This window comes from Pseudomonas sp. S06B 330 (genome assembly GCF_002845275.2).
Taxonomy (GTDB): domain Bacteria; phylum Pseudomonadota; class Gammaproteobacteria; order Pseudomonadales; family Pseudomonadaceae; genus Aquipseudomonas.
In genome coordinates this window covers 2,341,578-2,802,950 of the sequence record NZ_CP088149.1, presented here as the reverse complement: position 1 = coordinate 2,802,950, position 461,373 = coordinate 2,341,578, and the positions used below count along the sequence as shown (strand labels likewise).

The window sequence follows — 461,373 nt, the reverse complement described above, 5'->3', positions numbered from 1 at the left end:
GGTCCAGACCAGGCGGGTAGTCAGGTCCAGACCATCGGCGATGCCCAGGTAATCCATGTAGGTACCTATGCCAAGCAGGGTCTGGCCGCGGGTCTGGGTCTCGGACTCGAAATTGTTGAAACTGCCGTCGACGCCCGGCCCACCCCCGGTGATATGCAGGGTATCGACGCCTTCGATGTGCTGGTGCACCACCTCGGCCATGACCGTGGTTTGCTGGGCGAGAAAGCTCGGGCCAATGATATAGCTGCCATTGAGGTTGCCCTGCCACAACTGGCCACGCGCCGGGGCGCCGTTGTCCAGGTACACGGCGGCACCGTCGCGGTAGCTGAGGTCGCCGGCAAACTGCACCGAGTCACCAACCTTGGAACTGAAACTGACCCCGGTCAGCTCGACATCGTCGAAGTAGCCCAGGCGGTACACCGGGCCGCTGCCAGCGCTGGCATAACGGCCAACGCCGCTGAGCGAGGAGTATTGGGTCTGGCCGCTGAAGTCGAAGAACAGCGCCCCGACCCGCTCGTGATAGCGGTAATGAAACAGGCCGACTTCGGTGTTCTCGGTGATCCGGTAGCGTACGCCCAAGCCCCATTGGCCGCTGTCGCGGGGTTCGACGTCACCGGCGTAAGTGACGGCGGTGAAGGTATCGTCCGGCAGGCTGTTGATCACCCCGGCACCGAGGCGAAAGAACTCGGCGCCCGGTCCGAAGGTATCGCTGCCGAAATAATCGCCCACCGGGTTGAGCTGAGTCTTTTCCCACTCGTATTGATAGAAGCCGACCAGCGCCAGGTCTTCATTGAGCGACCACGAGGCCGACACTTGCCCCACAGGCAGGTAGGCGTCCTTGGCTTCAGTGCCGGGCACGTTGAACTTGGTCGCATCCACCGGCGCCTGACCCTGACTGATGTTGGCCCAGAACAGACTCTCGCCCCAGGCCACCAGGTGGCGCCCAGCCTTGATCGACAGGTACTGACTCTCGGCGACATCAAAGTTGCCGTAGACATAGGCATCGAGCAATCGGGCCTTGCTGCCGCTCAAGCGGCGGGTGTCTTCCGTAAAACCATCGGCGCGGCCGATCTTGTTGACGGTGTCCGGTGAGTCGTTGTCGTTGCGGTTGTGATAGACATCGTCGTAGAAATGGCTGCCGCGCAGTACCGCACCGAGGTTGTCGTGCTTGAGCAGTAATTCACCGAACAGGCTGACCCGGTTGGTGATCAGCGCACCGCGATCGAAGTTGCGCGTGCCGTCGTCGTTGTTGATGTCGTTGAGGTACTGGTGAGCGGGCTTGGCGGTACGCATGGAAGCGGTGTAGTTGACCGTCAGCGACGAATCCAGGGTGGTGTTTTCGCCCAGCTCGATTCGAGGGCCAGCGTTGGCGTGCGCACAGGCCACGGAAAGTGTCAGCAACAGCCCGCCATGAGTCGCGTTGAACCTAGACATGCAGCGATCCTTTTTCTTGTTGTTGTGAGGTGACCTGCGCAGAGTGAAACGCGGCGGCGGTGTGAACATCATCCATATGGCCTAGGCCACCTGGCCTCATCGCCGGCAAGGCCGGCTCCCACAGGAACTGCATCGACCAAACCTGTGATAGCTGGCTTGCCAGCGATGGCCGCACAACAACTCGTCAGCCTTGCCCCACCAGCGCCCGCAACTCGTTCTTGGCGACTTTGGCTGACGGGTTCAACGGCAATGAGGTCATGAAGCGCACCTGCCGCGGCACCTTGTAATTGGCCATGCGCTCCCGGCTCCAGGCGATCAGCTCCGGTTCCTGCAACTGCTGCCCCTCGCGCAACACCACGCAAGCACAACCCACCTCGCCCATGCGCTCATCGGCAATGCCGATCACCGCTACCTGGGCAATGGCCGGATGAGCGATCAGCGCCGCTTCGATCTCCGCCGGGTAGCAGTTAAAGCCGCCGACAATGAACAGGTCCTTGAGGCGGTCGGTGATGGTCAGGTTGCCTGCCGCATCCAGGCGCCCGACATCACCGGTATGCAGCCAGCCCTGCGTATCGATGGCTTCGGCCGTGGCCTCGGGGTTCTCGAAATAGCCTTGCATCACATGAAAGCCGCGCAGGCAGATCTCCCCGGTCTCGCCGCTGGCCAAGGCCTGGTTGTGCGGATCGCGGATACTCACCTCGGTTCCAGCCAGCGGCCGGCCACTGGTGCCGGCAATGACTTCGGCCGAATCCTGCGGATCACACAGGGTGGCCAGACCGCCGCATTCGGTCAGGCCGTAAGCAGTGGTTACGCAGCTAAAGCCCAATTCGCGGCGCATGCGCTCGATCAGGCTCGGTGGAATGCTCGCCGAACCGGTCACCGCGATGCGCAGGCTCGACAGGTCGGTCTCGCGCAGGCGTGGATGCGCCAACAGCGACAGGTACAACGTCGGCGCCCCCGGCAAGACGCTGATGCGCTCGCGGGTAATCCGTTGGAATACCGCTTCAGCATCGAACACCGCATGGGGCAGGATCGTCGCCCCGGCGATCAGGCAGGTCAGCCAGCCGGCTTTGTAGCCAAAGGCGTGGAAGAACGGATTGACGATCAGGTAGCGGTCTCCCGGCACCAGGCCGATCACCCGCACGTACTCACTGAAGGCCCGCAGGCATTGGCCATGGCCGCTCATCACGCCCTTGGGCTTGCCTGTTGTGCCAGAGGTGAACAACAGGTCGCAGACCGCCTCGGGCTGAACGGCCAAGGCCCGGCGCTCAGCTTTGAGTACTTCGACGATGGCGGCGCCGGCGACAAACTGCTCATAGCTCAGGTCGCAAGCGTTACGGGGCGAGTCGCTGGCGAATACCACCAGGTGTTCAAGGCTGCGCGGACGATGTGCGGCCAGCATCGACGGGTAGTCGGTGTCGAGAAACCGCTGCTGGACAAACAGCACCCGGCAACCGCTGCGGGCCAGCACATCCGCCGCTTCGGCGCCCTTCATCCGCGTATTGATCGGTACCAGCACCGCACCGGCGCAGTGGATGCCCAAGGCCGCGACGATCCAAGCGCGCCCATTGGGTGCCCAGACCGCCACCCGGTCACCCGGTTGGATGCCCAGGGCCATCAGGCCGCGGGTAACGGTCAAGGCCAACGCTGGCAACTCGGCATAATCGGTACAGACGCCCTCGTCCTCAATGGCCGTACGCCCGGCAAAACGCCGGGCACTGTCAAACAGCAAGCGAGCAATGGTCGACGGCACGGCGTCCTGACCAGCGGTGCCCGGCAAAGGCGAAGGCATGACAAGTTCATTCATGGGCATCACTCAGGAAAACGGATTCGCAGGTTCGCGCTGGTGGGGACGGCCTGGCAGGCCAGGATCCAGCCCTCGGCCAGTTCGCCGGCATCCAGCGCATCGTTGATCAGCAGTTCGATATCGCCGCTTTCCAGGGTGCACATGCACGAGGCACAGCCCCCGACCCGGCATGCACTGGGCGGCTTGAGGCCGGCACGTTCCATGGCAGCCAGCAGCGTCTCGCCGCTGTCACACGCCAAGTGGTGCTCCTCACCATCCAGGCGCACCGCCAGTTGCGCAGCCACCGCCGCTTCGCTGGCAACCACCTGCAGCACTTCGCTTTCACCGGGCAAGGAGACAAAACGTTCGACATGCACCCGTTCGCCCGGCACCCCCAGGCTTTTCAAGGCGCTGACGGCGGTGTCCATAAACGGTCCGGGGCCGCAGATGAAGGCCTGGGCATCCATGAACGGTTGCGCCAGTGCCGCCAATTGCGCTGCCGCGGGAATGCCCTGGACCGAGTCAAGCCAATGGACGATCTGCAGGCGTTCGGGGTGAGCATTGGCCAGAAAGCGCAATTCGTCGCGAAAGATCACCGAGCTTTCGTCGCGGTTGGCGTAGATCAGCAGAATTCGCCCCTGCCCGACCAGTAACGCCGAACGCAGGATCGACAGCACTGGCGTTACGCCACTGCCCCCGCCGAACAGCAGCAGGTCAGCGTCCAGATTGCGCGGCACGAACACTCCGGCGGGCGGCAGGACTTGCAGGGTCTGGCCTTCTTGCAGCTCAGTGCACAACCAGTTCGAGGCCCGTCCATCGCGCACCCGCTTGACCGTCACCCGCAGCGGCTCGTCCAGCAACGGCGTACTCGACAGCGAGTAACAGCGCGGCAGCCAGTCATCGCCGTAGGGGATGCGCAGGGTCAGGAACTGCCCGGGTTGGTAGCGAAAGCGTTCAGCCAGCTGCTCGGGCACATCGAAGATCAGCGAACGGGCATCGGCCGTTTCCTCGACCACCCGCGCCACGCGCAAGGCAAGAAAGTCATTCATGGCTCAGTTCTCAAAGTCGCCTGCCCGGCTTGCGGGCAGGTTGACGGTCGATGGCATCAAACGTACGGATCAGGGTTTGGCAGGCCCAATTGCACCGCGCCGAGGCTGCGCCCGTAGGCCTGAAAGTTGTTGGCGATGTGCCCACGCGCCTGGTGCAGGTCGCGGAAAATACGCGCCACCGGGTTGCTGTTGTAGAGCCCTGACGCCGCCATGCAGCGCAGCAGTTCGTTGACCTTCTCAGCGCACAGGTTGGTGACATAAGCCGACTGGTAGCGGTACAGCAGACGGGTTTCCACGTCCGGGTACTCGCCGGCGCGGGCCAGCTGCATCAAGTGCTCGTAGTTGCGTTCCAGCACCAATTTGAGGCTATCGACCGTGAGCGTGGCTTCGGCCACTGCGGTTTGCGCCGCAGGATCATCCGCCGTGCGGGCGCCGTGCTTGCCGATATGCTGCGCAGCATTGGCGCGGAACAGATCAATGGCGCCTTGCAACGCGCCGATGGCCGAGGTCGAGACCGCACGGGAAAACACCTGGGCAAAGGGAATGGCGTAGATCGGGTTGCTGTTGACCAGGCGCCCTGGTGTGGCCTCGAGGGTGCAATTGTTGGTGCGTTGCACCCGGTGCGCCGGGACAAAGGCGTCTTCGACGAGGATGTCGTGGCTGCCGGTGCCGCGCAGGCCGAGCACTTCCCAGTTGCGTTGAATCTGGTAGTCCACGCGTGGCAGGAGGAAGGTGCCATGTTCGGCCGGCAGGTCCCCCTCCGCCGGGAGGATACCGCCGAGCAGCACCCACTGACAGTGTTCGCTACCGCTGGAAAAGCCCCAGCGGCCGCTGATGCGATAGCCGCCTTCGACCACTGTGACCTTGGCGGTCGGCATATAGGTTGAAGACACCAGGGTGTCATGATCTTCGCCCCATACTTCACGCTGGGCCTCAACCGGGTAGCGTGCCAGCTGCCAGGGGTGAACGCCCATCACGCCGTAGACCCAGGCGGTGGACATGCACCCTTCGGCGAGGATCATCTGGATCTCGAAAAAGGTGCGCGGGTCCACTTCATAGCCACCGAACGCCCGCGGTTGCAGGGCCCGCAACAGCCCTGCCGATTTCAACTCGGCAATCGATTCGTCCGCGACCTTGAGCTCGCGATCACCTTGTGACGAGCGTTCGCGCAGCGCCGGCAGCAAGCGCCGCGCGCGCTCCAGCAGTTCGATTTCGTCCTGAGTCTTTTCTCGCATGCTGTGCATCCTGTGTGTTCTCCCAATCTCGTTGCGCCAATGCGCGAGCCGTGATTGATGATCGGATTGCCCAGCCCAGGCTTCATCGTCAAAGCGGACTATAGGTGCGAACAGCTACTGACGTAGCCGCTGCCGCCAGGCTGCGATCGGCCGCGGAGCGGTCGTAGAAACTCAAAGGCGACTGCTGTGCAGTCGATCGCAGCCTGGCGGCAGCGGCTACAGGCAGGTGTGCAGGCTATTGCCCTTAGTCCATTGAGACGATGCTCCCACCCACGCCGCGGGAAATACTCCTCTCATGCGTCCACTCACGCTTGAGGAAGAACAGCCAATGAGTATCCTGCAACGTTTCCAGCTCCCCGGCAGCGTCGCCATCGTCACTGGCAGCGGCCGTGGCATTGGCCGCGCCATCGCCCTGGCCTATGCCGAAGCCGGTGCCGATGTGGTCTGCAGCGCGCGCAGCCCTGACGACATCGAGCGCGTCGCCGACGAGGTACGCCGCCTCGGCCGCCGCGCCCTGGCCATCGCCTGCGATGTCAACGACAGCGAACAACGCCAGGCCCTGGTGCGTCGCAGTCAGGAGCACTTCGGGCGCATCACCCACTTGGTCAACAACGCTGGTGGTGGTGGCCCCAACGATGCCCTGAGCATGAGCCCGGAGCAGTTCGAAGAGATTCTGCGTTTCAACGTTTCCAGTGCTTATGCCCTGTGCCAGCTGTGCGTGCCGCTGATGCGCGAGGCCGGGGGCGGCAACATTATTAATGTCAGCTCAGTGGCCGCACGTTATGCCCAGCGACAGTTCAGTGCCTATGGCACCGCCAAGGCCGCATTGAGTCACCTGACACGCCTGCTGGCTCAGGACTTCGCCCCCCAGGTACGGGTCAACGCCGTCGCCCCCGGGCCGACCTTGACCGAAGCGCTGAACAAGGTCATGCCCACGGCCATGCGCCAGGCCATGGAAGCCAACACCCCGCTCAAATGCCTGGGCAGCCCCGAGGACATCGCCGCGGCCGCGCTGTACCTGGCCAGCCCGGCTTCAGGCTGGGTCACCGGCAAGATCATCGACGTCGATGGCGGTGCCGACAGCAGCGTCTGGCCCGGCTGAAGCCACCCTTTTCGCCGGTACCCTGGACCCTTGGGACCGGCTTTTTTATTCCTTACACAGAGCGAAACCGCCATGGATGCTTCCCTGATCACCGCCCTGGGCGATGAGCTGTTCAATGCCTTGCGTGGCCGCAAAACACTTGCCCCGCTGACCCAACGTCACCCGGCCATCAGCCTGGATCAGGCCTACCGAATTTCCCTGCGTTTCTTGCAGCGCCGCGAAGCCCTTGGTGAGCGCGTCATCGGCAAGAAGATCGGCGTCACCAGCCGCGCCGTGCAACAGATGCTCGACGTGCACCAACCCGACTTCGGTTTTCTCACCGATGCAATGCAGGTGGCGGATGGCAGCGCAGTCAGCTTCGCCCAGCACCAACTGATCCAGCCACGGGCCGAAGGCGAGATCGCCTTTATCCTTGCCCAAGACCTCAAAGGCCCCGGCATTCGTGCTGAAGACGTACTGGCCGCCAGCGCCGCGGTAACGCCGTGCTTCGAAATCGTCGACTCACGTATCGACAACTGGCAGATCCGCATCCAGGACACCGTGGCCGACAACGCCTCCTGCGGGATTTTCACCCTGGGTGAGGCGCGTATCGATCCACGTGACCTGGACCTGGCCCGCGTTGAAATGCACATGCTCAAGAACGGCCAGCCGGCTGGCAGTGGCCTGGGCTCGGCAGTACAGGGCCATCCGTGCGAGGCAGTGGCCTGGTTGGCCAACACCCTGGGCGAGCTGGGCATTCCCTTTCGCCAGGGCGAAATCATCCTCTCCGGAGCCTTGGCGCCACTGGTACCGCTGGTACCCGGTGATCGCATCAACCTGTCGATGAGCGGCCTGGGCAACGCCAGCCTGCGTTTTGTCGCCTGAGGCCACCCCCTTCCTTTCCCCTCCCAGGAGCGAACAACCATGAGCAAGAAGATCAAATGTGCGCTGATCGGGCCAGGCAACATTGGCACCGACCTGCTCTACAAACTGATGCGCAGCGAGGTGTTGGAGCCGGTCTGGATGGTCGGTATCGAAGCCGGCTCCGAAGGCCTGCAGCGCGCCCGTGAACTGGGCCTGAAAACCACCGCCGACGGTGTCGACGGGCTGTTGCCGCATGTACTCGATGACCAGGTACAAATCGCCTTTGACGCCACTTCCGCTTACGTCCATGCCGAGAACTCGCGCAAGCTCAACGCCCTCGGCGTGTTGATGATCGACCTTACCCCGTGCGCCATTGGCCCATACTGCGTGCCGCCGGTCAATCTCAAGGCCAACCTTGCCCGTGGCGTGATGAACGTCAACATGGTCACCTGCGGTGGCCAGGCGACGATTCCGCTGGTGGCGGCAGTGTCCAGCGTGCAGACGGTGGATTACGCCGAAATCATCGCCACTGCCGCCTCCAAGTCGGTCGGCCCCGGCACGCGCAAGAACATCGACGAGTTCACCCGCACCACCGCCCGTGCAGTGGAACAGGTCGGCGGCGCCAAACTGGGCAAAGCGATCATCATCGTCAACCCCGCCGAGCCGCCACTGATCATGCGCGATACCGTGCATTGCCTGACTGCAGACACCCCGGATGAGCCGGCCATCCGTGCCGCCCTCGACGCCATGATCCTTCAGGTCCAGCGCTATGTACCCGGCTACAAGCTGGTCAACGGCCCGGTGTTTGATGGTAACCGGGTATCGATTTTCATGGAGGTCGAAGGCCTCGGTGACTACCTGCCCAAGTACGCCGGCAACCTCGACATCATGACCGCCGCCGCCGCTCGCACCGCTGAGCTGTTCGCCGAGGAAATCCTCAAGGGCGAACTGCAGCTGCATGCCACCCCCGAACCTGCCATTGCCTGAGGAAACGCCCATGGAACTTAGCGGCAAGCAAATCACCGTTCACGACATGTGCCTGCGCGACGGCATGCACCCTAAACGCCACCGTATCAGCCTGCAGCAGATGAAAGACATCGCCTGCGGCCTCGACCAGGCGGGTGTGCCGCTGATCGAAGTCACCCATGGCGATGGCCTTGGCGGCAGCTCGGTGAACTATGGTTTTCCGGCGCACACTGACGAAGAGTACCTGTCGGCGGTAATTGCGCTGATGAAAAACGCCAAGGTCTCGGCCCTGCTGCTGCCAGGTATCGGCACCGTCGATCACCTGAAAATGGCTTACGAACTTGGGGTCAACACCATTCGCGTGGCCACCCACTGCACCGAGGCCGATGTCAGCGAACAGCACATTGCCCATGCCCGCAGCCTGGGCATGGACACCGTTGGTTTTCTGATGATGGCGCACATGAACAGCCCGGAAGGCCTGGTCAAGCAAGGCCTGCTGATGGAGAGCTACGGCGCCAACTGCATCTACCTGACCGACTCGGCCGGCTACCTGCTGCCCCACGACGTCAGCGCACGGGTGGCGGCCATGCGTGCGGCACTCAAGCCTGAGACCGAGATCGGCTTTCATGGCCACCATAACCTGTCCATGGGTGTGGCCAACTCCATCGCGGCTATCGCAGCCGGTGCCAACCGCATTGACGCGGCCTGCGCAGGGCTTGGTGCCGGTGCTGGCAACACGCCGATGGAAGTGCTGGTAGCAGTGTGTGAGCGCATGGGCATTGAGACGGGCGTCAGCGTGTTTGGTATCCAGGACGTGGCTGAGGATTTGGTGGTGCCGATCATGGACTTTCCGATCCGCAGCGATCGCGATGCCCTGACCATGGGCTATGCCGGGGTATATGGCTCGTTCCTGCTATTCGCCAAGCGTGCCGAGCAGAAGTATGGCGTGCCTGCGCGGGAGATCCTGGTGGAGATGGGGCGCCGCGGGATGGTTGGTGGGCAGGAGGACATGATTGAGGATACAGCGATGACCTTGGCGCGGCTGCGCGCTTGAGTCTTTGTTGAATCTACTGGCCCTATCGCCGGCAAGGCCGGCGATAGGGCCACAACTGACTCAACGCCAATCAGCAACAATCCCCTGTTCCAGCGCCAACGACTGTGCGGCAATGGTCCGGCGCTGAAAACGCGGTGCTTCAGGCGATGTCGCCAGCCACAGCATCACCTGTGCGGGCACCTGCGGGGGGGCAATCCCGGCGCGCAGGGCAATCACACCCTTGTCTCCAATGGTCGCTTTCAGCGCTTCGGTGCTCACCACCCCAGGGTTGACGGTGTAGGCACAGATACCGCGCTCGCCCAACTCCACCGCCAACACCCCGGCCAACCGCGACACCGCCGCTTTGCCCGCTCCGTAGGCATAACCCCAGCCCCCCTTCTCTGCCGCCACCGGCGGATCGCTCTCGCCCGCCCCGGAGGTGACGTTAATCACCACCCCGCTACCCTGCTCGAGCATCTGCTCTGCCACGGCGCGTGTCAGCAAGAACGGTGTGAGCACATAGCCCTGGAACACCCGCTCCAGGGTTTGCGGCTGTAACGCCAAAAAGCCGCTGTTGAGGTCGCGGCCCTGGTAGATCGCGTTGTTGATCAGCACATCGATGCGGCCGAACTCGGCAATCACCCGTGCACAGGCAGCCAGCGCTGAGGCACTGTCGAGCAGGTCCATGGGCACCACCAACACCCGTCGGCCAAGGACACGAATAGCCTCGGCGGTGCTGTTGAGGCTCCCCGCCAACGGCGCACCCTCGGCATCGTGCAAGGCGTATTCATGCTGTTCGCCTTCATCGACAGTACGGGCGCTGATCGCCAGGTCGAAACCGGCGCGGGCAAACGCCAGCGCCGCCTCACGGCCGATTCCCCGGCTGGCGCCGGTAATGAATGCCACCTTGTTCATAAGCGTTCCTTGTTAGAAGCGTTGCGGGCGGACCATGGCATCCATGCCGCCATCAATGAACACCACGCTACCGTGGATAAACGCCGCGTGCGATGACTGTAAGAAAGCCACCAGCGCGGCGATCTCTTCAGGGGTCCCGGAACGGCCCAAGGGCGCGACGAACTCGCGCACCGCCTTACCGAAACGCGCATCGTCCAACGACGCCTGGTGCAGCGGGGTCTGCACCGCCCCCGGGGCCACCACGTTCAGGCGAATGCCCCGCTCAGCCCAGGGCTTGGCCAGGCGCCGGACGTGCTGGGTGATGGCATACTTGGAGCAGGCATAAGCAATATGCGGTTGCGCCAGGCTGTCGGCCAGGGCGCAGGCCTGCGCTTCGTTGCCGGCCAGCAGCGCTGCGGTCATCGGTTGTTGATCGGCGCCGGCTTGGGTCGAGGCCACGGAGCCGATCACCAGCGCCGCCGGTTGATTGCACTTGGCCAGCGCGGTGGCCAAGCCATCAAGCAGTTGGCTGACACCGAAGTAGTTGACCGACAGGATCAGCCCACAGGAAGGTGCAGTGACCCCAACGCCGGCGCAACACACCAAGCCGTCGAGGACACCACCGCATTGCTCGAGGACCGCGGCGATGGCCGCATCACGGCCCTGGGCGGTAGAAAGATCGGCAAGCACCTCGGCGTTCGCCCGGTCGATACCGATCACTCGGTGCCCGGCGGCACGCAACACCGCACTGAGCGCAGCGCCAATACCCGAGGCGCTGCCGCTGATAGCTGTAACTGGCATAGAGATTCTCCGTGAGTGGGGCAAGCAGTATCGACAGCCCTGCTGCGCCCCGGCATCGTCCGTGCGGACTACGCTTGACGGCGGGTGGCCAGGGTTAAGGGCGGCACCTGTAATTTGGTTTTTGCCGCGACCTTAAGGTTCGCCTGTGGCTTACCCAACGCCACCACACTGTTGAGCAGAATGCGCACCAGTTCGGTCTGGCGGCGCACGCCAGTCTTGGAAAAAATCGAGCGCAGGTGGGCTCGCGCGGTGTTGCGGCGAATGTTCAGAGTTTCCGCGGCTTCTTCCAGCGACAGACCGTTGGCCAACTCCATGGCCAGGGCAGTCTCGGCCTTGGTCAGGTTGAACAACTGCTTGGTCACCACCTCACTGGCCAGCGACTTGCTCGCCGCATCACGGATATACACCAGAGCGGCCGGCTTGCCCTTCTCATCGGCCCAGTCCAGCGACGGAATGGGCTCGACCACCAGGCCCAGATTGACCTGTCCTGAGGGCCGCGTAACCGACATCGCTTCAGCGCCTTTGGGCTTGTCCTCAGCGAAGGCTGCACGAATCAGCCGCTGCAACTCACGGTTATCACTGGGATAGGTCGCCTCCAGGCGTCCTCCGACCAGTTTCAGGCCATCGCCGCCGGCGAGGATGTTCTGCGCCACTGGATTGACCCGCAGCACACTGCCGCTCTCATCGAGCACCAGGGTGGCCACCGACAGGCGGCTGATGGCCTGTGAATACAGCTCACTGAGCGATTCGCTGCGATCAAGCAGATTGTGAATGTTCAGGGCACGGCGCAGGTGTGGCAGGAAGCTTGCGCACAATGCCCGGTCATTGAGCGAGAAATTGGCTGAAGATTTGGGGCGGGTAATGCGAAAACGCAACTTACCGCCGTCAGGGGTAGAAATGTCGGCGCCCATCACGTGGTACACGTTCTGCTGGCTGCAGTACATTTTGAAGTAAGGGTCCTGCTCCCACTGAGCCGAGGTCATGATGTCGTCGATGGTCACCACCTGATCCAGCGGCTGGCCGCTGAACGGCGTATGGGCCTGGGGATAGGCCATGTAGATGACCTCGCCTTCGCCCTCGATGTCACCGGCAACGATCATCACGCCCATGTCCGGTTGGTCGGGTACCCGCAGGATCAGGGTGACGTAGTTGGCCTGGAACGCCTGGCGCAGGTTTTCGAGGGTGCGCGCCATGGGCCGGGGGTCGAGGGCACCATCATAGATGTCGCCAACCAGGCGGTCGTAGCTGGCAAGGTCCAAGCCCAGGTCGGCCAGTGCATCGTGAGTCAACACGGGATTTTCCACAGTCGTCTCCTTGCTCGGGTAAGGCCCGTTGACCTTCCCTTGTTATTTTTATTGTTTCGGTTTGAGCCCCGAAAGGCCCAATACCGCTGCCGCCAGTCTCTAGTGACGCAAACGCCTCCACAAGTAGGCCAGCGATGTTTATTTTCACTTCAGTGGGTGTCCCGGGCCGCCGGGCTCGCTTTCAGGTTGTATTCCCCTTGGGGCGCCTTGGCCTGCGCCGGTTGGACGGGCACCAGTCGGCGACCTCGGTTGAACCAGGCCGCCAGCGCCGGCAACAGAAAGATCGCCCCCAGCACATTGACCAGGAACATGAACGACAGCAACACACCCATATCGGCCTGGAATTTCAGTGGGGCAAAAGCCCAGGTGATCACCCCGATGGACATGGTCAGCGCAGTGAACACCGCCGCCGTGCCGCGCTGACACATGGCCTGGTAGAACGCCTCGCGCAGATCGGCACCGGCAGCCATTTCATGCTGAATGCGCTCATAAAGATAAATCCCGTAGTCAACGCCAACGCCAACGCCCAAGGCCATCACTGGCAAGGTAGCGACTTTCAGGCCAATGCCCAGCAGCGCCATGAGCGCATTGCAGAGGATCGCGACGATCGCCAACGGCACCAGGATGCACAGCACAGCGCGAATAGAGCGGAAGGTCAGCCAACAAAACAATGCCACCGAGCCGAATAACGCGGCGAGCATGAAGAGCTCGGCATGTTTGACCGCCTCGTTGGAGGCGGCCATCACCCCGACGTTGCCGCCGGCCAGGTAAAAGGTCAGCTCCGGAGTGCTGACCTGCTCGATGATGCGCTGCGCCTCACCGAGTACATGGCTGAGGGTGGTGCCTTCGTGGTCGGCAAGAAACACCAAGATCTGCATTTGCTGACAGCCATCGGTGACCATCCCGTCGTCCGGCATGTAGGCGCGCGCGCCCTGACTGAGGCCGCGGGCTGAGCCAGGAATCGCTGCCCAGCGCGGATTGCCTTCGTTGTTGCCGGCAATCACCACCTTGCCCTTACCGGCCACGCTTTGCACCGACTGCACACCCTTGACCGCCCGCATACGGAAGTCGAAGGCTTCGACCGCACGCATCACCGCTGGCGACAAGCAACCTTCCTCGATGCCATTGACCTCAACAAACACCGACAACACATCGAGGCCGATGGAGTAGCTGCTGACGATTTTCTGGTTATCCAGGTTGTAGCGTGAATCCTCGCGCAGCTCCGGGGCACCGGCACCGATATCACCCACGGCCAGGTCCCGTGACTTATAGGCGCCGGCTGCCAGCAGCACCAGGCTCAGGGCAAACACACCCAGGGCCGGCCCGGGTTCGGCCAGTGCCGACAAGCGCCACCACAGACGATGACGCACGCTGCTGTCGGCCTTGGCCCGGCGCAACACTGACGGTTCCAGGCGCAGGTCAGCGATGATCACCGGCAACATCAGTTTGTTGGTGGCAATCATCAAGATCACACCAATGCAGGCCGTCACGCCCAGTTCGTGGACGATGGGAATGTCGATGAGCATGATCACGGCAAAGCCCAGGGCGTTCATCAGCAGCGCCAGCGAGCCGGGAATGAAGATCTTGCAGAACGCCCCATGGGCTGCCTGCACCGAATTGCGCCCGGCCAGCACTTCCTGCTTCCAGGCATTGGTCATCTGCACCGCGTGGGACACGCCGATTGAGAAGATCAGGAACGGCACCAGAATCGACATCGGGTCGATGCCCAGGCCCAGCATCGGCAGCAGGCCCAGTAGCCAGACCACCGGCAGCAGGGCCACCACCAGTGCCACGACGGTTAAACGCCAGGAGCGCGAGTACAGCCACAGCAGCAGGCCGGTGATCAGGAACGCGACAACGAAGAAGCCGATTACCGTGGTCAAGCCTTCAACCACATCCCCCACCAGTTTGGCGAAACCAACGATGTTGATCTCGATCTGCTCATTACCGTACTTGGCACGAATGTCTTCCAGGCGCTGCGCCACCTCGGCATAGTCCACGGGTTTGCCGGACTGCGGGTCGAGGTCCTGTAGGTCGGCGCGGACCATGGCCGATTTCAGGTCATTGGCCACCAACCGGCCGATCTGCCCGGAAGCAGCAGCATTGCTGCGCACCTGAGCCAGGTCACGTGGCGAGCCATCAAAGCGCGGCGGTACCACGACGTCACCGAAGAACCCCTCCTCGGTGATCTCGATGTAACGTACGTTGGCGGTGAACAGCGAGGTGACGCTGGCGCGATTGACCCCGGAGATGAAAAACACCTCGTCGCTGACCTTGCGCAGGGTGTCGAGGAACTCGGCGTTATAGATGTCGCCTTCACCCGTCCAGCGCACGCTGACCAGAAAGCGGTTGGCGCCAGTGAAGTACTGACTAAAGCGCAGGAAGTTGACCATGAACTCATGGCGCACCGGAATTTGCTTGCTGAAGCCGGGGTCCAGGTGCGTATGCGTGGCGCTGTAGCCCAGGCCCAGGGTCAGCAGCACGAATAACGCCAGTAAACCCCGGCGCCACGCCATCAGAAAATCAGCGATACGCTCGACACCGCGCGTCACCCAGCTTTTAGCTTGATTCATTGCCCGCCTCTCACTTGCCTAGGGCGGCAACGCTGCCACCGGAATCCTGGAACACCCCACGCTCGCCGCCTACCAGCAAGCGTGAGCCGAGCATGACGGCCGAAGTCAACGTGCCGAGCCCCGCCAAGCGGCCGACGCCGACCAACTGGCCGCGCTCATCCAGGCGCACCAGCGAGCCGCCAGCGCCGACGATCAGCACGCCGCCGGTCTCTGGCAGGCGCACATGACCGTACAGCGGCAATGTGTTGCCGATCTTCAGCTGGCTCCAGCTGTCACCGAAATCGTGACTGACAAAGACGTGGCCGCGCATGCCGTAGCTGACCCACAGGTTCGCACTCAAGCGCACCACGCCAAACAACGAACCGTTGTAGAACGCCGGCAGTGATTGCCAATGCTGGCCGTCGTCATGACTGCGCAGTACCAGCCCTTGCTCGCCCACCAGCATGCGCCGGCCGTCACTGCCGCCGTCCATGCTGTTGAGGTGGGCACTGTCAACATCCAGCGGCAACGTCTGCCAGGTCAGGCCGGCATCTTCGGACTGATAGAACTTGCCGAAACTGCCATAGGCCAGCACGCGCTCGCCGCCAGCGGACCAGGCGCCTAACAAGGGTTCGCCGAGATTGTCGTCGTGGCGCACCTCCTGCCAGTGGCGGCCAGCGTCGGTGGAACGCAGGATCCAGCCGTCGTGCCCGACGGCCAGCACACGGTGTTGCCCCAGGTCGACCAGGGCGGTCAGCGCGACATTACGCTGCGGCTCGACTACGGCAGTTTGCCAGCTCACGCCTTGGTCATCGCTACGCAGGATGCTGCCGCGTTCACCCACAGCGAGAACGGCGCTGTCCTGCTTGAGCAAAGCATTGATTTGCACCCGGTCGGTGCGCAGGGGGTCTTCTGTCGTTTCAGGGGCAGGTCGTGGGGCAAAGGCGAAGGCAATGGTCGCCGCCACCACTAGGCACACCAGGTAACCGATCAACGAGCGCATAGGGATCGCTCCGTTTCATGACTCAGGTACACGAAGACATTCATGCGGCCGATCCTCTTGTTCTGCTCCGCACCCGCGCGGGCTGCGCGGGGCGTGAAGGGGGCATTGCCTGCACTCGATAGTCGCGGCTGGAGCGTTGGGAAACATCGTCCATATGGCTTACAAAAAGGCGTGTTTGCCCTATTTCGAGTTATTGCCAGCGGCCCAGTTGCGGCTGCTGCGCAGCTCAGTAGCCGCTGCCGCCAGGCTGCGATTGGGCGCGTAGCGGCCATGGCGTTTGAGCGTATGCATTAACCCAGTTGCGGCTGCTGCGCAGCCGATCGCAGCCTCGTGCCTCGGCAGCGGCTACGCAGGTCAGTGGCCGCTGCCGCCAGGCTGCGATTGGGCGCGTAGCGGCCATGGCGTTTGAGCGTATGCATTAACCCAGTTGCGGCTGCTGCGCAGCCGATCGCAGCCTCGTGCCTCGGCAGCGGCTACGCAGGTCAGTGGCCGCTGCCGCCAGGCTGCGATTGGGCGCGTAGCGGCCATGGTGTCTGAACGTATGTATAAACCCGGTTGCGACTGCTACGCAGCCGATCGCAGCCTCGTGCCTCGGCAGCGGCTACGCAGGTCAGTAGCCGCTGCCGCCAGGCTGCGATTGGGCGCGTAGCGGCCATGGTTGCTCACGACCTGGAAATACATCCTCACGGTTTTATGCACTAGGGCAATGTTCACAGCGCTAGGGTGAGAGGATCAATCTCTGTTTTGAGGGCAAAGGAATGCTCGTTCATACAAACGGCTATCGCCTACTGACCGGCCGCCATTCGCAACCAGGGCAAATCTATTCAGTGACGGTTGTAACGCATAACCGCCAGCCAATCCTGCAAGCATTCCCTTTGGGTCGTTTGCTGGTCAAGGAACTACGACTCGCTCATGAACAACAACGGGTTAGCTCGCTAGCCTGGGTCATCATGCCAGACCACTTCCACTGGCTATTCACACTTCAGGACTCCGAACTGTCACAAGTGCTGTGCAGGGTTAAATCCAGAAGCAGCCTGGCCATCAACCGGGCCCGTAATAGCAATGGTCGATTGTGGCAAAAAGGCTTTTACGACACAGCGATCCGTACGGAGGATGTGCGCGGCGCTGCTCGCTACATCGTCGCCAACCCCATCCGGGCAGGGTTGGCGCAAAAGGTAGGTGACTATCCTTTATGGGACGCCACCTGGATTTGAATGGAAACGCCAACCTCAAGCCTGGTAAAGAATCACCAGATCATTGATCACCGAAGGCCGTTCCTGCCCTACCACATGGGTATGCAGCTCCAGGGTCAGCTGTGTACCCCGAGGTTGCACCTGAACCGCCTTGACCCGCGCCCGCGCATGAATCCGTGCCCCAGCCGGTACCGGCGCCGGAAAGCGCAAGCGATCAGAGCCATAGTTGATCTGCGTACTGAAACCGGTGATCTCAAACCCCAACGCCAGTTTCATCCGCGACTGCAGCACCTGCACCAACGCCCCGTGGGCGATAGTGCCGCCAAACGGACTGTGCTGCCGGGCCTTCCGCGGATCGGTATGAATCCAGTAATCGTCGCCGGACAGTTGGGCAAAGGCATCGATCAGCGCCTGATCCACCAGCACCGTGTTGCTCCAGTCGCTGAATTGCTCGCTGACCAGCGCCTGCAAGCCCTCGGCATCATCAATGGCAATCTGCAATGCCGGCGAAGACACGGGCGCTGGCGCACGATCCTCTGACGCCAGAGACTCCAGCGCCAACGCATCCTTGTCGACCCCGGTAAAACGCAACAAGCGCTGACCCTGGGCATCGACTTCAGCAAACACCGGCTGCAGGCGCATGCCGATGTGAATCTCGTCTTCGCCCAGTCCCACCAGATTGGTATTGATCCGTACCCCTTCATCGAGCTCAACCACCGCCAGTTTCTGCGGCATTTCGTCGGCAAAGTCAGGCAAGGTGGCGATACGCGTCACGGTGTAGCTGTACAGCGTCGCGCCACCGCCCACGGTTCGCCAGCTCAGGTCATGAGCGAGGCAGCCCGGACAATGCCGGCGCGGGTAGAAAATCCACTGGCTACAGGCGTTGCACTGCTGGATCAGCAAATTGCGAGCCCTGAGCCCTTCCCAGAACGGTGCGGAAATCTCAGTGGCCAGCGGCATGGGTTTGTTATTGGACATGGTCGTCAGGCTCCCTGGAGAATCAATGCGCCCTGCTCGCTCATCACGCCGCCAGTACCGGAGACGTAGACGTTGTCGCAGCGCGAAAGCTGGCGTTCACCGGCAGTACCGGCAATCTGGGTGACCGCTTCGATCACCTGGGACATACCACCGGCCGAGCCTGCCTGGCCGAAGCTAAGCTGGCCACCGTGGGTGTTCATGGGGAAATCGCCGCGCCAGGTCAGGTCATGCTCGCGCACAAACGCCATCCCCTCGCCCTTGGCGCAAAAGCCGGCGTCTTCCAGCGTCAACAAGGCGGTGATGGTGTAGCAGTCGTAGATCTGTGCCGCATGGATGTCCTGCGGCGTGAGCCCGGCCATGCCGAAGGCACGCTGCGAGGCCGGACCAATCGGGGTGTGGAGCATGTCGTTGGCATAGGACGGCGACTTGTACGCCAAGTGCTCGCCGAAGCCGGTGATAAATGCCGGACGCTTGCGCGCCCGCGCCGCCACTTCCCGCGAGGTGATGATCAACGCCGCGCCACCGGCTACCGGCATGACGATTTCCAGTACATGCAAAGGGTCGGCGACTTTCTTGCTCGCCAGCACCTGCTCGATGGTCAACGGCTGGCCGAAGAACATCGCCTGTTCGTTGACCTGGGCATTGCTGCGCTGGTCGACGGCAATCTTGGCCATGGCCCGCGGGTCATAACCGTACTGGGCGGCGTAACGCTGGGCGATCATCGCGTAACCGGTGTTCTGGCCCATGTGCCCGTACGGCAGGTCGAACTCCGCCTCCGGCGCGCCGTAGGCCGTGCTGTGTCCGCCGAAGCGCATGGCGCGGGCCATCCAGCTCGGGTCTTCATCCGGCCCCAGCGGCGCCATGCGTGCTGGCAGCACGCAGAGTACCGCCTGACACACGCCCAGTTCGATAGCGGCAGCTGCCCGCCAGACCATACCCACCGCAGTGCAGCCACCGAGGTCGACGACTTCGGCGAAGTTCAGTTGCAGGCCCAGGTATTCCGCAGCCATGGCCGGCACGAATACCGAGGCCTCGTGAAAGTGCGGACCGTTGATCACCAACCCGTCAATGTCCTCGGCGCGTAGCCCGGCATCACGCAGGGCCTGAGCGGCCAGGTCGGCGACTTGTTCAAGGTGAAACATGCGTGGCGCAGTGGCGTACTTTTCCGGCTTGTACTGCGCGGTGCCGACAATCGCGGCGTGTCCTTTGAGTCCCATAGATCCCCCGGTTGCAACCCTGTGAATGGGTGGGAGCGGGATTGCCCCGCTCCCACGGCTTAGAAGGTGTACTTCATCGAAAAGGTGGCGTAATCACGGTCGGCAAACGGCCGTTTGACCGCGTCCGGTTCGCCCAGGTAACCGATGTAGGCCAGGGCCACTTCCAGGTTGCTCAGGTACTTGAAGGTGGTGCCGACACTCAGGCGTCGGTCGCCCTGCATCCCGGAGATGCTTCCGGACATGGGTGTGGCGCCTTCGAACACGTTGGAGAAGCGCACTGGCACTTCCAGATCCCAGCCCTGGAAAACTCCCGGATAACTGAACGAGGTGCCGAGGGTGTAAGCGCTGGCGGTTTTGCTGCGCCAGGCAGAACTGCTCTTGTAGGTATAGTCATCGGAGTCTTGCACCAAGGGTGCCAGTGACGGCAACAGGTTGACGCCTTGCAGGTTGCTCGCCGCCGAGGCGGAATCGACACTGTCGGCGCGGACATGAATGATTTCGGCGGTCAGGGTGGTCTGGCTGGCCCAGGGACGGTCACCAAGGATGCGCATGGCCGAGAGTTGGTATTGCTGGCCCTTGCCCTTGGCCGGCACCGCGCCCAGGCCAGTGTTGACCATGATCGGGGCGCCATCGCGGTACGACCATTCGGCGCCTATCTGGGTTTCACCGAGTTTGGTCGACAGGCTCAGACCGGTGAGTTTGATGTCTTCAAAGTACTTGACCCGGTAGCCGTTGGTGGCAAAGGCGAATTGACCATTGCCCAGTGGCACCGGGTCGTAACCGACCATCGCGGTGGCCGGGTTCTTGTCGTGGTAATTGACGTGAAACAGTGCCAGCTCAATCGCCGGCACCGGCCGGTAGCGCACTTGCACACCCCACTGGCCACTGTCGCGAGGTTCGTCAGTGCCACGGTACGGCACGGTGCCGTTGGCGGTGCGGATAAATTCGCGGCCCGGGCCGATAACATCGCTGCTGGATAGGTAGCTACCTACCGGCGCCAGTTCAGTGCCCTTCCATTCGTACTGCACGTAAGCACCGAAGGTGATCTGCGGGTTGATCCGGTAGGAAGCGGAGAACTGCCCCACCGGCAACAGCACTTCCTTGACCTCAACCCCGGGCTGGTTGGCCTTCACCGCGTCGGAGGGGTTCTGCACGCCGTTGACACCCGGGTAGTACAGGCTCTCACCCCAAGACTCGATATGCCGCCCGGCCTTGACGTCGAGCATGGTGTCGTTGTCAAAACGCCAACCGCTGAACACATAGGCATCGAGCAGGCGGGTGCGGCCACCGCTGTAGTATTTGGTACGGCTTGTGAATTCGTCGTTGCGCCCGTCTTTGTTCACGGTATCCGGCGAATCGTTGTCGTTGTCCTGGTGGTAGACATCGTCATAGAAGGTACTGGCGCGCACCACCGCGCCGTAGTTGTCCTTGCGCAGGATCATCTCGCCCAGCGCGCCGATGCGGTTGGTGGTCAGGCTGCCTTCGTTGAAGTTGCGGTTGGCATCGTCGGCGTTGAGGGTCATCAGTCGGTCGCTGGGTTTGCCCAGGCGCACGCCCATGCCATAACTGGTGGTCACCGACCAGTCGATGGTCGTACCATTGTCGAACTCGATGGTTTCCCCCGACCACGCAGGCGTTGTCGCCAGCGCCACGGCCACCGCCAGGCCAGCGGCCTGGACACCGTGTGCGCCAAGGCCAGTACAGTTATTGTTGTTCTTGTAATTCACACTGACTCTCCTGAAGGGCAACCGCAAGGCCGCCTGGACTGTTCACCATGGCCGTGTCATTGGCGTGCTCAGAACACCTGCTGCGGATCGGGTGCCTTGGCCCCCGTCGGAGCTCGCCGATACCGCAGCAGCCCCCCGCGTTCTTCGCGCACCAGGGTGCCTTCGGCCATGAGGTAATTGGCATGCGCCAAGGTTTCGCCCAGTGCCATCAGTTCGTCGAAACGTCCTGACAGCGTGGGAAACAACACCGCCATCAGCTCGAGCGCGCTGCGCGGCTCGGTGCAGTTGGCCAGCATCCGCGCCAGATGGCCCTGGTGATGGGCCACCAGTTGATCCAGGCGCTGGTGCAGGTTGAAAAACGGTCGCTCGTGGGACGGCAGCACCAAGACGCTGTCAGGCACTGCCCGCAGGCGTTCAATCGAATCCAGCCAGTCACGCAGTGGATTGGCCTGCGGCTCGGTGGCCTGGACGCCGACCGTAGAGGTGATGCGCGGCAGCACCTGGTCGCCGGAGATCAGCAGGCCGTCAGCGGCGCTGTACAGGCAGGCATGCTCAGGCGAGTGACCATTACCGATCAGCACCTGCCAGCAACGGCCGCCGATCGTCAGCTGACTGCCCTGGCGCAAACGGCGAAAGCCGGTGCAAGACAAGGGGCGAAAATGCTTGTTCTGCACCGCGGCAAAAAACTCGCCGGCCTGCACTGCGCTGAATCCGGCCTTTTGGTAGAAGTCAGTAAAGGCCCAGGGTGGCGCTGGCTCAGCTGGCACCTGCACATGCAGCCACTGGAACTCGCCGGCCGTCATGTACAGCGGGCACTGAAAACGCTCGCTCAACCAGCCCGCTACACCTGCATGGTCGCTGTGAAAATGTGTGCAGATCACCGCCAGCACCGGTCGCCCGTCAAACACCTGACTGAACACCTGCTCCCAGACAGCAAAGGTCTGCGCCGTGTTCATGCCGGTATCGACCACCACCCAGCCGGCTTCATGCTGCAGCAGGTACAAGTTGATGTGGTCAAGGCGAAACGGCAGCGGCATGCGCAACCACAGCACCCCGGGAGCCACTTCGCACACCTCGCCACTGGCCGGTGGTTGCGGCCAGGGATAGCGCAGGCCATCGCGCAGTTGCGCGCCGTTGGCGTCCAGATCAGCCATGGTGGGCACCTGCGAACGGCTGCAGACCGGCACGCTGCAGCGCCTCTGTCGAATAGGGCTGATAGCGGCGGGCCTGTTCGTCGCGGATGAACAGCGGGTCCTGGCAGGCGGTAGGGCAATAGCCCTGGCGTTGCAGGTCGACCTTGCGCAGCTTGAAGGTGCTGGTCAGATCGGCGGCGGCACTGACCCGCACAAACACCGGCGCGGCATAGCGCGGTAACACACGTTCGGTGAGTGCGTAGAACACTTCGGGGTCAAAGCGTTGTCCCGGTTGCATCAGCACGGCGGCCATACCGGCGCGGCCTTCGTGGCCAGGCACCTGTACGCCGTAGATATTGATCAACTCCAGGCCCGGCAGGTCACCCAGTGCGTCGGCCACTTCCTGGGTCGAGACGTTTTCGCTCTTCCAGCGGTAGGTGTCACCGATGCGGTCAACGAAGTAGCAATAGCCATCAGCGTCCTGGCGCAGCAGATCACCTGAACTCCAGTAGGCATCGCCTTCACGCAGCACATTGCGGCGGATCTTGCTCTCACTGGCATCGGCACAGGTGTAGCCTTCGAAACGGCCACCGCCGATGTCCGGGTGATCGACGATAAAGCCCATGGCCTCCCCCACCTCGCCGACGTCGCAAAGCTGATAAAAGCCCTGTTCATCACGTGGATGGCACGCGTTTTCAATGTCATAGCGCACCAGGCGCAGGTTGGTGCGACTCCAGTCCGGCACCCGGCCGCAGGCACCTGGGTAGTTATCGACATTGATCAGGTTGGCGTTGGCTTCGGTAGCGCCCCAGCCTTCGAAGATCTGAATCGGGCCGAAGCGTTCAACCCAACGCTGCCAAGACTCGGGGGTCAAGCCGGCGCCCAGCATGCAACGCAGGCTGTGCTCGTGCTCGTCGGCTGCCACGGGCTGGTTGAGCAAGTAGCGGCAGATTTCGCCGATGTACTGGAACACGCTGATACAGTGCTGGCGTACATCCTTCCAGAACTCGCGCACGCTGAACTTGCGCCGTACCACGATGCTGGCCCCGGCACGCAGTGCGGTTGAGGTCACCGACGTGGCGGCGGCGCCGTGGTACAGCGGCAGGCAGCAATAGAACACATCGTCGCAGGTGGCCGGCAGGGTCACCTCCATGACATCACCGGACGACATCCAGCGCATATGGCTATAGCGCGCAGCCTTGGGCAGGCCGGTGGTACCGGAGGTGAAAATCAGCAACGTGGTCGCCTGGGCCTCGATCTCGCCGCGCATGTCGCGCGGGAAGGTCGTAGCAGGCGCGCTGTGCAGGCGCGCGGCAAAATGGCCATCAACCCCTTTGGGCAGTGCACCGTTCCAGGGATTTTCAGCATCCGGCAGCAGCCAGTAGGCCAGCGACGGCAGGTTATCAGTGGCGTGCAGGCTGGCCAGGCACTCCTCGCCGACCACCACCGCCTTGGCGGCGGTGGTGGTCAAGGCATGCAGCAGCGCCCGCCCGCTGACCTGGGTGTTGATGAACGCCACCACCACACCGAGTTTGACCAGACCGAACCAGGTGTAGAAAAAGGCCGGGCGGTTCTCCATCAGCAGTGCACACACATCCCCGGCGCGCAGGCCCTTGGCATAAAAGGTGTGCGCCATCTGGTTGGCGCGGGCGTCGACCTGGGCGTAGCTGAACGCTTGGCCGGCATAAATCAGAAACGGCCGCTGGCCGTGTTCGCGCACTTGCTCTTCAAGGCGGTCGGCCAGGGTGTAGCGGTCACGCGGCTTGATCTGTGCGCTGGCGGCGGCACGCCGATCGAGCAGCGCCTGGGTGTGCTCGCGCGGCAGCGGCGCACTGACCGTCAGATTGCGTTGCGCCGAGGTCATGGCGTCACCTCCAGGCTATCCGCCTGATAGGCCGGGTAATCCGAGTAGCCACGGGCACCTGGGGTGTACAGGGTGTGACGGTCGAAGCTGGCCAGCGGTGCACCGCGTTGCAGGCGCTCGACCAGGTCGGGGTTGGCGATGAAGTGCCGCGCGAACGATACCGCCGCGCCCTCTCCCGCCTCCAGCGCCACCCGGGCTGAATCGCCATCGAAACCGTCGTTGAGGATCAGCGCGCTGTTGCTGTGCTGACGCGCCAAGGCGAACGCGTCGAGGCCCGCCACAGGCGAACGCATGATGTGCAGATAAGCCAGCTGCAGCGGTGCCACGGCCGTGCACAAGGCCACGGCCGTGGCTGCCGGATCAGCGTCCTCAATGTCGTTGTAAGGGTTGCCAGGACATTGGCGATAACCCACCCGGCCAGCACCGATGGCCGCGGCCATGGCTTCGAGCACTTCCTTGACGAAGCGCACGCGGTTCTCGACGCTACCGCCGTAGGCGTCCTCCCGTTGGTTACTGCCCGAGGCCATGAACTGCATCGGCAGGTAACCGCTGGTGCAATGCAGTTCAACCCCGTCAAAACCGGCTTCGCGGGCATTGAGCGCCGCCTGGCGGTACTCGTCGATCACGCGGTGAACATCATCCAGGGTCAGCGCCTGTGGCGTGTCGGTATCGACCATCCCCGCTGCGTCGGTGAACAGCCGGGTTTGCGCGCGCAGCGCCGAAGGCGCCACGGTCGGCGCGCCCTGCGGCTTGTTGTGACGACTGGCGGCACGGCCAACGTGCATCAACTGCAAGACGATGCAACCACCACGCTCATGCACCGCGTCGGTAACCTTGCGCCAGGCGGCGATCTGTTCACCACTGTAGATGGCCGGCGTGCGGCAGTAACCCAGGCCACTGGCCGACGGCGCTGTGCCTTCGGCGACAATCAGCCCGGCACTGGCGCGCTGGCGGTAATACTCGACCATCTCGACACCGGGCAGCGCGTCACTACCGGCACGGCTGCGGGTCATTGGCGCCATGACAATGCGGTTGGCCAGTTGCAGGTCGCCCAGACGCAGCGGCTCGAACAAGATGCTCATGTCAGCTCCTTCACTTCTTGGAAATTTCCGGTCGTGGCAGAATCACGCTGCACGGCGGCAGGGATTCGCGTAACGCCGAAGATGGCCCGAATGATTGACCCACAGCTGACACGAAACATCGTCCGTCAAGACTAGTTTTGCTGGCCGGCCTGAAGTCGACAGAACTGGTCTGAACGGACGATGAAATACCTGGCACAACCCCCGACGATCAGCCGACTAGAACAAGACCGGGAGCACCCGCTGTGAACACCTCGACCCCTGTTACATGGCGCACGCACTACGCGTTGTTCGTGCTCGCCGCGATCTATGTCTTCAACTACATCGACCGCCAACTGATGGCGATTCTGATTGAGCCGGTCAAGCTCGAATTCGGGATCTCCGACACTGGCATTGGTCTGCTGTCAGGGGTGACTTTCGCGGTGTTCTACACCCTGTTTGGCTTTCCCTTGGGGCGCCTGTCTGACCGCATCGGCCGCAAGCCGGTGATTGCCCTGAGCTGCATCGCCTGGAGCTTGATGACCATGCTCTGCGGCGTCGCCGGCAGCTTCCTGATGCTGGTGCTGGCGCGCATCGGTGTGGCCGTGGGTGAGGCTGGCGGCACCGCGCCGTCGGTGGCCATGGTTTCCGACCTGTACCCGGCACGGCGCCGCTCCACCGCCCTGGCGGTACTGATGCTGGGTTCAAGCCTGGGCGCGATCGTGGGCCTCGGCCTGGGTGGCTGGATTGCCCAGCACCACGGCTGGCGCCTGGCTTTCCTGCTGATCGGTGCACCGGGGATCTTTCTTGGCCTGTTGTTATTGCTCACCGTACGCACGCCAACGCTCACCCCGGTGCCTACGCACCTGGCCGCTACGCAGCAAGAAGGCTGGTTGAAAACCTTGCAGGCGTTGCTCAAGACGCCGTCGTTCCTGTGGCTAGTGCTGACGGGCGGTGCCGCGGCGATTGCCGGCTACGCCATTGGCACCTGGAGCCCGAGTTTTCTCATCCGCTCTCACGGTTTGAACATCCAGCAGGCCGGCTTTCTGGTTGGCGTGGTCGGCGGCACTGGCGCCACCCTCGGCACCCTGGTCTGCGGCATGGTTACCGACCGCCTGGCCCGCCGCGACGTCGGCTGGCAAATTGGCGTACCACTGCTGGGCACCCTGATCAGCATCCCCTTCGCCCTGGCCTATTTTCTCTGGCCACAGGGTACTGCACTGCAGATTGCCGGCATCGACGTGCCGGTGGCGTTCCTGTTCTACAGCGTCTTTGCCTTTTTTGGCGTGTGGTGGGCAACACCGTGCCTGGGTGCCATCACTCACCTGTTCCCAGCCACCCGCCTGGCCCAGGCAACCGCTATTTTCGTCATGTCGATGACCTTGCTCGGGGTGGGTGTCGGCCCGTTGCTGATCGGCATGCTCAGCGACTTTTTCCTGCCAACGTTGGGGGCTGAGTCATTGCGCTATGCACTGGCGGCGTCAGTGTCGATGCTGGTGTTGGCGGCGGTATTTCTGGCGTTGGCCTTGCCGGGTTACCGTCGCCAGTTGAAAGCACCGGTGATCGAAACAGTGTCGAGCGCTCCGGCAACCGCTTAAATCCATCCACCTGTAGGCGCCGGCCTTGCCTGTCGGTACCTACAGCGTCAGCAGCTTGATTACCCCCAGATGCAGCGGATAAAACCAATAACCCCAGCGCCCTACCCGCCAGACCCGCCCGCCATACTGGCCCCGCAACATCCACAAGCCCACCGGGGCGGCTACCAACGCCGCCGCCAGTGTCATCAAGGTAATCGGCTCAAAGACATTGGCCCGCAGCCAATGGTTGGTCAAATTGGCCAGCGCTGCCACAAAACCAGGCACCAACCAGGTGCCCCAACCACCGCGTAGCGCCATCAGAAACGCCGAAGGCAACAACACCCCCGGCCAGCCATACATCAGTACATCCGACACCAGCAGTGCCATCAGCAGCGTGCCCAAGGCAATCCAGCGCATCACACGCAGATGATGGTGAACACCCCACACCACCAGCAACCCCAGGGTCAGCGTGGGCATGATGTTCAACGTCCCGGTCCCGACATCCAGCACGTGATAAGGCCACTCGGACAACACCGAAAAGGCCAGCATCCAGCCCAGGTAACGCGCATTGGCCGCCGTGAACAGCTGCCCTGGCACCGTGCGCGCCACATTGGCAGCAATCCCCAGGCAAAACAGCGGAAACGCCAGACGGCCGATGATGAACAGCCATTCGGCCGTCGGCCAGATAAAGCGCAGGTGATCGGCAACCATGGTGATCATCGCCAGCCACTTGACCAGATCCAGACCTGCAGAACGCGCTGAGCTCATGAACGTCCTTTCAATGCCGAGGAAGTCAGCCCACAGCGTAAACGAAAAGGCCCACGCACACCTGGAGGGTGTACGTGGGCCTGTTGGCGTATATGGATTAAACCTGTGGGAGCCGGTCTTGCCGGCGATGGGATCGGCGCGGTGTCAACTGTTGCGCGGTGCCTGCATCGCTGGCAACGCCAGTTCCCACCGATGACATCAGTAGTCGTAGCGATCCACCGCCCGGCGCCGTTCGTTGTCATCACGCATGTCGTAATTGGCAGTGGTCTGAATATTGGTGTGGTGCGCCAGTTTCTGTGCGATCGACAGGTCGTGCTCTTCGATCACCCGGGTGATAAAGGAACGGCGAAAGTCGTGGGGCATGATCTTTACCCCAACCTGGGTGCCACGCTGGCGTGCAATGTAGTAGATCGCATGTTTGGTGATGCGCTCGCGGGTAATGTGGCTGCCACGCCGAATACGGTTGAACAGAAAGTCATCATCCGCTTGGCCTTCGGGCAGTTGTTCACGACGAAAGGCCAGCCAGGCGTTGAGTTTGTCAAAGGCCCAGGTCGGTGCGTATTTGATCAGTTGCTTGTTGCCTTTACCCAGTACCTGCAAGCTGCGCTCGTTGAAGTCCACCTGGCTCAGGTCAAGGTTGACCGATTCGGACTTGCGCATGCCGGTGCCATACAGCAAGGCGATCACCGCTGCGTCGCGCAAGCCCTGGGGCCGTGGGTCGGCGGCACAGGCGTCCATCAGTTCACGGATCAAGCTGCGTTTGAGGTTGCGGCCGCTGGGTAGGCGTGTGCCCTGCGCTGGCTTGACGGTGCGGATGCGCAGCAGTTGGTCCTGGCTGATCAACCCCAGGCGCCAGGCTTCGTTCATCACCCCGCGCACGGCGTTGACGTACAGCGACGAGGTGTTGGGCGCATAACCATCGGCGCGCAACGCCGCCATCAGCGCGGTGACGTGACCGGGCTCAAGCTGGTGCCAGGGTATGTCGCTGATGTCGCAATCCTCGAAGCCCAAGCGGTCGGCAGCGTCCTGGAGGATGTACTTCATGGTCAATTGGCTGGAAGGCGCCAGGCGCGCGAGGTATTGCAGCAAGGGGTTTTGCAGTGAATCGGACAAACCGGGAATCCTGTAGAGCTGAGCTGAGGGCAAAAACGGCGGCGCGACATGATGCCCCTGAATGGCACGGGTCGAAATGACTCACATCATGACCAGGTCATTGATTGGCAAGCCATTTATAGCTAAGACACCTAGGGATAGTACCTCATCACGCCCTTTGGAATCGATTGAGGGCAATATCATGGCCACCTCAATCTTCACCAAGCGCCTGTCCAGGCTTGAGGCTACAGTTGCTCAAGAACCCTTGGTTTAGAGGCAGCATGGCTTTTCATCGACTGACCCGCAGCCACCCCCGCCTGAGTATCGCCGCTCTCGTTGGCCTGCTGTGCGGCTGGCTAATACCGGCAAACAACTGGATAGAGCATGTGCTGATTGGCTGGAACAGCGGCGTGTGGCTGTATCTGCTGTTGATTCTATGGTTGACCCTGGGTGCCAGCACCGAGAAAGTCCGCAAGGTGGCCAGCATTGAGGATGAGAACGCGGGCCTGGTGCTGTTTACCGTCAGCATCGCCGCCATCGCCAGCCTGGTGGCGGTAACGATGCAACTGGCGGCAGGTGTCAAGCTCGAAGGGGGCCCAACCGCGCTGCAGTTAGCCTTCACCGCCTTCACCGTCGCCGGCTCCTGGTTGCTGATTGGCACCATTTTCAGCCTGCACTACGCCCATATGTTCTACACCGCTAACGAGCACGCGCCGCTACTGCGCTTTAGCGACGGCGAACGCCACCCCGACTACTGGGACTTCCACTACTTTGCCTTCACCCTCAGCGTGGCGGTACAAACCTCGGATGTCGGTGTGGCCGGGCGGGAAATGCGCCGCGTGGTGCTGGCACATTCACTGGTGGGGTTTGTGTTCAACACCGCGATTCTAGGCTTGACCATCAATATGGCCGCCACCTTGATCAACTGATGGGCACTCTTCCAGCACCTGCACAGCGCAGCGGGCAATACGCTGGCAAGCCTGTTCGAGACGCTCACTGTCCATCACCAGACCCAGGCGCAAATGCCCCGCCGCGCTGGGGCCAAAGGCATCGCCAGCAAGCACGGCCACGCCGTGCTCCTCCAACAATCGTTCGGCAAAGGCTTGGGCGCCGAGGCCCGTCGCACGAATATCAATCATCACGAACATTCCTCCGTCCGGCTTGTGTACGTCAATGCCCGGACAACCGGTGAGGCAGGCACAGACTCGGTCACGCCGTTCGCGGTAGGTGTCACGCATCTGCGCTACCTGTGGCAGCTCCTGTTCCAGCGCCAGTTGCGCAGCGTCGAGGATGAAGTCCGGCAGCCCGTAGAGCATACACAGCGCCAGGTTGCTCAAATGCTCGCACAAGGCCGGCGTAGCGATGACCCAGCCCACGCGCCAGCCAGACATTGCATGGGACTTGGACAGGCTATTGATGGTAACGCAGCGCTGCGCCATGCCTGGCAGGCTTGCGGGGCTTACGTGCTCGCCCTCGTACAGCAGCTGGCTATAGACCTCGTCGCAGATCAGCCACAGGTCATGTTCAATGCAGACCTGCGCCAGACGCTCCCAAGTGTGCCTGGGCACACTGACCCCGGAAGGATTGTGTGGGCTGTTGAGCAGCAGTGCCCGGGTTCGCGGCGTAACCCGCGCGGCGATGTCGGCCGGGTCGAGGCGAAAGCCCTGTTCGGGGCGAACCGGTACCGGTATCACCTTCGCCGCACACGCGCCGAACACCGCCTCGTAGGTGACATACATCGGCTCGACAACGATAACCTCGCCCCCCGGATCGAACAGGCACTGGGCGACAGCGTACAAGGCGCATTGCGCTCCCGCCAGTACCACTACCTCGTGCGGACCAACCCGCTGGGGACTATGGCGCATCTGCTGGCGGGCAATGGCCTGACGCAAGCCGAGGCTGCCACGCACGTCGGAGTAATGGGTATGGCCTGCGCGCAGGCTGTCCACGGCGGCCTGGACAATGGCCGGTGGCGTATCGAAGTCCGGATCGCCAATCGACAGCAGGAAAATCTCGCGCCCTTGTTCCTGCAGTTCCAGCGCATGGTAGTGAATGTTCCAGGCGGCAGCACCGTCACCGGCGATACGTTGGGTGAGCGTTGAGTAGCGCATGACCGTCTCCTTGACTGGACCTGGGCTGCCATTGGTCTGAAAAATCCCAGGCGAGCATCCCAGCCGACTGTCGGTAAAAATAGCAGAACGCCGACACTGGCAACGGCGAAACATTGTCGGCAAACGTTTGCCGATATCAGCTGTGCACCAGACTTATCAAAGGCGAGCGAGAACGACTTCAAAGAAACGACAAACTGTCATCAGCAACAGCAGACACTGACGGCAGCAGTGCTATGTTTAGGTTTCTCGCAGGTCGTCAGGACCTTAAACCCATCACGCTCCGCTCCCCTGTTGTTCACCCCTACAAGGAGGCCGGAATGAACAAGCTGACGTTCCCCAACGCCTGTCAGGTGATGCGCTGGTATTTTCATCCGCTGGGCTTCGAGGCCAGCATGGATGCCCCGCGTAGCATGGTCGCACGGTTGTTTGACCGGGCCACAGGTGAAACCCTGTTGGCCGTCGCCGGGATTCCCTGCGCCACGCTCATGGCCGCTGCCGATGTCGAACGGATCATCGAAGCCGTCGAAGCTGAGCTAGACGCCTTCGAGCCCTCCTGTAACCTGCGCGCTGCGGGTTGAACTCAGCTGACGGCCAGAGACTGACGTTCACGCTCGATATCGACGATAAACCGCTCGGCCGGCAATGGCTGGCCGAGCAAGTAACCCTGCAACGAATCGCAGCCCAGACGGGTCAGGAAGTTCTGCTGACGGTCGGTTTCCACCCCTTCGGCGACAATCCGCAAGCCCAACGCCTGCCCCAAGGCGACAATGGCTGACACAATCGCAGCATCATCGCTGTCATGTTCCAGGTCGCGGACAAAGCCGCGGTCGATCTTCAGCTCGTTGGCCGGCAGGCGTTTGAGGTACATCAGGCTCGAATAGCCGGTACCGAAATCGTCGATGGACAAGTCCACGCCCATGTCCGCCAAGCGTTGCAGTACTGCCATGCTCGCGTCAGCATCGTGCATGGCGGTCGTTTCGGTGATTTCCAGGGTCAGGCTGTTGGCTGGCAGGTTATGACGCGCCAGCACCTTGGCAACGCTCTCGACCAACCCGTTGTGGCAGAACTGGATGGCGGACAGGTTGACCGCAATGCGCCAGTCGCTGTAGCCCTGGTCGATCCATACACGCATCTGCCGACAGGCTTCATCCAGCACCCACTCACCGATCGGAATGATCAGCCCGGTTTTTTCGGCCAGACCGATAAAGCGGTCCGGCAACAGCAGCCCATGCTGCGGATGTTCCCAGCGCAGCAAGGCTTCAGCACCGATGGGCTGGCAGTTCTGGGCGTCGAACTTGGGTTGATAGAACAGGCGGAACTGACCTTGTTCAAGGGCGACTCGCAGGTCTTGGAGCAGTTGCAGTTGCAGGCGCGCGTTGCTGTTCATCGACACGTCAAAGAAGCTGTAACCGTTCTTGCCAGCACTTTTGGCGTGATACATCGCCGCATCGGCGTTACGCAACAACTCATGCTGATCGATGCCATTGCCCGGGTAGAGCACGATGCCAATGCTCGCCGAAATCTGCAGATTCTGGTCCGAAACGCGAAAGGCACGGGAAATCAGGTTGACCTGCTTGGCGGCGACCCCAAGGGCGTCATCAGGCTCTTGCAACTCCACCAGCAACACAAATTCGTCACCACCGATGCGCGCCAGGGTGTCCTGACTGTGCAAGTGGCCGCGCAGGCGCTGCGCCACGTCCTTGAGCAACAAGTCGCCCATATGGTGACCAAAGGCATCGTTGACCGGTTTGAAGCCATCCAGGTCAATGAACATCAGCGCAAAACAGCCACCCTGCTCTGCCACTTTGCTCATGGCTTGTTCAATGCGGTCGGCCAGCAGTGTACGGTTGGGCAAGCCGGTCAGGGTATCGTGCAAGGCCAGTTGGGTGAGTTCCTGGTTGGCCCGGGTCAAGGAGCGCGCGAGCTCCGCCGTGCGCGCTTCCAGGCGAGCATCAAGCACCGAGGTCAGCAAAGCCACCGACAACACCGCCAACGTGGTAATTAACACCAGGTAATCCAGGCCATTGCCACTCAAACCGCTGCCCAGTGCACCGCAGAAACTGCCCTCTGGGAAGTTGGCCGCAGCCATGCCGGTGTAGTGCATTCCGACAATTGCCCCCCCCATCAGTACCGCAGCGGCGCCACGAATCTGGCGCACGTAGAGGGTTTGATGACGCAAGCGGAAGGCAATCCACAAGGCCACCGCCGAAGCGCCCACGGCGATCAGCAACGACAGGCTAAACAGCGCCGGATCGTAGTCGATACCCGGTTGCATCAGCAGTGCAGCCATGCCGGTGTAATGCATGCTGCTGATGCCAGCGCCCATGATCAAGGCGCCCAGGGCCAGTTGGGTCCAGGGCAGGCTAGGCTGACTCACCAACCACAGGGCAAAGCCTGAAGACAGCCCGGCGATCAGCAGCGACAGCAAAGTCAGGGTCAGGTCATAGCCCAAGGGGATCGGCAAGCGGAAGGCGAGCATGCCGATGAAGTGCATCGACCAGATGCCAAACCCCATCGCCAGTGCCCCGCCGCTGATCCACAGGTACACCGCGCGGCCTTTGGCGGTGGCGATGCGCCCGGTCAGATCCAGTGCGGTGTAGGAAGCAAGAATGGCCACGCAGAGCGAAATAACCACCAGCGAAGAAGCGTAACTACCGATCAGCATTTGGCCTTCCACAACCCTTGGAATCGGGCACTGAAGTGGCCCGGGGAAAAGCCGATGATTGTACTCAACCTTTGCCGAAACGCACGGAGTTTCGATGGCATTTAGCAATGACAGCGCATTGCTAATGACACACCAAAATCACATATAAATATCCTTATAAATCAATATGTTAGGATTTATATTTAACGTAAAACAATACTAAATCATGCAATTTCCAACAAAATCTACTTAAGGAAAATTTTTACTTTAAGTAAATTGCTTATCTTGTTGTTTTTTATAGATTTTATTCAGACTCAGTAAAGGCCGTTTGTGCATCCCAGCCCCCACCCAGCGCCGCAATCAGTTGCACGCTGGCCACCAGCCTGCCCTGCAGCAAGGTCAACACGCTTCGCTCGTTGCTCAGTGCAGTGGTCTGCACGTTGACCACATCCAGGTAGGCAATCAACCCAGCCTTGTACTGGTTACTGGTCAGGCGCAGCGACTCACGCGCCGCCTCCAGCGCTTCGCTACGCACCCTGGCTTCATCTTCGTAGACGTTGAGCTGCACCAAGTAGTTTTCGACTTCCTTGAAGCCATCGAGCACCGCCTGACGGTACTGCGCCACGGTCTGGTCGTAGACCGCCTCGGTACGATCGACTTCAGCGGAACGCTGACCGCCGTCGAACAAGGTCATGGCCAGTTGCGGGCCCACCGACCAGAAACGGTTAGGCAGGCTGATCCAGTCATTGAAACTGCTGCTGCTATAGCCGCCATTGAGGCTCAAGCTCAGGTCCGGAAAATAGGCAGCCTTGGCCACACCAATGCTGGCGTTGGCTGACATCACCTTACGCTCGGCCGAAGCAATGTCTGGGCGACGCTCAAGCAATTGCGAAGGCAAGGCCAGCGGCACCTGGGGCAGCACGGGGATGTCTTTGCTGTCGGCCAGGGCGAAGTCGGCCGGTGCCTTGCCCAACAGGACGGCGATGGCGTTTTCCAACTGGGCACGTTGCCAGACCAAGTCAATCAGGTCGGCCTGAGTGCTTTTGAGCTGGGTTTGCGCCTGAGCCACCGCATCCTTGCCGGAGACCCCAGCGCGGTACTGGTTTTCAGTCATGGTCAACGAACGCTGATAGGTCGCAACCGTGGCTTCAAGCAGGCGTTTCTGCTCGTCTATCACCCGTAGCTGCAGGTAGTTCTGCACCAACTCCGACTGCAGACTCAAGCGAATCGCCGCCATATCGGCCAGGCTCGCCTCGGCGCTGGCTTCATTGGCTGCCAAGCCATCGCGCAGCTTGCCCCATAGGTCAGCTTCCCAGCTAACGCCCAGGGTGGTGCTGTAGGTGTTACGAATACCGCTGCTGTTGTTGCTCAGGCTGGAGCTGGAACTGCCGGTGCCCTGGCTTGAGCGCGTCTTACCAGCACTAAGGTCAATACTCGGGAACAGCGCCCCACGGGCACTGCGCACCAAGGCCTGGGCCTGACGGTACTGAGCGGCGTACTGAGCAACAGTCTGGTTGTTGCTGTTGAGCTGCTCGATCAGGCCGTTGAGCTGGGCGTCGCCATACAGCTCCCACCAGGCGCCACGGGCCAAGGCATCCGATGGGTTCGCCTGGGTCCAGCCCGCAGCATGCTTGAACTGCACCGGGGTCGGGCTGTCCGGGCGCTGGTAGTCCGGACTCAAGGTACAGGCGCTGAGCATGGCCAGGCACACACTTGCAGCCAACAAACGCGAACCACGGGCAGCGAGCACGGCTTGCAGCGAGCGATCGGAGAGAAACAGACGTCGGGTCATAGCGGGGTTTCCAAAGCAGCGTCGGTACGCACGCCGCGCCAGCGGTTGAAGCGATGGCGCAAGCGGTCCAGATAGAGGTAAACCACCGGAGTGGTGTAAAGCGTGAGGACCTGGCTGAAGACCAGCCCGCCGATGATGGTCAGGCCAAGCGGCTGGCGCATCTCCGAACCTTCGGCATGGCTGAGCAACAACGGCAAGGCGCCAAGGATGGCGGCCACGGTGGTCATCAGGATCGGGCGCAGACGCAGCAGGCAGGCGCGGCGGATCGATTGCTCCGGGCTCAGATACTCGTGACGCTCCAGCTGCAGGGCCAGGTCGATCATCATGATGGCGTTCTTCTTCACCACGCCAATCAGCAAGAACAGCCCCAGCAGCGAGATCAGGCTGAATTCGCTGCCCACCACATACAGGGTCAGCAAGGCTCCTACCCCGGCCGAAGGCAAGGTCGAAAGAATGGTCAGCGGGTGGATGTAGCTCTCGTAAAGAATTCCCAGCACCAGGTACACCGCCAGCAACGCCCCGAGGATCATGAACGGCTGGCCCTTCTGGCTTTCGGTAAACGCATCACCGGTGCCGCCAAGCTTGGCGATCACATCTTCCGGCAAACCGACCTTGGCCACAGCCCGCTCAACAGCGGCCAGAGCCTGGTCCTGACTGTAGCCTTCAGCAATGTCAAAGTTGATGCTGTCCGAGGCGAACTGGCCTTCGTGGCTGACCCGGTCATCGGCCAAGCTGTTCTCGTAGTGCGCGAAGGTCGACAGCGGTACCCGGGCGCCGTCGGCGGTGATCACCTGGACCTGCTCGAGGCTACGCGGGTCCTGGGCGTACTTGGGGTTGATCTCCATCACCACCTGGTACTGGTTGAGGCTGTCGTAGATGGTCGAGATCTGCCGCTGACTGTAGGCGTTGTTGAGCACCGAGGTCACCATGACCATGTCGATGCCCAGGCGCTTGGCCTGTTCGCGATCGACCACCAGGGTGACCTGCTGGGTACCGCCGCCCTCGCGGGCATCGATGGCGGTAAGCTCCGGCAGAGCCTTGAGCGCCGCGACCACTTTCGGGTACCACTCGCGCAACGCCGACAGTTCACTGCTCTGCAGGGTGTAGAGAAACTGTGAGCTGCTCTGATCACGACCGCCGCCAAACTGCAAGTCCTGGTCAGCCATGAGGAACAGGCGTCCACCGGGCACCTTGGGCATCTCCTTGCGCATCCGCTCGATGATCTTCTGCGCAGACACCTTGCGTTCGCTGATCGGCTTCAGGCGCACCAGAACCATGGCGTTGTTGGTACCGCTATTGCCGCCGATAAAGCCGGCGACACTCTCCACCGCAGGGTCCTTGAGCAAGGCCCGGCGGTAGATTTCCATCTTCGGCTGCATGACCTGGAACGACAGGCCGTCGTCACCACGGACAAAACCCATCAGTTGACCGGTGTCCTGCTGTGGCAGGAAGGTCTTGGGCACCACTACATACAGGGCGATGTTCACAGCGATGGTTACCAGCAGGCTGGCCAGGGTCAGGCGTCGGTGACGCAAGACCCAATCGAGGCTGCGCCCATAACTGACCATCATGCGCTGGTTGAGCTGCTCGCTCCAGCGCTGCAGGCGCGTCTGCTCGCCTTGCGCATGGGGTTTGAGCCAGCGTGCGCAGAGCATTGGCGTGAGTGTCAGCGACACCACCAGTGAAACGATGATCGCCACCGCCAGGGTAATGGAGAACTCCCGGAACAACGAGCCGACAATGCCCCCCATGAACAGGATCGAGACAAACACCACCACCAGCGACAGGTTCATCGACAACAGGGTGAAGCCGACTTCCTTGGACCCCAGGTAGGCGGCTCGCATCGGCGCTACACCCTCGTCGATATGGCGGGAGATGTTCTCCAGCACGACGATGGCATCATCGACCACCAGGCCGGTGGCGAGGATCAGCGCCATCAGCGACAGGTTGTTCAAGGAGAAACCGCACAGGTACATCGCCGCGAAAGTGCCAACCAGCGACACCGGCACGGCCAGGGTCGGGATCAATGAGGCGCGCAAGTTACCCAGGAACAGGAACACCACCAGCACCACCAGTACCACCGCGATGATCAGGGTGTGCTCAGCCTCCTTGAGCGTTGCGGTGATCACCGGCGAGCGGTCCATGGCCACGTCCAGCTTGACGCTGGCGGGCATCAGCGACTCCAGCGCGGGCAACTGTTCCTTGATCTTGCGCACGGTCTCGATGATGTTGGCCCCGGTCTGGCGGTTGATCACCAGCAGTACCGCGTCCTGGTCATTGAAAAAACCGCTGTTGTAGCGGTTTTCCACCGCGTCACTGACCTTGGCCACATGGCTCAGGCGCAGCACCGCGCCGTCCTGATAACGGATGATCAGCGGTTCGTAGTCCTTGGCCTTTTCCAACTGGTCGTTGGCCTGCACCTGCCAATTGCGTTGATCATCTTCGATAAAACCCTTGGGCCGACGCTGGTTGGCATTGGCGATGGTCTGGCGTACATCGTCCAGGGCAACGCCGTACTGATTGAGCAGGTGTGGTTCAAGTTCGATGCGCACCGCCGGCAGCGAGCTACCGCCGATCTGCACTTCCCCCACCCCAGGCACTTGCGACAGGCTTTGCGAGAGGATGGTCGAGGCCAAGTCATACAACTGACCCTTTTGCAGCACGCTGGAAGTCAGGGCCAGGACCATGATCGGCGCCTGTGACGGGTTGTACTTCTTGTAGGTCGGCATGCTACGCATACCGCTGGGCAGCAGGTTGCGCGAGGCATTGATCGCCGCCTGCACTTCGCGGGCGGCAGCGTCAATGTCACGGCCCTGGTCAAAACCGAGAATGACCCGCGTCGAGCCCTGGCTGGAACTGCTGGTCAGGGTGGTGACGCCAGCGATTGCGCCCATGGAGCGCTCCAGCGGCGTCGCCACCGTAGCGGCCATCACTTCTGGGCTGGCTCCCGGCAAGTTGGCCTGCACGACGATTACCGGAAACTCGATCTGTGGCAGCGGCGCCACCGGCAACAGGCCGAAGCTGACACCGCCGAGCAACATGATCGCCAGGCTCAGCAGCATGGTTGCTACTGGCCGGCGGATAAACGGCGCGGACAGGTTCATGGCGTATCCTGCACCACAGCGTCAGCCTGAGGACGCATACGTCGTGCCAGACGGTCGAAATACAAATAGATGACCGGCGTGGTGAACAGCGTCAGTACCTGGCTGAGCAACAGCCCACCGACCATCACCAAGCCCAGTGGCTGGCGCAGTTCAGCCCCGGAACCACTGGCAAGCATGAGCGGAATGGCGCCGAACAAGGCCGCCAGGGTGGTCATCAGGATTGGCCGGAAACGCAACAACGCCGCCTGATAAATCGCCGCCTCCGGGGTCATGCCCTGACTGCGCTCGGCCTCCAGGGCAAAGTCGATCATCATGATTGCGTTTTTCTTGACGATACCGATCAGCAAAATGATACCGATAATGGCGATCATGCCCAGGTCGTTGCCGGACAGGATCAACGCCAGCAAGGCACCGACCGCCGCCGACGGCAAGGTCGAGAGGATGGTCACCGGGTGAATGTAGCTCTCGTAGAGCACCCCCAGGACGATGTACATGGTCACCACCGCCGCCAGAATCAACAGCAAGGTACTCGACAGCGAGTTCTGGAAGGCTTCAGCGGCGCCCTGGAAGCGGGTTTGCACGCCGACCGGCATGCCGATCTCCTGCTGCACCTGCTCGATCGCTTTCACGGCCTCGCCGAGGGACGCCCCCTCTCCTAGGTTGAACGACATCATCACCGCCGGGAACTGGCCAATGTGGGCAATGGCCAACTGCGCCTGGCGCTGCTCAATGCGTGCCAGGCTCGACAAGCGTACCTGCCCCCCATCGCTGGCCTTGACGTGAATCTGCTCAAGCACCTGTGGGCCCAGGCTGGAGGCGGCCTCGGCCTGCAGTACCACACGGTACTGGCTGGCCTGGGTATAGATGGTCGAGATCTGGCGTTGGCCGAAGGCGTCATACAGGGCATTGGTGATGTCCGCGACATTGATGCCCAGGCGGCTGGCAGCATCGCGGTCGATCACCAGGAACACCTGCAAACCCTTGTCCTGCAGGTCGCTGGCGACGTCGGCAAGTTCGGGGCGCTGCTGCAGGGCATCGACCAGCTTGCCACTCCACAGGGCGAGCAAGTCGGCGTCCGGTGACGACAGGCTGAACTGGTACTGGGTGCGGCTGACCCGATCTTCAATGCTCAGGTCCTGCACCGGCTGCATGAACAGACGGATACCGGTGAGTTTGTCGACCTGAGGCTGCAACCGGGCGATTACCTGTGCGGCGGTCAGGTCGCGCTCGCCATGCGGCTTGAGGTTGATCAGCAAGCGCCCACTGTTGAGCGTGGCGTTGTCACCGTCGACGCCAATGTAGGATGACAGGCTCTGCACTGCCGGATCTTGAAGGATCACTGCACTAAGCTGTTGCTGACGTTCGCTCATGGCCGCAAAGGAGACCGACTGCGGCGCCTCGGAAATGCCCTGGATCACCCCGGTATCCTGTGCCGGGAAGAAGCCCTTGGGCACCACCAGGTACAACAGCACGGTCAGGGCCAGGGTTGCCACCGCCACCAGCAAGGTCAGCGGCTGATGCTTGAGCACCCACTGAAGCCCGCGACCATACCAGGCGATCATCCAATCGATCCAGGCGCCACTGGCGCGGTAGAAGCGCCCTTGCTCATGCTCGGCAGGCTCGCGCTTGAGCAGCCGCGCGCACATCATCGGCGTCAGGGTCAGCGACACCACCAGCGAAATCAGGATGGCCACCGCCAGGGTGATGGCAAATTCACGAAACAGCCGCCCGACCACGTCTGCCATGAACAGCAGCGGGATCAGTACCGCAATCAACGAGAAGGTTAGCGAGATCAGGGTAAAACCAATCTGTCGGGCCCCCTTGAGCGCCGCCTGCATTGGCGTTTCGCCTTCTTCGATGTGGCGGGAAATGTTCTCCAGCATGACGATCGCATCGTCGACCACAAACCCAGTGGCGATGGTCAGGGCCATCAGGGTCAGGTTGTTGATCGAAAAACCGGCCAGGTGCATGACTGCAAAGGTGCCGATCAACGACAGCGGCACCGCCACCGAGGGAATAATCGTGGCGCTGAAACGGCGCAGAAACACGAAAGTCACCATCACCACCAGGGCAATCGCCAGCAGCAGCTCGTTGCGCACATCCTTGACCGAGGCACGGATGGTCTGGGTGCGGTCGGTGAGCACGCTGACATCCAGCCCCGCAGGCAGGTTGTCGGTAATCGACGGCAGCAGGGTTTTGATCCGGTCGACCACCTCGATGACGTTAGCCCCCGGCTGGCGCTGGATGTTCAGCAACACCGCCTGGTTCTGGTTGGCCCAGGCCGCCAGGCGTTCGTTCTCGGCACCGTCGACAATCTCGGCAACGTCTTTAAGGCGCAGCGGCGCACCATTGTTGTAGGCCAGGATCAGGTTGGCGTATTCCTCAGGAGAACGCAGTTGGTCGTTGGCGTCGAGCATCGACACGCGGGTCGGGCCATCAAAGTTGCCTTTGGGCTGGTTGACGTTGGACGCGCCGATGAGGGTGCGCACGTCCGCCAGGTTAAGCCCGGCAGAGGCCAGCGCATCGGGATTGACCTTGATGCGCACCGCCTGGCGCTGACCACCGGCGATGCTAACCATGCCGACGCCGCTGATCTGGGCGATTTTCTGCGCCACACGGGTATCGACCAGGTCGTTGAGCTTGGGCAGCGGCATGGTTTTCGAGGAAATCGCCAGGGTCAACACCGGGGTGTCCGCCGGGTTGACCTTGTTGTACACCGGAGGCGCTGGCAAGTCGCTCGGCAACAGGTTAGTGGCGGCGTTGATCGCCGCCTGTACCTGCTGCTCGGCGACGTCCATGTTCATGTCCAGACTGAAGCGCAGGGTCAGCACCGAAGCGCCACCGGAGCTGGTCGAGGCCATCTGGGTCAACCCCGGCATTTGCCCGAACTGGCGCTCAAGCGGTGCAGTGACGGCGCTGGTCATGACTTGCGGGCTGGCGCCCGGGTACAAGGTCATGACCCGGATGGTCGGGTAATCAACCTGTGGCAAGGCTGCCACCGGTAGCAAGGTGTAAGCGATCAGGCCGGCCAGGACGATGGCCAGCATGCTCAGGGTGGTCGCCACCGGGCGCAGGATGAACAGCCGCGAGAGGTTCATGCGCCGGCATTGTCCTTACGGTTCGTGGCAGCGGAAGTGTCCTTGGCCTCTTGCCCTTGCAGGTGCTGGCCTGGGGTTGCCGGGACCTGTGAGCTGTCGTTGACCACTTCCACGTCACTGCCATCGCGCAGGCGGTCGGTGCCTTCGAGCACCACGCGTTCGCCTTTGGCCAGACCGTCGATGATCACGGTGTGGTCACCATCGCTGGCACCCAGGGTCAGTTTGCGGATTCGTACCTTGTTGTCGCCTTCCATGACATACACGAACGAGCCGTCGGTACCGAATTGGATGGCTGCCGAAGGCGCCAGGACGACGTTCTTCAAGGTGTCGGCGAGCAAGCGCACATTGACGAATTGATTAGGGAAAAGCGCTTCGTCCTGGTTTTCGAAGAACGCCTTGAACTTCAGCGTGCCGGTGGTGGTGTCAATCTGGTTGTCGAGGCTGCGCAGCACGCCAACGGCCTGCTGCTTGAGGTCGCCTCGGTCCCAGGCTTCGACGGGTAACTGCGCACCGCTTCGGTAGCGGGCAAGCACAGTGCTCAGCTCCGTCTCGGGCAAAGTGAAGGCCACGGTGATCGGTTGAGTCTGGGTAATTACCACCAGTGCCGTGGTGTCGTTGGCCGCCACCAGGTTGCCGACGTCCAGCTGACGCAGGCCCAGGCGACCGGTGATGGGAGCGCGAATACGGGTGAAGTCCAGGTTCAGCTTGGCATCACCGACGGCGGCCTGGTTGGTCTTGATCGTGCCTTGGTACTGAGCGACCAGTGCCACCTGCGTGTCGAGGGTCTGCTTGGCAATACTGTCTTCAGCGTACAGGCCCTTATAACGCTCCAGGTCGATCTGAGCGTTTTTCAACTGTGCCTGGTTCTGTGCCAGGGTACCTTCGGCTTGCTGCAGGGCGATCTGGTAGCTTCGCGGGTCGATCTCGGCGAGCAAGTCGCCGGCCTTGACCTTCTGCCCCTCCTGGAAGTTGACCTTGACCAACTCCCCCCCTACCCGGCTGCGAATATTGACCGTATTGGTCGCAGTTACCGTACCCAGCGCCTTGAGATAGACCGGGAAGTCGCCGACCGTGGCCGGTTCCACACGAACAGGCACCGGTCCAGCAAAGGCACCGAAGCCGGGGCGTCCGCCCTTGCCGCCCGGCGCACTGGCAGCCTTTTGCGCCACTGGAGACGGCCACAACCACCAGCACAGGCCAGCGACCAGCAGCAGAATCAGCAGGCCGAAAAGCCAGCGACGGGAGGAACGGGAACGAGAAAGCATCGGTTGATCGACCATTGGACTGGAAAGAATTCTTTTGAGGAGGCTGAACGATAAGCACTGCAGCGGGATAAGCAAAGCGCCTTTACCGGCAATTTACCTTGAGCTTACGTTGCTAAGACGATGAACTGTAAATAAAAACGGCCTGGACAGGGCCAGGCCGTAACAACTCTTTGCAATTAATCGCCGTTGCCAGCGAGGGGCTGCCCAGCGGCCCCAACAGGCTATGCAGTTACTTCAGTACTGCCAGCGCTGCATCGTAGTTCGGCTCATCAGCAATTTCGCTAACCAGCTCGCTGTGCAGCACGTTGTCGTTTTCATCCAGTACCACCACGGCACGGGCAGTCAGACCGGCCAGTGGGCCGTCAGCGATGGCAACGCCATAGTTCTCGATGAACTCGCGGCCACGCAGGGTCGACAGGTTCTGCACGTTTTCCAGGCCCTCAGCGCCACAGAAGCGTGCTTGAGCGAACGGCAGGTCAGCAGAGATGCACAGCACCACGGTGTTATTCAGTTCGTTGGCCTTCTTGTTGAAGGTACGGACCGAAGTGGCGCAGGTCGGGGTATCGACACTTGGGAAGATGTTCAGCACTTTACGCTTGCCGGCCAGGCTTGCCAGGGTCACGTCAGCCAGGCCTGCACCAACCAGGGAAAACGCTGGGGCTTTGGCGCCGACCTTTGGCAGTTCGCCTTTGACCTGAACCGGATTGCCTTTGAGAGTCACTTGAGCCATGAGCTGAGTCCTTATGCGGGGGTGAGTAAAGGACCAGAGTTAATCATGAAAGTGCCCGAAGCACCTATGGGCAAGCGTAAATTGTTGTATTGCCAGACAATTATTGTGGACAATTCAAGCCCCCGGAAGCACACAGTTTTGCTTCCGGGAGCCCAACAGGCCATTAGCCCAGCAGCGAATACAGCAGCGCCGAGATAGCCACCAGACCGACAGCAACCACAAATACGTTGGACAGTTGCCCGCTGTATTTGCGCATGGCTGGCACCTTGCGGATCGCGTACATCGGCATCAGGAACAGAATAGCGGCAATCACCGGGCCACCGAGGGTCTCGATCATGCCGAGTATGCTCGGGTTAAGGGTCGCGACAATCCAGCAGATCACCAGCATGAACGCCGCGGTCATGCGGTCCAGAGCCTTGGCGCCCGGACGCATGCCGGTTCTGACGATCAAGCCCTTAAGCCCTTCGCTGGCCCCGATGTAGTGTCCCAAAAACGACTTGGCAATGGCAATGAAGGCAATCAGCGGCGCGGCGAAAGCGATGGTCGGGTTGCTGAAATGGTTGGCCAGGTACGACAGGATCGACAGGTTCTGCGTCTTGGCTTCGGCCAGTTGCGCCGGGGTCAGGGTCAGCACACAGCTGAATACGAAGAACATCACCATCACCACCATCAGCAGGTGGGCACGACAGAGGATTTGTCCGCTGCGCTCGTCAGCGTGCACGCCGTAGCGGCGTTTCTGGTCAACGGCAAAGGCCGAGATGATCGGCGAATGGTTAAACGAAAACACCATCACCGGAATGGCCAGCCACAGCGTGTGCAGAAACGCCGAACCCGATGGCATCTCGGTGGCGGTGCTGAGGATACCGCCGCTCCAGTGCGGGATCAGGAACACGGCCAGAAAGGCCAGAGCGACGATGAACGGGTAGACCAGCAGGCTCATGACCTTGACGGTGGCCTGCTCGCCGCAGCGCACAATGGCCAGTAGACCAAGAATGAGAACAAACGACAACACCAAACGCGGCGGTGGCTCGATATGCAGCTGGTGTTGCATGAAACTGCCGACAGTATTGGTCAGGGCCACGCTGTAGATCAGCAGAATCGGGAAGATGGCGAAGAAGTACAGCAAGGTGATCGAGGTGCCGGCACCGATACCGAAATGCTCTTCAACCACTTTGGTGATGTCGCCCCCCTCGCGCCCGGACAGCACGAAGCGGGTCAGCCCGCGGTGAGCGTAATAGGTCATCGGGAAGGCCAGCAACGCCAGGATCAGCAACGGCCAGAAGCCACCCAACCCGGCGTTGATCGGCAAGAACAGGGTTCCGGCGCCGATGGCCGTGCCAAACAGGCCCAGCATCCAGGTGGTGTCCTGACGGGCCCAGCTGCCAAGGGCGGCTGGGGTCGATTCAAAGCGTTGTTCAACGCTTGGGGCCTGCTCGTTCATCCGGGTGCAACTCCACTCGCAAACTGCAACAGGGCTGAGAGTGGCGAATCAGAGACGTCACCGCCTCTCAACCATATAAAGAGGGCGCGATTGTGCGCCCAATAGTTGCACCTTGAAAAGCCCTGGCCGACGGAGCGGTTGCACTATGGGGCACCGCGCGGATTTACCGGGACGCTGGACCGCCGCGCAGGACTGCGTAGCAGGCCCATTTATTGGTTCTTCACGGATTATCGGGGGGGGAAGATGCTGCGACTGCGACTGCGACTGCGACTGGCTTAGGGTGGGCTTATCCATTCAATGTGGCGAGGCTACCGGCCCCTTCCGCCCTTACGGCGGCCTACTTTTTTCTTGGAAAAAGTAGGCAAAACCGCTCGCTCCTGCATACGGCCCTACGCTACGCTCCGGGTCCCCTCGCTCCGGCACCCTCCGGGGCCACGCGGCCTACGACTTGCTTCGCCAAGTCTACGTCTCGCGTCTTCGGCTACGCCGAAGGTGCTACGCACTGCCCCTACTGGTACCTCCACTCAGCCTCCTGAAGTCGCAGACTGCGGCGCATGAACTTGCGCGTATGAAGATCAAGAGCAGTGCGAAGCGAAGCGAAGTATTGCACTGTTTTGTGGGAGCTGGTCTTGTCAGCGATGCAGATATTGCACAACACCTGACACTGCATCGATACCATCGGTGGCAAAACCGGCTCCTACAATTCATCAGCGGGCGTGCCCGCGATGGTGTCCGACTGTCCACTGCAAAGCTTGCGTTCGAAGATAACGCCGGCCCAGGCGCCGCCCGTAACTTCGCGACTTCAGGAGGCCGAGCGGAGGTGTCTGGAGGGGGTAGGTGCGCAGCACCCTTCGGCGTTAGCCGAAGACGCGAGACGTAGACTTGGCGAAGCAAGTCGTAGGCCGCGATCCCCCGGAAGGCACCGGAGCGAGGGGACCCGAAGCGCAGCGTAGGGCCGTATGAATGGAGCGAGCGGTTTTGCCTACTTTTTCCAAGAAAAAAGTAGGCCGCCGTAAGGGCGGAAGGGGCCGGTAGCCTCGCCAAATCGACTGGATAAGCTCACATCCTAAACACCCGAACCAGCACCAGCACATTCTCCCCACATTTCGTGAAGAACCCATTTTGGGGTGCCACCCCGCATCCCTTCGCGGCGGTCCGGCGTGCCGCTGACCCGCTCCCTCAGCGGCGATTAGGCCTGCACTGCCGCAATAGCCTCAGCCACCTGTTGCAGATTATCCGGACGCAGCCCGGACATGCACACCCGGCCGCTGTCAATCAGGTACACACCAAACTCATCACGCAGACGGCGAACCTGCTCAACCTTCAAACCGGTGTAGCTGAACATCCCGCGCTGGCTCAGGAAGAACTGGAAGTCCTGACCCGGCAGCAGCACTGCCAAGGCATCGACCAGGCCCTGACGCATCTCGAGGATACGCAGGCGCATCTGCTCCACTTCTGCCGCCCATTGGGCGTTAAGTGCTGCATCGCCGAGCACGGCCGCCACCAGTTGGGCACCGAAGTTCGGTGGGCTGGAGTAGTTGCGACGCACGGTGGCCTTGAGCTGGCCGAGGACGCTTTGCGCGGTGTCAGCATCGTCGCAGACCACCGACAGACCGCCTACCCGCTCGCCATACAGCGAAAAGATTTTCGAGAACGAGTTGCTCACCAGGCACGGCACACCGGCTCGGGCCATTTCACGGATAGCGTAGGCATCTTCAATCAGGCCTTCGCCAAAGCCCTGATAGGCTATGTCGAGGAACGGAATCAGGTTGCGCGCCTTGACCACTTCGATCACTTGTTGCCACTGCGCTTGACTCAGGTCGACCCCGGTCGGGTTGTGGCAGCAGGGATGCAGCAGCACGATGCTGTTGGCCGACAGGCCCTGCAGGGCGCCAAGCATACCGTCGAAATCCAGGCCTCGCGTGCCCTGGTCAAAGTACGGATAGGTGTTGACCTTGAAGCCTGCACCTTCAAAGATCGCCCGATGGTTGTCCCAGGTCGGGTTGCTGACCCACACCTGCGATTCAGGGAAATAGCGCTTGAGGAAGTCGGCACCGACTTTTAGCGCGCCGGAACCACCGACAGTCTGCACCGTCGCGACACGACCGCCCTGCACCGCTGGGTGCTCAGCGCCAAACAGCAGCGCCTGGATCGCCTGACGGTAGCTGTTCAGGCCTTCCATCGGCAGGTACAGCGAGGCCTCATGGGGCTGGCTGGCCATGCGCTTCTCGGCTTCGCCGACCGCAGCCAGTTGCGGCACCACACCTGCGGCATCGTAATACAGGCCGATACTCAAGTTGACCTTGTTGGCACGCGGATCGGCCTTGAAGGTCTCCATTAGGGAGAGAATCGGATCGCCGGCATAGGCATCGACATGTTTGAACACAGCGTGCAGCTCCTTGAGTCAGGACAGTTCGGAGAAAATGCTGTGCCGAGGATACCTGTACCTGAGGCGCAGGAACATGACCTGTGGTGCAACTGATTAATGCGTGGTTGCACAGTAATCTCATTGCGGGGCGACAACACAACTGCCCCGCGCCTCAGACTACACGGCCAAGGCCTGCAACTGCTCCAGTTCCTGTACGGTCAGCGTCACCCCCTGACGCGCCGATAACACTCGCTCGCGGAAACGCCGTTCGCCGGGCATCCGCTGCAACCCCACTGCCTGCATCTGTCGCACCAGTTCATGGCTGCGCTCGGCAAAGCAGTTACCCCCTGACTTGCTCGGGTCGATAACGATGATCAACTGCCCGGTCCACGGCGTTTTCGCCCCCGGATGCTGCGACCAGTCGAACTCCCAGGAGAAATGACCACCGGTCAGCGCAGCCGCCAGCAACTCGACCATCATCGACAGGGCTGAGCCCTTGTGCCCACCAAATGGCAACAACGCACCACCGTCGAGAATCTTCTGCGGGTCACGGGTCGGCTCGCCCTCGTTGTCCACACCAATGCCATCCGGGAGTTGCTCACCCTGGCGCGCAGCAATCTGCACATCGCCGTGGGCCATGGCGCTGGTGGCCATGTCGAAGACAATCGGATCACTGCCAGCGCAAGGCGCGGCAAAAGCAATCGGGTTGGTGCCAAACAGTGGCTGCCGGGCGCCATGAGGGACCACACAGGTCATGCTGTTGACCACACTCAGGGCCACCAAGCCTTCATCAGCAAAGGGCTCGACATCCGGCCAAAGCGCGGCGAAGTGGTGCGAGTTATGGATGGCCAACACCGCAATACCGGCACTGCGGGCCTTTTCTACCAGCAACGGACGAGCAGCGGCCAGCGCGGGCTGAGCAAAGCCACCCTTGGCGTCAACCCGCACATAACCACTGGCGACATCACTCACAGCAGGCTCGGCCTGACCGTTGACCCAGCCGCTGGCCAGGGTCGAGACGTAACCGGGTATACGGAACACACCATGGCTGTGAGCACCGTCGCGCTGAGCGCTGGCGCAGTTAAAGGCCAGATCGCGGGCAACCGCTTCGCTGGTGCCATGACGGACGAAAATGCGCTGCAGCAAGGCCTGCAGGTCAGCGAAGGCAATCTGCGTGACCGCAGTGTCGGGGTGTGCGGACATCTGAAGCTCCCTTATTGGATTTGGTATGGGCGACAGCAGTGAGCAATGGCGAAACTTTCCTCCTGTGACAGCAAACTGTCAAATATTGACTTGATGACAGAAAACATTCATTTTCTGTTGCCAAGTGCAACCGACCTCGAGAATTGCCCGTGAGCCAACCGATCAAGCAACGCCTGGAAAACAGCCTGCACCATGCAGCCGCTTCCGGCCGCAAGATCGCCAGCTACATGCTCGCCAACCTCACCGACCTGCCCTTCGAAACCTCGGCAAGCCTGGCGGCTAAAGTCGGCGTCAGCGAATCCAGCGTCGGGCGGTTCTGCCGGGCCTTGGGGTATGAACACCTCAAGGCGCTCAAACACGACCTCAAGGACGACCTCGGTGATGGCCCTTGGCTGGTGGGCGATCGGTTGCAAGAATTTCGCCAACAGCATGGCAAAGATGCCGCAGGCCTGGCCCGCAGCCTCGAGCAGGAAGTCGGGGCGCTGGTGCGGGTCTATGAATACAGCCGTACGACGGCCTGGGAGGCGGTCAGCCAGCGCCTGGCACAGCGGCCCAAGGTATTTGTCGCCGGTTTTCAGACCGAACGTGGCGTTGCCATGTGCATGGCCCACTTGCTGCAATACCTGCGTGACGGTGTGCAACTGGTCGATGGCAGCGCCGGGCATTTTGGTGAGGTGTTACTCAGCGACCCGGCCGATTGCGCCCTGGTGGTGTTCGAAGCGCGGCGCTATTCACGCCATGCCCTGAACCTGTGCCACAAAGCCCACCAAGCAGGCATCCCGGTCACCTTGGTGACTGACACCTTCTGTGACTGGGCCGATGCCAATGCCGCCGAGGTGTTTCGCATCCCCACCGAATTCAATCTGTTCTGGGAGTCCACCGCGACGATGCTGTCGTGGGTACACCTGATGGTCAACGAGGTCTGCAAGAAGCTCGGACCGGATGTTGAAAAACGCTTGGAAGCAACTGCTGCTCTACACAACGAATTCGTTGGCTACACGTCAGCGAGCAAACAATAGCAAGAGTGCATACAACAACAGATCGAGGTGTAACATGAAACCCGTTATCCGCTTTGCAGGCGCGTGCGCCCTGCTGCTCGCCGGCGCTACCCAGGTTCAGGCCGAAACCCTGAAGATTGCCACTGAAGGCGCTTACCCGCCGTTCAACTATGTCGATTCGGATAACCAGTTGCACGGCTTTGATGTCGATATCACCAAGGCCCTGTGCGAGCAGATGAAGGTGGAATGCACACTGGTGGCCCAGGACTGGGAAGGCATCATTCCGGCGCTGATGGCCAAGAAGTACGATGCGGTGGTCGCCTCGATGATCAATACCGAAGAGCGCCGCAAGAAGATCGCCTTCACCAATCACTATTACAAGACGCCACTGTCGGTCGCCGTTCCCAAAGACAGCGAGATCACCGACGCCCAGACTGACTTCAAGGGCTACACCGTCGGCGCGCAAGCCTCCTCGACCCAGGCCATTTACGCCGAAGACGTCTACGGCAAGGCCGGCGCTGACGTCAAACTCTACCCTACTCTCGATGAGGCCAACGCTGACCTCGCCGCCGGGCGCCTGGATGGCGTGATCGCCGACAAGTTCCCGCTGACCGAATGGCTGGGCAAGGCTGGCAAGGATTGCTGCAAGATCCTTGGCGACGTCAATGGCACCAAGGCCGACGCCTCGATTGCTGTGCGCAAGGAAGACGAAGCGCTGCGTGAGCGCCTGAACAAGGCGCTGGACGAAATCGTCGCCAACGGCACTTACAAGAAGATCGCCAGTCGTTACTTCGACTTCGATATCTATCAGTAATCCTGGCCCAGGCCACCTGTGGGCGCTGGCCTTGGTAGCGAAGCAGACACCGCGGACTGACTGACACCGCGTTGCTGCTATCGCTGGCAAGGCCGGCACCTACGAGGGTGCGCGTCTGTCTCGCAAGAGGGTTCGCCCATGCTCGAACAACTGTCCCTGTTATCCTTTGCCAGCGGCGGCTGGGGTCAGGCCCTGCTGGCCGGCGCGCTGGTGACCATTTCCCTGGCCCTGGCCTGCCTGCCCATCGGCTTGCCGCTTGGCCTGGGCGTGGCGCTAATGGCCCGTTCGCCCAAGCGTTTTCCACGCGCCGCTGCAACGATTTTTTCCACGGTATTCCGCGGCCTGCCGGAACTGCTCACGCTGCTGATCATTTACTACGGCTGCCAGATCGCCGCGCAAAAGATCCTCGCCGCCATGGGTTACGAAGGCGAAGTGCTGATCAACACTTTCCTCGCCGCCATGATCGCCTTTAGCCTGGTGTTCGCCGCCTTTTCCAGTGAGATCTGGCTGGGCGCCTTCAAGACTGTCGCCAAAGGGCAATACGAAGCCTCCCAAGCCCTGGGGCTGAGCAAGGCGACGACCTTTCGCAAGGTGATCTTTCCGCAACTGGTGCGCATAGCCATGCCGGGCCTGTCAAACAACTGGTTGTCGTTGCTCAAAGACACGTCGCTGGTGTCGACCATCTCCCTGGTTGACCTGATGCGCCAGACCAACCTGGCGGTCAGTGTGACCAAGGAGCCGATGTTCTTCTATGGTGTCGCCTGCCTGGGCTACCTGCTGTTTTCCGCCCTGTCGGGACGGGTCTTCGTCTTCATCGAACAGTACTTCAGTCGCCACCTGCGGAGTGCCCGGACATGAGTTTCGATCAACTGCTGGCACTGGTGCTGGACCCCGATCTGCTGGAGCGTTACGGCCCGCGCTTTATTGACGGCCTGCTGGTCACCGGCAAGCTGGTGGCGATTTCCTTCACCCTCGGCGCCCTGCTCGGCATGCTGCTGGCCTTGGCCCGGTTGTCCAACAACCTCGTGTTGCAGCGCCTAAGCGCCAGCTACATCTATTTCTTCCGCGGCTCGCCACTGCTGGCACAGCTGTTCTTGCTGTATTACGGCCTGGGTTCGTTCAAAGGCTTTTGGCAGGACGTGGGGCTGTGGTGGTTCTTCCGCGACGCCTGGTACTGCACCCTGCTGGCTTTCGTGCTTAACACCGCCGCTTATCAGGCCGAGATCTTTCGCGGCGCCCTGCTGGCGGTTGCCCCCGGCCAGTATGAAGCGGCCAAGGCGCTGAGCCTGAAACGTTCGACCACTTTCTTCAAAGTGATCCTGCCGCAATCGATGATCGTCGCCATCGGCCCTCTGGGCAACGAACTGATCCTGATGATCAAGGCCAGCGCGATTGCCTCGCTGGTGACCATCTACGACCTGATGGGCGTAACCAAACTGGCCTTCTCGCGCAGCTTCGATTTCCAGATTTACCTCTGGGCCGCGGTGCTCTATTTGCTGATCGTCGAGATCGTGCGCCGCAGCCTCAAACATATAGAAGCCCGACTGGGCCGCCACCTGCGCTGATCGCCTGCCTGTGAGGACTGTTCCAATGCATTGTCAAACCATCGTTCTGGGCGCCGGTATCGTTGGCGTCAGCACGGCCCTTCACCTGCAGGCTCGCGGTCGCAAGGTGATCCTCATCGACCGCGACGAGCCCGGTAGCGGCACCAGCCATGGCAACGCCGGCCTGATCGAGCGTTCCAGCGTGATCCCCTACGCCTTCCCTCGCGAGCTGTCGAGCCTGCTGCGCTACGGGCTCAATCGCCAGCCGGATGTGCGCTATAGCCTGACCCATATCCCCAAGGTCGCGCCCTGGCTGTTCAAGTACTGGCAAAACTCTTCTGCAGCCGGTTTGGCCGTCGCCACCCGTGCGATGTTGCCGTTGGTCCAACGCTGCGTGGAAGAACATGACGCACTGATCGATGCCGCCGGGCTTGGCGACCTGGTCAAGGCCAGCGGCTGGATCGAGGTGTTTCGCAACGACGCCGCCTTCAGCAAGGCCAAGGCGGATGCGCAGGCACTCGCACCGTATGGCCTACGCTACGAAACACTTGAGCGCAAACAACTGCATGAGCGCGAAACAGACCTCAGCGACAACGTGGTCGGCGGTATTCACTGGCTCGACCCCAAGACCGTCACCAACCCCGGCGGCCTGACCCGCGGCTACGCGGCACTGTTCGTCAAACGTGGCGGCCAGTTTATCCATGGCGATGCCCGCACCCTGCGCCAGGTCGCCAGTGAATGGCAGGTGGACAGCCGCCAGGGCCCAATCACCGCGCCGGAGGTGGTGATTGCCCTTGGTCCGCAATCGGCTGACGTGTTCAAACCGTTGGGCTACCGCATTCCACTGGAAATCAAACGCGGCTACCACATGCATTACCAGGGCCATGCTGGCGCTGAACTCAAGCATTCGATCTGCGATGCCCAGGGTGGTTATGTGCTCGCACCGATGGCCCAAGGCATACGCCTGACCACCGGTATCGAATTTGCCGCCAGCAATGACGCCGCCAATGAAATCCAGCTCAAACGCTGTGAAGTATTGGCCCGCAAGATCTTCCCCCTCGGCCAGCGCCTGGACGCCAAGCCCTGGCTGGGGCGGCGGCCGTGCCTGCCGGACATGCGCCCGGTGATCGGCCCGGCAGCCCGGCACAAAGGCCTGTGGTTCAACTTCGGCCATGCCCATCACGGCCTGACCCTGGGGCCAGTCAGCGGCCGTCTGCTGGCCGAGATGCTCACCGGCGAAACAACCTTTACCGACCCTGCGCCCTACAGCGCGGCACGCTTCAACTGATTGCGGGAGAATAACAACATGACCGCTTCACTGAGCCTTGCAGCAAGCACCCCTGCTCCACACACCGATCCGCGCAAAGTCGTGGTCAGCATCGAGGGTTTGAACAAGCACTATGGCGCCTTCCATGTGCTACGCGACATCAACCTGAACGTGCGCGAAGGTGAGCGTATCGTCCTGTGCGGGCCTTCCGGCTCGGGAAAATCCACGCTGATCCGTTGCATCAACCGCCTGGAAATCGCTGAGAAAGGGCAAATCCGCGTCAACGACACCGACCTTGCCCTGACCACCCGTCAAGCTGCCGATGTGCGCAGTGAAATCGGCATGGTGTTCCAGCACTTCAACCTGTTTCCGCACATGAGTGTGCTGGACAACTGCACCCTGGCACCGATGAGTGTGCGCGGCCTGTCGCGCAAGGACGCCGAGGAACGCGCACGGTTCTACCTGAACAAGGTGGGGATCGAGAGCCAGGCCAACAAATACCCCAGCCAGCTTTCCGGTGGCCAGCAACAACGCGTGGCGATTGCGCGGGCGCTGTGCATGAAACCGAAGATCATGCTGTTTGACGAGCCCACCTCGGCGCTCGACCCGGAGATGGTTGCCGAAGTACTGGACGTGCTGGTCAAGCTCGCTGACACCGGTATGACCATGCTCTGCGTGACCCACGAGATGGGTTTTGCCCGGCAGGTGGCAGAACGGGTGCTGTTTCTCGATGGCGGGCAGATTATCGAAGACGCCAGCCCTGAAGCGTTTTTTAACAACCCACAGAGTGCACGGGCCAAGGGGTTTCTTGCACAAATTCTGCACTGAACCGCGTGGGCTGCACTGCAGCCCATCGCTACACTGTCAACTATAATTAACCGATAAAAACCTTGGGAGCACCGGCTGGCAAGGCCTGCATAGCGTTAATTGCATTCAAGCAATGACAGGCTTCCTCCGCGCAATCTGAAGTCGTTTGACATATTAAACGGCTCTGGCAAGCTGTATGACAGGTTTCGACCGGAAACACTGGCCCTCTGCGCCATTCCGGCAGTGCTCGAAACCTCAGGTAGCGCAAAGGTTTTAGTGCGCGCCTGCACAATAATGACAGGCCGCGCCTGTCCCAAGGTGACATATGCCCAACAGCAACATTGGCAATAAGAAACAAACCCTTCGCAAACCCGTCGTGCTGATGACCATGGGCGCCCAAGAGCGCAAAGGTCACAACTATCAGGTCATGACCCACAAATACATCGTGCCGCTGGTTGAACATGCCGGTTGCGTACCGGTACTGGTACCGACCTGCTGCGGCGTCGACGAGCTCGAAACCTACCTGGACATGGCCGATGGTGTTTACTTGACCGGTGCCGGTAGCAATATCGATCCGGCGCTGTACGGCCAGGAGAACGAAACCCCAGGCAAAGCCCAGGACCGCGATCGCGACCTGTTCGACCTGCCACTGGTCAAACGGGCAATCGAGCGTGGCCTGCCGATCTTCGGCATCTGCCGTGGCATGCAGGAAATCAACGTAGCCCTGGGTGGCGATATCTACCAGAAGGTCTACGCCGAAACGGGCTTCAACGATCACCGGGAAAACCCCGACGATCCGGTCGACGTGCAATACAGCGCTGTTCACAGCGTACGTCTGGAGCAAGGCAGCTGGTTGCAGAAGTTGCTGCAAAGCGACGAGATCCGCGTCAACTCGCTGCACGGTCAGGGCCTGAAAAACCTCGGTAAAGGCATTGAGCCACTGGCGCGCGCGGAAGATGGCCTGGTAGAGGCTATCCATGCCCCAAGCCTGTCGCCTTTCTTGTTCGCCGTGCAATGGCACCCGGAATGGCAAGCTGCGCAGAACCCGGACTCGGTGAAGATGTTCGAGGCCTTCGGTGAAGCCTGCCGCCAGCAAGTGGCCAAGGCTCAAGGCGTGAAGAAGTACAGCACAGCTGCCTGATTCACTGTAATCGCGCAGGCCAACCCCTACACAAACTCAGTGACTGTCTAATGCTGAGGGTGTGGGGCTGGCCTTGCCAGCGATTCAGACACCGCGCAACAGCTGCCTGCGCGCCGCTCCCATCGCCAGCAAGGCTGGCTCCCACATCAAAGCAGCGCGCTGTTTTGATGATTCTAATCAATAGCGTTTAACCGCCAACACGCGCACCCTGAACGAAGACTGCACGACCCAGCCACGCACACCTGCTCAGGAGAAATGGCCATGTCCCGCATGAAAGCGGCAATCTTCGTTGAAAAGAACCGTATTGTTCTGGATGAAAAACCTATCCCCGAGGTAGGCCCTTCCGACGCGCTGCTGCGCATCACCACTACCACCCTGTGCGGCACCGACGTGCATATCCTGCGCGGTGAGTACCCCGTCGCCAAAGGCCTGACCATCGGTCATGAGCCGGTGGGCATCATTGAAAAGCTCGGAAGTCAGGTCCAGGGGTTCACTGAGGGCCAGCGGGTTATCGCTGGCGCCATCACCCCCAGTGGCCATAGCTACGCCTGCCTGTGTGGCTGTGCGTCTCAGGATGGGCCCGGTACGCCCCACGGATTTCGCCCTGCCGGCGGCTGGAAGTTCGGTAACACCATCGATGGTTGTCAGGCCGAGTACGTGTTGGTGCCCGATGCCATGGCCAACCTCTCGCCCATTCCCGACGGCCTGAGCGATGAACAGGTGCTGATGTGCCCGGACATCATGTCCACCGGGTTTTCCGGTGCCGAGCGCGGCGGCGTACGCATTGGTGACACGGTGGCGGTGTTCGCCCTGGGTCCCATTGGCTTGTGCGCCGTTGCCGGGGCTCGCTTGATGGGCGCAACCACTGTTATCGGGGTCGACACCGTTGCCGCACGCCTGACCGTCGCCCGCCAGTTGGGCGCCACCCATGTAGTGGATTTCAAGCAGGGCAATGTGGTGGAGCAAATCATGGCCCTGACCCGCGGTCGCGGTGTGGATGTGGCCATTGAAGCATTGGGCACCCAGTCGACCTTTGAGTCTGCCCTGCGTGTTTTGCGCCCCGGCGGTACTCTGTCGAGCTTGGGCGTGTATTCGTCAGACCTGACCATCCCGCTTTCGGCGTTTGGCGCGGGCTTGGGCGACTACAGCATCGTCAGCACTCTGTGCCCCGGTGGCAAGGAGCGGATGCGGCGGTTGATGGAAGTGGTCGGCAGTGGCAGCGTCGACCTCAAGCCCTTGGTCACCCACCGCTTCAAGCTCGACGATATCGAAGCCGCCTACGAGTTGTTCGCGCACCAGCGCGATGGCGTGATGAAGGTCGCGATCACTCCTTAAACCCTGACAAGGCTCACGCCTGCGGTCCCAGCAGGCGTGGCGACCAGTCCTCCACTGCAGCTTTTTCCAGGCGGCGCTCAAGAGTGCGCCGCCAGGAAGGCGCCAGGGGCAATTCCAGGCACTGGCGAATCACCGCTACATCCACCTGCTTGTCGAACAACACCGCTGACAAGCGCGCCACCGACCAGTGCGGATGCGGACGAGCAATTAACTCAAATGATGCCCCCGCGGCCAGCACACCCTCCTCCAGCACTCGGTAATACCAGCCTGTACGCCCCGTCTGTTGAACTCGTAGCGACATGTCCTTGACCCCAAAACGATCATTGAGCTTCCAGCACGGCATGCGCCCCTGGGAGATCTCCAACAATGCCGTGCCCACGCGAAAACGATCACCCAGGCATACCGTCTGTTCGGTGCAGCCATAGGTGCTGAAGTTTTCACCAAAGGCGCCTGGTGCTTGCAACAACGTCTGCGCGCCCAGCTCGCCAGCCCACAGTGCATAGTGCTCGCGTGGGTAGTGGTGGATGGCCTTGTCCTTGCCACCGTGGACCCGCAGGTCACCCTGCTCGTCGCCGCCCAGGCCAAGCTCGTTCACCGTCAGCTCGCCGGTGCGCAGTTGCTTATCAATGGCGCTGCAGGAGCCTGGCCGGGTGTAGGCCACGGCCTTGCCGGTCAGTACCGCGTCAAGTGTGAAGGGGGTGGCGGTCATAGGCACTTACTCCGTCGTTTCGGCGAGCTGATGCTCGCGGCAAATCAATTCGCGCTCGGCTGCGGCCAATGGCTCCTGGGTCAGTTGGCAAAAGCCTCCAGTGGCAGTCTTGCGATGAAATCGGCAGGTCTTGCACAGGCCGAAGCCCGGTACGTTTTCCTGGCGCTGGATAGTGCGCAGCAATTCGCCGAGCAAACGCTCCAGATCCTGACCACGCGCCCCCATCCGCGCATTCGCTGTCGCGAGAAAGTCCGGGGGCATCACCGCCGCGAGCAACGCCCGCGCAGGTGCAGTCAGGCTCAGGTGCACGCTGCGTTTGTCTGCCGCATCCTGCGTTTTGCTGATCAGACCTTTGCCTTCCAGTGCCTTGAGCGATTGCGAGACTGTGCCCTTGGTCAACCCCAGGTACTCAGTGACCGCCAGCGGCGTATTCGAATAGCGGTTGCAGCGCGCCAGGTACAACAAAGCACTCAGCTGTATTGGCTGCAGGTCGGCCAGCAGCGGGTGCTGGCGAAACCAGACGCGGGTCAGGCTCGACAGCCTTTCCAACAGGTCGAATAGCACGTCAGGCGGTCTCGAATGAAGATGGCGATAAATAGTATCGAATAAAAACTATATTGACAAAGGCCAGGACAAGAACGCGGCGCAGCCCAGGGGCGGGCCGCGCCGACGACAGGCATCGGTTCGCCTCTGGGCAAAAGCCCGCACACATCGCTATGCTGGAGGTCATGAACGCCTCCGTGCCAACCCGCACCCCCTGCCCGCCCGGCGCCTGTGATTGCGGCCGTGAAACGCTGCAGGACACACGCATCCTGTTGCTTACCCGGCAAGAGGAAAAACGCCTGCTCGAACGCCTGGAAAACCTGCAGAGCCTGGCCGACCTTGAGCACATGCAACGCAAGCTCTACGAGAACCTGGGCATTCGCCTGCAGATCAGCCCCAGCGATAATGAAGTGCGGACCATGCGCGGTTTCACCATCCAACTCGAAGCACTGCCGGGCTTGTGTCGCAAGACCCGGCAGAGTATCCCGGCGGCCATTCGCCGGGCCCTGGAGCGGCAGCCGGAAATTGCCTATCGGCTGTTGGACGCTCAAGACTTGTTGCGCGATGCCTGATACAAACATGTCCACACTGAGCAAGCGTATTTACTCCACGCTGAAAGTACGCAAGCGATCGGTTTAACTTCTCCCATCACAGGACCACAGGATTGATGCTCATGCTTACCGCGCGCGAGGTCTACCAACAATTGCGCGACGCCGCCCAGGGCATTCGCCCTTTACGCCGCCTGGGTGCAGAAGTCGATATTGACGGTTGGCGCATGACACTGGACTTCGACGGCGCTCGCCTGCATCACTGTCTGCGTTGTCAGAGTGTCGATGGCCGCCAGGGTTCGCTCGACAGTTGGCCCCGCGATACCGACCCGGTCAGCTTGCTCAGTACCTGGGAATTGGCTCAGATCGAACACCTGCTGGTTACCGCACCGACAACCACCCAGCCAGCGCGCACATAATCACCACCTGCCAAGGTGGCAGCTTCCAGACCATCAGCGCCATCAATGCGACCAGGGCCAGAACAACATCCTGTGGCTGGACGATGGCAGTGATCCACACGGACTGATAGAGCGCCGCCAGCAGCAGCCCCACCACCGCTGCATTGAAGCCCTGCATCGCCGCCTGCATGCGCAGGTTGCGCCGCATCTGCTCCCAGAACGGCAACGTGCCAAACACCAGAAAGAACGATGGCGCAAAGATCGCAACCAGGCACAGCAAGCCTCCCAGCCAACCCGACGGTGCGCTTTGCATGGAGGCGCCGAGAAACGCAGCGAAAGTGAACAGCGGTCCAGGCATCGCTTGGGTAATGCCGTAGCCGGCAAGGAACGTTTCATTGCTGACCCAGCCACTTGGCACTACCTCGGCCTGCAGCAGGGGCAGCACCACATGACCACCGCCGAACACCAGCGCGCCACTGCGGTAGAACGCAGCCAGTAAACTAAGGGTCTGGCTGGACCAGAGCGCGTTCAGCAGCGGTAAACCCATCAGCAGTATAAAAAACAGCGTTAGCCAGTACAGCCCGGCGCGGCGGCTGACCGTGACGGGCAAGGCGTCGTGGTCCGCGGGTTGATCCGGCTTAAAGATGAACAGCCCCAGTACACCCGCCACTGCAATCACCCCCACCTGCATCCAGGCGGACGGCATCAGCAACACCCAGCAACTGGCCACGACCATCACGGTGATACGCGGTAAATCCGGGCAAAGGTTGCGCCCCATGCCCCACACCGCCTGGGCGACAATCGCCACCGCGGCGACTTTCAAGCCATGAACGATGCCATCGGGCATCGCCTGGCCGGCCTCGGTAATGCCCTGCGCAATGAGCATCAGGGCCAGCGCCGAGGGCAATGTAAAGCCGACCCAGGCGGCCAGTGCGCCACGATAGCCCGCCTGCGACAGCCCCAAGGCGATACCGACCTGACTGCTGGCGGGGCCGGGCAAGAACTGACAGAGCGCGACCAGGTCCGCGTAGCCACGCTCGCTTAGCCAGTGGCGGCGCGTCACGAATTCAGTACGAAAATAGCCAAGATGGGCAACCGGTCCGCCGAAGGACGTCAGCCCCAAACGCAGAAAAATCAGAAAGACCTGCCAAGGACGGCATTGTTCGGTGGAGGGCATCGATTGTTCTTCTCAAAGCAGCAAGTTGAACAATAGATCATCCAGCGTAATGGCGCACCGAGACGTAGCCGCTGCCGCCAGGCTGCGATCGGGCGTGAAACGGCCGTCATCAAGCTCATCACTGTGCCTGGATGACGACTGCTTCGCAGCCGATCGCAGCCTGGCGGCAGCGGCTACGGCCCGTCAGAAGGTCTTGTTGGCGCTGACCACCACCGTGGCCGAACACAGGTCGTCATAGCCGTACCAACTGACGCACTCACTTTTCGACAGGTCCGTGTCGATATAGCTCAGCCCCCAGGTGATACCGACAAACTCACGGGTCAGCTTGGCTTGCCACTCATAATAGGTTTCACGGTTATCCCCGCTGGCAGACCAGAACGCCGGATCCTTCACATCATTGCGCCCTGCTCGCAACTCCAGCCCCACCTCTCCTGGCAAGGCAACGTTGTAACCCACGTAGCTGTACAACGTATCCTGATCCTTACCAAACGCATTCGGTGAGTCGCTCGAATAATAGGCGCCAAGCTTGAACCCATACAGGTCAAGGATCGCGTAGACCTCGCTCATGTTGAACTGGCCTTCCTTCGGATAGCTGTACTTGAGGTAACCGAGGTCGAGGCTGATGGCGTCGGTCGCCTGCCAGTACCAACCGGCGTAGTAATCCACTTCCTGGCGCGTCTTATAGTCGAAGCCATAGTCGACATTCGAGGTCCAGGACCCCAGGTACAAACCGCTGCCGTGGATCAGCGTCGCACCCGCCTGCAACGCCGGATCGCCAAGGGTTTGTGAAACCCCACGAGAGCGATAGTCACTGACCGCATCCAGGGTCAGTTCCAGGCTGAAGTCATCGTTCATGGTCAGGGCCTGGCAGGTCAAGGGCGCCAGCAGCAGGCTGGCGAGAGAGCAAATGGCACGTGCGTTCATACAAAACCCTTATTGTTATCGGTGTACGGGCAGATTCGTGCAGACGAAACCGGGCCCCTTGCAGGGCAAGGCGCCAGGGTTCGTCGGGGAGAGCGGTCAGGACGCGGGGGCGTACACCTGTTTGCCGGCGAAGAAGGTCTTCAGCACTTGAGTTTCAAACAGTTCATCGTCGCTGACCTTGAACACATCACGATCAAGGACGATCAGGTCAGCCTGCTTGCCGGGGGCCAGCGAACCAATCTGCTGATCCAGGCGCAGGGCCTTGGCGGCATTGAGGGTGTAGGCCTGGAACATCAGCTGGCGATCAACGCTTTCCTTGGCGTTGAGCACCCCCAGCGGCCCTTTGCGGGTGCTGGCCTGGGCAATGGCGTTCCATGGGTTAGGGCTGGACACCGGCCAATCACTGGCACCGGCAATCACCGCACCCGCCTGCTGCAGGGAGTGAGCCGGGTACTGGTAGCCATAGGCCGAGGCGCTAATGTACGGCTTGACTAACTCGACGGTGTAATTCTCTCCAGTGGCCCAGAGCAATTGCATGGAAGCAATCACACCCAGTTGCTTGAAGCGTGGAAAGTCCTTGGGGTCGACCACTTGCAAGTGGCTGATACTGTGCACCTTGTCAGAGTGGTTGAGCTTGCGTGCAAACTCAACGCTATTGAGAGACTCGCGCACTGCACGATCGCCAACCGCGTGCATGTGGACGATCCAGTCACGTTTTTCGGCTGCCACCACCAACTCGCCGAAGTGCGCAGGTTCAATCAGCAATTGGCCATCTTTTTTGCTGTTCTTGTAGGGTTCAAGCATCGCAGCGGTCTGCCCGGGGTACTCCAACACACCATCAACGAACACCTTGATACCCGGGAAACTCAGGTTGGGCACGCCTTCAAACTTCTTCATTACCTTGGCCAGTACTTCAAGGTCAGCAGGCTTGCTCTTGGGGTTGGCGATCATCAAGGCAGCGACATGGGCGTTGAGCTCGCCCTTCTCGGCCAGCGCGCGGTACAGCGGCAACACGCCGTAGCTTTGTTCGGTGGCTTTGAAATCAAACAGCGAATCGTCGCTGCCGGCGTTGGAGGCCGCGTCCATCCAGGCCGTGACACCGTACTGATTGTTGATCTTCACCGCTTCACGGGCGGCCTTGAGCATGAATTCCTCACTGGCGGCCGGCACCTCGCTACGCACCTGGTCCCAGCGCGACTCGGCAAAATACCCATTGGGGGTAAAGTCAGCCTCGTGACCGACGTAGCTGCGGTCCTGCTCCGATAGGCCCTTGACCATTGCCGCATCGATCTTCAAGCGTTTGAGCATGGCGTTGTTGGCCCACCCCGTGTGACCGTCGATGCCGTTGAGCACCAGTGGCTGGTCTGCCCAGCGCCCCTGATTGAACACCTGCCCCAGCTCACGGCTTTTCTCCCAATACGCCGAACTCGTGCCGGCAATGCTGATGACATCACCGGCGCGTCCCCGGCCTTCTTTGACTTCGGCCAGTATCCATTGCTCCAGCTCCGCTACTGGCTTGACTTCATCTTCCAGGTTGGCGCCGAGGCTGGCGAAGCCACCGGCGATCGGATGGCTGTGAGTATCGATCATGCCGGGCATCAACACCTTACCCGCCAAATCGATACGCTGGGTGTTGGCATCGGCCAAGGCATTGATTTGGGCATCACTACCCACTTGCAGAATCTTGCCATCCTTGACCGCCACCGCTTGCATCAGGGCTTGGCCGGGCTCGGCGGTATATACCTTGCCGTTGACCAGCACCAGGTCGGCAGCAGCCAGCGCCTGCAGGGAGGAAAAGGCCAGTGTGGTGGCCAACAGCGTGGGAATAAATCGTTGCATCGGAACGCTCTCTTGTTTTTATCAGGGCTGGTCACACCCTATCGTGCGCAACAAAAGAACGGACCTCTGCAAATGAGGAGGGTCAGACGGTTTTTTCACTCCCGGACAGCCCTGAGCGCAAGGCGGACCCCAACTCCACCTTGCTCTTGACCCCTAGCTGCGCATAGCAATTGCGCAGGTACGTGCGCACCGTGGCCGGGCTCAGTGACAGTATTCGAGCGATTTCCTTGTAGGAGTGGCCCGCGGCGAACAGCATCGCGGCGGTGCGTTCCCTTGGTGCCAGCGTTACCCCCGCAGACGGCGCTTCAAGTGACAAAATCACATGACTGGCATTCGGGCTCAGGGTCAATGCACAACGCCCAAGGCGCATCACACAGGGGACTTTGTGCAACTGTTCGATAACCGCAGGCGGTAACAGCGAACCACCCCAGCCGGGTACCTCTCTTTCAATCGCCGCACACAGACGTGCACCAATGTACAACAGGCTTCCGTCCAGGCGGGCAACGCCAAAATCACTCGCAGCACTGCCCACATCCAGGCGAATCATGTCTTGCACCTGGAAACGCCACAGCTGCAGCAAGTGATCGCAGAAAGCGGAAAACAGCACCTCCTCATTGAGGTCGAACGCCACCTCGTCCACGCCGCGGTACAAGCAGACAAAAAAATTCAGCCCGCTCTCAGGCAATTCGAAGGTGATGCACATCAGGTGGTAGAGGTCATAGCGGCGGGCAAACACGTTGACCGCCTCTACCGGGTCGGTGAACTCGCTGTCCCGCAACACTCGCCCCGGCCTTGCCAGGGTGTCGTGGGCGAAGCTATCGAAGCCGGCCACGTATCGCCATTCATTGGCGAACGAAGCCGGCAGGTCAATGCGTCCGTGCATCCAGCTACGGGGCGGGACGCTGGCACTGATGCCGGACATCTCCCCCCACCAGGCTGACGCGAAGGGCACCAGTTGGCGGAACGCCTGCAAGCCGTCGGCGATGAAGTCGGTGCCTCCGCGCTCCCGCGCCAGGCACGCCAACTGCAGGACACAACGGTTGAACGCCTGCAGCGTTGCTATCGACAACGGCGCAGCGCGGGTGTGCTCAGTCAGCTTTGTTTGCACGATGCCACTCAATACACCGCTCCCACCGGATAGACAAACGCGTTCACGTCGTAGAACGGCGTACGCTGGTAAAACCACTGCAAGCGAGCACTCGGGCTGGCAGCAAAGTCCTTGTCGGCCTTGAGTTTCTTCTCGAACTCGGCCTTGAGTGCCGGGCTTTCGGCGAGCATCTTGCGCGCCATCGGCTCCATCACGTACTCCTCCGGCTCTTCAGCCACCACCAGAGTCGAGTTGAAGAAGCCCCAGGCCCAGAACGAATCCGGGCTTTCGGGGTACAGCAGGTTGACAGCCAAGACACCCAACGGTTGATCAAGGTCGACCACCACTGAACCTGCCGGGAACGTCTGCAGCCGCTCGAACGGCTTGGCCACCCCACTGACCAGCAGACGCCCTTCGTAGCCAGGGATCTGATTGACTTGCGCGCGATCGGGTTCAAATCCACCGGCCACCTTGACCTCATCCATACGGTACAGGGTGACCGCCAGCGCCGTGGGCTTGTCCAGGGTGGTCATCTGAATGCCATGAGCCTTGAGCCGGGCGATCACCTCGCGCCATTGCGCTGGCACCACATACTGCTGGGGGCGTTTGGTCACCAAGTCCGGCTCGGTGTTGCCGGTTACCGGCACATTGAGTTGTTTGGGCTTGTTGCTCCAGACAATGGTTTTGGCCCCGGTGATCGGCGACTGCTCGTAGCGATAGTCGCCGACACTGAACGGCGTGGTCTGGGCTTTGCCCGGTTTCCAGGTGAGCGTCACGTCCTGTTGCGTTTCTGCCCGTTCACGGTCTTGACGAATGGCCTCCTTGAGCGATGCTGACTGCTCGCCAATCACCTGAAACATGCTGTTGAGCATCACATAGTTGCCCAGCACCTGGGTCTGGTAGGGATGCAAGGCATGCTGTTCGATGAGAATCGAGGGGACGTTGCGAATGTCACCGTATTGGTTGGAAAACCGGGCGAGGTCGGTACGGTACGGGTAGTAGCCCTGCGTCGGGTCCTGGTTGTCGTTGAGGCTGATGCACTCATGCACCACATGCCCTTCCTTCTCCAGCGCCTGGTACACCGGCGCCCGCATGACACTGTCCATCCAGGCACTGCTGGCCGGCGACCAGCCGTTGCCGTTATGGCAATAGGAGCTGTCGTAGGGGTACATGGCGCCGTCGGTGGAGTGGGTATCGGCAAAAAAGCTCAGGTCGTAGGTGTTGAATACCCAAGCGACGTTGCGGATTTCGGCACTGTCGAGCTTGGTGAAGTCGCGGTTGAGGTTGAAGTTCAGGCCGTTAACCCGCCACCCGGTTTCCTGCGGGCCGTTCTGGTTGATCCGCCCATAGGCACTGCGGCGCAGGTCACCGTCGATGTTGACCGTGGGGATAAACAGGATGTTGACCTTCTCCAGCACGCTGGCCAGAGGCTTGTCACCCGTGGTCATGTCACGCAGCAACATGAACATGGCGTCCTTGCCATTGGCTTCACCCGGGTGAATCTCGGCCTCGACGAAGATTGTCGGCTTGCCCGATTCATTGAGCCCAGCCGGCGACTTGTCGACTTCCAGCGAGGCAATGGCCATGATCATAGGATGACCTTCGGCGCTTTTTTCCGGCAGTTCGTGCAGCACGACACTGCCCCCGGAAGCAGCAACCAGTTTGTTCAGGTACGCGCGTGTCTGCTCGTAGTTGCTGGTCTGGTTGAAACCGCTGGCTTCGGCCACAGTGATCAGCGGGTCGTCTGCCTTGGCAAGGTAACGCGTGCTGGTCAGGGTCTGCGCGAACATGGGCGGCAGAATGCGCTGCTTGGCTGCCGGAGAATAGCCGCTATCGTCAATGTAGGACGGGGCGCTGGGTAAGGCCGCCAGCGCCGGCAGGCTGGTAGTGATCAACATCGCGACACACAGAGGCTGCAAAAGCGGGTGTTTCATGATCTATCCCTATCATGAGTGGCAGACGCCACCATAAACCACAATGCCAGCCCAGACGAGGGTCATGCTGCGATGATCAACAACCTGTTTAGCGCTGTTCCCGTTGTGGCGGCTCTGGAACACTTCGAGACCGAGCCCTGCCGGGTTCTGGTATGACCAGCCGCACGCCCACTGTGTGGCTGGCGGTGCATTTTGGTGACGTGTAATTGCCTTCATGACCACCTGTAGCCGCTGCCGCCAGGCTGCGATAGGGCGTGAAACGGCCGTCACTCAGGCCCATCCCTGTAACAGGATGACGACTGCTTCGCAGCCGATCGCAGCCTGGCGGCAGCGGCTACGAGTCACGTCAGGCTCAGGTAGGGCTGCTCTTCGCCCGGGCTGCGGTTGAAATGGCGCTTGTACTCGCGGCTGAACTGCGAGGTGCTCTGATAGCCCACACGATGCGCCACCTGTGCCACCCCCAAGCCTTCGCCGATCAGCATCTGTTGCGCCTTGAGCAGGCGTAACCGCTTGAGGTACTGCATCGGCGAGAGCAGCGTGCTGCGCTTGAAGTGCTCATGAAAGGCCGAGGCGCTCATGTTGGCGCAGCTGGCCAACGCTTCGACACTCAACGGCTCGGCGTAATGCTCACGCAGGTGGTTGAGTGCTGCAGCAATGCGGGCGAAGTGCCCATGCTGCTCGACCAGGGCGCGTAACACCCCCGCTTGCGGGCCGCGCAGGGCCACATACAACACTTCACGCACCCGTGCAGCGCCCATCACCTGGCTGTCGAGCGGATCCTGCAGGCAGCGCAGCAACCGCTCGACACTGTCACGCATGGCCTCATCGAGCACTGCCGAGGTCATTGACTCCGGGGTTTGCGCCTTGATCGCCTGATCCGGCGCCCGGCCCATGCTCTGCACCAATTCCCCCAGCACAATACGGTCAATCGCCACGGCCACCCCCAGTAGTGGCGCTTGCGGTGTGGCGAAGGTCTCGCACATGAACGGTACCGACAGCGCCTGTACCAGGTAGTGACCGGCCCCATATTCCAGGGTGCGCGGCCCTAACCGCGCCAGTTTGCTGCCCTGGGCCAGAACCATCAGGCTCGGTTCATAAATCTGCGGGCTGCTGGCCACGTAGTCGTAGGCCGAGACCACCTGGACCTGCGGCAGGTGGGTGTCGACAAAGCCCGGGCGCGAGGCCAATGAACGAATCAAGGCACACAGGGTGGCATTGGCATCAACGTGACGGGTCAGTTGCATGGTGAACCTGGACGGAGGAATAGACACTGGCATCATCGCAGCTTCGTGGCCTGCTGTACGTAAACGCCGACCAAGTACGGAGCTTTAGGCATGACAGGCGGAGGAATGACGATGGGCAACCTCCCTGCCCCTGCGGACAATGGCCAGCATTCACTGTTGATCGCTTTGCAGAGGCAATTATGTACACAGCTATCGGTTACGCCGCCCAGTCCGCTACCGCCCCCCTCGCCCCCATGACCTTCCAGCGCCGCGCCCTGCGCCCTGACGATGTGGCGATCGAGATTCTCTACTGTGGTGTGTGCCACTCCGATATCCATCAGGCCCGCAATGAATGGGGCATTGCCGTCTACCCGCTGATGCCGGGTCACGAGATCGTCGGCAAGGTCACCGCCGTGGGCGCCAATGTCAGCCGTTACCAGGTCGGCGACAGCGTTGGCGTCGGCTGCATGGTTGATTCCTGTCAGCACTGTGAAGCCTGCCGCGCTGATCTTGAGCAGTACTGCCTGGAAGGCCCGACCCTGACTTACGCCAGTCCTGACCGTATTGACGCCAGCAACACCATGGGCGGCTACTCCAACAGCATCGTGGTCAGCGAGCGTTTCGTCCTGCGTATCCCTGCCGCCCTCGACCTGGCCAATGCCGCGCCGATTCTCTGCGCGGGCATCACCACCTACTCGCCGCTTAAACACTATGGTGTCAAGCCCGGTGACCGCGTCGGTATTCTCGGCATGGGTGGCCTGGGTCATATGGGTATCAAGTTCGCCAAGGCCATGGGCGCTGAAGTCACCCTCTTCACCCGCTCGCCAAGCAAGGCTGAGGAAGCCCGGCGCCAGGGTGCCGATCATGTAATCGTATCGACCGATGAGGTGCAGATGCAGGCCGCCGCCGAGCATTTTGATTTCCTCCTCGACACCATTCCGGTCCAGCACGACCTGAACCCTTACTTGCAGACCCTGAAGTTTGACGGTGTGCACATTCTGGTGGGTTTGATCGAGCCTGTGGACCCTGCCCTGCACGCGGCGAATCTGGTGATGAAGCGCCGGGTATTGGCCGGCTCATTGATTGGCGGCATCGCCGAAACCCAGGAAGTGCTGGAGTACTGCGCTGAACATGACATTCGCTGCGATATCGAGATGCTCGATATCCGTCATATCAACGAGGCCTACAGCCGGATGATTGCTGGTGATGTGAAGTACCGTTTCGTGATTGATATGGCGACGCTCAACGCTTGAGGGCCATTTGCACAATGATCTGTAGCCGCTGCTGCCAGGCTGCGGCTACAGTGAACCTGCGCGTTAGCGGAGCATTCCACGCTCGACAATAAAATCGATCACCCGCTGCAAGCCCTGCCCAGTTTTCAGGTTGGTAAAGGTCCAGGGCCGCTCAGGCCGCATGCGCTGGGTGTCCTTTTCCATCACCTCCAGCGATGCGCCGACATAAGGCGCCAGGTCGATCTTGTTGATCACCAGGAAATCCGACTTGGTGATCCCCGGCCCGCCCTTGCGCGGGATTTTCTCACCTTCGGCCACGTCGATCACATACACCGTCAGGTCAGCCAGCTCTGGGCTGAAGGTAGCGCTGAGGTTATCGCCGCCGCTTTCGACGAAGATGACTTCCAGGTTGCCAAACTTGCGTGCCAGCTCTTCAACCGCCGCCAGATTCATCGAGGCATCCTCGCGAATCGCGGTGTGCGGGCAGCCGCCGGTTTCCACCCCGACGATGCGTTCAGGTTCCAGAGCACCGGCTTCGGTAAGGATGCGCTGGTCTTCTTTGGTGTATATGTCATTGGTCACCACGGCGATTTCATAGTGATCGCGCATGGCCTTGCACAGGGCTTCGAGCAGCGCGGTCTTGCCGGAGCCGACCGGGCCGCCGACACCGACGCGCAGGGGTTGCTGATAGCTTTGCATAGGGCTTTCCTCAGGATCGGAACAATCGGGTGTATTGGGTTTCATGGCGGGACGAGGCAATCGCCAGCAGCGGTAAACCGGCGCCCAACTGGTCGTCAGGCAGTTGCAAGGCGTTTTCCAACACTTCGGGCAGGGTTTCACACAGATCGCGTAGCAGGCTCTGCGCCGCCTGTTGGCCAAAGGGCACCAGCTTGACCCCGGCCATCACAGCGCCTTCGAGCCAGGCAAAACCATGGCCCAGGGCCAGGTCACGCAACGGGATGTCCCAATGCACCCCTAACCAGGCCATCCCGCTCAGTTGGCTCATGGCCAGGCTGGACCGCCACTCAGGCGCCTGGGCCAATTGCCAGCCATCGAGCAGACGTGCCAGGGCCATGCCACGCTGGCGTTCTTCCAGGCGTAGCTCGGCGGTTTCACGGTTGGCCAGCAAGCACTGGCTCCAGCGGGCGAACGCTTGGTCATCATGGTCACGGCACGCCTGGTACAGGCGCGCCAACAATGGCCAGTCGAGGCAGCCCAACGTGTCCTGCACCTGCTGGTGCTGCCAGGCGCGAAAGCCTTCGACGCCTTGCACCCAGCCGGCTTCCACTGCCCACTCCAGCCCCTGTGAGTAGGTAAAACCACCCACTGGCAGGTTCGGGCTGGCCAGTTGCAGCAGGCGCAGTAGCCTCAGGTCGCTGCTCATCAGCCCGCCAACACCAGGGCAGCACCGGCCAGCAAGCCGCCGCCACAGGCTTTTTGCAAACCTGAATGACGACGCAACAGACGGCCAGCGCCATAGCCTGCCAGCAACAGCAAGCCACTGACCGCGACAAAGCCTGCGCTGAACACCCAGAACGCTCCCGGGCTGGCTTCAACGCCATGGGCCCAACCGTGGAACAGGGCGAACACTGGCATGGCCAAGGCCAGCATGAGCTGACGTGCCGGTAGCAACAATGCGGCACCCGCCACCAGCAGTGAGCCGATGATCATCTGCTCCATGCCCAGCACACCACCGAACAGATGGCCCAGCAACGCGCCCCCGAACATCGCACAGAGCGTCAACAGCGGCAGCGCCAGGGTGCGACCGGTCAAGGCCGCGAGCACACCAGTGCCGAGCAGCATCAGCAGATGGTCAAGGCCGGTCAACGGGTGCAGCAGGCCATCCTGCAGCGGGTTGCTGTCATGGCCGGGGTGAGCAAAGGCCGGAACAGCCACCAGCAGCAAGGTCAGGGCGAGGGTCTTTTTCATGGTGATACTCCTTATCAAGATCAGTGCTGAGCGACGCGCACGAAGGGATGGTCGCTATGGGAGTGGCTGTGCGGTGCGCTCTGATAGGCCCCAGCCTCAGGCTCGAACGGTGCCTGTTCGACTGTGACCTGCAAACCCAGGCCTCGCACCATCTCGTCGAGCACGTGATCGTGCTGATAACGCACAAACCCTGCATCGATCTGCAACGGCACGTGGCGATTACCCAAGTGATAACTGGCGCGCGCCAACAGCAACGGGTCGCTACAGCGCACGGTGGACACCTGCTCAGCGGCTGCCAGTACGCGAATCACCTCACGGCCATCTTCATCACCCAGTAGCTCGCCACCGCGCAGCAACTGGCCGCGCTCCAGCATCAGGCCGGCCTCACGACCGTCGTCGAGGGTGACGCGCACCCGGCTCTTGATCCGGGTGTCCAGGGTGAGGGTCACGGTGGCGCTTACCTGTTCGGCCTCACTCAGCCGGCGGGTTAAAACAATCATGTTTGCTCCTTCAAAACAGAAAATATCGCTGTGCCATCGGCAGCACTGTGGCGGGCTCACACACCAACAGTTCACCGTCGGCGCGTACTTCATAGGTCTGCGAATCCACCTCAATCAACGGCAGCAGGCCGTTATGCACCATGTCGCCCTTGCGCACTGTGCGACAGCCATCGACAACACCGATCAGGCTGCGCAGCCCCAGTTGCTGGTGTACACCGCGGCTATGGGCCGATTGCGACAGGAAGGTCATGCGCGTTGCATTACGCGCCGCGCCCAGGGCGCCGAACATGGGTCGGTAATGCACCGGCTGCGGCGTCGGGATCGAGCCGTTGATATCGCCCATCGGCGCCATGGCAATCATCCCGCCCTTGATCACCAGCGCCGGCTTGACCCCGAAAAAGGCCGGGGCCCAGAGCACCAGGTCGGCCAGCTTGCCGGCCTCCACTGATCCCACTTCATGGGCGATGCCATGGGTCAGCGCCGGGTTGATGGTGTACTTGGCGATATAGCGCTTGACCCGGAAGTTATCGCTGTATTGGCTATCGGGGGACAGCGGGCCGCGTCGGCGCTTCATCTGGTCCGCAACCTGCCAGGTGCGCAGCACCACTTCACCGACCCGGCCCATGGCCTGGGAATCGGATGAGGTCATCGAGAACGCACCGATGTCATGCAGGATGTCTTCGGCAGCGATGGTCTCGCGCCGAATACGCGATTCGGCGAACGCCACGTCTTCGGCAATGCTCGGGTCCAGGTGGTGGCAGACCATGAGCATGTCCAGGTGCTCGTCGACAGTGTTGACGGTGTAGGGCAAGGTCGGGTTGGTCGACGACGGCAGCACATTGGCAAAGGCTGCCGCACGAATAATGTCAGGGGCATGGCCGCCGCCCGCCCCTTCGGTGTGAAAGGTGTGGATGGTGCGGTCACCTATGGCCGCCAGGGTGTCTTCGACACAGCCGGATTCGTTGAGGGTGTCGGTGTGAATCGCCACCTGCACGTCCAGCTCCTCGGCAACGGTCAGGCAGCAGTCAATTGCAGCGGGCGTCGAGCCCCAGTCCTCATGCAGTTTCAGGCCTACCGCACCCGCGTGAATCTGCTCGCGCAGGGCTTCAGGCTGCGAGGCGTTGCCCTTGCCCAGCAGGCCAATATTGATCGGCAGCTCATCGGCAGCCTGGAGCATACGCGCCAGGTACCAAGGCCCGGAGGTGCAGGTGGTGGCGTTGGTACCCGTAGCCGGACCGGTGCCGCCCCCGATAAAGGTCGTGATCCCCGAAACCAGCGCTTCCTCCACCTGTTGCGGGCAGATGAAGTGGATGTGCGAGTCAATGCCGCCTGCCGTGACGATCTTGCCCTCGGCGGCAATGATTTCGGTGCCTGGGCCAATGGGCAGGGTCACGCCCGGCTGGACGTCAGGGTTGCCGGCCTTGCCCACGCCGAAGATGCGCCCGTTCTTTACCCCGATGTCGGCCTTGACGATGCCCCAATGATCGATGATCAGCGCATTGGTCAGCACCAGGTCCATCGCCTCGGCAGCCAGCATCTGTCCCTGGCCCATGCCGTCGCGGATGACCTTGCCGCCGCCGAATTTGACCTCTTCACCATAGATCGTGAAGTCCTTTTCCACCGCCACCCATAGCTCGGTGTCGGCCAGCCGCACCCGATCACCCACAGTGGGGCCAAACATATCGGCATAGGCCCGACGCGAAATTCGACTCATCCTTGCGTCTCCAGCTTGCCCATCACCTTGCCTTGAAAGCCATAGACCTCGCGCTTACCGGCGTACGGCACCAGGGTCACCGTCCGCGCCTGACCCGGTTCGAAGCGCACGGCGGTACCGGCGGCAATGTCCAGGCGCCAACCCAAGCTCAGCTCACGCTCGAACACCAAGGCCTGGTTGACTTCATAAAAGTGGTAATGCGAGCCGACCTGCACCGGTCGGTCACCATGATTGGCCACGGTGACACTCACGGTTGGGCACCCCACATTGAGTTCGATGTCGCCCTCGGCGACCTGTACTTCTCCGGGAATCATCCTGCGCTCCTAGACAATCGGGTCATGCACGGTCACAAGCTTGGTGCCATCGGGAAAGGTGGCTTCTACCTGCACGTCAGGAATCATTTCGCTGACCCCTTCCATCACCTGTTCCCGGCTGAGTACTTCACGGCCCAGGTTCATCAGCTCGGCGACGGTGCGCCCATCGCGAGCGCCTTCGATGACCGTGGCGCTGATCAAGGCCACCGCTTCCGGGTAGTTGAGCTTCAGGCCACGGGCCAGCCGGCGCTCAGCCAGCAGCGCCGCTGTGAACAGCAACAGTTTGTCTTTCTCTCTCGGGGTCAGCTCCATGGCGTTCTCTCAAGTGGCCCAGATACGCGGCGGGCATGGCGCCAGACCGACAACAGTCGGTCGCAAGGCATGCCATATCTGCTGCAGGGTGGATTGCAGGCGTTGGTTATCGTGATCGAGCAGGCGTACAACCAGCAGTTGGCCGAGCAGGGTTGCACCGGCGGGTACGCTCAAGTCTTCGATCAGCACACGGGTCTGATCGAGTAATGTCTGGTTGGCCGGATACGCGCAGAAGGTCGCCAGCAGCGGGTAGCCGCCAAGCTTTTGCAACTGACCACCGTCGATACGCTGGCGTTCGTACAGGCCAGGATCGTCAGGCACATCGATCTGCAAGCGACTGTCCAGGGCGCCATGACTGAACACTTCGTTCATCACCGGCCGGCCCAGGCACAGGGTTTCCCAGGCCAACAGACGGGCACCTGGCGACAGACTGAAGCGGTTTTCCAGGCGTACCCGCGCGCCCGGGAAACAAATGCTGCCCTGGGGCAACCACTCCAGCACGCTGTCAGCGGCCAGATGAAAATGCTGGCTGAGGCTCGCGGTGTCGCCGCCGCTGCGGTAGAACTTGGTGGCACCGGGCATGGTCAGCAAGGCATGGCTGCCTGCTTCCAGCTGCACATCAAGCACCAATTTGTCGCCACCGACTACACCGCCGGGTGGGTGCAACACATAGACGTGGCACGGTGCGCCTTCAGGGTAGAACGGCCGCTGCACCAAAAGAGGACCGAAATGCCGCCGTGCACCAATACAGGTCTTCGTCCCGCGCCGGACAAAGCGCAGCGACAACTCGGCACTCCAGCCGGTATCGCGGGCAGCAAGGTCGTGCGGTTGGGCAAGTGTCATGGGTCTGGTCCCTGTAAATGCTGTTGTCGACGCATTTGACGGACGGGTCCGACCTCAACCAGGGCATATGCAGGGTTGCAGGTTTGACCAATCGATCAGCAATCGATACAGGGGGCAAAGCACATAGCGGGCCAGAATGGCGCAATCGTAGGCGCAGCATGTAGCCGCTGCCGAGACACGAGGCTGCGATCGACTGCAGGGCAGTCGCAACCCGGGCACCTCATGGGAGGCTGACGAATCGCGCAGGTGCTCGCAAACCACAGTATCCAGGTCGAGAAAAGCCACTGCCAGTACAAACAAACGAAAATTCGCACAGATGCTTAGGACGCATCCTGCATCAATTCCCATGTCGCCTTGTTAGCGTGCTCGAAAAATTGAGCTTGCTCAGGCAATGGCTTGCGCATCGCCTTTTGCTTTCCCTTTCAGCTTAAGGATAAGTGTATGTTCGCACCGGCCAATGCTGCGCTTTTCGAGCTACAGATCCCCACGGTTCGCAACGACTTCAAAGTGCTGGCTTTCAGCGGTACTGAAGCCATCAGTTGCTTGTATGCGATCAGCGTCGAGCTGGTCAGCGAGTACCCTGATTTCGATCTGGAAAGCCTGCTCGGCCAGCCGGCATTTCTGCGCTTTGGCTTGCAGGGTGAAGGGATTCACGGGCATATCGAAGATGTTCTGGTCGGCGAATCCGGCAGGCGCCTGACCCGCTATCAGCTGACCTTGGTGCCCGCGCTGCACTACTTGCAATTCAGCTACAACCAGCGGATTTTCCAGCAACTGACGGTGCCGCAGATCGTTGCCCAGGTGCTCAAGGGCCATGGCATTCAGGCCGATGCCTTTGCGTTCCATGTCCGCACCAGCCCTGAACGCGAATACTGCACTCAATATTTTGAAAGCGACTACGAGCTGATCCTGCGGCTGTGCAGCGAGGACGGGATTGCCTGGCACCACCAGCACAGCCCGGACGGCCATCGGCTGGTGTTCACCGACGACCAGACGTTTTTCCCCAAGCTTGGCGCCACGCCGTATCAGCAAGGCAGTGGTCTGGTGGCCGATCACCCGGTCATCAGCCAGTTCTCCCGGCGCTTCAGCACCCGCACCAGCACGGTCACGCGCCGCGGCTATGACTTCCAGCGGCCAAGCCTGCTGCTGGAGAGCCAGTTCACCGCTGAGTTCAGCCCGCCGCTTGAGGACTACCGCTACCCGCTGTCGATGGACACCGAGAAACTCGCCAGGCAACGGGCCCGCCAGGCCCTGGAACGACACCGCAGCGACTACCAGTTGGCCGAAGGTCAAAGCGACCAACCGTTTTTGCGCAGCGGCCACTTCTTCGACCTGACCGAGCACCCGCGTAAAGACAGCAACGACTTGTGGCTCTTGCTCAGCGTCACCCATGAAGGTAAACAGCCGCAGGTGCTTGAGGAGTCAGTCAGCAGCGACAGCCAACCCGAAGACGGCTTCAGCCAAGGCTATCGCAACAGCTTCAGCGCCATTCCCTGGGACGTGTTCTATCGGCCGCCGCTGGTCACCCGCAACGCCGAGCTGGTCAGCCAGACGGCGCGGGTTACCGGGCCAGCAGGGGAAGACATCTACTGCGATGAATACGGGCGGGTCAAAGTCGAATTTCACTGGGACCGTGCCGAGCTGAACAGTGACAAGAGCAGTTGCTGGCTACGGGTAGCGTCCAGTTGGGCTGGACAGGGTTTTGGCGCGGTGACCCTCCCTCGCGTCGGCATGGAAGTGGTGGTGACCTACCTGGAGGGTAATCCCGACCAGCCGTTGATTACCGGTTGCGTGCCCAACAAGCTCACCCCGCAGCCTTACCCGTTGCCCGCGAACAAAACCAAGACCGTGCTGCGCAGCCGTAGCTCGCCTGACAGCGGTGGCTACAACGAACTGTCGATTGAAGATCGCAAAGGCCAGGAGTTGATCTACCTGCGTGCCCAGCGCGACCTGGAGCAAAAGATCGAACACGACAGCCAGCTTGAGGTCGGTAACGAGCGCCGGGAAACCATCAAGGGCAACAGCATTGCAGTGCTGGAAGCTGAAGACCAGCGCACTGTTGGCGCGGACCGCAAGGTCGAACTCAAGGCCAACGACTACTTGCAGGTCGCCAGCAGCAGCCATACCCGCATCGGACAAACGCTGGCAGTTGAAGCGGGTCAGCAAGTGCACCTCAAGACAGGCGTGCAGGTGATCCTCGATGCGGGGGCCAGCATCACCTTGAAAGGTGGCGGCCAGCACATCGTCATCGGCCCCGGTGGCATTTTCAGCAGCGTGCCCATCGTGCTGGGTGGTACGCCGGTTATGGGGGTTCCCGCGCAGCAGGCCCTTTCGGCCATACCAATGGTCACCCAGGCGCTGGTTGCTCTGCCACGGGTTACACAAGGTGCGGCGTTGATCCAAGCCGCTCAGCAAGCTGCACCCGTCTGCGCCGTGTGCCAAAAACTAGCGGAGCTCAACGCATGAGTCAGGCTTATCTGCTGCTGGATGGTGCCCTGATCGATAATCTGCCAAGCCGTCTGATTGAGCTCGGAGGCAGTACGGCGTTTCAATCGCTGTATCAACAGACTGCCTACAGCGCTCTGGTAACGGTTAGCCCGGTGTTGGTGCCGGTAGTTCCGAACAGCCCGCTGGCGCACACGTTTGCCCAGGAGTGGTGTGCGACGGCCGGTATCTGGCTGGAATCCGAGGTGAATGAAGCGGCGGTAGTGCAGCACCTGCGTAGCCTGATTCACGCCCGCATCGAGGGCGATGTCAGCGTTTTCTTTCGATACTACGACCCCCGTATCACCCACTTGTGGTTGGCGGATCTAGCACCCCAGGCGCGTGATCGGCTGATGGGACCGATCCGCCGTATTTTACTGCCCGAATCACTTTACCCTTCGGGTTTCATTGCCCAGGAAAACCCTGATCAACCCATCGCTCAGTACACGGACAAGCCTTGGTTATTCCTTACCCTGGAGCAACTGGGGCACTTGAGCGCAGCCAAGCGGCAGCGTCTTGCCCAGCAGTTGATCGAGCATTGCCAGCTGCATGTTCCTCAACGCTTGCAAGGCTTGGCTCCCGCTGCACAACAGCAGTGGGCCTCGGCCTGCCAGCACAGCGCTGAGCGGCAAGGCTACAGCACCGCCGATCAAATCATGCGCTGGGCCAACTTTCACGCCGTGCTAGGTGACGACTTCCCCAACGCAGCGGATCACACCGTTTACCGGCAGATCCTGGACGAGAAAGAGGTTCTACCCACACAGCGTCTGGATAACCTGAGCGCCGAACTGCACCGTCAGTTGCTCACCGAAAAGGGACTGATTGCATGAGTGCAGACAAGCTGGAAATGCTTGATCGACTGGCACGAGCTGACCGAGCCGCCAGGGCGATGCCCCACGAAGATATCAACTGCGCCATAACGCCCTGCCCTGCCGGTCAGCCTGAACTGTTCGTGGTGCCGGTGCGCTATGCGCTGGCCGAAGAACAAGCGCCCCATCCCTGCTGCACGCCTGGCGTTGCCAGCCACAGCCATCCCATGGCGGCCCGCCGCCTGCGCGCAGGTTATCTTTACCTGTGGCAGGACCAGGGCCCGCTCCAACGCTACGCCATCGCACCCGATGGTTTGCTCAGCGAGCAAGCGCTGGAGGACGATGACACGCTCGTGTTGAGCGGCACCTTGGCGGGCCTGGCGCTGAAAAAGATCCATAACGCCTGGATGCTCTACTGCGAGTACCCCCTGCCCCCGGAACACTGCCAGGCGTTGAGCGACAGCAGTGCCCAGCGCAACGCGCACATGCGCCACGTGGCCTTGCGCACGGTGGCCAACGAGCTGCAAGCGCCTCATTGCCCTGCGCTGGCCGATGCTGAGCAGGTGATGGCCGAACTGATCCCGTCCACCTACGCCCGGTCGATGAAGGCCGATCAAAAGCGCGGCGGCGACGATACCGACGCACTGGGCGCGGCGGCGATGAAATCGCCGACAACCCATAACATCAACGCCTACACCACGGCGATGCACCGCGCACGAGAACGGGAAAGGGTCATTGGCCAACACCCCGACGCCAGCGACGAAGCGCCGGGCGAGTGGAGCGCCGAACGCTGGGAGGGCCAGCGCACTCAGGATTGGCTGGAAACCGCCAAGGCCCAGGCCAATGGCTTGTTTCCTGTCTTTGCCTGCCTGGACGATGACCTCGGCGTGCTGCGCGATATCAACCATGAGCAGGAGTGGCTGGAAGCGCGTCACCAACAGTGGATCGCTGATAACACCCTGCGCCTGAGCATCGGTGGGTTTGTGCGCAGCCTGGTCAGCGAAGACGGGGCTGAGTTGGCGGGTACCCTCAACTACCGCTACAAGGGGCGTGATATCAGCCTCACCCCCGAGCAGGGCAAGGTCATGCTCGACACCCAGCATCAGCTGGATGAGGCGCTCAGGGCTGAAACCCAGGCCCGCCGCTACGGCGGCCAGCCCAGCCGGGTTGAAGCCAGCACCCGCGATGCGCGTATTGCCCGTATCGTAGCGCCCGTGCGCGCCTTTATACCGGCCGACCTGTACCCCGAAGCAGAACACCTGGTGCGCGAATACCGCGCCGAAAAACAGGCCAACCGCGATAACGACTTCCTCAGTGCCAAGGTGAGTGAATACATCGACCTGGAGGCGATGAACACCTGGCTCGAAACCACCGCCCCCAGCCATTTCCAACAGATCGAACAACGCCATCAAGCACTGTTCAGCGACCGCGGCGTGTTCCTCAAGCGTTCCGCCAATGGCACCTGGTTTGTCGATTACCATGACCTGAACACACGGCTCTGGTTGACCGAGCTGGCCACGGGCTGCCTGAGCGCCCAATGCATTCGGGCACAGGGCGCCGAACAATATGCCGACTATGTGCGGGCCGCCGATGGCGGCGCACTGACACACCTCTTCCGCGCCTGGACGCCTTCGCTCGATGCGGCCATGAACAGCAGCACGCGCCTGGGCGAGTTGCTGGCGGCGCTGGCCGCCGAGAACATCACCGCCACCCATCAGGCCCTGGCCCCTCTGACCCTGCCGATCATCAACGACCTCGCGGCCATGGCCCGGGACGCCAACGGCCCATGGAGCGTGCTGGTCAACCGCCTGGCCGCGGCGTTGCTGTTGCTCAAAGAGCAGAAAACCTTCAGCACGGCCTGGCTCGGCATTTTCGTTGCCGCGCGCCTGGGCAGCGAAGCGCGCTTGCAGTTCGTGACCGAAGGTGGCCGCCAGATCTGGACGTTACTGGGGCAAAAAGCCGAAGGCCTGACCCGCTGGGCCCGCGCCACAGGGGAAGCCATTGGAGCCGGGCGCGTGGCAGGGATTACGAACTCCACCTTTGTGACCCATAGCGGTGGAGTCGTCCCCCTGGCGGCCTTGCTGCTGAACTCGTTCAACGCGAGCAATTATCTGAGTCAGGCTGAGACCGTGGAGGGAATGGACGACCGGCGTGTTAACGACACTATTTCTGCGGCTTTGTATGCTGGTGCGGCGTTGACGGCGGTGGTTGATAATCAGGTACGGTTGGGGCTGAAGAAGGATCGGTTCTATTTCTTTGGCTCTCCGGCTCCAACCCTGACCCTGTTTGGTGCGGTGATTGGTGGACTGTCACTGGGTGCGGCGGCGGAAGAGTACAAGTCGCTGCAAACACAGTTAGAAAGTGCGCAAACACAAGTCGATCCTTGGCTGGAGATGCGCCTGGCCGTGGTCTCGGGCCAGGTAACGGCCTATGGAGCCCAGGCGTTATTGGGCGTAGTACAAACGGGCAAAGCCTTGGCGGGTTTAGTGGAAGTGGAAACCGCCATCATGCGCTATTCGCTGTACATGGGCCCGCTGAACTGGATCATTGCCGCGCTGGGCGTGCTGTACCTGATCACCTGGTTCTTTCAGCAAACGCCACTGCAAAACTTCCTCAGCGCCTGCTGCTGGTCAAAAGCACGGGCGGGCAATCTGGAGCCTATCGCGGCCAAGGCCCAACAAAGCGAACTCAACCACCTGTACGGCATCCTGTATACACCTCGAGTGAGCATGGAGAGCCGTTCGGAGGTAGGCAGCGCCAATGGACCTTCAGGACTGACGTCCATCAGCTCCATCGACTGCCTGACCATCGACCTGCCAGGGGCTGAGCCCAGCAGCGTCTACCTGGGACTGAGCCTGATCGGTGACCCAGTGGATACCCAGCGCCACCGCTACCTGATCAAAAACAGCCTGAGCAAAAATCGTCAGCCGCCCAGACCTTGGCGGAATATGGTCCCGCACTGGCTACCCAGCAGCAGCTGTTGCTGGATACCGGCCAAGGAAGGTCAAGGCTTGCGCCTGAGCGGGCCCTTCAACACAGAACCAGGTGTTCTTAGTACACAACCCAGTACTGTCTCCCTGCGCTTGTGGTACCGCACCCCCTTGATCGCGATGCTGGGTGCCGACACCTTCATCGGTGGTGAACGGGGGCTCGCCTTTACGTTGAATGACAGCGGCGGCGTGGTTGCCCTGCGGGACGACCCGACACCGGAACTGGATAGTGTGCCGAGGTATGGGCTGGGCGCAGATCGACCCGGTGCCTATTACCTGCAACCCAAGGACAAGACATGAGTACGCCACCGGCAGGCACCACAAAAAAGCGGATATTTTCGCGCAATGACTACTTGGCACCACTGCCCATCCCCACCGGTCGAAAACCCTCGGATGTGCTCAACACTATTTGGCGCAAGAATGAGGTGTTTCTCGATATCGGTAACTACAGCATCGGCTCGGCGGTGATGGTCATATGGTCAATGGCAATGCTATTTGCGCTTATGTATTACATCACGTCTAACTCTCTAATATTGGGAGGCGGACTAATCATTGTGGGCATCCCGATCATGTTTGTAATCCAGGGCCTGTTTCGCGAGGTGCCCTTACCCGTGCGTTTCAACCGGCAACGCCGTGAGGTGTGTGTACCGCAAGCAGATGGCGAGTACTGGATTGTCCCTTGGGAAAGCGTGACGGCGGCGGCGACGCAACATTCGTCGGTGAGCCAGGCAGGTAAAGCAACGATGGGCTTATTGATCATCGGCTTTGAGAACCCCGACCCGCAGGCCAAAGACGATAACAAGCATTTCTCGCTGGGCTTTAACTGTGGGGGTGGCACCAGCGCCATGGCGTTATGGGAATGCATGCGCAGTTACATGGAGATTGGGCCGGATGCAGCGCCGGAGGCGGCTGCACTTAACTCAGGCGGGAGCCTGCGCTACTACATCGATTACATGAGCGATAAAGCTAAAACTCGCGGTTGGATTCTGACGATATTGTGGGAGGGTGTAGTTGGGGTATTTATTTTCAACGCACCTTTGGCCACCTATCTACAAAGAAAAAAGTTATACCCGCCTCCAGACCTGACCTACCCCGCCATCATCGAATGGTCCAAACCTCTGCCGCCCGAGCAATGGGCCAAGCGCTCCCCCGAGCTGGAAGCCGCCATCGCCAAGCGTGAGGCCGAATTAGCCGTGCAGATGCAGCCTGTGGACGAGACATGAGTACGCAACCGGCAGGCACGACGAAAAAGCGTATATTTTCGCGCAATGACTACTTGGCCCCATTACCCATCCCCACCGGTCGAAAACCCTCGGATGTGCTCAACACCATTTGGCGCAAGAATGAGGTATTTCTCGATATCGGTAACTACAGCATCGGTTCGGCGGTGATGGTGCTATGGCCAATGGTAATGCTGTTTGCGTTCATGGGGTATCTGTTCAGAAATGATCCTGACGACATGCACCTATTTGCGATCATGACTGCCTTCATCATTGGGATTCCTACGTTGTTTTTAATTCAGGGCCTGTTCCGCGAGGTGCCCTTACCCGTGCGCTTTAACCGGCAACGCCGCGAGGTATGTGTACCGCAAGCAGATGGCGAATACTGGATTGTCCCTTGGGAAAGCGTGACGGCGGCGGCGACGCAACATTCGTCGGTGAGCCAGGCAGGTAAAGCAACGATGGGCTTGTTGATCATCGGCTTTGAGAACCCCGACCCGCAGGCCAAAGACGATAACAAGCATTTCTCGCTGGGCTTTAACTGTGGGGGTGGCACCACCGCCATGGCGCTGTGGGAGTGCATGCGCAGTTACATGGAGATTGGGCCGGATGCAGCGCCGGAGGCGGCTGCACTTAACTCAGGCGGGAGCCTGCGCTACTACATCGATTACATGAGTGATAAAGCTAAAACTCGCGGTTGGATTCTGACGATATTGTGGGAGGGTTTAGTTGGGGTATTTATTTTCAACGCACCTTTGGCCACCTACCTACAAAGAAAAAAGTTATACCCGCCTCCAGACCTGACCTACCCCGCCATCATCGAATGGTCCAAACCCCTGCCGCCCGAGCAATGGGCCAAGCGCTCCCCCGAGCTGGAAGCCGCCATCGCCAAGCGTGAGGCCGAATTAGCCGTGCAGATGCAGCCTGTGGACGAGACATGAGTACGCCACCGGCAGGTACCACAAAAAAACGGCTGTTTTCACGCAACGACTACTTGGCCCCCTTGCCAATCCCCACCGGTGAAAATCCCTCAGATGTGCTCAACACCATTTGGCGCAAGAACGAGGTGTTTCTCGATATCGGTAATTACAGCATCGGTTCGGCGGTGATGGGGATATGGCCAATAGTGATGTTGTTTTTGGGGCTGGCCTACGGTCTCAATGATCCTGACGCACTGATATTGGGGGCTTGTATTACAGGCCTCCCTATCTGCTTTGTAATCCAGGGCCTCTTCCGCGAAGTGCCACTCCCCGTACGTTTCAACCGACAACGCCGCGAGGTGTGTGTACCGCAAGCAGATGGCGAGTACTGGATTGTCCCTTGGGAAAGCGTGACGGCGGCGGCGACGCAACATTCGTCGGTGAGCCAGGCAGGTAAAGCAACGATGGGCTTATTGATCATCGGCTTTGAGAACCCCGACCCGCAGGCCAAAGACGATAACAAGCATTTCTCGCTGGGCTTTAACTGTGGGGGTGGCACCACCGCCATGGCGCTGTGGGAGTGCATGCGCAGTTACATGGAGATTGGGCCGGATGCAGTTGATGATCAGACTGCACGCTTCGACAGATCTAAAGGCATATGGGCCACCTATCTGGACAACCTTATCAAGGCTGCGAAGTTGAGGGGTTGGCTTGTAACAGCATTTTGGGAAGGCTTCTGTGGGATTTTCATTTTTAACACGCTACTGATAGACGTACTTGAACGCTGGAAACTGAATCCGCCTCCAGACCTGACCTACCCCGCCATCATCGAATGGTCCAAACCCCTGCCGCCCGAGCAATGGGCCAAGCGTTCCCCCGAGCTGGAAGCCGCCATCGCCAAGCGTGAGGCCGAGTTAGCCGCGCAGACGGCACGAGAGCAATTTTGATGCAACCGCCTACTGGGCGCCAAGGCGGTCGGCGAACGTCAGACGGCGCGGGCACCGATGAAATTTTTCCCCCGGGCGCCCTGCAGGGCGTGGGCGATCATCGCCTGGGCCTCGTCGGCATCGACGCCGTAGTCGGCGAAGTCAGTCTTGACCCCAAGGCTCTGAAGGAACTCGCGCAGACGTGCGCGCGCCTGCTCCAGATCCGGGCCGAAGACCCGCTGCAACGTACAGTCGCGCGCACTGTCGCGGCCCCACGCCAGGCCCAGCACCAGCGGCAAGGAGAACGAGCAGGCGATACCATGGGGAAGGCCGTGACGCAGGGTCATTTCGTAGGAAATGGCGTGCGCCAACGCAGTCTTGGTGTTGGAAAACGCCATGCCAGCCTTGAGCGCCGCCAGCGCCATGCGCGCGCGCAGGTCACGATTGCTCAGGTCACGTTGCAGCTTGGGCAGACAGTCGAGGATGTCTTCTATCGCCGACACTGCGAAGGTGTCGGAGAGCGGGTTGGCGTTGACGTTCCAGATCGCCTCCAGGGCATGGGACAGTGCGTCCAGCCCAGTGGACACCGTGACCGCCGGCGGTACTGTGAGCATCAGCTCAGGGTCGACAATTGCCAGCTTCGGCCAGGTGCACTCCAGGTGCAGGGAGTATTTCTTCTGCGCAGCGCTATCCCAGAGAGTTGCCCAGGGGGTGACTTCACTGCCGGTTCCAGCCGTGGTCGGGATAGCGATCAGGGCTTTGCTGCGAGCAGGGGTGAAGGGTTGGCCCAGCGCCAGTAAACCAAGCAACTCATCAAATTGCCCGGAATCAGTACCGACGATCAGGGCCTTGGCGGTGTCGATGGCACTGCCCCCACCCAGGGCGATGACCGTCTGGCAATCCTCGGCCTCAGCCCAAAAGCGCTCGTAGGTGCTGCGCAACTGGGCCACGTCCGGGTTGGGTTGGACGTCTTCGACGATGTACACCAGGCGTTCGCCCAGCAACGCCTGGACGCGATCGATAAGCCCCAGAGCGCGTGCTTCGGGGAACGTTACCAGCGCGACGTTCTGGCGCTCGGTCAGCGTACTGAGTTGATTGAGGCTGCCGCTGCCGAAGCAAGTGGCTACCGGATTATGGAAATAGGCAGACATGGTGGTTTCCTTTGTTGTTCTGGCTGGGACATAGTCGGGGCCGAACAACCTTCGCTCAAATAGATTGAATCAAGGCTTGCATTGAAAGAACGGATATACACGCGTGCAGCGCCCTAATGCTGGCTATCGCCTTGAATGCGGCGGCGCAGACGGCTGGACACCAGGTCTGCGGCCACCACCATCAAGGTGATGACGATGATGCACGTCGCCGTCTCTTGGTACTTGAACAGCTTCAGGCTGCTGACCAGCTCAAAACCCAGCCCCCCCGCCCCAACCATGCCCAGCACGGTTGCCGAACGCAAGTTGACCTCGAAGCGGTACAGCACCACGGCAATCCAGGCGGTGATGACCTGCGGGATCACCCCGAAGACGATCACCTGCAGTGGTCTGGCGCCAGTGGCTTGCAGCGCCTCAATCGGCCCTTGGTCGATTTCTTCGATACTGTCGGCAAAGAACTTGCCGAGCATGCCCACCCCGTGCAGCGCCAGGGCCAGGACCCCTGGAAACGGGCCTAGACCAACGGCCGAGACGAACACCAGAGCAAGAATCAGCTCATTGATACTGCGAATGACATTGAGCAACTGCCGGGTACCGGCATACACCCAGCGATTGCGCTGCAGGTTGCGCGCAGCCAGAAACGCCAGGGGGATGGCAAAGACAATCCCCAGCAACGTGCCCCACAAGGCGATCTGCAAGGTCTCCACTGCCGGCTGCCATAAGCGCGGCAAAATGCTCAGGTCTGGCGGCATCGAGCGGGCCAGAAAGTCACCGATCTGCGGCACGCCGTTACTCAACTCTGTCCAGCTCAACTGCGTGCCTTGGGCGCTCCAGTGCAGCAGCAATACAGCCAGCAGCACCCAGGCGCCAGTGACCAGCCAGCCACGCGCGGTGTCGGGAGTGCTGACCATCCAGCGGTAAGCCGAAGACTGATTGTTCATCGTCAAAGCCCTCCTTGCAGATGTAACCGCGCCACGGCAACCGCGACGTGCTGCCCTTCCTCTACCCGCTCCGGTTGTGGGTAGATACGCTGCAGGCTGGCCTCGTCGAGAACCTCATGCTGGCTGTCAAACACCAGCCGGCCTTGGGCCAGACCGATGATGCGGTCGCCAAATTCCTCGGCCAGATCCACTTGATGCAGGTTGCACACCACGGTGATGCCCTGCTCACGGGTGGCATCACGCAGGTATTGCATCACCCGGCGCGCGGTCTTTGGGTCCAGGCTGGCCACCGGCTCATCGGCGAGGATCACCTTGGGCCGTTGTGCCAACGCACGGGCGATGCCAACCCGTTGCCGTTGCCCACCCGAGAGTGAATCGGTGCGTGCCTCGGCCTTGTGCTGCAGGTCAACCTGTTGCAGGCAATTGCGCGCCAGTGCCTCATCGCCGCGACGGAACAGCTGCAACACCGAGGCCAGGGTCGACAACGAACCCAAGCGCCCGGTCAGTACGTTCTTGAGGACCGACAGGCGCGGCACGACATTGTGATGCTGAAAGATCATCGCCACCTGCCGGCGCAGATCGCGCGGGCACCCTGCGCCCATGGCGTCGATGCCCGCCACCTGCAATTCACCGCTATCAGCCTGCACCAGGCGGTTCATGCAACGCAGCAACGTCGACTTGCCGGCACCGGACTGGCCCAGCACCACAACGAACTCGCCGGCGCCGATATCCAGGTCAATGCCCTTGAGCACCGGATTGCTTGCATAGCCCTTGCGCAGGCCGCGCACGCGGATCATTTCATGCTCCGCAGGTCGAGATCGAGGACCTTGGCGGTTTCGCGCACCACATCATAGGCGGCATCGGTGGTGGGCTGAAAACCGTTGAGCTGGCCCTGATCCCCCCAGGGTACGTCCTTGATATTGGCCATGGCCGCTGCCAGTTTCTGCTTCAGCGCCGGGTCCAGGTCCTGGCGCCAAACCATCGGTGATTCGGGAATGTCGGCTGATGACCAGACGATCTGCAGCTCGTCCGGTTTAACTTGGCCCTGGGCTACAGCGGAGGCGTAGATACGGTCAGCGACCGCAGCGGCATCGACCTTACGGTTGGCCACCGCGAGGATGCTGGCGTCATGGGAGCCAGAGAAGATCACCCGTGAGAATAGTTTGTCCGGTTGATAGCCCGCCGCTTCCAAGCCGGCCTTGGGAAACAGGTGACCAGAGGCAGAGCTTGGATCGACGAAGGCGAACGTATGGCCCTTGAGGTCGCTCAGCTGTTTGATGCCGCTGTCCTTGCGCGCCACGATCTGGCTGCGGTAGGCACTCTTGCCGGCCTTTTTGGTGACGGCGACAGCGAACGCATCCACACCTGCTACCTGATGGGCCAAGACGTATGAGAACGGGCCCAGGTAGGCCACGTCGAGCTTGCCGGCGCGCAGCGCTTCGATCACGCCGTTGTAGTCGGTGGCTACGAACGGCTTGACGGGCATACCCAGCTGGCGCTCCAGATCCGCCAGGACCTGCTTGCTGCTTTCGATCATGGCCTGGGAGTCCTCGGAAGGAATCAGACCGATACTCAACGACGATTGTGCAGAAACCTGAGTGCAGGCCAACAGGGGCAACAGGCCAAAGCCGGTCAAACGAATCAGTTTGGCAAACGGGTTCATGGTGGACGTCCTGCAAGGTGGGGTGAAGGTCGCTCCACATTAGGGCTGTCACGTGACAGTCACAGCTTCAAATCACTATGCGTTTTCCCGCAAAACCATTGATGGAAGCTATGGATGTCTACGACCAAACTGCGCACCTTTCTCGCCGTTGCCCGCCAGGGCAGCTTCAGCGCGGGCGCTCGGGCCCTGGGCCTGAGCCAGCCAACGGTGACCACGCAGATCCTGGCGCTGGAGCGTGACTACAATGTCGAGCTGTTTCATCGTCGGGGCCGGCGCATCGAGCTGACGGTGGTCGGCCGCCAATTACTGCCAATTGCCCAGCAATTGGGGGTGCTGGAGCTCGAAGCGTTCAACCTGCTACGGGATTGCGGCAAGTTCAATCGCGGCCAGTTGAAGATTGGCGCGGTCGGGCCGTTCCATGTCATCGAGATGGTCGATGCCTATCGCCACCAGTACCCGCAGATCGACCTATCGATCAAAGTCGGCAACTCGGCCACGGTGCTGGCAGAGCTGAAAAACTACGTGACCGATGTCGGAGTACTCGCCGGCCTGCATGACGATCCTGCCTTCAGTTCGCAGCTGTATGCACGCCACCCGGTGGTGCTGTTTGCCAATATCGACCATCCCCTGGCGCGCTTCGATGAGATTCCTTTGCAGGCCTTGCAAGGACAACCTCTGCTGCACAGGGAACGCGGCTCCACCACCCGCCTGGCCCTGGAGAAGACCTTGCATGAACACGAAGTAACGCCACGAGTGGTGATGGAGATCGGCAGCCGTGAAGCGCTGCGTGAAGCGGTCATTCGCGGGATCGGTGTCGGGGTGGTGTCGCAAGCCGAGTTCATTGCCGATCCACGGCTCAAGGCCATTCGCTTTTGCGCCGACCCGGTGTACACCGAAACCTACCTGTACTGCCTTGCTGAACGACGTAACAGCCAAGTCATTGGTTCGTTTTTGCAACTGGTGACCCGCAGGTCGGGCACTCCAGAAATGGTCGAACCACAGTCACGGGGTGATGGTCTGGATACGTTGCATGCCCAGCCTCCAACGCCCACAACGTAAGCCCTATTGATTCGTAGCCGCTGCCGCCAGGCTGCGATCGGCCGTGAAACGGCCGTCACACGGGCTCATCACGGTGACTGGATGACGACTGCTTCGCAGCCGATCGCAGCCTGGCGGCAGCGGCTACAACGGCCAGCTTAGTAGTAGGCGTTCTCTTTCTGACTGTGGTCAGTCACATCACGCACACCTTTGAGCTCAGGGATACGCTCGAGCAAGGTCCGCTCGATGCCTTCCTTCAAGGTGACATCGGCCTGCCCACAGCCCTGGCAACCGCCGCCGAATTGCAGCACGGCAATACCGTCTTCGACCACTTCGATCAGGCTGACCTGACCGCCGTGGCTGGCCAGCCCCGGGTTGATCTCGGTTTGCAGGTAGTAGTTGATGCGCTCGTTGACCGGGCTGTCTTCATTGACCATCGGCACCTTGGCGTTCGGTGCTTTGATGGTCAACTGGCCGCCCATGCGGTCGGTGGCGTAGTCGACCACCGCATCTTCAAGAAACGGCACACTCACCGCATCCAGGTAGGCGGTAAAGCTGGCCAGACCCACGGCAGTGTCTTCGGGCTTTTCTTCGCCCGGCTTGCAGTAGGCAATGCAGGTTTCGGCGTAGGTGGTGCCCGGTTGGGTAATAAAGATGCGAATGCCAATACCCGGGGTGTTCTGCTTGGACAGCAGATCAGCCAGGTAATCATGCGCGGCGTCGGTAATAGTTATGGCGCTCATGGAAGTTCCTCACAGACTTGCCGGCAGTTTACGCCAACCTGGCCGCCGAACAAAGTCCTAGTAATTCTGTCGGGAAAGCATGACAGGCGCCGGCGCGCCCTGCGCGGGCGCAAACCAGTCACTCAAGCGCCGGTACAAGCGCTTTTCCAGCAACAGGTAGCTGAGCCAGGACAACACTGCAATCAACGGCACGCACAGGCTGAACACGGCATAGGGGTTCAAGTCCAGGCGCTGACTGGCAAACCAGCCGGCATACAGCACCAGCACATGGATCAGGTACACCGAATACGAGCAATCACCGAGCGCCTTGAGCACTCGATTGCCCTTGAAGTAAGGCTCCAGTGACACGCAGGCCAGTACGATCAAGGCACTCGGCAGCCCCCAGTGCAGCACACGCCGCGACGCATCCAGGTAGTGGATCGCCACCCCGGCGCTCAGCAGGATCGCCAACGGTAACCACAAGCCCTGGGCGATCCAACCGCGCCGATAAAGTACGCCGATGCCAATGCCCAGCAAAAACTCATAGACGATGTTGTTGCGGTAGAAGTGATTGAGCAGCCCTGCCCGGGTCAACACCTCGCTGAACAGCAGCAGTGCCGCCGCCACCACCAGCAAGCGATGCTGCTGGCGCACGAGGAACACCAGCGAGAACAGCAGGTAGAAAAACATCTCGTAGTTCAGCGTCCAGCCGACGTTCAAGGTCGGGTACTGGCCGTAGCCACCGGGATTTTCTGCGGGGATGAACAGTAACGACAGTACGAAGTGTTCAAGGTCAATTGCCTGGTGCGGCATCCACTGGCGTGCCGTGAGCAGCAACAACCCCATCAGTGCCGTGTAGAACCAATAGGCAGGAACGATACGCAGCGCCCGGTTGAGCAAAAAGCGCTTGGGCTCGATTGCCTTGTCACGGGTCGACAGGTAGATCACCAGGCCACTGATGACAAAGAAGACATCCACCCCCACGGCCCCACGGTCGACCAGAAACTGCCCGACCGGGCCACTGGCGTGGAAGTCGAAGAATATCTGCATGAAGTGATGGCAGACCACCACCCAGGCGGCGAGCGCGCGTAGCGCCTGAAGCGAAAACAACATCCGGATACCTGTGTGTAAATCCTCCTCAAGCCCTGGTTACAACCAGAGCCGCGTCAGAGGTCGGACCACAGGTTGCCGGGAAAGGTCAAATGACCTTCCCGGCGGTCGTGTTCAGAGGTTTTCGTAGCGGTTCATGTCCAGTACGCCCGCCTCTACCGTATCGGTCTCTTTGATGTAGGTGCTGAGGTCGTGGAAGTACTGCCAGAACTGCGGATGGCTGCGACGTACGCCCCAACGCATGACCACGCGCTCGAACTTGGCGGTGTCATCACGGGCCGCTTCCAGGTCTTCGACGAACTCCGGCACATCGCTGGCCGGCACGTTGAACATGAAGTTGGGATAGCTGCTCAGCACGCCGGGGTACAGGGTCAGGGTGTCCAGGCCCGGCTGGTAGCGATAGGCCTCACCGAGCATGAACGCGACGTTGCTGTGCGCACGGTTGCGCAGCAGGCTGTAGACCTGACGTTGGCCGCCCTGCCCCTCGATACGCAGCAGGGTTGCTTCGGGCAGTTGGTTGATCACCTTGAGCCCTGCCGCCGGGCGCGAGACCAAGCGGCTCAGGGTTTGCTCAACGTCACGGAACGCCTGATTCATTTGCGCACGCGAACAGTAGGCGCCTTGGCAACGGTTGATCGGGTCGGGGGCAGCATTGAGGCTACCGGTACGCTGAATCAACTTGAGGCCGAAGTCGCGTTTGGGATCCCGGACATCGAGCTTCAGGGCGCTAGGGGTATCGGTGTCGATGTCCTCGTAGTCCATCCACATCTTCACTTTGCCGCTGTTCTGGTACCAGTCGCTGAGGATTGCGCCGCGCTGCTCAGCTGGCATCAGGCGCAGGAAGTTGACCTCGGCACCGTTACGGATCAGGTCGAAGTACAAGCGTGTCTGTGCCTGGTGCGAGACGTTGCCGTACACATCGAAGTTGACCGCAAGCTGGTAGTAGGTGCGTTCGAACAGCGGGTAGTCGAACAGCCACATCGTCTTCGGTACATCGCCGATCAGGCCCTTGGTCACCGAGGCGCTGTCGAAGTGACGGAAAATGGTCAACAAGGCATTGTCGTTGCCAGCCCAGAGGGTCGACCAGCTCGGCGCAGGCTGGTCGGCGTACGCCTCGCGGCGCAGGTTTTCGTATTCGTTGCGCTTGTCGCGGTAGGCATGCCACAGCGACAGGATGCTGCCGACGTCGTCGATCTGTCCGGGCATGGCCAACAGTGGCGTGGCCTGACCGCGGTACTCGGCATCGGTCAGGTAGCGGTCGTGGATCGGTTCCTGGAACAGCGCCCAGAAGTGGTCACGAATCACGTCGGTGGCGATCTGGCCACGGCATACCGGGCCGCGAATGAAGGTCCGGACAAAGTACTCGGCGTTATCCAGCATGAACTGGTAACGGGCCACGGCAGGGATTGCTTCGAAGGTTTCGAAGGGGTTGGCGCGGTGGCGCGGGCCGTAGCCCGGGAGCGCCTTGGCGTGCCAGTCACCACTGTAGAACAGCTGCTTGACGCGTTTGAGCTTGTTCGGCCCCATCGGGTAGGTGATGTGGGTTTTATGCACGATCACGCCCTGCACCGGCATCAAGCGATAATAGAAGTCGGTGCCCGGCGGATCGTTCGGCCGACGCGTAGCGATCAGGTCAATGGCTTGGCCACTTGGCGTACGCGAACGCACCCACTGGAAGAAATGTCCCTGTTCACCGCCGACAAAATAAACATGGGCAAGAAACAGGTGCTCGTACAACCAGCGGCCGACCAGCGCCTCGGTCGAGCCGGGACGGTTCAGCAGTGCTTCCCAGTCGGCGATCTGCGCCGCCTCGGTGGCGTTGGGCCGGATCGGCTCGTGCTCTACCGGCGCACCTGCTGCCAGCCAGCGTTGCAGGGTCTGATACTGAGCATCGGTCAAGCCCGTGACAGCCAGGGGCATGCCCTCTTTGGGATGGGCACCGGCATAGGCGTCAAATTCGCCAGGCTGGGGGCACATGTTGTTGCGGTTAAGGCCCAGAACGATCTCTTCAGGCAACTTGGCATTGGGCGTCAACGGCGTCTTGTGACCCAGTTCGAGCATCCTTGCCATCAGTGCAGCCTGACTGCCCTGGTTGTCGAGCACCGAGTAAAAGCCCTTGCGCTGCCAGGCTTCAGTGCTGTCTGCGTCATAGAACAACCGGGTCGGGGCTACAGCGGCGCTGCGATCGCCTTGATACACCGGCACCTTGGAGGCGCCGCGCGAAGCACCCTCGGCACTGCCAAGGTTCAGCTGGCAGGCAGCATCGTTGCAGGCGTGGCAGGCCACGCATTTCTCGGTGAAGATCGGTTGGATGTCCCGGGTATATGAAATAGCCGAGCTCGATTGTGGGGCTTGCCCCAACGCCACGCCACTGATGAGCAGAGCGAAAGCGCCGGCAAGTAAACGATGCACCATGTGCCGAATGTCCTGGGTATTGAAAGCTTCACGATTCTACCGGTGCTGGCGGCGTGCCAACATGAATGAAATTCATGTAAATCTTCAACACGTCTAAAAACCGCGCAGCTTTGTTATTATTCCGCAACTTTTGTTTTCGCCCGACCAGGTAGTCCTATGTCTGACCGCAGCGCTCGTTTCCAAGCACTTCAGCAAGCACTCAAAGAGCGCATTCTGATTCTCGATGGCGGCATGGGTACTATGATCCAAAGCTACCGCCTCGAGGAACACGACTATCGTGGCACGCGCTTTGCCGATTGGCCAAGCGATGTCAAAGGCAACAACGACCTGTTGCTGCTCTCGCGCCCAGATGTCATTGCCGCTATCGAAAAAGCGTATCTTGACGCTGGCGCCGATATTCTCGAAACCAACACCTTCAACGCCACGCAGATTTCCCAGGCCGACTACGGTATGGAGTCGCTGGCCTATGAGCTGAACCTCGAAGGTGCCCGCATCGCCCGTCAGGTGGCCGATGCCAAGACCCTGGAAACCCCCGACAAGCCGCGCTTTGTCGCCGGCGTGCTCGGCCCGACCAGTCGCACCTGCTCGATCTCCCCCGACGTCAACGACCCCGGCTATCGCAACGTCACCTTCGATCTGCTGGTAGAAAACTACCTAGAGGCCACGCGCGGCCTGATCGCAGGCGGCGCTGACCTGATCCTGATCGAGACCATCTTCGACACCCTTAACGCCAAGGCGGCAATCTTCGCCGTGCAGCAGGTGTTCGAAGAAGACGGTGTGGAATTGCCGATCATGATTTCCGGCACCATCACCGACGCCTCCGGCCGTACCCTTTCCGGGCAGACCACTGAAGCGTTCTGGAACTCGGTACGTCATGCCAACCCGATCTCGGTGGGCCTGAACTGCGCCCTCGGTGCCAAGGACCTGCGCCCGTACCTGGAAGAGCTGTCGAGCAAAGCCGGCACTCACGTGTCGGCGCACCCCAACGCCGGCCTGCCGAACGCTTTCGGTGAATACGACGAAACCCCGGCCGAGATGGCGGTGGTGGTCGAAGAGTTCGCCGCCAGCGGGTTTCTCAACATCATCGGCGGTTGCTGCGGCACCACCCCTGGGCATATCCAGGCGATTGCCGAAGCTGTCAGTAAGTACTCGCCACGGGTGATCCCGGACATTCCCAAGGCCTGTCGCCTGTCGGGCCTGGAGCCGTTCACCATCGACCGCAACTCGCTGTTCGTCAACGTCGGCGAGCGCACCAACATCACCGGTTCCGCCAAGTTCGCCCGGCTGATTCGTGAAGAGAACTACACCGAAGCCCTGGAAGTGGCCCTGCAGCAAGTCGAAGCCGGTGCCCAGGTGATCGACATCAACATGGACGAAGGGATGCTCGATTCCCAGGCGGCCATGGTCAAGTTCCTCAACCTGATTGCCGGTGAGCCGGACATCTCCCGTGTGCCGATCATGATCGACTCTTCCAAGTGGGAAGTGATCGAGGCGGGCCTCAAATGCATTCAGGGCAAGGGCATCGTCAACTCGATCTCGATGAAGGAAGGCGTCGACGCCTTCAAGCATCACGCCAAACTGTGCAAGCGCTACGGCGCTGCGGTGGTGGTGATGGCCTTCGACGAAGTCGGCCAGGCCGATACCGCTGCCCGCAAGCGCGAAATCTGCCAGCGCAGTTACGATATTCTGGTCAATGAGGTGGGCTTCCCGCCGGAAGACATCATCTTCGACCCGAATATCTTCGCCGTCGCCACCGGCATCGAAGAGCACAACAACTATGCTGTCGATTTCATTGAGGCTTGTGCTTACATTCGCGATCACCTGCCTTATGCGCTGACCTCAGGCGGGGTGTCCAACGTCTCGTTCTCGTTCCGCGGCAACAACCCGGTGCGCGAGGCGATTCACTCGGTGTTCCTCTACCACGCGATCCAGAATGGCCTGACCATGGGTATCGTCAACGCCGGGCAGCTGGAGATCTATGACGAGATCCCGGCAGTACTGCGCGAGAAGGTCGAGGACGTGGTGCTCAACCGTACCCCGGAGGGCACCGATGCCCTGCTGGCGATTGCCGACGACTACAAGGGCGGCGGCGCGGTCAAGGAAGTCGAGAACGAAGAATGGCGTTCGCTGCCGGTCGGCAAGCGCCTGGAGCATGCCCTGGTCAAGGGCATCACTGCCTTTATCGTCGAAGACACCGAAGAGTGCCGCCAGCAATGCGCGCGGCCGATCGAAGTCATCGAAGGCCCGCTGATGAGCGGCATGAACGTGGTCGGCGACCTGTTCGGCGCCGGCAAGATGTTCCTGCCACAGGTAGTGAAGTCGGCGCGGGTAATGAAGCAGGCCGTTGCTCACCTGATCCCCTTCATCGAAGCCGAGAAAGGCGACAAGCCTGAAGCCAAAGGCAAGATCCTCATGGCCACGGTTAAGGGTGACGTGCATGACATCGGCAAGAACATTGTCGGCGTGGTACTGGGCTGCAACGGTTATGACATCGTCGACCTCGGTGTGATGGTCCCGGCCGAGAAGATCCTGCAGACCGCCCGCGAACAGAAGTGCGACATCATCGGCCTGTCCGGCTTGATCACTCCGTCGCTGGACGAAATGGTCCACGTCGCCCGCGAGATGCAGCGCCAGGACTTCCACCTGCCGCTGATGATCGGTGGCGCAACCACCTCCAAGGCGCATACCGCGGTAAAGATCGAGCCCAAGTACAGCAACGACGCAGTGGTCTATGTCACTGACGCCTCGCGCGCGGTGGGTGTTGCCACCCAGCTGCTGTCCAAGGAACTCAAGCCGGGCTTTGTCGAGAAGACCCGCCTGGACTACATCGACGTGCGCGAGCGTACCGCCAACCGCAGTGCCCGCACCGAACGCCTGAGCTATGAACAGTCGATTGCCGCCAAGCCCAAGTACGATTGGGCAGGCTACCAGCCGGTGCAACCGACTTTCACCGGCGTCAAGGTGCTGGAAAACATCGACCTCAAGGTGCTGGCCGAGTACATCGACTGGACGCCGTTCTTCATCTCCTGGGACCTGGCCGGCAAATACCCGCGCATCCTCACGGACGAAGTGGTGGGCGAAGCCGCCACCGCACTGTTCAAGGATGCCCAGGAAATGCTCGCCAAGCTGATCGACGAGAAGCTGATCAGCGCCCGCGCAGTGTTCGGCTTCTGGCCGGCCAACCAGATCAATCATGACGATATCGAAGTCTACGGCGCAGACGGTCAGGCATTGGCGCACCTGCACCACCTGCGCCAGCAGACGATCAAGCCGGACAGCAAGCCGAACTTCTCTCTGGCCGACTTCGTTGCGCCAAAAGAAACCGGCATTACCGACTATGTCGGCGGCTTCATCACCACCGCCGGCATCGGCGCCGAAGAAGTGGCCAAGGCCTATCAGGACAACGGCGACGACTACAACTCGATCATGGTCAAGGCCCTGGCCGACCGTCTGGCCGAGGCCTGCGCCGAATGGCTGCACGAACAGGTGCGTAAAGACTATTGGGGTTACGCCAAGGACGAGCACCTGGATAACGAAGCGCTGATCAAAGAGCAGTATTGCGGTATCCGCCCTGCCCCGGGCTACCCGGCGTGCCCGGACCATACCGAGAAAGAAACCCTGTTCCGCCTGCTCGATGGCACGGCGATTGGCGAGACTGGCCCAAGCGGTGTGTTCCTCACCGAGCACTTCGCCATGTTCCCGGCGGCAGCGGTCAGCGGCTGGTACTTCGCGCATCCGCAGGCGCAGTACTTTGCGGTGGGTAAGGTCGACAAGGATCAGGTGCAGAGCTATACGGCGCGTAAAGGCCAGGACTTGAGCGTCAGTGAGCGCTGGTTGGCGCCTAACCTTGGCTATGACAACTAAACCGCGGTGACGCCATCGCTGGCAAGGCCAGCTCCCACAGAGTCCGGTGCATGCACAACGGGTGGGAGTCGGCCTTGCCGGCGATGGGGCCAGCACGGTCTACACTTGTGGGGATGCCTATACCCAGGAGCCCCTCATGGACGAACCAGCCCAAGGTAAACCACCCACCTTCTGGCAAATGCTGCAAAGCATTCTGGCAGCAGCGTTCGGGGTGCAGACCGGCAAGAATCGCGCGCGCGACTTCAATCACGGCAAGGCCAGTCACTTTATCGCGCTGGGCACCGTGTTCACCTTGATCTTCATTTTGGCGCTGATCGGGCTGGTGCAACTGGCCATGCACCTGACTGCCCGCTGAAAAACAATCCGCCCGCAGATGTCCATTCTGCGGGCGGTTCATGATTACCCATCGCGTGATGTCACTGGTGGCTGACCCAATACACGGCAGTCACAACCACCAGGATGATCAGACAGAGTATCGCCCAGGCGTCGACACGGCTGTCACTCTTACCCGCTTTGGTCGAATTTTCCATTGCATCGCCTCTTGTAGTGATTATGGGAATGCATGTCACCCGTAGCAGTTAAGTTCAGCAATGCCCTTTGCTCAAGCAGGGACTTTTCAATAGTTGACCGGTTCGCTCAGAAAGGGATAGCGGTAATCGGTGGGACGCCCCTGAGCACTGAAGCGATTGAAATCCAGACCATAGTCGGCTTGATTCTGTAGGTTCAGCCAGCGCCGGGCACGCTGCGGATCAATCAGCTGCAACACCGGGACCACATGGGTGCGCTGTCCGTCGCGGTCAATTGGCAGGTTCAGCGCATCATCGTGCAGTAACACCATCGTCCATCCCCCCAAGGAAAAGTGTCCGCCCATCAGCACGCTCAGGCGCCCGTCGATGCGCGCCTGTAGCGCTTGTGGCGAACTGTTGACGGCACTGAACAGCACATCCTTGCCCGGTGTGCGCCCTGCCTCGATAAACGCCTGCATGGCGCCAAAGGCCATTTCATCGTTGGCCGACCAGACCAATTCGATATTCGGGTAGCGCTTGACCAGTTGCTGCGCCTGCTCATAGGCGCGCGCTTGCGTCCAACCGCCATACACTACCTGGCGCAAGCGTACCTCTGGGTGTTCAGCCAGGGCCCGACGCATGCCCTGCTCCCGCAACTGCGCAGCCGGGGTGGTCTTGAGGCCGGAAAAGGCGAGCATTTCAATTGGCCGGGTGTTTGTGCTGTTTTTATGCAAGGCAAGCAACGCCTTGAGCATTTGGTAGCCGGCCTGTTCATCGTTGCCGACCAGGGTGCCGAGCACCGGCGGATACTTGTCTGGGTGCTCTTCAATCAACTCGGTCTGGTCCTCGGTCAAGCCGTTATTGACCACGAACAGCTTGACCCCAGTGCCGCGCGACAGGCGGATGATCTCCGGGGCAACGTACTGCTCGTTGACCAACACCAGGTAGTCGGGCCGCTGCGGGCTTTGCAGCACCTCTCGCGCCTGGGTCAGGGCCAGTTCAGGGCGCCGCTCGCTGTATTCGATACGCAAGTCCATCCCCAGGTCCTTGGCAGCGGCCTGCATGAACTGTGAATAGCTGACCCAGAACGTTTCGTTGGAATAGCCCGGATTGAGAAACACCACCGACGCAGCCTGCGCGCTGGCAGCCAGTGGCAGACTCAGCCATAGGCTTTGGCACAAGGCCTTGAGCATGGGGATTCAACTCCTGCTATTCAAACCGTTAATTATAAACACCGCAGAGGGTCAAACGGCCAAATGGCATTCAGTCTCACTTAGTCCAAATGGTTCTTTTCATATGCAAAAACATCACTTTTGCGCATAACCGCAAACTGCTATCTTTCCATCCGCTCCGCTTTGGGAGAGCGCGGCCGTGCGCGCGATTAGCTGCAAGCAGCTTGAGAACAGGACCCCTATGTACGTATACGACGAGTACGATCAGCGGATCATCGAGGACCGCGTCAAGCAGTTCCGTGATCAGACCCGCCGCTACCTGGCCGGTGAGCTGAGCGAAGAAGAGTTCCGCCCCCTGCGCCTACAAAATGGCCTCTATATTCAACGTTTTGCCCCGATGTTGCGGGTCGCTGTGCCCTATGGCCAGCTGACTTCGCGTCAGACGCGGATGCTGGCGAGGATCGCGCGCGACTACGACAAGGGCTATGCCCACATCAGTACCCGGCAGAACGTGCAATACAACTGGCCGGCGCTGGAAGACATCCCTGAGATCCTGGCCGAGCTGGCCACCGTGCAGATGCACGCGATTCAGACCAGCGGCAACTGCCTGCGCAACGTCACCACCGACCAGTTCGCCGGTGTCGCTGCCGATGAGGTGATCGATCCACGCCCATGGTGCGAAATCGTTCGTCAGTGGACCACCTTCCACCCCGAATTCGCCTACCTGCCGCGCAAGTTCAAGATCGCCATCAACGGGGCCAACAGCGACCGTGCTGCCATCGAAGTACACGACATTGGCCTGGAGCCGGTGTACAACGCCGCCGGCGAGTTGGGCTTCCGCGTGCTGGTCGGTGGTGGCCTGGGCCGTACCCCGGTCGTTGGTGCGTTTATCAATGAGTTCTTGCCCTGGCAGGACCTGCTCAGCTACCTCGATGCGATCCTGCGGGTGTACAACCGCTATGGCCGTCGTGACAACAAGTACAAGGCGCGGATCAAGATTCTGGTCAAGGCGCTCACCCCGGAAGTCTTCGCCGAGAAAGTTGAAGCCGAAATGGCCCACTTGCGCGGCGGCAGCACCACGCTGACCGAAGCCGAGCTGCACCGTGTGGCCAAGCACTTTGTCGACCCGGACTACAAGCAGCTGGATAACCTCGATTTCAGCGAGCTTGAACAACAGCACCCAGGCTTTGCCCGCTGGCGCACCCGCAACGTCCTGGCGCACAAGAAGCCCGGTTACGTTGCCGTGACCCTGTCGCTCAAGCCTACCGGTGTCGCCCCAGGCGACCTGACCGACAAACAGCTCGATGCCGTCGCCGACCTTGCCGAGCGTTACAGCTTCGGTCAGCTGCGCACCTCCCACGAGCAGAACATCATTCTTGCCGATGTCGAGCAGAGCCAACTGCACGCCCTGTGGCTGGAGCTACGTGAAAACGGATTCGCCACGCCGAACATCGGTCTGCTGACCGACATCATCTGCTGCCCAGGCGGCGATTTCTGTTCGCTGGCCAACGCCAAGTCGATCCCGATTGCCGAATCCATCCAGCGCCGTTTCGACAACCTGGATTACTTGTTCGACATCGGCGAACTGGACCTGAACATCTCCGGCTGCATGAACGCCTGTGGTCACCACCACGTCGGTCACATCGGCATTCTCGGGGTGGACAAGAAAGGCGAAGAGTTCTACCAGGTGTCCCTCGGTGGCAGCGCCAGCCGTGACGCCAGCCTGGGCAAGATCCTCGGTCCGTCCTTTGCCCAGGACGACATGCCGGATGTGATCGAGAAGCTGATCAATGTCTACGTTGAACAACGTACCGAAGACGAGCGCTTCATCGACACCTACCAACGTATTGGCATCGACCCCTTCAAGGAGCGCGTCTATGCAGCGAATCATTAAGCACAACGAAATCGTCGACGAAACCTGGCACCTGTTGCCCAAGGACGTCACGCTGGACGAACTGACCAATTGCGACGACTACATCGTGCCGTTGCAGCTGTGGCGCGATCACGGCCACGCCCTCAAGGCCCGCGATGGCGGCCTGGGTGTGTGGCTGGATGCCGACGAAGAAGCCGAGGAAATCGGTGAAGACGTCGCCAGCTTCCAGGTTATCGCCCTGAACTTCCCAGCCTTCACCGACGGGCGCAACTACTCCAATGCGCGCCTGCTGCGTGATCGTTACAAGTTCACCGGCGAACTGCGTGCCATTGGCGATGTACTGCGTGATCAGCTCTTCTACATGAAGCGCTGTGGCTTCGACGCCTTCGCCCTGCGCGCCGACAAAGACCCGGTTGAAGCCCTGGATAGTCTCAAGGACTTCTCGGTGACCTACCAGGCGGCAACCGACGAGCCGCAACCGTTGTTCCGTCGTCGCTGAACAACAAAGGCCCCGCTTAGGCGGGGCCTTTGTTATGTGTGCCTCAGGACGCAGCCTCTTGAGCAGCCGTCAACTGTACCAATAGCTGTGTTTCAGCGCTTTTTTGTGCGCCTGCCAGGGCGTCGACCGCTTTTAGATAACCTTGACTGCCGATTTCGAGCCGACGTGGCCTAGCGTCTGGCCCAATGGGCTCCTGATCCAATGCTGTACGCAAGACGTCCGCCACGTCGCTGTTGAGCGCCTCAGGCACTTCGTCAGCACCATTGCAGTAATCCAGGTACTCCAGACCTTCAGCCCAATGCTGCGCAGCGCCTTCGAACTGCGGCGCATAGCGCTGCTTGAGGTAACGCTGCCAGCTGTTTTCACCCACCATCCACGCGTGTCGGTTAGCCACTGTATCTGCCGCCATGACCGCGTTCTTAACACGCTTTATGGTCTTCGGCGTCAGATTGGCCATGCTCCGGTAGAGCATGCCATTGGAAGGTTCCGGGTAGTCCAGGACGCCTGCCAACGCCTGACGCAAGGCCAGCCGAATCTCGATATCATCGACCTTTTCACGACGCAACAGCGCATCGTCGATGTCATCCAGCGGATCCAGAGGGAGCAGTTCAACACTGTCAAGCAACGCGCGACGTCGCACAATGCGCGCCAGTGCCAAGGTATCGGCCAACCGCTGGACTTCATGGCGGCGGAACAGTTGCTTGTACAGCGCCAACAACTCCGCACCGCGGTCACTTGCGGTTGCCTGTGCACTGCGTTGAAACACCAGCACGGCGATTTCCAGGTCGCTGAAGGCATCGGCGCCCGCGTCGCCACACGTGACCGGAAAGGCTTCAGCGATTGCCAACAACTCCTCTCTGAGCGGCGTGTGCTGCGAGGCCAATTCAAGCATTGTCCACACTCGCTTTCGCAGTGCCAGTGCATCACGCTGAAACTCTTGGGATAGCGTCAATCGCTCCAACATCCCAAGCAGTGCGGCATTCTGGCGCGACTCGAACATCGTGCTCCACAGCTCGCGCTGGGCTTGACCGGCCCCCTGCAGCCAGGTGGAACCAGGCTGTGGCGGCCTGGTCGTTTCCGACACAAATGTTGAACCGACTTCATCCAACCGCGCGATACTATCGGCCTCAAGTGGGTTGTAGTGCACGTTCAGCCGCAGCGTGGCATCTGTCTGGGCACGTAAAGCGGCGCCAAAACGTGTACTGGCAATGTCCGGTAGTTGGGTGATCTGATTGCGGCTCAGAATGACCCTGCGCAATTGATTAGGTTCCAGATTCATCAGGGTGGTCAGCCCGTCTGGCCACGCCGTCAAGTGGCACGCTTCCAGGTCCAGATGCTGCAGCTGTACCAGATTGCCGAGCTCGGGCACCTGCCCCAATGGGTTGCCGCTCATCTGCAAACGCTGCAAATGGACAAACCTTGAGAAGGTCTGGGCGCCGGCCTGATCAAGCACCTGCCCGGTATTGCTCAAGTCCAGGTCTTGCAGCGGTAAGCGGGCCAATAACACCAGGCCATTGTTGCTCAGCCCCCGACTATAACGCAGGTTCAGGCGGGTCAGTGCAGGCAACCTGGCCAACGTTTCCACCGCTGTATCAGGGATGCTGCGCATCCGGTTGCTTTGCAACTCCAACGACCGTAGCCGCACCAGCGGCGTCAGTGCATCGAACATGGTGTCACTGTCGGTAAGCCGGGTTTCCCTCACGTCCAGATGGCGCAGTTCAGTCAATGTACTGACCTCAGGCGGAATCACCCCCAGCGGATTGCCTTCCAACGTCAAGCGCTCAAGCCGGGGGAAACAGCGTAAAAATCCGTCGGGCAGCTGCTGCAGATTCATGCGATCGATGTTCAGACTTTGGATATGTTCAAAACGTGCCGACAACACCGGTAGCGACCCGACATCCGGTGCACTCAACACCACCTCGGTCGCCGGTCGACCGCGCACGGGTATGCGACGCCAGGCAATGATCAACTGCGCGCGGACCGTTCGGCGAGAGGCGTGCATGAAGATGTCCGGACGGGCCTCCTCTACCCACTGGTCAAGGGTTTGTTGGAGGCTATCGTGTTCGCCCTGCAGCTTGAATACGGCGTCGCCCAATGTTTGGTTCTCTTCCAGCAAGCGGCGCTTTATGGCTTCAAGCTCTGCTTGCCTCACCTGTGGGAACAGCGCGTTGAGCTGGGCATTGATGGCTCTGTCACCCCCAATGATCCCGCCCAGTGGATAGCCGACACGGCCATCGGCCAAGCGCAAGGGCGAACGAAACCAGGGCTTGATGGGTTGTTGGCCAAGCAGCCTCGCCGCCATGGCTCGGTCTTGCACAGCAAGGGAGCACAACACGGCGTGCAACGATTGCGTTGCCTGGATATCAAGATTCAAAGCCTGCCGCTCACGGTCAGGCAGAGCCTTGAGCAATGAGGCGAGTAATTGCTTGTCCCTACTGAGTTGCAAGCCCGCAGCGTCATAAGCGAGGTACTCGCCGCGCTGACGCACGATCACTTTCAGCTCGCCTTCGGGCTGACCAATTCTGGCAAGCAGACGCCCCGACGCGGAGGTCTCGCGCAGTTCAATCCGAACGGTGTCGCTCCAACCTGCCAACTCGGCTAACAACCCCAGCGTCAGGCGATCGCTGTCAAGGTTTGCCAAAGACGGATGTTGCACGCCCTGCAAGGCCCGGCTCAGCGCAATCTGACGTTGGTAGATCCGGGCCTCTTCGGCCAGGCGCATTGGCACACGGCCGTCGATGGCCTGCAACTGCACGCGCTCATCGGCATTGGCAGCGCCAATGATCTCCTGTGCGACGGCATCGGTCAGCAAGGGGAAATCGCGGATCAGACGTTGTTGTTCAGCACTGCGAGGCGCGCGTCCCTGCTCATACAAAACCTGGTAAATCTCCCCGCGGCGCAGTACCGCACGCTCTGCAATAAGCCGTCGTAATACGGCCAGACGTTGACGCGGCTCGACTGCCAAACCGAACAGGTCGAGGGCTTCAGTGGCGTCCAGGTCCGCCAGCACCCGATCGGCCAGTTGATTGGCGTACAGTTCCCGGACCGATACACGAATGACCCGCCCGCTCGGCCAGCGCTCTGCGCCATAGCGAATGGGCGCTCGGTAAAGGTTGGCTTCGTCATACACCTCAATGACCCGCGCAGGCCATTGCGCCAACTCCAGGCTCAACTCAGGCGCCAAGTCCAGCCCCTCCACGGCGGCCTCACCGCTGCTCAAACTACCGATCAGCCGAGTTACCCGCTGATCGACTTGATAACGACGCAAGGCGTCACTGAGCAATGGTGGCACCGCGAGGTGGTCGACATGCATGCGGCGCAGCACGTCGTCATCAACCCCGCTGACCTGGGCGGCCTGCTCAAGTTCCTGATCCGACAAGCCATCCGCGGCATGGCCAATGCGCCTCAACAGCTGGGTATGCGTCCATTGCAAGGGTTGCTCACCCACTGCCTGCCAGGCACCCTCGCCGTTATGCCTGAGGGCCGGCTGATACGCGTGGGGGTCGTCGGGGTGACGGATCGACCACGTGCCTTCTTCGCCCTGGGACACTTCATAGACCTGCTCGTCGATACGGATACAGGTCGTCTCGTCATTGAAGCGGAAAAGCCCACGGTCATCGGGGGTGATATCTGCCAGGTCGAAATTGCGTGCATAGGGCGCCAGATCAGGTTTCCACAAGCGCTGTTCGCCGCCAGGCAGGGTGACCCGCAACAAGCTGTCCACCTGCTCGCTCGCCTGCATCGGTGCAACACCATGAGCGCTGGCCCCCAGGCCAGCCGCCAAGGCAATATTCAACCCCACCGACTCAAAATGGGCCAACGCTTCCTCACGCTCCCCGGCCTCCCACGCGTGAGCACCGTCGATCACTTCTTTGATCATTTGTGCAGCGCCCACCACCGCCATCACTCCACCCAAGGCAGGTATAAAGAACGCTGCAGCATTGAGCACATTGAAGCCAATGCTCTCCCAGTACGCCAAGCGCTGCTGCCTGGCCGCTTCATCAACCTCGGCACTGGGCACCGCCAGGTAGCGGGCATTGGCCTTGAGCCGCTGCAGGTGCTGGTCTTGCCGATAGCCGAATAATTCGGTTTCGATCTGCATATCACGCATGTGCAGGTTGGCATCAGCGTTGAACGCTCCCACGTACAACGCCTCGTTCACGCGGCTAAAGAAGTGCGCCTGCTCATGCTTGGGCACGTAGTCCCGAAACAACGTCAGGTAAGCAGGGTTTAGCAGGTTTATGCGCAAGTCTTTCTTGAATTCGGCCACCGATGCGTACTCCTTGAGTGGGTACAACGGTGCGCCAGGCAAGTAGGCGATTATGGGCTCCACACGGTCACTGCTGATCCGGTCCGCACTGAACACCAGCACGCCGTCAAGCGGCGTGTCAAACATACTCAGGGACTGATACGTGACCGGCTTACCATGTAGGTGTGGTGCACGCTGACCATTGAGCAGAGCGGTGAGCATGGTATGCGCCGATTCGGTGATCTCACCTTTCATGAACGCCACTTGTGCGGCCAGCCGTAAATGGTCCTTGTCGGCGTTGATGGACAGCGTGCGCACTACGTCAGCAGTCGCGGGGTGTTCAAACACCTCACGCAGGTGGGCCTGGTACTTTCCGCCTACGTCCAGCTCGTGGCACAACGCGGCAAAACGCTCGGGCTCAATCGCCAGCTTTTGAGTGTACCGGTATTGAAAACGCGGGCGTTCGGGATTGGAGTCAGGCGTGAACTCAAAGGTAAAACCACCCTTGGGGGCCAATGCACTCCCTTTCTCAAATCGCGTACCGTCGGCGAAATTCTGCAGGGCAGCCTGCATCAACGTTTGTTGGCGCGGCACAAGTCGCAGCAATGAGCCCAGCAGCTGCGACTCGTAACGAAGCTCCACCAACGTGTCGGTGTTGACGTCGACGGTGTGCTCCAGCGTTCGCAAAAGCCCGCTGTCCTTCAACGCCGCCTTGAGCAGAGGCTCGGCAAACGCGCCCACCCCTTTTAAGTGTTTCAAGGCTGTGGCCAGGGCTTGAGTGGACAGTCGACTACGGTCCTGAAGATCGAGCAGCATTCGCTGTTCATACTCATCTGCCTGATCGAACCAGACAGCGCTACCGGACGGCGCCCACTGTGCCGGACGCTGGATTTCGCGCCAGCGCTTGAGGTCGGCAGGTGTCGCGTGTTTCAGAAAGTCTGGCAGCCGTTCGGCCAGGAAGCGACCATGCAGACCGGGAATAGTGGGAATGTGAGACGTAGACATAAGTGCTTTCCTGTGGGTAATTGGACCCACAGGAAAAGCGATTTAACCACTGTTCAGGTGTTACATATTGCTCAGCGCCACTGGCCGAGTTTGCTCCACAGCCCGAGCAAGGTGTTTTCAATCGAACCGCTGGCCGCCAGCCCTACCCGCTCCTGCAGACTCTTACGCTCGGCATAGTGCAGGTGGTACAGGTTCGATTCACGCGCGCGCTCACCGAGGTACTCATCACTGGTCTTGAGTTCGTCTACCAGTTGCTTGTTCAGCGCCGCAACGCCCAACCAAACCTCGCCCGTGGCGACCTCATCAATGTGTAGCTGCGGGCGATAACGTGAAACGAAATCTTTGAACAGTTGATGGGTGACGTCCAGGTCTTCCTGGAATTTCTCCCGCCCCTTCTCGGTGTTTTCGCCAAACACGGTCACGGTTCGTTTGTACTCACCGGCGGTGAACACCTCAAAATCAACATCGTGCTTCTTCAGCAAGCGGTTGACGTTAGGCAACTGCGCAACCACGCCAATGGAGCCGAGAATGGCAAACGGCGCACTGACAATCTTGTCGCCAATACACGCCATCATGTAACCACCACTGGCGGCAACCTTGTCGATACAAATCGTCAGCGGAATGCCCGCCTGGCGAATACGCGCCAGCTGCGAGGACGCCAACCCATAGCTGTGCACCATCCCACCACCACTCTCAAGACGCAGCACCACTTCATCACGCGGCGTGGCCAGGCTCAGCACAGCCGTGATTTCGTGGCGCAGGCTCTCGGTGGCCGATGCTTTGATATCGCCGTCAAAATCGAGCACAAACACCCGTGATTTATCTTCAGGCGTTTTTTTCTGCTGTTTTTGCGCCTTGGCCTGCTGCTTGCGCAGGGCCTTGAGCTGGGCTTTGTCCAGCAGGCTGCTTTCCAGACGCTCGCGTAAGTCCTTGTAGAACTCATTGAGCTTGTTGACCTGCAACTGCCCACCGGCTTTACGCCGGCCTTTGCCACGCAACCCGGCAATTGCCGAGAGGACAATCAGAATCGCGATCACCAGGGTCGCGGTCTTGGCGAGAAAGCTTGCGTACTCTGCAAGAAACTCCACAGTAACTCCTTAACATGCCGGCGCCCGAACGGCGCGAACCGATAGTCAAGCATACCGACGCCGCCTTGCCCCTGCCAGCGTAGGAAATGTCCAGCAATGCAGTTCAAACGCTCTTTTCAAACGCTTGTATGTTTTTTCGTTGACAGCCCGCTGGAGGCAACCTAACCTCGGCCTCATTCTTAATGCAGGCGTATGACGTGGGCAGCATCTACCTGATTCGACATGGCCAGGCCTCATTTGGTGCAGACGACTATGACGTCCTCTCGCCGCTGGGCATCCGTCAAAGCGAAGCCCTCGGCGAGCACCTGGCCCAATTGGGGGTGCGCCTGGACCGCTGCCTGGCGGGCGATCTACGCCGTCAACAAGACACCGCACGCCTGGCACTGGCGGTCATGCACAATGCCGGTGTGGAGGTGCCACTGCTGGAAACCGACGACGCCTTCAACGAGTTCGATGCTGACGCGGTGATCCGTAGCTTGTTGCCTGGCCTGTTGCCGGACGAGCCAGAAGCCCTGCACATCTTGCGCAACGGCGCGCACAACCGCAGCGAATTCCAGCGCCTGTTTGCCCTACTGATCCAGCGCTGGCACGGCGGTGAATACGCCGGTGAAGGCTGCGAATCCTGGCAAGCTTTCACCCAGCGCGTCGATGCGGGCCTGCAGCGGGTGCTGCAGCAGGCTGGCAGCGGCGACAACATTGCGATCTTTACGTCGGGTGGGACCATCACCGCCCTGCTCCACTTGGTAACCCGTATCACTGCCAGCCAGGCGTTCGAGCTGAACTGGCAGATCATCAACACCTCGCTAAGCCAATTGAAGTTTCGTGGCCGCGAGGTGGCCCTGGCTTCCTTCAACAGCCAAGCCCACGTGCAGCTGCTGAAGGTGCCGGAGCTCATCACCTATCGTTGAGCCCCGGCCCGTGGCAACCTTGATAGGTTGTCGTAATCACTTAATAAGGAACACACCATGAGCGAAGTAGCAAAAGCCGTCGAAGCGATGAAAGCCAAGTTCAACCCTGCCGCTGCTGCCGGCCTGGACCTGGTCTTCGGTTTCAACATCACTGACGAAGACAAGCACTACGCCCTGATCGTCAAGGATGGCACCTGCGAAATCCAGGAAGGCGAAAACGCCGACGCCAACTGCACTCTGGTGCTGGACAGCGAAACCCTTAAAGGTATCGTCAGCGGCGACACCGACGGTATGCAGGCGTTCATGGGCGGCAAGCTGCGCGTCGAAGGCGACATGATGCTGTCGATGAAGCTGAGCGAGCTGTTCCCGGCCTGAGCCCTGCGCTGATGGTCAATAAAACCGAAGCCTTTAACGGCTTCGGTTTTTTTTCGCCTGGGCATTACGCCCCGCCATCAGGGGCGTTGATCGACCTGCAACACGCTGACCTATAAGGCTGTGCCAGACTTGTTCGAGTCTGTTGCGAGAATTAGATTAACCAATAATCTCTGGCTCCGATCATAAGGGAAAAGCATGACGCTCACTGACCAGTCCACCCAGGTCCGCCCCGGCGAAGAACTCGATGCCACGGTCATCGACCCCTATCTGAAGGCACACATTGCCGGCCTCAGTGGTACGCCGCGCATCAGTCAGTTCCCCGGTGGCGCGTCGAACTTGACGTACCTGGTGCAGTACCCTGAGCGCGAGTTCGTCCTGCGTCGCCCGCCGTTTGGCCACAAGGCCAAGTCGGCCCATGACATGGGGCGTGAGTTCCGCATTCTCAATCAGCTCAACAGCGGCTTCCCCTATTGCCCCAAGGCGTATGTGCATTGCACCGACGAATCACTGATTGGTGGCGAGTTCTACGTCATGGACCGGGTCAAGGGCATCATCCTGCGCTCGGACCTGCCGCCGGAACTGGGCCTGGATGCCGAGCGCACCGAAGCGCTGTGCAAGAGCTTCATCGAGCGCATGGTCGAGCTGCACCGCGTGGACTACAACACCTGTGGCCTGGGCGACCTGGGCAAGCCCGAAGGTTACGTACAGCGTCAGATCGAAGGCTGGAGCAGCCGCTACGAGAAGGCCCTGACCCCGGATGCCCCACGCTGGGAAAAGGTCATCGCCTGGCTGCGCGAGAAGATGCCGGCCGATCATCCCAAGCCTGCCATCGTGCACAACGATTACCGCTTCGACAACGTCATCCTCGATGCCGAGAACCCGATGCGCATCATCGGCGTGCTCGACTGGGAAATGACCACTATCGGCGATCCGTTGATGGACCTGGGCAACACCCTGGCCTACTGGATCGAAGCCACTGACCCGGCACCGATGCAGATGATGCGACGTCAGCCGAGCAACGCCCCTGGCATGCTCACCCGTCAGCAGTTCGTCGATTACTACGCCAAGTGCGCGGGGATCAGCATCGACAACTATGACTTCTACTACACCTATGGCCTGTTCCGTCTGGCCGGGATAGTGCAGCAGATCTATTACCGCTTCTACCACGGCCAGACCCAGGACAAGCGCTTCGCTCAGTTCATTCACATGAACAAGCTGCTGGAGCACATGAGCCTGCAGGTCATTGCCACCTCCAGCCTCTGACGACTATAACAAGGAAAAGACCATGTCCAAGACCCAACTGTTCGACCTCGACGGTAAGATCGCCTTTGTTTCCGGTGCCAGCCGTGGCATCGGCGAGGCTATTGCCCACCTGCTGGCCCAGCAAGGTGCCCATGTGATTGTCTCCAGCCGCAAGCTTGATGGCTGCCAGCAAGTAGCCGACGCCATCGTCGCCGCCGGTGGCAACGCCACGGCCATTGCCTGCCACATCGGCGAAATGGAACAGATCAGCGCCGTGTTTGCTGGCATCCGCGAACAGTTCGGGCGCCTGGACATCCTGGTCAACAACGCCGCCACCAACCCGCAATTCTGTAACGTACTGGACACCGACCTGAGTGCGTTCCAGAAAACCGTCGACGTGAACATTCGAGGCTACTTCTTCATGTCGGTCGAAGCCGGCAAGCTGATGCGTGACAACGGCGGCGGCAGCATCATCAACGTCGCCTCGATCAATGGCGTATCGCCGGGGATCTTCCAGGGTATCTACTCGGTGACCAAGGCGGCCGTGATCAACATGACCAAAGTCTTCGCCAAGGAGTGCGCGCAGTTCGGCATTCGCTGCAACGCCCTGCTGCCAGGCCTTACCGACACCAAATTTGCTTCGGCGCTGGTCAAGAACGATGCCATCCTCAACACCGCGTTGCAGCAGATTCCTCTTAAACGGGTGGCCGATCCGAAAGAGATGGCCGGTGCCGTGTTGTACCTGGCCAGCGATGCGTCAAGCTACACCACCGGTGTGGCGCTGAATGTCGATGGTGGCTTCCTGTCCTGATTGATTGGCGACATCATCGGCGCCGTGTCAGTCATTGCGCGGCGCCTGCATCGCAGGCAAAGCCAGCTCTCCCACGATGAATCGTTTACTGCGCCGGTAGCACGGGTGGTTTGTTGGCATCATTGAGCAGGAACACCACAAACTTTGCCGGCTTTTCCTGACTGGCATTACGACCGACTGTGTGCACATCGGTGGGACCTTCATAGAAGCTCTGGCCGGGGCCAAGGGTAACCTCTTTGCCGCCTCTGACGCCCATGACCACCGAACCTTCGAGCACATAGACAACGCCGTGGGCGTCGTGACGGTGCACCGGGTCGGCGCCGCCTGGCGGGTACTCCACCTCAAGCACCAACACTTCCTTACCTGGATAGTCGGGCAGCGCCTGGGTCATCACTGGCGTCACGGCGGGCGCCGGGGCCTGCGCCTGAACTGACGTAGCGCTCATCAAGGCTGCAAACAAAAGCAAAGGCTGGATGCGCATCTCGCTCTCCTGATCCGATGATCAACGTTGCACCGGTGTGTTCGCCAACCAGCTCTGAAAATCCAAAGCCCCCAGCCGAGCATCGGCTGCGGGGGTCAGCGATTGATCATCGATGGGAGCGCCGAAGTAAGTCGCTTGAGGGTCGGCGATCACTTCACGGGCGTCCTGATGGTGCTTCAAATAACTACGCACGAAGTCCACCAAGGGTTTGCGCTCAGGCCCGGCGACTTCTACCGTGCAGTTGGCAGGCGCTTGCTCGACAAGGTCGGCCAGTGCCTGAGCAACATCAGCCGAGGCTACCGGTTGCAACGCGGCGGTGCTCAAACGCACCAGGTTGGCGTCGGCGCCGGAATAAGCAATAGCCCCCATGAATTCGAAAAACTGCGTGGCGCGCACAAGGGTAAAGGGCACGCCCGACTGTTTGATCAGGTCTTCCTGGGCCATCTTCGCCCGAAAGTAGCCGCTGGCGAGCATGCGCTCGGTTCCGACAACCGAAAGCGCGATGTGATGCCCCACCCCGGCAGCTTTCTCAGCAGCAAAGAGGTTGCGCCCACAGGTTTGGAAAAAAGCCAACACGGCAGCATCATCGAACGACGGGGAGTTGGCCACGTCAACGACCACGTGCGTGTCCGTCAACGCGTCCTCCAGGCCTTCACCTGTCAGGGCATTGACTCCGGTTTGCGGCGAAGCGGCCAGCACTTTATGCCCCTTCGTTCGCAAGATGGTGCATAGCTGGGTACCGATCAGGCCAGTACCACCGATCACGACGACTTTCATGACTGAGTCTCCCGCATAGGGGGCGGCAGGCATTATCGACGCCGCAGGAAGACGGACCTGCCGGACGGATGAGGGCCTGCTGGACGGTTGTATTGCAACCCTCCATGCTAGCCGTAGTTTGCGTCGCCACGCGTCAGTGCGGACCAGTGGTTGGCGGGTCCGCTCGCCAGCAAGACTGGCTCGCACCGGGAAGATTCTGGGTTAATTTCGATCAGAAGCGCTCATCCTGTATCGCTGGCAAGGTCAGCTCTCGCACAAAGCTGGCCGACGATAGGCTCAAGGCCATGCGCACCACTTGAACCACATCATGCAGCGGAATCAACTGCCCCTCTCCCCGCTGCTCGGCCTCCTCACGCGGGGTGGCCAGCGGGTCGTCGGTGTTCAGGTAACCCAAGTTCAAACAGGTCACACCCAGCCCCTGCTGGCGATAGCCCTCACGCAGGGTATCGGCGATACAACGCAGGGCGAACTTGGAGGCGCCGAATGCCACTTCCGGACGTCCGCTACCTGCCAATCCCGAGGTTGATCCAGTGAGGATGATCCGTGGCCGGGAACTTTGCAGCAGTCGCGGCAACAAGCGCTTGAGCAACAACAACGGGGCACTGATATTGCAGGTGACGATGGCCTGTATCTGCGCATCGTCATCAGTGAGAAAGTCATACGCCGAGGTGAACGCCTTTTGTTCCCAGATACCCAGGTTGTAGATCAGGGTGTCCAGCCCTTGCTCCTTGAGGGCCTGTTCGAGGATTTCTACCGCCTGCACAGGCTGCAGAAGATCAGCTTCGATCCACTGCAACTGAACACCTGGCTGGGCTACAAGCCCTTCAGGCCTGCTACGCGACACGCCAATCAGGCTATCACCGGCCTCGCCCAAGCCCTCGATCAACGCCCTGCCCAACCCTTTGCTTGCCCCTACCACCATGGTTCTCATCGCCTGTCTCCTGACGTGGCTTGCATGCTCAATCAGGCATGCGAACAGAGCCTTAACGAATTGGCAATTGGCCAGCTGTATCCAGATATGTAGCCACAGCTATGCCAGGTAACGCCGGAACCATGCCAAGGTTCGCTCCCAGGCGAGGTTCGCTGCCGCTTCGTCGTAGCGTGGGGTAGAGTCGTTGTGAAAACCGTGATTGGCGCCGGGGTAGATTTAGGCTTCGTAGGTTTTGCCGGCCGCCTTCAGTGCCTGTTCATAGGCTGGCCACCCCTCATTGATGCGCGTGTCCAGCTCGCCATAGTGCAGCAGCAACGGTGCCTTGATCTTCGGCACATCCTTGGCGTCAGCCTGACGGCCATAAAAAGGCACTGCGGCGCCCAGCTCCGGATACGCCACCGCTGCAGCATTGGCCACTGCGCCGCCATAGCAGAAGCCGGTGATGCCAACCTTGGCGGTGGCCTTGGGGTGTTGCATCAGCCATTCGATAGCGGCGAAGAAATCGTTCATGAGCTTTTGCGGGTCGACCGTGGCCTGGAGCTCGCGGCCCCTGTCGTCATTGCCAGGGTAACCCCCCACCGAGCTCAGCCCATCGGGCGCCAGCGCGATAAATCCGGCCTTGGCCAGACGCCGGGCAACGTCTTCGATGTAGGGATTGAGGCCGCGGTTCTCATGGACCACGACAACCCCCGGCACGTTGCCTTCGACCTTGGCCGGGCGTACCAGGTAGCCACGGACCTGACCATGGCCCTTGGCTGACGGGTAACTGACATACTCGGCAAGGATGTCCGGATCAGTGAATTGCACCTGCTCGGCCAGGGCATAGTTCGGGCTCAACGAGGCCAACAAGGCGCTGGCCGTCATCCCAGCGAAGGTGAAGGCCGCCGCGCGGTCGAGAAATTCGCGTCGGTTGATCCGACCGTGAGCGTAATAGTCATAGAGTTCGAGCAATTCAGGGGCAAAATGGCTGGCGGTGAGACGTTCCATGGCTGCGCACTCGGTGGAGTCAGTCGGGGTACGGGGGATCAGCTTGATTAAAGCAGGCGTGCCCGACCCTCGCGCTTATCCGCACAGGCTGTGCCACCAGGCTTGTGGCAAACAACCGGGGCTGGCGACTCGTATTGATGATCGGCAGGAAATTGCCGCGGTTGGCAACACGGGCGGCACCTGCATGAGACCGCCGTGTAGCCAACCGATCGCGGGGCACTGTGCAAGCGGGCTTGCCCCGCGATGGGTTCTGCACACACCTCAAGCAATAGCACTGCCCCGGGTGTCCGTCTGACTACGCCCCAGGCGCTGCTCTTCTCGCACCTGGCCGACCAGGGTAAATACGTCATGACAGGTGGTCAGGCTGTCCAGGCGCACTTCGGTGACGATCAAGTCGTCGCCCTGCCCTAGCCGGATGGTCAGCCATACCCCATCAGCACAGGACACCTCACAGCAGTCTGGCTCGAACGCCCGCTCGATGAGCTGGCGCAGCTCAAGGGTGGAAACGCCAATCAATGACATGGTGCGATCCTCGTAGTGGAAAGCCCAAAGCTTCAAGTACCACCAACAAGCCAGTGTACGCCAATTGATAATGCTTGGCGCTGAGTGAAATTCGATTGAATTTTTCCACCGATCCAACACTCATTCATTGCAGTGGAAAGACTTTTCCGGTCACTGATTGCAAAGGATCGTCAACGCCCTATGAACAACGCAAACCTTTTCGTGATCAACTATCAACTGCATGGCACCCCCAAGTCGTTCATCATTCGTGCCGAGCGGATGGACAATGCCGAGGCCTGGCACTGGGCAAGCTGTGATGCCGGGGTTGGCAAGATTCCACGCTCCAATCTGGATAAAGTGAAAAAAGTCAGTAAACCCTTGGCTGAGCGCTACGGCATCACCGAGGTGACCTGGCGTCAATCTGGCTGAGGCCCGCTGAGCGATGCCCACAAATGTTGGGCCGCGTAAGCTCGCCAGGGTTGCCAATGCAGGGCGCGCTCAGCCAGCGGTGTCTGCTCGGGCTCCAGCAATCGAATAGCCTTGAGCAGCGCCACATCGCCCAGCGGAAACGCATCGCCATCACCGAGTTGGCGCAGGGCCAGGTACTGGGCGCTCCAAGGCCCGATACCACGCCGCAAACACAGGCGTTTTACCCAGGTTTGCAGGTCGCTGTCGGCCTGCAGTAGCCGTGGATCGTCGAGCATGGCCCTTGCCATGCCCGACAGGGTTGCCGCTCGCGAACGGGGCATGCCCAGGTCACTGAGATCGACCTCAGCGATGGCTTGTGGCTCAGGAAACACATGAGTCAGGCGCTTATCAGCAGCCAGCGCGGAGGCTAATGGTCGACCATGGCGAGCGACCAGGCGCCCGGCCAGGGTGATTGCCCCAGCAACGCTGATCTGCTGGCCCAATACCGTGCGCATCACCTGCTCGAACGCCGCCCAGCCACCCGGCACGCGCAATCCCGGACGCTGTGCGATCAGTCGTGCCATCAGCGGGTCGCGGCGCAATTGACCTTCAATCAACGCCGGGGCAGCATCCAGATCAAACACCCTGCGCAGGCGTGCGACCATGCCTGGCAACAGCGCTGCCGGTAAACCGTGAATACGCACTGCCAGGCGCTGTCCACTCACCGGGCGACATTCAATAATGCCCTGCCGCCCTGCAAATACCACGGTACGCCAATACGCACCGGCTTCGAGCACCTCGATGGCCGGGATCGAGCGCGCCTTTAAAAAACTCAGCATCGATGGCCAATGATACGGCGCACGGTAACGCAACCACACGGTCAGCACCGTCCGGCTCTTTATGCTGCGGCTATAGCCTTGAAGGGAGGTGAGCGCTTTCATCCGGGAATCATCGCCTGTTGTTCGACACCAACAGGGATCTTACAAAGAATTTCGCGCAAACGGCGAAAAGCACCGCAGCCAGGCGCTGTGAGCGCCCAGCTGCGGTGCGCAGAACGGCGTTACTTGCCGTTGGTGAGGGTGTTGTAGCTGGTGATCAGGTTGCGGTAGTCCGGGATATGGTTGGAGAACAGTGTGCCCAGACCTTCAATGTCGTTGCGCCAGTCGCGGTGCAACTCACAGGCCAGACCGAACCAGGTCATCAGTTGGGCGCCGGCTTGCGACATACGGTCCCAGGCCGAATCACGGGTCAGGGCGTTGAAGGTCCCCGACGCATCAGTGACCACAAATACATCAAAACCTTCGGCCAGGGCCGACAGTGCCGGGAACGCCACGCACACTTCGGTCACTACACCGGCGATGATCAGTTGCTTCTTGCCGGTGGCCTTGACCGCCTTGACGAAGTCTTCGTTGTCCCAGGCGTTGATCTGGCCAGGACGGGCAATGTACGGCGCGTCCGGGAATTGTTCCTTGAGCTCGGGTACCAGCGGGCCGTTGGGGCCGGTCTCAAAACTGGTGGTGAGAATGGTCGGCAAGTTGAAGTACTTGGCGAGATCACCTACAGCCAGCACGTTGTTCTTGAACTTGTCGGGATCGATGTCACGCACCAGTGACAGCAGACCGGTCTGGTGGTCGACCAGCAGGACTGCAGCGTTGTTCTTGTCCAGACGTACGTAGGGCTTGCTCATGGTCTAACTCCTTGCATAGGTAGGCCGGTGCCCTGTAGCACCGGACATGAGGGATCAGCGTGCCGAATCCAGCTGTTCGTGTTCGTTGGCGACTTGCTGCGCCTTGAGGTAGCTTTCGATCAACAATTGGTAGTGTGGGAACACTGCACTGTAGGCCTCAGCCCACTGTTGCGCGTCTGGACGGTTCCAGGTGCGCTGAACTTCCGAGCAGACCGCAGCGGTGTCCATCGGTACCACGCCAGCCTGCATGACACGGGCCAAGGTGATTTCTTCGGCCATCTTCGAGTAGGTGCCACTGGCATCGATCACCGCGAACACCTGATAGCCTGCCGCGACGGCGCTGATGCTTGGGAACGCCATGCACACACTGGTGATCGTACCGGCGATGATCAGCTGTTTTTTACCGGTGGCCTCTACTGCCTTGACGAACTCTTCATTGTCCCAGGCATTGATTTCACCTTTACGAGCAACGTACTTGGCATGCGGTGCAGCCTCGTGAATTTCAGGGATCAACGGACCGTTAGGGCCCTGTGGCACGGAGGCAGTGGTGATCACCGGGATCTTGGCCAGGCTTGCAACCTTGGCCAGGGTAACGGCGTTGGCGCGCAGTTCGGTCATGGGCATATCCTTGACCGTCTGAAACAGACCACTCTGGTGATCGATCAGCAACATCGCGGCGTTATCAGGATCGATCCGCGGGACCTGGCCATTGAAATTGGCAACGTTGGCAAATGTACTCATGACACATTCTCCTTGAGGTCAAACTGCGAGTTGTGCCCGCAGCCCAAGTCAAAGGCCGCCGAGGGCAGCCTTCGGGTTATTGAGCGTAGCTCTAGTTGTGTGAGGCGCCCGCCCCACTCATCTGGCCGAAACGACCGGCCTTGAAGTCTTCAAACGCTTCGGCAATTTCGGCCTCGCTGTTCATCACAAACGGGCCGTAACCGACGATGGGCTCGTCCAGCGGCTCGCCACTGAGCAGCAGCACCGACACCTCGGTTTGCGCTTCAAGCAGCAACTCGTCACCGGCACGGTCGAACAGCACCAGCTGTGCAGGGCCGACGGCACGCTCACCGTTGACCAGCAGTTTGCCGCGCAATACCACCAGCGCCGTGCTGCGTCCTGCAGCGCTAGGCAGGCGCACTGGAGCACCCGGCTTGAGCTGCAGGTCCCAGACATCCATCGGCGTGAAGGTCTGCGCCGGGCCTTTGTGACCACGGTACTCGCCGGCGATGACCCGCACGTTACCGCTGCCGGCCCCCAGCGCTACGCTAGGAATATCGCTGGCAAGCAGAGTCTGGTACCCCGCCGCTGCCGACTTGTCCTTGGCGGGCAAGTTGACCCACAACTGCACCATCTCCAGCGTGCCGCCCTTGGCCGCGAATGCCGGCGAATGGAACTCCTCATGGAGAATGCCGTTGGCTGCGGTCATCCACTGCACATCGCCCGGGCCGATCAGGCCGCCTGCACCGGTTGAATCCCTGTGCTCCAGTTCGCCCTGGTAGACGATGGTCACAGTCTCGAAACCGCGATGGGGATGCTGGCCGACTCCACGGCGCGCCGTGGTTGGGGTGAAATCGTGGGGACCGGCATAGTCCAGCAGCAGGAACGGACTGATGTGCTGTGCCAGGTTGTCGTAGGTAAACAGGCTACGTACTGGGAAGCCGTCACCGACCCAATGTGGGTTGGGGCTGCTGTAGACGCCTTGAATCTTTTTCATGAGATTGCCTCCTCTCGTGTATGGGTACACCTTACGAGCGCAACAGCATCTGCGGTAGATCGGTTAAACTGCCTTCAGCGTTCCATATGGAGAACACTGGTGGAAGACCTTAACGACCTTTACTACTTTGCCCAGGTAGTCGATCACGGTGGCTTTGCCCCGGCCGGTCGCGCCCTGGACATGCCAAAATCGAAACTCAGTCGACGCATCGCCGGCCTTGAAGAACGCTTGGGTGTACGGCTGATTCATCGCTCGACCCGGCACTTTTCAGTGACCGAAATCGGCCAGGCCTATTACCGCCATTGCGTGGCGATGCTGGTAGAAGCCGAGGGTGCCGCCGAACTGATCGAACGCAACCGTGCCGAACCACAAGGGGTGGTGCGCCTGAGTTGCCCGACGGCCCTGCTGGATTTCTGGGTGGGGGCCATGCTGACCAAGTTCATGGTCCAGTGCCCACTGGTGCAATTGCACGTTGAAAGTACCAATCGCCACGTCGACCTGATTCAGGAAGGTATCGACATCGCATTACGCGTGCGGGTGCCGCCGCTGGAAAGCAGTGACCTGGTGATGAAGGTACTGGCGCGCAGCACCCAGCACCTGGTGGCCACACCTGAATTGATCCAACGCCTGCCGGAACGCCCGGTGCCAGCGGACCTCACCAGCCTGCCGAGCTTGCATTGGGGTAATCCGCAGCGTGATTACCACTGGAACCTGCAAGGCCCGGATGGCGCCAGTGCCAGCCTGCGGCACACTCCACGGCTGGTCACCGATGACCTGGTGGTGTTGCGTCAGGCTGCGCTGGCCGGGGTTGGCGTCGTGCATTTGCCACTGGTGGTGGTACGCGAAGACCTCGACGCTGGCCGCCTGGTTCACGCCACGCCCAACTGGGCACCACAGTGTGGCGTGGTGCATGCGGTGTTCGCTTCGCGGCGCGGATTACTGCCCTCGGTGCGCAGTTTGCTGGACTTTCTTGCAGCAGAGTTTGAGGCCAGCGATATCGCCTGATGATCGCGGCTGTTGCCGCGATCAGTTCGCCTGCAGGAAGGCTTGCACTTGCTCGCTGCAGGCCGTCGGATCTTCCTGCATAAAGCAATGCCCCCCGGCCACCTGCTGCGCCGTGACCTGGCGATTGTCCTGCGCCCAACGCTGCACAGACTGCGGCACGAAGGGATAGGTGTCCTCGCCATAAAGCACCAACGTCGGTGTTTGCACCCGAGTCAACGAGGCCCACATGCGTCGTGGAAATGAGCTGAAGATTTCCACTTCGCGGCTGGGTCGGCATTTAAGTACCACGCCTTCGCCACAATCACCGATGGCATGGTCTAGGTAGGACTGCAAGCCCGGCTCGCTCCAGCCTTTGAAAATCCCCCGGCCTTCCAGCGAAGCACGTGCGGCGCTGCGGTCGGGCCAATGACTTCGACGGTTCGCGGCCTTGCGCGCCAAGGCATGACGGCGGTGCAGGCCAACCAGCGCAGCGGCGCCCATGATGCCCATCATCGAGCGGCTGAACAGCACCGGGTCGAGCAATACCGCCCGCTCAAACAACTGTGGCTGACGCGCCAGCATCAGCCCGGTCAGCACGCCGCCAAAACTGTGGCCAACGGCAAAGCGTGGCACATCGGCGTATTCCCCACGGCCTGCTTCGAAGGCCTCGATCGCCAGTTCGGCCGTGCGATTCCAGCCCTGGAACGGGCCGCCATGATCACTGTCGCCATGGCCCTGGACATCGCACAGCCAGAGGTCGAAGTGTTCGGCCAGGCGCGCCAGCAATGGCTGGTAGACCAGACAGCAAAAGCCATTACCGTGGAGAAAGTGCAGCAACGGTTTGCCGCTGGCGGCTGAGCGCCAGCCGCGCAAGGTAAAGCCAGCACTTGTGTCATGGGACCAGGGAATCAACTGCATGTGCCAGCGTACTCATTCAGGAAAAGCTCGATTCTACAAACAGCAGCGGGTAAAGCGATATCACCAACAGCGCTGCCATCAACATATTGAACGCCATCAGCCAACGTGGCTTCTGCAACACGCTGCGTAGAGCGCTACCAAACATCACCCAGACACAGACGCTGGGCAGGTTGACCAAGGCAAACACCGCCGCGATCACGATCACGTTGGTGACATAGCCTTGGGCAGGTGTATAGGTAGTGATTGCCCCTACTGCCATGACCCAGGCCTTGGGATTGACCCACTGAAACGCCGCCGCGCCCCAAAAACCCAAGGGCTTGCGACTCGCGGAGCTGCTCACCGACAACGGCCCGGAGGTGGCGATTTTCCATGCCAGGTATAACAGGTAGGCTGCCCCCACATAACGCAGCACCGTGTAGATCGGCGGGTACGCCTTGAACACCTCACCGAGGCCAAAGCCCACCGCCAGCACCATGACCATGAAGCCAACACTGATGCCCAAGGCATGCGGGATCGAGCGGCGCACACCAAAATTCACCCCGGAGGCCAGCAACATAGTGTTGTTGGGCCCGGGGGTGATTGAAGACACAAAAGCGAACAGCACAAAGGCAGTTATCAGGTCGAGTGAGCTGAGCATGACAGGCATTCCAGGGAGGGTCAGGGCTGTGATTGACACTAACGGAGTCCTGCCATGGCCAAGCCATACAGTTGCTAAAAATAATGCCGCTACACTTGACTGTCCTAGTTACTCGAGCGCCTCGGCGACAAACTCCAAGCGGTCCTGGCCGAAGAACATCTGCTCGCCGACAAAGCAGGTGGGCGCGCCAAATACGCCACGACGCACTGCTTCTTCGGTCGTAGCCTTGAGCGCCTCCTTGACCTGAGCATCAGCACACCAGGCCTGAATCTGTTCGGGGTCGAAACCAACTTGCTGCAATACAGCCGCCAGCTCGCCAAGGTCACCCAGATTGCGCTGCTGCTCCCACAACGCCGGGAATACAGCTGCCAGGAAGGCCTGCAAACGTTCAGGCTGGAACACCTGCACAGCGGTGGTCGCACGCATCAAGTTGAGGGTATTGATTGGAAACCCCGGCGGGAACGCCAGGGTCACGCCGTAGCGTTTGGCATAACGCTGCAAATCCACGAACACGTGACGTGCCTTGGCCGGTACAGTAACCGGCGAGGCATTGCCGGTGGCCTGGAACACCCCGCCCAGCAGCATCGGCCGGTACACCAGTTGCGCATCGTGGCGTTCGCACAGCGCTGGCAATTGTGTCCAGGCCAGGTAACTGGCTGGGCTGCCGAGGTCAAAGAAAAATTCGACGGTCTTGCTCATTGCACGGCTCCTTATTGTTGTGAGGGCTTACCAGGGTTCCATCCACGGCCGCAGATCGAGCTCGAAGGTCCAGGCATCACGCGGCTGTGCGTGCAGGAACCAATAGCTGTCGGCAATGTGTGCGGGATCAAGGATGCCGTCCTGCGCTTTAAGCGCATAGCGCTCTGGGAAGCTGTCACGAATAAAGGCGGTGTCTATGGCACCGTCCACCACCACGTGCGCAACATGAATGTTACGAGGCCCCAGTTCCCGGGCCATGCTTTGCGCCAGGGCGCGGATGCCATGCTTGGCCCCGGCGAATGCGGCAAAACCAGCAGCCCCCCGCAAACCGGCAGTGGCCCCAGTAAACAGGATAGTCCCGCGTTCACGGGTAACCATGCGTCGCGCCACTGCCTGAGCGGTCAAGAAGCCAGCGAAACAGGCCATTTCCCAGATTTTGAAGTACTTGCGCGCCGTCTCGTCGAGAATACTGCAGGGCACGTTGGCGCCAATGTTGAACACGAAGGCTTCAATCGGCCCCAGGGTAGTTTCAATCTGCTCGACCAGCGCCGCCACCTCCTCTTCCTTGCGCGCATCGGAGGCAAAGCCGTGAGCTTCACCGCCCTCGGCACGAATCTCGTCCACCAACGGCTGCAGTTTGTCGGCGCTGCGCCGGGTCACGCAGGCGATATAACCCTCGCGGGCAAAGCGCTTGGCAATCGCTCCACCCGTTGCATCGCCGGCCCCCACGACCAACACCACTTTTTTGCCTTGAGTCATTTATCGCCCCCATTGGTAAACGATCATTTAGTAAACGAACGCTATGCTATGATTCAGGCTTCGTCAAGCCAGTAATCGGGAGCAGGTCGGCGTGCGCTACTCCACCACCCACAAAGAACAAACCCGGCAGAAACTGCTGGAAAGCAGCGGCGCCCTGGCCAAGCGCGGGGGCTTCAATGCCACCGGCGTGGCCGGGCTGATGAAGGCCATCGGCTTGACCGGCGGGGCCTTCTATAACCATTTCCCCTCCAAGGACGACTTGTTCAGCGAAGTCGTGCGCCGGGAGTTGTCCAACAGCCCCATGGCCCAGCAACCGATGAACCGCCAACGGCTTGAGCGGTGCCTGGACCAGTACTTGAGCCTGGCCCATGTGCACAATCGCGAAGGTGGCTGTGCAATACCGGCGTTGGGTGCCGAGATTGCCCAGGCGCCGCTGCCGGTACGGGAAGAAGCCGAACACTGGCTGCGCACCCTGCACCAGGCCTGGGCCGATACCCTTGACGATCCGCACCTGGCCTGGGCATTGCTCAGCCAATGCGTGGGGGCATTGGTGATCGCGCGCATGCTGGCCAACGAAGACAGCCAGCAGGAAGTACTCAAGGCCTCCCGTGAGTTTCTTGCCGAGGCCCTGCATGAAAGGCCTTGAACCCCTGCTGCTGAGTCTTGCCTTGCTCACGCCCCTCGGTGCCCTCGCTGCTTGCCCGGCCGGTCAGTATGAAATCTGCCTGGGCAGCTGCATCTGTTCACCCGTCGACCCCGGCCAGGCCGGCACCGTGCTTGACGACCTCGGCCGCATGGCCAGCAGCTCCCTGGCCGTGGCATTGCAACAGGCACGCGATAGCGCGGCGGCCGGTACGGTCATGCCGATTCCGCTGCATATTCGTGCTCAGCTTGAACCTTTCTATGATTTTCAGGTGCTCGATGCGGCGCGCTACAAAGTCGGTGACCAGCAGGCGCTGGACAGCGCCAATGCCCTGCTGCAAAACCCGGACGTCAATGCCGTGACCCTGATCGACATTATCGTCTTCCGACATCAGGCCGATGCCGAAGACAACGTCGCCCTCTGGGCCCATGAACTGCACCATGTGCAGCAATATCAGACCTGGGGCGTGGCAGAATTCGCCCGGCGCTACTCGCGCGACTTCGATGCGGTTGAAGCACCGGCCTACGAGATCCAGGCAAACGTCAGCAAAGTCCTGCGCGAACGAGCGTCCGGCCAGGCGCGCTGAACTACACTTACTAGTTGCCCCAAAAGAAATGGCCCGAGGTCGTCGCTGGCAGTGACGGCCCCGTTGACGTTGGACTTCTATCAGGAGCACACGCAATGGACGAAGCCAAGCTGCAGGACTTCATGGGAAAACTGGTCAACGACATGGGCGCAGCCGCCCTGCTGGCCAACCTGATTCTCGGTGATGAATTGGGCTTGTATCGGGCCATGGCCGATAGCCAATTCATCACCCCCGAACAACTGGCCGAGAAAACCGGCTGCAACGCCCGACTGTTGCGCGAATGGCTCAGCGCGCAGGCGGCCTCGGGCTATATGCAACACCAGGATGGCCGCTTTCGCTTGCCCGAAGAGCAGGCCATGGCCCTGGCCATCGAAGACTCACCAGTGTATGTCGCCGGTGGTGCGTCGGTGATTGCCAGCCTGTACCACGACAAAGACAAACTGGTGGCAGCCATGCGCGGTGACGGCGCGCTGCCCTGGGGCGACCATCACCCGTGCATGTTCAGCGGCACCGAACGTTTCTTCCGTCCCGGCTACCGCGCGCACCTGGTGGCTGAGTGGCTGCCGACCTTGACCGGGGTGATCGACAAACTGCAAAGCGGCGCCAAAGTCGCTGACGTCGGCTGCGGCCATGGTGCCTCAACCGTAATCATGGCCCAGGCGTTTCCTGCGTCGCAGTTCTTTGGCTATGACTATCACGGACCGTCGATCAGCGTGTCCGGCCAGCGCGCCGCCGAAGGCGGTGTTGCCGATCGCGCGCAGTTCATCCAGGCCAGTGCCAAGGACTTTCCCGGCAAGGACTTTGACCTGATCTGCTACTTCGACTGCCTGCACGACATGGGCGACCCGGTGGGTGCCGCCCGCCATGCCTTCGAAGCGCTCAAAGACGATGGCTCGGTGTTGCTGGTCGAACCCTTTGCCCATGACAGCCTCGATGAAAACAGCACACCAGTGGGCCGCCTGTTCTATGCGGCCTCCACCTTTATCTGCACTCCCAACTCGCTGTCTCAGGACGTCGGTCTTGGCCTTGGGGCGCAGGCTGGGGAAGCGCGCTTGCGGGCAGTGTTCGAAGAGGCCGGCTTCAAACACTTTCGCCGGGCCACTGAAACACCCTTCAACCTGATCCTCGAAGCCCGCAAGGTGTAAGTGGCGCGTACTGCCACTCAGAAACGGGTACCCACCACCCAACGACCTACCTACAGCGTCTGCGAGCGTTCTGCGCTCGCAGACCGCCCACTTGCAGTAACAAAAAACCGGTTGCAAGATATGGAATCAATATCTACGGTAGATACAATTTCCACGTTAAATGCCACTAAATAGCCTCGGACAACGCCCACCGTACGTCTAGAACAGGAAAACCATGATGACCTTCGACGGAGATCTTCTTCCAGGACTGTTTGCCCACATCCAGCAAGCCCATGATGCCTTGCGTCCCGCAGTGGCGGTCACACCATTGAGCCATAGCCCCGGATTGTCGGCGCTCAGTGGCTGCGAGTTGTACTTGAAATGCGAACACCTTCAACACACGGGCTCTTTCAAGTTCCGTGGTGCCAGCAACAAGGTGCGTTTGCTCACTCCCCAGCAGCGCCAACAGGGAGTGATCACCGCCTCTTCCGGCAACCATGGCCAGGGCGTCGCCTTGGCCGGTCGTAACGCCGGCGTGCCGGTCACCGTGTATGCCAGCAGCAGCGCATCGGCAGTGAAACTCGACGCCATCCGCGCCCTTGGCGCACAGGTCATCACGTTGGACTGCGACCCACTGAGCGTCGAACTGGAGGCGGCCCGTCAAGCACAGCTGCAAGACAAGCACTTCGTCTCGCCCTACAACGATCAGCAGATCATTGCCGGCCAGGGCACCATTGGCATGGAACTGATGGCGCAGCAGCCACAACTTGATGCAGTGTTCGTGGCGGTTGGCGGTGGCGGCATGATCTCGGGAATAGGTACCGCACTGCGTCAACTCAAGCCGCAGTGCCAGGTGATCGGCTGCTGGCCAGCAAACGCACCCACCCTGCAGCGCTCGTTACAAGCCGGACGCATCATTGAGATGGAGGAACAGGAGACCTTGTCTGACGGCACCGCAGGGGGTGTCGAAGCCGATAGCATCACCTTTCCCATCTGTCAGCAGGTCATCGACGCCACGGTGCTGGTCAGCGAAGCAGAAATCCGTGCGGCGATGAAAGCCGTGGCCGCTCACGAACGCTGGATCATCGAAGGCGCTGCGGGTGTGGCCATGGCCGGCGCGCTAAAAATGGCAGCAGATTTTCAGGGTAAACGGGTCGCAGTGATCCTCTGCGGTCGCAACATCATGCTGGAAAAGTTCCTTGGAGCCGTGCAATGAAACTGTACAGCCGCCAGCACCTCGAACGCAGCATGGATTACAGCAAAGCGGTGCAGATGCTCGAAGCCGGCTTCATTGCCTTTTCTCGGGGCCAGGTTCAGGTGCCGGCGGTGCAGTGCTTCGACTTTGCCCAGCATAACGGCGATTGTTGCGTAAAGTCTGCCTACATCAGTGGCGAAGACTGCTTTACCGTGAAAGTCTCTACCGGCTTTTACGACAACCCCCGCAAGGGCCTGGACAGCAACAATGGGCTGATGCTGGTGCTGTCGGCGCGGACCGGGCTGCCCCTGGCGCTGCTTCAGGATGAAGGCTGGCTGACATGCCTGCGTACTGCATTGGCCGGCCAGATCGTTGCCCGACACCTGGCACCCAGGGAGGTACAGGCCATCGGTATTCTCGGCACCGGGATGCAGGCCAGAATGCAGTTGCAGCACCTACTGCCAGTGACCTCCTGCCGTCACGTAGTGGTCTGGGGCCGCCAGTCAGCAGCACTTGAACACTACCGCGCCTTTGCCGAGCAATTGGGTTGCCAGGTTGAAACCACGCTGGACGCCGAGTATGTGGCAGCCAAGGCCAACCTGATCGTCACCGCCACGCCCTCGCGCACAGCCTTGCTGCGCAGTGAGTGGATACGCCCGGGTACGCACATTACAGCCGTGGGCGCTGATGCCCCGGGCAAACAGGAACTTGATGCTGCGCTGCTGGGTAAGGCCGATCGACTGTTCGTCGACGCCCTCGCGCAATGCAGCCACTATGGCGAAAGCGCGCACGCCCTGAGGGCCGGACTGATCGACATCGACAAGCTGCTGGAACTCGGGCGATTGCTCAGCGGCGAGGTCGAAGGCCGCAGCAATGATCACCAGATTACCCTGGCCGACCTCACCGGCGTTGCGGTGCAGGATGCACAAATCGCACAGTGCGCCCTGGCATGCTGTCTGGCCGACTAGCCTTGCTTTATGGCTTTCACGTATTTGTACACCGTGGCGCGCCCCATCGACAGGACATTGGCAACATAGTCAAAGGCGCTGCGGCCCTCAAACGCACCTTCATGGTACAGCGCCTCGACCAGCGCGCGCTTATGCTCGCGGTCCAAGGCATTGAGCCCCAGGTTATGGCGCTGCAGCCAAGTGTGCAGAAACGTATTGATGCGCTCCTGCCAGTCATCACGAAACAACGCTTGTGGTTGAGGGATCAACCGGCTGGCCTGGAAAAACAGCAGCAAGGCATCCTTGGCCTGCTCCAGCACCGACACATTCAGGTTGATGCACAGCAGCATCTGCGCGGCGCCTTGCTCATCAAGCAGCACACTGCTGATGGAGCGAATTTTCTGGCCGTCCCAGTTGAGCTTCTCGTAAGGCCCTAGACTAAGCGCCGAGTCGAGATCAGCGGGGAGCGTCTCAAGCGCCGAATCGTCGCCGATCTTGCGCTTGGAAATATTGTTGGCAATGTAGACAACCGACTGGCTGCGCAGATCATGCAGGACGACTTCTGCGTGTGGAAACAGCAGGGTCGCAATACAGTCGGCAATGGTCGTGTAGTTCTTGATACGCAGTGTTTCGGGCCCAACCTGTGAACTCATTGGCTACTCTCGGAAACGAATACAGGAGATTTCGTACGCCGATGCTGAGCGTTGTCATGCGCAAAGGCAATCATCATCGCCTGTATTGGCCTCAGTGCGAGGCAATCGCGCGCAGAGCGCTAATCCTCAACCGCAGGAAAATGCCGACAACTCTTACGCTCAGCCAGCTCCTTGTCACTCGGGCGCTGCTCGACGAACACCGCGTGGCCGTCCTTGTAGATTTCCAGGTAACCCCATACCAAGTCTTCTTCACGTTGACCCGGTTCTGGTGGCTCACGCCACCAAGGCTCTCGACTGATCAGTTCCATGGCTAAGGCTCCCATTGAAAACATGCCTTCACTATAGACAGTGACTACCGCGGCAGGCCTGCCCTAATCCGGTGCAAACCCACTAGAATGGGCAACCTATTCCACCCGGCGACTTCCATGGATATCGAGCTGGCCCGCACTTTCCTTGAAATCGTCCGCAGCGGCAGCCTGATGGCGGCTGCCGAACGCCTGCACGTCACCCAGACCGCCATCACCGCTCGGGTGCAGAAACTGGAGCAACAACTGTCCTGCCAGTTGTTCATCCGCAGCCGCAGTGGCGCCAGCCTGACGGCCGATGGCGAGGCATTCGTGGTCTACGCCAACCAGTTGGTGCAAACCTGGGAGGCCGCCCGCCGTGACCTGCCGCTGCCTGAAGGCTGCCACCAGGTGTTACACATCGGGGGCGAAGTGAGCCTGGGCAACCCGATGGTGCTCGACTGGGTCAGCGCCCTGCACCGGACCATGCCCAGCCACGCCATCCGCAACGAAGTCAGCGACGGCGAATCATTGCTGCGCAAACTGGAGATGGGTGTACTCGATGCGGTACTGGTCTACCAACCCACTTATGGGCCTGGCCTGCAGGTTGAGCAATTGATGGAAGAAAAGCTCATCCGCATTCGCCGCAAGGACAAACCCGACCCCTACATTTACATTGACTGGGGTCAGGCCTTCCGCCGCCAACACGACGCCGCCCTGCCGGAATGCGCGCGCCCTGCCCTGAGTTTCAACTTGGGCCCCCTGGCCTTGCAGTTCATTCTCGAGCATGGTGGCAGTGGCTACTTTCGCACCCGCGTGGTCCAGAGCTACCTGGACCGTGGGATCTTCGAACGCGTGCCACAGGCGCCGGAGTTCACCTACCCAACCTACCTGGTGCACGCCCGCGATCGAGACACCGCCGCGCTGCAACAGGCCTTCAGGGTGTTGCGCCAACTGGTGGCCGACGGTGAGAGCGACTGGTCACAGCGCTGTGACCCGGTGATCTGAGGGGGCTGCGGCACTGAGCAAATGGCGCTTGAGCCCGGCGATCAGATCGGTCTGAGTAATCACTCCGACCAACTGCTGGCCATCGAGCACCGGCAAACAATGCAACCCCTGCTCGCTCAGCAACGGAATCAACGCCACCGCTGGCTCAGTGCTGCGCACAGTGATCACCGGTCGGCTCATGATCTGTTCAACCCGCACGTGCTGCCGGTGCAACAGCCCCCGCCAACTGAAGCGCCCCTGCGCCATCGCCGCCCCGGCCAAGTCGCTGAGGGTGACAATTCCCACCATCTGCTTGTGCTCATCCAGTACCGGCAGCGCCTTCAGATGATGACTTGATAGCTGCTGCCAAGCCTGCTGCAAGGTCATCTGGGGGGTTGCCTGCTGAACATCGCGCGACATCACAGACGCGGCAGTAATACCGCCAAGGCTACGCTGCAAGGCATGCTGTTCGGTGGCGAGGATGATCCGCTCTAGCTCATCACGGGTGATATCGACAAACTCGCCAAGCTCCTCCAGCGCCTGATCCAGGTCGGCGCCACTGACCCCGACACGCTCACCGGGCAGTGCATCGTTGGTATGGTGCAGATCTTTGCGCGGTGCAGCGGTCTTGGGATAACGCACCCCGGTCAAACGGTTGTAGATCACGGCGACCGCGACCAGCACTAGAGCGTTGAGCATGATCGGCTCAAACACCCGGTCACCCAATGCCGTGAGCGTCGAATCCGCCAGCACCACACTCACCGCCACCCCGCCGCCTGGCGGGTGCAGGCAGCGCAACAGGCACATAACCACCAGTGCCAGGCCAAGGGCCAAGGCTGCCACCCAGAGTGCCGAGCCGAACCAATGATGCAGCACCAACCCCACGACCGTCGCACTGGCATAGCTGCCGACGAAGGGCCAAGGCTGCGCCAGCGCCCCGGAATGCACGGCAAACAACAGCACCGCCGAGGCCGCCAGGGGGCCGAGCAGGTGCAGCGCGACGGCACTGCCAAAGGCATAACTGCAGGCCATGCCCGCCAGAAACAGCCCGAGCAAGGCGCCGAAGCCTGCGCGTAACCATTCTTTCGGGGGGATGTTCAGAGGGGCCGGCAATAGCCGGACAAACCAGTTGTTCAGACGGCGGGAAGACATGGGGAAATCAGGCACCTGGCAGTAAAAAAATGCCCGGCCAAAACGGCTGGGCTGAGTATTGCGAAGGCAATACCTAAAAGGCTCCGTCCATGGAGATGGAATTTTTTCGCTTGTAGGCCAAGCGTGGCGGGGATTTTGCCGGGGATGCGTGAGGGGGTGGTAATTCAAAAAAATGAGGGGTGGCAGCAATATTTTTGAGGGATGACCCTGCCCAGGTAGGCGCGAGTCGGAGTGCACAGGTCCATTGTGGTCGTCAGTCTTGCTGGCGATGGCATCGGCGCGGTGCCAGCGGGTGCGCGAAGTCTGAATCGCTGGCAAGGCCAGCTGCCACAACAACAGCGCAAGGCTGTTACTGCACCGGACTCTGTTTTTACCTGCGCAGAACCCGCACAATTACCGGTTTTCCGGAAAGGACTCCTCCATGCAACGCATCGTCATCCTGGGCAACGCCGGTAGCGGCAAATCGACCCTGGCCCGTGACCTCGGCGAGCGCTTGAATGTGCCGGTCGTCCACCTGGATAAACTGTTCTGGGAACCCGACTGGACAGAACCGGACGCGGACACATTCCGCGCCCGCGTCAGCGCTGCGCTTGCCTCAGACGCCTGGATTTGCGAAGGCAACTACGCAAGGCGAACCTTTGACTTAAGGCTGCCGCGTGCGCAGTTGATCATCTGGCTGGATACGCCGCGCATAACCTGCTTTACCCGCGTAATCTGGCGCAGCCTGTTGAACCGACCGCGCGCGGACAAACCGCTCGGCTGCGAGGAAAAACTGGACCGGGCCTTTTTAACCTTCCTCAACTTTGTCTGGACATTTGACCGTGACTATCGCCCGTCGATCGACGCTGTACGCGTGGTCAAAGGACCGCAGGTTCCGGTCGTCCATTTACGTGGGGCTCGGCAGATCGCCGAATTCATCGCGCGATTGCCGAGCAGCGCCGCGCTGCACTGCTCGGACTCAGCGTGAACAAAGGTTGCCAGGTTGATGTGCATGCACCAACCCTGGCGCCGCCGATGCGGCCCATCGGCTAGTTCAGTTCAACGTCGGCTGATAACGACTTCCAGGTATTCGCTGGGCACGACCAGCGACGAGTCGCCGGCCACATTGTTGTCATTGAGCAATTGGGTCAGATCGTTTTCCAGTGCGCTGGCGGCATCACTCTGCAATGAGGCAAAGGCCTTGTGAACCGGGCCATACCAGGTCCTGAATACCTCAATGAAATGCGCTGGCGAGCGATAGCGAAAATTGAAGTGCTGACGGCTGATATCGATTCTACCCATGGCGTCGTCGAACAACTGCTGCAACTGCGCTTCGTCGCCCCAGCGCGAGGGCGGCAGTGCGCCGGCCGGTGGCGGTACATGGCGGCCCAGGGTTTTGAACATCTGCCCGATGAAACCTTGCGGCGTCCAGTTCGCCAGGCCAATTCGGCCACCCGGCCGACAGACGCGAGATAGCTCTCGCGCCGCTTGCGCCTGATCGGGGGCAAACATCACGCCGAAGGTCGAGATGACCGCATCGAAAGCGCCGTCGGCAAACGGCAAGGCTTCTACATCGGCCACCTGGAATACGACGTTCAAGTGTTCGGCCCGTGCGCGTTCTTCGCCACGCTTTAACAGCTCGGGCACATAATCCGTGGAGGTGACCTGACAGCCGCGTCGTGCCGCGGCAAGGGTGGCGTTGCCGTTACCGGCCGCGACATCGAGTACCTGTTCATCCCAGCGCAAATCGCAGGCCTCGGCCAGACGTTCGCCGACCAACTGCAAAGTTGTGCCGATTACGGCGTAATCGCCGCTGGCCCATGCTGCTTGTTGGCGCGCCTTCAAGGCGTTCATATCCAGGGGTGTGCTCATGGCGTGCACCTTGCTGTATGCGCGCGGCCGGCAGCTCTCTGGCGGTCAACGCGCCATCGTTGTTAGGACAGTGGTCACGTTGGATTGGCGAGGTGAGTAACGATGCAGCTTCTCCCCACGCCAGCGATTAGCTAAACGCTAACATCGACAGCCAGCAAGTGCTGCTGATAAGGGTGCAAGACAAGTTGGATACATGGCTATAGCGCTGGCGCATAAGCGATCGCAGTGGGTTGCGACCGCTTGATGGTGCAGAGCCTCAGCAACTGCCTATGACCTGTTTGAGCATGCCCTTGAAGGTCTCGATCTGCTCCGGCGAGAAGTCGGCGAAAACCCTGCCCTGTTGTTCGGAGGCGATGGTCCATAGCGCTTCGGTCTGTTCGACGCCTGCGCCAGTCAAGCCAAAGCAGGCTGCAGGCCGATCTTCCACCCAGCCCTTGCGCTTTAGGATATCCAGCGACTGTTCAATTTCGCGCATGGGCATCGCCACTTCGCGTTGCAGTCCTTGCATGTCCAGGCCCGCGTCGTTCTCCAGCACCATTAGCATCCGCGCTTCACTGGTGCGCAAGCCACTGGACAGCTGACGCGGCTGATAGTCGGCCTGATAGCTGCGCACAGCCTGGGTCATCAGGTAGTAAAGGTTGTGGCTCAGGCGTCCCTGAAAGGCGCTTTTTTGCGCGCCTTCCGGGCGCGAAGCCAGGCGTGGGTGCGGCAACACCGAGGAATAAGCGCCCTGGTGGTAGAGCAGCGGCGAGCGGCCGAAGTCGTCAAACGCAATGACCTTGCCAATCAGGATCCAGTGATCGCCACCATCAACCTGCTGGTGCAGTTCGCATTGAAAACGTGCAGCGCAGTCGCTGAACAAGGGCGCACCACCCGCACCCTGCTCATAGGCAATGCCGGCGAATTTGTCGTCTTTGGGGCGCGCGAACTGGTTGGACAGGTCAATCTGATCGGCGGCCAGGATATTCACGGCAAAGTGACTGGCATCATTGAATACTTCATAGCTGGTGGAGCGCTTATCGATGCTCCAGAGAATCAGCGCCGGGTCCAGTGAAACCGAGTTGAAGCTGTTGGCCGTGACGCCGACGGTGCGCTCGCCAACAGCGGCGGTCATGATGGTGACACCGGTGGCGAAGTTACCCAAGGCACGGCGAAAGGCACGCGGATCAAATTCCGCTTGTTGTGGGTGGGTCATGCGGTCCTCAGTGCCGGGCGAACCCGGCAGGTCAATTCGTGAAATAGGCGGGTGGCTTCAGACCATGCTCGGATCAGGTTCAAGCCCCATCAATTCACGCCCGAGAATTTGCGTGCAGACGTCGTAATCGGTATAGGCATGGGCAGCAGTCATGTGCGAGTCACGCCACAAGCGCTGCAGCTCGTTGCTTTCCATCCAGGCAGTGCCGCCCGCTGCCTCGAACAGACGATCAACCGCCTGTACGCACATCTTCACCGCATAGGCCTGGTTGGTGCGCCAGAACGCCAGGGTTTCGCGGCTAGGATACGTTTGGCGCTCGCCGTGATCAGCATGGTCTTGCCAGGTTTTCTCGAGAAAGGCACGCGCAGCGGCCACCTGGTGGGTGGACTCGGCAAGACGCATCAAGGCCGGGGTCGCAACGCCAACGTTGACACCGGTATAGGCGCGTACGCGGTTGCGGGTTTTGTCCTTGAACGCGTCGAGCATGCGCTCAGCGATGCCCAGGCCGATGGTGGCAAAACCGCTGGCGAAATATGGCCGATAAGGGCTGTAGAAAATCTTGCTATCCGGATACAGACCGAACCCGGCAGACTTGCCTTCCATCATGTCCTTGGCTTTTTGAATGCGGTGCTCAGGCACGAAGACGTTGTCGATGGACAGGGTTTTGGTACCGCTGCCCTTCATGCCCATGGCGTACCAATCGTCGAGGATCTGATAGTCACTGCGCGGCAGCACAGCGAAGCAGTAATCCTGGGCACCTTCGGCATTCAGTCGACGGCAACCGACAATGGCCCATTCGGCGTGGTCACTGCCACTGCTCCAGCCCATCTGGCCACTGAACATCACCCCACCTTCGACCTCCTCCACCTTGCCGAACGGCGCAATGGAACTGCTCGCTGTAGCATCGGGGTTTGCGCCCCAGATTTCCTCCTGCAGTTGCTTGGAGAACATTGCCAGTTGGTGACTGTGGGTGCACAGCAAGCTCATGGCCCAGGCGGTGCTGGCACAGGCGCCGGCCAGCAAGGCGATGTAGTCACAAAACTCCGGCAAGGGTAGTTCCAGGCCGCCGAAGGCCTTGGGCAGGAAGGCACGGTGCAGGCCAATGCCTTTGAGCATGGCAATGTTCTCGGCCGGGACCATACGGTCCTGCTCGGCTTTCGCGGCATTGGCGGCGATGGCAGGGAGAATCTCCTTGAGTGCATCAAGGAGCGGGGTTGGCTTTTTCATTGTTAGCGACCTTGTTGTTAGAAATTCGCTTAGCTGGCCGAACCTGAGAGCAGGCTGCTGCCAGTAGGCCGCGTTACGGGCTTTGAAACATCCCGAACGGCACTGACAGATGAATTATGCGCAGCCTTGGCTGTTGGCCAAAATGGACATTTCGAACTGTGCATTGCACTTTTCATGGCCATTCTTCGCTTCACCTCAATAACAGCGTTCGCTCTACGAAAAAATTGTTAACAAGACAACGAAACCCTTACCATACCCCTCCCTCTGGCACTGGAACCGCACTCCGTCATGCGTCACTGGCCCCGTTCCATGCGCGCCCTGCGCCACCGCAATTTCCGCCTGTACTTCATCGGTCATGCGATCTCCACACTGGGTACCTGGATCCAGCAGGTGGCCTTGTCTTGGTTGATCTACCGCTTGACCGACTCAGTGGCCCTGCTCGGCCTGACCACGTTTGCCGCACTGATTCCGCAATTACTGGTGGGGCCCTTCGCCGGGGCCTGGATCGACCGGCATGACAAGCGTCGACTGTTGATCATGGTCGAAACGGCACTTGCCCTGCAGGCACTGGTGTTAGCGGGGTTGACCGCCAGTGAGCAGATCGGGCCAACGCTGATCGTGGCCATGGCCGCCCTGCTGGGTGTGCTCAACGCTGTCGATACACCGTTGCGCCAGTCGCTGCTCAGCCAATTCGTCGACGACCGTGCGGACCTGCCCAACGCCCTGGCACTCAACGCCCTGTTGTTCACCCTCTCACGTTTCATCGGCGCGCCGTTGGCTGGCTTGCTGTTGGCGCTGGTCAGCGAGGCCTTCTGCTTCACGCTGAACGCGGCGTCCTATCTGGCCCTGGTGATTGGCCTGGCGTGTGTGCGCCTGCCCTCCTCGCCGCGTGCCAGCGGCTCATTTGCCAATGTGTTCAGTGAGGGCCTGCGTTATGCCCTGGACAACAAGCAGGTCAAACAACTGATGCTCAGTGTGATGGTGGTCAACCTCACCGCCTCCAGCTATGTGGTGCTGCTGCCGGTGTTCGCCCGTGACATCTTCGCCGGCGATGCCAGCACCCTCGGCTGGCTGTGGGGCGCAGCAGGGCTTGGTTCACTGGCCTCAAGCATGGTGCTGGCGAACAATCACAGCACAGCGCCCCTGGCGCGTTTGGTGCTTGTAAGTGCCGCAAGCAGTGCATTGGCGATGCTGCTGTTCGCCGCCAGCACCCAGCTATGGCTGTCGCTGTCTGCGATGGCCGTGTTGGGGTTCGGGATCACCCTGTGCAACGTCGGCACCAATATTCTGCTGCAGAGCGATGCACCGGAGGCGCTACGGGGCCGGGTAGTAGCGCTGTACACCTCGACCCGCTTCGGTTTTGATGCCATCGGCGGCCTGCTCGCCGGGCTGTTGGCGGCCCAGCTGGGCGCGCCTGCAGTGCTGCTGGGTGCCGGCGCGGTGCTGATTGCCTACGTCGCCTGGGCTGCGCGCCGACCAGGTGTCAGGCACGAGTGAGGCGAAAGGCCAGGAAGACGCCGACACCGGCGCCCCCCACGACCAGCCCCATCGGCCAGGGGCTGCCGTCATACAGCGCGCCAACCACCGCGCTGGCCACCGTGCCCAGACCGAACTGCATGGCCACCGCCAAACCCGCCGCCGCGCCCGCCTGACGGGCAAAGATCGACATCAGGCAGGCCAGACAGTTAGCCGCGATCAGGCCAGTCACGCTGACAAACAACAGGACACAGAGCACCAGCGCTGGCAGGCCACCCACACCGCTGCCCGCACAGAGCAACAGCGCCAACCCCGAGCCAGCCGCCAGCCGGGTGCCGAAGCCAAGCATGCGCTGAGAACCCAGGCGCCCGACCAGGCGCGCATTGAGCAAGCTCATGCTCATGATCCCGGCAATGTTCAGGGCGAACAGCCAGGCGTACTGCTGGGGAGAAACGCCAAAGTACTGGATGTAGACAAAGGGCGAGGCGGTGATAAACGCAAACATACCGGCGAAGGTCAGGCCCATACAGAGGATGTAGCCCAACGCTTGTGAATTGCGCACGATCTCGGCATAGGCCTTGAAGGCGTTCACCAGCGACGTGCCGCGCGCCTCGGGTGCATGGGTTTCCGGTAGGTAGCGCAGCACCAGCAGCAAACACAGCCCGGCGAACCCCAGCAAGACCATGAACAGCATGCGCCAACCGCTCAGCAACATCAGGTAGCCGCCCAGCACCGGCGCGACCAGGGTGGCGATCATGGTCACCTGTTGCATCAGCGATAGCACCCGTGCCGCTTCATTGAGCGGGAACAGGTCCCGCACGATTACCCGTGCCAGCACTGACGCCGCGGCACCGCCTAACGCCTGGATCAAGCGCCAGCCGATCAGTTGGCCTGGCCCACTGGCCATGGCGCAGCCAAGGCTGGCGAAGATATAGAGGGCGATGCCAGCCAGTAGCAGACGGCGTCTACCAAAGCGGTCGGACAGCGGACCGTAGATCAGCATGCCCAGGCTGAAGCCGGCCAGGAACAGGCTGATGGTCAGTTGTATCTGTTGCTCGCTGGCGACCAGGTCAGTGGCTATCAGTGGCAGGCTGGGCAGGTACATGTCGATCGACAGCGGACCGAAAGCTACTAGGGCGGCGAGCAGGATGATCAGCCGATACGGCTGGCGAGTGATGGACATGGGGTCTCCGGCTTGTTGAATTAATTAAGATTTTCACGGAACCCCGGCGAGCATGATCTTGACTTGGCCGTGAGCTTATCCATTCAAGGCGCCGAGGCTCGCTCCGGCACCTTCCGCTCGGCCTTCTGAAGTCGCAGATCCGCAGCGCCTGAACCTACGCGTATGAAGAGCAACAGCTCAGCAAACGAAGCGTCATAAAAAAGCCACCCGAAGGTGGCTCAAGGAGCAAAAGCATACTCAGAACGTCAGCAACCACAGACTCAAGCCTGGGAAGGCGACCAGCAAGGCAATACGCAACAGGTCCGAGCAGAGGAACGGCACAATGCCCTTGGCCGTTTCACCATAAGGCACATCACCCGCCGTGCGCTGGACGATGAACAGGTTCATGCCTAGCGGCGGATGGATCAGGCCGATCTCCACCACCATCAGCGCAAGGATGCCAAACCAGATAGATTTGTCGGTCTCGCTCATGCCGAAGAAATCCAGGCCCATGATCATCGGGTAGAAGATCGGAATGGTCAGCAGGATCATCGCCAGCGAATCCATGACGCAGCCCAACACCAGATACAAGCCGAGGATGATCAGCAGCACCAGCATCGGTGCCAAACCACTGCCAATTACCCAGGCCGCGAGTTCACCGGGCATTTGCGTCAAGGCCAGCCCCGAGTTGAGCAAGTCGGCGCCGAGCAGTACGAGGAAGATCATCGCCGTGGTTTCTGCCGTACCCAACATGCTCGCGCGAAAGCCGCTCCAGCGCATCCCACCCTGCCACACCGCGAGAATGCCGCAGGCCGCAGCGCCAATCGAGGCAGCCTCGGTAGGGTTGGCCCAACCACCGTAAATGCCGACGATCACCACCAGGAACACACCGATCACCGGTGACACGCTGACCAGTGCCTTGACCCGTTCAGCGCCCGACGCCTTGGGCGATACAGTGGCCTGACTCTCATCACGCGAAACCATGATGCGCAGGACAATCATGTAGCCAACGATGGCCACTACGCCCGGCACGATGGCTGCGACGAACAGCTTGGCAATCGACTCCTGGGTCAGTACCGCATAGATGATCAGCGGGACTGACGGTGGAATCAAAATCCCCAGGGTACCGCCAGCGGCCACGGTGGCGGTCGCCAGACGTCCGGAGTAGTTATGCCGACGCAGCTCCGGTAGCGCTACATGGCTCATGGTCGCGGCCGTCGCCAGGGACGAGCCACAGATGGCCCCGAAACCGGCACAGGCACCGATCGCCGACAAGCCCATGCCGCCTTTCCAGTGGCCGATAAAAGCGGCGGCACAACGAAAAATCGAGCGTGATAAGCCACCATGCGTGGCGAACTGCCCCATCATTACAAACAGCGGGATCACCGCCAGGTCGTAGTTGGACAGCCGCGAATAGGCCAACGAGTTGAGGGTGTACAACAGGCTCGACAAATCACCGTCATTGATTGCCCAGAAGCACGCCGCGCCCCCGACCAGCATGGTGACGCCGATATGCACCCGGAACAGCAACAGCGCCGTGGTGATGCCCAGGGCAACCAGCCCCAATTCCAGACCGCTCATGAACGCCTCCCGGCTTTACGACAGATATCCTGCACACGCGCCAGGGCGCACAAGCCCAGCAGCACCAGGCTGGGCACGATCAGCAACAGCGGAATCCACAAGGGGAATGCCAACAGCGTGGTGGTCTCGCCGAACGCGTGGCTCTCGAGCATCTGCAGCCAGGTACGCCAGGCCAGAATCCAGGCCGCCGCGCAGCACAACAGATGCCCGATGTAATCGAGCGTGTCGCGCACCCTGGCCGGCAACCAGGACGTCAGCGCATCGACCTTGATGTGGGTACCACGCAGCTCGCACAAGGGCAGGAACGCGGCGATGGCAATGGCCGCGCCCACTTCGACCAGTTCCATGTCACCGCGCACCGGCATCGACAACAGCTTGCGGCCGATGATCGAGACCATCGACATGGCAATCAGGCCGATCAACAACAGGCCGCCGGCCATGGCAAAGCCCTGAGTCACGTATAACAAGGTGCGGCGCACCCACCCACGATGCTGCTCGGCATCAAACGCTATGATCAGAGACTCCTGCATGGCGATTACTGCGCCAGGCCAGAAAGACTGCGTACATCCTGTACCAGCGCCTGGCCATCCAGGCCCTTGTCATTGGCTTCCTTGATCCATTGCTGCACCGCACCGGCGGATGATGTCTGCATTTCGCTATAGGCTTTCGGATCGATGCTGATCAGCCCGGCAGCCGGGGTAGCGTTGTACGCCGCATCTGTCGCTTTGTCCCAGGCCGTGGCGAAGCGCTCAGACAAGGCCTTGCCGCTGTTGCGCTCGATGATCGCCTGCAGGTCCGCTGGCAAGCTGTCGAACTTGCGCTGGTTCATCAACATCGCCAGCACCGTGTAGCCAAACGCCGGCTGCCCAGCCGGGGTCACGCTGTGGTACTGGGTCACTTCATCCAGTTTGGTCGCCGGTACCACTTCCCAGGCAGCCAGCGCGCCGTCCACCACACCCTTGGAGATCGCTTCAGTCATCTGCGCCGGCGGCATGCTCACCGGTGTCGCCTCAAGGCTCTCGACAGTTTTCGCTGCGGTACGGCTTGAGGCCCTCAGTTTCAGGCCTTTGAGATCGGCCAGGGTCTGCACCGCCTTGCCGCGGGTATGCAGGCTCATGCCACCATCGCCGTGTACCACCAACACCTTGTAGCCCTTGAAGTCGTCCTTGGCGTACTGCTCGTAGAACTTCCAGATGATCTCGTTACCGGCCTTGCCGCCGTAAGGCAATACGAACGGCAACTCCAGCGCCTCGACCCGGGGAAACTTACCGGCCGAGTAAGCGGGCGCGGTCCAGACAATGTCGGCGACACCATTACGCGCCATGTCTGCCAGCTTGGCCGGTGTCCCGCCCAGTTGCATCGACGGATAGAGCTGGCACTTGATGCGGTCATTAGACTCCTGACGCAGCTGCTCGCACCAAGGCTCAATGATGTTGGCCTGAGCATTAGAGGTAGAGGGCAGGAAGTGGGCGATCTTTAGGGTAACGGTTTCGGCCTGAGCCGACGCCGCCCCCGCCATGGCCAGGCACAGGGCCGCAATTGTGATTGTTTTCATGGTGTTAGCTCCGTGTTGTTGTTGTGGCCACGCTGGCGCGATAGCTCTAAGGAAGCGCAATACGTTAATAAGTTAATTTTTTATGAGCGATTGTCAACCACTAAGCGGGGCAGATGACGAACAGCCGACAGCCATTGCTGGCTGACTAAAATGATTTTTGTTGTTTTAAATCAATCTATTATGCGAAAGGTAGGGCGCAAAACTGACGCATAAATTTTTTCCTAGGGTGAAAAAGACTATTGTTAATAACTTAACAATATGGCTACATTATTTTCACACGACGCGGGGATCAGCGCCGTGACGAAACGCCAACACCTATCCTAGAGACAAGAATAATGATCAGGATTGCCCGCACTACCCCAGCACTCGCTTGCCTGTTAGGTACCGCCTGTGGCTTCAGCCAGGTAGCCAATGCCGATTTTTTCAGCGATACCAAGGCCAGCCTTGAAGCCCGTAACATGTACATGAACCGTGACTTCCGGCAAAGCAATGCGCCCCAGGCCAAGGCCGAAGAATGGGCGCAGGGCTTCACTGCACGGGTGGAGTCAGGCTTCACCGAGGGCACGCTCGGTTTCGGCCTGGACGCCATTGCCGAGACCGCCATCAAACTCGACTCCAGTCGCGATCGTCGTGGCACGGGCTTATTGGCCTATGGCGCTGACAGCCTGGAGCCGGAAGACACCTACAGCGAGCTGGGGCTGACCGCCAAGCTGCGGCTGTCGAAAAGCGTATTGAAGGTCGGCACCTTGCAGCCACAATTGCCGGTAGCCGCCTACAACGACACGCGCCTGCTCTCCTCCACCTACGCGGGTAGCCTGTTGACCTCGCAGGAAATCGACGGCCTGACGATCAACGCTGGTCGCCTGGAAAAGATCAACCTGCGAGATTCCTCCAGCAATGACGAGATGAACTACACCGGCGTCGACAGCGCCCATCTGGACCTGGCCGGCGGCAGCTACGCCCTCAATCCCAGCCTGATTCTGAGCTATTACTACGCACAGATGGACAACATCTACCAGCAGCACTACGCCGGGCTGGTCCACAACGCGAAGCTGGCCGAAGGCATCAGCTTGAAGACTGATCTGCGGTACTTCGACACTGGAGAGCATGGTGACAACCGCTATCGTAGTGGTGCCCGTGTCGACGCCGGGCGTATCGACAACCGCTTCTTCAACGGCATGCTGACCTTGGGCGTTGGTGCCCACAAGTTCGGGGTGGGCTACCAGAGCCTGTCCGGTGACGGCGACTTCGCCTTCCCGGGCCTGGATCCTTACTCGGTCAACCTGGTGACAGTCAACACCTTCACCAAAGCCGAAACCGATGCCTGGCAAGCGCGCTACGACTATGACTTCGTCGCCCTAGGCATACCCGGGCTGGCGTTCATGACCCGTTATGTCAACGGCCGTAACATCGAAACGGCGAGAGTCAGCGGTGGTAAGGAATGGGAACGTGACACCGACGTGGTCTACACCTTCCAGTCCGGCACGTTCAAAAACCTCAATATCCGCCTGCGCAACGCCACCTTCCGCTCCAGCGCCGGCCTGACCAGCGATATAGACGAGAACCGCATCATTATCGGCTATACCCTGCCGTTGCTGTAACGCCAAACCTGTGGGAACCGGCCTTGCCGGCGATGGAATCAGCGCAGTGTCAGCTAGGTCGCGTTGTCTGCATCGCTGACAAGGCCAGCTCCCACAGAATTTCGGCTTGCCGATTAACCGTCAGTGCCGACCCGGCTGCGCAACCGATACTCACCGGGCGTAACGCCGGCATGACGGGTGAAAAAGCGGCTGAAGTAGGCTGGATCCTTGAAGCCAAGCTGGTAGCAGATCTCGTTCACCGTGCTGCCGGTAAACAACAACAGGCGCTTCGCTTCCTGCATCAACCGCTCAAACACCAGGCGCTTGGAAGGCATGTCGGCAACCCGTCGGCAGACGTCGTTCAGGCGCGCCTCGGTAACTCCCAGCACTTGCGCATACCGGGGCAACGGCAGGTGCTCACGGTAATGCGCCTCGATCTGTAGGTTGAAGCGCTGAAAGATGTGCAGGTCTTCACTGCGTGATGCCTGTGCAGTCAACGAACGCGCCGACAGCCGCAGCAGGCTGATGAAAATCAATCGCGTCAGTGCCTCCAGGCTCAGGGCACGTCCGGGCTGGTTGGCGGCAAATTCGCTACGCAGTTGATCGAACAACAGGTTCAGGCGCGCCACTTCCTGGTCATAGGCCTCATCCAGATCCGCCACCGCTACGCAGATCGGTGCAATGCGTGCACCACCGGCCAAGCCAACACGTTCTTCAAGCAATGGCCACACCAGTTGCTGGCTGACAGTCAGCACATGGCCGTCACTGTGCGCATCCGTCACAAAAGCATGGGGGATGGTCGGCGGCGTCAGAAAGAACATTGGCCCTTCCTGCACGTAGCGCTGATCATCCAGATACACCCGTACGTTGCCACTCTTGACGTAGTGCACCTGAAAGAAACGGTCATGCCGGTGCACAGGCATGTTGCGGCCGAAGAAATCAGCCAGCTTGCCCAGCGCCTCGTAGTGAACCTCAGCATCGGCATAGCGCTGATCGTAGGCCTGACCGATGTGGATATTGGGGATTGGGGGCCGCACCGCCATCTGCACTACTCACTCTGCACTACAGGGTTGCCTGGCAGCCGCAACCGCGGCTCAGGACTTGATCTGCTTCAACTCATTGAGCAAGCCAAGCAGCACTTGCAGCTTGTCTTCACCGAATTGCTCAAGCAGGCGCTGGTAGTTGTGTTCCATGTCCTCGCTCATCGACACGAAGCACTGCTGCCCCTTCTCGGTCAGCCCCACGTGCACGCGACGCTGATCCTGCGGCGAACGCCAGCGACGCACCAAGCCATCACGCTCCATACGTGACAACACACCGGTCATGCTCGGCTTGAGGATGCAGGCCTGGTCGGCCAGTTGATAGCTTTCCAGCTCACCATTCTGGCGCAGGATGCGAATGATCCGCCATTGCTGCTCGGTCAAGCCGTGTTGGTTGAGCGAGGGGCGAAAGAAGCCCATGGCGGCTTCACGGGCTTGCAGCAAGGTCAATGTCAGTGAGGGGCGAGTTGTAGGCATAGGGGTATCGGCACTCCGGCCAAAATAAAGAAAACAATGAACGATTTAACCAATATCCAAGGTACGACGCAAACGGCCAAGGGCACAACGCGACTTGACCATCGTTAACATATTAATTATAACATTAGCATGTTAACAATTTGACGACGGTTGCCCGCCTTGCCGAGCAGCGTCAATCACTACCCACTGGGACCGCCCAGCCCGATCCAGGAGTGAAGCATGCGTCGCGCCACCCGTGAAATCGCCACAGGCAGCCTGTTTGGCATTGCCTTGAACTACCAAGGCCTGCTGCAAAGCCGTATGGCCGAGTTCAACCAACCCCCGTATCAACAGCCACCGCAAAAGCCAGTGCTGTTCATCAAGACCCCTAACACCCGTAACAGCGACGGCCAGGCGGTGCTCGCGCCAACGGGTGAGCGCTTGCAGCCAGGTCCGGCACTGGGTGTGGTGCTGGCCAAGGATGCCAGCCGCGTCAGCGCCGAACAGGCCTTCGAATACGTCGAAGGTTTTGTGATCGTCAACGAGTTCAGCCTGCCGGAAGACAGCTACTACCGCCCGGCAGTCAAAGCCAAGTGCCGCGACGGCTTTTGCTCACTGAGCCATGAAGTGGTCGCGCTCAGCGAAGTGACCGACCCGCACAACCTGACTCTGACCTTGCTGGTCAACGGTGAGGTTCGCCAGGAAAACACCACCGCCAACTTCGTGCGCAGCATTCCCCAGTTGATCGCCGAACTCAGTGAGTTCATGACCTTGCACGCGGGTGACGTATTGATCACTGGCACCCCTGAAGGCCGCGTCGATGTGCAGCCAGGCGACCAGGTCGTCGTCGAAATCAGCGGCCTTGGCCGTCTGACCAACACCATCGTGGCGGAATAAGGAGACCCACATGAAACACGCCCGCATCCGCTACGAGAATCAGGTTCATGCGGTTACCGTTGAAGCCGACAACGCCGTTCGCCTGCAAGACGGCCGCCTGCTCGCCGAAAGCGCCGTGCAATGGTTGCCACCGGCTGAAGGCAGTATGTTCGCCCTTGGCCTGAACTACGCCGACCATGCCGCCGAGCTGGCCTTCAAAGCACCGACCGAGCCGCTGGCCTTTATCAAATCGCCCGGCACCTATACCGGCCACAACCAGGTCACCTGGCGCCCAGACAACGTCAAGTACATGCACTACGAGTGCGAACTGGTGGCGGTGATCGGTAAACCGGCCCGCAACGTCAAGCGCGAGGACGCCCTAAGCTACCTGGCCGGCTACACGGTGTGCAACGACTACGCCATTCGCGACTACCTGGAAAACTATTACCGCCCCAACCTGCGGGTAAAGAACCGCGACTGCACCACGCCGGTCGGACCGTGGATTGTCGATGCCGCCGATGTGCCGGACCCTTCAAAGCTCAAGCTGCGCACCTGGATCAACGGCGAGTTGAAACAGGAAGGCAGCACTGCCGACATGATCTTCGACATCCCCTACCTGATCGAATACTTCTCCAGCTTCATGACCCTGCAGCCGGGCGACATGATCGCCACCGGTACACCCGAAGGTCTGGCTGACGTCGTGCCTGGCGATGAAGTGGTGGTTGAAGTGGAAGGCGTTGGCCGCCTGGTCAACCGCATCGTCAGCGAAAGCGAATTCTTTGCCGCCCGCGGCTAATCCGAACCTATAGAGGCACGCAGCATGATCAAACACTGGATCAACGGTCAGGAAGTCGAGAGCAAGGACGTCTTCACCAACTACAACCCGGCCACCGGCGAAGCCATCGGCGAAGTCGCCAGCGGCGGCGCAGATGAAATCAACCTGGCCGTGGCTGCCGCCAAGGAAGCCTTTCCAAAGTGGGCCAATACCCCAGCCAAGGAACGCGCCAAGCTGATGCGCAAACTCGGCGAACTGATCGAGCAGAACGTGCCGCACCTGGCCGAACTGGAAACCCTGGATACCGGCCTGCCCATCCATCAGACCCGCAACGTGCTGATCCCGCGTGCCTCGCACAACTTCGACTTCTTCGCCGAAGTGTGCACGCGCATGGACGGCCACAGCTACCCGGTCGATGACCAGATGCTCAACTACACCCTGTATCAGCCGGTGGGCGTGTGTGGCCTGGTCTCACCATGGAACGTGCCGTTCATGACCGCCACCTGGAAGACCGCACCTTGCCTGGCGCTGGGTAACACGGCGGTGCTGAAGATGAGTGAGCTGTCGCCGCTGACCGCCAACGAGTTGGGGCGCTTGGCGCTGGAAGCTGGCATACCGCCGGGGGTACTGAACGTGGTCCAGGGTTATGGCGCCACTGCCGGTGACGCGCTGGTGCGTCACCCGGATGTACGGGCCATCTCGTTTACGGGGGGCACAGCCACTGGCCGCAAGATCATGCAGACCGCTGGTCTGAAGAAATACTCCATGGAGTTGGGCGGCAAGTCGCCGGTATTGATTTTCGATGACGCCGACCTCGACCGCGCCCTGGACGCTGCCCTGTTCACCATCTTCTCGCTAAACGGCGAACGCTGCACCGCCGGCAGCCGGATCTTCATCCAGGAAACCGTCTACGACCAGTTCGTCGCCGAATTCGCCGCGCGCGCCAAGCGCTTGATCGTCGGTGATCCGACCGACCCGAAAACCCAAGTCGGCTCGATGATCACCCAGGCGCACTACGACAAGGTCACCGGCTACATCAAGATCGGCATCGAGGAAGGCGCCAGCCTGCTCGCCGGTGGCCTGGAGCGCCCGGCCAATCTGCCGGCTCACTTGGCCAAAGGCCAGTTCATCCAGCCGACCGTATTTGCCAACGTCGACAACCAGATGCGCATCGCCCAGGAAGAAATCTTTGGCCCGGTGGTGTGCCTGATCAAGTTCAAGGACGAAGCCGAAGCGCTGCGCCTGGCCAATGACACCGAATACGGGCTGGCCTCCTACATCTGGACCCAGGACATCGGCAAGGCTCATCGCCTGGCCCGCGGCATTGAAGCTGGCATGGTGTTCATCAACAGTCAGAACGTGCGCGACCTGCGTCAGCCGTTTGGTGGTGTAAAAGGCTCTGGCACTGGTCGTGAGGGCGGCGAATACAGCTTTGAGGTATTCGCCGAAATCAAGAACGTGTGCATCTCCATGGGCAGCCACCACATCCCGCGCTGGGGCGTGTGACATTCGGCTCGCAAGAGTGACCCGACCGGGTTTATAACCCGGTAAGGGTCGCCAGTTTCCTGCGTGCAGACCAATCACAAGAATCAGGCCCCTGCGGGCCACGCGAGGAGAAGTACCATGGGCACACTTGCTCTGGCTGCCAAAGTCACCCACGTACCGTCGATGTACCTGTCGGAATTGCCTGGCCCGCGCCAAGGCTTTCGCAAGGCGGCCATCGACGGCCATATCGAAATCAGCCGGCGTTGCCGTGAGCTGGGCGTGGACACCCTTGTGGTGTTTGATACCCACTGGCTGGTCAATGCCAACTACCACATCAACTGCAGCCCGCATTTCAAGGGGTTGTACACCAGCAACGAGTTGCCGCACTTCATCAGCAACATGGAGTACGAATTCCCCGGCAACCCGCCCTTGGGCAAGATCCTTGCCGAAGCCTGCAACCAGTTCGGCGTGGAAACCATGGCCCACGATGCGACGACCCTGGCGCCGGAGTACGGCACCCTGGTGCCGATGCGCTACATGAATGCCGACCAGCACTTCAAGGTGATCTCGGTCTCGTCGCTGTGCACCTCGCACTTTCTCAACGACAGCGCCCGCCTCGGCTGGGCCATGCGTAAAGCCGTGGAAGCGCATTACGACGGTACCGTGGCGTTCCTCGCCAGCGGTTCGCTGTCGCACCGCTTCGCCCAGAACGGCCAGGCGCCGGAGTTTGCCACGAAAATCTGGAGCCCGTTCCTGCAGAACCTCGACGAACGTGTGATCCAGATGTGGGAGAACGGCGAGTGGGAAGCGTTTTGCGCGATGCTGCCGGAGTACGCGGCCAAAGGTCACGGCGAGGGTTTCATGCATGACACCGCCATGCTCCTTGGCGCCTTGGGTTGGTCCAACTACGACGCTAAGGCTGAAGTACTGACCCCCTACTTCGCCGCCTCTGGTACTGGCCAAATCAACGCGGTGTTCCCGGTGACGCCCCAGGATGGCGCCAGCCTGCCTGCCGCGCAGGCCTCCAACCCGGTCGGTACTGCCTCCACCAGCCGGCTCTGACCCCTCTGGCGCCAGGCCGCTCCACCTCGATGGAGCGGCCCTGCTCCCGGCCTTCACCCAGGATAGCCACCATGCCTCATCTGGTACTGCTCTACACCGCCGATCTCGAACAGCAGGCAGACATCCCCGGTCTGTGCCGAGCCCTGGCCGACACCATGCTGCAACAGCGCGACGAAAGCGGCAAAGCCGTGTTCCCCACCGGCGGCACGCGCGTCCTGGCCTACCCCGCAGCGCATGGCGCGGTGGCCGATGGCAACGGCGACTATGGCTTTCTCTACGCCAACCTGCGCATGGGTGCTGGCCGCAGCCCAGCCGTCCATAAGGCCGTCGGCGACAGCCTGCTCGCGGTGCTGCGTGCCTGCTTCGAGGAGCTCCTCGAACAGCGCCCGGTCGGCATCACACTGCAAATCGATGAAAGCCCCGGGCAGGTCTACGACGGCAAATACAGCAGCCTGCACCCCCTTTTCAACAAGATTTCCTGAGGTTCCACATGCTTGACGCCACGTTCATCCAACAGGCCGCCGCTCGCCTTGACGCCGCCGAGCGCTCGCGTGAACAACTACGCCAGTTCTCTCTCGACCAGCCTGATATCACTATCGAAGACGCCTACGCCATCCAGCGCGCCTGGGTCGACCGCAAGATCAGCAGCGGGCGCAAACTGATCGGCCATAAGATCGGCCTGACCTCACGCGCCATGCAGGTGTCGTCGAACATCACCGAACCTGACTACGGTGCCCTGCTTGATGACATGCTGTTCGACGAAGGCAGCGATATTCCCTTTGAGCGTTTCATCGTGCCGCGTGTAGAAGTCGAGTTGGCGTTCATCCTCGGCAAACCGCTCAAGGGCCCGAACGTCACCGTCTTCGACGTGCTTGATGCCACCGAATGGGTGATCCCGGCGCTGGAAATCATCGACGCCCGTATCCAGCAGATCGACCCGCAGACCCACGCTACCCGAAAGGTCTTCGACACCATCTCCGACAACGCCGCCAATGCCGGTGTGGTCATGGGCGGCCGCGCCGTACGCCCGAACGAGATCGACTTGCGCAAAGTGCCGGCCGTGCTCTATCGCAATGGCGTGATCGAAGAATCCGGCGTGTCTGCCGCCGTCCTCAACCATCCGGCCAAGGGTGTGGCCTGGCTGGCCAACAAGCTGGCGCCGTACGACGTCACCCTCGAGCCTGGGCAGATTATTCTAGGCGGCTCGTTCACCCGCCCGGTCGCCGCCCATCCTGGCGACACCTTTCACGTCGATTACGACATGCTCGGCAGCATCGCCTGTCGGTTCGTCTGAAGGAGGTCTGCTATGCAAATGCCCATCAACACCTTCAAGCAACGACTGAAGGCCGGTGAAGCACAGATCGGCTTGTGGCTCGGCCTGGCGGATCCGTATTGTGCGGAACTGGCGGCCAATGCCGGTTTCGACTGGCTACTGATCGATGGTGAACACGCACCCAATGACCTGCGCGGCCTGCTTGGCCAACTGCAGGCGGTGGCGCCCTATGCCTCGCAGCCCATCATTCGGCCGGTGATCGGCGATACAGCACTGATCAAGCAACTCCTCGACATCGGCGCCCAGACTCTGCTGGTGCCCATGGTCGAGAGTGCTGAACAAGCCCGCGAGCTGGTCCGCGCCATCCACTACCCGCCCAGCGGCGTACGTGGTGTGGGCAGCGCCCTGGCCCGCGCTTCGCGCTGGAACAGCATACCCGGCTACCTCGACCAGGCCGATGAACAGATGTGCCTGCTGGTACAGATCGAGAACCTTGAGGGCCTGGCCCGGCTGGATGAGATCGTCGCCGTCGAAGGCGTCGATGGCGTGTTCATCGGTCCGGCTGACCTCAGCGCGGCCATGGGCCATCGTGGCAATCCCGGCCATCCGGACGTCCAGGCAGCCATCGAGGACGCGATTGTGCGGATTCAGAAAGCCGGCAAAGCCGCCGGCATCCTCAGCGCCGATCAGGCACTGGCGCGACGCTACATCGAGTTAGGTGCCCGCTTTGTCGCCGTCGGTGTCGACACCACAGTGTTGATGCGCGGCTTACAGACCTTGGCCAACACCTTCAAAGATGCCCCGCCGCCGTCCACCAGTGGTGGTGGCGTTTACTGAACGGTTTGTGGGAACCCCGTAAAAACAAGCAAGGCTACAGCGCCAGGTGCTGTCGCCGCTGCCGACGGCAGCGGCGACAAGAGGCCAGTCAAGGCGGGTGCGCCTACAGAGAAGCTTGCTGCAGGCGCAGGCGCAACGTCAGCAGGTGACCATCCTGCAAGGGCCAATGGCTGTGCAGTTGTCCGCCCATCATTTGCGCCAGACGTTCGCATAGCACCAGCCCCGGTTCCACCACGTCTGTTGGCGGACTGAGCAACGCATCGGCCTGTTGTGGACCAATGCGCAACTCCCAGAGTATTTCAGCGTGCCCCAACAGTGCACTGATGGCGGTTACCTGTAAGGCGCCTGGCACCCGCATAGCGCAGTGCTGCAGGAGGAGAGTGAGTACCTGCCGGTAACGGCCGCGGTCGATCCAGGCTGCTGAAGGGGCCTGCGGCGCCCGCCACTCCGCGCTGAGCCCCTCACCGGCGGTAGCTGTCATCAGAACATCACGGGTTAGACGCACCAGATCACTCGGCCGGGGCATAAGCAACAAGGTGCCGCTTTCATGGTCCGCCAGGTCCAGCAACACACGGATGCGCTCAAGCATTTGCCCGGTGTCCCGGCGAGCCTGATGCAAGACAGGACTGTCGGTAAACCCGGCAGCCACCTCACGCAATTGGCCGGCGATGACTTCCAGCATATGCCGGAACTCCTCACCGACGCCGTGCAGAAATGCCAGACGCGCGCGTTTGACTGCCAGGTTCTGCTCATTGGCATGCGTCAGACGGATGATGACCTCCTCCTGCTCGCTGAGATCGACAAACGAACAGAGCATGCCCACCAGCTCCCCCTGGGCATTACGGTACGGCGCCCCCCAGTGTCGGAAGGCATACGCGCGATCGTGTATATGCAGAACCAGCTCACGGCTGAAGGGCTGCTGTTGGGCAACCGCCTGCAGGTAATACTGGTGAAATTGCAGGGCTTCTTCGGGGGGCACGCGCAAACTGTCAATCACCCGTTTACCCACTGCATCTTCCAGGGTGGTCCCGACAGCCTCCAGGAAACGACTGTTGCAGGCCCGCAAATAGCCGTCGACATCACGCAGGCTGACCGGCATCGGCATAGCTTCAAGCAGTTCACCAAAGGCGCCGTGCGTATTCTTGCCCTGCGCAACGTTTACAGTGCTTGGCAAGCGCTCAAGCAAGCCCCCGCGCCAGGCAATTTCGAGTAATTCGGCCAATGAACCGGCGTGCAGCTTTTGCAGCAGGCGCACCTTATAGGTGCTGACCGTGCGGTCGCTCAATGCCAGTTCGTCGGCGATGTCCTTATTGCTACGGCCATTGACCAGGTAGCGCAACACCGTCAGTTCCCGTGGCGACAGAGTACGCAGTTGCTCGTCTTCGGCCTGCAAGCCCTGCGGGGCGGCAACGCTACCCAGGCTGCGTACTGGAAACCAGGCGCGCCCGCGCAGCAGGGTGCGTACCGCCTCGCCCAGCTCCTCGACCGACTCCAGCTTGCTGACAAATCCGCTGGCCCCCGCCTGCAGACACAAACCAGCGATGTGTTCAGTGCTTTGCGCAGTCAATACCAGGGTACGGGTGCGGCTCTGGCGCTGGTGCAGGCGGCGAATCACCTCAAGCCCGCCCAAGCGCGGCAAGGCCAGGTCAAGAATCAGCACGTCAGGTTTCAGGCTCAAGGCTTGTTGCAAGGCGTCGGCGCCGTTGTCCACGGCGGCCGCCACCTGGTGCCCTTCGGCGCTGAGCAACGCCTGTACCGCAGCGCGCAGCAAAGGTTGCTCGTCTGCAATCACAATCTTGTGCATGACCACCGCTCCTGCGAAGTATCCGCTACAGCGTAGTGCATGGCCTTGTATACGCCGCGCCGGGTGAGCTTGGCACCCGGCGCAAACGCTGGATCAAGCGAGAAAGGAGTACAGAATCGCCGACAGGGTGATCAAGCCGATCAGCACCACAAAGACGTTGGAGGCCGTGCCCGAATATTTGCGCAGCGACGGCACTTTATGAATGGCGTACATCGGCATCAGGAACAACAGACAGGCAATAATCGGCCCACCCAGGTTCTCGATCATGCCGAGGATGCTCGGGTTCAGGGTGGCCACCGCCCAGCAGGTCACCACCATGAACAACGCGGTCATCTGCTCCAGGCGCTTGGCCGGCAGTTGCTTGCCACGGCTGCGCAGGCTTTTCACGATCATGCCCTGAAAGCCTTCGCTGGCGCCGATGTAGTGCCCCAGGAACGACTTGGTGATTGCTACCAAGGCGATCAACGGTGCGACGAAGGCGATGATCGGCGTCTGGAAGTGGTTGGCCAGGTACGACAGGATCGAGATGTTCTGTTGCTTGGCAGCGGCAAGATCGGCTGGGCTCAGGGCCAGCACGCAACTGAAGCAGAAGAACATTACCGTCAGCACCATCATGACATGAGCACTGGCCAGGATTCGGTTGCTTTTCTGGTCGGCTTGTTCACCGTAACGGTGCTTCTGGTCGACAGCAAAGGCAGAGATGATCGGCGAATGGTTGAAGGAGAACACCATCACCGGAATCGCCAGCCACAAGGTCTTGAAGAACAAGTCCAGGGGCATGCCTTGGGAGGCCTGGGCGAAGAAGGCGCCGTTCCAGTTGGGAATCAGGCTCAAGGCCAGCAGCAGCAAAGCCGCAACGAAGGGATAGACCAGCAGGCTCATGACCTTGACGATGATGCCCTGACCACTACGGACCACGATCATCAGGCCGCAGATCAGCAGCAAGGCCAGCAACGCCCGCGGTGGTGGGGCCATGTGCAGCTGATGTTCCATGAAGCTGCCCAGAGTATTGGTCAACGCCACGCTGTACACCAACAGGATCGGGAAGATCGCCAGGAAGTACAGCAAGGTGATCAGCTTGCCGGCACCGACGCCGAAATGCTCTTCGACCACTTCAGTGATGTCTTCGCTGGCACCCCGCTTGCCCGACAGCACGAAACGGGTCAGGCCACGGTGAGCGAAGTACGTCATGGGGAATGCCAGCAGCGCCAGTACCAGCAGCGGCCAGAAGCCCCCTACCCCGGCGTTGATCGGCAGGAACAAGGTTCCCGCGCCAATTGCGGTGCCGTACAGGCCCAAGACCCAGGTAGTGTCGTGGCGGTTCCAGGTTTTGCTTTGCGCAGGCGCGGCTGTGCCGACACCCAGGTTGGTGGTGGTGTTTACATCAGTCATCGATATTGCCTTGTAGTTGTTTTTGTTGCTTATGAACGAACTGCGTGTAGGGGGGGGGCTGCGGCCCCCATCGCCGGCAAGGCCGACGCCCACAATTGCCCTGCGCGAAGCAGTCTTTGCGCACGTTTAGCCAATCAACACTCGACGAACGCGACCGCCAGGCCGCCGCGCGATGTCTCCTTGTAGTTGGCGTGCATGTCAGCACCGGTATCGCGCATAGTGCGGATCACCCGGTCGAGGGAAATGAAGTGCTCACCATCACCGCGCAGCGCCATCTGCACCGCGTTGATGGCCTTGACGGCGGCAATGGCGTTACGCTCGATGCACGGCACCTGGACCAGGCCGCCGACCGGGTCGCAGGTCAGCCCCAGGTTATGCTCAAGGGCAATCTCGGCGGCGTTTTCCAGTTGCATCGGCGTCGCCCCAAGCACCTCGGCAAGGCCAGCTGCAGCCATCGAACAGGCCGAACCGACCTCGCCCTGGCACCCTACTTCGGCACCGGAGATCGAAGCGTTCTTCTTGCACAGGATGCCTACCGCGGCGGCACTGAGCAGGAAGTCGACGACGTCGTTATCACAGGCATCGGGGTTGAACTTCATGTAGTAATGCAGCACTGCCGGGATGATCCCTGCCGCACCGTTGGTCGGTGCGGTGACCATGCGCCCGCCTGCGGCGTTTTCTTCGTTGACCGCCAGGGCGAACAGGTTGACCCATTCCATGGCGCTCAAGGTCGAGCCAATGACGTTGGGTTTGCCCAGTTCCTGCAGGCTGCGGTGCAGCTTGGCGGCGCGGCGCTTGACCTTGAGGCCGCCAGGCAGGATGCCCTCATTGCGCAAGCCGTTGTCGACGCATTCGCGCATTGCAGCCCAGAGCTTAAGTAGGCCGCTGCGGACTTCGGCTTCGCAGCGCCAGGCCAGTTCGTTGGCCATCATCAGTTCACTGACGCGCAACTGGTGTTGTTTGCACAGCGCCAGAAGTTGCGCGGCGCTGTCAAAGTCATATGGCAGTTGCACCTGCTCGGCACTGTTGCCCGCGCTACCAAGCTGCGCCGCTTCAACAATGAAACCACCGCCCACCGAGTAATAGGTCTGCTGCAACAACGAGCCGGTGGCGCTGCTGGCCTCCAGGGTCATGGCGTTGGGGTGATACGGCAGGCTTTCATCGAGCAGCAGCAAGTCGCGACGGCAATCAAAGGGCACGGCGTGGCGGCCATCGAGCAACAGCACCTGGCTGTCCTGCAACTGGCTGATCAGTGGTTCGATACGCTGTGGGTCGATCTGGTCGGGCCACTCGCCCATCAGCCCCAACAGGCAGGCACGATCCGTGGCGTGACCGACACCGGTCGCCGACAGTGAACCATACAGACGAACCTCCACTCGACTGACCTCCTCCAGCAGACCCTGCTCACGCAAGGCCTGGGCAAAGGTCGCAGCCGCCCGCATCGGGCCTACGGTATGCGAACTGGAAGGCCCGATACCAATCTTGAAAAGGTCAAAAACACTGATAGCCATACTAATGCCTGCACACTCAAGCGACGAAAATCGCCCGGCGGCGTTGTGAAAAAATTGAAGGGTGTCACGAAGTTGCGCGATACTGCCCGGTCAGCGTGGCATTGACCAACGAAACTTTCTAAGCAAGCCTTTAGTAGAACTAAACGATGAGACGGCAGTTGAATGGCCAGATGTATGTCTGGTTGCATGTGTTTTCCTGCGCGGCACGGCACCTGTCGTTCACCCGTTGCGCGGAAGAACTACACATCACACCCGGCGCCGTGAGCCAGCAGATTCGCCAGCTGGAAGAACGCCTGGGCTTTCGCCTGTTCCTGCGCCGCGCGCGCGGTGTAGAGCTGAGCGCTGAAGGCCAGCGCCTGGCGCAAACGGTCAGCGAAGCCTATGGCAGCATCGACGCCGAACTGCTGCGCCTGGATGCCGGCGAGATCCGCGGCACCCTGCGCCTGCGTTCGATCCCCTCATTCCTCGCCAAATGGTTAACGCCACGCCTGCCGCGCCTGCAACAACGCTACCCGGACATCCAGCTACGCCTGGTCGCCGAGGACAGCAGCCAGGCCTTGCATGAGGGCGACTTCGACCTGGCCATTGACCTTAACGACGGCAGCTACCCGGGCATGCATTCAACGCCGCTGCTCGATGAGCAGATCTTCCCGGTATGTTCGCCGACACTGCTGCGCGGACGTCCGCCCCTGCATGGCCCCGTCGATCTTGCGCACTATCCGTTGTTGCACGACATCACCGCCTGGCGCGGCAGTTCGGAATACGCCGAGTGGGAGTTCTATCTGGAGGGCATCGGGGCCAGCGGCCTGGACGTGCGCCGTGGGCACACCTTCAACCGCAACCACCTGACCATTGAAGCGGCGATTGCCGGGATCGGCGTGGCCATCGCCCGCCGCACCCTGCTCAATGATGAACTGGAGCGCGGCACGCTGATCGTGCCGTTCGGTTTACCCATCGCCAACCACAAACGCTATGTGCTGCTCTACCCACCCGGCGGCCTGGCCCATCCGAGCGTTCGCGCGGTGCATGACTGGCTGGTAGAAGAAGCCGAGAGTTTCCGTAGCCTGCACGCACCCGCGTTGTAAACGGCCGGCATCAGTCGGCCTGACCCACCGGCATGTGCTCGACGACTGTTGCGCCGTCGGGCGTCACTACCTGGCTGAGGTCAATACGCTTGAACACCGGCTTGGCCCCCAGCCGCGCGTTGAACCGTGTGTTGAAACTGAAGTCATCTTCGGTCGGCACCGCCAGCGAGCGCCCATAGATCGGGGTGAAGGCGGCCGGGTCATAGCCCAGCAACTGCAGCAGAGTCGGGAAGATGTTGTAGTGGCTGGAGCGGTCTTTGTTGGCGGCCAATTCAGCCTGCCAATCGAGGGTCTTGAGTCCTTCCCCCTGAATGACCACCAGCGGCACCAGACCCTCCTCCTCCACCGGGTCACTGTCGCAATGGGTATTGAGGCCAGGGTTGCCGCGCTCATGCAGGTCTTGACCATGGTCTGAGGTATAGATCAGCACCGCCTGGCTCAAATCGGCCTGGGCGAACAAGCGGTTAAAAAACTCGCCGACATTCCACAGCAGACTGTTCTTGTAGGCATTGCGATACAACAGCCAATCCTCCGGCTGACCAGAAAAACCATCGCGCCGTCCCGTATCGGCGATGTCGGCATACTGCCCGCGCGGCAAGGCTGGGCGATAGGTCATGAATGCATCGGGGTACTTGTCGTGTACCGGGAAATGCACGCCAACCTTGTTCATCACGATCAACTGCGCCTGACCGTCGCCGAGCAACTCGATCAGTTTTGCCACCGCCGCCATGTCACGATCACGCACCGGGGTGGTGTCGAACTGAATGAACTGGTCAATGTCGCGTTTTTCCGCAGTATTCATCAGGTTCTGCAAGTTGCCGCCGGTGCGCTGAGCATCGATGTACACCGTACCCAGGCCGGCTTGCTTGGCGTATTGCCAGATCGACGGCAGGGTTGAGTTGATACGCAGGTAGTCGGTGCGCGTGCCGCCATAGCGCAGAGTGACGTTGGTGTCGGCACTGCAGTTGGCAATAGAGGCGGCGTAGCCATAGTTGAAGATACTCGCGCCGGGTTGTACCTGGTTGAGCTGACTGCGCACGCCATGAGCGGTGTTCAGGTCCAGGTAATTGCCCGAGACGCTCTCGTCGATGATCAGCACGATGTCGCGGGCCAGTGCGGGCCCTTGGCGCGCCAGACTCACCGGCTCACGCGGGCCGACACTGTCGTGCAGCGACTCATAGGCAAACAGGTTCAGGTAGGCCAGCGCCGTGTACATGATCGGCAGGCCACGCGCACCCTCACCGGCGCGCACGAATAAAATCGCTGTCAACAGAACGATCCCCAACAATGGCGCGGCCCAAGGCAGCGTCGCCGGCCCCGGCAAGTTGCGCCGTGGGCGCAAGCCCAGCCCGAACAGCAACAACAGGGTGCGCGCCACGCTGCCGAGAATCACACTGTGATACTGCTCCAGCGCCTCGCCGATAAAGCCGCCGGAATAGACCATGGAAATGAAAGCGCTGTACGTCAGGTAATCCGCCGTGATCCGGGTATAGGCATCAAAGAACAGCGCGCTGGCGGAAAACCCCAGCGCCCATGCCCAGCGCAACCAACCCTGGCGGATATTGGCACTGAGCAGCAACGCCAGCACCAACAACACGAAAACGCCGGTAAACAGCAACAACGCCGGGTTCAGGCCAATAGCCTGAAGACGCTCGAAGTAATAGGGATAGTGGCTGATCAAGTAGAGAACGAGCAGCAATTCCTTGAAATAACGGCGCATGACTCCCTCGCAAAAATACCCTTCGACCCTAGCGGGCTACTTCCACGTTAGCAGCGCTGCGACAAAGCGCAAACCGGTAAAACGTCAATTTACCGGCGATCTTACGTGCACTGATTCTGACAAATTGAAAACGCGAAACCGTTGCATTCGTGAAACAGTCACCGCGGCAGAGGCCACGTTTTACTTGGCCCTTGACCGTTCATCGTTTTCATAGACGGCCATTTGCCACTGCCTTATTCAGCTAAGCCCGCGATTTAGAAAGGCTTGATGGCAAAAAGCCTATTTGCAGCGAGTGTAAATCCGACGAAACATGCCATTTGATTGACACGACCTTTCATAGGTGGGCTATACCCAGATCACACCACTGTTTCATTCTTCTTACTCCATACGAGGCACGCCGACATGGACGTGAGCGTATTTGGCACCGGCTATGTCGGTCTTGTGCAAGCTGCTGCCCTGGCAGACGTAGGTCACCGTGTGTTATGCGTCGATGTCGACGCTCACAAGATCAGTCAACTGCGTCAGGGGGTTCCGCCCATCAGCGAGCCTGGGCTGTCGAGCATGCTCGAAGAAAACATCAAGGAAGGCCGTTTACTGTTCAGTACCCAGGCCAGTGACGCGGTTGCCCATGCCGAATTGATCTTCATCGCCGTCGGTACCCCACCGGATGAAGATGGTTCGGCCGACCTCTCCCACGTGCTGGGCGTCACCCGGCAGATCGTCGATCTGATGGATGCAGATCGCACCTTGATCATCAAGTCCACGGTTCCTGTCGGTACCGCCGACAAAGTCGCGCAACTGGCCCGCGAAGAACTGCAGCGCCTGAACAAAAGCAGCTTGCAGGTGCGGGTGGTGTCCAACCCCGAGTTTCTCAAGGAAGGCAGCGCCCTGGCCGATTGCATGCGCCCGGACCGCATCATCGTCGGTACCGCCGATGATCACGCCCATGAGCAGTTGGCCGAACTCTACGCGCCGTTCTGCCGCAACCATGAAAAACTCATGTTCATGGACAACCGCAGCGCCGAACTGACCAAGTACGCGGCCAACGCGATGCTCGCCACACGTATCAGCTTCATGAACGAGCTGGCCAATCTCACTGAGCGCCTGGGTGCTGATATTGAGGCCGTGCGCAAAGGTATCGGCTCCGATCCGCGCATCGGTTATCACTTCATCTATCCCGGTTGCGGCTTTGGCGGTTCGTGTTTCCCCAAGGACCTGCGCGCCCTGCTGCACACCGCCGAACACAGCGGCATGCCACTGCGCCTGCTGCAAAGTGTCAGCGAGGTCAATGATGCCCAACGCCAGATCCTCTTCGGCAAGTTGAAGCAACACTTTCCCGGCAGCCTGGCGGGCAAGTCCATCGCCCTCTGGGGCCTGGCCTTCAAACCCAACACCGACGACATGCGCGAAGCGCCGAGCCGTTACCTGATGGAGGCGCTGTGGGCCGAGGGGGCGACGGTCTGCGCGTTTGATCCTGAGGCGATGTCCGAGTGCCGGCGCCTCTATGGCTATCGCGACGACCTGCGCCTGTGTGCCACCCGTGACGACACCCTGGAAGACGCCGACGCCCTGGTGATTTGCACCGAATGGAAGAACTTTCGTGTCGTCGACTTTGCCCTGCTGGCAAAGAAGCTGCGCAGCCGCCTGATCATTGACGGCCGCAACCTGTACAACCCTGACCAGGTCGCCACCTTCGGCCTTAGCTACAGCGGCATTGGCCTGCGACAGGTTCAGCCGCAGGTGCCGGCGCCATGAAAATACTGGTCACCGGCGCCGCCGGCTTCATCGGAGCGCACTGCACCCTGCGTCTATTGCGCGATGGCCATGATGTGATTGGCCTGGACAACTTCAACGATTACTACGATCCGGCACTCAAACATGCACGGGTACGCTGGATCGAAAGCCAAGCCCGCAACTTCCCCCTATATCGCCTGGACCTCAACGACGCCGCAGGTGTAGCCGAACTGTTTACCCGCGAACAGCCCGAAGTGGTGATCCACCTGGCTGCCCAAGCCGGGGTGCGCTACTCGCTGGAAAACCCGCGCGCCTATATCGACAGCAACCTGTGTGGCTTTCTCAACATTCTCGAAGGCTGCCGCCAGCATCCAGTGCAACACTTGCTGTATGCCTCCTCAAGCTCGGTATACGGCGCCAACCAACACACCCCGTACCGGGTTCAGGATGCGGTAGACCATCCGCTGTCGCTGTACGCTGCCACCAAAAAAGCCAACGAAGCCATGGCCCACAGCTATAGCCACCTGTTCGGCATACCCTGCAGCGGCCTGCGCTTTTTTACCGTGTATGGGCCTTGGGGCCGGCCGGACATGTCACCGATGCAGTTCGCCCGGGCGATTGCCGAAGGTCGCCCGATTCAGCTGTTCAATTACGGCCGGCACCAGCGCGATTTCACCTACATCGACGACATTGTCGAAAGCCTGGTGCGCCTGATTCCATTACCGCCCAAGGCCAACCCTGAGTGGAACCGCGAACAACCGGACCCCGCCAGCAGCCACGCACCGTGGCGCCTGTTCAACATCGGCGGCCAGCGCCCGGTGGAGCTGACCGACTACCTCGCGCTGCTGGAAAAACACCTGCAACGCAAGGCCGAGGTCGAGTTGCTGCCCTTGCAACCGGGCGACGTGCTGGCCACCTGTGCCGATGCCAGCGGCCTGGACCAGGTTACCGGGTTCACCCCGCGCATCTCACTGGATGAAGGGCTTGCGCGCTTTATCACTTGGTTTCATGAGTACTACCCGCACCTCGACCAGGAAGCCATGCGGGTCAACGGGCATGTGCCCGCGCATCAACGGAGGGCGGTATGACAGGACAACCTAAAAGTGCGCAACTGCAGGCACTGCATCAAGACAAACGCATGGACCCGGCGCATCGCCAACGCCTCGATGCAGCCATCCACATGCAAGGTCGTGGCTGGCTGACCGGCCGTGCCGGGGGGCGGCCCTGGACACTGTCGCGAACCAACCGGGTGCTCGCCTGTGTCGGCGCCCTGGGCATTCTGACCCTGATTTCCCCGTTGCTGCTGGTACTGGCCATGCTGATCAAACGCAGCGGCCCAGGGCCTGTATTTTTCGTGCAAAAGCGCACCGGCTACCGCGGCCGTACCTTCGGCATGTACAAGTTCCGCACCATGGTCGCCAACGCCGAAGCCTTGAAAGACTCGGTGCGCCACCTGAACAAGCACGGCGCTGATTCCATCGACTTCAAAATCGACAAGGATCCGCGTGTCACCCCAATCGGCCAATGGCTGCGGCGCAGCAGCCTGGACGAGTTACCCAACCTGTTCAACGTGGTGCTCGGCGACATGCGCCTGGTCGGTCCTCGCCCCACCTCGTTCAACGCCTACCGCTACAAGGACAACCACCTCGCGCGCTTGAGCATCTACCCCGGCATGACAGGCCTGTGGCAGATATCCGGACGCAGCAACATTGACTTCGACCAGCGTGTCGAACTGGACCTGAGCTACATCAACGAACAGAGCCTGCTGCTGGATCTGAAGATCCTGCTCAAGACTCCGTTCAAAGTCTTCAGCGGCCACGGAGCAAGTTGAATGGACGGTTCTACTTCAAGAAGTCTGACCATCGCCACCCCGAGCGAAACCAACCTGACGTCCACCGTGCTCGACGAGGACCAGCGCATTCTGTTGCTGACCGCTGCCAATACCGGCAGCGGCACCAGCACCAGTGCCCTGGCCTTCGCCAGCCAGTTGGCGCTGATGAGCGGCGGCCCGGTATTACTGGTCGACAGCAGCCCCAGCAGCAACAACCTCAGCCAGCAGTTGAGCCTGCACAAACTGCGTGGTTTCAACGACCTGATGTTCGACCTGGAAACCCCGCCGCTGATGCAGGACTGCATCGTGCGCCTGAGCGACCAGCCGTTCGACGTGCTGCCCGCCGGCACCTACAAACGCGGCAAGGAGCGGCTCAACCCGGACCTGCTGCGCGTGTTGCTGCGCCAGTTGGGCGATCACTACCGCTTTGTGGTGATCGATGGTGAAGCCGTCTATGCCAGTGCTGACAGCCTGGTGATCGGCACCCTGGCCGATGGCGTGATCCTCGTGGTGTGCGCTGAGGAAACCCGCTGGGAAGTGGCCCAGGCCGCCGCCCAGCGCTTGTCCCAGGCCGGCGCCCGCCTGATCGGCAGCGTCTTCAACCGGCGTAAGTACTACATGCCCAAGTGGCTGTACAACAACCTTTAGGCCAGCAGACCAGGAGCCTCCCATGAAATACACATCGTTCGCGCTGTGCCTGCTGACCCTGGCCGGCTGCACCAATCAGGAAACCCGGCAGATGCCGGTGCAGATCATGACCGCACCACCGGGTACGGCTCAGAGCGCGGAACTGCCGCGCAGCGAGCAGGTACTGCGGCCACAGGACGTGCTCGATGTGATCTTTCACGTCAGCACCAGCGGCTCGGACACCTACCGCATCCAGCCGGGCGACACCGTCGGCCTGGCGTTCCTCTCGGCCAGTTCGCTCAATGGCAATCAACTGGTGCTGCCCGATGGCAGCATCGAACTGCCGCGGGCCAACACCTCGGTAAAAGTCGCCGGCCTCACGCCTGACCAGGCCCGGCAGACCATCCAACAGGCCTACCGCAACAAAAGCCTGTTCCAGCCCAATCGCGACCAGCTAACCGTTCAGGTGATCAGCCCGCTGACCAACGAGCAGAACCTCAAGGACGCCCTCAACCACCCTGGCACCGGCATGAGCCGCGAAATCACCGTGAACAGCGATGGCCAGGCCAGCTTTCCAGAAATCGGCTCAGTCCCGCTGCAGGGCATGACCGTCACGCAATTGCAGACTTACTTGAACAAGCGCTACGCCGACCTGCCCGGACGCATGACGGTTGACGTGATGCTCAAGTCCACGGCGGTCAATGAGATCTACGTGCTTGGCGAAGTGGGCATGCCCGGTGCCTACCCGATTCGGCGCCCGGTGTCGGTGCTCGAAGCCCTGACCATGGCCCGCGGGCCGAACGTCAAGGCCCGGCTCGATTCAGTGGTGATCATGCGCCGCACCGGCAACCAGGTTCAGGCCGTGCCCTATAACGTTGACGCTGCGCTGGATGCCAGTGCTGCGCAAGTGGCTTACCTGCAACCAGACGACATGCTCTACGTGCCCAAGACCAAGCTGGCCAGTGCCGGCGACCTGGCCCGGCAATTGGCTGATGTAGTGCTGTTCCAGGGGGTCGGCTTTGGCTTCGCCTACCGTGTTGACAACAAAGACAGCGACAACTAATTCAAGGCAGGTGAACACGCATGAACACAAAAGAAAACTACCTGCATGAATTCTTCAGGATCTTCTTTGCCAACCGCCAGTTGGTGAAACGGGTATTCCTGGTTTTCGCAGTCGTCGCCTTGCTGTTGCCTCTGGTGCTCAAACAGAGCTTCGACATCACTGCAGAAGTGATCGTGCAGTCGAAAAAGCTGTCCCAGAGCGATACCAACACCGCCCTGGCCCAGGAGGCCGACAAGTTCATTCCACCGTCGCTGGCAGACATGGAAACCGAGAGCAATATCCTACGTTCGCCGACCTTGATCCGTCAGACCATCAGCCAACTGCGCGACGAAGGTCAGTATGAGGTCGCCCCAGGCGTGCTCCAGCGCCTGGTGTTCGGGCCGATCCGTACCTTTATCGTTAACCCGCTACGCGAACACGTGATCAATCCAGCGCGTGCGCTGTTTGGCCTGGACGTCGATCCGGTGCGCGACACCCAGCTAGACGCCCTCACCGACGAAGCCATCAACAGCCTCAAAATCGAAACCCTGCCTGGCTCCAACGTCGTCTCGATAACCTACAGCTTCCCCGACCCAAAACTGGGGACCCTGTTTGTCAGCCGCCTGCTCGACAACTACCTGCGCAACCGCCAGAACCTGCAGTCCAACGAACTACCCCAAGAGTTCTACGAGCAGAAGAAACTGCAATACCAAGTGCGCATGGATGACCTGGAGAGCAAGCGCCTGGGGATGCTTGAAGGCATCGGTTCGTCCGATCCGAAGGAAGAAATCACCTTCCGTCTCAACGCCATCAACACCGAAGAGCAAGCGCTGAACCTGTACCGCGACCGCCTGCTGCAAAGCCAGCAGTGGCTGGAGTACCTCAAGACCAGCCTGGCCTCGGCGAACAACGCCGGCATGCGCGATTTCGCGTTCCCTTACACCTTCACCACCACCGTCGACAACGCGGCATTCGAAGACCGCGAGATCAAGCAACTGGGTGAGCAGTTGACCACCCTGGTGCTGACGTATGTCAGCGACCTGGCGGTGTTCCAACCCAGCAGTGAGCAAATGCTGCTGCAACGCGAGCAAATCGCCAAGACCCGTCAGCAGTTCTTGAAGATCGTCTCCAACCGGATCAAGGAGCGGGAAAAAGACCTGGCCGTGGTTCAGAATGTCATCGCGCAAAAAACCCAGCGCATCGCCGACTATAAAGACCGTGTGCACCAGTTGCAGCAGACCCAGAGCAAGGCACGCCAGCTCGATACCGAAATTGATGCGCTGCACAAGGCCTTCTTCACCTACACCCAACGGTATGAAGAAGCCCGCGGCGAGCAGTTGCTAGGCAATGATGCCTCCAACGCCCGGGTCTTGAGCGCACCGTATGAGCCTGCCGAAGCTGCCTTCCCCAAACCGATCCTGATCGTGCCATTTGGCCTGTTCACCGGTTTGCTGTTGGCCATTGCCCTGGTCTATGTGCGTGAGTTCTTTGACCACCGCTTCAAGCACCCAGCGCAAATCACCCAACAGTTGGACCTGCCGGTACTGCTGGTGATCAACGACCAGGCCCCGCAAACCCCCAACCCTTACAAGGGCTGGTCGCTGCCGCGGCTGGTGCATTGGGTGCGCAATTGAACGCAGCCTTGCCCCTGCAGCGGCCGATCATCCACCTGCTCGGCAGCGGTGGCTTCTACGGTGCCGAGCGGATGTTGCTGGACCACTGCCAGGCTACCCCGGGACAGCACTTGGTGCTGTTCCTCGGTGCCCCGGAGGAACTGGTGGCGCGTTTTCGCGCCGCTGGCGTGGCCTGCCGCAGCTGCGCCAGCCTGGGCGAGGTGTTGACTCAGTTGCGCCAGTGCCGAGATCCGCAGCCGCTGATCAACAGTCACAACTTCAAAGGGCTGGTATTTGGCTGGTTGGGCGCGACGCTGTGGCGCTTGCCGATGGTCGCCACCCAGCATGGCTTTACCCCGAGCAATCGCAAACAACGCCTGTACACCTGGTTGAGTTTGCAGCTATGCCGCACCGGGACCATCGACAAAGTGGTCTGCGTGGCCGAGAGCATCAAGCGCATCCACCGCCAGGCAGGTGTCACCGAGCACAAGCTGCAGGTGATCCCCAATGGCCTGCCGGAGGCCCCCGCCTTGCCTGCGCGCGGCCATGGCGACGAACGCTGGCTGGCCGGTTACGTCGGACGTTTGAGCCAGGAGAAAGGACCGGACCTGTTTCTCGATAGCCTGATCCCCCTGTGCCAGCGCCATCCGCAACTGGACGCGGTGATGCTCGGCGATGGCCCGGAACGGGCTGTGCTGCAAGCACGCATCGATGCTGCCGGGCTGAATCAACGCATTCGCCTGCCCGGGTTTCAGCGCGACATGCGCCCATGGATGGCGCGCCTGGATGCCCTGGTGATCAGCTCGCGCACTGAAGGCACACCGATGATTCTGCTCGAAGCCATGCAGGATGGCGTCCCGGTGGTGGCCTTCGGCGTCGGCGGCATTCCTGATGTGATTGAACATGGCCGCAGCGGCCTGCTGGCCAGGCCGCTGGCGGTCGATGAGCTGGCCGCACAACTCGAAGCCCTGATGCTCGACCCGGCTCAGGCCGACGAGCTGATCGCCCAGGCGCGGCGTACGCAACGCGAACGTTATCACCTGCCGACGCTGGCGCAACGCTGGGCCCAGGTCTACCTGGGCGCGGCCACGGAGACCTGCGCATGATCATCCCCCTGTCCCTGATCGGTCTGTTGGCCATTGTCAGCCTGGCCCTGCTGGCCAGCCCCTACCCGTTCCTGGCACCCGGCGCGGTCATTGGCCTGGCGGGTCTGCTGGCGTTGTACCGGCGTCCGGCGTGGGGACTGATGGCGATCATTACCCTGGTGCCGCTGGAGGGCCTGTTCAAGGACACCGAACTGTCGGCGGTGAAATTGATTGGCGCCTCGCTGGCCTTGGTGCTGTTGCTGCAACTGGCGACCAAGCAACTGCCCGGCGAGCGCCTACGCAGCTCGATGTGGCGTTTGCTGGTGGGTTTTCTGGCCCTGTACCTGCTGAGCTACCTGGCCAGCGAAAACACGGAGCTGTCGCTGGGCCACTTCCGTGAGCTGGCAGTCGGCCTGCTGCTGTTCGCCATCACCTTATTGGTGGGGCGCGAACTGAACCTGGCAATGATGTGCCGGTTGGTCAGCCTGAGCGTCGGCGTGACCTGCGTAATGGCCATGTTCTCCACCAAGTACCAGGACGAAGGTCGCGCTGCCGGGCTGCTCACCGACCCCAACCTGTTCGCCATGCTCATCGCCATCGCCATCCCCATGGCGTTGTGGCTGGTGCTCAAGAGTCCGAATCGGCTACAGCGCCTGTTCTGGATCGCCTGCTGCATCCTGTTGCTGGCCGGCATGACCAAGACCAACTCGCGGTCGGGCTTGGTGGTGCTGTTGATCAGCCTGGTGATCGCCCTGGTCCACTACCGCAGTCAGCTCGGTCGCTTGCGTCCGCGGCACCTGGGTTTTGCCATGCTGGGTATGGCGATCCTGCTGCCAGTGGCCGTTGCGCTGATGCCCGACGCCTACATTGAGCGGATCCAGTCGTTGGCCCAGCTCAAGTCCGGGGTCAACGCCCACAAGGACGAATCCCTGGGACGACGCTCCTCCTACATTGTTGTGGGCACAAAGATGATCCGCGAGAACCCGCTGATCGGTTCTGGCCCCGGGACCTTCCCCCTGCATTACGCCACCACCGGCTATGCCAAGGCGTTCTCTTCCAACAAAAAAATCGGTGACCTGTATCGTCGGGCGCACAACACCTACCTTGAAATCTATAGTGAAGTCGGCGTGCCGGCCGGGCTGTTGTTCACCGGTTTGATCGTCCTGGCCTTGTACAACCTCTGGTACGCCCGGCGGCTATGGCTGCAACAGGGCGATCACGACCAGGCTGACCTGCTCACGCATTTATGCATGAGCATGCTGGCGATCAGCTTGTTCCTGATGTTCTTGAGTGCACCGAACCAAAAGTACCTGTGGATCATGCTGGCGCTGTCCAGCGTGTTGCGGCTTAAAGCCGAGCAAGCCCGACTGCCGCAGGAGGCCGCATGAGCCAGATCAGCATCGTCGTGCCCATGTTCAACGAGGCCCGACATATCGGTCGCACCTTGCAAGCGGCACAACGCGCCGCCACCGTTGCCGGGCTTGAATGCGAGCTGATCGTGGTCGATAACGGCTCCAGCGATGACGGTCCGCAGATCGCTCGCAGCCTCGGGGCGCAGGTAGTGAGTCTGCCCGGGCTGACCATCGGCGCCCTGCGCAATCGCGGTGCTCAGGCGAGCGCAGGTCAATGGTTGGCCTTTCTCGATGCCGATATTGAAGTCCCTGAACACTGGCTGCGCTTGCTTCTGGATCTGCATGAACAGGGCCGTGGCGATGTCTTTGCCTTGGATTGCGACACCCCGCGCCAGGCGCCCTGGTTCGCCCAAGCCTGGCAGCGGCGCACCCGGCGCGCTGGCCCCGAACTGCACAGCATGCCCTGGCTGCCGACACCCAACCTGCTGATGCGCCGTCAGTGGTTCGACCAGGTGGGGGGCTTCAGCGAAACCCTGCGCACTGGCGAAGACAAAGACTTCACCTTGCGCCTGAGCCAGGCCGGTGCGCGGTTGCTGGCCCTGCGCACGCCGGCGGTCCTGCACTGGGGCTTTGAAGGTAGCTGGGGTGAATGGCTGGGCAAGGAACTCTGGCGCCAGGGCAGCAACCTGCAATTACTGCGCAGTAACGGCGTCAGGCTGCGCTTGCTGCGCTTCCCGATGCTGTCGATGGGCGCCTGGGTACTCGACGCCATGGCCTTGTCGGCCCTGCTCGACGGCTTCCCGCACCTGGCCCTGCTGATGCTGCTGATCGCCAGCCTGCCAGCACTGGTGTTGAGCCTGCGCCAGAGCCTGAAACACCGCGAGCCTTTGTTCGTCCTGCAACTCTGGGGGCTGCACTGGATTCGTCTGCACCTGGCCGGCGCGGCCTTCGTGCTCAGCCTGTTCAACTGGAACGCAAGGAGGCCCGCCCGTGGCTGAACTCATCTTTTGGCTGTGTCTGTTGCTACCCTTCTATGCCTGGCTTGGCTACCCGCTGCTGCTGACCGTCGCTGGGCCATTCTTTGCTCAGCATAAGCCTGGGCTGTTGCCACCGCTGCAGGTCAGCGTGGTGGTCGCGGCGCACAACGAGGAACGCCATATCGAGGACAAACTGCGCAACCTGCTGGCCCAGGATGAGCACCTCTCCTCGTTGCAGATCATCGTCGCCAGCGATGGCTCCAGTGACCGCACGGTAGAACTGGCTCGGCGCTTTGACGACCCGCGCATCCTGGTGCTCGACCTTCCGCGTCAGGGCAAGAACAGTGTGCTCAATGCCGCTGTCCGCCACTGTACCGGTGACATCCTGGTATTTACCGATGCCGACGTGCATTGGCTCGACGGCACCCTGCAGGCATTGCTGGCACCGTTTGCCGATCCTGATGTCGGCGGCACTGTCGGCAATATGATCATCCCGGTTGCCGGCAAGGGCCTGAGCATTGGTGAGAGCCTGTACCGCCACTACGAAGCCTGGCTACGCCGGGTGGAAACCCGTACCGGCTGCACGGTCTCGGCCGACGGCGCCCTGCAGGCGCTGCGCCGCGAGCTGTATCAGCCGATACCTGCACGGGTCAACGACGACTTCTATATCAATACCTGCGCGCCCGTCGCCGGTAAACGCGTGGTCTATGTCGATCAGGCCAAGGTCCTCGACCAAGGCGTCGACGAAGCTGAGCGCCAGTTCAGCCGCCGTCAGCGCGTTACCGTCGGCGGTCTGATCAGCCTCGCCGCACGCCGGGAACTGCTCAACCCGCTGCGTCATGGCTTGTATGCCATTGCCCTGATCAGCCACAAGGTAATCCGCCGTCTGGCGCCGGTACTGCTGTTGCCATTGCTGCTGGCCAACCTGTGGTTGCTCGATGACCACGGTTTCTACCGCCTGAGCCTGGCCGCCCAACTGCTCGGTTATGCCATTGCTGTGGCGGGCCTGCTGGATGTGCGTCATCGCTTGCCCAAGCCATTTCGCCTGGCCGCGTTCGTGTTGGTGACCTTGGCGGGCATGAGCGTCGGTCTGTGGCAGTTTCTGCGCGGGCACAGCTACAACCAGTGGAACCCCGACCAGACCCGATGAGTGCCTGACATGCCGATCAAGACCAGTCTCAAGCGTGCCAGCGGTTGGCTGTACCTCAACTCTCCCAAGGGCCGCAGCCAATTGCGTGGCGCCGGGGTAATCCTCATGCTGCACCGGGTGCTGGCTGACGACAGCAGTGCCGCCCTGCCCCATCGCAATGAACTGTGTGTCGGCCCCGAGGCCTTCGAGCGCCTGCTGCGCTGGTTGCAACGGCATTTTGACTGCGTACACCTGATGGACCTGCTCAGCAGTCACCAGCACCCCAGAGGCAGCAGCCGTCCCAAGGTGGCCCTGACCTTCGATGACGGCTGGCGCGACAACGCCGTGCATGCCTTCCCGCTGCTGCAACAGTACCAGGTGCCCGCGAGCATCTTCCTGTCCACTGATTTCATTGGCAGCCGTCAGCGATTCTGGTGGGAGAGCCTGGGTGAAACCCTCTGGGGCAGCCATGGCGAAACGCCCCGTCGAGCCCTGATTGAGCAACTGCGCAAAATGGGGCGGCCACTGCCCGCTGCCTATTTCATGAACGAACGGCCGCATGCTCGCAGCCAGGCCCTGGCCAAGTACCTGCAAAGCCTCAAGACCCTCAGCCCGCAGGCTCTGCATCTGCTGACCGACGCCTGCCCGCTGGAGTCCATGCCACAGGCTCTGGACTGGCATCAGGTGCACCAACTGGAGAATTCCGGGTTGATCAGTTTCGGCCCACATGGCGCCAGCCATGCATTGTTGCCAGGTCTTGATGATCAGCGCCTGGAAGAAGAGCTGAGCCGCAGCCACTTCGCCCTTCAACAAGGCTGCAAGCAGCCGCTGCCGGTTTACTGCTATCCCAATGGTGACCATGACGCACGGGTACGCGAACGCCTCGCCGCCCATCGTTACCCTTATGCCCTGAGCACCCGCGCCGGCATTTGCCAGGGCCATGACGACCCACTGGCGCTGCCGCGTATCGGCGTCAGCCAGCGCAACGCCAGTCGGCCGTCACTGCTGGCCTGGCGCATCAGCCGTGGGGGCCGCTCATGAGCCGTAGCCACTATATGCGTCACCTATTACTGAGCATGGGTACGCGCTTGGCGATGATCGCTCTGCGGCTTTTGCGTAACGTCCTCTTGGCGCGCATCCTCGGACCTAGCGAACGGGGCCTGTTCGCCCTGCTCAGCACCTTGCCCGACCTGATCAGTGCCGCCACCAGTGGTGGCTTGAACACCGCCGTCGGCTATCAAGCCGCCAAGCAACGCTCCATGGGCCTGCTGCTCACTCAAGTGCTGATCTTCGGTTGCCTGGTGGCCGGGTTGTTGACCCTGCTCTGCGTGGCCCTGGCCCGAGCATTCGGTAACGAACTGGAAGTGACCACGCAATTGGGCCTGCTGGCCTGGTTGCTGTTGTTGGCGGTGCCGCTGACAGTGCTCAAAAGCGGCTTGCTGACCCTGCACAACGCCACCGGTGGCGTAGGCGCCTTCAACGCCCTGCGCCTGAGCGAATCGCTGGCACCACTGCTGCTGTTTCTCGGGTTGTTCTGGATGTGGCACAACGCGGCGCTGGAAGCGGCGCTGATCAGTTGGTTGCTGGGCATCAGCCTGGTGGTTGTACTCGGCTTGTTCTGGCTCGGACGCCAGCATTCTATCCGCCTGTGCTGGGACCGCAGCGGTCAGCGCGAGCTACTCAGCTACAGCGCCAAGAGCCACCCTGACGTGTTGTTCCAGCAGGTGATCCTGCGCTCGGACTATCTGTTCATCAGCGCCATGCTCGGCAGTACCGCGCTGGGGCATTACGCCATGGCCAGCGCCGCCGCCGAATTGCTGCTGATCGTCCCAGAAGCCGTCACCACGCCTTTGATGAAGCGCCTGCTGCAGCAGGATGCCGGCATGGACAAGATCACTCCGCTGGCCCTGCGCCTGACCGCGACGGTCATGCTCGGCGCCTGCCTGAGCATGGCGCTGATCGGTGAATGGTTGATCGTTACCTTGTTTGGCGCCGAGTACCAACCCGCTTATCCAGCGTTGCTGGCGTTGCTGCCAGGGCTGTTCGGCCTGTGCTATGCCAGCATCCTGCGCCTTGACCTGCTGGGTAAGAACCGCCCCGGCACGGTGTCACTGATGATGGGTGTGGGTGCGGCGCTGAACCTTGTGCTCAATATCGTGCTGATTCCGGCCTACGGCATTGTCGGTGCCGCCATGGCCTCGTCCATCGCCTACCTGGCGGTGACAGTGGCGATGCTGGTGCTCTACTGCAAGCTCAGCCGCGTACCGCTGTGGCAGACCTTGCTGGTGCTGCCCAGCGACTTCGCCCCACTGCGCCAGATGCTGCAACGGAGGCCCGCATGAGCGCCCCCTTTTCAACCGCCAGGGCAGACACTGCCTGCCTTGACCTGGAGCGTTTCACAAGAGCGCACCTCACCTGCCAAAAACAGGAGGCACCATGAGTGCTTTGAGCAAGATCCAGGACCGCATCAAGCGCAAAGGACTGCGCAATACCCTCAACGCTGGCGTTAAACGCTACCTGTTCTATCACTGGGAATTGTTGTGGATGGAGCGAGACCTGGTCAGCCCCGTGCCACCGCATAACCTCAAACCTTACCCACCGCTGCGGGTTGAGCGTATTACAGTACTCAACGCCGGGGCCTTCGCGCGCTATTTCGGCGACCGCGTCGACACCATGCGCGAATTGGCCGCTGAAGGTCATACCGGGCTGATGTTTCTTGACGATGCCGGCGATACCGTGGCGTTTATCTGGGGCAGCCTGCGTCACTACCACGATCGACATTTTTACGGTTGCTGGTTTCCGGTAGAGCCAGGGCAATTCTTCGAGTTCGGCGGCGAACTGACCCGCAAGTACTGGGGCACGGAGCTTTCAGTAGACCTGCAATTGGAGCTTTGGAAAGCCATGGCCGCGCAAGGCTGTGACACCGTGGTGGATGTTTGTGAAAGTCACAACATCCCAGCGCTCAAGCTGCACCTGCGCATGGGTTACAAGGAACAAGGCCGAATAATGAACGTGTACTGCCTGTTCGGCCGCTGGAAGTTCTTCCGCGAAAGCCGCTACAGCGGCTCACGCCTGGAGGCCCTGCGCAAGCCGGCCCCCAGTCCCACTACTGTTACGGCGACCTGAGCCTATGCAAATGGACTTGAACTGGTACCCCTCGCTGCGCGCCGCCGACTTTCCCGCCGACGCCTACGAGCAACTGCGCCAGCGCTTGCCCGCCAGCACGCCCTTCAACCACCTTGGCTGGCTGCACGCCGCCGAGGCGGCGTTGCCTACCGAGCAGCAACTGCAGGTGCTGGTCGGCCATCATCAGGGGCGGCTGTGTCTGTGCTTGCCGTTGATTCGTGGCCGCGAACGCTATGGCCCACTAACGGTGCAGGTGGTACGCCACCTGGGCTATCCGATGAGTGACCGTATCGCCCTGCTCGCCGACCTGCCCACGGGCGCGGCGAAACAGGTGCTGCGAGAGATACGACGGCACCTACCCCATGCGGTGTTGCAACTCAATGAAGTGGTTGATGCGCTTGCACCGCGCCCGGTGCTGGGCGCCTGGGCACGGCGCAGCTCGACCCATGAACAACGCCTGAGCTGTCGGGTACCGGTACACCGCATCGTTGAGCAGGACCGCCAGGAAATCAGCGGCGATCCACGCTACAAGCTGCGCCGCGCACGCAAGCGCATTGCCGCCTGCGGCGCCCAGGTGCGGCGAGTGATCCCCGACGCCAAGTCGATCACCACGCTGCTCGACGCAGTTGCCGACGTTGAGGAACAGAGCTGGAAAGGCAACGACGAGGTCGGCATCTTCTGCGGCCCCTCCCGGCGTCAATGGATGTATCAGGCGTTTACCGCCCTGGCCGCTCAAGGGTTGGTGCGCATGGTCTTGCTGGAATTGAACGGACGCTGCCTCAGCTACCGTCTGGGTGTGTTCGAGCGCGGGCGGATCTACGACTACAACCTGGCCTTCGTACCCGCCTACGCCGACCTTGGCAGTGGCCGGGTGTTGCTTGAGGAATGGATACATTGGGGCCTGGACGATGGCTGGGACTGGGTCGATGCCTCACGGGTGAGTTTGGAGAACTCAAGCCATCAACTGCACGAACGCATGAGTGACCTGTGTGAGCAGCATCGTCTGAGCTACTACAGCTGGCGTCCTAGCGGTATCGCGTTGGGCCTGGGCTTGCGATTGTGGCAACGCTTCAAACCGCAGTTGCAACGCTTGCGTCAAACGCCCACGGCAACCATTGCCACCCCCCTTGCCAAACAGGAGAACGGCGATGCCCTCACAGGTCATAGTCAACGCTGACGATTTTGGCCTCAGTGTCCATACCAACGCGGTGATCCTCCATGCCTTCCAGGCCGGGTTGATCAGCTCAGCCACGGCCATGGCCAACATGCCCGCGTTCAAAGCCGCCTGCGTGCTCGCCCAGCAGCCGGCCTTGCGCGGGCGAATCGGTTTGCACTTCAACCTCACCTTTGGTCGACCGTTGAGTGAAGCCATTGCCACACAACCACGCTTTTGCGCCCCCCACGGTGAGTTCGACCTGCGCCTGAAACGCCGGACCCTGCGCCTGAGCCCGGGTGAACGCGAGGCGGTTGAACAAGAGTTGCAGGCGCAGTGGCAGCAGTGCCTAAGTCAGGGGCTGATGCCCAGCCATCTGGACTCGCACCAGCACGTGCATAACATCTGGCCAGTGGGTGAAATCGTCGCCCGCTTCGCGGCCCGTGAAGGCGTTCCGGTACGGTTGGCGCGCAATCTTGGGCACAACATAGGGCCCGCCAAACGCCTGTTCAAGGCCCTGCTGAACCGCCGCATTCGACAACTTGCCGGGGCCACCGCCGACTTCGTCTGCACGCCTGCCGATTTGCGTGCAGGGCTGGCGCCGGAACATGGCGTGCTGGAAATCGTTGCCCATCCCAGCGCCTTGGGTGGGCACGATTTTGGTGATGCTTACTTGGGTACGGGAGAGTCGCTCAAAACACTGGTCGACCAGCGTTTGTCGGGGGTACCGCGGGTAGGGTATGCGGTGCTGGGAAATGCAGTGGTGTCAGCCGATTACACATAAAAACACGCTAGGCAACAGCACCACAGACTGTAACCGCTACCGAGGCTAACCGTTGAGCAGGCTACGCCGCTCGTGGTGCGCCTTCAGCCAATCCTGGAGCATCTGCGCGGGCATCGGTCGCCCCATCAGAAAACCCTGGCCCTGATCGCAGCCGGCATTACGCAAAAAATCGTACTGTGCCTGGGTCTCGATACCTTCGGCAGTGATGCGAAAACCGAGGGCATGGCCCAGGTCGATGATCGCCCGGGTGATGGCCACTGCGTCGTCATCGGCGGGCAAGTCCTTGATGAACGCACGATCAATTTTCAGGTGGTCGATGGGTAGCGACTTAAGGTAAGCCAGCGATGAGTAACCCGTACCGAAGTCATCCACGGCGGTCACGACCCCCATCGCCTGTAGCTGCGCGAGCACCGCGCAGGCCTGCTGCTGGCTTTCCATCAGCAGGCTTTCGGTGATTTCCACCTCCAGCAGCGTGGGCGCAAGGTCGTAGCGTTTGAGGGTGCGCGTCAGGCTGGCAACATAGTCACTACGTTCAATTTGCAAGGCCGCGACATTGATCGCCAGCGGACCAGGCAGGCAGTCGCTCGCACGCCAGGCAGCCAGTTGCTCGCACGCTAGCTCCAACACCTTTTCACCGAGGGGAATAATCAACCCCGTGCGTTCGGCCAATGGAATGAACTGCGCCGGCGACACCAGGCCATACTCAGGATCGCGCCAACGCAACAGCGCTTCGGCCCCTTCGACACGGCCACTGAACAGGTCGATCTTGGGTTGGTACCAGAGCTCGAATTCATTGTTTTTCAGTGCACGACGCAGGTTGCGCTCCAGACACAGGCGCTCTTGCAGGCGCTGGGTCATGTCCGGGTGATACAGGCGCCAGGCATTGCGCCCACTCTCTTTGGCGGCGTACATGGCGGTGTCGGCATGGCGCAGCAGACGATCGCTGGACTGGCCATGTTCAGGGTACCAGGCCAGACCGATACTGCCGGTGACCAACGCGGCGTTGCCTTTGAGATCAAACGGCAATTGCAAGGTTTGCAGCAACCCCTGAACCCGCTCGATACAGGCTTGCTCAGCGCCCATAAGCAAAAAGGCGAACTCGTCCCCCCCCAAGCGGCAGAGACTGTCCTGGCCATCGAGCATCTGCACGAAACGCGCAGTAGCCTGTTGCAGCAAGAGGTCACCCATCGCATGCCCAAGGCTGTCATTGACCTGCTTGAAGCCGTCAATATCCAGCACCAACACCGCCAGACGTTCGTCGCGATTGATGGCCGCTTGCAAGCGTTGATTGAACAACAGTCGGTTCGGCAAGCCAGTAATGGCGTCGTAATGTGCCAGGCGCTCCAGTTGCGCCTGTGACTGCTTGAGTTCGCGGTTGCGCAGGTTGATCAGGTGGTTGCTGCGATTGAGCTGGGCGACGAATACACTGAATAACCCGGTACAGGTCAGGGCAAACAGGAACAAGGGCGAGGCGAACAGACTCATTGACGGCCAGCCACCCAGCGGGCTCGCGGCCAATTGCCAGAGCCCGCCCGGTACGTCGACATTGACCGTCACGGCGTGCTTGTCAAACAGTGTCGGATCGCCCCAGATCATCCCACCCGCGGAGCCCTGACCATCAGCACCGCGCAGCGCTAGCTCAAAACCGGGGTCCAGGTCCAGGCCCGCTGCGCTAAGCAAGTGGTCGATATCGGCGACGATCGAGACATTGCCCCAATACAGTTTCACGCCCTTGTGGCCCTTGAGAAACACTGGCCGTCGATAGATCAGTCCTCGCCCGCCCTGGTACATCTGCACGGGACCGGCCAGCACAGGGCTGTAGTGGTCACGGGCACGTTGCAACATGGGGTACTGATCCGGCAGGTGACGATAGTCGACGCCGACGATGCTCTCGTTGCCCTTGAGCGGGTAGACATCGGCAACCACATCACCGGGTGCCACGGAGATATGCCGAATATGCGGCACTGAGGCAATCGCCTGACGGGCCATGTCATGAAAATGCTCGGGGCTGATGTCACCGTCAGCACTGAGTAACTGGGCAATGCCTTCGGTTTCGCCGAACGCCGAGCGCAATTGTGCTTCAAGGGCGGCTCGCACCCCGGATAGACGCGCCCCAGCGTTCGCTACCAGTTCGCTTTCCTGGCGCTGCACATCCAGGCGGCCGAGCGCCACCGACAGGCTGATGCCAATCAGCGCAAAGCCAATGGGCAACAAGCGATTGAGGGTAGTGCCAAGGGCTTTGGGCAGGACCAGTTTGTCATCAAGGGCAAGGGTTCTTGTGCTCATAGGTCCGTAATTCACATCGGATTACTGCTTTATCGGCGCTATCGGCGCAATGTTGAGGGGCGCTGGCTTTTTTTAGCGAGCTGGCGTTATGCTCGGACTGAAACGTTTCACCCATTACAGAAAAAGAGGTGCTGCGCCCATGGACCGTCTGCTCGATTCGCTGTTTCCCACCGCCAACGAGATCCCCGAGGCCTACCGTCTAGGTGAGCCGCTGGTGCAACGCGAGTACCTGGTCAACGGCCAGTTGCAACGCTGGGATGGCCCGCTGGCGACGGTGCGCAGCCCGGTATGGCTCAAGACCGGTGATACCGAGCAGCAAGTGATCCTCGGCAATACGCCACTGCTCGATGCCGACACCGCCCTCACCGCGCTGGATGCCGCTGTTCACGCTTACGACAAGGGCCGCGGCACTTGGCCGACCCTGCGCGTGGCCGAGCGGATCCAGCATGTCGAGACCTTTTTGGGCAAGATGCGTGAGCAACGCGATGCGGTGGTCAAACTGCTGATGTGGGAAATCGGCAAGAACCTCAAGGATTCTGAGAAAGAGTTCGACCGTACCTGCGACTACATCGTCGACACCATTAATGCCCTCAAGGAACTTGATCGCCGCTCCAGCCGTTTTGAGCTCGAGCAAGACACCCTGGGTCAGATCCGTCGCGCTCCGTTGGGCGTGGCGTTGTGCATGGGCCCCTACAACTACCCGTTGAACGAGACATTCACCACCCTGATCCCGGCACTGATCATGGGCAACACCGTGGTGTTCAAACCGGCCAAGTTTGGTGTGTTGCTGATCCGGCCACTGCTCGAAGCCTTCCGCGACAGCTTCCCCGCCGGGGTGATCAACGTCATCTATGGTCGCGGCCGCGAGACCGTCAGCGCGCTGATGGCCAGTGGCAAGATCGACGTGTTCGCCTTTATCGGCACCAACAAAGCGGCCAGCGACCTGAAAAAACTCCACCCACGCCCACACCGTCTTCGCGCGGCCCTGGGCCTGGATGCGAAAAACCCGGGGATCGTGCTGCCCGAGGTGGACCTGGATAACGCCGTCAATGAAGCCGTCACCGGGGCCTTGTCGTTCAACGGTCAACGCTGCACGGCGCTGAAAATCCTCTTCGTGCATGAAGACGTGGTGAACAGCTTTCTCGATAAATTCCAGCGCAAACTGGCTGCGCTGAAACCGGGCATGCCCTGGGAGCCCGGCGTGAGCCTGACGCCACTCCCTGAAGCGGGCAAGATCGACTACCTGAACGGCCTGGTTGCCGATGCAGTGGAAAAAGGCGCTCGTGTCATCAACGAAGGCGGCGGTGTCAGCCGAGGTTCGTTCTTTTACCCCGCCCTACTCTACCCGGTCAGTGCGCAGATGCGTGTTTATCAAGAAGAACAGTTCGGCCCGGTGGTGCCCGTGGTGCCATACCGCGACCTGCAGAGCGTGATTGACTACGTGCTTGACTCTGACTTCGGCCAGCAACTGAGTATCTTCGGCACCAACCCGGCTGAGGTCGGGCGCCTGGTCGACACTTTCGCCAACCAGGTCGGGCGGATCAATCTCAACGCCCAGTGCCAACGTGGCCCGGACACCTACCCGTTCAACGGCCGCAAGAACTCCGCTGAAGGCACCCTGTCGGTACACGATGCCCTGCGGGTGTTCTCGATCCGCACCTTGGTGGCGACCAAATTTCAGGAGAGCAACAAGCAACTGATCAGCGAGATCATCCGCAACCGTGACTCGAGCTTTTTGACCACTGATTACATTTTCTGACTGCCGTTTGTCCTGCGCCGCCGATTTTGATTTGCCCAATGGCCGAAACTGTACAAATATACAGTTTCGCGCCCTCTATCCTGCGGCGCGCTAAGGAGGATCTATAAAATGGCCGTCAAACCAATCCCCGAAGGGCAACACACCATCACCCCCTACCTGGGTATCAAAGATGCCGCCAAGGCCATCGACTTCTACACGGCTGCGTTCGGTGCGGTAGTAATGTTCCGCCTCGACAGCCCCGATGGGCGTGTGGGCCATGCTGAACTGAAAATCGGCGATTCGTCGCTGATGCTCGCAGACCCGTGCGACATGGACGGTGGCCTGGTCAGCAGTCAATCGCTCAGTGGCGCCGCGATCGGCCTGCACCTGTATGTCGATGATGTTGATGCGCGCTTCGCCCAGGCCATCAAGGCCGGGGCCACTCAGGTAAGGGCCGTAGAAAATCAATTCTACGGTGACCGCAGCGGCACCTTGAAAGACCCGTTCGGCAATCTCTGGTTCGTCTCGTCCCATGTTGAGGACGTCTCGGTGGAAGAAATCCGCGCCCGCGCCGCCAAGCTGTTTGGCGGGCAGTAGCCCTGGTGCAGCCCGGTTTGCCGACCATGGCCGCCAGCCGGGCTTTGCATTAAGGTGGCAGGCAAAGGAAGAGCTGGCCAGGACAGTCAATGCGAATCATCGAAAAAAACACTGCGCTGGTGCGCACCCTAACGCCTGCCGAAGATGAGCTACTGAGCCGTTTTGTCCAGGGTGACCTGGCCGGTCCACGTTTGCTGCAGGCCAACCAACTGCTGCTCAAGATCCGCGCGGCCGGCCACTGGCTGGCCTGCGATTGCCAGCCACGGGCGATGCCGATTCTCAACGTCAACCTCAATGGCAATACCGGGACCCTGTTTCTCAAGAACAACCCTGGCACCGCCGATCACGCGCCTGACTGTGCCTTCATCAAAGAAGAGCGCGAAGCCAGCCGTGCCGAGGAGCCCGAGATTCTGCCGGCAGCCTGGCTCCCCCCGGATACACCCTTGCGCCTGATCGGTGATTTTCGTCGCGCCGCCCCTGGCAGCACGGGTGACAGTAGCGACAGCGGCGACAAACGTGAACAGCATCGTCTGCTGTCTTTGCTGCTGACCCTGATTGAAGCCGGTGGTTTGAACGTCTACGCCTCGCACTTGAAAATGGACCTGACCGGCCAGTTTGCCCAATTGCGCAGCGTTGCCAGCCGTTACCCCTTGATCGAACGAGTACCGGCCAGCAACTACCTGGAAACCCGCCTGGACATGAAGCACATGATGATGCTCAAGGCGCGGTTGCGAGACTCCAGTGCTTTCGGCAATCACCGTCGCTATGGTTTGTTGCTCGACTGCGTCAGCCAGATCAAGGCACGCAAGGTCTATAACGAACGCAGCGACGACGGTTTCGACTTCCAGGGCCATCACTTGCTCTGGGGGGGGAGCAAGACACCGGGGCCACTGCTGGCCCTGGCCATCTACTCGCCGGCCAGTGCGGGCAGCCACTTCTACGAATTGATTCATGTTGCCAGCGTTCCAGTGCTGTCACGCGGGCAGCTGTTCCCGGTGTACCGCGACGAAGAGCGCGAGCCACTGAAAATGCTTATTTCGGTAATCGACTGGATGGCCAGCAAAGGTGTGCGGGTTATCATGCGCCGCCCGGTCATTGGCGGCCAAGGCATGGACGCGCTGGTGCTCAGCTCCGACCAGGACCGGGTCCTGTCGGTATCGCTGACGGAGCAACCGCTAGGGCCTGAGCCGGAAGGCGAAACCTTCAAACGCTACGCCGACTTCAAGAGCCTGGAGACCTTTCGCAAGTATGTAGCAGGCTTCTTCATGCGTGGCCGTGAATAGCATAGCCAGGCGCCGAAACACCGCTGGTCGTCTACATCGCACCCGAGGCAACGCCGAAGGCCCAACGTCAGGAATCCTCATGAAAAAGGAGTTTAACCATGACCCGCCCAGCCTTCGTCGCCCTGCTCTTCTCTGCCTTTCTCGGCACCCAGGCCCTGGCCGGCAGCACCGGCCCGACCAATCCCAATCCCGATACAGCCCCAGCAACACCCGCTTTGCCCGGGGCCAACACGGGTACCAACCCTACACCCCCCACCCTTCCTGACGGCAGCGACCCTCGGACCCAGGGCAATGACAGCGGTCGCCAGGGCGGTGCCGACACCGATGGAACTCGCCAGGACCCCATGGAAGGGACAAGACCACAAACCGGTAGCGAAGGTGAGGGTAACGCTGACAGCAACTGATACCCCTACCACTGGCGCTTGTCCGGTCGCGTCAACCCCAACTTTTCGATACGGTAACGCAACATATCCCGGCTCAAGCCCAACAGCCGGGCCGACTTGGTGACATTCCAGTCGGTCCGGTCAAGCATTTTGCGCACCATATCCCGCTCCACTTCCGGCAGGCTGGTAGACATTGGCGTCTCGCCATTGCCATGACTCTCATGGAACACCGGCGTCGGCATTTCAAACGGTTCATCCACCAGGCTCATGCACACATTGAGCTGATGCGGAGCAATCTCCTCGGTAGGCGCCAGCAACACCGTCTGTTCAAGCATGTTACGCAGTTCGCGGACGTTACCGGGCCAACTGTAATTGAGCAGCAACTCCTCCGCTTCGGGACTGAAGTAAAGGTGCGATTTGCCATAGCGTTTGCCATGTAGCGCCAGAAAGTGCCGGGCCAGCAGCAGAATATCTTCCCCACGGGCATACAACCTGGGAACCTTGATCGAAATAATGCGCAGGCGAAAGAACAGGTCACGGCGAAACTTGCCCTGTTGCACCATCTGCTCAAGGTTGCAGTTAGTGGCACTGATGATGCGCAAATCAACCTTGCGCTCCTTCACCGCGCCAATACGCCGAATCGTGCGGTCTTCGAGCAGTTTCAGCAACTTGGCCTGCAACAGCAGGTCCATCTCGCCGATCTCGTCGAGGAACAGCGTGCCACCATCGGCAGCCTCCACCAGGCCTACTCGCCGGTCTTTGGCGTCGGTGAATGCGCCTTTCTCATGGCCAAACAGCTCGGCCTCCAGCAGATTGGCCGGGATCGACGCGCAGTTGAACTCAATAAACGGCCCTTTGCTGCGCGCACCGTCAAAATGCAAGGCACGGGCGACCAATTCCTTGCCTGTGCCCGTCTCGCCCTCTACCAGCACCGGCGGTAGATCCCCGCTGGACATACGCTGCTCAGCATCCAGCAGCTGCTTGAGCGTGTGTTTGAGCCCAAGCATGGCCGGCGACTCGCCAATCAACGACTGGCCACCGGATTTCTGCGCTTCACGCTCCTGATAGAACGACAATGTCCGCTCCATGCGCTCCGTCGCCAAGGCCTTGTCGAGCATTAGCTTGAGTTCAGCCAGCACCACCGGTTTAGTCAGATAGTGAAAGGCGCCCTCCTTCATTGCCAGCACGGCGTCTTCGACGTTGCCGTAGCCGGTCATCATGATCACCTTGAGCTCCGGCGCCCGCACCGCCAACGCCTTGATCAGCTCATGGCCGTTCATGCCTGGCAGTGAGTTGTCCGTCAAAACCGCATCGGGTTGACACTGTTGCAGTTGCTCCAGTGCTTGCTCGGCGCTATGGCAGACGGTGACCTCGAAGCCTTTACGTTCCAGATAGGTCTGAATATTTTCCGCGAGGATTTCATCATCCTCCACCACCAGGATGCTGTGCTCCATGGTCCCCTCCCGCTGCAACATTGAATATCAGGCAAACGCGGGTTCCTTCCTCTTCGCGGCTGGTCAGGCTGACCGCGCCGCCGAAACGCTCCATTATTCGTTTGACCAACACCAGGCCAACACCCAGGCCGCCCTGCTTGGTCGTGAAAAAAGGTTTGAAGACCATGCGCTCTTGCTGCTGGCTCATGCCCTTGCCGGTATCACTCAAGGTTAGCTGGATCTTGCCTTCAGCTGGCAGCTCCAGCACCTCCAAGGTCAACCGGCCGCCGCCGGGCATCGCTTCGAGCGCATTGGAGAACAGGCTGTTGAGGATCTGTGTAAGCAGCACCGGCTGACTCACCACCAACGCCGTCGGTGGCGTGCTGACCTGCAATTGCACCTTGTTGCGTTCAGTTTGCTGGGCGAAGGCGCTGCAGGTGTCTTCAATGGCTGCAATCAGGTCAACAGCTTCGGCATCGTCCTTCAACGGCCGCAATGACACCAGCAACTCCCTCACCCAACGCGACATACGGTCGACCTGATTGATGATGTCACCGATGTTTTTCTGTGATCGGTCACTGGCAATTTCCTGGGCCAGTTCGGCGCTGGAGCGAATGGTTGCCAACGGGTTGCGCAGGCTATGGGCCACGGCCGAGGACATCTCACCCAGCGCGACAAAGGTTTCACTGGCCACCAGCCTGGTCTGCTGGGTGTGCAACAGGCTCGCGGCGCGGCGCACAATCCAGAACAGGCCGAAATAGATCAGCGCACCACCGAGCAACGTCGAGGTCCAGATCAGTACGTAGCCCCGCTGAATCCGCCGTATCAGGTCCTGAGGCTCCTTGTAGACCTCGACCATCGACAGCACCTTGCTGCCACTCTCATCGAACATCGGAATGTAGTTCTCGATGAACAGGTACTGCGGCGCACGCTGGAACTTCTGTTCTTCGCGGTCTTCATCGGCCTTGTGGTAACTGGCCGAGACCGGCACTTGCGAATTGAACGATTCGTCGAGGTCGTCATCACCCTCGATCTTTTGCCCGATCAATTGCGGATTGGTCGACCAGACAATGGTCCGGTCATGGGCATAGACATTGGTCAACAACGTGTCGGGCAGGTGCTCGACGTGGTCGAGGAACTCGATCCGGGTGGATGCCGCCAGGTCAGCGCTGACGCCTGGATGCTGGTGATCCATGCGTGGGTCGAGCAACTGCGCCATCGTCGTACCGGGCGGAATCCGCGAATGGCGTACCTCAGCTTTGGCCATCGCCTGGATGAACTGAGCGGTGAGCATGGCATCGCGCTCGACGCTGTCGTTAACCACAAATTGCGTTGAGACATAGCCAAGGCCCACCGCCACCGAAGCAATGATCAATAGACTGACCAGCGAGAACCAACGCAGCAAGTTGAACTCGCGCAAGGTCCGCTCGGAGGAAGCCGGGGTGGGTTGGCCCTCATCGGCCACTTTCTTGTTCAGCACCTGCATCGGTCGTTCCTTGCGGGCTGTTTTTTTCTTACAACTTATAGCCCAGCCAGGTTACGGCGTTGCACAACAATACTAATGGCCAGTCGCCCACTAATAGTATTTTGCCTCTACCGAGCCGCGCGGGTCGAGCATGTGGGGATGAAAGCGTGGTGGAGCAGGTATTGCACGCGCTTGGTCATGATCTTTTCACCCAGTCTGGGTGAACCGGTAATGTCTTCTTGCAATTGCCCGGGGGAAACCTTCCCCATTTTTGGGCTCCCATATCGGGGAAAGGTTCAGCCCTGCGATGCCCCGCGGGCCACACGGAAACTCAACCGCACGCAGGTGCCCCGGCCTTCGCGACTGCTCATGCGCACGCTGCCGCCGAAACGCTCCATAATGCGTTTGACCAGCACAAGCCCTACCCCCAGACCACCCTGCTTGGTGGTGTAGAACGGCCGAAAGGCCATGCGCTGTTGCTCCTCGGTCATGCCTTTGCCACTGTCACACAGGCGCAAGGTCAGGGTTTTACGGTTGTGCTGAACCTGTTCAATGCGCAAGGTCCCGCCTTCACTCATGGCTTCTACGGCATTGGCAATCAGGCTGTGGAAAATTTGCCCGAGCAAGCTCGGTTGGCTGAGCACCCGAACATTGCTCAGGGCATCGAGTTGAACCTCGATGCCCTGGCGTTTGAGCTGCAGGGTGAAGGCCTGCAGGCTGTCCTGTAACACCCGCTCCAGCTCCACCGCTTGGACCTCATCATTGAGCGGACGCAATGATTGCAATAGCTCCCGCACCCAGTGCGACATACGATCGACCTGGCTGATAATGTCGCCGATGTTCTTCTGCGCCGGCCCCTCCTCGATCTCCTGAGCCAGCTCGGCACTGGAGCGAATGCTGGCCAGGGGGTTTCGCAAACTGTGCGCCACTGCCGAAGACATCTCCCCCAAGGCGACAAAGGTTTCGTTACTGATCAGCCGTTTCTGCTGCTGCTGCAGGTGGCGGTTGGCGCGGTACATCAACCAGTACAGCCCGCCATATACCAGGGTCGCGCCCAAGGCCACGGCCATCCAGATCATCAACAAGCCTTGTTCGATGCGCACAATCAGGTCACGCGGTTCCTTGTAGATCTCAACCATCGCCGTGACGTTGACCCCCTCGGCATCGAACAACGGAATGTAGTTCTCGATAAACAAATGCTCAGGTGGGCTGATGAACTTCTGTTCACTGCGCGCCTGATCGACATTGTGGTAACTGGCCGAGACTCGCACCTTGTTATCGAAGGCGCGGTCAAGGTCATCATCAGACTCAATCATGCGCCCAACCAGCGCCGGGTTGCTCGACCAGATCACCATACGGTCCGGGGCATAGATATTGGCCAACAGCATGTCTGGCAAATGGGCGATATGATCGAGGAACTCGCCACGGGCATCGCGTCGCGCCTGCGGATTGATCTCGGGGTAGCTCTGATCCAGGCGCGGATCAAGTAACTCCCCCATGGTACGGACATTGGGAATCGACACATGCCGCACTTCCGCCAGGGCAATCGACTGGATGAACTGCGCGGTGAGCAGCGCGTCACGCTCGACACTTTCATTGATCACGAAACGGCTGGAAATCAGTCCGAGTCCGACAGCTACCGAAAGGATGATTGCCAGGCTGACAAAGGCGTACCAGCGCAGCAGGTTGAACGGCCGCTTGGCCGGCGTTTCACCGCGTTCGGATTCTTCACTAACGGGCAAATCCAGGCGTGACTGCAGGCCCATGGCAAACTCCCGAAGATGGCTTCTTAGGTTATAGCCCAGTTACCTTCGATTGCCCCGCAGGCTTGCCCCAATTGCCCCCAACCCTGGGTCATCGGCCCCGCCAGGGCTTGCCTCGTTATGCACCGAAATCCCCCTGCAAACCTTGCCCTACAAGGCTTTTGCCAAATTGGTATGGAAGTTGCCAAACCTTGTGCAGACGACCCAAGCCCATGGGCCCGATTGCAAGAGGGAAGACTCATGCACCGTCCAACGCCACACCCACTGGCTTTGCTGGTCCTGGCCAGCTTGACCCAGGCAACGGCCCAGGCCGCGCTTTACGATGTAGATCCTGGCCCCTACACACCGGAAACCGGCGGGTTCGCCGCCTGGTATCAGGATACTCATGGTCGGGTCCTTGACCTGTGCCTTTCGAAAGCGGTCAGTTCACGGGTGGCGGGTGCGCCGGGAGCCCCCTCGTACATGTGTACGCTGTTGCCGGCACCTGGCGTGTTCGATGACACCAAGCCGGTCAGCTTTCCCACCAACTACCCCGACGAAACCTTCTGGTTCACGGCCGATGCTGCAATTGTCGACGCCGCCCGCGGTATCGACCTGAGCTACGGCACCGCCATCGAGGCGGCCTTTGCCGCCGAAGAGGTGGTCGAAGGCGACCAAGTCAGTTTCGCCCGGGTGCGTATCCGTGTCGATGTGCCAACGGCCGGCACCTACATCGTCACCCACCCCTATGGCGTGGAAGTGTTCGATGTACCGGTGGCCGGACGGCGGGCGATCAACATGACCCGCGACATCGGCATCGGCGGACAGAAAACCTACACCGGCGCGCTTAAAGGTGATGTCGGCCCGTTCCTGCGCGGCGTCGGTGGCCCCTACACCGAGACCAACCCTCAAACCGGCGCTAGCGAACGCTACATCGGCGACCCGAACCTCAATGAAGCCGTCACTGGCAGCCCGTTCAACACCAACTTCGTGCGCATCGAAGGCCCCAATGGCCTCGACCTGCGCACCACACTGTTCTCGGTGTCCGGCAAACTCTCCGAAGTGGTACGGCCGACCCCTGTGATCGCTCAGCGCAGTACCTACTCACGCCACAGCGAAAATGGCGACCTGCGCGCCCAGCAGGATGTCTTCGTCCAGGCCCCACCGCCACCCGGCAGCGCCACCTTGATCAGCCAGACGCCAAACCTCAGCCTCACCGAAGCCAACAGCACCGGTGCCTGGTACGCGCAGTCGGCACTCAACCCGGCGCTGCCGCTGAACCTGCAGGTGAGCGCTGACAATAGCCTGGCCATCCCCAGCAGCACGCCAACCACCGTCACCCTGCCACTGACTGACCTGGTCGTGATCCAGCGTGCCGAGTTCAGCCTGGCCGGCGGGCAACTGACCCTGGTTGCCTCGACCAGTGACGAAACCAGCCCGCCGGTACTCACCGCCCACACCGGCAATGGCGCCCCGATCGGCACCCTCAGCGGCAACGGCGCGGTCAAGACGCTCACCACCGGGCTTTCGCCTATCCCGCCAGCCACGGTCACGGTGACCAGTGCCAACGGCGGTAGCGACAGCGAAGAAGTGGTGCTCGTGCCATGAATATCATCTCGCCACGTCCCGTAGCAGGAGGCAGCATGAACAATTGGCCACGCCTGGCGCTCTGCGCAGCTGGGCTTTCCCTGACGCTGACCGGCACTGCCTGGGCCGGCCTCAAAGCGGTCGATCCGGGCCCCTACACCCTGGCCACCGGGCGTTACCCGATGTGGTACCAGGACCACAACGACCTGTCGATGGAGCTGTGCCAATCAAGAGCGGCAAGCTCACGGGTACCGGTTTCAGTGCCACCGGCCTACATGTGCACCTTGCTGCCCGAGCCTGGCATTTACGATGACGCCCTGCCCTTGGTGTTCCCTGACAACTGGCCTCCAGAAATGTTCTGGTACCTGGCAGAAACCTCAATACCGGCCGTGGGCAACAGCGGCTATGAACTGGACGTGTATGTCGCTGGTATCGAAGCGGCGTTTGCCAGTGAAAACCCGGTTGATGGCGACCAACAGAGCTTTGCCCGCATCCGTATCCGCGTCTCGGTGCCGCAAGCCGGCACCTACGTCATCACCCACCCATATGGCGTCGAGACGGTCAACGTCACCACGCCAGGGCGGCGGGCGATCAACATCACTCGCGACATCGGCATCGGCGCACCCGGCAATTTCAGCGGCGTCCTCAACGGCGCGATTGGCCCCTTCCTGCGCGGTGTCGGTGGCCCCTACACCGAGATCAACCCGGATACCGGTGCCAGCGAAACCTATATCGGCGACCCGAACCTGACCGAACAAGTCGTTGGCAGCCCATTCAATACCAACTTCATCCGTATCCAAGGCCCGGCCGGAACCATTGAGACCAACCGCTTTACTGTTTCGGGCAAAGTCCTCGATCCACGCGAGCAAATCGCCGCAGAGCTTGAGCGTGCCAGCTACCGTCGTACTGCTGCAGGCACTCGCGTCGAGGTGTTCGCCAAGGCCCCGAACAGCGCCACCTTGTGCTTTCGTGAAACCCTGGCGCTGGTGCCCGGCACCCCACCTTCACCCTGCCAGTTCAGTTTGCTGGCCGACAACAACGGGCTGTTCTTCGCCGAACACCTGAGCAATGCCGCGCCACCGCCGATCATCGTCGTAACGGCGACCGATCCGACCGGTGCCACCCGCCCCACCGCGCTGTCACGCAAACTCAGCGATGTGGTCAAGGTCACCACCGCGCGCTATGACTGGGTCAACAAACGCCTGCGGATCGAAGCCAGCTCCAGTGATGAGGTACAGGTGCCCGACCTGGTCGCCCAGGGCTATGGCCGCCTGTCCAAGGCCGGCACCCTGCAAAGCCTGACGGTCAATGATGTGGCCCAGCCTCCGGCTACGGTCACCATCAAGTCCGCCGCCGGAGGCAGTGATACCGAAGCCGTTGTGGTGGTCGGCAATGCGCCGGTCGAAGCCGAAAACCAAGTGCCACTGACCCAATCGGACCTGGGTAGCACCAGCTTTGGTGTTCCCGTGAGCCTGAACCTGCTGGCTAACGACAGTGACCCGGACAACAACGTGCCGCTGAGCATCGTTGACCTCACCCAACCCGCCCCAGACCAAGGCACGGTCGCCCTCAGTGGTAGCACTGCGGTGATCTACACCCCACCTGCGGTGGTCAATGCCCCCATGGCCGCCACCTTCACCTACCGTGCTCAGGACAACAAAGGACTGAAGTCGGCGGTGACCACAGTGACCATCAACGTCGCCCCGAACCAGGTACCGACGGCCGTCAACGACACTGCGACAACCCTGGGTGTCGCCCTGCCGATCAACGTCCTGCTCAACGACTCCGATCCGGAAGGCAACGTTCCTCTGGCAGTCGCCAGTGTGACCCAGCCCGTCGACGGCCGTGGCACAGTGAGCACCGACGGCAATCAAGTCACCTACACCCCACCGGCCACCATTACAGCGGCCTTCACCACCACCTTCACCTACATCGCCCGCGACAGCCTCGGCGCCTTGTCAGCACCGGCCACGGTCACCGTGCAGGTCTCGCCACGGCCGGCGGCAGAAACCTTTACCGTCACTGCCGCAACGGTCACCGCGCGCTCCAACAACCGCTACAACTGGGACCTCTCCGGCACCTCGTCGGTGACCACCGGCAACACCATCACCGTGCAGGTCACCACCCCGAGCGGGCTGGTCACCCTGGGCAGCACCGCTGTACCGCTGACCGGACGCTGGCGGCTGACGGTGAGCAACAGCACCACGGTAATCCCGACAGCAGCACCGTCGGCGACCATCCGCAGTAGCCAGGGCACCGTCCGTACCGTGCCAGTGACCGTGCAGTAGAACCCGGGAGAGATGACCATGGCGCGCCTGACCACCTTGCTGCTTTGCCTGACCTTGATCGGTCAGGCCGCCCTGGCCGACGACCTGATGGATAACGCCGATCTGGGCCCCGATCGGGACTTGGGCGAACCGCTGTCGATGCAACCGCTGCCAGTCAGCGCCGGGCAACAGGCGCAGGTCGAACAGAACGGCCAAGCCAACCGCGCCGCCATCGGCCAGGACGGTCAGGCCCTGTTGGGCCGCATCGTTCAAGCGGGCGGCGCGCAGGAGGCGTACATCCTGCAGCAAGGCAATGACCTGATGGCCACCATCCACCAACAAGGCTATGGCAACAGCGCCTCGATCGCTCAGAGCGGCAGCAATAACCGCGCGAACATCGAGCAATACGGCAACAGCAACAGCGCCAGCATCGTCCAGGCCGGCTCGGGACTGCAAAGTTCCGTGGTCCAGGCCGGTAACGGTCAGCGTGTGCAGGTCAACCAATACCGTTAAAACCTGGAGGCACCACCATGTTCAAGCTCGCTCCCATAAGCGCCGCCATTGTGCTGGCCCTTGCCGGTCAGGTGATGGCCGATGACAGCCAGTCAACCCAGAACCAGTCCGGTACCGAGAACATCGCCGAGGTCAAGCAAACCGCTGCTGCCTTCAGCACCACCAACCAGAACCAGACCGGCACGGGCAACAACCACGCTGCCTTCCAGCAAGGTGGCAACAGCCAGATCCAACAGGATGCGGTGGGTGACTACAACGCCGGTTACGCCGAGCAATTGTTCGAAATGGGCAGCAAGATAAACCAGCAAACCGCCGGTGCCCTGAACAACACCCACGCCAGCCAGTCGCTGGGCACCGAGAACCAGTCCCAGCAAACCCAGGAAGGCTCGGGGAACTTCTCGTTCGTTTATCAGGACAGCCAGACCGGCAGCCAGGGCACCACCCTGCAATATGGCAACGAAAACCGCGCTTACGTTGAGCAGCTCAACAGCGGCGCGGCCAACAATGCCCTGAGCATCCAGACCGGTACCGACAACTACAGCGCCGCCGAACACATCAGTCACAACGACGGCCAGATCGGCATCTATCAGACCGGTGAAAGCAACTGGGCCTATGGCGACCAGCGCGAGGGCCAAGGTGGCGTCGTCACCATTACCCAGAGCGGCACCGGTAACTCTACCGAGGTCTGGCAGGACACCCAGGCGGGCAGCCAAGCGACAGTGACCCAATTTGGTTCGACCAACGAGGGTGTCATCGACCAGAGCTTTGGCGAGAGCAACCTGGCCATCCTCTACCAGGCTGGCGACCTCAACGCGGCCTATGCCGATCAATACGAGTCAGTGGGTTCGCTTTCGACGTTGACGCAGTCAGGCTCCGGTAACGTCAGCTTTACCTACCAGAGTGGCGAGAATCATGTGCTGGAGGTCAATTCCAACGGTATCGGTAACAAGGTCCTGGCCAGTAATTGGAAGGGCGACAAGACCGGTGGCCAGTTCGGCAACAGCCAACGCGCCGAGATCAATCAGAACGGCAGTAACAACAGCGCCAACTTCACCCAGGACGGTGTGGCTCAACTGACGCGGCTGAATCAGAACGGTGACGGCAACACCGCTGAAATGGCTCAAGTCGACAGCAACAACGAGCTGTACTTCGAACAGAACGGCAGTGACAACCTGTTGATCGCGGATCAGCGTGGGACCAACAACTACGCCACCGGTACCAGTACCGGTGAGACCAACAGCATCAAGCTGGAGCAATCCGGCAGTGGCAACCAGAGCTCTACCTGGCAGCTGTATGGCGACAATAACAGCGCCACGATCAAGCAGACCGACGGGGTCAATGTGGCCTACGTGACCCAAGGGGGTTCCTATAACCAGGCAATGGTTGATCAGAGCGGCGCAAGCATGACCGCAACGGTTCAACAGTTTGGGGCAGGTAACCAGGCTACGGTGTTGCAGCAGTAATTTGTGCTTGGCGTTTCTCTCTCCGTTTTGGCCGTGACTACCGATGGGGGTAGTTGCGGTCTTTTTTCCCTGCCTAATATTTTATTTCTCCCCTACCCCCTTTACATGCAAATGCTAATCCTTATCATTCTCGACGCCGTGAGCAAGACCTGCCGATGTAGCCCCTTGCCCACCCCTAGTCCCAGGAGAAATTTGACATGGCGTCGTGCTTCAACCTCAGCCCCCTGAGTATTGCCTTGCTGGCAACACTGGGCTCCGCCAGCCTCACCGCTGCTCCCCTGCAACTGCAACCCGATGAAATCCAGATCCAGCCCACCGACCTGCCTGTCGATGGCACTCGCCAGGCGATCGAACTGGAAGACACCCGAGTACTGGGCACCGCCGAGGAAGAACTCAAACAAGCCCCCGGCGTCTCCATCATCACCGCCGAAGACATCAAAAGACGCCCCCCCGTCAACGACCTGTCCGACATCATCCGCCGAGAACCCGGCGTCAACCTCACCGGCAACAGCAGCAGCGGTGCTCGCGGCAACAACCGCCAGATCGACCTGCGCGGCATGGGCCCGGAAAACACCCTGGTCCTCATCGACGGTAAACCCACCACCTCACGCAACGCCGTGCGCTATGGCTGGAGTGGTGACCGTGACACCCGCGGCGAAACCAACTGGGTACCGGCCGAAGAAGTCGAACGCATCGAAATCCTTCGCGGCCCCGCTGCTGCGCGATACGGCTCCGGTGCCATGGGCGGAGTGGTGAACATCATCACCAAACGCCCCACCCAGCAACTCAAAGGCTCCATGACCCTGTACAGCGTGTTCCCCGAAGACGATGCCGAAGGCATGGGCAAGCGCGCCAATTTCAGCCTCAGTGGCCCAATCACCGACGATCTGATTTTTCGCGTCTATGGCAGCCTGAACAAGACCGATGCCGATGACATGAAAATCAACAGCGGCCATCAAGCCTATGAAGAATCGTTGATGGCCGGCCGTGAGGGCGTGCGCAACAAAGACATCAGCGGTTTACTGAGCTGGAAGATCAACCCGGCCAACACCCTGGACCTGGAGTCCAGCTACAGCCGCCAGGGCAATATCTTTGCTGGCGACACCATGCTCAATGCCGGCGGCGAGTTTGTCGAAAGTCAGGTGGGCAAGGAAACCAACGTCATGCAGCGCTCCAGCTTCGCCGCCACCCACCGCGGCGACTATAGCTGGGGCAGCAGCATGGCCTCGCTGTCCTATGATTTGACCCGCAATAACCGTCTCAATGAAGGGCTGGCAGGCTGGGGTGAAGGCGCGCCTTCCGACGGGGCCGGGCGCTTCGAGTCACGCCTGCGCAATACCCGCGCCACCGGCGAAGTCAACTTGCCGCTCAGCATCGGTCTCGAACAGGTGCTGACCCTGGGCACTGAATACCTTTATGAATCGCTCAACGATCCGGGCTCTCTGCGCCCACAAAGCTACGACCCGGGCGCCGAACTGCCAGGCTTCGACCGTACTCAGACAAAAAGCACTGCCCACAGTTATGCGCTGTATGCCGAAGACAACATCGAGGTCGGCCCCAACACCATCATCACCCCAGGCCTGCGTTTCGATGATCACCAGGATTTCGGCAGCAATTGGAGCCCGAGTCTTAACGCTTCGCACCAGATCACCGAGGCGCTCAGCGTCAAAGGCGGTATCGCCCGCGCCTACAAGACGCCAAACCTGTATCAGGCCAACCCCAATTACCTGCTCTACAGCCGCGGCGGTGGTTGCAATTCCAGCGAGGTCAACAACGGCGGCTGCTACCTGTTAGGCAACGCCGATCTGGACCCGGAAACCAGCATCAACAAGGAACTGGGCCTGGCGTATGACAAGGGCACCTGGCGCACCAGTGCCACCTATTTTCGCAACGACTACAAAAACAAGATCGAGGCGGGTAACCAGACGGTTTTCCGCCTCCCCAATGGTCGGCGCATCCTGCGCTGGGAGAACACCGGAAAGGCGGTGGTACAAGGCGTCGAGGGCAACCTGTTCATCGCCCTCACACCACGCCTGGACTGGAATACCAACTTCACTTACATGATCGAGTCAGAGGACAAGCAAACCGGCGAGCCGCTTAGCATCATTCCCGAGTACACGGTCAACTCCACCCTGGATTGGAACGCTACCGAAAAACTGTCGTTCCAGCTCAACGGCACCTACTACGGCAAGCAGGAGTCCCCCAGCTACAACGCCCGCGCCAACGAAGCGCTGGCCCCCAACGTACGCAAGGACGTAGACCCCTACGGGCTGATGGGCATCAGCAGCGGGTATGAATTCAACAAGCACCTGAGTGTACGCGTCGGGGTCAATAACCTGTTCGATAAGCGCCTTTACCGTGAAGGCAACTCTGACGAAGCCGGGGCGTTAACCTACAACGAAGCCGGACGCGCCTACTACGCTTCCTTCACTACTTCGTTCTAAAAACCTACAGCGGGTCGCGCTCTATTAAGGCGATCCGCCCAATCTCAGCAAGACAAAAACCGATCAGCCGTAGGAATTTCCCTCAAACGTAGCCGATAAACTCAACACGCTTCTCCTCCTCGTACTATCGTTCCCTGATTCGACGTATCGTTGGCGACCTTCCGGCCTTAGCCAGAGTCGCCCTCCTGAATGATTCGGGAATTTGCTTACATACTCGACAAGGAGCAGAACATTGACCACTGTGTTGATCGTTGACGACCATTCCACCGTGCGCTTTGCCGTGCGCCTGTTGCTTGAGCGCGCAGACTTCACCGTTGTCGGGGAAGCGCACGACGGAGAGATCGCCTGGCAACTGGCTCGGGAGCTGCGCCCGGACGTGGTGATTCTCGACATCGGCCTGCCAGGCATTGATGGCCTGAGTGTGTTGAGACGCCTGCAAGGGCTCGAACCTGTGCCACCACGCATTCTGGTGCTCACCGGCCAACCTCCCGAACTGTTTGCCCGTCGTTGCCTGGATGGCGGCGCCTCGGCGTTTGTGCGAAAAGACGAAGACCTGAGAACCTTGGTCTCCGCGCTGAAAGCCATGATAAAGGGCTATTCGATTTTTCCTGAGCTAACGACACAGCATGGGCCACTGCTCAGCGAGCAACAGCGACTGGATAAACTCTCCGATCAGGAGCTGGCGGTGCTGCGGCTGCTGGCAGAGGGGCAATCGAACAACGACATTGCCGAACACCTGCACTTGAGCCCCAAAACAGTCAGTACCTATAAGACCCGGATTCTGGAGAAGCTGGAGCTCGGTTCGTTTGCGGCACTGCTCGATTTGTGCCGTCGTCATTCGATCTGATCCGGTCATGAAGCTGCTCAAGTGTATATTGCTTGGTTGCCTGCTGAGCCTTCAGACGTTTCACGTCGGGGCGATAGACGTGGGCGAACCTCGCCAGCTCCTGGCCCGCTCCATCAGTAGCAGTACAGCGCTGGCGCTACCGGCCGAGGACAAGCTGTGGCTCAAGAACAAGCATCACTTGCTACTCGGCACGACCGCGCCGGACTATCCACCGTTTGATATCAACGTCAGTAATAGTGACTACGAGGGCCTGACCGCCGACTATGCCGGGCTGATCAGTGAGCTGTTGGGCATCCCGGTCAAGGTCCGCCGTTTTACTGACCGGGCTCAAGCCATTGCTGCATTGCATGCCGGCAAGATCGATTTGCTAGGCAGTTCCAATGCCTTCGAAGCCGCTGACGCGCAACTGGTGCTCAGCCACCCTTACACCGACGATCAACCGGTCATTGCGATCGCTTCAGGAACATCCCTGGGGCATAGCGAAAGGCTCGAAGGGCTGCGTTTGGCCATGGTCGACCATTATCTGCCGCAGACCTTGGTAACGACCCTCTACCCACAGGCAAAGCTGCAATTGTACAGCTCCAATTTGGCCGGTCTCTCGGCGGTGGCGCTGGGCCAGGCTGATGCCTTTCTCGGCGATGCCGTCAGCAGCGACTACCTGATCACACGCATCTACCTGGGCAGTGTGCAGGTCGATCACTTCATCAAGAATCTACGCGGCGCCTTCGCCTTTGCTGTGTCACGCAACAACCCAACCCTGCTGCGCCTGGTCGATCAGGCGCTGGATCGCATCGGTGACAATGACCGCCTGAATATTCTACGTCGCTGGACCAGCGGCAGCACCCGCGTGCTGCTCAATCGCAACAGTGTCAATCTGAGCGCTGCTGAGCAGGCCTGGATCGAACAACACCCACGGCTGCGTGTGGCAATAAACAAATACTTCGCACCGCTGACCTTCTTTGATGAAGACCATCAGTTTCGTGGCATCACGGCCGATATTCTTGATCAGATCAGTTTGCGTACCGGCCTGAAGTTCGACATTCATGTCGTCGATTCGGTGGCGCAAATAATCGAGCAACTTGAGCATGGCAACGTCGATATCGCCGCGGTGCTACCGCCTACCCCTAGGCGCGAACCAACCTTGCACTTCAGTCGCCCCTACCTGATCACCCCGCGAGTATTGGTGACTCGTACCGATAACCACACCCTGCGCAGTACCGAGCAACTCAAGGGCAAGCGCCTGGCCTTGATCCGTGATTTTTTTCCATCTGAGGCCGACCTGCGTTTGCGCTACCCCGACACTACGCTGGTAGAAGTCGATGATCCTCTGTCGCTGATGGAGTATGTAGCGCAAGGCAAGGTTGATGCCGCGTTGAGCTCGCAGATCAATGCCGCCTATTTTATCAGCCACCTGTTCAAGGACAAATTGCAGATCGCCTCGATCTATGGCGACCAACCCGGTATTGCCTCCTTCGCCGTAGCCCGCAACGCCACGTTGCTGCAATCAATCCTGGACAAAGCCTTACTCAGTATCCCGCCCGATGATATGACCGAAGTGACGGGCCGCTGGCGAACCAACGCCTTGATCAGTGACAGTCTCTGGTACAACTACCGCGGGCTGATCATGCAAATTCTGCTTGGTGCTGGGGCGTTGATCGTCGCCGTGATTATCTGGAACCGCTACCTGCGTGAGCTGATTCGCCAACGCAGTGAAGCCGAGCAGGCCCTACAAACAGAACTGAATTTTAGCAAGCGCTTGCTTGAAGAGCTGCGTCTGGCCAAAGACCAGGCCGAAGACGCCAGTCGTGCAAAAAGCACCTTTCTGGCAACCATGAGCCACGAAATCCGTACCCCCATGAACGCCGTCATCGGCTTGCTCGAACTAGCCATTGACGATGCCCAGCAAGGCCGTGTTGACCGCACCTCCCTGCAGGTAGCGTTTGAATCGGCCAATGGCCTGCTGGAGCTGATCGGCGACATTCTGGACATCGCCCGCATCGAATCCGGGCACATGACCCTTGCGCCACAACCGACGAACCTTAATGCCCTGATCACTGCCATCGTGCGCGTGTTTGAAGGCAGTGCCCGGCTCAAGGGGCTGAGGCTGGACGTGGCGCTACCCGCCACTGAACGTTGGGTGGTGGTCGATGCACTGCGTCTGAAACAGATTCTCTCGAATCTGTTGAGCAATGCGATCAAATTCACCGAGCAAGGCCGTGTCAACGTCAGCCTGCGCGTCGACGACAGTCAGCCAAGCCAACTGCAGATTTTACTCAGCGTCGAAGACAGCGGCGTCGGCATCAGCGTCGAAGACCAGCAACGTCTGTTCCAACCCTTTGCCCAGGTCGGCCCCCACGCTCCCCGCCAGGGCACTGGCCTGGGTCTGGTAATCAGCCGAACCCTGTGTGAACTCATGGGGGGGCAGTTGCACCTGCAGAGCGCTCCAAATCAAGGTACACAGGCCCATATCGCGCTGACCTTACCCATGGCCGAACCCTCAACCGAGCTCGACATCACGCCAGAGCCGCCAGGCAGCCGCATGCCAACGCAGTCCATTCTGGTGGTGGATGACTACCCCGCTAACCTGATGCTGCTCGAACGCCAATTGACGATGCTTGGCCATCGGGTCAGCCAGGCCAGCGATGGGCAACAGGCCCTTGCCGTGTGGCAGGAAAGCCATTTTGACGCGGTCATCACCGATTGCCATATGCCCGGTATGGACGGCCATCAGTTGGCGCGTCAGATCCGTGCCCAGGAGCGTCAGCTGCAGCGACCGGCCTGCCTGATTCTCGGGCTGACCGCCAATGCCCAGGCTCAGGAGCGCGAGCGTTGCCTGGCCAGTGGCATGAACGAGTGCCTGTTCAAGCCCATTGGCCTTGCTGAATTGCGTCATCATTTGCAGGCCAAGGGCACCCCGCCCCCTGAATTGCAGGCAGCCATGGACCAGAGCCACGCCAGTGGCTTCGACATCGACAACCTCAGGTATTTAACCTTGGGCGACCCCGACCTGGTCCGCCGTTTACTCACCGAACTGGCGCGCAGCAACGCAGAAGACCTCAAGGCCCTGCGTGACCTCGGTCCGCACCCTTCGCGCACTAGCGTGCGCGCCCTGGCCCACCGTATCAAGGGCGGGGCCAAGATGCTCAAGGCGCGCGCAGTGGTAGGTCATTGCCAAGCCCTCGAGCAAGCCTGCCTAGGCGATGCCTCGAACGATCAGCTCAAGGCATTGTTAGACACTCTGGAACAGAGCTTGCTGACCCTCAAAACACAGTTAACCCAACAGCACTTGCTGTAGCCGCTGCCGCCAGGCTGCGGCTACGTGAGAAGTCGATGCATTCAATGCAATTGCAAGGTCGAGTTGATCTGGCTGATGGCATCGACCACATGCTGGGAGCCCTGCTGAATTTCCAGGATCACCTCCCCCGCTTCGTTGGCCAGTTCCACACCAATGCCGGTGCGGCTCAGGCTTGACTGCATGCTGGCCACTGCCGTCAACGACAGGTCGTGGTTCTGGCGCACCACCTCGACGATTTCCAGGGTTGCCTTGCTGGTACGCGCGGCCAGGTTCCGTACCTCATCGGCCACCACGGCAAAACCGCGTCCGTGTTCACCGGCACGCGCCGCTTCAATGGCGGCGTTCAGCGCCAGCAGGTTGGTCTGGTCGGCAATTCCACGAATCGTCTGCACAATCTGTCCGATCAGTTCCGACTGTTTACTCACTGCGTCGATACTGCGCGCGGCAGCATTGAGGTTCAGGGAAATTTCCTCGATCACCTGCACCGTCTGTTGCACCACCTGAGAGCCTTTACGTGCGCAGGCATCATTCTGCACCGAAGTGGCATGAGCCGCCTCAGCGGCCGTTTGCTGAGTGCTGACCTGAGAGGTGATGTCACTGGCGAACTTGACCACCTTGTACAGGCGCCCGCGGGTGTCGAATATTGGGTTGTAGGACGCCTCGAGGTAAACCATCTGCCCCAGTTTGTTGACCCGCTCGAAGCGATGGCAATGGTACTCGCCGCGATTGAGCGAGGCCCAAAACGCCTTGTAGGCCGCTGATTCGCTTTCGCTCCTATGGCAGAACAGGCTGTGGTGCTGGCCGACAATCTCTTCATGACGGTAGCGCATGGTGTCGAGAAAGTTCTGGTTGGCCTTGATCACCTTGCCCTCAGGGGTGAACTCGATCATCGCCATGGAGCGGCTGATGGCATTGATCAGGCTTTCGCTCTCATGTTCGTCCTTGACCCGCCGGGTGATGTCAGACGCCACTTTGATCACGCTGGTGACTTGCTGCTGGGGCCCGAACACCGGCATGTAGCTGGCTTCCAGCCAGAGCTCACGACCTTGGTTATCAATTCGGGCAAACGTACCACTCTGTGGCTCACCGCGGGCCAGATCTCGCCACAAGCGCCGATAATCGTCGCTGTTGGCGTACCCTTGTTCACAGAAAATCCGGTGGTGCTTGCCGCGAATCTGCTCAAGGCTGTAGCCCATGGCCTTGCAGAAGTTGTCGTTGGCTTCAAGAATGATCCCGTCCGGGCTGAACTCGATCATCGCCATGGATCGGCTGATGGCGGCCAGTTTGGCATTGATCCCGGCTAAAACTCGGGTGCACTGCTCGATTTCGGCCAGATCGGACTTACGATGAAAATCAAACATCGAACCACCCTCCATGCTCAGGATTTGCTGAGCATAGATAAACAATGGCGCCGTGCAAGCACACTGACATCACTCCACCCAACGCGAGTGGGAGGCCACTGTTCAACTGCTTTCGCGCACCACCAGCTCAAAGCCCAGGTCCTGGTTGTGCGGGGTGCTGCGCTTGCCATCGAGAAGGCCGAGCAATGCCTGCGCGGCGCAACGACCAATGGCGGCCCGTGGCGTGCGTATCGAGGTCAGGCGCGGGACCATGTGCGCCGACGCCGGTAGATCGTTGAAACCGACGATAGCGACCTGCTGCGGTACCTGGATCCCTAATCGCAGCGCTTCGAGAACAGCGCCCTGAGCCAAGTCGTCGTTACAGAAGAAGATGCCATCGACATCCCCATGCTGAGCCAGCAACTGCGCGAACAACTCTCCGCCCAAACCGATGGACGACGGTTGTGGTGACAACACTTGCAATTCAGGGGCAAAACGGCCTGCTTCGACCAGTGCCTGACGAAAGCCATCAGCCCGCTGCATCACCCGCGGGTCAAGTTGCGCGGCGATAAAGGCCAGGCGCTGGCAACCGCGATCAAGCAGATGGCGTGCCGCCGCCGCACCGGCCTGCTGCTGGGAAAAGCCCACCGACATGCCCTGCTCCGGGTTACCCAACTCCATCATATGCACGCACGGCACACCACTGGCGCTGAGCATCTGCTTGGCTGCCTCGCTGCGGTCAAAACCGGTCAGCAATATGCCGCGAGGCTGATAGGCCAAATAATTGCGAATCAGGTTCTCTTCTTCGGCGATATCGTAGTGATAGTTACCAATCAGTACTTCAAGACCGCGCGGCCGCATCACTTCATGGACAGCTTCCAAGGTCTCGATGAACAACTGGTTGGACAGCGACGGAATCAGCACCACGATCGACTCGCTCTGCGCCGATGCCAGCGCCCGAGCGGCCGGGTTGGCAACATAACCGAGCGTAGTGGCGGCCAGCTTGACCTTCTCGACCAGTTCCGGGGCAACCGTGCTGACCCCGCGCAAGGCCCGCGACGCAGTAATTGGGGAAACCCCGGAAAGCCTGGCAACTTCAGCCAGAGTGGGACGACCAGTAGTACGAGAGCCGATGCGGGTCATGGGGGAATTTATTTTCGACTTGCAAAGAATAGGGAACGGGCACTAAGGTAGCGCTGTCTCAGAACACAGGCAATGCAAAACTGCAGGTGACCTGAAATGAGCATCCACACTGCTGAATACAAGATCAATAACATTGGGGTAGGAAGCGCGCGAGCCTAACATTGACTTGGCTCAAGATAGCGCTATCTTGCCTTGCAGGAGGTACCGATATGAACCCACCCCTATCGGCAATCGTGGTAATGGGCGTAGCTGGCTGCGGCAAAAGCTATGTCGGTGCTGCCATTGCAGGTTTGAGCGGCGGCCGCCTGATCGAAGGCGATGACTTCCACCCCGCTGCCAATATTCAAAAAATGAGCGCCGGCATTCCCCTGGACGATGACGACCGCGCCGGTTGGCTGATCCGTCTGGGTGAAGAGTTGCAGGCCACCCTTAAGCACGGTGAGCGCCCCATCCTCACCTGTTCGGCGTTGAAAAAGCGCTACCGCGACGCCTTGCGTCATGCCGTGCCGGACCTGGGTTTCGTCTTTCTCGACCTGACCCCTGAAGAAGCCAGCCGCCGGGTGCTTGCCCGCCCTGGGCACTTCATGCCCGCCAGCCTGATCGCCAGTCAGTTCGCCGCCCTCGAACGCCCCAATGGCGAAGCCCTGACCCTGCCCCTGGATGCCACGCTGCCCGTGGATACCCTCGCCGTGCAGGTGGACCTGTGGCTAAAGCCCTGCGGTGAACCGGTGCTGGCGCGAACGGCCTGACCTGGCGGTTTTCCGGCTCACCAAAGATAGCGCTGTCTTTACCCGTAAATGCAGTCACAGCTCCGCCCACAACAAAGACAATATGAGGCACTGAACCATGTTCGGTTTGGCAACTGATACCTACCTGCTGCTTGATGCCGTAGTCACCATCATCGGTCTGGTGCTACTGATCACCCACTTTAAAGTCCATCCCTTCGTCGCGTTGACCCTGGCCGCCGGCTTTCTCGGCCTGACCTCGGGCATGCCGGTGGCCAAAGTAATGAAATCTTTCCAGGACGGCTTTGGTGGCGTGCTGGGCTTTGTTGGTATTGTCCTGGCCCTGGGCACCATGCTCGGCAAGCTGATGGCCGACTCCGGCGGTGCCGACCAGATCGCCCAGACCTTGATCCGCGCCTTTGGCAAAGAAAAAGTGCACTGGGCGATGATGTTCGCCGCTTTTCTGGTGGGGATTCCGCTGTTCTTCGAGATCGGCTTCGTCCTGCTGATCCCGCTGGTATTCATTGTCGCCCGGCGGTCCGGGGTATCACTGATCAAAATCGGTATTCCGCTGCTGGCCGGGCTTTCGGTGGTCCATGGTCTGGTGCCGCCGCATCCCGGACCGCTGCTGGCCATTGGTATCTTCAATGCCGACATCGGCAAGACCATCTTCTATGGCCTGATCGTCGCCCTGCCCACAGCGATCATTGCCGGCCCACTGTATGGCAACTTCATCTCCCGCTACATTCCAGGCTCGCCGTCGCAAGAGTTGATGGACCAGATCGCCCGTGAATCCGAACAGAAGAACCTGCCAAGCTTCAGCGTGACGCTGATCACCGTGCTGCTGCCGGTGTTTCTGATGCTGCTGAAAACCTTCGCCGATGTGGTGCTGCCAGCTGAACATATCGTGCGTCAATGGATGGACCTGATCGGCCACCCGATTACCGCCCTGCTCGCCGCCCTGTTACTGGCGTTCTATACCTTCGGTGCCGCACGCGGTTTCTCCCGTCAGCAGATCATGAAACTGCTCGACCAGAGCCTGGCACCCACCGCCGCTATCATTTTGATCGTCGGTGCCGGTGGTGGTTTCAAGCAGATGCTGGTGGATACTGGCGTCGGCAACGTCATCGGTCAAATGGCGGTACAAGCGCAAATCTCGCCGATCATGCTGGCTTGGCTGGTAGCGGCGGTAATTCGTATTGCCACAGGCTCAGCGACGGTGGCGACGATTACCGGGGCCGGGATTGTGGCACCGGTGATCGGCATGATGCCGGGGGTCAACCGTGAGTTGCTGGTATTGGCTACAGGTGCAGGCTCGTTGATCCTGTCTCACGTCAACGATGCCGGTTTCTGGCTGGTAAAACAGTACTTCAATATGACCGTGGCCGAGACCTTCAAGACCTGGAGCATGATGGAAACCATTCTTTCGGTGGTCGGCATCATCTTTATCATGCTGCTGTCGTTGGTAGTCTGAAGAAAAGCGTCACCGCCAGGCTCGACTCCCACACTCAACCTTGTGGGGGCCGGCCTTGTCGACGCTCATTCAGTCAGAAAGCAGCCTTGAAAATCGCCTCAATCTCTTCCTGATTGGCTGGCCGCGGATTGGTCAAACCACACGCGTCCTTAAGCGCATTGCTGGCCAGCACCGGCACATCCACCGCTTTTGCCCCCAGTTCAGCCAACCCTGCCGGAATATCAATGTCCCGCGACAGCGTCTCAATCGCTGCAATCGCCGCATCGCTGCCCTGCTGCGCCGTCATGCCCGACACATCCACGCCCATGGCCCTGGCCACATCACGCAGGCGTGCCGCACTGACTTTGGCATTGAAGCGCTGCACATGCGGCAGCAGTACCGCGTTACACACACCATGCGGCAAGTCGTAAAAACCGCCTAACTGGTGAGCCATGGCATGCACATACCCCAGCGAAGCGTTGTTGAACGCCATACCCGCAAGGAACTGTGCGTAGGCCATGTTCTCTCGTGCCTGCAAATCACTGCCTTGGGCCACCGCCTGACGCAGGTTTTCGCTGATCAGCTCCATCGCCTTGATGGCGCAGGCATCGGTGATCGGTGTGGCAGCCGTCGACACGTAGGCTTCAATGGCGTGGGTCAGGGCATCCATGCCGGTGGCGGCGGTCAACCCTTTAGGCATCCCGGCCATCAACGCCGGGTCGTTGACCGACAGCAGCGGCGTGACGTTGCGGTCGACAATGGCCATTTTCACATGGCGCGCCTCGTCGGTGATGATGCAGAAACGGGTCATTTCACTGGCAGTGCCAGCGGTGGTGTTGATGGCAATCAACGGCAGTTGCGGCTTGGCCGAACGGTCAACGCCTTCATAATCACTGATTTTGCCGCCATTGGTGGCGCACAGGGCAATGCCCTTGGCGCAATCATGCGGCGAGCCACCGCCCAGGGAAATCACGCAATCGCAGCGCTCGCGCTGCAACTGCGCCAGGCCTTGTTCAACGTTGGCGATACTGGGGTTGGCTTTAGCCCCGTCAAATATCGACGAATCAATGTCGCGCATGGCCAGCTGTTCGGCAATACGCTCGGCGACACCGGCCTTGACTAGTCCGGTGTCAGTAACGATCAGTGCCTTGCGCAATCCATAGCCGGCAATGGCGGCCATCGCCTCGTCAAGGCAATCAATGCCCATGATGTTGACGGCAGGGATGAAGAACGTGCTGCTCATGGCGAAATCCTCATGCAATATTCCATTGCCTTGAGGATCCGCCTATAGGCCCTGCCGCGTGTTGATCTGGGGCAATGCTTACTCAGCCAAGGAACAGCCGATAGGCTGGATTATCGGTTTCATCCCAGTAGCGGTACCCCATGGCATCGAGCGCAGCAGGTAAACCGTCTTGTTCCTCAGGCGGTACCTCCAGCGCAGCGAACACCCGCGCTTCAGCTGCGCCATGGTTGCGGTAGTGGAACAAACTAATGTTCCAGCGCTTGCCCAGACGCTCAAGGAACCCCAGCAAGGCGCCCGGTCGCTCAGGAAACTCGAAGCGCAGTACGCGCTCATCGGCACCCGGCCCGGCATGCCCACCCACCGTGTGACGCACGTGCAACTTGGCCAGTTCATTGTCGGTCAGGTCGAGCACGTTGTAGCCCTGTGCACGCAGGCTGGCCAACAATTGGTCGCGCGGGTCGTGTTGCGGGTGGGTCTGCACGCCAACGAACAGACGGGCTTCCTTGTCAGGGTAATAGCGGTAATTGAACTCGGTGATCTGGCGCTTGCCCAGGGCCTGGCAAAAAGCACGGAAACTGCCGGGTTGCTCGGGGATGGTCACAGCGATGATCGCTTCGCGCTGCTCACCCAACTCGGCACGTTCGGCGACATGGCGCAGGCGATCGAAGTTGACGTTGGCCCCCGAGTCGATCGCCACCAGGGTCTGGCCACGGGCGTTCTCACGGGCAACGTACTTCTTGATCCCAGCTACCGCCAAGGCCCCGGACGGCTCAGTGATCGAGCGAGTATCGTCGTAAATATCCTTGATTGCCGCGCACAGCTCGTCATTGCTGACCGTGATGACCTCGTCGACAAAGTGTCGGCACACCTCGAAGCAATGGGCGCCGATTTGCGCCACCGCCACGCCCTCGGCAAAGCTGCCGACCTGTGGCAGGACCACCCGCTCTGCGGCCTGCATCGCGACCTGCAGGCAATTGGAATCCTGGGGTTCGACACCAATCACTTTCACCTCCGGGCGCAGGTACTTGACGTAGGCCGCGATGCCCGCGATCAAGCCACCGCCGCCAACCGGAACGAAGATCGCGTCCAGTGCACCGGGTTGTTGGCGCAGGATTTCCATGGCCACGGTGCCTTGACCGGCGATCACATCCGGGTCGTCAAAGGGCGGGACAAAGGTTGCGCCTTCGCTGTCGGCCAATTTCAGCGCATGGGCTAAGGCATGCGGAAAACTGTCACCGTGCAGCACCACTTCACCACCGCGCGAACGCACCCCGTTCACTTTCAATTCTGGGGTTGTGGTCGGCATGACGATCGTTGCGCGCATGCCCAGCTCCCGAGCGGCCAGTGCCACGCCTTGGGCATGGTTGCCGGCCGATGCGGTGATCACCCCACGCGCGCGCTGCGCCGGGCTCAGGCGGCTGAGCCGGTTATACGCGCCGCGAATCTTGAACGAGAACGTCGGTTGCAGGTCTTCACGCTTGAGCAGCACCTGATTGCCCAACGTTGCGGACAACGCTGGGGCTCGTTGCAGGGGCGTCTCGATGGCCAAGTCGTACACCGGAGCAGCAAGAATGCGCCGCACGTAATCGGACAGCAGATTCAGCGACGCGGACGGTGTGCGAGGGCTAACGGCAAGGCTGGTCATCAGTGACTCCTGGTTTTTTAAAGTGCCCAGGAGAGAGAGAAAGAACCCGCCTCCAGGGCGGGTTCGGTGCAAGTGTCAGCTAGCCCGCCAAAACGATAATGGCGGTAATAATGCTTGGCTGAGACAACTGCAGGAATGTGTTCATGCCAGCGAAACTAGCGCAGGCGTATAGGCGAAGTCAAGCAGGCTCGCGTGCTGACTCAGGCACATCGAATACCCGATCGAAGGCCCACTGGAAAACAAAGGCATAGACAAAGAAGAACAGGAACAACGCCAGGTTAGTCAACAACGCTGCCCACAGGCTGACCTGCATCCACACGGCCACCACGGGCAAAAGAATCACCACCAGCCCGCCTTCAAAGCCCAAGGCATGCAGAAATCGCCGCCACAGGGTTCGCCGACGTTGTTGCTGACGTGCTTCCCAGGACTCGAAGGCCCAGTTGTAAAACATGTTCCAGGACAGCGCCACCGCCGAGAGGATCAACGACAGAACGGTGGAGTGAGCCATGCCAGCGTCGAAGGCCCACGACAGCGCCGGTGCGACACAGAGCACCGCAATAATTTCATAGAGAATGGCCTGGACCACTTTGCGCGCCTTGCCTTGCATGACCGGCTCCGGTTGTAGAATGAGCCCTCACCCTAGCGTCATTGAGAGAGCGCTTCAATTGAGCTAGATTGAGCCTCCCTCAATCTGGTTGAAGGTCATGTTCGCCAAGCTGCCGCTGACCGCCTTGCGCGCCTTTGAGTCCGCCGCCCGTCTGGGCAGTTTCAAGGCTGCGGCCGATGAGATGGTCGTGACCGCAGCAGCCATCTCTTACCAGATCAAGCGCCTGGAAAGTGACCTGGGCCTGCTGTTGTTCCAGCGCAGTGCCCAGCGCGTAACGCTGACGCCAGCGGGCGAGCAGCTGTACCGGCAGGTCCATCATGGCCTGGCCGGTTTGCACCAGGCACTGGCTGCGCTGCGCCCCGCCTGCGACCAGCAACAAATAACCCTGACGACCACCGCCGCGTTCGCCAGCCTCTGGCTGATTCCGCGACTGGGTGATTTCCATCGTCGCCACAGCGACATTCAGGTACGGGTGCAAACTGGCAACGAGGTGCTCGACCTGCACCGCGACCACAGCCTGGACCTGGCGCTGCGGGCTGAATTCAATACCGACCCGACGCTGTATCGGCTACCGCTGCTGACGGAGTACTTCGCCGTCTACACCCCGCCTGGTTGGCAAGAGCCACCTGCCGACCAACCGCTGGTATTGATCGAAGCCCCTTGGGTTTCAGCCAGCGGCGCCGCCATCAACTGGGGCCGTTGGTGCAAGCTGGCGGACAAACCGCAGTGGTTGCAACGGGCACGTACTCATCACTACGACGACGAACACCATGCCTTGCAGGCGGCCATCGCCGGGCATGGCTTGGTATTGGCGAGCAATGTGCTAGTGGCCGACAGTTTGCGTCTCGGGTTGCTGCAGCCCTGGCGCGAAGACATTCGCTTGCCGGCTGCCCAGTACAACGCAGTGTGCGTACCGGGGCAGGAACGGCGGCCGGTGGTACGGATGTTTTTGGATTGGTTGCGCAAGCAGATCGACTGATTTGTGAGAACTGGCATCGCCAGCAAGACAGGTTCCCACTCCGACACAAACCGCTCTAGCCCCATTCCCTTGACGTCATAAAACCGTACTGACATTGGACAAGCCTTATTTCTGCTGCTTGTATCTAACTCCTACAAGAGCAATAGACCGTACAACTTCGTGGATCAGGACGAAACCAGGAGCAGGGCAATGGCGTACACAGTCATGATGGTGTTTGGCACGCGCCCCGAAGCAATCAAAATGGCGCCACTGGCCCGCGTGCTGCGCGAGTGGCCGGACCTGGATCTGAACATCTGCTCCACCGGCCAGCACCGGGAAATGCTTCAGCAAGTGCTCAAGGATTTTGGCCTGAGTGTCGATGAAGACCTGCAGGTCATGACCCAGAACCAAACCCTCAACGGCCTGTCGCAACAGCTGCTCGGGCAACTGGATGCCACCTATGAGCGCATCAAGCCCGATATTGTCCTGGTCCACGGCGACACCACCACCAGCTTCATCGCCGCCCTCGCCGCCTTCTACCGGCAGATCCCAATCGGCCATGTCGAGGCCGGTCTGCGCACCGGCAACCTCAAGGCGCCTTGGCCAGAGGAGGCCAATCGGCGCCTGACCGGTGTGATTGCCGACCTGCACTTTGCCCCGACCACCAAGTCCCGCGACAACCTGCTGCGCGAAGGAGTAGTGCTGGAGCATATTGAGGTCACCGGCAACACCGTCATCGATGCCTTGTTATGGATGCGTGAGCACCTGAACAAAAGCCAATGGAAACCAGCGCCCGATTCGCCCTTGGCGCAACTGCGCGAAGACCAGCGCATGGTGCTCATCACCGGTCACCGAAGGGAAAACTTCGGCCAGGGCTTTGAACGGATCTGCCTGGCTCTGGCTGAATTGGCCCTACGTTACCCCGACGTACAGTTCGTTTACCCGGTACACCTCAACCCGCAAGTGCAAAAAGCGGTGTACGGGGTACTCTCGCACCAGTCAAACATTCTCCTGGTGGCGCCGCAGGACTATCAACATTTTGTCTGGCTGATGGACCGTGCGTACCTGATCCTCACCGACTCCGGCGGGGTACAGGAAGAAGCCCCAGCACTGGGTAAACCCTTGCTGGTGCTGCGTAAGGTCACCGAGCGCCCTTCGGTGCTCGAAGGCGGCACGGTGAAGCTGGTCGGCACCCTGACTGAACGGATCGTCAAGGAAACCAGCGTGCTGCTGGACGACCCCGCCGCATACAAACAGATGAGCCGGGTGTTCACCCCCTATGGTGATGGTCATGCCAGCGAGCGCATCGCTGAACGTTTGAGCCGCTGGCTCGAGGAAACTGCCAGCGAGCGCGATGCCTCATGAGCCTGGCCGTTGTCGACGTCCTCACCTATGTATTGTTCGGCCTCAAGCTCCTGGCGATCACCCTGGCGCTGCTCATGTTCCTGCTGGGGCTGGACGACCTGTTCATCGACCTGGTGTATTGGGGGCGCAGGCTGATCCGTCGTTTGCGCATTTACGACAAGTTCGAAAAGGCCGATGAAAAGCGCTTGTTCGAAGCGCCGGAAAAACCACTGGCAATCATGGTCCCGGCCTGGAACGAAGTCGGCGTGGTAGGCGAGATGGCACGCCTGGCCGCCTCGACCATCGATTATGAAAATTACCAGATCTTCGTCGGCACCTACCCCAACGACCCGCAAACCCAGGCCGATGTCGATGCGGTGTGCCTGCACTACCCCAATGTGCATAAGGTGGTCTGCGCCCGCCCCGGCCCAACCAGCAAAGCCGACTGCCTGAACAATATCATCGACGCCCTTCTGCGTTTTCAGAGCGAGGCGAAGATCGAGTTCGCCGGTTTCATCCTGCATGACGCCGAGGATGTCATCTCGCCGATGGAGCTGCGCCTGTACAACTACCTGCTGCCCAACAAGGACATGATCCAGATCCCGGTATACCCCTTCGCGCCGGAGTGGAAAGGGTTCACTGCCGGTCACTACGTCGACGAGTTCGCTGAAAACCATGGCAAGGATGTCATCGTGCGTGAAGCGCTGACCGGCCAGGTACCCAGCGCCGGGGTTGGCACCTGCTTCAGCCGTCGGGCGATCAGCGCCTTGCTCGAGGACGGTGACGGCATCGCCTTTGACGTGCAGAGCCTGACCGAAGACTACGACATCGGCTTTCGCCTCAAGCAAAAGGGTATGAAGTGCATCTTCGCCCGCTATTCCATCACCGACCCGCATCTGGCACTCAAGCGCGACTGGCGCCTGGGCATGAGTCGCGAATTCGCCCAGGTCATCTGCGTGCGTGAGCACTTCCCGCGGGACTGGCAGCATGCGATTCGGCAGAAATCGCGCTGGATTGTCGGCATCGTCTTCCAGGGTACGAAAAACCTCGGTTGGAGCCGCAAAGGTGCACTCAACTATTTCCTCTGGCGCGACCGCCGTGGCTTGTTCGCTTACCTGCTGAGCTTTCTGGTCAATTTTTTGCTGCTGGTGTTGCTGGCCATGTGGCTGGTAGGCCTGCTGGCGCCCAATACCTGGAAATTCCAATCGATCCTGGCCGACAGCCAGATGCTTACCACACTGCTTTGGCTCAATGGCCTGATGCTGATCAACCGTCTGTTCCAGCGCGGCTTTTTCGTCACCCGCTACTACGGCATTGTCGAGGGGCTGCTGTCGGCACCGCGGATGATGTGGAGCAACTTCGTCAATTTCTTCGCCAACGTGCGAGCCCTGCGCCAGGTCATGGAAATGGGCGACTCGCGTCGCGTGGCCTGGGACAAGACTACCCACGAGTTCCCTGCCCTGACCGCGCCCATGCGTACCCCGTTGGGCCAACGCCTAGTCGACAAAGGCCTGATCAGCGAAGCGCAGTTACACCAGGCGATCACTAACCCGTTGCGCCGACGCCTTGGCCGCGAACTGCTGCTACAAGGCTGGCTCACCAGCGAGCAACTGGTCCAGGCCCTGAGCGAACAGCTGGATCTACCATGGGCCCCGCTTAACCCGTTCAAGCTCGACCCACAATTGATCGCGAAAGTACCGCGCCGACTGGCCGTGCATTACGGTGTGTTGCCCGTCGCCGAAGAAGGCGAGACGCTGGTGCTGGCCAGTGAAACACCCGTCAGCCAGGTGTCTCTGGGCGTCATCAGCCGCCAACTCAAGCGCCCGGTGAGGTACCGCCTGGCACCTCAGGGACGGGTAACCCTCGGGCTGCGCTACCACTACCCCAGCCCTTGGCAAAAAGAGGAAACCCGGCAGATGCTTGCGGTGTTAGAACGACATCAGGATGATGCCACCCTGCTTGAACGAGTCAGCTGCCACCAGATCATGCTCGGCACCTTGCTGCAAGTACGCGGCATGGTCCCTGCCACCCTGTTCAACCAAGCGCTGATTGATTTCAACCCCGAACACATGTCCCTGGGTGAGCACTTGATTGCCCGCGGCATCATCACCGAAGAGGTGCTACAGGCCGCCCTGGCCGAGCAGGTTCAAGAACAGCAAGCAGCCTATGACCTGACCCGGGAGGTGGCATGAGTCTGCGTCCACCGTTGAAGTTCGCCAGCCTGCTGTTTTCGTTCTATGCCCTCAGCAGCCTGGCTGCACCGCTCAGTGATTTCGAACGTTTCCGCAGTTACCCCTATATGGAGCGCAGCTACCGCGAGGCCAAGCAGAACAATTGGGCAGAAGTGGAACGCCTGACTCGCCATTTGTTGCAACGCGTCCCCAACAACGACGAAGCCCGCGCATTGCTGATTCAGGCGCTGCTCCACCAACGCCGCTACCGCGATGCCGAGACAATGGCCGAACAGGCCAGCGCGACCGATGCCGACGCCCTGTTGGAGCTGCGCCTGGCCTGGATCGAACAGGACCCACCCGGCACGAGCCAGGTCGAAAGCTGGATTGCCAACAGCCCCCTGAACCAACGCATCCGCCTGTGGCAGGCCTACAGCCTGAGCCTAGCCAAGTTCGGCGGTGCAGCCCGGGCCCTGGACTGGCTCAACCACCTGCAGCCCAAAGGCGATGACAACATTCTGCGTCTGGCACGGGCAAACTGGGCCGAGCAGTTGCACGACTGGAGCCAGACCATCGATGCCTTGGCCCCCCTGGCGACCCGCGGTCAACTACAGGCCAAGGACTGGCAACGCCTGGCCAATGCTTATGTACAGCGACTGGACGAAGCGCCACTGCAGCAACTGCTGAAAACCGCGCCGTCGGCCGATATCGCCCGCCAGACCCGCCTGGCCATGGCCAATCGAGCCATCGCCATGGACCACGATCAGCTCGCCCAACGCTGGCTACAGTCGTTGCCCGACGCCGATCTGCAACATCCAGAGCAACGCCAACAGTTGTGGGAACTGGCCCGCCAAGGCAATGACAGCGGCCTGGTGCAGCGCTTGAGCAATGAACTCAAGCGGCCCTGCCTGGAGACCGCCGAATGGCTATCCCGGCATGACCCTGACCTTGCCCGCCAACAGGTGGGCCAGTGCCGAGCCGAGGAGGATCCGAAGACCTGGCTGGTGCTTAACCAACGCTTGCACGGAGCAGGTGGTGGTACCCGCTCGGCGCAGTTGTGGGAGCAGCTGTATCGCCAGAACGGTGACCTGGCCGCACTGGAGCAAGCCACCTTCCTGCAACTCAAAGAAGGCCGCCACACCCACGTTCGGCAACTACTCGAACACGCTTACGACCGCCACCAGGGCCGCTTGCCAGCGTCTTTGCTGCAGCGCCTGGCGAGTCTTTACAGCCACGCTGACGCGCCACTGGACGTTCGCCGCATGAGCGGCCTGGTCCCTCGGGTCGACCCGGCGACGCGTGCACTGCTGCTCGCGCGCCTGGCTGAGAGCGGCGAGTGCGCGGCCGTGCGCCAGATCATTCCCGCCAGCCCCAACGAAGTTGGTCAGCTACGTGCATTGGGCCGTTGCGCCATGCCAGAGCGCCCGGGCGAAGCCGTGGTCTATTACCAGGCGGCTGAACGCTTGGGCGACAGTGGCAGCCGCCTGCCTCTGGCCTACGCCTTGGAAGCGGCGGGCGACTCACATGCAGCGCAACTGATCTGGAACAGCCTCAACGACAGCCAGTGGACGGATAACGCTCGCCTCACCGCTGCCCGCAGTGCCCTTAATGCCAACGACCCAGATCGTGCCAGGCTGCATTGGAGCAAGATCGCCCACCGCAGCGCCGATGACTTTGCCTTGGGCGCCGCGATTGCCCAGCGCCAGGGCGACACCGCAGCGGCCATGGACTATCAGCGCCAAGCGCTGGCGCATCAGCCGAAGGCTGAGCATTACTACGCGGCCTCGGTCACTGCACAACAGGCCGGCGAACTTGAGCAGAGCAATGCCTGGCTGGCCGACGCCGTGCGCCTCGATCCGCACAACCCGCGCTACCGTGCCGATTACGGCATGCGCCTGGCCGGCGACAAGGATCCGGCAGTGCGTCGCCAGTCGATCCCGCCTCTGCAGCAATCGACCCGCGACTTCCCCGAGGACTACCGCCTGGGCGAAACCCTGGCACTGCGTTATATCGAGGTTGAGGACAGCGCTTCAGCCCGTAAGGAGCTGCGCCGGGTCATCGATGTCGAACAGGACCGGGTTGACGAAGACGACGAGTTCGGCAGCCTCGAGGCGCGCAAGTACCGCCAGCGCCGCGCTCACGAAAGCTTGTCACGACGTGACAGCATCACCTTGGCCAGCACGTGGTCGCCCGCCGGTATCTCAACCAACGACACCTTTCGCGATAGCCGAGAAGAGCGACGGGCTGCTTCGCAAAACGTGCAATTGGCGATGTGGGACCACGCCCTGGGTGAAGAACCCAGCCGTAATGGCAGCACCTTGTCGGTGTATGGCCGGGTCCTGTTCGGCGGCCAAAGCCGCACCGACTATGCCCAGAGCATGGGCACCGGGGTTGGCCTGCGTTACAAACCCTTGGGCCAGGCCAACCTCAACCTGTATGCCGAGCTCTATCATCAACGCCAGATCGACGATGACCACTACAGTGGCCTGAGCCTGGGCGAGCTGCTGAGCCCGAGCAAGGTCAGCGACAACTGGGGCGACCTGCGTGGCAATGCCGAGTCGAGCAACGACCTGCTGTTGCGCGCCACCTCCTCGTTCCTCGACCAGGACAAGTGGCGCAATGACTGGCGTATTGACGAAGACCAATGGGACGAGCGTTTTCTGTACCTCGACGCCGCCTGGTGGACCCGTGCCGGTGACCACCAATGGCTGTCACGCTACCAGCAAGGCCACACCTGGAAGCTGGCTAGCGACGCGCCACAGACCTTGATGCCCTACGGCTTTCTCGAGTTCTCCAGCCAAGACCCGAACAACGACTGGCGCCAGGACCTGCGCACCGGTGTCGGCCTGCGTTGGCAGTGGTGGTTCGACGACGACCGCTACAACGCCTATCGCGGCTCACTCCAGGTACGCGCCGAATATCAGCAATCGCTGGGCGGCAATCTGTATGAGCGGGCCGACGGCATGCTGCTCGGCGTGGAGATGAACTTTTGATGCGCAAATTCGTAACCGGGCTAATGCTTGCGCTATGCCTGTCAGCCAACGCCGACGAACAGCTCTTCTATCAACCGCTCAACCGTGACGCGCAGCTCAGTCAGGCACAGTGGCAAGCGCTGTGGAAAGCGACGGCGGCGCAGGGTGGCAAGACGCTGATCGTACAGTGGACGGCGTATGGCGACAGCACCTTTGGCGGCGCCGAAGGCTGGCTTGCCAACAGCCTGCGCGCAGCCCATGACCAAGGCCTGCAACTGGTCCTGGGGTTGTACATGGACCCCGCTTACTACCAACGCATCGACGAGCTCGACAGCGCCGGCCTGAGCGCTTACTGGCAATTGCAACTGGGTCGTTCGCTGGCTCAGCAACGCCTGCTGCGTCAACACTGGAAACTGCCCGTGGCCGGCTGGTACCTGCCGATGGAGCTGGACGACCTGCACTTCAAGGATGCACAACGGCGCCAGGCGCTGTTCAACCAACTGCAGGCCTTCAATCACCGCCTTGATGCGCCGCTGCACATCAGTACCTTCAGCGCCGGTCATCTCAGTCCAGCAGTCAATGCCACCTGGCTGCAGCAACTGGCCGGTTTGAACCTGCAGGTTTGGTGGCAGGATGGCGCCGGTACCGGGCGTCTGGCGCCGCTGGTACGCCAGCAGTACCTGGCTGCCCTGCCCTGTTCCATTGGCGTCGTGCGCGAAGCCTTTCACCAGACCAGTCAGAGCGGCCAGCCCTTCAAGGCCGTCGCTGCCAACCCGCAAAGCGGTGCGGGTTGTCACCCAAGCGCGGTGTTCTCGTTGCGCTACCGGCCCTGGGCCAAGGGTCTGCTGACCTTGAATGGCAACTGAGGCACATTACTGTCTTCATCGCATTCGTAAGGCCACCATGTACAAAACCATCGAACAACAGGTGCGCAAGCACGATGCACCGCCGACCTTGCGTCGGGAGTTTCGCCAACATGATTTCGAAAGCCTGCACTCGTTTTGCCTGCTGATCTTCTGCATCAGCATGGGTACCTAGCGATGATCGATATCGATAATTTCAAGAAGGTCAACGATCAATTCGCCCATGATATTGGCGATGAGGTGCTCAAACGTACGGCGGACAACATCAAAGCATCGGTGAGTGAGTTCGAGTTTGCGCGGCTGGGTGGCGAATAGTTTGTCATCTACCTCTGGGGCGTGAGCCAGGCCGATGCTGAGCAGCGCGTTGAGGCGTTGTGCAGGCGGGTGCGTGAAGATGCCACCGAGCACCCGGTGACCATCAGCATCAAAGCAAGCCAGTTAACCCTGCACAGCCTGCTCACCCACGCGGCAAGCGAATCCTGAACTGCGCCCCGCCCAACGCCGACTGACTCACAGTCAACGTCCCGCCCTGCCCCTCAATCGCCCGCCGGCTGATCGCCAGGCCCAAACCAAACCCGCCGGTGGCGCGGTCGCGGCTACGGTCGAGGCGATAGAACGGCTGGAAGATCAGTTCGCGCTGATCGTGGGGAATCCCGATGCCGTCATCTTCAACAGTCAGCAGGCAGTGACCTTCGGCATCCAGGCTCAGGCGCAGCAACAGGTGCCGGTCACAGTAGCGCATGGCGTTACGCACCAGGTTCTGCAGGGCACGAGCGGTCAGACGTGGATCAAGGATAAAGCGTGGCAGATTGGCGTCGGCACGCACCTGCCACTCGATGCCGCGGCCATCAAGCTCTTCGGCAAAGCTGCCAAGGATACTGTCGACCAGCTCCAGCAACGACACTTCGACCCGTTCACGGGCCTGATCGGCGTTTTGCAAGCGGCTATAGGACAGCAGTTCGAGCACCAGTTCGTCCAGCTCGCGCACGTGCCCGACCAGTTCCAGCAGGCGTTTGCGGCAATGGGGCGGAACTTCGTCGAACAACAGCACCAAACCAAAATCAAGCCGGGTCAGTGGCGTGCGTAGCTCATGTGAGACGGCATTGAGCAATTCCCGTTGCTGAGTCAGCAAACGCTCGACGTCCTGGGCCATGGTGTCGAACACCTGGGCCAGTTCACCGATGTTCGAGCGCGCCGGGATCTGCGTGCGCTCCGACAACTGTCCACGGCCCAGGCTGCGGGCGGTTTCCTTGAGTCGCTCAAGATCACGCCAGTGCGGCCAGACCCACAGCAGCAAGCAGCCCAGCAAGGCCGCAACGATCAAGACCGTCACCCCCCAGGACAGCAGGTTGATGTCCAGCGGGTCTGGTGGATTGCGCAGCTCCACGGCCCAGGTCGCGTCCAACGGCGCCAGGGCCGAGTTGTAATAGCCCCAATCCCCCAGGCGTACGACGTTCTCGCCAGCAGCCAGGCGCGCCCGGTCAGCGTATGACAAACCGATCTGATCCTGGCGTCGCAACTCAATTTGCAGTGGGGCGAAATCCGCCGCCAGTTCGCGTGCTACGTCTGGCCAGCGCTCAGCCGGCACCTGATGAAAGCGCTCGACCAGCAGCGTCTGCACACCTTTGGCCTGGTTGAGGTTGTAGGCGATGAAGCGCTCATGGAACGCACCGACAATGGCGTCGGGAATCAGCAGCAAAGCACCGGCATAGGCGGCGATGATCACCAGGTACAGACGGATCAGGATCTTCAGCATGCCCGATCAGAACTCCCACTCGACACGGCTGAACAAGTAACCCTTGCCCCATACCGTCTTGATCTTGCGTGCTTCGCCAGCGCTGTCATCGAACTTGCGGCGCAGCTTGGATATGGCCACGTCCACCGAGCGGTCGGTGCCGTTGAACTCGATACCGCGCAACTGTTGCAGAATACGGTCGCGACTGAGCACTACGCCGGCATTACGCGCCAGCACCACCAATAGGTTGTATTCACCGCTGGACAGCTCCACCCACTGCTCGCGCCAGAACACATTGCGTTCGGCAAGGTCAATGCGCAGGCCACCCACGACAATCAGATCGGACTCAAGCCGCGGCTCATTGATACTGCTGCGACGCAACAAGGTCCGCACCCGGGCCAACAGCACCCGGGGTTCGCACGGCTTGGTGACATAGTCATCGGCGCCCATCTCCAGCCCCAATACCTGGTCGTGACTGTCGTCGCGCGCGGTCAACATGAGGATCGGCAAGGACTGCGACTCGGCGCGCAACAAACGGCAGACTTGCAGGCCATCAAGGCCTGGCAGCATCAGGTCGAGAATCACCAGGTCCGGTTTGTTGCGCCGGGCCTCGGCCAACACGTGGTCACCACGGGCAATCACACTGACGCAGAAATCATTGCGTTGCAGGTAGCTGGCAATCAGTTCGGACAGGGCGCAGTCGTCTTCGACCAGAAGGATGTTGGGCATGGGTAATTTGACAGGCTGGAAAAGTCAGGCAAGGATATAGGACCTTAAGCGCGGCCAGCGCAACCCTTCACACTTTTTCACACTCGGCCTACACAGCTTAACAGTTGGACGTTGGCCTCCTGCCTTAGCATTGCCGGGTCATTTATGGAAGATCCGCATGTTCAGTTCAAGTCCCGTCCGTCTGCGCGCGCTAGTGCCACTGTTTGTCGCTATGTTGGCGTTGAGCGCCTGCGATGACAGCGCCGTCGATGAAGAAAAAGCGCCGCCCAGCAGCGTCCGTATCGAAACCGTAACCGTCCAGCCGCTGGCCATCAGCACTGAGCTCAATGGCCGCATTCTCGCCCCGCGAACTGCCGAAGTCCGTGCCCGCGTGGCCGGGGTCGTGCTCAAGCGGGTGTACCGTGAAGGCAGCGATGTCAAACAGGGCGATGTCCTGTTCAAAATCGACCCGGCTCCGTTCCAGGCCGACTATGACAGCGCCCGCGCCACCCTGGCCAAGGCCGAGGCCAATCGCTATCAGGCACGCCTGCAGGATGAGCGCTATCGCGAACTGATCACCATCAACGCGGTTAGCCGCCAGGACCACGACAACGCCCGCGCCGCACTGATGCAGGCCGATGCGGCCGTAGCCGAAGCCAAGGCTGCGCTGGAGCGTACACGCTTGAACCTGGGCTATGCGACGGTCACCGCGCCAATTTCCGGGCGCATCGGGCGCGCGCTGGTAACCGAAGGTGCACTGGTGGGGCAGAACGAAAGCACGCCACTGGCAACCATCCAACAACTGGACCCGATCCACGCCGACGTCACCCAGTCGACCCGTGAGCTCAACACCCTGCGCCGCGCCCTGCGTGCCGGCGAGTTGCAGCAAGTGGGTCAGGACCAGGCCAGCGCCACCCTGATCCAGGATGACGGCACGCCGTATCCGCTGCCGGGCAAACTGTTGTTCTCCGACATCAGTGTCGACCCCAGCACCGGGCAGATCACCTTGCGCAGCGAATTCCCCAACCCGGACCTGGACCTGCTGCCCGGCAGCTTCATTCGTGTGCGCCTGGAGCAAGCGATCAAGCAGCAAGGCATCAGCGTGCCGCAGCGCGCCATCCTGCGCGACAGCGCCGGTCAACCCCGCGTCTTGCTGGTGGACGCCGAACAGCGCGTTCACGAACGCCCTGTCGTACTGGGCAGCGTGCAGAACAATCGCTGGATTGTCAGCCAAGGCTTGGCGCCTGGCGACCAGGTCGTGGTTGAAGGCCTGCAGCACGTGCGCCCCGGTGATCAGGTCAAGATTGACCGCCCCGGCAAAGATGCGCCTGCCATCGTTCAGACCACCGGCCAGTGAGGGCCTGATTCATGCCGCAGTTTTTTATTGATCGCCCGGTTTTCGCCTGGGTGGTCGCGCTGTTCATCCTGCTGGCCGGTGCCTTGGCGATCCCGCAGTTGCCAGTCGCCCAGTACCCGGACGTCGCGCCCCCCCAGGTCGAGATCTATGCCGTTTATCCCGGGGCCTCAGCACAGACCGTCGACGAAAGCGTGGTCAGCCTGATTGAAGAAGAGCTCAACGGTGCTGACAACCTGCTCTACTTCAGCTCGCAGAGCAGCCTGGGCAGCGCCACCATTACCGCCACCTTCGAGCCAGGTACCAACCCGGACCTGGCCCAAGTCGACGTACAGAACCGCCTGAAAGTGGTCGAGTCACGGTTGCCGCGGCCCGTCACCCAGCAAGGCCTGCAGGTTGAGAAACTCTCCACCGGCTTTCTCTTGATGGTTACCCTCACCGCGGAGGATGGCACGCTGGATGAGGTGACCCTGAGCGACTTCCTGGCGCGCAACGTCATGAACGAGATCCGCCGCCTCAAGGGTGTCGGCAAAGCGCAGCTGTATGGCTCTGAACGGGCTATGCGCATCTGGCTTGATCCGCAGAAGCTGATCGGCTTCAACCTCACCCCCGACGACGTCAATGAGGCAATCTCCGCTCAGAACGCCCAAGTCGCCCCAGGCAGCATCGGCGACCTGCCTGGGCCCGGCAGCCAGGAAATCACCGCCAACGTGGTGATCAAGGGTCAGCTGAGCAGCGTGCAAGAGTTTTCCGACATCGTCTTGCGCGCCAATCCGGACGGTTCGCGGGTGACCATCGGTGATGTTGCCCGGGTCGAGATCGGCAGCGAGGAGTACCAGTACGGCACCCGCCTCAACGGCAAACCGACCAGCGCCTTCAGCGTGCAGCTGTCACCCGGCGCCAATGCCATGGAAACCGCCACCCTGGTCCGCGCCAAACTGCAGGAACTGTCGCGCTACCTGCCGCCAGGGGCGAAGTTCGACATTCCCTACGACACCTCGCCGTTCGTCAAAGTCTCGATCCAGCAGGTAATCACCACCCTGCTTGAAGCCATGGCTCTGGTGTTCGCGGTGATGTTCCTGTTCCTGCAGAACATCCGCTATACCCTGATACCGACCCTGGTAGTGCCGGTAGCGCTGGCCGGCACTTTTGCGGTGATGTTTGCGTTGGGCTTTTCGGTCAACGTCCTGACCCTGTTTGGCATGGTGCTGGCTATCGGCATCCTGGTCGACGACGCCATTGTCGTGGTCGAGAACGTCGAGCGGATCATGAGCGAGGAAGGCCTGTCGCCGCGCGACGCAACGAAAAAGGCCATGGGCCAGATCACCGGCGCGATCATTGGCATTACCCTGGTTCTGGTGGCGGTGTTCCTGCCCATGGCCTTCATGAAAGGCTCGGTGGGGGTGATCTACCAACAGTTTTCGGTGGCCATGGCAGTGTCAATTCTGTTCTCGGCGTTCCTCGCCTTGAGCCTGACGCCAGCCCTGTGCGCGACGTTGCTCAAGCCGATTGCCAAGGGCGAGCACCACGAAAAACGCGGGTTTTTCGGCTGGTTCAACCGTTGTTTTGAGCGCATGACCAATGGCTACCAGCGTTGGGTGATTCAGGCACTCAAACGCAGCACACGCTACCTGATGGTCTATCTGCTGCTGGTTGGCGGTTTGGTGTACGGCTTCAGCCAACTGCCCTCCTCGTTCCTGCCGACTGAGGATCAGGGCTACACCATCACCGATATCCAGTTGCCGCCAGGCGCCAGCCGCGCCCGCACCGAACAGGTGGCAGCGCAAATCGAAGCGCACAACAGCACCGAGCCTGGCGTGGGCAATACCACCCTGATTCTGGGTTTCAGCTTCTCCGGTAACGGCCAGAACGCGGCGCTGGCTTTCACCACGCTCAAGGACTGGTCCGAGCGCGGCGCCGAGGACAGCGCACAATCGATCGCCGACCGCGCCACCATCGCCTTTACCCAGCTCAAGGACGCCATTGCCTATTCCGTACTGCCACCGCCGGTGGACGGTTTGGGCACCTCCAGCGGTTTTGAGTTCCGTCTGCAGGATCGCGGCGGCATGGGCCATGTGGCACTGATGGCCGCGCGGGACCAGTTGCTGGCCGATGCCGAGAAAAGCCCGGTACTGGTCAACGTGCGCGAAAGCGCTCTGGCCGAGAGCCCGCAGGTGCAATTAGAGGTTGATCGCAAGCAGGCTAACGCTTTGGGCGTATCGTTTGCCGACATCGGCAATGTGCTGAACACGGCGGTCGGCTCCAACTATGTCAACGACTTCCCCAACCTGGGGCGCATGCAACGTGTGGTCGTGCAGGCTGAAGGCGACCAACGCGCTCAAGTTGACGACCTGTTGAAGATTCACGTGCGCAACAGCAGCGGCAAGATGGTCCCGCTGTCTGCCTTCGTGCAGGCCAAATGGGTCAGTGGCCCGGTGCAATTGACCCGTTACAACGGCTACCCGGCTGTTGCTGTGTCGGGCGAACCGGCGCCGGGCTACAGTTCGGGTCAGGCGATGGAGGAGATCCAGCGCCTGGTCGATCAGTTGCCCGTGGGGATGGGGCTGGAATGGACGGGCCTGTCGCTGCAGGAGCGGCTCTCAGGCTCACAGGCACCGATGCTGATGGCGCTGTCGTTGCTGGTGGTGTTCTTGTGCCTGGCGGCGCTGTATGAAAGCTGGTCGATACCCACTTCGGTGCTGCTGGTGGTGCCGCTGGGTGTACTGGGAGCGGTGATTGCCGTGAGCTTGCGCGGTATGCCCAACGATGTGTTCTTCAAGGTCGGCTTGATCACCCTGATCGGCCTGTCGGCGAAAAACGCAATTCTGATCATCGAGTTTGCCAAGAGCCTGGTCGATGAAGGCCATGACCTGGTCGAGGCGACGGTGCAGGCCGCGCGCTTGCGCTTGCGTCCAATTGTCATGACGTCGCTGGCGTTTATCCTCGGTGTGGTGCCGCTGGCCATTGCCAGTGGTGCCAGTTCGGCCAGCCAACAGGCGATCGGTACTGGGGTGATCGGCGGCATGCTCAGTGCCACCTTGGCGGTGGTCTTCGTGCCGGTATTCTTTGTTGTGGTCATGCGCCTGACCGGCAAGCGTCGGGCTCAAACCGACAAGCCCCAGGCGGCGACTGAACAGCACTGATCTGGACAGACGGCGGCGTGCGTGGGAAGGTGAACAGCTGCCATAGCCTGGAACCTGACTAATGCCCGCCGCCCGCCCCTCCTGTTCCATACTTCTGCTCGCGGGTGGCCGCGGCCAGCGTATGGGCGGCCAGGACAAAGGCCTGCTGGCCTGGAATGGCAAACCACTGATTGCCCATGTGCAGGCAGTGGTACGCCCCTTGACCGATGACCTGATTATCTCCTGCAACCGCAACCAGGCGCAGTACCGGCCTTACGCCGATCAATTGGTGGGTGATGCTGAAGGTGACTTTCCCGGGCCGCTGGCCGGGGTACTGGCGGGGCTTGCAGTGGCTCGACACCCCTGGATGCTGGTGCTGGCCTGCGATGCGCCATTGATCGACACCGCGCTGATTACCGATCTATTGAGTCAAGCCAACGATCAGGGCCACGCGGCGATGATCCGCCAGGGCGGCTTCTGGCAGCCGATGTTCAGCCTGATTCCCTGCGCCTTGCGTGACGATCTAGAGCAGGCCTGGCAACAGGGTGATCGAGGCATTCAACGGGCGTTGCTCAAGCACCCGGTGCGGGCGCTGGAGTACCCTGAGGATGACCGGCGGTTGAGCAACTTCAACACCCCGGAATTTCTTCAATAGTCACACACGCCTTACCTGTAGCCGCTGCCGCCAGGCTGCGATCGGGCGCGTAGCGGCCGTAATTCAGAGCCATCAAGGTGACAGGATCACGACTGCTTTGCAGCCGCTCGCAGCCTGGCGACAGCGGCTACAGGGCAATCGAGAGCATCAACGCAGCCGCGAGCGTATCCGCTGACAGACATTGAGCACCTGCTGCACCTCGCTCTCGCCAAGGTCGATCTTGCAAGCCATGCTGTTGAACACCTTGGCGGCTTCGGCCTTGAGTTCACGGCCTTTGTCGGTCAGCAGCAGGTTGCGCCGACGGCGGTCCGTCGGGTCGAGGTACACGGTGATAAAACCATTATCGGCCAGGCGTTTGACAATCGGCGTCAACGTCCCCAGGTCGAACAGGGTCAATTCACTCAGGGCGCTGATCGAGACGTCGTCCTTACCCCACAAACCGGCCATCACCAGCAATTGCGGGTAGGTAATGCCACGCTGTTTCAGGGGTTCGGCATAATCGCGAACCATGGCATTGGCAGTCGAGTACAACGAAAAGCACAGCATTTTTTCGAAGTCGAAGGTCGGGTCAAGCATGCCCACCTCCCTTGACCCGACTAAACGGCTGCAAGGTGGTTTCTGTTTTATTGTGCAAGGACAGGTAACTCATGCTGGATTCGCGAGAATCGTGGGTATAACCGCTTATCAGTTGTGGTTGGCCACAGCATCGGCAATCTTGCCGCGCAAAGCCGAAATCGTATCGCGGTAATCGTGCTGGGCGAAGATTGCCGTACCGGCAACAAACATGTCAGCGCCTGCGGCCGCCACCTGACCAATGGTGTCCAGATTGACCCCACCGTCGACCTCCAGGCGGATAGGGCGGCCACATTCATCAATCAGCTTGCGCGCTGCGGCAATCTTGGGCAACACCTGCGGGATGAAACGCTGACCACCAAAGCCTGGGTTGACCGACATCAGCAGAATCAGATCAAGCCGGTCAAGCAGGTAATGAGCCGCGTCCAGGGAGCTGGCAGGGTTGAACACCAGACCGGCCTTGCAGCCAAGATCCTTGATCAGTTGCACAGAACGGTCCAGGTGCTGGGTCGCCTCCGGATGAATCGAAATGTAATCAGCGCCCGCCTCGGCAAATGCCTGGATCATGCTGTCTACGGGTGTGACCATCAGGTGCACATCAATCGGCGCGGTAATTCCGTGGCTGCGCAAGGCCTTGCAGAACTGTGGGCCCATGGTCAGGTTGGGCACATAGTGGTTATCCATGACATCGATATGGATGACATCGGCTCCCGCAGCCAGCACCTGCTCGGCTTCTTCACCCAAGCGGGCAAAATCGGCGGCCAGTATCGACGGTGCAATCCAGAACTCTTTCACGTACGTACTCCATTACTCGTTGACTAAGCGTTGTCGCGATCCCGACTCACCTCGCCCGAAGGCCAGATTGAGCTGTTCGATAAACGCCGGTGTAGGGGCATCGAGATGAAAATGATGACCGCCATCGTGCCACTGCACCCGAGTGTGCGGGGGCAAGGCATTTTTGCGTTTGTCGAAGGCACTCCCGGCAAACAATCCCTGATGGCCGAGCAGCAGGTGCAATGGACAGGTTATTTGCTGCAAGAACTCGCAGGCCTGACGCTCGGTCAATTGCAGCGGCTCAGGTAACACCAGCCGTGGGTCATGACGCCAGCGATAGCCATGCCCCAGATTGACCAGGTCACGCATGGCCAACAAGCGTGCGCCTTCCGCGCTGAGGCTGGCGCCAGTGCCGCTACGGCGCTCGTTGATGGCCATTTCCAGACTACTGAATTGTGCCTCTTGCGGCCCGCTGAATCCGTTCAGACGCGTTCGCAGGGCCAAGCGCAACAGGCGCTGAGCCTTGCGCATATGCTCGACGGTGTTACCGTCGTCGACCGTAAACGGCGCACCCATGCCATCGATAAACACCAAGGTGTCGATGCAACGGTTCATCGCTGCCAGAATCGAGGCCACACCGGTGCCCATGGAATGGCCGAGCACGGAAAAACGCTTCCAACCCAGGCACTCGACCAGCGCATTCATGTCGTCGGCATGCTCCCACAAGTAGTAACCGCTGTCGGCCCGACGGTGTTGGGAGCGACCGTGACCGGCCAGATCCGGGGCCACGACAAAACGATCGCGCAGCAAGGGGGCGATACGCTCGAAAGAGGCCGCGTTGTCCAGCCAACCATGCAGGGCGAGCACCGGCGGGTCACTTTCATTGCCCCAGGTTCGCAAGGCGAAGTGATTACCGTTGACGTCCAGCGATTGCTCACGCCCGATATGGCCCAGACTCATGGATAGCTCTCCTCGTGCAGGCGACGCGCCGTGGCCTTCATCCCACCACCAGCCGCTGTCCGATACGTGCCGAGTGCTGTAACTGCTGCAGATCAACCTTGCCATTGGCGGTGCGTGGCAAGCTGCTTTCGATCACGATCGACAACGGCACCTTATGCGTCTCCAGACCATGGCGGCAGCGTTCGAGCACTTGTTCGGCACTAAGGCTTACACCTTGCCCCAAGGTGATAAATGCGCACAGCCCCTCTCCGACCGAGGCATGTTCGATTCCAACCACAGCAGCGGCTTCGACACCATCAATCGCGTAGAGGAAACCCTCCACTTCACTGGGGCTGACCTTCATGCCACGCGACTTGATCACGTGGTCCATGCGTCCGCGAAAATACAGGTAACCGTCCTCATCGAGGCTGCAGTAGTCGCCGGTGTACAGCACGCTTTCCCCCGGATAGCGCCCAGGCTTGAGCTTGAGCGCGGTGGCCGCCGGGTTGCGCCAATAGCCGGCCATGACCGTGGCACCACGAATCACCAACTGGCCCACCTGGTGGGGTTGATCAATTCGCTGACCGTCCTCATCCACCAGCCAAAGCTCGGTATTAGGGATAGCGATGCCGACGCTGCCCGGTTTACTGTCGATGTCTTCAGGGGGCAAATAGGTACAGCGTTTGCACTCGGTCAAGCCATACATGGAAAAGATCTGCGCCAAGGGAAACAGCGCCTTCATCTGAGCGATGTGCGGCGCTTTGAGCGCAGCACCGGTGTTGGTCACCATACGCACCCCGGCAAACGTTGCCTCACGCTTGTGGGCGTATTCGTGCAGCAGGGTGAGCATGGTCGGTACGAACGGGATCACCGTGACCTGATACTGACGAATTTTGCGAATCAGGAAAATCGGCCAGGTAAACTCCTTCTCCAACACCAAAGTAGCTCCAGCGCTGATCGCCATAATCATCTGATACAGGCCGTAGTCAAATGACAACGGCAGTGAACAAAGCACGTTGTCACTGTCGTTGTAACCAAGGTAGGTGTGCAACGACGCCAGTGCCGCGAGCATGTTGCGGTGGGTCAGCATCACCCCTTTGGGCGCGCCCGTAGAACCTGAGGTGTAGATGATCGCGGCCAGGTCCAGGTCCAGATTACCGCACGGCAACGGCACGCCAGCACCTTGCCCGAGCAGGCTTTCGAACGTCTGGGCCACACTCGACCCGGCTTCGCCATCCAGCAGCACGATCAACTTCAGATAGGCAAGTTCTGCAGTGCTGACCGCCAGGCTGGCAAACTTTTCAGTGGTGGTGATCAGGACCGAAGCCTCGGCATCGCGAACGATGTAGTCAAGGCTGTCGGGTGGGGTTTCCAGGCCGACATTGACCACCACACCACCCGCTTTGAGGATGCCCCAGAAGGCACAGACCGTTTCGACGCGGTTGCCCAGGCACACCACGACCCGCTCCTGACGCTGCAGGCCATTGACCTGCAAACCCGCCGCCAAGCGTGCACTGGCTTCGTCCAGCTGTGCGTAGGTGTAGGTTTCATCGGCGTAGATGATCGCCGCCTTGTCCGGATGCAAGCCGTTGCGGGTTTCCAGCACATCCTGCAGGAGGACTTCACGCGCGTTCATGCTGCACCTCAACCACCCCCATGGAACAGTGCACGGCACCGCCCTGCCGGTGTGCATCGATGTAGCCTGCAAGCGTCGCCACGGTATTGAAGTGCCCCGGGACAATGGTGTCCGGATTGACGAAGAAGCCGTCGATCTGGTCTTCCAGGCTGATCAACAACTCCATCGACGTCAACGAGTCCAGGCCCAAGTGGTCACGCAAGTGGGAGTCGGCGTTGATCACTGTGCCTTCCGGCAACTTCAAGACCACCCGCAGGATGTCACCCAGTCGCTGCTGAGTCGCCTGTTGCACATCGGCCGCCGGTTGAACGGCAGCGGCGCTGCTGAGCATCGCTTCAAGCGGCACATCGGTGTGGCTGTCGCGTATCTCCAGTGCCGTCTGACGCGCTCTGACGAGAAACAGCTGGTTGTTGCTGACCACTACTTCGGCCGGGTGTCCATGGCTGTGGAACAGCGTGGGCGAGGCCGACGGGCCGTAGGCACCTGAGGCGGTCACCGCCAGCAGATCGCCTTCGCGCAGGGTTTCCAGTTGCACGTCGCGCCCTAGCAGGTCATCGGGGCTGCACAGGGGGCCGGACACATGGTATTCGCGCAGTGGTGCCCCCGTGTTACCGGTGGCCTTAACGATACGGAAGTTGCGCTTGAGCACCTGACCACTGCCGGCCGCCGCACCATGACAGTTTGTGCCGCCATCGGTTACCGCAAAGCACTTGCCGTGGTTGTCCTTGATATTGTCGACGGTCACCAGCAACGCGCCGCACTTGCCGGCAATGAAACGCCCGGACTCGAGGATAATGCGGGTGCGCGGGAATTCCTGGTGGAAGTCATTGAACAATGGCACCAGTAATTGTTTGAGCTGAGCCGTATCAAGCTCTGTTTCGTTTTCGTAGTACTTGATCCCAAGACCGCCACCCACATCGACCATGCGCATGTCCAACTGATGGCGCCGCGACAAGGTACGAAACAGGCTGAGGATATAGGCCGCGTTGTCATACACCGATTGGGCGTCAAGAATTTTGGTGCCGTTATAAACGTGGATACCCTTGATCTTGATGTTCGGCAACGCCAGGTAATCGGCGAAGTTGGCCACTGCCGTGTCTTCCTGGATACCGAAGTGGGTGGGTCGCCCACCCATCTTCCACGGTGAACCTGCAGCAGAAAAGTTCGGATTGATACGAATCGCCACCGGCGCGTCACATCCCAACTCCCCTGCCAGGGCCGACAACTTGCGCAACTCGCTTTCAGACTCGACGACGATGGCGAACACCCCCACTTCCAACGCCCGGCGGTGCTCTTCAGGCTTTTTATACGGGCCCAAAAGAATAATGTCCTGCGCCGCCACCCCGGCCTTGAGGGCGATTTCCAGCTCCCCCAACGAACAGACCTCTGTGTTGCCCCCGTATGAACGGATCAGTTTCACCAGGGACAGGTTCGGGTTGACCTTCAGTGCATAGAAGATATCCACGCACTCGGGCAGTGCCTCGCGCAACTCGTTGAAACTGCTGCGCAGTACGGTTTCATCGTAGAGGTAGGTCGGGGTCCCGAACTGCGCTTTTGCCTGGAGGACGAGTTCCTTGGAAAGCTTCATCTGTTGCTCCCATCGTTCTTATAGTGTTCCGCTCTGGCGGCGGTGCTGGCCGTCGGCGTGTAAGCACCCTCGCACACGCTCGATGGCGGATTGGCTTCATTTTTGATTGCGCATTGCTGACACGATCTATGTGATCGCACCTAAAACTTTGCGCGCAAAGTTTGTAGAAATTCTGCGGTCGGGTCAAAGGTGATGTCAAGGTAATTCCAGCGCAACGCGACTGCGGCACAAAGCCACGGCGCTCGTGGAAATCTCACCCAGAACAGAGATATTTCGTCGCACCTTGGCCGGATCAGTGAGGTAAATCCCCAGCAAATACGGTGCTTTTATCTGATCCGGTGTTATGCCCAGTTTCTGAGTCTGTTTTGAATAACGGCAGGTTCCTACAGTCTGCGCCGGTGTCCCGCCCTCTTTCGGTAGGACGAGCCTTACAGGAACTGTGGAAACTAGCCATGAGCACACATCAACAGGCCCAGGCCTACAACTACAAGGTGGTCCGCCAGTTCGTCATCATGACGGTGTTCTGGGGCGTCCTTGGGATGGCGATGGGGGTCTGGATCGCTTCGCAACTGGTCTGGCCCGAACTTAACCTCGAACTGCCGTGGACCAGCTTTGGCCGCTTGCGCCCCTTACACACCAGCCTGGTGATTTTCGGTTTTGCCGGCAGCGCACAATTTGCCGCCAGTTACTACGCCGTCCAGCGCACCTGCCAGGTACGCCTGTACAGCGACAAACTGGCCGCTTTCACGTTCTGGGGCTGGCAGGCGACCATCGCCATCATGCTGGTCAGCTTGCCGCTGGGCCTGACCACTACCAAGGAATATGCCGAGATCGAGTTCACCGGTGCGGTGTGGATGGCTATCGTCTGGGTCGCGTATGGCGTCGTGTTCTTTGCCACCCTGATGCGCCGCAAGGTCAAGCACATCTATGTCGGAAACTGGTTCTTTGGGGCCTTCATCGTGGTGATCGCGATGTTGCACGTGGTCAACCACCTGTCGATCCCGGTCAGCTGGTTCAAATCCTACCCGGTGTATTCCGGCGCCACCGATGCCATGGTCCAGTGGTGGTACGGCCATAACGCCGTGGGCTTTTTCCTCACCACAGGCTTTCTCGGCATGATGTATTACTTCGTACCCAAGCAGGTTGGCAGGCCGGTGTACTCCTATCGCCTGTCGATTGTGCACTTCTGGGCGCTGATTACCCTGTACATCTGGGCCGGCCCACACCACCTGCACTACACCGCCCTGCCCGACTGGGCGCAGTCGCTGGGCATGGCCATGTCGCTGATCCTCCTCGCACCGAGCTGGGGTGGCATGATCAACGGCATGATGACCCTGTCAGGTGCCTGGCATAAGCTACGCACTGATCCGATCCTGCGCTTTCTGGTGCTCTCGCTGGCGTTCTACGGCATGTCGACCTTTGAAGGGCCAATGATGGCAATCAAGACCGTCAATGCCCTGTCGCACTACACCGACTGGACCATTGGCCACGTACACGCCGGCGCCCTGGGCTGGGTTGCGATGATCACCTTTGGCTCGCTCTATCACATGATCCCGAAAGTCTTCGGCCGCGAGCAGATGCACAGTATCGGCCTGATCAACGCGCACTTCTGGCTGGCGACCATCGGCACCGTGCTGTACATCGCCTCGATGTGGGTCAACGGCATTGCCCAAGGCCTGATGTGGCGTGCCACCAACGAAGACGGCACCCTGACCTACTCCTTCGTCGAAGCACTGGTGGCCAGCCATCCGGGCTTCCTGGTGCGCTTCATCGGTGGGGTGCTATTTCTCAGCGGCATGCTGCTGATGGCGTACAACACCTGGCGCACGGTGCGCGTGGCGGATGAAAATCTGGCGTTGGCCAACGCCCGCCTGGCCTGAGGAGTACCGATATGGATCAGTGGTTGTATGCCCTGCATTGCATCAATGGCGTGCTGTTCTTCTACCTGGTCACCAGCGTCTGCCTGCGCGGCCATAGCCGCGAGGTGGATGATCAGGCCAGCTTGATGCCCTTTGCCGATGATCCGGCCGTGGCGCAGCGGGTTGAGCAGGCGATTGGCAAGCCGGTGCCGGCGGTTAAGCCGGACGTGGCGTTGAAGGCCTGAATGGCGACTTCGCAGCAATCGCTCCGTAGCCGCTGCCGCCAGGCTGCGATCGGCTGCGAAGCCGTCGTTATCCGCTCACCATGATGGGCTAGATGACGGTCGCTTCACGCCCGATCGCAGCCTGGCGGCAGCGGCTACAGCTGGCCAGCATGTGGAGCGGTCAGCTGACCACCCGCTCCCGGCCATCTTCGAAAAACACCTTGCGCCCGTCCACCTGGCTCGACGCTCTGGGCAGGTTGACAGCATCCCCCGTGGGTTTCTCCACATACCAATAGCAATGCTTCGCCGCACGGGTGATGGCCACATAGGCCAGGCGCAGTACTTCATCCTTCTGGGCATTGTCGAAGGCCAGCGGATCGCCTACACGCCCCAAACCGGCCTGGCGATACACCTGATTCTTGTACGGTGAGCTGGTCAGGTGCTGGCAATCACCGAGCATGAACACGGCGTCAGCCTGCAGCCCCTTGGCGCTGTGGTAGGTCAGTTGACGGAAGCGGCGTTGGTTCGCTGGCAACCCTGATTCATGATTTACCAGAGGCTGAATATGCTCTGATATCAACTGCTTATCGCTGCTTTTTCGAAACAACATCATTACCGACTCACCGCGTCGGTAATGCTCCATCAGCGTCTGAGCTAAGGCTGCCTCATCACGCTCAAGCACTTTGACCGGCAACGGATCCTCTGCCGCCGGACCACACGCCCTGGCCTTCTTGCCGTTGATCGCGGGCGCCGACTTCACGATGTGCTCAGCCGCATCAATGATGTGCTGGTGGCTACGGTAGTTGTCGGCGAGCATCACTCGCGTGGTGCTCGGGGAGGAAAACTCCTTGCTGAACTCCATGAAGAACTTGGGCGAGCTGCCACGCCAGCCGTAGATCGACTGCCAGTCATCACCCACACACAACAGTGAGGAATGCTGGGCGACGCGACCGATGTGCAGGTCAGGTCCGCGTCGACGGATCTCGCGCAGACACGCCCGCAGCCAGGAGACGATCTGCGGCGAGACATCCTGAAATTCATCGATCATCAGGTGTGCCAGCGGGCGCAACAAAGGATCGGGCAGCAGCTGCAGGTTTTCCGGGTTGTTCTCGCCGAACAAGGCAAACATGCGGTTGTAGCTCATGATCGGAGGCGACTGGCCGAGCAGATGCGCCTCCAGCGCCTTCCAATACAGACTCAAGGCCTCAAAGAACCGGGCATCGCTATCCCCTGCGGGGAAGCTCATGGCACCTACGGCCTTGTTTACCTCAAGGCCAAGGTTTTCGATAAAGCCTGCGGCACCGACAAAAGCATCGAGCAGTGGCATCGCCGACAGCTCACCTTTGACCTTGTAATCGAAACCCGGCCCAGCGACAGCGTCACCGGCCAGGGAAGAGGTCAAGCGTTTGGCAGCAGCATAATTTTCAAGCCAGATCACCGGCTTATCGCAGAACGCTTGAAACAAGGTGCGCTTTATCACCCACTCCGCCCAGACCGGCAACTTGGCCCCTGGACGCTTGTACTGCTGGTTTTCACCCGGATCGAAGCCAAGCACCACCCAGGCATCGAGCTCGGCAATATGGCCATGAAAATGGAAGCGGCTGCCGTTGATCTCGACTGTTTCACGGCTCGGTTCGATGCCTTTGATCGGCCAGGCACCGGCACCAAACCAGAGGTCTTCGAGGGTATCGCAGAGTTCTTCATCACGGCTGGCGGAAAGCTGGGTTACGGCCACACGCTTTTGCACGTCGGGGTGATCGCGGTCCAGAGCCTTGAGCTGCAAGGCCTCACGGCGCAGGCCGGCAATCAACTCGGCAAAACGCGGACTGCTGTTGAGCAGGTCGCGATAACACAGGTTGAGTTGCTGGCGCTGAGCGTCATTGATGCGCAGGTCGAACGGATTGCTCTCGGCATTGGCTTCGCTGCCCCCTGGCATCTCGCTGCCGAGGGTCTCGAACGCGCGCACCTGGCTGAAACCCGGCAGGCTGCGCACCAGTGGCAGGATGCGCGAGTGGAAGGTGCGCACCAGTTCTCGGGCCTGGGCAGGGTTCAGATTGAGCTGCCAAAGGCTGAATACCTGCACTAGCCGGGCGATGAAGTCCTTGCGCGATTCACGGGTGAAGGTCACCACGGTCATGGCGTCCAGCTCAACGCCCAAATAATGGCGCAGCAGCAGAATGCGCAAGACCAGCGATGTCGACTTGCCTGCCCCGGCGCCGGCGATGACGCACGTGGACGGCGTGTCGCTGAAAATCATCTTCCATTGTGCCGCACTAGGTTGCGCGTGCGCGGGCAGGCGCTGGGCGACATCCGCCTTGAAGCGTTTCTTCAGCTCGGCCGTCAGCGGCAGGCGCCAGTCGTCGAACAAATGATCGTCCTGCGCTGGCACAGCGTGGCCATCGGGGCGCGTGTCGCGGATCACCAGAACTTGGCGCCCGGCTTCGTAGCCGTCTACCCGCCCTTCTTCGTAGCCTTCACGCAAACCGTCGGCATGCCCATTGCGCTGGCCCGTGGCATGGCCCTGAAACCAGGAGTCGCGATGCTGCGCGTGCAAGCGGCTCAAGCCACGACCGAGCAGGCGCGCCGTAAGGCGCTTGATCCAGGGCAGTTGCGCAGGGGGAGTCAACTCCAGGGGTAGCTTGGGACGCTCTTCAGACACACGGACTCCAACAAGAAAAAACCTGCGCTCATGTTCGCTCCATCAGACAAAAATCACCAGCTGAATGCTTACAGATCAGTGAATTAGACGATGAAGCGTATAAATTACCCCCACTGTAAACATCCAGCAATTCGATTGAAATCAGCCGAAATTTACGCTTATTTTCGATCATAGATTCAGCCATGATCACGCCATCAACCGACTCACCAGGAGAGCCCATCATGCTGCAACTGCGCCCCTTCAAGAGCCTTGGTCACGCCAACCATGGCTGGCTCGACGCCCACCATCACTTTTCCTTTGCCGAGTACTATGACCCGCAACGGATGCAATGGGGCAACCTGCGGGTCTGGAACGACGACCTGATCGCCGCTGGCAGTGGCTTCCCGCCGCATCCGCACCGCGACATGGAAATCATCACCTATGTACGTGAGGGTGCTATCACCCACCAGGACAGCCTGGGCAACAAGGGCCGTACTGAAGCCGGCGATGTGCAGGTCATGAGTGCCGGTACCGGTATCACCCACAGCGAGTACAACCTGGAGAAGGTCGATACGCGGATTTTCCAGATCTGGATCGTGCCTGAGCATGCTGGACAGGCACCGACCTGGGGCAGCCGCCCCTTCCCCAAAGGCGAACGCGGCGAAGGCTTCGTGGCCCTGGCCAGTGGTCGTGAGGGTGATGAGGACAGTCTGCGCATTCGCGCCGATGCACGGCTGGTGGCCGCAACTCTGCAGGCTGGGGAAAGTGCCGAGTATCGCTTCGACACCGGTCGGCGTGGTTACCTGGTGCCGGCCAAAGGTCTGATTGAAGTCAATGGCGTGCGTACTGAAGCACGCGACGGGGTTGCCATCGAGAACGAGCAGGTGCTCACAGTGACAGCCCTGCAAGACAGCGAGATTGTGCTGGTGGATGTGGCCTGAGCACTCAGGCCCTTGTGGGAGCCGGTCTTGCCGGCGATGCTGTCAGCGCATAGCAGCCGCTACGGCGTCGATACCATCGCCGGCAACGCCGGCTCCCACAGGTCACCATCAAGCGATTGCGGCGTCTACCAGTTCCTGGGCCTCAGCCACCAGCCGCTGCAGGTGTGCTTCATCGACGAAGCTTTCCGCGTAGATCTTGTAGATGTCTTCGGTACCCGATGGCCGCGCCGCGAACCAGCCATTGGCGGTCATCACTTTCAGGCCGCCAATGGCCTGGTTGTTACCCGGCGCATGGCTGAGGATCTGGATGATCGGCTCACCGGCAAGCTCAGTCGACTTGACCTGCTCCGGTGCCAGCTTGCTCAGCAAGGCTTTCTGCTGCGCGTTGGCCTTGGCCTCGACACGAGTAGCAAAGGGCTCACCCAGCTCAGCCGTGAGTTCAGCATAGGCCTGGCTTGGGTCACGACCGGTGCGGGCAGTGATTTCTGCCGCCAGCAGCGCCGGAATCAAACCATCCTTGTCGGTGGTCCAGACACTGCCATCCTTGCGCAGGAACGACGCACCGGCGCTTTCTTCACCGCCAAAGCCCAGGCTGCCATCGAACAAGCCATCCGCAAAAAACTTGAAACCTACCGGCACTTCGTACAAGCGTCGGCCCAGACGCGCGGTAACACGGTCGATCAGGCCGCTGCTGACCACGGTCTTGCCGACCGCCGCATCCTGACGCCACTGCGGACGGTGCTGGAACAGGTAGTCGATGGCCACGGCCAGGTAGTTATTCGGGGCCAGCAGACCGCTCGGGGTGACGATGCCATGGCGGTCGTGGTCCGGGTCGCAGGCAAAGGCCACATCGAATCGTTCACGCAGACCGATCAAGCCCTGCATCGCATGGGGTGAAGATGGGTCCATACGGATCTGCCCGTCCCAGTCGACGCACATGAAGCGGAAGGTCGGATCGACCTCGGTGTTAACCACTTCCAGGTTCAGTTGGTAGTGTTCGGCAATCGCCGACCAGTAACGCACCCCTGCTCCCCCCAATGGATCAACGCCCAGGCGCAGGTTAGCGCTGCGGATCACGTCGAAATCGATGACGTTTTCCAGATCGGCGACATAGCTGCTGACGTAGTCATGGCGGTGAGTGGTGCTGGCTTGCAGCGCCTGCTCGTGATCCATGCACTGGATGTCCTTGAGGCCATTGGCCAGGAGCTCGTTGGCCTTGGCCTCGATCCACTTGGTCACATCACTGTCGGCCGGGCCGCCATTGGGCGGGTTGTACTTGAAGCCACCGCTTTGCGGCGGGTTGTGCGAAGGAGTGATAACAATACCGTCGGCCAGGCCGCTGCTACGCCCACGGTTGTAGCAAATGATCGCGTGGGACACCGCCGGGGTTGGCGTGTACTCGTCATCCTTGGACAGCATGACCTGCACGCCATTGGCGGCCAGCACCTGCAAGGCACTGGCAGCAGCAGGTGTGGACAGCGCGTGGGTGTCAGCGCCGACGAACAGCGGACCATCGATGCCCTGGGCCTGGCGGTACAAGCAGATCGCCTGGCTGATGGCCAACACATGGTTCTCGTTGAAGCTCAGGTCCAGCGAGCTGCCGCGGTGCCCGGAGGTGCCGAACGCGACGCGTTGGCTGGCAATGCTGGCATCGGGTTGGCCGGTGTAATAGGCGGTCAACAGGCGCGGGATATCCACCAACACGGAGGCTGGAGCCGGTTTGCCTGCCAAAGGACTGAGCTTCATGCAAAACCTCAAGAAAGGATGTTCAGGGTATTCAAAATGCGGAGTTTACTGGCACTTTGACAAGCACGCGACGCCAATGCTCCCCAACACCGCGATTATTTGTCCTGCGGCGCCCACCAGGCAGGGAACATGCCTTGCACCCTGGGCTCGGCGAAGCGGTCGTCGATCAGCATGACCATGCCCCTGTCATCCGTGCCTCGGATCACCCGGCCAGCCGCCTGAATGACCTTCTGCACCCCCGGGTACAAGTAGGTGTAGTCGAAACCCATGCCGAACAACTGGCTCATGCGCTGTTTGATCTGCTCGTTCACCGGGTTGACTTGAGGCAGCCCAAGCGTGGCAACAAAAGCGCCAATCAAGCGCGTGCCGGGTAAATCGACGCCCTCGGCAAACGCCCCGCCGAGCACCGCGAAGCCCACGCCGCAGCCCTGAGGTTCGAAACGCTGCAAAAAACCCTGACGCTGCGCCTCATCCATGCCCGGCGCCTGGCGCCACTGAACGATGTGCGGATGCGTTGTGGCCAGCACCTGGGCCACCTGTTGCAAGTACTCGAAGCTGCTGAAGAACGCCAGGTAGTTGCCGGGCTCGGCCTCATATTGCTCGGCAATCAGCGCCGCAATCGGCGCCAGCGAGGCGGCTCGGTGCTGGTACCGGGTTGAGACTTCACGAACCACCTGCACCCGCAATTGTTCGGCGGCAAAAGGTGAGGCCACGTCAAGCCAGGCGGTGTTGGTCGGCATACCGAGCAAATCGGCGTAATAGTGGCGTGGGCTCAGGGTGGCGGAAAACAAGAGGGTGCTGCGGGTCGCGGCGATTCGCGGCGCGATTTGCCTGGCCGGCACCACGTTACGCAGGCACAGGGTCGACAGGCTGCGCTTGCCCGGCCCTTCTCGCTTAGTGATATCGAACAGAAAATGCGCGTCGAACAGTTCACTGACACGAAGGAACTGCAAGGCATCGAAGTAGAACTGCAACAGCGCCGGGTCAATGCCGGTCGGTTGCTGATTGAGTTGTTCCTGAATCAGGCCAACACAGTGCAGTAACGCTTTGAGCAAGCCTTCGGGCAACGCGTCTGCCACCTGATAGGGCGCCAGTTGTGTTTTGTGCAGGGCATTCCATTGACGATTCAGGCGGTCCAGCGCGCTGCCCATGCCCGCCGGTTTGCTGCGGCGCAAGGCCTGCAGCTGCCATTGATCGAGGCTGGCGCTGTACATCTGCCGGGCACGGTCCACCAGGTTGTGCGCCTCGTCCACTAATACAGCCAGGCGCCACTGGTTGACCTGTGCCAGGGCGTACAGCAGAGCACTCTGATCAAAGTAGTAGTTGTAGTCGGCCACCAGCACATCGACCCAGCGCGCCATCTCCTGACCCAGATAATAGGGGCAGACCTGATGAGCCAGGGCAATCTCACGCACTGCCGCCTTGTCGAGAATGGTCTGCGCCTGGGCCGCCTGTCGAGCCGCCGGCAGGCGGTCATAAAAACCCTTGGCCAAGGGGCAGGCATCACCATGGCAGGCACTGCCCGGGTATTCGCAGGCTTTGTCGCGAGCCACCAACTCCAGGCTGCGCAAGGCGAGTTCGGGGGCGCTGGTGTGGAGCTGATGCAAGGCGTCCAAAGCCAGCGCGCGACCCGGCGTCTTGGCCGTCAGGAACAGAATTTTGTCCAACTGCTGCGGGACCATGGCCTTGAGCAACGGAAACAGGGTACCGAGGGTTTTGCCGATGCCCGTGGTGGCCTGGGCCATCAGGCAGCGTCCGGTACTGACCGCCTTGTAAACGGTCTCGGCCAGTTCCCGCTGACCTCGGCGAAACTGCCCGTGAGGAAAGCCCAGGCCCTGCAGCCCGGTGTCACGCCGTGCCACGCGCTGCAGTTGCTGTTCTGCCCAGCGCAGGAACACCGTGCACTGGGCATTGAAGAACTGTTCGAGCGCTTGAGCACTGCAGTGTTGTTCGATCAGGGTCTGGGTATCGCTGTCGACATCCAGGTACACCAGCGCCAGGTTGATGTCGGCCAACTGGCGCTGCTGACAAAGCAACCAGCCATAGACCTTGGCCTGGGCCCAGTGCAGCTGCCGATGGTTGTCGGGCTGGCGCGTCAGGTCGCCGCGGTAGGTTTTGATTTCTTCCAGGCGGTTCAACTGCGGGTCGTAGCCATCTGCCCTGCCCCGCACCTGCAAGGCCGCAAACTGCCCCTCAAGGCTGATCTCGGCCTCATAGCCCGGGCCACGTCGGGCCACAACCCGCTGGTGGCCGCTAATGCCCTCCAGGGCCGTGGGTGAAGGGGTGAAGCGCAGGTCCAGATCGCCCACCTTGGCGCTGAATTCGCACAATGCCCGCACCGCGACGCGATAACTCATGGTGCCTGGGTGACCCAGCTGACGTGGCAAACCTCAACCGGCAGGCCATGTTCAGTGCAGAAGTCAATCCAGCGCAGCTGGTTGTCCTGCAGGCGATCCCCCGGTCCTTTGACCTCGATCATCCGGTAACGCTGCTGTTCGGGCCAGAACTGAATCAGGTCGGGCATGCCGGCGCGGTTGCCCTGGATATCGTCCAGCAAACGCTCGAAACAGCGTTTGAGGTGCTGTGCCGGTAGGCAGGCCAGGGCCTGATCGAGTAAGGCTTCGCTGAGCCCCTGCCAGTAAACGAACGGTGACTGCAGCCCCTGCTTACTGACGAAATGGCGGCGAATCGTCTGCGGGTAACGGCCATCGTCCAGTTGCCCCAGGCAATCGGCGAACAGGTCACTGCGCCGCGCCTGAAACTCGGCATCGTGCAAGTCCTGTGGCGCACTCTGGAACGGGTGGAAGAAGGCGCCCGGCATCGGGGCGAAAATCACCTCCCAACACAGCAGGCCAAACAGGCTGTTGAACAACGTGTTCTCCACGTAATGCACCTTGCCGCCCTGCTGTTCAAGGTGCAGCTGCACCGCCTGTTCCACGCCCAAGGCCGCGTGTTCTATGGGCAGCTGCAGCTCAATCAGGCCGCTCAGGCTTTTTTTCCGCCGGGGCTGCGCTGGCCCTCCCAGCTTGCGTTGCAAACGAGGCAGCATTCGCGCCAAGGCTTGCACCTCAATCGGGCTGGCGGGCTGCTGGGCAACCTCTGTGGCCAGTGCATGGGCCTGGGCCCACTGTTCACTGCGCTCGAGCACCCGAATGCGACGGATCCGCGCGTGCGGGTGGTGGCTAAGCGGGTAGATCTGCAAGGCCAGGTCCCAGTCTCCCAGGCGCTCACAGTGCTGACCAAGCTGGTACAACAAGCGCGAGCGGCGACGCAGCAGCCACGGGTTATCGCTGTCCAAGGGCTCAACTTGAGCCAGCACCTGTGACACCGGTGCCCCCTGCTCCAGCAACTCGGCACAGCGGTGCAACGTGAGGGCCAGGTCGACATCGCCACGTTGACGCAATGCCCGCGAATCATCACTGAAAGCCACCTGTTCATAACGCAACAAGCCCAAATCCGCCAGGACGAACTCTGACCAGTCCTGATATAGATTGCCGAAGAACAATAAGCGAAAGCGATCGCACAAAGCCTGCAGTTGCAACGAAATGATCGGCTCGGCGAAACCGGGTATCCAGTCCTGCACACAGCGCGGTGATAGCTCAAGTACTTGCAGCTGGGTGAACAGTTCGGCCTTGGCCGCTTTGGGGCGAGTCAGCTGCGCGGCAAAGCCGCTGGCGAGTTCTTCCTTACGCAGTAACTGAAACAACTGTTCAAGGCTCACCGGGCTGCGATCACTGACCCAGCCCAGCTCAAGCAAAGGTTGCAGGGCCGGCAGTGGGGGGCCGATTTCGGTATAGACCAGCTTGCTTGGGCGGAACAACGCCCCCTTGCGCATGACCATGCGCACGAGCAACGCCTGGGCCGGGCGCGGCTGCTCGCGGAACTGATGGATGAAGGCCTGCTCACTGCTGTCGAGCAAGTCGGCATAACGTAACTCGATCCAGTCGAGTACCCGCAGGAAATTACCCAGGTAATAGAAAGGATCGTCGACGGAGTAAGCGATCACGGCGAGGCTGCAGAAAGATAATCAAGCCACTGGTTATACATACAGAGAGTGATGCTTTGCAAGCACGCCCGCGACCGCCGATCGGTCAGGGCAACTTGCCGGTCTTCTGAGCACGCTGCAACTCTTCACTGAGCACACTTAACCCGCTCTGCAAGTCCCCTTGCGCACCTGAAGGCCACCCAAGGCGCAGGTACTGTCGATAGTCACCGTGCAAACTGAACACTTCACCGGGTTCGATCAGCAAGCCCTGGCGCAATAAGCGATTGAACAGCATGCGAGAGTCCGTTGGCATTTGAACCTGCGCCCAGATGGTGACCCCACCTGCCGGCATCTGGAAATGCAATTGGCTGCCCAGTTGTATCTGCATTTGCCGATACAGGTGGGTAACGCGCTCGCGCAAGCGCAGCCGTGCCTGGGCCAGATGGACATCAATCCTGCCCTTGGCATACAGCCGGGCCACCGCCTGCTGACGCAATGGCGGCAAACGAAAGCCCCGAGCCAGAAACTGACGCTGCAATCGCCGCTGGCCATGGCGCGACAACAAATACGCATAGGGTGCTTCGGCCCCTACGCTGCGCTCCAGTGACGAAAACACCAGCAAACGCTGCGGGTCGACCATCTCACGTAAGCACGCCTGCGGGTTGGCGGCGAAGTAATACTCGGCGTCCAAATCGTTTTCCAGCAGCCATACGTCATGTTGAGCCAGCAACTGGGCGATGGCCTGATGCTGCGCCGACGGCATCAGGCTGCCGTGAGGGCTGTTCAAGCGCGAAGCAAGCATGACCATGCGCACCGGTTCACGTTCGAGCAGGCTGGCAAATCGCTCCAGATCCAACGCCCCATCAGCGCCCAACGGCAACTCGATTACCCGCAGGCCGGCGCTCTGCAAGATTCTCAGCAAGCGCCAGGAACAAGGCGATGTCACCAGAATCGTGCACCCCTGTAACTCCAGTGCTGCCAGCAGGGTCTCGAACAACGAGCGTAGGTCCAGCGCCAGATAGACATCTTCAGCATTCCAGTACAACGCCACAGAACGCGTATAGCGTGCTGCCAACGCGGTACGCAGTTCCAATTCGCCACAGGGGTGAACAGGTCCGAGAGGCCGTGGGTACTGGCGCAATAATTGCCGCTCGACACCGAGCAAGCTCGCCTCCATCGATGGCAAGGAATGCGCACCACTGAACACCAGCATCTGCGGACTGCGGGCATACTGCTGCAGGTCTTGCAACAGGTCTTCGCCAGCGAACGGGAGCGCAGGTACATTGCCGCCGCTGGCAAAATAGCCGGACTTGGGCACTGACTGTACGCGCCCTTCGTGCTCAAGCAGCGAGTAGGCATACTGAATGGTTGAAATCGAGACATTCAAGCGCTGAGCAAGGTCGCGTAACGAAGGCAACTTGCTGTAACTGCCCGGCGCCATCTGGGCGATCAGCTCCAGCAGGTAGCGATACACCGCCTGATAGGCAAAATCGTTGTTTTTTGTCTGGCGTGTCATCAACGGTTGCCGACCTGATCGCCCCTGTGCTTCGTGCTGTTCGCAGCGCGAGTCGACAAATGGCGCAGGTCGGCCCCCCTCACCTGCAAACTGCTCAGCAGGCACTCGGCGGCGCGACCGGGCAATGGATCTCGAGCATAAAGTGTTTGCAGTATCGGCAGTGGCAAGCCGCTGATGTCGACCAACCACTGCACCACTGGTTCTGGCGCCGGTTGCCCACGCAATGCCTTATGCAAATAAGGGACGGCCACCAACATACCGGGGTGACAGCGACGCAAAAATGCTTCCAGCTTCAGCCCCTGACCGACAAAAGGGCGGAACACTTGGCACACCAACTGCGCTTCGCCCAAGCCATAGGCTCGCGAGGCGACATCATTGGCCTGGGCTCGCCGCTGCTCCAGAACGCCGGGCTGCCAGTGATTGAATACACTCGCCTGCAAGGTGCTGGACAACCCTTTGCATTGCATCAAGCGCCGGGTCTGCTGCAGGTACAGGTCGACCCCATCGCGATAACGCCGGTCGTCGACGAACTCCGCCCGCAATCCCTGCAGGTGTGCCAACAGCAAGGGGTTGGCAAGCCCCGAGCGCTCACAGGAAAACGCCTGCTCGTCAAACCGATAGCCCAAAAAGCGGCTCAACCGCTCGCCTTGAGGGGAATCACAATCAAAGACCAGGTCGCCGATGGTGATAAAGCGCAAGGCTGGCCGATGGTCCGCATCGGGCTCAGGCAGTTGTACAGGCATCCGCTCTTGTCCCAACAACAGGCTCATGTAACGGGCGCGTAGCTCACTCATGCCGTCGAGCAACGATGCTGCACAGCTGTGAATCGGCCGGACACCCAGCAGGTCGGCATTGCGCAATGACCGCCGACTCCAGGCCAGGTAACGCTTGCGATCAGACAGTGAGTCGGCACTGATGATTGCATCTACCCCGCCCTTGCAGCGCAGTGCCTGACGTGCAAGTTCCGCCAGGTGCAGGTAGCCATGACTGGCAAAGTTCGCCAGCAACGGCCTGTCACTCGACAGATGTCCGCCCAGCAACCACTCCTGCCGCTCAGCGTGCTGCTGGTCATGGGACGGCACACGACGGCTGTCGTAAGGAAGCAGTTGCCCAGCATCGAGGACGAGCAAATCGATGCGCGGGTCGTCATGCATGAACAACCGGGAGAATGTGCTCTCAACATTGGCCAGGGCGGTCGTGCTCATGCCGGCCTGCCAGGCTGAGGCAATGCGCAGTTGGAAAGTGCCTGGGGAACGTGCGGCAATACTCAACTGCGCTGCGCGCAAGCACGCCAGCGCCTGGGCGCTGGGTTGGCTGGCATCGAACACGAACATCAGGCGAACCTCCTTGACCCGTTCGACACCACCGGCCGCCACAATCAATCGCTGAATCAACAATTGCAGCGAGGCTTTTTGCGCCTGCGACAAATGTTCAAGCAATCGCTGCAATACTTGTTGATATATAAACTGCATGGCTTGATCGTGAATACTGCCCATAACGCTCACCTGAATTTCAGTTACGGCCACCTGAAAGCTATCGTTCCTGCGAAAACTTTCAATCAGCAGAAATAAGGACTCACCTCATATCCTAGGAAACTTCCTACAATTTCCTACAACAACTTAATGGCACACCAACTCAAGCGCCCCATTCAACTGCCCCCGTGTTCCCTCTCACCTGAACCACAAGACCTTGCTTCATCACGACTCACTCCCTGAGCTCACAAAATGACAGGTTATTATCGGGTGTTGGCCGATGAATAAAAGATACAGAACACGATAAAAAACCCGTTCAGATTTAAATACCCTCGCGCTTACTTTCAGCGAGGAGAAGGCGAATTGCCGCCTAACTTGAACATACCCTATCGTTTTACATTGTGCAGGTATGATACGGGGTTGAAATATCCGAAATTGATCTAGGAAGTCGCGTAGGGCTGTATGCAGAAGTCAGCGATACTGGCTACTTTTTCCAACCTGTATGGACCGGCCACAGAGTGGACACGTGTACGAATATGATTCGTTCCCCGGTCATCTATGAAGATCCTCTTTTAGCGGTTCATACGCCGCCCGTGCATTGCCTTTTACCCTGTGCCCGGCCTATAGTCGCAGCCGGCGTCATCCACGCCCCCCGTCCGCGGAAAGGGCTGCGCCCAGGACTGTACTCCAGGCATTCTCACTACGACTCCCGGCCTGACAGCGGACAAGGCTCGCACAAGGAGTTCGTATGTCCGCTCGACTGTCGTCGCCATCCGAAGATGGCCGCATCAACCTTGAACAACAGCGCAAGCGCGCCAAGGAACTGCTCCAGCGCCTGCGTGCGGATGCTCAGCCCGCACCACGCCTGGCCGATGCCCAACGCCTGATCGCTCGCGACCTGGGTTTTGCCAGTTGGCCCAAGCTCAAGGCCCATATTGACGCCATCGACTTTGCCGCTCGCCATCCTCAGTTCGTTGCCGACGATGAAGCGCGCACCCGGCACTGGCGTTGCGGTAACGACATCAGTCACAGCTTGCGACTGGCCGGCTTTAGCGGAGCGTTTCATATGCTCAGCGACCCGCTGTGCATGGGCCCTGTACGCGACCTGCCCAGTGACCACTACTACACCCTACGCAGCGACTACATCAGCCAGGCCTACGGCCTTGACCGTGCCCAGGTACTGCACAGGATGGTGGATGAATACCGTCAGTTACCGCTGCTTGGCGATTGCCCGCGCGCCGTGCTCTGGTGCGAAGCCGACGCCTACGATCAATTGTTTCTGATTCGGCTGCTGGCCAACCTGGAACGGCTGCCGCCGCGACTGGAACTGATCCAAATCGACCGGATGCCCGGCGTGCAGCGTTTCATCGGCATCGGTCAACTGGCACCGGACGTGCTGGCCTGGCTGTGGCCACAGCGCCAAACCGTCAGCGAAACGATGGTGCAGCTTGCACGTCAGGCCTGGAGTGCCTACTGCGCCCCTTCCCCCGAAGCCTGGGCACAACTGGCACACCGCCAGGACCTGGTCTTGCCGTTGCTCGCACCCGCGTTACTGCGCCAACTGCAGGAGCTACCAGGTCTGAGCGATGGACTGTCACTGAGTGAGCGGCTGTCATTGCAGATTATCGCTGAGTTAGGCGAAGTCCCCTTCGGGCGCGTGTTTGCCGAATTGATGGCCAAGCGTGAACCGCTGCCGTATCTCGGCGACATGATGTTCCATGCCTTGCTGCGGCCGTTGATTGACGCGCCGACGCCATTGATAACCGAAACACAACCCGAGCTGGAATGGCCAAAACGGACGCTGAAGCTGACGGCCTTGGCTGAGCGGGTATTGGCGGGCGAGGCTTACTGGCTGGACCAGTCAGCACCTGAACGTTGGGTCGGGGGCGTACGTTTACTCGCAGGGCAAGGCCACTGGGCGCTGGACAAGAACCTCTGGCCGGTGTGGCGAGCGCCTTCCTCGGCTCTGTACGAAAAGCCTTGATACTCGGTGATGCTGCGTTGAAAACAGCCTCGGAGTGCTCATTTACACCCCGTAAACTCCGCTTCCTCGGCTGTTTTCGCCTTGCCTGATCTTCGCCTCACAACTTTTCATACAGAGCCTAGTCAACGCAATACCCAACCCGCACGTTCGTCGGTCCGGGCCACCCCGGGCCGCTGCTGTGGTATACCCGAAAAAGCAGCCCTGCCTGCACCCTGAGCGAGGAACATGCAAAACTACTAGCGTTCGATACCACAGCAGAGAGGTCAGGACGATGAAAACCCTTCAATGCGTGCATCGCAATCACACCATCACCGCCAGTGTCGAAACCCACGACGGCATCCCTACCCCCTTTGCTGGCGGTTGCCTGATCACCGACCCTGAAGGACACACCAGCCGGCGCCTGCCGTTACCGCTAAAAATGGCGTACCTGGCAGACCTGGACAATGCCCAGCATGCGTCACTGGCCCATGGTAAATGGCTAGTCGATCAGCAGTTGGACAAGCGTCAACAGCTGTTCTGATCCCGTCGTCAATGATCGCCGGGGATCGACCTATCCGGGCCCCTGGTTTTCTATCGGATCAGTGTTGGCAGGCGCCTCGATCCCCCAGTCGCCATGCAGGTACCAATCGTCGCCGAGCATTTCGGCCGGGTGCATGGTGCGGTCGGCACCATTGCCGCAGGCCAGCGCATGGGTGGCGCAATAGCGGTCGCAGCCCCAACAGATACGCTCGGGATGCTTGGGGTTGATGGGAAAGGGCTTGGCCATAAAATGTCCCCAGCGTGGTGATAGCAACGCGTTAAACCTAGCGCGCCGCCAGGGCAATTCCCTTGATGCAGATCAACGACAGCCAACACGCGTGGGCGAGCCTGATGTATCGCCGGTAAAATTGATAATAATCATTATTATTCACGTGACTCCTTCCTAGACTCAGGCCCTCTCCCCTCAGCACCTAGGAAGACGTCATGCGTAACCCCTTGTCGCTGTCACTTGCCTTACTCCTGATCACTCCGCTGGCCCAGGCCAAGGAATACCCCATCGGCGAACCGCAACTGTGTCCGGGCCTGGAAGTCGGTGCGGTGTACCTGCAGCCGATCGAAATGGCGCCTGCTGGGATGATGCGTGCCACTGCCGATTCCGACATCCACCTCGAAGCCGATATCCGTGCCATGGCGGACAACCGCCAAGGCTTTCAGGAGGGCAGTTTCGTGCCTTACCTCAGGGTAACCTTCAGCCTGCAAAAGCAAGGCAGCGACACCCCGATCAGCGGTGACTTGCATGCCATGGTCGCCAACGACGGCCCGCACTATGGCGACAACGTAAAACTGCAAGGACCGGGTAAGTACCAACTGACCTTCACCGTCTTGCCGCCCAACGGTCATGCCTCACTCGGACGCCATACCGATAAGGAGACCGGCGTCGAGCCGTGGTTTGAACGCTGCGAACTGCACTACGCCTTCGTGTATGCCGGCATTGGCAAGAAAGGCGGCTATTGATGGCTCGGCCATTGCCCGCTCACGCTGGCGGCAAGGGCTTTGCCAGCATCCACCGGCGTCTGACCTGGTTGATCCTGGTCGGGGCCACTACCTCGCTGACAGCGGCGCCGCTGCCCACTTATGAACTGATCCTGCGCGACGGTCATTTCACCCCCGCGGTGCTTGAAGTCGCGGCCGGCCAGCGTTTCAAGATCGTGCTGAAGAACCAGGGTGAAGGCCCGGCCGAGTTCGAAAGCACGCCGCTGCGCGTGGAAAAAGTGCTGTCGCCGGGGGTGACCACCTTCGTGGTCATTCATCCGCTGAGGCCTGGACGCTATCCGTTCTTCGACGAATTCAATCCGCAACTGCCCGAAGGCGCCATCCTCGCGCACTAGCCGCAGGTGCAAGGAGTGATCATGAATCAAGCACTGTTTATCGTCTGGCGCGAAAGCGTCGAGGCCCTGCTGGTAATAGGCATTCTCCAGGCCTGGGCCAGCCAGCAGGCGCGCGCCGAGCGTCTGCTCAATTTTCTGTGGGCAGGCGTCGCCTTGGGTGTGTTGCTCTCGGCGTTACTGGCGGTGTTAATCCTGTTTGCCGGTGAAGCCATGAGTGGCAGTGCCAGCGAATGGTTCCAGGCGGTCCTGGCGTTACTGGCCAGCCTGCTGATGGTGCAAATGGTCGGCTGGATGCACCGCCATGCGCACACGCTCAAAGACGACCTGAGGCGTCACGCCGACCAACAACTGGCCCGTCAAGGCGGTGTCGGTCTGTTGCTGCTGGCGATGCTGGCGGTCAGCCGTGAAGGCAGTGAAACAGTGGTCTTTCTCTATGGCGCCGGGGCACGCCTGCACGGCGAACAACGGGGACTGTTTGCTATCGGAGGCATCGCCGGACTGTTGTTGTCGGGGCTGACCGTTGCCCTGCTGCACAGCAGTCGGCGCCTGATTTCCTGGCGACGCTTCTTTGGCCTGAGTGAGGCGGTTTTGCTGTTGCTCGGCTCAGCCTTGCTGGTCAGCGCCGCGGAACGGATCGGCGGGCAGTTGCTGGCCATGGAGTTGCCGGAAATGGCCTACACCCTGGTCGGTGATGCCCTATGGGACAGCAGCGCGCTGCTCAGCGACAGCCAGGGCCTGGGCGCCTTTTTCGCCGCTGTCGCCGGTTACCGGGCCGCGCCCAGTACCTTGACTCTGCTCGTTCTGTGCGGCTACTGGCTGAGCGTGGGGAGCTGGCTGATCCAGCGCAAAACAGGCACGGCCCCATGCCCAGCCTGAGTCTGCACAATCGCTGGTTGCAACGCCTGGGGGATGGCATGCGCCGCCACGCAGGTGTGATCCGCACACTGCAGTGGACGGTTGTGCTGTTCTACGCCCTACTGCTGGTACTCCCGGCCCTGCTGCCGTTGCCAGGCAGCCAGGCCCGGATGCTGGACAACCTGACCCTGTTCGCGCAGTTCCTGTTCTGGGGCATCTGGTGGCCGTTCGTGCTGCTGTCGATCGTGCTGTTCGGGCGGCTGTGGTGCGGCGTGTTGTGCCCGGAAGGTTCCCTGAGTGAATGGGCCAGCCACTATGGCAAGGGCATGGGCGTACCGCGCTGGATGCGCTGGGGCGGCTGGCCGACCCTGGCGTTCTGCCTGACCACTCTCTACGGCCAACTGATCAGCGTCTACGACTACGCACAGGCCGCCCTGCTGATTCTCGGCGGTTCGACCGTGGCGGCCATCGGCATCGGTTTACTGTATGCCCGCGGCAAACGTGTGTGGTGCCGATACCTGTGCCCGGTCAGTGGCGTCTTCGCCCTGCTCGCCCGCCTGGCACCGGTACATTTTCGGGTCGACGAACAGCGCTGGAAGGACAACGCCGCACCGCGCCTGCCTGCACCCAACTGCGCGCCGCTACTGGATATTCGTCGCCTGCAAGGCGCCAGTGAATGCCACGCCTGCGGCCGCTGCAGCGGGCAACGTGGCGCTGTACAGCTGATCGCCCGTTCGGGCAATCAGGAGATCCTGCAGTCAGTCAACCGAGCCCCTTCGCCCTGGGATAGCCGCTTGCTGCTGTTCGGCGTCATCGGCCTGGCAATGGGCGCCTTTCAGTGGACCGTCAGCCCATGGTTCATCGCCCTCAAACAGTCCCTGGCGCAGTGGCTGGTAGCCCACGATGTGTTCTGGCCGCTGGAAGACAATGCGCCCTGGTGGCTGCTGACCCACTACCCACAACTCAACGACAGTTTCAGTTGGCTCGACGGCTTGAGCATCAGCCTGTACTTGGGTGCTACTGCGCTGTTGTTGGGCGGCTGTTTGTGGCTGTTGCTACGCCTGGCAGCACGGCTGGCGGGCACCCCGGCACTGTATGGGCCGTTGAGCCTGACCCTCACGCCCCTTGGCGCTGCTGGGCTGTTCCTCGGTTTATCGGCAACCACGGTGAAACTGCTGCGCTATGAAGGATTGTTGCTTGATTGGGTGCAACCGGCACGGGCGGCACTGTTGATTGCCGCCATGGCCTGGAGCGCATGGCTGGCTTGGCAACTGCTGACGGAGCAGAAGGTCACTCTGCCCCGGCGCGGCGCTGCCAGCCTGTGCGTGCTGACAAGCATCGCTGCGGTGGGCGCGGGCTGGTGGTTGCAGTTCTGGGGTTGGCTGTAGCCGTTAAAGCCGGTTACGACTCAACGGCTAGCCGCGCAGCTCAAAGGTGGTAAACAACCTGCTGAGGGTGTCCCACAGCACAGGCAGCCCGTGCTGGGTTGCCCCCCTTGGCAAGTCGACATCAAGCATGGTTGCCGTGCGCACGTGCTGAACGACGAAATGCTTGACCCCACGCTCACTCAAGCGCTGGGCCAGGATCAATAGCCGTGGCGGATCGATCAATTGCCAATGCACGGTTGTCCGGCACTCATATTCCACACCACTGGCCAGCAGTAACTCCAGGCTGCGCCAGTTGGCGACACCGCTGCCCTGGACCCGAGTAATCAACGCGCATTCGTCGGCCAGGGCCTTGACGTCAAAACCGACCCAATCGGCCCCCGGCAACGCCCGGGCGAAAGCAGCCGGCTTGATGCCGGCACTGTGCAAGCCAACGCCAAAGCCCAGCTGTCGCACTTGGGCCATGGCCTCAGGCAGGCTGTCCTGCAAGGTGGCTTCGCCGCCGCTGAACACCACCGCATCAAGCAGGCCCTGGCGGCGCTCAAGGAACGCCAGCACCTGTTGCCAGGTGATTTCTTGACTGCCGCGCGGCGGGATCAGCTGCGGGTTGTGGCAGTACCGGCAACGCCAGGCACAGCCCTGGCAAAACAACACACAGGCCAACTTGCCGGGGTAGTCGAGGGTGGTCAGGGGCACCATGCCCCCGACCCGCAGTTGTCGGCTCATTGATCCCCAACTGCTGCCGTGGGTTCATTGAAATGTTGGCGCTCAGCGTGCTCGGACTGTTTGCCCGGGTTGAATGCCGAGACCGGGCGGTGATAACCCATCACCCGGGTCCAGACTTCGCAGCGTTGACGTTGTGCCACAGGCAGGGTTTGTTGTGCAGTCATGATCTAGCTCCTTGCGGTTGAGAAAAACGACATCAGTGAACACTGCCGGCCTGCTGCGCCAGCAACAGCGCTTCATCGCATTTGGGGCAGAACTCGTGTTCGCCATCCAGGTAGCCGTGTACCGGGCAGATGGAAAAAGTCGGGGTGATGGTCAGGTAAGGCAGGCGAAAGCGTCCCAGGGCTTTGCGCACCAGTTGCTTGCAGGCCTGGGCCGAAGAAATCCGCTCAGCCATGTACAGGTGCAGCACCGTACCGCCGGTGTACTTGCATTGCAGTTCATCCTGCAGCTCCAGCGCCTCGAACGGGTCATCGGTGTAGCCCACCGGCAATTGCGAAGAGTTGGTGTAGTACGGTGCCTGGCTGCAACCGGCCTGAAGGATGTCGGGGAAGCGCTTGAGGTCCTCTTTGGCAAAGCGGTAGGTCGTGCCTTCTGCCGGTGTCGCTTCGAGGTTGTACAGGTGGCCGGTTTCCTCCTGGAAACGCACCAGGGTGGCGCGTACATGATCCAGCAGATTGGCGACAAAGCGCCGCCCCTGCTCCGTGTGCAGGCCCATCTGCTCGTCGCTGAAATTGCGCAGCATTTCATGCAGGCCGTTGACGCCGATGGTGGAGAAATGATTGCGCAGGGTGCCCAGGTAGCGCTTGGTGTACGGGTACAAGCCGGCATCCATGTGATGCTGGATCACCTTGCGCTTGACCTCCAGGCTCTCCTTGGCAAGTTCCATCAGCATGTCCAGGCGCTGCAGCAGGCCGCTGCTATCGCCCCGGTACAAGTAGCCCAGACGGGCGCAGTTAATGGTCACCACGCCCAGAGAACCAGTCTGCTCTGCCGAACCGAACAAGCCCCCACCGCGCTTGAGCAATTCGCGCACATCCAGCTGCAAGCGACAGCACATCGAACGCACTTGATTGGGCAACATGTCGGAATTGAGGAAGTTCTGGAAATACGGCAGACCGTAGCGAGCGGTCATCTCGAACAGGCGCTCGGCGTTGTCGCTGTCCCAGGGAAAATCGTGGGTGATGTTGTAGGTCGGAATCGGAAAGGTGAACACTCGTCCCTTGGCATCGCCCGCCTGCATCACCTCGATGTAGGCACGGTTGAGCAGGTCCATCTCGGCCTGCAGCTCACCATAGGCAAAGGGCATTTCTTCGCCGCCGACCACCGGGATCTGTTCGCGTAGATCCTCCGGGCAGACCCAATCGAAGGTCAAGTTGGTAAAGGGCGTCTGGGTGCCCCAGCGTGAGGGCACGTTGAGGTTGTAGATAAACTCCTGAATCGCCTGGCGCACCTCTTCGTAACTGAGCCGGTCCTTGCGTACATAGGGGGCCAGGTAGGTGTCGAACGAACTGAAGGCCTGGGCTCCGGCCCACTCGTTCTGCAGCGTGCCGAGAAAATTGACCATCTGCCCAAGGGCGCTGCTCAAGTGTTTGGGTGGACCGGCTTCAACCCGTCCGGGTACGCCGTTGAGGCCTTCGTGCAGCAGCGTACGCAGTGACCAGCCGGCGCAATAGCCGGCGAGCATGTCCAGGTCATGGATATGCAGGTCGGCCTCGCGGTGGGCAAGGCCGATGGCTTCGCTGTAGACCTCGTCCAGCCAGTAGTTGGCAGTGACCTTGCCGGACACGTTGAGCACCAGCCCACCGAGAGAATAACCCTGATTGGCATTGGCCTGGACCCGCCAGTCTTCACGGTTGAGGTATTCATTCATCGACGCGGCAACCTCGACCAGGGTTTTGCGGTCGCGGCGCAGGCGTCCGTGTTGTTCGCGGTAGACGATGTAGGCGCGTAACGAAAGGAAGTGGCCGGCGTCCATCAGCACCCGCTCGACCCGGTCCTGAATCTGCTCGACGTGGAGCCGTGAGTAGCCCTCCAGGTGGGCCAATACTGCCGCGAGCAAGCCATCAGCCTCGGCTTCGGCGTACTCGCCGGTGGCCTTGCCGGCGGCGATCAAGGCTTGGCGGATCTTGTCGGCATCGAAGGCGACCAGACTGCCGTCGCGCTTGTGCAGCTGGTTGTGACCCTCTCTGATCAGCGTGCTGTGCATTTACCCTCCAAGCACTACATATAGGTGTTTAATGATTTAACAAACACAATATACAGTGCAGACTACGGATAAACGCGTCTGGGGGAATTGATTGATATCAAGATTGCTTGGTTGTCCAACTATCAGGAGGCTGCTTCTGTGTGCAGATCCTGTGGGAGCCGGCATTGCCGGCGATGAGGCCAATACAGACAACATCACCCCCCACTCATGTTCATGAAGCGCAGAATCTGCACCTGACCATCCGGGTTGAAATCATGCCGCAACGGCTTGCGCCGCAGCGCCTGCTGCAGCGCCGTAACGATCGGCTGATCATCCAACGGATAACGGCGCAACATCCCCCGCAGGTCCAGCGAGTCCTCCTGGCCCAGGCATAACAGCAGCCGCCCCTCCACGGTCATACGCACCCGATTGCAACTGGCGCAGAAGTTGTGGCTGTTGGGCGAAATAAAGCCAATGCGGGTCTGCGGGTGTTGCGCCAGGCGCACATAGCGTGCCGGCCCACCACTGTTCTCAGCGCTGTCGAGCAAGGCGTAGCGAGTGGCAATCACCGCCTTCACCTCATCACTGGAACAGAACGACTCGCCACGCGAGCGGCCGACCTCGCCCAGCGGCATCTCCTCGATGAAGGTGATATCAATCCCCTGATCGATGGCGTACTGCACCAACGGCAGGACCTCATCGAAGTTGCGCCCCTTCATCACCACACAGTTGAGTTTGATCCGTTCGAACCCGGCACAGCTTGCCGCTTCAACGCCGCGCAGCACCTGATCGAGGTCACCGTTGCGGGTGATCGCCCGAAACCGCTCACCATCGAGGCTGTCGAGACTGATGTTCATGCGCTTGACCCCGGCGTCTACCAGCGGCCGGGCCAGGCGTTGCAACTGTGAGCCATTGCTGGTCATCACCAGTTCGCGCAAACCCGGCAAGGCGGCAATGTGACGGCACAGATCGACGATGCCCGGGCGAATCAGCGGCTCGCCCCCGGTCAGACGGATCTTGCGCACGCCTTGGCCGACAAACAACGTCGCCAGGCGCTGCAACTCCTCCAGGGTAAGGACCTGCTGACGCGGCAAAAACGTCATGTTCTTGGCCATGCAATACACACAGCGAAAATCACAACGATCAGTCACCGACATGCGCAGGTAATCAATCTGCCGTCCGAATCCATCCTGCAACACTGTGCCCATCACCTTCCCCTTGTCTATCTGGTTACTGCACCAGCGGCGAATCGGAGCCCTGCAGCTGGATGCCACGAATATCCGCGGCGCCGATGAGGGTCTGCAGGTACTGCACCACGGCCTTCTGCCAGACGCCTTGTTGCAACTGCGTACGGATCGACGTGGCGACCGCCTCGTAGGGCAACGACTGACCTTCGATACGTTGATCGACGTAGATCACATGCCAGCCATAGCGGCTTTCCAGCGGTTTGCTGGCCAACCCCAGCGCCAGGGTGAACAGCTGGCGCTCCAACTCCGGCACGGTCTGGCCTTTGCTGATCTGCCCCAACGCCCCTCCCTGTGCCTTCGACGGGCAGGCCGAATACTTCTGCGCCAGCTCGGCAAACTGCTCAGGAAATTGCGCCAGGCGCTGCTGCAGTATTTCGGCTTGAACCAGCGCCAGGCTGCGCGCCTCGGCATCGTCCGGGGCACACTCAAGCAGGATGTGCCGCACCGCCAGCAGCGGCGCGCTATGAAAGCGCCCGCGATTGCTTTCGAAGTAACGCAGGCAAGTGGCCTCGTCACACGCCGGCACCTGCACTTCGCGCTCCAGCAGCAAGCGTGTGGCCGCCTCCTCTTCGTTCTCACCTGCCCCGACCTGTAACGCCAGGCCCAACGCAGCGATCCGCTGCTGCAACAGCTCACGGATCACCAGCGCACGCGCCGCCATGTACAGCGCTTCCTCACGGTCAGCTGCCGGGTGGTATTGCAGCTCCTGGGCCATGGCCTGGGGGCTGATCGGTACCTCGTTGACACTGATGATCGGCCATTCCTGCTCGCTGCTGGCGATCAGCTGCGCCGCTGGCTCAAACGCGGCCGCCGCCACGTTCAGCTCCGGCGCGGGGACCGTTGACGAGGCGCAGCCACCGCCGCCGCCATTACCACCGCCACATCCACATCCGCTTGACATGAGTGTCTCCTCAGATTTTCTGCCGAACGATTTGATAACGACGCCCCAGGTACCAGATCGGTGCGCTGACGACGTGCACCAGGCGGGTAAATGGGAACAACACGAACAGGGTCAGGCCCAGGAACACGTGCAGCTTGTACACCAGGCTGACCGGAGCAATCGCTGCGGCGGCCTCGACGGGACGCAACAGCACGGTGTTCTGCGCCCAATCAGCGAGCATCACCATCACTGATCCATCCATGTGCCCCGTGGAGGCAACGATGGTCATCAAACCAAGTACCAACTGGACCAGCAGCACCACCAGAATGAGAATGTCCGAGGTACTGGAGGTGGCGCGCACCCGTGGGTCGGTGAGGCGCCGGTGAATCAGCATGATCAGGCCGATCAGGCACAACAGGCCGAAGAAGCCACCCGAGACCATGGCCAGCAGTTGCTTGTTTTCGGTGCTGATCACATGGTGATAGACCGAGGCCGGTGTCAGCAGGCCAACGAAGTGCCCAGCCAGGACGAACAGCACACCGACGTGAAACAGGTTGCTCGCCGCGCGCATGCCGCGATTGGACAGCATCTGGCTGGAGCTGGCCTTCCAGGTGTACTGCGACAAGTCAAAACGCGCCCAACTGCCCAGCAGGCAGACGGCCAGGGCGACATAGGGATAGACCCCGAACATCAACAGATTCCATTTAGACATTGCCCACCTCCGCGGCCGGCGCGCTGGCCTGGCCTTGATGCTGAAAATCAACCCAGTGCAGCGGTACCGCACTTTCTTCTCGGGCCTTGCCCGGCGCACTTGGCATGGAACTGCAACGCTCTTGCTGTTCGGCCTTGAGGAAGTCCACCGCCTCTTCCTCCCAGACCTTGTCCAACGCTTCGAGCGAGTCATCACGCTGTTCGGCGGCCACCTGCTCGCGCAGGTCGGCCACGGCCTGGTGCGGTTCGGCACCGGCAATCTGCAGCAGCGCACGGAAGCAGCTGGCATAGGCGCTTTCGCGCTCTTCCAGACGTGCCGCCAGCAACGCCAGCAGGTGCGCGACGTCGGCCAGGCCCTCGCGGGCCTCGAGGTCTTCGCAGGTCGAGAGGTACTCCAGGTACAGCGGGATGTAGTCGGGCAGCTCCTTGACGCCGATGGCGAAACCGGCCTCCTCGTACTGCGCGAGCATGTCGACCATGGCCTGGCCACGGTCGCGGGACTCGCCATGCACGTGTTCAAACAGCAGCAGCGACAGTGCCCGACCGCGACCAAACAAGGCGCCGTAGTGCTCCTGGCCATCCATCAGGTCGTTGTTGCAGATCAGTTCCAGCAGTTCGAACAGCGCACCACGCTGGCGCGGGCTGATTTCCCGCGCCTGGATGATGGCCTGCTCCAGTTCGTCGCGGCCGGCCACCAGGCTTTCGTTCGGATAATCCAGCAGCAGCGAAATCACTTTAAGGATGCGCATGCTCAGTCCTCCCACAACTGTACGGTTTTGAGGATGTCGCGGCGGTTGGCCTTCTTGGCCCCGAACATGTTGGTGTCGGAGCTGCCGCTGCAACCGCTGCCAAAGCTGAAACCACAGCCGGAGCGTTCAGCAAAGGCGTCGCTCATGGCCTCTTCACGGTGGGCGCTAGGCACCACATAGCGGTCCTCATAGTTGGCGATGGCCAGGTAGCGGTACATTTCTTCGACCTGGTTCACGCTCAGGCCGACATCGTTGAGGACTTGCAGGTCCTGCACGCCTTCGACCTGTTCGGCGCGCTTGTAGGCACGCATTGCCAGCAGGCGCTTGAGTGCACGTTTCACCGGTTTCTCGTCACCGGCGGTGAGCAGGTTGGCCAGGTAGCGCAGCGGAATCCGCAGGCTGTCGACATCGGGGATCACGCCGTTCATGCCGACAGTGCCAGCAGCGGCCGCATTCTGGATCGGCGACAGTGGCGGTACGTACCAGACCATCGGCAACGTGCGGTATTCAGGGTGCAACGGCAGCGCCAGCTTCCAGTCAACGGCCATCTTGTACACTGGCGAGCGCTGTGCGGCGTCGATCACCGACTGCGGCACGCCGTCTTCCAGGGCCTGGCGAATCACGGCCGGATCGTTAGGGTCGAGGAAGATTTCCAGCTGCTTCTCGTACAGGTCATGCTCGTTGGCGGTGCTGGCCACTTCGCTGATGCGATCGGCGTCATACAGCAGCACGCCGAGGTAGCGAATGCGCCCGACACAGGTTTCGGCGCAAACGGTCGGCATCCCGGCTTCGATCCGTGGGTAGCAGAAGATGCACTTCTCGGATTTGCCGCTTTTCCAATTGAAGTAGATCTTCTTGTACGGGCAGCCGCTGATGCACATGCGCCAGCCGCGGCATTTCTCCTGGTCGATCAGGACAATGCCGTCTTCCTCGCGCTTGTAGATCGCGCCACTGGGGCACGACGCCGCGCACGCCGGGTTCAGGCAGTGCTCGCACAGACGCGGCAGGTACATCATGAAGGTGTTTTCGTACTCACCGTAGATGTCCGCCTGGATCTGGTCGAAGTTCTTGTCCTTGCGCCGCTTGGCAAACTCGGTGCCGAGGATTTCTTCCCAGTTCGGGCCCCACTCGATCTTTTCCATGCGCTTGCCCGACACCAACGAGCGCGGCCGCGCAGTAGGCTGGTGATTGCCCAGGGGGGCGGTGTGCAGGTGCTGGTAGTCAAAGTCGAACGGTTCGTAGTAGTCATCCAGGCCTGGCAGGTCAGGGTTGGCAAAGATGTTCGCCAGCACCCGGAACTTGCCGCCGATACGCGGATTGATGCTGCCGTTGCCGTTGCGCACCCAACCGCCCTTCCACTTGTCCTGGTTTTCCCATTCTTTCGGGTAGCCGACCCCAGGCTTGCTTTCAACGTTGTTGAACCAGGCGTATTCCATGCCTTCCCGGCTGGTCCAGACGTTCTTGCAGGTGATGGAGCAGGTGTGACAACCGATGCACTTGTCCAGGTTCAGGACCATGCCAATTTGCGAACGAATTTTCATGACAGCACTCCTCAATCCATCTCGGTTGGCAGGGGGCGTGGCAGCTCATCGCTGTTCGAGCCTTCAAGCCAATCGACCTTGGCCATCTTGCGCACCACGACGAACTCATCGCGGTTGCAACCGACCGTGCCGTAATAGTTGAAACCGTAGGCTTGCTGGGCATAGCCACCGATCATGTGGGTCGGTTTGAGCACCACGCGGGTCACCGAGTTGTGGTGGCCGCCGCGGGTCTTGGTGGTCTCGGCACCCGGTACGTTCACGATCCGTTCCTGGGCGTGGTACATCATCACCATGCCTTCCTTGACCCGCTGGCTGACCACCGCTCGGGCCGTCAAGGCACCGTTGGCGTTGAAGCACTCGATCCAGTCGTTGTCTTCGATACCGGCGCGTTTGGCGTCGATCTCCGACAGCCAGACAATCGGCCCGCCACGGCTCAGGGTGAGCATCAGCAGGTTGTCGCTGTAAGTGCTGTGGATGCCCCACTTCTGGTGCGGGGTGATCCAGTTCAGGACAATCTCGGTTTCACCATTGCTGCGCTTGCCTTTGACCCCGGCGATGGTCTGGGTGTTGACCGGTGGCCGGTAGCTCATCAACTGCTCACCGAAGGCCTGCATCCACGGGTGATCCTGGTAGAACTGCTGGCGGCCGGTGATGGTGCGCCACGGGATGTTTTCATGGACGTTGGTGTAGCCGGCGTTGTAGCTGACGTGATCGTCTTCGAGCCCCGACCAGGTCGGGCTGGAAATGATCTTGCGCGGCTGCGCCTGGATATCGCGAAAGCGAATCGCCTCGTGAGCCTTGGACAGCGCCAGGTGGCTGTGGTCGATACCTGTGAACTCAGACAATGCCGCCCAGGCCTTGACCGCCACATGGCCGTTGGTTTCCGGCGCCAGCGACAGAATCACCTCGGCCGCGTCGATCGCGCTTTCAATCTTCGGCCGCCCCTGACTGATGCCTTCATCAGTGTTGCGGTAATTCAACTCACCGAGGAATTTGACCTCCTCCTCGGTGTTCCAGTTGATGCCCTTGCCGCCGTTGCCGAGTTTTTCCAGCAGTGGCCCCAGCGAGGTGAACTGCTTGTAGATGGCCGGGTAGTTACGTTCGACCACTTGCAGGTTCGGGGCGTTCTTGCCCGGCTGTGGGGCCACGCCGGCGGTTTTCCAGTCGGTACCGCCAAAGGGCTGGGCCAGTTCGCCGACGCTGTCGTGCAGCAACGGCACGGTGACCAGGTCCTGTTCGATGCCCAGGTGCCCTTCGGCCATGGCCGAGAAGGCCTTGGCAATGCCCTTGTAGATTTCCCAGTCCGAACGCGACTCCCAGGCCGGATCAATGGCCGCCGACAGCGGGTGGATGAAGGGGTGCATGTCCGAGGTGTTCATGTCGTCCTTCTCGTACCAGGTCGCGGTTGGCAGGACGATGTCGGAATACACGCAGGTCGAGGACATGCGGAAGTCCAGGGTGGTCACCAGGTCGAGTTTGCCAATCGCACCTTCGTCAACCCATTCGGCTTCCTGCGGCTTGCAGTCGCCGACCTGACCGATGTCTTCGTTCATCACGCCGTTACGGGTACCGAGCAAGTACTTGAGCATGTACTCATGGCCCTTGCCCGACGAACCCAGCAGGTTGGAACGCCAGATGAACATGTTGCGCGGGAAGTTGACCGGGTTGTCCGGCTGTTCGCAGGCAAACCGAAGCGAGCCGTCCTGCCAGGCCTTGACCACGTAGTCCTTGGGCAGCATGCCGGCGGCGGCGGCGTCGCGGCAGATGTGCAGCGGGTTGGTATTGAGCTGCGGCGCGCTGGGCAACCAGCCGGCGCGTTCGGCGCGGATGTTGTAGTCCAGGGCGTGCTCGGGGAATTGGCTCTTGTCAGCGAGTGGCGAGAGCACGTCGTGCATGCTCATCTTCTCGTGACGCCATTGCGAGCTGTGGGCATAGAAGAAGCTGGTGCCGTTCATCTGCCGTGGCGGACGGTTCCAGTCCAGGCCGAAGGCCAGTGGCAGCCAGCCGCATTGCGGGCGCAGCTTTTCCTGGCCGACATAGTGAGCCCAGCCACCGCCGGTCTGGCCGACACAGCCGCAGAGCATGAGCATGTTGATCAGCCCGCGGTAGTTCATGTCCATGTGGTACCAGTGGTTCATCGCCGCACCGACGATGATCATCGAGCGGCCACGGGTCTTGTCGGCGTTGTCGGCAAACTCGCGGGCGATCTGGATGGCTTTCTCACGGCTGACGCCGGTGATCTGCTCCTGCCAGGCCGGAGTACCCGGCACACTGGCATCGTCATAGTCGCGAGCGACGTTGGCACCGCCCAGGCCACGGTCGATGGCAAGGTTGGCCGCCGACAGGTCGAACACCGTGGCGACCTTGACCTGGCTGCCATCGGCCAGGGTCAGGCTACGCACCGGCACGCGCCGGTATTGCACAGCATCACCGGCGACATGCTGGAAGTGTTCGTGGGATTCACCGGCAAAATACGGGAAGGCCACTTCGGCAACGTCACCACCAATCAGGCTCAAACTCAGGTCCACCTCACGGCCGGCACCACCTTCACGCGGGAGGATGTTCCACTTGCCCTGCTCGCCCCAGCGGTAACCAATCGAACCTTGTGGCGAAACCAGCTCGCCATTGGCGTCAAGGGCAATGGTTTTCCACTCAGGGTTGTTCTCCTGGCCAAGGTTGTCGGCCAGATCCGAGGCGCGCAGGAAGCGATCGGGCTGGTAACCTGCGCCGGGGGCGGTGCCGAGCATCGGCTTGAGCAACACCAGCACCGGCAGGTCGGTGTAGCGCTTGGCGTATTCGGTGAAATAAGCGCTGGGCTGATCCAGGTGAAACTCTTTGAAGATCACATGGTTGAAGGCCTGGGCCAGGGCCGCGTCGGTGCCCTGCTTGGGGTTGAGCCACAGGTCGGTGAGCTTGGCCACTTCCGAGTAGTCAGGGGTAATAGCCACGGTCTTGGTGCCCTTGTAGCGCACCTCAGTGAAGAAGTGCGCATCGGGGGTACGGGTCTGCGGGACGTTGGAGCCCCAGGCAATGATGTAGTTGGAGTTGTACCAGTCGGCCGACTCCGGCACGTCGGTCTGCTCGCCCCAGACCATCGGCGAGGCCGGTGGCAGGTCGCAGTACCAGTCGTAGAAGCTCAGGCAGGTGCCGCCGATCAGAGACAGGTAACGGGCACCGGCGGCGTAGCTGACCATCGACATCGCCGGGATCGGCGAGAAGCCCACGACCCGGTCGGGTCCGTACTGCTTGACGGTGTAAACGTTAGCCGCGGCGATGATTTCGGTGACTTCATCCCAGCTGGAGCGAATGAAGCCGCCCATGCCGCGCTTGCTTTTGTACGAATCGGCCTTGGCCTTGTTCTCGACAATGCTCGCCCAGGCTTCGACCGGCGCCATGCTCTGGCGCGCTTCACGCCACAGTTTGAGCAACGGCTTGCGAATCTTCGGGTACTTGAGGCGGTTGGCGCTGTAGATGTACCAGCTGTAACTGGCGCCCCGCGGACAGCCGCGCGGTTCATGGTTGGGCAGGTCGTTACGGGTGCGCGGATAGTCGGTCTGCTGGGTTTCCCAGGTGATCAGGCCGTTCTTCACGTAGATCTTCCACGAGCAGGAACCGGTGCAGTTAACCCCGTGGGTAGACCGTACGATCTTGTCGTACTGCCAGCGTGAACGGTAAACGTTTTCCCAGTCGCGCGACTCTTTGCGAGTCTCGCCGTGACCGTCGGAAAACTCGCTTTGCTTACGGTTGAAGAACCGCAGTTGATCGAGCAAATGACTCATGATGCTTTCCTCTCAGGCTTGCTGCGGGGTTCTGTGCCCCACCCACGCAAAAATTGAATTCCGCTCATGTCAGCAAGGGGTCTCGGCGCCTTTGCGGGCGTACCACCACCAGGTCACGACAATGCAGCTCAGGTAAAAGCCGACGAACATGTAGAAAGCCATCGCGGAACTGCCGGTCATGGCCATCGAGGTGCCGAAGGTCTTGGGAATGAAGAAGGCGCCAAAGGCCCCCATGGCCGAACTGAAACCGAGCACCGCGGCCGATTCCTTACCGGCGTTTTTCAGCGCCTGCTCATGGGCCTTCGCGCCTTTGCCCGCAGCGGCCTTTTCGTGCTGGGTGCGGAAGATCACCGGGATCATGCGGAAGGTCGAACCGTTGCCGATGCCGGTGGTGAAGAACAGCAACATGAACATGCCGAGAAAGCCGTAGAAGTTGCCGTGGGCGCCCTGCTGCGGAATGAAGTGCAGCACGCCGAAGACCATCACGATCATCAGCACGAAGTTCCACAGGGTGACGCGGGCACCGCCGAGCTTGTCCGCCAGCCAGCCGCCCAAGGGGCGAACCAGGGCGCCGACCAGCGGGCCGAGGAAGGCAAAGGACAGCGCATTGACGTCCGGGAACGCGGTTTTGATCAGCATCGGGAAAGCGGCGGAGAAGCCGATGAACGAGCCGAAGGTGGCCAGGTACAACCAGCACATCAGCCAGTTGTGCTTACGCTTGAAGATCACCGCCTGCTCGCTGAACGAGGCCTTGGCGCTGGACAGGTCGTTCATGAAGAACCAGGCCAACAGGGTCACCGCGATGATGAACGGCACCCAGAGAAAGCCGGCATTCTGCAGCCACAGCTGGCTGCCGTCGGCGAGCACCTGAGGCGCACCGCCGATCACCCCGAAGACGCCGAAGGTGATGACCAGCGGCACGCTGAACTGCATCACCGACACACCGAGGTTCCCCAGACCGGCATTCAGGCCCAAGGCGGTACCCTGCTGCGACTTGGGGTAGAAGAAGCTGATGTTGGACATGCTCGAGGCGAAGTTGCCGCCACCAAAACCGCACAGCAGTGCGATCAGCACGAACACGCTATAAGGAGTGTTCGGGTCCTGCACGGCAAAACCCATCCACAACGTCGGGGCCAGCAGCGAGGCGGTGCTCAGAGCGGTCCAGCGGCGACCGCCAAAGATTGGCACCATGAATGAGTAGAACACGCGCAACGTGGCGCCAGACAGCCCCGGCAAGGCAGCCAGCAGAAACAGTTGGTCGGAGGTGAAATTGAAGCCGATTGCGTTCAAGCGCACGATCACCGTGCTCCAGACCATCCACACGGCAAAGGCCAACAGCAGCGCAGGAATGGAAATCCACAAGTTGCGGGTCGCGGTTTTCTTGCCGCTGCGCCCCCAGAACGCGGGGTCTTCCGGGCGCCAGTCATGAATAACCGGGCCCGCGTCAGGCTTGTTAAGAACCGACATGGTCTTCTCCTTGAGCAATGCTGGAAAACGGATGCACGGCTGCCTGCGGCTGTTTGCCGAGCAGCGGGCGTTTGCGGATTTCGCTGAAGTACATCCAGATGAGGGACACCCAGACCACGCCGTACATCAGCATGAAAGCTGAGGAGCGCACGCCGGTGAGGTCGACCAGGGCGCCAAACATGATGGGCAGGATGAAGCCGCCCAGGCCGCCGGCCAGGCCGACGATGCCGGAGACCGCACCCATGTTTTGCGGGTAGTCGTTGGCGATGTATTTGAAGACCGAGGCTTTGCCGAAGGCGAAGGCAATACCGATGATGAACAGCAGGACAGTGAACAGCACCGGGTTCAGGCCGATGTGAAAATCCAGCGGGCCATTGAGGGTTTGCACCTGCAGTTGGGTCTGCGGGTAGGACAGCAGAAACAGGCAGATCCAGCTGACCCACAGCACCCACCAGGTCACACTCTGCGCGCCCCAGCGGTCCGACATCCAGCCACCGACTGCACGCAGCACGCCCCCAGGCAGCGAGAAACAGGCGGCCAGCAGCGCTGCGCTTTGCAGGTTAAAGCCGTATTCCTCGACGTAGTACTTGGTCATCCACAATGCCAGCGCTACATAGCCGCCGAAGACAATCGAGTAGTACTGGCAGTAGCGCCACACCGCAGGGTCGGCCAACGCCTTGAGCTGCTCGCCCAGGCTTGCGCCCTGGGTGCTGCGGTGGGCCTTGTTGTCGGCAGTGAAGAACCAGAACAGCAAGGCGGTGATAAACAGCACGGCACTGAACACCTTGGGCACCAGCTGCCAGCTGCCGGCGGCAATCAACGCCGGGGCAACGAACTTGGTCACCGCCGAGCCTGCGTTGCCGGCACCAAACACGCCCATGGCAAAGCCCTGGTTTTCCTTCTCGAACCATTTGGCGACATAGGCGATACCGACCGAGAACGAGCCCCCGGCCAGACCGACAAACAACCCCAGCAGCAGAAACTGCCAGTAGGCCGTGGCATGGCTGATCAGGTACAGCGGCAACACACAGGACAACATCAGCAGGAAGAACACGATGCGACCGCCAAAGCGGTCGGTCAGCAGCCCCAGCGGCAGGCGTACCAGCGAACCGGTCAGGACCGGTGTGGCGGCCAACAGGCCGAACTGGGTTTCGTTAAGGTCCAGCAACTCCTTGATAGGGACGCCGAGCACGGCAAACATCATCCAGACCATGAAGCAGACGGTGAAGGCCAGCGTACTCATGCCCAGTACCAGGCCCTGTCGTACACGCGGTGGGTTCATCTTGCGTCTCCCGTTAGTAAGCATTGGCGGCAGACTAGAGAGGCAAACCCGGTAAAAACTTGATGCGCGTCAACGAAGCCAAAGCCGGTTCAGGCCTATGATTTGCCCGCCTACCTCCAACGAGGTAGCGTCAAAAAACCTCTAAACCCTTTGTTTATCAGTGTGTTGGCTTTTTCAGAGCACGTATTTGGGCTAACTCGAAGGGTCAGAACTCTTTAGAGGTAGAAGGCCAGGGAAGGGCTGCAAATCCAATGGCGATCACTCGCCGGAGCCCTGCATGCGTGTTTTTCCCTGTTTCGCCTCAGGCCCACGGTCATGATCCGTTGGCTACGCAGTTCCCTCCCCGCGCGCGCTGGCCTGGCGGTCATTTTGATTGCCGTGCTGGCCTTGGCGAGCTCACTGAGCGCCGGTTTGATCGCTTGGTTCAGCCAGGGCGATGCAGCGGCCATCAATACCGCGGGCTCGGTGCGCATGGAGACCTACCGCCTGAGCTGGAAGCTGGCCGCCGGCGCCGATAACGAAGAAATCAGCGGCATCCGGCAAAGCCTGCAACAGCGGCTCAACAGCCAGACGCTCAAGGCCGTACTCGAAGATGGCAGAAACGCCGAGCTCGAAGCCAGCTACCAGCAACTTCAGCTGTTTTGGCAACAGACCCTGATCCCGGCGTTGGAGCGTAACGACGCGGCGGCGTTCCAGGCCAGCGCCCTGCCCTTCGTCGAGCAGCTCAACCAATTCGTCAATCTGCTGCAGCGCCAGAGCGAACACAAACAGACCTGGCAACAGTTGATCCAGGGCGCAGCGCTGTTCATCACCATGATCGTCCTGCTGGTAGGCCTGCACGAACTGCAGAGCAACGTGATCAGTCCGCTGCAGGAACTGGTGGATGCCACCCAGCGCTTTCGCCGTGGCGAGTTCCAGGCGCGGGTCAACCATCAGTCCGAAGATGAGTTGGGCCAATTGGCCACCAGCTTCAACGCCATGGCCGAGACCATCGAGCAGTCCCATCGTACCCTGGAGACTCAGGTCCAACAGAAGACCCTGCACCTGCAACAGGCCAATGCTGCGTTGGAGTTGCTGTATCAAAGCAGTAGCAGCCTGGCCACGCGCCTGGCCAATGCCGAAGGTCTGGATGAGCTGATCCGCCGCTTTCAGCAACGCCTGCCCGGCCTGCGCCTGTCGTTGTGCCTGCAAGGCCAGATGCAAGCCCCGGCCCAACAGTTGCTCGCCCTGCACGGCGCTGATGACCGCAAAGTCTGCGCCAGTAGCGATTGCGCCACCTGCCAGCGGCATGACCAGCGCAACCCGCTCAGTTACAGCATCAGCAACCAGGGCAGTTCCCTGGGCGAGCTGAAGGCGCACTTTATTGATGGCCATCACCCCCAAGCCTGGGAAACCCAGCTGATCCAGGCGCTGGCCAACCTGATCGGCACCTCGCTGTCACTCAAGCGTCAACGCGAGCAGGACCACCGCCTGCTGCTGCTTGAAGAACGCGCGATCATCGCCCGCGAGCTGCATGATTCACTGGCCCAGGCACTGTCGTACATGAAACTGCAGGTCAGCCGCATGCAGACCCTGATGCGCCGCGGCGAGCCACTGGAAACCCTGGAGGGTGTGACCGCCGAGCTGCGCGAAGGGCTGAACAACGCCTACCGCCAATTGCGTGAACTGCTGACCACCTTTCGCCTGCAGATCCACGATGCCGGTCTCGCTCAAGGCCTGAAAGACACCGCCCAGGAATTTACCCGCAAAGGGGCTTTCCAGGTCCACCTGCACATCGACAACCTGGCCTTCGAGCTGTCGGCCAGTGAGCAGATCCACATCCTGCAGATCACCCGCGAGGCGCTGTCCAATTGCCTGCGCCACGCCCATGCCGATAACGCTTGGTTACAGCTGCGCCAGAACGGCGAGAACGTCTGCCTGTCCATCGAGGACGATGGTCGCGGCTTCGTCGGCAGCCGCGATCCCCGTGAACACCATGGCCTGAACATCATGGATGAGCGCGCGCGCAGCTTGTACGGCCAGTTGCAGATCCTTACCCGAGCGCCGCAAGGCACGCGGGTGCAAATGGAATTTCGCCCGGAGTTTCTCGGGCGTCCCACCCAAGGTAACGTCACATGAACAGCCCAACCCTCTGCCGCATCCTGCTGGTCGACGACCATCCGATGATGCGTCGCGGCATCCGCCAGATGCTCGAACTGGAAGACGACTTCGAGATTGTCGGCGAAGCCAACCACGGCGAAGAAGCCCTGGCAATGATCGAGCCCCTGCAACCGGACCTGGTCCTGCTAGACAACAACATGCCGCAAATGAACGGCATCGAAACCCTGCGCCACCTGCGCAACCTGTCCTTCAGTGGCAAAGTCCTGTTGTTCACCGTCTCCGACGCCGAAGACGATATCCGTGATGCCCTGCGCCTGGATGCCGATGGCTACCTGCTCAAAGACATGGAACCGGAACTGTTGGTCCAGTACATCCGCGATGCCATGAATGGCTCGTTGGTGATCAGCCCGGGGCTGACCCAAGTGATGGCCCAGGCCTTGCGCTCACCGCCGCGCCAACCCGAGGTTGAGCTGACCGAACGTGAACGGCAGGTCCTCAAGACCATTGCCAGCGGCTACAGCAACAAAGTCATCGGCCACAAGCTGGGGATTACCGAAGGCACAGTCAAAGTCCATGTGAAAAACCTGCTGCACAAACTCGGCCTGCGCTCGCGGGTCGAGGCCGCTGTCTGGGCCATGGAGCACCTGCGTCATTAACCCGGACTGCCCCTTTGGAGGTAGGCCGGCAGAGGCATAGGCCCGTGGCGCCTGGCGCTCTACCATGGCGGTCAGCGGAGGTATCCCATGCTGACCCACCCATCACATGTACTGTTTTTACGCCGTCATCACCTGTTCAACCAATTGCCTGAGAACATTTTCGAGCAAGTCTGCGGCCTGGCCATGCAGCGGCGCCTGAGTTGTCACGACACCCTCATGCACCAGCGTGATCCGGCCAAGCGTTTTTTCCTCCTGGTCAGTGGCCAGATCAAGCTCTACCGCATCACCGCCCAAGGTCAGGAAAACCTCGTCGAGGTGATTCAGCCGGGGCAGTCCTTTGCCGAAGCCCTGCTGTTCAGCCAGACCCGCTACTACCCGGTCAGCGCCACCGCGCTCAAGGACAGCGTGGTGATCAGCATCGAAGGCAACCACTACCGCAATGCCCTCGAAGACCAGCCACAGGTGTGCCTGTCGATCCTCGCCAGCATGAGCATCAACCTGCACCAGCGCCTCAAGGACATCGACACCCTGACCTTGGCCAGCGCCAGTCAACGGGTGATCAACTACCTCCTGCAGGAGCGCGACCCGCAGGATGATCGCGTGGTCTTGCAAGTGCCCAAGCGCCTGGTAGCGTCGAAACTGGGGATTCAACCGGAGACGTTTTCGCGCATCCTCCATCGCTTGGTGGAGCACGGTTTGATTGCCATGGAGCGACGTGACATTCGTATATTGGCGACTGAGGCGCTGGTCGATTACCAGCATTGATGGGCCAAAGTAACCAAAACTCGCGCCCCTTCCGACCGAGGAGCAGCCGAAGGGCCGTCTCTGCCCCATCGATGCTTGGGTTACGCCTAGGCGGGCTTTCAGGCCATCTCGCCTGTATTTTGCAACATCACGTGGTGTAGCCAATTTGAAGTTTTGAAATTTTTATATGGCGTACAAAAATCAAAAAGAATCCAACGGGTCAAGCATCATTGGGAAGAATGAAATAGGTCGTGGGTTGGCGGCCTGCCATTCCAATGCGAAGGCTTTTCCTTGTTCGATTTGTTCGGGGGTCATCTGGGCGGATATTTTGACAAGATGTCTTTCTGTAAATCTTAATGTGTCTCCGCCACCATCAAGCACTAATAATAATGACGTCAAGCCATAAGCTTTGATTAAGTCGAGCGGAAAATCAAAATAGGTTCGCAAGTGCGCATATTCAGAGGCCAAGTGACCTACACCATTTTGATAACCTGTTTTTGCCGCTTCTTCAATCCAGTAACGCACCACCGCCATGTCGCCTTGGTTTTCATAAATGATAACGGCGTACCTAACCATGGCTTCTGGGTGACCATTTTCAGCGGCAGCTTTGTACCAGCGCTCAATTTCCTGGCTGCGTCGCCAAGGTAGCCAAAAAAACCCATCGCCGTTATGGTATCTTCTTGCCAACCAATACTGAGCAAATGGGAATCCTGCTTCAGCAGATTTAACTAAAAACTCTAATTCTCCCGTCACGCGATAAAAAATATACAACCCTTCCGGGTCTCCTTTTGCGGCTAGCGCTTTGGATATTTTCCATGCCTCCAAAGACCAGTCGTCTGAACTTTTATAGCCTGCTGGGCAATTACCTAATATATTGCAAAGCCCGCTACCGCTATGGCCCAGGCGAATCATTGCATAGAGGTTGCCTTGACTCGCAGAGGCCTCAAGAAAATTTCTGGCCTCTGCTGTCATGTAACGACTTTTATGGCGAAGGTCTTCGCCTAAATAAAACTGCGCCTCTGCGTCTCCCGCTTCAGCGGCAATACGCAACTCCTTTTCGGCGGGTTTATATTGATTGTACAGCATTATGCCGCGCTCTTTCGCCGCCTGCTGAGCCGGCGACAATGCCGCAAATGAAGATACTGAAAAAATTGCAAAAACCCCAAGTAGCGTAACGAGTGATAGATATTTAAAGCCCTGGAAACCTATCATTGTCCTGCTCCTGTGTATTTCGCAATGCCACCTGGAATATAATCTCTACCGTAATATCCGCGGCGCTCACAGTAATTATCTTTTCCCGCGCCGAGCAACGCAGAACTGACCCGATATTCGGCACGAATCTCATCGGCCAGATGGTCATGTAGCCTCTCTACGCCTTCGGCTATGAAGTTGTCCATTTTTAACCTATTTGTACAATACGACTGGCCTGGGGTTTCCGATTTGCTGCCAAAGCGGCTCATTCGCATACACGCTTCTTCAAACTGCAGTTGAGCGGTGGATAGATTGCCTTTTTTCTGTGCATTAATAACGATCCAATCCAATAGCCGGTTGATTGCTCTTTGTTGAAGCATCCAGGCCTGTGGCTCGGTGTAGTGGGTTTTGACTTCTTTCAATACACCAGTGTAAAGGTCGCGGTCATAAGAAATAACATCAAACGCTTTCGCCTCACTAATCAACGTCATCAACATTGGCCCCAAGGCTTCCGGAATCGCCTCCACGGTCCATTGCTCCAACTCAGCGGGATAGCCGTAGTTCATGATGGTGTGGGCGATCGCCCCCCCTTACCCCCAACAGTAAGTGCCTCACAGAGCTCAGCAATCTTGTCAAAGCCCATCAGAGTGATGCTGCGCTTTTATTCCTCGACGTCATAATTTCTTGAGGGCTTATAATCCTCATATGACCTATAACATTCAAAACGAATCCAACGGGTCAAGCATCATAGGGAAGAATGAAATAGGTCGTGGGTTGGCGGCCTGCCATTCCAGTGCGAAGGCTTTACCTTGTTCGATTTGTTCAGGGGTCATCTTTTTAATCATTTCGGCTAGGCTATGTTCTGTGGCACCCAGTGTGCCTCCACCAACGTCAAGCACTAACAACAGTGACATCAGGCCATAACCTTTGACTAAGTCGAGTGGAAAGTCGAAATAGACTCGTTCATGTGCAGACTCAGCTGCCAGAAGCCCAATACCATTTTCATAACCTGTTTTTGCGGATTCTTCAATCCAGTGACGCACCACCGCCATGTCGCCGCGATCTTCATAAACAATGACGGCGTACTCAACCATGGCTTGTGGGTGACCATTTTCAGCGGCCGCTTTGAACCAGCGTTCAATTTCCTGGCTGCGTTGCCAAGGTAGCCAAAAAAAACCATCACCGTTATGGTATCTTTGTGCCAACCAATACTGGGCAAAGGGGAACCCTGCTTCAGCGGATTTTATCAATGAGTCAAAGTCCCCTGTTACTTTATAGAGTATATACAACCCTTCAGGATCTCCTTGTGCCGCTTGTTCTTTTGATATTCTTAACGCCTCCCGAAGCCAATCTTCTTGGCTTTTAAAACCTGCCGGGCAATTTCCTAATATATTGCACAGCCCACTACCGCTATTGCCCAGACGAATCATCGCATACAGGTTGCCTTGACTCGCAGAGGCCTCAAGAAAATTTCTGGCTTCTGCTGTCATGTGACGATGTTTGTGTCGAAGCTCCTCTCCCAAGTAAAACTGTGCCTCTGCGTCTCCGGCTTCAGCGGCAATACGCAACTCCTTTTCGGCGGGTTTATATTGATTGTACAGCATGATGCCGCGCTCTTTCGCCGCCTGCTGAACAGGTGTTAACGCTGCCAGCGTCCAAGCTGAAAACCCAAAGCATAGAATAAAGACCATCGAAATTCTTAATGATATTCTCGAAATGGCGTTGGAACGCGTCATTGTCCTTCCCCTGTGTATTTCGCAACTCCACCTGGTACATAGTCCCTTCCATAGTACCGGCGGCGTTCGCAGAAACCATCCTTCCTTGCACCGAGTAGAGCAGAGTTTTTCTTGTAGTTAGCGCGAACAAAATCGGCGTCCCGGTTGTGAAGCCTCTGAACGCCTTCATCCATGAAGTTGTCCATCCTCAACCTATTTTCACAATACGATTGACCTTGTTTTTTTGACTTGGTACCAAAGCGACTCATTCGCATACACGCTTCTTCAAACTGCAGCTGGGCGGTGGATAGATTGCCTTTTTTCTGTGCATTAATAACGATCCAATCCAATAGCCGGTTAATTGCTCTCTGCTGAAGCATCCAAGCCTGTGATTCGGTGTAATGAGTTTTAACCTCTATCCACAGATCTGTTACAAGATCGATTTCATAAGAAATAACATCAAACGCTTTCGCCTCACTAATCAACGTCATCAACATTGGCCCCAAGGCTTCCGGAATCGCCTCCACGGTCCATTGCTCCAACTCAGCGGGATAGCCGTAGTTCATGATGGTGTGCGCGATCGGTCCACCCTTGCCGGCGGAAGTAAGTGCCTCACAGAGCTCAGCAATCTTGTCGAACCCCATCAGGTAGAGCATGCCTGGATCGAGGCCCGCCAGGCCGAGCAAGTTCATTTTGCTGAACAGGTCCACCGCACTGCCATCCACCCAGTCCAGTGGCTGGCCGTGGTTTTTGTGCAGTTCGCGTCGAAACAGGTTCAACAGTTCATAGACGGCGTCGTACCCCACCTCAAAGGCAAACGTACCCTTGGCGCCAGGGCCAAAGATCAAGACGGCAGCGCCATCGTCGATCGGTGCGTTCGCCGCCACGCCGGTGAGTGATGCTGCGCTTTTATTACTCGACGTCATAATTTCTTGAGGGCTTATAATCCTCATATGACCTATAACAATCAAAACGAATCCAACGGGTCAAGCATCATAGGGAAGAATGAAATAGGTCGTGGGTTGGCAGCCTGCCATTCCAGTGCGAAGGCTTTACCTTGTTCGATTTGTTCGGGGGTCATTTGGGCGGATATTTCTTCAAGATTCTCTTTTGCGAACTCTAGTACTCCGCCACCTCCGTCTAGAACTAGTAGTAATGACGTCAGGCCATAAGCCTTTATCAAATCTAACGGGAAATCAAAATAGGTTCGTAAGTGCGCAGACTCAGAGGCCAAGTGACCTACACCATTTTGATAACCTGTTTTTGCCGCTTCTTCAATCCAGTAACGCACCACCGCCATGTCGCCTTGGTTTTCATAAATGATAACGGCGTACCTAACCATGGCTTCTGGGTGACCATTTTCAGCGGCAGCTTTGTACCAACGCTCAATTTCCTGGCTGCGTCGCCAAGGTAGCCAAAAAAAACCATCGCCGTTATGGTATCTTCTTGCCAACCAATACTGAGCAAATGGGAATCCTGCTTCAGCGGATTTTATCAATGAGTCAAAGTCCCCTGTTACTTTATAAAGTATATACAACCCTTCAGGATCTCCTTGTGCCGCTTGCTCTTTTGATATCTTTAACGCCTCCCGAAGCCAACCTTCTTGGCTTTTAAAACCTGCCGGGCAATTTCCTAATATATTGCACAGCCCACTGCCGCTATGGCCCAGGCGAATCATTGCATAGAGGTTGCCTTGACTCGCAGAGGCCTCAAGAAAATTTCTGGCTTCTGCTGTCATGTAACGATTCTTATGGCGAAGGTCTTCGCCTAAATAAAACTGCGCCTCTGCGTCTCCGGCTTCAGCGGCAATACGCAACTCTTTTTCGGATGGCTTGTACTGGTTATACAGCATAATACCGCGATCTTTCGCCGCCTGCTGATCCGGCGACAATGCCGCAAATGAAGATACTGAAAAAACTGCAAAAACCCCAAGTAGCGTAACGAGTGATAGATATTTAAAGACCTGGGAGTCTATCATTGTCCTACTCCTGTGTATTTCGCAATGCCACCTGGAATATAATCTCTACCGTAATATCCGCGGCGCTCACAGTAATTATCTTTCCTTGCGCCGAGTATCGCAGAGTTTTTCTTGTACTTTGCCCGAGTCTGATCGGCCAGATGGTCATGTAGCCTCTCTACACCTTCGGCCATGAAGCTGTCCATCTTTAACCTATTTGTACAATACGACTGGCCTGGGGTTTCCGATTTGGCACCAAAGCGACTCATTCGCATACACGCTTCTTCAAACTGCAGTTGAGCGGTGGATAAATTGCCTTTTTTCTGTGCGTTAATAACGATCCAACCCAATAGCCGGTTGATTGCTTTCTGCTGAAGCATCCAGGCCTGTGATTCGGTGTAGTGGGTTTTAACTTCTTTCAAAGCACCGGAATAAGAGTCGCGATCATAAGAAACGACATCAAACGCTTTCACCTCACTAATCAACGTCATCAACATCGGCTCCAAGGCTTCCGGAATCGCCTCCACGGTCCATTGCTCCAACTCTGAGGGGTTGTCGTAGTTCACGATGGTGTGCGCGATCGGTCCACCCTTACCAGCGGAAGTAAGTGCCTCACAGAGCTCAGCTATCTTGTCGAACCCCATCAGGTAGAGCATGCCTGGATCGAGGCCCGCCAGGCCGAGCAAGTTCATTTAGCTGAACAGGTCCACCGCACTGCCATCCACCCAGTCCAGTGGCTGGCCGTGGTTTTTGTGCAGTTCGCGTCGAAACAGGTTCAACAGTTCATAGACGGCGTCGTACCCCACCTCAAAGGCAAACGTACCCTTGGCGCCAGGGCCAAAGATCAAGACGGCAGCGCCATCGTCGATCGGTGCGTTCGCCGCCACGCCGGTGAGTGATGCTGCGCTTTTATTACTCGACGTCATAATTTCTTGAGGGCTTATAATCCTCATATGACCTATAACAATCAAAACGAATCCAACGGGTCAAGCATCATAGGGAAGAATGAAATAGGTCGTGGGTTGGCGGCCTGCCATTCTACTGCGAAGGCTTTACCTTGTTCGATTTGTTCGGGGGTCATCTTTTTTATCATTTCGGTTAGGTTGTGTTTTGTGCTATCCAGTGTACCGCCACCAACGTCAAGCACTAACAACAGTGACATCAAGCCATATCCTTTGACCAAGTCTAGCGGAAAGCCAAAGTAGGTTCGCAGGTGTGCGTGCTCAGTAGCCAGGTGCGCTACGCCGATTTGAAAACCAGTTTTTGCAGACTCTTCAATCCAGTGACGTGCTACAGGCATGTCACCGCCATTTTCATAAACAATAACAGCGTATTCAACCATGGCTTGTGGGTTGCCATTTTCAGCAGCCGTTTTGAACCAGCGTTCAATTTCCTGGTTGCGCTGCCAAGGCAGCCAAAAAAAACCATCGCCGTTACGATATCTTCTAGCCAGCCAATATTGAGCAAAAGGGAACCCGGCTTGAGCAGATTGAACTAAAAAATCTAATTCTCCTGTCACACGATAGAAAATATACAACCCTTCAGGATCTCCTTTTGCGGCCAGCTCTTTGGATATTCGCCATGCCTCCAGAGACCACTCATCTGAGCTTTTATAGCCTACCGGGCAGTTGTTTAATATATTGCAAAGTCCACTGTCGCTATGGCCCAGGCGAATCATTGCATAGAGGTTACCTTGACTCGCAGATGCTTCAAGAAAATTTCTGGCTTCTGCGGTCATGTGACGATGCTTGTGACGAAGTTCCTCCCCCAAATAAAATTGCGCTTCCGAATCTCCGGCTTCAGCAGCAATGCGTAACTCTTTTTCGGCAGGTTTGTATTGATTGTACAGCGTGATGCCAAGCTCTTTTGCAGCCGACCCTGCGGGTGTCAACGCAGCAGACGCCCATGCGGAAAAGCCTAAAAATAGAATAAATAACGTAGCACCTTGTAACGATAGTCTTCTAAATTGGCTGTAATACATCATTGTCCTTCCCCTGTGTATTTCGCGAAACCACTCGGTACATAATCCCTGCCGTAGTACCGACGGCGCTCGCAGAAATTATCCTTCCTTACACCGAGTAGTGCAGAATTTTTCTTGTAGTTGGCGCGAATTAAATCAGCATCTGGATCGTAAAGTCGCTGAACTCCTTCAGCCATAAAATTATCCATATTCAATCTGTTTGTACAATATGATTGGCCTGGTGCTTTCGATTTGCTACCAAAGCGGCTCATTCGCATACACGCTTCTTCAAACTGCAGCTGGGCGGTGGAAAGATTGCCTTTTTTCTGTGCATTAATAACGATCCAATCCAATAGCCGGTTGATTGCTCTTTGCTGAAGCATCCAGGCCTGTGGCTCGGTGTAGTGGGTTTTGACTTCTTTCAATACACCAGTGTAAAAGTCGCGGTCATAAGAAATAACATCAAACGCTTTCGCCTCACTAATCAACGTCATCAACATTGGCCCCAAGGCTTCCGGAATCGCCTCCACGGTCCATTGCTCCAACTCAGCGGGATAGCCGTAGTTCATGATGGTGTGCGCGATCGGTCCACCCTTGCCGGCGGAAGTAAGTGCCTCACAGAGCTCAGCAATCTTGTCGAACCCCATCAGGTAGAGCATGCCTGGATCGAGGCCCGCCAGGCCGAGCAGGTTCATTTTGCTGAACAGGTCTACTGCACTGCTATCCACCCAGTCCAGTGGCTGGCCGTGGTTTTTGTGCAGTTCGCGTCGAAACAGGTTCAACAGTTCATAGACGGCGTCGTACCCCACCTCAAAGGCAAACGTACCCTTGGCGCCGGGGCCAAAGATCAAGGCGGCTTTGATGCGCAGAATCAGTCGACCCTTATCGGCCGATAAGCTGAACTCCGCGGACGCACCGACACCAGCTGCACCAGCGAGTTCGCCTTCCAGCCGGGCCAGGCTCAGCCACTGACTACCCATGTACTGGGCGTGCTGTGAGGGCGTTGATGGCAACGAAACGCTGCGCAGTGCAACCAGGTCTGCAGGCGGCGCCCAGTTCAACGCCCCGGTCAGGCGAATACCCGCCTGCACGCCGGCAAACAGGTTAAAGGCGGCAGTGGCGCCATCGTCGATCTGCACGTTAGCCGCAACGCCGGTGAGTGCCGCTGCGCTTTTTTGGGTGTGCGCTGCCGAGAGGACCGCTGCCGGTGCCTGGGCGTCTTGCAAGGCGCTGAGTCCTGCGCCATAGCGGGTATTGCTGGGCGTCAGCGTGATAGTGGTAGAGGCCAGGATGGCTGCGCCGGCAAAGCCCCAGGCATGCGCGCTGAGGTTGAAGGAGAAGCGCCCGACATTCATCTCGCCAACGCCTTGGCCATCGTAGCGCTGATACTGAACCTTGATGTCCCGAGCCGCGCTGCGCTTAGGCCAGTCAAGCTTGAACAGTTCGATTTCACCCTTGGCCAGGTTGACCTCAACCTGCACCTGTGCCGAGGCTTCAATGCCGTTAGGGGACAAGCTGCTGCTGGCACTGACGGTTTGTTGCACGTTGGCACTTTTTGGAGTCAGGCAGCGAATCAGTTGGGCCTGCGGGCTGCTGTCAAATAAGCGCAGATCGCGCTGAGCCCCGGCCATGAACAGCATCTGACGCAGTTGCTCACCCCAGGCGGAGCGCTGATCGGCACTGGCCAAGGTTTTGACTTCGTAGCCTTGTTCGGTCAGTTGGCGGTGGAACTGCTCGACATCAAAACCGCCTTCGTTGTCGAACCACGCACCTTGGTCGGCAACCGGCACTGCCCCCATGGAGGTGAGCCACTCATGAAAGTCGCTGTGGGCCTGATCCTTTGCGGATTTTCCAGCACTGTTTGCCCCCCATTTGACGGTGCTGTGCTCCTTTAGCGACTTGAGTAGCGTCAAGCTGATATGGCGCACCGCAGAACTGCTGGCTGGCCAGCTGATTTCTCGCAGCGGGAAGTCTGGTTTGACCAAGCGCTCTACCGGAGTGGGCATAAACTGCTCGGGTTCCCACAGCAGATGGCGCCGGGGCACGGTCGATGAGACATTGCTTTGCGCCAGCTGGCGGGTTGCTTCCAACTGGGTTTGCAGATCAACCCAGAGCGTACGTTCGCCTGCCACCAGACTGTCAGGTGCCTTGGTGTTTTCACCGCTGGCCTTGATCCAGGTTTCGTACTTGTCGAACAGACGCTGCTTGATTTCGGTTTGTTGCAGTTGCAGCGCCAGGTAGGCCTTTAGCGCTTGCACCCCCGCTTCAAGATCCGCACCTTGGCACAACGCCAACTCTGGCAGTGCAATGCCATAATCGGCTGCGTTGAGAATGGCATCGAGGTACTTCGGATAGGCGAATTTTGCCGCCTCCTGGGTGTACAAGGCGTAGTAGCTCACCAGCTCTGCTTCACACTGGATCAAGCAGCTCTCCAAGCGATTTCGATGCTCGCCGGCGGCTTGCAGCACCCCGGCCACCTCATCGATTGAGAAGGTGCTGAGTTGCCCTTTGTCGTCCAGCAGCTTGGCGCGCTCGCTCAGGTAAACCTGAACAATGTCGCGGGCCTTGAGGGCTTCAGGGGTAAACAGTGCGCCGCCTTCGATCACGTATCCCTGACGTTTAGCTTGCGCTTGGGCAATGTTGGCCAGGTGTTTCCATTCCTGGTGAAGCACCATCAGCGCCTGGTATTTTTTATGGTTCTCCAGCATCCGCTTGTTGTCTTCGCTCGCTTTGTCACGCGAGTATGGATCAACGGGCCCCGCGCTTTTGGCGGCGATTTCGCGCTGTTTGTCTTCAGCCGCTGTCCTGACCTCCATGGCATAACGAGGGTCAGCAATGAGGGGTTCCTCTGCCTCAATTGCGAGCATTCGCGCCTGTTGCTCACCCTCCAGGAAATTGGCCAGTTTGGGTTCCAGAAAATAGTCCAGCAAATCGCAGGCATACAGGCCCTGCTGACGCTCCTGTGCGCTCTGGCCTGGGGCAATCAGTTCATCCAGCTGGCTGGCGGCTTCCTTGAGTGCGCCGGCCGCCTCAGCCGACAGTAACCAGAACGACTTCTCGTTGGTTGCGTAAATGATCTCGGCGTACACCGAAGAGCAGGCGAGCTTTTCCTGTGGGGCAAAACACATGCTGGCGGAGGGTTTGGGTTTGGTCTGCGGATCCAGCTCGAGGCGCGTGGCGGTCGGCGGTGGCGCAGGCAGGTTTTCCGGCTCGGCGTAGGTTGTGGCTGGAGGTGTTGCGCGCACGGTTTCACTGCTGTGAATAGGAACGCTGAGGTTCCATCCCGGTTCGATGATATTGACAATGAAGGGGTTCAGCTGCCGCAGCTGCGCAACGCTACAACCATACTGCTGGGAAATTTCATTTAACGTATCGCCTGCTTTGACGGTGTAATTGATCACTTCCATTAGCGTTGTTTCTTCCTCGATCCAGGCAAACCATGCAGCACCCGCAGTTGTTCAACCTTGTCAAAAGCTTGATCAGCACCACGTAGAATGGCCATGGCGGCGGGTTGAGTGGCAAGGTCAGTGCGCGCCAGCACCTCGGCTAACTGCAGTAGATGAGCGCTTTCGTAGATCTGGTGCTGGAGCGCCAGGTTCAGGTTGTCGATTAATGGGGGGAGTTTTGCGACATCCGGCTGGTTAAAGGCGGCGTACTGCTGGTCTAGCCAATACACCCAACGCAGCGTGACGTAGACCGGCTCGGTGCGAGGTGACAAGGTGAAGAAGGTGCTTGTCGGCGCTGGGGAAGAACGTGCTGCTTGCCAACTCAGCCAGCCCGGCGACAGGCCATGGATATGGCGGGTAGAGGGTACGTACACCGTTGACCAAGGGCCCAGCAACAGGTTCATTGACGAAGGCTGGGTCGTCCCCAGCAGGGCTGCGCACAAGGCGGGCTGATAGTAGGTCACCAAACTTTGACCGCCGGAGCCGTCATTGACTTTCAGTAGCCAACGCGCGTGCTTTAGTGCCAATTCACTGTTGGTCGCCGCAATCGCTATGCCGGCATGGTGGTGCTGGCAAAGCTGCTCACACCACTGGGCTGTGGCGCTATCCGATTGCGCGCTGAGCCAGATCGGCCCTGCACTCGCCTGCGAGGCAAAGTCAGTACCGATGAGCAGATAGTCGAATGCGTGCACATGACGTGCGGTGAGCTCTTTTAACAGATCGGGATACAGCACCTGGTCAAGAATGAAATGCAGCGGCTGTGAAGTTGCCGCTAATGTGTTCTGCCGAGGTTGGTTGATGAAATCGATCAGTCCTTCTTGCATGCGCAGTCTCCTCGACTACAGGCGCCATTACTTTGCTTGCCACAGAGTTTGTGGATACCGGGCTGGATGGGGCCGTATAGCGCAATACCCGGCGGCAGCGCCTCGGGTGATGACAGCCCTTCGAGCATGCCGGGTAATACCGGAGCAGCAGCGGTTCCCACAGTGGGTGCACCACCGATTTGAATTTCGCTACTGCTGAAAATGCCGCCGGGGCCGATGACGATGTGCTGGCCGCCGCCTTTCAAGGTGATGCTGGCGCTGGCATCGAGAATCACATGGGCACCCGCTTTAATGTGCAGTTGCTGGCCCGCTTCAACTGCCAGCGTTTGTCCGATGCGGGTATGGCTGCTGCTGGCGACCTGCAAGTAGTCGTTGGCCTTGAGTTCGACCTTGCGGTCCGCGCCAACAGTGCGCTGGTCTTCAGCTTCCAGCACTGCAATGCTGTTGCCCTTGATGGTTTCCCGGCGCTCGTTACCGACCTCAAGCTGGCTGTCGTGTTCGATCTTTTGCTCCAGGTCGCGCTGGGCACGCAGGTAGATCAATTCTTGGCCTTTGCGGTCCTCAATCGACAGCTCGTTGTAGCCACCGCTGTCAGGCGAGCTACGGCTGCGCAGCACGGTCTTGGTTTTGTTCGCGGGCAACGGGTAAGGCTGCGGGGTGAGCTTGTTGGGCACGCAACCGGTAATCAACGGCTGGTCGGGATTACCCTCCAGGTAGGTCACCACCACTTCCATGCCGATGCGCGGAAGGGTCACCGCGCCAAAACCCTGTCCAGCCCAACTGGACGCTACCCGTAGCCAGCAACTGCTCTTGTCACTGTTCAGCTCGGCACGGTCCCAGTGAAATTCGACTTTGACCCGCCCGTATTCATCGCAGTAGATGTCTTCCCCTGCTGGCCCGGTAACCCGGGCGGTCTGGCTGACCAGCACAGCGTTGCGGGTGACCAGCGGTGGCCGGTAGAACACGTCCCAGGGAATGGCGCTGAAACTGTTGCGATAGCCTTGGGTAAATCCGTCGGCAGGCTGGACGTCGCTGCCGACTGACTCCTCAAGCACCTGCGGCTGTTTACCTTCATGGGTGACGCTGAGCAAGAGCCACAAGTTATTGCAGTCTTTACGCGGGTGCTCGGTCAGGTCGAAGAAGTGGCCGCTGCGCAAAAACGGTTGGTCGCTTTGACCTTCGGCCAACTGATAGTCGCTGCGGTGTCGTTCCAGGGCCTGGCGGGTGCGTTGCCTGGCGAGTTTCTCGGTGTCCATCGACAGCGGGTAACGGTAGTCCTCAAGCTCCGGGCTGAACTCGGCGGTGAACTGGCTCTCCAGCAGCAAGCTTGGCCGCTGGAAGTCATAGCCGCGGCGCGTGACCGTGCTGGTGCGGGTGCTGAAGCGCCGGGAGAACTGGCTGATGACCGGGTGATCGGCCACCAAACCACCGCCTTGCTGATACGGCGTTGCGCCGAGCTTGGGGAAAAACGTCTGGTCGTCGGTGAAGACCAGTAAGTGGCCATCCGGGCTGTGTTGGTGATGCCAGGCAATCCCGTCTTCACTGCACAGCCTCCGGATCAGTTCGTAGTCGCTTTCAAAATATTGAGTGCAGTATTCGCGTTCAGGGCTGGTGCGGACATGGAACGCAAAGGCATCGGCCTGAATGCCATGGCCCTGAAGCACCTGGGTGACGATCTGCGGCACCGTCAGTTGCTGGAAAATCCGCTGGTTGTAGCTGAATTGCAAGTAGTGCAGCGCGGGCACCAAGGTCAGCTGATAGCGGGTCAGGCGTCTGCCGGATTCGCCGACCAGAACATCTTCGATATGCCCATGCAGCCCTTCACCCTGCAAGCCAAAGCGCAGGAACGCCGGCTGACCGAGCAGGCTTTCCATATCGAAATCAGGGTACTCGCTGACCAGTTCGACCTTGATCGCATACAGGCAACTGATGGTTTCAGTACCGTCGAAAGCCAGCACTTTGAAGTCGTTGCGAACCGTGGGGATCAATAACTCGAAATGGGTACTGTTGGCCGCCGTGACCATAGACTTATCCTTAAGCAGTGAACGCTAGCAAAGCAATGCCCTGACGGGGAAATGCCATACCTGCGAACACTTTAATAAGGAATACAAAAAATAGATGTAGGACCGTTCCTAAACGCTTACGAATTCACAATTGGACCCAATCTGAGATTCTCTGGACACGGCTCTTCAGAAGTTAGTTGCTTATTATCACGGCGAGAACCCAGCCCCTACCCTGTCGCCAAGCCCTTACCCGCCCGCTCCAGATTGCGCCACAACCAAACCGGCAACACCTCCGGGTCGAGGCTGTCGATCAGGTTCTTCAAGGTCAGTCCCAACTCGGTATCGCCTTCGATGACCAAACGGCGCCTGAAGAACAAGGTGTCGGGGTCTTCCTGGCGGCTGGCCAAGAGCAGAAACTCGCGCCAGTTGCCGCGTATGGTCACATCAGCCTTGGCGGTTTCGGCAATCTGCAAGCCGTACAGGCTACGGGTCAGGTACCAGGTAAGGCCCAGGTCAGGAATACGCAGGCACAGCCAACGCCCGCGCAGCACATCAAACTCACCGTCCTTGATGGGCTCAGCCAGGCAGCGATTGAGCGCCTGTTGCAGGGCCACACGCTGGACCACGAAGGGCACGCGACGAATCAGTGGTAAAACGCGATCAGCGCTACGCAGCAACCAGTGTTTGCGATTCAGCACAGGCCTACCTCCTCAACGCGCAACATCCCCGCCTGGCCGTGCCAGTAGCCGTTACAACCCTCAACGTGCAACGGTGGTGCCTCACCCTGGCGCACCCGCTGGAAGGCCTCGATGACGGCGGCCATGCCTTGGGCACGTGGGCTCAAGCGCAACAGGTTCGCCCCACTGGCGGCAAGGCCGGGGTAATCTGCCAACAGGTTTGTGACCTCAGCCGACATTGTCTGGATGCCATTGAGGGTAAACAGCGGCTGTCCCTCCTGGCTGCTCAAGGCCAGGCCATCGGGGTAGTTCAGGCAACAGAACTGGCAATCGTCCTTGGGCCGGTTTTCTGCCCGGGCAGTAAAGCAGCGCGCCGAATACGCCAGTGGCAGGTGCCCGTAGGCGAATATTTCGACTTCAGGCAGTTCACGCCCCAGCGCCTGGACTTGATCGAGAATCGAACGGATCAACGCCGCCGAACACTCCACAGGCGGCACCCAGCGGATCAAACCGCAGTCCTGCAGTTGGGCCAGTGCGTGGCCGTTGTACAGGTTGAGCGCCGGGCCGCCGACGAAGGGCAATTTGCGCTCCGCCAGAAACTGCACAGCGCCCATGTCGTTGGCCTCCACCAGCAACTCACCGTTGTCGCACAAACGTCGCAGGCTGGAGAGCTCGGAGGCAGCTTCGACCAGGGTCAGACTCGATAGCACGATCTGCGCCTGGCTGCACTGCCGCAGTTCGCGACCCAGTCCAAGCCAATGATCCAGGTTCATTGCCCGGCGTTTCGAGCAGACGGTTTCGCCAAGATAAATCACATCCAGGGGCAAGGCCGCCATCTCGGAATAAAAGCGCCCCAATTGCTCTTTGTCCCAGTAATACAGGACCGGTCCCAGGCTGAGTTTCATGTTCAGGTCCCTCATTGCCATGATCGATGATAAGCGCCCAACGTGGTCTGACTGCCTTCTGACAGGCCCGCCAGCACTTGGCGCCACTGGTCCTTGACGGCGAAGCGTTCAGGCGTCTGGCGATGGGCATCCAAGGCTGCGCGCCACACCTGGGTGACCTGCTCGACATAGGCCGGGCTGCGCTGGCGACCTTCGATTTTCACCGCTTCAACGCCCATCGCCGCCAGTTCGGGCAACAGGTCGAGGGTATCGAGGCTGGTGGGTTCTTCCAGGGCATGAAAGCGTTTGCCGCCAACCAGGAAGCGGCCCTTGCACAACGTCGGGTAACCGGCTGGCTCGTCGGCACGATAACGGTCGATCAGTACCTCGCTCAGGCGCGCACTCAAACCCTCGGCGTCTTCGCTCCAGCGCACCGCCTTGGCTGGCGAGCACACGCCGCACAGGTTCGGCGACTCGCCGGTGATGTAGGACGACAAGTGGCAGCGCCCTTCAGCCATGATGCACAAGCTGCCAAAGGCGAAGACTTCGATGGGCACTGTGCTGTGGGCCGCGACCTGACGCACCTGGGCCAACGACAGCACCCGCGGCAACACCGCGCGACGGATGTTGTAGTGCTGGGCGTAGAACGCCAAGGCGCTGGCATTGGTCGCCGAGCCCTGTACCGACAGGTGCAGGGTCAGCTGTGGATGGCGCTGGCTGGCATAGCCCAGCACGCCAGGGTCGGCGGCGATCAGTGCATCGACACCATGGTCAGCCGCACGGTCCACTGCCCGCTGCCAACGTTCCCAACCCTGGGGTTGGGGGTAAGTGTTGACCGCGACATAGAGCTTGCGTTGATGTTGACGGATATGGGCGACGGCGGCGTCAAACTGCTTGTCGTCCATGTTCAGGCCGGCGAAGTGGCGGGCATTGGTGTCGTCGCGAAAACCGACGTAGACAGCATCGGCGCCTTGGCGCACCGCCGCTTTGAGCGCAGGCAGGTTCCCTGCCGGACAGACCAGTTGCATGGGTATTCCTCATGAAAGAGCGTGTCTGGACTTCGCCTGCGATGCGTATCGCGAGCAGGCCCGGTGCATTCAAATCCGCAGCCAGTCTAGCCAGACCGCCAGCGCAGGCCTTGACGGCAGTCAAGGTCGGTCATTGCATGAGGTCGGCGAACGAGAGGAAAGTGACACTGTCGTGCTTGTGCACCTGCTGCTCGCACTCCACCACCGCCAAACCATCGGCCCAACAAGCTGCCGCAAGCATCGCCGAGCTTTGCTGCGGGTGTAGCTGTATAGAGGCCGGCGCATTGTCTTGGGACGTCAGCCGGGCACGCAGGTACTGACGGCGTTTGTTGCGCTGCAACCAGTCAAAGCCCGCTGGCATCGCCATCGGCCGTGGCAAGACATCCTGAGCACCTTGAGATCTGAGCAAAAATGGCCGGACCACCACCAACGCGGTGATCAATGCGGCTGCCGGATTACCAGGCAAACCGATCCACGGCTTGCCGGCCACCTTGCCAAAGGCCAGGGGCTTGCCCGGCTGAATGGCCAGACGCCACAGCTGCAGGTTGCCCAGGCTTTCAATGGCGTGTTTGAGGTGATCTTCCTCACCCACCGAGACGCCGCCAGAGGTCAAGATCAGGTCGCATTCAGCAGCGGCCAGGCTCAGTGCCTGACAACTGGCTGCCAGATCGTCGGCCATCACTCCGTAGTCATGCACCTCAACACCCCAACCCTGCAGCAATGCCGACAGGCAAAAACGATTGCTGTTGTAGATCTGCCCGGGCGCCAAGGGTTCGCCCGGCTCGCGTAACTCGTCGCCGCTGCTGAGCAGGCACACACGCAAGGGGCGATAGACATCGACCCAGCAGACCCCGGCAGCGGCCAGCAAGCCCAACTCCTGGGCGCGCAGACGCTTGCCGGCCGCAAGCAGCAGTTGGCCCTCGCGCACTTCTTCACCGGCTTTGCGCACATGATCGCCAAGGCTCACCGCTGGCAACCAGACCTGGTCACCCTCGACCCGACACAGCTCCTGGGGCACCACAGTATCGGCGCCGGGCGGCAGCGGCGCACCGGTAAAGATGCGCACCGCCTGTTCGACCGGCAACGGCGCAGTGGCGGCCTGTCCGGCAGCGATTCGCCCTGCCAGGGGCAAGCAACCACCGACTGCTGGCAGATCCGCCGCGCGCAAGGCGAAGCCATCCATGGCGCTGTTGTCCCAGCCCGGCAGGTCGCGTGGGGAATGAATATCCACGGCCAGCACCCGGCCCAGGGCTTTTTCCAGCAGCACGGTTTGTTGCGCCGGAGGCGGTGGCGCCTGTTCGAGCAAGTGGCTGATGGCCTGGTCAACCGGCATCAATTTACCGCTGTCACACACCTTGCCAGTCATGAGCGTTCTCCGCAGGCCTCAATCACCTGCTGCGCCTGAACCTTCAGGTGCGGCGCGAAATTGCACGGGCCGGTGCGACTGTCCAACTGCCCGAGCAGGATCTGGTTCCAGGCCGTACGGCAGGCGCCAGGGGAGCCCGGCACACAACACACCAGCACGCCGTTGCTCATGCCGGCCAGCGCCCGCGACTGCAAGCTGGACATGCCGATCTCCGCCAACGACACCTGGCGGAACAATTCGCCAAAGCCTTCGACATGCTTGTCCAGCAACGGCAGCACCGCTTGCGGAGTATTGTCACGCGCGGTGAATCCGGTGCCGCCGGTGGTCAGTACCACCTGGACGTCAGGGTCGGCGATCCAGCGTGAGAGCGTGGCGCGGATCTGGTAGATGTCATCCTTGACCAGGTCGCGGTCGATCAAGGTGTGGCCAGCGGCCTGAAGCAAATCGCAGAGGGTTTGTCCCGAAGTGTCGGTGTCAAAGCTGCGGGTATCGCTGATGGTCAGGACGGCAATGTTCAGCGGTTCAAAAGTGCGTTGCGCCAGATGGGCCATGTGCGGACCCTCCATGAATGGGATCGGCCCAAGCCTGAACCGAAACCGGAGGCGAACCTATTCCTCCATGGAGGTACCTCGACCGAGCACGCCGCTTAGGGCGCCAGGCGATTACGCGCCCACACCCCGTCTTCCAACCGATAGTCGAGGCGATCATGCAATCGGTCAGCGCGCCCCTGCCAGAACTCCATGCGCGCTGGCTGCAGGCAGTAACCACCCCAGTGTTCGGGGCGCTGCAGCGGTTGATCGACAAAACGGCGAATCGTCTGCGCCAGCAAGGTTTCCAGGGCGGCGCGATCGGCCAGCACCTGGCTTTGCGGTGAGGCCCAAGCCCCCAGACGACTGGCCAACGGGCGGCTTTCGAAATACTCATCACTGAGCTGCGGCTCGAGCCGCCGCACCTGCCCTTCTATGCGCACCTGACGCTCCAGACCCGGCCAGAAGAAAGTCATCGCTGCCCACGGATTGGCATCCAGTTCCTGGCCCTTGGCGCTCTGGTAGTTACCGAAAAACGTAAAGCCGGCGTCGCTGACGCCCTTGAGCAGTAACACCCGGCCATGGGGCCGCCCCTGGCTGTCGACCGTCGCCAAATGCATGCTGTTGGCCTCCACCGGCGCGCTTTCGGTTTCGCGGGCCTGCTGCAGCCACTGGCAAAACATCAGCAATGGATCCTGCGGCGCGGCCTCCTCTTGTAAGCCACCGAGGGTGTAATTACGGCGCATCTGAGCCAAGGACAGGGGCATGGCGGTGATCTCCGGGGGAATGGAGTACATAGTCTGTTGGCTACGTCAGCAGCACACCTTGACCGCCATCAACACCCGAGACTTACTTCAGACGCAAGCGCTTGGCCAGCTTGTGCAAGTTACTCGGATCGACCTGCAGCGAGCGCGCCGCGCTGGCCCAGTTGTTGCCGCACGCCTGCAGTGCATTGACGATGGCCTGACGTTGGCAGGCATCGACGCTCTCACTCAGCGGCAACGTCGACATCCCTTGCGAGCTGGACGGTGCCACTGGCGCTGTCGCCTGTTCTGCCGCTTGGCCACTGTCCAAGTCGAGCACTTGCGGCTCCAGGGTGAGAATCAAGTTACGGCTTTCACCGCGACTGAGCTGTTTGAGTGCGGCGCGGCTGATCACATGCTCTAGCTCACGCACGTTACCCGGCCAGTGATAGGCCAGCAGCGCACGCTCAGCCGCAGCAGACAGGCGTAGGCCACGCAGGCCCAAGCGACTGCGATTGAGTTCAAGAAAGCGCCCGGCGAGCATCAGCACGTCATCACCGCGTTCACGCAGCGGCGGAATCGGCAGTGGGTAGACCGACAGGCGATGATAGAGATCGGCGCGAAACAGCCCCTGGCGAATGCTGTCGGGCAAATGCCGGTTGGTGGCGGCGATGATGCGCACATTCACATGCAACGGCTTATCCGCGCCCAAGCGCTGTATTTCACCGTTTTGCAGGGTACGCAACAGTTTGGCCTGCACGCTCAGGGGCAGCTCACCGACCTCATCAAGAAACAAGGTGCCGCCATTGGCCGCGTCAAAGCGCCCGGCACGATCACTGCCAGCACCGGAAAAGGCGCCTTTGACATGGCCGAACAACTCGCTTTCGGCCAGCGACTCCGGCAAAGCCGCGCAATTGACCTGTACCAAGGGCTTATGGCTGCGCCGCGATAGGCGGTGCAAGCGTCGGGCGAACAACTCTTTACCGACCCCCGTCTCCCCCAACAGCAACACCGGCAGTTCCGAGTCGGCCAGCACATCCAGCTCATTGAGCAACTGATGCATGACCGCGCTCTGACCAAGAATCTCGCCTTCCTGCCCAGGCATGCGCAGCTCCGGCACATCGCTACGCGTCAGGCGCAGGCTGCGGTTTTCCTGTTCAAGGCGGGTAACCCGCAACGCTGCCTCGATCTGCAAGGTGCAGTGCTTGAGCTCCTCCCGTGCAGCGGCGTCGAAGGTACCGGTTTGCAGGGCATCCAGCGTGACTACACCCCAAGCCTGCCCTTCGACATACAGGCTCACCCCCATGCAGTCATGCACCGCCAGCGGCTCATGGAGCGCGGTCTCAAGCAAACCGTCGTAAGGATCAGGCAGGCGGCTGTCGGGCTCGAACCAGGTAGGTTCGCGTGAGGCCATGATTGCCGCCAGACGTGGATGCTGGGCAATCACAAAACGCCGCCCGAGGGCTTCATGCACCAGGCCGACGGCGGCCACCGGGCGCAGGCTGTCCTCATCCAGACGCAGCAAACCAACCGCGCCGCAATTGAAGTACTCGCGCAGGGTTTGCACCAGGCGTTGCAAGCGCACGGCATTGGGTAATTCGACAATCAGGTCGGCGGCCAGGCTTTCTCGCAGCATGGTAATAATCACCCTTTGTGGTTGCATCTACCCTGAGGCATCGAGGTGATTATCACCACTGAAAAAAATAATGTGATTGATTTCAATCAGTTAAAAATGGCACAGACGCTGCTCTGGCGTCAGGGAACTCTGTACGCCCTCTCAAGGAACCCTGATGAGCCAACCACACAACTGGCGCACGGCGCCCGCAGCTGAACTGATCGCGCACATCCTCTGGCGCTACCACCAACGTCACCGTGAACAACTGCCTGAACTGATCAGCCTGGCGCAGCGCGTAGAACAGGTGCACGGCACGCACAGCCAGTGCCCCAATGGCCTGGCCGGCCATCTACAGGCCATGCAGCAGGAGCTGGAAAGCCACATGTGCAAGGAAGAGCACGTGCTTTTCCCTCTGCTTCAACATGGCCTGAGCCGCCCTGCGGCGGCGCCGATCCGGGTAATGCGGCTTGAGCATGATGAACACACCCAAGCGCTGAAAACCTTGCTGGTACTGACCGATGCCTTCACCTCACCTGCCGATGCCTGCAATACCTGGCGAGCCCTGTACCAAGGCCTGCAGGTGTTTCATGATGATTTGCTGGAACATATACAGCTGGAAAACGAGGTGTTATTCAGCACCGTATAGCCTGCGTGGGAGCCGGCGCGGTGTCAGCTAATAGGCGGTGCCTGCAGCGCTGACAAGTCCAGCACCCACAGGTCCGTGGGCGCAGATCAATGCCAGTAGAACATCGCCTTGGCCAGCATCACGATCACCAGCATATGACCCAATATGCTCCAGCGAATCCACCGCGCCCGCCGCTCGCTCAATCGCCCCCGTTGCAACCAGTAAGCCAGTAGCACGTAATGGCCGATGATGTTCAGCGCCAAAACGATCTTCAGGCTCAGCAAACTGGCAAAATTGCTGTCCAGCGGATGACTCAAGGCCGCGCGATGCTGCCAGGCCAGGCCGATGCCAGCGCTATACAACAGCAGCACCACACCATGCAGCACCTTGCGCGAACGCACCGACAGGGCCTGGTCAGCCAATGGCTGAGCGCTGGTCGGCAACTGCCGGCGCACGGTCTGCCAGATCACGACTTCGAAAAACAGCGTGCCGATGAAAGCGATCGCCGCCAGCAAATGAACGACCAGTAAGTACGGGTAAAGCATTCATCCTCTCCTTCACCAAACGCCTAACCTGGATGGCCATCAACCCGGGCACGTAACAGCATCGGTGTGTATTGCCAGGCGTACAGGGCAAATGCCAGCAACCAGCACAACCCTGCCAGCCACAACCCGACCAGCGGCAGCCAGTGCACCAACACCACCCGGCAGACACCCGCCAGATTGAGTAAGACAAACGCCAGGGTCATGCCTGCTGGGGGTTGCAAGGGGCGACCGGTGTGGCCCAGGCTGACCCGCGTGATCATCGCCAGAATCAGCCCGGCCATGGCCCCGATGGTCAGGCAATGCACCGCCAGGCTGGGGTTAAGCGACACACCGAAATGCCACAAGGCCATACCTAGGCAAGCCAGCGCCAACCACGCGTAGGCCAGGTGCAGAGACCACAGCAACGGTACCCGCCACAACCCACGATCATGCCAGCGCCCTAGACGCAGACAATGGCCAACGGCCAGGGTGGCGAACAGCACGCCGATCCAAACCCTGGGGCTCAGCGCCGGTCCGGCAGCATAGAGCAGTGCCACCAGCGCAGAGGCAGCCAGTAACAGCCAGTCGAGCCAAGGCCAGGGCGCCACCGCCTCGACCCGCCCTAGCCCACGTTGGGTGAAGAACGGAATGACCCGCCCGCCGATCAGGCCCATCATCGCCGCCACCAGCCAGATACCGCCGAGCACGCCCTGGCGTTGCCAGCCGTCATTGCCCTGAACCAGGCCATACATCGCCAGACCGTCCGCTGCCGCCAGCAACAGCAGCACCATCACCACCGGGTAATTACGCTTCTGCCGAACCCGCCAAAGGGTACGCCCCATCAGCACAGCCACCAGCAACGGAAAAGCCAATTCCAGCAACACCAGCAATGGCCAGGGCACATTGGTCAACCACGCTAGCCGTCCGGCCAGCCAGAGCACCGCCAGCCCAGCCAGCGGCCTGCCGCTGAGCCCCGGCTGGCCGGTCCAGGTCTGCACGGCAGTGAGCAGAAAGCCGGCGATGATCGCCAGCCCAAATCCGAACAGCAGCTCGTGACGGTGCCAGGCCAACCAGCCACCGGCCGGTTGCCAGTCGCCCAAGGTGCCAGTCAAGGCCGCCAGCCATACGGGCACCGCCAACACGGCCAAGCCACAACCGGCGAGGAAAAACGGCCGAAACGCCAAGCGCAACAACGGCACGATGGCCATTGCCTTACGGCGATCAAGAACCTGCATATGCCACTCCTTACCTTGAGCCGGTCTCGTCTCGAGGGCGATGAATCCCGGCCCATCATCTGTCATTTGCCAGCCACCGCTTTGTCGCACTTCAAGGCGCACGGCAGGCGGCGTAAGCTGCCAATCGCTGTCAACACGCTAGTGCAAGGGCCGTGCCTTCACGGTGTTTGCTGATTGTCTGCAGAGTTATGAAGCCGCTAAAGGGTAGAAATGACCTTATAACGGTTCAAATGACCCGATGCGTTGGGGTGAATTTTACCCTCAACAAAGAAAGGCGCGTCAGGCCGGCTCTCGCGCCGTGGCCGGCAAACTTGATCGCCATCAAAGGCTCAGACGGTGCGCGAGAATTGACCCTTCTGTCCACCGCCCAGGTAAGCATCAAAGGCCATGGCCGTGCTGCGCATCAGCAAATGCCCTTGAGGCAGCAACTGCAATGCGTCCTGATCCAGTACCAGTAACTGGTCATCGACCTGCTCAGCCAATTGCCCCAGGGCATCGGCGAAGTAGTCAGTGAAGCAGATACCGTGAGCGGCTTCGAACGCGCCGAAGTCGATCCGGCCGTGGCACATCAGGGCATTGATAACGTCGCGGCGCAATTGATCGTCGGCATTCAAGCGGTAGCCGCGCTGCACGGGCAGCAGGCCTTGGTCGAGCCATGCGTAATACTGCGACAACAACTTAACGCTCTGGCTGTAGCTATCGCCGACCTTGCCGATGGCCGACACACCCAGGCCGATCAGATCGCAATCGGCATGGGTCGAGTAGCCCTGAAAATTACGCTGCAAGGTGCCGTTGGCTTGAGCCAGGGCCAGTTCATCGTCCGGCAAGGCGAAATGGTCCATACCGATGTAAACATAACCGGCTTCGGTCAGACGCCGGATGGTCAGCTCCAGCAATTCCAGCTTGCGCTCGGGCGGCGGCATGTCTTCAGGGCGAATCATGCGCTGTGCGCGCACATGCTCGGGCAGGTGTGCATAGCTGTACGCGGCGATGCGGTCCGGCCGCAGAGCAATGATTTTGCCCAGGGTCACATCGAAACTGCCCACCGTTTGCAGCGGCAAACCATAGATCAAATCAACACTGACCGACTTGAACCGCGCCTGGCGCGCCGCCGCGACCAATGCGTAGATCTGCTCCTCGCTTTGCCGACGATTGACCGCCGCTTGTACCTGCGGGTCAAAGTCCTGCACACCGAAGCTCAGGCGATTGAAGCCCAGGCTACGTAGCTGTTGTACCTGTGCGGTGCTGACAGTGCGCGGATCGACTTCAATGGAAAACTCATGATCGTCACTGTCGTCGAGGTTGAATGCCTGGCGCAGGCAGGTCATCAGTTCAGCCAACTGCTCGTCGCTCAAATAGGTCGGCGTGCCGCCCCCCAGGTGCAGTTGCGTCAGCTTGCGGCTGCGATCAAACAATGCCCCCTGCAGGGCAATTTCACGCTTGAGGTAGCCCAGGTACTCGGCTGCGCGATGGGTTTTGCGGGTAATGATCTTGTTGCAGGCGCAGTAGTAACACAGGCTCTGGCAGAACGGAATGTGGATGTACGCCGACAAGGGCTTGGGCACCTGCGCCTGATTACTGGTCTGCACGGCGTGCAGGTAGTCATCGAGCGCAAAGGCCTGATGAAACTGGGGCGCGGTGGGATAGGAGGTGTAGCGCGGCCCCGGACGATCGTATTTCTTGACCAGGGCGCGGTTGAATTCAAAGGCTGGCATCGTGATCGACCCACTCATGATTGGAGGTCAAACCCGTACCGTTCACCTGCTGTTCAAACACCTGGCAGATGCTATCCACCTGCGCACGGCCGGCGGGCAGTATGCTGATAAAGCGCTCATTGAGCTCAACCAGACCGGCACGGCTCATGGCCTCCAGCTGGCGCCATGCGACTGGAAAATAGTCTTGGAAGTTCAGGCCGTAACGGCGTTCGAGGGCCAGGATATCCAGCTCCAGATCACAGGCCAGACGCTCCATCACCCGTTGCCTGAGCTGATCGCTGTCTTGACCGCGCCAGCCGCGAGACGTGGCCAACTGGCCACGTTGCAACTGCTCGAGGTAATCGCCAAGGACCTCGGTATTTTGCCCGTACACCGCGTCAAGCTGGCTGATTGCGCCAAGGCCGAAACCGACATGATCGCAGTAGCCATGCCGGGTAAAGCCCTGACAGTTGCGGCGCAAACGGCCACGCTCCTGGGCGATCGCCAAGTCGTCATCAGGGCGTACAAACTGCCCCAGGCCGATGTGCTGGTAACCCGCTGCCAGCAACTGCTCGAAGCATATACGCCGCATCAAGGCCTTGTCGTGCTCACTGCAGGCATGGCGTTGAGCGAACTGGGCATAGCGCTGCGGCGGCTGGGCGTAATCGAACACCCGCAGCCGATCAGGCTCCAGTTCAATCAAGGTGGTCAGCTTCAGCGTAAAACTGTCTGGGGTCTGCCATGCGTGACCGTACCCCAGGTCAACACTCACCGAGCGGTAGTCAAAGGTGCGAGCAGCATCGATCAATGAATGAATAGGTGCTGGACTCTGCAAGCTGGCCACTGACTGGCCGCTGCCGCTGTCGATGTCCGGTACGCCGATGCTGACATGGTTGAAACCCTGGTCACGCAGCATGCCCATGGTCGCCCAACTGGTCTGTTGCAGGACAACATCAACGCAGTAATCACCGCTCTCGTGGGTGAGAAAATTGAAGCGCCTGCGCAGGTGCGTCATCAGCTTCTGCAAATACATTGGCTCAGGCGTTGTGCCCCCCAGGTGGAACTGCTCAACCCGCTGCTGCGTGCTCAGGTGACAGCCGACCAGGTCGATCTCTCGGGTCAGGCACTGGAAATACTCGTCCATGGACGCGTCGGCTGCGCACAGGCCGGTCGGCACCTGCACATTCAACGACAACGGGCGTTGATGCTGACGGCTGCTGCGCAGTGCTCGCAACACATCCAGAGAACCGACGCCGCCATGAAACTTGCGCACATCGACATAACTGTTGGGGTCGAGCACACCTTGATCGTGTTGAACGACCTGCTCGTGGCGAGCGTGAAGGACATCGAGCATGACGGGGCTCCGAGACGGGCTGCGGAGTTTCAGTGTCTGCCGATAACAGCCTGGAGGCCTTGATTTGTATCAAGCGCCGGTGGGGTAGCTACCATGTCAGGTAGAACATGGCTTTGGCCAGCAACACGATCACCACCATATGGGCAAACACACTGTGGTGAATGAACTTCACCCAAGCGCCGGTCATACGCTGGGTTTTGAACAACAGCATGGCGCCGAGAAAATGCACCAGCACGCTGGCGGCGACTACGATCTTGGCCAGCAGCAAGGTGCCGAACGATGAGCTCAGTGGCGTATTGAGCAGCGGCAGGTAGCGCAGCCAGACCATCCCAGCGCCGGCACCGAACAGCACCAGCAAGACCCAGGGCATCAGTTGCCGGGCACGTTGACCGATAGCCTGTTCGAGCAGCAGCATCAGTTTGGCCGGCAGTTGCTTGCGGATACTGTCGAGGAACAGCACCTCGAAGAACACCGTGCCGATGAAGATCAACGCAGCGAACAGGTGCAGGGTTAATAGCAATGGGTAGATCATCTGACCCTCTGGGTTCGGGTACCAGGTCTGGGTTTTAGCCTACAGGGTGGAGGCTTGATTACGGTTGATGTTGATCAAGAAAGGTCAATAGACGGAGTACCCGAGCACTGCCCGGCCGATGGCTGCGAACACGTCCACGACCGAGCCCTCCTCACCGGTTAATGGGCATCAGGCCCGACACAGCCAGCGCTTGAGCCATGAAGAAGGTTCTCTAAAAACATCCCGTAGCGGGGAGACCGTGGTGAGTCGCACCGACGGATCAAAAGCCAAGGCCTTCCGCAGAACAGGCCAACAGTGTTTCGCAAGGTTCCGAGGTGCTTGCAGTTGATGATCAAGACGCTCATTACGGGCCTGAGTTGCAGGTAATCGGCGGAACGGGTGTTTGCCGCTGGCCAGCTCATAGATCACACACGCCACCGCATAGAGATCGCTGCTGACCGACACCACACCCTCCTCCAGCAGTTCAGGGGCAGCATAACTTGGTGTCCAGGCGTTGAAGCGACTGCGGCTGAGCTGCGGCAAGCCGGTGAGGATACCCTCCTCGGCCTGGCTGAGCCCGAAGTCGAACAGTCGCACACCGTCTTCACACAGCATCACGTTACTCGGCTTCAGGTCGCCATGCAGCACACCCTGAGCGTGGCTGTATGCCAGGGCATCAAGCAGTGGCCGCACCACATCGCACAGCTCATTCCACGGTAGACCGGTAGGCCGTTCGCAGAGCAATCGGTCCAGGGCCAGGCCGCGCATAAGTTCCATGGTGATGAAGGCGCGCCGGCACTGGGTGTCCACCTCAAAACTGTACACGCGCACGATGTTTGGGTGACGCAGGCGTCGGCTCAGGGCGAACTCGCTGTAGAGCAAGGCGCTGGCATCCGGCGTCTCGGAAAATGCTTCGCTCATGACTTTGAGCGCTAGGTAAGGGTCCGGCTCGCCGAACTGCTCGTGCAATAAATCCCGCGCACGGTAGACCGCGCCCATGCCTCCGGCCCCAAGCAGGCGCTCGAGGCGATAACGTCCGGCCAGCACATCCGGTAGTTCGCCCACAGGCGCCACGGACTTGGCTTTGGAACGAGAGCGGCTCCTGGAGCGGTTGCGGGCCTTGCCCTTATTAGGCTGGGGACGCGGGGCCTCATTGACTTCAGCGAAGGCGGAACAGGTCAGATTGCTGGCCGCATCCTCGCCTATCAGGATGTCATCCAAAGCGGCGTTGAGGTCACTCATTGGCGGATCACCACGGCGGTCATGTTGTCCCGTGCCGAGCCCCGCAGGGCGCCGTCCAACAGACGTTGCAGCGCCACGTGCGGCGAAGCCAGGCTCAACGCATTGCCCAGTGCGTCGCTGCTCAGCCCTTGGTACAGGCCATCACTGCACAGCAGGAAGGCATCGCCGGGATAGACCTGCAGCTCCAGGACCTCCAGGGTCAGTTGCTCGCTGGCGCCCACTGCCCGGGTCAGGGCATTGGCCGCCGGATGCGCCCGCGCCTGCTCGACGCTCATCTGTTGCTCGTCGATCAATTGCTGCTGCAGCGAATGGTCCCTGGACAACTGGTACAAACGCTGCCCGCGCCACAGGTAACAGCGGCTGTCACCGGCCCAGATGCACGCCGCGCGGTTGCCTTCCAGCAACAGTGCGACCACGGTGCTGCCCATAATGCTGTCATGCCGCTCGGCGGTGACGGTCAACTCCTGGCCCAGGCGCCGATTAAGCCAATGCAGGCACTGGCGCAAACCCTTGACTCGCTCGTCGAAACCGCCCTGCGCCGGCAGCTCAGCCAAGCTGGCGACAATCAACTGGCTGGCGACGTCGCCTCTCTGATGTCCGCCCATGCCATCCGCGACCACCCAGAGCCCTTGCTCCGGACAATCGAGGAAGGCATCTTCGTTGCGCGCCCGAACCTTGCCAGGATCGGTGCGCGCAGCGCTGCGCCAGGGGCTGGTAACCGGCATCAGAGCGCCACCGGCATGCGGTAGCTGCGCAACACACTCACATCGAATGGGTTCGGCACCCGTTGGCTCATCAGCAGATAGTTGGCGCGCAGGCCACCCACCTCAGCCTTGAGCACCAACACATCACGGCCCGTCAGGTACTCGGTCTGCATCAGATCAAATAGACGGAACAGCGACCAGGGGCCGGTGTTCTTCTCGATGCCGATCGCGCGGCCGGCCATCTTCTCCAGCACCAGGCTGGTTCGCCCGTCTTCAACATCGCTCGGCCACTTGAACGACACCGGTACGATCGGGCCGTGACGGTATTCCAGGGTCTTATCGCCAAACCGGAACTCGGAGCGGCTGACCGCCGGGTCCAGGGTGTACGGCTCCAGCTTGAACTGCACGTGCGGCTGTGCCGGGTTCTCCGAGAAGAAACTCTGGCGGATCACCTGGGTCGCGGCCATCTGCTCAAGGTAGGCCTTGGACATCGGCAGGCTGTGGCCATCGATACTGCGCAGGCGGTAATTGCCCGGATCGCCACTGACGAAAGGCCGCATGTAGGTTTCAAAGAAGCGATCGGCAATGCCCTGAGCCTTGAAGAACTCACGGAAGTCACTGATGGCAACGTCGCTGGTGCTGTGGGCGTTGAACGGGTAACGCTTGCTGATGGCCTTGCCGTAGAAGCTGTACAGCTCGCTCTGATAACGCTGATTCAGGTACTGGTAGGTGTCGTCGAGCACCAGGCGCCAGGTGTCTTCCGCCAGCAGGTTGAACCAGGCACTCAGCGGGCGCGGCAGGCGTTTCGACGCATTGCGCAGGTTGCTCAGCGCATCACGCTGGCCGCTCATGCGCGCCTTGGCCATCTCGTACGCCGCCTGCTCGGGTGCGCTGGCTCGGGCCAGGCTGGCCAGTTGCAGTTGCAGGTCGTTCAGCGCCTGCAGTGCCGGGGTCAGGTCCGCCGCCGGGCCGCTGTTGTCATCCAGTAGGCGGTGCAACGGTTCGAAGCGACGCTGCAGCGACTGCTTCGCAGTGTCCGGCAGGGTCTTGGCCAGTACGTGCTGAGCCTTGCCCCCGGCTGCCGCTGCGACCTTGCCCAGCGCCCCTACCTTCGTGGCGGCGTTGTCCGCGATTGCGCTCACCTCTTCAACGCTTTCGGCGAAGGTCTGGAAGCGGGTATTTTCACGTACCGCCACCAGCAATTGCAGCACCGGCGAGCTGGCCGAGGTCAGGCCGGCGACTTGATCGGCGCCTTCGCCGGCATCGCTGAACGGTTGCAGGCCAACCCGGCCGACCGCTTCACTCCAGTAGTTGGCGTAGTCGCGGAAATACAGCTGTTCAAGTGCCACCATCAGACGACGCAGGTCCATGCCACTGATACCGCTGCCCTCACCCAACACCCAGTTATCACGCAGGATATTGCTGACCAATGCGCTGCCCTGGACCGAGAAATACTGCTGATAACCCTGCTGGGTGTAAAAGCCGGGAATGGCATAGTCGGTACCGTAAAACAGCTCACCCTGCGACCCCAGGTGCTGGCTCAAACGGTACTCTGGCAGGCTCCGCCCCTGCTCACGCAACGCGCGGTAAACCACGTTGGCCAGCGACTCACTGCGCAGCACCTGACGGGCCTGGGCCACCAGGGTGTCGTTGAGCGGATAACTGAACGGTAATGTGAGCAGGCGTTCCAGGTGCGCGTTCAAGCCGTTCTGCACCGCAGTGTTACCGGCATAGCGCGTAGACCAGTCGGCGGCCACCCAGGCCTTGAGCCAGGACGGATCGCGGCGATCCTGCATGTTCAGCATCAAGTACGCCCGCAGGCTGTTTAGCAAGCGGTCACGATCGCGCAGGCTGGTGCGAATCTGTGCTTCCAACATCTGCGCCACCCGCGGCAGCAGCTGCGCCTGAAGCTCACGCTCGTAGGCACTGAGCACCACCGGGTTGCTTTCGTTACCTTGGTACAGACCGACTCGCTCACGCAGCGAGACATCGCCCTTGTCCGGGAACACTTGGGTAGCGTTGAAACTGGTGTCCAGGGTGTTGAGCGCCGCCATCGCATCGTCGTGGGCACTCAGCGCCGTCCGCTGCTGGTTCCAATGCTGCGCCAGGGAGCGCAGATTTTCCAGGCGCTCGTAGTTGGCAGAGAAACCGCCAGCCCAGAGCAGGCCGAACACGACCAACGCCACCAGCGCGCCAGCGTACAGTGCACGCTGGCCCCAATGGATGCGATTGCGCTCGCGCGTGTCCAGCCCAGCCAGATCGGCCTCGGGGAAAATCACCCGGCTCAGCAGGTGGTGAATGAAGCGCGAACGACCGCGGCGCAGGGTCGGCAGAACACCGGTCGGCATGCCCAGTGTGGCACCGATGCTGGCAGCGTCGTGGTCGAGTTTCTCCATCAGGTGAGGGGCGCTGGTCAGGTAAAAACCGCGCAGCTGGCTGGCGCGCTGGTAGCGGTTACCGGTGAACGCCATGTCGACGAACAGGCACAGGTGTTCGCCGATCTGCCCCAGTTGATGTGGGAAATCGAGAATGCGACCACGGCGCTGGGTGTCGCGCTCCTGGTGCATGCGCATGATCACCTGGCTGTTCAGGCGCCGCAGTAACGCTTCGAATTCCTGACGTAGCACGGCGACGTCGGTGCCACTCTGCTCCTGGCCAAAGCTGGCACCGAGTACCTGATCGCTTTCCTCGCGGGTCAACTGATCAAAGAACTCGTCAAAGCCCAGCAATTGGTCGGCCTTGCTCAGCACCAGGTACACCGGCACATCGACGTGCAGCGTCTGATGCACCTCCTGCAGCCGCTGGCGCACCTGCTGCGCCAGCGTGTCGAGGTCCTTTTCATTGCCGCTCAGCAGCAGCTCCACCGGAAGGGTCACCAGAACACCGTTCAGCGGCTGCCCGCGACGGCGCTTGCGTAACAGGTTGAGCAAGGTGCTCCAGGCACTCCCGTCAACGTCAGCATCAGGCTGGGTCAGGTAGCGGCCAGCGGTGTCGATCAGCACACCGTGGTCAGCGAAGTACCAGTCGCAATGTCGGGTGCCGAGGGTGTCGCGGGTCAGCTTACGCTCGATCTTGTTGATCGGGAACTCCAAGCCGGAGAAATCCAACAGGCTGGTCTTGCCGCTGCTTTGCGGACCGATCAGCAGATACCAAGGCAGGTCGTCGCGCCAGCGCTCGCTGCGGCCACGATACAGACTGGACGTTTTGAGGGTGCGCACGGCGTCCTTGAAACGGCTGCTCAGCGCGTCCCTCTCCTCGTCAATCAACGCATCACGACGCAGACGTTCCTGGCCGTCGTCACTGTCTTCCAGCGCTTTCTTGCGCAGCCCGGCGCGCCAGCTGACAAAAACCATGGCCAGCCCCCAGATCAGGAACAGCACGCTGATGGTCAGCAGGCGCGAGGTCGCACTTTCCCAGAATTTATAGTCGTCGACCGCCAGCAGCGGCCCGGCGAACCACACCATTAGGGCCACAAACAGCACCAACAATAGCGTCCAGAGCCATGTCTTACGCAGGAGGGTAGCGATTTTTTTGAAGAAACTTTTCATTGCACGTCCCTGTTTTACGGCTGGGGCTGGACCACGGTCGGGTCAAGCTGCTGATAAGGTTGCAGAACGCTGTCGCGCTGCTCGCCCAGAACCCAGGCAAACCCCGAATACATCACCACCAGGCAGGCCACGGTGAACAAGGCAACCATCCACCACGGCACGATGCGCACCAGACTACGGCGTTTGTCGCGCAAGCCCTCCCAATGTGGTGACAGCTCACGGGGCACGTCACCGCGCAGCTGGCGGATTTGCCGGTACAGTGCATCGCGTATACCTTCGAGTTCGAGCATGCCGCGGGGCATGACCCGGTACTTGCCCTCAAAGCCCAGCGATAGGCACAAGTACATCAGTTCCAGCATCGGCAGGTTCTTGACCGGGTTCTTCGTAAGCCGATCCAGCAGTTGAAAAAACTTTTCGCCACCAAAGGTCTCGTTGTGGAAGCTGCTGAGCAGGCTCATCTGCGACCACTCACTTTCCTTGTCCCGCAGGGTGGTGACCACCGCCTCATCGACCACCGTGCAGAGCACGTAGCGGGCGGTGATCGTTTGGCTGTGTTCCGCACCATTTTGCTGGGCACGCACCTCGAACAGCTTCAGCTCTTCGCTCAGACGCGTGTTAAGCGCGGGCAAGTCTTCGCTGCTGTTGCTGTTCTTAAGGCGCACCACTTCCGACAACAGATCGGAGGCCGCCGCCGCCAGCGCATTGAGACCGATGTTGAAGGCCTCGGCCGGGCGCAGACGCGCGGCGTAGATCATCCGCTGTTCAAGACGTTCGATGCGCGTTGGCGTGGCAACATCGGTCATCGGCTCCTGCGCCGGACCCTGGCCCTGGCGATCGAGCAAGACGGTTTTGTCGTCCTGGTGGTATTCCATGTCCTTGATCATGTCGGTCAGTTCCTGATGGCCCAGAATTTCAGTTCAAGCTCAGCGAACTCGCCGGACACGTGGAAGGCGAAACCGCCTGAACGCTCCAATTGCGCCAGGTCATCGGAATTGAGTTCGAGGATGAAATAGGTTTTGTTGGCGTGAAATGCGATCTGCCGTGGCGCCACGGGCAACGGCTTCACCTTGATCCCTGGCAAGTGCAGGTTGACCAACTGGCGAATATGTTCCACTGGACCGACCTTCAGGTGCGCCGGCAAGCGATGGCGCAACTCTTCGGAGTCGCAGTTGGCACTCGCGGCCAGGACGAACGAGGCCGACTCCAGCAACGTGTGGTCGTGCAACGGCGACACCGTGATCCCGTATTGACGCGCCTGCAACTCCAGCTCGATGGCGTGCTGTTCGAGCACCATCGACAGCACTTGGCGAATCGCGTCCATCAATTTGCGAAAGCTCACGCCCTGGTCACTGTGCTGATAACGGCTGTCCAAGCGTGGCCGTTTGCTGTCGCTGGCGAAGGTCGCCAGATCGCCGAGCATGGTCAGCAGCGTGCGGTACAACGCTTCTGGATGGACCTGTTCCAGGCCCAGGTAGTGGCGTAGCAGCAGTTCGGTACGGTTGATCAGTTGCAACATCATGAAGTCGCCGACTTCGGCACCGCCGACCTTGCTGTTGGAACGAATCCGCTCGGCAATGGTGTCGCCGCGGTGGCTGAGCATGCTGATGACTTCCTTCAAGCACGACAGCAGATAGCTCGAGGCATGGGCATGAATAAAGGTTGGCACAAAGTCTGGATCGAGGCTGATTACCCCATCGGGCGTAGTATCAAGGACTTCGCAGAGTTTGAGCTTCACATAGACCTGGTCGCTCTGTTGCTCGCCGAGCACCAGACGGAAGTCCGGCCGGGCACAACTGACCTGGCTGCTGGAGTCGTCGCCGGCGTTGGAGTCGGCGACTTGCGCCTCATAGGCGGTATAGCGCGCCAGGACATCAGACTGCTCCGCACGACGTGCTTCGATGTGGTTGCCCGTCACCAGCGGCAAGGCCAGGTAGACCGGGGTGTGGCCGGTATTGGGCGGCACATCCAGGACCAACGGCTCGGTGTTGCCACCCAGCTCGAACAGGCTGCCATCAGGCAGGATGCCAGAGGCCTGGCTGATCACCAGCTTGCCCATGTTGAGAAACTGCAGGTCGATTTCCAACCCCAGAAACCCCCAGCAATAACTGCCCAGCAACTGAGTGCGGGTTTTCATCTGGTAGTCATAGTAACGATCGTTGTGCTGGAAGTGCTGCGGGCGCAGCAACATGCCTTCCTGCCAGATGACTTTATGCACATTCATGGTTATCTATCCGCCTTGACGATCGTTACATTACTGGAGCGGATGCTGGCCTGGTCGAGGGTCAGATCGGCTTCGTTCAGCGCCTGCGCAGTGAGCTGCACCACATAGCGCCACTGGGATTGCGACAGGTCACGATAGGCCGCCAGCACACCGACGTAGCGGCTGCCCTCCTCGACGCTGAGCTTGAGCTCCACGGTTTCACCTGGGCGCAATTCAAGCTCTTCGCTGGTCACCATGTCCGGCGCCAAGGATTCCTTGGCACGCTCATAGAGGCTGAAAAAATCGGCGTTTTCGAACGCCACCGGATGCTTGAGCTCGATCAGCCGGACCACGACCGGCGACGGACGACCATTGAGGTCCGGGTTGAGCTCGTCGCTGGCGGTCAGCTTGAGGTTCAGTTTGGTCATGCTCGAGTACGGCGACAGTGAAGAACAGCTGGCCAGCATTGCCAGGGTGGTCAGTGCAACCAGCGCCTTGAGTAGCAGGGTCAAGCAGCGAGACATCCGTGTCATCCTTGGTGCTCGGTGTGAAGGGTGGAGATCAGGCGAATCTGTTCCTCGTAGGCCTGGGCGAAGTCACGTGCCAGCAGGCGCTCACTCCAGTCATCATCCTGACGCAAAGCCTGGTGATACCGGTTGTAAGCCCTCCAGCGGCTGCCGGCAGTGGCCAGCAACGGTTTACTATCGCGTTCGAAACGCAGCGTCAGTTGCTGCGGCGAGAAATGTTCGAGAGTGCTGCGCATCGCCGCACGGCTGGCGCTCAACAGCGCCACCTGGTGCGCTTGCAGGTCGCGAAAGGCGCGGGAAATCGCCTCCTCGGCCGGCAAATGGCCGGGCTTGTTGCCCAGCAGCAGGATGCCCAGCACCTCGCTGGCGTCCAGGGCGAACTTGAGTGGGTTCTTGCTGCTGCCCTGGGCAGTGGTCAGGGCAAGGCGCAGTTCATTTTTCAGCTCACTGCGGGTGCGCAGGCTCTGCTGCAGGTCGCCAATACTTTGCTTGAGCAGGCGTGCGGCATTGATCGCCAGCACTTCACGGTTGTCGTGATCGAGGCCGTTGAGGTCCATCCCCAGCGCCGCGCCGAATTGCTCCCAGAAACCTTCATGCTGGCGTTCTACCGGAGCTGGCTCGACAGAGACCGGCGGCTGGGGCGGCGCCACCAGTTCCGGCACTAGCAGGCTTTCCATGTCGATGCGCGCATAGTCCGCCCGTTGAAGGGGTTCCTGGCGCGGCGTGTTAAGCGCGGTCAACTCATCGATGTCTGAATACACCCGCTCCTGCTGGTCCAGCACGTTGAGTGGGTCGAGATCGAGGAATGCGTCATCGGGAATGGTGCTACCCGCGGGTTGCGGACGACCGGCCTCGATATCGAGGATTACCGGATCGTGCACCAGACGCGCGCGGATCTCGAAGTCCCCCAGCGTAAAGAGGCTGCCGTGCTCAATTCGCTGCGGTTCGCCCTTACGCAGGTAGGCGCCGCTAGCGCTGGCCTTGATACCGTTTCTGCTGGTATCGGTGAGGAAAAACGTACCGTCGTGGTAGCTGATGACCGCATGATGATTGGACAGGTGACGCTGCTCGTCCGGGATCACCCAGTCACAATCCTTGGCCCGTCCAATCACCCCGCCTGCCTGTTTGAAGGTTTTGCTGCTTAATTGCTTGGGCACGACCTGCTGGGTGTTCAGCACTTCGAAAACCAGTTCCATGATGAGGCTCCTTGCGGTCACTTGCCGCGATTGACCGCCTGCGGATCACCCAATGGGCGATAGGTGTTGTCGTTGAATTTGTAATTTCCGCTACAGCCGCCGAGGCCGCTGAGAACGAGCAGGGCCAGCACGGCGGCTTGCCAGTGACGAACAGGCATCAGTAGGTCTCCATGAGTAGTCAATGCATAAGGCGTCACCCCTGGCGGGCGGCGCTCAGAGAAATCAAATGGCATTTCGTGAAGCCATACGGCGCTAGCCCTCGAAGTCGCCAAGATTGATGTTCAGCCGCCCGAGGCGGTACAGCAGCGTGCGCCTGGGCAACCCCAGCTCGCGGGCTGCCAGGGTCTGGTTGCCATCGTTCTTGCGCAGGCAATCAAGCAGCAGCTGGCGCTCGACCTTCTCCAGGCGTTCGCGCAGGTTGAGGCCGGGTTCTTCCGGCAGCGCTTCGATGCTCAGAGAGAAATGCTCGGCCAGCAGCTCACCGCCTTCACACAACAACACCGCTCGCTCCACCAGTCCCTTGAGCTCGCGCACGTTGCCCGGGAAGGTGTAACCGCAGAGATGATTGAGGGCGCTTTCTGACCAGCTCACCGGGTCGCGCTTCAAAAAGGCACAAGCTTTGTCGGCGAAGTGTCGGGCCAGGTCGAGGACGTCGCCTTCGCGCTGACGCAGGGCCGGCAATTCGATCGGAAACTGCGCCAGGCGGTAGTACAGGTCCTCTCGGAACTTGCCTTCGCTGACCAGAGCAGCCAAATCGCGGTGGGTTGCGGCGATGATGCGCACGTCGATCGTGTGGGTATCGTTGGAGCCCAGCGGGCGAATCTCTCCCTCCTGCAACACACGCAACAGCTTGGCTTGCAGGGACAGCGGCATGTCACCGATTTCGTCCAGCAACAGTGTGCCGCCATTGGCCGCGTCGAATAGCCCGGCGCGGTCGCGATCGGCGCCAGTGAAGGCGCCCTTGCGGTAGCCGAACAGTTCGCTTTCCAGCAAGTTCTCCGGAAACGCCGCGCAGTTCTGCACGATGAACGCCTGGGAGCGTCGCGGACCATAGTCATGGATGGCCCGCGCCACCACTTCCTTACCGGTACCGGTTTCGCCGCGCAGCAATACGGTATAGGGGCTATGCAGCACTTTGCTGATCAACTGGTAGGTCTGGCGCATCGCCGTGCTGCTGCCGATCAGCCCGTAACCGCTGGCGCTGACCAAGACGCTGGCCACGGGCGCCACGTCGTCCACCGTAGGGCGCAGGCGTTGTAGCAGGTGCAATTGCCCGAGCACAAAGGCGCCCAGCTGGGCCATGGAGTCGGCGAAGCCCTGAAGGTCGACCGGTTCGCGACTGGCGCACAACAACAGGCCCTCGACGGATTTTTGCGTGTTCACCAACGGTATGCACAACAACGAGTGCCAGGGCATGTCCTGAGCCGGCAGGAAACTGGTTTCGTGGAGGCTGTCATTCAGCCCCACCAAGCTCACTACACGGTTCTGACATAAGGCGAATTGCAGCAGTTGCTCACCGTTGTAATCCACTGGCAGACTCGTCGCTTCCTGCGGTTGCAGGATGCCGCCCAAACATTCGGCGCTCAGACCCAGCCGAACATGTGTGGCATCCAGCAGGTACAGTTGACTCAGTTCGCAACCACTGAGCCCGGCTACCGCCCGCACGAAGTCGCCCAGCAGCGTGGCAGCGTCGGCCGCCCGTGAAAGGCTGGCGAAATGCGCCAGCAGCGCCTCGGCGTAGACCAGCGGTTGCGGTACCAAGGTGAACATCACACCCACCTCAGGCGAACTCGCAGGTCACGCCGCCGCTACTGTCGAGCGTCGCGTACACGCGCTTGAGGTGCTCGCCAGTAGCCATGGCGTCGAGTAGACGGTCGGCCACCAACGGCAAGACGTGCAAATCGAGCAAGTGGTCAATCAGGCGCGCGCCGCTATCGTTCTGAGTGCAGCGCTCGGCCAGGTGACCGACCAGATTCTGGCAGTAACTGAAATCCAGTTGGCGACGGTTCAAACGCTCGCCCAGACGAGCCAGCTTGATTTCGATCAGCTCGCGCATTGCCGGGCCGCCCAATGGGTAATAGGGCACCACGCGCATGCGTGCCAGCAACGCCGGTTTGAAATGCTTGCTGAGTATCGGGCGAATGGTTTTTTCCAGGGTCTCAGCGTTTGGTCGCTCGCCGTTCTCGCACAGTGCACTGATGCAGTCACTGGCCAGGTTCGAGGTCATCAAGATCAAGGTGTTGCGAAAGTCGATTTCACGCCCTTCGCCATCGTTGGCCACGCCTTTATCAAAGATCTGATAGAACAGGTTAAGCACATCCGGGTCGGCCTTTTCGACTTCGTCGAGCAGCACAACCGAATAGGGTTTTTGTCGCACGGCTTCGGTAAGCATGCCGCCTTCGCCGTAACCCACGTAGCCCGGCGGCGCGCCGATCAGGCGTGACACGGTGTGCTTCTCCTGGAACTCGGACATATTGATGGTGGTGATGAAGCGATCACCGCCGTACAGCAAGTCAGCCAGGGCCAACGCGGTTTCGGTTTTACCGACGCCGCTGGGCCCCACCAGCAGGAATACCCCCACCGGTGCATCCGGCTTGTTCAGGCCCGCGGCGGTGGCGCGCATGGAACGGTCCAGCGCATGCACGGCCTGTTCCTGCGCACGAATACGCAGGCGCAGGTCGGTGGCGAAGCTCGCCACCTTGGCGTTGTGTTCACGAGCCAGCTGCTCCAGCGGTACACCGGTCCAGGCACTGATCACTTCGGCCACCAGACGTGGGCAGACTTCGAAACTGACCAGACGCTCCTGACGCTGGGCATCGGTCAGCGCGCGATGGGTTTCGCTGAGCTCGGCTTCCAGCGCTTCGACGCAGCCCCCCTCCTCCACGTCGGCAACGACGGTTTCGACCGCCGCCGCTTCGCGGGCCTTGGCCAGCTGCTGGCGCAGCTCGAGCAGACGCTGGGCCAGGGCCCGCTGCTCACCCCACAAGGCTTCCATGACGTGCTGCTCAGCCTCAGCTTCAGCCAGGCGGGTTTCCAGCGCGTCCAGCACTTGCTGGTCAATCGCCAAACCGGCCTCGGCATCGCGGCGCAGCGCCTGACGCTGACGGCCGCCCTCGGCCAGCTCGCCACGCAGGCGTTCCAGGCTTTGCGGCGCTGCCGCCAGGCTGATCCGCACCCGGGCACAGGCGGTGTCGAGGACATCCACCGCCTTGTCTGGCAGCTGACGCCCAGCCAGGTAACGGGCTGACAATTCAGCCGCAGCCACCACTGCATCATCGCGCAGGTAAATACCGTGACTCTTTTCGTAGACCTGGGCCAGGCCACGCAGGATGGTCACCGCCTCATTGACCGTCGGTTCGTGCAATTGCACCGGTTGGAAGCGGCGGGCCAAGGCCGGGTCTTTCTCGAAGTACTTCTTGTACTCAGCCCAGGTGGTGGCGGCGATGGTGCACAGCTCGCCACGGGCCAGTGCCGGTTTGAGCAGGTTGGCCGCGTCGGAACCGCCAGCATTACCGCCCGCGCCGATCAGGGTGTGGGCTTCGTCGATAAACAGAATGATCGGCTTCGGCGAGGCCTTGACCTCATCGATCACGCCCTTGAGACGACGCTCGAACTCGCCCTTCACACTGGCGCCCGCCTGCAGCAGGCCCATGTCCAGCGACAGCAGCTCAACATCCTTGAGCACCTGCGGCACTTCACCGGCAGCGATCCGCGAAGCGAGGCCTTCGACCACCGCAGTTTTACCAACGCCGGCTTCGCCGACCACAATCGGGTTGTTCTTACGCCGCCGGGCGAGGATGTCGACCATCTGGCGTATCGCGTCATCACGACATAGCACCGGATCGAGTTTGCCCTCGCGGGCCTGCTGGGTCAGGTTGTGGGTGAAACGCGGCAACAATGATTCGCCAGGCACCGACGGGTTAGCGTTGGCCGGCTCCTCCTTCTGCGACAGGGCGAAATCCTTCAGGCGCTCGCTGTTCAACTTGGCCAGCAGCGCCTGGTAACGGCTTCCGGCGTAACGCATCGGGTTGCGCAGTAACGCGAGGATCAGGGCGGCCTGCTCTACCTGAGTCTGACCCAGTTCGAGGTTGGCCACCAACAAAGCATCCTGCAGCCACTGCACCAACTCCGGAGCGAACACCGGGTTGCGCGAGGCGCTGTGCTCGACCTGTGGCTGCAACGCCGCGCTCAACTCGCCGACATCCACTTCGGCATCCTGCAACGCACGTGCGAGCAGCCCTTGCGGGCGCTCCAACAAGCCCAGCAGCAGGTCCTCGATGAGGATCTTGCTGCCGCCCCGGGCGACGCAACGTTCGGCGCAGCGCTCCAGGTCTCGGCGAGTGTCGGCGTCCAACGCCTGGATCAGTTGCTGCAGGTCTACATTGATCATGATCATCTGTCCTTAACGAATTTTGCTGCCGAGGGTCACCACACCGTCCGCGTGCTCACGGCCGAGCCAACTGGTCCACCCGAGGCGACAGGTGTTCTGCTCACCGATGCACAGTTCACGGATTTCTTCCTGGCGCAGAACCAGGCGAATGTCGTAGTCAAGCGGGTCACGCAAGGTGAACCGCACCAGCGCGCACAGCGGCTGGTAGCCGAAACCGATCGGCAAAAATTCATGGAAGCGTTGCCAGTCGAGCTGGTAGATATGGATGCGGAACTTGCCGCTGCGGTCGCGCACCCGCTCGCCCAGCACCAAGTCTTCGCCGAACTGGCTATTGGCACGCCCCAACTGGTTGCGTTGTTCTTGGAGAATCTGCACCCGGCGCTCGATGCACTGCTCGATCACCAGCTCGGCATGCTTGAAGTAGTAACGCAGCACGGCCTCGATCAGCGCCGCCGAGTGGGCTCGCAGGCTGAGCAAGCCGAGGTACGGCAGCAGACGCTTCCAGTTCAGTTCGCCGGCCTTGCGTATTTCTTCGCCACCGAGGCCTATCAAGGCAAACAGCTGGGCAGAAAACGGGTCGAGCGCGCCGCTCTTGAAGCTGGCGCGATAGCGGTACTTTCGCCAGATCGGCAACATCAACCGCTGCAAGCGATGATGGAACAGGTCAAGAAAGGTACGCGTCGGGTTACCGTCTTCGCTGTCACCCAGGGCTTGTTCTGCGTAAAACGCCGGCAGCGGCGAGCCAGAGCCGAACAGCCCGATCAGGTTAAAACGCAGGCGCGCACGTACCTGCCCATGCTCCTCGAAGAACTCCACGCGATCGACATCGCTACCAGGGAAACCCAGGCTCGGATTGCCCTGGAACTCCAACTGCTCGTAGAGATCCTCTTCACTCAGACCTGGATGTGACTCACGCAGCCGATCCATCACCAGCAGCACGGCCTGAAACAACGAGTACTCGCGGATGACCCGAGTCAACCCGTTTAAAGCAGGGGCTGAAGACCCATTCGTGGTGTCCATTGGTACACCTCTCCTTGCGTACTTTTTACCCTCAGCTCGTGATACGAGTTGAGACTGGCGTAAAGCGCGAAAAACTCGTTGAGAACCGAGGCGAAGACAAACAAGTCGCCCTCACCGATATAACCTTGCGGGTCGATGGTCAGCTCGGTGCGCAAACCGCGCAGCGGCAGGCCCCTATGCAGCCGGTCGACATGTTCATGGCGGATTGACTTAAGCCCGTCCAAGAGGCGCTTACTGACCTTTTCCAGTTGCTGGTCGTAGTAGCGCGGCAAGTCATAGGTTTCGAGAATCACCTTGAGTGCATCAACATTGGCCAGTGACAAATAGTTGAGCGACATGTTGCTTATCAGCTTCCACAGGAAGTCACGATTGAGCGGTGGTGCGTAACTCGATGTCACCGGGGTGATGTTGCGGAAGGTAAGGAACTCCGGGGTTTGCTCACACCGCTGGTTGATCTGGCCGGACTCGAGTCGGCGCGGCAGGTTCTGATTGGTGCAGGTCAGCTCGATGGACAGGGTTTCAGCGGCTTCGGTGTGGCGGATGCCAAAGCTCAAGTAGGTGTCCAGGCCCTCATGCAGCAACGAGGAACGTTGGCGGATGCTGTAGTGCGGGCGGTCTCCCGCAACATCGAAACTTGGGTCATGTTCAAAGGATTCGAACGGTACATATTCCTGATAACCCAGACCGCCCGGCCGCCAACCGGTCACCGCTTCCACGGAAAACACGCCACATGTTTTCAGGTCGTACTCAGCCGGCAGCAGCAGGTACTCGTCTTGCTTGCCATCGAGGCGGATCGGCAGCGCGTCAACCTTGAATAGATTGACGATCGGCGTGCAATACAGTTTCACGTTGTCCAGCGTCGGTCGCAGACGCTGGATACCACTTTTGCGAATGTCGAAACGCACCTCCAGACCGTGCATCTGCTTGAGGGTGTCCTCCGGCAGGGAGTTGAGTAGATCCAAGCCGTTCAGGTCGACAAACAGGAACTTGTCCTGGAAGGCAAAATACTCCTGGAGATAGCGATAGCCGCGGAAGGTGTTCAGCGGGTACGGGATCAACGCCTCCTCCTCGGCAAAACCCACTGGCTGCACGCGACTGCCGGGCAGCTTGAACGACAAGGCATGGCCGCTGACGCCCAACACGGGCTCACCCTCCCCGTCCAGTGGTACCAGCTCAATCCCTTCGAGGTTGCGCAACAGGCTGAGGTAAAGCATCTGGCTGATGTAGCGCTCGCCAGCAAGGTGTAGGCGCAGACGGCTCAGGTCCAGCTCACCCAGATGGCCATCGCACCCCATCTCCAGGCGCAAGCACAGCAATGCACCGTCGCCTTTCACCGAGTAGTTCAACGCCGCCAGCTTCAACGGCAAGACGTCCGTCGCGTAGCAGGTACGGAAACGGCACTGCACGTCATCGATGAGCGTGCTCTGCACCGGCGTTTCACGCGCCACGCGCAAGGCCGGCCCGGACTGTTCCAGCGGGTCGAACTGGAGGATGCTGAACGCTGGCAACGGGCGCATGTAGTTGGGCCACAACAGGTGCATCAGCGAGTGGCTCAGTTCAGGCAGCTCATCATCAAGCTTCTGTCGCAGGCGGCCAGTCAGGAAGGCGAACCCTTCAAGCAAGCGCTCCACATCCGGATCTCGTCCCGCCTGACCGAGAAACGGCGCCAACGCTGGGCTACGCTCAGCGAAACGGCTACCCAGCTGGCGTAGCGCAGTAAGTTCGCTTTGGTAGTAGTGGTTGAAGGACACTCGCAGCTCCCTGCTTTTCGTGGGTGTAAATGTTGTGAAGTAAGTAGCCATCGCAATAGCGAACTTCGGTGTTGGCCGCTATCGTCGTTGACTTAAATGACCTTGACCTGGCCGCTAGCATCCAAGCACGCAATGAAACTGACCTGGCGTTTGAATCCCTCAACCTGCAGCAGGCCTTCGATGCTGAAAGACAAACGAAGCTGATCGTGGTCACGTGGCTGGGCAACGACACGCACATTGCTCAGGCGCGGTTCATAGGCTTCGATGAAGTTTTCAATGGCCAGCCGCGCCTGGCTCAGGGCATCGTGCAGACTCAGGCGCATGTCGTTCAGATCCGGCAGCCCATAATCGGACAGCGTTTGCACGCTGCCCGCCCGGGTGCTTAGCATCTTGCTCAGATGGGCTGTCACCGATGTCATGGCGCACGCCTCTCGGCTCCAGCCGGCACGTTTGCCGGCTTCGCCACTCAAGCGTTCGAAAAGGCTGCCGTATCCAGTCATCACCGGGTTACTCTTTATCCAGCTTCCCCACTAGCGACAGGGTGAAATCGGCGCCCATGTACTTGAAGTGTGGCCGTACGTTCAGGCTGACGCGATACCAGCCTGGCTCACCTTCCACATCACTGACGATGACCTGCGCAGCGCGCAACGGACGTCGGCCACGTACTTCGGCACTCGGGTTCTCCTGGTCGGCAACGTACTGACGTATCCACTTATTGAGTTCCAGCTCGAGATCGGTACGCTCTTTCCACGAACCAAGCTGCTCGCGCTGCAGCACTTTCAGGTAGTGAGCCAGGCGGTTGACAATCATCATGTACGGCAGTTGAGTACCGAGCTTGTAGTTCAGCTCTGCGGTCTTGCCTTCGGCACTGATGCCGAAGAACTTCGGTTTCTGCACCGAGTTGGCCGAGAAGAACGCCGCGTTGTCACTGCCTTTGCGCATGGTCAGGGAGATGAAACCTTCTTCGGCCAGTTCATATTCGCGACGGTCGCTGACCAGAACTTCGGTCGGAATCTTGGTTTCGATTTCGCCCATGCTTTCGAAATGGTGCAGAGGCAGGTCTTCTACGGCACCGCCGCTCTGCGGGCCGATGATGTTCGGGCACCAGCGAAACTTGGCGAAACTGTCAGTCAGCTTGGTCCCGAACGCGTAGGCGGTGTTACCCCACAGGTAGTGCTCGTGGCTGTTGGCAACGGTTTCCTTGTAGACAAAGGACTTGACCGGGTTCTCTTCCGGATCGTATGGGTTACGCAGGAGGAAACGCGGTACGGTCAAACCAATGTAGCGAGCGTCTTCCGATTCGCGGAAACTCTGCCATTTAGTGAACTGCGGCCCCTCGAAGTGATCCTTCAGGTCCTTCAGGTCCGGCAGGCCAGTGAAGCTTTCCAGGCCAAAGAACTTCGGACCGGCAGCGGCAATGAACGGTGCATGGGACATGCACGCAACGCTGGATACATACTGCATCAGCTTCACGTCAGGCGAGCTTGGCGACATGAAATAGTTGGCGATGATTGCGCCGACCGGCTGACCACCGAACTGACCGTATTCAGCGGTATAGATATGCTTGTACAGCCCGGCCTGCATCACTTCTGGCGAATCTTCAAAATCGTCCAACAAGTCCTGCTTGGAAACGTTGAGAATTTCGATCTTGATATTTTCACGGAAGTTGGTGCGGTCAACCAGCAACTGCAGGCCGCGCCAGGCTGATTCCAAGGACTGGAAATGTTCGTGGTGAAGGATTTCGTCCATTTGACGGCTGAGCTTTGCATCGATCTCGGCGATCATGCGGTCAACCATGGCCTTCTTGACCGGCTCGCCGCTGTTTTGTGGCTTGAGCAGCTCTTCGATAAAGGCCGATACACCGCGTTTGGCGATGCCATAGGCTTCGTCATCCGGGGTCAGGCGGGTTTCGGCGATGATGCTGTCGAGAATGCTGTATTCGGCGCTTTGATTGCTGTTCTGTTGTGCTGCGCGGGTGCTCATTGCGTTGGCTTCCTTGGCGGGTGGAGGGCTCAGGCTTCTGGGGCTGCGGCGTTCAGGCCCAGCTCGCCGAGCACACGACCACGTGATTCGTCGTCGGCGAGTACGCCTTCGATGGCTTTGCGAAATGCAGGGGCGTTACCCAGCGGCCCCTTCAGGGCTACCAATGCGTCGCGCAACTCCATCAGCTTTTTCAGCTCAGGCACTTGCTCGACCAGGCTGGCCGGGTTGAAGTCCTTCATCGAATTGACCTGCAGCGTGACCGCCAGCTCTTCGGTATCACCCTCCTCCTGCAGTCGGTTGGGCACGCTCAGGGTCAAGCTCAGTTCCTGCTTGGCGAGCACTTCGTCGAAGGTCACCTTGTCGATGCTGATCGGCTTCCGGTCTTCTACCTTGCGCTCGTCTGCGCGCTGGGTGTAATCACCGATTGCCAATAGCTTCAACGGCAGCTCAATCTCCTCGTGAGCTGCGCCTGTAGCGGGCTTGAAAGTGACGTTGATGCGTTCCTTGGGGGCTACCGAGCCTTCTTTGGCCATGACATTTTTCCTTGCGATTGTTGGCCCAGGGGCCTATTCGAGTACCACTTCGAGATCGAGGTGGCACAGCCTGCGATAAATCTCATCCTTGCGTTCGCGCACTGCGTGGTTCTGCGGCAACAACTCACAGCAGTTATGCAGCAGGTGCAGCACTTCCAGGGCAAGGTCAGGCTCCCAGGCATCTAGGCCCGAGCCCTGTAATTCTTGATCGAGGATTTCGAGCTGGGTCTTGGCCAGTTCGTATTTTTTGGCCATGAAACACAAGCGGGCCAGGCTGAACTGCCAGAGAAATCGTGCACGTGCGCCGCGGGCGCTGTTCAACCCTTGCTTGAGGAACTGCACGGCAACCTTGAGGCCATCTTTACGCAGGATCGGCAACGCAGCGTCGAGGGCTTCCTCCCACGCCGGCTGGGCGGCAGTGCCTTCGACCTTGCGCGGCGCGCTAGCGCTTTGCAGATGGGGCATGACCTGAGCGCTGATCCAGCCGCGGGTGGACGGATCGGCGAAAGGCGTGCCATCGTGAAAATGCAGCTCGATGACACCCGGCAGTCGCTGTAGCAACAGGGCGAAGTGAAATTCCACTTCGCGCATCGCTTGATCGGCGTTCAAGCCCTGCAAGCACTCCCAGACCAGACGCTGGCCGTCGAACCAGAAAGGTGCCCTGGCCAGACTGGCTTCGAGCTCCACCAACAGATCGGCATACTGTCCATTGGCAAAGCGCTCCTGGAAGATTTTCAGCTTGTCGGCCGGCAGCCCGCGCAATGCGGTGATCTGTTCGGCATTGCGCTCGGGAATGGCGTCAATGGGCAGCCACAGCATCGTGCGGTTCAAGCGCAGCGCACGCGCATCGATAGCGTTCTGCTTAAGCCACCAGGCGTTGAGCGGACGAGCGTTTTCCTGCAAGGTACGCAAGGCCCGCTGGGCTTCCTTCTCGTTGTCGATAGGCGCGCCAGGCGTGAGCAACTGGGCTGCGACCTGTTTAACCTGCGCCACTGCCGCACCCACGACACCCGGTTCCGGCTGGTTATCGGCAGCACGTTGAACCATGGTTTTCAAGCGCCGACACACCGGCAACAGCAGCGGCGCATCATCACCCATGTGCTCGGTGAACGCGGCTTCAAGGCCATCCAGGTGTTCCACCAAGCGACGAAACAGCGGCAACTGCCCCTTGATCGCGACGTTGTCGGCCAGCACCTGTTCAAGACGAGGCACCAGCCAGCCGATGGCAGCGGCACGTGTTCGCAGTTTGACAGGGTGGATCTCGGCCCAATGCTGGTCGCACAGGTAATGCAAGATCGCCATGCCCGCTACCAGGCCGGAGAATTGCTCACACTGGTACAGCGCCCAGGTCAACCACGCTGCAACCCGCAAATCCTTGGACTGGGTCCGGAGCACCCCTTCAGCAATTTCCTGCACTTTCAGCCAATCGGTCTGCCCGCTCTCATGCATGGATTGAGCTTTAGCCAACTCATGCTCCAACGCTTCGAATTCGCTCGAAAAACGGACGTCTTCACCTGCAAAACGCTGTTTGCAAATAGCCGACTTCGCGAGCTCAAAATAGTGCGTTGATAATTTATTTGAGTAGGACATCGCTTGGCTTTTTCATTGAAGGGAAATCAATATTTTTACAATCCCCGGCCTTCAAGATACTTGAATCAACGGAGACACCCGACAACCCGCCCCTGCAAATAAGATCAGCATCGGGCTCGAAGAAGCCTAAATAGATATGGAAAAAAACCCAATCAGACGATTCTGATAAACGAGTAGGACTTTTCCCAACGAGAGAGCATAGAAGCCGATTGACTTGCAATGATGCGCCATTGCAAAAACCGAATTGACATAGCAAATTCGGTTTAATAGCTTAGCCACTGAAACCATATTGGAGCATTTGAAACGCGACGATCAACGTTTTTTGCTTCACATGCATAAGGACATCCTGGTGATAAGAAAATTCATACTCCCTCTCTGCACGCTGCTGCTGGCAGGCTGCCAAGCGCAATCGATACCACTTCCTAAAAGCCAAAAACTTTCCCCGGACAAGGTCGCTCAGATTGCTGCAACCATCGAACAGAAATATCCAAAGCTTTCCACCGAGCTACGCAGCAAGCTACTCAACACCGTGGTGCAGTCTTTAGACAACATGGTGTTTGTCGAAGGGGGTGAATTTCAGATGGGGGATTTTGGTTGGCCGCACGTTGATGATCCATCGAACTTATGCGATTGGCCATGCGGGGTGGACCCAAAACGGATGGGACCCATCAGTATGGGCACTGATAATAAATTCGTTCATCTCGTTAAATTAAGAAACTACCACCTGTCAAAATTTCAAACAACACTAGGGGATTTTGACCTGTTTTTCATCGCGCAGGGAAAGCCGCTCTTTGACAAAAAATTACGCCAGCGTGAGGATTTACAGTTCCGTTATCAACCCAACCTTCCCGCTCCCACCCGTAGCTGGCAAGAAGCCAAGGACTATTGCGGTTGGTTAGGTAAACTGAGCGGTTATCCGGTAGATCTACCCACTGAGGCACAATGGGAATATGCGGCCCGCAATCGCGGTCAATTTTTCGCGTTCCCCACCGACAACGGTAGCTTGAATTACGACCGAAACTTTCCTAAACCTGATGAAACGAGAACTTTCCCAGTAGACAGCTTCATTCCTAACAAACTCGGAATTTATAATCTCTCTGGCAATGCGACGGATTGGGTTAACGACTGGTACGACAAAGATTATTACCGACATTCACCGGTCGAGAATCCTCAAGGACCAAGCACAGGTAACGAACGGGTATGGCGCGGAACAAATGTACTAGAAGATCCCCTTCTGAGCGCCAGCACCGTCCGCCGCTGGAGTGCTGAGCCGCTACAAAATGACTACTACCCTGGCGTCAGTTTTCGCTGCGCTATTCAGTCAGAAAAACCGTTCTGACTTCAAATAATAAAGGCGCACTCAAGCATCTTTACCAACAACTTTAAACCAATCCATCAAACCGGCTACTGTTACGCGCAGCCAGCAATATTTTCTCCTTTCGCCAAGCATTGCTTGGCTTCCACGACACCCTGGCCGACAGATTGGTCGCACATAGACCTTCGGGCTTAGCGCCTCGGTCGGAAGCTCTTGAAACCAAGCGAACAACTGATAAAAAATTTAGATCGCGAGTATAAATAAAATCAATAAGACAATCCTGATAGATCACCAGGGATTATCCGAAATTGAAAACATAAAAAACAATACAACCACCACAAATCATACCCACAAAAATCTGATTGAATAATTTATCCACCGGCGCCATGCTAAAGCTAATGAAGCGACGCAATTATCCACTTCACATGTATAAGGACATCCTGTGGCAAGAAAAGTCATATTCCCCCTCTGCGCGTTACTAGTGCTATTCGGCTGCCAAGCGCAATCAATACCACTTCCTAAAAGCCAAAAACTTTCCCCGGACAAGGTCGCTCAGATTGCTGCAACCATCGAACAGAAATATCCAAAGTTTTCCACCGAGCTCCGTGGCAAGCTACTCAACACCGTGGTGCAGTCTTTAGACAACATGGTGTTTGTCGAAGGGGGTGAATTTCAGATGGGGGATTTTGGCTGGCCGTATGACGATGACCCTGCAAATTTATGTGACTGGCCATGCGGGATAGAGCCGGAGCGGATGGGGCGTATCACCCCGTTTGGGGAGGATGACTTCGTTCACCCGGTGAAATTGAGTAGTTACCACCTGTCGAAATTTCAAGTAAAGCTTGAGGACTTCGATTTGTTTTTTATTGCTCAAGACAAACCAGTATTTGATACAGAAGATCGAAAACGGGAAGACTTACAAGATCTCTACCAATCAGATCTTCCAGCTCCCACTAAAAGCTGGCAAGAAGCCAAGAATTACTGCAACTGGCTCGGCCAACTGAGTAGCTACCCCGTAGACTTACCAACTGAAGCGCAATGGGAGTATGCTGCTCGAAGTCGCGGTCAGTACGTGGTCTTTCCTACGGATAATGGCAATCTGAACTACGGGCGAAACTTTCCTGAGCCCGATAAAATGGACACTTTTCCAGTCGACAGTTTCGTCCCCAATCCACTGGGACTCTACAATCTCTCAGGCAATGCGACTGACTGGGTCAATGACTGGTACGGCAAGGATTATTATCGGCAATCCCCCTTGGAGAATCCGCAAGGGCCAAGCACTGGTACCCAAAGGGTCAGGCGGGGGGCAAATGTGCTAGAGGGCCCACTTCTGAGCGCTAGCGCCGTTCGCCGTTGGGGCGATGATCCAAATCAAGACTTTTATAATCCTGGCGCCAGCTTTCGCTGCGCAATTCAGTCAGAAGATCCATTGTGATTTAGAAATGAAGACGCCTTGAAGCGCCTTCATTTCTAAATGCGTAAATAATTTAAGCTAAGCCATCAAACCGTCCGCTGTTACGCGCCGCCAGCAATACTTTCTCCTTACGCCAAGCATTGCTTGGCTTCCACGCCACTCTGGCCGAGGGCTCGGCCAGTTGGTTAATTGCCAAATTTTCAATAAATCGATTGAACTGGTTTTGCTCATAGCCGTCTAATATGGCGTTGATCCTTTCCAAACTCTCCATGGCATTGACTTTTTCCGCCTTGGACGAGCAATGTTCAAGTACCTCGATAAATTGCCGCCAGCTTCGAATTTCTGAGAGGAGAATGACAAGCGCCTCTTCTTGCAGCTCGTTAAAGCTCTCGACAAATCCTTCGGTCAGCACATAGACCATCGGGCCCAGGGTTTCGGGTGGAAGCAAGCTAAAAGGCAGAAGCTCTCCCCGAACTATCATGACTTTATCGGTTTTGTGCTTGTCCACATATCTCGCCAAGATTTGCGCTTCAGCCTTGGACGCCGATCGCTTCTCCCACCACCGGTTTATTAATGAAGCACTGCCATCAAATGCTTTACTAGTTGCATTCGCGGGTGAAGTTGCCACCTGATACAGGCCTGCAGCTAAATAACTAAAAGCCCCTTCCGTAACCCCCAACAGGTATCTATAGTCCATATCCGCCAAAGCATTGCAAAACAGCAAGGTCAACTTTCCAATCTGCTCAATGTCCACCACTGTAGCAAATCCACCTCCGGCACCGGCGCCCAACACCATGGAGCCTCTACAGCTAAGCACTAATCGATCTTTCGAAATTTCGAGGCCAAACTCACCGCTCCCCCCCACTCCCAAAGCCGCATTCCCTTCCACACTGATTTTCGCCAACGCGACCCAATTGCTGCTGGCATTGGCCTGGCCGACGACGGCCTTTCCCGTCCCTTGCTTGTCCGGCGCAACCCACTCAAATGCGCCACTTAGAGCGCCGCCAGCCTGAGCACCGGCAAACGTTTCGCACTTGACGCCGATGTGGCCACTGGGGCCGAGCGCTATGGCCGGAGTACCTAGCAAAGCAGTCGCACCTGCTGGGGTTTCACTAGGCTTGTATTGCGTTTTAACCCCAGCTTCCCCCTGTAACTTGGCACCGACAAAACACGAAAACTCCAACTTGCCACTCAGGCGAAACACGCCCACGGGATGCAGCACTTCCATACCCAAGGCATTGCGATAGGACATGTTCGCGACATGCCCACCCTGGTCAGGGAAGTACGAGTTCAACGACGCCGAAGCTTCTGCCAAAGAGAGTGCCGCGCTACCTCTGACACCCACATCGATACTGCCTTCCATGGGATTCCAGTTATTCACGCCGGCACTGGCGCTGGCCGCGAAACGCAGGGCGTGGGCTTCTGCCGTTACGGCATAGGGGGCGGCGTCGCTCTGGTTAGAGGTCCAGGATACTTCCTGATGCAGCGTGTTGAGCAGGTTGTCCTCCTTGCTGTTCCAGCTGCTGATCTTCAGCTCCAGGCTACCCAACGGACCCGTCTTGCGCCCTTTTCCGATCGCCTCCTTGATGTCTTTAATCAAGTCAGTGGCCAGCTGCTTGTTGAACGGTTTGCCAGCCATAATCCGCGTTGAGGCGCGAACCTTCCAGGAGGTGGTTTCGCGGTACGGGATCGAGATGTAGTGGCGCCGGGTGGGGTCGCTGAACAGGATGATTTCCACTACGTTAATGCCAGTCTTGGTTTGCTTGCCTTGCTGACGCTCAAAGCTCCTCCCCATGCCATGTCTCAAGTCGGGCGCCGCACTATTGGCAGTGCTGAAACTGTCTTCCGGCTCGGGTGCTCGCTGTGCCGCCAGTTCGGCGCGGAGTTTGCCGATTTCCTGATCCAGCTCCAGGACTTTCTTGTTCTGCAAGGACTTCCAGTTGGATTCAAATTGCGTGGTCCTCAAAGCACTGGGCTTGTAATCCTGATACCAATCACGCGCTTGCTGTAAGGTCGCCAGGCGGCCCTGCAGGTCTTTGTCAGTGGTGAGCGGCGCGATTGTGGTGGGCTGGGGCTTGGTCTCGCGTACCAGCAACCCGGCGCCTTCGGCTTTCTGCGCCCAGGCATCTTTGACGCACCCCGCACAGGTGCAACTGGCCATGGGGGCCTGAGGCTTCTTGCACTGCAGGGCAGGCAAGGCTTTAGCCAGGTTCTGATGCAGTTCATCCATGAGCTTCTGCACCGCGTTGATTTCCTGCTTCAGTGCTTTGGACTGTTTGGCGGTCAGTACATAGAAATGCGGCTCGCCAGTAATGTGGGCGACGTCAACCAGTTCCTCGTCACATTCGGCCTGCCCCTTGAGCGCAATCGACGTAGTGCTATGCGCATGCATCGGTGGCGGTAGTTCAGGTTTTGACGCGGCGCCGGGAAGCTTTAACTCCCATCCGGCTTTGATGTGGTTAGGGTCACCAATGATCGGGTTAAGCGCCTGGGTTTCAGATACTTTAGCCCCATGTCGTTGGGCAATTTGCCCTAGGGTATCGCCATGTTTAACCGTGTAAGTGCTGCTCATGCATCATCATCCTTGTGATTCAAAGACACTCAAGCCCAACCAGCTTGTCGCCAAGACTCAGGTCTTCACGAGCCAGCCATTCGCTATGCGGGGATCGACTCCAGAAGTCATCGCCTTTGCTCAGCGACAGACGTAACCAACGCTCCTGCTCGGCCAGTTGCAGATACCCTGCTTGCTGGGCTGCTCGGAGCTGTCGGTACACAAAAGTCACTGGGTCGGGGATGGGCAATGCCGCCTGATAGTCCTGAGCAAAGCGTCCGGCCAGCACCTTCAAGCGCTGCTGATCCATAACAGCTTGGCGCTTGTGCCCCAGGTGCAACCACCCTGAGGCTTGAACTTCGGGCTCTAGTGGGAGATGTGGATGAGCCTGATGACGCCAGCCCAGTTCGTTGCGCCAGACGATGTCTGTGACCGGCCCCATGAATTGCGCTAGCTCGGTTTCATCCAGGCTGCTCAGCAACGGCTCCAGCCAGCGCGGTTCAAAAAAACGCATCATCTGGGCGGGCGAATCGTCGGTGCTGACGGTGAGCAGACTGCGCCAATGGTCAACGGCTTGCTTGATGGATTGTTCATCCTTGAGGTAGGCCACACAGCCGGCATCGGCCTGTTCAAGCAACGCATTGGCATACTCCAGCAACGCGCCGGGCTGCGGACACAGCAAGGCGAATGGTCCTGCGGACTGCAAGGCGCTATAGGGCGTATTGTCGAATAACGGAACGCAGCACTGCGCACTGGAGGTTTTGGCCTGCTCGATATGAGCCTGCAAGTTCGAATCAAAACTGGCATCCAGAATCACGCACTGGATTCCCCGTGCTACAGGGGCCTTAAAGGGCGACGCGGTGGGTTGAATCATGTCGTTTCGCCTTTAGGGTGGATTGGGCATTGACCAGAGGCATCGAATTGGCAGCCCGCAATGGGCAGGAGAGCACCCGCCAGCGATTGCTCCTGGTATGACGCCAATGCTGGGAGCGGCAGTGCCACGGGCGCTGACAGACGTTCAAGCAGCCCTGGCAGCGCCGCAATCGCAGCGGCGCCGGCGACAGGAGCACCACCGAGTTGAATCTCAGTGCTGCTGAAAATGCCACCGGGGCCAATGACAATGTGCTGACCACCGCCTTTCAAGGTGATACTGGCCCCAGCATCGAGAATTAAGTTGGCGCCTGCTTTGAGATGGACTTGCTGACCGGCTTCAACCACCAGCGCTTGCCCGATCCGGGCATGGCTGCTGCTGGCAATCTGCAGGTAGTCATTGGCCTTGAGTTCGACCTTTCGGTCCGCGGTGACAGTGCGCTGGTCTTCAGCCTCCAACACCGCGATGCTGTTGCCCTTGATGGTTTCTCGACGTTCGTTACCGACTTCCAGGCGACTGTCGTGTTCGATCTTGTGCTCCAGGTCACGCTGAGCCCGCAGGTAGATCAACTCCTGGCCTTTGCGGTCTTCAATCGACAGTTCGTTGTAGCCACCGCTGTCCGGTGTGCTGCGGCTACGCAGTACGGTTTTGGTCTTGTGGGCTGGCAGCGGATAGGGCTGCGGTGTGAGCGTGTTGGCCACGCAACCGGTAATCAACGGCTGGTCGGGATCGCCCTCGAGAAAGGTCACGACCACTTCCATGCCGATGCGCGGAATGCTCACCGCACCAAAGCCGGCCCCCGCCCAGCTGGACGACACGCGTATCCAGCAACTGCTCTTGTCACTGTTCAGCTCGGCGCGGTCCCAATGGAACTCGACTTTGACCCGGCCAAACTCATCGCAGTAGATTTCCTCGCCCGCGGGCCCAGTAACCCGGGCTGTCTGGCTGACCAGCACCGCCTTGCGGGTAACCAGCGGCGGGCGGTAGAACACCTCCCAAGGGATGGCGCTGAAGCAGTTGCGATAGCCCTGGGTAAAGCCGTCTGCAGGCGAGGTGCCGCTGCCGGCGGACTCCTCAAGCACCTGCGGCTGTTTGCCTTCATGCTTGACACTGAGCACTAGCCACAAGTCGTTGTACGCCTGACGCGGGTGCTCGGTCAGCTTGAAAAAGTGGCCGCTGCGCAGAAACGGCTGGTCGCTTTGACCTTCGGCCAATTGGTAGTCACTGCGATGGCGTTCCAGGGCCCGGCGGGCAAGCTGCCTGCCGCGTTTTTCGGTTTCGAGCCGCTGTGGGTAGCGATAGTCTTCGAGGGCCGGTGTGAACTCGGCGGTGAACTGACTTTGCAGCAGCAGGCTGGGGCGATTGAGGTCGTAGTCACGCCGGGTCACCGTGCTGGTGCGGGTACTCAAGCGCCGGGAAAACTGGCTGACCACGGGCTGCTCCGCAACCAGTCCGGCGTCTTGCTGGTAGGGGACAGGGTTCAGGGTGGGGAAAAAGGTCTGGTCGTCGGTGAACACCAGGTGATGGCCGTCCGGGCTGTGTTGATGGTGCCAGGCAATGCCTTCTTCGCTGCACAGTCTCTGAATCAGCGCGAAGTCGCTTTCGAAATATTGGGTGCAGTATTCGCGCGCTGGGCTGGCGCTGACATGAAAGGTAAAGGCATCAGCCTGGATGCCATGTTCCTTGAGCACCTGGGCAACGATCTGTGGCACGGTCAGTTGCTGGAAAATTCGCTGGTTGTGGCTGAACTGCAAGTAGTGCAGCGCCGGCACCAGGGTCAGCTGGTAACGGGTCAGGCGCTGACCGGCGTCAGCGACCCGCACATTTTCGATCCTCCCATGCAGGCCTTCGCCATTCAGGCCAAAGCGCAAAAACGCCGGTTGGCTGAGAAGGCTTTCAAGATCAAGGTTGGGGTACTCGCTGACCAGTTCAATCTGGATTGCGTACAAGCGGCTGAGGGCTTCTGTGCCTTCAAACGCCAGGACCTGGAAATCATTGCGAACCGTGGGAATCAATAGCTCGAAATGCGCGGTATTAGCCGACGCAAACATAGGCTTGTCCTTAAGCTGGGAAAATAGCGCATGGGCCAGCTCAAAGCCGGCCCATGCATGATTGACGCTACTTAACCGACGACCGGAGTACGCCAGTCATCCGAGCCAGAGGTACCGGCCACTTCGTGGGTCCAGGTGATTTTGCGGTAAGTGAAATGCACGTCTTCCAGATGGGTGAAGTGCGCGTTCGAAGGGTCTTGGCAGTTGTGCATGTAGTCCTTGATGTCGACGATGATCGCGTCTTCCAGAACCGTGGTGTAGTAATGCTCCTGAGTGCCGGCAGCCGAGGTGCGGTACCACTGGATTTCGATCTTGGTCAGACGCTCACCGGAGGTCAGGGCCGCCAGCAGCAGTGGCGACGCCTTGTCGAAGACCTTGGTGATGACCACAGGCTTGTGTACGCGCTGGCCGGTAGGTTGGCCGGACTGCGGATCACGCGGGATGATCACTTCATGCTGAAAGCCCTGAACCATGACCTGGTCTTCATGACCTTCCTGGTAGGTGTTGCCAACCGAATCGGCGGTGAAAGCACCGGCGGTGATCAAACCTTGTTTGGTGCCGGTAATGGACATGTATGCGGGGGTAGCCATGAATGCTCCTTGCTGAAAATAGAGGTGCCCGGTGGGTAAAATCACCCAGCGGGTACCTGTACCGTATACAAGGGTCATGCCATAAGTTGCTCACGCCTTATAAACCGGGGCCTGCAGCACTTATTACCTGAGTTGGAGTCACGCTCAACAGGAAAAAGCCCTGAAAAGTGCGCAACTTCTTGCGCAGTACTGCGCAAGAAGTTGCGCACTCGCCTGTAAGCCACGTGGGCCGTGGCTTACAGCGGCGAACAGGGGTCGTTATCTACATTTGAGTGCGCAAGAAGTTGCGCAGTGCGTTATACCCTTGACCTTCCACGCTCCCCTCACCATAGGAGCAGACCGACCACTCACCTCGGCCGCAAAATCAACACACCCAACGGTGGCAGATTCAACGCCAAGGACAACGGCTGACCATGACTGGACAGCGCTTCACTCACCACCTCTCCGAGGTTGCCATAGTTGGACCCGGCGTAGCCTTCAGCATCACTGTTAAGCACCTCGACCCAGCGCTCACCAAACGGCACGCCAATGCGGTACCCCTCCCGCGGCACCGGGGTGAAATTGGCCACCACCAGCAGCGGCTCACCGCTGGCGCTCCAGCGCAACCAAGCGTAAACGCTGTTTTGCGCATCATCGCCGATCAGCCACTGAAAGCCCTGGGGCAGGCAGTCCTGTTCGTGCAGTGCACGCTCTTCGCGGTACAGCCGGTTCAAGTCAGCGACCAAGCGCTGAACCCCCAGGTGTTCGGGGTACTTGAGCAGGTACCAGTCCAGTTCACTGTCATGGTTCCATTCGCGCCATTGACCAAACTCGCATCCCATGAACAGCAACTTTTTACCCGGATGAGCCCACATGAAGGTCAGGTAGGCCCGCAGGTTGGCGAATTTCTGCCAGCGATCACCGGGCATTTTGTCGATCAGTGAATGCTTGCCATGCACCACTTCATCGTGGGAAATCGGCAGGATGAAATGCTCGGAGTACGCATAGATCAGGCCGAAGCTCATTTCGTTGTGGTGATAGGTACGGTGGATCGGGTCGTTCTGTATGTAGTGCAGGGTGTCGTGCATCCAGCCCATGTTCCATTTGTAGGCAAAGCCCAAACCGCCCTGCTGGGTCGGCTGGCTGACGCCCGGCCAGGCTGTGGACTCTTCGGCAATCATCAGCGCACCTGGGGCTTCGATGGCGACGACGTCGTTGAGGTGGCGCAGAAAATCGATAGCCTCCAGGTTCTCGCGCCCACCATGGCGGTTGGGTACCCACTCGCCAGCTTTGCGCGAATAGTCGCGATAGAGCATGGAGGCCACGGCATCGACCCGCAGGCCATCAATATGAAAGTGCTTGAGCCAGTGCAGCGCCGAGGCCAGCATGAAGCCATGCACCTCGGTGCGACCGAGGTTGTAGATCAGGGTATCCCAGTCCTGGTGGAAGCCTTCGAGCGGGTTTTCGTATTCATACAGGGCGGTACCGTCAAAACGCGCCAGGCCATGGGTGTCGGTGGGGAAATGTGCGGGCACCCAGTCCAGAATCACGCCGATCGAGGCCTGGTGACAGGCATCGATGAAGGCGGCGAAATCTTCCGCCGAGCCATAACGTGCGGTCGGCGCGAACATCGACAGCGGCTGATAGCCCCAGGAGCCACCAAACGGATGTTCCATGATCGGCATCAGCTCGATATGGGTGAAGCCCATCTGCTGGATATAAGGCACCAGGCGCTCCGCCAGCTCGCGCCAGTTGTAGAAGCGTGCCACTTCGCCGGTGTCATCCAGCTCACATTGCCAGGACCCGGCGTGCAGTTCATAAATCGACAGTGGCGCGTTGGTTGCCTGGCGCTCGCCACGCTGTTGCATCCACTGCTGGTCTTGCCAGGTATGGGCCAGGGGACCGGCCACCCGTGACGCGGTGCTCGGTGGCAACTCGGTGGCCCGTGCCAACGGGTCAGCCTTGAGCGGCAGGATGCCTTCACGCCCCAGCACTTCGTACTTGTAGGCTTCGCCTGCGGCCAGGCGTGGCACGAACAATTCCCATACCCCAGACGAATGACGCAGGCGCATCGGGTGCCGACGTCCATCCCAGTTGTTGAAGTCACCGACCACCGACACCCGCCGGGCGTTCGGTGCCCACACCGAAAAGCGCACGCCGTCGATGCCTTCAACCTGCACCGGCTGCGCCCCCATGCTGTTGGACAGGTCGCGGTGATTACCTTCGGCGAACAGGTAGAGGTCCATGTCGCCCAACTGTGGCCCGAAGCTGTAAGGGTCTTCGGTAATTTGCTCGCCTCCCGCCCAGTTGATGCGCAGCAGGTACGGCTGCTGCTGCGCCACGTGCGCAATAAACAGCCCCGGCACCGGTTCCTGCTCGAACTCGCCCAGCAGCCGGCCATCGTCGCGGGCCAGCAGTTGCACGCTCAAGGCGTTGGGCAGATAGGCGCGGACAAACTGGCCACCGGCACCATCAGGGTGCGGGCCGAGCACAGCGAACGGGTCGGTATGCTCGGCCCTGACCAGGGCGTCGCTGTCCCGATGCCCCAGCCCGCCTTCCTCGCGCTTGCGATGATTCATTTAACGTTCTCCCCAGGTACTTGTCAGGCCATGCAGGCCATGCAAAGGCACGGCCAGCCAACTTGGGCGGTTCTCGGCTTCGTACAGGATTTCGTAGGCGGCCTTTTCCAGGCTGAACAGTTCCAGTGCCGCTCGCTCGCCGTCGGCATGTTCCCAGGCATGGGGCATGGCCGCGGTGGCCAGCCCATAGGCCTCGACAAAGGCATGTCGGGCCTGGTGCAGATAACGCCTGGCGACGCGCTGACGTGCCTGGCGGGCACTGTCCGAGAGGTCGACACTGGAGGCACTGCGCAGCACCATGGCAGCAGCATAGTCGAAGGATCGCAATACGCCGGAAACATCCTTGTAGGGGCTATGCTTGGCCCGGCGCTCGTCCAGCGGCCGGGCCGGTTCGCCCTCGAAATCGATCAAGTAGGCGTCGCCCTGCACCACCAGCACCTGGCCCAGGTGCAGATCACCGTGCACCCGCATCAACAGGCCGCCCTGGGCTTGCTTGCTCAGCTCCAGGACAGTGGCCAGCAGGTCTATGCGTTGCTGCTGCAGGTCATCGATCAGCGACTGGCTTTCGCTGTCCAATTCAGCGCGATGCTGCTTGAGCAAGTCCAGCGCGCGGGTCAGTTGCGCACTGATCTGCTTGCCCCAGGCCTGACAATCGCGGGCGCTGCTGGGGCGCGGCTGGAAGGCCGGATCCTTGCTGGGTGCTGCCAGCAACAGATGCATCTCACCCAGGCGCTGGCCCAACAAGGCGGCAAAATCGGCCAGGTCCTGCAGGGCATCGGTGTGGGCATCCAACGCGGGTTTGCCTGGTTCCAGCTCGTCGCGTATGGCCCGTTCCAGGTTGTTCTGGGTCCAATCCCAAGCATCGCCCTGATTGCTCAAATAGCCCTGGGCAATCATCAACAAGTGCGGTTGCTGCTGGGCATCGACACGGCTGACCCAGCCCAACAACGGCGAGATATTGGCAAAACCGGCAGCGGTCAGAAACGCACTCATTTCCAGTTCCGGGTGCACGCCGGGGTTGACCCGGCGGATCAGCTTGAGCACCAGACTGCCACCAACCACCACTGAGCTGTTGGACTGCTCAGCCGAGAGGTAGCGCACCTGGGCGTCTTCCCCCAGGTTAAGGGCGGCCAGCTGTTCGGTAGCGTTGAACTGCAATTCGCCTTCGGCGCAGGGCAAGCGCGTGCCTGCGTGGCAAGCGAACAGCACGGCGCGAATAAAACTTTCGAGCACGAAACCATCGGTGATCAGCCCCACCTGACGCCCGCGGCGCACCCGCGCCAAGGCCAACTGCTGCGGAGCTGCACTGTTGATATGTTCTTCTGCAATCAGGCCGAACGGTAACTGATAGCGGCTGCTGTGACCGCCACTGCTGACCTCAATCTCACTGAGCAGCACCGGGCTGGTCGGGGCCCCAAAGCGCACGCCGTAAGCGATGCGTACCTGTTCGATACGGCTTTCCTTGCCGGCAAACCAGCGGCGTTTGGGCAGGTACTGGGGCAGGATGCTTTCTTGCAGGGTGTCGCGCGCCGGGGCGTCGAGCAGCTCCTCCATGCGCTTTTTCAACACCAGCGTAGTGAACTCCGGCAGGCTTTGCGCCGGTTCCTGGTGCCAGCTGGGCATCTGGTCCTTGGGCGCCAACAGGAACCAGTAAAAGCCGTACGGCGGCAAGGTCAGCAAAAACGGCAATTGGCCAATCGGCGGAAAGGCGCTGGCACCGAGCATCTCCACCGGCACCATGTCGGCGTACTGCGACAATTCCAGTTCGGCCGCCTGAGCGGCACGCGAGACGTTGGCGACGCACAGAATGATCTCGCTGCTGCCATCTGGCCCGGTGTATTCACGAATGTAAGCCAGGATCCGGCGGTTGCTCGGCGAGAGCATTTTCAAGCTGCCTCGACCAAAGGCCTTTTGCTGCTTGCGCACCGCCAGCAGGCGGCGGTTCCAGTTCAGCAGTGAATGCGGGTCATGGGCCTGGGCTTCGACATTGACCGAGGCAAAGCCATACAGCGGGTCCATGATCGGCGGCAGCACCAAGCGCGCCGGGTCGGCGCGGGAGAACCCGCCGTTGCGGTCGATCGACCACTGCATGGGGGTGCGCACGCCGTCGCGGTCGCCGAGGTAGATGTTGTCACCCATACCGATTTCATCGCCGTAGTACAGGGTCGGCGTACCGGGCATCGACAACAGCAGGCTGCTGAGTAACTCCACCCGTCGCCGGTCGCGCTGCAACAGGGGCGCCAGGCGGCGACGGATACCGAGGTTGATGCGCGCCCGGCGATCCTCGGCGTAGTAGTTCCACAGGTAATCGCGCTCGCGATCAGTGACCATCTCCAGCGTCAGTTCATCGTGGTTACGCAAGAAGATCGCCCACTGGCAGTTGGCGGGAATCTCCGGGGTCTGACGCAGGATGTCGGTGATTGGAAAACGGTCTTCCTGGGCGACGGCCATGTACATGCGCGGCATCAACGGAAAGTGAAAGGCCATGTGGCATTCATCACCTTGCCCTTCACCGAAATACAGCTGGGTATCCTCCGGCCACTGGTTGGCTTCGGCCAGAAGCATGCGGTCGGGGTAGTTGGCGTCGATCTCGGCGCGAATCTGCTTGAGCACCTGGTGGGTCTCGGGCAGGTTCTCGTTGTTGGTGCCGTCGCGCTCGATCAAGTACGGGATGGCATCCAGGCGTAAGCCGTCAACACCCAGGTCGAGCCAGTAACGCATCACCCCGATCACCGCCTTGAGCACCTGCGGGTTATCGAAATTCAGGTCTGGCTGGTGCGAATAAAAGCGATGCCAGAAGTATTGGCCGGCCACCGGGTCCCAGGTCCAGTTGGACTTCTCGGTATCGAGAAAGATGATCCGCGTGCCGTCGTATTTCTGGTCACTGTCGGACCACACGTAGAAGTCCCTGGCCTTGCTTCCGGGTTTGGCATGACGGGCTTTCTGGAACCAGGCGTGCTGGTCCGAGGTGTGGTTGATGACCAGTTCGGTGATCACCCGCAGGCCACGCTTGTGCGCCTCGCTGATAAAGCGCTTCACATCGCCCAAGGTGCCATAGTCAGGGTGTACGGCCTTGTATTCGGCGATGTCATAGCCGTCGTCGCGCCGTGGCGAGGGGTAGAACGGCAGCAGCCAGAGGGTGTTGACGCCCAGTTCGGCGATGTAGTCAAGCTTGGCGATCAAGCCTGGAAAGTCACCGATGCCGTCGTTGTTTGAATCGAAGAACGATTTGACGTGCACCTGGTAGATGATCGCGTCTTTGTACCACAGTGGGTCGTCGATAAAGGCTGCCGGGCGGCTACGTTTGGCCATGTTCGACTCCTTTCTAGAGGGCTTTTTCGATACGCCAGATACCAAACGGCAGGTGCCAGGGCTCGATGCGCATCCATTGGGTCTTACCGTGCCAGGTCCAGCGATGGCCGGTCATCAGGTCTTCACCGAAGGTGTCGGCGTTGTCATCCAGGCCCAACTCCCACAGGGGTAGCTCAAAGTACGCCTCTTGGGCGTTGTGCGGGTCGAGGCTGATGGCAATGAGGATGAAGTTGTCGCGTTCGGCGGTGCGCTTGCCGAAGTACAGGATGTTGTCGTTCCAGGCGTTGTAGAAGGCAACGCCCAGGTGCGTCTGCAGCGCCGGGTTGTGTCGGCGGATGCGGTTTAGCTGGGCGATCTCGGCAATGATGTTGCCCGGTTGAGTGAAGTCCCGCGGGCGGATCTCGTACTTCTCGGAATCCAGGTACTCCTCCTTGCCGGGGATGGGCGTTGCCTCGCACAGCTCAAAGCCCGAGTACATGCCCCACAGCCCTGACCCCATGGTCGCCAGCGCAGCACGGATAAGGAAGCCGGCGCGGCCGGACTCATGCAGGAAGAAAGGATTGATGTCTGGGGTGTTGACGAAAAAGTTTGGCCGGTAGCAATGGCGCCAGGGCGGCTGGTTGAGCTCTTCAAAGTAGCTTTGCAACTCGGCCTTGGTGTTGCGCCAGGTGAAATAGGTGTAGCTCTGCGAGTACCCCACCTTGCCCAGGCGCGCCATCATCGCCGGTTTAGTGAAGGCTTCGGCCAGAAAGATCACCTCCGGGTGCTGGCTGCGGATATTGGCGATCAACCAGTGCCAGAACGGCAATGGCTTGGTGTGCGGGTTGTCGACGCGAAACATCTTCACCCCTTCCTGTACCCAGCCAAGCACCACATCGCGCAAGGCCAGCCACAGGGACGGTACGGCCTCTGCGGCATAGAAGTCGACATTGACGATGTCCTGGTACTTTTTCGGCGGGTTTTCGGCGTAGCGAATACTGCCGTCCGGGCGCCAGGAGAACCAACCCGGATGGGCCTTGAGCCAAGGGTGGTCCTGCGAGCACTGGATGGCAAAGTCCAAGGCAATCTCCAGGCCATGCTCGGCAGCCGCGGCTACCAGCCGGCGAAAATCCTCACGGCTGCCCAATTGCGGGTGGATGGCCTCGTGCCCGCCCTCCTCACTGCCAATGGCGTAAGGGCTGCCCGGATCCTCCGGCTCGGCCTGCAAGGCATTGTTGCGGCCCTTGCGGTGACGCTTGCCGATAGGATGGATGGGCGGGAAATACAACACGTCAAAACCCATGTCACGGATCATCGGCAGACGTTCATGCACGTCATTGAAGGTGCCATGGCGTGCTGGATCATCGGTAATGGAGCGGGGAAACAGCTCATACCAGCTGGCGAACAGGGCCTCGCGCCGTTCGACGTCCAGCGGATACTCCGGGCTGCGGCTGAGGAATGTGCGGTGGTCGGCCTCGCGCATCAACACGGCGGTATCGACGTGCAGCAACTGGGCAACCTGCGCTTCGGGCGCCAGGGTGGGCAACGTGTCATGCAGGCTCTGCAGCTGCTCGCGCAGCAGCCCCTGGCTGCGCTCGATGTTCTGCTCAAGCAATTGCAGGCCTTCCTGCACCTCCAACGGCACGGGCACCCCAGCGGTGAACTTCTTCTCCAGGTCATGGCAGTAAGTGGCGAAGGGGTCGATCCAGGCCTCGATGCTGAACAGGTGTCGGCCCTGCTCGATAACGGTGAAGTCGGCCTGCCACAGGTCGTTGCCGGCGAACACCATCGGCACGCAGTGCCAGCGACGGCTCTGGGCCTGTCGCCAGTTGAGCATTACCGCCAAGCTGTCATGCCCATCGGTATAGACCTTGCTGCTCACCTGTACCGGCTCACCGACTACCGCCTTGACCGCGAACACGCCGCCGTCCAGTAGCGGCTGGGTATCCTCAATCACGATCCTTGGCGCCAAGAGTGCTTGAGACAGGCTGATGGCCTGGTCGGGATGATCGTTTGCCGCGGCTACACGGTCGGTTTCGAAGGGCTCATCGCGGGTCATCGATCCTTGCTCCGTTACGAGGTAGGCGTAAGAGTTCAGAGCGGAGTGACGGCGTGGGGTTCAAAAAAAATGAGCGAATGGCGCTCTGTGGAGTCGAAAAAAACTGAGCTTACTCATCCACAACCCCTGCGAGGTCAGGCCATGAACATTCCCATCCCGGCAGAAACGCCCGATCCGAATATCGACGACCCGACGCTGCCACCTGCGGTGCCGGATGAAGAGCCCGATGAACCGCCGATCAAACCGACAGTGCCGCCCACCGTGGGCGACCCGCCCAGTGACGAGCCGCCGGTGAAAGCGTAGAGGATTATTGTGAACTGGGGTTGCCCAATCGCTGGCAAGCCAGCTCCCACAAGGCCTGTTTTGACAGATGTGCTGTGGGAGCCGGCTTTGCCGGCGATAGAGGCGCCGCGAATCAACGCGTGGCGAGTTCCTCAATACTGATCTCGCGCATCCTGAATTTCTGCACCTTGCCGGTCACGGTCATCGGAAATTCATCGACAAAACGGAAGTAGCGCGGGGTCTTGAAGTGGGCAATGCGGCTCTTGCACCACTGCTGCAGCTCAATCTCACTGGCACTGTGACCAGGATGGAACTTGATCCAGGCGACAATCTCCTCGCCATAGCGCTCATCCGGAATACCGATAACCTGCACATCGGCCACCGCCGGGTGGGTGAAGAAGAACTCCTCAAGCTCGCGCGGATAGATGTTTTCGCCACCGCGGATAATCATGTCTTTATTGCGCCCGGCAATACACACGTAACCGGCATCGTCCATGGTTGCCAGGTCGCCGGTGTGCATCCAGCCGGCAGGGTCAATGGAGTCGTGCGTGGCCTCAGGATTACCCCAGTAGCCGAGCATCACACTGTAGCCACGGGTGCACAGTTCACCGATTTGCCCACGCGGAACGACACAGCCCTGTTCGTCGACGATCTTGCTCTCCAGCTGCGGCTGGGTACGCCCGACCGTGGTGACCCGCAGTTCCAGTTCATCATCCGGGCCGGTTTGCAGCGACACCGGGCTGGTTTCCGTCATGCCATAGGCGATCTGCACTTCGCTCATGTGCAATTGGTCGATCACCCGGCGCATCACCTCGATGGGGCACGTCGCCCCGGCCATGATGCCGGTGCGCAGGCTCGACAGGTCGAAGGTGCCGCGTTGCGGGTGGTCAAGCAGCGCGATGAACATGGTCGGCACGCCATACAGTGCGGTTGCCCGCTCTTGGGCGACGGCGTCCAGGGTCAACAAGGGGTCAAAGGCATCATTGGGGTAGATCATGGTGGTGCCATGGGTAACGCATCCCAGGTTGCCCATGACCATGCCGAAGCAGTGGTACAGCGGCACCGGGATGACCATGCGGTCCTGCTCGCTCAGGCCCAGGCTCTCACCGACCATGTAGCCGTTGTTGAGAATGTTGTAGTGGCTGAGGGTAGCGCCCTTGGGGAAGCCGGTGGTGCCGGAGGTGTATTGGATGTTCACCGGTTGATCGAACTGCAGGCTGAGCTGGCGGGCCTGATAATCGCTCGGCTCAATGTGCTCGGCCAGCGCTGCCAACTGCGCCCAGGGCAGGAAGCCAGACGGTGGCGTGGCATCCAGGCTGATCAGGCCGCGAAGCTGCGGCAACCTTTCGCTGTGCAGGTTACCCGGCGTTTGGGCGCCAAGCTCGGGCAGCAATTCAGCGAGCATGGCGTGGTAATCGGAGGTCTTGAACGCCCCGGCACAGATCAGCCACTGGCACCCTGACTGTTTGAGCACATACTCAAGCTCGTTGGTGCGGTAGGCCGGGTTGATGTTGACCAGAATCACGCCGATCTTGGCGCTGGCGAACTGGGCAATGCACCACTGCGCGCAATTGGGCGCCCAGATACCCAGGCGATCACCGGTCTTAAGGCCCAGGGCCATCAGCGCCCGGGCGTGCATATCAACGCTGTCGGCCAATTGCTGCCAGCTGTAGCGCAGGTGCTGGTGGCGCACCACCAAAGCCTCTCGCGCAGCGAAACGAGACACGGTGTGGTCGAATGCCTGGCCGATAGTCATGGCCAGCAAGGGCTTATCCTGGCGCCCCTGGGTATAGCTCGGTTGATTCATGGCGGTCCCTTGTTGTGGTTGTTCTGGGAGCTGATTCAAGCGGACATTAATGTGGCTCATATTTACGTTAACGTAAAGGTCATGGCGAGATTGACAGTGAATGACGGCAGGTTTACGTTAACGTAAAGGTGATCGCTTGCTCCGCGATGAATCCAACAATAAACAACAGAAGGTGCCCGCATGCATTACCCGACCCTGAACTTCGCCCTGGGCGAAACCATCGACATGCTGCGCGACCAGGTGCAGTCCTTTGTGGCTGCCGAGTTGGCACCCCGCGCCGCGCAGATCGACCAGGACAACCTGTTCCCCGCCGACATGTGGCGCAAGTTCGGTGATATGGGCCTGCTCGGCATCACCGTCAGCGAAGAATACGGCGGCGCCGGCCTGGGCTACCTGGCCCACGTGGTGGCGATGGAAGAAATCAGCCGCGCCTCGGCCTCGGTCGCACTCTCCTACGGTGCCCACTCCAACCTCTGCGTCAACCAGATCAATCGCAACGGCACGCCGGCGCAAAAAGCCAAGTACCTGCCCAAGCTGATCAGCGGCGAGCACATCGGTGCCCTGGCCATGAGTGAACCCAACGCCGGTTCCGACGTGGTGTCGATGAAGCTGCGCGCCGAGCAGCGTGGCGACCATTACGTCCTCAACGGCAGCAAAACCTGGATCACCAACGGCCCCGACGCCAACACCTATGTGATCTACGCCAAGACCGACGTTGAGAAAGGCCCGCACGGTATTACCGCCTTCATCGTCGAGCGTGACTGGAAAGGCTTCAGCCGCAGCAACAAGTTCGACAAGCTGGGCATGCGCGGCTCCAACACCTGCGAGCTGTTCTTCGACAATGTCGAAGTCCCTGCCGAAAACATTCTCGGCGCGTTGAATGGCGGCGTGAAGGTATTGATGAGCGGCCTGGACTACGAGCGTGTGGTGCTCTCCGGCGGCCCAACCGGGATCATGCAGGCGTGCATGGACCTGGTGGTTCCTTACATTCACGACCGTAAACAGTTTGGCCAGAGCATCGGTGAGTTCCAGCTGATCCAGGGCAAGATCGCCGACATGTACACCCAGCTCAACGCCAGCCGCGCGTATCTGTATGCCGTGGCCCAGGCCTGTGATCGCGCCGAAACTACGCGCAAGGACGCTGCCGGGGTAATCCTGTACACCGCCGAACGCGCGACCCAGATGGCCCTGGAAGCGATCCAGATTCTCGGTGGCAACGGCTATATCAACGAGTTCCCGGCCGGGCGCCTGCTGCGCGACGCCAAGCTCTACGAGATCGGCGCCGGCACCAGCGAAATCCGCCGGATGCTGATCGGGCGCGAACTGTTCAACGAAACCCGCTGAGCACAAGGACAACGCGCCCATGGCTACCCTGCACACTCAGATCAATCCGCGTTCGGCCGAGTTCGCCGCCAACAGCGCGACCATGCTCGAACAGGTCCAGGCCCTGCGTACCTTGCTGGCCAAGGTCCATCAGGGCGGCGGGCACAAAGCCCAGGAGCGGCACACCTCGCGTGGCAAACTGCTGCCACGCGAGCGTATCGACCGCCTGCTCGACCCCGGCTCGCCGTTCCTTGAGATCGGCCAGCTGGCGGCCCATGAGGTCTACGGTGAGGACGTGCCGGCGGCCGGTGTCATCGCCGGTATTGGCCGGGTCGAAGGCGTCGAATGCATGATCGTCGCCAACGACGCCACGGTCAAAGGCGGCTCGTATTACCCGCTAACGGTGAAAAAGCACCTGCGCGCCCAGGCCATCGCCCTGCAGAACCGCCTGCCGTGCCTGTACCTGGTGGACTCGGGCGGCGCCAACCTGCCGCGTCAGGATGAAGTGTTCCCCGACCGCGAACACTTCGGTCGGATCTTCTTCAATCAGGCCAACATGAGTGCCCTGGGCATTCCGCAAATCGCCGTGGTCATGGGCTCGTGCACCGCCGGCGGCGCTTACGTGCCAGCCATGGCCGATGAGGCGATCATGGTTCGCCAACAGGCGACGATTTTCCTCGCCGGCCCACCGCTGGTAAAAGCCGCCACCGGTGAAGTGGTCAGCGCCGAGGACCTCGGTGGCGCCGATGTGCACTGCAAGACCAGTGGCGTTGCTGACCACTATGCCGACAACGACGAACATGCCCTGGCCATTGCCCGGCGCTGCGTGGCCAACCTCAATTGGCACAAGCTCGGCACACTCACCCAGCAGGCACCGATTGCCCCGCTGTACGACGTTCAGGAGTTGTACGGTGTGGTTCCGGCCGACGCCAAGCAGCCTTTCGATGTGCGTGAAGTGATCGCCCGTCTGGTTGACGCCTCGGTGTTCGATGAGTTCAAGGCGCTGTTCGGCACCACGCTGGTGTGTGGCTTTGCCCACCTGCACGGCTACCCGGTGGCGATCCTCGCCAACAATGGGATCTTGTTTGCCGAAGCCGCGCAAAAAGGCGCGCACTTCATTGAGCTGGCCTGCCAGCGTGGCATCCCGCTGTTGTTCCTGCAGAACATTACCGGTTTCATGGTCGGCCAGAAATACGAGGCCGGCGGGATCGCCAAGCACGGCGCCAAGCTGGTCACCGCCGTGGCCTGCGCCCAGGTACCGAAATTCACTGTAATCATCGGCGGCAGCTTCGGTGCCGGTAACTACGGTATGTGCGGCCGCGCCTACGACCCACGCTTTCTGTGGATGTGGCCGAACGCGCGAATTGGCGTGATGGGTGCCGAACAGGCCGCTGGGGTGCTGGCTCAGGTCAAGCGTGAGCAGAGCGAGCGCAGCGGCCATCCGTTCAGCGCCGAAGACGAAGCGCGGCTCAAGCAACCGATCCTCGACCAGTACGAGCACCAGGGCCACCCCTATTACTCCAGCGCCCGCCTGTGGGACGACGGTGTCATTGACCCTGCGCAAACCCGCGAGATTCTTGGCCTGGCGCTGTCCGCAGCGCTCAACGCACCGATCGAACAAAGCCGTTTCGGCATTTTCCGGATGTGACCATGAGTGACTTCACTACCCTTGAACTGATCAAGGACCCCCGTGGTTTTGCCACCCTGTGGCTCAGCCGGGAAGACAAGAACAACGCCTTCAACGCGCAGATGATCCGCGAGTTGATCCTGGCCATCGACCAGATCGCCGTCGACGCCAGCCTGCGTTTCGTCCTGTTGCGCGGCCGCGGCCGGCACTTCAGCGCTGGCGCTGACCTGGCCTGGATGCAGCAATCGGCTGCGCTGGACTACAACACCAACCTTGACGACGCCCGCGAGCTGGCCGAGCTGATGTACAACCTGGCCAAGCTCAAGGTACCGACCCTGGCCGTGGTTCAGGGCGCAGCCTTCGGTGGTGCGCTGGGCCTGATCAGCTGTTGCGACATGGCTATTGGCACGCTGGAAGCGCAGCTGTGCCTGTCGGAAGTGCGCATTGGCCTGGCCCCAGCGGTGATCAGCCCGTTCGTGGTGCAGGCCATAGGCGAACGCGCTGCGCGCCGCTATGCCCTGACCGCTGAGCGTTTCAGTGGTGAACGTGCCCGCGAGCTGGGCCTGCTGGCTGAAGCCTATCCTGCGGCCGAACTGGAACAGGCGCTCGAACAATGGATCGACAACCTGCTGCTCAACAGCCCACAAGCCATGCGCGCCAGTAAAGAACTACTGCGCGAAGTCGGCCACGGTGAACTAACCCCTGCCCTACGCCGCTACTGCGAGAACGCCATTGCCCGCATCCGGGTCAGCCCTGAAGGGCAGGAAGGCCTGCGTGCCTTCCTGGAAAAGCGCAGCCCCGCCTGGCAGGCTGAACCCTCGAACAAGGAGCGCCTATGACCCGCACGCCATTGACCACCCTGCTGGTCGCTAACCGTGGCGAGATCGCTTGCCGGGTGATGCGCACCGCCAAGGCCTTGGGCCTGACCACCGTTGCCGTGCACAGCGCCATCGACCGCGAGGCCCGGCACAGCCGCGAAGCCGATATCCGCGTTGACCTGGGCGGCGCCAAGGCTGCCGAGAGCTACCTGGACGTCGACAAACTGCTGGCTGCAGCGAAAGCCAGTGGCGCTCAGGCGATTCACCCGGGCTATGGCTTTCTCTCCGAGAACGCAGGGTTCGCCCGGGCCATTGAGCAAGCCGGATTGATTTTTCTTGGCCCACCCGCCAGCGCCATCGACGCCATGGGCAGCAAGTCTGCAGCCAAGGCCTTGATGGAACAGGCTGGCGTACCGTTGGTGCCCGGTTACCACGGCGAAGCCCAGGACCTGGAAACCTTCCGCGCTGCCGCCGAAAAAATCGGTTACCCGGTATTGCTCAAGGCCACCGCCGGTGGGGGTGGCAAGGGCATGAAAGTGGTCGACAGCGAAAGCCAGCTGGCTGAAGCGCTGGCCTCGGCCCAACGTGAAGCGCAGTCGTCGTTCGGTGACTCGCGCATGCTCGTGGAAAAATACGTACTCAAGCCACGTCACGTGGAAATCCAGGTGTTTGCCGACCAGCACGGCAACTGCCTGTACCTCAACGAGCGCGACTGCTCAATCCAGCGCCGTCACCAGAAAGTCGTCGAAGAGGCCCCTGCCCCGGGTCTAAGCAACCGTCAGCGGCAGGCCATGGGCGAGGCCGCGGTCAAGGCTGCTCAGGCGATCGGCTATGTCGGTGCTGGCACTGTGGAGTTCCTGCTCGATGCCCGCGGCGAGTTCTTCTTCATGGAGATGAACACCCGCCTGCAGGTGGAACACCCGGTCACCGAAGCCATCACCGGCCTGGACCTGGTGGCCTGGCAGATCCGTGTGGCGTGCGGCGAGCCGTTGCCAATCACTCAGGACCAGGTGCCCCTTGATGGCCATGCCATCGAAGTGCGGCTGTATGCCGAAGACCCGGCCAACGACTTCCTCCCGGCCACCGGGCACCTGGCCTTGTACCGCGAGTCGGCGCCGGGCGAAGGGCGCCGGGTTGACAGTGGGGTCAACGAGGGCGACAGCATTTCGCCGTTCTATGACCCGATGCTAGGCAAGCTGATCGCTTGGGGCCAGACCCGCGAACAGGCGCGCCTGCGCTTACTGGCCATGCTCGATGAATTTGCCATCGGCGGTTTAAAGACCAACATCGCCTTCCTGCGGCGTATCCTCGCCCACCCGGCCTTCGCCAGCGCCGAGCTGGATACCGGGTTCATCCCGCGTTATCAGGAACAACTGTTGCCACCTGCACAACCATTACCAGCCCCGTTCTGGCAGGCCGCAGGTGAGGCATACATCCAGAGCCAACCGTTGACGCCGCGCGGTGATGATCGCCAATCCCCTTGGGCGGCCAACAGTGGCTTCCGTACCGGGGTACCGGCGCAGATCAGCCTGCACCTGAGTTGCAATGGCCAGGACCAGGCGGTGAGCCTTGTTCATGCGGCAGCCTCGCCGCTGAAACTTGATGGCGAGCAATTGCTGGTCGAACAAGACGGTATGCGCCGCCGACACCTGGCGATCCGTCGTGGTGACACGCTCTATTTACAGTGGGACGGCGAGTTACAGGCGGTCACGCGCTTCGATCCGATCGCCGAAGCCGATGCCAGCCACAGCCATCAAGGTGGCCTCAGCGCACCGATGAACGGCAGTATCGTGCGGGTATTGGTCGAGGTGGGCCAAGCTGTAGAAGCAGGCACTCAGTTGGTGGTGCTGGAAGCCATGAAAATGGAACACAGCATCCGTGCGCCCCAGGCCGGGATCGTCAAAGCGCTGTTTTGCCAGGAAGGCGAGATGGTCAGCGAAGGTGCGGTGCTGGTGGAACTTGAGGACGCTTAACTGCTGAAACGAAGGGGCCCTTCAAGGGCCCCTGCATTGCACAATCAGCCAGCCAGACCGACATAAACGTTCTGCACATCGTCGTTGTCATCGATGGCATGCAAGAAGGCTTCGACTTCAGCCATCTGCTCCTCGGTCAAACCGCTGACCGGATTCTTTGGGGTGTAGCCGATCTTCGCGGACGCCACGGTGAAACCGAACGCTGGCAGGGCCTTCTGCACGGCATCCAGGTCGGTGGTGTCGGTGATGAACAGGGTCGAGCCCTCTTCTTCACCTTCTTCGAAGTCCTGCGCACCGGCTTCGATCGCGGCCATTTCCGGATCAGCATCAGGGCTGCTCGGGCTGGCCTCGATCATGCCGACGTGGTTGAAGTCCCAGGCTACCGAACCCGAAGCGCCCAGTTGCCCCTTGCGGAACAGTACGCGGATTTGCGCCACAGTACGGTTGACGTTGTCGGTCAGGCACTCGACGATCAGCGGCACTTGGTGCGGGGCAAAGCCTTCGTAGGTCACCGGGGTGTACTGCACCGCATCACCATCGAGACCAGCACCCTTGCGGATCGCCCGCTCCAGCGTCTCGCGGGTCATCGAAGCCTTTTTGGCTTGCTCAATGGCCAGGCGCAAGCGTGGGTTCATGTCCGGGTCGGCGCCAGACTTCGCGGCGATCTGGATCTCCTTGGACAGCTTGCCCATGATCTTGCCTTTGGCGTTGGCTGCTGTTTCTCTATGCTTGGCTTTCCACTGTGCGCCCATCTCGACTCTCTTTGTTTCAGGTGCCGGTTCAGGTAGCGACCGGCAAAGTGGGTGCAGTTTATACATCCTCGTGGTCGCAATCGACAAAAAAACTGCTCAAGCCTTATCGGCTTTACCGGCCGCTGCGGCAAAGCGTGCCAGGCGCACGTCCAGGCGCCGCGGTCGATGACCATGGTCTTCAGCCTGTTCCTTGCGACGAATGGCATTGCGCACCATCAGCGAACCCAGGTAGCGGATCGGTTCCGGTGGGAAATAGCCCAGCGGGCCGTTGATCAGCGGTGAGCGGGTCCATTCATTGTCCAGGCCCAACGCCAACGACGAGAGAATTTGCCCGCCCATGTGACAAGGCCCAACGCCACTACCCGAATACCCAAAGCCGTAGAACACATTGCCCTGGGTGCCCAGACGCCCGAAGAACGGCAAACCGGTCACCGAGCGATCCGAGGGCCCATTCCAGGTAGCCGCCACCGGTACTTGGGTCAAGCTCGGGAAGAATTCGCCAAGGCTGCGGCGCAGCAACGGTTCATAGGGTGATGGCTGGTCGAACACTGGCAGCATCCTGCCGCCGTAGGCAAAGGTGTTACCGCCCTTGCCGAGCATCAGTCGGCCATCGCTGGTGTTGTGGTAGTAGTGCACGAAAATCCGTGAATCGAGCACACTGACGCCACTGGTCAAGCCGATTTGCTTGAGCAGCGCCGGCTGCGGCTCAGTGATGATCATGTCGCTGGAAACAATCGCCACACTGCGTTCGAACTGCGGGAAGGCCCGTGCCATCCAGGCATTCAGGCCGAGCACCACGCGTGCCGCGCGCACCGTGCCGCCGGCGGTTTCCACCCCAGCTTGAGGCCCTTCCTGCAAGCCGGTCATGGCCGTGCCTTCATGGATGCGCACGCCCCTCTCCAGAGCAATCCGGCGCAGACCGCGCACCAGTTTGCCCGGTTGCACCGTGGCGGCGGCTGGCGAAAACCAGCCCTCCAGGTGCTTGGCCGAGCCCGCCAGGCGCTGCACCTGCTCCACCGGCAAGCGCTGGAACGAGTTGATGCCCTGACGCTCCAGCGCCGCAATCACGCCGTCGGTGGCGCCCATCTGGGCACGGTTGGTGGCGGTGTACAGGGTACCGTCCAGGCGATAGTCCGCATCGATGCCGTGCGCGTGGCAAAAATCACCGATGGCATAGATGCTCTGCTCTGAGGCCTTGACCAGACGTACTGCCTCCTGCAGACCGAACAGCCGTTCGAGGGTGAAGTACTTGGCCGACCATGACAGCGCGCAACCACCATTGCGCCCGCTGGCCCCGGCGCCGCAGATGTCCGCTTCGATCAGCACGACGTCCAGTGCCGGGCTGTGTTCCTTGAGCATCAGCGCGGTCCACAAGCCGGTGTAGCCACCGCCGACGATACAGACATCACAGTGAGTGTCCGCGGTCAACGGCGGGCAGGCAGGGGCTTGTTCCTGATCCAGCGCCTGTTGCAGCCAGAAGGGTCTCATGGTCGGGGTCCTCAAAGGTTTCAGGTACGCAGGGGCTTGATTGCCATGGCGGTGTTCGGCGCTACCGCCGGTGTATGCTCGGCCGAGGCCGGCCGGCTGTTCCAGTGCGGCACCAGTACCAGCGCCGAGAACAGCGCACAGCCGGCAAACACGATGAATACCGTGACCCCGTCAAAGTACCCTGGCAGCAGGCCACCGAGGATTGCCCCCACCGAACCACAACCGTTGACGAATCCGGCCGCTGTGGCACCGGCCTTGGCGGTGCCGAAGTCGATGGCTGCCGCGCCGCTGATCATCGAATCGGGGCCGTACAAGGTCAGGCCCATGACAAACAACAAGGCCACCACCAGCACCACGCTGCCGGTTTGCATGGCGCCCATAAACAGCGCCAACACCACCGTGAGCACCAACAGGCTGATCACGCAGGCCGGCATACGCCGAGCACCGAACAGCTTGTCTGAGGCCAGGCCAATCATGATTGGCCCCAGCAGGCCGGCCAGTTCAAACGCCGTGGGGATGATCGCCGCACCGACCTTGCCGACGGAGGGCATCTGTTCAAAGACCATCACCGGCCCCCACAACAGAATGGCGTAACGTGCTGGTTTGAGCAGAAAGTACGCCAGGCCCAGGGTCAATACCGTACGGTTGCGCAGGATCTCGCGCAGCGGGGTCCAGATGCTGCACAGGGTGGTGCCGGGCACCATGCTTTCCGGTTCTGGCTCCACAGCAGGCAAACCGACGTCTTCAGGTTTGTTGCGCTGCAGAAAGAAGAACAGCACCGCCACCAGGGCCACGACCACAGCACTGGAAAAGAACGCCGCGTGCCAGCTGCCGATCAGGGTATAGGCCCACCAGCCGGCAAACGGCGAAGCCACCAGGCCACCGAAGGCATAGCACGAGCTCCACAACCCTAGCACCCGCCCGCGTTGTGAGGACGGAAAGAAACTGCCGATGTTCTTGCACAACCCTGCCCAACCGGTGGACTGGGCCAGGCCCTGGACCAGCATGCAGGTGGCGAAGATCGGAAACGTAGCGTAACTGCCCATCACCAGCGCAGCCGCTGCCGAGATGATCAGACCGCCCAGTACCACCACCCGTGGGCCGAAACGGTCAGCGAGCATGCCCCAGGTGAACTGCCCCACTGCATAGGCAGCCAGGTAGATGGCATCAAGGTTGGCCATGGCCATTTTATCGAGGGTAAAACTTGGGTCTTCGCCGATGCCCAGCTTGGCCACCGAGAACGCTTTGCGGGTGAAATAGAACGCGGCGTAGGCAATCCAGGTGATGGCAAATATCTGCACGCGCCAACGTTTGATGTCTGCGATGTGTTTATTCATGGTGACTCTGACCTCGGAGCTTGAGTGTGCCGGCAGAATTTAAAAAAACGCCTGTTTTGTTGTTGTGTTGCGCACTGCGTGGCGACCGGTCAGGGCCGTCACCTGGTCAGATGGAACCTGGAGCATGCGGCTGTTGTTGTGGCGTGTCAGCCAGGTCCATGACCCGTTGGTCACTGCAGGTGACGTGGCGGGCTGGATGAGATAGAAACAAGTAATGACTGATAAATAAAATCGATTTATCGTATTTCACTCATAAGCTCAGCTTGTAACAGGTGCTGCTATGTCGGTTTCCCATGCACAGTTGAAAGCCTTTCATGCCGTTGCCCTGCACGGCAGCTTCACCCGGGCTGCCGAACGGTTGTTCCTGACCCAGCCGGCGATCTCCGATCAGGTGCGTAAACTGGAGGAACGCTTCGGCGTATTGCTGTTTCACCGTAACAAGCGCTCGGTGCAGTTGACTGACCTCGGTGAACGCCTGCTGGCCATTACCCAGCGCTTGTTCGTTTGTGAAGCCGAGGCCCATGAACTGCTGCAGGATTCCCGCGCCTTGCAGACCGGTACGCTGGTGCTGGCGGTGGATGCACCGGTGCATGTGCTGCCGCAGATCGCCCAGTTCTGTCAGCAGTACCCCGGCATCAACGTCAAGATCGAGACCGGTAACACTGATGAGTCGTTGCTACGGCTATTCAATTATCAGGCCGACTTGGCCCTGCTGGGCCGGGATGTGGATGACGAACGCCTGCTTTGCGTGCCGATGCGCAGCGATCCGATGGTGGCTTTCGTCTCCCACAACCACCCCTGGGCCAGTCGCGGCTCGATCAGCCTGGCTGACCTTGATGACACACCGATTGTGTTGCGCGAGCCAGGCTCGGTAACACGCCAGACCTTGGAAGAAGAAATGCAACGCGCCGGCTTGCGCATCCGCGCCGCGATCCAGGTCGAGGGCCGGGAAGCGGCACGTGAGGCAGTGGTGGTCGGGATTGGCGTGGGGGTGGTGTCAGCGGCCGAGTTCGGCGCCGATGCGCGGGTGTGTGCATTGCCGATTGTTGACTGTCAGCGGCGCTTGACTGAAACCCTGGTGTGCTTGCGCGAGCAGAGTTCGCGGCGCCTGGTGGCGACGTTTTTGCAGATGGTTCGGGACAGTCTTTAAGACCGTGAAGCGGCTCACACCGCCAAGGCCGGCTCCCACAAGGGTGCGGTGTGATCCTTTGTGGGAGCCGGCCTTGCCGACGATGGGACCCTCAAGCCTTAGGCCGCTTCCCTGCCCCGCGCCACCGCCTGGGCCGCCGCCAACATGGCGCGCAACAGCACCGCGCAGCCATCGGCCAAATCCTCAGGCGCGGCATTCTCGATTTCGTTATGGCTGATACCGCCTTCACAGGGCACAAAAATCATCCCCGCCGGTCCCAGTTCCGCCAGGAAGATCGCATCATGCCCGGCGCCGCTGACGATATCCATGTGTGACAGCCCCAAGCCCTGGGCGGCAGCGCGCACAGCTTCGACACAACCTTTGTCGAAATACAGCGGCGGAAAGTCCGCCGTCGGTGTCAGGGTGTAGCTCAAGCCGTGCTGCTCACAGGTGCTGCTGATCACATCCTTGACTTGGGCAATCATCGAATCCAGCCGGGCCGGCTCCAGATGACGGAAATCCAGGGTCATGCGCACCTCACCGGGAATTACGTTGCGTGACCCCGGATACGCCTGCAAGCAACCCACCGTGCCACAGGCGTGCGGCTGGTGCTCCAGCGCCACCCGATTGACCGCTGCCACCACCACGCTGGCGCCCACCAGGGCGTCTCTACGCAGGTGCATCGGCGTCGGCCCGGCGTGCGCTTCGACGCCACGCAAGGTCAGGTCGAACCACTTCTGGCCAAGGGCTCCAAGCACCACCCCGATGGTTTTATGCTGGTCTTCAAGGATCGGCCCCTGCTCAATATGCGCTTCAAAATAGGCGCCCACCGGATGACCACTGACCGCCCGCGGCCCGGCATAGCCAATAGCGTTCAACGCCTGGCCAACACTGATGCCTTCAGCGTCGGTCTTGGCCAGGGTTTCTTCGAGGGTAAACTTCTCGGCAAACACTCCGGAACCCATCATGCACGGGGCAAAGCGCGAGCCTTCTTCGTTGGTCCAGACCACCACCTCCAGCGGCGCCTCGGTTTCAATCTTCAGGTCATTGAGGGTGCGCATCACTTCAAGCCCGGCCAACACCCCAAAGCAACCATCGAACTTGCCGCCAGTGGGTTGGGTGTCGATATGGCTGCCGGTCATCACCGGTGGCAATTGCGGGTTGCGCCCCGGACGGCGAGCAAAAATGTTGCCGACGCCGTCGATGGTCACTGTGCAGCCGGCCGCCTCGGTCCACTTGACGAACAGGTCGCGGGCCTGGCGATCGAGGTCGGTCAGCGCCAGACGGCAGACCCCGCCCTTGACCGTTGCGCCTAACTGGGCCAGCTCCATCAGCGACTGCCACAACCGCTCGCCGTTGATGTACCGATGGTTCGATTGCAAAACGTCCTGTGGGGTTTGCATGCTGTTCTCCTGCATCTGCTGCCTGGCCTCTGCGGGCCATCGGCACTACACGGTGGGTTTGAGGTTGGCCGCGCGGGCTGCCTTGAATTGGCCAAGCCCGTAGTAGATCAGCCCGCCCAGGGCGGATCCGGTGAACCAGCCGAAATCGTAGAACCAGCTGAAGGCTTGGCTCTGCAGCGATAACAAGGTCAGCGCTACCGGTACAGCGAAGGCGATAAAGCCAGTGGCGTTCCAGGCCGGGTAGATGTCATCGCGGTACAGGCCGGCCAGGTCCAGGGTCTGTTTGCGGATCAGGAAATAGTCCACCACCATGATCCCGGCAATCGGCCCGAGCAGGCTGGAATAACCCAGCAGCCAGTTGGAGTAGACGCTCTCCAGGCTGACGTCGCTGACGATCAGACCGAGTTTTTTCAGCAGCTCATGGCCCATCAGCAACAGGCCGACCAGGCCGGTGAGCAGGACCGCGGTAGTGCGCCCGATCCACTTGGGCGCCAGGTTCTGAAAGTCGTTGGTGGGTGACACAATGTTCGCGGCGGTGTTGGTCGACAAGGTGGCAATGATGATCAGCGCCATGGCCAGGGCCACCCACATCGGGCTCTGGATATGCCCGATCAGGCTGACCGGGTCGGAGACTGTTTCGCCCACCAGCGACGCCGAGGCGGCAGTGAGCACCACGCCCAGCGCGGCAAATAGGAACATGGTCAGCGGCAAGCCGAAAATCTGCCCGAGGATCTGGTCTTTCTGGCTTTTCGCATAGCGGCTGAAGTCGGGGATATTCAGCGACAACGTGGCCCAGAAACCCACCATCGCCGTCAGCCCGGCAAAGAAGTAGCCGTAAACGCTCGCCCCTTCCGGGCGCTTGGGCGGCTGCGCCATCAACTCGCTGATCGACACGTTGGGCAACGCCCATACCAGCAACCCGGCACCGACCAGCACCAACAGCGGTGCCGAGAGGGTTTCCAGCCATTTGATCGACTCGGCACCGCGCAGCACCACCCACAGGTTCAGGCACCAGAAAAGCATGAAGCCGATCACCTCCCCTGTCCCGCCCAGTGCCTTCCAGTCAGCCGACAACGAGCCGAGGAACAGGTGGATGGCCAGGCCGCCAAACATAGTCTGGATGCCAAACCAGCCACAGGCCACCAGCGCGCGGATCAGACAGGGTACGTTGGAGCCGATGATGCCGAATGAAGAGCGCAGCAACACTGGAAACGGAATGCCGTACTTAGTGCCCGGGAATGCGTTGAGTGTCAGCGGAATCAGCACCACCGTGTTGGCCAGCAGGATGGCCAGCAGCGCTTCGCCCACCGTCAGGCCGAAATAAGCCGTCAGCACCCCGCCGAGAGTATAGGTCGGCACGCAGATCGACATGCCCACCCACAGCGCGGTGATGTGCCATTTGTTCCAGGTCCGTTCGCCGACCTGGGTCGGGGCGATGTCATGGTTGTAGCGGGGGCTGTCAAGGACGTCGCTGCCGGCGTCGAGTTCATACAAGCCGTCACGTTCTCGCACTTGCGATCTGGTCTGCTGCATGGCCGCTCCACATTGTTTTGTTTTTTTGCTCATCCTGAGGATGGCTGGAGAACTTGCACGGGCATTGCGGGCAATCACAGCTGCCCATGTGAAATCTTGACCATTTCCACAACCTGTCAAGAACGACAGGACCACTGGTCGTTTTTCCTTTGCCCTCTAAAAACAATAAAATCCTTATAAATCAATACAATACGAAGGTTATAAACTTATAAATTAATTATTTGCCCTATCCATGATCGCCGACTAGATTCAATTCCTGACAGCGATGACAGGTTTTGTCCTACGCTGCTATGAGTACAAAACCTAGAACCGGTAACAACCGGTCAAGCCTGCGAGGAGCCTCTGATGACGCTTATGATTCGTGGCGCCACCCTGATTACCCATGAGGAAAGTTACCGCGCCGACGTGCTCTGTGCCGACGGTGTGATCAAGGCCATCGGCACTGACCTCGACCTTCCCAACGGCTGCGAAGTACTCGATGGCAGCGGCCAGTACTTGATGCCCGGCGGCATCGACCCACACACCCACATGCAATTACCCTTCATGGGCACCGTAGCCAGTGAGGACTTCTACAGTGGCACCGCTGCAGGCCTTGCCGGCGGCACCACGTCGATCATTGACTTTGTCATTCCCAACCCGCAGCAGTCCTTGCTGGAAGCCTTTCACCAGTGGCGCGGCTGGGCCGAGAAATCCGCCTCCGATTACGGTTTTCATGTTGCCATCACCTGGTGGAGCGACAAGGTCCGCGAGGAGATGGGTGAGCTGGTCAGCCAGCACGGGGTCAACAGCTTCAAGCACTTCATGGCCTACAAGAATGCGATCATGGCTGCCGACGACACCCTGGTCGCCAGCTTTGAGCGTTGCCTGGAACTGGGTGCGGTGCCCACCGTGCATGCTGAAAATGGCGAGTTGGTCTATCACTTGCAACGCAAGCTGGTCGCTGAGGGCATGACCGGCCCCGAGGCGCATCCGTTGTCACGCCCCTCGCAGGTCGAGGGTGAGGCGGCCAGCCGTGCCATTCGCATTGCCCAGACACTGGGTACACCGGTGTACCTGGTGCATGTGTCGACCCGCGAAGCGCTGGATGAAATCACCTATGCACGGGCCAAGGGCCAGCCGGTCTACGGCGAAGTACTGGCCGGGCACTTGCTGCTGGACGACAGCGTCTACCGCCATCCCGACTGGCAGACCGCCGCCGGTTATGTGATGAGCCCACCGTTCCGCCCGCGCAAGGACGGCCATCAGGAAGCGCTGTGGGGTGGCCTGCAGTCCGGCAACCTGCACACCACTGCCACCGACCACTGCTGCTTCTGTGCCGAACAGAAAGCCGCCGGGCGCGATGATTTCAGCCGCATTCCCAATGGCACCGCCGGTATCGAAGACCGTATGGCCGTGCTCTGGGATGAAGGGGTGAACACCGGCAAGTTGTCGATGCAAGCGTTCGTCGCCCTGACGTCGACCAACACGGCGAAGATCTTCAACCTGTTCCCGCGTAAAGGTGCCCTGCGCGTGGGGGCCGATGCCGACCTGGTGTTGTGGGACCCGCAAGGCACACGAACCATTTCCGCCACGACCCACCATCAACAGGTCGACTTCAACATCTTCGAAGGCAAGACCGTACGTGGTATCCCCAGCCACACCATCAGCCAGGGCAAGCTGGTCTGGGCCAATGGCGATTTGCGGGCCGAGCGCGGCGCCGGGCGTTACATCGAACGACCGGCGTATCCGGCGGTGTTCGACCTGCTCAGCAAGCGGGCCGAGCATTTGCGCCCGACTGCCGTCAAGCGCTGAAGTGCATCGCCTTGCCAAAAAATAAAAAATGAGGAAACCACCGTGATCGATGCCCTCAACCACCTACCCCGACCCAACGCCGACAACGCCACCCTCGCCGAACACTTCAGCGACCTGGCGCCAGCGCTCAATGCCCGTCAGGCCGCTGTCGAAGCCTCGCGTTGCCTGTACTGCTATGACGCCCCGTGCGTCAACGCCTGTCCCAGTGACATCGACATTCCCTCGTTCATCCGCAACATTCACCAGGAGAACGTTCAGGGTGCTGCGGAAAAAATCCTCTCGGCGAATATCCTCGGCGGCAGTTGCGCGCGAGTCTGCCCGACCGAAATCCTCTGCCAGCAAGCCTGCGTACGCAATCATCACCAGGAATGCGCACCGGTGCTGATCGGCCTGCTGCAACGCTATGCCCTGGACCACGCCGAGTTCACCGCGCACCCGTTCCAGCGCGCGGCCAGCAGCGGCAAGCGCGTCGCCGTGGTCGGTGCCGGGCCTGCTGGCTTGTCCTGTGCCCACCGCCTGGCCTGGCACGGCCATGACGTGGTGGTCTTCGAGGCCCGGCCCAAGGCCGGTGGTCTGAACGAATACGGCATTGCCAAGTACAAAGTGGTCGATGACTTCGCCCAGCGTGAAGTGGATTTCGTTCTGCAGATCGGCGGCATCGAAATCCGCCATGGCCAGGTGCTGGGTGAAAACCTGAGTCTGGCCGAGCTGCAACACCAGTTCGATGCGGTGTTCCTCGGCCTCGGCCTGAATGCTGTGCGCCAGCTTGGCCTGACGGATGAAAGCGCACCCGGCATGCTCGCCGCCACCGACTACATCCGCGAACTGCGCCAAGCAGAGGATTTGACCCGCCTGCCGCTAGCTGATCGCTGCATTGTGCTCGGCGCCGGCAACACGGCGATCGACATGGCGGTGCAGATGGCCCGCCTCGGCGCCCGCGACGTCAACCTGGTGTACCGCCGCGGCGTTGAAGACATGGGCGCCACCGAGCATGAGCAGCACATCGCCAAGGAGAACCAGGTACGCCTGCTGACCTGGGCCCAGCCTGAGCAGGTGCTGCTCGACGACCAGGGCCGGGTGCGCGGCATGCGCTTTGCCCGTACACGCATGCTCGACGGCCGCCTGCACACCACCGGCGAAACCTTCGAGCTGGCCGCCGACGCCATCTTCAAGGCCATCGGCCAGGCGTTCGACGAACACGCCCTGAGTGACAGCAGTGCCCAGACCCTGGCCCGCGACGGCGAGCGTATCCGCGTCGATGAACAGATGCGCACCAGCCTGCCCGGCGTCTACGCCGGTGGCGACTGTACCCACCTGGGCCAGGACCTCACGGTCCAGGCCGTGCAGCACGGCAAGCTGGCCGCCGAGGCCATACATGCCCAACTGATGCTCAATGTGGAGGCTGCATAATGGCTGACCTGTCGATCGAATTTGCCGGCATCAAGGCGCCTAACCCCTTCTGGCTGGCCTCCGCCCCGCCTACCGACAAAGCCTACAACGTAGTTCGCGCCTACCAGGCCGGCTGGGGCGGCGTGGTCTGGAAAACCCTCGGTGAAGACCCCGCCGCAGTTAACGTGTCATCACGTTATTCGGCCCACTACGGGGTCAACCGTGAGGTCATGGGCATCAACAACATCGAGCTGATCACCGACCGTTCGCTGGAGATCAACCTGCGGGAAATCACCCAGGTGAAAAAAGACTGGCCCGACCGCGCCCTGATTGTGTCGCTGATGGTGCCGTGTACTGAAGAATCGTGGAAAGCCATCCTGCCGTTGGTGGAAGCCACCGGTGCCGATGGCATCGAGCTGAACTTCGGCTGCCCCCATGGCATGCCCGAACGGGGTATGGGCGCGGCAGTGGGCCAGGTGCCGGAGTATGTTGAACAGGTCACCCGTTGGTGCAAGACCTATTGCTCACTGCCGGTGATTGTCAAACTCACCCCCAACATCACCGACATCCGCCAATCCGCCCGCGCCGCCCACCGCGGCGGTGCCGACGCCGTCTCGCTGATCAACACCATCAACTCGATCACCAGCGTCGACCTTGAGCGCATGGTCGCCCTGCCGATTGTCGGCGACATGAGCACCCACGGCGGCTACTGCGGCTCGGCGGTTAAACCGATTGCCCTGAACATGGTCGCTGAAATCGCCCGCGACCCGGCCACCCATGGCCTGCCGATCAGCGGCATCGGCGGCATCGGCAGCTGGCGCGACGCCGCCGAGTTCATCGCCCTGGGCTGCGGTGCCGTACAAGTGTGTACCGCGGCCATGCTCCATGGTTTTCGCATCGTCGACGAGATGAAGGACGGCCTCTCGCGCTGGATGGACAGTCAGGGCTATCGCAGCCTGCAGGATTTCAGCGGCCGCGCCGTCAGTCACACCACTGACTGGAAGTACCTGGACATCAACTATCAGGTCATCGCCAAAATCGACCAGCAGGCCTGCATCGGTTGCGGCCGCTGCCATATCGCCTGCGAAGACACCTCACACCAGGCCATCGCCAACCTCAAGCAAGCCGATGGCAGCCACCGCTACGAAGTGATCGACGCCGACTGTGTGGGCTGCAACCTGTGCCAGATCACTTGCCCGGTGCAGGACTGCATCGAAATGGTGCCCCAGGACACCGGCAAGCCGTTCCTTGACTGGCAGCATGACCCGCGCAACCCTTACCGCGAAGCGTCCTGAGACGCCTGTAACAACAACGAGGAAGGATCATCCACCCTCGTTGTCTTTACGCTTTATCATGGTGCCTGAAGGGACATTCCGAGCCCGAGGAAACCATTGCCATGTTGTACCGCCTGGGCGCCGACGGTCTGGTGCTGTTTCACCTGTTGTTCATTGTCTTCGTGCTGTTTGGCGGCTTGTTGGTGCTGAAATGGCGCGGTGTGCTGTGGTGGCATTTACCGGCGATGTGCTGGGGCATTGCGGTGGAGTTCTTGCACCTGTTCTGCCCGCTGACTGACTGGGAGAACCACCTGCGCCAGGCCGCCGGCCAGTCGGGTTACGAAGGCGGCTTTATCGAGCACTACATTCTTCCCGTCATCTACCCGGCTGGATTGACCCCAGGTATCCAGTTGCTGCTGGGCGCGGTGGTGGTGGTGATCAACGCCGTGGTCTATGTACAGGTGATCCGCCACTGGCCGCGCAGCCAGCCCAGCCGCTGAAACGGCGCGTCAGCGCCTGGCGACGATAAACAGCCGTGGGAACGGCAACAACACCTTGCCATCAGCCGCCGGTGGATAATCCTGTTCCATGGCCTGCACGTAAAGCTGCAGAAATTGCGCCTGTTCACCGGCGTCCAGTGCCGCCAGATACGGACGCAATGCCGAACCCTTGAACCACTCCACCACCGCCTGCGCCCCGCCCATTAACGGATGGTAATAGGTGGTGCGCCAGACCTCGACCTGCTGGCAATGCGGGCTAAGCACGTCGTAGTAATAGGTGGCCGTGTGCCGTGGTGGGTGCTTGATCGCAGCGATTTTGTCGGCCCAGGGGCCCTGACTGGCAATCTCGCGGGCCCGGCGATGGGCGGGTTCGTCAAGATTGTCCGGGGTCTGGATGGCCAGGCAGCCACCCTCGGTCAGTTGCCTGACCAGGTGCGGATACAACTGCGCGTGATCGGGCAACCATTGCAGCGAGGCATTGGCGAGAATCACGTCCACGCCTTGCGGCGCGCTCCAGGTGGCGATGTCGCCCAACTCGAAGTCGAGGCCAGCCAGGCGCTGGCGCGCGGCGGCGAGCATGTCCTCGGAGCTATCCAGCCCCCTCAGCGCAGCGTGCGGATAACGCTCAGCCAGCACTTGAGTCGAATTACCCGGGCCGCAACCAAGGTCGATGGCTGTGCTGATGCTTTGCGGTGGCAAGGCTGCCAGTAGATCGCGCACCGGTCGGGTACGCTCGCGTTCGAAGGTGCTGTACTGCGCCGCTGACCAGGTCATTGCTGGGTCCTTGTTCGTCAGATAGAACGTCGAGGGCAAGCATAGAATATTCGGCGTTTCGCTGTCCTGCGCCGTTGTTTACCCTATGCGCCATTACCAGCACCCACGGAAGCCAGTCATGACCTTGCACATCCGCCCTGCCCGCCGCGATGACGCCGCCCGAATCCTCGCGTTTATTACCGAGCTTGCCGAGTATGAGCGTGCTCGCCACGAAGTGATTGCCACGGTTGCCGATATCGAACGTACCCTGTTCGATGACGGCGCCAAGGCCCTGGGGCTGATCTGCGAGCGTGACGGCCAGGCCATTGGTTATGCGGTGTACTTCTATAGCTATTCGACCTGGCTGGGGCGTAATGGCATCTACCTGGAAGACCTGTACATCACCCCCGAACAACGTGGCGGCGGTGCCGGCAAGCAGTTGCTGCGGCATATCGCTGTCGAGGCCTGTGACAACGGTTGTGGCCGACTGGAATGGAGCGTGCTGGATTGGAACGAGCCGGCGATTCAGTTCTACCGCTCGCTGGGTGCACAGCCTCAGGATGAATGGGTGCGCTATCGCCTGGAAGGCGAAGGTCTCAAAGCCTTTGCCCGCGCTGAATAAGTATTTTGTGGGAGCTGGCCTTGCCAGCGATGCAGGCACCGCGCAGCAACTGTTACGGCGCTGATGCCATCGCCGGCACGACCGGCTCCCATAGTCGATCAGCAAGCGCAGACGCGATCTGCCAGGCTACGGTTCCAGCCCGATCCCGCGCAGAATCACACTGGTCACCGTCTGCACCGCCCGCTCGAACTGCAGGTCAGTGAGCGGCTGGTGGTCGTTGAGCACGCCGACCTGGTGGCTGAAATCGGCATAGTGCTGGGTCGAGGCCCAGATCATGTACAGCAACCCCGAGGGCTCCACCGCCAGGATGCGGCCATCGTCGATCCACTGGCGAATTTTTGCTTCCTTCATCTTTGCCCAGTCATACAACGGATCGTCCAGTGCCGCGCCGAGGTTGGGCGCGCCATGAATGATCTCGTTGGCCCAGACTTTGGAGCCAAACGGCCGGCTACGTGAATGGTTCATCTTGGCGCGGATATAGCTGCTCAGGACGATGCGCGGGTCATCATAAAGCTCAAAGCACAAGGCATCCTGCTTCCACACATCAAGCAGACCGAACAACACCGCCTGATACAGCTCAGCCTTGGTACTGAAGTAATAGTGCACATTGCTGCGCGGCAATTGTGCAGCTTCGGCAATATCGGCCATGGCGGTACCGGCGAAGCCTTTTTCGGCAAAGACCTGCTCAGCGGCCAGAAGGATGTTGTCGACATTGCGTTGGCGAATGCTGAGCTTGTGCCGGGTCATGACCAGATCCATTGCGACTGACACTGCAAGGCTACCATCTGGCTCTACTGATTCGTGCGTCAGCGGCAAAAAAGTTGTGTCGGGACAGGGATTTTTCTCGCGGCACAGCGGCGCAATACTGCAGGTCATTCATTCAGCAGCCCTTCACAGGAGCCTTTACATGTCCATTCCCCTGCTCGGCCTCGGTACTTTCCGCCTCAAAGACCAGGTCGTGATCGACTCGGTCAGCCAAGCCCTGGCGCTTGGTTACCGGGCCATCGACACGGCGCAGATTTACGGCAACGAAGCCGAGGTTGGCCAAGCGGTCGCTGCCAGTGGCGTGGCCCGCGATGAGCTGTTTCTGACCAGCAAGATCTGGACCGAGAACCTGGCCGCTGACAAGCTGATCCCAAGCCTGAAGGAGAGCCTGAGCAAACTGCGCACCGACTACCTGGACTTGACTCTGATCCACTGGCCATCACCCAAGGGCGCCGTGCCGGTCCGTGAATTCATGGACGCACTGGCTGAAGCCAAGGTTCAAGGCCTGACCCGCCAGATCGGTGTGTCCAACTTCACCATTGACCTGCTGCGCCAGGCCATCGAAGTGGTCGGTAAAGGTGTCATCGCCACCAACCAGATTGAACTGCACCCCTACCTGCAAAACCGCACGTTGGCCGCGTACATGCACAGTCAGGGCATTGCCGTGACCTCGTACATGACCCTGGGCTACGGCAAAGTGCTGCACGACCCGCTCATCCAGCAGATCGCCGCCCTGCACCAGGCCACCCCGGCGCAGGTAACCCTGGCGTGGGCCATGCAGCTGGGCTATGCGGTGATTCCGTCCTCGACCCGGCGCGAGAACCTGGCCAGCAACCTCAAGGCCAGCGAGCTCAAACTCAGCAGCGATGAGATGGCGAAAATCGCCACCCTCGACAGTGGCCTGCGCCTGATCAGCCCGGACAGCCTGGCGCCCGCGTGGGACTAACCCTGATCGCTGCAGGCCTGCGCCAGCTTCAGGTAGTGCAAGGTGTGTTGCTGACCGGCTGAGTCGAGATAGACCATGCTGGCCTGGACCACGTCGCACAGCTCGGTGGCAGGCTCGCTCATGTTCAGCACCCGGGCGATATCCAGTGGCATGCCGTAGTGGTAGACAGCGATTGATTCGCTAGCCTGGGCGCTGACGCTGAACAGCAGGCCCAGACAAAACAGAGTTCGCAGGTACATGGCGACGCTCCTGTATGCGCAAGAGGTTCGCCGACCCGCCGGAGAACCCCGACCTTTAAAGTGTGGCGCGTTGATGGCCAAGCGTCGGCTGAGGGGATCAACGGCAATGGCCAGGCGGATCGGTTAATCTGCACGCCTGTCTTTGGCCCGCGGACCCGCCCCAGCATGGAACTTCATATCAGCCTGCAAGGCAGCAAAGGCTTGGCCGATCAGCTCTACCAGCAACTGCGCGAGGGGATCGATAGCGGGCGCCTGGCGGCGGGCACGCAACTGCCGCCGACACGACTCCTGGCCGAGCAACTGGGCGTGTCGCGCAAGACCGTGGCCGAAGCCTATTCGCGCCTGACCTACGACAACCTGCTCAGCGGCAAGGTGGGCAAAGGCACATTCATCACCCCGACCCCGACCCGTTTGCCCGCAGCCAGCACCACCCTGCCCCTGGCCGGCGCCGCCACCCTGGCCAAATGGCGCGCGCGGGCCAACCTGTTGGCGGACCTTGCCCCCAACACCTTGCGTTATGACTTCATTGGCGGAGCGTCGAGCAAAGCCCAGTTTCCCTTTGATGACTGGCGCCGCTGCAACCAGTACGCCTTGCGTCAGATCCGTCGCGGCAGCACCCGCTATGCCGCTCATCAGGGCTTGCCGGAACTGCGCGAGGCCATCGCCCGGCATATCGCCTTCGCCCGCGGGGTGCGTTGCGACAGCACCGATGTGCTGGTGTGCAACGGTGCCCAGCAAGCGCTGGACCTGATCGCGCGGATTCTGATCGAGCCGGGCTGCCAGGTCGCCATGGAAGACCCCGGCTACACCCCCGCACGCCAGTTGTTTCTGTCCCAGGGTGCGCAGTTGCAGTACGTACCGGTGGATGCCCAGGGCCTGTGCGTGGAGCAGATTGCCGAGGGTACCCGGCTGATCTACGTCACCCCGTCCCACCAGTTCCCGCTGGGCATGCCGATGAGCCTGGCGCGGCGCCAGGCGTTGTTGGCGCGCGCCGCAGCGCTGGGTGCAATCATCATCGAGGACGACTACGACAGTGAGTTTCGCTACGAGGGACGGCCCACCGACTCACTGCAAAGCATGGATCGCCATGGCCTGGTGGCCTACGTCGGCACTTTCTCGAAAACCCTGCTGCCGGAGCTGCGTCTGGGCTATACCGTCGTTCCTGAAGCTCTGCGCGAAGCCATTTGTATCGCCAAGCAGTTGACCGACTGGCACACACCGACCCTGAGTCAATGGGCGTTGGCGCGTTTTATCAGCGAAGGCGCATTACTCAAGCACATTCGCCGCGTGCATGACGTATATGCCGCCCGTCGTGAACGGATCCTGCAGCGCTTGCAAGGTGACCTGGCGCCGTGGTTCGAGGTGGTACCGGCCACCGCCGGCTATCACCTGAGTGCCCTGGCCAAGGGCGATATGGACGTGGAGTTTCTGATCAGCATGGCGCGCAAGGTCGAGGTCGGGCTCTACTCACTGGCGCCCTTCCACGCCCAGGCACCGTTACGTTCCGGGTTGCTCCTCGGCTTTGGTGCAATCGAACTGCTGGACATCGACCCGGCTCTGGACCGGGTGCGCGATACCCTGCAGACCCTCGGTTGATTGGCCTCCTGAGATTCGACGCAATTGGCTATTCGAGCAGCGGCCGTGCAGCGTTAAGGTAGCGCCATCGCCGCCTGATGCGGGAACTGACTGGAGAATAGGGATGAGCAATCGTATTGAATGGGCCAAACACGCACCAGAAGCCTACAAGGCCATGGTTGGTCTGGAGATGGCCCTGGGTAAGTCCGGGCTGGAAACGTCGCTGCTTGAGCTGATCCGCCTGCGGGCCTCGCAAATCAATGGCTGCGCGTACTGCGTCAACATGCACGCCAACGATGCGCGCAAGGCCGGGGAAACCGAGGCGCGTCTGCAAACCCTCAGCGTCTGGGAAGAAACCGCCTACTTCACCTCGCGCGAACGCGCCGCCCTGGCCTGGACCGAGAGCCTGACGCGCCTGCCCGACCTGCGTGCGCCGGAACATCAATACCGTGCCCTGCTCGAACATTTCAGCGAAGCCGAGGTGGCCAATCTGACGCTGACGATTGCCACCATCAACGCCTGGAACCGCTTTGGTGTTGGGTTCGCGATGATCCCCAGCTGAGTTACCCGCACAATAAAAAACGCCCTGCACTGCAGGGCGTTTTTGTCTGTAGCGCTTAACCCGCCGGTGTCGGCATCACGGGCGGTGTGTACTCCAGGGTTGTCCCCAGCAGCCACAGCAGGAACAGCACCAAGGGCGCATGCACCAACAGCTGAACGAAGGAGAAACCGATCAGATCACGCGCCTTCAGGCCCAACACGCCGAGCAGCGGCAGCATGTAGAACGGGTTGATCAGGTTCGGCAGTGCTTCGGCGGCGTTGTAGATCTGCACCGCCCAGCCCAGGTGGTACTGCAAATCATTGGCCACCAGCATTACGTACGGTGCTTCGATAATCCACTTGCCACCGCCGGACGGAATGAAGAAGCCCAGCACCGCCGAGTACACGCCCATCAGCACGGCATAGGTGTCGTGGGTCGCGATCTGTACGAAGAAAGTGGAAATATGGTGCGCCAAGGTCTGCGCATCAACGCCCTGGACCTGCGTGAGGATGGCGGCGATCGAACCGTACAGCGGGAACTGGATCAGCACGCCGGTGGTGGTCGGTACCGCGCGGCCCACGGCATCGAGGAAGCTGCGTGGACGCCAATGCAGCAAAGCGCCGAGCATGATGAACAGGAAGTTGTAGGTATTGAGCCCAGAAATCGCGGTGATCGCAGGCTTGGTCGAGAACTCGTGGTACAGCCAGCCCGCCGCCAGAAACACCAGCAGCAGGGTCAGGATCGGGCTGTATTCCAGCCATTCGCCGGGACGGCTGCGCTTGGCCGGAGGCGGCAGCGAAAAGCTTGGGTCGATACCGCACGCTTCGGCAGTGCGAGCACTGTTAGGGCCCGGCGCGGTGGCATAGGCGACCACCAGCGACACCACCAACAGGGCCAGAAGCAACACCCCAGACTGCCAGAGGAAAATGGTCTCGGTGAATGGAATCACCCCGGTAATGGCCAGAATCGACGGCGGCAAGCTGGCCGGGTTGGCTTGCAACTGAGCAGCCGAGGACGACAGACCCAGCGCCCAAACCGCGCCCAGGCCCAGGTATACCGCAGCGCCAGCAGCGCGGTAATCCATGCGCAGGTCGGCGCGACGCGCCAGGGCGCGGACCAGCAAGCCACCGAACACCAGCGACAGACCCCAGTTGAGCAAGGATGCCAGCATCGAGATCAACGCCACCCAGCAGACCGCCGAGCGACCATTTTTCGGGAGGCGCGCCAAGCGGTCGATGAGTTTCACTGCCGGAGGCGAACTGGCGACCACATAGCCGCCAATCACCACAAAAGCCATTTGCATGGTGAACGGAATCAGACTCCAGAAGCCGTCGCCAAAGGCCTTGGCGGTGTCGGTGGGCTTGGCGCCCATGGCCATGGCGGCCACCGAGACCAGAATCACGGCCAGGGCGGCAAACACCCAGGAGTCAGGGAACCAGCGTTCGGCCCAGTTTGAGCAACGCAGGGCAAAGCGAGCGGAGCGGCTGTCTTGGATATCAGCGGCCACGGGGTTTTCCTTTTATTGGTTTTTTTGGAACGACAACAGGCCCTATCGCCGGCCAGGCCGACGCCTACAGAGGAATGCGTGGTTCTTCTGTAGACGTCGGCCTGGCCGGCGATAAAGCCTGCTCAAGCACTGTAACAATCAGATCAGAAGGTCATTTCCTTCACATCGTCCGGGACGATCAGTTTGCCGGCGGTTTTCTCGATGATCTCTTCCACCGTCACCCCTGGCGCCGTCTCGCGCAGGATGAAGGCGCCGTTCTCGATCTCAAGGTACGCCAGGTCGGTCAGCACCTTGCTGATGCACCCGGCGCCGGTCAGTGGCAGGCTGCAGCGTGACAGCAGCTTGGACTCACCGTCCTTGGAGGCGTGGGTCATGGTGACGATGATGTTGTCGGCACCGGCTACCAGGTCCATCGCCCCGCCCATGCCTTTGACCAGCTTGCCGGGGATCATCCAGGAGGCGATATTGCCTTCCACGTCAACCTCGAAGGCCCCGAGCACCGTGAGGTCGACATGCCCGCCGCGGATCATTGCAAAGGATTCGGCGGAGTTGAAAATCGACGCGCCGGTGCGAGCAGTCACGGTTTGTTTGCCGGCGTTGATCATGTCGGCATCCAGCTGCGCTTCGGTAGGGAATTCACCCATGCCGAGCAGGCCGTTTTCCGATTGCAGCATCACGTCCATATCGGCGGGAACGTAGTTGGCCACCAGGGTCGGAATGCCGATGCCGAGGTTGACGTAGTAGCCGTCCTTGAGTTCGCGGGCGACGCGCTGGGCCATTTGTTCGCGGGTAAGTGCCATGGTCAGGATCTCTTTGTTGTTCTGTTCGGGGACGGTTCAGGCTTTGAGGGTGCGTTTTTCAATACGCTTCTCGAAGGTGCCGACAATCACCCGGTCGACATAGATACCCGGGGTATGGATCTCGGTAGGCAGCAAGACACCTGGCTCGACGATCTCTTCGACCTCGACCACGGTGATCTTGCCGGCGGTCGCGGCCAGCGGGTTGAAGTTCTGCGCGGTGTTGCGGTACACCACGTTGCCGTAGTGGTCGGCCTTCCAGCCCTTGACGATGGCGAAGTCGCCGGTGATGGCTTCTTCCAGGATGTACTTGCGACCGTTGAACTCGCGCACTTCCTTGCCCTCGGCCACCGGGGTGCCGTAGCCGGTAGCGGTGAAGAACGCCGGGATGCCGGCGCCGCCAGCGCGCATTTTCTCGGCCAGGGTGCCTTGCGGGGTGAGTTCAACTTCCAGTTCGCCGCTGAGCAGCTGGCGCTCGAATTCGGCGTTCTCACCGACATAGGAGGCGACCATTTTGCGAATCTGGTGATCTTCGAGCAGCACACCCAGGCCAAAGCCGTCGACGCCGCAGTTGTTCGAGACCACGGTCAGGCCCTTGACGCCACGGCGCTTGATCTCGTTGATGAGGTTTTCCGGGATGCCGCACAGGCCGAATCCACCCGCCAAAACCGTCATGTTGTCGGTCAGGCCTTCAAGAGCCTGTTCATAGGTTGCTACGCGCTTGTCCAGTCCGGCCATGCTGATCCGCCTTTTGTAGTTGTTGAACCGACAGGGATGTCGGCGAGCGTGTGGCCCATCTTCACCTCTACAGACTTATTTGTTAATTTTGTTTTTATGATTGTTTGATAAATTTTTCAAAAGAATAGACCACGCCGATGAACGTCAAGCAGCTGCGCGCCTTTGTCACCGTTGCCAAATACCAGAGCTTCGCCCAGGCCGGCGAGCACCTGCACCTGTCGCAACCGGCCCTGAGCCTGACCATCAAGGCGTTGGAAGACAACCTTGGCGGCGCCCTGCTCAGCCGCACCACACGCAGCGTCAGCCTGACCCCCGAGGGCGAGGTGCTACTGCCCTTGGCCCGGCAACTGCTGGCCGACTGGGACAACACCGAAGAACTGCTGCGCCAGCGCTTTACCCTGCAACTGGGACGGGTATCGATTGCCGCCATGCCGGCCTATGCCGGTAATCTGTTACCGGCAGTGCTCAAGGTGTTCCGCCAGCGCTACCCGCGGGTCAACGTCACCGTGCATGACGTGATCAACGAGCAGGTGCTGGAGCTGGTGCGCCATCGCCGCGTCGAACTGGGCATCGGCATTGAGCCTGAGGCCAGCGCACCGATGCTGTTCAAGCCGCTGTACCTGGATCGCTTTGTGGCCGTGGTGCCAACCGATTCCCCTTTGGCCCAGCAAGCCGAAGTCAGCTGGCACGAGTTGCTCGCCGAAGATTTTATTGCCTTGCAGCGGCCCTCGGCGGTGCGCCTGTTGCTGGAACAGCACTTGGCGGCCGAGCACGGCAAGCTGGCCGTGGCGTTCGAAAGTCATCAGCTATCGACCATCGGCCGCATGGTTGCCAACGGCCTGGGGGTCAGTGCGGTGCCGGCGTTGTGCATTGGCCAGATGCAGGAGCTCGGCGCGCGCTGCGTGGCGCTGGTCGATCCGATCATCGAGCGGCGCATTGGCGTCTCTCTGTTGGCTGACCATAAACTGTCGGCAGCGGCCCAGGCGCTGCTCGACTTATTACAAGAACATTCCCGCTACCAGGAGGTGTCATGCGTACAGTGAAGCTTGCCGACAAAAACGTTCCGGCCATCGGTCAGGGCACGTGGTACATGGGTGAAGACCCGGGCCAGCGCAGCCGCGAAGTGACCGCCCTGCAGCAAGGCATCGAACTGGGCCTGACACTGATCGACACCGCTGAGATGTACGCTGAAGGCGGTGCTGAAGAGGTGGTCGGCCAAGCGATCGCCGGGCGCCGCGAGCAGGTTTTCGTGGTCAGTAAGGTTTACCCGCACAATGCCAGCCGCAGCGGTATACCGGCAGCCTGCGAGCGTAGCCTCAAGCGCCTTGGCACTGATTTTATTGATCTGTACCTGCTGCACTGGCGCGGCCAGTATCCGCTGGAGGAGACCGTCGAGGCCTTTGAGCGCTTGCGCGAAGCGGGCAAGATCGGCCGCTGGGGGGTGTCTAATTTTGATGTCGACGACCTGCGCGAATTGCACAACCCCGACTGCGCCGCCAACCAGGTGCTGTACAACCCTGCCCAACGCGGTATCGAGTTCGACCTACTGCCCTGGAGCCACCAGCGCCAGTTGCCGACCATGGCGTACTGCCCGCTGGCCCAGGCCGGGCGTTTGCTCAAGCACCCGACCCTGATCGAGATTGCCGAGCGCCATGGCGCAACGCCTGCGCAGGTGAGCCTGGCCTGGGTGACGCGTCATGACGATGTGATCGCCATTCCTAAAGCGGTGGAACCTGAGCATGTGCGCCTGAATGCTGCGGCGGCCAGCCTGACCCTCAGCAGTGAAGACCTGCGCGCTATTGACCGAGCCTTTGCCGTGCCAACGCGCAAGCAGCATTTGGCGATGGTTTGAATGTAGGAGACGGCCTTGCCGGCGATGGGCTGCATGGCAGCCCCCTGCACTCAACGAAAATCCCGACTGCGCACATCCAGCCCCTGTAACAGAGCACTGAGGTCTTCCAGCCGCTGGGCAATCAGGTGGCGCACTCCGCTCTCGCACTCCAGCCGCCCACTCACGCGCATCAACTGTGAGCCCACCAGCACTCGCCGCTGCCGCTCGGCCAAGTCACGCCAGACCACGACGTTGACATTGCCAAACTCATCTTCAAGGGTGACAAAGGTCACGCCACTGGCCGTTCCCGGGCGCTGACGCCCGGTCACCAGGCCCGCCACGCTGACCTTGTCGCCATGCTCGGCCTCTTCCAAGGCTCGAGAACTGCGACAGCCCATGGCGTTGAGGCGACGCCGCAACAAGGTCAGCGGATGCGGGCCCAAGGTGGTGCCGACACTGGCGTAATCGGCAAACATATCCTCGCTGACGGAGGGCTGCGGCAAGCTCACCGGTGCCTCCACCGGCGCCTCGATGCCGGCGAACAACGGCAACTGCGCCTGTACCGCCGCCACGCTCCAGCGCGCCCGGTAACGGTCGCTGGCCAATGCGCGCAAGGCACCGGCATCCGCCAGTAGTTCGCGGGCACGGGCATCGAGTTGCGCCCGCAGGCAAAGATCACTGACGTCACGCCAACCATACTCAGCGCGGGCCTGCTCGATCCGCTGGGCATCCTGCTGGCGAAAACCGCGAATCTGGCGCAAGCCCAGGCGAATCGCCAAGGCGTCCCCTGCCCCCGGCTCCAGGCTGCAATCCCAGTCGCTGTGGCAGACATCCACCGCACGGATCTCGATCCGGTGCCGACGGGCATCCTGAAGAATCTGGTCAGGGCTGTAAAAACCCATCGGCCAGCTATTGATCAGCGCGCAGGCATAGATCGCCGGCTCATGGCACTTGAGCCAGCAACTGGCGTAGGTCAGCAAGGCAAAACTGGCCGCATGGGACTCGGGAAAGCCATAACTGCCAAAACCCTTGATCTGCTCGAAAATACGCTCGGCAAATTCGCTGCTGTAGCCATTGGCGAGCATGCCGCTGATCAGCCGTTCGCGGTGCGGTTCCAGCCCGCCATGACGCTTCCAGGCGGCCATGGCCCGCCGCAACTGATCGGCTTCGCCCGCCGAATAGCCGCCAGCGACCATCGCCAGTTCCATCACCTGTTCCTGAAACAAGGGCACCCCCAAAGTGCGCTCGAAGACTTTCTTCAAGGCTTCGGAGGGATAGCTCACGTCTTCCAGGCCCTGGCGTCGGCGCAAATACGGGTGGACCATATCGCCCTGGATCGGCCCGGGGCGGACGATGGCAACCTCGATCACCAGGTCGTAGAAGTCCTTGGGCTTGAGCCGTGGCAGCATGGCCATCTGCGCCCGCGACTCGATCTGAAACACCCCGACCGTGTCGGCACGGCCAATCATTTCGTAGGTCGCCGCACAATCGGCGGGGATCGTCGCCAGGGTCAACTCACGGCCGCGGTGGCGGTACAGCAGGTCGAAACAGCGGCGCAAGGCGCTGAGCATGCCCAAGGCAAGGATATCGACCTTGAGCAGACCGACCAGGTCAAGGTCGTCCTTGTCCCACTGGATCACCGTGCGCCCGTCCATGGCGGCGTTCTCCACCGGCACCAGGCTGTCCAGCGGCTGCTCGGAAATCACGAAGCCGCCGGGGTGTTGGGACAAATGCCGGGGAAAGCCGATCAGCTCAGCGGTCAGCGCCAGCACCCGGCGCAGCAACGGGCTGTCGGGATCGAAGCCGGCTTCACGCAGTGGCTGCGGTGCTGGCAGACCATCGCTCCAGCGCCCGCAACAGTCGGCCAGGGCGTTGATTTGCGCCACCGGCAGGCCGAGCACCCGGGCGATGTCACGCACCGCGCCGGCGGCATGGTAGGTACTGGCAACCGCCGTCAGGGCTGCGCGGTGACGACCGTAGCGGCTGAACACATACTGCAGCACCTCTTCACGCCGCTCGTGCTCGAAGTCGACGTCAATGTCCGGCGGCTCATCGCGCTCACGGGAGAGGAAACGCTCGAACAGCAAGTGGCTGTGCATCGGGTCCAGTTCAGTGATGCCCAGCACATAACACACCACCGAGTTGGCCGCCGAACCCCGCCCTTGGCAGAGAATTCCCTGACCACGGGCAAAGTTGACGATGTCGTGAACAGTGAGGAAATAGCTTTCGTAGTTCAGCTCGGCAATCAGCTCGAGTTCGTGCTCCAGGGCTTGGCGTGCCGTGTCTTCGAGCCCCCCCGGCCAACGCCAGCGCTGCCCCTGTTCGCATAGGTGACGCAACCAGCCGCTGGCCGTTTGCCCGTCAGGCACCAGCTCGCGGGGGTACTGGTAGCGCAGCTGGCTCAGGTCGAAACGACAACGGGCGGCGATGCGCAGGGTCTCCTCAAGCAAGGCCGACGGGTACAGCTCGGTCAGTTGCGTCAGCGGTCGCAGGTGCCGCTCGCCGTTGGCAAACAGGCGTTGGCCGGCTTCGGCCACCGTGCAGTGATGACGGATCGCGGTCATGCTGTCCTGCAAGGCCCGCCGCCCACGGGCATGCATGTGCACATCGCCCGTAGCCACGGCAGGAATGTGCAGGGACGCGGCCAACGCCAGCAACTGTGGCAGGCGCACGCCATCGTCGGCGCCGCGGTGCAACCCCACCGCCAGCCACAGACGCTCGGCAAAGCGTGTGCGTAGCCAGTGCCCGACCGCTAGGTCCTGCTCACCTTCGTCGGGCACCCACAGGGCCAGCAAACCCTCCAGCGGCACGTCGAAGTCCTCGCGTAGCAGTTGATAGCTACCCTTCTGCGCCCGTCGCCGTCCCAGGGTGATGAGCCGGCAAAGGTGTTGGTAACCGACCAGGTTCTCCGCCAGCAGCACTAACTTGGGCCCCTCATGCAGGCGTACTTCACTGCCGACAATCAAGGGCAGTTCCACCGCCCTCGCCGCCTGCCAGGCCCGAACGATCCCGGCCAGGGTGCATTCGTCAGTGATCGCCAGGGCCTGGTAGCCCTGCAGACGGGCGCGCTGGAACAGTTCCTGGGCGCTGGAGGCACCGCGCTGGAAACTGAAGTTCGACAGGCAGTGCAGTTCGGCGTAGGCCGCTGGCGTGCTCATGCAAACCAGCCCTGCAGCCACAGCGGCCCGTCTTCGCCAAGGTTGCGATAGGCCCAGGCGTACAGCCCGGTCGTGGTCTGTACCCGGTAATAGTCGCGCCGCACATCGCCACCGTCCCACCAGCCGGACTCAATCCGCTCGGCGCGTGTAAGCAGTTGCACGCCCACACCCGGCAAGGCCTGGGGCTCGGCCAGCAGCCAGCCTGGACGCAGCGCGGCCGGCGTGAGTGGCGCCGACCTGGCAGCGTTATCCAGACACCAGGCGCATTCCGGTCGATGATCGGCCTGGGCCGACAGGCTGTGCACCGCCGTGTCGCCCAGGCGTGCCCGCAGGCGTTCGCGCAATTGCTCCCAAGGCTGGTTCTGCTGCGGACGCGGTTCGAACAGTTCGCGATGCTGCGGCACAAAGGCCGGCAGGTCTTCAGCGTGCAGGCGCAGGTTACGCACCGGCGCCGCCAGTTGCAGTGGTTCAAGGCGTCCACGGGCCAGTTCGAACAGCATCACAGGGTCACGTTCGGCGGCCAACAGCCCCACGTTCACACAGGTGTCAGGCCCTTCGGCGTGCTCCAGGTGCAGGGTAAAACGCTGCACGCCACTGTCGCGGCCGGCCAGGAACGCCGCCAGGTCGTTGATCAGGCGGCGCAGCGGAAAGAGCAAGGCCTGGTGCGACTCGACATCGAAATTCAGCTCCAGGCGGGCCTCAAAGCGATCCGGCGGCAGGTAGAAAGTCAAGGCCATGGGCCGCAGCCCCAGCAGGCGGTCCAAGTGCAACTGCACCGCTGCGGCAAAACGCCGGGCCACGGCCTCACGCGGCAACGCCATGACCTGACCGAGGCGCCGCAAGCCCATGCGGGCAAAGGCGCTGGCCGCCTCCGCGGGGAGCCCTACCCGGTCGATGGGCAACTGTTCAAGCGCAGCGCGGGTCTGGTCGGGGCACTCGAGCGCCAGGCCATCGTGGCAGTTGGCAAGCATGCGCGCCGCCACCGGGTTGCTCGCCAGGACAATCCGGTGGCGAAACCCCAGAGCCGTCAGTTCGGCGCGCAAACGTGCTTCGAATGCAGGCCAGGGGCCAAACAGGCCCAGGCTGGACTCGACTTCCAGCAACAGTACCCGTGGGTAATGCAGGCTGACCTGAGAACTGAATTGGTAAGCCCAGGCGGCGAGCAGTTGCTGCAAGGCGTCGATAGCCGCCGGGTCGTGGTCAACGCAGGTGAAATGCCCCGCCAACGCCTGAGCCGTAGTCAGCGGCTGCCCGGCGCGCAAACCGAGGGTCGCCGCCGCTGGGTTGACGGCCTGCAGCACGCGGCGCTGAGGCGGGCCGCTGAGCAGCGCCAGCGGCGAGTCGGGGTCGGCGCGCCCGCGCAGCACCGCGTCGAGTGCCAATTGCGGCAGCAGGATACAAGCCCAGAGCATGATCCATCAGCCTCGACCGGGGCAGGCTATAGGCCGCACCGGCGCCAGGCCACCGCGACATTTGAGCACCCGCCACTGGCTCGGACGGGCATCAATGGCAATGCGCAACGCCGCCGGTGAAGGGTTCAGCGCGGCTTGCAAAGGACGTAAGGCAAAGGCCAGGCTCTGGCCACTTTCGGCCGCCACCTGCAAACGGCGCAAGGCACGGTCATCGGCCTTCTGCGGCCAACACAGTACCGCGCCACAACTGCCCGAGCGCAGGCATTGTTCGGCGGCCCAGAGCACCTCGGCCGGAGCTGTCTCGACCAGGGTCAGCCACTGCAGGTCGACACCGGCCGCCTGCCAGGCGGGCGCATAGGGAATGAACGGCGGTGCAATCAATACCACCCGCTGTGCGCTAGCCGTCAGGCGCGCCAGGCTGGGCCAGAGCAGTTGCAGCTCGCCACAGCCCTCGGCGGCCAGCAATAGCTCGGTAAGCGCGCCGGGCGGCCAGCCACCACCGGGCAGCGCCGAATCCAGCGCCGCATGGCCGGTAGGCTGCAGGCCCTGAGGCTGGGCCTGCGGGCGGCCCTTCCAGACCCGTTGCTGGTCGAGCAGCCCATCGAGGCTGACTACCGCGCCCATCAGCCGCGCCTCACCAGGCCGCAGAATACGCCTTCAATGAAGAAGTCGTGCCCAGGGCCGACCTCGATCGGGGCATAAGCCGGGTTGCGTGGCAGCAGCCGGTACTGCTGGGCGCTGATGCATTCGAAACGCTTGATGGTCACCTCGCCATCAAGGCGAGCGACGATGATCTGCCCGTCACGGGCTTGCGCCTGTTGCTTGATGCCGACCAGGTCGCCGTCGAGGATGCCGTCGTCGATCATCGAGTCGCCGCGCACCTTGAGCAGGTAGTCAGGCGCGCGGCTGAACAACTGGGCGTCGAGCATGAGCTGCTCGTGGATGTCGACGTCGGGGCCAATGGGCCGACCCGCGGCCACCTGGCCCAGCACCGGGATTTCCAGAACCTCGGGGCGGCGCAAGGCACCGGCCAGACGAATGCCCCGCGCCTGATTGGGCGTGACCTCGATGAAGCCGGCCTCGGTCAGGGCCTGGACATGCTTGCGCGCCACGCTGCGCGAGGCAAAGCCAAAGGCGGTAGCGATGTCGGCCAGGCTCGGCGCCTGGCCATGCTCGGCTATACGCTCACGGATAAACGTGAGAATGGCGCTGCGTTTGGGCGATAATCTGTTCATGGAGTACATTTGTACTCTTTTCGGCGCGCACTGACCAGCCCCTATAGTCGGGTTATGATGAGCGGCCCTTGCATTGGATCCCTGGCATGCTTGAAGCCCTGCTGTTCGATCTCGACGGTACCCTGACTGATACCGACAAACTCCATCTGCTGGCCCTGCAACAGTTGTTGCTGGAAGAAGGCCGGGTATTGACCGAGGCACAGTTCGATGCCCATGTCAGTGGCCGGGCCAATGCAGACCTGTGCCGCTATCTGTTCCCTGATCGGTCATTGGCCGAGCATCAGGCGTTCGCCGACCGCAAAGAGGCTCGCTTTCGTGCACTGTCACCGACGTTACAGCCCATGGCCGGGTTGCTCCGACTGCTTGAGCATGGCGAGCAGGTAGGCCTGGGCATGGCAGTGGTGACGAATGCGCCGCGGGCCAATGCCGTGCACATGCTCGATGCCATGGGGCTGAGTGGACGTTTTAAGCATGTACTGGTGGCTGAGGAGCTGCCACGGGCCAAACCGGATCCACTGCCCTACCTCACCGGCCTTGAATGCCTGCAGGCGCAGGCCAGCCATGCATTGGCGTTCGAGGATTCACTGCCGGGGGTAACAGCGGCCAGCCGGGCCGGGATCTTTACCGTGGGCTTGTCCACCAGCCAAGCGCCTGCAGCGCTGCTCGCGGCCGGGGCGCAGTTGGTAGTGGCGGACTTCGAAGATCCCACGTTGTGGTCGCTAATTGAGCGCATGTCGGCCTAGCACCTACCGATGCACTAGCAACAGCCTTCTGGCGCTGATTTTGGAGATGAGGTCTTAGCCCGAGATGCAACGCGTCGCTGCAGTCTTCACATCGCCCAGGCGCAACGGGAAGTTGTTCAAGCGCTCGTAGAGTTTGATACTGCTACCACTGCCGCGCTCATTGATGTCGACCAGCGCCGCAGGGCCACTGCCCACTTTTTGCGGTACCACCAGACGCAAGCCGTCATGCCGCTGTTCGACTTCCAGAGGCCCACGGCTTTCGGCCAGGTGCTGCTGAACACAGGTGGCGTACTCCTGGGGCTTTTTGCCAGAAATCACGTTCAATGTTTCCGGCGAATGTTCAAGCTCCGAGACGCTGACGCAACCCCCTAATGTCACAGCCAACGCCACTACAACCCACTTCATCAAGCTACACCTCCACCACGGAAAAAGAATCAGACCACGCCCAGACCATTTTGCTCCCTGAATTGGCAGATTTATCTTGGGCCAGGCACGAAGGGCGACAGTGTAACCGTTGATCATGGTATCGTTTTGATTTGCCCAAAGATCCATTGCGGAGAGCAACATGAAATTCGTACACCAGCGCGAACACCTCAACGAAGACGACATCGTCGTCATCGAGTGTTCCCAGCGCTGCAACATCCGCCTGATGAACGACGCCAACTTCCGCAGCTTCAAGAATGGCGGGCGCCATACCTACCACGGCGGCGCGTTTGTCGACTTCCCGGCGAAGATCACTGTACCCAGCACCGGCTTCTGGAACATCACCATCGATACCGTGGGCCCACGTGCATTGTCGGCAGTGACCAAGCCGACCTTCACTCACAAGATCAAGTTCATCCGCCGTTCGTCGTCGAAACTGAGATAAGCCATGAGCCAGACCACCAAGTACGTCATCAAATACAAGCTGGACGGCGAACAACGCTTCGACTTCGCCCAGATGAACAGTGATGCACCGCAGCAAGTGCAAGCCGCCCTGGAAAAACTCCACGGCGAAGATGCGAAAAAGATCACCGACATCAAGGTGAGCAAAGCCCTGTAACGTCACCGCGCACAAGGAATCCCAGGCATGAGCCACTGGCCGGACACCCGTCTTCTCGACCTGTTGGGTATCGAGCTGCCAATTATTCAGGCTCCCATGGCTGGCTCCACCGGTTCTGCCATGGCCATTGCCGTGAGCAATGCCGGCGGCCTGGGATCACTGCCTTGTGCAACCTTGAGCCTGGAGCAGATTCGCACCGAACTGCAGGCCTTCAGCCAGGCCAGCAGTGGGCCGTTGAATGTCAATTTTTTCTGCCACCAGCCGCCGCAGCCCGATCCGGCGCGCGATGCCGCCTGGAAGCAGGCGCTCAAACCTTACTATGAGGAGCTGGACGCCGATTTCGAGGCGCCGACGCCGATATCCAACCGCGCGCCGTTCGACGACGCCACCTGCCAGTTGATCGAAGCGTTCAAACCCGCCGTGGTCAGCTTCCATTTCGGCCTGCCCGAGGCCAGCTTGCTGGCGCGGGTCAAGGCCACGGGGGCGAAAGTACTGTCCAGCGCCACCACCGTCGATGAGGCGATCTGGCTGGAACAGCACGGTTGCGACGCGATCATCGCCATGGGCTATGAAGCTGGCGGTCATCGCGGAATGTTCTTGAGCCGCGACCTCAACACCCAGGTTGGCACCCTCGCCCTGGTGCCGCAGGTGGTCGATGCGGTGAGCGTGCCAGTCATCGCCGCCGGTGGTATCGGCGACCATCGCGGTATCGTCGCGGCCTTGGCCCTCGGCGCTAGCGCCGTGCAAATGGGTACCGCTTACTTGTTGTGCCCAGAAGCCAAAGTGTCCGCAGCCCATCGCCAGGCATTGACAACAGCCAAGGACAGCGACACGGCCTTGACCAACCTGTTCACCGGGCGCCCTGCCCGCGGCATCAGCACCCGAATCATGCGGGAACTGGGGCCGATCAGTGATCTGGCCCCGGATTTTCCGCTGGCCGGTGGCGCCCTGATGCCCCTGCGCGCAATCAGTGAGCCCAGCGGCAACAGCGACTTCAGCAATCTCTGGTCTGGGCAAGCTGCGCGCCTGGCCCGGGCTTTGCCAGCAGGCGAGCTGACCCGTAGCCTGGCAGAACAAGCCTTTGCTCAATTGCGGCGTTAACGCTGCGCTTTCCGTTTGTCGGGAATTCGCTATATATTTACGTACATAGCGATTCCCTTCCGCCCATGGAGCTGTGTTTCATGAGTAAGTGCGCCCCTCGATTTGCCCTGGCCGCCCTGGCCACCTTCATGACTTTCAACAGTGCCTGGGCCGATGAAGTCCAGGTCGCTGTCGCCGCCAACTTCACCGCGCCGATCCAGGCTATCGCCAAAGACTTCGAGAAAGACACCGGTCACACGCTGGTCGCCGCCTACGGCGCAACCGGACAGTTCTATGCGCAAATCAAGAATGGCGCGCCGTTCGAAGTGTTCCTGGCTGCCGATGACAGCACCCCGGCCAAGCTTGAAAATGAAGGCGCCAGCGTCAAGGGCTCACGCTTTACCTATGCCACCGGCACCCTGGCCTTGTGGTCGGCTACCCCTGGCTATGTCGATGACAAAGGTGAGGTGCTGAAAAAGAACCCATTCAAACACCTGGCCATTGCCAACCCCAAAGCCGCCCCCTATGGCCTGGCGGCCACACAGGTACTGGACAAACTCCAGCTGACCGATGCCATCAAAGGCAAGATTGTTGAAGGCCAGAGCATCACCCAGGCCTTCCAATTCGTCTCCACCGGCAATGCTGAGCTGGGCTTTGTGGCACTGTCGCAGATCTACAAGGATGGCAAAGTCACCGAAGGCTCAGCCTGGATCGTTCCGGCCAACCTGCATGAGCCGATCAAGCAGGACGCCGTAATCCTCAACAAAGGCAAAGACAGCGCCGCTGCCAAAGCCCTGGTCGAGTACCTCAAAGGTCCGAAAGCCGCGGCAGTGATTAAATCTTACGGTTACCAAATCTGATGCCACTGGATGCCAGCGACCTGGGTGCCATCTGGCTGACCTTTAAACTGGCCAGCCTGACCACCCTTATCCTGTTGCTGGTCGGCACCCCCATCGCTTGGTGGCTGGCGCGCACGCGCTCGTGGCTACGCGGGCCGGTGGGGGCTGTGGTTGCCCTGCCCTTGGTGCTGCCGCCGACGGTGATTGGCTTTTACCTGTTGCTCGCCCTGGGCCCCAACGGCTGGATCGGCCAGACCACCGAAGCGCTGGGGTTGGGCACCGTGGTGTTCAGCTTCACTGGTCTGGTGATCGGCTCGGTGATCTACTCCATGCCCTTTGTCGTACAACCACTACAAAATGCCTTCAGCGCCATCGGCGAGCGTCCATTGGAAGTGGCGGCCACCCTGCGCGCCAGCCCCTGGGACCGTTTTGTCCATGTTGTACTGCCGCTTGCCCGCCCGGGTTTCATCACCGCCAGCATTCTCGGTTTTGCCCATACGGTGGGTGAGTTCGGCGTGGTATTGATGATTGGTGGCAACATCCCGAACCAGACCCGTGTCGTTTCAGTACAGATCTTCGACCATGTCGAAGCCATGGAGTACGCGCAAGCGCACTGGCTGGCTGGCGCTATGCTGGTGTTTTCCTTCCTCGTGCTGCTGGCGCTGTACTCCAGCCGCCGCGGCAAAGCAGCCTGGAGTTGAGCGTGCAAAAGATGATTCATGCCCGACTCAAGGTCGCCCGTGATACCTTCGACCTGGATGTCGACCTGCAACTACCCGGACGCGGCATCAGCGCTTTGTTTGGCCACTCGGGCTCAGGCAAGACCACCTGCCTGCGTTGCCTCGCCGGCCTGGAGCGAGCGTCCGAGGCCTATATCGAAGTCAATGGACAGGTCTGGCAGGACTCGCGCCGCCACCATTTCATCGCCCCGCACCTGCGCCCGGTCGGCTATGTGTTTCAGGAACCGAGCCTGTTTCCACACCTGAGCGTGCACGGCAACCTGACCTTCGGCTGGCGCCGCGTCGCCGCCCAAGCGCGCAAGGTCAGCCTCGACCAGGCCTGCGCGTTGTTGGGCATCGAGCACCTGCTCGAACGCAAGCCCGCCACGTTGTCTGGTGGCGAAGCGCAGCGCGTGGGGATCGCCCGGGCCTTGCTCAGTAGCCCGCAGTTGCTGCTGATGGACGAACCCCTGGCCGCCCTCGACGGGCCGCGCAAACGTGAGATCCTGCCATACCTGGAGCGCCTGCACGATGAGCTGCAAATCCCGCTGATTTATGTCAGCCATGCCCAGGACGAGGTGGCCCGGCTGGCGGACCACCTGGTGCTGCTGGAACAGGGCAAAGTTCAGGCCAGCGGTCCGATTGCTGCCACCCTTGCCCGCCTTGACTTGCCTCTGGCCCAAGGCGACGACGCCGGGGTGATCATCGAAGGTCAGGTCAACCGTTACGACACGGACTACCAGTTACTGGCCCTGAAGCTACCTGACAGCGCCCTGGAACTGCGCTTGGCGCATGCACCGTTGGCACTCGGTAGCACGTTGCGACTCAAGGTCCAGGCCCGCGATGTCAGCTTGAGCCTGGCCCATGAGAGCCATTCCAGCATCCTCAACCGCTTGCCCGTGCGCGTCAGCGGCCATCAGCCAGCGGACAACAGTGCCCATGTGTTGGTCAGCCTTGATGCCGACGGCAGCGTGTTGCTGGCACGCATCACTCGCTATTCGGCCGACCAGTTGGGCCTGCACACAGGCCAACAACTGGTGGCACAGATCAAGTCGGTGGCACTGCTGGGCTGATCACGCGGTCCATAGAACAAGCCCCGTGACTGGACCTGCACCATGCCCGATACTGCCCTGCCCGCTGGCCTGCACTATGTTGACGACAACCAGCCTGGCCTGCGCCGTAAAAAATCGCGCGCAGGCTTTGTTTATGTCGATGCCAATGGCCAGCGCATCCGCGACCCAGTCACCCTGGAGCGTATCAAGGCCCTGGCCGTGCCTCCGGCCTATACCGACGTGTGGATCTGCGCTGACCCGCAAGGTCACCTGCAAGCCACCGGACGCGACGCTCGCGGGCGCAAGCAATACCGCTATCACACGCTGTGGCGTGACTTTCGTGATAGCCACAAATACGCGCGCATGCTGGCCTTCGCCGATGCACTGCCGAAACTGCGCCAGCAACTGGACAGCCAATTGGCGCGCCCAGGACTGGACAGGGAAAAAGTCATGGCCTTGGTGGTCAGCTTGCTCGACACCACCTTGATCCGTGTTGGCAACCGTCAATATGCCCGCGACAACAACTCCTTCGGCTTGACCACCCTGCGCAACCGCCACGTCAAGGTCCAAGGCAGCGCCATACGCTTCAGCTTTCGCGGCAAGAGCGGAATCGAACATCAGGTAACCTTGCGCAATCGTCGCCTGGCCAATCTGATCAAGCGCTGCATGGACCTGCCCGGCCAGGACCTGTTTCAGTATCAGGATGCGCTTGGTCAGCGCCATTGTGTCGGTTCGGCCGACGTCAACGCCTTCCTGCAGCAGCTGACCGGCAGCGACTTCACGGCCAAGGACTATCGTACCTGGGCCGGCAGTGCCCTGGCCCTGAGCCGCTTGCGCACCTTGCAATGGCAACCGCAGAGCGAGGCGCGCCGACAGATCGTCGACACCGTCAAGCAGGTCGCCTTGCGCCTGGGCAACACCCCGGCAGTCTGTCGCCGCTGCTACATCCACCCGGCCTTGTTCGAGTGTTTTGTCCGCGGCGAGTTGGCCAACTTGCCCGCGGCGCGTAAACGCAAGGGTCTGGAGGTCGAAGAAGTCCGCCTGGCGCTGTTTCTGCAACGGCTGTGCAGCCCTTGAAAAACCACTCAAGCGTCCTCAACTCTCCTATCATGCAGAGAAATTTCCCATATCCGCTCAAGCCCCCTATGCTTGCGGGTGTGAGCAGCTTCCGCTGCTGCGCCAGGCTAAATCGCCCCTTCGGGCACCTGCGACTAAAGACTCACGACAGAATCTGTGTTCGGGGGAATTAATATCCGCCGAAAGCGTCTTTAATGAAGGAAAAGAGGAACCCGTTCCACGGATTCCTGGCTTGTGTGGGCGCGGCCTGCAAAGCAATTTACGTTACCAAGGAGATATACATGCTGATACTCACCCGCAAGGTTGGCGAAAGCATCGTCATCAACGATGACATCAAAGTCACCATTCTGGGCGTCAAAGGTATGCAAGTGAGGATCGGTATCGATGCACCTAAAGATGTCCAGGTGCACCGCGAAGAGATTTTCAAGCGCATTCAGGCCGGCAGCCCGGCACCGGATAAAGGAGATACTCATCACGAGTAACGCCCGCTGATTCAAGCCGCACGGATGCGCTTGACCCTGATACGTCAGCCTAGGTGGCGGGCCGCAATGGCTTTACGACGACTCGGGCGCGCCGACCAATTCCTTGACCTTGGCGATCATTTGGGTGATATCGAAGGGCTTGTCGAACACCGCCACGAACAAGTCAGGATTGTCCCGCCCCTCGTGAGCCTGAGCACCGCTCATCAAAATCAGCGGCAGGGATAAGCGCAATTGATCGCGAATGTTTTTCGCCAGTTCCTCTCCGTTCAACAGCGGCATCATATAGTCGGTTATAACCAGATCCACTTGCTTGTCTTTGAGGATGTCCAGCGCCTTTTGCCCATTGCTGGCCGTCTCCACCACGTACCCTTCATCCTCTAGGGCGTAGCCCAGGATATTGGCAATGAGGTACTCGTCGTCGACAACCAGAATCCTCCTCATGGCTGTCTCGCCTGCCGGCTCACGTGCCCGCCACCGGCGCCGGGGTGCCGGACAGCACAGCGGTGGCCTGAGTGAAGGCTTTTTGCAGATCGATGCCGTGATCACTGATGATCAGCTCCAGCAACGCCGGGTCATAGCGACTGTCACGTACCTTGAGAATCGACAGCAAGCGTTTTAACTCCGAATCCAGTTCGACAAACCGCATCAACAGCAGGTTATCGACAATACTCGATAGGCCCGGTGTTGGCGCATTGATCTCCGAACCGAAAATATCGCGCATTTCCCAGGTTGCCATGACACTGACGTCGCGGGCACGCAGTTCACTGGTCAAGGCCCGAAAGAACTCATTAAGGCGCGCCGGATTGGTCGTCAGGCGAGTGAACGCGCCGAAGCTGTCAATCAATACTCGCCGGCTTGCGTGCTGCCGCACCTGGCGCAACAACCGCGCCCCCACATCATCCAGCGCCCCTTCGGTGGTCGGCTGCCAGGCGATGCGCAGTGCGCCGCTACGTTCCATCGCGGCGAAATCGTAGCCCAAGGCGCTGGCTTTCAAGCGCAAGCGTTGGGGCGTTTCATAGAAACCAAAATGCAACGCGGGTTCCTGTGCAGTGGCTGCGGCCAGAAAGCTCACCCCCAGGGAGGTCTTGCCGATCCCGGACGGCCCGATCACCAAGGTCATCGAGCCACCGGGCAAACCGCCACCCAGCAACTCATCGAGAACCCTGACGCCGCTGCTAACCCGGCTGAGCTCTGCGCCCCCTAAGTCACTGGGCTGACTGTGCAACGACTCCAGGCGCGGATAGACCTGCAAGCCATCCTCAGTGATCTCGCACTCGTGCAATCCGGACAAGGCCCCACTGCCACGGGTTTTGCGCAGTTGGATGCTACGCACTGAGCGACTGCCAACCAATGCCTCACTCAGCTCGATCACGCCGTCGACCATGGTGTGCTCGGGGCTACCGTCATCCAGGCGCGAGCTGGTCAGGAACAACACCGTGCAGTCGGCGAAGGCCGCATGCCCCTGCAGCTCAGCAATGAATTTCTTGGTGTCCAACGGCGTTTCAGCCCGTGACCTGGCGGTCAGTAAACCGTCGACAATCAACAACGTTGCCTTGTGCCGACTGATTTCGCCACGCAGCAACTTGACCACCTGATCCAGGCCCTCGCGCTCCAGGGTATCGAAGGCACTGACAAATTGAATTTGCTTGCCTACCAGGCTTGGGTCAAAGAAGCTTAAGGTCGACAAGTACTGGAACAAGCGTTCGTGCGACTCACTCAACAAGGTGGCAACCAGTACCCGCCCGCCCTGAGCAACATGATTGAACGCCAACTGATTGGCCAGGATAGTTTTCCCCGACCCAGGCCGCCCCTGAACAATGTAGGAGGCGCCGACGATCAGCCCTCCCTTGAGCAGTGCGTCCAACCCTTCAATGCCACTGGCAAGACGTTTGAGTTGTTCCACGATACGCGCACCTATTCAGTCCAAGAGCGTGATGACCGGCGTAAAAACCGGCAGATACAAGGTCATGCACGTGCCTTCACCCAGCACACTGGCAACGCTCACGGCACCATTGCTTTGCCGGGTAAAACCATAAACCTGACTCAACCCCAGTCCGGTTCCCTGGCCAAACGCCTTGGTAGTGAAAAAAGGCTCGAAGATCCGCGGCAACACGCTGGGGTCTATACCTCGACCATCATCGCTGACGTCCAGTCGTACAAAGCGACCGTGCAAGTCATCGACCTCACCGTCAAGCAGACAATTGCTGCCCTGCAGGCGAATCACGCCCTCACTCTCCACGGCATCACGGGCATTGAGGATTAAGTTGAGCAAGACCATCTGCAACTGTCCACCATCGACGCCAAGGTCTTGCAGCCCTTCTTCCAGTTGCACCTGTAGCTCGACACCGCTGGGTAATGCATGCCCCAACAGCATGCGAATCGACTCGACCAACGTCGACAATTGAACCCGCCCCTGTTTCAACGACTTGTGCCGGGCAAAGCTGAGCAACTGCTGGGTCATTTGCGTACCGCGCTCGCCAGCATCGAGGATATGCTCAAGCAAGCGCTGGTTGCGCTGTGGGTCTTTGCTGTTAAGGGCCAACTTCGCCGAACCGATAATGATGGTCAGCAGGTTGTTGAAGTCATGAGCCATGCCACCGGTCAATTGACCCAGGGCTTCGAGCTTCTGTGCCTGGAATAACTGAGCGCGCATGGCATCCAGTTGCTGGGCCGCCTCGCGCCGGTCAGTGATGTCGCGGGTGATCTTGGCCAGGCCGACGATTTCACCGTCCGGCGAGCGAATCACATCCAGCGCCGCCAGGGCCCAGAAGCACGTACCATCCTTACGTACACGCCAGCCCTCGTCTTGGGCAACGCCGGTACGCAACGCGCACTCCAGTAACAACGCTGGCCGGCCTTCGGCGAGATCTTCTTCCGTGAAAAACAGGGAGAAATGCTGGCCGATGATTTCATCGGCGCTCCAGCCCTTGATCCGCTGGGCACCTGCATTCCAGGACACCACATAACCATCAGGGTCAAGCATGTAGATGGCATAGTCCACCACCGCCTGCACCAGTTGTTCATAACGACTGGCCTGCATGGTGTGCAAATCCGAGCGATCAGAAGAACTCATAGCTATTCCACGCAAAACGCAGACGTATTCCAGCATAGACAGCCAACACCGCGCGCAATTCCAACGCATTGCATTTGTGTTGAAAATGTCGCGACAACGCCTCAGAGAAGGCCGAGCCAGACCCTCGCCGCCGGTTGACTCAAATATAACGATGAGTTATAAAGCTCGCTTGATTGCGGAGGAAATGCTTTTTCCTCCAGGGCTTCGATTCAACAGCGCGCCCCGGTCGCCAGACCCTTTCAAACCTGTGCGAGTGTGGTGGAATTGGTATACACAGCAGACTTAAAATCTGCCGGCGTGAGCCTTGCGGGTTCGAGTCCCGCCACTCGCACCATCTTCTGAGAAGGCGCCTTTCATGGCGCCTTTTTGCTGCCCGCGATTCCCCTTCCCGGGGGCAAAGGCGAGAATCAACTGCTAAGGTGAAATGGCCCCATTACAAAGGAAGGCGGCCATGCGCTATACCCTGTTCGACAACCAGCGTGACGTAATCATCTTGCTGGCGCGTATTTTGTTGATGATTCTGTTCGTCATGTCTGGCTGGAGCAAAATGACCGGATTCGATGGCACTGTCGGCTACCTGGAATCCTTGGGCGCACCGATGCCCACGGTTGCTGCCGGGGTCGCAGTGATCATGGAGTTTTTCGTCGCGATCTTATTGATCCTGGGGTTTTACACCCGCCCACTCGCGTTTCTGTTCGCCCTGTTCGTGATTGGCACAGCGGTGATTGGCCATCCGTTCTGGAACATGGTTGATCCAGCGCGTGCGGCCAACAGTGTGCAGTTCTTCAAGAACCTGAGTATTTGTGGCGGCTTGTTGTTGCTGTCAGTGACAGGCGCCGGCAAGTTCTCGGTAGATGGGCGGTAGCAGGACGACAGCGGCCTACAGGTCATCCAGCGGGTCGACGCCCTCGTCCCAGTCCATCTCATCCAGGGCGTCGGCGTGCTCATCGTCCTGAGGATCAAACAAGGGGTCGACTTCGTCCTGCAGTGCCGGATCGATTTCATCGAACTCATGATCGAGCAGGTGATCGTGTTCCGGCTCGTGAATGTCCAGGTCGTCGCTCATCATCAGTTCCTGCAATAGCACATCGGGAAAATGGGGACGCTTGTATAAGCCAGGGGCCTCGAATCGTCAACGCCAGGGAGCAACCATGAAATACTTGCTGATCTTCCTCGCCAGCTATGTGGTGACGTTCTATACCGTCGGAGCCATTATTGGCGCACGCCTTCAAGGCCTGAGCGAAGACCTGCACCAATACCCCCATGCCCTCATTCAAGCTCAATACCTGGAAGATGTGCGCCTGCACGCACAACATTCGAAGATCGAATACTGCGCACTGCTGGGCACCCTGCTGGCAATGGTGGTGTCGCTGCTGGTATGGGCGCTGACTTGAATCACCGTGCCATCCGATTGTGACCCACCCTTAGTCCGACTGGCGAAGCAACGCAGCATTCGCCTGGCGCACCATGTCGAGCCACTCACTGGCACTGACCGACCCAGACCGCTCCAAGCGCTCCGCGGCCATCAAGGCCTGGTTATAGTCAGCTTCCTGCAACACGCCATCGCCGAGAAAATTGCGACGCCATTGCACAATCGCAACAGCTCCTTTCTTGTCATCCATCCCCATTTCCAACTCACTCTGGTTACAGGCAGCCATGACGAGTTGCCGCCCAAGCGGCGGCGAGGTTACACGACAGCCATTGATTTAAGAAATATTTGCATTCGCATTGCGACGATCGGTGAGTTTTTTGGCACACCTGCATCAAGGGTTGATACCTGGCCACAAAAAACACCAGCGGTTCCATTACACTCGCCAGCCAAGTAAGCATGGAGGCTTAAAAATGAAAGCAATAGGCAGTTTATTGATCGTGATCTCGCTGACAGGCTGCGGGACGATCAACACGGTGTTCAGGGACGACAGCGTGGCGAGCAGCAAGCTCGCCCACTGGCAGTCCCATTGCGACTCCATCCCACGCATTTATAGCGGCGCAGCCCTGGACTTCTGTGCCTTGCATGCCGAACCGCGACGAACGGTTGGCAGCACAGGGCAACCTTCAGCGGTATTGATGATGGTGGACTTGGTGCTGTCGGGCGTCGCCGACACCGTTGCCCTCCCCTACACGATCTACGCACAGCAGCGAGACGGTGATATTCCCAAAACATGGCTGAAATAGCAGACAGCACCGATGCTTTGACAGTGATGCCCCTACCTCTGGTCGCCTGCCTCAACGCTTTGTTGCAGCTCGCTGATTGGATGACTAATAGTTAGTTGTCTGCCTGGGGAGGCACAAAAAATGCAACCAAGATTCGTTATCGTTCCGGCGGTACCAATAGAGCAGGAATCCTTCCGCACTGGCACCCGCTACTACGCAACAACTGTTTCAGGTGGCTTCGACATCTACGATAACCAGGAAAAAGGTCGGCTCAAACCCAGCTATCAGAACAAGGAAGACGCAATAAAGCACTGCGACCAGATGAATGCCGAGGACAACTCAAGCCCAGTGCAAGGCCCTGCATACCTGCTGCAAACCTAGCCATGGCGACCATTGCCACGAAGCAACGAATGTGTGAGTCGTGGCAATGGTGCTGGCGTGCGCCAGCTGAGCGGATCCTAATAAGAATCCTGGTACAGCACTGTAGGAATATTCGCGAGGCGCTCAATAATTGCTGTGTATAATACCGTCGTCATTTGCAACTGATTCTCAGTTGCCGCTTGGATAACCTCGACGCAACGTTCCCTTTTCCTACGTGCAGGCGCAACGCGCCTTGCGCCAGGCGGGGCGGCGCAGAGAACAAAAAGTTCTTTGTCTTTGTAGGAAAACTGCTGTGATCTTGTCATATAATTCCCAGCTGCTGTCCAGACCGAAGCGGGCAGAGAGAGTCGTAAAGACCGACTTTGACTATCACCTCCATCCTAGGCGAACCTCTTACATTGAGTACGGTTCAATCAAGGAAGACGCAATGAACATGCTCAAACTTGTATTGGCAGGCATCCTGATTCCATCCTGCACTTTGGCTGCCGATGCAGGCCAAACCAACATCAGCTGGCCGCAGGAGCCGACCTCCTTCATGGGTGTCGATCTGCATGGCGACTTTCTCAACGACGTAGACGAATGCCCGTCTGACGTGTCCCGTCCGGATACTCTTTGTCGTGTGAGCACAGAGACCCCTGATCAGTATCTGATTCTGGGCTCCGACTCCCGTCGCGTATTGCTCGGCTACCAACTGATTGCGCAACTCTCCAACGGCCGAATCGATAAGCTGGTATTTACTGGGCCTGCGAATAGCAGTGCGCTGGTTGCTGAAATGCTGCGCACCGATTTCGGGCCACCGTCACAGAGCAAAACCAACCTGGTAAAAACCAAATCAGGTGCCACGTTCGATAATGAAGTACTTGGATGGACGGGCGAGAAACTGTCTATCGAGTCTCAGCGCAACAATGAAGACTTGGGCGTCTACAGCGTGCAGCTCATCAACACGCCGATGTCGATCAGCAATGTGCAAGATGCCGAGCAAGCGCCTGCTTCGGACGTATCGAAAATCTGAATCGCGCCTGAACTCGACTAAACGTACACGCCGGCACATACCCTGCCGGCGCGGCTGTTACTAATCGAGGGCGCCGTTAAGCACTTCGTAGATGATGCCCGTGGCAATGGCTACCAGGATCAGATCGGTTCCGGCCTGCTGCCACTCATAACCATCATAATGAGGAAGACGGCCCAGTAATCGCCCATCGAGCTTTTTTGCGATGCCAGGGGGCAATGGTTTCCCACGCGCCAGGTTTTTCTGAATGCCCGGTGGCAATGCAGTGCCGGGGTTCCAATAGTCGTTGTAGCTGTTCAATATACCCAGAACACCACTGCGATCAATCGACGGCCCATGGTCCCAGTCGCTGCGATCATCACTTTTCCCTTTACCTGAACCACCCGGATTGCTGTGATTCTGGGCTTTTTGTCCGTTGCCCTTGCCGTGTCCCTGGCTATTGCCATTACCCGGGTCAGCCAACGCGCTAGCGGAACTCGCCGCGAATACCAGACTTGTGAAGATCACCAATAAAGATCTAGCTCTGAACATCTCTCGTTCTCTTAGGCATTGGCGCGCCCTGCGGCACTCGACTTTAATTTAAGTGACATCCCTATGAGTCTCTCAACGACACTCAGGTGCGGGAACACTGCCATGTACACACCTATTTTAGCGCTGATTGTCATACTTTTAGCGGCCAGTGGCTGCTCCACTGATGCCGATATCTACCGCGACCTGCCCTTGGTAGCAAAGGTTGAGACCGGCATGAGCAAGGAACAGGTCCAGCGCATCGGCGGGATGCCTCTCTCCGTCACCACTCGCACTGTAGTGCCCGGCACCTGCTTTGACTACATCCTCACCAAACCCGGCCACCAGCACGCCTACAATGTCAGCTTCGACAGCGCCGAGAAAGTGGATCACACGAGTTTTATGACCTGCACACAGTGGAGCCATGCCCAAGAGCAGGCCAGGGAACCACCCAGCAATGTGGGCGGGATCAGCGGTTCAGGGTATTAAGTGAGGAAAGCGCGCAAAGTCAGGCGCGTTGCCAATGCTGGAACTACCGCGCCACGCAATCACCGTGTGGGTAAATGTGGCGCGGAAGCTCAGGTACGCAGATTATTTGAGTTGCAATCGAAGCTGATTCAAATATTCAAGTGAAGCCATCTTTTCTTCGGTACCAGGTGGCCCATCGCTACCCATGATGGAGGCGTAAGCGTCCTCATAGACTTTCGCAACAACCTGGGCGTTTTCCGAGCGTTTCAAGAAAGCCATAAGAAGGTGTTCTACCGCATCGACTTGCGCTTGATTCAAGCTCACAACGACCTCCTTGACCCGACCCAATGCCGGTCCTTTGTAATACCCCATTAGCGCAGAAAATACCATCTGCTGGGTCACGGCAATCTGGTCATCGTGCGTCCATGCTTACTGGGTGAAATCTGCTGGACATTTCTCAGCCTGCCCGGAGGCCGGTAAAATATTCTCAGCGTATCTTACGCCGACCAACAAAACCGACTGCTGTCCGTCCTTGTCGATCAGCATGGCATCACAGTCGAGGCCACAGGACTCGCTAGAGGTGAAGCATATGTCCTGATCAACGAAACGGTAGAGGTTCTCTGGCCACCCTGAACAGTCATACATCCCGAGCCCCGGACAGGAATACGCCTCAATCTTACCGGCAGCGAGGATTTTTGCCCCTTTCACATCCTGGACTGACGCTTGCGCTAATGCTGAGTCGATTGCAAATGCGCAAGTAAGGAGAAGGACTGAAACTTTGGACATGCGCTGGACTCGGATGGGCTTGGATTGAATTGAGTTGCTAACTTACCGGTTGTCTAATCCAAATTAAATAATTGCCCTTAGCCACTATTGCGGGTTCGGGAAGCCTTTTTGTATCAGCGATGCATTCATAAAAAATGGTCATCAGGCATTGACCTCTTTTACAGTGATAATCGCTAGTCTTCGAGCAAGCCCAGGCCGTTGGAGCCTCCGAACGCCGGGGCGCCGGGGGCCTGCTTATTCCGTTCGCGATCTGAGAAATACTTCTGCCTGGCGACATCTGCTCGTGCCAAGAGACTTGAATTGCGTGGCTTTCCTCGCTCATCGACTAATACAAGCGTGAAGGCACAGTGACAATCGATGGCATTATCGTCTTTTGCCATCCAATGCCTGATATCGTCAGCCGTATACAACCAACCATGGCGCGCTGCGTGTGATGCACGGGTCGTGGGTGACAGCGCTGAAATATGCATAAATCGATGCATTATCCCAAGTCGATGACAATCAGCCTCGTCTTCTTCAAGGTTGCGCATTCTCATTTGCTGCACTTGAGCATCTGTCAGTGTGGCCATTGCGCAGCCCCTGTGATGAGCCCTACCCTTTCCCTGAGAGGCCCCCGGGTGATGAGCGATTTCCCCCGCATTAGGGGATAGAACTGGGCCAGCGCCCAATGAGTCTTTCGCCTGAGGGGTGTACTCTCGATACATGTGGATAGCTACCCCATCAACAAGCAGTGCTATCACGACCGCAGCGATCTCGAAATAGCTCACTATATCAATCATAGCTCTGCTCCCAGCGTGATCAATTTTGCTAGGTGGAGCAAGTTCTATTCCAATTCTCAATCGTCATTACCGGCTACAGAGCAGCTCAGGCTATTAGGCTCTGTATGAAAAGTTTTGAGACGAAGGTCAGGCAAGGCGAAAACAGCAGAGGAAGCGGAGTTTACGGGTTGTAACTGAGCATTCTGAGGCTGTTTTCAACGCAGCATCACCGAGTATCAAGGCTTTTCGTACAGAGCCTAATGCTGTTTTATTTGAACTGCAGCCTCCCAAGGCAATGCCAGCCAGCAGCACTGCCAAACACTTCATGCTCGCCCTCCTTGTTGATGGCCGCAATCAATCTCTGTGTCACCAACAGCCTGCAAGCCACCTCCCAACGGATGCCGGCAGCCTGCCACGGTGCGTGTAATGCAGCGCGCTGAGCAGCAGGATCGAACGATTGCCGATACATGAGGGAACGGATCAGCGCGAAGATGCCGCCAGATCCTCTTCGACGAAGCGCAGCATCGCCTCTGCCAGCGCCTCGCGCGGATAGGCATTCTGAGTCACCAACAGTGAAGCGAGGGTCGAATGCGTTCGGGCGATCGGCACTGCCAACGCCCAATGATCGGCATTGATATAGCCCATCAAGCTACTGCCAGGCACCATCTGATCATAGAAGATCACTTGGCTGTCGTTGCGGGCATCGATGCGCGCCAGCTTGTTGTAACTCGACTTCAGCACGGCCGAGATGTGATCCGGCTGCGGGAAGGTAACGAGCGAATAGTAGTTCAGTTCGGACGGCAGCCGGTTCTGCGCCAGCCAGTTCTTGCGCGTTGCGGGTCGCAAGCTGTTGATCGCGCCACCGTCGCCCGAATCGCAGGTCGCACCAGGAAAGTGCCGCAACAGGTCCGCCTGGTACTGCTCGGCATCGTTGGCCAGCGCCGAGCCGCCGACCGAGCCGGCTGCGCTGATTACTGCCGCCACGCGGCTGCGGATTTGCGGGTAAGCGACCATCGCTTCGAGAATGTCGGGCGCGCCCTTCGAATAGCCGATCAGGACGAGGCGCGGCGGTCCGGCGTCGGCTGGCATCGCCATGATCGCGTCACGTATCTGCCGAGCATTGTTTGCGGAACTCGATAAGGCATCGACCTTGATCTGCACCAGGTCATATCCGAACTGACGCAGATGAATCGCTACGCTGCCGGGCGCTTGAAGCCATTGCTCAAAGCATTCGTAGCCGACGCCGGCCACCACAGCGCCGATAAGACGGCGTTTCGACTGACCGAGTTCAACGGATTTGCCGGTGCCACCCGGTTCGCTACCGACGCGCGTCAGTGCCTCCTCGCAAGGGCGGTAATCCGGCAGGTCGCTTCTTCGCGCGTCGAGGATCGAGCAAAAAATCTCGCGAAAGCGCGCCCGCTGGTCCTGCACGCCGGCCTGCGACGCGGGGACCAGCACTAGCGGCGGTGTGTCCGTCGAGTAGGCCATCAGCGGCGCGGGTGTGCAGGCGGTGAGCGCATAGCAGCCAGCGATCATCAGCCATGCCATGCCCGCACTGCACAACAAGCGGTGGGTACCGCACAAACGGTCGGCCAAATCATCCGGCCTGAAGAACTGGTCACTTGCGGGCATCGTCGACCTCCTTCCGTGCAGGCGATTCGCGCCGGTCCAAATACGGTTCCCAATCGAGCATCTGCACCTCCGACAGGCTGAGTGGCCGCGTCGCAAAGAACATGACCGCACGCAGTCCGTCGCTGAAGTAATGGCCGCCGCTGAACGTCGTTCGCCGATGTGCCTCCGATGCGGGACCGACACCGGTGACGAACCCGAGCTTGGCCAGACCGGCCGAATACATCATGTCCTGGATCAGTAAATTTCTCGCCTCATCGACGTCCTCATGCAAGACGAGGTTTTCCGACTCGCGCGGTGCAAAGCGTCCGCCGGTCGGTCTTGCGACCTGCGCGAGATAGACGGAGTTACCGTCGAAGCGCATTGGCGTGTTCCACACACGCACCCAAGTCGCCGGCGCTCCAGCTTGCGATTGCTTGCGAACCACGGCATCGGGCATGCGGCCGAACACACGTTCGGCCGCATCCGCGGGGTGCGCGGCACGCCGGTAGCCGCGACGCACAAATGCGGCGGCGATATCGGCGAATTCACCGACGAGAATCGCATTGATCGGATCGCCGGCCGCCCTACCGTTCGCGTCAGCGGCGCAGCAGGGAAAGCGCTCCAACGCGGAACGCAACGCGGCCAGATCGTCATAGTCCTTGATCTCGGAACCCTGATGTTGGAACAGGCCTTCGGCGAACCATTTTTCGCCTGCATCGTCCGGGACCCGCAAGAAGAGGGAGAACGGGATCAGCGTCTTTCTCTGCAGCAGATCGATATTCAGCAGCCGCGTAACGCGCTCCGGGTTGATGAACAGCAGGCCCGCTTTCGTTTCGCCGGGCAGGACGGGATTCTTGAACCCCAGTTGGTCCAGGTGTGCATTGATGCGCGCGTTCGCTGCCGGGGCGAATATCCCGTGCATGGACCAGGCGACTTCAAGTGGCGAGAAATAGTCGGGATCGGTTCCCGGTCGCAGTAACAAAAGTGGATCGGCAGTCTGGTTCTGGACTTCGACCCACACGGGCTGCACGCGGGTCTTTTCCAACTCCACCCCCAGCATGCGCCGCCTGTCTTCGGCACTGAGCACGGCGGCGCTAACGCGCACCTGATGCCTGGTGGCCGTCTGCGCACGTTCACGTAACTCGGAAGTACTGAAATCGGCAGGTGCCTGCCAGGTCGTACAAGCAACGACGAGCGCAAGCATCGCTGCACAACTCATGGTGCACAAGCAGCGCATTGCGCACCGCAGAGTCCCTCTGGCGCGTGGCGCCGACGGCAAGCGGCTCATGGCTTGCCCCGCCCCGGTGGTTGTCCGCCATTCTCGTAGATTCCCTTCGATAGAAAGAACTCGATTTGCGCCAGGGAGGTGTGCAGGTGATCGAATACCAGGACACAGCGCAGCCCATCCGTGTAGTAAGGATCGGTCGTCAGGTTTTCGCGCGGCGCGCTCTTGGGCGCGGCCCCCACCCCCTTCACAAATCCAAACTTGGCCAGCGTCACCGAATACGCCATATCCTGTGTCAGCGCACTGCGCGCTTCGTCGACGTCAGGGTCGATTTTGTGCGTCGTCAGCGTCGCAGAATGCAGGGTTAACCGGCTGCCGATATCACGGCTGATCTGTCCGACCCACACCTTCTTGCCGTGATATTGCATCGGACTCAGCCACAGCCTCAGGTGATTGCGTTGGTGGACGTTGTCACGCGCCTTTTGCAAGGCAAGGTCCTGAGCGCGCCCGAACAGATAGAGATCGCTCACCGGCGCATAGGGATAGCGCTCGCCGGCAAGCGCCGAATTAACCATTTTCATGATCGACCCCGACCACTTCTCCTCGGTTCCACGCCAGCCGCGACGCGCGAAGGCGGGGAAGGCATCATCGAGGCCGCCGACGATCACCAGGTTCAGCGGATCACCGTTCCTGGAACCCTCCTCGTTGGTGACGCAGCACGGCAGCGCCTCCAGCGCCGCCTGGAAACTGGCGTCATCGGTGTAGTTCACAATGTCTTCGGGCGGATAGATGCCCTGCCTGAACACTTCGCTGATGTGGTAATCGGTGCGCAAGCCCGGAACGATGGCCAGGACAGAAAAATGCCTCGACCGCCCGTCTGCCACCAGATCGAGGTTAACGAACTTGAACCCCTCGTCCAGATTGGTCAACACGAAGCCCGAGGTTGTCGCACCAGGTGCGACAGGGTTGCGAAAGGCCAGCCGGCGAAAGTGCCGGTCGAGCGCCGTCCGCTCGTCCTGCGTGCCCCCGGAGAAAAATGCTTCGGCCGCCTCGGATGCAGGGAAGAAATTTGGATCGAGGCCCGGCGAAAGCAAATAGTAGGCGCGGTCTTCCCGATTTTTGATTTCGACCCAGACTGGCTGTATCGAAGTCTTCGCCAGCGGCACGCCGTAGACCGCCTCGCTTTCTGCGGCTGACAGGACGGCGGTCGACACGCGCAAGCCGCCATCGCTGCGCGTCACGGCGCGGCTCTTGTAGTCAAGGCCCGTCGTTGGCGGAGGCTGGGAGGCGCAGCCGACGAGCGCGGCTGCGGTGGCCGTTGCTGCGAGAACGTGTTTCACCATGCGATGCATCACGTAACCTCATCAACTGAGCTTTACCAATCTTCGCTGGCCAGCCTACGTAATCCGTGGCTACTACGGACATTAGTTTCTACGTCGCAGCTTTTCATTATGAACCGCCCCGGGAATTTCGTTGGCTTTTTGGTGTGAGTCACGCCGCCCTGGTCCACCGCGCTTGCCATCCGCTATCCATGCTCGAGCGAACGTATAGGTAAGTGCCCCAGAATGTGGTGAGCACCAAGGCGAAGCATGAATCGCCAAGGGTTCTCTAGACACCTTGCGAGCTCAGTCCTTCACTCCCACATTATTTGATCAGGGCCGTATAGGTCGCCTCGCAAACAGTACCAACCGTGCGAATTTTGTCGACATCCCGCGAGAGGAAATAGCGGAACCTTACTATTAGCACAGTGCATCTCTTATAAAAAATAGAAGCTCATAAATAATATCGTCACCCTTAAACTTATCGCAAAATACAGGAGATTTCGCTCGGCGCTTTACCCCCACTTAAAGTGCAAAGTTAAACTTCTCCACCTCATCGAATAAGAAATAAATTGTAACAATGACCTCTTGAAATAATCTAAACACCAAGAAACCAACATTTACTGAGCAAGAATGAGAAATTTTGCCTTTTATAGCTGGATGGAAACCCAGTTCATTAAAACTCCACCCAATGGTAACGTATGCTTTCGCATTGCTCAGCACAAGAAACAACATGAGCAAACTTGTTGGTTGAATAAAGGATTAACGAATGACTATCGAGCGAGAGATTTTCTCGGCCCTTATCGCGCAGAACGCATTTGAAGGTGAAAAGCCGAGCGTACAAAGCTACGCCCAGCTAGCCGTCGACAAGGGATTTAGAGCGCTTTCGTCAAAGCAACAGGCAGTGGTAAGCCCCTTCCTGCAAAAAAAATGCGAGGGCATGAAAAAACCAAATGAAAAACATAACAACTGCCAAAATATTATAGGCGGTCGTGAATTGGTTACAGCCCTTGAGAAATCCGAGCATTATAAAGGATGGCGCTGCGAGAGCTGCCGAAGTGCTTCTGAAAAATAATAAATCGATCCAAAGAGAGCAATAACCTAAAAACCTATAAAAACAACCAGAAAAATCACTATTGCTCTCGCTACTCCTGAACGCTATTGCAGCAGGCCACCACAGGCCTGCTCACAGGCCTTTCTTTTTTTAGGCCCTGATCAATAGCCCCCATCAAATCGCCGCTCACTCGTCACGCACTTGAGCACTTCGGAAAAAATTTGCACGACGCAGCCAAATTCTTCTGCGTGTCTAATTTTTTTAAGGAGAAAATAGTGCCCCTATATCAAATAGCACTGCTGGTTGTTTTCGGTATCGCCACACTCTGGTGGGGCTACCGATTGGATAAGAAGAACCGTCAAAAGGAGTTGGCCGCAAAAAGACAAAGCGACACCCGAGCCTCCTAAGGTCGCTGGCTGACATCCCTGATATACGTCTGAGCCGCCCTCAAGGCTGCTTGGTCGACGATGAGGTCTCTCCGTAAATCGAGAACAGCCTGTCCAGTTTCTCGACTGAGTTCGACGGTTCCGGCATCACCCAGGCTGGTGGTGCTGGCAGTACCCGGCCAGGCTTGCCGGTGTTGATCACGCGCCGATATCCTGGAAGCGGCCGGCGTCGGCCAGTTCATTCAGGCCGTGGGTCGCCCCCCACCAGGCCGCAGACATGGCGGCGTGCTCTGGTTGCTCGATCAGTTCGGGCTTCTCCTCTAGCGGCAGGCTAAGGCCGGTACCGGCGTCCGCATAGTTCGACCGGCCGGTGATCTGGATAAGGCCACAGCGGAACGGCCATAGGCCTTATGCAGTACATCCGGAATTACTGGTATGCCCAGATTTCTAACCATTACCCAGCAGGCGGTGAGCGTAATCCACCTCTTCTTGAGGTTCTCATGAAGCCTCCAATTCGGGTTGGCAAGATCGTCGCCTGGACCTAATTTCTACTGTGCCCGCCAAGCCAAACACCAGACGCAAAAAGCCCCGCCCGGTGCTCTCTGCTCAAGCTCTACCATCTCCCCCGAAATGCTTAGTCGATACCGCTACTCCACGATCTTTGCTCTAGACCTCTCGCACGCCAACCTCAGCCTTTCATGAGCATCAGGCGGCATCGGCGCAGTCATCATGGACCTATAGGTCATGCATTCGTTGGTTTCGGAGGTAGGGCTTGCTGTAATGCCTGGGTCACTTGATGCGCAACCTGCCAGCACAGCCACCGACACCGCCGCGATCAGAATTCGCATATGATCCCTCCTTGTTAATGGCGGGAATCTAGCATGCCCAGAGTCAGTCCTGTTGAGCAACGAACGCCGGCTGCTCCAACGCGTTGGATACATACATGCAGTTCTTCATTTCGCGAAGGGCTGATAGACGGCCAACTTGCCCGAGATTCGAGGATACGCTGGTCTGCAGTGCACTATTTCCAGCGGCAGGCATAAACAGCATTCCGCCGCCCACGTCAGTACTCCAGAGTTCTGTGGGAGCCGACGTTCTGTCTTTTACAGGAATCATCTACTGCACTGCTCTTGCGGGGACCAGTTGAATTTGTAATTGAGTGGAGGCAGCTCGTAGTGTTCGGCCAAGTAGAGCCCGAGCATCTCACCTTCTTTCGCATATGCGGCAGTTTTGTCTGCGGTTGGGTACCAGCTAACCCACAAAGAATCCAAAGGAAATGCCTTCTCAAACGAGGCGAAATTGAATCGCCAACCGGCCATGTGACCGGTAGCACCTTGGTTGCCTGCACATCGGACGAAAGCACCAAGTCGCCGCCTCAGGTTGTCGGACTCCCCAATGGTCAAAACACCGTTGTCGTCGATTCCCACAGCCCGAGTGATGGCTCGATCTGCGCAGATGATGTAAACGCCAGGCACTGCAGGCGCGTTGCGGTGATGATCTACTAGCCTCAACCACTCAGGCTCCCATCCTTCCCAGTTCTTGACCTTCATCCCATGCCTCCACAGATAGAGGCAAAACGATATCACGGCTTCAATTATGAAAAGTTTTGAGACGAAGGTCAGGCAAGGCGAAAACAGCCGAGGAAGCGGAGTTTACGGGTTGTAAATGAGCATTCCGAGGCTGTTTTCAACGCAGCATCACCGAGTATCAAGGCTTTTCATACAGAGCCTAGGTAAACCTCCTCCCTCAGCATTGGGGTTCCAAAGCTGACCGGCCCAATACTTTTGTCAGGGTCGGATGAAAGCGTTGCCTGAAGGCTGTAAATTTCTGCGTCTGTCGCTAATCGAATGCAGACACGTGCTGACATATTGGGCCGCCCTATTTGGAAAGAACGGCAATTTACCATTACGCCATATCAGCGCAATTCCACTGCCCCTACCCCCTGGCCGCAACATCCAGTGTGGATGGAAAGCCCGTCCTGGACCTGCTCGGGCCCGTGCACTTAAACCCCATTCTATACGTATAGAATGGGACATCCGTGTATACCGCCTACGTCCCCCAAACGCTAAAACCATCGCGGGGGGTGGCTAACAGTGGTTGAAACGCTTTTTGCTAGCGCAATTCGTAAACCAAGACTGCTTCAGCCAAGCCAATGTCGCTGACTGTGCCCACCTCATTCTGAGTACGCAAAACCTCGAATGCAGCCTCCAGGCTCGCGCCTCGAATACCTCCATCACTCGCGACGAAAGCTGCAGCATCATTGCGAGCGGCCAGTATTTTTTGGTCACCTCTCTTAGAGCTATTCCGGCTGCTTTCTTGGCTATCTTCGGTAAGCGTAACGGGGAAAAGAGTCACAGCAAGACTCGATGAAACAATCGCTCCAAAGGCTGAGACCTCGACCGCCCTAGCATCACCGGCGATTACGCGAAAACTGCATGGAAAACCGAGCATAAGCACAACAATCAGTTTGCGCAAAAATCCACTCCATGGGAGAGAGTCATCCTTTAGAGGCTGAATCTACCGTCTTCCTGGACGGGCATCCAGAAGCAAAAGCCCAGCACGGGGCTGGGCACTTAATCAGGAGTCCTTGGTTCCGCTGCCTATGGCCGCCGCTGCACCGCCACCGAGCGCGGCACCGGTCCCAGTTACAACTGCTGTCCCTACGACCATACCTCCTCCACCTGCAGCAACGGCGCCGCCGCCCAACGCTGCAAGGGACGCATTTGTCAAAGCTGCACCATGGAGAGTACTGATAGCAGTGCCTGTGCTAGCAGCACCTAGTAAGCCAGCCGATCCTGCTGCAGCAGCTATAGCTGGAGCTGCCACCAATGCGATTCCCCCAGTTGCAGTAGCGGCTAGCACTGTGGAGGCCACGGGGTTTTCCTTCACCGTATCCTCAACAGCTTGCGCGGCATCCCCCACATGCGTCACAACGGCGTCTCCAGCAGAGACAAACGCTCTGAGTCCAGAATCAATCCCGCGCCCCATCGATTCAAAAATATCCCACACGCTCATAAAATCCTCCTTGGGCAGATTGCCATTACCGCTAAAATCATAGCAACCGGGAGTACCAGGGCCAACGCTGGCCGGGCATCCAGCGTGGATGGAAAGCCAGCAACCGGAGCAACTTGCAACGTAGTAGCGTTGTGCCTCCAGTGAACCGCTCGGCTCGGAACCACCATGACTTCATTGCTTTTTTACGACCTAAAGCGGCTTCCGAGATCACTGACTTGGCCGATGCCAGCCTGCTGCTGGGTCACTCGAAAAGAAGGTATTACCGAGCGGGTTTGCCGCCGTATCAGTGCGATTGCCAAGCCTTCAAAATAGTAAAGTTTCGGAACTCCGAGCTTTTCGAGCGTATATAAAAACAGTATCGGTAGGTGGCACCATGATCATCGAAGACGACAGCTTTGCGCTGGGTGTGCCGACGCCCATGGAAATGCTCGAGCAGCATACTCTCCTGCTCCGGGGTGAAAATGAGCAACTGCAGCATGACCTATTCCGGGCACGGAAGAACATCGAGCAGCTGGTGGTGATCAACCAGGGCCAGGCTGAGCAGATCACCAAGCTGAACTGTAGGATCAAACGAATGGCAGCTCACCGGTGTGGATTCAACCGGTCGATGCAACACACTAGATTCTGTGTAAGCAGGAGGAGTGTTGCAGATGAAGCAAAGGCCTCGGATCTATTACACCGAAACCCAGAAAGCGCTGATGTGGGAGCACTGGCGAAAGGGAGACTCTCTCCAGCAGATCGCGCAGTTGTTTGACCGTAATCACTCATCGATACAGCGCATTCTGGCGGAGACCGGAGGCATCCAGCCTCCTGTGCGTCATCGCTCACGATTGGCGTTGTCATTGGCAGAGCGCGAGGAGATTTCACGTGCTGTAGTGGCAGGGAAATCGATCCGTTCGGTGGCATCACTACTCGGGCGAGCACCTTCTACTATCAGCCGCGAGATCAAGCGCAACGGCGGTCTTGGAAGCTATCGAGCAAGTCAGGCCGAGCAAGCTGCCTGGAGCCGAGCATGTCGCCCCAAGATCTGTAAACTGGCTAAGAACCCAACAGCGGCGCAGATCGTAGCAAGCAAGCTCCAATTGCAGTGGTCGCCGGAGCAAATTGCCGGATGGTTAAAGCGCGAATTTCCAGATGATGCGAGCTCTCAGGTGTCACACGAAACGATCTATCGAACCCTCTTCATTCAAGCCCGTGGAGCCCTGAAGAAGGAATTGCTAGAGCACTTGCGGCGCACCCGTGCAATGCGCCGTTCGCGCCATCACACGCAGAAGAATGAGAGCCACGGCAAGATTAGCGATACGGTCTCAATCAGTGAGCGTCCAGCTACGGTTGAAGATCGAGCAGTACCCGGCCACTGGGAAGGTGATCTGTTGTTCGGCAGCAAGAACAGTCAAATCGCCACGCTTGTCGAGCGCCATACCCGCTATGTGATGCTGGTGAAAGTTGCCAGCAAGGACACCGAGTCGGTGATCAACGCGCTCATCGAAAACGCTCGTCTGCTGCCCCAGGAGCTTTACAGGTCACTGACCTGGGACAGGGGCAAAGAGATGGCCTCCCATAAGCGTTTCACATTGGCGACCGACATAAAGGTCTATTTCTGTGACCCTCAAAATCCTTGGCAGCGTGGGTCAAACGAAAATACCAACGGCCTGCTACGGCAGTATTTTCCCAAGGGCACCGACATTTCGGTCTACACGCAGGACCAGCTCAATGCAGTGGCGAGGACGCTGAATGAACGTCCTCGGAAGACACTAAACTATGAAACACCGGCAGACAGGTTTAGCCAGTGTGTTGCATCGACCGGTTGAATCCACAGGCAATGGCGGTCATGATGAATCTGAACATGGGGCCTCCCCTTGGCGCGGTTGGGCGTGGAGTCAGAAACGCCAAGTAGCGCCGCCACCGATTACGTGCAGAGCCGCGTTGCGGTAGGTGCCCGAAAGCGTGTCGCCCGAGCGTGCCTTGGTTTGTTCCACCTCCATGTCGCCAAGCCAGATCAGTGTGTATGCCGCGTGCAAGTCCAGGCCTTCATCGACCTGGTAGTTGATACCGGTGGCCAGACGCCAGGCCTCGCCCATGGGGTTATCAACCGTGCGGTCTTCGTCGTCCACCGCCGAGCTGTCATAACCCAGCCCCATGTTCAGGCGCAGGCGGGGATTGAGCTGGTACTGGGCACCGACCGAGGCGTGCCAGGTGTCCTTGTACTTGCGATCGGCAGTGCGGCTGACGCCCAATGCGTCAGCGTCGACCTCCACGCCGATGTTGCCGAACTCGCTCCAGTCTTGCCAGCCAAGGCTACCCAGCAACTTCCACTGCGCATTGAGGTCATGGGCGATGCTGACCAGCGCGGTCTGCGGCACCGACATGTCCAACTCCAGCGAGTCTGCACCCAGGCGGTTCAATGCGCCGTTGAGGATCAGGTTGTCGACCTTGTGCACGCTGGGCTTGTCCTTGAACTCCAGATCAACCTTGCTGGTATAGGCCAGGCCGATTTGCGTGTGTTCGCTCAACTTGTACAGCAGGCCAAGGTTGACGCCGGTACCGACGTCGGTGTCCTTGAATTCAAGTTGGCCATCGGGACGATCACGTAGCCCGAGCAGGTTGTTGTTGATGGCTGTTTCGTTACGGTAGTAGGCATACATGATGCGCGGGCCAACACCAATGGACAGCTCATCGGTAAATTTGTACGCCAGGGTTGGCTGAAAGGAGATGCCGATGATCGCTGCTTCCTGATTGAAGTAGCGACCGGCCCAGTCGTCATCGTAGTCCAAGGCCAGGCCAAAATTGCCGTACATGCCAAAGCCAATCGCCGCGCGCTCGTCAATTTGGTGGCTGACAAACAGGCTGGCACCCGGCAGGTATTGCAGGGCGTTGCCGCCTTCGTTGCCGTCGAACTGGTTGCTGCTGTCGCGGGAGAAGCGCATGTCACCGAGGATCAACTGCGCATTGGCGCTGACCTGAGTGCCCTGCAGCTCAGCAATGCCTGCCGGGTTACTCATTAACACGCTGGGATCGGTAGCCAGCGCGGCGGCACCGGCATTGGCCAGACCATTGCTTTCCTGTCCGGCTTCGTAGATTAGAATTCCACCGGCCCATGTCTCACTGCTCAGTACAGCTAAGCAGAGCGCCAGGCCTGTAATCCGCAAGCCATGGTTGAGATCACACGTGGCTGACTTCATCAAACCTCCTCAAGGTCAATCCTTTGAACTCAACCTGCCTGTGATGTCGGCAGGTCGAGGTCCACGTCTTAGTGCTTGGTCTTGAGTTGCTCGAACGACTTGACGATGTCTATCGCCCAGCCATCGAGCACCGCCCTGGTGTCGTTGGCGGTCATCACTTGGTCAGAGTTATCCAGATCGGCCCCAGCGCCCTTACGCACTACCTGGGCAACCACTTTGTTACTGCTGGCATCGAGGAACTGTGCTTCAGTCGAAAGGCTGGTGTCCTGGTCGCGAATACCGGTGGCAGCACTGACGCCTGCGGCGACCAAGGCAATCGGGATCACTTCATACGGGCGCAGGCCCTTGGTCTTGGCGCTCACCGCAGTAATCGCCGGTCGTACGACCAACACGCCTGGGCCCGGGCCATTGGCCAACGGCAAGACTTTGGAGAACTGGGTTTGCAGTGCCTGGTTGTAGTACCGAGTGATGCCTTGCAGGGTGGAGTCCGGAATTTTTTCCGTCGCCTGTGGCTTGGGGTACAACTGGCTTGGCTCAACGTAGACGCTCCTGAACTTGTTAGCGTCCACCTTCGGGTCAATCCAACGCATTACGGCTGCGCCTGACGGTGACTTCTCCTCCTTCAGCGCACTGTAGTCCTTCAGAAATCCGGAATACTGGTCGGGCTCAACATATTTACTAGCGCAACCCGAGAGCGCCAGGGATAGCACGCACAACGGTGCGGCAAGTGATTTGAGCTGCATATAAAACTCCGATTTAGCCAAACGGCTTAAGTCTGAAACAACGAAGGTCATCGACTATGTGCGATGGCGGCAGCAGTTCATTTGCCGCCGCCATCGCCCCATAATTTACGAATTACGGCGTCACGATGTTGAACCAGAAGTCGAAGTTGTCCATGTAGCTCATCAACTCCTCAAGCTTGCCTTCGTTGCCCTCGACCTTAATAGCTCCCGAGCCTTTCGCATCTTTCAGCGTGGTCTGTTTGAGCATCAGGTTGTTCAGCGTGTCGCGGGTCAGGGTGATGGTGGCGTCAGCATCTTTCGATTGCATGCCCTCGGTGTGGTTGAGTACGCCGTTAACCATCTCCAGCGTGTATTTCTGCTTCAGATCAGTGAAGTCAAGATTGAGGGTAATGTGCTTACCGTCGACCTCAGGCCCTTTCAGGCGCATGGCCAGGTAATCGAAGAACAGGTCCAGGTCCATCGCCTTCACGGTGTCGGGGCTAGCAGTGTCCGGCGTTGGCAGTTTCTGCACGCCATTACGAAGCTCCTGAGCACCGGTCAGGTAGAAGTTGCGCCACGGGCCGCTTTCAGCCTGGTAGCCCAGTTGCTCGAGGGCGTCGGCCTGCATATTTTTCGCAGCCTGGTTATTTGGATCGGCAAAGACCACGTTGTTTACAACCTTGGCCACCCAGCGGAAGTCACCCTTGTCGTAATACTCCTTGGCTTTTTTCAGTACGGCATCGGCGCCACCCATCATGTCGACGAAACGCTTGGCCTCTTCCTCCGGTGGCAGCTCCCACAGGGTCGCGGGGTTGCCGATAAACCAACCCAAGTGCAGAACGTAAGTGGCCTTGACGTTGTGGTTCAGCGAGCCGTAATAGCCGCGGTTGGAGAAGCGGTCGGCGATCGACTTGGGCAGTTTCACCTGCTCGGCGATTTCGGTCATGGTGTACCCCTTGTTGGCCAGACGCAGGGTTTCGTCGTTAATGTAGCGGTACATGTCACGTTGCGAGGACAACTGATCCTTCACTTCCTTGTTGCCCCAGACCGGCCAGTGGTGCATGGCGTACATCACCTGAACATCGTCGCCCCACATTTTCAACGCTTCGTTGAGGTACTTCGACCATGGCAGTGGCTCGCGAATTTTCGCGCCACGTAGCGAGTAGGTGTTGTGCATGGTGTGAGTGGAGTCTTCGGCCGTGTTCAGGGCCTTTTTCTCCCTGATGTAATACAGCATTTCGGCCGGTGCCTCGCTGCCTGGCGCATAGAGGAACTCATAAGTGAGACCGTCGATAACGTGCTTTTCGCCCGTCTTTTCGATGATATTTGTCGGTGGGATGAGAGTTACTGTACCGGCAGAGGTGGTAGTACCCAGTCCAGCCCCCAGCTGGCCGTTTGCGTTCGGCGGCAGCAGGTTACCGTACATATAGCTGGCGCGACGGCTCATGGCGGTGCCGGCCATGACGTTCTCTGCCACTGCGTGCTCAAGGAAGCCTTTAGGTGCGTAGACCTTTACCTTGCCAGCCTTGACGTCTTCTTCATTGATCACACCGCGCACACCACCATAGTGGTCAACGTGACTGTGGGTGTAGATCACCGCGACCACTGGCTTTTTCGGACGGTGCTTGAAATACAGATCAAGCGCAGCTTTGGCCGTTTCGGCGGAAATCAGCGGGTCGAAGATGGTGATACCTTCCTTGCCTTCGACAATGGTCATGTTCGACAGGTCGTAGTTGCGCACCTGGTAGATGCCATCGGTAACTTCGAACAGGCCAGAGATGTTGATCAGTTGCGATTGGCGCCAAAGGCTGGGGTTGGTCGTGTCAGGCGCTGTCTCGCCTTCCTTGATGAAGGCATATTTGCTCGGATCCCAGATCACATTGCCTGACTTGCCCTTGATTACTTCGGTAGGCAGCGGAGCAATGAAACCTTTATGGGCCAGCTCAAATGACGTTTTGTCATTGAAGGGTAGCTCCTTGAGCAAGGCATTATTGGCCGCCTTGGTGGCTTCAGTTGCGGGCTTCGGTTGCTCTGCAGCCATCGCTTCGGTCGCCAGCGCAAGGGCTACTACCAGTGAGCATGTCATGCCCGCAACTTTGCGCGCTTTCGAACCACTACGAGGGAAGAACTGCCCTGTCGTCATCTCCAAACTCATTTCTATGCTCCTGCTAGTCGGAAATCGCACTACCAAACCGGTAAACGCGAGCATAGGTAAACGTAGTAGGTTTTTATCAATTGGCTAGTGACCGAACAGTCTAAAATAATCCTTTTGGGCGCAAAGCAACGGTTGCCCGTAGTCGGTTTCCCTAACCTCCAATCGCTCGCACAGCACTTTCCCAGACGCTCCAACCTTTGAGAAAATTGCACATAAATCACTGTTGCCTATGCTTATCCCTTGCTGTTCGCTTTAGTCGACTACAGGTGATGAACATGGATTTGAAACAGCGATGGATATACACCTCTTCGACATTGGTCGCTTCGTTGTGCTTCGTGCCCATAGTTTGGGCTGAAGATTCTGCAGAGCTGGCCAAAAAAGCCCTCAACCCCGTAGCTGCTATGTACAGCCTCCCGGTGCAGTACAACTGGGACCAGAAGATGGGCCCGACCGGGGAAGGCATGCACAGCGTGACCAATATTCAGCCGGTGCTACCATTCACCCTCAACGCTGACTGGAACCTGATCTCGCGCACCATCCTGCCGATCATCGATCAACACGGTCATGCACCCAATGGTGCGGCGGACAAGTCCGGGGTTGGCGATATCACCCAAAGCTTCTTCTTTTCACCGAAAGAGCCCACAGAAGGTGGCTGGATACTCGGCGTCGGCCCGGCATTGCTGATTCCCACCGGCAGTGATGAATTGCTCGGTAGCGAACAGTGGGGAGGCGGCCCAACCGCCGTTGCGCTGAAACAGGCAAATGGCTGGACGCATGGAATACTCGCCAACCATATCTGGGGGTTTGATGGCAGCCCTCCGGACGACAAGGAAAAGGTAAACCAAACCTTCCTGCAACCCTTCCTTTCTTATACAACCAGCACCCTTACTACGTACGGGGTGAACACCGAATCTACCTACAACTGGCAGTCACGAGAATGGTCTGTACCGGTCAACCTGATGGTCACCCAGCTGTTGAAAGTCGGTGGTCAGCCCCTAACGGTGCAAGTCGGGCCACGCTACTGGCTCGACAGCCCAGATGACGGTCCGCAGGGTTGGGGTTTTCGTTTTGCTGTGACGTTGTTGTTTCCACGCTGAGGCAGATGCGACTACAAGGGCTAGATGATGAATCCAGGCCAAGCTGCTGTCCGCCATTGGCCGAATCCAGCATACCGGGACAGTCCAAGCAGAGGCTGGAGGTGTCTATGATGCCGGGGGTAATCCAATGGTAGGTAGTGAAGTTGTGGCGCGGAACGAGGTTCTATGGCTCGCGGCCCGGCCGGGAACGATGGCTGCGCTGGACACGCTCTGCGAGTCTCCTGAGCGGATTTTAGCGTTCAGCCGCAGAGCATGCTGATGATTCAGCAGGATTCAGAAGATGAGGTGATAGCGCCTACTCAGGCCAAAAATTCTGTTCTGCAAATTTTTGCCACTTAGCATTAGCAGACCCTACGGCACACTCTAGCCCCCTAACTGTTTCAAGGTAGCCGTCCTCTGACCTGTCATGTTCTGCATGGTAGTCCTTCAGCTCCTTCAATGCCGCACAGACGTTCGCTAAAAGCTTGCCGCTCTCTTCGATTTTTTGCAGGTCGAGCACATCCATCTCCTTTGCCCGGCACCCATTGCCGGCCACCCGTAATACCCCATCCCAAACCAAATTGCCACCATGCCGCATCCGGCCACGGAGCGCGGCGGGCGCTCACCATTTGCCTGCGAGGTAGAACATGCCTCCAGCAAAGCTGGTGAGGATAAGGCCGTCTAGCACATCGCCAGAAGTACCGCACCCCGATAGATAGGATTCGATCTGCACAGCCAAGAAGAAAATGGCTATGAAAACAACGACGCCCATGATGCGCCGTTGAAGCTTGAACCTGGCCTTTTCAGTTCCGAACCACAGCATTCACGCCTCCTTTAGTAATCCATCCATAACCCCACGATAACTTGCGTAGGCTCTCAGGTCACGGAGGGCGGCGCATGCATGGAGGAAGCCATGAGCGGCTACAACTGCGACTACGTTCGCCGCCACTACGATGTGCCGGCCGAGATCGGACGCCAGGTCAAACCTCATTCCTGCTTAGCTTTTTGCATATCTTCCGGGGGACTGTACGCCAATCGATTCTCGCTTAATCGGTGAAAAGGCGACCGCTTCATCCAAGGGAGCACGCTATGAAAAGCAACCAGCAGTAAAGCCCAGCAGACAAGGCAAAAGATCGATCCTTCGCTCTTGCTCAAAGGAAGTTCAAAAGCAATTGCCACCACCGCGAACATCATGCTGGCAAAGAATAAGCAGGTGGCCATGGCATTGACGAAGAAATTTAGCCTGTACCAATGATCTGGAATTAGTTCCAGTGGTCCCATGGCAATCAGTGCAATTCCGAGCGGCATGGAAAACGTGACCAATGACGCAGAGGGCTCTCCGTACCGCAGGAAAACTATCCAAATCGCGAGCCCTGCGAATGATGCAGTTCGTGTTTTCGTCGCCGCTAATCGTGAGACAAACGCTCTGACTGGTTCCCACAGCCTCATCACAGCTCTCCCTGCCTAGTAAGCGTCAAAGCATAACACTCCTATTCAACGAATCACGCCACCCCGGCGAGGCAGCCGAATGTATTGGCCAAGGCTCCGTTGGCATGACCGCAGCGCTTTCAAGGCCCTGCGAGATTCATATCCAAAAACCAAAAAGGTATGACCATGAATAACTTCGGGAATATCACCGCGCATGGCACGCGATATCTCTACCCAGAGAGGCCACCGCAAGACCTCTTCTGGATCGACCAAAATGGGCACACCAACTACTGGTGCTCAGTCCAAGGCGGTACATCGGGAACCTCTAATAGCCCACGAACAGACAGCCGCCAGACGCTTCCTGGCTCCGCCGAATCGTTCAACTGGGTACGCGGCAGCGCCAAGCACTCGATGACTGGCCGGGTACGGGTTGAAGTCGCCCCTTCCAAAGGGAAAGTTATTGTCGGCCAAATCCATGGGCTGAACGCCCCGAACCCATTCCTGATGGTGATTTGGTGGAACGGTGTTGTACGGATCGATGCACGCGATCGTCCAGGTAGTACAACCCGGACGCTGCTGAAGAAGGCAATCCCACTAGGTCAGCCTAAGGTGGCGAGATTGTAAGCACGGTAGATCCGGAAAAAGCACCAGGCTCAACGGTTCCGTTGCTGAACAATGTTGATTTGACGACAACTGGGCGGGGCAAATCCTTTTCCATAAAAACCTCAACGCCGCCCTGCGCACTTTTCCCTCCGACTGTGAGTTTTGAGTACAAACTACGATCTGCTCTGAGGTTTACGGCCGAAGATAGTTTTGCGATTACACTGCTCTCCCCGGTGCATGTTAACTGAAGTGTGGTTGCTGCCTCATTACCATCAATGGCAGCATCACTTACATTGCCATGGTTAATGTTGGTATTTCCTTTGATCTCGCACTGCATGGTTGGCTTAATAACTTGAGCGCAAGTTCCAACAGGAACAACAACTCCTCCTGCTCCAGAATAGCTGTAACCTTGAGCAAAGGTGATACAAAAGCTATCGCTCACTTTTGAATCCTTGGGAACAAACAAGCTACCTTGAAAAGGGATCGAAAAACCAGACATTTGTCTGCGAATGTCTGCCATAGAAGTACTTGGCCTTATCCCACCCCAGTAGTGCTTGCTAGACTCCACATACGTGGAGTCACCCGGACGTTGCGCCCCAACCAACCTCAAACTGCATGTAACAGCTCTAGAATCGTTGCAAAAACTATGACCGCCCCCCTCCCAGGCAGTAACAGTAAAATAATAACGCACCCCACCTGGTTCGTATTGACTACGAGTGGATTGGATAGAGACAGCATGCGCAACGTTAGCCATTAAGCAGAGTAAAAGCAAAAGCGCAGCCCAATAAGGTCTATTACTGTTCAACACATTCAGCCCTACCCAAAAAAAGAGCGGGAATGGTATGTGGCACTTCTTACTTTTGATCCAGGAATCTACCGAAGCTTTTGTAGGAATTTTCTGAGAGCGCTAAGGTGCCCTCCTGCCAGCAACCCCAGCTGCACCTATCTGATTGCTATTCCTCCCAATTCAACGAATCACGCCACCCCGGCGAGGGCGCTGATGCGCGAGTACCGCCTGACCGAAATGGACGTGCACCTGTGTGATGTGGGCGAAGTCGAGTCGGAGAAAGCCAGGGTCAAGCGCAGGCCAACTTGGGACCAGCATCTGGGCTCAATCGTTGGAGAAGCATTCGGAGTTCGGTCGTTCCCCAGGCGCAGTTGGTGCAAATCGACAAGCCGCGTTATGGACCGCGAATTGTTCGTTGGAGTGAGTCCGGCCCCACAGATCGCTATGTACGCCTACGAGGCACTGCTGACCAAGCTAACCCAGGCCCGACGTGAGTATGTGTCGCAAGTGCGAGCTGGCAAGCAACGCAGTTCCTATTCACCTGAAACTGCGGGAGATCATTTTGCGCTGGCCTGGGTGTCGGCAGTGCACGACAAAATTCACGAGCTGGCGCCCCGAGGTGAAGAAGATCTCGCCATCGGCCAGCACTCGAATGGCCGCGAACTGGTGGCGGTCGAAGCGAAAGACAAGGCCCTGATCGAGCAGTACCTGTCAGGGAGAGAAATTGGCAAGGCCAGGAAAGCCCGCAAGGTCGAACTCGACCTGGATGCCCTTGACCGCATAATGCGACGAACAAGCCAGCACCTGTCGCCGTTTTTCATCTTCAACGAGCATGGCAAGCGGATGAGCTGGCCGATGCTACGCAACAGGTGGGCGGATGCGCGTGAGGCTGCTCGAGTGAAGGCCGAAGTGGAGAAGAAGCCTGACCTGGCCAACCGAATCGCCCAGTTCCAGTTTAGGGATATCCGACCGAAGGCGGCGTCGGAGATCAACGATCTGAGCGATGCGAGCGTACTGCTCGGCCACTCAAAAGAGGGAATCACCGAACGCGTTTACCGTCGCGTCGGCGCCATCGCAAAGCCCTCCAAGTGAGGAAGTTTCGGGACTGGCGTCTATTTGTTTTGGGACTTCCACACTTTCAGGCGCCCAAAGAAAAACCCCGCAGACGTTAATCTGCGGGGCTTTCAATAATGGAGGCCGAGGTCGGAATCGAACCGGCGTAGACGGATTTGCAATCCGGAGCATAACCACTTTGCTACTCGGCCTCAAATGCCCAAGATCCTTAAAACAGCAATCTCAAACATATACAACTCTTTAAGGAAACAACTCACTAAAATCGCTATCCCCTTGAAAACGCTAGGCTTTTCAGCTGTCTCGTTTTCGATGGACGCAATTATGGACTCATTCGTTTGAGCTGGCAACCCCTTGAATTCAAAAAGTTTATTTTTTTCTGTCGGCGGGTTTGAGGTGCCCTGATAACGGGGGTGCGCAGACGAAGTTCAGGGGCACGCAGGCCCGCCAAAGCGCCGTATCATACAGAAATCTCCCCTGCCCGCTGCGTGAACTGACGCCGATGAAGCAAACCGAGTTGGACCTGTTCAACCCCCAAGACCCACCGCAACCGCAGTGGGTTGGCACACAGGCGGTGGTGTTGCCAGGGTTTGCCCTGCCTCAGGTACAGGCGCTACTGCCTGTTTTGCGTCGCGTCATCGCCCAGGCGCCCTTTCGTCATATGTTCACGCCTGGCGGGCTGAAAATGGCGGTGGGGCTGACCAACTGCGGCGCATTGGGCTGGGTCAGTGATCGTCACGGCTATCGCTACAGTGCGGTCGATCCGCTGAGCAACCGGCCCTGGCCGGCATTGCCTGAGGTATTGCTGGATCTGGCCAACCGCGCGGCGACCCTCGCCGGGTTCAGCGACTTTCATGCCGATGCCTGCCTGGTCAATTGTTATCGCCCCGGCAACCGACTGAGCCTGCACCAGGACCGTGACGAGCGCGACTTTACCCAGCCGATTGTCTCGGTATCGCTTGGTTTGCCTGCGGTGTTTCTGTTGGGTGGGCATGCCCGCAACGAACCTACCCAGCGCATCGGCCTGCGCCATGGTGATGTGCTGGTCTGGGGAGGTGAGGACCGTTTGCGTTTTCACGGGGTCCTGCCGCTCAAGTCGGGTTCACACCCGTTGTTAGGCGAGCTGCGGATAAATCTGACCCTGCGTAAGGCAGGGTGATACCCCTCTTCCCTGATCTGAATAACACATTAAAGAAAGCGTCACCGCCAACCTGTATATACATACAGATAAAACTTGCCAGCCCTGACGATCCTGCGCATGCTATGGCTCACTTCAGCCACAGAATGACACTCAGCCGGCATGCGCCTGTTTCTCTGCGAAAAGCCCTCCCAGGCCAAGGATATCGCCAAGGTCCTCGGCGCCAACCGCCGCGGCGATGGCTGCTGGGTAGGCACTGACGTCACCGTTACCTGGTGCATCGGGCACCTGCTCGAAACCGCACCGCCCGACAGCTACGATGCCCGCTACAAACGCTGGGCGCTGGCCGACCTGCCGATCATCCCTAGCCAGTGGAAGATGCTGGTCAAGCCAAAAACCGCCAGCCAGTTCAAGGCAGTCAAGCGCCTGCTCGGCGAGGCCCGAGAACTGGTGATCGCCACAGATGCCGACCGCGAAGGCGAGATGATCGCCCGCGAACTGGTTGAGCACTGTCGTTACCGCGGGCCGATCCGCCGCCTATGGCTGTCAGCCCTGGACGACGCTTCGATTCGCAAGGCCTTGGCCGCGCTCAAACCGGGCAGTGAAACCTTCAGTCTGTACCATTCGGCCTTGGGCCGCTCGCGCGCCGACTGGCTGATCGGGATGAACATGAGCCGCTTGTTCACCCTGCTCGGGCGCCAGTCCGGTTATCAGGGTGTACTGCCGGTGGGCCGGGTGCAAACCCCTACCCTGCGCCTGGTGGTGGATCGCGACCGTAGTATTGCCGACTTCGTGCCCGTGGCATTTTGGGCCATCGATGTCGTGCTCGACAGCGCCGGAACGCGCTTCAGCGCACAATGGCGTGCCGCCGAAGACGCCTGCGATGATCAGGGTCGCTGCCTCAATCAGGTCCTGGCCCAACAGGCCGCCACCGCCATCGGCAATGCCGCCAGCGCCCGCGTGGTGAAGGTGGCCACCGAACGGGTACGCGAGGCCGCGCCCCTGCCCTTCGACCTCGGTACCTTGCAGGAACTGTGCTCGAAGAAGCTCGGCCTCGGCGCGCAGGAAACCCTCGACATCGCCCAGGCGTTGTATGAAACCCACAAGCTGATCACCTATCCGCGCAGCGACTGTGGCTACCTGCCCTTGAGCCAGCATGGCGAAGCGCCGTCCATTCTTGCAGCGCTACAACGTGCCGACGCCAGCCTTGCCCCATTGCAGAACCACCTGCAGGCGCAACGCCGGTCACGGGCCTGGAACGACGCCAAGGTCAGTGCCCACCACGGCATCATTCCCACTGCAGCGGCCAGCGACCCTTCGCGCCTGCCGCCCAAATACAAGGCGGTCTACACCCTGATACGCGCCCGTTACCTGGCGCAGTTCCTGCCCAACCACGAGTACGACCGCACCCAGGCCGATTTCGACTGCGCAGGCCAGGCCTTGCGTGCCGTGGGCAAACAGATCGTCGAGCCGGGCTGGCGTCGCGCCCTGCCTGAAGCCCTCACTCCGGCCAAAGGCCGTGAGGCCCCCGCCGCCCAAGTCCTGCCAGCCTTGCAGCAAGGTCAGGACTGCGCCGTGGCCGAGGTGAACCTCAAGGACCTGTGGACGCAACCACCCAAACCCTTTACCGAAGGCGATTTGATCAAGGCCATGAAAAACGTCGCCAAGTTGGTCGACGACCCACGCCTCAAACAGAAGCTCAAGGACACTACCGGTATCGGCACCGAGGCCACCCGTGCCGGGATCATTCAGGGGCTGCTGGACCGTGGTTACCTGGTCAAGCAAGGCAAGGCACTGAGTGCCACGCCCGCAGCTTTCAGTTTGATTGATGCCGTACCTCGCGCAATTGCCGATCCGGGCACTACGGCAATCTGGGAACAGGCCTTGGACATGGTTCAGAGTGGCGAGATGAGCCTGGAGGAATTTGTCGCTAAACAGTCGGCATGGATGAGCAAGCAAGTGCAGCGCTGTGCCGGGATGAGCTTGACCATCAGTGGTCCGGCAACCCCGGCCGGACGTGGCGGCACGCCATGGAAGAAGAAACGCAAACGCAGTGCACCTGCGGGAAAATCACCCCGTAAACCGCGGGCCCTGTAGGAACCAGCCTTGCTGATCAGGCAATCCGCTGATCACCCCCGCTTCATCGCCTGCAACGTATAACTCAACGGCAAGCGCCAGCGTTCCTTGTCCAATGCCCACTCACCCTGCGCATTCTTGCTCATCTGCCCCGGCAAGGCCTCCCAGGGAATGCTGTCATGCTCGACAAGCGCAGTGATCTGCAAACCATGCCCTAACAACGCAGTGATGACCTCACCCAGGCCATGGTTCCATTCATGTGTAACCGTGTGGACAAGCGGTGTAGCTGTTTCGACATAGGTCTGGTCACTGCCCCACACCAACGGTGCCTGACGCTCAAAGTAGGGATACTCGATGACCAATCGATCCTGATAATCCTCGTTCACGGCCAGCAGCATCGGGTGGCCTTCACGCAGGAACAAGCGACCACCTGGTTTAAGCAACGCTGCGACTGTACGCGCCCAAGGCTCAATGCTCGGTAGCCAGCACAAGGCACCGATGCCGGTGTAGACCATGTCGAAACTGCCCGGCGTCAGCACCTGGTCGGCAGCGTACACATCCGACTCGACGAAATCGATTTTCGCCCCGCAGCGCTCCGCCAGCCGTCGCGCCTGTGCCAGAGACTGCGAGGAGTAATCCAGCCCGCACACCTCGGCGCCCAGCCGCGCCAGTGACAAGGTGTCGGTGCCGATATGACATTGCAGGTGCACGGTGCGCAGCCCACGAATATCCCCCAGGCGCGGCACATCGAAACGCACTACTGCAGACAGGTGCTGCGGGTGGGCAATGAACTGCTCCACCTCATAGTCAACGGACTCCGCGTGCAGTGGCGCACGTTCATCCCAACTGCGCCGATTCAGTTCCATTGAGTCTGTCATCACTCACCTGCCTGTGTGGAATTGTCCATAATCCCACTACCTTAGAAGCGCTTTACCGATGCTTCAAGGCTACAACGTAAGGCTCAGGCTGACACTGACGTTGCGTGGCTCACCCGGCATGTTCCACACCGCGTTGTAACCACGCTCGTAATACTTGCGGTCGAACAGGTTGTTCAGGTTCAAGCCAACCGTGGCCTGTTCACTGACTTTGTAGTGGGCCAACAAATCAACGGTGCTGTAGCTCGGCAGGCGGAAACTGCTCCCGGCCTGCCCGGAGCGGTCGCCGACGTAGGTCGCCGCTACGCCGACATCCGCCCCCTGCAGAACACCTTCTTGAAACTCATACACCGCCATCAAGCTGCCGCTGTGCTGAGGGATGCCCAGCAAGTCACTGCCCTCAGGCAGGCTGGCATCGCCTTTGGTCACCTCGGCATCAATATAGGCATAGGCACCGATCACCCGCACAGCGTCACTCAACTGGCCACTGAACTGCAGATCGACACCCTGGCTGCGCGCCTTGCCGGCAGCCACGCTGTCGCCAAAGGCATCGGTAGTGATGACGTTTTCCTTGTCGATCCGGAACAGTGCCAAGGTCGCGCCCACACGGCTGTCGAACAGGTCGAGCTTGAGCCCGGTTTCATAGCCCAGGCCCTTCTCCGGTTTGTACACCTGCCCCTGGGTGCCAATGCTGTTGGGCTTGAACGAAGTCGAGGCGTTGGCAAATACGCCGACCTGCGGGGTGAGTTGGTACAACAGGCCCACGCGCGGGGTGGCCACGTCTTTTTCCTGGGTGTTGCTGACCTGGCTGGTGCGGTTCTGTGCGGTCTGTTCTATATGTTCCAGACGCACGCCAATCAAGCCCCGCAGGCGCTCGGTGAGGGTGATCTGGTCTTGCAGGTTGAGCGCGTAACTCTGCGTGCGCTCGAAAAAATCATTGGCCTTGGTCAGGGCAGGCTTAGGCTTGCCATACACCGGGTTGTAGATGTCCAGGCCATAGTCCGGGGTCGTCGCACTCTGCGGATACTTCTGGCTGTTGCGGTAGTTCTCGTACTCAAGGCCGATCAGGCTCTGGTGTTGCCAACCGGCAATGTCGAACTGGCCGTGCAGTTCAGCCTGGGTGATGTTGTCATTCCACTCAAAGTCGCGCTCGCGATAAAAGCGGCTGAGGGTGGTGCCGACCAGCCGCTGGGGTTCGGAGCTGTTGCCCTTGAGCCGACCCTGGGTGTAGTGGTTGGCCAGGCGCACCGTCCAGCTTTCGTTGAGGGCATGCTCAAGCGTCAGGTCCAGGGTCTGGTTATCGTTGCGGATGCGTCCATCATTGGGCTCACCAAAGAAGCTCGAGCGGCTGACCGGGCCCAGCTCGTTGTTCACCGCCGGAACCCCCCGGTCAAACACCGACTCAGTGCGCGAGAACTCGCTGTCGATAGACAACCAGGTCTGCGGGCTCAACTGCCAGCTCAGCGATGGGCTGACAATACGCCGCTCACTGCCAACGTAATCGCGAAAGCTGCCGTTGTCCTCCACCGCCATATTGACCCGCGACAGCACGCGGCCGTCTTCACTGAGCGGCGTGTTCACATCAAGGCTGCTGCGGTAGCGATCCCAGCTACCGGCACTGGCCTTGAACTGCGTGAACGCTTCGGCTTGCGGACGCTTGCTGACGATGTTCACCAGACCACCGGGGTCACCGCGCCCATACAGGCTGGCCGCCGGGCCCTTGAGCACTTCGATGCGTTCTATGTTCGAGGTGTCTGGCGCGCTGTAGCTGCCACGGTTGACGGCGAAGCCGTTCTTGTACAGCTCACCGGTAGTGAAACCACGCACGCTGTAATTAAGGAAGGTCAGGCCACCAAAGTTGTTCTGTCGGCTCACCCCACCGGCAAAATCCAGGGCCCGGTCGATGCGCGTGCTGTTGAGGTCTTCAAGCACCTGACTGGGCACCACGGCGATGCTCTGAGGGGTGTCGCGAATATCAGTATCGGTCTTGGTCGCCGTGCTTGAGCGGTTGGCGCGATAACCTTGAACCGGGCCGGTAACGGATTCTGCATAGTGGCGCTCGCTGACGGTCAGGGTATCGAGCAACACCGGCTCTGCAGCCGCCGCCGGCAACGAGAACAACGATGCCGACAGACCGAGCGATAAGCTTCCTAGGGGGTAGTTCATGGGGACTCCTTAATGATTATGTAATAACATAACAATTAGCGAAGCCACTTGAAAACAACATGCGACGACTTTTCTATGGGCTCGCGCAACACCCCATCATCATTCAGTCAGTAGTGGCCACTGCGCCAACGACCAATAACGCCCTTTGCGTGACTCAAACAAGGTGAACTGCCGCGCCCGCAGGAGAAACTCCGCCGCCACCATCGCTTCGGGCACCGGGCCTTGATAGTGACGGGCCAGGGTCAGATGCGCACGGTATTCCCTGGGCGTTTCGCTAAAGCCCAACGGCAACATCGCCTGCTGCAGGGCATAGACCAGTTGCCGCAATACCGCGGGCGTTTTCGTGGGGGTCAACACCAGCGCTCTGGCTGGACGCCAAACCTCCAGCCGGTCCAGCGCCACCGTCACCGACTTCCCGGGCACCGGCACTGCTGCGGCCGCTGCACAAATACCGGCCACCTGCGCATTGGGCACCGCGCCAAGAAACATCAGGGTCAGATGAAAGTTGGCAGAAGGCACCGGGCGTCCAATTCCGGTTCCCAGCTCATTGCGCCAGCGAGCAATAGCGCGACGTTGTGACGCTTCACATTCCAGGGCAAAGAACAGCCGCTTGAACGGCTCGCCCTGCTCCAAGGCTTCGGTCATTGGGTTTTATCTCCTGCTCCCAAATACTACTTGCCCCTCCCACCCTACCCCCGACTTGGCGGGCATGCGAGGGCGAAATCCCTTAGGCAAACCTTTGCGTCTGGGACTAATGTCTGGCAGCAAAGCCGCAACATTTTGTACAAACCGACGACATGATTGTTTATGCTGGCCTGCTCAAGCCATGGCGCATCGCCACACCGATAAGTACCCGCCCATGAAAATCTTTCTCGTTCTACTGTTTGCATTCTCAATTACCTACGTCCACTTGCGTGGGCGTGTACGGCACAAAATCACCCGGCAACTGGGTGATCACTCGAGCTTTCTGGCCCCGGTGAACGTCTTTCTCTACCTGTTCTCCAAACTGCCTGCCAAGCCCTATCTGCCGGTAGAAAGCTTCCCCGAACTCAAGCCGTTGCAAGACAACTGGCAAGAAATACGCGCCGAAGCCCAGCAACTGCTGCATGTGGGTGAAATCAAAAGCTCACAGAAGTACGATGACGTCGGGTTCAACTCCTTCTTCAAGAGTGGCTGGAAACGCTTCTACCTGAAATGGTACGGCGAGAGTCACCCTTCGGCGATGAAACTGTGCCCACGCACCACCGAACTGCTGCAAAGCATTGGTACCGTCAAAGCCGCCATGTTCGCCACCCTGCCGCCGGGCTCGAAGCTGGTCCGCCACCGCGACCCGTATGCCGGCTCCTACCGCTACCACCTGGGCCTGGACACTCCGAACGACGATGGCTGCTACATCTGCGTAGACGGCGAAAACTATTCCTGGCGCGATGGCGAAGGCGTGGTGTTCGATGAAACCTACATCCACTACGCCGCCAACCAGACCGAACACAACCGCATCATCCTGTTCTGCGACGTCGAGCGCCCGCTCAAATACCGCTGGGCGACTGCGTTCAATCGCTGGTTCAGCCGCAGCGTCATGGCCGCCGCGGCTGCACCGAATGATGCCGGTGATAAAACCGGAGGCATCAACCGCCTGTTTACCCGTATCTACAAGGTTCGCGCACGGGGTAAGGCGTTGAAGAAACGCAACCGTACCCGGTACTACCTGGAGAAGTGGGCACTGGTGGCGGCGTTGGTGTTGGTGTTTATTTACATCTGAGGATATGCGGCGCTTGGCTGGGGCTAGGCTTTGTATGAAAAGTTTTGAGACGAAGGTCAGGCAAGGCGAAAACAGCCGAGGAAGCGGAGTTTACGGGGTGTAAATGAGCGTTCCGAGGCTGTTTTCAACGCAGCATCACCGAGTATCAAGGCTTTTCGTACAGAGCCTAAGGTAGCCCGTGTGACCCTAGCCCGGCTGCCCCTACGGGTTCACGAGCAGCATCTGTACAGGGCGTCGGTAATGTACAGCGCTCGCCAGTAAAGCCTTTGGTTAAAGCGGATAGATCAAAGGATCTTCGCGGCCCACTTTTCATCGCCATATCGACGATTTTTGTAACCATCAATTTTCCACTCGCCGGCTTTTTTCAACACAACGAACAGATACTCATCTTCAAAGCTTGTGCTTGTTTTCACGTACACCTCAGCACGCGTTTTTGTTTTCAACTCCACCCGAAGCTCCGCGGGACTTTCAATACCGTTAAATTTAGCCGGAAAGCCGAAGCTTTTTGGCGACTTTCCGCCGTAAACGCGCTGTTTATCTGTGCAGAACGCGTCGAAGAGCGGAGCAATCTGTATAGCCATCTTTTCGAACCAATCTGTGCGCGAGACGAAATGGTACTCATCACCAGAGTATTGTTCCCGTAGCAGCGTTTCCTCGCGCTGACTAGCGTCCCGTATGTCTTGCTCAATTTTGTTCCAGCGTTGCGCAAAACACCTGACACGTTCTGCCAAATACATTGTCAGCTCATCATTCATTGTCACCACACCTTGACAGGAAAAATATTTAGGTTTGATTTTACAACCCTAAGGCCAATCCTTGAGCTAAACTTATTATTCGCGAGCGCTCCATGCTCGTTTCGTTTCAGAGCCTTACCCTCTAATCACTCCACAACCTTGAAAAATGACTCGCCCCCATCAAAGCCCCCAACTGACGACCTAAAACCAAGATGCAAAAACTAGCCTTTTAGGCGCACAGGCTCAGAAAACTCATTAAAAGATACTTCTGATGGCAAAAATGCTAGAGAAATAACACCCCCACTTCTTTCAAACTTTAAAAGATAACTTCCTGCATTCAGTTTTATACTGCACCCTTGTATGGCATCTGAACCGTCTGGTTCAAGACCACCTCCAGTCGCGTCCTCCCCCGCGCCCACAAAAAACTCTCCGGAAGGGGATTTTAAATAAACCCCAGCATTAACATCTGGCAAATCTTCAACCACCTTAACTTGATATTGGCCATCGCTCCCAAGATTGAGAAATGCCACATTCCCCTCATTCATCTCGAACAGCTCATCTTTTTGTATGCTCCACCAATCGGATGTATCTGACATTCGATGCCGTAATGCTTTCAAATCGAAGATTGCCAACGTAGCAGTATCTGTAACTATGGACTGCCGATGATTAGTGGACGGTCAGGGTTGCCGCCGAGAAACTCAACCACAACTTCATCGCCGACACGGGGAAGCAATGGGAAATCCTCTTCAAATCGGTGATTTTTTCTCTAATTCAAACATTTTTATATCCCTAAAGATGGATAGATATCCACATCGATCATCGGCTAATCCAACACCCTGACTTCACCCACTTGCATACCTCGAGCCATTGCATTCTAAGCGTTATTTATAGCAGTGTGGCAGGGGTCATTCTTAATCATAGTAAGATTATCAAATGCGTTGGTACCACCATCATCCAGTGGCTTAACGTGGTGAACCTGCCATTCTCTATTTGGAAGCTTGCCCATTTGCATATTGGCAATTTCGGAATCAGAAACCCATGGTGTCCTGACGACTCAACGGCAAGATGCACACGAAGCGCAGCAACCTTTAAAGCACTCCGCACAACCAAAAACCTATTTTAGAAACCAACTTTATCCAAGTCTTAGGCCAACAAATCATCCCGCAACCGCGTATCCTCTAAAAATATAGAAATCCAAGTATCCATGATATCAAAAACGTTAACGTTCAATTCGGGCTCAGCAGGCTCCTCATGCCACCAAATCAATCCTTCAGCCGCACTTTTGCTAGTCAAATCAACCGCCAAATAATCCCCCCCTCCATTAGAAAACACTGTCAACCATTGTTCAGCAAAACCAACATCTTCTTCATCTATAAAGTCTGCAACACAGGTAGTGTTTTCAATTTTTTGAGGCCCCATTGATTGAGCCGGAAAAAAAGTAAATCCATTATGCACATTCAAATAAAAACTCAACAACCGCTCAGGAAAGCCCTTAAGTTTCACTTCCGCCAAAGCCACACCACCTAACGGCTTCCCACCAATGTAATAGTAAAAACCATTAGTGTCATGAAAAATATAAAGCAATTCAACCTCTCTGCCACCCAAAACGGCAGTTCCAATCAAGCAGCCTTTTAACAAAGACAAAACCCAGGGCAACTCACTTGAAAAATCTAACCAAGCATCAGGAAACACCGGGTCGCCTTGCAAATTTATTCCAAACCCCACCCACCCCTCAGGCACAGCAACCTCTTTCGGGATTTCATTTTTAGAAAAAAAAACATCCCGCCCGACAAAAGAACCTCGAACATCATTGACAACTTCATCCAATGTAACCATGGCTAACACCTAAGGCAGAAGACTATAGATTTTTTCCTGCAACTCAATTTCAAGTTCAGCTGATCGCCCCATCATACTACTTCTAAAACTTGGATCAACATCAATGCCACCTTTTCTGTAACGCGTCCATTGTTCATAGGTTTTAGCCCCTCGAGAAGTGTTAGCTGTTTCACTGAGAGGTGAGGAATTTGGCTTATAGTTTAGAACTTCTAGCTGATTATCGAATGCAAGCTTATTAAACCCATTCATTTCAGTAATCTGCTTCATGGGTACTACATGGTCGGCATACAGTGGCTTGGTGATCTCCAGCCCGGGAAGTGCTGGATCTTTCATTGGGAGAGCTACATCTTTGTTAACCATAGCTTGGATTTCTTTACTTGGGGTTCTAGCTCGAAGTTTCTGATAAACCTCAGGAGACACGCCCTTAGCTTTTGGAGTTAGCGGTAACGCCGCTCTCTTGGTGATCTTTACATTACCCAGATTAGACCCCAACCCTCCATTAGGTTGTAGCTTATAGCGTGCACTAAGACCACCGCCAAGGAAAGCACCTCCAAAAGCTAAAAGTTTCTGTTGATTAGAATCCTCCCCGTATAGGTCTCCCCCAAGCTTGTACCCTGCAGTGCCCCCCAGCACCCCGCCCAATAAACCCCAAGCAGCCATAGCAGGCCCCACAAGTACCACTGCGCTCGCGAGTCCAATGCCCATCACGCTCAGTTCAAGCCAAACCGGCACCTCGGGGTCAATTTCATCGGTTGTTTCGGTTCCACCGCCAATACATACATTCGGCGACCCTGCACTAATCTTGGCATCACAAACCGTCCGGTCCCCTACCCGCGCTGCAGGTTGGCCGTTGATATGGACATTTCCTGATCCCTTATCTATCTGACCCGCTTCATGGCAAGCAAATGACAAGCGTCCAATCAGTTGCCCTATACCAGCACCAGTAGCAGCACCCGCACCGATCATTGCGGCGATCGCCAGCGCACCCAAGCCGCCGGTGCATCAGCAGCGGCTGCAGATGTTCGTCGTGGTGCATAAAGATCAGTTGCAACTGATGAACCGGTTGCCCTTGCTGCCGCCAGCGAAACTCGACACGGCGTGCGTCCAGACCTGCTACCTCAACTGGTGTGACAGGCTCAATCCACTCAACATGTGACAAGGATTTTTTCAATTCCCCCGGCAATTGTTGGGCCAACGTCTCAAGATCAACATCCGGCGCAGCAGGAGAACGCCCCACCACAGACGAGAAAGGACTCGGTCCAATATCCGTCATGGTAAACACATGAAAAGTCTTGTCTTTTAGATTCTGGGGTCTTACGAAGCTCAACTCATTGGTATAAAAACGCTCCGGCGGCGGTGGCGGAGCATCATCCACAGTGGCATAGCCATACAAGCCTTCGTATTCGAAAACCTCAAACTGACCGACTGGACTGCCCCCGGAAAGGTAGACATCCCCGGCCTATGCTTTCTCAGCCACCTCTTGCTGCACCAAATATTCATGCCTCAATAATTCATGGGCCTGAAGATTATCTCTAAGGTGCGGCTCACCATTTAAGCTGCCATAGGTACCCAACTCAAATAAATTCGCCAGCCCCTTTGGATCAACCCACCCAATTGGATTAGGGGCATATTTGTAAAAATTGACCCCTCCCTCTAGACCTATAGGGTCCTGCGAAATAAATCGCCCAGATTCCGCATCATAGTAGCGAAACGTGTTGTAGTGCAGTCCCGTCTCGTCGTCAAAGTACTGCCCCTGAAACCTCAGGTTCTGCTCAACTTCATTGACCGTCAGTTGCTCTATCGTGCCCCAAGACCGATACGTCGCATGCCAAACGATCTCCCCCTCGCTGTCGGTCAGCTCCAGCGGCGTACCGATCTGATCGGTACGGAAGTAGTAAACCTTCTGCTCCTCCCCCTCCGCTTGATCGACACGCGCCAGTGGCGCATAGCTACCCGGCTCGTAGAGGTACAAACTGCTCTGCTCCGGCGTCTCCTCCCGCAGCATCCGCAGCCCTTGCCAAAGAAAGCGCTTCTGCTCAGTTTTGCCGTTGATATCCGACTGCTGTCGTCCGGCACTTCACCGAAGTAGAAGAACAGGTTGTCCAGCGTCTGCAGAAGGTAGTGGCCGCCCTCGGTGCACACCAGGTACACCTGTTCGTGCGGGTTGTAGATGCGCTCGCCCGGTTGCAGAGTGACGAACGGGACTTCCCGGCCCTGGTTGTCGGTGAGGTAGATGAAGCTGCCGCGCCGGCGCAGGCTCTGCTCCCAAGGCAACACCCAGCCACGGCCAAGCATGCTGTCGACGCTCAGGTCGCTGGCGTAGAAGCGCGACCACTCGATGGGCATCAGGCCCGGCAGGCTGAAGTCGATTTCATCTGGGATCAGTTTGCGGCCGGTGGTGAGATCGACCGGGTTGCCGACCAGGCCACCGATGGCCTTGCGCGCTACCGGTTCGACCACGTAACGACTGGCCACCTCACCGGCGACGAAGCCTGCGGTGAACTTCAAGGCGCAGGGCATGACCGCTTTCATGCCGGCCTGGGTACCGGCCTTGATCAGCTGGGCGATGCCACCGGCCGCACCGGCAATGGCCATCAATACATCCACGGTGGTGCGCAGCCATTTGGGAATTTCATCGTCCACCGGCAGGTAACGGTAGGTGCCGCCGCCGATGATGACGTTGTCCGAACCGCCAGAAATAGTGGCGCCGCAAGTCAGCTTTCAACGCTGAGTTCGGAATAAGACATAGGGGCAGCACCGTACCGGAATGGTCAGGTGTTGCACTCAGATTTTGCCGCTGCCAACAGTAAACAAAATCTAAAAATCAAAACTCCAAAAAAGCGTCATTTTCATAATAGAATTTAAATGCCTTAAAATAATCTTCAGTCGTAGGAGATGGCAGCTGTTGGTTCGTATAGTCTATTACGTCCTGTATAATAGGCGTATCCAAGGTCTCAACCCAGCCTTCACTGGCCACCTGCGGTGGTAAATAGCCATTAGAATCCGGTGGAAAGTCTCGACCATCCAAAGAAAAAGCCCCTTTTGTTTCCAAAGTCCAGATCGTATTTGGCAAGTAAAACCACGAATCCGGCATCTTATCCAGACTCTCCAAAACTTCTCGAACACTATAAGTTCTCACAACCCCTCAACATGATGTACACTGAAGCCGTTTAAAGCCGCCTTACACTCAATGCTGATGCAAAAATCTCTCTACCAAGGCATAACCTGAAACACTCATAAGCAAATAATTTTGATATTCCTCGATAGCAAGCACTCTAACAGGGTGCCCTAGACGATATAACGTACCCGCCACATTAAACTCGAACTCTATCAAATACGGATCATTAATCTTTCCATCTTTCAAAATCAACCACTCTCCCGTCTTGAGTTTATCAACGGCCGTGAATACTACAAAAAATTCACCCTTATGATCCTTGAAATTTAAATAGCCGCCTCCATCTGGTACTGTTTTACTCTCCCCAACTGAGAGCACTCCAAAAGCAAAAACATTCTTAAACTTCTTATCCTTACTTTCGCCTCCCATCCAAATTATCTGACTGATGGCGAACCGACCATCGTCCATAGGAATTGCGAAATAGTCACCAGATTTCATAGACACCCTCCACTCACAAACCTAGACCTTTCATTTTGGCCAAAGCATCTGATCTCCGACTGCTTGGCCACCCGGCGCCAGATGAGGCTCGGGTTGCGCATACTGCGGTTGAGTCGATCATCCAGGTTTGCAAATCGATAAAGCCTTGCTCATTCAATCTCAAGTGCAAGCGTTTGAGCATCTGATCGAATGTCCCCTGGTTTCGCCAGCCCCGAAACCGTTAATACACTGTTGACCAGGGGCCGAAGCGTTCCGGCATATCTCGCCACGCAGCACCTGAGCGGAGCACCTAGAGCACGCCATCGAGCATCAGGCGGTCGCTCAGGCGGGGCCGCCCCCGGCAATGGGTTTCGGTGAGGGGATCAGCAACCACAGCCCAGGCCTCATCCGAGAGTTCATAACGCTTTGCCATCACAGGATTCCTTTCCGTAGATGGATGGAAACTCTACAAAATTTCAGCTTCCGAGGGACGCCGATTGAGTTTTTCGGGATCTCGTACAGAGCCTAGCTTCTCAGATCCAATATCGAGCACAACAGGCCCGGACCTGCTAATAGTGAGAGGCATGGTCTTACAGGAAACTGGCCTACTACGTACAGCAGCTCAATACTTTACTTTTGCTGCCTCACTACACCAACCGATTAAAACTCTACGCTGCTGGCTAGCAAACTGCCCAAAATCAAAGTCACTTACAGAGACTCTATCCCCGCCAATTTCCAGCTCCCCGCCAGCAACTATTCTTGAGTCGTTGACTGTTATGTACCGAACATTGCTTGCATTCATCAACTACACCCCGAATTGCCGCCCCTTTTAATTCAGGCTAAGGTTAGTTGCCATCACCCAGAATTCCAGAGCATCAATCGACCTTTGATGCGGCAATTGCAATTAACACTATCAGTTACCCTCAAATAAACCAATGTACGTCAACCCATTATAACTAGTTTTAAATGGCCGAGGCACAACAACCCCCCCATCAGAATACCAAAATATAGCATTGGCTTTGGCTATGCCCAGCCTTATGCATTCAGCTTTAACATCCAACAACTCACTAGAATCAACAGATGACTCCTTGAGGAGCTCATCCAAACTCACTTCTTGAGTTTTCCTGGGAATGATCCCAATAAAGTCCTCATCATACCATTTTATTCCGAGATCCTGACAAAATTCACAGACTTTATATGCGGGATCATCCATATCCACAGAGTAGTCCAACTCGAAATATTTGAGATATACAGGTTCCGGGGAAAAATTAGTACCCACCCATACATGCACTTTTTCATAGCGCTCGATATCATAAATATCCATTTAACAAGACCCCAATTTCATGTGATTACGATGGTGTGTATCAATGACACTCAACGCTTCAGCCTTACTCTTGGTCTTAACCAAGTCCTTTATAAGTTTATTATGGAAATTTCTACCTGCGCTACTTCCGTGGTGCGGGCCATCAGGCACTGGATTGCCATGCCTATCAGTTACGCCGACAAAAGTAATATCTTTAGTAGGCACGGTCATTTCCTTGAGTTCTTGGGCAGTAAAACTAAGCTCCCTTGCCTTGGAGGCAATCGAAACCGGGAACATCTCATGTTTCCCGCCAGGTTTTCGAAGCGCCTCCTCCACTCCCTTTTTGTTATCAATGACATCTTGGACTGAAGCACTATTAAACCAGCTTTCAAAGCCATTTTTCTCCCATGGTACCCAACCCAACGGGTCAATCCAAAGCGTCGGGGTAGGCACATAGGCATAAAAATTAGCTCCGCCCCGCAGCCCGATTGGGTCCTGGGTGATAAACCGCCCCACCTCCGGATCGTAGTACCGAAACGTGTTGTAGTGCAGTCCAGTCTCGTCGTCAAAGTACTGCCCCTGAAACCTCAGGTTCTGCTCAACTTCATTGACCGTCAGCTGCTCAATCGTCCCCCAGGACCGATACGTCGCCTGCCAGACGATCTCCCCCTCGCTGTCGGTCAGCTCCAGCGGCGTGCCGATCTGGTCGGTATGGAAGTAATACAGCTTTTGCTCTTCGCCCTCCGCCTGATCGACACGCGCCAGCGGCGCATAGCTACCCGGCTCGTAGAGGTACAAACTGCTCTGCTCCGGCGTCTCCTCCCGCAGCATCCGCAGGCCTTGCCAAAGAAAGCGCTTCTGCTCAGTTTTGCCGTTGATCTCCGACTGCTTCGCCACCCGCCGCCCAAGGCTGTCGTAGCGATACTCACCCACACTTTCGAGCTTGCCGTTGATCAGTGTCTCCGCTTTGACCAAACGGTTTTCAGCGTCATATCTGAAGTGCTGCAACTGGCTCAGACCGCTGCGTTTCTCGATCAGATTGCCCCAGGCATCGTAGCTGTATTCCTGATCACGCCACTGCCTGATGCGGTTGTCCTTGACCTTGTCAAACTGGCTGGTATTGAAGTTCAACCGGTTGGCCGCGGCGTCGTAACGGAACTCCTCACTACTCACCAGCGAACCGGTATCGCGGCTATGTAATTGACCGTTGGCCTCGTACTCGTACTTGATTTCGCCGCGCAACTTGTCCAGCGTGCGCACCAATTCCCCGGCCGGGTCGTACTGATAACGCCGGTGAATCGGGTTGTATGCATGCTCCACCAGCAATGAGGTGGTGATGCCGGCATTGTGCACTTGTGAGAGCTTGTCGGCAGGTAAGGTCGAAGCAAACTGCCACGCCTTGCGCCCCATCGCGTCATAACCGAAGCAACTGGTTAGCCTGCCTTGGGTGCGATACACCTCGCGGTGCAGGTCATCGCGCTCCATGTCGCTGATCACCTGGCCATCCAGGTTCAACTGGTGCAGGTGGCCACTGCCGTAATACAAATGATTGACCTTGCGTCCGTCCGGCAAGGTCAGCGTGGTCAGGTTGCTGAGCGGGTCGTACGCGTAACTCAGTGCTCCATCGGAAGTGATTTCCTGAGTCAGCCGGCCCAGCAGGTCGTAGGTGTAGTCGAGCCTTTCTTCACTGATACCTAATCGCTTGCCAACAGCGGTTGGTTGGCGCTGAATGCTCAGCAGTCGATCAGCGTCGTCGTACTCATACTGCTGCCGTGCATCGTTGTTGAGCCTGGCCAGCAGGCGGCCAATCGCATCGCGTTCAAATATCGTACTGCGCTCTGGACGCTCGCCTCGTTCGCCAGAAACCGCAACAAATAGCTCTTAAAATATAAAAACCACCTCCATTAAGCCTAAATCTCTTCAATATTCAAATTTAACTTTTCCGCCTTAGCGGACACCACAACAGACTCCGTCACAATAGGATCAACCCATATAACATTTTCAACAAAGAAAAAATCCAACCCCAACGTCTCGCCTTCCACCACCCTCATCTTCTTTATACCTCTCACGCTATAATCAGACGAAAGCTCGCCTTTACTAATCCTATCAAGAATCATTGTCTTTCCAGAGTACTCCGAATTTAAATAATCAAAGCATGGAATCTTACAACTGACGTGAATGAAATAATATTCCCCCTCAACACCCCTCCCTCCAAAATATTGAATATCGGCATCATAGAATTCGGCCAGAGTACGATGCTTTTCAAGAACCTTCCTCATTTTATCTGAAACAAAAAAAGCACCCGATGTGGTGAAGAAAAAATCACTATTCATTTTTTTTATTGGCTTATCCAGCTTAACTTTTACCACCGTACCGGCTGACACCACGCTTTTTCCAATTTGGTAGTAGCCTTCAATCGACGGGTGAAAGCTAACCTCACCATCGATGAATTCACCACTAACGTCCTCATGACGAAGAATATAATATTTCATAGCCTCTCCTTAACAAGTTGACCGAGTACCTTTGGGTCTTGGGTCGGTATTCTGTAGGCGTAGCACATCCGCGCCTAAGCTTATTCTCATACTTCGCTCAACTGCTCTGATTTTTCCGAGAATTTGCTTATCGGAAGCCGTAGTGAGATTTCCAATTTTCTGTTCTGAGAGAGCTAACCTATTACGTGCAGCGTCAAAATACGACCCGAGATGCCCACCACTATGTAATGGTTTGCCAGTTGCTAAGGATTCAGCAGAAGTTATACGCAGTGCAGAGCCGTTACTTGCACCATTTGGCGCCTGGTCCAGACGGTTCCCGCAGCCATAGCTGAAGCTCTGGAGTTTGCTATGCCCCGAGCGTTTTCCGATCAGTTCAGTCTGCCCTGAGTGCCATAGATCTCGCGGTACAGGTCATCGCGCTCCATGTCGCTGATCACCTGGCCATCCAGGTTCAACTGGTACAGGTGGCCACTGCCGTAATACAGATGGTTGACCTTGCGCCCATCCGGCAAGGTCAGCGTGGCCAGGTTGCTGAGCGGGTCGTACTCGTAACTCAGTGCTCCATCGGAATGATTTCCTGAGTCTGCCGGTCCAGCAGGTCATAAGTGTGTTCCTGTTTTTATTCTGGGTCAGCATCATGCCCACTGCGTAACTGAAGCTGTGCACAACGTTGCAGTTACCAAGATGACCGCATTCAGCTGACTCAGCTCGCCGTAGAGACCACACCAACATTGTGCGACTACGCGTCAAAAGTCGACCTCATCCTCATCGACTAGGGACTCTATAAACTCACCAAAAGAGTCCGACATATGCCTCTGAGCATTGAGGTGATTAAGGTGCATGTCAATATCAGGCTGAAAGACATCAACTGCGAAATAAATAATTCTGCCCGAATCCTTTTCGATGCATATAAAATTACCTGCCTCATCATTTGCAAATGGCACCAACTGCCGCGGCAATACTTTTTTTTCCTGCATCAACCTGTAACAACCACCTATATATTTAGTTTCGCAACCATCTGACGCACCGATACGCGATATACTTTTAAAATCCTCTACCCTTATTGGCTCAAAATCCTCATCTTCGGCCCAAAATTCGCGACTCGGAGAACCCCCGTTAAAATCCATATAAAAATCTTTAAAATCTGCAGGCAATTTAAATCCGATATTAATCTCAAGTGCTTCAATATCAGCTTCAGTGACTGGCGAATCCGATTTCAAAAGCTTAAACATATTCGCTCTCAACTCTCAACATGTAGTGGAAGTCGTTATCTGGGGCCGACCTTTAAGCCAGTCTTTATCTTGCGAGATCGCCACTGCTTCCGATGTTCCGTAAGCCCCTGACGATAGGCCAAAATGTTTCTCAAATTGAGCTACAGACCCCGTATGCGGCAAAGATGCCTCATGCGCCGACTGGGTAATCAACTGCATAGTTCCTTTTCCTGTCATTGGATCAAAGTCATCCAAATGGTGCCATGTGTATTTGCCGACCCTCTTGACTTGGGCCTTCGTCAACCCAGCTTGTTTGAAAGCCTCGGTAAAATCTCTACCTCTGGAACCTTGTAGTTGGATTGTGACAATATTTTTTTGGTTCCCTGATATAGGAAAAAGATCAGGTGAGCCTTCAAAGTTTACGCTTTTGAAGGCTAATCCCCAAGGGTCAATCCATGTAACAGCACTCGGTGCATACTGGTAGAAATTCACACCACCGCTAAGACCAATTGGGTCTTGTGTCACAAACCTTCCCACCTCCGGATCGTAATACCGAAACGTGTTGTAGTGCAGTCCAGTCTCGTCATCAAAGTACTGCCCCTGAAATCTCAGGTTCTGCTCAACTTCATTGACCACCAGCCGCTCTATCGTGCCCCAAGACCGATACGTCGCCTGCCAGACAATCTCCCCCTCCCTGTCGGTCATCTCCAGCGGCGTACCGATCTGATCGGTATGGAAGTAATATAGCTTTTGCTCTTCGCCCTCCACCTGGTCGACACGCGCCAGCGGCGCATAGCTACCCGGCTCATAGAGGTACAAACTGCTCTGCTCCGGCGTCTCCTCCCGCAGCATCCGCAGCCCTTGCCAAAGAAAGCGCTTCTGCTCAGTTTTGCCGTTGATATCCGACTGCTTGGCCACCCGCCGTCCGAGGCTGTCGTAGCGATACTCACCCGTACTCTGCAGCTTGCCCTCGACCAGCGTTTGCGCCCGGACCAGGCGGTTTTAGCAGTCATAGGCAAAGCTTTGCAGCTTGCTGTGCCCCGAGCGCTTTTCGATCAGGTTACCCCAGACATCGTACCTGTATTCCTGATCACGCCACTGCCTGATGCGGTTGTCCTTGACCTTGTCGAACTGGCTGGTGTTGAAGTTCAGTCGGTTCGCCGCGGCGTCGTAGCGGAATTCCTCACTACTCACCAGCGAACCGGTATCGCGGCTATGTAATTGACCGTTGGCCTCGTACTCGTACTTGATTTCGCCGCGCAACTTGTCCAGCGTGCGTACCAGTTCACCCGCCGGGTCGTACTGATAACGCCGGTGTATCGGGTTGTACGCATGCTCCACCAGCAACGAGGTATTAATCCCGGCGTTATGCACCTGCGAAAGCTTTTCGGCAGGTAAGTTCGAGGCGAACTGCCAAGCCTTGCGCCCCATCGCGTCATAACCGAAGCAACTGGTGAGCTTACCCTGGGTGCGATACACCTCGCGATGCAGGTCATCGCGATCCAAATCGCTGAACAGTTGACAGTCGAACTTGAACTGGCTGGTGGCCGCTGTCGTAGTACAGGTCAGGTGGTTGAGTTTGTGCGTGTCTGGCAAAGCAAGTAAGGCTCAAACCAGCCTGGAGTCGGAGCGCGGTTCAACCGTTCGAGCAATCTCATCAGGCACAGAAAGCAGCACTACATCAAAACCATAGTGAACATCCCCAACCTCGTCGTAAGTGTGTACGCCGGCTACTACTCCCTGATACTTCCCCTTAGGCACAGGGGTTTCGATCCAGCCTGTATAATCCTCCCAGTCCCAAAATACCGCCATATCAGCCACATACAAAGTATCTATAACATTTAAGTAAAAAACTTATCCTCAAATATAATTTTTCGCTCAACCTCTACTGGCTTTTCATTACAAAAAATCCTTATACGATACCCTCCATCATCAACCCCCATAATTGGCCACGCAAGACCAGCATCTAAAACCTCATCCCCTTTATCAGTGGAGGTGAAAGATTCTAGAATATTATCACCTTCAGCTATTCCTCCTGGGAAAATCATTTGAACCCCAGGAAAGTCGAACATAACAATTCCATTAAAATCAACATTAACTTCACACTCAAATTTCACGAGCAACCTCCTGCCCCAGTTTTTGTTTTACCCCTATACCAATCATCTCGATCAGGAACAACTCTTTGCGGGTCTGCTTACGCTTGCCGGCGTACTCGGCATCGGCGAAGGTCATTTTGCTTCATCGGAAAACTCGGCGGGTGGAGTCCGGGCATTTTGCCAAAATCAGGAAGTCTTCTTCAGGATTTCCCTAAGGGCACAGACTTGTCGGTACATAGCCAAGAAGAACTCGACGCCATTGCACTGCAACTGAACATGCGCCCGCGTAAGCGCTTCGATTTCAAGTGCCCGATCGAAGTCATGGGCGAAGTAATGCAAGAAGCCATGGCTATGCGGCATGATGCTCCAGCTTCAATTCAATAACTGCGTTGCACTCAGCTCCTGCAACCGCCCACCATAACTCTAGTCATAGCCTACCGTGACGGTAGCTGGATGCCGGGAAACAAAAACTCTTTAGACGGATCCCAGTTAACACCAGTTTCTCGGTATTTCTTAAGCCTGGAGAGAATTTTTTCGGGATCGCCGACCATCCCGCAAAGTTCATAACGATAAATTAGATCCAAATCATCCTTTTGGGAGAGTGAATCTTTGAGAGTTTCAGCACCAATATTTGAGTAATCATCCGACAACTCAATCAGCCGTGCCCCTGTATTACCTGGAGCCCCAAAAATAGCAGATAACATTCGTTTTTCGACAGGCCGTTGATTCGGGATAATCTCTGCCTCGGTAGTCAGGCGTGAAAAAACCCCCTTAATATTTTTCACTGACACAAAGATAGTGAACAAGACATCCAGACGATTAAGATCGACACCTTCCCAGTTATCCTCCGCCCTGAAAACATCGAACACTTCTAAAAGATAGTTGTTTCGCATTTGAGCGATAGCGAAAACACCATCCTCCACTTTTATACTTAAAACCAAATCTTCTTGCCACTTCAAAGCTCTCAGCATGATACCGCTCCTTTAACTTTTCCGCTAACTTTTGCCTTTCCACTTGAGGTTTTATACTCATCAGCAGCCGCAAGGTACCGTGCTCCATTGGGGTTATTTTTACCCACGGGATTCTGCTTGTTTGAAGTCCCCTCAAGACCACCTCTATCTTCAAATACTCGTTGCTCCAACCCTCGAGCAATATCTTTTCCAGCTTGACCATCGCCAACAAAAAATGGTTCAGGGGGAACATCAAAATGCGCAGTATTTGAATAGCGATACGCCAAAACATCCTGCGCGGAATGACCTAATCCTGGTTTGCTCGCATAGCCAATATATGGCTTACCATTTTTAATCCCTTCATATGTAATATGTGTAGCGTTTGCTGGATTTCCAGCCCACCCCAGTGGATCTAACCACCCAAGAGGGTTGATCGCATACTGATAGAGGTTAATACCCCCGAGTAAACTGACCGGATCCTGGGTGATATAACGCCCGATTTCCGGATCATAATAACGAAATGTGTTATAGCACAAACTTGTTTCTGCATCGAAATATTGTCCTTGGAAGCGTAGATTCTGCTCAATCCCATTGAGCAGAATCTGCTCTGACGCCCCCCAAGACCGATAAGAAGCCTGCCAGACGATCTCCCCCTCGCTGTCGGTCAGCTCCAGCGGCGTGCCGATCTGATCGGTATGGAAGTAGTAAACCTTCTGCTCCTCCCCCTCCGCTTGATCGACACGCGCCAGCGGCGCATAGCTACCCGGCTCATAGAGATACAAACTGCTCTGCTCCGGCGTCTCCTCCCGCAGCATCCGCAGCCCTTGCCAAAGAAAGCGCTTCTGCTCAGTTTTGCCGTTGATATCCGACTGCTTGGCCACCCGCCGCCCGAGGCTGTCGTAACGATACTCGCCCACACTTTCGAGCTTGCCGTTGATCAGTGTCTCCGCTTTGACCAAGCGGTTTTCAGCGTCATAACTGAAGTGCTGCAACTGGCTCAGACCGCTGCGTTTCTCGATCAGATTGCCCCAGGCATCATAGCTGTATTCCTGATCACGCCACTGCCTGATGCGGTTGTCCTTGACCTTGTCGAACTGGCTGGTATTGAAGTTCAACCGGTTGGCCGCGGCGTCGTAACGGAACTCCTCACTACTCACCAGCGAACCGGTATCGCGGCTATGTAATTGACCGTTGGCCTCGTACTCGTACTTGGTCTCGCCACGCAACTTGTCCAGCGTGCGTACCAATTCCCCGGCCGGGTCGTACTGATAACGCCGGTGAATCGGGTTGTATGCATGCTCCACCAGCAACGAGGTATTGATCCCGGCGTTATGCACCTGCGAAAGCTTTTCGGCAGGTAAGGTCGAAGCAAACTGCCAAGCCTTGCGCCCCATCGCGTCATAACCGAAGCAACTGGTTAGCCTGCCTTGGGTGCGATACACCTCGCGGTGCAGGTCATCGCGCTCCATATCGCTGATCACCTGACCATCCAGGTTCAACTGGTGCAGGTGCCCACTGCCGTAATACAAATGGTTGACCTTGCGTCCATCCGGCAAGGTCAGCGTGGTCAGGTTGCTGAGCGGGTCGTACTCGTAACTCAGTGCTCCATCGGAAGTGATTTCCTGAGTCAGCCGGCCCAGCAGGTCGTAGGTGTATTCGAGCTTTTCTTCAGTAATACCTAATCGCTTGCCAACAGCGGTTGGCTGGCGCTGAATGCTCAGCAGTCGATCAGCGTCGTCGTACTCATACTCCTGCCGCGCATCGTTGTTGAGTTTGGCCAGCAAGCGGCCAATCGCATCACGTTCAAATACCGTGCTGCGCTCCGGACGCTCACCTCGCTCGCCATACCCGATTTCATCAACGCGGGTCAGGTGACCGCCCTCGTTGTAGCTGAAACGTCGGGTCAGGTTGTCCACCCGCACCTCTTCGCTCAGCCGATCCGAGGCATCGTAGGCAAAGCTGTAGGTGGCGTTGTTTTCATTGACCAACGCCGTCAGGCGCAAGGCCTTGTCGTACTCGTAAGCAATGCGTTGGCCTTTGGCGTCCTGACGGCTGCTCGGCAAGCCACGTGCGGTGCGCAACAGGCGTGTGATCTGGCCTTTACCGTCGGCGTGGCTGAGCACCTGGCCATAGACGTTGTACGTAAAGCTTTCCGCGCTGCCGTCCGGATGGTTGATGCGCAGTACTTCACCGTCCGCCTTGCGTTCCAACGTGGTGGTCTGGTTCAGCGCATCGGTCACTGCCACCAGATGCTGGCGCTCATCGTAGCGATAGCGGGTGCTTTTGCCCGAACAGTCCTGATAGCGTTCGACCTGGGCCAGGGTGTTCCACCACAGGTATTTGGCTTTGTGGTTGGCATCGATGACGGTGTGCGGCAAGCCATCGTCGCTGTTCAGGTACTCAGTGAGCTGGCCCAGGGCATCGGTTTCGGCAAGCAGGTTGCCCTTGTCGTCGTAACGAGCCTGCCAGGTGCTGCCGTCCGGGTAGCTGGCCTTGGTCACCAGGGTGGTCAGGTGGTGGTATTCGTAGGCGATCTTGCGGCCCAGTGGGTCCGTCTCTTCGAGCAAACGGGCAAATTCGTCGTACGTGAAGCTGAGCCGATTGCCGTCCGGCAAACCCAGGCCGACCATGTTGCCGTTGTCGTCCAGGTCAATCGCGTAACGTTCGCCGCCATAGTCGCGGCTGGCGATCACTCGATGGTCAGCGTTGTAGTGCACCTCGAGTTCGCGACCAAGCACATCGGTCGCCCAGCTGGTGCGCCCTTCAAGGTCGTAGCGAAAGTGGAAGTGCTCGCCGTCGCTGGTCCAGTGCTCGACCACCCGTGGCTGGCCGCCGAGGGTTTCCCAGCGGTAATGACAACCCAGGCCCAACGCGTTGCTGTGGGTCACCATCACCCCGTCGGCGTAGCTGAAGCTGCGCACGGTGTCGCCGTTGCGGTTGATCACCGTGCTGAGCTGACCCTGCTCGTCATAGCGGTACTGGGTCAGGGTTTCGACCGCCTGGTTGTTGACCACGCGTTTGATGTCGGTAAGGCGACCCAGCGGGTGGTCGTAGTGCAGGTGCACGCGTGTGCCGCCAGTGGCGCTGATGTCGGTCAGCGTGCCTTGCTCGGTGCGGGTGAAATGCAGGAAGTGGCCGAGGGCATTTTCGATGCGCTGCAGCGGCACCTGCCTGTCGTCGTCCGGCACTTCGCCGAAGTAGAAGAACAGGTTGTCCAGCGTCTGCAGAAGGTAGTGGCCGCCCTCGGTGCACACCAGGTACACCTGTTCGTGCGGGTTGTAGATGCGCTCGCCCGGTTGCAGGGTGACGAACGGGACTTCCCGGCCCTGGTTGTCGGTGAGGTAGATGAAGCTGCCGCACCGGCGCAGGCTCTGCTCCCAAGGCAACACCCAGCCACGGCCAAGCATGCTGTCGACGCTCAGGTCGCTGGCGTAGAAGCGCGACCACTCGATGGGCATCAGGCCCGGCAGGCTGAAGTCGATTTCATCATGGGATCAGTTTGCGGCCGGTGGTGAGATCGACCGGGTTGCCGACCAGGCCACCGATGGCCTTGCGCGCTACCGGTTCGACCACGTAACGACTGGCCACCTCACCGGCGACGAAGCCTGCGGTGAACTTCAAGGCGCAGGGCATGACTGCTTTCATGCCGGCCTGGGTGCCGGCCTTGATCAGCTGGGCGATGCCACCGGCCGCACCGGCAATGGCCATCAACACATCCACGGTGGTGCGCAGCCATTTGGGAATTTCATCGTCCACCGGCAGGTAACGGTAGGTGCCGCCGCCGATGATGACGTTGTCCGAACCGCCAGAAATAGTGGCGCCGCAAGTCAGCTTGTCGCCCTTGCGCGCCGCGGCCACGCTATTGATAAAGACGTTGGTCGAGCCTTCGGCGATCTGCACCGGGCCTGGATGTTTGTCGCATGCCCCCAGGCTTTTCTCGACCCGGGCGGCCTTGCGGCTGTTGACGAAGACATTCGGTGAGGCAGTCGCAATCGTCCCGGAAGGGGATTAAAACATACCTAGACCTTTCATTTTGGCCAAAGTATCTGACAATAATACTCCGGGCCGACTCCAACCAATCAAATAGACCTAATTTTTTTTAATTCTTTTTCTAACCCCCCCACATCTGATCGGTCACCTCCGCGATCATTTTTCTGAAGCCACATTGGTATTGCTTTTTTAAAAAGCTCTACTCCTTCCGGGCTGAGATCTGAAAGTTTCAAAATGAAGTCCATTTTCAAATTACCGGCATCATCAAATGGATTATTTACTATCACCCCCTCACGCCACAAAAAACCTAGCAATGCTGTTGATGACTCTATGATGTGCTGCTTATACTCTAAATTTTTGTTTCTACTATATAACATTGGAACACTGTACTTTGTGAAGTCTACCATTACTTTACCCTTATTAACCTAGAAATATCCGAAACTTCGACCAACTCTTTGGTCTTAGGATCTCGTACAAAAACCCCTCCAGCCTCACGTATTTCTTGTTCCTTGATTAGCTGAAGCGTTTTATCTGCTGTTTTGCTAGTGACCTCAATTGGCTGCCAACTTCCATCAGAACGATTAACTACAAAGTCCACACGCCGTGCAGTGCCGTCCGGGCCTTTCACAATCTTCCCTTTAGCGTCCCTCAAGTAACGTTCTTTTAAAACATTTTGCTTACCAAAAGTAGCCTCAAGCCTACTACCCACTCTTGCTTCTCGAGCGGTGCCTGCAACTTTATTCGGAATGCAGGCCCAACCCCAAGGATCCATCCAGCCCGTTGGATTCGGTACGTATCGATAAAGGTTGAACCCTCCATCCAGTCCAATCGGGTCCTGTGTAACAAACCGCCCCACCTCAGGATCGTAGTACCGAAACGTGTTGTAGTGCAGCCCCGTCTCGTCGTCAAAATACTGCCCCTGAAACCTCAGGTTCTGCTCAACTTCATTGACCACCAACTGCTCTATCGTGCCCCAAGACCGATACGTCGCCTGCCAGACGATCTCCCCCTCGCTGTCGGTCAGCTCCAGCGGCGTGCCGATCTGATCGGTATGGAAGTAATACAGCTTTTGCTCTTCGCCCTCCGCCTGGTCGACACGCGCCAGTGGCGCATAGCTACCCGGCTCGTAGAGGTACAAACTGCTCTGCTCCGGCGTCTCTTCCCGCAGCATCCGCAGGCCTTGCCAAAGAAAGCGCTTCTGCTCAGTTTTGCCGTTGATCTCCGACTGCTTCGCCACCCGCCGCCCAAGGCTGTCGTAGCGATACTCACCCACACTTTCGAGCTTGCCGTTGATCAGTGTCTCCGCTTTGACCAAGCGGTTTTCAGCGTCATAACTGAAGTGCTGCAACTGGCTCAGACCGCTGCGTTTCTCGATCAGATTGCCCCAGGCATCATAGCTGTATTCCTGATCACGCCACTGCCTGATGCGGTTGTCCTTGACCTTGTCGAACTGGCTGGTATTGAAGTTCAACCGGTTGGCCGCGGCGTCGTAACGGAACTCCTCACTACTCACCAGCGAACCGGTATCGCGGCTATGTAATTGACCGTTGGCCTCGTACTCGTACTTGGTCTCGCCACGCAACTTGTCCAGCGTGCGTACCAATTCCCCGGCCGGGTCGTACTGATAACGCCGGTGAATCGGGTTGTATGCATGCTCCACCAGCAACGAGGTATTGATCCCGGCGTTATGCACCTGCGAAAGCTTTTCGGCAGGTAAGGTCGAAGCAAACTGCCACGCCTTGCGCCCCATCGCGTCATAACCGAAGCAACTGGTCAACTTACCCTGCGTGCGATACACCTCGCGGTGCAGGTCATCGCGCTCCATATCGCTGATCACCTGACCATCCAGGTTCAACTGGTGCAGGTGCCCACTGCCGTAATACAAATGGTTGACCTTGCGTCCGTCCGGCAAGGTCAGCGTGGTCAGGTTGCTGAGCGGGTCGTACTCGTAACTCAGTGCTCCATCGGAAGTGATTTCCTGAGTCAGCCGGCCCAGCAGGTCGTAGGTGTATTCGAGCTTTTCTTCAGTAATACCTAATCGCTTGCCAACAGCGGTTGGCTGGCGCTGAATGCTCAGCAGTCGATCAGCGTCGTCGTACTCATACTCCTGCCGCGCATCGTTGTTGAGTTTGGCCAGCAAGCGGCCAATCGCATCACGTTCAAATACCGTACTGCGCTCCGGACGCTCGCCTCGTTCGCCATAACCGATTTCATCAACGCGGGTCAGGTGACCGCCCTCGTTGTAGCTGAAACGTCGGGTCAGGTTATCCACCCGCACCTCTTCGCTCAGCCGATCCGAGGCATCGTAGGCAAAGCTGTAGGTGGCGTTGTTTTCATTGACCAACGCCGTCAGGCGCAAGGCCTTGTCGTACTCGTAAGCAATGCGTTGGCCTTTGGCGTCCTGACGGCTGCTCGGCAAGCCACGTGCGGTGCGCAACAGGCGTGTGATCTGGCCTTTACCGTCGGCGTGGCTGAGCACCTGGCCATAGACGTTGTACGTAAAGCTTTCCGCGCTGCCGTCCGGATGATTGATGCGCAGTACTTCACCGTCTGCCTTGCGCTCCAGGGTAGTGGTCTGGTTCAGCGCATCGGTCACTGCCACCAGATGCTGGCGCTCATCGTAGCGATAGCGGGTGCTTTTGCCCGAACAGTCCTGATAGCGTTCGACCTGGGCCAGGGTGTTCCACCACAGGTATTTGGCTTTGTGGTTGGCATCGATGACGGTGTGCGGCAAGCCATCGTCGCTGTTCAGATACTCAGTGAGCTGGCCCAGGGCATCGGTTTCGGCAAGCAGGTTGCCCTTGTCGTCGTAACGAGCCTGCCAGGTGCTGCCGTCCGGGTAGCTGGCCTTGGTCACCAGAGTGGTCAGGTGGTGGTATTCGTAGGCGATCTTGCGGCCCAGTGGGTCCGTCTCTTCGAGCAAACGGGCAAATTCGTCGTACGTGAAGCTGAGCCGATTGCCGTCCGGCAAACTTAGGCCGACCATGTTGCCGTTGTCGTCCAGGTCAATCGCGTAACGTTCGCCGCCATAGTCGCGGCTGGCGATCACTCGATGGTCAGCGTTGTAGTGCACCTCGAGTTCGCGACCAAGCACATCGGTCGCCCAGCTGGTGCGCCCTTCAAGGTCGTAGCGAAAGTGGAAGTGCTCGCCGTCGCTGGTCCAGTGCTCGACCACCCGTGGCTGGCCGCCGAGGGTTTCCCAGCGGTAATGACAACCCAGGCCCAACGCGTTGCTGTGGGTCACCATCACCCCGTCGGCGTAGCTGAAGCTGGGCACGGTGTTGCCGTTGCGGTTGATCACCGTGCTGAGCTGACCCTGCTCGTCATAGCGGTACTGGGTCAGGGTTTCGACCGCCTGGTTGTTGACCACGCGCTTGATGTCGGTAAGGCGACCCAGCGGGTGGTCGTAGTGCAGGTGCACGCGCGTGCCGCCAGTGGCGCTGATGTCGGTCAGCGTGCCTTGCTCGGTGCGGGTGAAATGCAGAAAGTGGCCGAGGGCATTTTCGATGCGCTGCAGCGGCACCTGACTGTCGTCGTCCGGCACTTCACCGAAGTAGAAGAACAGATTGTCCAGCGTCTGCAGAAGGTAGTGGCCGCCCTCGGTGCACACCAGGTACACCTGTTCGTGCGGGTTGTAGATGCGCTCGCCCGGTTGCAGGGTGACGAACGGGATTTCACGGCCCTAGGTCGCTGGCGTAGAAGCGCGACCATTCGATCGGCATCAGGCCCGGCAGGCTGAAGTCGATTTCGTCGGGGATCAGTTTGCGGCCTGTTATTTCATTACGAGTTGGCAGCCAGCTAGATATCAAGCCTGGAGTGGACTTTATGACAAAAAATGAGGCGAAAACCGCCTCACTGACTTACTCCAAACTTTTAAAGACCAGCCGCATTCGAGACGTAAAAATAACTTACACCCCCGCAACCAGCAATCAAAAAACACCGACTTCTAGTTTCACCAACCAACTTAACTCGCAAAAGCACACCGTATATTGCCAGACTTAGCGAACGGTGCGCATAAGGCCTGCGCCATATTTGTACAGTTAACCCCCAACACCACCAATTAGCGGTCGACGACGCAGGAACACTCTCCGAACTTAAGCAAACTCTCGCCGCATGCCGATTTTAACGAAACCGGTCAAAATCACGCTTCCTCAACCATAGCTACATCTCCACCAAGGGAAGAGACGAGCGTATCAAACAACCCTTCAATATCTTTTGCAACCAAATACAGGTGACCACACTCATCCTGCTCCGCGATGTCATATTTATTAACTGAGCCCCCTTCATGCAAGTGAGTTCGATCCCAGTAATAAACACCTTCCCGGCCGGGCTCACTTATCAGTACATAGGGATTCCCACCCCCATCCTCGCCAATGGCAAACACGCCTTTTATGAAGCTCAACTCGTCAATAAATCCACTATTGAAACCAACCAAATCGTTACACTCCTCATCCGGAACGACCCCAAAAAGTCGGTCAAAGCTGATAACACCCTCATCAATAGCTGGCAACGGCAATTGACCGTAATCTGGCTCAGTCAAATAAAAACCATTCATACGCTTTAGTAACTGCCTATAGCTATCAGGCAGCGTTACATTCAGCGCAGACTCAACTGCATTTACCTCAGAATCACTTAGGCCAGCTTTATATACAATCGGCATAGTTCCACCTAATTATTGACCGCCCAACAGCTTCGCCACTTAAAAATAAAATCTATAGGTGTAGATAGTCGCATGAGCATTGCGTTCGTCCAACCTAAAGAAATATCTCAAATATAAAAACATGCCCAACGACTAAAACTTACACACCATTCCGAGACCTTCAACACCAACTCATCCCTGGTGTTACCGGCACAACAATGTAGCTCACTCGTGACATCAATCAATAAAACTCCAACAAACAGCCCCCCCCCCCTAAATCAGTTACCCTGACTCGCGGCTACTCCAATTTCAAGCAGAACCGATCCAAATCAATTAACATGAAACTCCTCATTAACAACAAGCAAAAGCCTACCCCGCAATCCGCAAAAACCAGACTTAACAACAGATCTACAAAGCGAAGCTCACAACAACCTAAATAACAATCAGCTTATCCTTTGAATACCCCACAGGCCATCTCCCGGAAAAGTAAAGATCAATCACCCTTGACCAAACGCTGCCACTTCCATAGTAGCACTCAGACACGTATTGTCGAAATGCAAAACAAGCTGCATTTCGTGCAGCCACACTAAAATCATGTGCACCCGCAATAAATTTTTCCTTTGGCACTTCTTTAATCGACTGCATAACTGCCTTACTAACTTTAAGTCTAAGCTCAACTAGAGCTTTAGGAGCTTTAGGGAACGAATTGAAAGGATCTTCTTGAGTAGGAGTAGTCGGTAACCATTCAAGATCTTTATAGACCCCATGAAAATCTGACTCTTCTGGCTCAACAAAAACTTTAAACACGCTCTCCACATAAATCACCCCTTCATTTAAATCAGGAGCACAACCCATCCTGGAGAAAAATCTGGCACGCGCTATATCATCAACCAATTTTTCAGCATCTAACATATCAACCCCTCATATCTGTTATCGTACCCGGCGGCAAGGCCTTTCTGCTCTGCTGGATAGTTGTTCTTAATACTCCACCTGCAGCGTGTGGCCCAGGTATTCCAGGAAGCGAGTGATTAGGCAGCCTTCCTCTCGTCGGCATAAGATTCCACCACTTGTTGGCACCTCCACTCTCCAAGGGAATTACATGATGAGGTGTTGCCCCTTCTGGCCAAACTCGCCCTGTATTAACCTCCCACTGTTTCATTAAGTAGTCTTGATCTCGAACAAACTCTTTTCGGGCCACCTGATTCTGGAAGGCACTACGGCGCTGCACAACTGGCAAGTTTCCTTTCAAAGTTGCTGCTTGTTGTGCAGTAATTTTACCTCCAGGTGCTGCCACCTGGTTCGCTTCCGCAATGACCTTATCATGCAGTTTGCCACATGATAATCCTAACGGATCTACCCAGCCATGGGGCTCAGGAGCGTATTGATAGAGATTGCTTCCTCCCTCCAACCCAATTGGATCCTGCGTTACAAACCGCCCCACCTCCGGATCGTAATACCGAAACGTGTTGTAGTGCAGCCCAGTCTCGTCGTCAAAGTACTGCCCCTGAAACCTTAGGTTTTGCTCGACCTCATTGACTGCCAACTGCTCAATCGTTCCCCAGGACCGATAGGTGGCCTGCCAAACGATCTCTCCATCACAGTTGGTCATCTCCAGCGGCGTACCGATCTGATCGGTATGGAAGTAATACAGCTTTTGCTCTTCGCCCTCGACTTGATCGACACGCGCCAGCGGCGCATAGCTACCCGGCTCGTAGAGGTACAAACTGCTCTGCTCCGGCGTCTCCTCCCGCAGCATCCGCAGCCCTTGCCAAAGAAAGCGCTTCTGCTCAGTTTTGCCGTTGATCTCCGACTGCTGTCGTCCGGCACTTCACCGAAGTAGAAGAACAGGTTGTCCAGCGTCTGCAGAATGTAGTGGCCGCCCTCGGTGCACACCAAGTACACCTGTTCGTGCGGGTTGTAGATGCGCTCGCCCGGTTGCAGAGTGACGAACGGGACTTCCCGGCCCTGGTTGTCGGTGAGGTAGATGAAGCTGCCGCGCCGGCGCAGGCTCTGCTCCCAAGGCAACACCCAGCCACGGCCAAGCATGCTGTCGACGCTCAGGTCGCTGGCGTAGAAGCGCGACCACTCGATGGGCATCAGGCCCGGCAGGCTGAAGTCGATTTCATCTGGGATCAGTTTGCGGCCGGTGGTGAGATCGACCGGGTTGCCAACCAGGCCACCGATGGCCTTGCGCGCTACCGGTTCGACCACGTAACGACTGGCCACCTCACCGGCGACGAAGCCTGCGGTGAACTTCAAGGCGCAGGGCATGACCGCTTTCATGCCGGCCTGGGTACCGGCCTTGATCAGCTGGGCGATGCCACCGGCCGCACCGGCAATGGCCATCAATACATCCACGGTGGTGCGCAGCCATTTGGGAATTTCATCGTCCACCGGCAGGTAACGGTAGGTGCCGCCGCCGATGATGACGTTGTCCGAACCGCCAGAAATAGTGGCGCCGCAAGTCAGCTTTCAACGCTGGGTTCGGAATAAGATATAGGAGCCGCACCGTACCGGAATGGTCAGTGTTGCACTCAGATTTTGCCGCTGCCCACTCTAACAAACCTCACAACCTAGAATGCAAAACCACAACAAACCAACCAAACACAAAAAACTAAAACCGCCTGAGCTAGCGAGGAAACTCACCAGACAAGTACGCCTCAAAAAGCTCAGCGACCCAGCCCTTGAAATTAGCCTTTGAGACTGCGTCAGCCACAAGACCAATATCATCAGATATATAACTTGCAATTTCAGAGTTACGAGCCAGCGGAAATACTTTTTTGAAGGAGAACTCCCTTAAATCCTTCACAATTTTTTCGTCAGCCATATCGCCACAAGTGAGAGCGTTTAGTTCATTGAAGCAATCCACCCAAGCCTTATCAAATTTCTCATTATCCCTTTCATCCAAAGCTTCATCCCAATCACTCACACTGGAAATGACAGCTTCAAAGAAACCTGCTTCTTGGATTATTTTCCTCACATCGCTCAAGGTTTCAATTTTCATCTTAATCCACCCTCTCTTAGCCAGTCTTCAATTAAATCAACCGCAGCACGTGGGGTTACATTCTCACCCAGCACATGAGTACCATTTGGTGAAACAACATCTACCTTAATGTGATCCAAATCCTTGTATGCTTCACGGTATGCAGCGAAAAGCTAATCATCTGTCCCTGGGAAGTCACCCTGTCTCGGCCCAATCGGCCCCCTCTCAGCCTCATGCAAAAGCCAATGCTCATGTTCTGGGTTTTCTCCTTTAGGGAATAGTGTTGGCCGGGTCTTATCCGACCTTGACACAGCAAATGGCCGACCTTTTGATTTCCGTACGGATGGTACATGATGTCCAGACTTGCTTACCCCCATTCCTTTAGTTTCGCACCAACTCCAAGGATCAATTCGGGTGAATGGGCTTGAAACATAGCCATACAAATTCGGGCCACCAAGAACACCAATCGGATCTTGGGTGATGAACCTTCCCACCTCCGGATCGTAGTACCGAAACGTGTTGTAGTGCAGTCCCGTCTCGTCGTCAAATACTGCCCCTGAAACCTCAGATTCTGCTCAACTTCATTGACCGGCAGCTGCTCAATCGTTCCCCAAGACCGATACGTCGCCTGCCAGACAATCTCCCCCTCGCTGTCGGTCAGCTCCAGCGGCGTACCGATCTGATCGGTATGGAAGTAGTAAACCTTCTGCTCCTCCCCCTCCGCTTGATCGACCCGTGCCAGTGGCGCATAGCTACCCGGCTCGTAGAGGTACAAACTGCTCTGCCCCGGCGTCTCCTCCCGCAGCATCCGCAGCCCTTGCCAAAGAAAGCGCTTCTGCTCAGTTTTGCCGTTGATCTCCGACTGCTGTCGTCCGGCACTTCACCGAAGTAGAAGAACAGGTTGTCCAGCGTCTGCAGAATGTAGTGGCCGCCCTCGGTGCACACCAGGTACACCTGTTCGTGCGGGTTGTAGATGCGCTCACCCGGTTGCAGGGTGACGAACGGGACTTCCCGGCCCTGGTTGTCGGAAAGGTAGATGAAGCTGCCGCGCCGACGCAGGCTCTGCTCCCAAGGCAACACCCAGCCACGGCCCAGCACGCTGTCGACACTCAAGTCGCTGGCGTAGAAGCGCGACCACTCGATGGGCATCAGGCCCGGCAGGCTGAAGTCGATTTCATCAGGGATCAGTTTGCGGCCGATGGTGAGATCGACCGGGTTGCCGATGGCCTTGCGCGCTACCAGTTCGACCACGTAACGACTAGCCACCTCACCGGCGACGAAGCCTGCGGTGAACTTCAAGGCGCAGGGCATGACCGCTTTCATAGGGCACGTCGTACGCTCGTCCCTTTCTCAGCAAGGGCTAATATATAGTGTTCTAATAGAACCAATATACTCAACAAGTCACCTATAGGCATACCAAGCTGAACGCACTCTTTCGCCACTTGCGCTTATGCAACATACCTACAACGAGATAAAAATCTACTGACAACTCTAAAAACCGAAATACACATATAAAGTTTGGTAATAGTGCGTCACTCGCCCCAGCACCTCGACTTACGAGTTATTAAAGATCAAAATCAGATATCACCATTTAAGCCAAGACGCATGAACCCTTCCTAGCAAAGCCTCGCCCCCTGCACTTCAGTACTTTAGCGTCAATGGAACGCGCAATACAAAAAACCCAGACTAATAAATACCTAAAAATGAAAGCTCGATCATATCTGTTGCTAAGTGCACCGGCACTCCGACTAACCGAAAACCAACCTTGACAATCACTACAACTCTTTGATTGCTTGCCTGATCATATCGTTAAAAAATTCTTGAAAATTCTGATAGATTATATTTTTCTCCTTTGACCGCTTAAAGGAAAGCTCCGTTTCCACTATAACAGGCTCTCCAGAACTTCCGATAATGGAGGTATCAATTGAGTAAATCGGGCCATATCCTGAAGCTTTAACTACAACCATCGAATCGTCTGCATCACCATCTGCACGAGCGCTTTTGGTCGCGAAAGCCACACTAGGAACAGCTACCGCATCAATCCCGCTCTTAGTAACCCCATAGTAATTATCACCGGCAAATGATAAGGCACCATATTTTTTTAGAAACTCTATATATGACTCAGGAAACTTCACTCCCAGCACCTTCTCGAAAGTGCTTATAACTTCATCGGTAGCGCCACCAGCAATCACTGGACATTCTCCACTTGCATTAATCTCCAACGCCAACCTGTCAATATAACTCATGACACCTCCTTCTCAAAAATTTAATGCACGCAACCTCCAACATTATTCATCTAGAGCATTAACCGATCATCAAAGCTCAAACCAACTATTTCCAACAACTAAATACCGCATTATGAACAGCCTACTTTTTGCCAAACCGCTTGCCGCAAGCATTATTCTTGTGAGTTGTCCTAGCTCGCTTAGGCGAATCTTAAACAGAACCATCAAGAAAAGAAAATATTTAACTATAAAAGTCAAGGGAATCGCTGCTCTTGATAACCATTAGGGAAAATATTTATAATACTCTCTAGCTCTTCGCCACAATACTCAAAAACAACATCAAATCCAGAAAACGAAGACTCTGCATGCTCCTTCTGCTGAACGCGAATTCTGCTAAGCCGACTGCCAGAGTATACATAATCTGAGATGCTACACCCAAACATCCCCCAATTGAGATCCCTTCTAACTAAATCGCCATCAAAAATAGAAACTGAAATATTCCTCAGGTCACCTGAGCTTGTAAAGTGAATACGTTCGAGGCAACCATCTCCGTAAAAACAAAACTCTTTATTTACTATATTTTCGGCCTGACCATATATCTCGATAAAAATCACGCGCCCACGTTCATCAAAATGATAAACGTGAGTATTTTTTATGTTAACCGGCAACTTATTGAGCTTTCTACCCTTCTTATACCCTGCCCGCTCAACCTCATAAGGACGCAAATTATACATAGCACCCTTGCTTATTACCGACCGACACAACTCTGGAGAGACGCTAGACATATAATCGGACAAATATCTTTCACATTCAGAGCCAACCTCCTCATACTTTTTTTCAATCTCATGCAAATCATACATACAAATACTCTCCAATCAAAACACTCCACGCGCAATTTCCGAGCTCATCTTATTTAGCTCACTCAGAAAATCACTACTATTATTTATCGACACCAGCCGATCATATACCTTCTGCTTATACGCATTAGTATGAATACTGGCATGATTAGGCAAAGTGTTACCCGCCGGCAGTTTTACCTTACTATTTGAAGGTAGGAAAATACCATTGTGAGCAGTATTTATATCAATATCCAAATCTTTCATTTTTCCCTGAAGCGCAACCATCCGCACATCAGTGGAGTTGGACATAACAATATGGTGAGCAGAATTTTTGAAGCTAGGCTCCGACTTCCCCGCGGCGACCATATTTTCCCTAAGCGCCTTAGCGTCGCTGGAGCACGTTAACCCCCATGGGTCGATCCATACAACAGGATTCATTGCATATTTGTATAAATTAATGCCTCCCTGCAGACCTATTGGATCTTGTGTAACAAACCGCCCCACCTCCGGATCGTAGTACCGAAACGTGTTGTAGTGCAGTCCAGTCTCGTCATCAAAGTACTGCCCCTGAAACCTCAGGTTCTGCTCAACTTCATTGACCGTCAGTTGCTCTATCGTGCCCCAGGACCGATAGGTGGCCTGCCAAACGATCTCTCCATCACAGTTGGTCATCTCCAGCGGCGTACCGATCTGATCGGTATGGAAGTAGTAAACCTTCTGCTCCTCCCCCTCCGCTTGATCGACACGCGCCAGTGGCGCATAGCTACCCGGCTCGTAGAGGTACAAACTGCTCTGCTCCGGCGTCTCCTCCCGCAGCATCCGCAGCCCTTGCCACAGAAAGCGCTTCTGCTCAATTTTGCCGTTGATATCCGACTGCTTGGCCACCCGCCGCCCGAGGCTGTCGTAGCGATACTCACCCGTGCTCTGCAGCTTGCCCTCGACCAGCGTTTGCGCCCGGACCAGGCGGTTTTCGCAGTCATAGGCAAAGCTTTGCAGCTTGCTGTGCCCCGAGCGCTTTTCGATCAGGTTACCCCAGGCATCGTAGCTGTATTCCTGATCACGCCACTGCCTGATGCGGTTGTCTTTGACCTTGTCGAACTGGCTGGTGTTGAAGTTCAGTCGGTTCGCCGCGGCGTCGTAGCGGAATTCCTCACTACTCACCAGCGAACCGGTATCGCGGGTATGTAATTGACCGTTGGCCTCGTACTCGTACTTGGTCTCGCCACGCAACTTGTCCAGCGTGCGTACCAGTTCACCCGCCGGGTCGTACTGATAACGCCGGTGAATCGGGTTGTACACCAGCAATGAGGTGGTGATGTCGGCATTGTGCACTTGTGAGAGCTTGTCGGCCGGCAACGTCGAGGCAAACTGTCAAGCCTTGCGGCCCATGGCGTCGTAGCCAAAGCAGCTGGTGAGCTTGCCTTGGGTGCGATACACCTCGCGATGCAGGTCATCGCGCACCATATCGCTGATCACCTGACCATCCAGGTTCAACTGGTGCAGGTGGCCACTGCCGTAATACAGATGGTTGACCTTGCGTCCGTCCGGCAAGGTCAGCGTGGTCAGGTTACTGAGTGGGTCGTACTCGTAACTCAGTGCTCCCTCGGAACTTGATCGCAACCCAGCAAGCAATGAACGAAATGACTCAGCGCTCATATAAATACACTTTCACATCACCTCGCATAAAATACATCCCCTTCAACTCTCGACCCTCACCATACTCTGGAAAAACATGCACTCCAGGAACACTATTCGAAGACAAAGTAATTATTTCCTGAAGTACGCCTTCGTGCCAAGCATATCCAAATGACCAGAATTCCGCATCAAAGTCAACTCGACAGGCTCTAACTACTACCCCGCCTTCAATCTCCACTATCTTTATCCATACGTTCTCACCATGTCGATTCTTTTTAAGCGAGCACGCTCGACCATCAAAATAAACAAAGTATTCGAATTCATGAACCTCCCCCCCAGAATTATATACTTCAATTTTTCCAACACCATCATCACCATAATAATGCTTAAAGATATTCTTTTTGCTTAACGGCTCTTTATAAACCATTTTGGAGGGTGCCACCCCTGTCAATTCCAACTCATAAGGAACAATAGAGATCGCTGGCCCTTTTGACCATAGCACCCTAGTACACTCAACATAATCTTTCTCAAAAACAGAAAGAAAAGAAGTGTCCTCCATTTTCCTTAACGCCTCATCCTTCAAAAGCTTCAGAGCAATCAACGTCATACTTTCACCTAACAGTTTTAAACGTAACACCATCAAAAAGGGATTTTTTAACATCTGACAAAGCGTTCAAAAACTCCTCTCTAGAATTGGCTCCTGATAGCTTGTCAAACACGTGCTGCTTATATGCTTTACCATGCACGCCAGCCCCCTTATGAGGTGTTGCAGTTGTCCCAGGAACTCTAGCAGACTCGGTATTTGGCAGCCAGATACCGTTACGCTTATCATTTATGTCAATATCGAAATCTTTCATTTTATTACGAAGAGCGTCCATTCTCACATCTGTGGAATTCGACATCACGATATGGTGTGCGTCGTATTGCCCCCCTCCCCGAGGGCTTACACCGAGATTTTGCCTGAGAATTTTCGCATCAGAGTTACATGACAACCCTAGTTCGTCTATCCACCCAATTGGACTTGGGGCATACTGATATAAATTATTTCCTCCCACTAGCCCTATTGGATCTTGAGTTACAAACCGCCCCACCTCAGGATCGTAATACCGAAACGTGTTGTAGTGCAGCCCCGTCTCGTCGTCAAAGTACTGCCCCTGAAACCTCAGGTTCTGCTCAACTTCATTGACCGTCAGTTGCTCTATCGTGCCCCAAGACCGATACGTCGCCTGCCAGACGATCTCCCCCTCGCTGTCGGTCAGCTCCAGCGGCGTGCCGATCTGATCGGTATGGAAGTAATACAGCTTTTGCTCTTCGCCCTCGACTTGATCGACACGCGCCAGTGGCGCATAGCTACCCGGCTCGTAGAGGTACAAACTGCTCTGCTCCGGCGTCTCTTCCCGCAGCATCCGCAGGCCTTGCCAAAGAAAGCGCTTCTGCTCAGTTTTGCCGTTGATATCCGACTGCTTGGCCACCCGCCGCCCAAGGCTGTCGTAGCGATACTCGCCCGTGCTCTGCAGCTTGCCCTCGACCAGCGTTTGCGCCCGGACCAGGCGGTTCTCGCAGTCATAGCTGAAGCTCTGCAGCTTGCTGTGCCCCGAGCGCTTTTCGATCAGATTGCCCCAAGCATCATAGCTGTATTCCTGATCACGCCACTGCCTGATGCGGTTGTCTTTGACCTTGTCGAACTGGCTGGTATTGAAGTTCAACCGGTTGGCCGCGGCGTCGTAACGGAATTCCTCACTACTCACCAGCGAACCGGTATCGCGGCTATGTAATTGACCGTTGGCCTCGTACTCGTACTTGATCTCGCCACGCAGCTTGTCCAGCGTGCGTACCAGTTCACCCGCCGGGTCGTACTGATAACGCCGGTGAATCGGGTTGTATGCATGCTCCACCAGCAATGAGGTATTGATCCCGGCGTTATGCACCTGCGAAAGCTTCTCGGCAGGTAAGGTCGAAGCAAACTGCCACGCCTTGCGCCCCATCGCGTCATAACCGAAGCAACTGGTTAGCCTGCCTTGGGTGCGATACACCTCGCGGTGCAGGTCATCGCGCTCCATGTCGCTGATCACCTGACCATCCAGGTTCAACTGGTGCAGGTGGCCACTGCCGTAATACAAATGATTGACCTTGCGTCCGTCCGGCAAGGTCAGCGTGGTCAGGTTACTGAGCGGGTCGTACTCGTAACTCAATGCTCCATCGGAAGTGATTTCCTGAGTCAGCCGCCCCAGCGGGTCGTAGGAGTAGTCGAGCTTCTCTTCAGTGATGCCTAACCGCTTGCCCGCAGCGGTTGGCTCGCGCTGAATGCTCAGCAGTCGATCCCCCTCGTCGTATCGGTATTCCTGACGCGCATCGCTGTTGAGTTTGGCGATCAGTCGGCCAATGGCATCGCGTTCAAATACCGTGCTGCGCTCCGGACGCTCACCTCGCTCGCCATACCCGATTTCATCAACGCGGGTCAGGTGACCGCCCTCGTTGTAGCTGAAACGTCGGGTCAGGTTGTCCACCCGCACCTCTTCGCTCAGCCGATCCGAGGCATCGTAGGCAAAGCTGTAGGTGGCGTTGTTTTCATTGACCAAGGCCGTCAGGCGCAAGGCCTTGTCGTACTCGTAAGCAATGCGTTGGCTTTTGGCGTCCTGACGGCTGCTCGGCAAGCCACGTGCGGTGCGCAACAGGCGTGTGATCTGGCCTTTACCGTCGGCGTGGCTGAGCACCTGGCCATAGACGTTGTACGTAAAGCTTTCCGCGCTGCCGTCCGGATGGTTGATGCGCAGTACTTCACCGTCCGCCTTGCGTTCCAACGTGGTGGTCTGGTTCAGCGCATCGGTCACTGCCACCAGATGCTGGCGCTCATCGTAGCGATAGCGGGTGCTTTTGCCCGAACAGTCCTGATAGCGCTCGACCTGGGCCAGGGTGTTCCACCACAGGTATTTGGCTTTGTGGTTGGCATCGATGATGGTGTGTGGCAAGCCATCGTCGCTGTTCAGGTACTCGGTGAGCTGGCCCAGGGCATCGGTTTCGGCAAGCAGGTTGCCCTTGTCGTCGTAACGAGCCTGCCAGGTGCTGCCGTCCGGGTAGCTGGCCTTGGTCACCAGGGTGGTCAGGTGGTGGTATTCGTAGGCGATCTTGCGGCCCAGTGGGTCCGTCTCTTCGAGCAAACGGGCAAATTCGTCGTACGTGAAGCTGAGCCGATTGCCGTCCGGCAAACCCAGGCCGACCATGTTGCCGTTGTCGTCCAGGTCAATCGCGTAACGTTCGCCGCCATAGTCGCGGCTGGCGATCACTCGATGGTCAGCGTTGTAGTGCACCTCGAGTTCGCGACCAAGCACATCGGTCGCCCAGCTGGTGCGCCCTTCAAGGTCGTAGCGAAAGTGGAAGTGCTCGCCGTCGCTGGTCCAGTGCTCGACCACCCGTGGCTGGCCGCCGAGGGTTTCCCAGCGGTAATGACAACCCAGGCCCAACGCGTTGCTGTGGGTCACCATCACCCCGTCGGCGTAGCTGAAGCTGCGCACGGTGTCGCCGTTGCGGTTGATCACCGTGCTGAGCTGACCCTGCTCGTCATAGCGGTACTGGGTCAGGGTTTCGACCGCCTGGTTGTTGACCACGCGTTTGATGTCGGTAAGGCGACCCAGCGGGTGGTCGTAGTGCAGGTGCACGCGTGTGCCGCCAGTGGCGCTGATGTCGGTCAGCGTGCCTTGCTCGGTGCGGGTGAAATGCAGGAAGTGGCCGAGGGCATTTTCGATGCGCTGCAGCGGCACCTGCCTGTCGTCGTCCGGCACTTCGCCGAAGTAGAAGAACAGGTTGTCCAGCGTCTGCAGAAGGTAGTGGCCGCCCTCGGTGCACACCAGGTACACCTGTTCGTGCGGGTTGTAGATGCGCTCGCCCGGTTGCAGGGTGACGAACGGGACTTCCCGGCCCTGGTTGTCGGTGAGGTAGATGAAGCTGCCGCACCGGCGCAGGCTCTGCTCCCAAGGCAACACCCAGCCACGGCCAAGCATGCTGTCGACGCTCAGGTCGCTGGCGTAGAAGCGCGACCACTCGATGGGCATCAGGCCCGGCAGGCTGAAGTCGATTTCATCAGGGATCAGTTTGCGGCCGGTGGTGAGATCGACCGGGTTGCCGACCAGGCCACCGATGGCCTTGCGCGCTACCGGTTCGACCACGTAACGACTGGCCACCTCACCGGCGACGAAGCCTGCGGTGAACTTCAAGGCGCAGGGCATGACCGCTTTCATGCCGGCCTGGGTACCGGCCTTGATCAGCTGGGCAATGCCACCGGCCGCACCGGCAATGGCCATCAACACATCCACGGTGGTGCGCAGCCATTTGGGAATTTCATCGTCCACCGGCAGGTAACGGTAGGTGCCGCCGCCGATGATGACGTTGTCCGAACCGCCAGAAATAGTGGCGCCGCAAGTCAGCTTGTCGCCCTTGCGCGCCGCGGCCACGCTGTTGATAAAGACGTTGGTCGAGCCTTCGGCGATCTGCACCGGGCCTGGATGTTTGTCGCATGCCCCCATACTTTTCTCGACCCGGGCGGCCTTACGGCTGTTGACGAAGACATTCGGTGAGGCAGTCGCAATCGTCCCGGAGGGGGAAGAAAACATACTGCCTATGGCCTCCCCGGCGGCGGTTAGCAAGCTGCCCCCGATCCCCGCTGCAAGGCCGGCCAGCAACGCCACGCCGAACCCGCAGGTGAATGTGGCGATGGCCACCGTGGCGATCAGTGCGATGCCCAGGGCGGCACCGATCAGAAAGCCCCCCAATGCGCTGGTGTGCGATATATCGTCGCCAAACCTGGCCGCTTCGAACATGAGGGGTTACTCCTGTTCGCCGGATTCGGTGCTGGTCACCACCGGGTTGCGCGGGGTGAAGCTGGCCAGCAAGTTGTCCCAGTCCTGGTTCTGCTGTGGGCTGAAATCGGCTTGCGCGGTGGTGGAAAAAATCAAGGCGCGTTCAGGTGTCAGCAGGAACGCCGCCTGGCGTTGGTAGAGCGGCCGTCCCTGGTTCATGTAGTAAGCATCGATCTGCAGCCCCTCGATGGGTACGCTGCTGGAGAGCCTGACGTCCTTGCTACCCATCCGGGTATAGCCACGCAACTTGGACGTAAGCATTTTGACCTGCCGATCAACGTACGCCTGCAACAGCTCACCGGGCAGTAGCGTGTCGCGCGAGATCGTAATGCTCAACGGTGCAGGAATACTGGCCCCCAGCACAAACATGTTGACCGTGCGATCCTCAAAACCTTCCGGCAATGCGATGCCACCTTCCTGCAATTCATAGTCCATGCGATGAAAATTCCTGGTATCAAAAAATGTTGTTACATCAGCGCAGTGCAAGGCCATCGAGCAAGCGATCGAACGCCGTCAGCCACAAACTCAGCCCGGGACTGGTCGGATCGATCACGCATGAAATATCCAGCCATTGCACCGCGTCGCGGCCTTCGACAGGCACAAGTGCCCCCACCAGACGCCCATGGCGTGGCTCATGGCCCGCGCTGAAATGAAAATCGACGGCCTTGGCCGCACTCCCCGCAATAAGGCAGTCACGCTGACGAATCACCCTCAGTTGCGGGGTGAGTTCGCGAAGGGTCTGGGTTGCCGCCTCGAACAACTGCTCGAGTGTTTGTCCGGGGCGTACATCACGCCGGCGGATCGTCAAGGTAACTGGCTCACCGTCATGTTCGAGGGTGGTCTGGATATCGCGAAAGCGAAAGCCGGCCGGAAACATCAGGTTGAAACCAGCAAATGTGAAGCTGCTGGTGACGTCTTGTAACGCAACAGGCTCGGGTTCTGGCTCAGGCTGTGGTTCAGCCTTGCTGGCAGCCTCGGCCAATGCGGCAATGCGAGCAGCTTCTTCCTGCTCTATACGCTTGGCGGAAATGCGGTCGTAGATCGAGGTTCTGCTCATCCCTCGCGGCCTCAGTCGTTGATCCGGACTGTAGCGCCGGTGATCGTGGTGGTTTCGCTACTGGTGGTGGTGATGACCTTACCCTTGATCTCGATGCCATCCGGAGTAAGCGTGATGCTGCTCTGCCCTACCTGCAGGATGATGTGCTGCTGGGCGCTGACCTGGATGAACTGGTTGTCCACTTGCAAAGTGAACGACCCTTGCTGGATGTTCATCACAGTGTCTTGCTGGATCGTTTCGGTATGGGTGCCACCGACAGTGATGGAGCGGTTGTTGCCAACATGGAGCGACTCATCCAGCTCGATCTCGGTGTCCATGTTGCGCTCGGCGTGAACGATGATCTGCTCAGCGCCGGCCTTGTCTTCAAAACGGAAAAAGTTTGCCGTGCCGCCGTCGCCTTTCATCGAGCGAGTAAGAAAACCACTTTGAGTCTTGTTGGCCGGCAAGGACCAAGGCGGCATATTGCGACTGTTGTAAAGACTGCCGATGATTAGTGGACGGTCAGGGTTGCCGTCGAGAAATTCAACCACAACTTCATCGCCGACACGGGGAAGCAAAATGCTGCCGAATCCACCACTGGCGCCCGATTGAGCAACACGTACCCAGCAGGAACTCTGGTCATTGAACTCACCATTACGGTCCCAATGGAACTGAAGCTTCACCCGACCAAGTTCGTCGGTATAGATTTCTTCGCCGGGCGGCCCAACCACGAATGCAGTTTGTGGCCCAACGATCACACCGCGCGGTGTGTGTAAAGCAGGCCGGAAAGGGATCTTGCGCCGGATGCACGTAAAGCTGTTCTGATAGCCAGCCTCACCGCCATTGGCGTAGTTGTTTTGCCCCCAATGCTTGATCGTCAAAAGCAGAAACTGCCGATCATCCTGGGCATCATTGTCATGGTCATAGTGCTGTGCCAATTCGAAATAGTAGCCAGGTTCCATCGAACGGCAGTTGCTGTTACCGCTGAACGTCTTGCCCTTGACCTCCATTGCTTCCAGGCGATGACGAGCCTTCTGCATGCCATCATCCACATTGGCATAGCCATACAAGCCTTCGTATTCGAAAACCTCAAACTGACCGACATCGCCTTGTTTGTTGATAGAGTTCAACTGAACAAGCTGGGGATTGCCAGGTTGTTTGTAGTCATAGGATTTAAGTGAAAGCCGGGTTGGCTGGAACTTACGGCTGGACGACCAGGCGGTGATGGAATCTTCGGTCTCGGTGACGGACGCTCGGTGGTAGCGAATCACCGGCTGCCCTGAGAGTGGCGGTAGTGCAATGCTGTCATCGGTAATGATCATCCGATGACCCTCTTTACTGTGCTGGAAGGTAAAGAACAGCCCTTCCTGTTCAAGCAAACGCAGGACAAAATTCAGGTCCGATTCCTGATATTGCGTACAGTAACTAATAGGCTTGAGCGGCTTGCTCAAACGAAACTCATGGTCGGCCAACTCAAGGTAATAGGCAAAAACTTCCTTGACGATCTGCTCGGTGGTTTTGTCCTGAAAAATGCGTGAGTCACGTCGACGGCTGAGGATCCACAACCACGGCACCAACTCAGCATTATAATTGGCCACACCACCATCAGCACCACTGTGAACAAAATCAGAAACGTGGGCACTGATGTATTTAAAACTGCCATCAGCCAACGTAATGGCCATGGTAACTTTTTTGCCAATAAGTTTTTTTAGTTCGATTCTGGCATCCTGAGACACCAACTCAACGTCGTACCTGAAGAGTTCAGAAATACCCTCCTCGCCGGTAAATCTCAGCAGTTGCAGCTCCTGATCATCCGGCAAGGGCGAATCAAAAGTAATCAAACGTTGATGCTGGGTAAAAATCTGCGCCAGAGCGTCCGTAATCATCCAATGCGTCCTGCAGAAGGCTGGAAATCTTCCCATGAAAACGCCATGGTAGAACGGTGTCAAGTCGACATCCTAATTGATATCAATTAGCCATCAGGATCTCAATTTGCCACTACTCGAGCCTTTAACGCCTTAAAAACAAACATTTAAGGCCCATTCGGTTAAGCCGACTCACAAGCAACTGACGCCCCATACGCCCTTGTAAGCAAACGCGTAGTAACTTCATGGTCATCCAACTCCGTTATTGACCCAACATCCGCAATAGCAGATCTGACTGGATGGGACACATACGGAGGGCTCCCCTGTGTTTGATCTTGCTGTTTTTGCGGTGTAGGCTGCCCGCAAAGGACGCTGGCCCGCTCAGCAAATATCGATACAGACAAGGAGAGACTCGTCATGAGCCTGAGCAACTCCCAGCTCAGTCAGTTAGACCGTGAACTTGATCACAATCAGCGAGAAATGGTGGTCATGCCCATGGATGACTTTGGGGCGCAGAGCGTTGGTTTCGACACTTCCAGCAGTACTACCCAAGCCCCTCAAGTATGTAGCCGAACTCAGGCGAACATGCTGAGTGGCGTGCAGAACGGTACCCAGTCCCTTTACAACGCCACTGTACATCCTTTCGTCAATACCAACTGGGGCGTCCCAAGCGCTCTGGGCGCATATGATGCCTATAACGTCACAAAACTGGTTCGTGACATCGGCGGACTTGGAACCAAGGCAAGAATCTCCACTCATAACGGGCGGCAGTATTTGATTATTACGGGCTACCCTGGCCTTCGTAACAAATTACGCGGCACTCGCTATGGCCTTCGTAATGCACAGCTCGTAGACATCGGAATTGGAAAGTATGGAATACGAGGCTCATCAATTACTGGCTTTAAGTTATCTTGCTATGTAGCTGTAGGTGTCGAAGTACTTGAGTGGTTCTTCAATGATGAAGCTATGATGACTGACCTCTTTGCAGGCGTAGGGGTAGAGTTGATCAAAGCTGGCATTGCTTCTGCAATAGGCTATGCTGCTGCCTTGGCCGCAGGAGCATTCTTCACAGCTGCCGCAGCACCAGCGATAGCAGGAGCCATTATAGTTCTCGCCATTGGCATTGGCTTAAACGCCATAGACAATCACTACGGCATAAAAAATTCCGTAAAAGCCGGTATGCGCTACGCAGTAGATCACGTGAACTATATTCAGGAAAAAATCACCAAAATTTCGGCCAAAAATCTTCAGAACTATGCTGAGGAAGTAACGGTCAACGTTGCCACAGAAATAACAGAAGCGCTGTACAAAGAAGCAAAATCCTGGGTGATACGCAAAGTTAACCCTAGCGAATTTAATCTCCCCAGTTGGCCAGAAGCACCTAAGCTACCAAAGCTGCCTGGGTTCACCTTACCGAAATTTTGAATGCCCATGAAATCTATAACCCCCTCAGCTGAAATGTCTGCAGCGAAATTAAGGTTAATTGCTCTAGCATTTATACCTGGCTTGCTCCTTACTGGCATATTCTCTATTTACTGGCTCTGGACTAATATAATACCTATCTATGGGCGAATCTACAGAGACGCGCCTGTTGTAGAGGTGCCTTACTTAGCATTCGGCTTACTCATGGCACCTCCCGGAATTCTAATTCTGGTTGTAGGGGCATCTATAGCCGCCTGGAACGGCAAAAAATTTGATCCCCCGCGGTCATCGAAACTCTATCGCTTTCAGAATTTAATGTTTAGCGCCTCCATAAAAACCATAATATATGTTGTTCCGGCGCTAATGATATCAACCACCTTGCTACTATTAGCCCGCGACTACTCACCTTGCCCAAAATTACTAATATCGGGTTCTGCCTGGCAACTATTCTGGGTCAATGATGAACGTGCGTGCTTCAAGCCGAGCCGCTACATCAACGGTAACTGGCCTTGTAAGATAGTCGGTGATAAAGAAGTATGCATCCAGGTAGATAGCCGCTAAGTCAACCATGGTAAACTCCAAACAGGACTCTGCCTCACGCGCAAGCCGTTAGATTCACGTGTCAAAATTTTTCTGCAGTTCTATGCTCTCGGCGCTGCGGAATGCGGCCGGATCCGCACGCCGATGGAATGGCGCGAGATTCCTGGCCGCTACCTTTTCGCCGAAGAGGGCCTTCAGCAATACGTCGAGCTGGAACATGCATTCGCGGAGTTTCGCATCGAACTGACTGGCGGCGAGTCACCAATACTGCGTCGACTCAAACTAGGGGGCCGATCTACCTCGTAGCCGCTGCCGCCAGGCTGCGATCGGGCGTGAAACGGCCGTCATTTCGGGTCTTGGCGGTGATTGGATGACGACTGCTTCGCAGCCGATCTCAGCCTGGCGGCAGCGGCTACGGCGATTCCCCGTTTAGTACGTGGCGCCCCCCCCCCTGTCCCTCCCAAATCCCCCTCGGATGCCATCATTCAAAAACCGCAATCCCACCTCTCCACCCTGTTCATTTGCGAAAAAAATCGCCTTCAGAAGCGGACCTGGTTCACTTTTTCAAAAAAAATTTAGGGCCATAATTGGATCCAAGCACCCCCACCTAACCCCCTGATTTACCGGGCCAGAACCAAAAAAAAGCACCCGTAATCTACCAATTAATAGCATTGAGACATCATTGCGGTAGTTCACAAAAACGCGAAAAAATCTGCAACCAGCTTGGAACTTCTCCCCCAGAGAGCTGCCCTACTGGACATTGCTGGCAACTCGATATTCATGTGCCAGCACCCTCTCACGACCTCCCAGCAGTGCGTGGGATGACTGTGATCCGCTGCCATCGCATACCGATGTTACGGGACCGACAAGAAGGCTCAAGGACGATGCACCGATGACACAAACGTTTGATGTCGAAGCACTGATCAGGCTGCGTAGCCAGACCCGGGCGATTTCCGATGTGCTCAAAGCGCAAGCCTCGGACTATCTCTCGACGCTGGCCCTGCTGATCCGTCCTCAAACGTTGTTCGGTGAATACCTGCAAGGCGCGCAGCGCAGCAGCGGACGGGAAACCCAACACCATTTCAAAGAGCTGATCGAGCTTTACGAGCGCATCGGTTCGGCTTCGCCATTCCAACTGGTCAGCGAGCTGGAAGTGCCGCTGAACCTGATCAGCACCACCCCCGAATTGTTCCCGCTGGAATATGACAAGGTCCTCGCGCAAAGCGGCCAGAGCATCCGTATCACCAGCCCTGTGCGCTGGGTCGTAGGCTTTAGCTCATTCGACCTCGCACAGTTTCGCAGCGTGATCAAAGACCCCAATCGCAGCAGCGCCGAGTTGTACCGCTTCGTGGTGCATTACCTGGTGTTGTTCTACTGCCTGAGCAAATCGCCAGGGTTGAGCCGCCTGTTCGAAGGCCTGCGCTTTGCCCTGAGTTTCGAGCGCCTCAAAGGCTTTGGCGATCTGCCGTTTTGCATCATCAGCTCGCCAGTACGTTCCGAGTTGCCCGATGAGGCGGTGATCCGCAGCAGCACGCAGATCGCCGGCAACACCAGTTTCGAAGAGCTGGTGAGCCGCGAAAACATCATGGAAATGAACGATGAAATCCGTCAGCGCCTGTTGCTGACGATCGAAGGACTGTAACGCGTCCGGTCAATCGTAAAGACCGCTACGCAAACGATTTGCAGCGAATTGCTCGCACAGGAGATCACCATGGCGAAGAAGGAAAGTACCCAGCACAAACTCGACCGCGTCCGCGCGCCTCGGGTCCACATCACCTATGACGTAGACATCGGCGATGCTCAGGAAAAGAAAGAGCTGCCGTTTGTCGTCGGTGTGCTGGGTGATTTCTCCGGCAACCCACTGGAGCCTCTGCCCAAGCTCAAGGACCGCAAATTCGTCTTCATCGACCGCGACAATTTCAACGGCGTGCTCAAGGGCATCAAGCCGCGCCTGACCTATCGCGTCGACAACACCCTGGCAAAGAACGGCACCCAACTGGGTGTCGAGCTGAACTTCAACAGCCTGGAAGACTTCGAGCCACAGAACGTGGTCAAGCAGGTCGAGCCGCTGCGCAAGCTGCTCGAAGTGCGCAACAAGCTGGCCGACCTGCGCAACAAGATGGGCGGTAACGACAAGCTTGAAGAGCTGCTGATGGACGTGTTGCAGAACACCGAGAAGCTTAAAACCCTGGGCAAGGAATTCGGCCGTGACGCCGAAGCTCCCGCCAACGATCGCAACGCGTAAGCAGGAGCCTGACGATGACCGACAAGCAAACCGTGGCGCAACAGGCCAGCGATCTGGTGGAAGTGGAAGCCTTCGCCCCGCAATCCTCGCTGCTCGACAGCATTATTTCGCAAAGCCGCGTGGCCCGCTCCGAAACCGAGCGCACCCGCACCCGTGACCTGATCGGCGAGCTGGTCGGCCAGGTGCTGGAAGGCGAAATGACCCCGAGCAAAGATCTGATCGCGGTGCTCGATGCACGTATCGCCGAAATCGACGCGATGCTCTCCGAGCAGATGAACGAGATCATGCATGCCCGTGAGTTCCAGCAGCTGGAAGCCTCGTGGCGTGGCCTGAAGTACCAGGTCGACCAGACCGAGACTAGCACCACGCTGAAGATTCACCTGCTCAACGCCTCGAAAAAGGACCTGGTGCGTGACCTCAAGGCCGCCTCCGAGTTCGACCAGAGCGCGCTGTTCAAGAAGATCTACGAAGAAGAGTACGGCACCTTCGGTGGTGCACCGTTTGGCATGTTGCTGGGTGACTACGAGTTCAACCGCAACCCGGAAGACATGTACCTGCTCGAAGAGATTTCCCACGTTGCCGCAGCAGCCCACGCCCCGTTCATTTCGGCGGCGTCGCCGGAGCTGTTCGGCTGGGACTCGTTCACCGACATGGCCGGCCCGCGTGACCTGGCGAAGATCTTCGACACCGTTGAATACGCCAAGTGGAAATCGTTCCGCGCCTCCGAAGATTCGCGCTATGTCGGCCTGACTCTGCCCCACGTGCTCGGTCGTCTGCCTTACGGCCCGGATACCACTCCGGTGGAAGAGTTCAACTTCGTTGAAAGCGTCGATGGCCGCGACCACAACAAGTACCTGTGGATGAACGCTGCCTACGCACTGGGCACCCGGGTGACCGACGCGTTCTCGCGCTACGGCTGGTGTGTGGCGATTCGCGGCGTTGAAGGGGGTGGTCTGGTCGAAGGTTTGCCAACCCACACGTTCAAGACCGATGACGGCGAAATCGCCCTCAAGTGCCCGACCGAAATCGCCATTACCGACCGCCGCGAAAAAGAACTCTCGGACCTCGGTTTCATCCCCCTGGTGCACTGCAAGGGCACTGACTACGCCGCGTTCTTCGGCACCCAGTCGACGCAGAAGCAGAAGCAGTACAACACCGACATTGCCAACGCCAACGCGCGGCTGTCGGCGCAGCTGCAGTACATCTTTGCCACCTCGCGCATCGCTCACTACATGAAGGCGATCATGCGCGACAAGATCGGTAGCTTCGCTTCGCGTAAAGACGTCGAGTTGTTCCTCAACAAGTGGCTGGCCAGCTACGTGTTGCTCGATGACACCGCCAGCCAGGAAGCCAAGGCCAAGTTCCCGCTGCGCGAGGCGCGTGCCGAAGTCTTCGAAGTGCCGGGCAAACCCGGTGTGTACAAGGCCGTGACCTACCTGCGGCCGCACTACCAACTGGATGAGCTGACCGCTTCGTTGCGGCTGGTTGCCGAATTGCCGCAATCGACGCGCGGCTGACCTGCGACTGTTCTCAAGGATGGAACATGAGTAACCCACACCGGCTGTTGCCTTCGCTGCTGGACCGATTGCTGGACGACCGTCCGTTTCAATCGGTGGAAGCGTCTGCGCAGCGCTCGTGTTCGCTGGCCGACTACAAGGCCAGCATCGTTCGCGACCTGGAGATTCTGGTCAACACGCGCCAGTCCCTGGTCGCCAACGAGTTGGAGGGTTTCCCCCAGCTCAACGGCACCATCCTTGATTACGGCATGCCCGACTTCATCAGCAAGAGCGTACTCGACCCGCAGGACCGGGCGTTGATCCAACGCCAGCTGGAAAAGGCCATTACCACCGGCGACCGGCGCTTTCGCAGCGTTCGTGTGCAGCTACTGGCCCAGCAAACCGGCCATCGCATGTTGACCTTCCGGGTAGACGCGGTACTGCGTCTGCAGGACATCAGCCGCCACGTCTCGTTTGATGCGGTGCTGCAGGTCAACACCCAGGAATACAAAGTGCAGAACCTCAACTGATGCTCGACGATCTGTTGCCCTATTACGAAAAGGAACTGTCGCACCTGCGCTTTCTCGGCCAGGAGTTCGCTGCGCAGTATCCGAAAATCGCCTCGCGCTTGCTGATCGAGGGGGACAACTGTGAAGACCCGCACACCGAGCGTTTGATCGAAGCGTTTTCGTTTCTGGCGGCGCGGGTACACAAGAAGCTCGATGACGAGTTTCCCGAAATCGTCGAATCGTTTCTGGAGGTGCTTTACCCGCATTACCTGCGCCCTACCCCGTCGATGTCGATCGTTGAGTTCAGCCTCGGCAAGCAGGAGAAAGTCACCGAAGCCTATCGCGTGGCCCGCCACACCGAGCTGCATGCCAACCCGATCGAGGGCGTGGTGTGTAAGTTCCGTACCTGTTATCCGGTCGAGGTGTGGCCGGTCGCGGTGCAACAGGCGTCTTTTGTCGAGATGGAGCGTTCGGCCTTCAACGGCCACAGCGCCGACTTGGTGGCACGCCTGCGCATCCGCCTGGAAGCCACTTCCGATGTGCTGTTCGGCAAGATGGAACTGGACCGCCTGCGCTTTTTCCTCGACGGCGAAAGCACGCTGATGCTGCAACTGTACGAGTTACTGTTCAACAACCTGGCCAAGGCCACCCTCAGTTTCCAGGACCAGGGCCGCAGCCGCGAAGTGGCCCTGCCGGTCGACGCGCTGAAAACCGTGGGCTACAGCCGGGACGAAGGCCTGGTGGACTATTCCGAGCGTTCATTCCTCGGTTATCGCCTGCTGCACGAATACTTCACCTTCCCCGACAAGTTCATGTTCTTCGACCTGTCGGGTTTCGCCCGTATTCTCAATGGCAAAGACATCGAGCACGTCGAGATCAACTTCTATTTCTCCGATTATGACTTGAGCGAGCGTTTGGCGCGGTTGACGCAGAACATTGGACGCAACAATTTCAAGCTCAACTGCACGCCGATCATCAACCTGTTCCGCCAGCAGGCGGAGCCGATCAAGTTGTCGCACACCCAGTATGAATACGCGGTAACCCCGGACATCCGCTTGCACAACGCTGCCGAGGTGGTATCGATCGATCGCGTGCGCCGGGTGCGCAAACTCGGCGGTATCGACCAGGTCGGCACCTGTCACCCGTTCTTCGAACCACGGGAAGACCAAGGCCACGACAACAGCTTCTGGATCGCCCGCCGCCACGCCCAACGCGACGGCTCGAATATGCTGATTCGGGTAGTCGACCGTGACCTGGAACTGATCGATGGCAACAGCGACACCTTGAGCATCAGCCTGACCTGCAGCAATCGCGATGTTCCGCTGATGCTGCCGTTCGGGGGCGAGCGTGGCGATTTCAACATGCCGTCCAACTCGGTGATCAAGGACATCCGCTGCCTGCGCAAGCCCACCGCCTCAGTGCGGGTGCCGCTGGGTAACGGCCTGATCTGGCGGTTGATCTCGCACCTGTCGCTCAACCATATGTCGCTGGTGTCCCAGGGCCGCGAAGTGCTGCTTGAACTGCTGTCGCTGTACAACTACCGCAACGTCTCGGCGATCCGCAAACAAATCAATGGCATCAAGGCCGTGAGCAGCGAGCCGGTGGTGGCGCGCATTGGCCACCCGCGGCCGAACTTCGTACGCGGCGTGGGCATCACCCTGACCTTCGATGAAAGCCAGTACACCGGCAGCGGCGTGTTCCTGTTCGGTATGGTCCTGGACCATTTCTTTGGCCAGTACTGCTCGATGAACAGCTTTACCCAACTCACCCTCCGCACCTTGCAACGTGAAAAGAGAGTCGTCCAATGGCCCGCGCGAACCGGCGATCAGCCCCTGGTCTGATTGACCAGGCAAGGGCCGAGCCGCACCGATTCGAATTTTTTCAGTTGGTGCGTTTGCTCCGCCTGCACTACAGCAGAACCGGGCGCATGGACCTGGCCACCCGACCGCACGAGGACCCGTTGCGGTTCCGCTCGCAGCTGTCGCTGAATTTTCCCGCCAGCGAGGTCAGCGACCTGCATTTCGAGCGTGAAGGCAAGGTCTCGCCTACCGGCCTGCCGCTGTCGGAGGTCCAGGTCACCTTCATGGGCCTGGTCGGGCCTTCGGGGGTGTTGCCACGCCCATACACCGAGCTGTTGCTGGAACGCCACATTCAGTACCGCGACGACGCCGCCCATGCGTTTCTCGACATCTTTTCCCACCGCATGACCACGCTGTTTTACGAGGCCTGGCAAAAGTACAAGTTCTACATCGAGCACGAGCGCAACGGTACCTCGGGCTTTGACCGCTACCTGCTCAATCTGGTGGGCCTGGGGCCTGAGGCGCAGCGGCAGAAGTTCGAACGCCGTCAGTCGCCGCTGCGCCGCGAGCTGTTCAGTTACTTCAGCGGCCTGTTCAGCCAGAAGCCACGCAACGCGCTGAACCTGGAAGTGATGCTCAGCTTCTATTTTTCCCTGCCGTTCAAGATCAAGCCGTTTGCCGGGCGTTGGCTCAAGCTCGACGCCTCGCAGTGCACCCAGCTGGGACGCAAGAACGCCTGCCTGGGACAAAGCGCCGTGGCCGGTAACCGGGTCTGGGACTATCAGTCGTGTGTACGGATCGAGCTGGGGCCGCTGGCGCTGGCGGATTATCAACGTTTCCAGCCAGGCACCGCGGACTACTGCCGGCTGGTCGAGCTGGTGCGTTTTTATGTCGGTGCCGAGCTGGATTTCCAGATCGCTCCACGGCTTAAAGCCGACGCCGTTCCGGCCGCCCGTCTGGGCCGTGGCGGCAATGTTTCGTTGGGCTGGCAGGGCTGGCTCAAACGCCCCGGTGTCGACGTCGAGCCTTCGCGTTGCGCCGTTTTCCAAATTCCTTTTGATGGGGTCGCCCTGTGAACCTGAAGTCTCTGTTCGCCAAGCTGAATGAAACCAGCCGCACGGCCACTGAAAGCGCGGCGGCCCTGTGTCTGTCGGAGCAGCATTACGACGTCGAAGTCGAACACCTGTTGTTGCAGTTGCTCGACAGCAGCGACAACGACTTGCCGGCGATCCTGCGCCATTACGATGTGGTCGCCGAGCGCCTGCAGGCACAGCTGGTCACGGCCCTGGGGACCTTCAAGAAAGGCAACACCCGCACCCCGGCACTGTCACCGCATATCACCCGGATGATTGAACAGGCCTGGGTACTGGCCTCGATCGAGTTCGGCCAGGGGCAGATCCGCACCGCTCATCTGCTGCAGGCGTTGCTCGATGACGCCGAGCTGCGCCGGGTGGTCATCGCCTCGGCGCCGGAGCTGGAGAAAATCAACGCGGATGACCTGCGCCTGAACCTCGCCGCCCTGGTCGAAGGCAGCGCCGAGTCGAAGCTCGCCAGCCCGCTGACAAGCCCAGCGGCAGCAGTCGCGACGGCCAGCAAAAGCAACGGCAAAACCCCGGCCCTTGACCAGTACACCATCAACCTGACCCAGAGTGCCCGCGAAGGTCGCATCGACCCGGTTCTGGGCCGCGAGTTCGAGGTACGGCAGATGGTCGATATCCTGACCCGCCGCCGCCAGAACAACCCGATCCTCACCGGTGAAGCCGGCGTCGGCAAAACCGCCGTCGTCGAAGGGCTGGCCCTGCGCATCGCCCAAGGTGATGTGCCGTCGGTGCTCAAGCATGTTGCCCTGCATACCCTGGACCTGGGGCTGTTGCAGGCCGGTGCCGGGGTCAAAGGTGAGTTCGAGAACCGCCTCAAGTCGGTGATCGAAGAGGTCAAACGCAGCCTGCACCCGATCATTTTGTTTATCGACGAAGCCCACACCCTGATCGGCTCAGGTGGCCAGGCCGGGCAGAACGACGCCGCCAACCTGCTCAAGCCAGCCCTGGCCCGCGGTGAGCTGCGCACCATCGCGGCGACCACCTGGGCCGAGTACAAAAAGTACTTCGAGAAGGACGCCGCCCTGGCCCGCCGCTTTCAGGTCGTCAAAGTCGAAGAGCCAGACGAAGATAAAGCTATCTATATGCTCCGCGGTCTGCTCGGCAAAATGCAGGAGCACCACAAGGTCGCGGTGATGGACGAAGCCCTGGTGCAGGCGGTGCGTCTGTCCAACCGCTACATCACTGGCCGCCAGTTGCCGGACAAGGCGGTCAGCGTGCTCGATACCGCCTGTGCGCGCATCGCCCTGGCGCAATCCTCGCAGCCCGGCGCGCTGGAAGACTGCCAACGCCAGATCGACAACCTGCAGGCAGAAATTGCCGTATTGGAGCAGGAAACCGGTAAAGGCCACGACCACGCACGCCGCTTGGCCGCGCTGCAGGAAGCCCTGCAGGTCGAGCAGCAACAGTGTGCGCGCCTGGAGCAGCAATGGCAGCAGGAGCTGGCGCTGGTCGAGCGCCTCAAGGCCCTCGACGCCTCGCCAGGCGAATCGCCCGATGCCAACGAAATCGCCGCGCTGCGTGAAGAGCTGAGCCGTGTGCAAGGCGACCAACCGCTGGTGCATGCGCTGGTCGATGGCAGCGCCATTGCTCAGGTGATCAGCGGCTGGACCGGCATCCCGCTGGGCAAGATGCTACGTGATGAAATCGACACCGTACAGCGCCTGCCGGCCTTGCTCGGCGAACGGGTACTGGGCCAGGACCACGCCCTGCACGAGATCGGCAAGCGCATCAAGATTTCCCGCGCACGCATGGAGGACCCGAACAAACCGATTGGCGTATTCCTGTTGCTGGGCCCCAGCGGCGTCGGCAAGACCGAAACCGCGCTGGCCCTGGCCGACACCCTGTATGGCGGTGAGCGCAACCTGATCACCATCAACATGTCCGAATACCAGGAAGCGCACACCGTTTCGAGCCTCAAGGGCTCGCCACCCGGCTATGTCGGTTACGGTGAAGGCGGCGTGCTGACCGAAGCGGTACGCCGCAAGCCTTACAGCGTGGTGTTGCTCGACGAGGTGGAAAAAGCCCACCCGGATGTGCTCGAACTGTTCTTCCAGGTCTTCGACAAAGGCGTGCTGGACGATGGCGAAGGCCGCGAGATCAACTTCCGCAACACGGTGATCATCCTCACCTCCAACACCGGTACCGAGCGGATCATGCAGGCGTGCCTGAATGTCGAGCACGCGCCGACACCCGAAGCCATCGTCGAGGGCCTGCGCGATGAGCTGAACCAGGTGTTCAAGCCGGCGTTTCTCGGGCGTTTGAGCATTGTGCCGTTCTATCCGGTGCAGGACATCATCCTCGAACGCATCGTCGCGTTGAAGCTCGAGCGCATCCGCAAACGCTTCGAACGCAATCACCAGGCCGAACTGAGCTACGACCAGGCCCTGATCAAAGCCATCGCGGCGCGCTGCACCGAAGTCGACAGCGGTGCACGCAACATCGACAACATTCTGTCCAGAACCCTGATGCCGGAACTCGCCCAGCGAGTACTGGAGCGCATGGCCCAAGACAGCCCGATCGAGCGTCTGACGATCGAACTGGGCAGCGATGGCGATTTCGCCTATTGCCTGACCTGAGCGAGTACCTACAGGTAAACACCATGGAACACAGACAAACAGGGAAGCGGCTGGCCATGCCGACGCAGATCAAACGCCTGAGCGCAGTGGCAATGCTGCTGGTGCTCGCCGGCTGTGGCGTCACTGACCGCATCGGCAAGCGCATGGACGACAGCTGGGCTGCCGACATGCTCGCCGACAGCGAGAAAGTCATCCTCACCTCCGACGGCGGCAATCAGCTCAACCCCGACGCCAACGGCTCGCCGTTGTCGGTGGTGATGCGCGTGTACCAGCTGACCAGTCTTGAGCGTTTCACCACCATCGACGCCGACACCCTGTGGGACGACCCGAAGAAGGCCCTCGGCAGCACCCTGGTGGAAAGTCGCGAAATCACCCTATTGCCGGGTATTGGTCAGATCGACCAGTGGCCGCTGAGCAAGAGCGCGCGGTATGTCGGTGTGGCAGCGTTCTTCCGAGTCGATGACGACGGCCGCTGGAAAGTCGCCTTCGACGCCGACTCGCTGCGCAAGGACGGTATCTGGTTCTCCTCCGACGGTTTGCGGATTTTTGTCGACCAGACCGACATCACCGCCCTGCGCGGCGTTGATGTGTTGAGCAAGCCGCCGACTGTCGAGCAGTTAACCGCCGCCCAGCAAAAGGCGGACGCATCTGGGCAGAACACCTGGACCGACAAAGTCCAGGGCGCCCTGCTCGACAAAGCCGAAGATACCGCCGGGCAGTCCGCGCAAAACGCCATGGATTCAACCTTCAACTCTTTAGTGGAAAGCGTTAAATGAGCAAGCAGAGCCGGGTGATGTGGTCGGAAGGCATGTTCCTGCTGCCCCAGCATTTCCAGTACCAGGACGAGTTCCATCAGCACCAGTTGGCTGAGGCGACGCTGCGCAGCACGCCCTTTCATTGGGGCGTGCAGGCCTTGCAGGTGGACGAGGATGCGTTGGCCAACGGTACCTTGCAGCTCAAGCGCCTGAAACTGGTGTTCCCGGACGGCAGCCTGTTCGATGCGCCCCAGCACGACCCGCTGCCCGCAGCCCGTGACCTCAAGGACTTGCTCAAAGGCAATGACCTGAAGGTCTACGCCGCGCTGAAGCTGCCCGAGCCGTTCGGCCTGAACTACGTCGAAGACGGCCAGGAACAGAAAAGTGCCCGGCGCTTTCGCAAGCAGTTCGACACCTTGCCGGACCTCAACGAAGGCGACCTGGAAAACGAAATCACCAGCCTGCGCCTGAACGTGGTGATGCTAGTCGACGGCGATAACCTCGATGGCTACAGCTATTGCCCGATCGCCAGGCTGTCGCGCAATAACATGGGTGGTTTCAACCTCGACCCGCACTTTGTTCACCCGACCCTGCACCTGGGCAGCCACGACACCTTGGTGGGCATGGGCAAACGTCTGCTCGGCGCGCTGCACGCCAAGAGCAAGGCCCTGTCAGGACGTCGTCGCGAACGTGCCGACCAGATTGCCGAATTCGGTTCCAGCGATGTCACCCTGTTCTGGCTGCTCAACACCGTCAACCGCGCCTACCCGCAGTTGGCCCACTTGCTGGCCCACCCGCGCCTGCACCCCGAGCGCCTCTACCTGTTCCTCGCCGACCTGGCCGGTGGCCTGCTGACCTTTACCCTCGACACCCAGCTCCATGACCTTCCCGAGTACGACCATCACGACCCGGCGGCCTCACTGGTCAAGCTCGACGAGATGATCCGGGTAATGCTCGACAACGTCGTGCCCAACCAGTGCATCGTCATCAAGTTGAACCAGACCAAACCCTCGTACTGGCAGGGCCAGCTGCAGGACCCGCGCCTGGCTGAAGCCGATTTCTACATTTCGGTACACGCCGACATGCCCGGCGCCAGCCTGCTGGAGCTGGTGCCGCGCGCCTTCAAGGTCGGCTCGCCCGAAGACATCGAAGTGGTGGTCAACAGCGCTATGCCCGGTGTCACCCTCAACCACTCGACGCGCCTGCCCAATGCGATCCCGGTGCGCCTGGACAATCAGTACTTCGCCATCGAGCCACATGGCCTGGTGTATGAACGCATGATGAATGCCCAGACCATCTGTTTCTACGCGCCCAGCGCCTTTACCAACCTCAAGCTTGAACTGATGGCGGTGCTCAAATGACTGAAGCCGTAATGCAGGGCGCCGTGACGGCCGCCAACGACAAGCCGGGCCTCAAAGACCTGGTACAAGACTTCATCAGCATGGCGCTGATTGTTCGCCGTGGCCGCCAAGTGACCTCGATCAAGGCCTTTGAGAGCAGTGTCGAGCGCTTCTTCACCGACCTGGAGCGCGATGCCCGCGCGGCCAACTACAGCGTCGAGCAGGTCAAGGATACGCAGTACGCGCTGTGCGCCTTTCTCGATGAAAGCGTGCTGCGTTCAGGCGATAACGAACTGCGCCAGCACTTCGAGTTGCAGCCGCTGCAGTTCCGCTACTTCGGTGTGCACCTGGCCGGTGAAGGCTTCTTCGAGAAAATCGATTCGCTGCGTGCCGACGTCAAGCACAACCTCGATGTGCTGGAGGTCTATCACCTGTGCCTGGCCCTGGGCTTCGAAGGCAAATTCAGCCTCGGCCAGAAGGACCAGCTGCGTTACCTGGCCAATACCCTGGGCCAGGACATCGCCCGCTACCGCAAGCCACCCAAGGCGCTGTCGCCCGACTGGGCATTGCCCGACCAGGTCTCGCACATGCTCCGCCACGAAGTGCCGGTGTGGGTGTACCTGGCGTTGATCGCGCTGGTCTGCGTCGCTGTCTATCTGACGCTCGACTGGTTGCTGGACAAGGACGTCGCCGCACTGTCCGAACACATCAGCCAGCTGTTCAGTGCCTGAGCACACACCAGGTAACCGAGTCAGGAAGACATGAAGACATTACTGCGTTTGTTGAAGAGTTTCTGGTTTCTCGTGCCGCTGCTGTGGCTGGCAAGCCTGCTGGCCTGCTGGTTGCTTGCGCCTCAGTGGCCGTGGCTGGCTATGCATCTATTGGAAGCGATGGCCATCGTCAGCGCCTGCTTCCTGCTGATCATTGTATTGCGCCAGTACCAGCGTATCCGCGCCGAGCACAACCTGGAAAACCTGCTGCACAAAGAAGCCGATCGCTCGTGGAGTGCCACCGGCGGTTTTCGCGACCAGCAGGTGCTGCGTGAACGTCTCAAGCATGCCATCGCCATGCTGCGCACCGACCGTTCTGCTGGCGGTGGGGGTTCGGCGGCGCTGTCGGACCTGCCCTGGTACCTGGTGGTTGGCATGTCGGCAGCGGGCAAGACCTCGCTGTTGACCCACTCGGGGCTTTCCGCCAGCGTCGCCACCGGCAATGAAGGTGACAGCGGTACTCAGCACTGCGACTGGTACTTCAGCGCTGACGCGGTGATGATCGATACCGCCGGCCGTTACCTGCACGATGACCAGTCGGCCAGCGAGTTCGCGGCGTTCCTGCGCACCCTCAGAAAGCAACGCGGAAAAGCCGCAATCAACGGCCTGGTGCTGGTGGTGAGCCTGCCCGAGCTGCTCGCCGCGAGCACCGATGAGCGCGAGAAACTGGCTGCCCAACTGGTGGCACGCGTCGAAGAGTACGCCGAGTGTCTGGACGCCAATCCTCCGGTCTACCTGATGCTGAGCAAGACCGACCAGTTGCCCGGTTTTCAACAAGCCTTCGACGGCCTGGACCTGCACCAACGTCAGCAGCCGCTTGGGATGACCTTCGGCCTCTCGGAAATCCGTAATAACGGCCTGCACAATGTCCTCACCACCCGGCTGAACAACCTCAACAACCACATCCGCCAGCATGTCGACGCGCAGATGATTGCCCTTGGCCCGGATGCCGACAGCACACTGCTGCACTTCCCCCAGTATTTTGCCGAACTCTCCGGGGTACTTGAGCAGTTCCTCGAGCATTTCGCCAATGGCCGCCAGGGCGCTACCCCGTTGTTGCTGCGCGGTCTGTACTTCACCAGTGCGCTGCAGACCGAGCGGCAGTTGAGCCAGGTGTATGAAGACGACATCGCCGAAGCCTTTGCCCTGCAAGCGGCCGCTGAGGAGCCTGTTCACGCTGAAGTGGGCGACAAGCCCGCCAGCAACCGCAGTTACTTCATTACCGACACCTTCCGCCGGGTGATCTTCCCTGACCGCGACTTGACCCTGTACCAGTCGCGTCTGGGCCGCAAGCAAGGGTTCAGCCCGGTGCTGATTGGCCTGGCCGCCGCCGCGGGCATCGCCTTTATTGGCTGGCAGAGCCTTTCGTTCGTCAACAACCGTCAATGGCTGGCCGGCTTGCAACAGCAACTGGCCGAACTGCAGCAGTCACCCGACCGCGAGCAATTGCTGGCCGCCGGCCAAGGCCTGGAAATCCTGCGCCAACAGATGGCGGCGATCGACAACCATCGTCTCAAGGGCGTACCGCTGCAGCTGGGTGCCGGCTTGTATCGC

Annotated in this window: 382 protein-coding genes, 2 tRNA genes and 24 pseudogenes (2 of these 408 running past the window's edge); 162 read left to right on the top strand and 246 right to left on the bottom strand. The window is 59.4% G+C overall.

The window, feature by feature from the left end; genetic code table 11:
- The 4 genes from CX511_RS12530 to CX511_RS12515 form a co-directional block, all read right to left on the bottom strand.
- Positions 1-1,434: the 5' portion of a DUF1302 domain-containing protein gene (locus CX511_RS12530; RefSeq protein WP_045190141.1), read on the bottom strand. 198 nt of this gene lie to the left of the window's left edge; the window shows 1,434 of its 1,632 coding nt (coding positions 1-1,434); its start codon is at positions 1,432-1,434; the stop codon falls past the left edge of the window.
- A 184-nt stretch (positions 1,435-1,618) separates the two neighbouring features.
- Positions 1,619-3,226 carry a FadD3 family acyl-CoA ligase gene (locus CX511_RS12525; RefSeq protein ID WP_101291891.1) on the bottom strand — a complete coding sequence of 536 codons (1,608 nt, stop codon included), beginning with the start codon at positions 3,224-3,226 and terminating at the stop codon, positions 1,619-1,621.
- A 20-nt stretch (positions 3,227-3,246) separates the two neighbouring features.
- On the bottom strand, positions 3,247-4,269 hold the full coding sequence (locus tag CX511_RS12520; RefSeq protein WP_045190022.1) for a ferredoxin--NADP reductase: 1,023 nt from the start codon (positions 4,267-4,269) through the stop codon (positions 3,247-3,249).
- 56 nt (positions 4,270-4,325) lie between these two features.
- Positions 4,326-5,513 (bottom strand): acyl-CoA dehydrogenase family protein, encoded by a 1,188-nt coding sequence (locus tag CX511_RS12515; RefSeq protein ID WP_101291887.1) that lies wholly within the window; start codon positions 5,511-5,513, stop codon positions 4,326-4,328.
- Between the two features lie 319 nt (positions 5,514-5,832).
- Here CX511_RS12515 and CX511_RS12510 point away from each other — a divergent pair, with 319 nt between their 5' ends.
- The 4 genes from CX511_RS12510 (at position 5,833) to dmpG (ending at position 9,469) form a co-directional block, all read left to right on the top strand.
- On the top strand, positions 5,833-6,606 hold the full coding sequence (locus tag CX511_RS12510; protein WP_101291886.1) for a glucose 1-dehydrogenase: 774 nt from the start codon (positions 5,833-5,835) through the stop codon (positions 6,604-6,606).
- Positions 6,607-6,678: 72 nt separating this feature from the next.
- Positions 6,679-7,470: a fumarylacetoacetate hydrolase family protein gene (locus CX511_RS12505; RefSeq protein ID WP_045190029.1), complete on the top strand. Its 792-nt coding sequence runs from the start codon at positions 6,679-6,681 to the stop codon at positions 7,468-7,470.
- Between the two features lie 39 nt (positions 7,471-7,509).
- Positions 7,510-8,436 (top strand): acetaldehyde dehydrogenase (acetylating), encoded by a 927-nt coding sequence (locus tag CX511_RS12500; RefSeq protein ID WP_101291885.1) that lies wholly within the window; start codon positions 7,510-7,512, stop codon positions 8,434-8,436.
- A 10-nt stretch (positions 8,437-8,446) separates the two neighbouring features.
- Positions 8,447-9,469, top strand: coding sequence for a 4-hydroxy-2-oxovalerate aldolase (gene dmpG / locus CX511_RS12495; protein ID WP_045190034.1), 1,023 nt, complete (start codon positions 8,447-8,449; stop codon positions 9,467-9,469).
- 60 nt (positions 9,470-9,529) lie between these two features.
- Here dmpG and CX511_RS12490 read toward each other — a convergent pair whose 3' ends face one another.
- The 5 genes from CX511_RS12490 to CX511_RS12470 form a co-directional block, all read right to left on the bottom strand.
- Positions 9,530-10,363 carry an SDR family NAD(P)-dependent oxidoreductase gene (locus CX511_RS12490; RefSeq protein ID WP_101291884.1) on the bottom strand — a complete coding sequence of 278 codons (834 nt, stop codon included), beginning with the start codon at positions 10,361-10,363 and terminating at the stop codon, positions 9,530-9,532.
- 12 nt (positions 10,364-10,375) lie between these two features.
- Positions 10,376-11,143, bottom strand: a complete 768-nt coding sequence (locus CX511_RS12485) for an SDR family oxidoreductase (protein WP_101291883.1) — start codon at positions 11,141-11,143, stop codon at positions 10,376-10,378.
- Positions 11,144-11,211: 68 nt separating this feature from the next.
- Positions 11,212-12,447 (bottom strand): helix-turn-helix transcriptional regulator, encoded by a 1,236-nt coding sequence (locus tag CX511_RS12480; RefSeq protein ID WP_101291882.1) that lies wholly within the window; start codon positions 12,445-12,447, stop codon positions 11,212-11,214.
- A 149-nt stretch (positions 12,448-12,596) separates the two neighbouring features.
- Positions 12,597-15,020: an efflux RND transporter permease subunit gene (locus CX511_RS12475; protein ID WP_101291881.1), complete on the bottom strand. Its 2,424-nt coding sequence runs from the start codon at positions 15,018-15,020 to the stop codon at positions 12,597-12,599.
- Between the two features lie 10 nt (positions 15,021-15,030).
- Complete coding sequence (locus CX511_RS12470) at positions 15,031-16,002, bottom strand: WD40/YVTN/BNR-like repeat-containing protein (protein WP_045190046.1); 972 nt, start codon at positions 16,000-16,002, stop codon at positions 15,031-15,033.
- A 758-nt stretch (positions 16,003-16,760) separates the two neighbouring features.
- Here CX511_RS12470 and CX511_RS12465 point away from each other — a divergent pair.
- The gene (locus tag CX511_RS12465) at positions 16,761-17,216 is read left to right on the top strand and encodes an REP-associated tyrosine transposase (protein ID WP_045190048.1); all 456 of its coding nucleotides are present in this window, start codon (positions 16,761-16,763) and stop codon (positions 17,214-17,216) included.
- 15 nt (positions 17,217-17,231) lie between these two features.
- Here CX511_RS12465 and CX511_RS12460 read toward each other — a convergent pair whose 3' ends face one another.
- The 6 genes from CX511_RS12460 to CX511_RS12435 all read right to left on the bottom strand — a co-directional run bounded on the left by CX511_RS12460 (position 17,232) and on the right by CX511_RS12435 (position 25,196).
- Positions 17,232-18,173, bottom strand: coding sequence for a bifunctional OB-fold nucleic acid binding domain-containing protein/MaoC family dehydratase (locus tag CX511_RS12460; RefSeq protein WP_101291991.1), 942 nt, complete (start codon positions 18,171-18,173; stop codon positions 17,232-17,234).
- A 5-nt stretch (positions 18,174-18,178) separates the two neighbouring features.
- On the bottom strand, positions 18,179-19,390 hold the full coding sequence (locus CX511_RS12455) for a thiolase family protein (RefSeq protein WP_045190051.1): 1,212 nt from the start codon (positions 19,388-19,390) through the stop codon (positions 18,179-18,181).
- Between the two features lie 59 nt (positions 19,391-19,449).
- The gene (locus CX511_RS12450; RefSeq protein WP_101291992.1) at positions 19,450-21,117 is read right to left on the bottom strand and encodes a DUF1302 domain-containing protein; all 1,668 of its coding nucleotides are present in this window, start codon (positions 21,115-21,117) and stop codon (positions 19,450-19,452) included.
- A 68-nt stretch (positions 21,118-21,185) separates the two neighbouring features.
- Positions 21,186-22,271 (bottom strand): MBL fold metallo-hydrolase, encoded by a 1,086-nt coding sequence (locus CX511_RS12445; RefSeq protein WP_101291993.1) that lies wholly within the window; start codon positions 22,269-22,271, stop codon positions 21,186-21,188.
- Positions 22,264-24,114 (bottom strand): long-chain-acyl-CoA synthetase, encoded by a 1,851-nt coding sequence (locus CX511_RS12440; RefSeq protein ID WP_101291994.1) that lies wholly within the window; start codon positions 24,112-24,114, stop codon positions 22,264-22,266. The genes CX511_RS12445 and CX511_RS12440 overlap by 8 nt, the downstream gene beginning before the upstream one ends.
- Positions 24,111-25,196 (bottom strand): alkene reductase, encoded by a 1,086-nt coding sequence (locus tag CX511_RS12435; protein WP_101291995.1) that lies wholly within the window; start codon positions 25,194-25,196, stop codon positions 24,111-24,113. Before CX511_RS12435 ends, CX511_RS12440 begins: the two co-directional genes overlap by 4 nt.
- Before the next feature lie 242 nt (positions 25,197-25,438).
- On the opposite strand from CX511_RS12435, the gene CX511_RS12430 reads away from it, so the two are divergent.
- Positions 25,439-26,770: a spinster family MFS transporter gene (locus CX511_RS12430; RefSeq protein WP_101291996.1), complete on the top strand. Its 1,332-nt coding sequence runs from the start codon at positions 25,439-25,441 to the stop codon at positions 26,768-26,770.
- 39 nt (positions 26,771-26,809) lie between these two features.
- On the opposite strand, the gene CX511_RS12425 is transcribed toward CX511_RS12430, so the two are convergent.
- The gene (locus CX511_RS12425) at positions 26,810-27,517 is read right to left on the bottom strand and encodes a TraX family protein (protein ID WP_101291997.1); all 708 of its coding nucleotides are present in this window, start codon (positions 27,515-27,517) and stop codon (positions 26,810-26,812) included.
- Between the two features lie 198 nt (positions 27,518-27,715).
- On the bottom strand, positions 27,716-28,630 hold the full coding sequence (locus CX511_RS12420; RefSeq protein WP_101291998.1) for a site-specific integrase: 915 nt from the start codon (positions 28,628-28,630) through the stop codon (positions 27,716-27,718).
- Between the two features lie 260 nt (positions 28,631-28,890).
- Here CX511_RS12420 and CX511_RS12415 point away from each other — a divergent pair, with 260 nt between their 5' ends.
- Positions 28,891-29,538 (top strand): DUF1345 domain-containing protein, encoded by a 648-nt coding sequence (locus CX511_RS12415; RefSeq protein WP_101291999.1) that lies wholly within the window; start codon positions 28,891-28,893, stop codon positions 29,536-29,538.
- Here CX511_RS12415 and CX511_RS12410 read toward each other — a convergent pair.
- Positions 29,497-30,720 (bottom strand): pyridoxal phosphate-dependent aminotransferase, encoded by a 1,224-nt coding sequence (locus tag CX511_RS12410; RefSeq protein ID WP_101292000.1) that lies wholly within the window; start codon positions 30,718-30,720, stop codon positions 29,497-29,499. The two genes, CX511_RS12415 and CX511_RS12410, sit on opposite strands and share 42 nt — an antisense overlap.
- A gap of 317 nt (positions 30,721-31,037) precedes the next feature.
- Here CX511_RS12410 and CX511_RS12405 point away from each other — a divergent pair, with 317 nt between their 5' ends.
- A complete protein-coding gene (locus CX511_RS12405; RefSeq protein WP_045190068.1) occupies positions 31,038-31,298 on the top strand; it encodes a DUF1652 domain-containing protein in 261 nt (86 codons plus the stop codon).
- Positions 31,299-31,300: 2 nt separating this feature from the next.
- Here CX511_RS12405 and CX511_RS12400 read toward each other — a convergent pair whose 3' ends face one another.
- From CX511_RS12400 to CX511_RS12360, 9 genes are all read right to left on the bottom strand, one after another.
- The gene (locus tag CX511_RS12400) at positions 31,301-33,385 is read right to left on the bottom strand and encodes a putative bifunctional diguanylate cyclase/phosphodiesterase (RefSeq protein WP_101292001.1); all 2,085 of its coding nucleotides are present in this window, start codon (positions 33,383-33,385) and stop codon (positions 31,301-31,303) included.
- 283 nt (positions 33,386-33,668) lie between these two features.
- Positions 33,669-35,156, bottom strand: coding sequence for an efflux transporter outer membrane subunit (locus CX511_RS12395; RefSeq protein WP_101292002.1), 1,488 nt, complete (start codon positions 35,154-35,156; stop codon positions 33,669-33,671).
- The gene (locus CX511_RS12390; protein WP_101292003.1) at positions 35,153-38,260 is read right to left on the bottom strand and encodes an efflux RND transporter permease subunit; all 3,108 of its coding nucleotides are present in this window, start codon (positions 38,258-38,260) and stop codon (positions 35,153-35,155) included. The genes CX511_RS12395 and CX511_RS12390 overlap by 4 nt, the downstream gene beginning before the upstream one ends.
- The gene (locus CX511_RS12385; RefSeq protein ID WP_045190075.1) at positions 38,257-41,358 is read right to left on the bottom strand and encodes an MdtB/MuxB family multidrug efflux RND transporter permease subunit; all 3,102 of its coding nucleotides are present in this window, start codon (positions 41,356-41,358) and stop codon (positions 38,257-38,259) included. The genes CX511_RS12390 and CX511_RS12385 overlap by 4 nt, the downstream gene beginning before the upstream one ends.
- On the bottom strand, positions 41,355-42,638 hold the full coding sequence (locus tag CX511_RS12380; protein WP_045190077.1) for an MdtA/MuxA family multidrug efflux RND transporter periplasmic adaptor subunit: 1,284 nt from the start codon (positions 42,636-42,638) through the stop codon (positions 41,355-41,357). The genes CX511_RS12385 and CX511_RS12380 overlap by 4 nt, the downstream gene beginning before the upstream one ends.
- Before the next feature lie 214 nt (positions 42,639-42,852).
- Complete coding sequence (gene tpx / locus CX511_RS12375; RefSeq protein ID WP_101292004.1) at positions 42,853-43,353, bottom strand: thiol peroxidase; 501 nt, start codon at positions 43,351-43,353, stop codon at positions 42,853-42,855.
- Between the two features lie 163 nt (positions 43,354-43,516).
- A complete protein-coding gene (locus CX511_RS12370; protein WP_045190080.1) occupies positions 43,517-44,794 on the bottom strand; it encodes a serine/threonine transporter in 1,278 nt (425 codons plus the stop codon).
- Between the two features lie 1,189 nt (positions 44,795-45,983).
- Positions 45,984-47,180, bottom strand: coding sequence for an amino acid aminotransferase (locus tag CX511_RS12365; RefSeq protein ID WP_045190082.1), 1,197 nt, complete (start codon positions 47,178-47,180; stop codon positions 45,984-45,986).
- Between the two features lie 159 nt (positions 47,181-47,339).
- Positions 47,340-48,365, bottom strand: a complete 1,026-nt coding sequence (locus CX511_RS12360; RefSeq protein ID WP_045190084.1) for an Ldh family oxidoreductase — start codon at positions 48,363-48,365, stop codon at positions 47,340-47,342.
- 149 nt (positions 48,366-48,514) lie between these two features.
- Between CX511_RS12360 and CX511_RS12355 the strand changes: the two genes are divergently transcribed.
- The 8 genes from CX511_RS12355 (at position 48,515) to CX511_RS12320 (ending at position 56,271) form a co-directional block, all read left to right on the top strand.
- Positions 48,515-49,384 carry a MurR/RpiR family transcriptional regulator gene (locus CX511_RS12355; protein ID WP_045190086.1) on the top strand — a complete coding sequence of 290 codons (870 nt, stop codon included), beginning with the start codon at positions 48,515-48,517 and terminating at the stop codon, positions 49,382-49,384.
- Positions 49,385-49,418: 34 nt separating this feature from the next.
- Positions 49,419-50,177, top strand: coding sequence for a transporter substrate-binding domain-containing protein (locus CX511_RS12350; RefSeq protein WP_045190088.1), 759 nt, complete (start codon positions 49,419-49,421; stop codon positions 50,175-50,177).
- Positions 50,178-50,315: 138 nt separating this feature from the next.
- Positions 50,316-51,035 carry an ABC transporter permease gene (locus CX511_RS12345; RefSeq protein WP_045190090.1) on the top strand — a complete coding sequence of 240 codons (720 nt, stop codon included), beginning with the start codon at positions 50,316-50,318 and terminating at the stop codon, positions 51,033-51,035.
- Complete coding sequence (locus CX511_RS12340) at positions 51,032-51,742, top strand: ABC transporter permease (RefSeq protein ID WP_045190092.1); 711 nt, start codon at positions 51,032-51,034, stop codon at positions 51,740-51,742. Before CX511_RS12345 ends, CX511_RS12340 begins: the two co-directional genes overlap by 4 nt.
- 25 nt (positions 51,743-51,767) lie before the next feature.
- Positions 51,768-53,009, top strand: coding sequence for an NAD(P)/FAD-dependent oxidoreductase (locus CX511_RS12335; RefSeq protein ID WP_101291977.1), 1,242 nt, complete (start codon positions 51,768-51,770; stop codon positions 53,007-53,009).
- Positions 53,010-53,027: 18 nt separating this feature from the next.
- Positions 53,028-53,816, top strand: coding sequence for an amino acid ABC transporter ATP-binding protein (locus tag CX511_RS12330; protein WP_045190096.1), 789 nt, complete (start codon positions 53,028-53,030; stop codon positions 53,814-53,816).
- A gap of 304 nt (positions 53,817-54,120) precedes the next feature.
- Complete coding sequence (locus tag CX511_RS12325; protein ID WP_101291978.1) at positions 54,121-54,936, top strand: gamma-glutamyl-gamma-aminobutyrate hydrolase family protein; 816 nt, start codon at positions 54,121-54,123, stop codon at positions 54,934-54,936.
- Between the two features lie 261 nt (positions 54,937-55,197).
- Positions 55,198-56,271: an NAD(P)-dependent alcohol dehydrogenase gene (locus CX511_RS12320; RefSeq protein WP_045190100.1), complete on the top strand. Its 1,074-nt coding sequence runs from the start codon at positions 55,198-55,200 to the stop codon at positions 56,269-56,271.
- A 13-nt stretch (positions 56,272-56,284) separates the two neighbouring features.
- Here CX511_RS12320 and CX511_RS12315 read toward each other — a convergent pair whose 3' ends face one another.
- The gene (locus CX511_RS12315; protein ID WP_045190102.1) at positions 56,285-56,980 is read right to left on the bottom strand and encodes an MOSC domain-containing protein; all 696 of its coding nucleotides are present in this window, start codon (positions 56,978-56,980) and stop codon (positions 56,285-56,287) included.
- Between the two features lie 6 nt (positions 56,981-56,986).
- Entirely contained in the window at positions 56,987-57,544 is a 558-nt protein-coding gene (locus tag CX511_RS12310) for a MarR family winged helix-turn-helix transcriptional regulator (protein WP_045190104.1), read from the bottom strand.
- A gap of 164 nt (positions 57,545-57,708) precedes the next feature.
- On the opposite strand from CX511_RS12310, the gene CX511_RS12305 reads away from it, so the two are divergent.
- Positions 57,709-58,095, top strand: coding sequence for a hypothetical protein (locus tag CX511_RS12305; protein ID WP_045190106.1), 387 nt, complete (start codon positions 57,709-57,711; stop codon positions 58,093-58,095).
- A 95-nt stretch (positions 58,096-58,190) separates the two neighbouring features.
- Positions 58,191-58,490, top strand: coding sequence for a DUF7693 family protein (locus CX511_RS12300; protein WP_101291979.1), 300 nt, complete (start codon positions 58,191-58,193; stop codon positions 58,488-58,490).
- On the opposite strand, the gene chrA is transcribed toward CX511_RS12300, so the two are convergent.
- The 6 genes from chrA to CX511_RS12270 form a co-directional block, all read right to left on the bottom strand.
- The gene (gene chrA, locus CX511_RS12295) at positions 58,453-59,646 is read right to left on the bottom strand and encodes a chromate efflux transporter (RefSeq protein ID WP_101291980.1); all 1,194 of its coding nucleotides are present in this window, start codon (positions 59,644-59,646) and stop codon (positions 58,453-58,455) included. The genes CX511_RS12300 and chrA overlap by 38 nt on opposite strands.
- A gap of 183 nt (positions 59,647-59,829) precedes the next feature.
- Positions 59,830-60,570: a TorF family putative porin gene (locus CX511_RS12290; protein ID WP_101291981.1), complete on the bottom strand. Its 741-nt coding sequence runs from the start codon at positions 60,568-60,570 to the stop codon at positions 59,830-59,832.
- Positions 60,571-60,666: 96 nt separating this feature from the next.
- Entirely contained in the window at positions 60,667-62,409 is a 1,743-nt protein-coding gene (locus tag CX511_RS12285) for an amidohydrolase (RefSeq protein ID WP_045190115.1), read from the bottom strand.
- A gap of 82 nt (positions 62,410-62,491) precedes the next feature.
- Positions 62,492-63,517 (bottom strand): helix-turn-helix transcriptional regulator, encoded by a 1,026-nt coding sequence (locus tag CX511_RS12280; protein ID WP_231353413.1) that lies wholly within the window; start codon positions 63,515-63,517, stop codon positions 62,492-62,494.
- Positions 63,518-63,525: 8 nt separating this feature from the next.
- Entirely contained in the window at positions 63,526-65,430 is a 1,905-nt protein-coding gene (locus CX511_RS12275; protein WP_101291982.1) for a M14 family metallopeptidase, read from the bottom strand.
- A 341-nt stretch (positions 65,431-65,771) separates the two neighbouring features.
- A complete protein-coding gene (locus tag CX511_RS12270) occupies positions 65,772-66,674 on the bottom strand; it encodes an AraC family transcriptional regulator (RefSeq protein WP_101291983.1) in 903 nt (300 codons plus the stop codon).
- 179 nt (positions 66,675-66,853) lie between these two features.
- Here CX511_RS12270 and CX511_RS12265 point away from each other — a divergent pair, with 179 nt between their 5' ends.
- The gene (locus CX511_RS12265; protein WP_045190123.1) at positions 66,854-67,906 is read left to right on the top strand and encodes an NAD(P)-dependent alcohol dehydrogenase; all 1,053 of its coding nucleotides are present in this window, start codon (positions 66,854-66,856) and stop codon (positions 67,904-67,906) included.
- A gap of 63 nt (positions 67,907-67,969) precedes the next feature.
- Here the strand turns inward: CX511_RS12265 and ureG are convergent, their stop codons facing one another.
- Genes ureG through CX511_RS12225 form a run of 8 tightly spaced genes read right to left on the bottom strand, consistent with a single transcriptional unit; the run spans position 67,970 to position 73,497 of the window.
- Positions 67,970-68,584, bottom strand: a complete 615-nt coding sequence (gene ureG / locus CX511_RS12260; protein ID WP_045190125.1) for an urease accessory protein UreG — start codon at positions 68,582-68,584, stop codon at positions 67,970-67,972.
- 10 nt (positions 68,585-68,594) lie between these two features.
- A complete protein-coding gene (locus tag CX511_RS12255) occupies positions 68,595-69,269 on the bottom strand; it encodes an urease accessory protein UreF (protein ID WP_045190127.1) in 675 nt (224 codons plus the stop codon).
- Positions 69,269-69,814 carry a HupE/UreJ family protein gene (locus CX511_RS12250; protein WP_045190129.1) on the bottom strand — a complete coding sequence of 182 codons (546 nt, stop codon included), beginning with the start codon at positions 69,812-69,814 and terminating at the stop codon, positions 69,269-69,271. The genes CX511_RS12255 and CX511_RS12250 overlap by 1 nt, the downstream gene beginning before the upstream one ends.
- A gap of 20 nt (positions 69,815-69,834) precedes the next feature.
- Positions 69,835-70,314, bottom strand: coding sequence for an urease accessory protein UreE (ureE, locus tag CX511_RS12245; RefSeq protein WP_045190131.1), 480 nt, complete (start codon positions 70,312-70,314; stop codon positions 69,835-69,837).
- Between the two features lie 10 nt (positions 70,315-70,324).
- Positions 70,325-72,028 (bottom strand): urease subunit alpha, encoded by a 1,704-nt coding sequence (gene ureC, locus CX511_RS12240; RefSeq protein ID WP_101291984.1) that lies wholly within the window; start codon positions 72,026-72,028, stop codon positions 70,325-70,327.
- Positions 72,025-72,342 (bottom strand): urease subunit beta, encoded by a 318-nt coding sequence (locus tag CX511_RS12235; protein ID WP_045190134.1) that lies wholly within the window; start codon positions 72,340-72,342, stop codon positions 72,025-72,027. Before CX511_RS12235 ends, ureC begins: the two co-directional genes overlap by 4 nt.
- Before the next feature lie 9 nt (positions 72,343-72,351).
- On the bottom strand, positions 72,352-72,654 hold the full coding sequence (locus CX511_RS12230) for an urease subunit gamma (protein ID WP_045190136.1): 303 nt from the start codon (positions 72,652-72,654) through the stop codon (positions 72,352-72,354).
- A gap of 9 nt (positions 72,655-72,663) precedes the next feature.
- Complete coding sequence (locus CX511_RS12225) at positions 72,664-73,497, bottom strand: urease accessory protein UreD (protein ID WP_101291985.1); 834 nt, start codon at positions 73,495-73,497, stop codon at positions 72,664-72,666.
- Positions 73,498-73,938: 441 nt separating this feature from the next.
- On the opposite strand from CX511_RS12225, the gene CX511_RS12220 reads away from it, so the two are divergent.
- The 6 genes from CX511_RS12220 to CX511_RS12195 are packed head-to-tail and all read left to right on the top strand — an operon-like array spanning position 73,939 to position 82,867.
- Positions 73,939-75,963 (top strand): type VI secretion system Vgr family protein, encoded by a 2,025-nt coding sequence (locus CX511_RS12220; protein ID WP_220639137.1) that lies wholly within the window; start codon positions 73,939-73,941, stop codon positions 75,961-75,963.
- Positions 75,960-76,811, top strand: a complete 852-nt coding sequence (locus CX511_RS12215; RefSeq protein WP_101291771.1) for a DUF4123 domain-containing protein — start codon at positions 75,960-75,962, stop codon at positions 76,809-76,811. Before CX511_RS12220 ends, CX511_RS12215 begins: the two co-directional genes overlap by 4 nt.
- Complete coding sequence (locus CX511_RS12210; RefSeq protein WP_231353412.1) at positions 76,808-80,080, top strand: toxin VasX; 3,273 nt, start codon at positions 76,808-76,810, stop codon at positions 80,078-80,080. The genes CX511_RS12215 and CX511_RS12210 overlap by 4 nt, the downstream gene beginning before the upstream one ends.
- Positions 80,077-81,003 carry a hypothetical protein gene (locus tag CX511_RS12205; protein ID WP_220639136.1) on the top strand — a complete coding sequence of 309 codons (927 nt, stop codon included), beginning with the start codon at positions 80,077-80,079 and terminating at the stop codon, positions 81,001-81,003. The genes CX511_RS12210 and CX511_RS12205 overlap by 4 nt, the downstream gene beginning before the upstream one ends.
- Complete coding sequence (locus CX511_RS12200; RefSeq protein ID WP_220639135.1) at positions 81,000-81,941, top strand: hypothetical protein; 942 nt, start codon at positions 81,000-81,002, stop codon at positions 81,939-81,941. The genes CX511_RS12205 and CX511_RS12200 overlap by 4 nt, the downstream gene beginning before the upstream one ends.
- Positions 81,938-82,867, top strand: a complete 930-nt coding sequence (locus tag CX511_RS12195; RefSeq protein WP_220639134.1) for a hypothetical protein — start codon at positions 81,938-81,940, stop codon at positions 82,865-82,867. Before CX511_RS12200 ends, CX511_RS12195 begins: the two co-directional genes overlap by 4 nt.
- 38 nt (positions 82,868-82,905) lie before the next feature.
- On the opposite strand, the gene psrA is transcribed toward CX511_RS12195, so the two are convergent.
- The 4 genes from psrA to phnD form a co-directional block, all read right to left on the bottom strand.
- Entirely contained in the window at positions 82,906-83,997 is a 1,092-nt protein-coding gene (psrA, locus tag CX511_RS12190; RefSeq protein ID WP_101293295.1) for an iron-containing alcohol dehydrogenase PsrA, read from the bottom strand.
- A 113-nt stretch (positions 83,998-84,110) separates the two neighbouring features.
- The gene (phnE, locus tag CX511_RS12185; RefSeq protein ID WP_045179993.1) at positions 84,111-84,935 is read right to left on the bottom strand and encodes a phosphonate ABC transporter, permease protein PhnE; all 825 of its coding nucleotides are present in this window, start codon (positions 84,933-84,935) and stop codon (positions 84,111-84,113) included.
- Positions 84,936-84,937: 2 nt separating this feature from the next.
- Entirely contained in the window at positions 84,938-85,732 is a 795-nt protein-coding gene (gene phnC / locus CX511_RS12180; protein WP_101293296.1) for a phosphonate ABC transporter ATP-binding protein, read from the bottom strand.
- Complete coding sequence (phnD, locus tag CX511_RS12175) at positions 85,729-86,598, bottom strand: phosphonate ABC transporter substrate-binding protein (protein WP_082071278.1); 870 nt, start codon at positions 86,596-86,598, stop codon at positions 85,729-85,731. The genes phnC and phnD overlap by 4 nt, the downstream gene beginning before the upstream one ends.
- Positions 86,599-86,712: 114 nt before the next feature.
- Here phnD and CX511_RS12170 point away from each other — a divergent pair, with 114 nt between their 5' ends.
- The gene (locus CX511_RS12170; RefSeq protein ID WP_101293297.1) at positions 86,713-87,657 is read left to right on the top strand and encodes a LysR substrate-binding domain-containing protein; all 945 of its coding nucleotides are present in this window, start codon (positions 86,713-86,715) and stop codon (positions 87,655-87,657) included.
- A 137-nt stretch (positions 87,658-87,794) separates the two neighbouring features.
- Here the strand turns inward: CX511_RS12170 and nfuA are convergent, their stop codons facing one another.
- From nfuA to CX511_RS12155, 3 genes are all read right to left on the bottom strand, one after another.
- Positions 87,795-88,379 (bottom strand): Fe-S biogenesis protein NfuA, encoded by a 585-nt coding sequence (gene nfuA / locus CX511_RS12165; RefSeq protein ID WP_045179985.1) that lies wholly within the window; start codon positions 88,377-88,379, stop codon positions 87,795-87,797.
- A 57-nt stretch (positions 88,380-88,436) separates the two neighbouring features.
- Entirely contained in the window at positions 88,437-89,471 is a 1,035-nt protein-coding gene (locus CX511_RS12160) for an acyltransferase family protein (protein ID WP_045179984.1), read from the bottom strand.
- 111 nt (positions 89,472-89,582) lie between these two features.
- Positions 89,583-91,883 (bottom strand): fatty acid cis/trans isomerase, encoded by a 2,301-nt coding sequence (locus tag CX511_RS12155; protein WP_101293298.1) that lies wholly within the window; start codon positions 91,881-91,883, stop codon positions 89,583-89,585.
- Positions 91,884-92,039: 156 nt separating this feature from the next.
- Between CX511_RS12155 and metH the strand changes: the two genes are divergently transcribed.
- Both metH and CX511_RS12145 read left to right on the top strand, forming a co-directional pair.
- Positions 92,040-95,747: a methionine synthase gene (metH, locus tag CX511_RS12150; protein WP_045179980.1), complete on the top strand. Its 3,708-nt coding sequence runs from the start codon at positions 92,040-92,042 to the stop codon at positions 95,745-95,747.
- A 136-nt stretch (positions 95,748-95,883) separates the two neighbouring features.
- On the top strand, positions 95,884-96,102 hold the full coding sequence (locus CX511_RS12145) for a DUF2970 domain-containing protein (RefSeq protein WP_045179978.1): 219 nt from the start codon (positions 95,884-95,886) through the stop codon (positions 96,100-96,102).
- A 261-nt stretch (positions 96,103-96,363) separates the two neighbouring features.
- Here CX511_RS12145 and CX511_RS12140 read toward each other — a convergent pair whose 3' ends face one another.
- Positions 96,364-97,446 carry an ABC transporter substrate-binding protein gene (locus tag CX511_RS12140; protein WP_101293299.1) on the bottom strand — a complete coding sequence of 361 codons (1,083 nt, stop codon included), beginning with the start codon at positions 97,444-97,446 and terminating at the stop codon, positions 96,364-96,366.
- Between the two features lie 220 nt (positions 97,447-97,666).
- On the opposite strand from CX511_RS12140, the gene CX511_RS12135 reads away from it, so the two are divergent.
- Complete coding sequence (locus CX511_RS12135) at positions 97,667-99,319, top strand: nitrite/sulfite reductase (protein WP_101293300.1); 1,653 nt, start codon at positions 97,667-97,669, stop codon at positions 99,317-99,319.
- Entirely contained in the window at positions 99,303-99,797 is a 495-nt protein-coding gene (locus CX511_RS12130) for a DUF934 domain-containing protein (RefSeq protein ID WP_101293301.1), read from the top strand. Before CX511_RS12135 ends, CX511_RS12130 begins: the two co-directional genes overlap by 17 nt.
- A gap of 43 nt (positions 99,798-99,840) precedes the next feature.
- Here the strand turns inward: CX511_RS12130 and CX511_RS12125 are convergent, their stop codons facing one another.
- Entirely contained in the window at positions 99,841-105,051 is a 5,211-nt protein-coding gene (locus tag CX511_RS12125; protein WP_101293302.1) for an NEL-type E3 ubiquitin ligase domain-containing protein, read from the bottom strand.
- A gap of 71 nt (positions 105,052-105,122) precedes the next feature.
- Positions 105,123-106,139 carry a protease SohB gene (sohB, locus tag CX511_RS12120; RefSeq protein ID WP_045179969.1) on the bottom strand — a complete coding sequence of 339 codons (1,017 nt, stop codon included), beginning with the start codon at positions 106,137-106,139 and terminating at the stop codon, positions 105,123-105,125.
- 197 nt (positions 106,140-106,336) lie between these two features.
- Here sohB and CX511_RS12115 point away from each other — a divergent pair, with 197 nt between their 5' ends.
- From CX511_RS12115 to CX511_RS12100, 4 genes are all read left to right on the top strand, one after another.
- Positions 106,337-107,047: a histidine phosphatase family protein gene (locus tag CX511_RS12115; protein WP_101293350.1), complete on the top strand. Its 711-nt coding sequence runs from the start codon at positions 106,337-106,339 to the stop codon at positions 107,045-107,047.
- A gap of 57 nt (positions 107,048-107,104) precedes the next feature.
- On the top strand, positions 107,105-107,422 hold the full coding sequence (locus CX511_RS12110; protein WP_101293303.1) for an SCP2 sterol-binding domain-containing protein: 318 nt from the start codon (positions 107,105-107,107) through the stop codon (positions 107,420-107,422).
- Positions 107,423-107,617: 195 nt separating this feature from the next.
- Positions 107,618-108,685, top strand: coding sequence for a phosphotransferase family protein (locus tag CX511_RS12105; RefSeq protein ID WP_045179965.1), 1,068 nt, complete (start codon positions 107,618-107,620; stop codon positions 108,683-108,685).
- 22 nt (positions 108,686-108,707) lie between these two features.
- On the top strand, positions 108,708-109,475 hold the full coding sequence (locus CX511_RS12100; RefSeq protein WP_045179963.1) for an SDR family oxidoreductase: 768 nt from the start codon (positions 108,708-108,710) through the stop codon (positions 109,473-109,475).
- 85 nt (positions 109,476-109,560) lie between these two features.
- On the opposite strand, the gene CX511_RS12095 is transcribed toward CX511_RS12100, so the two are convergent.
- From CX511_RS12095 to CX511_RS12075, 5 genes and pseudogenes are all read right to left on the bottom strand, one after another.
- Positions 109,561-109,956, bottom strand: coding sequence for a cupin domain-containing protein (locus tag CX511_RS12095; RefSeq protein ID WP_101293304.1), 396 nt, complete (start codon positions 109,954-109,956; stop codon positions 109,561-109,563).
- A gap of 21 nt (positions 109,957-109,977) precedes the next feature.
- Entirely contained in the window at positions 109,978-110,733 is a 756-nt protein-coding gene (locus CX511_RS12090; RefSeq protein ID WP_045179959.1) for an SDR family oxidoreductase, read from the bottom strand.
- A 211-nt stretch (positions 110,734-110,944) separates the two neighbouring features.
- Positions 110,945-111,664 carry an SDR family oxidoreductase gene (locus CX511_RS12085; protein WP_101293305.1) on the bottom strand — a complete coding sequence of 240 codons (720 nt, stop codon included), beginning with the start codon at positions 111,662-111,664 and terminating at the stop codon, positions 110,945-110,947.
- Positions 111,665-111,763: 99 nt separating this feature from the next.
- A pseudogene (gene yghX, locus CX511_RS12080) lies at positions 111,764-112,651 on the bottom strand (YghX family hydrolase).
- Between the two features lie 261 nt (positions 112,652-112,912).
- Positions 112,913-113,173 carry a DUF1652 domain-containing protein gene (locus CX511_RS12075; RefSeq protein ID WP_045179954.1) on the bottom strand — a complete coding sequence of 87 codons (261 nt, stop codon included), beginning with the start codon at positions 113,171-113,173 and terminating at the stop codon, positions 112,913-112,915.
- Between the two features lie 180 nt (positions 113,174-113,353).
- Here CX511_RS12075 and CX511_RS12070 point away from each other — a divergent pair, with 180 nt between their 5' ends.
- Positions 113,354-113,581 carry a DUF6555 family protein gene (locus CX511_RS12070; RefSeq protein WP_045179953.1) on the top strand — a complete coding sequence of 76 codons (228 nt, stop codon included), beginning with the start codon at positions 113,354-113,356 and terminating at the stop codon, positions 113,579-113,581.
- Here the strand turns inward: CX511_RS12070 and CX511_RS12065 are convergent.
- From CX511_RS12065 to CX511_RS12050, 4 genes are all read right to left on the bottom strand, one after another.
- Entirely contained in the window at positions 113,569-114,501 is a 933-nt protein-coding gene (locus tag CX511_RS12065; protein WP_177409701.1) for a DNA-3-methyladenine glycosylase family protein, read from the bottom strand. The genes CX511_RS12070 and CX511_RS12065 overlap by 13 nt on opposite strands.
- Positions 114,502-114,620: 119 nt before the next feature.
- Positions 114,621-115,247 carry an isochorismate family cysteine hydrolase YcaC gene (ycaC, locus tag CX511_RS12060; protein WP_045179951.1) on the bottom strand — a complete coding sequence of 209 codons (627 nt, stop codon included), beginning with the start codon at positions 115,245-115,247 and terminating at the stop codon, positions 114,621-114,623.
- Between the two features lie 54 nt (positions 115,248-115,301).
- The gene (locus CX511_RS12055) at positions 115,302-115,988 is read right to left on the bottom strand and encodes a hydrolase (protein ID WP_045179949.1); all 687 of its coding nucleotides are present in this window, start codon (positions 115,986-115,988) and stop codon (positions 115,302-115,304) included.
- Positions 115,989-116,079: 91 nt separating this feature from the next.
- The gene (locus tag CX511_RS12050) at positions 116,080-116,964 is read right to left on the bottom strand and encodes a pirin family protein (protein ID WP_101293306.1); all 885 of its coding nucleotides are present in this window, start codon (positions 116,962-116,964) and stop codon (positions 116,080-116,082) included.
- 96 nt (positions 116,965-117,060) lie between these two features.
- Between CX511_RS12050 and CX511_RS12045 the strand changes: the two genes are divergently transcribed.
- The gene (locus CX511_RS12045) at positions 117,061-117,969 is read left to right on the top strand and encodes a LysR family transcriptional regulator (protein ID WP_082071280.1); all 909 of its coding nucleotides are present in this window, start codon (positions 117,061-117,063) and stop codon (positions 117,967-117,969) included.
- Positions 117,970-117,990: 21 nt separating this feature from the next.
- On the opposite strand, the gene CX511_RS12040 is transcribed toward CX511_RS12045, so the two are convergent.
- The 4 genes from CX511_RS12040 to CX511_RS12025 form a co-directional block, all read right to left on the bottom strand.
- Complete coding sequence (locus CX511_RS12040; RefSeq protein ID WP_045179943.1) at positions 117,991-118,866, bottom strand: alpha/beta fold hydrolase; 876 nt, start codon at positions 118,864-118,866, stop codon at positions 117,991-117,993.
- A 16-nt stretch (positions 118,867-118,882) separates the two neighbouring features.
- Positions 118,883-119,512: a LysE family translocator gene (locus CX511_RS12035; RefSeq protein WP_177327741.1), complete on the bottom strand. Its 630-nt coding sequence runs from the start codon at positions 119,510-119,512 to the stop codon at positions 118,883-118,885.
- Positions 119,513-119,611: 99 nt separating this feature from the next.
- Positions 119,612-120,202 (bottom strand): 2-hydroxychromene-2-carboxylate isomerase, encoded by a 591-nt coding sequence (locus CX511_RS12030; protein WP_045179939.1) that lies wholly within the window; start codon positions 120,200-120,202, stop codon positions 119,612-119,614.
- A 27-nt stretch (positions 120,203-120,229) separates the two neighbouring features.
- Entirely contained in the window at positions 120,230-120,961 is a 732-nt protein-coding gene (locus CX511_RS12025; RefSeq protein WP_101293307.1) for an SDR family oxidoreductase, read from the bottom strand.
- A 91-nt stretch (positions 120,962-121,052) separates the two neighbouring features.
- Here CX511_RS12025 and CX511_RS12020 point away from each other — a divergent pair, with 91 nt between their 5' ends.
- The 5 genes from CX511_RS12020 (at position 121,053) to CX511_RS12000 (ending at position 125,477) form a co-directional block, all read left to right on the top strand.
- Complete coding sequence (locus CX511_RS12020; protein ID WP_045179935.1) at positions 121,053-121,607, top strand: TetR/AcrR family transcriptional regulator; 555 nt, start codon at positions 121,053-121,055, stop codon at positions 121,605-121,607.
- Positions 121,594-122,190, top strand: coding sequence for an eCIS core domain-containing protein (locus CX511_RS12015; protein WP_101293308.1), 597 nt, complete (start codon positions 121,594-121,596; stop codon positions 122,188-122,190). Before CX511_RS12020 ends, CX511_RS12015 begins: the two co-directional genes overlap by 14 nt.
- Positions 122,191-122,285: 95 nt before the next feature.
- Complete coding sequence (locus tag CX511_RS12010) at positions 122,286-123,335, top strand: class I SAM-dependent methyltransferase (RefSeq protein ID WP_045179931.1); 1,050 nt, start codon at positions 122,286-122,288, stop codon at positions 123,333-123,335.
- 217 nt (positions 123,336-123,552) lie between these two features.
- Positions 123,553-124,530 (top strand): threonine/serine dehydratase, encoded by a 978-nt coding sequence (locus CX511_RS12005; RefSeq protein ID WP_045179929.1) that lies wholly within the window; start codon positions 123,553-123,555, stop codon positions 124,528-124,530.
- On the top strand, positions 124,527-125,477 hold the full coding sequence (locus tag CX511_RS12000; RefSeq protein WP_101293309.1) for an ornithine cyclodeaminase family protein: 951 nt from the start codon (positions 124,527-124,529) through the stop codon (positions 125,475-125,477). Before CX511_RS12005 ends, CX511_RS12000 begins: the two co-directional genes overlap by 4 nt.
- Here CX511_RS12000 and CX511_RS11995 read toward each other — a convergent pair.
- Complete coding sequence (locus tag CX511_RS11995) at positions 125,474-126,109, bottom strand: helix-turn-helix transcriptional regulator (protein WP_045179925.1); 636 nt, start codon at positions 126,107-126,109, stop codon at positions 125,474-125,476. The genes CX511_RS12000 and CX511_RS11995 overlap by 4 nt on opposite strands.
- A 119-nt stretch (positions 126,110-126,228) precedes the next feature.
- Positions 126,229-126,417, bottom strand: coding sequence for a hypothetical protein (locus tag CX511_RS11990; protein ID WP_101293310.1), 189 nt, complete (start codon positions 126,415-126,417; stop codon positions 126,229-126,231).
- A 117-nt stretch (positions 126,418-126,534) separates the two neighbouring features.
- On the opposite strand from CX511_RS11990, the gene CX511_RS11985 reads away from it, so the two are divergent.
- Positions 126,535-127,401 (top strand): LysR family transcriptional regulator, encoded by an 867-nt coding sequence (locus CX511_RS11985; protein ID WP_045179921.1) that lies wholly within the window; start codon positions 126,535-126,537, stop codon positions 127,399-127,401.
- Here the strand turns inward: CX511_RS11985 and CX511_RS11980 are convergent.
- Positions 127,375-128,532: an HPP family protein gene (locus CX511_RS11980; RefSeq protein ID WP_101293311.1), complete on the bottom strand. Its 1,158-nt coding sequence runs from the start codon at positions 128,530-128,532 to the stop codon at positions 127,375-127,377. The two genes, CX511_RS11985 and CX511_RS11980, sit on opposite strands and share 27 nt — an antisense overlap.
- A 421-nt stretch (positions 128,533-128,953) precedes the next feature.
- Here CX511_RS11980 and CX511_RS11975 point away from each other — a divergent pair, with 421 nt between their 5' ends.
- The gene (locus CX511_RS11975) at positions 128,954-129,499 is read left to right on the top strand and encodes a P-loop NTPase family protein (RefSeq protein WP_045179918.1); all 546 of its coding nucleotides are present in this window, start codon (positions 128,954-128,956) and stop codon (positions 129,497-129,499) included.
- Between the two features lie 71 nt (positions 129,500-129,570).
- On the opposite strand, the gene CX511_RS11970 is transcribed toward CX511_RS11975, so the two are convergent.
- The 3 genes from CX511_RS11970 to CX511_RS11960 all read right to left on the bottom strand — a co-directional run bounded on the left by CX511_RS11970 (position 129,571) and on the right by CX511_RS11960 (position 132,805).
- The gene (locus tag CX511_RS11970; protein ID WP_045179916.1) at positions 129,571-130,383 is read right to left on the bottom strand and encodes a class I SAM-dependent methyltransferase; all 813 of its coding nucleotides are present in this window, start codon (positions 130,381-130,383) and stop codon (positions 129,571-129,573) included.
- A gap of 256 nt (positions 130,384-130,639) precedes the next feature.
- Positions 130,640-131,578, bottom strand: a complete 939-nt coding sequence (locus CX511_RS11965) for a p-hydroxyphenylacetate 3-hydroxylase reductase component (protein ID WP_045179914.1) — start codon at positions 131,576-131,578, stop codon at positions 130,640-130,642.
- Between the two features lie 57 nt (positions 131,579-131,635).
- On the bottom strand, positions 131,636-132,805 hold the full coding sequence (locus tag CX511_RS11960) for a p-hydroxyphenylacetate 3-hydroxylase oxygenase component (RefSeq protein WP_045179912.1): 1,170 nt from the start codon (positions 132,803-132,805) through the stop codon (positions 131,636-131,638).
- 288 nt (positions 132,806-133,093) lie between these two features.
- Between CX511_RS11960 and CX511_RS11955 the strand changes: the two genes are divergently transcribed.
- Positions 133,094-134,302 carry an MFS transporter gene (locus tag CX511_RS11955; RefSeq protein WP_101293312.1) on the top strand — a complete coding sequence of 403 codons (1,209 nt, stop codon included), beginning with the start codon at positions 133,094-133,096 and terminating at the stop codon, positions 134,300-134,302.
- Here the strand turns inward: CX511_RS11955 and CX511_RS11950 are convergent.
- The 4 genes from CX511_RS11950 to CX511_RS11935 all read right to left on the bottom strand — a co-directional run bounded on the left by CX511_RS11950 (position 134,289) and on the right by CX511_RS11935 (position 138,579).
- On the bottom strand, positions 134,289-135,464 hold the full coding sequence (locus CX511_RS11950) for a Bcr/CflA family multidrug efflux MFS transporter (protein WP_045179907.1): 1,176 nt from the start codon (positions 135,462-135,464) through the stop codon (positions 134,289-134,291). The genes CX511_RS11955 and CX511_RS11950 overlap by 14 nt on opposite strands.
- A 237-nt stretch (positions 135,465-135,701) precedes the next feature.
- Positions 135,702-137,024: a TRAP transporter large permease gene (locus tag CX511_RS11945; RefSeq protein ID WP_045179906.1), complete on the bottom strand. Its 1,323-nt coding sequence runs from the start codon at positions 137,022-137,024 to the stop codon at positions 135,702-135,704.
- Entirely contained in the window at positions 137,021-137,554 is a 534-nt protein-coding gene (locus CX511_RS11940) for a TRAP transporter small permease (protein ID WP_101293313.1), read from the bottom strand. The genes CX511_RS11945 and CX511_RS11940 overlap by 4 nt, the downstream gene beginning before the upstream one ends.
- Positions 137,555-137,559: 5 nt before the next feature.
- Positions 137,560-138,579, bottom strand: coding sequence for a TRAP transporter substrate-binding protein (locus CX511_RS11935; protein ID WP_045179902.1), 1,020 nt, complete (start codon positions 138,577-138,579; stop codon positions 137,560-137,562).
- Positions 138,580-138,914: 335 nt separating this feature from the next.
- Between CX511_RS11935 and CX511_RS11930 the strand changes: the two genes are divergently transcribed.
- On the top strand, positions 138,915-140,180 hold the full coding sequence (locus tag CX511_RS11930; RefSeq protein ID WP_045179900.1) for an OprD family porin: 1,266 nt from the start codon (positions 138,915-138,917) through the stop codon (positions 140,178-140,180).
- A gap of 113 nt (positions 140,181-140,293) precedes the next feature.
- Here the strand turns inward: CX511_RS11930 and hpaA are convergent, their stop codons facing one another.
- Together hpaA and hpaR are read right to left on the bottom strand one after the other, a co-directional pair.
- Positions 140,294-141,202, bottom strand: a complete 909-nt coding sequence (hpaA, locus tag CX511_RS11925; protein WP_045179897.1) for a 4-hydroxyphenylacetate catabolism regulatory protein HpaA — start codon at positions 141,200-141,202, stop codon at positions 140,294-140,296.
- Between the two features lie 51 nt (positions 141,203-141,253).
- Complete coding sequence (gene hpaR / locus CX511_RS11920; protein ID WP_045179894.1) at positions 141,254-141,676, bottom strand: homoprotocatechuate degradation operon regulator HpaR; 423 nt, start codon at positions 141,674-141,676, stop codon at positions 141,254-141,256.
- A 219-nt stretch (positions 141,677-141,895) separates the two neighbouring features.
- Here hpaR and CX511_RS11915 point away from each other — a divergent pair, with 219 nt between their 5' ends.
- From CX511_RS11915 to hpaI, 7 genes are all read left to right on the top strand, one after another.
- Positions 141,896-142,552, top strand: coding sequence for a fumarylacetoacetate hydrolase family protein (locus CX511_RS11915; protein WP_045179892.1), 657 nt, complete (start codon positions 141,896-141,898; stop codon positions 142,550-142,552).
- A gap of 10 nt (positions 142,553-142,562) precedes the next feature.
- A complete protein-coding gene (locus tag CX511_RS11910; RefSeq protein ID WP_045179890.1) occupies positions 142,563-143,327 on the top strand; it encodes a fumarylacetoacetate hydrolase family protein in 765 nt (254 codons plus the stop codon).
- A 24-nt stretch (positions 143,328-143,351) separates the two neighbouring features.
- Positions 143,352-144,812, top strand: a complete 1,461-nt coding sequence (gene hpaE / locus CX511_RS11905; protein ID WP_101293314.1) for a 5-carboxymethyl-2-hydroxymuconate semialdehyde dehydrogenase — start codon at positions 143,352-143,354, stop codon at positions 144,810-144,812.
- Positions 144,813-144,929: 117 nt separating this feature from the next.
- Positions 144,930-145,853 carry a 3,4-dihydroxyphenylacetate 2,3-dioxygenase gene (hpaD, locus tag CX511_RS11900; protein ID WP_101293315.1) on the top strand — a complete coding sequence of 308 codons (924 nt, stop codon included), beginning with the start codon at positions 144,930-144,932 and terminating at the stop codon, positions 145,851-145,853.
- A gap of 71 nt (positions 145,854-145,924) precedes the next feature.
- On the top strand, positions 145,925-146,335 hold the full coding sequence (locus CX511_RS11895; protein WP_045179885.1) for a 5-carboxymethyl-2-hydroxymuconate Delta-isomerase: 411 nt from the start codon (positions 145,925-145,927) through the stop codon (positions 146,333-146,335).
- 8 nt (positions 146,336-146,343) lie between these two features.
- Positions 146,344-147,147, top strand: a complete 804-nt coding sequence (gene hpaH / locus CX511_RS11890; RefSeq protein WP_101293316.1) for a 2-oxo-hept-4-ene-1,7-dioate hydratase — start codon at positions 146,344-146,346, stop codon at positions 147,145-147,147.
- Between the two features lie 12 nt (positions 147,148-147,159).
- Complete coding sequence (hpaI, locus tag CX511_RS11885) at positions 147,160-147,963, top strand: 4-hydroxy-2-oxoheptanedioate aldolase (protein ID WP_045179880.1); 804 nt, start codon at positions 147,160-147,162, stop codon at positions 147,961-147,963.
- 103 nt (positions 147,964-148,066) lie between these two features.
- Here the strand turns inward: hpaI and CX511_RS11880 are convergent, their stop codons facing one another.
- From CX511_RS11880 to CX511_RS11870, 3 genes are all read right to left on the bottom strand, one after another.
- A complete protein-coding gene (locus CX511_RS11880; protein ID WP_101293317.1) occupies positions 148,067-149,767 on the bottom strand; it encodes a response regulator in 1,701 nt (566 codons plus the stop codon).
- A 93-nt stretch (positions 149,768-149,860) separates the two neighbouring features.
- Entirely contained in the window at positions 149,861-151,159 is a 1,299-nt protein-coding gene (locus CX511_RS11875) for a serine/threonine transporter (RefSeq protein WP_101293318.1), read from the bottom strand.
- Positions 151,160-151,293: 134 nt separating this feature from the next.
- On the bottom strand, positions 151,294-152,670 hold the full coding sequence (locus CX511_RS11870; RefSeq protein ID WP_045179877.1) for an L-serine ammonia-lyase: 1,377 nt from the start codon (positions 152,668-152,670) through the stop codon (positions 151,294-151,296).
- Between the two features lie 146 nt (positions 152,671-152,816).
- Between CX511_RS11870 and CX511_RS11865 the strand changes: the two genes are divergently transcribed.
- Positions 152,817-153,755 carry a LysR substrate-binding domain-containing protein gene (locus CX511_RS11865; RefSeq protein ID WP_045179875.1) on the top strand — a complete coding sequence of 313 codons (939 nt, stop codon included), beginning with the start codon at positions 152,817-152,819 and terminating at the stop codon, positions 153,753-153,755.
- 10 nt (positions 153,756-153,765) lie between these two features.
- Here the strand turns inward: CX511_RS11865 and CX511_RS11860 are convergent, their stop codons facing one another.
- Positions 153,766-155,475, bottom strand: a complete 1,710-nt coding sequence (locus tag CX511_RS11860) for a sulfatase-like hydrolase/transferase (protein ID WP_101293319.1) — start codon at positions 155,473-155,475, stop codon at positions 153,766-153,768.
- A 402-nt stretch (positions 155,476-155,877) separates the two neighbouring features.
- Here CX511_RS11860 and CX511_RS11855 point away from each other — a divergent pair, with 402 nt between their 5' ends.
- The 15 genes from CX511_RS11855 to CX511_RS11785 all read left to right on the top strand — a co-directional run bounded on the left by CX511_RS11855 (position 155,878) and on the right by CX511_RS11785 (position 171,928).
- The gene (locus CX511_RS11855; protein ID WP_045179871.1) at positions 155,878-157,230 is read left to right on the top strand and encodes a UDP-glucose dehydrogenase family protein; all 1,353 of its coding nucleotides are present in this window, start codon (positions 155,878-155,880) and stop codon (positions 157,228-157,230) included.
- Positions 157,227-158,297, top strand: coding sequence for an NAD-dependent epimerase (locus CX511_RS11850; RefSeq protein WP_045179869.1), 1,071 nt, complete (start codon positions 157,227-157,229; stop codon positions 158,295-158,297). The genes CX511_RS11855 and CX511_RS11850 overlap by 4 nt, the downstream gene beginning before the upstream one ends.
- Positions 158,294-159,040 (top strand): sugar transferase, encoded by a 747-nt coding sequence (locus CX511_RS11845; RefSeq protein WP_045179867.1) that lies wholly within the window; start codon positions 158,294-158,296, stop codon positions 159,038-159,040. Before CX511_RS11850 ends, CX511_RS11845 begins: the two co-directional genes overlap by 4 nt.
- Complete coding sequence (locus CX511_RS11840) at positions 159,041-159,688, top strand: CpsD/CapB family tyrosine-protein kinase (RefSeq protein ID WP_045179865.1); 648 nt, start codon at positions 159,041-159,043, stop codon at positions 159,686-159,688.
- A 22-nt stretch (positions 159,689-159,710) separates the two neighbouring features.
- Positions 159,711-160,730, top strand: a complete 1,020-nt coding sequence (locus tag CX511_RS11835; protein WP_045179864.1) for a polysaccharide biosynthesis/export family protein — start codon at positions 159,711-159,713, stop codon at positions 160,728-160,730.
- A gap of 20 nt (positions 160,731-160,750) precedes the next feature.
- A complete protein-coding gene (locus tag CX511_RS11830) occupies positions 160,751-162,343 on the top strand; it encodes a GumC family protein (RefSeq protein ID WP_101293320.1) in 1,593 nt (530 codons plus the stop codon).
- On the top strand, positions 162,328-163,428 hold the full coding sequence (locus CX511_RS11825) for a glycosyltransferase family 4 protein (protein ID WP_373432745.1): 1,101 nt from the start codon (positions 162,328-162,330) through the stop codon (positions 163,426-163,428). The genes CX511_RS11830 and CX511_RS11825 overlap by 16 nt, the downstream gene beginning before the upstream one ends.
- The gene (locus CX511_RS11820; protein ID WP_045179856.1) at positions 163,425-164,795 is read left to right on the top strand and encodes an O-antigen ligase family protein; all 1,371 of its coding nucleotides are present in this window, start codon (positions 163,425-163,427) and stop codon (positions 164,793-164,795) included. The genes CX511_RS11825 and CX511_RS11820 overlap by 4 nt, the downstream gene beginning before the upstream one ends.
- Complete coding sequence (locus CX511_RS11815; protein ID WP_045179855.1) at positions 164,792-165,757, top strand: glycosyltransferase family 2 protein; 966 nt, start codon at positions 164,792-164,794, stop codon at positions 165,755-165,757. Before CX511_RS11820 ends, CX511_RS11815 begins: the two co-directional genes overlap by 4 nt.
- On the top strand, positions 165,750-166,886 hold the full coding sequence (locus CX511_RS11810) for a glycosyltransferase family 2 protein (protein ID WP_045179852.1): 1,137 nt from the start codon (positions 165,750-165,752) through the stop codon (positions 166,884-166,886). The genes CX511_RS11815 and CX511_RS11810 overlap by 8 nt, the downstream gene beginning before the upstream one ends.
- 9 nt (positions 166,887-166,895) lie before the next feature.
- Positions 166,896-167,906, top strand: a complete 1,011-nt coding sequence (locus tag CX511_RS11805) for a polysaccharide deacetylase family protein (protein WP_101293321.1) — start codon at positions 166,896-166,898, stop codon at positions 167,904-167,906.
- Positions 167,903-169,207 (top strand): oligosaccharide flippase family protein, encoded by a 1,305-nt coding sequence (locus CX511_RS11800; protein WP_045179848.1) that lies wholly within the window; start codon positions 167,903-167,905, stop codon positions 169,205-169,207. The genes CX511_RS11805 and CX511_RS11800 overlap by 4 nt, the downstream gene beginning before the upstream one ends.
- Positions 169,208-169,301: 94 nt before the next feature.
- Positions 169,302-169,991, top strand: coding sequence for a GNAT family N-acetyltransferase (locus tag CX511_RS11795; RefSeq protein ID WP_045179846.1), 690 nt, complete (start codon positions 169,302-169,304; stop codon positions 169,989-169,991).
- 4 nt (positions 169,992-169,995) lie between these two features.
- On the top strand, positions 169,996-171,168 hold the full coding sequence (locus CX511_RS11790; RefSeq protein WP_045179844.1) for a GNAT family N-acetyltransferase: 1,173 nt from the start codon (positions 169,996-169,998) through the stop codon (positions 171,166-171,168).
- A complete protein-coding gene (locus CX511_RS11785; protein ID WP_101293352.1) occupies positions 171,140-171,928 on the top strand; it encodes a ChbG/HpnK family deacetylase in 789 nt (262 codons plus the stop codon). Before CX511_RS11790 ends, CX511_RS11785 begins: the two co-directional genes overlap by 29 nt.
- A 45-nt stretch (positions 171,929-171,973) precedes the next feature.
- Here the strand turns inward: CX511_RS11785 and CX511_RS11780 are convergent, their stop codons facing one another.
- Entirely contained in the window at positions 171,974-174,214 is a 2,241-nt protein-coding gene (locus CX511_RS11780) for a putative bifunctional diguanylate cyclase/phosphodiesterase (RefSeq protein WP_101293322.1), read from the bottom strand.
- 139 nt (positions 174,215-174,353) lie between these two features.
- Here CX511_RS11780 and CX511_RS11775 point away from each other — a divergent pair, with 139 nt between their 5' ends.
- From CX511_RS11775 to CX511_RS11760, 4 genes are all read left to right on the top strand, one after another.
- Complete coding sequence (locus CX511_RS11775) at positions 174,354-175,973, top strand: NADP-dependent glyceraldehyde-3-phosphate dehydrogenase (protein ID WP_045179838.1); 1,620 nt, start codon at positions 174,354-174,356, stop codon at positions 175,971-175,973.
- Positions 175,974-176,081: 108 nt separating this feature from the next.
- Positions 176,082-176,549, top strand: a complete 468-nt coding sequence (locus CX511_RS11770) for a VOC family protein (protein WP_045179836.1) — start codon at positions 176,082-176,084, stop codon at positions 176,547-176,549.
- A gap of 89 nt (positions 176,550-176,638) precedes the next feature.
- The gene (locus CX511_RS11765; RefSeq protein WP_045179834.1) at positions 176,639-177,832 is read left to right on the top strand and encodes a DUF8534 domain-containing protein; all 1,194 of its coding nucleotides are present in this window, start codon (positions 176,639-176,641) and stop codon (positions 177,830-177,832) included.
- Between the two features lie 98 nt (positions 177,833-177,930).
- Positions 177,931-178,236: a hypothetical protein gene (locus tag CX511_RS11760; protein WP_101293323.1), complete on the top strand. Its 306-nt coding sequence runs from the start codon at positions 177,931-177,933 to the stop codon at positions 178,234-178,236.
- A gap of 5 nt (positions 178,237-178,241) precedes the next feature.
- Here CX511_RS11760 and CX511_RS11755 read toward each other — a convergent pair whose 3' ends face one another.
- From CX511_RS11755 to CX511_RS11745, 3 genes are all read right to left on the bottom strand, one after another.
- Positions 178,242-179,669, bottom strand: a complete 1,428-nt coding sequence (locus CX511_RS11755; protein ID WP_045179830.1) for a sigma-54-dependent transcriptional regulator — start codon at positions 179,667-179,669, stop codon at positions 178,242-178,244.
- The gene (locus CX511_RS11750) at positions 179,638-181,134 is read right to left on the bottom strand and encodes a sensor histidine kinase (protein WP_045179828.1); all 1,497 of its coding nucleotides are present in this window, start codon (positions 181,132-181,134) and stop codon (positions 179,638-179,640) included. The genes CX511_RS11755 and CX511_RS11750 overlap by 32 nt, the downstream gene beginning before the upstream one ends.
- A 275-nt stretch (positions 181,135-181,409) precedes the next feature.
- Positions 181,410-182,879 carry a sensor histidine kinase gene (locus tag CX511_RS11745; RefSeq protein ID WP_101293325.1) on the bottom strand — a complete coding sequence of 490 codons (1,470 nt, stop codon included), beginning with the start codon at positions 182,877-182,879 and terminating at the stop codon, positions 181,410-181,412.
- A gap of 237 nt (positions 182,880-183,116) precedes the next feature.
- Between CX511_RS11745 and CX511_RS11740 the strand changes: the two genes are divergently transcribed.
- The 7 genes from CX511_RS11740 (at position 183,117) to CX511_RS11710 (ending at position 195,271) form a co-directional block, all read left to right on the top strand.
- Positions 183,117-184,463 carry a hypothetical protein gene (locus CX511_RS11740; RefSeq protein WP_045179826.1) on the top strand — a complete coding sequence of 449 codons (1,347 nt, stop codon included), beginning with the start codon at positions 183,117-183,119 and terminating at the stop codon, positions 184,461-184,463.
- Positions 184,464-184,498: 35 nt separating this feature from the next.
- Entirely contained in the window at positions 184,499-186,730 is a 2,232-nt protein-coding gene (locus CX511_RS11735) for an Ig-like domain-containing protein (RefSeq protein ID WP_101293326.1), read from the top strand.
- A gap of 18 nt (positions 186,731-186,748) precedes the next feature.
- Entirely contained in the window at positions 186,749-187,222 is a 474-nt protein-coding gene (locus tag CX511_RS11730) for a curlin (RefSeq protein WP_045179822.1), read from the top strand.
- A gap of 17 nt (positions 187,223-187,239) precedes the next feature.
- Positions 187,240-188,685: a curlin gene (locus CX511_RS11725; RefSeq protein WP_045179820.1), complete on the top strand. Its 1,446-nt coding sequence runs from the start codon at positions 187,240-187,242 to the stop codon at positions 188,683-188,685.
- Between the two features lie 197 nt (positions 188,686-188,882).
- Positions 188,883-191,129, top strand: a complete 2,247-nt coding sequence (locus CX511_RS11720) for a FepA family TonB-dependent siderophore receptor (protein ID WP_045179819.1) — start codon at positions 188,883-188,885, stop codon at positions 191,127-191,129.
- Between the two features lie 232 nt (positions 191,130-191,361).
- On the top strand, positions 191,362-191,976 hold the full coding sequence (locus CX511_RS11715) for a response regulator transcription factor (protein ID WP_045179816.1): 615 nt from the start codon (positions 191,362-191,364) through the stop codon (positions 191,974-191,976).
- 7 nt (positions 191,977-191,983) lie between these two features.
- Positions 191,984-195,271 (top strand): transporter substrate-binding domain-containing protein, encoded by a 3,288-nt coding sequence (locus tag CX511_RS11710; RefSeq protein WP_101293327.1) that lies wholly within the window; start codon positions 191,984-191,986, stop codon positions 195,269-195,271.
- A 41-nt stretch (positions 195,272-195,312) separates the two neighbouring features.
- Here the strand turns inward: CX511_RS11710 and CX511_RS25675 are convergent.
- The 3 genes and pseudogenes from CX511_RS25675 to gntR form a co-directional block, all read right to left on the bottom strand.
- A pseudogene (locus CX511_RS25675) lies at positions 195,313-195,741 on the bottom strand (methyl-accepting chemotaxis protein); the annotation flags it as partial.
- Between the two features lie 108 nt (positions 195,742-195,849).
- A pseudogene (locus tag CX511_RS25670) lies at positions 195,850-196,527 on the bottom strand (PAS domain-containing protein); the annotation flags it as partial.
- 207 nt (positions 196,528-196,734) lie between these two features.
- Positions 196,735-197,754, bottom strand: coding sequence for an HTH-type transcriptional regulator GntR (gene gntR, locus CX511_RS11700; protein ID WP_045179810.1), 1,020 nt, complete (start codon positions 197,752-197,754; stop codon positions 196,735-196,737).
- Between the two features lie 209 nt (positions 197,755-197,963).
- On the opposite strand from gntR, the gene CX511_RS11695 reads away from it, so the two are divergent.
- Together CX511_RS11695 and CX511_RS11690 are read left to right on the top strand one after the other, a co-directional pair.
- Positions 197,964-198,503, top strand: coding sequence for a gluconokinase (locus CX511_RS11695; RefSeq protein WP_045179808.1), 540 nt, complete (start codon positions 197,964-197,966; stop codon positions 198,501-198,503).
- A 97-nt stretch (positions 198,504-198,600) separates the two neighbouring features.
- The gene (locus CX511_RS11690) at positions 198,601-199,953 is read left to right on the top strand and encodes a GntP family permease (protein WP_045179806.1); all 1,353 of its coding nucleotides are present in this window, start codon (positions 198,601-198,603) and stop codon (positions 199,951-199,953) included.
- A gap of 73 nt (positions 199,954-200,026) precedes the next feature.
- On the opposite strand, the gene yiaY is transcribed toward CX511_RS11690, so the two are convergent.
- The 3 genes from yiaY to CX511_RS11675 form a co-directional block, all read right to left on the bottom strand.
- A complete protein-coding gene (yiaY, locus tag CX511_RS11685; protein WP_045179804.1) occupies positions 200,027-201,175 on the bottom strand; it encodes an L-threonine dehydrogenase in 1,149 nt (382 codons plus the stop codon).
- An 82-nt stretch (positions 201,176-201,257) separates the two neighbouring features.
- Positions 201,258-202,820 carry a threonine ammonia-lyase, biosynthetic gene (ilvA, locus tag CX511_RS11680; protein ID WP_082071274.1) on the bottom strand — a complete coding sequence of 521 codons (1,563 nt, stop codon included), beginning with the start codon at positions 202,818-202,820 and terminating at the stop codon, positions 201,258-201,260.
- A 178-nt stretch (positions 202,821-202,998) separates the two neighbouring features.
- The gene (locus CX511_RS11675) at positions 202,999-203,427 is read right to left on the bottom strand and encodes a PACE efflux transporter (protein ID WP_045179802.1); all 429 of its coding nucleotides are present in this window, start codon (positions 203,425-203,427) and stop codon (positions 202,999-203,001) included.
- Between the two features lie 97 nt (positions 203,428-203,524).
- On the opposite strand from CX511_RS11675, the gene CX511_RS11670 reads away from it, so the two are divergent.
- The 7 genes and pseudogenes from CX511_RS11670 to CX511_RS11645 form a co-directional block, all read left to right on the top strand.
- Positions 203,525-204,406: a LysR substrate-binding domain-containing protein gene (locus tag CX511_RS11670; protein ID WP_045179800.1), complete on the top strand. Its 882-nt coding sequence runs from the start codon at positions 203,525-203,527 to the stop codon at positions 204,404-204,406.
- Between the two features lie 189 nt (positions 204,407-204,595).
- Positions 204,596-205,750, top strand: a complete 1,155-nt coding sequence (wecB, locus tag CX511_RS11665) for a non-hydrolyzing UDP-N-acetylglucosamine 2-epimerase (RefSeq protein WP_101293329.1) — start codon at positions 204,596-204,598, stop codon at positions 205,748-205,750.
- Positions 205,747-207,921 carry a cyclic di-3',5'-guanylate-activated glycosyltransferase NfrB gene (nfrB, locus tag CX511_RS11660; protein WP_101293330.1) on the top strand — a complete coding sequence of 725 codons (2,175 nt, stop codon included), beginning with the start codon at positions 205,747-205,749 and terminating at the stop codon, positions 207,919-207,921. The genes wecB and nfrB overlap by 4 nt, the downstream gene beginning before the upstream one ends.
- On the top strand, positions 207,918-210,893 hold the full coding sequence (locus CX511_RS11655; RefSeq protein WP_101293331.1) for an NfrA family protein: 2,976 nt from the start codon (positions 207,918-207,920) through the stop codon (positions 210,891-210,893). Before nfrB ends, CX511_RS11655 begins: the two co-directional genes overlap by 4 nt.
- A complete protein-coding gene (locus CX511_RS11650) occupies positions 210,893-211,738 on the top strand; it encodes a DUF4434 family protein (RefSeq protein WP_101293332.1) in 846 nt (281 codons plus the stop codon). Before CX511_RS11655 ends, CX511_RS11650 begins: the two co-directional genes overlap by 1 nt.
- A 37-nt stretch (positions 211,739-211,775) precedes the next feature.
- A complete protein-coding gene (locus CX511_RS25435; protein ID WP_256205172.1) occupies positions 211,776-211,910 on the top strand; it encodes a hypothetical protein in 135 nt (44 codons plus the stop codon).
- Positions 211,904-212,218 (top strand): annotated as a pseudogene (locus CX511_RS11645) (GGDEF domain-containing protein); the annotation flags it as partial. The gene CX511_RS25435 and the pseudogene CX511_RS11645, both read left to right, overlap by 7 nt.
- On the opposite strand, the gene CX511_RS11640 reads toward CX511_RS11645, so the two are convergent.
- Both CX511_RS11640 and CX511_RS11635 read right to left on the bottom strand, forming a co-directional pair.
- Positions 212,193-213,491 carry an ATP-binding protein gene (locus CX511_RS11640; RefSeq protein ID WP_045179788.1) on the bottom strand — a complete coding sequence of 433 codons (1,299 nt, stop codon included), beginning with the start codon at positions 213,489-213,491 and terminating at the stop codon, positions 212,193-212,195. The pseudogene CX511_RS11645 and the gene CX511_RS11640 sit on opposite strands and share 26 nt — an antisense overlap.
- A 6-nt stretch (positions 213,492-213,497) precedes the next feature.
- Complete coding sequence (locus CX511_RS11635; RefSeq protein WP_045179787.1) at positions 213,498-214,199, bottom strand: response regulator; 702 nt, start codon at positions 214,197-214,199, stop codon at positions 213,498-213,500.
- Positions 214,200-214,410: 211 nt separating this feature from the next.
- On the opposite strand from CX511_RS11635, the gene CX511_RS11630 reads away from it, so the two are divergent.
- From CX511_RS11630 to mobA, 3 genes are all read left to right on the top strand, one after another.
- Positions 214,411-215,535, top strand: coding sequence for an efflux RND transporter periplasmic adaptor subunit (locus tag CX511_RS11630; protein ID WP_373432746.1), 1,125 nt, complete (start codon positions 214,411-214,413; stop codon positions 215,533-215,535).
- Between the two features lie 11 nt (positions 215,536-215,546).
- Positions 215,547-218,675, top strand: coding sequence for a multidrug efflux RND transporter permease subunit (locus CX511_RS11625; protein ID WP_101293333.1), 3,129 nt, complete (start codon positions 215,547-215,549; stop codon positions 218,673-218,675).
- A 61-nt stretch (positions 218,676-218,736) separates the two neighbouring features.
- A complete protein-coding gene (gene mobA / locus CX511_RS11620; protein WP_045179781.1) occupies positions 218,737-219,309 on the top strand; it encodes a molybdenum cofactor guanylyltransferase MobA in 573 nt (190 codons plus the stop codon).
- A 147-nt stretch (positions 219,310-219,456) separates the two neighbouring features.
- On the opposite strand, the gene CX511_RS11615 is transcribed toward mobA, so the two are convergent.
- The 5 genes from CX511_RS11615 to lysA form a co-directional block, all read right to left on the bottom strand.
- Positions 219,457-219,885, bottom strand: coding sequence for a MarR family winged helix-turn-helix transcriptional regulator (locus CX511_RS11615; protein ID WP_045179778.1), 429 nt, complete (start codon positions 219,883-219,885; stop codon positions 219,457-219,459).
- Between the two features lie 108 nt (positions 219,886-219,993).
- Positions 219,994-220,677 (bottom strand): ribulose-phosphate 3-epimerase, encoded by a 684-nt coding sequence (gene rpe, locus CX511_RS11610; protein ID WP_101293334.1) that lies wholly within the window; start codon positions 220,675-220,677, stop codon positions 219,994-219,996.
- Positions 220,678-220,689: 12 nt separating this feature from the next.
- A complete protein-coding gene (locus CX511_RS11605; protein ID WP_101293335.1) occupies positions 220,690-221,616 on the bottom strand; it encodes an alpha/beta fold hydrolase in 927 nt (308 codons plus the stop codon).
- Positions 221,617-221,653: 37 nt separating this feature from the next.
- Entirely contained in the window at positions 221,654-223,231 is a 1,578-nt protein-coding gene (locus CX511_RS11600; RefSeq protein ID WP_101293336.1) for a class I adenylate-forming enzyme family protein, read from the bottom strand.
- Positions 223,218-224,819, bottom strand: coding sequence for a diaminopimelate decarboxylase (lysA, locus tag CX511_RS11595; protein ID WP_045179771.1), 1,602 nt, complete (start codon positions 224,817-224,819; stop codon positions 223,218-223,220). Before lysA ends, CX511_RS11600 begins: the two co-directional genes overlap by 14 nt.
- Before the next feature lie 452 nt (positions 224,820-225,271).
- Here lysA and ccoN point away from each other — a divergent pair, with 452 nt between their 5' ends.
- Together ccoN and CX511_RS11585 are read left to right on the top strand one after the other, a co-directional pair.
- Complete coding sequence (gene ccoN / locus CX511_RS11590; RefSeq protein WP_045179769.1) at positions 225,272-226,699, top strand: cytochrome-c oxidase, cbb3-type subunit I; 1,428 nt, start codon at positions 225,272-225,274, stop codon at positions 226,697-226,699.
- 11 nt (positions 226,700-226,710) lie between these two features.
- Entirely contained in the window at positions 226,711-226,923 is a 213-nt protein-coding gene (locus CX511_RS11585; protein ID WP_045179767.1) for a hypothetical protein, read from the top strand.
- A 160-nt stretch (positions 226,924-227,083) separates the two neighbouring features.
- Here the strand turns inward: CX511_RS11585 and CX511_RS11580 are convergent, their stop codons facing one another.
- Positions 227,084-229,561: a UvrD-helicase domain-containing protein gene (locus CX511_RS11580; protein WP_045179766.1), complete on the bottom strand. Its 2,478-nt coding sequence runs from the start codon at positions 229,559-229,561 to the stop codon at positions 227,084-227,086.
- Between the two features lie 221 nt (positions 229,562-229,782).
- On the opposite strand from CX511_RS11580, the gene CX511_RS11575 reads away from it, so the two are divergent.
- Positions 229,783-230,481 (top strand): pirin family protein, encoded by a 699-nt coding sequence (locus CX511_RS11575; protein WP_101293337.1) that lies wholly within the window; start codon positions 229,783-229,785, stop codon positions 230,479-230,481.
- Positions 230,482-230,589: 108 nt separating this feature from the next.
- On the opposite strand, the gene pgm is transcribed toward CX511_RS11575, so the two are convergent.
- The 5 genes from pgm to CX511_RS11550 form a co-directional block, all read right to left on the bottom strand.
- Complete coding sequence (gene pgm / locus CX511_RS11570) at positions 230,590-232,227, bottom strand: phosphoglucomutase (alpha-D-glucose-1,6-bisphosphate-dependent) (protein ID WP_045179762.1); 1,638 nt, start codon at positions 232,225-232,227, stop codon at positions 230,590-230,592.
- 95 nt (positions 232,228-232,322) lie between these two features.
- Positions 232,323-234,584, bottom strand: a complete 2,262-nt coding sequence (locus CX511_RS11565) for an ATP-dependent DNA helicase (protein ID WP_101293338.1) — start codon at positions 234,582-234,584, stop codon at positions 232,323-232,325.
- Positions 234,581-236,233 carry a VRR-NUC domain-containing protein gene (locus CX511_RS11560; RefSeq protein WP_101293339.1) on the bottom strand — a complete coding sequence of 551 codons (1,653 nt, stop codon included), beginning with the start codon at positions 236,231-236,233 and terminating at the stop codon, positions 234,581-234,583. Before CX511_RS11560 ends, CX511_RS11565 begins: the two co-directional genes overlap by 4 nt.
- 85 nt (positions 236,234-236,318) lie before the next feature.
- On the bottom strand, positions 236,319-237,728 hold the full coding sequence (locus tag CX511_RS11555; RefSeq protein WP_101293340.1) for an aminotransferase-like domain-containing protein: 1,410 nt from the start codon (positions 237,726-237,728) through the stop codon (positions 236,319-236,321).
- The gene (locus CX511_RS11550) at positions 237,728-239,200 is read right to left on the bottom strand and encodes a hypothetical protein (protein WP_143527777.1); all 1,473 of its coding nucleotides are present in this window, start codon (positions 239,198-239,200) and stop codon (positions 237,728-237,730) included. Before CX511_RS11550 ends, CX511_RS11555 begins: the two co-directional genes overlap by 1 nt.
- Positions 239,201-239,948: 748 nt before the next feature.
- Here CX511_RS11550 and CX511_RS11545 point away from each other — a divergent pair.
- Both CX511_RS11545 and CX511_RS11540 read left to right on the top strand, forming a co-directional pair.
- A complete protein-coding gene (locus CX511_RS11545) occupies positions 239,949-241,184 on the top strand; it encodes a DUF1835 domain-containing protein (RefSeq protein WP_101293342.1) in 1,236 nt (411 codons plus the stop codon).
- A gap of 271 nt (positions 241,185-241,455) precedes the next feature.
- A complete protein-coding gene (locus tag CX511_RS11540) occupies positions 241,456-241,704 on the top strand; it encodes a hypothetical protein (protein ID WP_045179753.1) in 249 nt (82 codons plus the stop codon).
- A 30-nt stretch (positions 241,705-241,734) separates the two neighbouring features.
- Here the strand turns inward: CX511_RS11540 and CX511_RS11535 are convergent, their stop codons facing one another.
- Positions 241,735-241,950 (bottom strand): DUF3079 domain-containing protein, encoded by a 216-nt coding sequence (locus CX511_RS11535; RefSeq protein WP_045179751.1) that lies wholly within the window; start codon positions 241,948-241,950, stop codon positions 241,735-241,737.
- A 197-nt stretch (positions 241,951-242,147) separates the two neighbouring features.
- Between CX511_RS11535 and CX511_RS11530 the strand changes: the two genes are divergently transcribed.
- The 4 genes from CX511_RS11530 to CX511_RS11515 are packed head-to-tail and all read left to right on the top strand — an operon-like array spanning position 242,148 to position 245,295.
- Positions 242,148-242,678: an iron transporter gene (locus CX511_RS11530; protein ID WP_045179749.1), complete on the top strand. Its 531-nt coding sequence runs from the start codon at positions 242,148-242,150 to the stop codon at positions 242,676-242,678.
- On the top strand, positions 242,678-243,052 hold the full coding sequence (locus CX511_RS11525; protein ID WP_045179747.1) for a cupredoxin domain-containing protein: 375 nt from the start codon (positions 242,678-242,680) through the stop codon (positions 243,050-243,052). Before CX511_RS11530 ends, CX511_RS11525 begins: the two co-directional genes overlap by 1 nt.
- Before the next feature lie 21 nt (positions 243,053-243,073).
- Positions 243,074-243,928: an FTR1 family iron permease gene (locus CX511_RS11520; protein WP_101293343.1), complete on the top strand. Its 855-nt coding sequence runs from the start codon at positions 243,074-243,076 to the stop codon at positions 243,926-243,928.
- Positions 243,916-245,295: a 4Fe-4S binding protein gene (locus CX511_RS11515; protein WP_101293344.1), complete on the top strand. Its 1,380-nt coding sequence runs from the start codon at positions 243,916-243,918 to the stop codon at positions 245,293-245,295. Before CX511_RS11520 ends, CX511_RS11515 begins: the two co-directional genes overlap by 13 nt.
- Positions 245,296-245,322: 27 nt before the next feature.
- Here CX511_RS11515 and CX511_RS11510 read toward each other — a convergent pair whose 3' ends face one another.
- From CX511_RS11510 to CX511_RS11465, 11 genes are all read right to left on the bottom strand, one after another.
- Positions 245,323-246,018 carry an anaerobic ribonucleoside-triphosphate reductase activating protein gene (locus CX511_RS11510; RefSeq protein ID WP_101293345.1) on the bottom strand — a complete coding sequence of 232 codons (696 nt, stop codon included), beginning with the start codon at positions 246,016-246,018 and terminating at the stop codon, positions 245,323-245,325.
- Positions 246,015-246,182 carry an anaerobic ribonucleoside-triphosphate reductase gene (gene nrdD, locus CX511_RS25430; protein WP_101293346.1) on the bottom strand — a complete coding sequence of 56 codons (168 nt, stop codon included), beginning with the start codon at positions 246,180-246,182 and terminating at the stop codon, positions 246,015-246,017. The genes CX511_RS11510 and nrdD overlap by 4 nt, the downstream gene beginning before the upstream one ends.
- Before the next feature lie 32 nt (positions 246,183-246,214).
- Positions 246,215-248,227, bottom strand: a complete 2,013-nt coding sequence (locus tag CX511_RS11505; RefSeq protein WP_045179738.1) for a ribonucleoside triphosphate reductase — start codon at positions 248,225-248,227, stop codon at positions 246,215-246,217.
- A 194-nt stretch (positions 248,228-248,421) separates the two neighbouring features.
- Positions 248,422-249,414, bottom strand: a complete 993-nt coding sequence (gene moaA, locus CX511_RS11500) for a GTP 3',8-cyclase MoaA (protein WP_101293347.1) — start codon at positions 249,412-249,414, stop codon at positions 248,422-248,424.
- A 22-nt stretch (positions 249,415-249,436) separates the two neighbouring features.
- A complete protein-coding gene (locus CX511_RS11495; RefSeq protein ID WP_101293348.1) occupies positions 249,437-250,354 on the bottom strand; it encodes a peptidylprolyl isomerase in 918 nt (305 codons plus the stop codon).
- A 10-nt stretch (positions 250,355-250,364) separates the two neighbouring features.
- Positions 250,365-251,045, bottom strand: coding sequence for a respiratory nitrate reductase subunit gamma (gene narI / locus CX511_RS11490; RefSeq protein ID WP_045179731.1), 681 nt, complete (start codon positions 251,043-251,045; stop codon positions 250,365-250,367).
- The gene (gene narJ / locus CX511_RS11485) at positions 251,038-251,793 is read right to left on the bottom strand and encodes a nitrate reductase molybdenum cofactor assembly chaperone (protein WP_045179728.1); all 756 of its coding nucleotides are present in this window, start codon (positions 251,791-251,793) and stop codon (positions 251,038-251,040) included. The genes narI and narJ overlap by 8 nt, the downstream gene beginning before the upstream one ends.
- Before the next feature lie 2 nt (positions 251,794-251,795).
- On the bottom strand, positions 251,796-253,334 hold the full coding sequence (gene narH, locus CX511_RS11480) for a nitrate reductase subunit beta (RefSeq protein WP_045179725.1): 1,539 nt from the start codon (positions 253,332-253,334) through the stop codon (positions 251,796-251,798).
- Positions 253,335-253,345: 11 nt separating this feature from the next.
- Positions 253,346-257,113 (bottom strand): nitrate reductase subunit alpha, encoded by a 3,768-nt coding sequence (locus tag CX511_RS11475; RefSeq protein WP_101293349.1) that lies wholly within the window; start codon positions 257,111-257,113, stop codon positions 253,346-253,348.
- A gap of 69 nt (positions 257,114-257,182) precedes the next feature.
- Positions 257,183-258,580, bottom strand: coding sequence for a NarK family nitrate/nitrite MFS transporter (locus CX511_RS11470; RefSeq protein ID WP_045179720.1), 1,398 nt, complete (start codon positions 258,578-258,580; stop codon positions 257,183-257,185).
- The gene (locus CX511_RS11465) at positions 258,567-259,862 is read right to left on the bottom strand and encodes an MFS transporter (protein ID WP_045179718.1); all 1,296 of its coding nucleotides are present in this window, start codon (positions 259,860-259,862) and stop codon (positions 258,567-258,569) included. The genes CX511_RS11470 and CX511_RS11465 overlap by 14 nt, the downstream gene beginning before the upstream one ends.
- Before the next feature lie 315 nt (positions 259,863-260,177).
- Here CX511_RS11465 and CX511_RS11460 point away from each other — a divergent pair, with 315 nt between their 5' ends.
- The 3 genes from CX511_RS11460 to CX511_RS11450 all read left to right on the top strand — a co-directional run bounded on the left by CX511_RS11460 (position 260,178) and on the right by CX511_RS11450 (position 263,383).
- Positions 260,178-261,980, top strand: coding sequence for a HAMP domain-containing protein (locus tag CX511_RS11460; protein ID WP_045179715.1), 1,803 nt, complete (start codon positions 260,178-260,180; stop codon positions 261,978-261,980).
- Positions 261,977-262,618, top strand: a complete 642-nt coding sequence (gene narL, locus CX511_RS11455) for a two-component system response regulator NarL (protein ID WP_045179712.1) — start codon at positions 261,977-261,979, stop codon at positions 262,616-262,618. The genes CX511_RS11460 and narL overlap by 4 nt, the downstream gene beginning before the upstream one ends.
- Positions 262,619-262,705: 87 nt before the next feature.
- Entirely contained in the window at positions 262,706-263,383 is a 678-nt protein-coding gene (locus tag CX511_RS11450) for a Crp/Fnr family transcriptional regulator (RefSeq protein WP_045179709.1), read from the top strand.
- A gap of 180 nt (positions 263,384-263,563) precedes the next feature.
- Here CX511_RS11450 and CX511_RS11445 read toward each other — a convergent pair whose 3' ends face one another.
- The 18 genes from CX511_RS11445 to norR form a co-directional block, all read right to left on the bottom strand.
- On the bottom strand, positions 263,564-264,574 hold the full coding sequence (locus CX511_RS11445; RefSeq protein ID WP_220639133.1) for a tetratricopeptide repeat protein: 1,011 nt from the start codon (positions 264,572-264,574) through the stop codon (positions 263,564-263,566).
- A complete protein-coding gene (locus CX511_RS11440) occupies positions 264,571-265,119 on the bottom strand; it encodes a hypothetical protein (RefSeq protein ID WP_220639132.1) in 549 nt (182 codons plus the stop codon). The genes CX511_RS11445 and CX511_RS11440 overlap by 4 nt, the downstream gene beginning before the upstream one ends.
- Before the next feature lie 153 nt (positions 265,120-265,272).
- A complete protein-coding gene (locus tag CX511_RS11435; protein WP_143527646.1) occupies positions 265,273-266,289 on the bottom strand; it encodes a tetratricopeptide repeat protein in 1,017 nt (338 codons plus the stop codon).
- Positions 266,286-267,194: a hypothetical protein gene (locus CX511_RS11430; protein WP_220639131.1), complete on the bottom strand. Its 909-nt coding sequence runs from the start codon at positions 267,192-267,194 to the stop codon at positions 266,286-266,288. The genes CX511_RS11435 and CX511_RS11430 overlap by 4 nt, the downstream gene beginning before the upstream one ends.
- A 41-nt stretch (positions 267,195-267,235) precedes the next feature.
- Entirely contained in the window at positions 267,236-268,246 is a 1,011-nt protein-coding gene (locus CX511_RS11425) for a tetratricopeptide repeat protein (RefSeq protein WP_231353410.1), read from the bottom strand.
- Positions 268,243-268,917, bottom strand: a complete 675-nt coding sequence (locus CX511_RS11420) for a hypothetical protein (RefSeq protein ID WP_220639130.1) — start codon at positions 268,915-268,917, stop codon at positions 268,243-268,245. Before CX511_RS11420 ends, CX511_RS11425 begins: the two co-directional genes overlap by 4 nt.
- Positions 268,918-269,151: a hypothetical protein gene (locus CX511_RS11415; RefSeq protein WP_220639129.1), complete on the bottom strand. Its 234-nt coding sequence runs from the start codon at positions 269,149-269,151 to the stop codon at positions 268,918-268,920.
- Positions 269,152-269,192: 41 nt separating this feature from the next.
- Positions 269,193-270,209, bottom strand: a complete 1,017-nt coding sequence (locus tag CX511_RS11410) for a tetratricopeptide repeat protein (RefSeq protein WP_101291780.1) — start codon at positions 270,207-270,209, stop codon at positions 269,193-269,195.
- Positions 270,206-273,592 (bottom strand): LysM peptidoglycan-binding domain-containing protein, encoded by a 3,387-nt coding sequence (locus CX511_RS11405; protein ID WP_220639128.1) that lies wholly within the window; start codon positions 273,590-273,592, stop codon positions 270,206-270,208. The genes CX511_RS11410 and CX511_RS11405 overlap by 4 nt, the downstream gene beginning before the upstream one ends.
- Positions 273,592-274,455 (bottom strand): DUF4123 domain-containing protein, encoded by an 864-nt coding sequence (locus CX511_RS11400; protein ID WP_101291804.1) that lies wholly within the window; start codon positions 274,453-274,455, stop codon positions 273,592-273,594. Before CX511_RS11400 ends, CX511_RS11405 begins: the two co-directional genes overlap by 1 nt.
- On the bottom strand, positions 274,440-276,479 hold the full coding sequence (locus tag CX511_RS11395; RefSeq protein ID WP_220639127.1) for a type VI secretion system Vgr family protein: 2,040 nt from the start codon (positions 276,477-276,479) through the stop codon (positions 274,440-274,442). Before CX511_RS11395 ends, CX511_RS11400 begins: the two co-directional genes overlap by 16 nt.
- Positions 276,480-276,685: 206 nt before the next feature.
- Positions 276,686-277,156 (bottom strand): ubiquinone anaerobic biosynthesis accessory factor UbiT, encoded by a 471-nt coding sequence (gene ubiT / locus CX511_RS11390; protein ID WP_045190529.1) that lies wholly within the window; start codon positions 277,154-277,156, stop codon positions 276,686-276,688.
- Positions 277,150-278,040 carry a U32 family peptidase gene (locus CX511_RS11385; RefSeq protein WP_045190527.1) on the bottom strand — a complete coding sequence of 297 codons (891 nt, stop codon included), beginning with the start codon at positions 278,038-278,040 and terminating at the stop codon, positions 277,150-277,152. Before CX511_RS11385 ends, ubiT begins: the two co-directional genes overlap by 7 nt.
- An 11-nt stretch (positions 278,041-278,051) precedes the next feature.
- Entirely contained in the window at positions 278,052-279,047 is a 996-nt protein-coding gene (ubiU, locus tag CX511_RS11380) for a ubiquinone anaerobic biosynthesis protein UbiU (RefSeq protein WP_101292016.1), read from the bottom strand.
- Between the two features lie 130 nt (positions 279,048-279,177).
- On the bottom strand, positions 279,178-280,413 hold the full coding sequence (locus CX511_RS11375; protein WP_101292017.1) for a molybdopterin molybdotransferase MoeA: 1,236 nt from the start codon (positions 280,411-280,413) through the stop codon (positions 279,178-279,180).
- Positions 280,410-280,964, bottom strand: a complete 555-nt coding sequence (moaB, locus tag CX511_RS11370) for a molybdenum cofactor biosynthesis protein B (protein WP_101292018.1) — start codon at positions 280,962-280,964, stop codon at positions 280,410-280,412. The genes CX511_RS11375 and moaB overlap by 4 nt, the downstream gene beginning before the upstream one ends.
- Positions 280,965-281,059: 95 nt before the next feature.
- Positions 281,060-281,707 carry a pyridoxamine 5'-phosphate oxidase gene (pdxH, locus tag CX511_RS11365; RefSeq protein WP_101292019.1) on the bottom strand — a complete coding sequence of 216 codons (648 nt, stop codon included), beginning with the start codon at positions 281,705-281,707 and terminating at the stop codon, positions 281,060-281,062.
- Between the two features lie 82 nt (positions 281,708-281,789).
- Complete coding sequence (norR, locus tag CX511_RS11360) at positions 281,790-283,319, bottom strand: nitric oxide reductase transcriptional regulator NorR (RefSeq protein ID WP_101292020.1); 1,530 nt, start codon at positions 283,317-283,319, stop codon at positions 281,790-281,792.
- A 166-nt stretch (positions 283,320-283,485) separates the two neighbouring features.
- Here norR and CX511_RS11355 point away from each other — a divergent pair.
- A pseudogene (locus CX511_RS11355) lies at positions 283,486-283,944 on the top strand (hemerythrin domain-containing protein); the annotation flags it as partial.
- Positions 283,945-284,030: 86 nt separating this feature from the next.
- On the opposite strand, the gene CX511_RS11350 reads toward CX511_RS11355, so the two are convergent.
- The 21 genes from CX511_RS11350 to tssA form a co-directional block, all read right to left on the bottom strand.
- On the bottom strand, positions 284,031-284,468 hold the full coding sequence (locus tag CX511_RS11350) for a CopD family copper resistance protein (protein WP_101292022.1): 438 nt from the start codon (positions 284,466-284,468) through the stop codon (positions 284,031-284,033).
- A gap of 23 nt (positions 284,469-284,491) precedes the next feature.
- The gene (locus CX511_RS11345; RefSeq protein WP_101292023.1) at positions 284,492-285,682 is read right to left on the bottom strand and encodes an NnrS family protein; all 1,191 of its coding nucleotides are present in this window, start codon (positions 285,680-285,682) and stop codon (positions 284,492-284,494) included.
- Positions 285,683-286,011: 329 nt separating this feature from the next.
- A complete protein-coding gene (gene hemN, locus CX511_RS11340) occupies positions 286,012-287,397 on the bottom strand; it encodes an oxygen-independent coproporphyrinogen III oxidase (protein WP_101292024.1) in 1,386 nt (461 codons plus the stop codon).
- Positions 287,384-288,730 carry an oxygen-independent coproporphyrinogen III oxidase gene (locus CX511_RS11335; RefSeq protein WP_101292025.1) on the bottom strand — a complete coding sequence of 449 codons (1,347 nt, stop codon included), beginning with the start codon at positions 288,728-288,730 and terminating at the stop codon, positions 287,384-287,386. The genes hemN and CX511_RS11335 overlap by 14 nt, the downstream gene beginning before the upstream one ends.
- An 88-nt stretch (positions 288,731-288,818) precedes the next feature.
- Positions 288,819-289,262, bottom strand: coding sequence for a CopD family copper resistance protein (locus CX511_RS11330; RefSeq protein ID WP_045190506.1), 444 nt, complete (start codon positions 289,260-289,262; stop codon positions 288,819-288,821).
- A gap of 168 nt (positions 289,263-289,430) precedes the next feature.
- Positions 289,431-290,483 carry a serine/threonine-protein kinase gene (locus tag CX511_RS11325; protein ID WP_101292026.1) on the bottom strand — a complete coding sequence of 351 codons (1,053 nt, stop codon included), beginning with the start codon at positions 290,481-290,483 and terminating at the stop codon, positions 289,431-289,433.
- Entirely contained in the window at positions 290,480-291,208 is a 729-nt protein-coding gene (locus CX511_RS11320) for a PP2C family protein-serine/threonine phosphatase (protein ID WP_045190503.1), read from the bottom strand. The genes CX511_RS11325 and CX511_RS11320 overlap by 4 nt, the downstream gene beginning before the upstream one ends.
- The gene (tssM, locus tag CX511_RS11315; RefSeq protein WP_045190502.1) at positions 291,208-294,735 is read right to left on the bottom strand and encodes a type VI secretion system membrane subunit TssM; all 3,528 of its coding nucleotides are present in this window, start codon (positions 294,733-294,735) and stop codon (positions 291,208-291,210) included. The genes CX511_RS11320 and tssM overlap by 1 nt, the downstream gene beginning before the upstream one ends.
- A 14-nt stretch (positions 294,736-294,749) precedes the next feature.
- Positions 294,750-295,619 (bottom strand): type IVB secretion system protein IcmH/DotU, encoded by an 870-nt coding sequence (gene icmH / locus CX511_RS11310; protein WP_045190500.1) that lies wholly within the window; start codon positions 295,617-295,619, stop codon positions 294,750-294,752.
- Between the two features lie 5 nt (positions 295,620-295,624).
- On the bottom strand, positions 295,625-296,956 hold the full coding sequence (gene tssK, locus CX511_RS11305; RefSeq protein WP_101292027.1) for a type VI secretion system baseplate subunit TssK: 1,332 nt from the start codon (positions 296,954-296,956) through the stop codon (positions 295,625-295,627).
- Positions 296,957-296,958: 2 nt separating this feature from the next.
- Positions 296,959-297,459: a type VI secretion system lipoprotein TssJ gene (gene tssJ, locus CX511_RS11300; RefSeq protein ID WP_045190497.1), complete on the bottom strand. Its 501-nt coding sequence runs from the start codon at positions 297,457-297,459 to the stop codon at positions 296,959-296,961.
- A 5-nt stretch (positions 297,460-297,464) separates the two neighbouring features.
- Entirely contained in the window at positions 297,465-298,658 is a 1,194-nt protein-coding gene (gene tagH / locus CX511_RS11295; protein WP_045190495.1) for a type VI secretion system-associated FHA domain protein TagH, read from the bottom strand.
- A gap of 17 nt (positions 298,659-298,675) precedes the next feature.
- Positions 298,676-298,816, bottom strand: a complete 141-nt coding sequence (locus CX511_RS11290) for a hypothetical protein (RefSeq protein WP_045190494.1) — start codon at positions 298,814-298,816, stop codon at positions 298,676-298,678.
- A 94-nt stretch (positions 298,817-298,910) separates the two neighbouring features.
- Positions 298,911-300,428: a sigma-54 interaction domain-containing protein gene (locus CX511_RS11285; RefSeq protein WP_101292028.1), complete on the bottom strand. Its 1,518-nt coding sequence runs from the start codon at positions 300,426-300,428 to the stop codon at positions 298,911-298,913.
- Between the two features lie 10 nt (positions 300,429-300,438).
- Positions 300,439-303,048 carry a type VI secretion system ATPase TssH gene (gene tssH, locus CX511_RS11280; protein WP_101292029.1) on the bottom strand — a complete coding sequence of 870 codons (2,610 nt, stop codon included), beginning with the start codon at positions 303,046-303,048 and terminating at the stop codon, positions 300,439-300,441.
- A 12-nt stretch (positions 303,049-303,060) separates the two neighbouring features.
- The gene (gene tssG / locus CX511_RS11275) at positions 303,061-304,068 is read right to left on the bottom strand and encodes a type VI secretion system baseplate subunit TssG (RefSeq protein WP_045190491.1); all 1,008 of its coding nucleotides are present in this window, start codon (positions 304,066-304,068) and stop codon (positions 303,061-303,063) included.
- Positions 304,032-305,819, bottom strand: coding sequence for a type VI secretion system baseplate subunit TssF (tssF, locus tag CX511_RS11270; protein WP_045190490.1), 1,788 nt, complete (start codon positions 305,817-305,819; stop codon positions 304,032-304,034). The genes tssG (CX511_RS11275) and tssF (CX511_RS11270) overlap by 37 nt, the downstream gene beginning before the upstream one ends.
- 92 nt (positions 305,820-305,911) lie before the next feature.
- Positions 305,912-306,319, bottom strand: coding sequence for a type VI secretion system baseplate subunit TssE (gene tssE, locus CX511_RS11265; protein ID WP_045190488.1), 408 nt, complete (start codon positions 306,317-306,319; stop codon positions 305,912-305,914).
- A gap of 7 nt (positions 306,320-306,326) precedes the next feature.
- Positions 306,327-307,802, bottom strand: coding sequence for a type VI secretion system contractile sheath large subunit (tssC, locus tag CX511_RS11260; protein ID WP_045190487.1), 1,476 nt, complete (start codon positions 307,800-307,802; stop codon positions 306,327-306,329).
- Between the two features lie 29 nt (positions 307,803-307,831).
- Positions 307,832-308,335, bottom strand: coding sequence for a type VI secretion system contractile sheath small subunit (tssB, locus tag CX511_RS11255; RefSeq protein ID WP_045190485.1), 504 nt, complete (start codon positions 308,333-308,335; stop codon positions 307,832-307,834).
- Positions 308,336-308,368: 33 nt separating this feature from the next.
- Positions 308,369-309,925, bottom strand: coding sequence for a type VI secretion system protein TssA (gene tssA, locus CX511_RS11250; protein ID WP_045190484.1), 1,557 nt, complete (start codon positions 309,923-309,925; stop codon positions 308,369-308,371).
- A gap of 289 nt (positions 309,926-310,214) precedes the next feature.
- Here tssA and CX511_RS11245 point away from each other — a divergent pair, with 289 nt between their 5' ends.
- Positions 310,215-311,264 carry a formylglycine-generating enzyme family protein gene (locus CX511_RS11245; protein WP_231353408.1) on the top strand — a complete coding sequence of 350 codons (1,050 nt, stop codon included), beginning with the start codon at positions 310,215-310,217 and terminating at the stop codon, positions 311,262-311,264.
- A 418-nt stretch (positions 311,265-311,682) separates the two neighbouring features.
- Positions 311,683-312,675: a formylglycine-generating enzyme family protein gene (locus CX511_RS11240; RefSeq protein ID WP_220639126.1), complete on the top strand. Its 993-nt coding sequence runs from the start codon at positions 311,683-311,685 to the stop codon at positions 312,673-312,675.
- Between the two features lie 52 nt (positions 312,676-312,727).
- Here the strand turns inward: CX511_RS11240 and CX511_RS11235 are convergent, their stop codons facing one another.
- From CX511_RS11235 to CX511_RS11205, 7 genes are all read right to left on the bottom strand, one after another.
- A complete protein-coding gene (locus tag CX511_RS11235; protein ID WP_220639125.1) occupies positions 312,728-315,226 on the bottom strand; it encodes a LysM peptidoglycan-binding domain-containing protein in 2,499 nt (832 codons plus the stop codon).
- Between the two features lie 19 nt (positions 315,227-315,245).
- Positions 315,246-316,079 carry a DUF4123 domain-containing protein gene (locus CX511_RS11230; RefSeq protein WP_101291770.1) on the bottom strand — a complete coding sequence of 278 codons (834 nt, stop codon included), beginning with the start codon at positions 316,077-316,079 and terminating at the stop codon, positions 315,246-315,248.
- Positions 316,076-318,127: a type VI secretion system Vgr family protein gene (locus CX511_RS11225; protein WP_220639124.1), complete on the bottom strand. Its 2,052-nt coding sequence runs from the start codon at positions 318,125-318,127 to the stop codon at positions 316,076-316,078. Before CX511_RS11225 ends, CX511_RS11230 begins: the two co-directional genes overlap by 4 nt.
- A gap of 71 nt (positions 318,128-318,198) precedes the next feature.
- Positions 318,199-318,717 carry an Hcp family type VI secretion system effector gene (locus CX511_RS11220; RefSeq protein ID WP_045183789.1) on the bottom strand — a complete coding sequence of 173 codons (519 nt, stop codon included), beginning with the start codon at positions 318,715-318,717 and terminating at the stop codon, positions 318,199-318,201.
- Between the two features lie 347 nt (positions 318,718-319,064).
- Positions 319,065-321,275, bottom strand: a complete 2,211-nt coding sequence (gene glgB, locus CX511_RS11215) for a 1,4-alpha-glucan branching protein GlgB (RefSeq protein ID WP_101292219.1) — start codon at positions 321,273-321,275, stop codon at positions 319,065-319,067.
- Positions 321,276-324,587: a maltose alpha-D-glucosyltransferase gene (gene treS / locus CX511_RS11210; RefSeq protein ID WP_101292218.1), complete on the bottom strand. Its 3,312-nt coding sequence runs from the start codon at positions 324,585-324,587 to the stop codon at positions 321,276-321,278. It lies immediately after the preceding gene.
- A gap of 13 nt (positions 324,588-324,600) precedes the next feature.
- Entirely contained in the window at positions 324,601-326,625 is a 2,025-nt protein-coding gene (locus CX511_RS11205) for an alpha-1,4-glucan--maltose-1-phosphate maltosyltransferase (protein WP_045183794.1), read from the bottom strand.
- Between the two features lie 141 nt (positions 326,626-326,766).
- Here CX511_RS11205 and CX511_RS11200 point away from each other — a divergent pair, with 141 nt between their 5' ends.
- A complete protein-coding gene (locus CX511_RS11200; protein WP_177327776.1) occupies positions 326,767-326,928 on the top strand; it encodes a hypothetical protein in 162 nt (53 codons plus the stop codon).
- A gap of 112 nt (positions 326,929-327,040) precedes the next feature.
- On the opposite strand, the gene CX511_RS11195 is transcribed toward CX511_RS11200, so the two are convergent.
- The gene (locus CX511_RS11195) at positions 327,041-328,714 is read right to left on the bottom strand and encodes an AMP-binding protein (protein ID WP_045183796.1); all 1,674 of its coding nucleotides are present in this window, start codon (positions 328,712-328,714) and stop codon (positions 327,041-327,043) included.
- A 180-nt stretch (positions 328,715-328,894) separates the two neighbouring features.
- On the opposite strand from CX511_RS11195, the gene CX511_RS11190 reads away from it, so the two are divergent.
- The 4 genes from CX511_RS11190 to CX511_RS11175 are packed head-to-tail and all read left to right on the top strand — an operon-like array spanning position 328,895 to position 334,455.
- Entirely contained in the window at positions 328,895-330,058 is a 1,164-nt protein-coding gene (locus CX511_RS11190) for an isovaleryl-CoA dehydrogenase (protein WP_045183798.1), read from the top strand.
- Positions 330,059-330,077: 19 nt separating this feature from the next.
- Complete coding sequence (locus tag CX511_RS11185; RefSeq protein ID WP_045183800.1) at positions 330,078-331,685, top strand: carboxyl transferase domain-containing protein; 1,608 nt, start codon at positions 330,078-330,080, stop codon at positions 331,683-331,685.
- A 2-nt stretch (positions 331,686-331,687) separates the two neighbouring features.
- Complete coding sequence (locus tag CX511_RS11180; protein ID WP_045183802.1) at positions 331,688-332,503, top strand: gamma-carboxygeranoyl-CoA hydratase; 816 nt, start codon at positions 331,688-331,690, stop codon at positions 332,501-332,503.
- Entirely contained in the window at positions 332,500-334,455 is a 1,956-nt protein-coding gene (locus tag CX511_RS11175; protein ID WP_045183804.1) for an acetyl/propionyl/methylcrotonyl-CoA carboxylase subunit alpha, read from the top strand. The genes CX511_RS11180 and CX511_RS11175 overlap by 4 nt, the downstream gene beginning before the upstream one ends.
- 44 nt (positions 334,456-334,499) lie before the next feature.
- On the opposite strand, the gene CX511_RS11170 is transcribed toward CX511_RS11175, so the two are convergent.
- From CX511_RS11170 to CX511_RS11160, 3 genes are all read right to left on the bottom strand, one after another.
- Complete coding sequence (locus CX511_RS11170) at positions 334,500-335,207, bottom strand: YebC/PmpR family DNA-binding transcriptional regulator (RefSeq protein WP_045183806.1); 708 nt, start codon at positions 335,205-335,207, stop codon at positions 334,500-334,502.
- Positions 335,208-335,303: 96 nt separating this feature from the next.
- The gene (locus tag CX511_RS11165; protein ID WP_045183808.1) at positions 335,304-336,695 is read right to left on the bottom strand and encodes an FAD-dependent oxidoreductase; all 1,392 of its coding nucleotides are present in this window, start codon (positions 336,693-336,695) and stop codon (positions 335,304-335,306) included.
- Between the two features lie 20 nt (positions 336,696-336,715).
- On the bottom strand, positions 336,716-338,032 hold the full coding sequence (locus CX511_RS11160) for an MFS transporter (RefSeq protein ID WP_101292217.1): 1,317 nt from the start codon (positions 338,030-338,032) through the stop codon (positions 336,716-336,718).
- A 280-nt stretch (positions 338,033-338,312) separates the two neighbouring features.
- On the opposite strand from CX511_RS11160, the gene CX511_RS11155 reads away from it, so the two are divergent.
- On the top strand, positions 338,313-339,182 hold the full coding sequence (locus tag CX511_RS11155) for a LysR substrate-binding domain-containing protein (protein ID WP_045183811.1): 870 nt from the start codon (positions 338,313-338,315) through the stop codon (positions 339,180-339,182).
- 98 nt (positions 339,183-339,280) lie between these two features.
- On the opposite strand, the gene CX511_RS11150 is transcribed toward CX511_RS11155, so the two are convergent.
- Both CX511_RS11150 and CX511_RS11145 read right to left on the bottom strand, forming a co-directional pair.
- Positions 339,281-340,564 carry a Zn-dependent hydrolase gene (locus CX511_RS11150; protein WP_045183813.1) on the bottom strand — a complete coding sequence of 428 codons (1,284 nt, stop codon included), beginning with the start codon at positions 340,562-340,564 and terminating at the stop codon, positions 339,281-339,283.
- Positions 340,565-340,609: 45 nt separating this feature from the next.
- Entirely contained in the window at positions 340,610-342,097 is a 1,488-nt protein-coding gene (locus CX511_RS11145; RefSeq protein WP_045183815.1) for an NCS1 family nucleobase:cation symporter-1, read from the bottom strand.
- A 345-nt stretch (positions 342,098-342,442) separates the two neighbouring features.
- Here CX511_RS11145 and hydA point away from each other — a divergent pair, with 345 nt between their 5' ends.
- From hydA to CX511_RS11125, 4 genes are all read left to right on the top strand, one after another.
- Entirely contained in the window at positions 342,443-343,888 is a 1,446-nt protein-coding gene (gene hydA, locus CX511_RS11140; protein ID WP_045183817.1) for a dihydropyrimidinase, read from the top strand.
- A 42-nt stretch (positions 343,889-343,930) separates the two neighbouring features.
- Positions 343,931-345,298: an NAD(P)-dependent oxidoreductase gene (locus CX511_RS11135; RefSeq protein ID WP_101292216.1), complete on the top strand. Its 1,368-nt coding sequence runs from the start codon at positions 343,931-343,933 to the stop codon at positions 345,296-345,298.
- On the top strand, positions 345,295-346,572 hold the full coding sequence (gene preA, locus CX511_RS11130; RefSeq protein WP_101292215.1) for an NAD-dependent dihydropyrimidine dehydrogenase subunit PreA: 1,278 nt from the start codon (positions 345,295-345,297) through the stop codon (positions 346,570-346,572). The genes CX511_RS11135 and preA overlap by 4 nt, the downstream gene beginning before the upstream one ends.
- A 101-nt stretch (positions 346,573-346,673) precedes the next feature.
- Positions 346,674-347,051, top strand: a complete 378-nt coding sequence (locus CX511_RS11125) for a DUF2784 domain-containing protein (RefSeq protein ID WP_045183823.1) — start codon at positions 346,674-346,676, stop codon at positions 347,049-347,051.
- A 9-nt stretch (positions 347,052-347,060) separates the two neighbouring features.
- Here the strand turns inward: CX511_RS11125 and tam are convergent, their stop codons facing one another.
- Positions 347,061-347,825 carry a trans-aconitate 2-methyltransferase gene (tam, locus tag CX511_RS11120; RefSeq protein WP_101292214.1) on the bottom strand — a complete coding sequence of 255 codons (765 nt, stop codon included), beginning with the start codon at positions 347,823-347,825 and terminating at the stop codon, positions 347,061-347,063.
- Between the two features lie 118 nt (positions 347,826-347,943).
- Between tam and CX511_RS11115 the strand changes: the two genes are divergently transcribed.
- Complete coding sequence (locus CX511_RS11115; protein ID WP_045183827.1) at positions 347,944-348,426, top strand: GNAT family N-acetyltransferase; 483 nt, start codon at positions 347,944-347,946, stop codon at positions 348,424-348,426.
- Between the two features lie 126 nt (positions 348,427-348,552).
- On the opposite strand, the gene CX511_RS11110 is transcribed toward CX511_RS11115, so the two are convergent.
- On the bottom strand, positions 348,553-349,173 hold the full coding sequence (locus tag CX511_RS11110) for a TetR/AcrR family transcriptional regulator (RefSeq protein ID WP_045183829.1): 621 nt from the start codon (positions 349,171-349,173) through the stop codon (positions 348,553-348,555).
- Between the two features lie 160 nt (positions 349,174-349,333).
- Here CX511_RS11110 and dkgB point away from each other — a divergent pair, with 160 nt between their 5' ends.
- Complete coding sequence (gene dkgB / locus CX511_RS11105; RefSeq protein ID WP_101292213.1) at positions 349,334-350,137, top strand: 2,5-didehydrogluconate reductase DkgB; 804 nt, start codon at positions 349,334-349,336, stop codon at positions 350,135-350,137.
- Here dkgB and CX511_RS11100 read toward each other — a convergent pair.
- Entirely contained in the window at positions 350,134-350,376 is a 243-nt protein-coding gene (locus CX511_RS11100; RefSeq protein WP_045183833.1) for a DUF2790 domain-containing protein, read from the bottom strand. The genes dkgB and CX511_RS11100 overlap by 4 nt on opposite strands.
- Before the next feature lie 165 nt (positions 350,377-350,541).
- Between CX511_RS11100 and pdxR the strand changes: the two genes are divergently transcribed.
- Positions 350,542-351,972: a MocR-like pyridoxine biosynthesis transcription factor PdxR gene (gene pdxR, locus CX511_RS11095; RefSeq protein WP_101292222.1), complete on the top strand. Its 1,431-nt coding sequence runs from the start codon at positions 350,542-350,544 to the stop codon at positions 351,970-351,972.
- 103 nt (positions 351,973-352,075) lie between these two features.
- Positions 352,076-352,513 carry a carboxymuconolactone decarboxylase family protein gene (locus tag CX511_RS11090; RefSeq protein WP_101292212.1) on the top strand — a complete coding sequence of 146 codons (438 nt, stop codon included), beginning with the start codon at positions 352,076-352,078 and terminating at the stop codon, positions 352,511-352,513.
- A 55-nt stretch (positions 352,514-352,568) separates the two neighbouring features.
- Here CX511_RS11090 and CX511_RS11085 read toward each other — a convergent pair whose 3' ends face one another.
- The 3 genes from CX511_RS11085 to CX511_RS11075 form a co-directional block, all read right to left on the bottom strand.
- Positions 352,569-353,999, bottom strand: a complete 1,431-nt coding sequence (locus CX511_RS11085) for a short-chain fatty acid transporter (RefSeq protein ID WP_045183836.1) — start codon at positions 353,997-353,999, stop codon at positions 352,569-352,571.
- Between the two features lie 143 nt (positions 354,000-354,142).
- Positions 354,143-354,799 (bottom strand): CoA transferase subunit B, encoded by a 657-nt coding sequence (locus CX511_RS11080; RefSeq protein ID WP_045183838.1) that lies wholly within the window; start codon positions 354,797-354,799, stop codon positions 354,143-354,145.
- A gap of 36 nt (positions 354,800-354,835) precedes the next feature.
- Positions 354,836-355,534: a CoA transferase subunit A gene (locus tag CX511_RS11075; protein WP_045183840.1), complete on the bottom strand. Its 699-nt coding sequence runs from the start codon at positions 355,532-355,534 to the stop codon at positions 354,836-354,838.
- Positions 355,535-355,671: 137 nt separating this feature from the next.
- Here CX511_RS11075 and CX511_RS11070 point away from each other — a divergent pair, with 137 nt between their 5' ends.
- Both CX511_RS11070 and CX511_RS11065 read left to right on the top strand, forming a co-directional pair.
- A complete protein-coding gene (locus tag CX511_RS11070) occupies positions 355,672-356,577 on the top strand; it encodes a LysR family transcriptional regulator (RefSeq protein WP_045183842.1) in 906 nt (301 codons plus the stop codon).
- Complete coding sequence (locus CX511_RS11065; protein ID WP_101292211.1) at positions 356,565-357,386, top strand: aldo/keto reductase; 822 nt, start codon at positions 356,565-356,567, stop codon at positions 357,384-357,386. The genes CX511_RS11070 and CX511_RS11065 overlap by 13 nt, the downstream gene beginning before the upstream one ends.
- 50 nt (positions 357,387-357,436) lie before the next feature.
- Here CX511_RS11065 and CX511_RS11060 read toward each other — a convergent pair whose 3' ends face one another.
- Genes CX511_RS11060 through lexA form a run of 4 tightly spaced genes read right to left on the bottom strand, consistent with a single transcriptional unit; the run spans position 357,437 to position 363,179 of the window.
- The gene (locus tag CX511_RS11060; protein WP_218187395.1) at positions 357,437-360,544 is read right to left on the bottom strand and encodes an error-prone DNA polymerase; all 3,108 of its coding nucleotides are present in this window, start codon (positions 360,542-360,544) and stop codon (positions 357,437-357,439) included.
- Positions 360,520-361,935, bottom strand: a complete 1,416-nt coding sequence (locus CX511_RS11055) for a Y-family DNA polymerase (protein ID WP_045183848.1) — start codon at positions 361,933-361,935, stop codon at positions 360,520-360,522. Before CX511_RS11055 ends, CX511_RS11060 begins: the two co-directional genes overlap by 25 nt.
- A gap of 6 nt (positions 361,936-361,941) precedes the next feature.
- Complete coding sequence (imuA, locus tag CX511_RS11050) at positions 361,942-362,559, bottom strand: translesion DNA synthesis-associated protein ImuA (protein WP_045183850.1); 618 nt, start codon at positions 362,557-362,559, stop codon at positions 361,942-361,944.
- Positions 362,559-363,179 carry a transcriptional repressor LexA gene (lexA, locus tag CX511_RS11045; protein ID WP_177409674.1) on the bottom strand — a complete coding sequence of 207 codons (621 nt, stop codon included), beginning with the start codon at positions 363,177-363,179 and terminating at the stop codon, positions 362,559-362,561. Before lexA ends, imuA begins: the two co-directional genes overlap by 1 nt.
- A gap of 77 nt (positions 363,180-363,256) precedes the next feature.
- Here lexA and CX511_RS11040 point away from each other — a divergent pair, with 77 nt between their 5' ends.
- On the top strand, positions 363,257-363,913 hold the full coding sequence (locus CX511_RS11040; RefSeq protein ID WP_045183854.1) for an HAD family hydrolase: 657 nt from the start codon (positions 363,257-363,259) through the stop codon (positions 363,911-363,913).
- Between the two features lie 54 nt (positions 363,914-363,967).
- Here the strand turns inward: CX511_RS11040 and CX511_RS11035 are convergent, their stop codons facing one another.
- Positions 363,968-364,318 carry a hypothetical protein gene (locus tag CX511_RS11035; RefSeq protein ID WP_045183856.1) on the bottom strand — a complete coding sequence of 117 codons (351 nt, stop codon included), beginning with the start codon at positions 364,316-364,318 and terminating at the stop codon, positions 363,968-363,970.
- 160 nt (positions 364,319-364,478) lie between these two features.
- Here CX511_RS11035 and CX511_RS11030 point away from each other — a divergent pair, with 160 nt between their 5' ends.
- The 8 genes from CX511_RS11030 to csrA all read left to right on the top strand — a co-directional run bounded on the left by CX511_RS11030 (position 364,479) and on the right by csrA (position 370,204).
- Entirely contained in the window at positions 364,479-364,781 is a 303-nt protein-coding gene (locus CX511_RS11030; protein ID WP_038612501.1) for a DUF1883 domain-containing protein, read from the top strand.
- A gap of 3 nt (positions 364,782-364,784) precedes the next feature.
- Complete coding sequence (locus tag CX511_RS11025; protein ID WP_177327777.1) at positions 364,785-364,955, top strand: hypothetical protein; 171 nt, start codon at positions 364,785-364,787, stop codon at positions 364,953-364,955.
- 27 nt (positions 364,956-364,982) lie between these two features.
- On the top strand, positions 364,983-366,056 hold the full coding sequence (locus tag CX511_RS11020) for an NAD(P)H-dependent flavin oxidoreductase (RefSeq protein ID WP_101292210.1): 1,074 nt from the start codon (positions 364,983-364,985) through the stop codon (positions 366,054-366,056).
- Between the two features lie 80 nt (positions 366,057-366,136).
- Positions 366,137-366,895 (top strand): molybdate ABC transporter substrate-binding protein, encoded by a 759-nt coding sequence (gene modA, locus CX511_RS11015; RefSeq protein WP_101292209.1) that lies wholly within the window; start codon positions 366,137-366,139, stop codon positions 366,893-366,895.
- A complete protein-coding gene (modB, locus tag CX511_RS11010) occupies positions 366,895-367,575 on the top strand; it encodes a molybdate ABC transporter permease subunit (protein ID WP_101292208.1) in 681 nt (226 codons plus the stop codon). Before modA ends, modB begins: the two co-directional genes overlap by 1 nt.
- 11 nt (positions 367,576-367,586) lie before the next feature.
- Positions 367,587-368,666, top strand: coding sequence for a molybdenum ABC transporter ATP-binding protein (gene modC / locus CX511_RS11005; RefSeq protein WP_045184384.1), 1,080 nt, complete (start codon positions 367,587-367,589; stop codon positions 368,664-368,666).
- A 42-nt stretch (positions 368,667-368,708) separates the two neighbouring features.
- Positions 368,709-369,722 carry a DNA topoisomerase IB gene (locus tag CX511_RS11000; RefSeq protein ID WP_045183865.1) on the top strand — a complete coding sequence of 338 codons (1,014 nt, stop codon included), beginning with the start codon at positions 368,709-368,711 and terminating at the stop codon, positions 369,720-369,722.
- A gap of 281 nt (positions 369,723-370,003) precedes the next feature.
- The gene (gene csrA, locus CX511_RS10995) at positions 370,004-370,204 is read left to right on the top strand and encodes a carbon storage regulator CsrA (protein WP_045183867.1); all 201 of its coding nucleotides are present in this window, start codon (positions 370,004-370,006) and stop codon (positions 370,202-370,204) included.
- Between the two features lie 72 nt (positions 370,205-370,276).
- Here csrA and CX511_RS10990 read toward each other — a convergent pair whose 3' ends face one another.
- Genes CX511_RS10990 through CX511_RS10980 form a run of 3 tightly spaced genes read right to left on the bottom strand, consistent with a single transcriptional unit; the run spans position 370,277 to position 373,277 of the window.
- Complete coding sequence (locus tag CX511_RS10990; protein ID WP_045183869.1) at positions 370,277-370,645, bottom strand: response regulator; 369 nt, start codon at positions 370,643-370,645, stop codon at positions 370,277-370,279.
- A gap of 19 nt (positions 370,646-370,664) precedes the next feature.
- Positions 370,665-372,110, bottom strand: a complete 1,446-nt coding sequence (locus CX511_RS10985) for an ATPase domain-containing protein (protein WP_045183871.1) — start codon at positions 372,108-372,110, stop codon at positions 370,665-370,667.
- Positions 372,111-372,122: 12 nt separating this feature from the next.
- A complete protein-coding gene (locus tag CX511_RS10980; protein ID WP_045183873.1) occupies positions 372,123-373,277 on the bottom strand; it encodes a two-component system sensor histidine kinase NtrB in 1,155 nt (384 codons plus the stop codon).
- A gap of 249 nt (positions 373,278-373,526) precedes the next feature.
- Between CX511_RS10980 and CX511_RS10975 the strand changes: the two genes are divergently transcribed.
- A tRNA-Leu gene (locus CX511_RS10975) sits at positions 373,527-373,611 on the top strand.
- A 117-nt stretch (positions 373,612-373,728) separates the two neighbouring features.
- On the top strand, positions 373,729-374,142 hold the full coding sequence (locus tag CX511_RS10970; RefSeq protein ID WP_045183875.1) for a DoxX family protein: 414 nt from the start codon (positions 373,729-373,731) through the stop codon (positions 374,140-374,142).
- A 15-nt stretch (positions 374,143-374,157) separates the two neighbouring features.
- On the opposite strand, the gene CX511_RS10965 is transcribed toward CX511_RS10970, so the two are convergent.
- Complete coding sequence (locus CX511_RS10965) at positions 374,158-374,343, bottom strand: hypothetical protein (protein ID WP_045183877.1); 186 nt, start codon at positions 374,341-374,343, stop codon at positions 374,158-374,160.
- 85 nt (positions 374,344-374,428) lie between these two features.
- Between CX511_RS10965 and CX511_RS10960 the strand changes: the two genes are divergently transcribed.
- Positions 374,429-374,671 carry a hypothetical protein gene (locus CX511_RS10960; RefSeq protein ID WP_045183879.1) on the top strand — a complete coding sequence of 81 codons (243 nt, stop codon included), beginning with the start codon at positions 374,429-374,431 and terminating at the stop codon, positions 374,669-374,671.
- A 30-nt stretch (positions 374,672-374,701) separates the two neighbouring features.
- Here CX511_RS10960 and CX511_RS10955 read toward each other — a convergent pair whose 3' ends face one another.
- On the bottom strand, positions 374,702-374,899 hold the full coding sequence (locus tag CX511_RS10955; protein WP_101292207.1) for a hypothetical protein: 198 nt from the start codon (positions 374,897-374,899) through the stop codon (positions 374,702-374,704).
- Positions 374,900-375,119: 220 nt separating this feature from the next.
- Between CX511_RS10955 and CX511_RS10950 the strand changes: the two genes are divergently transcribed.
- The 3 genes from CX511_RS10950 (at position 375,120) to CX511_RS10940 (ending at position 376,824) form a co-directional block, all read left to right on the top strand.
- Positions 375,120-375,452, top strand: a complete 333-nt coding sequence (locus tag CX511_RS10950; RefSeq protein WP_101292206.1) for a YceK/YidQ family lipoprotein — start codon at positions 375,120-375,122, stop codon at positions 375,450-375,452.
- Between the two features lie 120 nt (positions 375,453-375,572).
- The gene (locus tag CX511_RS10945; RefSeq protein WP_101292205.1) at positions 375,573-375,812 is read left to right on the top strand and encodes a hypothetical protein; all 240 of its coding nucleotides are present in this window, start codon (positions 375,573-375,575) and stop codon (positions 375,810-375,812) included.
- Positions 375,813-376,239: 427 nt separating this feature from the next.
- Positions 376,240-376,824, top strand: a complete 585-nt coding sequence (locus CX511_RS10940) for a hypothetical protein (RefSeq protein ID WP_045183887.1) — start codon at positions 376,240-376,242, stop codon at positions 376,822-376,824.
- A gap of 60 nt (positions 376,825-376,884) precedes the next feature.
- On the opposite strand, the gene CX511_RS10935 is transcribed toward CX511_RS10940, so the two are convergent.
- Positions 376,885-377,352, bottom strand: coding sequence for an anti-virulence regulator CigR family protein (locus tag CX511_RS10935; RefSeq protein ID WP_045183889.1), 468 nt, complete (start codon positions 377,350-377,352; stop codon positions 376,885-376,887).
- Between the two features lie 102 nt (positions 377,353-377,454).
- Between CX511_RS10935 and osmE the strand changes: the two genes are divergently transcribed.
- The gene (gene osmE / locus CX511_RS10930; RefSeq protein ID WP_101292204.1) at positions 377,455-377,817 is read left to right on the top strand and encodes an osmotically-inducible lipoprotein OsmE; all 363 of its coding nucleotides are present in this window, start codon (positions 377,455-377,457) and stop codon (positions 377,815-377,817) included.
- A 102-nt stretch (positions 377,818-377,919) separates the two neighbouring features.
- On the opposite strand, the gene CX511_RS10925 is transcribed toward osmE, so the two are convergent.
- From CX511_RS10925 to CX511_RS10905, 5 genes are all read right to left on the bottom strand, one after another.
- On the bottom strand, positions 377,920-378,120 hold the full coding sequence (locus CX511_RS10925; protein ID WP_231353407.1) for a hypothetical protein: 201 nt from the start codon (positions 378,118-378,120) through the stop codon (positions 377,920-377,922).
- Between the two features lie 635 nt (positions 378,121-378,755).
- The gene (locus tag CX511_RS10920; protein WP_045184389.1) at positions 378,756-379,151 is read right to left on the bottom strand and encodes a hypothetical protein; all 396 of its coding nucleotides are present in this window, start codon (positions 379,149-379,151) and stop codon (positions 378,756-378,758) included.
- 669 nt (positions 379,152-379,820) lie between these two features.
- Positions 379,821-380,972 (bottom strand): lipase family protein, encoded by a 1,152-nt coding sequence (locus CX511_RS10915; protein WP_218187396.1) that lies wholly within the window; start codon positions 380,970-380,972, stop codon positions 379,821-379,823.
- Entirely contained in the window at positions 380,959-382,155 is a 1,197-nt protein-coding gene (locus tag CX511_RS10910; protein WP_218248903.1) for an LssY C-terminal domain-containing protein, read from the bottom strand. The genes CX511_RS10915 and CX511_RS10910 overlap by 14 nt, the downstream gene beginning before the upstream one ends.
- Positions 382,156-382,235: 80 nt before the next feature.
- Positions 382,236-383,528: an LssY C-terminal domain-containing protein gene (locus CX511_RS10905; protein ID WP_101292201.1), complete on the bottom strand. Its 1,293-nt coding sequence runs from the start codon at positions 383,526-383,528 to the stop codon at positions 382,236-382,238.
- Between the two features lie 736 nt (positions 383,529-384,264).
- Between CX511_RS10905 and CX511_RS10900 the strand changes: the two genes are divergently transcribed.
- Positions 384,265-384,570, top strand: a complete 306-nt coding sequence (locus tag CX511_RS10900) for a hypothetical protein (protein WP_045183901.1) — start codon at positions 384,265-384,267, stop codon at positions 384,568-384,570.
- 426 nt (positions 384,571-384,996) lie between these two features.
- Here the strand turns inward: CX511_RS10900 and CX511_RS10895 are convergent.
- The 3 genes and pseudogenes from CX511_RS10895 to CX511_RS10885 all read right to left on the bottom strand — a co-directional run.
- Positions 384,997-385,337: pseudogene (locus tag CX511_RS10895) on the bottom strand (hypothetical protein); the annotation flags it as partial.
- A gap of 710 nt (positions 385,338-386,047) precedes the next feature.
- Positions 386,048-386,485 carry a hypothetical protein gene (locus tag CX511_RS10890; protein WP_101292200.1) on the bottom strand — a complete coding sequence of 146 codons (438 nt, stop codon included), beginning with the start codon at positions 386,483-386,485 and terminating at the stop codon, positions 386,048-386,050.
- A 562-nt stretch (positions 386,486-387,047) separates the two neighbouring features.
- The gene (locus tag CX511_RS10885) at positions 387,048-387,410 is read right to left on the bottom strand and encodes a DUF2388 domain-containing protein (RefSeq protein WP_101291785.1); all 363 of its coding nucleotides are present in this window, start codon (positions 387,408-387,410) and stop codon (positions 387,048-387,050) included.
- 722 nt (positions 387,411-388,132) lie between these two features.
- On the opposite strand from CX511_RS10885, the pseudogene CX511_RS10880 reads away from it, so the two are divergent.
- Together CX511_RS10880 and CX511_RS10875 are read left to right on the top strand one after the other, a co-directional pair.
- Positions 388,133-388,262, top strand: a pseudogene (locus tag CX511_RS10880) (integrase); the annotation flags it as partial.
- Positions 388,263-388,600: 338 nt separating this feature from the next.
- On the top strand, positions 388,601-389,761 hold the full coding sequence (locus CX511_RS10875) for an IS30 family transposase (protein WP_220639165.1): 1,161 nt from the start codon (positions 388,601-388,603) through the stop codon (positions 389,759-389,761).
- A gap of 69 nt (positions 389,762-389,830) precedes the next feature.
- Here the strand turns inward: CX511_RS10875 and CX511_RS10870 are convergent, their stop codons facing one another.
- The 3 genes from CX511_RS10870 to CX511_RS10860 form a co-directional block, all read right to left on the bottom strand.
- Positions 389,831-391,132, bottom strand: coding sequence for an OmpP1/FadL family transporter (locus CX511_RS10870; protein ID WP_045183911.1), 1,302 nt, complete (start codon positions 391,130-391,132; stop codon positions 389,831-389,833).
- 68 nt (positions 391,133-391,200) lie between these two features.
- On the bottom strand, positions 391,201-391,875 hold the full coding sequence (locus tag CX511_RS10865) for a DUF3313 domain-containing protein (RefSeq protein WP_045183913.1): 675 nt from the start codon (positions 391,873-391,875) through the stop codon (positions 391,201-391,203).
- Positions 391,876-391,987: 112 nt separating this feature from the next.
- The gene (locus tag CX511_RS10860) at positions 391,988-393,940 is read right to left on the bottom strand and encodes an alkyl/aryl-sulfatase (protein ID WP_101291823.1); all 1,953 of its coding nucleotides are present in this window, start codon (positions 393,938-393,940) and stop codon (positions 391,988-391,990) included.
- 344 nt (positions 393,941-394,284) lie between these two features.
- Between CX511_RS10860 and CX511_RS10855 the strand changes: the two genes are divergently transcribed.
- Positions 394,285-395,106 (top strand): hypothetical protein, encoded by an 822-nt coding sequence (locus CX511_RS10855; RefSeq protein ID WP_101291822.1) that lies wholly within the window; start codon positions 394,285-394,287, stop codon positions 395,104-395,106.
- Between the two features lie 295 nt (positions 395,107-395,401).
- On the opposite strand, the gene CX511_RS10850 is transcribed toward CX511_RS10855, so the two are convergent.
- The 3 genes from CX511_RS10850 to CX511_RS10840 all read right to left on the bottom strand — a co-directional run bounded on the left by CX511_RS10850 (position 395,402) and on the right by CX511_RS10840 (position 396,393).
- Entirely contained in the window at positions 395,402-395,605 is a 204-nt protein-coding gene (locus CX511_RS10850) for a hypothetical protein (protein ID WP_143527660.1), read from the bottom strand.
- 102 nt (positions 395,606-395,707) lie between these two features.
- On the bottom strand, positions 395,708-395,908 hold the full coding sequence (locus CX511_RS10845; protein WP_045183918.1) for a hypothetical protein: 201 nt from the start codon (positions 395,906-395,908) through the stop codon (positions 395,708-395,710).
- Positions 395,909-396,072: 164 nt separating this feature from the next.
- Positions 396,073-396,393: a hypothetical protein gene (locus CX511_RS10840; protein ID WP_231353406.1), complete on the bottom strand. Its 321-nt coding sequence runs from the start codon at positions 396,391-396,393 to the stop codon at positions 396,073-396,075.
- 300 nt (positions 396,394-396,693) lie between these two features.
- Here CX511_RS10840 and CX511_RS25665 point away from each other — a divergent pair, with 300 nt between their 5' ends.
- A complete protein-coding gene (locus CX511_RS25665) occupies positions 396,694-397,137 on the top strand; it encodes a polysaccharide lyase family 7 protein (RefSeq protein ID WP_082071327.1) in 444 nt (147 codons plus the stop codon).
- Here CX511_RS25665 and CX511_RS10835 read toward each other — a convergent pair.
- On the bottom strand, positions 397,118-397,636 hold the full coding sequence (locus tag CX511_RS10835) for an MrpH family fimbial adhesin (protein ID WP_156156591.1): 519 nt from the start codon (positions 397,634-397,636) through the stop codon (positions 397,118-397,120). The genes CX511_RS25665 and CX511_RS10835 overlap by 20 nt on opposite strands.
- 480 nt (positions 397,637-398,116) lie before the next feature.
- On the opposite strand from CX511_RS10835, the gene CX511_RS10830 reads away from it, so the two are divergent.
- Positions 398,117-398,995 carry a DUF7168 domain-containing protein gene (locus tag CX511_RS10830; protein ID WP_231353405.1) on the top strand — a complete coding sequence of 293 codons (879 nt, stop codon included), beginning with the start codon at positions 398,117-398,119 and terminating at the stop codon, positions 398,993-398,995.
- A gap of 99 nt (positions 398,996-399,094) precedes the next feature.
- Here CX511_RS10830 and CX511_RS10825 read toward each other — a convergent pair.
- Positions 399,095-399,168: transfer RNA gene (locus tag CX511_RS10825), tRNA-Cys, on the bottom strand.
- Between the two features lie 308 nt (positions 399,169-399,476).
- Between CX511_RS10825 and alkB the strand changes: the two genes are divergently transcribed.
- Both alkB and CX511_RS10815 read left to right on the top strand, forming a co-directional pair.
- Complete coding sequence (alkB, locus tag CX511_RS10820; protein WP_045183921.1) at positions 399,477-400,133, top strand: DNA oxidative demethylase AlkB; 657 nt, start codon at positions 399,477-399,479, stop codon at positions 400,131-400,133.
- A gap of 141 nt (positions 400,134-400,274) precedes the next feature.
- Positions 400,275-402,209, top strand: a complete 1,935-nt coding sequence (locus CX511_RS10815; protein ID WP_045183922.1) for a DNA topoisomerase III — start codon at positions 400,275-400,277, stop codon at positions 402,207-402,209.
- A gap of 32 nt (positions 402,210-402,241) precedes the next feature.
- Here CX511_RS10815 and CX511_RS10810 read toward each other — a convergent pair whose 3' ends face one another.
- The 3 genes from CX511_RS10810 to thpR form a co-directional block, all read right to left on the bottom strand.
- Complete coding sequence (locus CX511_RS10810) at positions 402,242-403,066, bottom strand: class I SAM-dependent methyltransferase (protein ID WP_101291829.1); 825 nt, start codon at positions 403,064-403,066, stop codon at positions 402,242-402,244.
- Between the two features lie 69 nt (positions 403,067-403,135).
- Entirely contained in the window at positions 403,136-405,229 is a 2,094-nt protein-coding gene (locus tag CX511_RS10805) for a TonB-dependent siderophore receptor (protein ID WP_101291830.1), read from the bottom strand.
- A gap of 99 nt (positions 405,230-405,328) precedes the next feature.
- Positions 405,329-405,874 (bottom strand): RNA 2',3'-cyclic phosphodiesterase, encoded by a 546-nt coding sequence (gene thpR / locus CX511_RS10800; protein WP_101291831.1) that lies wholly within the window; start codon positions 405,872-405,874, stop codon positions 405,329-405,331.
- Positions 405,875-406,088: 214 nt separating this feature from the next.
- Between thpR and lpxO the strand changes: the two genes are divergently transcribed.
- Complete coding sequence (gene lpxO, locus CX511_RS10795; RefSeq protein ID WP_045184401.1) at positions 406,089-406,988, top strand: lipid A hydroxylase LpxO; 900 nt, start codon at positions 406,089-406,091, stop codon at positions 406,986-406,988.
- A gap of 284 nt (positions 406,989-407,272) precedes the next feature.
- Here the strand turns inward: lpxO and CX511_RS10790 are convergent, their stop codons facing one another.
- From CX511_RS10790 to CX511_RS25420, 21 genes and pseudogenes are all read right to left on the bottom strand, one after another.
- On the bottom strand, positions 407,273-407,743 hold the full coding sequence (locus tag CX511_RS10790) for an NTF2 fold immunity protein (protein WP_101291832.1): 471 nt from the start codon (positions 407,741-407,743) through the stop codon (positions 407,273-407,275).
- Positions 407,744-407,943: 200 nt separating this feature from the next.
- Positions 407,944-408,354 (bottom strand): DUF6386 family protein, encoded by a 411-nt coding sequence (locus tag CX511_RS10785; protein WP_231353404.1) that lies wholly within the window; start codon positions 408,352-408,354, stop codon positions 407,944-407,946.
- Between the two features lie 23 nt (positions 408,355-408,377).
- A pseudogene (locus CX511_RS25425) lies at positions 408,378-408,452 on the bottom strand (phage baseplate assembly protein V); the annotation flags it as partial.
- Between the two features lie 144 nt (positions 408,453-408,596).
- On the bottom strand, positions 408,597-408,728 hold the full coding sequence (locus CX511_RS10780; RefSeq protein WP_231353451.1) for an HNH endonuclease: 132 nt from the start codon (positions 408,726-408,728) through the stop codon (positions 408,597-408,599).
- 137 nt (positions 408,729-408,865) lie between these two features.
- The gene (locus tag CX511_RS10775) at positions 408,866-409,558 is read right to left on the bottom strand and encodes an SMI1/KNR4 family protein (RefSeq protein ID WP_101291834.1); all 693 of its coding nucleotides are present in this window, start codon (positions 409,556-409,558) and stop codon (positions 408,866-408,868) included.
- A 9-nt stretch (positions 409,559-409,567) separates the two neighbouring features.
- Positions 409,568-410,548: a PAAR domain-containing protein gene (locus CX511_RS10770; RefSeq protein WP_231353403.1), complete on the bottom strand. Its 981-nt coding sequence runs from the start codon at positions 410,546-410,548 to the stop codon at positions 409,568-409,570.
- A gap of 10 nt (positions 410,549-410,558) precedes the next feature.
- Positions 410,559-410,915, bottom strand: a pseudogene (locus tag CX511_RS10765) (DcrB-related protein); the annotation flags it as partial.
- Positions 410,916-411,017: 102 nt separating this feature from the next.
- Positions 411,018-411,563, bottom strand: a complete 546-nt coding sequence (locus CX511_RS25660) for an RHS repeat domain-containing protein (RefSeq protein ID WP_220639123.1) — start codon at positions 411,561-411,563, stop codon at positions 411,018-411,020.
- A gap of 23 nt (positions 411,564-411,586) precedes the next feature.
- A pseudogene (locus tag CX511_RS25655) lies at positions 411,587-412,279 on the bottom strand (DUF6531 domain-containing protein); the annotation flags it as partial.
- Between the two features lie 103 nt (positions 412,280-412,382).
- Positions 412,383-412,697: a DUF7716 domain-containing protein gene (locus CX511_RS10755; RefSeq protein WP_101291797.1), complete on the bottom strand. Its 315-nt coding sequence runs from the start codon at positions 412,695-412,697 to the stop codon at positions 412,383-412,385.
- Between the two features lie 48 nt (positions 412,698-412,745).
- A complete protein-coding gene (locus CX511_RS10750; protein ID WP_101291796.1) occupies positions 412,746-413,171 on the bottom strand; it encodes a hypothetical protein in 426 nt (141 codons plus the stop codon).
- Positions 413,172-413,196: 25 nt separating this feature from the next.
- Positions 413,197-413,583 (bottom strand): annotated as a pseudogene (locus tag CX511_RS10745) (transposase); the annotation flags it as partial.
- 480 nt (positions 413,584-414,063) lie between these two features.
- The gene (locus CX511_RS10740; RefSeq protein ID WP_101291795.1) at positions 414,064-414,474 is read right to left on the bottom strand and encodes an immunity 22 family protein; all 411 of its coding nucleotides are present in this window, start codon (positions 414,472-414,474) and stop codon (positions 414,064-414,066) included.
- 396 nt (positions 414,475-414,870) lie between these two features.
- Positions 414,871-416,313 (bottom strand): annotated as a pseudogene (locus CX511_RS10735) (RHS repeat-associated core domain-containing protein); the annotation flags it as partial.
- Positions 416,314-416,363: 50 nt separating this feature from the next.
- Positions 416,364-416,945, bottom strand: coding sequence for an imm11 family protein (locus CX511_RS10730; protein WP_101291799.1), 582 nt, complete (start codon positions 416,943-416,945; stop codon positions 416,364-416,366).
- A gap of 374 nt (positions 416,946-417,319) precedes the next feature.
- Positions 417,320-417,564 (bottom strand): annotated as a pseudogene (locus tag CX511_RS25650) (HNH/ENDO VII family nuclease); the annotation flags it as partial.
- Positions 417,565-417,691: 127 nt separating this feature from the next.
- Entirely contained in the window at positions 417,692-418,177 is a 486-nt protein-coding gene (locus tag CX511_RS10715; RefSeq protein ID WP_101291798.1) for an SMI1/KNR4 family protein, read from the bottom strand.
- 15 nt (positions 418,178-418,192) lie between these two features.
- Positions 418,193-418,459: an HNH endonuclease gene (locus CX511_RS10710; RefSeq protein ID WP_231353447.1), complete on the bottom strand. Its 267-nt coding sequence runs from the start codon at positions 418,457-418,459 to the stop codon at positions 418,193-418,195.
- Positions 418,460-418,588: 129 nt separating this feature from the next.
- Positions 418,589-419,758, bottom strand: a pseudogene (locus CX511_RS10705) (RHS repeat-associated core domain-containing protein); the annotation flags it as partial.
- A 239-nt stretch (positions 419,759-419,997) separates the two neighbouring features.
- Entirely contained in the window at positions 419,998-420,273 is a 276-nt protein-coding gene (locus CX511_RS10700; protein ID WP_143527650.1) for a hypothetical protein, read from the bottom strand.
- Positions 420,263-420,388, bottom strand: a complete 126-nt coding sequence (locus CX511_RS25420; RefSeq protein ID WP_259407435.1) for a hypothetical protein — start codon at positions 420,386-420,388, stop codon at positions 420,263-420,265. The genes CX511_RS10700 and CX511_RS25420 overlap by 11 nt, the downstream gene beginning before the upstream one ends.
- A 65-nt stretch (positions 420,389-420,453) precedes the next feature.
- Here CX511_RS25420 and CX511_RS10695 point away from each other — a divergent pair.
- Positions 420,454-420,636, top strand: a pseudogene (locus tag CX511_RS10695) (IS30 family transposase); the annotation flags it as partial.
- 50 nt (positions 420,637-420,686) lie between these two features.
- Here the strand turns inward: CX511_RS10695 and CX511_RS10690 are convergent.
- The 20 genes and pseudogenes from CX511_RS10690 to CX511_RS10600 form a co-directional block, all read right to left on the bottom strand.
- On the bottom strand, positions 420,687-421,223 hold the full coding sequence (locus tag CX511_RS10690) for a DUF8309 domain-containing protein (RefSeq protein ID WP_101291790.1): 537 nt from the start codon (positions 421,221-421,223) through the stop codon (positions 420,687-420,689).
- Positions 421,224-421,597: 374 nt separating this feature from the next.
- Positions 421,598-425,210, bottom strand: a pseudogene (locus CX511_RS10685) (RHS repeat-associated core domain-containing protein); the annotation flags it as partial.
- Positions 425,211-425,281: 71 nt separating this feature from the next.
- Positions 425,282-425,599 (bottom strand): hypothetical protein, encoded by a 318-nt coding sequence (locus CX511_RS10680; RefSeq protein ID WP_101291773.1) that lies wholly within the window; start codon positions 425,597-425,599, stop codon positions 425,282-425,284.
- Positions 425,599-428,965, bottom strand: a pseudogene (locus tag CX511_RS10675) (RHS repeat-associated core domain-containing protein); the annotation flags it as partial. The pseudogene CX511_RS10675 and the gene CX511_RS10680, both read right to left, overlap by 1 nt.
- Positions 428,966-429,333: 368 nt before the next feature.
- The gene (locus tag CX511_RS10670) at positions 429,334-429,852 is read right to left on the bottom strand and encodes an SMI1/KNR4 family protein (RefSeq protein ID WP_101291775.1); all 519 of its coding nucleotides are present in this window, start codon (positions 429,850-429,852) and stop codon (positions 429,334-429,336) included.
- A gap of 411 nt (positions 429,853-430,263) precedes the next feature.
- Positions 430,264-430,743 carry a hypothetical protein gene (locus CX511_RS10665; RefSeq protein WP_101291779.1) on the bottom strand — a complete coding sequence of 160 codons (480 nt, stop codon included), beginning with the start codon at positions 430,741-430,743 and terminating at the stop codon, positions 430,264-430,266.
- Positions 430,744-431,170: 427 nt separating this feature from the next.
- Positions 431,171-431,647, bottom strand: a pseudogene (locus CX511_RS25645) (RHS repeat domain-containing protein); the annotation flags it as partial.
- Positions 431,641-432,303, bottom strand: a pseudogene (locus CX511_RS10655) (DUF6531 domain-containing protein); the annotation flags it as partial. The pseudogenes CX511_RS25645 and CX511_RS10655, both read right to left, overlap by 7 nt.
- 157 nt (positions 432,304-432,460) lie before the next feature.
- Positions 432,461-432,835 (bottom strand): immunity protein PIM1 family protein, encoded by a 375-nt coding sequence (locus CX511_RS10650; protein WP_101291774.1) that lies wholly within the window; start codon positions 432,833-432,835, stop codon positions 432,461-432,463.
- Positions 432,832-433,191, bottom strand: a pseudogene (locus CX511_RS25780) (hypothetical protein). The gene CX511_RS10650 and the pseudogene CX511_RS25780 overlap by 4 nt, the downstream one beginning before the upstream one ends.
- Before the next feature lie 15 nt (positions 433,192-433,206).
- A pseudogene (locus CX511_RS10645) lies at positions 433,207-433,682 on the bottom strand (RHS repeat domain-containing protein); the annotation flags it as partial.
- Positions 433,676-434,149: pseudogene (locus tag CX511_RS25485) on the bottom strand (DUF6531 domain-containing protein); the annotation flags it as partial. The pseudogenes CX511_RS10645 and CX511_RS25485, both read right to left, overlap by 7 nt.
- 440 nt (positions 434,150-434,589) lie before the next feature.
- The gene (locus tag CX511_RS10635) at positions 434,590-435,060 is read right to left on the bottom strand and encodes an SMI1/KNR4 family protein (protein ID WP_101291791.1); all 471 of its coding nucleotides are present in this window, start codon (positions 435,058-435,060) and stop codon (positions 434,590-434,592) included.
- Positions 435,061-435,293: 233 nt separating this feature from the next.
- Positions 435,294-435,899: a hypothetical protein gene (locus CX511_RS10630; RefSeq protein ID WP_101291792.1), complete on the bottom strand. Its 606-nt coding sequence runs from the start codon at positions 435,897-435,899 to the stop codon at positions 435,294-435,296.
- Positions 435,900-435,914: 15 nt separating this feature from the next.
- A pseudogene (locus CX511_RS10625) lies at positions 435,915-437,483 on the bottom strand (RHS repeat-associated core domain-containing protein); the annotation flags it as partial.
- A gap of 40 nt (positions 437,484-437,523) precedes the next feature.
- Positions 437,524-438,120 carry a hypothetical protein gene (locus CX511_RS10620; RefSeq protein WP_101291783.1) on the bottom strand — a complete coding sequence of 199 codons (597 nt, stop codon included), beginning with the start codon at positions 438,118-438,120 and terminating at the stop codon, positions 437,524-437,526.
- 4 nt (positions 438,121-438,124) lie between these two features.
- Positions 438,125-442,327 carry an RHS repeat-associated core domain-containing protein gene (locus CX511_RS10615; RefSeq protein WP_220639118.1) on the bottom strand — a complete coding sequence of 1,401 codons (4,203 nt, stop codon included), beginning with the start codon at positions 442,325-442,327 and terminating at the stop codon, positions 438,125-438,127.
- A 6-nt stretch (positions 442,328-442,333) separates the two neighbouring features.
- Positions 442,334-442,801 (bottom strand): DcrB-related protein, encoded by a 468-nt coding sequence (locus CX511_RS10610; protein ID WP_101291808.1) that lies wholly within the window; start codon positions 442,799-442,801, stop codon positions 442,334-442,336.
- Between the two features lie 37 nt (positions 442,802-442,838).
- Positions 442,839-443,423: a DcrB/PsbP domain-containing protein gene (locus CX511_RS10605; RefSeq protein WP_101291809.1), complete on the bottom strand. Its 585-nt coding sequence runs from the start codon at positions 443,421-443,423 to the stop codon at positions 442,839-442,841.
- Between the two features lie 11 nt (positions 443,424-443,434).
- Complete coding sequence (locus CX511_RS10600) at positions 443,435-445,288, bottom strand: type VI secretion system Vgr family protein (RefSeq protein WP_101291810.1); 1,854 nt, start codon at positions 445,286-445,288, stop codon at positions 443,435-443,437.
- A 396-nt stretch (positions 445,289-445,684) separates the two neighbouring features.
- Between CX511_RS10600 and CX511_RS10595 the strand changes: the two genes are divergently transcribed.
- The 14 genes and pseudogenes from CX511_RS10595 to CX511_RS10540 form a co-directional block, all read left to right on the top strand.
- Entirely contained in the window at positions 445,685-446,692 is a 1,008-nt protein-coding gene (locus CX511_RS10595) for a hypothetical protein (RefSeq protein WP_101291811.1), read from the top strand.
- Positions 446,693-446,725: 33 nt separating this feature from the next.
- A complete protein-coding gene (locus CX511_RS25640) occupies positions 446,726-447,250 on the top strand; it encodes a hypothetical protein (RefSeq protein ID WP_101291812.1) in 525 nt (174 codons plus the stop codon).
- A gap of 96 nt (positions 447,251-447,346) precedes the next feature.
- Positions 447,347-447,535 (top strand): annotated as a pseudogene (locus tag CX511_RS25635) (hypothetical protein); the annotation flags it as partial.
- Between the two features lie 586 nt (positions 447,536-448,121).
- Positions 448,122-448,871, top strand: coding sequence for a hypothetical protein (locus tag CX511_RS10590; RefSeq protein ID WP_045183940.1), 750 nt, complete (start codon positions 448,122-448,124; stop codon positions 448,869-448,871).
- 69 nt (positions 448,872-448,940) lie between these two features.
- On the top strand, positions 448,941-449,474 hold the full coding sequence (gene tssB / locus CX511_RS10585; RefSeq protein ID WP_101292561.1) for a type VI secretion system contractile sheath small subunit: 534 nt from the start codon (positions 448,941-448,943) through the stop codon (positions 449,472-449,474).
- A gap of 14 nt (positions 449,475-449,488) precedes the next feature.
- On the top strand, positions 449,489-450,991 hold the full coding sequence (gene tssC, locus CX511_RS10580; RefSeq protein ID WP_045183943.1) for a type VI secretion system contractile sheath large subunit: 1,503 nt from the start codon (positions 449,489-449,491) through the stop codon (positions 450,989-450,991).
- A 26-nt stretch (positions 450,992-451,017) separates the two neighbouring features.
- Entirely contained in the window at positions 451,018-451,500 is a 483-nt protein-coding gene (tssE, locus tag CX511_RS10575) for a type VI secretion system baseplate subunit TssE (RefSeq protein ID WP_045183946.1), read from the top strand.
- On the top strand, positions 451,500-453,320 hold the full coding sequence (gene tssF, locus CX511_RS10570) for a type VI secretion system baseplate subunit TssF (protein WP_045183948.1): 1,821 nt from the start codon (positions 451,500-451,502) through the stop codon (positions 453,318-453,320). Before tssE (CX511_RS10575) ends, tssF (CX511_RS10570) begins: the two co-directional genes overlap by 1 nt.
- Positions 453,284-454,354: a type VI secretion system baseplate subunit TssG gene (gene tssG / locus CX511_RS10565; protein ID WP_101292563.1), complete on the top strand. Its 1,071-nt coding sequence runs from the start codon at positions 453,284-453,286 to the stop codon at positions 454,352-454,354. Before tssF (CX511_RS10570) ends, tssG (CX511_RS10565) begins: the two co-directional genes overlap by 37 nt.
- Entirely contained in the window at positions 454,351-456,954 is a 2,604-nt protein-coding gene (gene tssH, locus CX511_RS10560; RefSeq protein WP_045183951.1) for a type VI secretion system ATPase TssH, read from the top strand. Before tssG (CX511_RS10565) ends, tssH (CX511_RS10560) begins: the two co-directional genes overlap by 4 nt.
- A gap of 23 nt (positions 456,955-456,977) precedes the next feature.
- A complete protein-coding gene (gene tssJ / locus CX511_RS10555; RefSeq protein WP_101292565.1) occupies positions 456,978-457,730 on the top strand; it encodes a type VI secretion system lipoprotein TssJ in 753 nt (250 codons plus the stop codon).
- Entirely contained in the window at positions 457,727-459,070 is a 1,344-nt protein-coding gene (gene tssK / locus CX511_RS10550; RefSeq protein ID WP_101292567.1) for a type VI secretion system baseplate subunit TssK, read from the top strand. Before tssJ (CX511_RS10555) ends, tssK (CX511_RS10550) begins: the two co-directional genes overlap by 4 nt.
- The gene (gene icmH / locus CX511_RS10545; RefSeq protein WP_101292569.1) at positions 459,067-459,780 is read left to right on the top strand and encodes a type IVB secretion system protein IcmH/DotU; all 714 of its coding nucleotides are present in this window, start codon (positions 459,067-459,069) and stop codon (positions 459,778-459,780) included. The genes tssK (CX511_RS10550) and icmH (CX511_RS10545) overlap by 4 nt, the downstream gene beginning before the upstream one ends.
- 30 nt (positions 459,781-459,810) lie before the next feature.
- Positions 459,811-461,373, top strand: the start of a protein-coding gene (locus CX511_RS10540) for a type VI secretion protein IcmF/TssM N-terminal domain-containing protein (protein ID WP_045183958.1). 2,253 nt of this gene lie beyond the right edge of the window; the window shows 1,563 of its 3,816 coding nt (coding positions 1-1,563); it begins with the start codon at positions 459,811-459,813; the stop codon falls past the right edge of the window.

Bases quoted from the DNA above. Each gene is read 5' to 3' on its own strand.
- CX511_RS12525 (WP_101291891.1), bottom strand. From the start codon at position 3,226: ATGCCTTCGCCTTTGCCGGGCACCGCTGGTCAGGACGCCGTGCCGTCG.
- CX511_RS12520 (WP_045190022.1), bottom strand. From the start codon at position 4,269: ATGAATGACTTTCTTGCCTTGCGCGTGGCGCGGGTGGTCGAGGAAACG.
- CX511_RS12515 (WP_101291887.1), bottom strand. From the start codon at position 5,513: ATGCACAGCATGCGAGAAAAGACTCAGGACGAAATCGAACTGCTGGAG.
- CX511_RS12510 (WP_101291886.1), top strand. From the start codon at position 5,833: ATGAGTATCCTGCAACGTTTCCAGCTCCCCGGCAGCGTCGCCATCGTC.
- CX511_RS12505 (WP_045190029.1), top strand. From the start codon at position 6,679: ATGGATGCTTCCCTGATCACCGCCCTGGGCGATGAGCTGTTCAATGCC.
- CX511_RS12500 (WP_101291885.1), top strand. From the start codon at position 7,510: ATGAGCAAGAAGATCAAATGTGCGCTGATCGGGCCAGGCAACATTGGC.
- dmpG (WP_045190034.1), top strand. From the start codon at position 8,447: ATGGAACTTAGCGGCAAGCAAATCACCGTTCACGACATGTGCCTGCGC.
- CX511_RS12490 (WP_101291884.1), bottom strand. From the start codon at position 10,363: ATGAACAAGGTGGCATTCATTACCGGCGCCAGCCGGGGAATCGGCCGT.
- CX511_RS12485 (WP_101291883.1), bottom strand. From the start codon at position 11,143: ATGCCAGTTACAGCTATCAGCGGCAGCGCCTCGGGTATTGGCGCTGCG.
- CX511_RS12475 (WP_101291881.1), bottom strand. From the start codon at position 15,020: ATGAATCAAGCTAAAAGCTGGGTGACGCGCGGTGTCGAGCGTATCGCT.
- CX511_RS12470 (WP_045190046.1), bottom strand. From the start codon at position 16,002: ATGCGCTCGTTGATCGGTTACCTGGTGTGCCTAGTGGTGGCGGCGACC.
- CX511_RS12465 (WP_045190048.1), top strand. From the start codon at position 16,761: ATGCTCGTTCATACAAACGGCTATCGCCTACTGACCGGCCGCCATTCG.
- CX511_RS12460 (WP_101291991.1), bottom strand. From the start codon at position 18,173: ATGTCCAATAACAAACCCATGCCGCTGGCCACTGAGATTTCCGCACCG.
- CX511_RS12455 (WP_045190051.1), bottom strand. From the start codon at position 19,390: ATGGGACTCAAAGGACACGCCGCGATTGTCGGCACCGCGCAGTACAAG.
- CX511_RS12445 (WP_101291993.1), bottom strand. From the start codon at position 22,271: ATGGCTGATCTGGACGCCAACGGCGCGCAACTGCGCGATGGCCTGCGC.
- CX511_RS12440 (WP_101291994.1), bottom strand. From the start codon at position 24,114: ATGACCTCGGCGCAACGCAATCTGACGGTCAGTGCGCCGCTGCCGCGC.
- CX511_RS12435 (WP_101291995.1), bottom strand. From the start codon at position 25,196: ATGAGCATCTTGTTCGAGCCGCTGCGTCTGGGCGACCTGCAACTGGCC.
- CX511_RS12425 (WP_101291997.1), bottom strand. From the start codon at position 27,517: ATGAGCTCAGCGCGTTCTGCAGGTCTGGATCTGGTCAAGTGGCTGGCG.
- CX511_RS12415 (WP_101291999.1), top strand. From the start codon at position 28,891: ATGGCTTTTCATCGACTGACCCGCAGCCACCCCCGCCTGAGTATCGCC.
- CX511_RS12410 (WP_101292000.1), bottom strand. From the start codon at position 30,720: ATGCGCTACTCAACGCTCACCCAACGTATCGCCGGTGACGGTGCTGCC.
- CX511_RS12405 (WP_045190068.1), top strand. From the start codon at position 31,038: ATGAACAAGCTGACGTTCCCCAACGCCTGTCAGGTGATGCGCTGGTAT.
- CX511_RS12400 (WP_101292001.1), bottom strand. From the start codon at position 33,385: ATGCTGATCGGTAGTTACGCTTCTTCGCTGGTGGTTATTTCGCTCTGC.
- CX511_RS12395 (WP_101292002.1), bottom strand. From the start codon at position 35,156: ATGACCCGACGTCTGTTTCTCTCCGATCGCTCGCTGCAAGCCGTGCTC.
- CX511_RS12390 (WP_101292003.1), bottom strand. From the start codon at position 38,260: ATGAACCTGTCCGCGCCGTTTATCCGCCGGCCAGTAGCAACCATGCTG.
- CX511_RS12385 (WP_045190075.1), bottom strand. From the start codon at position 41,358: ATGAACCTCTCGCGGCTGTTCATCCTGCGCCCGGTGGCGACCACCCTG.
- CX511_RS12380 (WP_045190077.1), bottom strand. From the start codon at position 42,638: ATGGTCGATCAACCGATGCTTTCTCGTTCCCGTTCCTCCCGTCGCTGG.
- tpx (WP_101292004.1), bottom strand. From the start codon at position 43,353: ATGGCTCAAGTGACTCTCAAAGGCAATCCGGTTCAGGTCAAAGGCGAA.
- CX511_RS12370 (WP_045190080.1), bottom strand. From the start codon at position 44,794: ATGAACGAGCAGGCCCCAAGCGTTGAACAACGCTTTGAATCGACCCCA.
- CX511_RS12360 (WP_045190084.1), bottom strand. From the start codon at position 48,365: ATGTCCGCACACCCCGACACTGCGGTCACGCAGATTGCCTTCGCTGAC.
- CX511_RS12350 (WP_045190088.1), top strand. From the start codon at position 49,419: ATGAAACCCGTTATCCGCTTTGCAGGCGCGTGCGCCCTGCTGCTCGCC.
- CX511_RS12345 (WP_045190090.1), top strand. From the start codon at position 50,316: ATGCTCGAACAACTGTCCCTGTTATCCTTTGCCAGCGGCGGCTGGGGT.
- CX511_RS12340 (WP_045190092.1), top strand. From the start codon at position 51,032: ATGAGTTTCGATCAACTGCTGGCACTGGTGCTGGACCCCGATCTGCTG.
- CX511_RS12335 (WP_101291977.1), top strand. From the start codon at position 51,768: ATGCATTGTCAAACCATCGTTCTGGGCGCCGGTATCGTTGGCGTCAGC.
- CX511_RS12330 (WP_045190096.1), top strand. From the start codon at position 53,028: ATGACCGCTTCACTGAGCCTTGCAGCAAGCACCCCTGCTCCACACACC.
- CX511_RS12325 (WP_101291978.1), top strand. From the start codon at position 54,121: ATGCCCAACAGCAACATTGGCAATAAGAAACAAACCCTTCGCAAACCC.
- CX511_RS12320 (WP_045190100.1), top strand. From the start codon at position 55,198: ATGTCCCGCATGAAAGCGGCAATCTTCGTTGAAAAGAACCGTATTGTT.
- CX511_RS12315 (WP_045190102.1), bottom strand. From the start codon at position 56,980: ATGACCGCCACCCCCTTCACACTTGACGCGGTACTGACCGGCAAGGCC.
- CX511_RS12305 (WP_045190106.1), top strand. From the start codon at position 57,709: ATGAACGCCTCCGTGCCAACCCGCACCCCCTGCCCGCCCGGCGCCTGT.
- CX511_RS12300 (WP_101291979.1), top strand. From the start codon at position 58,191: ATGCTCATGCTTACCGCGCGCGAGGTCTACCAACAATTGCGCGACGCC.
- chrA (WP_101291980.1), bottom strand. From the start codon at position 59,646: ATGCCCTCCACCGAACAATGCCGTCCTTGGCAGGTCTTTCTGATTTTT.
- CX511_RS12290 (WP_101291981.1), bottom strand. From the start codon at position 60,570: ATGAACGCACGTGCCATTTGCTCTCTCGCCAGCCTGCTGCTGGCGCCC.
- CX511_RS12285 (WP_045190115.1), bottom strand. From the start codon at position 62,409: ATGCAACGATTTATTCCCACGCTGTTGGCCACCACACTGGCCTTTTCC.
- CX511_RS12275 (WP_101291982.1), bottom strand. From the start codon at position 65,430: ATGAAACACCCGCTTTTGCAGCCTCTGTGTGTCGCGATGTTGATCACT.
- CX511_RS12270 (WP_101291983.1), bottom strand. From the start codon at position 66,674: ATGCAACTGACCCGTCACGTTGATGCCAATGCCACCCTGTGTGCCTTG.
- CX511_RS12265 (WP_045190123.1), top strand. From the start codon at position 66,854: ATGTACACAGCTATCGGTTACGCCGCCCAGTCCGCTACCGCCCCCCTC.
- ureG (WP_045190125.1), bottom strand. From the start codon at position 68,584: ATGCAAAGCTATCAGCAACCCCTGCGCGTCGGTGTCGGCGGCCCGGTC.
- CX511_RS12255 (WP_045190127.1), bottom strand. From the start codon at position 69,269: ATGAGCAGCGACCTGAGGCTACTGCGCCTGCTGCAACTGGCCAGCCCG.
- CX511_RS12250 (WP_045190129.1), bottom strand. From the start codon at position 69,814: ATGAAAAAGACCCTCGCCCTGACCTTGCTGCTGGTGGCTGTTCCGGCC.
- ureE (WP_045190131.1), bottom strand. From the start codon at position 70,314: ATGATTGTTTTAACCCGCCGGCTGAGTGAGGCCGAACAGGTAAGCGCC.
- ureC (WP_101291984.1), bottom strand. From the start codon at position 72,028: ATGAGTCGAATTTCGCGTCGGGCCTATGCCGATATGTTTGGCCCCACT.
- CX511_RS12235 (WP_045190134.1), bottom strand. From the start codon at position 72,342: ATGATTCCCGGAGAAGTACAGGTCGCCGAGGGCGACATCGAACTCAAT.
- CX511_RS12230 (WP_045190136.1), bottom strand. From the start codon at position 72,654: ATGGAGCTGACCCCGAGAGAGAAAGACAAACTGTTGCTGTTCACAGCG.
- CX511_RS12225 (WP_101291985.1), bottom strand. From the start codon at position 73,497: ATGACACTTGCCCAACCGCACGACCTTGCTGCCCGCGATACCGGCTGG.
- CX511_RS12220 (WP_220639137.1), top strand. From the start codon at position 73,939: ATGTTCGCACCGGCCAATGCTGCGCTTTTCGAGCTACAGATCCCCACG.
- CX511_RS12215 (WP_101291771.1), top strand. From the start codon at position 75,960: ATGAGTCAGGCTTATCTGCTGCTGGATGGTGCCCTGATCGATAATCTG.
- CX511_RS12210 (WP_231353412.1), top strand. From the start codon at position 76,808: ATGAGTGCAGACAAGCTGGAAATGCTTGATCGACTGGCACGAGCTGAC.
- CX511_RS12205 (WP_220639136.1), top strand. From the start codon at position 80,077: ATGAGTACGCCACCGGCAGGCACCACAAAAAAGCGGATATTTTCGCGC.
- CX511_RS12200 (WP_220639135.1), top strand. From the start codon at position 81,000: ATGAGTACGCAACCGGCAGGCACGACGAAAAAGCGTATATTTTCGCGC.
- CX511_RS12195 (WP_220639134.1), top strand. From the start codon at position 81,938: ATGAGTACGCCACCGGCAGGTACCACAAAAAAACGGCTGTTTTCACGC.
- psrA (WP_101293295.1), bottom strand. From the start codon at position 83,997: ATGTCTGCCTATTTCCATAATCCGGTAGCCACTTGCTTCGGCAGCGGC.
- phnE (WP_045179993.1), bottom strand. From the start codon at position 84,935: ATGAACAATCAGTCTTCGGCTTACCGCTGGATGGTCAGCACTCCCGAC.
- phnC (WP_101293296.1), bottom strand. From the start codon at position 85,732: ATGATCCGCGTGCGCGGCCTGCGCAAGGGCTATGCAAGCAATCCGGTG.
- phnD (WP_082071278.1), bottom strand. From the start codon at position 86,598: ATGAACCCGTTTGCCAAACTGATTCGTTTGACCGGCTTTGGCCTGTTG.
- CX511_RS12170 (WP_101293297.1), top strand. From the start codon at position 86,713: ATGTCTACGACCAAACTGCGCACCTTTCTCGCCGTTGCCCGCCAGGGC.
- nfuA (WP_045179985.1), bottom strand. From the start codon at position 88,379: ATGAGCGCCATAACTATTACCGACGCCGCGCATGATTACCTGGCTGAT.
- CX511_RS12160 (WP_045179984.1), bottom strand. From the start codon at position 89,471: ATGTTGTTTTCGCTTCAGGCGCTACGCGCGCTCGCCGCCTGGGTGGTG.
- CX511_RS12155 (WP_101293298.1), bottom strand. From the start codon at position 91,883: ATGGTGCATCGTTTACTTGCCGGCGCTTTCGCTCTGCTCATCAGTGGC.
- metH (WP_045179980.1), top strand. From the start codon at position 92,040: ATGTCTGACCGCAGCGCTCGTTTCCAAGCACTTCAGCAAGCACTCAAA.
- CX511_RS12145 (WP_045179978.1), top strand. From the start codon at position 95,884: ATGGACGAACCAGCCCAAGGTAAACCACCCACCTTCTGGCAAATGCTG.
- CX511_RS12140 (WP_101293299.1), bottom strand. From the start codon at position 97,446: ATGCTCAAGGCCTTGTGCCAAAGCCTATGGCTGAGTCTGCCACTGGCT.
- CX511_RS12135 (WP_101293300.1), top strand. From the start codon at position 97,667: ATGTACGTATACGACGAGTACGATCAGCGGATCATCGAGGACCGCGTC.
- CX511_RS12130 (WP_101293301.1), top strand. From the start codon at position 99,303: ATGCAGCGAATCATTAAGCACAACGAAATCGTCGACGAAACCTGGCAC.
- CX511_RS12125 (WP_101293302.1), bottom strand. From the start codon at position 105,051: ATGTCTACGTCTCACATTCCCACTATTCCCGGTCTGCATGGTCGCTTC.
- CX511_RS12110 (WP_101293303.1), top strand. From the start codon at position 107,105: ATGAGCGAAGTAGCAAAAGCCGTCGAAGCGATGAAAGCCAAGTTCAAC.
- CX511_RS12105 (WP_045179965.1), top strand. From the start codon at position 107,618: ATGACGCTCACTGACCAGTCCACCCAGGTCCGCCCCGGCGAAGAACTC.
- CX511_RS12100 (WP_045179963.1), top strand. From the start codon at position 108,708: ATGTCCAAGACCCAACTGTTCGACCTCGACGGTAAGATCGCCTTTGTT.
- CX511_RS12095 (WP_101293304.1), bottom strand. From the start codon at position 109,956: ATGCGCATCCAGCCTTTGCTTTTGTTTGCAGCCTTGATGAGCGCTACG.
- CX511_RS12090 (WP_045179959.1), bottom strand. From the start codon at position 110,733: ATGAAAGTCGTCGTGATCGGTGGTACTGGCCTGATCGGTACCCAGCTA.
- CX511_RS12085 (WP_101293305.1), bottom strand. From the start codon at position 111,664: ATGAGAACCATGGTGGTAGGGGCAAGCAAAGGGTTGGGCAGGGCGTTG.
- CX511_RS12075 (WP_045179954.1), bottom strand. From the start codon at position 113,173: ATGTCATTGATTGGCGTTTCCACCCTTGAGCTGCGCCAGCTCATCGAG.
- CX511_RS12070 (WP_045179953.1), top strand. From the start codon at position 113,354: ATGAACAACGCAAACCTTTTCGTGATCAACTATCAACTGCATGGCACC.
- CX511_RS12065 (WP_177409701.1), bottom strand. From the start codon at position 114,501: ATGAAAGCGCTCACCTCCCTTCAAGGCTATAGCCGCAGCATAAAGAGC.
- ycaC (WP_045179951.1), bottom strand. From the start codon at position 115,247: ATGAGCAAGCCCTACGTACGTCTGGACAAGAACAACGCTGCAGTCCTG.
- CX511_RS12055 (WP_045179949.1), bottom strand. From the start codon at position 115,988: ATGAGTACATTTGCCAACGTTGCCAATTTCAATGGCCAGGTCCCGCGG.
- CX511_RS12050 (WP_101293306.1), bottom strand. From the start codon at position 116,964: ATGAAAAAGATTCAAGGCGTCTACAGCAGCCCCAACCCACATTGGGTC.
- CX511_RS12040 (WP_045179943.1), bottom strand. From the start codon at position 118,866: ATGCAGTTGATTCCCTGGTCCCATGACACAAGTGCTGGCTTTACCTTG.
- CX511_RS12035 (WP_177327741.1), bottom strand. From the start codon at position 119,512: ATGCCTGTCATGCTCAGCTCACTCGACCTGATAACTGCCTTTGTGCTG.
- CX511_RS12030 (WP_045179939.1), bottom strand. From the start codon at position 120,202: ATGAGCAAGACCGTCGAATTTTTCTTTGACCTCGGCAGCCCAGCCAGT.
- CX511_RS12025 (WP_101293307.1), bottom strand. From the start codon at position 120,961: ATGACTCAAGGCAAAAAAGTGGTGTTGGTCGTGGGGGCCGGCGATGCA.
- CX511_RS12015 (WP_101293308.1), top strand. From the start codon at position 121,594: ATGAAAGGCCTTGAACCCCTGCTGCTGAGTCTTGCCTTGCTCACGCCC.
- CX511_RS12010 (WP_045179931.1), top strand. From the start codon at position 122,286: ATGGACGAAGCCAAGCTGCAGGACTTCATGGGAAAACTGGTCAACGAC.
- CX511_RS12005 (WP_045179929.1), top strand. From the start codon at position 123,553: ATGACCTTCGACGGAGATCTTCTTCCAGGACTGTTTGCCCACATCCAG.
- CX511_RS12000 (WP_101293309.1), top strand. From the start codon at position 124,527: ATGAAACTGTACAGCCGCCAGCACCTCGAACGCAGCATGGATTACAGC.
- CX511_RS11995 (WP_045179925.1), bottom strand. From the start codon at position 126,109: ATGAGTTCACAGGTTGGGCCCGAAACACTGCGTATCAAGAACTACACG.
- CX511_RS11990 (WP_101293310.1), bottom strand. From the start codon at position 126,417: ATGGAACTGATCAGTCGAGAGCCTTGGTGGCGTGAGCCACCAGAACCG.
- CX511_RS11985 (WP_045179921.1), top strand. From the start codon at position 126,535: ATGGATATCGAGCTGGCCCGCACTTTCCTTGAAATCGTCCGCAGCGGC.
- CX511_RS11980 (WP_101293311.1), bottom strand. From the start codon at position 128,532: ATGTCTTCCCGCCGTCTGAACAACTGGTTTGTCCGGCTATTGCCGGCC.
- CX511_RS11975 (WP_045179918.1), top strand. From the start codon at position 128,954: ATGCAACGCATCGTCATCCTGGGCAACGCCGGTAGCGGCAAATCGACC.
- CX511_RS11970 (WP_045179916.1), bottom strand. From the start codon at position 130,383: ATGAGCACACCCCTGGATATGAACGCCTTGAAGGCGCGCCAACAAGCA.
- CX511_RS11965 (WP_045179914.1), bottom strand. From the start codon at position 131,578: ATGACCCACCCACAACAAGCGGAATTTGATCCGCGTGCCTTTCGCCGT.
- CX511_RS11960 (WP_045179912.1), bottom strand. From the start codon at position 132,805: ATGAAAAAGCCAACCCCGCTCCTTGATGCACTCAAGGAGATTCTCCCT.
- CX511_RS11955 (WP_101293312.1), top strand. From the start codon at position 133,094: ATGCGTCACTGGCCCCGTTCCATGCGCGCCCTGCGCCACCGCAATTTC.
- CX511_RS11950 (WP_045179907.1), bottom strand. From the start codon at position 135,464: ATGTCCATCACTCGCCAGCCGTATCGGCTGATCATCCTGCTCGCCGCC.
- CX511_RS11945 (WP_045179906.1), bottom strand. From the start codon at position 137,024: ATGAGCGGTCTGGAATTGGGGCTGGTTGCCCTGGGCATCACCACGGCG.
- CX511_RS11940 (WP_101293313.1), bottom strand. From the start codon at position 137,554: ATGCAGGAGTCTCTGATCATAGCGTTTGATGCCGAGCAGCATCGTGGG.
- CX511_RS11935 (WP_045179902.1), bottom strand. From the start codon at position 138,579: ATGAAAACAATCACAATTGCGGCCCTGTGCCTGGCCATGGCGGGGGCG.
- CX511_RS11930 (WP_045179900.1), top strand. From the start codon at position 138,915: ATGATCAGGATTGCCCGCACTACCCCAGCACTCGCTTGCCTGTTAGGT.
- hpaA (WP_045179897.1), bottom strand. From the start codon at position 141,202: ATGGCGGTGCGGCCCCCAATCCCCAATATCCACATCGGTCAGGCCTAC.
- hpaR (WP_045179894.1), bottom strand. From the start codon at position 141,676: ATGCCTACAACTCGCCCCTCACTGACATTGACCTTGCTGCAAGCCCGT.
- CX511_RS11915 (WP_045179892.1), top strand. From the start codon at position 141,896: ATGCGTCGCGCCACCCGTGAAATCGCCACAGGCAGCCTGTTTGGCATT.
- CX511_RS11910 (WP_045179890.1), top strand. From the start codon at position 142,563: ATGAAACACGCCCGCATCCGCTACGAGAATCAGGTTCATGCGGTTACC.
- hpaE (WP_101293314.1), top strand. From the start codon at position 143,352: ATGATCAAACACTGGATCAACGGTCAGGAAGTCGAGAGCAAGGACGTC.
- hpaD (WP_101293315.1), top strand. From the start codon at position 144,930: ATGGGCACACTTGCTCTGGCTGCCAAAGTCACCCACGTACCGTCGATG.
- CX511_RS11895 (WP_045179885.1), top strand. From the start codon at position 145,925: ATGCCTCATCTGGTACTGCTCTACACCGCCGATCTCGAACAGCAGGCA.
- hpaH (WP_101293316.1), top strand. From the start codon at position 146,344: ATGCTTGACGCCACGTTCATCCAACAGGCCGCCGCTCGCCTTGACGCC.
- hpaI (WP_045179880.1), top strand. From the start codon at position 147,160: ATGCAAATGCCCATCAACACCTTCAAGCAACGACTGAAGGCCGGTGAA.
- CX511_RS11880 (WP_101293317.1), bottom strand. From the start codon at position 149,767: ATGCACAAGATTGTGATTGCAGACGAGCAACCTTTGCTGCGCGCTGCG.
- CX511_RS11875 (WP_101293318.1), bottom strand. From the start codon at position 151,159: ATGACTGATGTAAACACCACCACCAACCTGGGTGTCGGCACAGCCGCG.
- CX511_RS11870 (WP_045179877.1), bottom strand. From the start codon at position 152,670: ATGGCTATCAGTGTTTTTGACCTTTTCAAGATTGGTATCGGGCCTTCC.
- CX511_RS11865 (WP_045179875.1), top strand. From the start codon at position 152,817: ATGAGACGGCAGTTGAATGGCCAGATGTATGTCTGGTTGCATGTGTTT.
- CX511_RS11860 (WP_101293319.1), bottom strand. From the start codon at position 155,475: ATGCGCCGTTATTTCAAGGAATTGCTGCTCGTTCTCTACTTGATCAGC.
- CX511_RS11855 (WP_045179871.1), top strand. From the start codon at position 155,878: ATGGACGTGAGCGTATTTGGCACCGGCTATGTCGGTCTTGTGCAAGCT.
- CX511_RS11850 (WP_045179869.1), top strand. From the start codon at position 157,227: ATGAAAATACTGGTCACCGGCGCCGCCGGCTTCATCGGAGCGCACTGC.
- CX511_RS11845 (WP_045179867.1), top strand. From the start codon at position 158,294: ATGACAGGACAACCTAAAAGTGCGCAACTGCAGGCACTGCATCAAGAC.
- CX511_RS11840 (WP_045179865.1), top strand. From the start codon at position 159,041: ATGGACGGTTCTACTTCAAGAAGTCTGACCATCGCCACCCCGAGCGAA.
- CX511_RS11835 (WP_045179864.1), top strand. From the start codon at position 159,711: ATGAAATACACATCGTTCGCGCTGTGCCTGCTGACCCTGGCCGGCTGC.
- CX511_RS11830 (WP_101293320.1), top strand. From the start codon at position 160,751: ATGAACACAAAAGAAAACTACCTGCATGAATTCTTCAGGATCTTCTTT.
- CX511_RS11820 (WP_045179856.1), top strand. From the start codon at position 163,425: ATGATCATCCCCCTGTCCCTGATCGGTCTGTTGGCCATTGTCAGCCTG.
- CX511_RS11815 (WP_045179855.1), top strand. From the start codon at position 164,792: ATGAGCCAGATCAGCATCGTCGTGCCCATGTTCAACGAGGCCCGACAT.
- CX511_RS11805 (WP_101293321.1), top strand. From the start codon at position 166,896: ATGCCGATCAAGACCAGTCTCAAGCGTGCCAGCGGTTGGCTGTACCTC.
- CX511_RS11800 (WP_045179848.1), top strand. From the start codon at position 167,903: ATGAGCCGTAGCCACTATATGCGTCACCTATTACTGAGCATGGGTACG.
- CX511_RS11795 (WP_045179846.1), top strand. From the start codon at position 169,302: ATGAGTGCTTTGAGCAAGATCCAGGACCGCATCAAGCGCAAAGGACTG.
- CX511_RS11790 (WP_045179844.1), top strand. From the start codon at position 169,996: ATGCAAATGGACTTGAACTGGTACCCCTCGCTGCGCGCCGCCGACTTT.
- CX511_RS11785 (WP_101293352.1), top strand. From the start codon at position 171,140: ATGCCCTCACAGGTCATAGTCAACGCTGACGATTTTGGCCTCAGTGTC.
- CX511_RS11780 (WP_101293322.1), bottom strand. From the start codon at position 174,214: ATGAGCACAAGAACCCTTGCCCTTGATGACAAACTGGTCCTGCCCAAA.
- CX511_RS11775 (WP_045179838.1), top strand. From the start codon at position 174,354: ATGGACCGTCTGCTCGATTCGCTGTTTCCCACCGCCAACGAGATCCCC.
- CX511_RS11770 (WP_045179836.1), top strand. From the start codon at position 176,082: ATGGCCGTCAAACCAATCCCCGAAGGGCAACACACCATCACCCCCTAC.
- CX511_RS11765 (WP_045179834.1), top strand. From the start codon at position 176,639: ATGCGAATCATCGAAAAAAACACTGCGCTGGTGCGCACCCTAACGCCT.
- CX511_RS11760 (WP_101293323.1), top strand. From the start codon at position 177,931: ATGACCCGCCCAGCCTTCGTCGCCCTGCTCTTCTCTGCCTTTCTCGGC.
- CX511_RS11755 (WP_045179830.1), bottom strand. From the start codon at position 179,669: ATGGAGCACAGCATCCTGGTGGTGGAGGATGATGAAATCCTCGCGGAA.
- CX511_RS11750 (WP_045179828.1), bottom strand. From the start codon at position 181,134: ATGCAGGTGCTGAACAAGAAAGTGGCCGATGAGGGCCAACCCACCCCG.
- CX511_RS11745 (WP_101293325.1), bottom strand. From the start codon at position 182,879: ATGGGCCTGCAGTCACGCCTGGATTTGCCCGTTAGTGAAGAATCCGAA.
- CX511_RS11740 (WP_045179826.1), top strand. From the start codon at position 183,117: ATGCACCGTCCAACGCCACACCCACTGGCTTTGCTGGTCCTGGCCAGC.
- CX511_RS11735 (WP_101293326.1), top strand. From the start codon at position 184,499: ATGAACAATTGGCCACGCCTGGCGCTCTGCGCAGCTGGGCTTTCCCTG.
- CX511_RS11730 (WP_045179822.1), top strand. From the start codon at position 186,749: ATGGCGCGCCTGACCACCTTGCTGCTTTGCCTGACCTTGATCGGTCAG.
- CX511_RS11725 (WP_045179820.1), top strand. From the start codon at position 187,240: ATGTTCAAGCTCGCTCCCATAAGCGCCGCCATTGTGCTGGCCCTTGCC.
- CX511_RS11720 (WP_045179819.1), top strand. From the start codon at position 188,883: ATGGCGTCGTGCTTCAACCTCAGCCCCCTGAGTATTGCCTTGCTGGCA.
- CX511_RS11710 (WP_101293327.1), top strand. From the start codon at position 191,984: ATGAAGCTGCTCAAGTGTATATTGCTTGGTTGCCTGCTGAGCCTTCAG.
- gntR (WP_045179810.1), bottom strand. From the start codon at position 197,754: ATGACCCGCATCGGCTCTCGTACTACTGGTCGTCCCACTCTGGCTGAA.
- CX511_RS11695 (WP_045179808.1), top strand. From the start codon at position 197,964: ATGAACCCACCCCTATCGGCAATCGTGGTAATGGGCGTAGCTGGCTGC.
- CX511_RS11690 (WP_045179806.1), top strand. From the start codon at position 198,601: ATGTTCGGTTTGGCAACTGATACCTACCTGCTGCTTGATGCCGTAGTC.
- yiaY (WP_045179804.1), bottom strand. From the start codon at position 201,175: ATGAGCAGCACGTTCTTCATCCCTGCCGTCAACATCATGGGCATTGAT.
- ilvA (WP_082071274.1), bottom strand. From the start codon at position 202,820: ATGACCAGCCTTGCCGTTAGCCCTCGCACACCGTCCGCGTCGCTGAAT.
- CX511_RS11675 (WP_045179802.1), bottom strand. From the start codon at position 203,427: ATGCAAGGCAAGGCGCGCAAAGTGGTCCAGGCCATTCTCTATGAAATT.
- CX511_RS11670 (WP_045179800.1), top strand. From the start codon at position 203,525: ATGTTCGCCAAGCTGCCGCTGACCGCCTTGCGCGCCTTTGAGTCCGCC.
- wecB (WP_101293329.1), top strand. From the start codon at position 204,596: ATGGCGTACACAGTCATGATGGTGTTTGGCACGCGCCCCGAAGCAATC.
- nfrB (WP_101293330.1), top strand. From the start codon at position 205,747: ATGAGCCTGGCCGTTGTCGACGTCCTCACCTATGTATTGTTCGGCCTC.
- CX511_RS11655 (WP_101293331.1), top strand. From the start codon at position 207,918: ATGAGTCTGCGTCCACCGTTGAAGTTCGCCAGCCTGCTGTTTTCGTTC.
- CX511_RS11650 (WP_101293332.1), top strand. From the start codon at position 210,893: ATGCGCAAATTCGTAACCGGGCTAATGCTTGCGCTATGCCTGTCAGCC.
- CX511_RS25435 (WP_256205172.1), top strand. From the start codon at position 211,776: ATGTACAAAACCATCGAACAACAGGTGCGCAAGCACGATGCACCGCCG.
- CX511_RS11640 (WP_045179788.1), bottom strand. From the start codon at position 213,491: ATGCTGAAGATCCTGATCCGTCTGTACCTGGTGATCATCGCCGCCTAT.
- CX511_RS11635 (WP_045179787.1), bottom strand. From the start codon at position 214,199: ATGCCCAACATCCTTCTGGTCGAAGACGACTGCGCCCTGTCCGAACTG.
- CX511_RS11630 (WP_373432746.1), top strand. From the start codon at position 214,411: ATGTTGGCGTTGAGCGCCTGCGATGACAGCGCCGTCGATGAAGAAAAA.
- CX511_RS11625 (WP_101293333.1), top strand. From the start codon at position 215,547: ATGCCGCAGTTTTTTATTGATCGCCCGGTTTTCGCCTGGGTGGTCGCG.
- mobA (WP_045179781.1), top strand. From the start codon at position 218,737: ATGCCCGCCGCCCGCCCCTCCTGTTCCATACTTCTGCTCGCGGGTGGC.
- CX511_RS11615 (WP_045179778.1), bottom strand. From the start codon at position 219,885: ATGCTTGACCCGACCTTCGACTTCGAAAAAATGCTGTGCTTTTCGTTG.
- CX511_RS11605 (WP_101293335.1), bottom strand. From the start codon at position 221,616: ATGAGTCTGGGCCATATCGGGCGTGAGCAATCGCTGGACGTCAACGGT.
- CX511_RS11600 (WP_101293336.1), bottom strand. From the start codon at position 223,231: ATGAACGCGCGTGAAGTCCTCCTGCAGGATGTGCTGGAAACCCGCAAC.
- lysA (WP_045179771.1), bottom strand. From the start codon at position 224,819: ATGAAGCTTTCCAAGGAACTCGTCCTCCAGGCAAAAGCGCAGTTCGGG.
- ccoN (WP_045179769.1), top strand. From the start codon at position 225,272: ATGAGCACACATCAACAGGCCCAGGCCTACAACTACAAGGTGGTCCGC.
- CX511_RS11585 (WP_045179767.1), top strand. From the start codon at position 226,711: ATGGATCAGTGGTTGTATGCCCTGCATTGCATCAATGGCGTGCTGTTC.
- CX511_RS11575 (WP_101293337.1), top strand. From the start codon at position 229,783: ATGCTGCAACTGCGCCCCTTCAAGAGCCTTGGTCACGCCAACCATGGC.
- pgm (WP_045179762.1), bottom strand. From the start codon at position 232,227: ATGAAGCTCAGTCCTTTGGCAGGCAAACCGGCTCCAGCCTCCGTGTTG.
- CX511_RS11565 (WP_101293338.1), bottom strand. From the start codon at position 234,584: ATGAGTTATCGCGTCGCGGTGCGGGCATTGTGCGAATTCAGCGCCAAG.
- CX511_RS11555 (WP_101293340.1), bottom strand. From the start codon at position 237,728: ATGACACGCCAGACAAAAAACAACGATTTTGCCTATCAGGCGGTGTAT.
- CX511_RS11550 (WP_143527777.1), bottom strand. From the start codon at position 239,200: ATGCAGTTTATATATCAACAAGTATTGCAGCGATTGCTTGAACATTTG.
- CX511_RS11545 (WP_101293342.1), top strand. From the start codon at position 239,949: ATGTCCGCTCGACTGTCGTCGCCATCCGAAGATGGCCGCATCAACCTT.
- CX511_RS11540 (WP_045179753.1), top strand. From the start codon at position 241,456: ATGAAAACCCTTCAATGCGTGCATCGCAATCACACCATCACCGCCAGT.
- CX511_RS11535 (WP_045179751.1), bottom strand. From the start codon at position 241,950: ATGGCCAAGCCCTTTCCCATCAACCCCAAGCATCCCGAGCGTATCTGT.
- CX511_RS11530 (WP_045179749.1), top strand. From the start codon at position 242,148: ATGCGTAACCCCTTGTCGCTGTCACTTGCCTTACTCCTGATCACTCCG.
- CX511_RS11525 (WP_045179747.1), top strand. From the start codon at position 242,678: ATGGCTCGGCCATTGCCCGCTCACGCTGGCGGCAAGGGCTTTGCCAGC.
- CX511_RS11520 (WP_101293343.1), top strand. From the start codon at position 243,074: ATGAATCAAGCACTGTTTATCGTCTGGCGCGAAAGCGTCGAGGCCCTG.
- CX511_RS11515 (WP_101293344.1), top strand. From the start codon at position 243,916: ATGCCCAGCCTGAGTCTGCACAATCGCTGGTTGCAACGCCTGGGGGAT.
- CX511_RS11510 (WP_101293345.1), bottom strand. From the start codon at position 246,018: ATGAGCCGACAACTGCGGGTCGGGGGCATGGTGCCCCTGACCACCCTC.
- nrdD (WP_101293346.1), bottom strand. From the start codon at position 246,182: ATGACTGCACAACAAACCCTGCCTGTGGCACAACGTCAACGCTGCGAA.
- CX511_RS11505 (WP_045179738.1), bottom strand. From the start codon at position 248,227: ATGCACAGCACGCTGATCAGAGAGGGTCACAACCAGCTGCACAAGCGC.
- moaA (WP_101293347.1), bottom strand. From the start codon at position 249,414: ATGGGCACAGTGTTGCAGGATGGATTCGGACGGCAGATTGATTACCTG.
- CX511_RS11495 (WP_101293348.1), bottom strand. From the start codon at position 250,354: ATGTCAAGCGGATGTGGATGTGGCGGTGGTAATGGCGGCGGCGGTGGC.
- narI (WP_045179731.1), bottom strand. From the start codon at position 251,045: ATGTCTAAATGGAATCTGTTGATGTTCGGGGTCTATCCCTATGTCGCC.
- narJ (WP_045179728.1), bottom strand. From the start codon at position 251,793: ATGCGCATCCTTAAAGTGATTTCGCTGCTGCTGGATTATCCGAACGAA.
- narH (WP_045179725.1), bottom strand. From the start codon at position 253,334: ATGAAAATTCGTTCGCAAATTGGCATGGTCCTGAACCTGGACAAGTGC.
- CX511_RS11475 (WP_101293349.1), bottom strand. From the start codon at position 257,113: ATGAGTCATTTGCTCGATCAACTGCGGTTCTTCAACCGTAAGCAAAGC.
- CX511_RS11470 (WP_045179720.1), bottom strand. From the start codon at position 258,580: ATGTCGGTTCTTAACAAGCCTGACGCGGGCCCGGTTATTCATGACTGG.
- CX511_RS11465 (WP_045179718.1), bottom strand. From the start codon at position 259,862: ATGAACCCACCGCGTGTACGACAGGGCCTGGTACTGGGCATGAGTACG.
- CX511_RS11460 (WP_045179715.1), top strand. From the start codon at position 260,178: ATGATCCGTTGGCTACGCAGTTCCCTCCCCGCGCGCGCTGGCCTGGCG.
- narL (WP_045179712.1), top strand. From the start codon at position 261,977: ATGAACAGCCCAACCCTCTGCCGCATCCTGCTGGTCGACGACCATCCG.
- CX511_RS11450 (WP_045179709.1), top strand. From the start codon at position 262,706: ATGCTGACCCACCCATCACATGTACTGTTTTTACGCCGTCATCACCTG.
- CX511_RS11445 (WP_220639133.1), bottom strand. From the start codon at position 264,574: ATGATAGGTTTCCAGGGCTTTAAATATCTATCACTCGTTACGCTACTT.
- CX511_RS11440 (WP_220639132.1), bottom strand. From the start codon at position 265,119: ATGAACTACGGCTATCCCGCTGAGTTGGAGCAATGGACCGTGGAGGCG.
- CX511_RS11435 (WP_143527646.1), bottom strand. From the start codon at position 266,289: ATGACGCGTTCCAACGCCATTTCGAGAATATCATTAAGAATTTCGATG.
- CX511_RS11430 (WP_220639131.1), bottom strand. From the start codon at position 267,194: ATGACGTCGAGTAATAAAAGCGCAGCATCACTCACCGGCGTGGCGGCG.
- CX511_RS11425 (WP_231353410.1), bottom strand. From the start codon at position 268,246: ATGATAGACTCCCAGGTCTTTAAATATCTATCACTCGTTACGCTACTT.
- CX511_RS11420 (WP_220639130.1), bottom strand. From the start codon at position 268,917: ATGAACTTGCTCGGCCTGGCGGGCCTCGATCCAGGCATGCTCTACCTG.
- CX511_RS11415 (WP_220639129.1), bottom strand. From the start codon at position 269,151: ATGACGTCGAGTAATAAAAGCGCAGCATCACTCACCGGCGTGGCGGCG.
- CX511_RS11410 (WP_101291780.1), bottom strand. From the start codon at position 270,209: ATGATGTATTACAGCCAATTTAGAAGACTATCGTTACAAGGTGCTACG.
- CX511_RS11405 (WP_220639128.1), bottom strand. From the start codon at position 273,592: ATGGAAGTGATCAATTACACCGTCAAAGCAGGCGATACGTTAAATGAA.
- CX511_RS11400 (WP_101291804.1), bottom strand. From the start codon at position 274,455: ATGCAAGAAGGACTGATCGATTTCATCAACCAACCTCGGCAGAACACA.
- CX511_RS11395 (WP_220639127.1), bottom strand. From the start codon at position 276,479: ATGGTCACGGCGGCCAACAGTACCCATTTCGAGTTATTGATCCCCACG.
- CX511_RS11385 (WP_045190527.1), bottom strand. From the start codon at position 278,040: ATGAAACTCAGCCTGGGACCGGTCCTGTATTACTGGGACAAAGAGCAA.
- ubiU (WP_101292016.1), bottom strand. From the start codon at position 279,047: ATGCAACTGGTCTGTCCGGCAGGGAACCTGCCTGCGCTCAAAGCGGCG.
- CX511_RS11375 (WP_101292017.1), bottom strand. From the start codon at position 280,413: ATGACTGGCAAGGTGTGTGACAGCGGTAAATTGATGCCGGTTGACCAG.
- moaB (WP_101292018.1), bottom strand. From the start codon at position 280,964: ATGGCCCATCTGGCGCAACGCACTTTTGAACCGCTGAACATTGCCGTC.
- pdxH (WP_101292019.1), bottom strand. From the start codon at position 281,707: ATGCCCCTGTCCTTGGCTCAGATGCGCCGTAATTACACCCTCGGTGGC.
- norR (WP_101292020.1), bottom strand. From the start codon at position 283,319: ATGCTGCGAGAAAGCCTGGCCGCCGACCTGATTGTCGAATTACCCAAT.
- CX511_RS11350 (WP_101292022.1), bottom strand. From the start codon at position 284,468: ATGCTTTACCCGTACTTACTGGTCGTTCATTTGCTGGCGGCGATCGCT.
- CX511_RS11345 (WP_101292023.1), bottom strand. From the start codon at position 285,682: ATGCAGGTTCTTGATCGCCGTAAGGCAATGGCCATCGTGCCGTTGTTG.
- hemN (WP_101292024.1), bottom strand. From the start codon at position 287,397: ATGCCAGCCTTTGAATTCAACCGCGCCCTGGTCAAGAAATACGATCGT.
- CX511_RS11335 (WP_101292025.1), bottom strand. From the start codon at position 288,730: ATGCTCGATGTCCTTCACGCTCGCCACGAGCAGGTCGTTCAACACGAT.
- CX511_RS11330 (WP_045190506.1), bottom strand. From the start codon at position 289,262: ATGATCTACCCATTGCTATTAACCCTGCACCTGTTCGCTGCGTTGATC.
- CX511_RS11325 (WP_101292026.1), bottom strand. From the start codon at position 290,483: ATGAGTGACCTCAACGCCGCTTTGGATGACATCCTGATAGGCGAGGAT.
- CX511_RS11320 (WP_045190503.1), bottom strand. From the start codon at position 291,208: ATGCCGGTTACCAGCCCCTGGCGCAGCGCTGCGCGCACCGATCCTGGC.
- tssM (WP_045190502.1), bottom strand. From the start codon at position 294,735: ATGAAAAGTTTCTTCAAAAAAATCGCTACCCTCCTGCGTAAGACATGG.
- icmH (WP_045190500.1), bottom strand. From the start codon at position 295,619: ATGATCAAGGACATGGAATACCACCAGGACGACAAAACCGTCTTGCTC.
- tssK (WP_101292027.1), bottom strand. From the start codon at position 296,956: ATGAATGTGCATAAAGTCATCTGGCAGGAAGGCATGTTGCTGCGCCCG.
- tssJ (WP_045190497.1), bottom strand. From the start codon at position 297,459: ATGTCTCGCTGCTTGACCCTGCTACTCAAGGCGCTGGTTGCACTGACC.
- tagH (WP_045190495.1), bottom strand. From the start codon at position 298,658: ATGGAACTGGTTTTCGAAGTGCTGAACACCCAGCAGGTCGTGCCCAAG.
- CX511_RS11290 (WP_045190494.1), bottom strand. From the start codon at position 298,816: ATGCCTGTTCGTCACTGGCAAGCCGCCGTGCTGGCCCTGCTCGTTCTC.
- CX511_RS11285 (WP_101292028.1), bottom strand. From the start codon at position 300,428: ATGTTCACCTTGGTACCGCAACCGCTGGTCTACGCCGAGGCGCTGCTG.
- tssH (WP_101292029.1), bottom strand. From the start codon at position 303,048: ATGATCAATGTAGACCTGCAGCAACTGATCCAGGCGTTGGACGCCGAC.
- tssG (WP_045190491.1), bottom strand. From the start codon at position 304,068: ATGGACACCACGAATGGGTCTTCAGCCCCTGCTTTAAACGGGTTGACT.
- tssE (WP_045190488.1), bottom strand. From the start codon at position 306,319: ATGACTGGATACGGCAGCCTTTTCGAACGCTTGAGTGGCGAAGCCGGC.
- tssC (WP_045190487.1), bottom strand. From the start codon at position 307,802: ATGAGCACCCGCGCAGCACAACAGAACAGCAATCAAAGCGCCGAATAC.
- tssB (WP_045190485.1), bottom strand. From the start codon at position 308,335: ATGGCCAAAGAAGGCTCGGTAGCCCCCAAGGAACGCATCAACGTCACT.
- tssA (WP_045190484.1), bottom strand. From the start codon at position 309,925: ATGTCCTACTCAAATAAATTATCAACGCACTATTTTGAGCTCGCGAAG.
- CX511_RS11235 (WP_220639125.1), bottom strand. From the start codon at position 315,226: ATGAGCAGCACTTACACGGTTAAACATGGCGATACCCTAGGGCAAATT.
- CX511_RS11230 (WP_101291770.1), bottom strand. From the start codon at position 316,079: ATGATTCAACCCACCGCGTCGCCCTTTAAGGCCCCTGTAGCACGGGGA.
- CX511_RS11225 (WP_220639124.1), bottom strand. From the start codon at position 318,127: ATGTTTGCGTCGGCTAATACCGCGCATTTCGAGCTATTGATTCCCACG.
- CX511_RS11220 (WP_045183789.1), bottom strand. From the start codon at position 318,717: ATGGCTACCCCCGCATACATGTCCATTACCGGCACCAAACAAGGTTTG.
- glgB (WP_101292219.1), bottom strand. From the start codon at position 321,275: ATGAATCATCGCAAGCGCGAGGAAGGCGGGCTGGGGCATCGGGACAGC.
- treS (WP_101292218.1), bottom strand. From the start codon at position 324,587: ATGGCCAAACGTAGCCGCCCGGCAGCCTTTATCGACGACCCACTGTGG.
- CX511_RS11205 (WP_045183794.1), bottom strand. From the start codon at position 326,625: ATGACCCGCGATGAGCCCTTCGAAACCGACCGTGTAGCCGCGGCAAAC.
- CX511_RS11200 (WP_177327776.1), top strand. From the start codon at position 326,767: ATGAACATTCCCATCCCGGCAGAAACGCCCGATCCGAATATCGACGAC.
- CX511_RS11195 (WP_045183796.1), bottom strand. From the start codon at position 328,714: ATGAATCAACCGAGCTATACCCAGGGGCGCCAGGATAAGCCCTTGCTG.
- CX511_RS11190 (WP_045183798.1), top strand. From the start codon at position 328,895: ATGCATTACCCGACCCTGAACTTCGCCCTGGGCGAAACCATCGACATG.
- CX511_RS11185 (WP_045183800.1), top strand. From the start codon at position 330,078: ATGGCTACCCTGCACACTCAGATCAATCCGCGTTCGGCCGAGTTCGCC.
- CX511_RS11180 (WP_045183802.1), top strand. From the start codon at position 331,688: ATGAGTGACTTCACTACCCTTGAACTGATCAAGGACCCCCGTGGTTTT.
- CX511_RS11175 (WP_045183804.1), top strand. From the start codon at position 332,500: ATGACCCGCACGCCATTGACCACCCTGCTGGTCGCTAACCGTGGCGAG.
- CX511_RS11170 (WP_045183806.1), bottom strand. From the start codon at position 335,207: ATGGGCGCACAGTGGAAAGCCAAGCATAGAGAAACAGCAGCCAACGCC.
- CX511_RS11165 (WP_045183808.1), bottom strand. From the start codon at position 336,695: ATGAGACCCTTCTGGCTGCAACAGGCGCTGGATCAGGAACAAGCCCCT.
- CX511_RS11160 (WP_101292217.1), bottom strand. From the start codon at position 338,032: ATGAATAAACACATCGCAGACATCAAACGTTGGCGCGTGCAGATATTT.
- CX511_RS11155 (WP_045183811.1), top strand. From the start codon at position 338,313: ATGTCGGTTTCCCATGCACAGTTGAAAGCCTTTCATGCCGTTGCCCTG.
- CX511_RS11150 (WP_045183813.1), bottom strand. From the start codon at position 340,564: ATGCAAACCCCACAGGACGTTTTGCAATCGAACCATCGGTACATCAAC.
- CX511_RS11145 (WP_045183815.1), bottom strand. From the start codon at position 342,097: ATGCAGCAGACCAGATCGCAAGTGCGAGAACGTGACGGCTTGTATGAA.
- hydA (WP_045183817.1), top strand. From the start codon at position 342,443: ATGACGCTTATGATTCGTGGCGCCACCCTGATTACCCATGAGGAAAGT.
- CX511_RS11125 (WP_045183823.1), top strand. From the start codon at position 346,674: ATGTTGTACCGCCTGGGCGCCGACGGTCTGGTGCTGTTTCACCTGTTG.
- tam (WP_101292214.1), bottom strand. From the start codon at position 347,825: ATGACCTGGTCAGCGGCGCAGTACAGCACCTTCGAACGCGAGCGTACC.
- CX511_RS11115 (WP_045183827.1), top strand. From the start codon at position 347,944: ATGACCTTGCACATCCGCCCTGCCCGCCGCGATGACGCCGCCCGAATC.
- CX511_RS11110 (WP_045183829.1), bottom strand. From the start codon at position 349,173: ATGACCCGGCACAAGCTCAGCATTCGCCAACGCAATGTCGACAACATC.
- dkgB (WP_101292213.1), top strand. From the start codon at position 349,334: ATGTCCATTCCCCTGCTCGGCCTCGGTACTTTCCGCCTCAAAGACCAG.
- CX511_RS11100 (WP_045183833.1), bottom strand. From the start codon at position 350,376: ATGTACCTGCGAACTCTGTTTTGTCTGGGCCTGCTGTTCAGCGTCAGC.
- pdxR (WP_101292222.1), top strand. From the start codon at position 350,542: ATGGAACTTCATATCAGCCTGCAAGGCAGCAAAGGCTTGGCCGATCAG.
- CX511_RS11090 (WP_101292212.1), top strand. From the start codon at position 352,076: ATGAGCAATCGTATTGAATGGGCCAAACACGCACCAGAAGCCTACAAG.
- CX511_RS11080 (WP_045183838.1), bottom strand. From the start codon at position 354,799: ATGGCACTTACCCGCGAACAAATGGCCCAGCGCGTCGCCCGCGAACTC.
- CX511_RS11075 (WP_045183840.1), bottom strand. From the start codon at position 355,534: ATGGCCGGACTGGACAAGCGCGTAGCAACCTATGAACAGGCTCTTGAA.
- CX511_RS11070 (WP_045183842.1), top strand. From the start codon at position 355,672: ATGAACGTCAAGCAGCTGCGCGCCTTTGTCACCGTTGCCAAATACCAG.
- CX511_RS11065 (WP_101292211.1), top strand. From the start codon at position 356,565: ATGCGTACAGTGAAGCTTGCCGACAAAAACGTTCCGGCCATCGGTCAG.
- CX511_RS11055 (WP_045183848.1), bottom strand. From the start codon at position 361,935: ATGCTCTGGGCTTGTATCCTGCTGCCGCAATTGGCACTCGACGCGGTG.
- imuA (WP_045183850.1), bottom strand. From the start codon at position 362,559: ATGGGCGCGGTAGTCAGCCTCGATGGGCTGCTCGACCAGCAACGGGTC.
- lexA (WP_177409674.1), bottom strand. From the start codon at position 363,179: ATGTACTCCATGAACAGATTATCGCCCAAACGCAGCGCCATTCTCACG.
- CX511_RS11040 (WP_045183854.1), top strand. From the start codon at position 363,257: ATGCTTGAAGCCCTGCTGTTCGATCTCGACGGTACCCTGACTGATACC.
- CX511_RS11035 (WP_045183856.1), bottom strand. From the start codon at position 364,318: ATGAAGTGGGTTGTAGTGGCGTTGGCTGTGACATTAGGGGGTTGCGTC.
- CX511_RS11030 (WP_038612501.1), top strand. From the start codon at position 364,479: ATGAAATTCGTACACCAGCGCGAACACCTCAACGAAGACGACATCGTC.
- CX511_RS11025 (WP_177327777.1), top strand. From the start codon at position 364,785: ATGAGCCAGACCACCAAGTACGTCATCAAATACAAGCTGGACGGCGAA.
- CX511_RS11020 (WP_101292210.1), top strand. From the start codon at position 364,983: ATGAGCCACTGGCCGGACACCCGTCTTCTCGACCTGTTGGGTATCGAG.
- modA (WP_101292209.1), top strand. From the start codon at position 366,137: ATGAGTAAGTGCGCCCCTCGATTTGCCCTGGCCGCCCTGGCCACCTTC.
- modB (WP_101292208.1), top strand. From the start codon at position 366,895: ATGCCACTGGATGCCAGCGACCTGGGTGCCATCTGGCTGACCTTTAAA.
- modC (WP_045184384.1), top strand. From the start codon at position 367,587: ATGATTCATGCCCGACTCAAGGTCGCCCGTGATACCTTCGACCTGGAT.
- CX511_RS11000 (WP_045183865.1), top strand. From the start codon at position 368,709: ATGCCCGATACTGCCCTGCCCGCTGGCCTGCACTATGTTGACGACAAC.
- csrA (WP_045183867.1), top strand. From the start codon at position 370,004: ATGCTGATACTCACCCGCAAGGTTGGCGAAAGCATCGTCATCAACGAT.
- CX511_RS10990 (WP_045183869.1), bottom strand. From the start codon at position 370,645: ATGAGGAGGATTCTGGTTGTCGACGACGAGTACCTCATTGCCAATATC.
- CX511_RS10980 (WP_045183873.1), bottom strand. From the start codon at position 373,277: ATGAGTTCTTCTGATCGCTCGGATTTGCACACCATGCAGGCCAGTCGT.
- CX511_RS10970 (WP_045183875.1), top strand. From the start codon at position 373,729: ATGCGCTATACCCTGTTCGACAACCAGCGTGACGTAATCATCTTGCTG.
- CX511_RS10965 (WP_045183877.1), bottom strand. From the start codon at position 374,343: ATGAGCGACGACCTGGACATTCACGAGCCGGAACACGATCACCTGCTC.
- CX511_RS10960 (WP_045183879.1), top strand. From the start codon at position 374,429: ATGAAATACTTGCTGATCTTCCTCGCCAGCTATGTGGTGACGTTCTAT.
- CX511_RS10955 (WP_101292207.1), bottom strand. From the start codon at position 374,899: ATGGATGACAAGAAAGGAGCTGTTGCGATTGTGCAATGGCGTCGCAAT.
- CX511_RS10950 (WP_101292206.1), top strand. From the start codon at position 375,120: ATGAAAGCAATAGGCAGTTTATTGATCGTGATCTCGCTGACAGGCTGC.
- CX511_RS10945 (WP_101292205.1), top strand. From the start codon at position 375,573: ATGCAACCAAGATTCGTTATCGTTCCGGCGGTACCAATAGAGCAGGAA.
- CX511_RS10940 (WP_045183887.1), top strand. From the start codon at position 376,240: ATGAACATGCTCAAACTTGTATTGGCAGGCATCCTGATTCCATCCTGC.
- CX511_RS10935 (WP_045183889.1), bottom strand. From the start codon at position 377,352: ATGTTCAGAGCTAGATCTTTATTGGTGATCTTCACAAGTCTGGTATTC.
- osmE (WP_101292204.1), top strand. From the start codon at position 377,455: ATGTACACACCTATTTTAGCGCTGATTGTCATACTTTTAGCGGCCAGT.
- CX511_RS10920 (WP_045184389.1), bottom strand. From the start codon at position 379,151: ATGGCCACACTGACAGATGCTCAAGTGCAGCAAATGAGAATGCGCAAC.
- CX511_RS10915 (WP_218187396.1), bottom strand. From the start codon at position 380,972: ATGCCCGCAAGTGACCAGTTCTTCAGGCCGGATGATTTGGCCGACCGT.
- CX511_RS10910 (WP_218248903.1), bottom strand. From the start codon at position 382,155: ATGCTTGCGCTCGTCGTTGCTTGTACGACCTGGCAGGCACCTGCCGAT.
- CX511_RS10905 (WP_101292201.1), bottom strand. From the start codon at position 383,528: ATGCATCGCATGGTGAAACACGTTCTCGCAGCAACGGCCACCGCAGCC.
- CX511_RS10900 (WP_045183901.1), top strand. From the start codon at position 384,265: ATGACTATCGAGCGAGAGATTTTCTCGGCCCTTATCGCGCAGAACGCA.
- CX511_RS10890 (WP_101292200.1), bottom strand. From the start codon at position 386,485: ATGAAGGTCAAGAACTGGGAAGGATGGGAGCCTGAGTGGTTGAGGCTA.
- CX511_RS10875 (WP_220639165.1), top strand. From the start codon at position 388,601: ATGAAGCAAAGGCCTCGGATCTATTACACCGAAACCCAGAAAGCGCTG.
- CX511_RS10870 (WP_045183911.1), bottom strand. From the start codon at position 391,132: ATGAAGTCAGCCACGTGTGATCTCAACCATGGCTTGCGGATTACAGGC.
- CX511_RS10865 (WP_045183913.1), bottom strand. From the start codon at position 391,875: ATGCAGCTCAAATCACTTGCCGCACCGTTGTGCGTGCTATCCCTGGCG.
- CX511_RS10860 (WP_101291823.1), bottom strand. From the start codon at position 393,940: ATGACATGCTCACTGGTAGTAGCCCTTGCGCTGGCGACCGAAGCGATG.
- CX511_RS10855 (WP_101291822.1), top strand. From the start codon at position 394,285: ATGGATTTGAAACAGCGATGGATATACACCTCTTCGACATTGGTCGCT.
- CX511_RS10845 (WP_045183918.1), bottom strand. From the start codon at position 395,908: ATGCTGTGGTTCGGAACTGAAAAGGCCAGGTTCAAGCTTCAACGGCGC.
- CX511_RS10840 (WP_231353406.1), bottom strand. From the start codon at position 396,393: ATGCCGCTCGGAATTGCACTGATTGCCATGGGACCACTGGAACTAATT.
- CX511_RS25665 (WP_082071327.1), top strand. From the start codon at position 396,694: ATGACCATGAATAACTTCGGGAATATCACCGCGCATGGCACGCGATAT.
- CX511_RS10835 (WP_156156591.1), bottom strand. From the start codon at position 397,636: ATGGCAGACATTCGCAGACAAATGTCTGGTTTTTCGATCCCTTTTCAA.
- CX511_RS10830 (WP_231353405.1), top strand. From the start codon at position 398,117: ATGCGCGAGTACCGCCTGACCGAAATGGACGTGCACCTGTGTGATGTG.
- alkB (WP_045183921.1), top strand. From the start codon at position 399,477: ATGAAGCAAACCGAGTTGGACCTGTTCAACCCCCAAGACCCACCGCAA.
- CX511_RS10815 (WP_045183922.1), top strand. From the start codon at position 400,275: ATGCGCCTGTTTCTCTGCGAAAAGCCCTCCCAGGCCAAGGATATCGCC.
- CX511_RS10810 (WP_101291829.1), bottom strand. From the start codon at position 403,066: ATGACAGACTCAATGGAACTGAATCGGCGCAGTTGGGATGAACGTGCG.
- CX511_RS10805 (WP_101291830.1), bottom strand. From the start codon at position 405,229: ATGAACTACCCCCTAGGAAGCTTATCGCTCGGTCTGTCGGCATCGTTG.
- thpR (WP_101291831.1), bottom strand. From the start codon at position 405,874: ATGACCGAAGCCTTGGAGCAGGGCGAGCCGTTCAAGCGGCTGTTCTTT.
- lpxO (WP_045184401.1), top strand. From the start codon at position 406,089: ATGAAAATCTTTCTCGTTCTACTGTTTGCATTCTCAATTACCTACGTC.
- CX511_RS10790 (WP_101291832.1), bottom strand. From the start codon at position 407,743: ATGAATGATGAGCTGACAATGTATTTGGCAGAACGTGTCAGGTGTTTT.
- CX511_RS10780 (WP_231353451.1), bottom strand. From the start codon at position 408,728: ATGGGCAAGCTTCCAAATAGAGAATGGCAGGTTCACCACGTTAAGCCA.
- CX511_RS10775 (WP_101291834.1), bottom strand. From the start codon at position 409,558: ATGGTTACATTGGATGAAGTTGTCAATGATGTTCGAGGTTCTTTTGTC.
- CX511_RS25660 (WP_220639123.1), bottom strand. From the start codon at position 411,563: ATGCTGCGGGAGGAGACGCCGGAGCAGAGCAGTTTGTACCTCTACGAG.
- CX511_RS10750 (WP_101291796.1), bottom strand. From the start codon at position 413,171: ATGAAATCTGGTGACTATTTCGCAATTCCTATGGACGATGGTCGGTTC.
- CX511_RS10740 (WP_101291795.1), bottom strand. From the start codon at position 414,474: ATGGATATTTATGATATCGAGCGCTATGAAAAAGTGCATGTATGGGTG.
- CX511_RS10730 (WP_101291799.1), bottom strand. From the start codon at position 416,945: ATGAAATATTATATTCTTCGTCATGAGGACGTTAGTGGTGAATTCATC.
- CX511_RS10715 (WP_101291798.1), bottom strand. From the start codon at position 418,177: ATGTTTAAGCTTTTGAAATCGGATTCGCCAGTCACTGAAGCTGATATT.
- CX511_RS25420 (WP_259407435.1), bottom strand. From the start codon at position 420,388: ATGACCTTCGCCGATGCCGAGTACGCCGGCAAGCGTAAGCAGACCCGC.
- CX511_RS10690 (WP_101291790.1), bottom strand. From the start codon at position 421,223: ATGCTGAGAGCTTTGAAGTGGCAAGAAGATTTGGTTTTAAGTATAAAA.
- CX511_RS10680 (WP_101291773.1), bottom strand. From the start codon at position 425,599: ATGGTAGACTTCACAAAGTACAGTGTTCCAATGTTATATAGTAGAAAC.
- CX511_RS10670 (WP_101291775.1), bottom strand. From the start codon at position 429,852: ATGCCGATTGTATATAAAGCTGGCCTAAGTGATTCTGAGGTAAATGCA.
- CX511_RS10665 (WP_101291779.1), bottom strand. From the start codon at position 430,743: ATGTTAGATGCTGAAAAATTGGTTGATGATATAGCGCGTGCCAGATTT.
- CX511_RS10650 (WP_101291774.1), bottom strand. From the start codon at position 432,835: ATGAAAATTGAAACCTTGAGCGATGTGAGGAAAATAATCCAAGAAGCA.
- CX511_RS10635 (WP_101291791.1), bottom strand. From the start codon at position 435,060: ATGAGTTATATTGACAGGTTGGCGTTGGAGATTAATGCAAGTGGAGAA.
- CX511_RS10630 (WP_101291792.1), bottom strand. From the start codon at position 435,899: ATGTATGATTTGCATGAGATTGAAAAAAAGTATGAGGAGGTTGGCTCT.
- CX511_RS10620 (WP_101291783.1), bottom strand. From the start codon at position 438,120: ATGACGTTGATTGCTCTGAAGCTTTTGAAGGATGAGGCGTTAAGGAAA.
- CX511_RS10615 (WP_220639118.1), bottom strand. From the start codon at position 442,327: ATGTTCGAAGCGGCCAGGTTTGGCGACGATATATCGCACACCAGCGCA.
- CX511_RS10610 (WP_101291808.1), bottom strand. From the start codon at position 442,801: ATGGACTATGAATTGCAGGAAGGTGGCATCGCATTGCCGGAAGGTTTT.
- CX511_RS10605 (WP_101291809.1), bottom strand. From the start codon at position 443,423: ATGAGCAGAACCTCGATCTACGACCGCATTTCCGCCAAGCGTATAGAG.
- CX511_RS10600 (WP_101291810.1), bottom strand. From the start codon at position 445,288: ATGATTACGGACGCTCTGGCGCAGATTTTTACCCAGCATCAACGTTTG.
- CX511_RS10595 (WP_101291811.1), top strand. From the start codon at position 445,685: ATGAGCCTGAGCAACTCCCAGCTCAGTCAGTTAGACCGTGAACTTGAT.
- CX511_RS25640 (WP_101291812.1), top strand. From the start codon at position 446,726: ATGTCTGCAGCGAAATTAAGGTTAATTGCTCTAGCATTTATACCTGGC.
- CX511_RS10590 (WP_045183940.1), top strand. From the start codon at position 448,122: ATGACACAAACGTTTGATGTCGAAGCACTGATCAGGCTGCGTAGCCAG.
- tssB (WP_101292561.1), top strand. From the start codon at position 448,941: ATGGCGAAGAAGGAAAGTACCCAGCACAAACTCGACCGCGTCCGCGCG.
- tssC (WP_045183943.1), top strand. From the start codon at position 449,489: ATGACCGACAAGCAAACCGTGGCGCAACAGGCCAGCGATCTGGTGGAA.
- tssE (WP_045183946.1), top strand. From the start codon at position 451,018: ATGAGTAACCCACACCGGCTGTTGCCTTCGCTGCTGGACCGATTGCTG.
- tssF (WP_045183948.1), top strand. From the start codon at position 451,500: ATGCTCGACGATCTGTTGCCCTATTACGAAAAGGAACTGTCGCACCTG.
- tssG (WP_101292563.1), top strand. From the start codon at position 453,284: ATGGCCCGCGCGAACCGGCGATCAGCCCCTGGTCTGATTGACCAGGCA.
- tssJ (WP_101292565.1), top strand. From the start codon at position 456,978: ATGGAACACAGACAAACAGGGAAGCGGCTGGCCATGCCGACGCAGATC.
- tssK (WP_101292567.1), top strand. From the start codon at position 457,727: ATGAGCAAGCAGAGCCGGGTGATGTGGTCGGAAGGCATGTTCCTGCTG.
- icmH (WP_101292569.1), top strand. From the start codon at position 459,067: ATGACTGAAGCCGTAATGCAGGGCGCCGTGACGGCCGCCAACGACAAG.